This is a genomic window from Rhizobium sp. SSA_523 (genome assembly GCF_030435705.1).
Classification (GTDB): domain Bacteria; phylum Pseudomonadota; class Alphaproteobacteria; order Rhizobiales; family Rhizobiaceae; genus Neorhizobium.
In genome coordinates this window covers 2,722,501-3,177,764 of the sequence record NZ_CP129382.1, presented here as the reverse complement: position 1 = coordinate 3,177,764, position 455,264 = coordinate 2,722,501, and the positions used below count along the sequence as shown (strand labels likewise).

At 61.9% G+C, this 455,264-nt stretch carries 414 protein-coding genes, 8 tRNA genes, 3 rRNA genes, 1 other RNA gene and 1 pseudogene (2 of these 427 only partly in view); 199 read left to right on the top strand and 228 right to left on the bottom strand.

Going from position 1 to position 455,264, the window contains the following annotated elements; translation table 11 throughout:
- From QTJ18_RS23370 to coaBC, 4 genes are all read left to right on the top strand, one after another.
- Positions 1-143 carry the 3' end of a TRAP transporter substrate-binding protein gene (locus QTJ18_RS23370; protein WP_252753441.1) on the top strand. It extends 889 nt beyond the left edge of the window, so the window shows 143 of its 1,032 coding nt (coding positions 890-1,032); its start codon lies off the left edge, out of view; it ends in the stop codon at positions 141-143.
- Complete coding sequence (locus tag QTJ18_RS23365; protein ID WP_252753442.1) at positions 140-646, top strand: TRAP transporter small permease; 507 nt, start codon at positions 140-142, stop codon at positions 644-646. The genes QTJ18_RS23370 and QTJ18_RS23365 overlap by 4 nt, the downstream gene beginning before the upstream one ends.
- A 15-nt stretch (positions 647-661) precedes the next feature.
- Positions 662-1,945, top strand: coding sequence for a TRAP transporter large permease (locus QTJ18_RS23360; RefSeq protein WP_252753443.1), 1,284 nt, complete (start codon positions 662-664; stop codon positions 1,943-1,945).
- Between the two features lie 254 nt (positions 1,946-2,199).
- The gene (coaBC, locus tag QTJ18_RS23355) at positions 2,200-3,414 is read left to right on the top strand and encodes a bifunctional phosphopantothenoylcysteine decarboxylase/phosphopantothenate--cysteine ligase CoaBC (RefSeq protein WP_252753444.1); all 1,215 of its coding nucleotides are present in this window, start codon (positions 2,200-2,202) and stop codon (positions 3,412-3,414) included.
- Positions 3,415-3,421: 7 nt separating this feature from the next.
- Here the strand turns inward: coaBC and QTJ18_RS23350 are convergent, their stop codons facing one another.
- The 3 genes from QTJ18_RS23350 to QTJ18_RS23340 form a co-directional block, all read right to left on the bottom strand.
- Positions 3,422-3,949: a chromate transporter gene (locus tag QTJ18_RS23350; RefSeq protein ID WP_252753445.1), complete on the bottom strand. Its 528-nt coding sequence runs from the start codon at positions 3,947-3,949 to the stop codon at positions 3,422-3,424.
- Positions 3,946-4,515: a chromate transporter gene (locus QTJ18_RS23345; RefSeq protein ID WP_252753446.1), complete on the bottom strand. Its 570-nt coding sequence runs from the start codon at positions 4,513-4,515 to the stop codon at positions 3,946-3,948. The genes QTJ18_RS23350 and QTJ18_RS23345 overlap by 4 nt, the downstream gene beginning before the upstream one ends.
- A 128-nt stretch (positions 4,516-4,643) precedes the next feature.
- Positions 4,644-5,438, bottom strand: coding sequence for a class II glutamine amidotransferase (locus tag QTJ18_RS23340; RefSeq protein ID WP_252753447.1), 795 nt, complete (start codon positions 5,436-5,438; stop codon positions 4,644-4,646).
- A gap of 307 nt (positions 5,439-5,745) precedes the next feature.
- Here QTJ18_RS23340 and otsB point away from each other — a divergent pair, with 307 nt between their 5' ends.
- Positions 5,746-6,537 (top strand): trehalose-phosphatase, encoded by a 792-nt coding sequence (gene otsB, locus QTJ18_RS23335; RefSeq protein WP_252753448.1) that lies wholly within the window; start codon positions 5,746-5,748, stop codon positions 6,535-6,537.
- A 34-nt stretch (positions 6,538-6,571) separates the two neighbouring features.
- Positions 6,572-8,020, top strand: a complete 1,449-nt coding sequence (gene otsA, locus QTJ18_RS23330) for an alpha,alpha-trehalose-phosphate synthase (UDP-forming) (protein ID WP_252753449.1) — start codon at positions 6,572-6,574, stop codon at positions 8,018-8,020.
- 14 nt (positions 8,021-8,034) lie between these two features.
- Here the strand turns inward: otsA and QTJ18_RS23325 are convergent, their stop codons facing one another.
- A complete protein-coding gene (locus QTJ18_RS23325) occupies positions 8,035-9,618 on the bottom strand; it encodes a peptide chain release factor 3 (RefSeq protein WP_252753450.1) in 1,584 nt (527 codons plus the stop codon).
- An 85-nt stretch (positions 9,619-9,703) separates the two neighbouring features.
- Between QTJ18_RS23325 and dut the strand changes: the two genes are divergently transcribed.
- The 3 genes from dut to cysK all read left to right on the top strand — a co-directional run bounded on the left by dut (position 9,704) and on the right by cysK (position 12,005).
- Positions 9,704-10,162: a dUTP diphosphatase gene (dut, locus tag QTJ18_RS23320; RefSeq protein WP_252753451.1), complete on the top strand. Its 459-nt coding sequence runs from the start codon at positions 9,704-9,706 to the stop codon at positions 10,160-10,162.
- A 103-nt stretch (positions 10,163-10,265) separates the two neighbouring features.
- Positions 10,266-10,877, top strand: coding sequence for a LysE family translocator (locus QTJ18_RS23315; protein WP_252753452.1), 612 nt, complete (start codon positions 10,266-10,268; stop codon positions 10,875-10,877).
- 159 nt (positions 10,878-11,036) lie between these two features.
- The gene (gene cysK / locus QTJ18_RS23310) at positions 11,037-12,005 is read left to right on the top strand and encodes a cysteine synthase A (RefSeq protein ID WP_252753453.1); all 969 of its coding nucleotides are present in this window, start codon (positions 11,037-11,039) and stop codon (positions 12,003-12,005) included.
- A 149-nt stretch (positions 12,006-12,154) separates the two neighbouring features.
- Here the strand turns inward: cysK and QTJ18_RS23305 are convergent, their stop codons facing one another.
- The 10 genes from QTJ18_RS23305 to rsmI all read right to left on the bottom strand — a co-directional run bounded on the left by QTJ18_RS23305 (position 12,155) and on the right by rsmI (position 22,439).
- Positions 12,155-13,105, bottom strand: a complete 951-nt coding sequence (locus QTJ18_RS23305) for a GNAT family N-acetyltransferase (RefSeq protein WP_252753454.1) — start codon at positions 13,103-13,105, stop codon at positions 12,155-12,157.
- 64 nt (positions 13,106-13,169) lie between these two features.
- Positions 13,170-14,702, bottom strand: coding sequence for a YifB family Mg chelatase-like AAA ATPase (locus tag QTJ18_RS23300; protein ID WP_252753683.1), 1,533 nt, complete (start codon positions 14,700-14,702; stop codon positions 13,170-13,172).
- 210 nt (positions 14,703-14,912) lie between these two features.
- Positions 14,913-15,866, bottom strand: a complete 954-nt coding sequence (gene gshB / locus QTJ18_RS23295) for a glutathione synthase (protein ID WP_252753455.1) — start codon at positions 15,864-15,866, stop codon at positions 14,913-14,915.
- Between the two features lie 146 nt (positions 15,867-16,012).
- Positions 16,013-16,522 (bottom strand): cupin domain-containing protein, encoded by a 510-nt coding sequence (locus QTJ18_RS23290; RefSeq protein ID WP_252753456.1) that lies wholly within the window; start codon positions 16,520-16,522, stop codon positions 16,013-16,015.
- Between the two features lie 322 nt (positions 16,523-16,844).
- Positions 16,845-17,930 carry a sn-glycerol-3-phosphate import ATP-binding protein UgpC gene (locus QTJ18_RS23285; protein ID WP_252753457.1) on the bottom strand — a complete coding sequence of 362 codons (1,086 nt, stop codon included), beginning with the start codon at positions 17,928-17,930 and terminating at the stop codon, positions 16,845-16,847.
- 1 nt (position 17,931) lies between these two features.
- Complete coding sequence (gene ugpE / locus QTJ18_RS23280) at positions 17,932-18,780, bottom strand: sn-glycerol-3-phosphate ABC transporter permease UgpE (RefSeq protein ID WP_252753458.1); 849 nt, start codon at positions 18,778-18,780, stop codon at positions 17,932-17,934.
- Between the two features lie 9 nt (positions 18,781-18,789).
- Positions 18,790-19,674 (bottom strand): sn-glycerol-3-phosphate ABC transporter permease UgpA, encoded by an 885-nt coding sequence (gene ugpA / locus QTJ18_RS23275; protein ID WP_252753459.1) that lies wholly within the window; start codon positions 19,672-19,674, stop codon positions 18,790-18,792.
- A 78-nt stretch (positions 19,675-19,752) separates the two neighbouring features.
- On the bottom strand, positions 19,753-21,069 hold the full coding sequence (gene ugpB, locus QTJ18_RS23270; protein ID WP_252753460.1) for a sn-glycerol-3-phosphate ABC transporter substrate-binding protein UgpB: 1,317 nt from the start codon (positions 21,067-21,069) through the stop codon (positions 19,753-19,755).
- Between the two features lie 103 nt (positions 21,070-21,172).
- Complete coding sequence (locus QTJ18_RS23265) at positions 21,173-21,541, bottom strand: YraN family protein (protein ID WP_252753684.1); 369 nt, start codon at positions 21,539-21,541, stop codon at positions 21,173-21,175.
- A complete protein-coding gene (gene rsmI / locus QTJ18_RS23260; RefSeq protein WP_252753461.1) occupies positions 21,531-22,439 on the bottom strand; it encodes a 16S rRNA (cytidine(1402)-2'-O)-methyltransferase in 909 nt (302 codons plus the stop codon). The genes QTJ18_RS23265 and rsmI overlap by 11 nt, the downstream gene beginning before the upstream one ends.
- Before the next feature lie 351 nt (positions 22,440-22,790).
- Between rsmI and dnaN the strand changes: the two genes are divergently transcribed.
- The 7 genes from dnaN (at position 22,791) to QTJ18_RS23225 (ending at position 27,850) form a co-directional block, all read left to right on the top strand.
- Positions 22,791-23,909, top strand: coding sequence for a DNA polymerase III subunit beta (gene dnaN / locus QTJ18_RS23255; RefSeq protein ID WP_252753462.1), 1,119 nt, complete (start codon positions 22,791-22,793; stop codon positions 23,907-23,909).
- Positions 23,910-24,031: 122 nt separating this feature from the next.
- On the top strand, positions 24,032-24,625 hold the full coding sequence (gene pmtA / locus QTJ18_RS23250) for a phospholipid N-methyltransferase PmtA (protein WP_252753463.1): 594 nt from the start codon (positions 24,032-24,034) through the stop codon (positions 24,623-24,625).
- 16 nt (positions 24,626-24,641) lie between these two features.
- Positions 24,642-25,244, top strand: a complete 603-nt coding sequence (locus QTJ18_RS23245; RefSeq protein WP_252753464.1) for a histidine phosphatase family protein — start codon at positions 24,642-24,644, stop codon at positions 25,242-25,244.
- Positions 25,245-25,264: 20 nt separating this feature from the next.
- Positions 25,265-25,957, top strand: a complete 693-nt coding sequence (gene pyrF, locus QTJ18_RS23240) for an orotidine-5'-phosphate decarboxylase (RefSeq protein WP_252753465.1) — start codon at positions 25,265-25,267, stop codon at positions 25,955-25,957.
- Between the two features lie 39 nt (positions 25,958-25,996).
- The gene (locus QTJ18_RS23235; RefSeq protein WP_252753466.1) at positions 25,997-26,284 is read left to right on the top strand and encodes a DUF1330 domain-containing protein; all 288 of its coding nucleotides are present in this window, start codon (positions 25,997-25,999) and stop codon (positions 26,282-26,284) included.
- A gap of 188 nt (positions 26,285-26,472) precedes the next feature.
- Entirely contained in the window at positions 26,473-27,453 is a 981-nt protein-coding gene (locus QTJ18_RS23230; protein WP_252753467.1) for a complex I NDUFA9 subunit family protein, read from the top strand.
- 235 nt (positions 27,454-27,688) lie between these two features.
- Positions 27,689-27,850 (top strand): hypothetical protein, encoded by a 162-nt coding sequence (locus QTJ18_RS23225; protein WP_252753468.1) that lies wholly within the window; start codon positions 27,689-27,691, stop codon positions 27,848-27,850.
- 63 nt (positions 27,851-27,913) lie between these two features.
- Here the strand turns inward: QTJ18_RS23225 and QTJ18_RS23220 are convergent, their stop codons facing one another.
- Complete coding sequence (locus tag QTJ18_RS23220; protein WP_252753469.1) at positions 27,914-28,720, bottom strand: undecaprenyl-diphosphate phosphatase; 807 nt, start codon at positions 28,718-28,720, stop codon at positions 27,914-27,916.
- A gap of 160 nt (positions 28,721-28,880) precedes the next feature.
- On the opposite strand from QTJ18_RS23220, the gene QTJ18_RS23215 reads away from it, so the two are divergent.
- The 13 genes from QTJ18_RS23215 (at position 28,881) to guaA (ending at position 42,374) form a co-directional block, all read left to right on the top strand.
- The gene (locus QTJ18_RS23215; protein WP_252753470.1) at positions 28,881-29,573 is read left to right on the top strand and encodes a glutathione S-transferase family protein; all 693 of its coding nucleotides are present in this window, start codon (positions 28,881-28,883) and stop codon (positions 29,571-29,573) included.
- Entirely contained in the window at positions 29,554-30,738 is a 1,185-nt protein-coding gene (gene queG / locus QTJ18_RS23210; RefSeq protein WP_252753471.1) for a tRNA epoxyqueuosine(34) reductase QueG, read from the top strand. The genes QTJ18_RS23215 and queG overlap by 20 nt, the downstream gene beginning before the upstream one ends.
- Positions 30,738-31,667, top strand: a complete 930-nt coding sequence (locus QTJ18_RS23205) for an SDR family oxidoreductase (RefSeq protein WP_252753685.1) — start codon at positions 30,738-30,740, stop codon at positions 31,665-31,667. Before queG ends, QTJ18_RS23205 begins: the two co-directional genes overlap by 1 nt.
- A gap of 404 nt (positions 31,668-32,071) precedes the next feature.
- Positions 32,072-32,377, top strand: coding sequence for a septal ring lytic transglycosylase RlpA family protein (locus QTJ18_RS23200; RefSeq protein WP_252753686.1), 306 nt, complete (start codon positions 32,072-32,074; stop codon positions 32,375-32,377).
- A gap of 107 nt (positions 32,378-32,484) precedes the next feature.
- A complete protein-coding gene (locus tag QTJ18_RS23195) occupies positions 32,485-33,765 on the top strand; it encodes an RsmB/NOP family class I SAM-dependent RNA methyltransferase (RefSeq protein ID WP_252753472.1) in 1,281 nt (426 codons plus the stop codon).
- 128 nt (positions 33,766-33,893) lie between these two features.
- Complete coding sequence (locus tag QTJ18_RS23190; protein ID WP_252753473.1) at positions 33,894-35,168, top strand: imelysin family protein; 1,275 nt, start codon at positions 33,894-33,896, stop codon at positions 35,166-35,168.
- A 48-nt stretch (positions 35,169-35,216) separates the two neighbouring features.
- A complete protein-coding gene (locus QTJ18_RS23185; protein WP_252753474.1) occupies positions 35,217-36,746 on the top strand; it encodes a di-heme oxidoreductase family protein in 1,530 nt (509 codons plus the stop codon).
- The gene (locus tag QTJ18_RS23180) at positions 36,746-37,864 is read left to right on the top strand and encodes an imelysin family protein (RefSeq protein WP_489667226.1); all 1,119 of its coding nucleotides are present in this window, start codon (positions 36,746-36,748) and stop codon (positions 37,862-37,864) included. Before QTJ18_RS23185 ends, QTJ18_RS23180 begins: the two co-directional genes overlap by 1 nt.
- Positions 37,865-37,872: 8 nt before the next feature.
- Complete coding sequence (locus QTJ18_RS23175; RefSeq protein WP_252753476.1) at positions 37,873-38,952, top strand: DUF1513 domain-containing protein; 1,080 nt, start codon at positions 37,873-37,875, stop codon at positions 38,950-38,952.
- A 142-nt stretch (positions 38,953-39,094) separates the two neighbouring features.
- A complete protein-coding gene (locus QTJ18_RS23170; RefSeq protein ID WP_252753477.1) occupies positions 39,095-39,547 on the top strand; it encodes a TspO/MBR family protein in 453 nt (150 codons plus the stop codon).
- A gap of 109 nt (positions 39,548-39,656) precedes the next feature.
- A complete protein-coding gene (locus QTJ18_RS23165) occupies positions 39,657-40,106 on the top strand; it encodes a PaaI family thioesterase (protein ID WP_252753478.1) in 450 nt (149 codons plus the stop codon).
- Positions 40,103-40,741: a 5'-methylthioadenosine/S-adenosylhomocysteine nucleosidase gene (locus QTJ18_RS23160; RefSeq protein WP_252753479.1), complete on the top strand. Its 639-nt coding sequence runs from the start codon at positions 40,103-40,105 to the stop codon at positions 40,739-40,741. The genes QTJ18_RS23165 and QTJ18_RS23160 overlap by 4 nt, the downstream gene beginning before the upstream one ends.
- Positions 40,742-40,781: 40 nt before the next feature.
- Positions 40,782-42,374, top strand: a complete 1,593-nt coding sequence (gene guaA / locus QTJ18_RS23155) for a glutamine-hydrolyzing GMP synthase (protein WP_252753480.1) — start codon at positions 40,782-40,784, stop codon at positions 42,372-42,374.
- Between the two features lie 121 nt (positions 42,375-42,495).
- Here guaA and QTJ18_RS23150 read toward each other — a convergent pair whose 3' ends face one another.
- On the bottom strand, positions 42,496-42,897 hold the full coding sequence (locus QTJ18_RS23150; protein WP_252753481.1) for a RidA family protein: 402 nt from the start codon (positions 42,895-42,897) through the stop codon (positions 42,496-42,498).
- A gap of 163 nt (positions 42,898-43,060) precedes the next feature.
- Here QTJ18_RS23150 and QTJ18_RS23145 point away from each other — a divergent pair, with 163 nt between their 5' ends.
- Complete coding sequence (locus QTJ18_RS23145; protein WP_252753482.1) at positions 43,061-43,660, top strand: TetR/AcrR family transcriptional regulator; 600 nt, start codon at positions 43,061-43,063, stop codon at positions 43,658-43,660.
- Positions 43,661-43,706: 46 nt separating this feature from the next.
- On the opposite strand, the gene QTJ18_RS23140 is transcribed toward QTJ18_RS23145, so the two are convergent.
- From QTJ18_RS23140 to QTJ18_RS23100, 9 genes are all read right to left on the bottom strand, one after another.
- Positions 43,707-44,675 carry a hypothetical protein gene (locus QTJ18_RS23140; RefSeq protein ID WP_252753483.1) on the bottom strand — a complete coding sequence of 323 codons (969 nt, stop codon included), beginning with the start codon at positions 44,673-44,675 and terminating at the stop codon, positions 43,707-43,709.
- 119 nt (positions 44,676-44,794) lie between these two features.
- The gene (locus QTJ18_RS23135; RefSeq protein WP_252753484.1) at positions 44,795-46,405 is read right to left on the bottom strand and encodes a glycoside hydrolase family 43 protein; all 1,611 of its coding nucleotides are present in this window, start codon (positions 46,403-46,405) and stop codon (positions 44,795-44,797) included.
- Between the two features lie 71 nt (positions 46,406-46,476).
- The gene (locus QTJ18_RS23130; protein WP_252753485.1) at positions 46,477-47,610 is read right to left on the bottom strand and encodes a Gfo/Idh/MocA family protein; all 1,134 of its coding nucleotides are present in this window, start codon (positions 47,608-47,610) and stop codon (positions 46,477-46,479) included.
- A gap of 25 nt (positions 47,611-47,635) precedes the next feature.
- Complete coding sequence (locus QTJ18_RS23125) at positions 47,636-48,397, bottom strand: sugar phosphate isomerase/epimerase family protein (protein ID WP_252753486.1); 762 nt, start codon at positions 48,395-48,397, stop codon at positions 47,636-47,638.
- A gap of 45 nt (positions 48,398-48,442) precedes the next feature.
- Positions 48,443-50,875, bottom strand: a complete 2,433-nt coding sequence (locus QTJ18_RS23120) for a beta-mannosidase (RefSeq protein ID WP_252753487.1) — start codon at positions 50,873-50,875, stop codon at positions 48,443-48,445.
- A gap of 59 nt (positions 50,876-50,934) precedes the next feature.
- Entirely contained in the window at positions 50,935-52,023 is a 1,089-nt protein-coding gene (locus QTJ18_RS23115; protein WP_252753488.1) for an ABC transporter ATP-binding protein, read from the bottom strand.
- A 6-nt stretch (positions 52,024-52,029) separates the two neighbouring features.
- Positions 52,030-52,971 (bottom strand): carbohydrate ABC transporter permease, encoded by a 942-nt coding sequence (locus QTJ18_RS23110; RefSeq protein WP_252753489.1) that lies wholly within the window; start codon positions 52,969-52,971, stop codon positions 52,030-52,032.
- Positions 52,964-53,866: a carbohydrate ABC transporter permease gene (locus tag QTJ18_RS23105; protein WP_252753490.1), complete on the bottom strand. Its 903-nt coding sequence runs from the start codon at positions 53,864-53,866 to the stop codon at positions 52,964-52,966. Before QTJ18_RS23105 ends, QTJ18_RS23110 begins: the two co-directional genes overlap by 8 nt.
- A 135-nt stretch (positions 53,867-54,001) precedes the next feature.
- Positions 54,002-55,237, bottom strand: coding sequence for an ABC transporter substrate-binding protein (locus tag QTJ18_RS23100; RefSeq protein WP_252753491.1), 1,236 nt, complete (start codon positions 55,235-55,237; stop codon positions 54,002-54,004).
- A gap of 453 nt (positions 55,238-55,690) precedes the next feature.
- Between QTJ18_RS23100 and QTJ18_RS23095 the strand changes: the two genes are divergently transcribed.
- Positions 55,691-56,743, top strand: coding sequence for a LacI family transcriptional regulator (locus QTJ18_RS23095; protein ID WP_489667227.1), 1,053 nt, complete (start codon positions 55,691-55,693; stop codon positions 56,741-56,743).
- 76 nt (positions 56,744-56,819) lie between these two features.
- Here QTJ18_RS23095 and QTJ18_RS23090 read toward each other — a convergent pair whose 3' ends face one another.
- Together QTJ18_RS23090 and QTJ18_RS23085 are read right to left on the bottom strand one after the other, a co-directional pair.
- Positions 56,820-58,256, bottom strand: a complete 1,437-nt coding sequence (locus QTJ18_RS23090) for a methyl-accepting chemotaxis protein (RefSeq protein WP_252753492.1) — start codon at positions 58,254-58,256, stop codon at positions 56,820-56,822.
- Between the two features lie 167 nt (positions 58,257-58,423).
- Positions 58,424-58,588, bottom strand: coding sequence for a hypothetical protein (locus QTJ18_RS23085; RefSeq protein ID WP_252753493.1), 165 nt, complete (start codon positions 58,586-58,588; stop codon positions 58,424-58,426).
- Between the two features lie 153 nt (positions 58,589-58,741).
- On the opposite strand from QTJ18_RS23085, the gene QTJ18_RS23080 reads away from it, so the two are divergent.
- From QTJ18_RS23080 to QTJ18_RS23065, 4 genes are all read left to right on the top strand, one after another.
- Positions 58,742-59,092, top strand: coding sequence for an ArsC family reductase (locus QTJ18_RS23080; protein WP_252753494.1), 351 nt, complete (start codon positions 58,742-58,744; stop codon positions 59,090-59,092).
- Between the two features lie 8 nt (positions 59,093-59,100).
- Positions 59,101-59,580: a Cys-tRNA(Pro) deacylase gene (ybaK, locus tag QTJ18_RS23075; protein ID WP_252753495.1), complete on the top strand. Its 480-nt coding sequence runs from the start codon at positions 59,101-59,103 to the stop codon at positions 59,578-59,580.
- 52 nt (positions 59,581-59,632) lie between these two features.
- Positions 59,633-60,904: an aminopeptidase gene (locus QTJ18_RS23070; RefSeq protein WP_252753496.1), complete on the top strand. Its 1,272-nt coding sequence runs from the start codon at positions 59,633-59,635 to the stop codon at positions 60,902-60,904.
- 98 nt (positions 60,905-61,002) lie between these two features.
- Entirely contained in the window at positions 61,003-61,989 is a 987-nt protein-coding gene (locus QTJ18_RS23065) for a Gfo/Idh/MocA family protein (RefSeq protein WP_252753497.1), read from the top strand.
- A gap of 125 nt (positions 61,990-62,114) precedes the next feature.
- On the opposite strand, the gene QTJ18_RS23060 is transcribed toward QTJ18_RS23065, so the two are convergent.
- Positions 62,115-62,510 carry a GtrA family protein gene (locus tag QTJ18_RS23060; RefSeq protein ID WP_252753688.1) on the bottom strand — a complete coding sequence of 132 codons (396 nt, stop codon included), beginning with the start codon at positions 62,508-62,510 and terminating at the stop codon, positions 62,115-62,117.
- A 3-nt stretch (positions 62,511-62,513) separates the two neighbouring features.
- Positions 62,514-63,542 (bottom strand): glycosyltransferase, encoded by a 1,029-nt coding sequence (locus QTJ18_RS23055; protein WP_252753689.1) that lies wholly within the window; start codon positions 63,540-63,542, stop codon positions 62,514-62,516.
- A gap of 137 nt (positions 63,543-63,679) precedes the next feature.
- Here QTJ18_RS23055 and QTJ18_RS23050 point away from each other — a divergent pair, with 137 nt between their 5' ends.
- The 3 genes from QTJ18_RS23050 (at position 63,680) to QTJ18_RS23040 (ending at position 67,989) form a co-directional block, all read left to right on the top strand.
- On the top strand, positions 63,680-65,539 hold the full coding sequence (locus QTJ18_RS23050) for a hypothetical protein (protein WP_252753498.1): 1,860 nt from the start codon (positions 63,680-63,682) through the stop codon (positions 65,537-65,539).
- Positions 65,540-65,694: 155 nt separating this feature from the next.
- Complete coding sequence (gene xseA / locus QTJ18_RS23045) at positions 65,695-67,317, top strand: exodeoxyribonuclease VII large subunit (RefSeq protein ID WP_252753499.1); 1,623 nt, start codon at positions 65,695-65,697, stop codon at positions 67,315-67,317.
- An 81-nt stretch (positions 67,318-67,398) separates the two neighbouring features.
- Complete coding sequence (locus QTJ18_RS23040; RefSeq protein ID WP_252753690.1) at positions 67,399-67,989, top strand: NAD(P)H-dependent oxidoreductase; 591 nt, start codon at positions 67,399-67,401, stop codon at positions 67,987-67,989.
- 27 nt (positions 67,990-68,016) lie between these two features.
- On the opposite strand, the gene QTJ18_RS23035 is transcribed toward QTJ18_RS23040, so the two are convergent.
- A complete protein-coding gene (locus QTJ18_RS23035) occupies positions 68,017-68,502 on the bottom strand; it encodes a MarR family winged helix-turn-helix transcriptional regulator (RefSeq protein WP_252753500.1) in 486 nt (161 codons plus the stop codon).
- 79 nt (positions 68,503-68,581) lie between these two features.
- On the opposite strand from QTJ18_RS23035, the gene QTJ18_RS23030 reads away from it, so the two are divergent.
- The 5 genes from QTJ18_RS23030 (at position 68,582) to QTJ18_RS23010 (ending at position 72,646) form a co-directional block, all read left to right on the top strand.
- A complete protein-coding gene (locus QTJ18_RS23030) occupies positions 68,582-69,439 on the top strand; it encodes an EamA family transporter (protein WP_252753501.1) in 858 nt (285 codons plus the stop codon).
- Positions 69,440-69,557: 118 nt separating this feature from the next.
- Positions 69,558-70,112 carry an isochorismatase family protein gene (locus tag QTJ18_RS23025; RefSeq protein WP_252753502.1) on the top strand — a complete coding sequence of 185 codons (555 nt, stop codon included), beginning with the start codon at positions 69,558-69,560 and terminating at the stop codon, positions 70,110-70,112.
- A gap of 18 nt (positions 70,113-70,130) precedes the next feature.
- Complete coding sequence (locus QTJ18_RS23020) at positions 70,131-71,108, top strand: GlxA family transcriptional regulator (RefSeq protein ID WP_252753503.1); 978 nt, start codon at positions 70,131-70,133, stop codon at positions 71,106-71,108.
- A gap of 102 nt (positions 71,109-71,210) precedes the next feature.
- Positions 71,211-72,161: an aldo/keto reductase gene (locus tag QTJ18_RS23015; RefSeq protein ID WP_252753504.1), complete on the top strand. Its 951-nt coding sequence runs from the start codon at positions 71,211-71,213 to the stop codon at positions 72,159-72,161.
- Complete coding sequence (locus QTJ18_RS23010; protein WP_252753505.1) at positions 72,158-72,646, top strand: GNAT family N-acetyltransferase; 489 nt, start codon at positions 72,158-72,160, stop codon at positions 72,644-72,646. The genes QTJ18_RS23015 and QTJ18_RS23010 overlap by 4 nt, the downstream gene beginning before the upstream one ends.
- On the opposite strand, the gene QTJ18_RS23005 is transcribed toward QTJ18_RS23010, so the two are convergent.
- A complete protein-coding gene (locus tag QTJ18_RS23005) occupies positions 72,647-73,537 on the bottom strand; it encodes a LysR family transcriptional regulator (protein WP_252753506.1) in 891 nt (296 codons plus the stop codon).
- Between the two features lie 143 nt (positions 73,538-73,680).
- Here QTJ18_RS23005 and QTJ18_RS23000 point away from each other — a divergent pair, with 143 nt between their 5' ends.
- Complete coding sequence (locus tag QTJ18_RS23000) at positions 73,681-74,676, top strand: aldo/keto reductase (RefSeq protein ID WP_252753507.1); 996 nt, start codon at positions 73,681-73,683, stop codon at positions 74,674-74,676.
- Between the two features lie 74 nt (positions 74,677-74,750).
- On the opposite strand, the gene pheT is transcribed toward QTJ18_RS23000, so the two are convergent.
- The 7 genes from pheT to infC form a co-directional block, all read right to left on the bottom strand.
- The gene (pheT, locus tag QTJ18_RS22995) at positions 74,751-77,177 is read right to left on the bottom strand and encodes a phenylalanine--tRNA ligase subunit beta (protein ID WP_252753508.1); all 2,427 of its coding nucleotides are present in this window, start codon (positions 77,175-77,177) and stop codon (positions 74,751-74,753) included.
- A gap of 213 nt (positions 77,178-77,390) precedes the next feature.
- Positions 77,391-77,699: a BrnA antitoxin family protein gene (locus QTJ18_RS22990; protein ID WP_252753509.1), complete on the bottom strand. Its 309-nt coding sequence runs from the start codon at positions 77,697-77,699 to the stop codon at positions 77,391-77,393.
- Complete coding sequence (locus QTJ18_RS22985; protein ID WP_252753510.1) at positions 77,683-77,973, bottom strand: BrnT family toxin; 291 nt, start codon at positions 77,971-77,973, stop codon at positions 77,683-77,685. Before QTJ18_RS22985 ends, QTJ18_RS22990 begins: the two co-directional genes overlap by 17 nt.
- Before the next feature lie 38 nt (positions 77,974-78,011).
- Positions 78,012-79,097 carry a phenylalanine--tRNA ligase subunit alpha gene (gene pheS / locus QTJ18_RS22980; protein WP_252753511.1) on the bottom strand — a complete coding sequence of 362 codons (1,086 nt, stop codon included), beginning with the start codon at positions 79,095-79,097 and terminating at the stop codon, positions 78,012-78,014.
- 192 nt (positions 79,098-79,289) lie between these two features.
- On the bottom strand, positions 79,290-79,694 hold the full coding sequence (gene rplT, locus QTJ18_RS22975; RefSeq protein ID WP_252753512.1) for a 50S ribosomal protein L20: 405 nt from the start codon (positions 79,692-79,694) through the stop codon (positions 79,290-79,292).
- A gap of 38 nt (positions 79,695-79,732) precedes the next feature.
- Positions 79,733-79,936, bottom strand: a complete 204-nt coding sequence (gene rpmI, locus QTJ18_RS22970; protein WP_139675803.1) for a 50S ribosomal protein L35 — start codon at positions 79,934-79,936, stop codon at positions 79,733-79,735.
- Positions 79,937-80,129: 193 nt separating this feature from the next.
- Complete coding sequence (gene infC / locus QTJ18_RS22965; protein WP_252753691.1) at positions 80,130-80,666, bottom strand: translation initiation factor IF-3; 537 nt, start codon at positions 80,664-80,666, stop codon at positions 80,130-80,132.
- Between the two features lie 179 nt (positions 80,667-80,845).
- Here infC and QTJ18_RS22960 point away from each other — a divergent pair, with 179 nt between their 5' ends.
- Positions 80,846-81,640: an alpha/beta hydrolase gene (locus QTJ18_RS22960; protein ID WP_489667221.1), complete on the top strand. Its 795-nt coding sequence runs from the start codon at positions 80,846-80,848 to the stop codon at positions 81,638-81,640.
- Between the two features lie 139 nt (positions 81,641-81,779).
- Complete coding sequence (locus QTJ18_RS22955) at positions 81,780-82,394, top strand: transglutaminase-like cysteine peptidase (RefSeq protein WP_252753513.1); 615 nt, start codon at positions 81,780-81,782, stop codon at positions 82,392-82,394.
- 89 nt (positions 82,395-82,483) lie between these two features.
- Here QTJ18_RS22955 and mbfA read toward each other — a convergent pair whose 3' ends face one another.
- Entirely contained in the window at positions 82,484-83,467 is a 984-nt protein-coding gene (gene mbfA / locus QTJ18_RS22950; protein WP_252753514.1) for an iron exporter MbfA, read from the bottom strand.
- A 239-nt stretch (positions 83,468-83,706) separates the two neighbouring features.
- Here mbfA and QTJ18_RS22945 point away from each other — a divergent pair, with 239 nt between their 5' ends.
- Positions 83,707-84,810, top strand: coding sequence for a TRAP transporter substrate-binding protein (locus QTJ18_RS22945; RefSeq protein WP_252753515.1), 1,104 nt, complete (start codon positions 83,707-83,709; stop codon positions 84,808-84,810).
- Positions 84,811-84,879: 69 nt separating this feature from the next.
- Here QTJ18_RS22945 and QTJ18_RS22940 read toward each other — a convergent pair whose 3' ends face one another.
- Positions 84,880-85,053, bottom strand: coding sequence for a hypothetical protein (locus tag QTJ18_RS22940; protein WP_252753516.1), 174 nt, complete (start codon positions 85,051-85,053; stop codon positions 84,880-84,882).
- Positions 85,054-85,228: 175 nt separating this feature from the next.
- Between QTJ18_RS22940 and QTJ18_RS22935 the strand changes: the two genes are divergently transcribed.
- Positions 85,229-86,293, top strand: a complete 1,065-nt coding sequence (locus QTJ18_RS22935) for an alpha/beta hydrolase family protein (RefSeq protein ID WP_252753517.1) — start codon at positions 85,229-85,231, stop codon at positions 86,291-86,293.
- Between the two features lie 2 nt (positions 86,294-86,295).
- Here QTJ18_RS22935 and QTJ18_RS22930 read toward each other — a convergent pair whose 3' ends face one another.
- Positions 86,296-86,817 carry a GNAT family N-acetyltransferase gene (locus QTJ18_RS22930; protein WP_252753518.1) on the bottom strand — a complete coding sequence of 174 codons (522 nt, stop codon included), beginning with the start codon at positions 86,815-86,817 and terminating at the stop codon, positions 86,296-86,298.
- An 18-nt stretch (positions 86,818-86,835) separates the two neighbouring features.
- Entirely contained in the window at positions 86,836-87,411 is a 576-nt protein-coding gene (locus tag QTJ18_RS22925; protein ID WP_252753519.1) for a helix-turn-helix domain-containing protein, read from the bottom strand.
- Between the two features lie 229 nt (positions 87,412-87,640).
- Between QTJ18_RS22925 and lepA the strand changes: the two genes are divergently transcribed.
- Entirely contained in the window at positions 87,641-89,467 is a 1,827-nt protein-coding gene (gene lepA / locus QTJ18_RS22920) for a translation elongation factor 4 (protein ID WP_252753520.1), read from the top strand.
- 132 nt (positions 89,468-89,599) lie between these two features.
- Here lepA and QTJ18_RS22915 read toward each other — a convergent pair whose 3' ends face one another.
- Positions 89,600-90,337 (bottom strand): PRC-barrel domain-containing protein, encoded by a 738-nt coding sequence (locus QTJ18_RS22915; RefSeq protein WP_252753521.1) that lies wholly within the window; start codon positions 90,335-90,337, stop codon positions 89,600-89,602.
- A gap of 140 nt (positions 90,338-90,477) precedes the next feature.
- Between QTJ18_RS22915 and QTJ18_RS22910 the strand changes: the two genes are divergently transcribed.
- Together QTJ18_RS22910 and QTJ18_RS22905 are read left to right on the top strand one after the other, a co-directional pair.
- Positions 90,478-90,777 (top strand): Rdx family protein, encoded by a 300-nt coding sequence (locus QTJ18_RS22910; RefSeq protein ID WP_252753522.1) that lies wholly within the window; start codon positions 90,478-90,480, stop codon positions 90,775-90,777.
- A 134-nt stretch (positions 90,778-90,911) separates the two neighbouring features.
- Positions 90,912-90,998: transfer RNA gene (locus QTJ18_RS22905), tRNA-Leu, on the top strand.
- Between the two features lie 172 nt (positions 90,999-91,170).
- Here QTJ18_RS22905 and QTJ18_RS22900 read toward each other — a convergent pair.
- From QTJ18_RS22900 to QTJ18_RS22885, 4 genes are all read right to left on the bottom strand, one after another.
- The gene (locus QTJ18_RS22900) at positions 91,171-91,521 is read right to left on the bottom strand and encodes a hypothetical protein (RefSeq protein WP_252753523.1); all 351 of its coding nucleotides are present in this window, start codon (positions 91,519-91,521) and stop codon (positions 91,171-91,173) included.
- Between the two features lie 63 nt (positions 91,522-91,584).
- Positions 91,585-92,460: a C40 family peptidase gene (locus tag QTJ18_RS22895; protein WP_252753524.1), complete on the bottom strand. Its 876-nt coding sequence runs from the start codon at positions 92,458-92,460 to the stop codon at positions 91,585-91,587.
- On the bottom strand, positions 92,450-92,821 hold the full coding sequence (locus QTJ18_RS22890; protein WP_252753525.1) for a MarR family winged helix-turn-helix transcriptional regulator: 372 nt from the start codon (positions 92,819-92,821) through the stop codon (positions 92,450-92,452). The genes QTJ18_RS22895 and QTJ18_RS22890 overlap by 11 nt, the downstream gene beginning before the upstream one ends.
- 87 nt (positions 92,822-92,908) lie before the next feature.
- The gene (locus QTJ18_RS22885; RefSeq protein ID WP_252753526.1) at positions 92,909-94,297 is read right to left on the bottom strand and encodes a leucyl aminopeptidase family protein; all 1,389 of its coding nucleotides are present in this window, start codon (positions 94,295-94,297) and stop codon (positions 92,909-92,911) included.
- A 132-nt stretch (positions 94,298-94,429) separates the two neighbouring features.
- On the opposite strand from QTJ18_RS22885, the gene QTJ18_RS22880 reads away from it, so the two are divergent.
- Positions 94,430-95,263 (top strand): tetratricopeptide repeat protein, encoded by an 834-nt coding sequence (locus tag QTJ18_RS22880; RefSeq protein ID WP_252753527.1) that lies wholly within the window; start codon positions 94,430-94,432, stop codon positions 95,261-95,263.
- A gap of 147 nt (positions 95,264-95,410) precedes the next feature.
- Here QTJ18_RS22880 and QTJ18_RS22875 read toward each other — a convergent pair whose 3' ends face one another.
- The 9 genes from QTJ18_RS22875 to QTJ18_RS22835 all read right to left on the bottom strand — a co-directional run bounded on the left by QTJ18_RS22875 (position 95,411) and on the right by QTJ18_RS22835 (position 104,551).
- Positions 95,411-96,391: a type II secretion system F family protein gene (locus tag QTJ18_RS22875; RefSeq protein ID WP_252753528.1), complete on the bottom strand. Its 981-nt coding sequence runs from the start codon at positions 96,389-96,391 to the stop codon at positions 95,411-95,413.
- 11 nt (positions 96,392-96,402) lie between these two features.
- Positions 96,403-97,407, bottom strand: coding sequence for a type II secretion system F family protein (locus QTJ18_RS22870; RefSeq protein WP_252753529.1), 1,005 nt, complete (start codon positions 97,405-97,407; stop codon positions 96,403-96,405).
- 190 nt (positions 97,408-97,597) lie between these two features.
- Complete coding sequence (locus tag QTJ18_RS22865) at positions 97,598-99,097, bottom strand: TadA family conjugal transfer-associated ATPase (protein ID WP_252753530.1); 1,500 nt, start codon at positions 99,095-99,097, stop codon at positions 97,598-97,600.
- A 45-nt stretch (positions 99,098-99,142) separates the two neighbouring features.
- A complete protein-coding gene (locus QTJ18_RS22860; protein WP_252753531.1) occupies positions 99,143-100,432 on the bottom strand; it encodes a CpaE/TadZ family protein in 1,290 nt (429 codons plus the stop codon).
- Positions 100,433-100,453: 21 nt separating this feature from the next.
- Entirely contained in the window at positions 100,454-101,107 is a 654-nt protein-coding gene (locus tag QTJ18_RS22855) for a CpaD family pilus assembly protein (RefSeq protein WP_252753532.1), read from the bottom strand.
- Positions 101,108-101,120: 13 nt separating this feature from the next.
- Positions 101,121-102,695, bottom strand: a complete 1,575-nt coding sequence (locus QTJ18_RS22850) for a type II and III secretion system protein family protein (RefSeq protein ID WP_252753533.1) — start codon at positions 102,693-102,695, stop codon at positions 101,121-101,123.
- A 14-nt stretch (positions 102,696-102,709) separates the two neighbouring features.
- Positions 102,710-103,561, bottom strand: a complete 852-nt coding sequence (cpaB, locus tag QTJ18_RS22845; protein ID WP_252753534.1) for a Flp pilus assembly protein CpaB — start codon at positions 103,559-103,561, stop codon at positions 102,710-102,712.
- A 209-nt stretch (positions 103,562-103,770) separates the two neighbouring features.
- Positions 103,771-104,280, bottom strand: coding sequence for an A24 family peptidase (locus QTJ18_RS22840; protein ID WP_252753535.1), 510 nt, complete (start codon positions 104,278-104,280; stop codon positions 103,771-103,773).
- An 88-nt stretch (positions 104,281-104,368) separates the two neighbouring features.
- Positions 104,369-104,551 (bottom strand): Flp family type IVb pilin, encoded by a 183-nt coding sequence (locus QTJ18_RS22835; protein ID WP_252753536.1) that lies wholly within the window; start codon positions 104,549-104,551, stop codon positions 104,369-104,371.
- Between the two features lie 396 nt (positions 104,552-104,947).
- Here QTJ18_RS22835 and QTJ18_RS22830 point away from each other — a divergent pair, with 396 nt between their 5' ends.
- From QTJ18_RS22830 to QTJ18_RS22800, 7 genes are all read left to right on the top strand, one after another.
- Positions 104,948-105,355, top strand: a complete 408-nt coding sequence (locus QTJ18_RS22830; protein WP_252753537.1) for a pilus assembly protein N-terminal domain-containing protein — start codon at positions 104,948-104,950, stop codon at positions 105,353-105,355.
- Between the two features lie 134 nt (positions 105,356-105,489).
- The gene (locus tag QTJ18_RS22825; RefSeq protein ID WP_252753538.1) at positions 105,490-106,116 is read left to right on the top strand and encodes a TadE/TadG family type IV pilus assembly protein; all 627 of its coding nucleotides are present in this window, start codon (positions 105,490-105,492) and stop codon (positions 106,114-106,116) included.
- Between the two features lie 56 nt (positions 106,117-106,172).
- Positions 106,173-106,727, top strand: a complete 555-nt coding sequence (locus tag QTJ18_RS22820) for a TadE/TadG family type IV pilus assembly protein (protein WP_252753539.1) — start codon at positions 106,173-106,175, stop codon at positions 106,725-106,727.
- A gap of 258 nt (positions 106,728-106,985) precedes the next feature.
- A complete protein-coding gene (locus tag QTJ18_RS22815; RefSeq protein ID WP_252753540.1) occupies positions 106,986-108,206 on the top strand; it encodes a phosphopentomutase in 1,221 nt (406 codons plus the stop codon).
- The gene (locus tag QTJ18_RS22810; RefSeq protein ID WP_252753541.1) at positions 108,203-109,210 is read left to right on the top strand and encodes an adenosine deaminase; all 1,008 of its coding nucleotides are present in this window, start codon (positions 108,203-108,205) and stop codon (positions 109,208-109,210) included. The genes QTJ18_RS22815 and QTJ18_RS22810 overlap by 4 nt, the downstream gene beginning before the upstream one ends.
- Positions 109,211-109,280: 70 nt before the next feature.
- Positions 109,281-109,910 (top strand): uracil phosphoribosyltransferase, encoded by a 630-nt coding sequence (gene upp, locus QTJ18_RS22805; protein ID WP_252753542.1) that lies wholly within the window; start codon positions 109,281-109,283, stop codon positions 109,908-109,910.
- A gap of 112 nt (positions 109,911-110,022) precedes the next feature.
- A complete protein-coding gene (locus QTJ18_RS22800) occupies positions 110,023-110,556 on the top strand; it encodes a retropepsin-like aspartic protease family protein (protein ID WP_252753543.1) in 534 nt (177 codons plus the stop codon).
- Positions 110,557-110,608: 52 nt separating this feature from the next.
- Here QTJ18_RS22800 and deoA read toward each other — a convergent pair whose 3' ends face one another.
- The 10 genes from deoA to QTJ18_RS22750 form a co-directional block, all read right to left on the bottom strand.
- Positions 110,609-111,919, bottom strand: coding sequence for a thymidine phosphorylase (deoA, locus tag QTJ18_RS22795; protein WP_252753544.1), 1,311 nt, complete (start codon positions 111,917-111,919; stop codon positions 110,609-110,611).
- 6 nt (positions 111,920-111,925) lie between these two features.
- On the bottom strand, positions 111,926-112,696 hold the full coding sequence (gene deoC / locus QTJ18_RS22790; protein ID WP_252753545.1) for a deoxyribose-phosphate aldolase: 771 nt from the start codon (positions 112,694-112,696) through the stop codon (positions 111,926-111,928).
- A 398-nt stretch (positions 112,697-113,094) separates the two neighbouring features.
- Positions 113,095-113,898 (bottom strand): purine-nucleoside phosphorylase, encoded by an 804-nt coding sequence (locus QTJ18_RS22785; RefSeq protein WP_252753546.1) that lies wholly within the window; start codon positions 113,896-113,898, stop codon positions 113,095-113,097.
- The gene (locus QTJ18_RS22780) at positions 113,895-114,287 is read right to left on the bottom strand and encodes a cytidine deaminase (protein WP_252753547.1); all 393 of its coding nucleotides are present in this window, start codon (positions 114,285-114,287) and stop codon (positions 113,895-113,897) included. The genes QTJ18_RS22785 and QTJ18_RS22780 overlap by 4 nt, the downstream gene beginning before the upstream one ends.
- A 5-nt stretch (positions 114,288-114,292) precedes the next feature.
- Positions 114,293-115,264, bottom strand: coding sequence for an ABC transporter permease (locus QTJ18_RS22775; RefSeq protein WP_252753548.1), 972 nt, complete (start codon positions 115,262-115,264; stop codon positions 114,293-114,295).
- A 10-nt stretch (positions 115,265-115,274) separates the two neighbouring features.
- Positions 115,275-116,378: an ABC transporter permease gene (locus tag QTJ18_RS22770; protein WP_252753549.1), complete on the bottom strand. Its 1,104-nt coding sequence runs from the start codon at positions 116,376-116,378 to the stop codon at positions 115,275-115,277.
- A 13-nt stretch (positions 116,379-116,391) separates the two neighbouring features.
- Entirely contained in the window at positions 116,392-117,903 is a 1,512-nt protein-coding gene (locus QTJ18_RS22765; protein ID WP_252753550.1) for an ABC transporter ATP-binding protein, read from the bottom strand.
- A 290-nt stretch (positions 117,904-118,193) separates the two neighbouring features.
- Positions 118,194-119,186: a BMP family lipoprotein gene (locus QTJ18_RS22760; RefSeq protein WP_252753551.1), complete on the bottom strand. Its 993-nt coding sequence runs from the start codon at positions 119,184-119,186 to the stop codon at positions 118,194-118,196.
- 267 nt (positions 119,187-119,453) lie between these two features.
- A complete protein-coding gene (msrA, locus tag QTJ18_RS22755; RefSeq protein WP_252753552.1) occupies positions 119,454-120,107 on the bottom strand; it encodes a peptide-methionine (S)-S-oxide reductase MsrA in 654 nt (217 codons plus the stop codon).
- 58 nt (positions 120,108-120,165) lie between these two features.
- Entirely contained in the window at positions 120,166-120,480 is a 315-nt protein-coding gene (locus QTJ18_RS22750; RefSeq protein ID WP_252753553.1) for a hypothetical protein, read from the bottom strand.
- A 204-nt stretch (positions 120,481-120,684) separates the two neighbouring features.
- Between QTJ18_RS22750 and QTJ18_RS22745 the strand changes: the two genes are divergently transcribed.
- Positions 120,685-120,774: transfer RNA gene (locus QTJ18_RS22745), tRNA-Ser, on the top strand.
- Between the two features lie 357 nt (positions 120,775-121,131).
- Here QTJ18_RS22745 and QTJ18_RS22740 read toward each other — a convergent pair.
- From QTJ18_RS22740 to QTJ18_RS22695, 10 genes are all read right to left on the bottom strand, one after another.
- The gene (locus QTJ18_RS22740) at positions 121,132-121,944 is read right to left on the bottom strand and encodes an alpha/beta hydrolase (RefSeq protein WP_252753554.1); all 813 of its coding nucleotides are present in this window, start codon (positions 121,942-121,944) and stop codon (positions 121,132-121,134) included.
- A 129-nt stretch (positions 121,945-122,073) separates the two neighbouring features.
- Entirely contained in the window at positions 122,074-122,835 is a 762-nt protein-coding gene (locus QTJ18_RS22735) for a 2,3-dihydro-2,3-dihydroxybenzoate dehydrogenase (RefSeq protein WP_252753555.1), read from the bottom strand.
- Positions 122,832-126,791: an amino acid adenylation domain-containing protein gene (locus QTJ18_RS22730; protein ID WP_252753556.1), complete on the bottom strand. Its 3,960-nt coding sequence runs from the start codon at positions 126,789-126,791 to the stop codon at positions 122,832-122,834. Before QTJ18_RS22730 ends, QTJ18_RS22735 begins: the two co-directional genes overlap by 4 nt.
- Complete coding sequence (locus QTJ18_RS22725; RefSeq protein ID WP_252753557.1) at positions 126,788-127,045, bottom strand: phosphopantetheine-binding protein; 258 nt, start codon at positions 127,043-127,045, stop codon at positions 126,788-126,790. The genes QTJ18_RS22730 and QTJ18_RS22725 overlap by 4 nt, the downstream gene beginning before the upstream one ends.
- Positions 127,042-127,692, bottom strand: coding sequence for an isochorismatase family protein (locus QTJ18_RS22720; protein WP_252753558.1), 651 nt, complete (start codon positions 127,690-127,692; stop codon positions 127,042-127,044). Before QTJ18_RS22720 ends, QTJ18_RS22725 begins: the two co-directional genes overlap by 4 nt.
- 10 nt (positions 127,693-127,702) lie before the next feature.
- Positions 127,703-129,322 carry a (2,3-dihydroxybenzoyl)adenylate synthase gene (locus QTJ18_RS22715; RefSeq protein ID WP_252753559.1) on the bottom strand — a complete coding sequence of 540 codons (1,620 nt, stop codon included), beginning with the start codon at positions 129,320-129,322 and terminating at the stop codon, positions 127,703-127,705.
- Between the two features lie 8 nt (positions 129,323-129,330).
- Positions 129,331-130,539, bottom strand: coding sequence for an isochorismate synthase (locus QTJ18_RS22710; RefSeq protein ID WP_252753560.1), 1,209 nt, complete (start codon positions 130,537-130,539; stop codon positions 129,331-129,333).
- A 67-nt stretch (positions 130,540-130,606) separates the two neighbouring features.
- A complete protein-coding gene (locus QTJ18_RS22705) occupies positions 130,607-131,509 on the bottom strand; it encodes an ABC transporter substrate-binding protein (protein ID WP_489667228.1) in 903 nt (300 codons plus the stop codon).
- Positions 131,510-131,780: 271 nt separating this feature from the next.
- Positions 131,781-132,437: an O-methyltransferase gene (locus QTJ18_RS22700; protein ID WP_252753562.1), complete on the bottom strand. Its 657-nt coding sequence runs from the start codon at positions 132,435-132,437 to the stop codon at positions 131,781-131,783.
- Between the two features lie 30 nt (positions 132,438-132,467).
- Complete coding sequence (locus QTJ18_RS22695; protein WP_252753563.1) at positions 132,468-134,591, bottom strand: TonB-dependent siderophore receptor; 2,124 nt, start codon at positions 134,589-134,591, stop codon at positions 132,468-132,470.
- A gap of 311 nt (positions 134,592-134,902) precedes the next feature.
- Here QTJ18_RS22695 and QTJ18_RS22690 point away from each other — a divergent pair, with 311 nt between their 5' ends.
- Positions 134,903-135,892: a helix-turn-helix transcriptional regulator gene (locus tag QTJ18_RS22690; protein WP_252753564.1), complete on the top strand. Its 990-nt coding sequence runs from the start codon at positions 134,903-134,905 to the stop codon at positions 135,890-135,892.
- 174 nt (positions 135,893-136,066) lie between these two features.
- Here the strand turns inward: QTJ18_RS22690 and QTJ18_RS22685 are convergent, their stop codons facing one another.
- The 6 genes from QTJ18_RS22685 to QTJ18_RS22660 form a co-directional block, all read right to left on the bottom strand.
- The gene (locus QTJ18_RS22685; RefSeq protein WP_252753565.1) at positions 136,067-137,083 is read right to left on the bottom strand and encodes a DUF3618 domain-containing protein; all 1,017 of its coding nucleotides are present in this window, start codon (positions 137,081-137,083) and stop codon (positions 136,067-136,069) included.
- A complete protein-coding gene (locus QTJ18_RS22680) occupies positions 137,083-137,499 on the bottom strand; it encodes a phage holin family protein (protein WP_252753566.1) in 417 nt (138 codons plus the stop codon). Before QTJ18_RS22680 ends, QTJ18_RS22685 begins: the two co-directional genes overlap by 1 nt.
- The gene (locus QTJ18_RS22675; protein ID WP_252753567.1) at positions 137,492-138,310 is read right to left on the bottom strand and encodes a nutrient deprivation-induced protein; all 819 of its coding nucleotides are present in this window, start codon (positions 138,308-138,310) and stop codon (positions 137,492-137,494) included. Before QTJ18_RS22675 ends, QTJ18_RS22680 begins: the two co-directional genes overlap by 8 nt.
- A 123-nt stretch (positions 138,311-138,433) precedes the next feature.
- Positions 138,434-138,838 carry a DUF2177 family protein gene (locus QTJ18_RS22670; protein ID WP_252753568.1) on the bottom strand — a complete coding sequence of 135 codons (405 nt, stop codon included), beginning with the start codon at positions 138,836-138,838 and terminating at the stop codon, positions 138,434-138,436.
- Between the two features lie 14 nt (positions 138,839-138,852).
- Positions 138,853-139,551, bottom strand: a complete 699-nt coding sequence (locus QTJ18_RS22665) for a ChrR family anti-sigma-E factor (protein ID WP_252753569.1) — start codon at positions 139,549-139,551, stop codon at positions 138,853-138,855.
- Positions 139,548-139,979: a sigma-70 family RNA polymerase sigma factor gene (locus tag QTJ18_RS22660; protein WP_367318035.1), complete on the bottom strand. Its 432-nt coding sequence runs from the start codon at positions 139,977-139,979 to the stop codon at positions 139,548-139,550. Before QTJ18_RS22660 ends, QTJ18_RS22665 begins: the two co-directional genes overlap by 4 nt.
- 362 nt (positions 139,980-140,341) lie before the next feature.
- Here QTJ18_RS22660 and QTJ18_RS22655 point away from each other — a divergent pair, with 362 nt between their 5' ends.
- From QTJ18_RS22655 to QTJ18_RS22645, 3 genes are read left to right on the top strand one after another with little or no spacing between them, the layout of a single operon-like run.
- On the top strand, positions 140,342-141,691 hold the full coding sequence (locus QTJ18_RS22655; RefSeq protein ID WP_252753571.1) for an NAD(P)/FAD-dependent oxidoreductase: 1,350 nt from the start codon (positions 140,342-140,344) through the stop codon (positions 141,689-141,691).
- A complete protein-coding gene (locus tag QTJ18_RS22650; protein ID WP_252753572.1) occupies positions 141,688-142,488 on the top strand; it encodes a DUF1365 domain-containing protein in 801 nt (266 codons plus the stop codon). The genes QTJ18_RS22655 and QTJ18_RS22650 overlap by 4 nt, the downstream gene beginning before the upstream one ends.
- Positions 142,485-143,708, top strand: a complete 1,224-nt coding sequence (locus tag QTJ18_RS22645; protein ID WP_252753573.1) for an SAM-dependent methyltransferase — start codon at positions 142,485-142,487, stop codon at positions 143,706-143,708. The genes QTJ18_RS22650 and QTJ18_RS22645 overlap by 4 nt, the downstream gene beginning before the upstream one ends.
- A 143-nt stretch (positions 143,709-143,851) precedes the next feature.
- On the opposite strand, the gene QTJ18_RS22640 is transcribed toward QTJ18_RS22645, so the two are convergent.
- Positions 143,852-144,631 carry an SDR family NAD(P)-dependent oxidoreductase gene (locus QTJ18_RS22640; RefSeq protein ID WP_252753574.1) on the bottom strand — a complete coding sequence of 260 codons (780 nt, stop codon included), beginning with the start codon at positions 144,629-144,631 and terminating at the stop codon, positions 143,852-143,854.
- A 206-nt stretch (positions 144,632-144,837) separates the two neighbouring features.
- Here QTJ18_RS22640 and QTJ18_RS22635 point away from each other — a divergent pair, with 206 nt between their 5' ends.
- Entirely contained in the window at positions 144,838-145,779 is a 942-nt protein-coding gene (locus tag QTJ18_RS22635) for a nucleoside hydrolase (protein WP_252753575.1), read from the top strand.
- A 64-nt stretch (positions 145,780-145,843) separates the two neighbouring features.
- Here the strand turns inward: QTJ18_RS22635 and QTJ18_RS22630 are convergent, their stop codons facing one another.
- Positions 145,844-146,770, bottom strand: a complete 927-nt coding sequence (locus QTJ18_RS22630; RefSeq protein WP_252753576.1) for a pseudouridine-5'-phosphate glycosidase — start codon at positions 146,768-146,770, stop codon at positions 145,844-145,846.
- 39 nt (positions 146,771-146,809) lie between these two features.
- Positions 146,810-147,967 (bottom strand): carbohydrate kinase, encoded by a 1,158-nt coding sequence (locus QTJ18_RS22625; protein WP_252753577.1) that lies wholly within the window; start codon positions 147,965-147,967, stop codon positions 146,810-146,812.
- 263 nt (positions 147,968-148,230) lie between these two features.
- Here QTJ18_RS22625 and QTJ18_RS22620 point away from each other — a divergent pair, with 263 nt between their 5' ends.
- Positions 148,231-148,626 (top strand): DUF1236 domain-containing protein, encoded by a 396-nt coding sequence (locus QTJ18_RS22620; RefSeq protein WP_252753578.1) that lies wholly within the window; start codon positions 148,231-148,233, stop codon positions 148,624-148,626.
- Between the two features lie 251 nt (positions 148,627-148,877).
- On the opposite strand, the gene pncB is transcribed toward QTJ18_RS22620, so the two are convergent.
- From pncB to QTJ18_RS22590, 6 genes are all read right to left on the bottom strand, one after another.
- On the bottom strand, positions 148,878-150,185 hold the full coding sequence (pncB, locus tag QTJ18_RS22615; RefSeq protein WP_252753579.1) for a nicotinate phosphoribosyltransferase: 1,308 nt from the start codon (positions 150,183-150,185) through the stop codon (positions 148,878-148,880).
- A 161-nt stretch (positions 150,186-150,346) separates the two neighbouring features.
- A complete protein-coding gene (locus QTJ18_RS22610; RefSeq protein ID WP_252753580.1) occupies positions 150,347-150,691 on the bottom strand; it encodes a flagellar basal body-associated FliL family protein in 345 nt (114 codons plus the stop codon).
- An 86-nt stretch (positions 150,692-150,777) separates the two neighbouring features.
- Positions 150,778-152,406 (bottom strand): ABC transporter ATP-binding protein, encoded by a 1,629-nt coding sequence (locus tag QTJ18_RS22605; RefSeq protein ID WP_252753581.1) that lies wholly within the window; start codon positions 152,404-152,406, stop codon positions 150,778-150,780.
- A 5-nt stretch (positions 152,407-152,411) separates the two neighbouring features.
- Entirely contained in the window at positions 152,412-153,557 is a 1,146-nt protein-coding gene (locus QTJ18_RS22600; protein WP_252753582.1) for an ABC transporter permease, read from the bottom strand.
- Positions 153,557-154,633 (bottom strand): microcin C ABC transporter permease YejB, encoded by a 1,077-nt coding sequence (locus QTJ18_RS22595; protein ID WP_252753583.1) that lies wholly within the window; start codon positions 154,631-154,633, stop codon positions 153,557-153,559. Before QTJ18_RS22595 ends, QTJ18_RS22600 begins: the two co-directional genes overlap by 1 nt.
- A 130-nt stretch (positions 154,634-154,763) precedes the next feature.
- Positions 154,764-156,602, bottom strand: a complete 1,839-nt coding sequence (locus tag QTJ18_RS22590) for an extracellular solute-binding protein (protein WP_252753584.1) — start codon at positions 156,600-156,602, stop codon at positions 154,764-154,766.
- Positions 156,603-156,912: 310 nt separating this feature from the next.
- On the opposite strand from QTJ18_RS22590, the gene mepA reads away from it, so the two are divergent.
- The 7 genes from mepA to QTJ18_RS22555 all read left to right on the top strand — a co-directional run bounded on the left by mepA (position 156,913) and on the right by QTJ18_RS22555 (position 164,232).
- Positions 156,913-157,947, top strand: a complete 1,035-nt coding sequence (mepA, locus tag QTJ18_RS22585; protein ID WP_489667222.1) for a penicillin-insensitive murein endopeptidase — start codon at positions 156,913-156,915, stop codon at positions 157,945-157,947.
- Positions 157,948-158,082: 135 nt separating this feature from the next.
- On the top strand, positions 158,083-158,457 hold the full coding sequence (locus QTJ18_RS22580; RefSeq protein WP_252753585.1) for a methylglyoxal synthase: 375 nt from the start codon (positions 158,083-158,085) through the stop codon (positions 158,455-158,457).
- Between the two features lie 94 nt (positions 158,458-158,551).
- Positions 158,552-159,571 carry a glucokinase gene (locus QTJ18_RS22575; protein ID WP_252753586.1) on the top strand — a complete coding sequence of 340 codons (1,020 nt, stop codon included), beginning with the start codon at positions 158,552-158,554 and terminating at the stop codon, positions 159,569-159,571.
- A gap of 209 nt (positions 159,572-159,780) precedes the next feature.
- On the top strand, positions 159,781-161,577 hold the full coding sequence (locus QTJ18_RS22570; protein WP_489667223.1) for an ABC transporter ATP-binding protein: 1,797 nt from the start codon (positions 159,781-159,783) through the stop codon (positions 161,575-161,577).
- Between the two features lie 32 nt (positions 161,578-161,609).
- Positions 161,610-162,431, top strand: a complete 822-nt coding sequence (gene dapB / locus QTJ18_RS22565; protein ID WP_252753588.1) for a 4-hydroxy-tetrahydrodipicolinate reductase — start codon at positions 161,610-161,612, stop codon at positions 162,429-162,431.
- A gap of 27 nt (positions 162,432-162,458) precedes the next feature.
- A complete protein-coding gene (locus QTJ18_RS22560) occupies positions 162,459-163,094 on the top strand; it encodes a 2,3-bisphosphoglycerate-dependent phosphoglycerate mutase (RefSeq protein WP_252753589.1) in 636 nt (211 codons plus the stop codon).
- 445 nt (positions 163,095-163,539) lie between these two features.
- A complete protein-coding gene (locus tag QTJ18_RS22555) occupies positions 163,540-164,232 on the top strand; it encodes a DUF1045 domain-containing protein (protein ID WP_252753590.1) in 693 nt (230 codons plus the stop codon).
- Positions 164,233-164,274: 42 nt separating this feature from the next.
- Here QTJ18_RS22555 and polA read toward each other — a convergent pair whose 3' ends face one another.
- Positions 164,275-167,262: a DNA polymerase I gene (polA, locus tag QTJ18_RS22550; RefSeq protein ID WP_252753591.1), complete on the bottom strand. Its 2,988-nt coding sequence runs from the start codon at positions 167,260-167,262 to the stop codon at positions 164,275-164,277.
- Positions 167,263-167,812: 550 nt separating this feature from the next.
- Between polA and QTJ18_RS22545 the strand changes: the two genes are divergently transcribed.
- The gene (locus QTJ18_RS22545; protein WP_252753592.1) at positions 167,813-168,253 is read left to right on the top strand and encodes a MarR family winged helix-turn-helix transcriptional regulator; all 441 of its coding nucleotides are present in this window, start codon (positions 167,813-167,815) and stop codon (positions 168,251-168,253) included.
- Positions 168,254-168,320: 67 nt separating this feature from the next.
- Positions 168,321-169,703, top strand: coding sequence for a dipeptidase (locus QTJ18_RS22540; protein WP_252753593.1), 1,383 nt, complete (start codon positions 168,321-168,323; stop codon positions 169,701-169,703).
- A gap of 502 nt (positions 169,704-170,205) precedes the next feature.
- Here QTJ18_RS22540 and QTJ18_RS22535 read toward each other — a convergent pair.
- Complete coding sequence (locus QTJ18_RS22535) at positions 170,206-170,415, bottom strand: cold-shock protein (RefSeq protein ID WP_165216198.1); 210 nt, start codon at positions 170,413-170,415, stop codon at positions 170,206-170,208.
- 511 nt (positions 170,416-170,926) lie between these two features.
- Here QTJ18_RS22535 and QTJ18_RS22530 point away from each other — a divergent pair.
- The gene (locus QTJ18_RS22530) at positions 170,927-171,454 is read left to right on the top strand and encodes a YbaK/EbsC family protein (RefSeq protein ID WP_252753594.1); all 528 of its coding nucleotides are present in this window, start codon (positions 170,927-170,929) and stop codon (positions 171,452-171,454) included.
- Here QTJ18_RS22530 and QTJ18_RS22525 read toward each other — a convergent pair.
- Positions 171,448-171,801: a hypothetical protein gene (locus tag QTJ18_RS22525; protein ID WP_252753595.1), complete on the bottom strand. Its 354-nt coding sequence runs from the start codon at positions 171,799-171,801 to the stop codon at positions 171,448-171,450. The genes QTJ18_RS22530 and QTJ18_RS22525 overlap by 7 nt on opposite strands.
- Before the next feature lie 100 nt (positions 171,802-171,901).
- Entirely contained in the window at positions 171,902-172,126 is a 225-nt protein-coding gene (locus QTJ18_RS22520) for a hypothetical protein (RefSeq protein WP_252753596.1), read from the bottom strand.
- 573 nt (positions 172,127-172,699) lie between these two features.
- On the opposite strand from QTJ18_RS22520, the gene QTJ18_RS22515 reads away from it, so the two are divergent.
- Both QTJ18_RS22515 and QTJ18_RS25610 read left to right on the top strand, forming a co-directional pair.
- On the top strand, positions 172,700-174,844 hold the full coding sequence (locus tag QTJ18_RS22515; protein ID WP_252753597.1) for a histidine kinase dimerization/phosphoacceptor domain -containing protein: 2,145 nt from the start codon (positions 172,700-172,702) through the stop codon (positions 174,842-174,844).
- A gap of 243 nt (positions 174,845-175,087) precedes the next feature.
- A complete protein-coding gene (locus QTJ18_RS25610) occupies positions 175,088-175,174 on the top strand; it encodes a small membrane protein YohP (RefSeq protein WP_489667229.1) in 87 nt (28 codons plus the stop codon).
- A 158-nt stretch (positions 175,175-175,332) separates the two neighbouring features.
- Here QTJ18_RS25610 and QTJ18_RS22510 read toward each other — a convergent pair whose 3' ends face one another.
- The 5 genes from QTJ18_RS22510 to QTJ18_RS22490 form a co-directional block, all read right to left on the bottom strand.
- Positions 175,333-177,099 (bottom strand): sensor domain-containing phosphodiesterase, encoded by a 1,767-nt coding sequence (locus QTJ18_RS22510; RefSeq protein WP_252753598.1) that lies wholly within the window; start codon positions 177,097-177,099, stop codon positions 175,333-175,335.
- A 438-nt stretch (positions 177,100-177,537) separates the two neighbouring features.
- On the bottom strand, positions 177,538-177,906 hold the full coding sequence (locus QTJ18_RS22505; RefSeq protein ID WP_252753599.1) for a cupin domain-containing protein: 369 nt from the start codon (positions 177,904-177,906) through the stop codon (positions 177,538-177,540).
- 126 nt (positions 177,907-178,032) lie between these two features.
- Complete coding sequence (locus QTJ18_RS22500) at positions 178,033-178,200, bottom strand: hypothetical protein (RefSeq protein WP_252753600.1); 168 nt, start codon at positions 178,198-178,200, stop codon at positions 178,033-178,035.
- Between the two features lie 180 nt (positions 178,201-178,380).
- Positions 178,381-178,782, bottom strand: a complete 402-nt coding sequence (locus QTJ18_RS22495) for a response regulator (protein WP_252753601.1) — start codon at positions 178,780-178,782, stop codon at positions 178,381-178,383.
- A gap of 693 nt (positions 178,783-179,475) precedes the next feature.
- Positions 179,476-179,712 (bottom strand): DUF6894 family protein, encoded by a 237-nt coding sequence (locus QTJ18_RS22490; RefSeq protein WP_252753602.1) that lies wholly within the window; start codon positions 179,710-179,712, stop codon positions 179,476-179,478.
- 335 nt (positions 179,713-180,047) lie between these two features.
- Between QTJ18_RS22490 and QTJ18_RS22485 the strand changes: the two genes are divergently transcribed.
- The 5 genes from QTJ18_RS22485 (at position 180,048) to dnaJ (ending at position 187,524) form a co-directional block, all read left to right on the top strand.
- Positions 180,048-180,338 carry a hypothetical protein gene (locus QTJ18_RS22485; protein WP_252753603.1) on the top strand — a complete coding sequence of 97 codons (291 nt, stop codon included), beginning with the start codon at positions 180,048-180,050 and terminating at the stop codon, positions 180,336-180,338.
- Complete coding sequence (locus QTJ18_RS22480) at positions 180,311-181,528, top strand: site-specific integrase (RefSeq protein WP_252753604.1); 1,218 nt, start codon at positions 180,311-180,313, stop codon at positions 181,526-181,528. The genes QTJ18_RS22485 and QTJ18_RS22480 overlap by 28 nt, the downstream gene beginning before the upstream one ends.
- A 280-nt stretch (positions 181,529-181,808) precedes the next feature.
- Entirely contained in the window at positions 181,809-184,202 is a 2,394-nt protein-coding gene (locus tag QTJ18_RS22475; protein ID WP_252753605.1) for a transglycosylase domain-containing protein, read from the top strand.
- A 198-nt stretch (positions 184,203-184,400) separates the two neighbouring features.
- Entirely contained in the window at positions 184,401-186,302 is a 1,902-nt protein-coding gene (gene dnaK / locus QTJ18_RS22470; RefSeq protein WP_252753606.1) for a molecular chaperone DnaK, read from the top strand.
- Between the two features lie 82 nt (positions 186,303-186,384).
- Entirely contained in the window at positions 186,385-187,524 is a 1,140-nt protein-coding gene (dnaJ, locus tag QTJ18_RS22465; protein ID WP_252753607.1) for a molecular chaperone DnaJ, read from the top strand.
- Between the two features lie 70 nt (positions 187,525-187,594).
- Here the strand turns inward: dnaJ and QTJ18_RS22460 are convergent, their stop codons facing one another.
- From QTJ18_RS22460 to QTJ18_RS22450, 3 genes are read right to left on the bottom strand one after another with little or no spacing between them, the layout of a single operon-like run.
- Positions 187,595-188,143 (bottom strand): DUF924 family protein, encoded by a 549-nt coding sequence (locus QTJ18_RS22460; RefSeq protein WP_252753608.1) that lies wholly within the window; start codon positions 188,141-188,143, stop codon positions 187,595-187,597.
- A gap of 9 nt (positions 188,144-188,152) precedes the next feature.
- A complete protein-coding gene (locus tag QTJ18_RS22455; protein WP_252753609.1) occupies positions 188,153-188,374 on the bottom strand; it encodes a SlyX family protein in 222 nt (73 codons plus the stop codon).
- Between the two features lie 54 nt (positions 188,375-188,428).
- The gene (locus tag QTJ18_RS22450; protein WP_252753610.1) at positions 188,429-188,716 is read right to left on the bottom strand and encodes a hypothetical protein; all 288 of its coding nucleotides are present in this window, start codon (positions 188,714-188,716) and stop codon (positions 188,429-188,431) included.
- A 173-nt stretch (positions 188,717-188,889) separates the two neighbouring features.
- On the opposite strand from QTJ18_RS22450, the gene recF reads away from it, so the two are divergent.
- From recF to QTJ18_RS22435, 3 genes are read left to right on the top strand one after another with little or no spacing between them, the layout of a single operon-like run.
- Positions 188,890-190,011: a DNA replication/repair protein RecF gene (gene recF / locus QTJ18_RS22445; RefSeq protein ID WP_252753611.1), complete on the top strand. Its 1,122-nt coding sequence runs from the start codon at positions 188,890-188,892 to the stop codon at positions 190,009-190,011.
- A gap of 27 nt (positions 190,012-190,038) precedes the next feature.
- Positions 190,039-190,797, top strand: a complete 759-nt coding sequence (locus tag QTJ18_RS22440; protein ID WP_252753612.1) for a molybdopterin-synthase adenylyltransferase MoeB — start codon at positions 190,039-190,041, stop codon at positions 190,795-190,797.
- Positions 190,798-190,800: 3 nt separating this feature from the next.
- Positions 190,801-191,277 (top strand): GNAT family N-acetyltransferase, encoded by a 477-nt coding sequence (locus tag QTJ18_RS22435; RefSeq protein ID WP_252753613.1) that lies wholly within the window; start codon positions 190,801-190,803, stop codon positions 191,275-191,277.
- A 53-nt stretch (positions 191,278-191,330) separates the two neighbouring features.
- Here the strand turns inward: QTJ18_RS22435 and QTJ18_RS22430 are convergent, their stop codons facing one another.
- The gene (locus tag QTJ18_RS22430) at positions 191,331-191,831 is read right to left on the bottom strand and encodes a DUF3833 family protein (RefSeq protein WP_252753614.1); all 501 of its coding nucleotides are present in this window, start codon (positions 191,829-191,831) and stop codon (positions 191,331-191,333) included.
- Positions 191,832-192,098: 267 nt separating this feature from the next.
- On the bottom strand, positions 192,099-193,103 hold the full coding sequence (locus QTJ18_RS22425; RefSeq protein WP_252753615.1) for a 2-hydroxyacid dehydrogenase: 1,005 nt from the start codon (positions 193,101-193,103) through the stop codon (positions 192,099-192,101).
- 177 nt (positions 193,104-193,280) lie between these two features.
- Between QTJ18_RS22425 and QTJ18_RS22420 the strand changes: the two genes are divergently transcribed.
- Positions 193,281-193,835: an SH3 domain-containing protein gene (locus QTJ18_RS22420; RefSeq protein ID WP_252753616.1), complete on the top strand. Its 555-nt coding sequence runs from the start codon at positions 193,281-193,283 to the stop codon at positions 193,833-193,835.
- Here the strand turns inward: QTJ18_RS22420 and QTJ18_RS22415 are convergent.
- On the bottom strand, positions 193,828-194,820 hold the full coding sequence (locus QTJ18_RS22415) for an adenosine kinase (protein ID WP_252753617.1): 993 nt from the start codon (positions 194,818-194,820) through the stop codon (positions 193,828-193,830). The genes QTJ18_RS22420 and QTJ18_RS22415 overlap by 8 nt on opposite strands.
- Positions 194,821-195,364: 544 nt before the next feature.
- Between QTJ18_RS22415 and QTJ18_RS22410 the strand changes: the two genes are divergently transcribed.
- Positions 195,365-196,312, top strand: coding sequence for an AEC family transporter (locus QTJ18_RS22410; protein ID WP_252753618.1), 948 nt, complete (start codon positions 195,365-195,367; stop codon positions 196,310-196,312).
- Between the two features lie 94 nt (positions 196,313-196,406).
- Here the strand turns inward: QTJ18_RS22410 and QTJ18_RS22405 are convergent, their stop codons facing one another.
- Positions 196,407-196,988, bottom strand: a complete 582-nt coding sequence (locus tag QTJ18_RS22405) for a c-type cytochrome (protein ID WP_252753619.1) — start codon at positions 196,986-196,988, stop codon at positions 196,407-196,409.
- Positions 196,989-197,138: 150 nt separating this feature from the next.
- On the opposite strand from QTJ18_RS22405, the gene QTJ18_RS22400 reads away from it, so the two are divergent.
- The 3 genes from QTJ18_RS22400 (at position 197,139) to QTJ18_RS22390 (ending at position 199,794) form a co-directional block, all read left to right on the top strand.
- Entirely contained in the window at positions 197,139-197,894 is a 756-nt protein-coding gene (locus QTJ18_RS22400) for a 3-deoxy-manno-octulosonate cytidylyltransferase (protein ID WP_252753620.1), read from the top strand.
- Between the two features lie 11 nt (positions 197,895-197,905).
- Complete coding sequence (locus QTJ18_RS22395) at positions 197,906-198,769, top strand: prephenate dehydratase (RefSeq protein ID WP_252753621.1); 864 nt, start codon at positions 197,906-197,908, stop codon at positions 198,767-198,769.
- A 92-nt stretch (positions 198,770-198,861) separates the two neighbouring features.
- Positions 198,862-199,794: a DMT family transporter gene (locus QTJ18_RS22390; RefSeq protein ID WP_252753622.1), complete on the top strand. Its 933-nt coding sequence runs from the start codon at positions 198,862-198,864 to the stop codon at positions 199,792-199,794.
- Positions 199,795-199,833: 39 nt separating this feature from the next.
- Here QTJ18_RS22390 and QTJ18_RS22385 read toward each other — a convergent pair whose 3' ends face one another.
- From QTJ18_RS22385 to QTJ18_RS22370, 4 genes are all read right to left on the bottom strand, one after another.
- The gene (locus tag QTJ18_RS22385; RefSeq protein WP_252753623.1) at positions 199,834-200,661 is read right to left on the bottom strand and encodes an alpha/beta hydrolase; all 828 of its coding nucleotides are present in this window, start codon (positions 200,659-200,661) and stop codon (positions 199,834-199,836) included.
- 52 nt (positions 200,662-200,713) lie between these two features.
- Positions 200,714-201,553 (bottom strand): tryptophan 2,3-dioxygenase, encoded by an 840-nt coding sequence (kynA, locus tag QTJ18_RS22380; protein WP_252753624.1) that lies wholly within the window; start codon positions 201,551-201,553, stop codon positions 200,714-200,716.
- On the bottom strand, positions 201,550-202,755 hold the full coding sequence (gene kynU, locus QTJ18_RS22375) for a kynureninase (protein WP_252753625.1): 1,206 nt from the start codon (positions 202,753-202,755) through the stop codon (positions 201,550-201,552). Before kynU ends, kynA begins: the two co-directional genes overlap by 4 nt.
- 212 nt (positions 202,756-202,967) lie before the next feature.
- Positions 202,968-203,576, bottom strand: coding sequence for a DNA-3-methyladenine glycosylase (locus tag QTJ18_RS22370; protein WP_252753626.1), 609 nt, complete (start codon positions 203,574-203,576; stop codon positions 202,968-202,970).
- A 136-nt stretch (positions 203,577-203,712) separates the two neighbouring features.
- Here QTJ18_RS22370 and QTJ18_RS22365 point away from each other — a divergent pair, with 136 nt between their 5' ends.
- A complete protein-coding gene (locus QTJ18_RS22365) occupies positions 203,713-203,967 on the top strand; it encodes a hypothetical protein (protein WP_252753627.1) in 255 nt (84 codons plus the stop codon).
- Between the two features lie 37 nt (positions 203,968-204,004).
- On the opposite strand, the gene QTJ18_RS22360 is transcribed toward QTJ18_RS22365, so the two are convergent.
- On the bottom strand, positions 204,005-204,508 hold the full coding sequence (locus QTJ18_RS22360) for a hypothetical protein (protein ID WP_252753628.1): 504 nt from the start codon (positions 204,506-204,508) through the stop codon (positions 204,005-204,007).
- A gap of 201 nt (positions 204,509-204,709) precedes the next feature.
- Between QTJ18_RS22360 and QTJ18_RS22355 the strand changes: the two genes are divergently transcribed.
- Both QTJ18_RS22355 and QTJ18_RS22350 read left to right on the top strand, forming a co-directional pair.
- Positions 204,710-204,865: a hypothetical protein gene (locus QTJ18_RS22355; protein ID WP_301557796.1), complete on the top strand. Its 156-nt coding sequence runs from the start codon at positions 204,710-204,712 to the stop codon at positions 204,863-204,865.
- A 12-nt stretch (positions 204,866-204,877) separates the two neighbouring features.
- On the top strand, positions 204,878-205,357 hold the full coding sequence (locus QTJ18_RS22350; protein ID WP_252753630.1) for a PRC-barrel domain-containing protein: 480 nt from the start codon (positions 204,878-204,880) through the stop codon (positions 205,355-205,357).
- Between the two features lie 175 nt (positions 205,358-205,532).
- On the opposite strand, the gene QTJ18_RS22345 is transcribed toward QTJ18_RS22350, so the two are convergent.
- Positions 205,533-205,608 (bottom strand) — tRNA-Ala (locus QTJ18_RS22345).
- A gap of 155 nt (positions 205,609-205,763) precedes the next feature.
- Complete coding sequence (locus tag QTJ18_RS22340; protein ID WP_252753631.1) at positions 205,764-206,150, bottom strand: TIGR02300 family protein; 387 nt, start codon at positions 206,148-206,150, stop codon at positions 205,764-205,766.
- Between the two features lie 212 nt (positions 206,151-206,362).
- Between QTJ18_RS22340 and QTJ18_RS22335 the strand changes: the two genes are divergently transcribed.
- The 3 genes from QTJ18_RS22335 (at position 206,363) to rpsA (ending at position 209,668) form a co-directional block, all read left to right on the top strand.
- A complete protein-coding gene (locus tag QTJ18_RS22335; RefSeq protein ID WP_252753632.1) occupies positions 206,363-207,088 on the top strand; it encodes a hypothetical protein in 726 nt (241 codons plus the stop codon).
- Between the two features lie 73 nt (positions 207,089-207,161).
- The gene (gene cmk, locus QTJ18_RS22330; RefSeq protein WP_252753633.1) at positions 207,162-207,797 is read left to right on the top strand and encodes a (d)CMP kinase; all 636 of its coding nucleotides are present in this window, start codon (positions 207,162-207,164) and stop codon (positions 207,795-207,797) included.
- Positions 207,798-207,964: 167 nt separating this feature from the next.
- A complete protein-coding gene (gene rpsA / locus QTJ18_RS22325) occupies positions 207,965-209,668 on the top strand; it encodes a 30S ribosomal protein S1 (RefSeq protein ID WP_252753634.1) in 1,704 nt (567 codons plus the stop codon).
- A 109-nt stretch (positions 209,669-209,777) separates the two neighbouring features.
- Here rpsA and QTJ18_RS22320 read toward each other — a convergent pair whose 3' ends face one another.
- The 11 genes from QTJ18_RS22320 to rimP all read right to left on the bottom strand — a co-directional run bounded on the left by QTJ18_RS22320 (position 209,778) and on the right by rimP (position 224,344).
- Positions 209,778-211,622, bottom strand: a complete 1,845-nt coding sequence (locus QTJ18_RS22320; RefSeq protein WP_252753635.1) for a hypothetical protein — start codon at positions 211,620-211,622, stop codon at positions 209,778-209,780.
- 171 nt (positions 211,623-211,793) lie between these two features.
- Positions 211,794-212,882, bottom strand: a complete 1,089-nt coding sequence (locus QTJ18_RS22315) for a hypothetical protein (protein WP_252753636.1) — start codon at positions 212,880-212,882, stop codon at positions 211,794-211,796.
- A 105-nt stretch (positions 212,883-212,987) separates the two neighbouring features.
- Entirely contained in the window at positions 212,988-213,611 is a 624-nt protein-coding gene (locus QTJ18_RS22310) for a ribonuclease D (protein ID WP_252753637.1), read from the bottom strand.
- Between the two features lie 606 nt (positions 213,612-214,217).
- A complete protein-coding gene (locus tag QTJ18_RS22305; protein WP_252753638.1) occupies positions 214,218-215,207 on the bottom strand; it encodes an Ldh family oxidoreductase in 990 nt (329 codons plus the stop codon).
- 60 nt (positions 215,208-215,267) lie between these two features.
- Positions 215,268-216,254, bottom strand: coding sequence for an energy transducer TonB family protein (locus QTJ18_RS22300; RefSeq protein WP_252753639.1), 987 nt, complete (start codon positions 216,252-216,254; stop codon positions 215,268-215,270).
- Positions 216,251-216,739 (bottom strand): TonB system transport protein ExbD, encoded by a 489-nt coding sequence (gene exbD, locus QTJ18_RS22295; protein ID WP_252753640.1) that lies wholly within the window; start codon positions 216,737-216,739, stop codon positions 216,251-216,253. The genes QTJ18_RS22300 and exbD overlap by 4 nt, the downstream gene beginning before the upstream one ends.
- 3 nt (positions 216,740-216,742) lie before the next feature.
- Entirely contained in the window at positions 216,743-217,981 is a 1,239-nt protein-coding gene (exbB, locus tag QTJ18_RS22290; protein WP_489667230.1) for a tonB-system energizer ExbB, read from the bottom strand.
- 490 nt (positions 217,982-218,471) lie between these two features.
- Complete coding sequence (gene infB / locus QTJ18_RS22285) at positions 218,472-221,276, bottom strand: translation initiation factor IF-2 (protein ID WP_252753642.1); 2,805 nt, start codon at positions 221,274-221,276, stop codon at positions 218,472-218,474.
- A gap of 100 nt (positions 221,277-221,376) precedes the next feature.
- Positions 221,377-222,066, bottom strand: a complete 690-nt coding sequence (locus QTJ18_RS22280; protein WP_252753643.1) for an RNA-binding protein — start codon at positions 222,064-222,066, stop codon at positions 221,377-221,379.
- On the bottom strand, positions 222,063-223,691 hold the full coding sequence (gene nusA / locus QTJ18_RS22275) for a transcription termination factor NusA (RefSeq protein WP_252753644.1): 1,629 nt from the start codon (positions 223,689-223,691) through the stop codon (positions 222,063-222,065). Before nusA ends, QTJ18_RS22280 begins: the two co-directional genes overlap by 4 nt.
- Before the next feature lie 62 nt (positions 223,692-223,753).
- Positions 223,754-224,344, bottom strand: coding sequence for a ribosome maturation factor RimP (gene rimP / locus QTJ18_RS22270; protein WP_252753645.1), 591 nt, complete (start codon positions 224,342-224,344; stop codon positions 223,754-223,756).
- 244 nt (positions 224,345-224,588) lie between these two features.
- On the opposite strand from rimP, the gene QTJ18_RS22265 reads away from it, so the two are divergent.
- Positions 224,589-226,229: an MFS transporter gene (locus QTJ18_RS22265; protein WP_252753646.1), complete on the top strand. Its 1,641-nt coding sequence runs from the start codon at positions 224,589-224,591 to the stop codon at positions 226,227-226,229.
- 19 nt (positions 226,230-226,248) lie between these two features.
- Positions 226,249-226,704: a GNAT family N-acetyltransferase gene (locus QTJ18_RS22260; RefSeq protein WP_252753647.1), complete on the top strand. Its 456-nt coding sequence runs from the start codon at positions 226,249-226,251 to the stop codon at positions 226,702-226,704.
- Between the two features lie 95 nt (positions 226,705-226,799).
- On the opposite strand, the gene QTJ18_RS22255 is transcribed toward QTJ18_RS22260, so the two are convergent.
- Both QTJ18_RS22255 and recR read right to left on the bottom strand, forming a co-directional pair.
- A complete protein-coding gene (locus QTJ18_RS22255; RefSeq protein ID WP_252753694.1) occupies positions 226,800-228,017 on the bottom strand; it encodes a lytic murein transglycosylase in 1,218 nt (405 codons plus the stop codon).
- A gap of 83 nt (positions 228,018-228,100) precedes the next feature.
- On the bottom strand, positions 228,101-228,706 hold the full coding sequence (gene recR / locus QTJ18_RS22250) for a recombination mediator RecR (protein WP_252753648.1): 606 nt from the start codon (positions 228,704-228,706) through the stop codon (positions 228,101-228,103).
- Positions 228,707-228,764: 58 nt separating this feature from the next.
- On the opposite strand from recR, the gene QTJ18_RS22245 reads away from it, so the two are divergent.
- Positions 228,765-229,376: an MOSC domain-containing protein gene (locus QTJ18_RS22245; protein WP_252753649.1), complete on the top strand. Its 612-nt coding sequence runs from the start codon at positions 228,765-228,767 to the stop codon at positions 229,374-229,376.
- Positions 229,377-229,424: 48 nt separating this feature from the next.
- Here the strand turns inward: QTJ18_RS22245 and QTJ18_RS22240 are convergent, their stop codons facing one another.
- The 3 genes from QTJ18_RS22240 to ffs form a co-directional block, all read right to left on the bottom strand.
- The gene (locus QTJ18_RS22240) at positions 229,425-229,748 is read right to left on the bottom strand and encodes a YbaB/EbfC family nucleoid-associated protein (protein WP_252753650.1); all 324 of its coding nucleotides are present in this window, start codon (positions 229,746-229,748) and stop codon (positions 229,425-229,427) included.
- Between the two features lie 22 nt (positions 229,749-229,770).
- Positions 229,771-231,708, bottom strand: coding sequence for a DNA polymerase III subunit gamma/tau (locus QTJ18_RS22235; RefSeq protein ID WP_252753651.1), 1,938 nt, complete (start codon positions 231,706-231,708; stop codon positions 229,771-229,773).
- Positions 231,709-231,792: 84 nt separating this feature from the next.
- Positions 231,793-231,889, bottom strand: an RNA gene (ffs, locus tag QTJ18_RS22230) — signal recognition particle sRNA small type.
- Positions 231,890-231,974: 85 nt separating this feature from the next.
- On the opposite strand from ffs, the gene QTJ18_RS22225 reads away from it, so the two are divergent.
- The 4 genes from QTJ18_RS22225 (at position 231,975) to QTJ18_RS22210 (ending at position 235,000) form a co-directional block, all read left to right on the top strand.
- Positions 231,975-232,385: an HIT family protein gene (locus QTJ18_RS22225; RefSeq protein WP_252753652.1), complete on the top strand. Its 411-nt coding sequence runs from the start codon at positions 231,975-231,977 to the stop codon at positions 232,383-232,385.
- The gene (gene nudC / locus QTJ18_RS22220; protein WP_252753653.1) at positions 232,382-233,362 is read left to right on the top strand and encodes an NAD(+) diphosphatase; all 981 of its coding nucleotides are present in this window, start codon (positions 232,382-232,384) and stop codon (positions 233,360-233,362) included. The genes QTJ18_RS22225 and nudC overlap by 4 nt, the downstream gene beginning before the upstream one ends.
- A 111-nt stretch (positions 233,363-233,473) precedes the next feature.
- Positions 233,474-234,214, top strand: a complete 741-nt coding sequence (locus QTJ18_RS22215; RefSeq protein WP_252753654.1) for a YoaK family protein — start codon at positions 233,474-233,476, stop codon at positions 234,212-234,214.
- Between the two features lie 3 nt (positions 234,215-234,217).
- Entirely contained in the window at positions 234,218-235,000 is a 783-nt protein-coding gene (locus QTJ18_RS22210) for a YdcF family protein (RefSeq protein WP_252753655.1), read from the top strand.
- A gap of 22 nt (positions 235,001-235,022) precedes the next feature.
- Here the strand turns inward: QTJ18_RS22210 and QTJ18_RS22205 are convergent, their stop codons facing one another.
- A complete protein-coding gene (locus QTJ18_RS22205) occupies positions 235,023-235,496 on the bottom strand; it encodes a hypothetical protein (RefSeq protein ID WP_489667224.1) in 474 nt (157 codons plus the stop codon).
- 170 nt (positions 235,497-235,666) lie between these two features.
- Here QTJ18_RS22205 and QTJ18_RS22200 point away from each other — a divergent pair, with 170 nt between their 5' ends.
- Positions 235,667-236,323: a trimeric intracellular cation channel family protein gene (locus tag QTJ18_RS22200; RefSeq protein WP_252753656.1), complete on the top strand. Its 657-nt coding sequence runs from the start codon at positions 235,667-235,669 to the stop codon at positions 236,321-236,323.
- A 121-nt stretch (positions 236,324-236,444) separates the two neighbouring features.
- Here QTJ18_RS22200 and irrA read toward each other — a convergent pair whose 3' ends face one another.
- Entirely contained in the window at positions 236,445-236,861 is a 417-nt protein-coding gene (gene irrA / locus QTJ18_RS22195; protein ID WP_252753657.1) for an iron response transcriptional regulator IrrA, read from the bottom strand.
- A 280-nt stretch (positions 236,862-237,141) separates the two neighbouring features.
- On the opposite strand from irrA, the gene fabA reads away from it, so the two are divergent.
- Genes fabA through fabI form a run of 3 tightly spaced genes read left to right on the top strand, consistent with a single transcriptional unit; the run spans position 237,142 to position 239,735 of the window.
- Positions 237,142-237,657: a 3-hydroxyacyl-[acyl-carrier-protein] dehydratase FabA gene (gene fabA / locus QTJ18_RS22190; RefSeq protein WP_252753658.1), complete on the top strand. Its 516-nt coding sequence runs from the start codon at positions 237,142-237,144 to the stop codon at positions 237,655-237,657.
- 43 nt (positions 237,658-237,700) lie between these two features.
- Complete coding sequence (gene fabB, locus QTJ18_RS22185) at positions 237,701-238,924, top strand: beta-ketoacyl-ACP synthase I (RefSeq protein WP_252753659.1); 1,224 nt, start codon at positions 237,701-237,703, stop codon at positions 238,922-238,924.
- Between the two features lie 4 nt (positions 238,925-238,928).
- On the top strand, positions 238,929-239,735 hold the full coding sequence (fabI, locus tag QTJ18_RS22180) for an enoyl-ACP reductase FabI (protein WP_252753660.1): 807 nt from the start codon (positions 238,929-238,931) through the stop codon (positions 239,733-239,735).
- A 90-nt stretch (positions 239,736-239,825) separates the two neighbouring features.
- On the opposite strand, the gene QTJ18_RS22175 is transcribed toward fabI, so the two are convergent.
- The 5 genes from QTJ18_RS22175 to rbfA form a co-directional block, all read right to left on the bottom strand.
- Entirely contained in the window at positions 239,826-240,842 is a 1,017-nt protein-coding gene (locus QTJ18_RS22175; protein ID WP_252753661.1) for a class I SAM-dependent methyltransferase, read from the bottom strand.
- A gap of 82 nt (positions 240,843-240,924) precedes the next feature.
- Positions 240,925-243,060: a polyribonucleotide nucleotidyltransferase gene (pnp, locus tag QTJ18_RS22170; protein WP_252753662.1), complete on the bottom strand. Its 2,136-nt coding sequence runs from the start codon at positions 243,058-243,060 to the stop codon at positions 240,925-240,927.
- Positions 243,061-243,431: 371 nt separating this feature from the next.
- Positions 243,432-243,701: a 30S ribosomal protein S15 gene (rpsO, locus tag QTJ18_RS22165; RefSeq protein WP_252753663.1), complete on the bottom strand. Its 270-nt coding sequence runs from the start codon at positions 243,699-243,701 to the stop codon at positions 243,432-243,434.
- 213 nt (positions 243,702-243,914) lie between these two features.
- Positions 243,915-244,844, bottom strand: coding sequence for a tRNA pseudouridine(55) synthase TruB (gene truB, locus QTJ18_RS22160; RefSeq protein WP_252753664.1), 930 nt, complete (start codon positions 244,842-244,844; stop codon positions 243,915-243,917).
- Positions 244,845-244,860: 16 nt separating this feature from the next.
- The gene (rbfA, locus tag QTJ18_RS22155; protein WP_252753665.1) at positions 244,861-245,274 is read right to left on the bottom strand and encodes a 30S ribosome-binding factor RbfA; all 414 of its coding nucleotides are present in this window, start codon (positions 245,272-245,274) and stop codon (positions 244,861-244,863) included.
- A 427-nt stretch (positions 245,275-245,701) separates the two neighbouring features.
- Here rbfA and QTJ18_RS22150 point away from each other — a divergent pair, with 427 nt between their 5' ends.
- A complete protein-coding gene (locus tag QTJ18_RS22150) occupies positions 245,702-246,790 on the top strand; it encodes a DUF475 domain-containing protein (protein ID WP_252753666.1) in 1,089 nt (362 codons plus the stop codon).
- A gap of 148 nt (positions 246,791-246,938) precedes the next feature.
- Positions 246,939-247,697: a siderophore-interacting protein gene (locus tag QTJ18_RS22145; protein ID WP_252753667.1), complete on the top strand. Its 759-nt coding sequence runs from the start codon at positions 246,939-246,941 to the stop codon at positions 247,695-247,697.
- A gap of 14 nt (positions 247,698-247,711) precedes the next feature.
- Here QTJ18_RS22145 and QTJ18_RS22140 read toward each other — a convergent pair whose 3' ends face one another.
- Positions 247,712-249,442: a cytochrome P450 gene (locus QTJ18_RS22140; protein ID WP_252753668.1), complete on the bottom strand. Its 1,731-nt coding sequence runs from the start codon at positions 249,440-249,442 to the stop codon at positions 247,712-247,714.
- A gap of 316 nt (positions 249,443-249,758) precedes the next feature.
- Between QTJ18_RS22140 and QTJ18_RS22135 the strand changes: the two genes are divergently transcribed.
- From QTJ18_RS22135 to QTJ18_RS22095, 9 genes are all read left to right on the top strand, one after another.
- Positions 249,759-250,079: an STAS domain-containing protein gene (locus tag QTJ18_RS22135; RefSeq protein WP_301557795.1), complete on the top strand. Its 321-nt coding sequence runs from the start codon at positions 249,759-249,761 to the stop codon at positions 250,077-250,079.
- Complete coding sequence (locus QTJ18_RS22130) at positions 250,076-250,444, top strand: response regulator (protein WP_252755599.1); 369 nt, start codon at positions 250,076-250,078, stop codon at positions 250,442-250,444. The genes QTJ18_RS22135 and QTJ18_RS22130 overlap by 4 nt, the downstream gene beginning before the upstream one ends.
- The gene (locus tag QTJ18_RS22125) at positions 250,441-252,735 is read left to right on the top strand and encodes a chemotaxis protein CheA (protein WP_301557794.1); all 2,295 of its coding nucleotides are present in this window, start codon (positions 250,441-250,443) and stop codon (positions 252,733-252,735) included. The genes QTJ18_RS22130 and QTJ18_RS22125 overlap by 4 nt, the downstream gene beginning before the upstream one ends.
- On the top strand, positions 252,732-253,259 hold the full coding sequence (locus tag QTJ18_RS22120) for a chemotaxis protein CheW (protein ID WP_301557793.1): 528 nt from the start codon (positions 252,732-252,734) through the stop codon (positions 253,257-253,259). Before QTJ18_RS22125 ends, QTJ18_RS22120 begins: the two co-directional genes overlap by 4 nt.
- Before the next feature lie 9 nt (positions 253,260-253,268).
- Positions 253,269-254,966 carry a methyl-accepting chemotaxis protein gene (locus QTJ18_RS22115; protein ID WP_301557792.1) on the top strand — a complete coding sequence of 566 codons (1,698 nt, stop codon included), beginning with the start codon at positions 253,269-253,271 and terminating at the stop codon, positions 254,964-254,966.
- 239 nt (positions 254,967-255,205) lie between these two features.
- On the top strand, positions 255,206-255,745 hold the full coding sequence (locus QTJ18_RS22110) for a chemotaxis protein CheW (protein WP_301557791.1): 540 nt from the start codon (positions 255,206-255,208) through the stop codon (positions 255,743-255,745).
- Positions 255,746-255,758: 13 nt separating this feature from the next.
- Complete coding sequence (locus QTJ18_RS22105; protein ID WP_252755538.1) at positions 255,759-256,616, top strand: CheR family methyltransferase; 858 nt, start codon at positions 255,759-255,761, stop codon at positions 256,614-256,616.
- Positions 256,617-256,618: 2 nt separating this feature from the next.
- Entirely contained in the window at positions 256,619-257,704 is a 1,086-nt protein-coding gene (locus QTJ18_RS22100; RefSeq protein ID WP_252755539.1) for a protein-glutamate methylesterase/protein-glutamine glutaminase, read from the top strand.
- Positions 257,705-258,041: 337 nt separating this feature from the next.
- Positions 258,042-258,740: a ParA family protein gene (locus QTJ18_RS22095; protein ID WP_252755540.1), complete on the top strand. Its 699-nt coding sequence runs from the start codon at positions 258,042-258,044 to the stop codon at positions 258,738-258,740.
- A gap of 54 nt (positions 258,741-258,794) precedes the next feature.
- Here QTJ18_RS22095 and ccoS read toward each other — a convergent pair whose 3' ends face one another.
- The 12 genes from ccoS to QTJ18_RS22035 form a co-directional block, all read right to left on the bottom strand.
- Positions 258,795-258,965 (bottom strand): cbb3-type cytochrome oxidase assembly protein CcoS, encoded by a 171-nt coding sequence (gene ccoS / locus QTJ18_RS22090; RefSeq protein WP_252755541.1) that lies wholly within the window; start codon positions 258,963-258,965, stop codon positions 258,795-258,797.
- Entirely contained in the window at positions 258,962-261,352 is a 2,391-nt protein-coding gene (locus tag QTJ18_RS22085; RefSeq protein ID WP_252755542.1) for a cation-translocating P-type ATPase, read from the bottom strand. The genes ccoS and QTJ18_RS22085 overlap by 4 nt, the downstream gene beginning before the upstream one ends.
- Positions 261,349-261,843, bottom strand: a complete 495-nt coding sequence (locus tag QTJ18_RS22080; protein WP_252755556.1) for a FixH family protein — start codon at positions 261,841-261,843, stop codon at positions 261,349-261,351. The genes QTJ18_RS22085 and QTJ18_RS22080 overlap by 4 nt, the downstream gene beginning before the upstream one ends.
- The gene (ccoG, locus tag QTJ18_RS22075) at positions 261,843-263,450 is read right to left on the bottom strand and encodes a cytochrome c oxidase accessory protein CcoG (protein WP_252755543.1); all 1,608 of its coding nucleotides are present in this window, start codon (positions 263,448-263,450) and stop codon (positions 261,843-261,845) included. The genes QTJ18_RS22080 and ccoG overlap by 1 nt, the downstream gene beginning before the upstream one ends.
- A 188-nt stretch (positions 263,451-263,638) precedes the next feature.
- Positions 263,639-264,502, bottom strand: a complete 864-nt coding sequence (gene ccoP, locus QTJ18_RS22070; RefSeq protein ID WP_252755544.1) for a cytochrome-c oxidase, cbb3-type subunit III — start codon at positions 264,500-264,502, stop codon at positions 263,639-263,641.
- A gap of 2 nt (positions 264,503-264,504) precedes the next feature.
- Complete coding sequence (locus tag QTJ18_RS22065; protein ID WP_252755545.1) at positions 264,505-264,657, bottom strand: cbb3-type cytochrome c oxidase subunit 3; 153 nt, start codon at positions 264,655-264,657, stop codon at positions 264,505-264,507.
- A gap of 11 nt (positions 264,658-264,668) precedes the next feature.
- Positions 264,669-265,400: a cytochrome-c oxidase, cbb3-type subunit II gene (ccoO, locus tag QTJ18_RS22060; protein WP_252755546.1), complete on the bottom strand. Its 732-nt coding sequence runs from the start codon at positions 265,398-265,400 to the stop codon at positions 264,669-264,671.
- Between the two features lie 12 nt (positions 265,401-265,412).
- Positions 265,413-267,038, bottom strand: coding sequence for a cytochrome-c oxidase, cbb3-type subunit I (gene ccoN / locus QTJ18_RS22055; RefSeq protein WP_252755547.1), 1,626 nt, complete (start codon positions 267,036-267,038; stop codon positions 265,413-265,415).
- A gap of 434 nt (positions 267,039-267,472) precedes the next feature.
- Positions 267,473-267,549, bottom strand: a tRNA-Pro gene (locus QTJ18_RS22050).
- Positions 267,550-267,668: 119 nt separating this feature from the next.
- Positions 267,669-268,985: a UDP-glucose dehydrogenase family protein gene (locus QTJ18_RS22045; RefSeq protein WP_252755548.1), complete on the bottom strand. Its 1,317-nt coding sequence runs from the start codon at positions 268,983-268,985 to the stop codon at positions 267,669-267,671.
- 270 nt (positions 268,986-269,255) lie between these two features.
- A complete protein-coding gene (locus tag QTJ18_RS22040; RefSeq protein ID WP_252755549.1) occupies positions 269,256-270,614 on the bottom strand; it encodes a sigma-54-dependent transcriptional regulator in 1,359 nt (452 codons plus the stop codon).
- Positions 270,611-272,473 carry a sensor histidine kinase gene (locus QTJ18_RS22035; protein ID WP_252755550.1) on the bottom strand — a complete coding sequence of 621 codons (1,863 nt, stop codon included), beginning with the start codon at positions 272,471-272,473 and terminating at the stop codon, positions 270,611-270,613. Before QTJ18_RS22035 ends, QTJ18_RS22040 begins: the two co-directional genes overlap by 4 nt.
- Positions 272,474-272,692: 219 nt before the next feature.
- On the opposite strand from QTJ18_RS22035, the gene QTJ18_RS22030 reads away from it, so the two are divergent.
- Entirely contained in the window at positions 272,693-274,024 is a 1,332-nt protein-coding gene (locus QTJ18_RS22030; RefSeq protein ID WP_252755551.1) for a dicarboxylate/amino acid:cation symporter, read from the top strand.
- Positions 274,025-274,247: 223 nt separating this feature from the next.
- Here QTJ18_RS22030 and QTJ18_RS22025 read toward each other — a convergent pair whose 3' ends face one another.
- Together QTJ18_RS22025 and putA are read right to left on the bottom strand one after the other, a co-directional pair.
- Positions 274,248-274,853, bottom strand: coding sequence for a DUF922 domain-containing Zn-dependent protease (locus tag QTJ18_RS22025; RefSeq protein WP_252755552.1), 606 nt, complete (start codon positions 274,851-274,853; stop codon positions 274,248-274,250).
- 72 nt (positions 274,854-274,925) lie between these two features.
- Complete coding sequence (gene putA, locus QTJ18_RS22020; protein WP_252755553.1) at positions 274,926-278,627, bottom strand: trifunctional transcriptional regulator/proline dehydrogenase/L-glutamate gamma-semialdehyde dehydrogenase; 3,702 nt, start codon at positions 278,625-278,627, stop codon at positions 274,926-274,928.
- 124 nt (positions 278,628-278,751) lie between these two features.
- Here putA and QTJ18_RS22015 point away from each other — a divergent pair, with 124 nt between their 5' ends.
- Positions 278,752-279,219 carry an Lrp/AsnC family transcriptional regulator gene (locus QTJ18_RS22015; RefSeq protein WP_252755554.1) on the top strand — a complete coding sequence of 156 codons (468 nt, stop codon included), beginning with the start codon at positions 278,752-278,754 and terminating at the stop codon, positions 279,217-279,219.
- A gap of 194 nt (positions 279,220-279,413) precedes the next feature.
- Here QTJ18_RS22015 and QTJ18_RS22010 read toward each other — a convergent pair whose 3' ends face one another.
- Positions 279,414-279,587, bottom strand: a complete 174-nt coding sequence (locus QTJ18_RS22010) for a DUF1328 domain-containing protein (protein WP_252755555.1) — start codon at positions 279,585-279,587, stop codon at positions 279,414-279,416.
- A 203-nt stretch (positions 279,588-279,790) separates the two neighbouring features.
- Here QTJ18_RS22010 and QTJ18_RS22005 point away from each other — a divergent pair, with 203 nt between their 5' ends.
- Positions 279,791-281,578 (top strand): SLC13 family permease, encoded by a 1,788-nt coding sequence (locus QTJ18_RS22005; protein WP_354669097.1) that lies wholly within the window; start codon positions 279,791-279,793, stop codon positions 281,576-281,578.
- Positions 281,579-282,216: 638 nt separating this feature from the next.
- Here QTJ18_RS22005 and QTJ18_RS22000 read toward each other — a convergent pair.
- From QTJ18_RS22000 to QTJ18_RS21975, 6 genes are all read right to left on the bottom strand, one after another.
- A tRNA-Met gene (locus QTJ18_RS22000) sits at positions 282,217-282,293 on the bottom strand.
- A gap of 454 nt (positions 282,294-282,747) precedes the next feature.
- A 5S ribosomal RNA gene (gene rrf / locus QTJ18_RS21995) occupies positions 282,748-282,862 on the bottom strand.
- A 259-nt stretch (positions 282,863-283,121) separates the two neighbouring features.
- Positions 283,122-286,148: ribosomal RNA gene (locus tag QTJ18_RS21990) — 23S ribosomal RNA — on the bottom strand.
- 580 nt (positions 286,149-286,728) lie between these two features.
- Positions 286,729-286,804 (bottom strand) — tRNA-Ala (locus QTJ18_RS21985).
- 165 nt (positions 286,805-286,969) lie between these two features.
- Positions 286,970-287,046 (bottom strand) — tRNA-Ile (locus QTJ18_RS21980).
- 214 nt (positions 287,047-287,260) lie between these two features.
- Positions 287,261-288,743: ribosomal RNA gene (locus tag QTJ18_RS21975) — 16S ribosomal RNA — on the bottom strand.
- The 16S, 23S and 5S rRNA genes sit together here with 3 tRNA genes alongside, the layout of an rRNA operon.
- Positions 288,744-289,325: 582 nt before the next feature.
- Between QTJ18_RS21975 and lhpI the strand changes: the two genes are divergently transcribed.
- The 4 genes from lhpI (at position 289,326) to QTJ18_RS21955 (ending at position 294,745) form a co-directional block, all read left to right on the top strand.
- Positions 289,326-290,279, top strand: coding sequence for a bifunctional Delta(1)-pyrroline-2-carboxylate/Delta(1)-piperideine-2-carboxylate reductase (lhpI, locus tag QTJ18_RS21970; protein ID WP_252755400.1), 954 nt, complete (start codon positions 289,326-289,328; stop codon positions 290,277-290,279).
- Positions 290,279-292,771: an ATP-dependent helicase HrpB gene (gene hrpB, locus QTJ18_RS21965; RefSeq protein ID WP_252755399.1), complete on the top strand. Its 2,493-nt coding sequence runs from the start codon at positions 290,279-290,281 to the stop codon at positions 292,769-292,771. The genes lhpI and hrpB overlap by 1 nt, the downstream gene beginning before the upstream one ends.
- The gene (locus QTJ18_RS21960) at positions 292,768-294,090 is read left to right on the top strand and encodes an ActS/PrrB/RegB family redox-sensitive histidine kinase (RefSeq protein ID WP_489667280.1); all 1,323 of its coding nucleotides are present in this window, start codon (positions 292,768-292,770) and stop codon (positions 294,088-294,090) included. The genes hrpB and QTJ18_RS21960 overlap by 4 nt, the downstream gene beginning before the upstream one ends.
- A gap of 76 nt (positions 294,091-294,166) precedes the next feature.
- Positions 294,167-294,745 carry an ActR/PrrA/RegA family redox response regulator transcription factor gene (locus tag QTJ18_RS21955; RefSeq protein ID WP_489667282.1) on the top strand — a complete coding sequence of 193 codons (579 nt, stop codon included), beginning with the start codon at positions 294,167-294,169 and terminating at the stop codon, positions 294,743-294,745.
- On the opposite strand, the gene QTJ18_RS21950 is transcribed toward QTJ18_RS21955, so the two are convergent.
- Positions 294,738-295,238: an MmcB family DNA repair protein gene (locus QTJ18_RS21950; protein ID WP_252755397.1), complete on the bottom strand. Its 501-nt coding sequence runs from the start codon at positions 295,236-295,238 to the stop codon at positions 294,738-294,740. The genes QTJ18_RS21955 and QTJ18_RS21950 overlap by 8 nt on opposite strands.
- A gap of 175 nt (positions 295,239-295,413) precedes the next feature.
- On the opposite strand from QTJ18_RS21950, the gene QTJ18_RS21945 reads away from it, so the two are divergent.
- On the top strand, positions 295,414-296,097 hold the full coding sequence (locus QTJ18_RS21945; RefSeq protein WP_252755396.1) for a L,D-transpeptidase: 684 nt from the start codon (positions 295,414-295,416) through the stop codon (positions 296,095-296,097).
- A 375-nt stretch (positions 296,098-296,472) separates the two neighbouring features.
- Here QTJ18_RS21945 and QTJ18_RS21940 read toward each other — a convergent pair whose 3' ends face one another.
- The 5 genes from QTJ18_RS21940 to hslV form a co-directional block, all read right to left on the bottom strand.
- The gene (locus QTJ18_RS21940; protein ID WP_252755395.1) at positions 296,473-298,641 is read right to left on the bottom strand and encodes a malate synthase G; all 2,169 of its coding nucleotides are present in this window, start codon (positions 298,639-298,641) and stop codon (positions 296,473-296,475) included.
- A 124-nt stretch (positions 298,642-298,765) separates the two neighbouring features.
- The gene (locus QTJ18_RS21935) at positions 298,766-300,169 is read right to left on the bottom strand and encodes a cytochrome P450 (RefSeq protein WP_252755394.1); all 1,404 of its coding nucleotides are present in this window, start codon (positions 300,167-300,169) and stop codon (positions 298,766-298,768) included.
- Positions 300,170-300,215: 46 nt separating this feature from the next.
- The gene (locus tag QTJ18_RS21930) at positions 300,216-301,136 is read right to left on the bottom strand and encodes a DUF1402 family protein (RefSeq protein ID WP_252755409.1); all 921 of its coding nucleotides are present in this window, start codon (positions 301,134-301,136) and stop codon (positions 300,216-300,218) included.
- A 243-nt stretch (positions 301,137-301,379) separates the two neighbouring features.
- Positions 301,380-302,687, bottom strand: coding sequence for an ATP-dependent protease ATPase subunit HslU (gene hslU, locus QTJ18_RS21925; RefSeq protein WP_252755393.1), 1,308 nt, complete (start codon positions 302,685-302,687; stop codon positions 301,380-301,382).
- 80 nt (positions 302,688-302,767) lie between these two features.
- Positions 302,768-303,292, bottom strand: a complete 525-nt coding sequence (gene hslV / locus QTJ18_RS21920) for an ATP-dependent protease subunit HslV (protein WP_252755392.1) — start codon at positions 303,290-303,292, stop codon at positions 302,768-302,770.
- A gap of 249 nt (positions 303,293-303,541) precedes the next feature.
- On the opposite strand from hslV, the gene hisB reads away from it, so the two are divergent.
- The 7 genes from hisB to coaA are packed head-to-tail and all read left to right on the top strand — an operon-like array spanning position 303,542 to position 308,160.
- Positions 303,542-304,138 (top strand): imidazoleglycerol-phosphate dehydratase HisB, encoded by a 597-nt coding sequence (hisB, locus tag QTJ18_RS21915; RefSeq protein WP_252755391.1) that lies wholly within the window; start codon positions 303,542-303,544, stop codon positions 304,136-304,138.
- Between the two features lie 17 nt (positions 304,139-304,155).
- Entirely contained in the window at positions 304,156-304,641 is a 486-nt protein-coding gene (locus QTJ18_RS21910) for a DUF2628 domain-containing protein (protein ID WP_252755390.1), read from the top strand.
- Positions 304,641-305,291, top strand: a complete 651-nt coding sequence (gene hisH / locus QTJ18_RS21905) for an imidazole glycerol phosphate synthase subunit HisH (RefSeq protein WP_252755389.1) — start codon at positions 304,641-304,643, stop codon at positions 305,289-305,291. The genes QTJ18_RS21910 and hisH overlap by 1 nt, the downstream gene beginning before the upstream one ends.
- Before the next feature lies 1 nt (position 305,292).
- Positions 305,293-306,036: a 1-(5-phosphoribosyl)-5-[(5-phosphoribosylamino)methylideneamino]imidazole-4-carboxamide isomerase gene (hisA, locus tag QTJ18_RS21900; RefSeq protein WP_252755388.1), complete on the top strand. Its 744-nt coding sequence runs from the start codon at positions 305,293-305,295 to the stop codon at positions 306,034-306,036.
- Positions 306,033-306,833, top strand: a complete 801-nt coding sequence (hisF, locus tag QTJ18_RS21895) for an imidazole glycerol phosphate synthase subunit HisF (protein ID WP_252755387.1) — start codon at positions 306,033-306,035, stop codon at positions 306,831-306,833. The genes hisA and hisF overlap by 4 nt, the downstream gene beginning before the upstream one ends.
- Positions 306,834-306,844: 11 nt before the next feature.
- A complete protein-coding gene (locus tag QTJ18_RS21890; protein WP_252755386.1) occupies positions 306,845-307,168 on the top strand; it encodes a phosphoribosyl-ATP diphosphatase in 324 nt (107 codons plus the stop codon).
- Positions 307,165-308,160 carry a type I pantothenate kinase gene (gene coaA, locus QTJ18_RS21885; protein WP_252755385.1) on the top strand — a complete coding sequence of 332 codons (996 nt, stop codon included), beginning with the start codon at positions 307,165-307,167 and terminating at the stop codon, positions 308,158-308,160. Before QTJ18_RS21890 ends, coaA begins: the two co-directional genes overlap by 4 nt.
- A gap of 31 nt (positions 308,161-308,191) precedes the next feature.
- Here coaA and QTJ18_RS21880 read toward each other — a convergent pair whose 3' ends face one another.
- The 3 genes from QTJ18_RS21880 to QTJ18_RS21870 all read right to left on the bottom strand — a co-directional run bounded on the left by QTJ18_RS21880 (position 308,192) and on the right by QTJ18_RS21870 (position 310,957).
- Positions 308,192-308,803, bottom strand: a complete 612-nt coding sequence (locus QTJ18_RS21880; protein WP_252755384.1) for an alpha-ketoglutarate-dependent dioxygenase AlkB family protein — start codon at positions 308,801-308,803, stop codon at positions 308,192-308,194.
- 10 nt (positions 308,804-308,813) lie between these two features.
- Positions 308,814-309,251 carry an alternative ribosome rescue aminoacyl-tRNA hydrolase ArfB gene (gene arfB / locus QTJ18_RS21875; RefSeq protein WP_252755383.1) on the bottom strand — a complete coding sequence of 146 codons (438 nt, stop codon included), beginning with the start codon at positions 309,249-309,251 and terminating at the stop codon, positions 308,814-308,816.
- A 95-nt stretch (positions 309,252-309,346) separates the two neighbouring features.
- The gene (locus tag QTJ18_RS21870; RefSeq protein ID WP_252755382.1) at positions 309,347-310,957 is read right to left on the bottom strand and encodes a phosphoenolpyruvate carboxykinase; all 1,611 of its coding nucleotides are present in this window, start codon (positions 310,955-310,957) and stop codon (positions 309,347-309,349) included.
- Positions 310,958-311,285: 328 nt separating this feature from the next.
- Between QTJ18_RS21870 and QTJ18_RS21865 the strand changes: the two genes are divergently transcribed.
- From QTJ18_RS21865 to trxA, 12 genes are all read left to right on the top strand, one after another.
- Complete coding sequence (locus QTJ18_RS21865) at positions 311,286-312,005, top strand: response regulator transcription factor (RefSeq protein ID WP_252755381.1); 720 nt, start codon at positions 311,286-311,288, stop codon at positions 312,003-312,005.
- Between the two features lie 130 nt (positions 312,006-312,135).
- Positions 312,136-313,872 (top strand): sensor histidine kinase, encoded by a 1,737-nt coding sequence (locus QTJ18_RS21860; protein WP_289852225.1) that lies wholly within the window; start codon positions 312,136-312,138, stop codon positions 313,870-313,872.
- On the top strand, positions 313,869-314,336 hold the full coding sequence (locus QTJ18_RS21855; protein ID WP_252755380.1) for an HPr kinase/phosphorylase: 468 nt from the start codon (positions 313,869-313,871) through the stop codon (positions 314,334-314,336). Before QTJ18_RS21860 ends, QTJ18_RS21855 begins: the two co-directional genes overlap by 4 nt.
- 127 nt (positions 314,337-314,463) lie before the next feature.
- Complete coding sequence (locus QTJ18_RS21850) at positions 314,464-314,865, top strand: PTS sugar transporter subunit IIA (protein WP_252755407.1); 402 nt, start codon at positions 314,464-314,466, stop codon at positions 314,863-314,865.
- Between the two features lie 8 nt (positions 314,866-314,873).
- On the top strand, positions 314,874-315,149 hold the full coding sequence (locus tag QTJ18_RS21845) for an HPr family phosphocarrier protein (RefSeq protein WP_252755379.1): 276 nt from the start codon (positions 314,874-314,876) through the stop codon (positions 315,147-315,149).
- A gap of 140 nt (positions 315,150-315,289) precedes the next feature.
- Positions 315,290-316,690: an adenosylhomocysteinase gene (gene ahcY, locus QTJ18_RS21840; protein WP_252755378.1), complete on the top strand. Its 1,401-nt coding sequence runs from the start codon at positions 315,290-315,292 to the stop codon at positions 316,688-316,690.
- A 192-nt stretch (positions 316,691-316,882) separates the two neighbouring features.
- Positions 316,883-319,486 (top strand): sensor histidine kinase, encoded by a 2,604-nt coding sequence (locus QTJ18_RS21835; protein ID WP_489667279.1) that lies wholly within the window; start codon positions 316,883-316,885, stop codon positions 319,484-319,486.
- Entirely contained in the window at positions 319,483-321,009 is a 1,527-nt protein-coding gene (tsaE, locus tag QTJ18_RS21830; protein ID WP_252755377.1) for a tRNA (adenosine(37)-N6)-threonylcarbamoyltransferase complex ATPase subunit type 1 TsaE, read from the top strand. Before QTJ18_RS21835 ends, tsaE begins: the two co-directional genes overlap by 4 nt.
- Positions 321,010-321,014: 5 nt before the next feature.
- Positions 321,015-321,746: a nucleotidyltransferase family protein gene (locus QTJ18_RS21825; protein WP_252755376.1), complete on the top strand. Its 732-nt coding sequence runs from the start codon at positions 321,015-321,017 to the stop codon at positions 321,744-321,746.
- Positions 321,747-321,748: 2 nt separating this feature from the next.
- Entirely contained in the window at positions 321,749-324,955 is a 3,207-nt protein-coding gene (addB, locus tag QTJ18_RS21820; protein WP_252755375.1) for a double-strand break repair protein AddB, read from the top strand.
- Complete coding sequence (gene addA / locus QTJ18_RS21815) at positions 324,948-328,520, top strand: double-strand break repair helicase AddA (RefSeq protein ID WP_252755374.1); 3,573 nt, start codon at positions 324,948-324,950, stop codon at positions 328,518-328,520. Before addB ends, addA begins: the two co-directional genes overlap by 8 nt.
- A gap of 70 nt (positions 328,521-328,590) precedes the next feature.
- The gene (trxA, locus tag QTJ18_RS21810) at positions 328,591-328,911 is read left to right on the top strand and encodes a thioredoxin (protein WP_252755373.1); all 321 of its coding nucleotides are present in this window, start codon (positions 328,591-328,593) and stop codon (positions 328,909-328,911) included.
- An 82-nt stretch (positions 328,912-328,993) separates the two neighbouring features.
- Here trxA and QTJ18_RS21805 read toward each other — a convergent pair whose 3' ends face one another.
- From QTJ18_RS21805 to QTJ18_RS21745, 13 genes are all read right to left on the bottom strand, one after another.
- Positions 328,994-330,337 (bottom strand): bifunctional folylpolyglutamate synthase/dihydrofolate synthase, encoded by a 1,344-nt coding sequence (locus QTJ18_RS21805; protein WP_489667278.1) that lies wholly within the window; start codon positions 330,335-330,337, stop codon positions 328,994-328,996.
- Positions 330,338-330,363: 26 nt separating this feature from the next.
- Positions 330,364-331,248 (bottom strand): acetyl-CoA carboxylase, carboxyltransferase subunit beta, encoded by an 885-nt coding sequence (accD, locus tag QTJ18_RS21800; protein ID WP_252755371.1) that lies wholly within the window; start codon positions 331,246-331,248, stop codon positions 330,364-330,366.
- Between the two features lie 39 nt (positions 331,249-331,287).
- Positions 331,288-332,127, bottom strand: coding sequence for a tryptophan synthase subunit alpha (gene trpA, locus QTJ18_RS21795; RefSeq protein WP_252755370.1), 840 nt, complete (start codon positions 332,125-332,127; stop codon positions 331,288-331,290).
- A 2-nt stretch (positions 332,128-332,129) separates the two neighbouring features.
- A complete protein-coding gene (gene trpB, locus QTJ18_RS21790; RefSeq protein ID WP_252755369.1) occupies positions 332,130-333,350 on the bottom strand; it encodes a tryptophan synthase subunit beta in 1,221 nt (406 codons plus the stop codon).
- The gene (locus QTJ18_RS21785; RefSeq protein WP_252755368.1) at positions 333,347-334,018 is read right to left on the bottom strand and encodes a phosphoribosylanthranilate isomerase; all 672 of its coding nucleotides are present in this window, start codon (positions 334,016-334,018) and stop codon (positions 333,347-333,349) included. Before QTJ18_RS21785 ends, trpB begins: the two co-directional genes overlap by 4 nt.
- 76 nt (positions 334,019-334,094) lie before the next feature.
- Positions 334,095-334,865, bottom strand: coding sequence for a M48 family metallopeptidase (locus QTJ18_RS21780; RefSeq protein WP_252755367.1), 771 nt, complete (start codon positions 334,863-334,865; stop codon positions 334,095-334,097).
- Positions 334,866-335,051: 186 nt separating this feature from the next.
- Entirely contained in the window at positions 335,052-335,474 is a 423-nt protein-coding gene (locus QTJ18_RS21775) for a DUF2852 domain-containing protein (protein ID WP_252755366.1), read from the bottom strand.
- Positions 335,475-335,648: 174 nt separating this feature from the next.
- Complete coding sequence (locus QTJ18_RS21770) at positions 335,649-336,929, bottom strand: polyhydroxyalkanoate depolymerase (RefSeq protein WP_252755365.1); 1,281 nt, start codon at positions 336,927-336,929, stop codon at positions 335,649-335,651.
- A 322-nt stretch (positions 336,930-337,251) separates the two neighbouring features.
- Positions 337,252-339,684, bottom strand: coding sequence for a DNA topoisomerase (ATP-hydrolyzing) subunit B (gene gyrB / locus QTJ18_RS21765; RefSeq protein WP_252755364.1), 2,433 nt, complete (start codon positions 339,682-339,684; stop codon positions 337,252-337,254).
- A 126-nt stretch (positions 339,685-339,810) separates the two neighbouring features.
- Positions 339,811-340,176, bottom strand: a complete 366-nt coding sequence (locus QTJ18_RS21760; RefSeq protein ID WP_252755363.1) for a helix-turn-helix domain-containing protein — start codon at positions 340,174-340,176, stop codon at positions 339,811-339,813.
- Positions 340,173-340,727, bottom strand: a complete 555-nt coding sequence (locus QTJ18_RS21755; RefSeq protein WP_252755362.1) for a Smr/MutS family protein — start codon at positions 340,725-340,727, stop codon at positions 340,173-340,175. The genes QTJ18_RS21760 and QTJ18_RS21755 overlap by 4 nt, the downstream gene beginning before the upstream one ends.
- Positions 340,724-341,794: a murein transglycosylase A gene (mltA, locus tag QTJ18_RS21750; RefSeq protein ID WP_252755405.1), complete on the bottom strand. Its 1,071-nt coding sequence runs from the start codon at positions 341,792-341,794 to the stop codon at positions 340,724-340,726. Before mltA ends, QTJ18_RS21755 begins: the two co-directional genes overlap by 4 nt.
- 44 nt (positions 341,795-341,838) lie before the next feature.
- Complete coding sequence (locus tag QTJ18_RS21745) at positions 341,839-342,537, bottom strand: Tim44/TimA family putative adaptor protein (RefSeq protein ID WP_252755404.1); 699 nt, start codon at positions 342,535-342,537, stop codon at positions 341,839-341,841.
- Positions 342,538-342,656: 119 nt separating this feature from the next.
- Here QTJ18_RS21745 and QTJ18_RS21740 point away from each other — a divergent pair, with 119 nt between their 5' ends.
- Complete coding sequence (locus QTJ18_RS21740) at positions 342,657-343,181, top strand: FxsA family protein (protein WP_252755361.1); 525 nt, start codon at positions 342,657-342,659, stop codon at positions 343,179-343,181.
- 223 nt (positions 343,182-343,404) lie between these two features.
- Positions 343,405-343,878 carry a protein-export chaperone SecB gene (gene secB, locus QTJ18_RS21735; RefSeq protein ID WP_252755360.1) on the top strand — a complete coding sequence of 158 codons (474 nt, stop codon included), beginning with the start codon at positions 343,405-343,407 and terminating at the stop codon, positions 343,876-343,878.
- A gap of 91 nt (positions 343,879-343,969) precedes the next feature.
- Here the strand turns inward: secB and dnaQ are convergent, their stop codons facing one another.
- From dnaQ to QTJ18_RS21710, 5 genes are all read right to left on the bottom strand, one after another.
- On the bottom strand, positions 343,970-344,665 hold the full coding sequence (dnaQ, locus tag QTJ18_RS21730) for a DNA polymerase III subunit epsilon (RefSeq protein ID WP_252755359.1): 696 nt from the start codon (positions 344,663-344,665) through the stop codon (positions 343,970-343,972).
- Positions 344,658-345,266, bottom strand: coding sequence for a dephospho-CoA kinase (coaE, locus tag QTJ18_RS21725; protein WP_252755358.1), 609 nt, complete (start codon positions 345,264-345,266; stop codon positions 344,658-344,660). Before coaE ends, dnaQ begins: the two co-directional genes overlap by 8 nt.
- The gene (locus QTJ18_RS21720; protein ID WP_252755357.1) at positions 345,263-346,117 is read right to left on the bottom strand and encodes a shikimate dehydrogenase; all 855 of its coding nucleotides are present in this window, start codon (positions 346,115-346,117) and stop codon (positions 345,263-345,265) included. Before QTJ18_RS21720 ends, coaE begins: the two co-directional genes overlap by 4 nt.
- Positions 346,110-346,709 (bottom strand): Maf-like protein, encoded by a 600-nt coding sequence (locus QTJ18_RS21715; RefSeq protein WP_252755356.1) that lies wholly within the window; start codon positions 346,707-346,709, stop codon positions 346,110-346,112. Before QTJ18_RS21715 ends, QTJ18_RS21720 begins: the two co-directional genes overlap by 8 nt.
- A gap of 143 nt (positions 346,710-346,852) precedes the next feature.
- Positions 346,853-347,674 carry a pyruvate, water dikinase regulatory protein gene (locus QTJ18_RS21710; RefSeq protein WP_252755355.1) on the bottom strand — a complete coding sequence of 274 codons (822 nt, stop codon included), beginning with the start codon at positions 347,672-347,674 and terminating at the stop codon, positions 346,853-346,855.
- 427 nt (positions 347,675-348,101) lie between these two features.
- On the opposite strand from QTJ18_RS21710, the gene hemE reads away from it, so the two are divergent.
- The 8 genes from hemE (at position 348,102) to QTJ18_RS21670 (ending at position 356,671) form a co-directional block, all read left to right on the top strand.
- Positions 348,102-349,103 (top strand): uroporphyrinogen decarboxylase, encoded by a 1,002-nt coding sequence (gene hemE, locus QTJ18_RS21705; protein ID WP_489667281.1) that lies wholly within the window; start codon positions 348,102-348,104, stop codon positions 349,101-349,103.
- Between the two features lie 2 nt (positions 349,104-349,105).
- A complete protein-coding gene (hemJ, locus tag QTJ18_RS21700; RefSeq protein ID WP_489667277.1) occupies positions 349,106-349,642 on the top strand; it encodes a protoporphyrinogen oxidase HemJ in 537 nt (178 codons plus the stop codon).
- A 167-nt stretch (positions 349,643-349,809) separates the two neighbouring features.
- Entirely contained in the window at positions 349,810-351,075 is a 1,266-nt protein-coding gene (rho, locus tag QTJ18_RS21695) for a transcription termination factor Rho (protein WP_139346276.1), read from the top strand.
- A 46-nt stretch (positions 351,076-351,121) separates the two neighbouring features.
- Positions 351,122-352,435 (top strand): tRNA uridine-5-carboxymethylaminomethyl(34) synthesis GTPase MnmE, encoded by a 1,314-nt coding sequence (gene mnmE / locus QTJ18_RS21690; protein WP_252755353.1) that lies wholly within the window; start codon positions 351,122-351,124, stop codon positions 352,433-352,435.
- Between the two features lie 36 nt (positions 352,436-352,471).
- Entirely contained in the window at positions 352,472-354,343 is a 1,872-nt protein-coding gene (gene mnmG / locus QTJ18_RS21685) for a tRNA uridine-5-carboxymethylaminomethyl(34) synthesis enzyme MnmG (protein WP_252755352.1), read from the top strand.
- Complete coding sequence (rsmG, locus tag QTJ18_RS21680) at positions 354,343-354,960, top strand: 16S rRNA (guanine(527)-N(7))-methyltransferase RsmG (protein WP_252755351.1); 618 nt, start codon at positions 354,343-354,345, stop codon at positions 354,958-354,960. Before mnmG ends, rsmG begins: the two co-directional genes overlap by 1 nt.
- A 19-nt stretch (positions 354,961-354,979) precedes the next feature.
- Complete coding sequence (locus tag QTJ18_RS21675) at positions 354,980-355,771, top strand: ParA family protein (protein WP_252755350.1); 792 nt, start codon at positions 354,980-354,982, stop codon at positions 355,769-355,771.
- An 18-nt stretch (positions 355,772-355,789) separates the two neighbouring features.
- Positions 355,790-356,671, top strand: coding sequence for a ParB/RepB/Spo0J family partition protein (locus QTJ18_RS21670; protein ID WP_252755349.1), 882 nt, complete (start codon positions 355,790-355,792; stop codon positions 356,669-356,671).
- 177 nt (positions 356,672-356,848) lie between these two features.
- Here QTJ18_RS21670 and holA read toward each other — a convergent pair whose 3' ends face one another.
- Genes holA through leuS form a run of 3 tightly spaced genes read right to left on the bottom strand, consistent with a single transcriptional unit; the run spans position 356,849 to position 361,042 of the window.
- Positions 356,849-357,892 carry a DNA polymerase III subunit delta gene (gene holA / locus QTJ18_RS21665; RefSeq protein WP_252755348.1) on the bottom strand — a complete coding sequence of 348 codons (1,044 nt, stop codon included), beginning with the start codon at positions 357,890-357,892 and terminating at the stop codon, positions 356,849-356,851.
- A complete protein-coding gene (locus QTJ18_RS21660; protein ID WP_252755347.1) occupies positions 357,892-358,419 on the bottom strand; it encodes an LPS assembly lipoprotein LptE in 528 nt (175 codons plus the stop codon). Before QTJ18_RS21660 ends, holA begins: the two co-directional genes overlap by 1 nt.
- Positions 358,409-361,042 carry a leucine--tRNA ligase gene (gene leuS, locus QTJ18_RS21655; protein WP_252755346.1) on the bottom strand — a complete coding sequence of 878 codons (2,634 nt, stop codon included), beginning with the start codon at positions 361,040-361,042 and terminating at the stop codon, positions 358,409-358,411. The genes QTJ18_RS21660 and leuS overlap by 11 nt, the downstream gene beginning before the upstream one ends.
- Positions 361,043-361,212: 170 nt before the next feature.
- Here leuS and QTJ18_RS21650 point away from each other — a divergent pair, with 170 nt between their 5' ends.
- Together QTJ18_RS21650 and QTJ18_RS21645 are read left to right on the top strand one after the other, a co-directional pair.
- A complete protein-coding gene (locus tag QTJ18_RS21650; RefSeq protein WP_252755345.1) occupies positions 361,213-361,872 on the top strand; it encodes a YggS family pyridoxal phosphate-dependent enzyme in 660 nt (219 codons plus the stop codon).
- Positions 361,873-361,971: 99 nt separating this feature from the next.
- Positions 361,972-363,912 carry a propionyl-CoA synthetase gene (locus tag QTJ18_RS21645; RefSeq protein ID WP_252755344.1) on the top strand — a complete coding sequence of 647 codons (1,941 nt, stop codon included), beginning with the start codon at positions 361,972-361,974 and terminating at the stop codon, positions 363,910-363,912.
- 124 nt (positions 363,913-364,036) lie between these two features.
- On the opposite strand, the gene QTJ18_RS21640 is transcribed toward QTJ18_RS21645, so the two are convergent.
- Positions 364,037-364,738 carry a DUF1013 domain-containing protein gene (locus tag QTJ18_RS21640; protein WP_252755343.1) on the bottom strand — a complete coding sequence of 234 codons (702 nt, stop codon included), beginning with the start codon at positions 364,736-364,738 and terminating at the stop codon, positions 364,037-364,039.
- Between the two features lie 222 nt (positions 364,739-364,960).
- Here QTJ18_RS21640 and acs point away from each other — a divergent pair, with 222 nt between their 5' ends.
- Entirely contained in the window at positions 364,961-366,922 is a 1,962-nt protein-coding gene (gene acs, locus QTJ18_RS21635) for an acetate--CoA ligase (RefSeq protein ID WP_252755402.1), read from the top strand.
- Between the two features lie 104 nt (positions 366,923-367,026).
- On the opposite strand, the gene QTJ18_RS21630 is transcribed toward acs, so the two are convergent.
- Positions 367,027-368,649, bottom strand: a complete 1,623-nt coding sequence (locus QTJ18_RS21630; RefSeq protein WP_252755342.1) for an ABC-F family ATP-binding cassette domain-containing protein — start codon at positions 368,647-368,649, stop codon at positions 367,027-367,029.
- Between the two features lie 274 nt (positions 368,650-368,923).
- Positions 368,924-369,286: a hypothetical protein gene (locus QTJ18_RS21625; RefSeq protein WP_252755401.1), complete on the bottom strand. Its 363-nt coding sequence runs from the start codon at positions 369,284-369,286 to the stop codon at positions 368,924-368,926.
- A 286-nt stretch (positions 369,287-369,572) separates the two neighbouring features.
- Here QTJ18_RS21625 and QTJ18_RS21620 point away from each other — a divergent pair, with 286 nt between their 5' ends.
- Positions 369,573-370,763 (top strand): IS481 family transposase, encoded by a 1,191-nt coding sequence (locus tag QTJ18_RS21620; protein WP_301557790.1) that lies wholly within the window; start codon positions 369,573-369,575, stop codon positions 370,761-370,763.
- A 44-nt stretch (positions 370,764-370,807) separates the two neighbouring features.
- Here QTJ18_RS21620 and QTJ18_RS21615 read toward each other — a convergent pair.
- Positions 370,808-370,897 (bottom strand) — tRNA-Ser (locus tag QTJ18_RS21615).
- Between the two features lie 351 nt (positions 370,898-371,248).
- On the opposite strand from QTJ18_RS21615, the gene rplU reads away from it, so the two are divergent.
- The 15 genes and pseudogenes from rplU to QTJ18_RS21540 all read left to right on the top strand — a co-directional run bounded on the left by rplU (position 371,249) and on the right by QTJ18_RS21540 (position 384,677).
- A complete protein-coding gene (gene rplU / locus QTJ18_RS21610; protein ID WP_252755334.1) occupies positions 371,249-371,560 on the top strand; it encodes a 50S ribosomal protein L21 in 312 nt (103 codons plus the stop codon).
- A gap of 53 nt (positions 371,561-371,613) precedes the next feature.
- Positions 371,614-371,883, top strand: a complete 270-nt coding sequence (gene rpmA / locus QTJ18_RS21605) for a 50S ribosomal protein L27 (protein ID WP_252755333.1) — start codon at positions 371,614-371,616, stop codon at positions 371,881-371,883.
- Positions 371,884-372,021: 138 nt separating this feature from the next.
- On the top strand, positions 372,022-372,657 hold the full coding sequence (locus tag QTJ18_RS21600; protein ID WP_252755332.1) for a GNAT family N-acetyltransferase: 636 nt from the start codon (positions 372,022-372,024) through the stop codon (positions 372,655-372,657).
- On the top strand, positions 372,654-373,226 hold the full coding sequence (locus QTJ18_RS21595) for a GNAT family N-acetyltransferase (protein ID WP_252755331.1): 573 nt from the start codon (positions 372,654-372,656) through the stop codon (positions 373,224-373,226). Before QTJ18_RS21600 ends, QTJ18_RS21595 begins: the two co-directional genes overlap by 4 nt.
- A gap of 308 nt (positions 373,227-373,534) precedes the next feature.
- A complete protein-coding gene (gene obgE / locus QTJ18_RS21590; RefSeq protein WP_252755330.1) occupies positions 373,535-374,596 on the top strand; it encodes a GTPase ObgE in 1,062 nt (353 codons plus the stop codon).
- Positions 374,597-374,600: 4 nt separating this feature from the next.
- Positions 374,601-375,773, top strand: coding sequence for a glutamate 5-kinase (gene proB / locus QTJ18_RS21585; protein WP_252755329.1), 1,173 nt, complete (start codon positions 374,601-374,603; stop codon positions 375,771-375,773).
- Complete coding sequence (locus QTJ18_RS21580) at positions 375,763-377,043, top strand: glutamate-5-semialdehyde dehydrogenase (protein ID WP_252755328.1); 1,281 nt, start codon at positions 375,763-375,765, stop codon at positions 377,041-377,043. Before proB ends, QTJ18_RS21580 begins: the two co-directional genes overlap by 11 nt.
- A pseudogene (locus QTJ18_RS21575) lies at positions 377,018-377,673 on the top strand (nicotinate-nucleotide adenylyltransferase); the annotation flags it as partial. The gene QTJ18_RS21580 and the pseudogene QTJ18_RS21575, both read left to right, overlap by 26 nt.
- 66 nt (positions 377,674-377,739) lie before the next feature.
- Positions 377,740-378,183 (top strand): ribosome silencing factor, encoded by a 444-nt coding sequence (gene rsfS / locus QTJ18_RS21570; protein ID WP_252755327.1) that lies wholly within the window; start codon positions 377,740-377,742, stop codon positions 378,181-378,183.
- Positions 378,184-378,292: 109 nt separating this feature from the next.
- The gene (rlmH, locus tag QTJ18_RS21565; protein ID WP_252755326.1) at positions 378,293-378,775 is read left to right on the top strand and encodes a 23S rRNA (pseudouridine(1915)-N(3))-methyltransferase RlmH; all 483 of its coding nucleotides are present in this window, start codon (positions 378,293-378,295) and stop codon (positions 378,773-378,775) included.
- A 150-nt stretch (positions 378,776-378,925) separates the two neighbouring features.
- A complete protein-coding gene (locus QTJ18_RS21560; protein WP_252755325.1) occupies positions 378,926-380,272 on the top strand; it encodes a murein hydrolase activator EnvC family protein in 1,347 nt (448 codons plus the stop codon).
- Entirely contained in the window at positions 380,262-381,605 is a 1,344-nt protein-coding gene (locus QTJ18_RS21555) for a S41 family peptidase (RefSeq protein WP_252755324.1), read from the top strand. The genes QTJ18_RS21560 and QTJ18_RS21555 overlap by 11 nt, the downstream gene beginning before the upstream one ends.
- A 67-nt stretch (positions 381,606-381,672) precedes the next feature.
- Entirely contained in the window at positions 381,673-382,887 is a 1,215-nt protein-coding gene (locus QTJ18_RS21550) for a divergent polysaccharide deacetylase family protein (RefSeq protein WP_252755323.1), read from the top strand.
- 11 nt (positions 382,888-382,898) lie between these two features.
- The gene (locus tag QTJ18_RS21545; protein WP_252755322.1) at positions 382,899-383,429 is read left to right on the top strand and encodes an RNA pyrophosphohydrolase; all 531 of its coding nucleotides are present in this window, start codon (positions 382,899-382,901) and stop codon (positions 383,427-383,429) included.
- Between the two features lie 288 nt (positions 383,430-383,717).
- The gene (locus QTJ18_RS21540; protein ID WP_252755321.1) at positions 383,718-384,677 is read left to right on the top strand and encodes a quinone oxidoreductase family protein; all 960 of its coding nucleotides are present in this window, start codon (positions 383,718-383,720) and stop codon (positions 384,675-384,677) included.
- Positions 384,678-384,848: 171 nt separating this feature from the next.
- Here the strand turns inward: QTJ18_RS21540 and bfr are convergent, their stop codons facing one another.
- Complete coding sequence (gene bfr / locus QTJ18_RS21535) at positions 384,849-385,334, bottom strand: bacterioferritin (RefSeq protein WP_252755320.1); 486 nt, start codon at positions 385,332-385,334, stop codon at positions 384,849-384,851.
- Positions 385,300-385,617: a (2Fe-2S)-binding protein gene (locus QTJ18_RS25605; protein WP_489667276.1), complete on the bottom strand. Its 318-nt coding sequence runs from the start codon at positions 385,615-385,617 to the stop codon at positions 385,300-385,302. The genes bfr and QTJ18_RS25605 overlap by 35 nt, the downstream gene beginning before the upstream one ends.
- Before the next feature lie 383 nt (positions 385,618-386,000).
- Here QTJ18_RS25605 and QTJ18_RS21525 point away from each other — a divergent pair, with 383 nt between their 5' ends.
- On the top strand, positions 386,001-386,444 hold the full coding sequence (locus QTJ18_RS21525; protein WP_252755318.1) for a metallopeptidase family protein: 444 nt from the start codon (positions 386,001-386,003) through the stop codon (positions 386,442-386,444).
- Between the two features lie 18 nt (positions 386,445-386,462).
- Here QTJ18_RS21525 and murA read toward each other — a convergent pair whose 3' ends face one another.
- The 3 genes from murA to QTJ18_RS21510 form a co-directional block, all read right to left on the bottom strand.
- Positions 386,463-387,773: a UDP-N-acetylglucosamine 1-carboxyvinyltransferase gene (gene murA, locus QTJ18_RS21520; RefSeq protein ID WP_252755317.1), complete on the bottom strand. Its 1,311-nt coding sequence runs from the start codon at positions 387,771-387,773 to the stop codon at positions 386,463-386,465.
- A gap of 261 nt (positions 387,774-388,034) precedes the next feature.
- Positions 388,035-388,241: a DUF1737 domain-containing protein gene (locus QTJ18_RS21515; RefSeq protein WP_252755316.1), complete on the bottom strand. Its 207-nt coding sequence runs from the start codon at positions 388,239-388,241 to the stop codon at positions 388,035-388,037.
- On the bottom strand, positions 388,238-389,140 hold the full coding sequence (locus QTJ18_RS21510) for an HpcH/HpaI aldolase/citrate lyase family protein (protein ID WP_252755315.1): 903 nt from the start codon (positions 389,138-389,140) through the stop codon (positions 388,238-388,240). The genes QTJ18_RS21515 and QTJ18_RS21510 overlap by 4 nt, the downstream gene beginning before the upstream one ends.
- A 111-nt stretch (positions 389,141-389,251) precedes the next feature.
- Between QTJ18_RS21510 and QTJ18_RS21505 the strand changes: the two genes are divergently transcribed.
- The 4 genes from QTJ18_RS21505 to lpxE all read left to right on the top strand — a co-directional run bounded on the left by QTJ18_RS21505 (position 389,252) and on the right by lpxE (position 392,501).
- Entirely contained in the window at positions 389,252-389,494 is a 243-nt protein-coding gene (locus QTJ18_RS21505) for a hypothetical protein (RefSeq protein ID WP_252755340.1), read from the top strand.
- Positions 389,495-389,627: 133 nt separating this feature from the next.
- Positions 389,628-390,233 (top strand): 3-isopropylmalate dehydratase small subunit, encoded by a 606-nt coding sequence (leuD, locus tag QTJ18_RS21500; protein WP_252755314.1) that lies wholly within the window; start codon positions 389,628-389,630, stop codon positions 390,231-390,233.
- Between the two features lie 251 nt (positions 390,234-390,484).
- Positions 390,485-391,600, top strand: coding sequence for a 3-isopropylmalate dehydrogenase (gene leuB, locus QTJ18_RS21495; RefSeq protein ID WP_289852219.1), 1,116 nt, complete (start codon positions 390,485-390,487; stop codon positions 391,598-391,600).
- 127 nt (positions 391,601-391,727) lie between these two features.
- On the top strand, positions 391,728-392,501 hold the full coding sequence (gene lpxE, locus QTJ18_RS21490; protein ID WP_252755313.1) for a lipid A 1-phosphatase LpxE: 774 nt from the start codon (positions 391,728-391,730) through the stop codon (positions 392,499-392,501).
- Between the two features lie 170 nt (positions 392,502-392,671).
- Here lpxE and QTJ18_RS21485 read toward each other — a convergent pair whose 3' ends face one another.
- From QTJ18_RS21485 to QTJ18_RS21475, 3 genes are all read right to left on the bottom strand, one after another.
- On the bottom strand, positions 392,672-394,534 hold the full coding sequence (locus tag QTJ18_RS21485; protein WP_252755312.1) for a polysaccharide biosynthesis protein: 1,863 nt from the start codon (positions 394,532-394,534) through the stop codon (positions 392,672-392,674).
- 76 nt (positions 394,535-394,610) lie between these two features.
- Entirely contained in the window at positions 394,611-395,564 is a 954-nt protein-coding gene (locus QTJ18_RS21480; RefSeq protein WP_252755311.1) for an NAD-dependent epimerase/dehydratase family protein, read from the bottom strand.
- Positions 395,561-396,637 (bottom strand): MraY family glycosyltransferase, encoded by a 1,077-nt coding sequence (locus tag QTJ18_RS21475; RefSeq protein WP_252755310.1) that lies wholly within the window; start codon positions 396,635-396,637, stop codon positions 395,561-395,563. Before QTJ18_RS21475 ends, QTJ18_RS21480 begins: the two co-directional genes overlap by 4 nt.
- A 369-nt stretch (positions 396,638-397,006) precedes the next feature.
- On the opposite strand from QTJ18_RS21475, the gene QTJ18_RS21470 reads away from it, so the two are divergent.
- The gene (locus tag QTJ18_RS21470; RefSeq protein ID WP_252755309.1) at positions 397,007-398,041 is read left to right on the top strand and encodes an aspartate-semialdehyde dehydrogenase; all 1,035 of its coding nucleotides are present in this window, start codon (positions 397,007-397,009) and stop codon (positions 398,039-398,041) included.
- Between the two features lie 181 nt (positions 398,042-398,222).
- Positions 398,223-399,035, top strand: coding sequence for a lytic murein transglycosylase (locus tag QTJ18_RS21465; protein WP_252755338.1), 813 nt, complete (start codon positions 398,223-398,225; stop codon positions 399,033-399,035).
- A gap of 231 nt (positions 399,036-399,266) precedes the next feature.
- Here the strand turns inward: QTJ18_RS21465 and QTJ18_RS21460 are convergent, their stop codons facing one another.
- Positions 399,267-399,908: a carbonic anhydrase gene (locus QTJ18_RS21460; protein ID WP_252755308.1), complete on the bottom strand. Its 642-nt coding sequence runs from the start codon at positions 399,906-399,908 to the stop codon at positions 399,267-399,269.
- Positions 399,909-400,019: 111 nt separating this feature from the next.
- Positions 400,020-400,889, bottom strand: a complete 870-nt coding sequence (gene pdxY / locus QTJ18_RS21455; protein ID WP_252755307.1) for a pyridoxal kinase PdxY — start codon at positions 400,887-400,889, stop codon at positions 400,020-400,022.
- A gap of 218 nt (positions 400,890-401,107) precedes the next feature.
- On the opposite strand from pdxY, the gene QTJ18_RS21450 reads away from it, so the two are divergent.
- A complete protein-coding gene (locus tag QTJ18_RS21450) occupies positions 401,108-405,856 on the top strand; it encodes an NAD-glutamate dehydrogenase (protein WP_252755306.1) in 4,749 nt (1,582 codons plus the stop codon).
- Positions 405,857-405,948: 92 nt separating this feature from the next.
- Positions 405,949-407,277 carry an MFS transporter gene (locus QTJ18_RS21445; protein ID WP_252755337.1) on the top strand — a complete coding sequence of 443 codons (1,329 nt, stop codon included), beginning with the start codon at positions 405,949-405,951 and terminating at the stop codon, positions 407,275-407,277.
- A 71-nt stretch (positions 407,278-407,348) separates the two neighbouring features.
- On the opposite strand, the gene purH is transcribed toward QTJ18_RS21445, so the two are convergent.
- The 4 genes from purH to htpX all read right to left on the bottom strand — a co-directional run bounded on the left by purH (position 407,349) and on the right by htpX (position 413,231).
- Positions 407,349-408,965 carry a bifunctional phosphoribosylaminoimidazolecarboxamide formyltransferase/IMP cyclohydrolase gene (purH, locus tag QTJ18_RS21440; protein ID WP_252755305.1) on the bottom strand — a complete coding sequence of 539 codons (1,617 nt, stop codon included), beginning with the start codon at positions 408,963-408,965 and terminating at the stop codon, positions 407,349-407,351.
- A 107-nt stretch (positions 408,966-409,072) separates the two neighbouring features.
- The gene (locus QTJ18_RS21435; RefSeq protein WP_252755304.1) at positions 409,073-410,749 is read right to left on the bottom strand and encodes a heparinase II/III family protein; all 1,677 of its coding nucleotides are present in this window, start codon (positions 410,747-410,749) and stop codon (positions 409,073-409,075) included.
- 110 nt (positions 410,750-410,859) lie between these two features.
- The gene (locus QTJ18_RS21430) at positions 410,860-412,260 is read right to left on the bottom strand and encodes an RsmB/NOP family class I SAM-dependent RNA methyltransferase (RefSeq protein WP_252755303.1); all 1,401 of its coding nucleotides are present in this window, start codon (positions 412,258-412,260) and stop codon (positions 410,860-410,862) included.
- Positions 412,260-413,231: a zinc metalloprotease HtpX gene (gene htpX, locus QTJ18_RS21425; RefSeq protein WP_252755302.1), complete on the bottom strand. Its 972-nt coding sequence runs from the start codon at positions 413,229-413,231 to the stop codon at positions 412,260-412,262. Before htpX ends, QTJ18_RS21430 begins: the two co-directional genes overlap by 1 nt.
- Before the next feature lie 115 nt (positions 413,232-413,346).
- Here htpX and QTJ18_RS21420 point away from each other — a divergent pair, with 115 nt between their 5' ends.
- The gene (locus QTJ18_RS21420) at positions 413,347-413,565 is read left to right on the top strand and encodes a DUF1674 domain-containing protein (protein ID WP_252755301.1); all 219 of its coding nucleotides are present in this window, start codon (positions 413,347-413,349) and stop codon (positions 413,563-413,565) included.
- A gap of 6 nt (positions 413,566-413,571) precedes the next feature.
- Here QTJ18_RS21420 and QTJ18_RS21415 read toward each other — a convergent pair whose 3' ends face one another.
- Together QTJ18_RS21415 and QTJ18_RS21410 are read right to left on the bottom strand one after the other, a co-directional pair.
- Positions 413,572-413,985, bottom strand: coding sequence for a hypothetical protein (locus QTJ18_RS21415; RefSeq protein WP_252755300.1), 414 nt, complete (start codon positions 413,983-413,985; stop codon positions 413,572-413,574).
- 90 nt (positions 413,986-414,075) lie between these two features.
- Complete coding sequence (locus QTJ18_RS21410; RefSeq protein WP_252755299.1) at positions 414,076-414,291, bottom strand: hypothetical protein; 216 nt, start codon at positions 414,289-414,291, stop codon at positions 414,076-414,078.
- A gap of 279 nt (positions 414,292-414,570) precedes the next feature.
- On the opposite strand from QTJ18_RS21410, the gene QTJ18_RS21405 reads away from it, so the two are divergent.
- Both QTJ18_RS21405 and QTJ18_RS21400 read left to right on the top strand, forming a co-directional pair.
- Positions 414,571-416,721, top strand: a complete 2,151-nt coding sequence (locus QTJ18_RS21405) for a two-component system response regulator (protein ID WP_252755298.1) — start codon at positions 414,571-414,573, stop codon at positions 416,719-416,721.
- A complete protein-coding gene (locus tag QTJ18_RS21400; protein WP_252755297.1) occupies positions 416,718-419,222 on the top strand; it encodes an ATP-binding protein in 2,505 nt (834 codons plus the stop codon). The genes QTJ18_RS21405 and QTJ18_RS21400 overlap by 4 nt, the downstream gene beginning before the upstream one ends.
- Positions 419,223-419,291: 69 nt before the next feature.
- On the opposite strand, the gene QTJ18_RS21395 is transcribed toward QTJ18_RS21400, so the two are convergent.
- Positions 419,292-420,275 (bottom strand): crotonase/enoyl-CoA hydratase family protein, encoded by a 984-nt coding sequence (locus QTJ18_RS21395; RefSeq protein ID WP_252755296.1) that lies wholly within the window; start codon positions 420,273-420,275, stop codon positions 419,292-419,294.
- A gap of 204 nt (positions 420,276-420,479) precedes the next feature.
- Between QTJ18_RS21395 and QTJ18_RS21390 the strand changes: the two genes are divergently transcribed.
- The 7 genes from QTJ18_RS21390 (at position 420,480) to arsK (ending at position 425,592) form a co-directional block, all read left to right on the top strand.
- Positions 420,480-420,986, top strand: a complete 507-nt coding sequence (locus QTJ18_RS21390) for a ferritin-like domain-containing protein (protein WP_252755295.1) — start codon at positions 420,480-420,482, stop codon at positions 420,984-420,986.
- Between the two features lie 297 nt (positions 420,987-421,283).
- A complete protein-coding gene (locus QTJ18_RS21385) occupies positions 421,284-421,640 on the top strand; it encodes an ArsR/SmtB family transcription factor (RefSeq protein WP_252755294.1) in 357 nt (118 codons plus the stop codon).
- Positions 421,637-422,164: an arsenate reductase ArsC gene (locus tag QTJ18_RS21380; RefSeq protein ID WP_252755293.1), complete on the top strand. Its 528-nt coding sequence runs from the start codon at positions 421,637-421,639 to the stop codon at positions 422,162-422,164. The genes QTJ18_RS21385 and QTJ18_RS21380 overlap by 4 nt, the downstream gene beginning before the upstream one ends.
- 2 nt (positions 422,165-422,166) lie before the next feature.
- Complete coding sequence (gene arsB / locus QTJ18_RS21375) at positions 422,167-423,225, top strand: ACR3 family arsenite efflux transporter (protein ID WP_252755292.1); 1,059 nt, start codon at positions 422,167-422,169, stop codon at positions 423,223-423,225.
- A 3-nt stretch (positions 423,226-423,228) separates the two neighbouring features.
- A complete protein-coding gene (gene arsC, locus QTJ18_RS21370; RefSeq protein ID WP_252755291.1) occupies positions 423,229-423,651 on the top strand; it encodes an arsenate reductase (glutaredoxin) in 423 nt (140 codons plus the stop codon).
- Between the two features lie 13 nt (positions 423,652-423,664).
- The gene (arsH, locus tag QTJ18_RS21365) at positions 423,665-424,375 is read left to right on the top strand and encodes an arsenical resistance protein ArsH (RefSeq protein ID WP_289852218.1); all 711 of its coding nucleotides are present in this window, start codon (positions 423,665-423,667) and stop codon (positions 424,373-424,375) included.
- The gene (gene arsK, locus QTJ18_RS21360; RefSeq protein ID WP_252755290.1) at positions 424,372-425,592 is read left to right on the top strand and encodes an arsenite efflux MFS transporter ArsK; all 1,221 of its coding nucleotides are present in this window, start codon (positions 424,372-424,374) and stop codon (positions 425,590-425,592) included. The genes arsH and arsK overlap by 4 nt, the downstream gene beginning before the upstream one ends.
- A 75-nt stretch (positions 425,593-425,667) precedes the next feature.
- Here the strand turns inward: arsK and QTJ18_RS21355 are convergent, their stop codons facing one another.
- Positions 425,668-427,383 (bottom strand): catalase, encoded by a 1,716-nt coding sequence (locus tag QTJ18_RS21355; RefSeq protein ID WP_252755289.1) that lies wholly within the window; start codon positions 427,381-427,383, stop codon positions 425,668-425,670.
- 221 nt (positions 427,384-427,604) lie between these two features.
- Between QTJ18_RS21355 and QTJ18_RS21350 the strand changes: the two genes are divergently transcribed.
- On the top strand, positions 427,605-428,954 hold the full coding sequence (locus tag QTJ18_RS21350; RefSeq protein ID WP_252755288.1) for an APC family permease: 1,350 nt from the start codon (positions 427,605-427,607) through the stop codon (positions 428,952-428,954).
- A gap of 16 nt (positions 428,955-428,970) precedes the next feature.
- On the opposite strand, the gene QTJ18_RS21345 is transcribed toward QTJ18_RS21350, so the two are convergent.
- From QTJ18_RS21345 to QTJ18_RS21335, 3 genes are all read right to left on the bottom strand, one after another.
- Complete coding sequence (locus tag QTJ18_RS21345) at positions 428,971-429,981, bottom strand: P1 family peptidase (RefSeq protein WP_252755287.1); 1,011 nt, start codon at positions 429,979-429,981, stop codon at positions 428,971-428,973.
- Between the two features lie 232 nt (positions 429,982-430,213).
- A complete protein-coding gene (amaB, locus tag QTJ18_RS21340) occupies positions 430,214-431,755 on the bottom strand; it encodes an L-piperidine-6-carboxylate dehydrogenase (RefSeq protein ID WP_252755335.1) in 1,542 nt (513 codons plus the stop codon).
- Positions 431,756-431,804: 49 nt separating this feature from the next.
- Entirely contained in the window at positions 431,805-433,088 is a 1,284-nt protein-coding gene (locus QTJ18_RS21335; RefSeq protein WP_252755286.1) for an NAD(P)/FAD-dependent oxidoreductase, read from the bottom strand.
- A gap of 104 nt (positions 433,089-433,192) precedes the next feature.
- On the opposite strand from QTJ18_RS21335, the gene QTJ18_RS21330 reads away from it, so the two are divergent.
- Together QTJ18_RS21330 and QTJ18_RS21325 are read left to right on the top strand one after the other, a co-directional pair.
- A complete protein-coding gene (locus tag QTJ18_RS21330; protein ID WP_252755285.1) occupies positions 433,193-434,095 on the top strand; it encodes a LysR family transcriptional regulator in 903 nt (300 codons plus the stop codon).
- 75 nt (positions 434,096-434,170) lie between these two features.
- A complete protein-coding gene (locus tag QTJ18_RS21325) occupies positions 434,171-434,407 on the top strand; it encodes an Lrp/AsnC ligand binding domain-containing protein (protein ID WP_252755284.1) in 237 nt (78 codons plus the stop codon).
- Between the two features lie 175 nt (positions 434,408-434,582).
- Here the strand turns inward: QTJ18_RS21325 and QTJ18_RS21320 are convergent, their stop codons facing one another.
- The 7 genes from QTJ18_RS21320 to QTJ18_RS21290 form a co-directional block, all read right to left on the bottom strand.
- Positions 434,583-434,786: a hypothetical protein gene (locus QTJ18_RS21320; RefSeq protein ID WP_252755283.1), complete on the bottom strand. Its 204-nt coding sequence runs from the start codon at positions 434,784-434,786 to the stop codon at positions 434,583-434,585.
- A gap of 377 nt (positions 434,787-435,163) precedes the next feature.
- The gene (locus QTJ18_RS21315) at positions 435,164-437,794 is read right to left on the bottom strand and encodes an aminotransferase class III-fold pyridoxal phosphate-dependent enzyme (RefSeq protein WP_252755282.1); all 2,631 of its coding nucleotides are present in this window, start codon (positions 437,792-437,794) and stop codon (positions 435,164-435,166) included.
- Positions 437,795-437,882: 88 nt separating this feature from the next.
- Complete coding sequence (locus QTJ18_RS21310; protein ID WP_252755281.1) at positions 437,883-440,378, bottom strand: glycosyl hydrolase 2 galactose-binding domain-containing protein; 2,496 nt, start codon at positions 440,376-440,378, stop codon at positions 437,883-437,885.
- Between the two features lie 10 nt (positions 440,379-440,388).
- A complete protein-coding gene (locus QTJ18_RS21305; protein WP_252755280.1) occupies positions 440,389-441,381 on the bottom strand; it encodes a DUF1839 family protein in 993 nt (330 codons plus the stop codon).
- 4 nt (positions 441,382-441,385) lie between these two features.
- Complete coding sequence (locus QTJ18_RS21300) at positions 441,386-442,294, bottom strand: amino acid--[acyl-carrier-protein] ligase (protein ID WP_252755279.1); 909 nt, start codon at positions 442,292-442,294, stop codon at positions 441,386-441,388.
- Positions 442,295-442,299: 5 nt separating this feature from the next.
- Entirely contained in the window at positions 442,300-443,484 is a 1,185-nt protein-coding gene (locus QTJ18_RS21295) for an acyl-CoA dehydrogenase family protein (RefSeq protein ID WP_252755278.1), read from the bottom strand.
- Positions 443,484-443,735: an acyl carrier protein gene (locus tag QTJ18_RS21290; RefSeq protein WP_252755277.1), complete on the bottom strand. Its 252-nt coding sequence runs from the start codon at positions 443,733-443,735 to the stop codon at positions 443,484-443,486. Before QTJ18_RS21290 ends, QTJ18_RS21295 begins: the two co-directional genes overlap by 1 nt.
- Positions 443,736-443,917: 182 nt before the next feature.
- Between QTJ18_RS21290 and QTJ18_RS21285 the strand changes: the two genes are divergently transcribed.
- Positions 443,918-444,811 (top strand): D-alanyl-D-alanine carboxypeptidase family protein, encoded by an 894-nt coding sequence (locus QTJ18_RS21285; RefSeq protein ID WP_354669092.1) that lies wholly within the window; start codon positions 443,918-443,920, stop codon positions 444,809-444,811.
- Between the two features lie 57 nt (positions 444,812-444,868).
- Here QTJ18_RS21285 and QTJ18_RS21280 read toward each other — a convergent pair whose 3' ends face one another.
- Together QTJ18_RS21280 and epmA are read right to left on the bottom strand one after the other, a co-directional pair.
- On the bottom strand, positions 444,869-445,990 hold the full coding sequence (locus QTJ18_RS21280; protein ID WP_252755275.1) for a lysine-2,3-aminomutase-like protein: 1,122 nt from the start codon (positions 445,988-445,990) through the stop codon (positions 444,869-444,871).
- A complete protein-coding gene (gene epmA / locus QTJ18_RS21275; RefSeq protein WP_252755274.1) occupies positions 445,987-447,063 on the bottom strand; it encodes an EF-P lysine aminoacylase EpmA in 1,077 nt (358 codons plus the stop codon). The genes QTJ18_RS21280 and epmA overlap by 4 nt, the downstream gene beginning before the upstream one ends.
- A 166-nt stretch (positions 447,064-447,229) precedes the next feature.
- Between epmA and efp the strand changes: the two genes are divergently transcribed.
- Positions 447,230-447,799 carry an elongation factor P gene (gene efp, locus QTJ18_RS21270; protein WP_252755273.1) on the top strand — a complete coding sequence of 190 codons (570 nt, stop codon included), beginning with the start codon at positions 447,230-447,232 and terminating at the stop codon, positions 447,797-447,799.
- Positions 447,800-448,206: 407 nt separating this feature from the next.
- On the opposite strand, the gene QTJ18_RS21265 is transcribed toward efp, so the two are convergent.
- The 5 genes from QTJ18_RS21265 to QTJ18_RS21245 all read right to left on the bottom strand — a co-directional run.
- Positions 448,207-449,655: an efflux transporter outer membrane subunit gene (locus tag QTJ18_RS21265; RefSeq protein WP_252755272.1), complete on the bottom strand. Its 1,449-nt coding sequence runs from the start codon at positions 449,653-449,655 to the stop codon at positions 448,207-448,209.
- 98 nt (positions 449,656-449,753) lie between these two features.
- Positions 449,754-452,879, bottom strand: a complete 3,126-nt coding sequence (locus QTJ18_RS21260) for an efflux RND transporter permease subunit (protein ID WP_252755271.1) — start codon at positions 452,877-452,879, stop codon at positions 449,754-449,756.
- Between the two features lie 41 nt (positions 452,880-452,920).
- Positions 452,921-454,135: an efflux RND transporter periplasmic adaptor subunit gene (locus QTJ18_RS21255; RefSeq protein ID WP_252755270.1), complete on the bottom strand. Its 1,215-nt coding sequence runs from the start codon at positions 454,133-454,135 to the stop codon at positions 452,921-452,923.
- A gap of 139 nt (positions 454,136-454,274) precedes the next feature.
- The gene (locus QTJ18_RS21250) at positions 454,275-454,880 is read right to left on the bottom strand and encodes a TetR/AcrR family transcriptional regulator (RefSeq protein WP_252755269.1); all 606 of its coding nucleotides are present in this window, start codon (positions 454,878-454,880) and stop codon (positions 454,275-454,277) included.
- Between the two features lie 21 nt (positions 454,881-454,901).
- Positions 454,902-455,264: the 3' end of a phosphoribosylaminoimidazolesuccinocarboxamide synthase gene (locus QTJ18_RS21245; protein WP_252755268.1), read on the bottom strand. The gene runs 591 nt beyond the window's last position; only the last 363 of its 954 coding nucleotides appear in the window; the start codon falls outside the window, past its right edge; the stop codon is at positions 454,902-454,904.

The following is a 455,264-nucleotide window of genomic DNA, read 5'->3' as shown; positions in this document are numbered from 1 at the left end:
CGGACCAGGTGAAGTCGTTCGAAGCGGCCCTGAAGCCGGTTGTCGATGCCAAGCTCGCCGAAACCGCATCGACCGGTATCGACGTGCAGGCCGCCCTCTCTGCCATGAAGGCCGAGATCGCCAAGGCGGCCAAGGGCGAATGAGCAAGACGGCCGAACCTTCCGGAGACGGAGCGGATCGAGCCCTGTCCTCGCCCATGCGAGCGACACACCGGATCTTGTCGATCATCTGCGGGCTGATGCTGCTGGCGATGATGGTCGTCACACTGCTGGATGTCATCGGGCGCTACATGTTCAACAGCCCGCTCCAGGGCGCGACAGAGCTGACGGCGCTTCTCCTGGTTTCGACGATCTTCATCGGCCTGCCCGCCGTCTGCCTGGACGAGGAGCATGTGACGGTCGACCTTTTGACCGACCATCTGCCGGCCCTGCTCCAGCCGATCCGCAGGACGCTGATCCGGCTCATATCGGCCGGCGTCCTCTTCGTCATTGCCTGGCGCCTCCTGGTTTACGGCCATGACCTTGCCAGCTACGGCGAAACGACGGTCAGCCTCCGGCTTGCAGTTTCGCCTTTCGCCTATCTCTGCTCCGCAACCACGCTGATTGCGGGTCTGATCACGCTTCGGCACGTCTTCTCCCGTTCCTGACCCGAAAGTAGTTGCATGAGCTGGCCGATCGGATGCCTTCTCTTCCTGGCGCTGATGTTTTCCGGCATGCCGATCGCCTTTGCCATGGCGCTGGTCGGCGTGGTCGGCACCCTGTCGATCATCGGGCTTGCCCCTGCGCTGTCGCTTCTGGGCCAGACCTTCTTCGACAATGGCCGCGAATATTCGCTCTCCGTGCTGCCGCTTTTCCTGATGATGGGCAACTTCGTCGTCCAGTCGGGAGTGGCGGACGATCTCTACAAGGCTGCCCATGCCTGGCTCAGGCACCGCAAGGGCGGTCTTGCCATTGCGACCATCCTTGCCTGCGGCGGCTTTTCCTCCGTCTGCGGTTCCTCGCTCGCCACGGCGGCGACCATGGCCAAGATCGCCCTGCCCTCGATGCGGCGCTACCGCTATCCCGACAGCCTCTCGACCGCCTCTATCGCTGCCGGCGGGACGCTCGGCATCCTCATTCCACCCTCGGTGATCCTGGTCTTCTACGGCATCATCGCGCAGCAGGATATCGGCAAGCTCTTCCTGGCCGGCATCATTCCGGGCATCATCGGGATCGCGGGCTACGCCGCTGCGGTCGTCATCTCGGTTCGGCTGCGCGGCCTTGATCTTCCGACGGAAGAGAAACTGCCGCTGAAGGATAGGCTGATCGCAACGCGCGGGGTCAGCGGTGCGCTCCTATTGTTCACCTTCGTGATGGGCGGGATCTATCTCGGTGTCTTTACCGCCACCGAATCCGCCGGGATGGGTGCGGCCGGCGCCATGCTTCTGACCATCCTCAAGGGCCGTTTCAAGCTGGAAGAGACGTTCCGCACCCTCTACGAAACGGCAAAGAACACGGCGATGATGTTCTTCATCCTGTTCGGCGCGCTGACCTTCACCAATTACGTCAACCTCTCCGGCATGGCGACGGACCTGCAGGGCGCCTTGTCGGGCTTTCAGAGCCCGCTGGCGATCATCTTCGTCATTCTCGCCATCTATCTGGTGCTTGGCTGCCTGTTCGAGAGCCTCTCGATGATCACGCTCACCGTTCCGATCTTCTATCCCGTGGTGGCAGGCGCCGGTTTCGATCTCATCTGGTTCGGCATCTTCGTCGTGGTGGTCACCGAGATCAGCTATATCACGCCGCCGGTCGGGATGAATGCCTTCGTGCTGCGCTCGGTGGTCAAGGATGTGCGGCTGGGCACCATCTTTTCCGGCCTCGTGCCCTTCGTGGCGATGGACTTCCTGCGGATCCTGCTGCTGATCTTCGTCCCCGTTCTGGCACTCTTCATCCCCTCGCAAATGTGAGCAGGCCGGGCGGTGATTGCATGTTGCGCGTCAGACGCTTAGGGTCCGGGGCAAGAAGTCGGTCCGGCTTTCGGCGTCTGCGCAAGCCGCCCCTCACCCCGCCTCCGCTTCGCTCGGCGGACCTCTCCCCCAAGGGGAGAGGGGAACCGCGAGCGGTGCGGCTTGTCCCTCTCCCCTCGGGGAGAAGGTGCCGGCAGGCGGATGAGGGGCGAGCCGAACGCCAATCACAGCCCGACACCACAGGGGAGAGGCCCATGGACCTTCAGGGCAAACGCATTCTGCTGATCATCTCGGGGGGTATCGCCGCCTATAAGAGCCTCGATCTCATCCGCCGGCTGCGCGAGAGGGGAGCGACAGTGCGACCCGTGATGAGCCGCGCGGCGCAGGAATTCATCACGCCGCTTGCTGTCGGGGCGCTTTCGGCCAGCCACGTCTATACGGATCTCTTCTCCCGCGAGGACGAGCAGGATGTCGGCCATATCCGCCTGGCGCGCGATTGCGACCTGGTTCTTGTCGCCCCTGCCACTGCCGATCTGATGGCCAAGATGGCGCATGGCCTGGCCGACGACCTGCCGAGCGCCGTGCTTCTGGCCACGGATCGGCCCGTGCTGCTTGCCCCTGCCATGAACCCGGTGATGTGGAATGCCGCGCCCACGCGACGCAACCTCGACACGCTGAAAGCCGATGGCGTTTGCCTGATCGGACCGATGCGGGGCGAAATGGCCGAAAGCGGCGAAGCCGGCACCGGCCGCATGGCCGAACCGCTGGAGATCGTGGCTGCTGCCGCAGCGCTTCTTCTGCCGCAGGAGAAGCCGCTTGCCGGAAAGCGCGCCATCGTCACCTCCGGCCCGACGCATGAACCGATCGATCCGGTGCGCTACATCGCCAACCGGTCATCGGGCAAGCAGGGCCATGCCATTGCCGCCGCTCTCGCGCGTCTCGGCGCGGATGTGACCCTTGTGTCCGGCCCCGTGACCATTCCTGATCCGGCCGGCGTCGCGGTGACGCATGTGGAAACGGCCGAGGACATGCTTTCCGCCGTTCTCTCGGCGCTGCCTGCCGATATCGCAGTCATGGTGGCCGCCGTTGCCGACTGGCGGGTCGTCGCCTCGGCGGGCCAGAAGATCAAGAAAAAGCCGGGCGAGCCGCCTGCGCCGCTCTTGCTTGCCGAAAATCCGGATATCCTGAAGACGGTGGGCCATCACCCGGATCGGCCGCGCCTCGTCATCGGCTTTGCCGCGGAAACGCAGGAGGTGGAGACGAATGGCCGCCGCAAGCTTGACGCCAAGGGCGCCGACATGATCATCGCCAATGATGTCTCGCCGGCCACCGGCATCATGGGTGGCGACCACAACCGGGTGAAGATCATTTCCAGCGGCGGGATCGAGGAATGGCCGGATCTTGCCAAGGATGCGGTGGCCGAAAGGCTGGCCGCGCTGGTCGCCGATCGCCTGTCGAAGCCTGCGTGAACGCCTGTCAGGCGAAGCTGACGGCAAGGCCGCTTACGGCCCCGAGCGCCAGCACGGCCACAGGATGAGCACGGGTGAAGATGGAAATCGCCGCGGTTATACCGGTCAGCACCGCGAGCCAGACATGGGTCACCGAGGCCATGGTGATGACGACCGCGCTGGACGCGACGAGGCCGGCGGTAATTGGCAGCAGCCCCGCCTGAACCACGGCGCGCCACGGGCGGTCGCGAAATCGCTCCCAGGCTGAAACGGCAAGGCAGGTAACGATCGACGAGGGGAGAAACTTGGCGAGCGAGGTGACCAGCAGGCCCGGCAGGCCCGCGACATGCCAGCCGATCAGCGGCACGATCATCATGTTCGGGCCGGGCGCCGCCTGGGCCAGCGCGAAAAGCGCGCTGAACTCCGCCGGCGTCGCCCAATGCTGAACCTCAACCACCCGGCGCTGGATTTCCGGCAGAACCGCATAGCCGCCGCCAAAGGCCATCAGGGATAATTCGGTAAAAATGAGTGCCAGGGCCAAAAGGGTTGCGATCATCGCGACACCCGGGATGCCAGGAGGATCGATAGCGGCGCAATCACCAGCATGGCGAGGATCAGCGGCACCCTGACGATAGCGACAGCGATGAAGAGCAGGATCACGACCAGCAGGGCGATGGGGCGGGTGAGGAGAGGTTTGAGCATCTTCCAGGCCATGGCGATCAAAAGGCCCGCCGCCGCCGCCGCAAGGCCCGCAAAGACGTGCTGGACATGGGGATCACCGCTATAGCGGTCGTAAAGCACGCCGAGCAGGATGACGAAGGCCGTGGGAATGGCGGTCAGCCCGAGAATGCCGGCCAGCGCGCCCCGCCAGCCGCGAAACTTCATGCCGACCGCAATGCTGAGATTGATCACATTGCCGCCCGGCAGAAACTGGCAGAGACCCAGGAGATCGGAGAATTCCTGCTCGCTCAGCCAGGCCTTGTCCTCCACCAGCATCCGCCGCGCGAGCGGCAATACGCCGCCAAAGCCGATCAGGCCAATGCCGAGAAAGCCGGCAAAGATCTCTCGCGCCTTGGGCCGGATCGGCACAATCTCCAGGTCTGGCAGTGCGGTAGGGGTCATCGTCTTCATCCTTCCCATCATGCTGATCCTGCACTACTGCCGCTTGGGACATAAGTCCAACCCGCAGGCGGACGCATCAGGATGCATTGTGGGGGCGATGGTGGATCGTCAACCGGGACCGGCGAAACTCACGCCGCCTTGGCGAAGCCTGCCGGAGAAAAGGGTTGGATCATCATGCCGGAATCGCTGACGACGACGGCACTTCCGTCCGGTATCTCCGTCCAGGCATCCACATCGTCGTTGAGCGGTTCGGAAACCAGACAATACCCGCCCTCGCCGCCCATGGGCGACCCGTAAAGGGTAGGCGGCCGGTTGTCGGTTGCATAACGGACCGCATACAGCGTCTTGCCGTCCGAAAAGGCCGCCGTGAAGCGAACCAGCGTGTTGACCTCCTGCTCGGCGGCCAGGCTCTCCACCAGTGCAATGGCACGGGAAACGGCTCCGAGCGGATCGTCGGCCATGCCGAGCTCCTGCGCCAGCAGAAACAGCAATTCCGAATCCGTCGTGCCGGTGCGCGCGGCAAACAGCGCATCGCCAAGCCGGGCCTCCATACGGCGGCGGATCCTGTCAAAGCCGGCGATCTGGCCATTATGCATGAAGGACCATTGGCCCTGGACGAAAGGATGGCAATTGTCACGGCGCGTGCTGCCATTGGTGGCCGCCCGCACATGGGCCAGAAACAGCGGCGAGCGGATCTGGCGCGCGAGACTGCGCAGATTGCAGTCCGACCATGCCGGGAGGATATCCCGGTAGCGACCCGGCTCGGGATGATCGCCATACCAGGCGATGCCGAAGCCATCGCCATTGGTCGCCGTCTTGGCCCGGCTGGCACAATGGCTCTGTTCGATCAGGGAATGCGCAGGAGAGGAGACCAGCTCTTCCAGATATAAGGGGTGACCACGATAGGCAGCCCAACGACACATTGCTTCAAGCTCCGGACCGGACCGCAGGCGGCGGCGACACGTGATCAAGAATCGATCGATAATGGTTAACATGCGGTTAATTCCAATCAACACTCAACTTTGGTGGCGGCAGAGCGTTGCGACCGAGCGGTGCCAGGGGTAGCGGAGGAATAGGCGCGCAGAGAGAGCCGGGCAATGGCAGGACTGGGCCAGACGGGGGCCGAACGGGAGTCGGACGGGAGTCGGACGGGGGCCCGGCGGAGTGGCAGGCGGCGACAAAGCCAGCCTTGGTCTTGCCTTGCGGCATGCACCGCCTAAGTACACTCCCATGTTACCGACCGACACAACACGTGACATCGACACCCTTCATTCGGGTGAAGACGTCCTGGTTAGTCTCCTTGGCCAGCCGGACTCCTGGGCCCTGTTTCTCGACATAGACGGGACCTTGCTGGATCTTGCGGCAACGCCGGACGCAATCATCGTACCGCCCGAGCTTGCCGATCATCTGGCTCGGCTTGCAAACAGGCTGGACGGAGCGCTGGCGCTCGTGACGGGACGTGCTTTGGTTTACGCCGACACGCTGTTCTCCCCGCTTGTCCTGCCCATTGCCGGTCTGCACGGAGCCGAACGCCGGCGGGCCGACGGTTCTGTCGATTCCGTGGCACAGGATCCCGCCTTTTCGACATTGAAAGCCTCGCTGGCGCGGGTTACCGGCGACTGGAACGGCGTTCTCATCGAGGACAAGGGGGCGGCCGTCGCCGCACATTATCGCCAGGCGCCGCAATGGCAGCAATCGGTAGAGGCCGTCATGCATTCCGCCCTGGAAGAGGCCGGGCCGGATTATGCGCTACAGCGTGGCAAGATGGTGATCGAGATCCGCCCCGCGCGTGCCAGCAAGGGCGCGGCCGTGCGTGCCTTCCTGTCGGAGCCGCCCTTTGTCGGCCGAAAGCCGATCGCCATCGGCGACGACGTGACCGACGAAGCCATGTTCAAGGTCGCCAATGACATGGGAGGATGCTCCATCCGGATTGGCGAGCCGACGGCGGAGACCGCCGCACGATATACAATCGCGTCCGCGGACGCTCTCAGACAGATGCTGAAGGGGCTTGCATCGGAGTGATGCCAGTCTCGAACCGTCGAAGGAGAATTAAGTTTTGAGCCGTCTCGTCGTCATTTCCAATCGCGTCCCCATGCCGGAGAAAAACGGCACGGCGCCCGCCGGCGGCCTGGCCGTGGCGTTGCAAGCGGCCCTGGAAGAGCGTGGCGGGGTCTGGATGGGGTGGTCCGGAAAATCCAGCGGCAGCAAGGATCCTGCGCCGCTTGCCCTGACGGAACGTGGCAATATCACCTATGCCCTGACCGATCTGACGAAGACCGATGTCGAGGAATACTATCATGGCTTCGCCAACCGGGTCTTGTGGCCGATCTGTCATTACCGGCTGGATCTTGCCGAATATGCCCGCAAGGAGATGGCAGGCTATTTTCGCGTCAACCGGTTCTTCGCCCATCGACTGGCGCCGCTGATCAAACCGGACGACATTCTCTGGGTGCATGATTACCACCTGATTCCGCTGGCGGCGGAGCTGCGCCAGATGGGTTTCAAGAACCGGATCGGCTTCTTCCTGCACATTCCCTGGCCGCCGGCGGACGTGCTGTTTGCCATGCCGGTGCATGAGGAGATCATGCGTGGGCTGACGCATTACGATCTGGTGGGCTTTCAGACCGATCATGACCTGGAAAATTTCCGCGGCTGCCTGGTGCGGGAAGGCTTCGGCAATGCGATTGGCGATGGGCTGTTCCAGTCGCATGGACGGACCTTCAAGGGCGGCTTCTATTCCATCGGCATCGAGACCGAGGCCTTTGCCGAATTTGCGCGCAAATCGGTGAACTCCACAATGGTACGCAAGGCCCGCCAGAGCCTCGAGGGACGCGAACTGATCATCGGCGTCGACCGGCTCGACTATTCCAAGGGAATCACGCAGCGGATCGATGCCTATGAAAGCTTTGTCTCGCGCAATCCCGGTCATCAGGGCAGCGTGACCTATCTGCAGATCACCCCCAAATCGCGCTCGGAAGTACCGGAATACGAGGCGATGCAGCGCACGGTCGCGGAGCAGGCCGGGCGGGTGAACGGGGCGCTGGGAACCGTCGACTGGGTGCCGATCCGCTATATCAACCGGTCCATCGGCAGGCCGGTGCTGGCCGGGCTTTATCGTCTTGCCAAAGTCGGACTGGTGACACCCCTGCGCGACGGCATGAACCTTGTCGCCAAGGAATTCGTCGCAGCCCAGGATCCGGACGATCCCGGCGTCCTGGTTCTGTCGCGTTTTGCGGGTGCTGCGCGGGAATTGAAGGGCGCTCTGCTCGTCAACCCCTATGACATTGAAGGAACGGGCAATGCCATAGCCCGCGGCCTCACAATGGGGCTGGAAGAACGTCAGCAGCGGTGGCAGGGGATGATGGATCACCTGCTGGAGCATGACGTGAAGCGCTGGTGCGACGATTTCCTGATCGACCTGACGTCGGACATGGCGGAGTATACGGCCGCCAATGCATCGCCGGCCGATCCCGCGTCGCCCACTCTCTCCTGCACCCAGGCGTAAGGATCGCCTCGCGATCACGCCGCCTTGGCGACGTGATATTCCTTGATGGCGACCATCTTGATGGCCGGGTAGCGTTCGGCTTCATAGCGAAGCGAGAAGGCGTCCTGAGCGAGGAACACCGGATCGCCGTCCAGGTCGCGGGCGATATCGCCGCGCTTGACCGTCAGGAATTTCTCCAGTTCCGCCTTGTTGTCGGAGGAAATCCAGCGGCAGACGGAGAAGCGGGACATTTCGAAGGAAACCGGCAGGCTGTATTCGGCCGACAGACGCTCCTTGAGCACATCGAGCTGCAGGGCCCCGACCACGCCGACAATGGCCGGCGAACCGTCTTCCGGTGAGAAGAGCTGCACGACGCCTTCTTCCGCCATTTGCTGCAAGGCTTCCTTGAGCTTTTTCGCCTTCATTGCATCTTCCAGGCGCACGCGCCGCAGGATTTCCGGCGAGAAATTCGGAACGCCCTGGAAGACCAGGGCTTCGCCTTCGGTCAAGGTATCGCCGATGCGCAGAGTGCCATGGTTGGGAATGCCCACCACATCGCCGGCATAGGCCGTATCGGCAAGCTGGCGCTGGGAGGCGAAGAAGAATTGCGGCGCCGTCAGCCCCATCTGCTTTCCCGTGCGGGCCAGCCGTGCCTTCATGCCCCGCTCCAGCTTGCCGGAGCAGATGCGGGCAAAGGCAATGCGGTCGCGATGATTGGGGTCCATATTGGCCTGGATCTTGAAAACGAAGGCCGTCATCTTGTCTTCGGACGCATGCACCGTGCGGGTATCGGCCACCTGATCGCGCGGCGGCGGGGCAAAATCGCCGAGCGCGTTGATCAGATCGCGGACGCCGAAATTGCGCAGGGCCGACCCGAAGAAGACCGGCGTCATATGACCTTCCAGGAAGGCCTGGCGATCGAAGGGACGGCAGGCTTCGATGGCGAGTTCCAGTTCCTCGACGAATGTCTGGCGCTCGTTCTCCGGCAGATGATCGGCCACGCTCTGCGGACCATTGACGCGAACCGGTTCCACCTGGGTATCACTGCCGCGAAACGTGCTATTGGCGAGGTTATAGGATCCGCAGAAGGACTTCGACCGGCCGACCGGCCAGGTGATCGGTGCCGTATCGAGCGCCAGCTTTTCTTCGACCTCGTCGAGGATTTCGAAGGTATCGCGGCTTTCCCGGTCCATCTTGTTGACGAAGGTGATGATGGGAATATCGCGCATGCGGCAGACTTCGAACAGCTTGAGCGTGCGCGGCTCGATACCCTTGGCGGCATCGATGACCATGACGGCCGCATCCACTGCTGTCAGCGTGCGATAGGTATCGTCGGCGAAATCCTCATGGCCCGGCGTGTCGAGAATATTGAAGATATTGCCTTCATATTCGAAGGTCATGACCGAGGTGACGACTGAAATTCCGCGCTCGCGCTCGATCTTCATCCAGTCGGAGCGCGTCTGGATCTTGTCCTTCTTGGCCTTGACCTCACCCGCCAGCTGAATGGCGCCGCCGAAGAGCAGGAGCTTTTCGGTGAGCGTCGTCTTACCGGCGTCCGGATGCGCGATGATCGCGAAGGTTCGGCGGCGGGACACCGCTTCGGCAATGCTGTCTTGCATAATGTGCAAATCCTTTGAGTTGCCGCGTATCTAGCGATTTTGGCCCATTTATGCAATTGACCGTGCAAACATGAAGGAGACTGCCATGCAGGACATTATCGGGCCCGCTCTCACCGTGATCCGCCTGCCGCATGCAGAGGGCCTTGAGCTTCCGGCATACGAGACGCGGGGCGCTGCCGGCATGGACATCCGGGCGGCCGTGAGCGAGGCGGTGAGACTTGGCCCGGGCCAGCGCGCGCTGATAGCCACCGGCCTCATCTTCGAGATCCCGCAAGGTTTCGAGGTGCAGGTGCGGCCGCGCTCCGGACTGGCCTTCAAGAACGGCGTGACCTGCCTCAACACCCCGGGAACCATTGACAGCGATTACCGTGGTGAGGTCAAAGTCCTGCTGGTGAACCTTTCAGACGCGGAATTCGTGGTCGAACGCGGCATGCGGATCGCACAGCTGGTCTTGGCGCCGGTGGTGCAGGCCCGCATTGCCGAGGCCGAAACCGTGAGCGAAACCGGGCGCGGTGCCGGCGGCTTCGGTTCGACGGGCATCTGACAGCGCCTGACGGCCTTGCACGGCGATTGCCGGCAATTGACGGCGGTTGCTGGGAATTGACGATACTCGGCGAGGCTGAACGAAGATCGAGGGAGGAGACGGCATGACACTGACATCGCTGATTGCCTATGCAGGCGCCCTTTTCATTGCAGCCGCCATACCCGGGCCGGGCATGACGGCTATCGTTGCCCGCGCCCTCGGTTCCGGGTTCCGGCCGACCTTCTTCATGGGTCTTGGCCTCATTCTGGGCGACCTCGTCTACCTGACGGCCGTCATCCTGGGGCTGGCGCTCGTGGCGCAGCAATTCGGCACCATTTTTCTGATCATCAAATATGCCGGGGCGGCTTATCTCTGCTTCATTGCCTGGAAGCTGTGGACCACGGGACTCCTTTCGCAGAGCATCGAAGCGGAACAGGTTCCGAGCGTCTTTCTGTCCTTCCTGTCCGGCCTCCTGGTAACGCTCGGCAACCCGAAGACCATGCTCTTCTACCTTGCCCTGGCGCCCACTCTTCTGCCCATCCGCGAGATCGGCGTCAGCGACTATCTGGTGCTGGTCTGCGTGACATTCGCCGTGCTGATGGCTGTCCTCCTGCCTTACATCCTGCTGGCGGCACGCGCCCGGCTGCTGCTGAAACGCCCGCGGACCTTGCAGATCCTGAACCGCTCGGCAGCCAGCATTCTGGCCGGCACCGCCGCCTATATCGCGGCGCGCTGACGCCTGGGGCAAATGGGAGACGGCAAAGCGACGCCCGGAAGCAGCCGAAACTCGCGTAGTTTTTTCCTGATTCCACGCCTCAGGCGCAATGCTACCCCTCGCCGGTCAGGCAATTACATCCTAATCTAGGTGTGAAACAGCATTTGGGAGAATTCGGACATGTCGGACACCGCCAAGCCAGGCCGCGGCAAGATCTACGGCTCTATCGTCGAGACCATCGGCAACACGCCCATCGTGCGCCTGGACAAGCTGGCGAAGGAAAAAGGCGTGAAGGCCCATCTTCTGGCCAAGCTCGAATTCTTCAACCCGATCTCCTCGGTGAAGGACCGCATCGGCGTGGCGATGATCGAAAGCCTGGAAGCGCAAGGCAAGATCGCGCCCGGCAAGACCACTTTGATCGAGCCGACATCCGGCAATACCGGCATTGCACTGGCTTTCGCCGCTGCCGCGAAGGGCTACAGGCTGATCCTGACCATGCCGGAGACCATGTCTGTGGAGCGGCGCAAGATGCTGGCCCTGCTTGGCGCCGAACTGGTCCTGACCGAGGGGCCCAAGGGCATGAAAGGCGCCATTGCCAAGGCGGAAGAACTGGCGGCCAGCCTGCCGGATTCGGTGATCCCCCAGCAGTTCGAGAACGAAGCCAATCCGGAGATCCACCGCAAGACCACGGCAGAGGAAATCTGGAACGATACCGAGGGAAAGATCGATCTCTTCGTGGCCGGCATCGGCACCGGCGGCACGATCACCGGCGTCGGTCAGGTTTTGAAGGCGCGCAAGCCCGATTTGAAGATCTTCGCCGTCGAACCGGCGGAATCCCCGGTCCTGTCCGGCGGCGAACCCGGACCCCACAAGATCCAGGGGATCGGCGCCGGCTTTGCCCCGAAGATCCTCGACCGATCGATCTATGACGAGGTTGTCACGATTGCCAGCGGCGAGGCTATCGAAACTGCCCGCCACGTGGCGCGGCTCGAGGGCCTGCCGGTCGGCATTTCCTCCGGTGCGGCGCTGGCCGCCGCCATCAAGATCGGCTCCCGCCCCGAAAACGAGGGGAAAAACCTCGTTGTTATCATTCCTTCCTTTGCCGAGCGCTATCTTTCGACGGCGTTGTTTGAGGGGCTGGGCGGGTAAAATAGCGAATAGCGAATAGCGAATAGCGAATCGATAATTTCCATCGGCGGCGTTTCTGCAAAACGATTCAGCCGCCGGGGAACGAACGTCTTCGGATTTTTGGCATTCCCTCTCTGCATCGTCGATGCGCACCGCGTCCTCGAACAGCCTCAGGTCATCATCAGTGCGGGAAAATGCAGGATGCCCTCCGGCAGGGAAGGGCCTCGCCAGAACATGTAGGCCTCCGGCCACGGCTGACGGATCAAGCCGTTCTCGCCCTGACTGTCGTGTATGGTGGGCCCGCCAACGCTTCGTCCGCTTAGTGTATTCTCTTGACGCAGGTTCCGGAAAACCTTGGGACAGTTTTCCGGAACCTCTTTAAAGAGATCGTCCGGCACGAAACCCAACTCGATCCGGCCGCCATACGGGGCTGCCAGCGCCTGCAGCAAGCCGTGATGGCCCATTCCGTCTCGCGAAAGACAGTCGCAGAGCATCACGCCTCTGTCCGTCACCTCGACAAAAGCCAGCCCTCTTTCCTTCGGCAGAACATAAGCGGTCACGTTCGTGTTCATGAGATGCCAGAGAAGGATGGAGGCATCCGGTCGTACCGCGAGGATTCCGCCATGGGCATCTGCTCTGTCGCACCACATCGCGAGCAGGGCACGGTCCTGCAATGTCTCCGGGTCGAATCGGCGCCCGATGGCATTCTTCGTTTCAGGGCCTGGTCGAAGTTGTAGAAACAGCCGATCCGGAATCAGGCGTCGAAACCCGAAACGCGGATAGAAATCGACCACCGAGGGATTGGCGAACAGCAAAACCGGCGTGCCGTGACGATCCGCCTCCGCCAGCACATGTTCCAGCAGCCGGCGCGCCAGTCCGCGCCCGCGATCCTGCGGGCGGGTGGCAACGGCGCCCAGTTGGAAGACGGGCATGGGCTGGCGCCTGCCCAGCCACCCCTCCATCACGGTGACGCCGATGGTGGCACAGATTTTGTCACCTTCCGTTAGGGCAACGACCTCGTAGCGATCGCCCCAACCGCCGACGCGTGCCCAGCGGGGGAAATTCTGGATACCAAAGACGGCGTTCAGGTGCAGGAAAAACCTCCTGCCAGTCGCCGTCATGCCGCCCGATGCGTCGCAGCTGCAAGGGCTCATCCTCCTTGTTCGACGAGCGAGTGCTGGCGCCTCATGCCGCCGCCGTCAAGCGTTCGCCGGCAATCCGGTAGGAGATCGCTTCAGCCAGGTGAATGCGTCCGACCCGTTCCTGGTCATCGAGATCAGCGAGCGTGCGGGCCACCTTGAGGATACGATGATAGCCGCGGGCGGAGAATTTCAGCTTCTCCGCCGCATCGCGCAACAGTTGCGCGCCTGCCGCATCCGGCGCGGCAAAATCCTCGATCAGGGCGGTGGAGCAGCGGGCATTGGTCGAGATCTCCGGAAGGCCGGCGGCGGCAAAACGGCGGCGCTGCCGCGCGCGGGCCTCCGCCACCCGTGCCGCGACCGTGGCGCTGCTTTCGGCCGGCCGCGGACGGATAAGGTCGGCGGCGGAGACGGCCGGGACGTCGATGCGGATATCGATCCGGTCCATCAGCGGACCCGAAATGCGGCCCTGATAGTCGCTGATGCAGCGCGGCCCTCTGGCGCAGCTATGGCCCGGTTCGCCCGCCATGCCGCAGCGGCAGGGATTCATCGCGGCAACCAGCTGGATTTGCGCCGGGTAGCAGACCCGGTGATTGGCCCGGGCAATCGCGCATTCGCCGGTTTCCAGCGGTTGCCGCAAGGCATCGAGCACCTGCGGCGCAAATTCGGGAAATTCGTCGAGAAACAGCACACCATGGTGGGCGAGCGAGGCCTCGCCCGGCCTGGCCCTTATGCCGCCGCCCACAAGCGCCGCCATGGTGGCGGAATGATGTGGCGTGCGAAACGGCCGCCGGTCGGACAGCTTGCCGCCCGACAATTGGCCGGCGATCGAGTGGATCATCGAGACTTCCAGAAGCTCGGCAGCCGACAGCGGCGGCAGGATGGAGGGAAGCCTTGCCGCAAGCATGGATTTGCCAGAGCCCGGCGGCCCGACCATCAGGAGATTGTGGCCACCCGCTGCAGCCACTTCCAAAGCACGCTTGGCGCTTTCCTGTCCCTTGATATCGGCAAGGTCCGGAAGATTGGCGGCCGGAGCCCGGATGGCCGGCTGCGGCCTTGTCAAAACCTGCGTGCCGCGAAAGTGGTTGGCGAGCGCGATGAGGCTGCGGGGCGCGAGAATATCGATTGCCGCGCCGGCCCAGGCCGCTTCCGCGCCGCTATCGGCCGGGCAGATCAGGCCCCTCTCCTGCGCATTCGCAGCGATTGCCGCGGGCAAGGCACCGGCCACCGCAGCCAGCGTGCCATCCAGGTTGAGTTCGCCGATCACCACATAATCGGCGAGCGCATCGGCCGGAATGGCGCCAAGCGCTGCCATCAGACCGAGAGCGATCGGCAGATCGAAATGCGACCCCTCCTTGGGCAGATCCGCCGGCGCCAGATTGACCGTCACACGTTTGGGCGGCAGCGCCAGACCGGAGGCGTGCAGGGCTGCCTGCACGCGTTCCCGGCTTTCCGCCACGGCCTTATCCGGCAGTCCGACGATCTGCATGCCAAGCTTGCCGGGCCCGACCATGACCTGAACATCGACAGGCAGGCCCTCTATGCCCTGGAATGCAACCGTACTCACTCTTGCAACCATCGGAACTGCCTCGCCCGCCTCGCCCTTGCCGCACCTCAATTCGGCAAGCCGCCGATGGGAATAAGCAAGTACAGTCAAGCATAGTTTCCGGAGCGAAACAAGAACATAAAACGAACATTCGCGCCTTGATACTGATGGGATCGCTTCTTTACATGCCGCTAAAGGAACGAAACAGGATCATAGGGCAGCGGTGAGCTGCTTTTCGTGCCCTCAGCCGGCGTTGCGCCGCGCCTCGATTGCATCCCACAAGAGAGCGGCCACGTCAGCCCCGCCGAATTTCTTCACTTCGCGAATGCCGGTGGGTGAGGTCACGTTGATCTCGGTCATGAAATCGCCGATCACATCGATCCCGACGAAAAGGAAGCCGCGCTCGCGCAGCGCCGGGCCGATCCTCCGGCAGATCTCTTCCTCGCGCGAGGTCAGTTCGGTGGCTTCGGCGCGGCCCCCCACATGCATGTTGGACCGGCTGTCATGCTCTGCCGGGACCCGGTTGATCGCACCTACGGGCTCGCCATCGACCAGAAGAATGCGTTTGTCCCCCTTGCGGACGGCGGGCAGATAACCCTGTGCGATGAAGGGCTCGCGATACATTTGCGCGAACATTTCCAGCAGCGAGGAGAAATTGCGGTCATCGCGGGCGGAATGAAACACGCCGGCGCCGCCATTGCCATAGAGCGGCTTCAGAATGATATCGCCCAATTCCTCGCGGAAGCGGGCGATCTCGCCGGGGTCGCGGGTGATCAGCGTCGGCGGCATCAGATCGGCAAATTCGGTGACGAAGATCTTTTCCGGCGAGTTGCGGACCCAGGCCGGATCATTCACCACCAGCGTCTTCGGATGCAGGCGCTCGAGAAGATGCGTGGAGGTGATATAGGCCATGTCGAAAGGGGGATCCTGGCGCAGCATCACCACGTCCATCGTCGCGAGATCGACCCGCTCGCCCTCGCCCAGCGTATAATGGCTCGCCTTGTCGTCGCGAACACTCATCGGCTCGACCCGGGCAAAGATCGAGCCATCGCGCATGGTCAGCCGGTCCGGCGTGTAGTGAAAGAGTTCAAACCCCCGTGCCTGCGCCTCCAGCGCCATGGCGAAGGTGGAATCTCCGGCAATGTTGATGCCGGACACGTGGTCCATCTGGAACGCGACTTTGCGGATTTTGGCCATACCCTGCCCCTTGTCAGATTGCCCGCCAGATGTAGGACGGCAGGCAATCGATGGCAACGGCTGGTTTCCGGCAGCCGCCGCTTCTGCAGGATTTCCTTAACGCGCACGGTGCGGCAGAGGCTCGAAAGGGGCCGGACCGGATCCGATCAGGTATCGAAGGAGGCCGGTTTCGGCACCGAGCGCAAACGGTTCCGCAGCCGGTAGAAGAGCGCAATCGGCTGCCATAATGGCTGGCGGATGAAGGCGATCTTGCGCACATAGCGATCGATGCGCCAGGTGGCCCAGGTGCCGCCTCTGAAATAGGCGATGTCGCCACTGCGCAGCATGCGCTGCATGCCGTCTTCGGCCGTCACGAAGACCTCGCCGTCGAGGATGACCACGGTTTCGTCCTCGCCGAAGAACCAGCGAAACGTGCCGGCGGTGCAGTCCCACATGCAGACGGACGAGCACCTGTCGGCACTGCGCACATGCTGCGCCGCGCGGGCCTGCGGCGTGCCAGACAAGATCCAGCTCGGCTCGATCGGCGCAGGCGCCAGCTCGCGCGCCAGCCCCTCCTGCGTCGCAGCAACCAGCGGTGCCGCCGGCTGCGCCTGCGCGGTGTCGCGGTTACGGTAGACGAAAGCAAGTGCCCCGGCCAATGCAAGTTTCAAAACCATGCTACCCCCAAAGTGGCTACCCCCGAAGTGGCTCCTCGACAAATATGACGCCTACAATACTAGCAGGCGAAATTGGAGGAGTGGTTTTGTCGATCACTCAAACTTTAAAGATAGTCTGAAAAAAACACAGGCCCGGTGGCATCGTCAAGCCATTGCTCCTCTTGCGAGACAAAACGGACAGAAGAACCGGGCCGATACTGCAGGCGGCGCTGTTAGTTTCATCCGGCGCTCTACCAAAACGTGCCAGTCAGGCAAACGCCGGCCGGGCGGTCGCCCCGCCCGTCCGTCTGATTTCCGTCCGGCTTCCTTCTGGGCGTCCGGCTTAGGCGGATGCGGCCCGCGCCCGGGTCGTGGGGATGATCCGCCGCCCGTCCGAGACGGAGAAGAAGTGCAAGCGCTCGGCATCCACCGTCAACTGCATTTCATCGGTGATCGGCGTGTCGGGCGAAACCGAGGCGGTCAGGGTCTGGCCGCCCAGCTGTCCATGAACAAGGCGCTGCGAGCCCAGTTCTTCGACATAATCCACGCTCAGCGGCAAGATGACATCGCCAGGCCTGGCCGGACGCAGGTCTTCCGCCCGCATCCCCACCGTCACCTTGCCCGACGCCGTCGAGGCAAGGTCCCCCATCGCAATGGTCGTCGGCCCGATGGTCAGCTGCTGACCGATCATTTCGCCGGAAATCAGGTTCATGGCGGGAGAGCCGATAAAGCTCGCAACAAAGGTGGAAGCGGGGGCGTGGTAGACTTCGAGCGGCGAGCCGATCTGCTCGATCCTGCCGCCATTCAGCACCACCAGCCGATCGGCCAGCGTCATGGCCTCCAGCTGGTCATGGGTGACATAGATCGAGGTGGTGCCCAGCCGCCGCTGCAGGCGCTTGATCTCGCCGCGCATCGAAACGCGCAGTTTCGCATCGAGGTTCGACAGGGGTTCGTCGAAGAGGAAGGCGGCCGGTTTCCGAACAATGGCGCGGCCCATGGCCACGCGCTGGCGCTGGCCGCCGGACAGAGCGCGCGGCTTGCGCTCCAGATATTGGGTGATCTCCAGCATGCGGGCTGCTTCGGCAACGCGCGCATCGATATCCGCCTTGGGCGTGCCGCGATTCTTCAGGCCATAAGCGAGGTTCTGATAGACAGTCATATGCGGGTAGAGCGCATAGTTCTGGAACACCATGGCGATGTCGCGCTCGGCCGGCTCCATGCGGTTGACGACCTTGCCGCCGATCGACACATCGCCGCCGGTAATGGTTTCGAGGCCCGCGATCATCCGCAGAAGCGTGGACTTGCCGCAGCCGGACGGTCCGACAAGCACGATGAATTCGCCATCCTTGATATCGATGGAGACGGAATCGACCGCCTTCACGCCACCCGAATAGACCTTGGACACACCGGCGATCTGAATGCCAGCCATGTTACTTCTCCGTCTCTGTAAGGCCGCGGATGAACAGCCGCTGCATGAAAATCACAATGAGGATCGGCGGCAGCATGGCCAGGACCGATGCGGCCATGACCAGCTGCCATTCGATGACGCCGTCCTGGACGGTCACCATGCGCTTCATGGCCATCATCAGCGTGTAATAGCCCGGATCGGTCGTCACCAGCAGCGGCCAGAGATATTGCACCCAGCCATAGATGAACAGGATGACGCTGAGCGCCGCGATATTGGTGCGCGACAGGGGCAGCAGGATGTCGCGGAAGAATTTCATCGGTCCTGCGCCATCGACGCGCGCCGCCTCCAGCATCTCGTCCGGAATGGTCATGAAGAACTGGCGAAACAGGAAGGTTGCGGTTGCCGACGCGATCAGCGGCACGGTGAGGCCCGCCCAGGAATTCAGCATGCCGAGATCCGCGACGATCTTGTAGGTCGGCATGATGCGCACCTCGACCGGCAGCATCAGCGTCACGAATATGATCCAGAAGGCCAGCTGGCGGAAAGGGAAGCGGAAATAGACGATGGCAAAGGCCGAGAGGATGGAAATGGAAATCTTGCCGATCACGATCGCCACGGCCATGATCAGCGAGTTCAACGCCATGTGCGAATAGTTCGGCAGGCCATTGGCCGCCGAGGCGCTGGTCAGGATCTGGCGATAGTTTTCGAGAAAATGTGACCCCGGCAAAAGCGGCACCGGCCCGCTCATCAAGGTGGCGATATCATGCGTGGAGGCAATGATGGCCACGTAGACCGGAAGCGCCACCACCAGAAAGCCGAGGATGAGGAAGGCGTGGGTGAGGAAGGTCAGGAAAGGGCGATTTTCAACCATGGTCGATCCTCAATACTGCACGCGGCGTTCTACGTAGCGGAACTGAACGAAGGTCAGGACCATGACAATCATCATCAAAAGCACGGACTGGGCGGAGGAGGAGCCGAGATTGAGCCCGAGATAGCCGTCCTGGTAGACCTTGTAGACCAGTGTCGTCGTTGCTTGCGCCGGCCCTCCCACGGTGGTCGCATCGACAATCGGGAACGTGTCGAACATGGTGTAGTTCACGTTGATGATGAACAGGAAGAACGTGGTGGGCGACAGCAGGGGCAAGGAGATGGTGAAGAAGCGCTTGACCGGACCGGACCCGTCGATCGCAGCAGCTTCCATGAGCGATTGCGGGACCGATTGAAGGCCCGCAAGGAAGAACAGGAAATTGTAGGAGACCTGCTTCCAGGCCGCCGCAATGATGATCAGGATCATGGCCTGAGTGCCGTTGAGATCATGATCCCAATGAATGCCGATCTTTTCCAGGAAGAACGGCATGAGGCCCGTGGTGCTGTTGAACAGGAACCACCACAGGACACCGGCCACGACGGGGGCCACCGCATAGGGCCAGACCAGGAGTGTCGTATAGATCTTGCCGCTGCGCATCAGGCGATCGACTGCGGCGGCGAAGGCCAGGCCGAGGATCATCGACAGGGCGGTGACCGACACGGCGAAGACGGCGGTGCGGGACAGGGCGCTGAGATAATTCGGATCTTCGAATAGACGCTGGTAATGCAGCAGGCCGACAAAGACGGTCGACAGGCCGAACGGATCTTCGCGCTCGAAGGAGGATTTGACCGCCTGTCCGGCAGGCCAGATGAAGAAGACCAGCGTGATGAAGAGCTGGGGCGCCAGCAGCAGATAAGGCAGCAGCCGGTTGTTGAAGGTGGTTTTCTTGGTGTTCATTGAGCCCAGCCCAAAAATGTCCGGTGGGAAATGCGGGGAGGACCGGCAAAAGCCGGCCCTCCGTCAGGCTTGGTTGGCTCAGTTGGCGGCTTCGAATTCGCGAAGCAGCTTGTTGCCGCGCGAGACGGCACTGTCGAGTGCCTGCTTGGCATCCTTGTTGCCGGCGAGCAGGCCCTGGAATTCCTCATCCACGATCGTGCGAACCTGGGTGAAGTTGCCGAAGCGAACGCCCTTGGAATTGGCGCTTGGCGTGCCGCGGGTGATCTGCTCGATGGCAATGTCGGAACCCGGGTTCTTGGCGTAATAGCCCTGGGTCTTGCCGAGTTCGTAGGCGGCATTGGTGATCGGCAGATAGCCGGTGAACTGGTGCCAGTCCGCCTGGACATCCGGCTTGGACAGGTAGGAGAAGAACTTGGCAACGCCCTTGTAGACGTCCTTGTCCTTGCCGTTCAGGACCCACAGGGTGGCGCCGCCGATGATGGAGTTCTTCGGCTCCTTGATTTCATCCGCATAATAGGGAAGCGGACCGAAGCCCGGCGTGAAATCCTTGGCATTGTTGATGACGCCTGCGCGACCGGCCGACGAGTTCATCGTCATTGCGCATTCCTGGGCGTAGAACATGGTTGCCGCCTGATCGCCGCCCACCGGGCCGCCATACTTGAAGAGGCCTTCATCCTGCCACTTCTTCAGATTGCCCCAGTGCTTGACCTGAACCTTGCCATTGAAGGTGAATTCGGTCTTCAGACCGCCAAAGCCATTGTCCAGCGTGCCGAAGGGCTGGTCGTGCAGAGCCGACAGGTTCTCGGTCTGCACCCAGGTGATCCAGGCCGAGGTAAAGCCGCACTTGGCCGCACCCGAGGATACGATCTTCTTCGAGAACTGCTCGACCTCTTCCCAGGTCTTCGGCGAGACTTCCGGATCAAGGCCGGCCTTCTTGAACACGTCCTTGTTATAATAGAGGATAGGCGTGGACGAATTGAACGGCAGCGACAGGATATTGCCTTCCGTATCGGAATAATAGCCGACGACCGGCGCCAGATAGGCGCTCTTGTCGAAGCTCTCGCCCTGATCGGCCATCAGCTTGTAGACCGGATAGACGGCGCCCTTGGCAGCCATCATCGTGCCGGTGCCGACTTCGAAAACCTGCACGATGGCCGGCTGCTGATTGGCGCGGAAGGCCGCGATCGCCGCCGTCAGGGTTTCCGGATAGGAACCCTTATAGACCGGCACGACCTTATAATCGGCCTGGCTTTCATTGAACTTCGCTGCGATTTCCTCAAGCTTCTTGCCCAGTTCACCGCCCATGGCATGCCACCAGGTGACTTCGGTGGCGGCAAGCGAGGTGGTCGCCGACAGCGCGAGTGCGGCTGCGGCGAAAGTTAGCTTCTTCAACATGGGTATCTCCCTCTTCTCCGGTAGGTCGGATGCGGCTGCTTAGCGTTCTTTTATGACAGCACTAATACAGTTAAGCCTCACATTGCACAGCTTTGCAACACTTTCAGAAAGCGTCCACAAAATGCCGGGGCAGCGTCCATTGCTGCATTGCAATAATATCGAAGCGCAGAGATAGAAGATGAGCGTCGCGCTGTTGCATAAGCCACCGGTTTCCTGCGGCGCGAATGCGCTGTTGCGTTGCAAGACCAACGGCATCCACCGCCTCCCCGGAAGATCTGCGGAGTTTGACTTCGACAAAGGCGACGAGACTGCCTTTTCGGGCAATAATGTCGATTTCTCCCACCGGAGTGCGGTAGCGCAGGGCAATGATTCGATAGCCCTTCAGGCGAAGAAACAGCGCGGCGAATAGTTCGGCGTGGCGCCCATCGCGCTCGGCCTTGCGACGGCGGAGCCCTTGCCTGTCAGACCGCATCGCCATCCTTCAGTTCGACCAGCCGCTGGTAGAGATCGCGGCGCGACAGGCCGGTCAGCCTTGCCGCCTCGGCGGCAGCCTTGGTTGCCGGCATGGATTGCGACAGTTCCTTGAGCAGAATATCCACATCGACGGCCGCAGGGACATCGTCATAATCCGGCGGGCCGATGACCAGCACGACCTCGCCCTTGACCGTGGCATCCTGATACTGCTGCGCCAGATCGCCGAGCGACCCGCGGCGGAACTCCTCGAAGGTCTTGGTGAGCTCGCGGCAGACACAGGCGGATCGCGTCGGTCCCAGCACGTCAGCAGCAATGACAAGCGTATCGCCGAGGCGATGGGGCGATTCGAAGAAGATCAGGGTCGACGGGATCTTGGAGAGCTCCGCCAGCCGGTCCCGCCGTCCCTTTTCCTTGACCGGCAGGAAGCCGGCAAACAGGAAGGCATCGGAGGGAAGGCCGGAACCGACCAGCGCCGCCAGCGGCGCGGAGGGCCCGGGAATGGGAACAACCTTGTAGCCGGCCTCCAAAGCGAGCTGTCCAAGCCGGTAGCCCGGATCGGAGACAAGCGGCGTTCCGGCATCCGAGACCAGCGCGACCGATTGCCCCCGATCCAGCGCCGCGATGAGCCGCGGCCCGGCCTCGTCGGCATTATGTTCGTGATAGGCATAGGGACGCGTAACGATGCCATAGCGATCCAGCAGCACCCGCGTCACCCGCGTATCTTCGCAGGCGAGCACATCGGCCCCCGCAAGGGTCTCGAGCGCGCGCAGGGTAATATCGCCCAGATTGCCGATCGGCGTCGCCACCAGATAGAGCGCCGGCTCCAGAGGCCGGGCGGCAATGCTCGTCTGCCCGAGGCGATAGCTGCGCTGCGTCGGCGTTTCCTTGTCTGTCACGTGCTTGTCCGGCCTTTCCTTGCAAACCGATGTCTTTATGGGGGAGCGCAGCCGGCAGGGCAAGGCATGCGTCAGCAAGACAAGGGCAGACGGTGAGAGGGGCGGATGACCGGCTTGCGCGAGTGATCCGCCGCAACCAGCCGCATCCACATCACGCAGTCTGTCCCGGTCCGCTCGGGAATTCCTGTGAGAAGGCCGGCGCGCAGCGTCGAAAATAGCCGGCCGAGGAGCCCCACCCCTTGCATTTTTAATGCAAACTCTGCCATTTTGCCGATCCACATCGTCCGGCCAGCGGCGGACGAACATCATGTTCGGCCCGATGGGCCGGTACGGTCGAAAGCGGTAGCGTCCATGCGTATTACTCTTGAGCGGTCCAATCTTCTGAAATCGCTGAACCATGTTCATCGTGTCGTGGAACGTCGCAACACGATCCCCATCCTGTCCAACGTGCTGCTGCGCGCCTCCGGCAGCGAGCTTGCCTTGAAGGCGACGGACCTGGATCTCGAGATCACGGAGGAACTGCCGGCCATGGTCGAGCAGGCGGGCGCAACCACCGTTCCCGCTCATCTTCTGTATGAAATCGTGCGCAAGCTGCCGGACGGGGCCGAGGTTCGCCTGGCCACCAACCAGGATGGCGGCAGCATGGTGGTGCAGTCGGGCCGGTCGAAGTTTTCGCTGCAATGCCTGCCCGAGACAGATTTTCCCGACCTGACGGCCGGCACTTTCAGCCACACCTTCAAGATGAAGGCGACGGACCTGAAAATGCTGATCGACCGCACGCAGTTCGCGATTTCGACGGAAGAGACGCGCTACTACCTGAACGGGATCTTCTTCCACACGATCGAGGCCAATGGCGAATTGAAGCTGCGCGCGGTGGCAACCGATGGTCACCGCCTGGCCCGCGCCGATATCGTTGCGCCCTCCGGTTCGGAGGGCATGCCGGGCATCATCATTCCGCGCAAGACGGTCGGGGAATTGCAGAAACTCGTGGACGATCCGGAGGCTCTCGTCACCGTCGAAGTGTCGGATGCCAAGATCCGCCTTTCGATCGGGGCCATCGTGATGACCTCCAAGCTGATCGACGGGACCTTCCCGGATTACCAGCGCGTCATTCCCACCGGCAATGACAAGGAAATGCGGGTCGACTGCCAGAGCTTCACCCGCGCCGTGGATCGCGTGTCGACGATTTCCTCCGAGCGCGGCCGGGCCGTCAAGCTGGCGTTGAGCGACGGCCAATTGCTGCTGACGGTCAATAATCCGGATTCCGGCAGCGCGACGGAGGAAGTGGCGGTCGGCTACGAGAGCGACGCGATGGAGATCGGCTTCAACGCGAAATATCTGCTCGACATCACCGCCCAGCTCTCCGGCGAGGATGCCATTTTCATGCTGGCCGATGCCGGATCCCCCACTCTGGTGCGCGATACGGCAGGCGACGACGCCCTGTATGTGCTGATGCCGATGCGGGTATAATGTCGATGAGGGGACGGTCTCGGCCGTCCCTTTTTTTGTCGCCCTCCTCGATTGCGACATTTTTTCTTGCTTTTGCGTCACCAGTGGCCACTTAACCCAAACAGATTTGCCGGGAGATCAGGATGGAGTTGCGTTTCAAGGAGCGGCTGGGCCGCAAGTTCGACGAGGAAATCCGTTTCTTCAAGGGCTGGATAGACGGTCCGAAGCGCGTCGGCGCCATCCTGCCAACCTCGGCGATCACGGCCAAACGCATGGCCAGCGTCATTCAGCCGGCCTCAGGCCTTCCGGTCCTGGAACTCGGCCCCGGCACCGGCATCATCACCAAGGCCATTCTCGAGCGAGGCGTCGCGCCGGAGAAACTGGTCTCGATCGAATTCTCAACCGATTTCTACCTGCACCTCACCCGCAATTTTTCCGGCGTCAACTTCATCAATGGTGATGCCTTCGATCTGGAAAACACCCTGGGAAGCTTCAAGGATGCGCGCTTCGACGCGGTCATCTCGGCCATACCGATGCTGAGCTTCCCGATGGAGCGCCGCATCGCGCTGCTGGAAGACCTGCTGGACCGCATGCCGCACGGCCGGCCGGTCATCCAGATCACCTATGGCCCGGCCTCGCCCATCGTCGCGCGCCCGGACCGCTATCGCATCAAGCATTTCGACTTCGTGGTGCGAAACATTCCGCCGGCACAGCTGTGGACCTATACCCGTCCCTGATCGAGACCCTCGGCCAATGTTCGCCCTTTACATCACGCATCCGCAGGTGAAGATCGACCCGAAGGTTCCGGTGCCGGACTGGGGGCTTTCGGAGACGGGTGCGGAGCGGGCGAGGACGGCGTCCCGCCTCTCCTGGGCGTCACGGCTCCAGCGCATCCTCTCCAGCCAGGAGCGCAAGGCGATCGAAACCGCCGACATCCTGGCGCGGGCCGCCGGCTGCAGCGTCGAGACGGAGGCTGCCATGCATGAGAATGATCGCTCGGCGACCGGCTTTCTGCCGCCTCCGGACTTCGAGGCGGCCGCGGACTGGTTTTTCGCCCATCCTCAGCAGAGCTTCAAGGGCTGGGAAACGGCGCAGGATGCGCAACACCGTATTGTCGACGCCGTCTCCCGCGTGCTGCAGAGCCACGACTGCAGCAGGCCGATTGCCTTTGTCGGCCATGGCGGCGTCGGCACGCTGCTGAAATGCCACATAAGCGGCAACCCGATCGCCCGCGATCGTGACCAGCCGGCCGGCGGCGGCAACCTTTTCGCCTTCACGCTTTCCAACCGGCTTGCCGATTGCCGTCTCACATGCGACTGGACGCCGATGGATGCCTGGCAAGGAGAGATGGCGTGAGAAATGGCGCGAGACATGGCATGACAGCACGCGACCGCCTGATCGTTGGGCTTGACCTTCCCACGATCGGCGAGGCGGAAGCCGTGGTACGCATGCTCGGCGACGAAGTGAATTTCTACAAGATCGGCTACCAGCTGGCCTTCGCCGGCGGCCTGGAATTCGCCCGCAATCTCGTGGCGGATGGCAGGCAGGTCTTTCTCGACATGAAGCTGCTCGACATCGACAATACGGTTGCCAAGGGCGTCGAGAACATCGTCAAGATGGGCGTGACCATGCTCACGCTGCATGCCTATCCGAAGGCCATGCGGGCGGCGGTCGAGGCGGCAAAGGGATCGGACCTTTGCCTGCTGGGCGTGACAGTGCTGACATCGATGGACGACGCCGATCTGCGCGATGCCGGCTATGAATACGATCCGCATACGCTGGTGTTGACGCGTGCCGAACAGGCGCGCGCAGCCGGCATGGGCGGCATTGTCTGCTCGGCGGAAGAATCGCAGGCGGTGCGCAGGATCATCGGTCCGGACATGGCCCTCGTTACGCCGGGCATCCGGCCGAAGGGCGCCGATGCCGGGGATCAGAAGCGTGTCGTCACGCCCTTTGATGCGATCAGAGCGGGCTCGAGCCATCTGGTGGTCGCGCGGCCGATCGTGAAGGCCGACGACCCGCTGTTTGCTGCACGCGCCATCCTGTCGGAAATGAACGAGGCACTCTGACGCCTCCCGCCGGAGGCAAGGACGAACGAGGAGAAGACAATGCCGAAGGGATACTGGATCGCCCGCGTCGATGTGCGGGATGCGGAACGCTACAAGGATTATGTGGCGACGGCCAAACCGGCCTTCGAGCGGTTCGGCGCGAAGTTCCTGGCCCGCGGCGGACCCGTCACGAGGCTTGAGGGCATGTCGCGGGCGCGCAATGTCGTGATCGAATTTCCGTCGGTCCAGCACGCTATCGATTGCTATCACTCGCCAGAATACCAGCAAGCCGCCAAGATCCGCCAGGAGGTGGCCGAGGCGGAAATGCTGGTGGTTGAAGGCGTCTGATCGAGCAGGCCATAGGCGGCAGGAGGATGCGACCGCTGCAGCGGCGCTTGCCGGCCCCGGTTGCGTCTTTCCCTCGGCCGGGGCGCACAAGCCCGTGCGTCCTTTTGGAACGGCGCTTGGCACTTCACCTTGGCCGCGCTTTGGGCTAGAGAAAACCAAACCATCTTCTGGCTTTCGGAGCATTCCCCATGACCATGTCCAATCTTCCGCCGCTCGTCACCGTGTTCGGGGGTTCGGGTTTCGTTGGCAGGCATGTTGTCAGGGCGCTTGCCAAGCGCGGCTACCGCATCCGCGTCGCCGTCCGCCGTCCCGATCTTGCCGGCTTCCTTCGTCCGCTCGGCTATGTCGGCCAGATCCAGCTGGTTCAGGCCAATCTGCGCTATCGCGCCTCGATCGACCAGGCGGTGGCCGGATCCAGCCATGTCGTCAACTGTGTTGGCATCCTGTTCGAAAGCGGCAAGAATTCGTTCAATGCCGTGCAGGAATTCGGTGCCAAGGCCGTGGCTGAGGCCGCCCGCAATGCCGGAGCGCGGCTGACGCATGTTTCGGCCATCGGTGCCGATACCGCATCCGAGTCCTCCTATGCCCGTTCCAAGGGCCGCGCCGAAGCCGCGATCCTTCAGACGGTGCCGGATGCGGTTATCATGCGGCCGTCGATCATCTTCGGCCAGGAGGACAATTTCTTCAACAAATTCGCCGATATGGCGCGGACCATGCCGTTCCTGCCGCTGATCGGTGGTGGAGAGACCCGCTTTCAGCCGGTCTTCGTCGAAGATGTGGCGGAAGCCATTGCCCGTTCCGTGGATGGCGCCGTAGCAGGCGGCAAAATCTACGAGCTGGGCGGGCCGGAAGTCATGACCTTCAAGCAGTGTCTGGAAGAAGTGCTGCGTGTGACGGTGCGCAAGCGCGGCTTCGTCTCGATCCCGTTCGGCGTGGCATCCATGCTCGGCAAGATCGCCTCCCTGGTGCCGCTGATCGAGCCGCCGCTGACGGCAGACCAGGTGACCCTTCTCAAGCGCGACAACATCGTTTCTGCCGAAGCCGAGGCCGAGGGCCGCACCCTGGCCGGGTTGGGAATCAAGCCGACCCTGGCGTCCAGCATCCTCCCCAGCTATCTCGTCCGCTATCGGGTGCACGGCCAGTATACCGGCTCCGGCAAGGCCGCCTGAGCAACCTCGAGACAAAATTGCTGCATGTTTTGAAGGCAGGGCTGGTCCCTGCCTTTTATGCGTCAGTGCTTATGTAGCATAAATGCCGCACTCTTCCGCAAGCGCATGTTAACCAGCCATTCAACACCTTGGTCTATTGAATTTGGGGGCACTGGTTCGTAAACCCCGCACAGGATCAAGAAATCCCGTTATCGCTGTGACACCTCTCTCATCCTCCTCCGAAAGGCATCTCTCCATGGGTAAGTCGATCGCACTGTTTTTTGCGTGTGCGGCATTGGTCATTCTTGCGGGTTCGTTTCTGGCGCCGGGCACGGTTGCCGCAAACAAGGGCACCTGCGCACCGGCCTACGGCGTAGACCCGTGCAGCACAAGTTCGATCAGCAAGACCGGCCGCTGAGGTCGACACGATCCTGATCAGGACGGGCGGACCCTTTTTCAGGATCCGCCCTTAGACGGTGCATCAGCCCGTGATGAGCAGGCCGGCAAGGCCTGCAAAGCCGACAAGGATCCGCCAATAGGCGAATGGCGCAAAGCCCCGGCTTGAGACGAAGTTCAACAATCCCCGTACGACGAACAGCGCTGTGACGAAGGCCGCGACGAAGCCGATGGCGATGATGCCAAGATCATCGAAACTCAGGATATCGCGGTTCTTGTAGAGATCGAGCACGAAAGCGCCGACCATGGTCGGCATGGCCAGGAAGAACGAGAATTCCGCCGCAGAGCGCTTATCCGTCCCCATCAGCAGAGAACCGACGATCGTGGCGCCGGAGCGCGATGTCCCCGGAATCATGGCCAGGCACTGGAACAGCCCGATCTTGAAGGCGAGGCCCGGCGGATAGGTCATGGCATCGGTATAGCGCGGCTCGAACTGCATTCTGTCGACGACCAGCAGGATCACGCCGCCGATGATGAGCATCACGCAGATCAGCATGGGGGTTTCGAAGAGCACGCTCTTGATGAAATCATGCGCGAGCGCGCCGATCACCGCGGCCGGCAGGAAGCCCACGAGGACGGTGAGGACGAAGCGGCGGGACTGGGCGCTGGTGGGCAGAGACAGGGCGACGCCGAGCAGCTTCTGAAAATACACCAGCAGAATGGCCAGGATGGCGCCGAGCTGAATGAGGACGGCGAATGTATTGCCCGGTGATTCGAAACCGAGAAAGTGGCCGGCCAGAAGAACATGGGCGGTGGAAGAAACGGGGATGAACTCGGTCAGCCCCTCAATCAGGCCGAGAACAAGGGCACTGACGATAGATTGGTCCGCCATTCTTGATCCTTTATTAACAAGGGTGGGGAATTATGTGGGGAGGCAAATGAGCGCGTAGGCCCTACTAAACCTTCATGGCTGCCTTATGTCAGCCATATTCGGGCTTTGGTGATCGCGACCGCCTCAGGCTTACCACAACATTCGTCATTTTCGAGTATCGATGCCCACGCTTTATCATCATCCCATGTCCTCTGCCTCCCGCTTCGTCCGGCTGATCTTGGCGGAATACGGTTTTCAGACGGATTTCGTCGAGGAGCAGCCCTGGGAGAAGCGCCGCGAATTTCTGACGCTTAATCCGGCCGGCTCGCTGCCCGTCTATGTCGACGACAATATGCGGGTCCTGTGCGGGCCGAGCGTTCTTCTGGAATTCCTGGACGAGACGCATGGCGTGCTGAAGCGGGAGCGTCGTCTGTTTGCCGAGGACCCCTTCCAGCGCGCTGAGATCCGCCGCCTGACGGAATGGTTCCTGCAGAAGCTCGAACAGGATGTGACGAAGCCCTTGACGCGGGAGCGGGTCTACAAGCTGCAGATGACGCCGTCGCAAGGCGGCGGCGCACCTGACAGCAAGGTCCTGAGGACGGCGCGCGCCAATATCCGCCAGCACATGAAATATCTCGCCTGGCTTGCCGGCTCCCGCACCTGGCTCGCCGGCGACCGCCTGAGTTATGCCGATCTTGCGGCGGCCGCGTCCATCTCGGTGCTGGATTATCTCGGCGAAATCGATTGGCAGGAGACACCGGTTGCGAAGGAATGGTATCAGAGGCTGAAATCGCGGCCTTCGTTCCGTCCGCTCCTGGCAGAACGTATTCGCGGCATTACGCCGGTATCTCATTATGCGGATCTCGACTTCTGATCATGACAGCCCCGCTGCGTCGGTATCACCGAAGGATATCGAACGCCGGCGAAAGCTGACGGCCTTTCTGCGCGCCGAGGCGGCGGCGCAGGGCTTTGATCTCTGTCGCATCACGCTTCCGGATCGGGCACCGCAGGCTCCGGCCCGGCTGGCCGCCTTTGTCGAGGCCGGGCGCCACGGCACAATGAGCTGGATGGAAGAGACGCAGGCGCGTCGCGCCGATCCGCGCGTCTTGTGGAGCGAGGTCCGCTCCATCGTCATGTTCGGCATGAATTACGGGCCGGACGAGGATCCGCGCGCGGTGCTGGACAAACCGGATCGCGCCGCCATCTCCGTTTATGCCCGCAACCGCGATTATCACGACGTGATCAAGGGACGGCTGAAGGAGATCGCTACCCGCTTTGCGGCGCGCGCGGCGGAAGACGTGAAGGTCTTCGTCGATACGGCGCCGGTGATGGAAAAGCCGCTCGCAGAGGCCGCTGGTCTTGGCTGGCAGGGCAAGCATACCAATCTCGTATCGCGCATGCATGGGTCCTGGCTCTTTCTCGGCAGCCTGTTCACCACTGCCGAACTGGAGATCGATGCGCCGGAGCGCGACCATTGCGGCTCCTGCCGGGCCTGTCTGGACGCCTGTCCGACAAATGCCTTTCCTGCGCCCTATCAGATCGATGCCCGGCGCTGCATCTCCTATCTGACCATTGAACACAAAGGGCCCATCGATCCGCAATTGCGACCGCTGATCGGCAATCGCATCTATGGCTGCGATGATTGCCTGGCCGCCTGTCCGTGGAACAAATTCGCGGCGGAAGCGTCGGAGATGAAACTGAAGGCACGCGAAGACCTGAAGGAGCCCCGGATCGAAACCTTGCTCACCCTCGACGACAGCAGCTTCCGCAGCCTGTTCAGCGGGTCGCCCGTCAAACGGATCGGGCGCGACCGTTTCGTGCGCAATGTACTGATCGCGGCAGGCAATTCCGGCCGAAGCGCATTGATCGAGCCTTGCCTCACCCTTCTGCGCGATCCCTCGCCGACCGTGCGTGCCATGGCCGTCTGGGCGCTGTCGCGCCTGATGGAACCGGAGGCCTTTGCCATTTTGCGCGCCACGCATGCGCAGGACGGCGAGCCGGAGGTCAGGGCGGAGTGGCAGATGACGGAGCAGGCATGATGCGCATGATGATCTTCGGTGCCGGTTATTCGGGCCAGTGCATCGCCGCGGAAGCGTTGAAGGCCGGCGCGGCGGTTGCCGGCACGACGCGCAGCGCCGAGAAGATGCCCCTCCTGCGCGCGGCCGGCATGCAGCCGTTCCTCTTCGATGGATCGTCCCTGTCCGAGGACTTGCGCGCCCATCTGGCGCAGGTGACCCATCTCGTCCAGTCGATCGCGCCGGGCGCCGAGGGCGACCGTCTGGTAAACCTTCTCTCCGGTGATCTGCGGCCGCTCTTCCCGCGCCTGGAATGGATCGGCTACCTCTCCACGGTCGGCGTCTATGGTGATCACGCAGGTGCCTGGGTGGATGAGGAGACGCCCTGCAGGCCCGTCTCGACGCGGTCACTGGAGCGGATGGATGCGGAACTGACCTGGCAGGCGCTTGCCGAAAGCGCCGGAATTCCGCTTTCTATCTTACGTCTATCCGGCATTTACGGGCCCGGGCGCAACGGTTTCATCGCCCTGTCCAAGGGCAGCGCGCGGCGGCTGGTCAAGCCGGGGCAGGTGTTCAACCGTATCCGCGTGGAAGATATCGGTCGCGCCTGCCTTTTTCTGATGGAGCGCTCGCTTGGCGGGATCTTCAATGTGACCGATAGCGAACCGGCCCCGCCGCAGGATGTCGTGAGCCTGGCTGCGCAGCTGATGGGCATCGATCCTCCGCCAGAGCAGGCTTTCGAAACGGCGGAGCTGACGCCCATGGCACGCTCCTTCTACGGCGAAAACAAGCGCGTCTCGAATGCCAAGATCTGCAATCTTGGGTTTAAGTTTCTGTACCCGGACTACGGAATGTCTCTCCGTCAGCTCTGGCAGGACGGGCGCTGGGAAGCCAGCGAAACAGTGCATGAGGCATCGGTGGAAGGTGCGAAAACCACTCTTTCCTCAGGGTGAAATTTCCATTTTATGGCATATCGCGGGTTACACTTTCTTCATTCCTGAGGCAGAAGCGCCAAAATTCGCGCCATTAGGGCGAAAACTTGCCTAAGCGAATAAAAATAATTCGCGGCGTTTCGTGAACTTCGAGCAGGCTGGGACAGAGGCGGAACAGCGTTCCACTTGCAGCCTGATTCTTATAAACTTTTTCCAACTCCATCGCCTCCTATCATTAGCCGGCTTTCTATCACGAATGTTTCAGACTGAAATATTGCGTGATCGCGGAGTCCACGTTTCCGCCGTTTTTGGCCCTGCTTAAGCCCGCCGCAAGCAAGTTTAGGGCTTTACAAAGGGACAACGGGATTTTGAACTTCACAACACGCTCGCTTTTCACCGCCGTCGCCATCGCATCCGTCACACTGATGGGAACACAGGCTGCCAATGCCGCACCAGGTTGTGGTCACGCATCCTGGTATGCGCTGCACTCCAAGACAGCGTCCGGAGAACGGATGAACCCGTCGAAGATGACGGCGGCCCACAAGTCGCTGCGCTTCGGCACGAAACTCAAAGTCACCAACAAGCGCAACGGCAAGAGCGTCGTGGTGCGCGTCAATGATCGCGGCCCGTTCATCCGCGGCCGGGTTCTCGATCTTTCCAAGGCCGCCGCGAAGGATATCGGCATGGTCAGCTCCGGCACCGCGCAGGTCTGCTACGAAGTCCTCGGCTAAAAGAGAGACCCGCCGCCCGGCTCGGGCTTTGGTGTCGGCCTGGGCTTTGGCTTGCCCTTGCCGCCGATCAGGGCTAAACGCCGCCTGACACAGCAAGGAGACGGGCAATGCGACTAGGCGGACGAATGGCAGCAGCCGTCGAAGTGCTGGCAGATATCGAGACACGCCGCAGGCCGGTTGCCGATGCCCTGAAGGATTGGGGGCTTGCCCATCGTTTCGCCGGCTCGGGCGACCGGGCCGCCATCGGCAATATCGTCTATGATGCCCTGCGGATGCGACTGTCGCATGGCTTCATGATGGACAGCGATAGCGAGACTGCCCTCGTCTACGCCGTTCTGCTCCGCCAGTGGGGCTTTACGACCGAGCGTCTCGCCACAGAATTATCCGATGACAAGTTCGCGCCGGAATGTCCGGATCTGACGCCTCTGGCCACCCGAAAGCTGGCCGATGCGCCGCTGCATGTTCAGGGGGATATTCCCGACTGGCTGGTCGGGGCCTTCCAAGATGCGTTCGGCGAGAACTGGCTGCGCGAGGCGCAGGCCATGGCCGGGCGGCCGACGCTCGATCTGCGCGTCAATACGCTGAAGGCATCGCGCGACAAGGTGCTGAAGGCCCTCGACCGATCCGGTGCGGTAGCGACCAGACTGGCCAGCAAGGGTGTGCGCATTGCGTCCGGCGACGGCCCCTCCCGCCTGCCGAATGTCACAGCGGAACTATCCTTCCAGAAGGGCTGGTTCGAGGTGCAGGACGAGGGCTCGCAGATCGTTGCCGAACTCGTGCAGCCGGGCGAAGGTCAACAGGTGCTGGATTACTGCGCCGGCGGTGGCGGCAAGACGCTGGCGCTTTCAGCCCAGATGAACAACAAGGGCCAGGTTCACGCCTATGACGCAGACCGCAAGAGGCTGGCTCCGATCATCGAGAGACTGCGCCGGGCCGGCACCCGCAATGTGCAGGTCCATGACGATGCGCGCGATCTTGAAGCCTTCGAAGGCCGGCTCGATGCGGTCCTGGTCGATGCGCCCTGCACCGGCACCGGCACCTGGCGCCGCCGTCCCGATACGAAATGGCGGCTGACGGAAAAGAACATCGAGGAGCGGCTGCAGCAGCAGCACGAGGCGCTGGACGCCGCCGCACGCTACGTGCGGCCGGGGGGTCAGCTGGTCTACGTCACCTGTTCTGTCCTGCCGCAGGAAAACGCCTCGCAGATCGACCGGTTCTGCCAGGCCAATCCGCAATTCCAGCCGATCGATAGTCTCGCCAGCTGGAACAGCCTGTTCGGCGAAGCGAGCCTGAAGCCCTATGATCGCCAATCAACGATGCTGACGCTGACGCCGGCATCGACCGGCACGGACGGCTTCTTCATCTGCAGGATGCGGCGCGACACTTGAGCGCAGGACAGTAGAACGCCAGCTCTACTGGCCGGGCTTCTAGTCATTCTAAACTAGATCGTTTGACACTAGAAATCGAATGCTGCATGACACCTGCCTATCGGGTTCCAATCTGTTTAGGAGGGGTCATGATCCGCAGAACGATTGTCAGCGCCGCCATCGGCATTCTTGCCGCATCCGCAGCCTTTGCCGTCACGCCGGCGAGCGCCGCAGAGCCGGCAGCCGTCCTCAAGCATTATGCCGATCTGGCGCATGCGAAATATGAAGACTCTCTGATCACCGCCAAAGCTCTGGACAAGGCGGTGGATGCGCTGATCGCCAAGCCTTCCCAGGAGACGCTGCGTGCAGCCCGCGAGGCCTGGATTGCGGCGCGCGTGCCCTACCAGCAGACGGAGGTCTATCGCTTCGGCAATCCGATCGTCGACGAGTGGGAGGGCAAGGTGAATGCCTGGCCGCTGGATGAGGGCCTCGTCGATTATGTCGATCCCGCCTATGGCACCGAGAGCGACAGCAATGCCTATTACACCGCCAATGTCATCGCCAATCCGAAGCTCACGGTGAACGGCGAAGCGATCGACGCCACCAAGATCACGCCGGATCTGCTGCGCAGCCTGCACGAGGCCGGCGAAGTGGAAGCCAATGTCGCCACCGGCTATCATGCCATCGAATTCCTGCTCTGGGGACAGGATCTGCATGGAACCGGTCCCGGCGCCGGCGAGCGCCCCTATACCGATTACGACAAGGCCAATTGCACGCATGGCAATTGCGACCGACGCGCCGAATACCTGAAAGCCGCCAGTACGCTTCTGGTTCAGGACCTGCAGGACATGGTGACGGCCTGGGCGCCGGATGGCGATGCCACCAAAACCGTCTCGGCAGATCCCAAGGCCGGCATCACCGCGATCCTGACCGGAATGGGCTCCCTGTCCTATGGCGAACTGGCGGGCGAACGCATGAAGCTCGGCCTGCTGCTGCATGATCCCGAAGAGGAGCATGATTGCTTTTCCGACAATACGCATGCTTCGCACCTGAATGATGCGATCGGCATTGCCTCCGCCTATAACGGCACCTACACGCGCGTCGATGGCACCAAGATGAGCGGCCCCTCGCTGTCCGAGCTTGTGAAGGCGAAGGATCCGGCGCTCGACACGGAAATGACGGAGAAACTGGCCAAGACGCTGGCGGCCATGAATGCCATGGCCGAGCGGGCCAAGACGGGCGAGGCCTATGACCAGATGATCGGTGAAGGCAATACGCAGGGCAATGCCATTGTCCAGGCCGCTATCGATGGACTGATCGACCAGACCAAGTCGATCGAGCGCGTCATTGCCTCCCTCGATCTCGGCACGATCAAGCTGGAGGGCTCCGACAGCCTCGACAACCCGAACGCAGTGTTCCAGTAAGAGCGAGGGAGAGCGCCGTCCGGCATGCCGGGCGGCCTGGCGGCGACAATGCGAACTCATCCGCTTGCCATGCTCCTCCTCTGCGCCCTGGCCGGTGCCGGTCTGCTTGTGCCGGCCCTGGGCGGTGAGACGCTCCCCCTGCGACGGAGCGATCTGCCGGAACACGACCGCGCTCGCGTTGCGGCGGTGACGCGGCCGACGCAGGATTTCACCAAGCCGGAAGCCTTCGAGGCCATGTCCGGCGGCGCCGCCACATCCACCGCGGCAGCCAATGGCAATGCCTTTTCCCATTTCTCCGCCAATCTGAGTTTCGCGGAGGAGGAGCGGTTCAAGCTCGGCAACGCGCTGTTCACCAAGCTCTGGGTGGCCGCGCCCTCTTCCACGCAGGCCTCCGACGGGCTCGGCCCCCTCTACAATGCGCGCGCCTGCCAGAGCTGCCATATCATGGATGGGCGCGGCCATCCGCCCGAAGGCGGTAAAGACAGGATATCGATGTTTCTGAGGCTTGCCCGCCCGGCGCGCACGCCCGACGAACAGGCAAGCCTGTCCCGCCACGAGGTCCTGAATTTCCCCGATGCCACCTACGGCGAGCAATTGCAGGATCTCGCAGTGCCAGGCCTCGCCGCCGAAGGTGAGATGGTGATCACCTATGCCGAGGTCCCGGTCGTCCTGGCGGACGGCACCACTTTGTCGCTGCGCAAGCCGGACTACCGCGTGGCTGAGCTTGCCTATGGGCCGCTGGAGCCGGATACGACCCTATCGCCGCGGATAGCGCCGCCCATGCTTGGCATGGGGCTGATCGAGGCCATAGCGGAGGCGGATATTCTGGCCCTGGCCGATCCGGATGACCGCAATGGCGACGGCATTTCCGGCCGCGCCGCCCTCACCCGGGACCATCGAACCGGAGACCTGGCGCTTGGCCGCTTCGGCTTCAAGGCGCAGAACGCCTCCGTGCGCGATCAGGTCGCGGCGGCCTTTTCCGGCGATATGGGCCTCTCGACGCCCGATCGGCCCGACCCCTATGGTGACTGCAGCAAGACCGAGCATGATTGCCGTTCACTGGCAAATGGTGTCCAGGAGAGGCTCGGAGACAGCGAGGCGCCCGACACTGTCATGGATCTGGTCACCTTCTACTCGAAGAACCTTGCGGTGCCGGCCCGCCGCAATGTTTCGGAGCCTCACGTGCTTGCCGGCAAAAACCTGTTCTACTCTCTCGGTTGCGCCAGCTGCCATGTGCCTAAATTCGTCACGCGGCGCGATGCGGACGATCAGGCGCAGTCCTTCCAGCTGATCTGGCCCTATTCCGATTTTCTGCTGCACGACATGGGCCAAGGTCTGGCAGATGGCCAGTCAGTCGGGAGTGCCAATGGCCAGGAGTGGCGCACGCCGCCGCTCTGGGGTATAGGCCTGACCAGCCATGGCAATGGTCACACGTTCTTCCTGCATGATGGGCGGGCCCGCAACCTCACCGAAGCCGTTCTGTGGCACGGTGGGGAGGCCGAGGCGGCCCGCAATGCCTTCGCCGCATCGCCGCCGGAGGACCGCGCGGCGTTGATGGCCTTTCTGGAGTCTCTATGATGCGCAAGCTTGCCTCCGCTTTGGTGCTGACAGCCCTTTCCACCCTTTTTGGTCCGGCGAGCCCGCAGGCCCAGGATGCCAATCTCTCGCCGCCCAAGCCCATTACCCTGGACGAGACCAGACGCCTGATGGACAAGGTCGTGGATGAGGTCATCCGCCCCGGCTATCGCAGCTTTTCCACCTCAAGCAGCCGGCTCACCGATGCCATGCGCCAATTATGCGCGGAGCCTTCCGCCGAAACGCTTGCGGCCGGCCGCGCAGCCTTCGAAGCCGCGGCGCTGGACTGGGGCCATATCGAGATCGTCCGCATTGGACCCGTCATCGAGGACAACCGGTTCGAGCGCGTCCTGTTCTACCCGGATCGCAAGAGCACCGGGCTGCGACAGGTGCAGGGCCTGCTGACGACGCCGGATGAGGATGCCACCTCGCCGGTGCAACTGGCACGCAAGAGCGTCGCGATGCAGGGGCTCGGCGCTCTCGAATTCGTGCTCCACGGCACCGGGTCGGACGCGCTGGTCGACGAGGTCGATGGTTTCAGGTGCCGCTACGGCCTGGCGGTTGCCGGAAGCATTCAGAGAGTGGCGACCGAACTCTCCCAGATCTGGGACGATCCGGCAGGCATTCAGAAGGATTGGAAGGAGCCGGGAGCCGACAGCCGGGTGTTCCGCACGCCCGGCGAAGCGGTGACCGCGGTTCTTGGTCTTCTCGTGCATTCGGCGGAAGCCGCGCGTGACCAGCGCATCGAGACCTTCTACAAGGGGGAAGACAATTCCACCTTTCCCAAGCAGGCGCTCTTCTGGCGCTCCGGCCTGACCTTCAAGATGCTGGCCGCCAATCTGGAGGGGATCCGCACGCTTCTGGACAGATCCGAGATCCGCGATCTTCTCAACGACGACCAGCAATCCATCGTGGCCTCCATCCAGTTCGTGTTGCGCTCGCTGATCCGGGTCGCCAGAGACATGGAGCCGGATGTCGAGGTGGCCGTCAGCGACCCCCTCCAGCGCCAGAAGCTGGATTTCCTCCTGCTGAACAGCCGGGACCTGATCCTGCGGCTGAACGACCAGTTGGGAAGCGGGTTGGGGCTCGGTGCCGGATTTTCCTTCTCCGACGGCGATTGAGCGGGGCCATGAAGAGCAGCCTGATCGATAGACGCAGCTTCGCCAAGGCCGCCGGCCTCGGCTTCCTTGCAACGCTCCTGCCACGGCAGTTGCAGGCGCTCGAGCGGGCGGAGGCCGTCTATGCCGCCGGCTTTCGCGCGCCAAACGGCGAGTTCGGCCTGGCCACCGTCAGCGTGCGTGGCGAGGTGATCGACCGCATCGACCTTCCGTCCCGCGCCCATGGGCTTGCCTATTGCCGGACCACCGGCCGCGGCGTGGCATTTGCCCGTCGGCCCGGCACATTTGCGATGATCTTCGATCCGGCAGGACAGGCCGAGCCCGTTGTCATTCATGCGCCGGAGGGCCGCCATTTCTACGGTCATGGCCATTTCTCGCCCGATGGCCGAATCCTCTATGCCAGCGAGAATGATTTCGACGCCCGGCGCGGCGTCATCGGCCTTTACGATGCGACAAATGGATTTCAGCGGATCGGTGAGTTCGATGCCTGCGGCATGGGCACGCATGACATGATCGCCTCCGACGACGGCACGCTTCTCATCATCGCCAATGGCGGGATCGAGACGCATCCCGATTTCGGCCGCACCAAGCTCAATCTCGACCGCATGGAACCGAGCCTGGCCATTCTCGATGCGCGCGACGGCAGCCTCGTCCAGCGCCACACGCTGCCGACGGGTCTCAGCCGGCTCTCCACGCGCCATCTGGCACTCGACGCCAGCAATCGCGTCTGGTTTGCCTGCCAGTGGGAGGGCGCTCGCAATGCGCTTCCGCCGCTGGCGGGGTTCTTCGCGCCCGGGGAGGACCTGACCTTCCTGGACCTGCCGCAGGAGACCACGCAGCGGCTGGCAAATTATGTCGGCGCAATTGCGATCAATCGGGAGGAGAAACTGGTGGGGCTGACCTCGCCCATCGGCGGGGCGGCGGTCATCATCGATGCCGCAAGCGGGCGGGTGCTTGCCGAAGAGGCCATCCCGGAGGCCGCGGGCGTGGCTGCGTCTCCAACCGGCCTCGCCGTCTCCTCCTATACCGGCCGCCTGTGCCAGACGCAGTCGGACCTGGCCTTCGACCAGCACCTCATCCGGATCGGCTGACTTCTGGCCGGGCCAGACCGACTGCCCTTGCGCAGGTTCCGGAAAAGTGTCCCACGGTTTTCCGACCAGAACCTGCATCAAGACGATAAACTGAGCGGATGAAGCGTTGGCAGGCCAATGCAAGTCTGCTTAGATCGGCAGCATGAAGAAGATCCTGATCTATCTGCTGTTCGTCGTGGTGGTTGTCGGTCTCGGCGCCCTCATCGGTGTCGCCAATGTTCCCGGCGACTGGTACCAGTCGCTCAACAAGCCCTTCTTCAATCCGCCCAACTGGATTTTCGGCCCGGTCTGGACAACCCTCTATGTCCTGATCGGCCTTTCGGGAGCCCGCACCTGGCTGCGGGCGGCGGGATCGGCCAATATGCAGCTCTGGTTCGGCCAGATGGCGCTGAACTTTCTGTGGAGCCCCGCCTTTTTCGGTGCCGAAAGCACCATTCTCGGCCTGATCGTCATCATCCCGCTGCTCCTCTCCATCATTGCCTTCATCCGCATGAGCTGGGCGCCGGATCGACTAAGCGCGCTACTCTTCCTGCCCTATCTGGCCTGGGTAGCCTTTGCGACGCTTCTCAATCTCTCGCTCTTCCTTTTGAACTGACGATGTTCCGGCACATCCGGACCGATCCTCTGCCGGATCGGACCCTCTATGCGCTCTTGCGGGCGCGCCCGAGCCATGCCAGTTTCGCACCCGCGAAAGGATGGCGGGCATGGATGCGATTGATGCAGGTGATTTCCGCGAGCGGGTAAGGCGCAGTTTCGACCGTCAGGCGGCCATGCGCACCATTGGCGCCGAGCTGATGCGGGTCGAGCAGGCCATGGTCGAAATCGAAATGCCCTTCGATGCGAAGTTGACCCAGCAGCACGGTTTTTTGCATGCCGGCATCATTTCGGCAGCGCTTGATAGCGCATGCGGCTATGCCGCCTATACCGTGATCGCGCCGGAGGCGTCCATCCTTACCATCGAGTTCAAGATCAACCTTCTTTCGCCCGGCCGCGGCGAACGTTTCCTGTTTCGCGGCGAGATCACCAAGCCGGGCTCCACCATCATCGTCGCCGACGGGCGGGCCTATGCGTTGAGCGATGGACCGGCGAAGCTGATCGCATCCATGACCGGCAGCATGATGGTCATCCGTGGCCGAGAGGATGTCACCGGATGAGCTTCGGGCTTGAACAGGTCGCGGGGAAGACCCTGCTTTTCGTCATGGCTGCGGAAGCCGAATACGGGGTGCACCTGCGTCGCCGCTTTACACCCTTGATGACCGGCGTCGGTCCGGTGGAAGCGGCCGTCTCGCTCACCCGCGCTCTGGCACGGCTCGACGCCGATCAAACGCTTCCGGATCTTGTCGTCAGTCTCGGCTCGGCCGGCTCGCGGCGGCTGGAGCAGGCCGCGGTCTACCAGGTCTCGGCAATCTCCTATCGCGACATGGATGCCTCGCCGCTCGGCTTCGAAAAGGGGCGCACGCCCTTTCTGGATCATCCCGCCGTGGTTGCCCTGCCGCATCGCATCCCCGGCATCGGCACCGCCACCCTGTCGACCGGCGCGAACATCGTCTCCGGCGAGGCCTATGACGCGATCGATGCCGATCTCGTCGATATGGAAACCTTTGCCATCTGGCGCGCCTGCGAAGGCTTCCGCCTTCCGCTGATCGGCCTGCGCGGCGTCTCCGACGGCAAGGCGGCGCTGCGTCACATCGGCGACTGGACCGCCTATCTCCACATCATCGATGAACGGCTGGCGGAGGCCACCGACCGGCTCGGCAATGCCCTTCTCAGCGGCGATTTGCGCCTCTGACGCAGTTGCCAAAATGGTGTTTGTTCATTAAAGGCTCGCCATGACCCAAGAAACACTCCCGGCAGCCCAGCACGACCGCCTTCTCATCATCGACTTCGGCTCTCAGGTGACCCAGCTCATCGCCCGGCGCCTGCGAGAGTTGAATGTCTATTGCGAGATCCATCCCTATCAGAACGTGACCGATGCCTTTCTGGCAGAGTTCAAGCCGAAAGCCGTGATCTTCTCCGGCGGTCCGGATTCGGTCACGCGTCCCGGCTCGCCGCGTCCGCCGCAATCCGTCTATGCGCTGGGGGTTCCAATCCTCGGCATCTGCTATGGCCAGCAGGTGATGATGCAGGATCTTGGCGGCCAGGTGGATGGCGGCAAGATTTCCGGTGGCGGCGGCACGGCGGAATTCGGCCGTGCTTTCGTGACACCCTCGGATAAAACGCTGCCTTTCCTGGATGGCTGGTTCACGGACGGCCGCGAACAGGTCTGGATGAGCCATGGCGATCATGTCAGCCGGATCGCGCCGGGTTTCGATGTCTACGGGACATCGCCCAACGCGCCTTTCGCCATTACCGCCGATGCCGAACGTCGCTTCTTCGCGGTGCAGTTCCATCCTGAAGTGCATCACACGCCGCATGGCAAGACGCTTTACGAGAACTTCGTGCGCATGGCCGGCTTCAAGGGCGACTGGACCATGGGCGCCTATCGTGCCGAGGCGATCGCGAAAATTCGCGCCCAGGTGGGCGATAAGCGGGTCATCTGCGGCCTTTCCGGCGGTGTCGACAGCTCGGTGGCCGCCGTTCTCATTCATGAAGCGATCGGCGAACAGCTGACCTGCGTCTTCGTCGATCACGGGCTGCTGCGTCAGGGAGAAGCGGAGGAAGTGGTCACCATGTTCCGTGACCACTATAACATCCCGCTCATCCATGCCGACGAGCAGGACCTGTTCCTCGACGCGCTGGAGGGCGTGAGCGACCCGGAAGTCAAGCGCAAGACGATCGGCAGGCTGTTCATCGACGTGTTCCAGAAACATGCCAACACGATTGACGGCGCCGAATTTCTGGCCCAGGGGACGCTTTATCCCGACGTGATCGAAAGCGTGTCCTTCTCCGGTGGTCCTTCGGTGACGATCAAGAGCCATCACAATGTCGGCGGCCTGCCGGACAAGATGGGCTTGAAGCTGGTGGAGCCGTTGCGGGAATTGTTCAAGGACGAGGTGCGTGCGCTCGGCCGCGAACTCGGCCTACCCGCCACATTCATTGGCCGTCATCCTTTCCCCGGCCCCGGCCTGGCGATCCGCTGCCCGGGCGAGATCACGCGGGAGAAGCTTGCAATCCTGCGCAAGGCCGATGCGGTCTATATCGACCAGATCCGCAAGCACGGCCTTTATGACGAGATCTGGCAGGCTTTCGTGGCGATCCTGCCGGTTCGCACGGTCGGCGTGATGGGCGATGGCCGCACCTATGATTTTGCCTGTGCGCTCCGCGCCGTCACATCGGTCGACGGCATGACTGCCGATTATTATCCCTTCACCCATGATTTCCTGGGCGAAACGGCAACGCGCATCATCAATGAGGTCGAAGGCATCAACCGGGTGACCTACGACATCACGTCCAAGCCGCCCGGCACCATCGAGTGGGAATGAAGTCCTGAGGATGCCGGGCGCCGGGTCTGCCAGGCGGTGATTCAGCCACCGCCTGATCCTTGCCGAACTGATACGTGCAGGACGGGCCGATGTCCTTCCTGCCTTTCAGGACCCCCTATGCTCAGGTGGCTGTGTTCGGCACCCTGGCGATCACCTTGATCTCGAAATCGAAGCCGGCCAGCCAGTTTACGCCGATAGCCGTCCAGTTCGGATAGGGAGCCTTCGGAAAGACCTCGCTTTTGACCTTGAGGAATGTCTCGAACTGCCGCTCAGGGTCGGTGTGGAACGAGGTAACATCCACAATATCATCGAATGAGCATCCGGCGGCGGCCAGCGTCGCCTCCAGATTGGCAAAGGCAAGGCGCATCTGGGCCTCGAATTCCGGCTCGGGTGAGCCGTCCGCGCGGCTGCCGACCTGGCCAGACACGAAAAGCAGATCGCCGGAGCGGATTGCAGCCGAATATTCATGCTGTTCATAAAGGGCACTGCGCCCCTTCGGGAAGATGGCTTGACGGTTTGTCATGATTGGAAATCCTTGTTCTGCGCGGGCCCATCCCGCAATCTCGCGGCCGGACATATGGACGTTTCCGGCGCGGCGCGCTAAGATACGGCGCGTATGTAGAATTATCACATACACACCGTATGTCAATTCACATACGCCGCGTATGCGCGATTGGGAGATTTGAATGGGCAAGAAGCGCGACGAGACGATGGCGGAAAACCGGATGCGCCTGCTCTCGGCAGCCCGCCGGGCCTTTGCGGCTCACGGGTTTTCCGCAGCGTCGATGGATGAGTTGACCGCCGAGGCGGGCCTCACCCGCGGGGCCCTCTATCACAATTTTGGCGATAAGAAGGGTCTGTTTGCCGCCGTCGTTGCCGAGGTCGACGGTGAGATGGCGGCGCGTGCGAAAAAGGCGGGTGCGCGTGGCGAGGATGACTGGAGCGCGCTGATGCTCGAAACCGATGCCTATATTGAAATGGCGCTCGATCCGGAGGTGCAGCGGATCGTTCTGCTCGACGGACCGGCCTTTCTCGGCGATCCCTCGCAATGGCCGAGCCAGAATGCCTGCCTGCAGGAGACCAGGGAGAAGATCGCCAGCCTCGTCTCCGCCCGGATCCTGAAACCGGTGGACGTGGATGCGGCGGCGCGTTTGCTGAGCGGTGCAGCGCTGAATGCTGCTTTATGGGTCGCAGCGAGCGATGATCCACGCGCAGCCTTGCCGAAGGCGACCGAAACCTTCCGGCTGCTGGCGGCTGGTCTGCTGGCCGACCGCGCTTCAGATTGAGCTTGAGCTTAAGCTTGAGCCGGCAAGCTGCATCCCTGCCCGAACCTCAACCCTCCTTCTGCCGCTCCACCCCGCACAAGGGCCGTTCCAGCGCCGAGAGTTTGAGCGGCTTCACGAATTGTCGGCGAAAGGCCTGCCAGGCAAGGCCGCGGGCCACGGCCGGATCGGCGAACTCGCCTGCATCGGCGAGCCAGGAGGACAGCATGGCGAAGGCGATACGGTAGCGGCCTTTCACCAATGCGCCATCGCGCGTTACGCCCGCATAGGTGATCGGGATGGTACGGCAGTCGAGCTGGAACCGCGTCTGGAGATCCGCTTCTTCGTTGCGCCCGGCACGTGCCGCAACCGATTTCAGATGCAGTCCCACGGGCCGGGTATGGCGCACGGCCACCGCGTCGAGTATGGCACTGCGAAACGGGCCGCATTCGCGCCAGCGGCACCAGACATAATCCATTCCGAAGCCTGTCATGGTATCGGCAAACAGCGGCAGCGCGCATCGCAGGAGCTCGCGATTGAGGCAGGGCACCATGATCTCCACGAGATTGGTGTAGCGCAGCCGAAAAGCGCTGCACTGCAGGAGCGGGAAATAGCTGAAATAGCTATCGCGGGTAAGAGCCGGCTGGCTCAGCGCCAGATCGTAAGCGCGCGACAGCGCAAAGATCTGTTCGATGCTGGCCCCATCTGTTGCAATATCGTCATCCGGCAGCCAGACATAATCATAGCGGTCGAGATCGATCCCGGTGATTGCAAAGCTCTGATGCAGCCCGTCCCATTTCCCGCCCTTGACGAAAACGGCAGTTACGCCCTCCTCCGGCCTGTGCCGTTCAAAGGCGGCAGCCGAATAATAGCTGGCGAGGAGATCGAAGGACCTTTGGTGATTAGGCTGGTCGAGCCAGGCTCTATGCAGGGAGGCGTCGCCCGCCCGCACCGCAACGAGATGTTTCCTGCCGCCGTCGACCATGTGCGCCCCCGCCCGCCCCGCCCGATCGTCTTCAACGCCGGCTGGCTGGCGCACAGGCTACTGCAAAACGCGCCGATTGCGAATGGGATTCATGCAGCAGCACCCTTCGAGCCGGCGCGGCTGGTCAGGCGCGGCGGGGCATGGTTCAGCCCCGCCTCCCCTATGTTTGCCGCTCACAGCGGCCGATAGGCGAAATGCGCGAAATCCGCCGGGCATCCGCCCCCGGTGATGTCGAAGGCCACCATGCCGACAAAGGCACCGGTGAAGGATCCATGCTCTCCACGCCCCCCTTCATCGGAGATGACGCCGGCGTCCAGGACAGGACCAATGGCCTGCCACGGCAGATCCTCGCGATGGCGCCAGAAGAACTGCAGCTCATTATCATGCACTTCGAGCGCCAGATGGACCGGCCCCTCCGGAAGCGCAATCCCGCTCTCGATCGGGAATTGCAGGCGGGCATGCGGGAAATCGCCGGGGCAGGAGAAGATGGTCAAGACCCGGCCGAGCTTTTCGTGAATGCTGACCATCAGCGCATGGAGTTTGTGCCGGTTGTAATAATGGGTAAGACCAGCGGCCTGCTGATAGGTGGCGGGCTCGAAGTCCAGCGTGGTTTCCGCACGAAAGCGATGATGCTCCTGCCGGCGTGCCACCAGCGACTGCTCGAACCAGGAGCCAATGCTCTCGCGTCCGATGAGGCGCAAATGCCCCGGACGTTGCTGAAGCGAAAAGATCCGATCGGGCTCCGGCGTGCGCAGCCATTGGAAATCGGACGGCAGGCGACAGGCATCGAAGCGATAATCGACAGGTCCCGGCGGCTCCGGCAGGTTTGCGGTCCCCGGCGCCTCAACCTCCACCTGCGGAACCATGCCGCCGCCGGCAAGATACAGCCAATCGTCGTCATGCCAGGCGCATTCCTGCAACGCCGTCTCCCGGCCGAGCGTGCAGCGCCGATGCGGCGGGAGCGGCCGGCCGCACAGATGCGTGTGGTAAGGCCGTCCTTCCGGTGTTTCCACATATTGGCCATGTCCGGCCCGCTGCAGTTTCGCCTGCGGATCGTCCTTGGATGTGATGAGATAGATATTGGGATGCAACTCGTAGGGCCCGACGATGTCGCGCGACCGCGCCATGGTCACGGCGTGGTCATAGCCCGTGCCGCCTTCGGCTGTTGTCAGATAATAGTAACCCTTGCGCTTGAAGAGATGCGGTCCCTCCACCAGGCCCAGAGGGCTGCCGGCAAAGATATTGCGGACAGGGCCGACGAGCCGCTGCGTCCCCGCATCCCATTCCTGCAGCAGGATCCCGTCGAAGGCGGGATGCCTGGGCGCGCCGCCATAGCTTTCGGTGCGGTGGTTCCACTGCATGTTCAGGAACCATTTGCGCCCGTCATCGTCATGAAACAGCGACGGATCGAAGCCGGACGAATTGACATAGATCGGCTCCGACCATTCCGCCTCGATGCTGGGGGCGGTGACGATGTAATTATGCGCATCCTTGAAGCTGCCGTCGAAACGTTTGACGTCCGTATAGACCAGCCAGAACAGGCTGTCCGAAAAGGAAAGGCACGGCGCCCAGATGCCGCAACTGTCCGGATTGCCGCGCATGTCGAGCTGGCTGGCGCGTTCCAGCGGCCGGCGCACGAGCGTCCAGTTCACCAGATCGCGCGAGTGATGGATCTGCACGCCGGGATACCATTCGAAGGTGGAGGTCGCGATATAGTAGTCCTCGTCGACACGGCAGATGGACGGGTCCGGGTTGAAGCCCGGCAGGATGGGATTTCTGATCATGATGGCCTCCGCAAGAGGAACGAAAAAAGCCGGCCGCGCCTCTCCCGAAAGGCACGACCGGCTCCCCACTCTCAACGCAGCAGTGCTAGCGCCTCATCGACACCCAGCGCCGCCGGTTGGGTGCAGGTCGTGGCGAGGTCCACGAAGCACCCATCTTGACCGGACTTGAGTATGCTCGTCATCACGTCGATTCCGTGCAGAGTGCGGTCGAGGGAGCAACGCGGATCGCGACCCGAAATCAAAGCCATGGCCATATCCGCCAGGCCGGCCGTGCGATAATTCGCACGCGGCCCTTGCGGACTTTCCTGGTTAGGCTTGCCGAACGGATGATCCCACTCCTCCAGCGGCTGAATATCCTTGTTTTTGCCGGATGCTTCAACCGTTCCGCCGAAGAAATTTGGATCAGGCACGAAAATCGACCCCTCGGTGCCGTATAATTCCATATTGTTATGTCTGTGTGACCAAACATCCCAGCTTGCGGACAGCGTAATCGTAGCGCCACTGACGAATTCCAGAAGCGCATGGATATTGGTCGGCGTTTCGACAGGAATGACGGTACCGGCCAGCGGCTGGCTCGTCACGGTCCGGCTGGTATTGGCCATGGAGGTCAGGGCGGCCACGCGCTTGACCGGACCGATAAGATTGATCAGATTGGCGATGTAATAGGGACCGAGATCGAGGATCGGTCCTCCTCCCGCCAGGAAGAAGAAGCCCGGATTGGGATGCCACATTTCCATTCCGGGGCTCATCACATGGCAGGTTCCGGAGGTGATGCGCCCGATCCCGCCCTCGTCGATATATTTGCGCGCCAACTGATGCGCGCCGCCGAGGAACGTGTCCGGTGCGCAGCCGATGGCAAGCGTCTTCTCCTTGGCAAGAGACCGCAGGGCTTCGCCCTCTTCGAGCGAAAGAACCAGCGGCTTTTCCGAGTAGACGTGCTTGCCGGCCTCCAGAATGGCCTTGGACACGGCGAAATGGGCCGCAGGAACGGTCAGATTGACGATGACGTCCAGCTCGTCATTGGACAGAAGATCGTCGATGCTTTGTGCCGTCACGCCATATTCTTCAGCGCGCAATTGCGCGGCATTGGGATTCACGTCCGCGCAGGCCAGCATTTTGATGCCCCGGAACAGGGGTGCCAGCGAGAGATAGGTGGTGGAGATATTGCCGCATCCAATGATGCCGACGCCGAGTTCCTTGGCCATTTGGCGCTCCGGATGATTACAAGGTTCAATAGGTGGAGAATGCGGCGAAGGAGCGCGTGATCAGGCGATCAAGATCCTTCGGATTGTCATGTTCGACAATGAAGTGCTTGGCCGAACTTGCACGAAGCGCCTCCATCAGGGCCTTCCACGGCACCGTGCCGTGTCCCACATCCGCCCAGCCATCCTCATCGGCATTGTCGCCGGCCGGCGCGATATCCTTGACATGGACGGCACGGATGCGGCTGCCGTAGCGATCGATCCAGGCAAAGGGATCCGCCTTGCCGCGGATGATCCAGGCAATGTCGGCCTCCCAGGCAAGATCAGGCCCGCCCTCGAGAATATGCTCCTGCGGCGTGGTGCCGTCGCCGAGGCTGAGGAATTCGAAATCATGATTGTGCCAGCCGAATACCAGGCCTGCATCCTGAAAGCGCTTGCCTGCCTCTGCCAGGCGTTGCCCGAAGGCACGCCAGGAGGCCGCATCGGCCGGCCGCTGGTCGGGCAGAAGGTAAGGGCAGTAAATCGCTTCCATGCCCAGCGTTCTGGCAATTGCCATGGCGCGATCCGGCTCCCGCTCCAGCATGTCGAGACCGAAATGGCCCGTCGGCATCGTCAGGCCGGATCTGTCCAGATCCCGTCTCAGGCCGCTCAGCGCCTCGTCGTCCATGCCGGCATAGATCCCGCCATAGCCTTCCACATGCGTGTAGCCGGCCTTGGACAGACGCTCCAGCACATCCGACAGAGGCGGAAAATTGCGCGCGCTGTAAAGCTGGAAACCGAGTTCAGTCATAGGATCCTCCCGGGCCGTCGCGGCCCTCTTCGCGGTCGTGAAATGTCAGCCTGCAGAGGCGCAGGACTGAAGGTCGTAGATGCGGAACACAGGTTCGCCTTCGCTTTCGGAAGACGGAAGAAAGGTGATGCGGCGGCTCTCACCCGCCGAAAGATCGAAGCCATTGTCTGAAAAGCGGCCGGCAACAGTGCTTTCCACCATGATGTAGAGACCCAGCCCGCCCGCCTGGACCGTGACGTCATAGCCGCCGGTCGGCGCCGGCCTCACATCAAGGGCCAGGCCCGCCGGCTGAAGATCCAGCGCCTTGTAGGTCCCGACGACATGATGGCCGTCGCCGCCCATTCCGTTGCTTGCCGTAAAATTCCAGGAGAGCAGGCAATCTGCAGGGATGTCGGCCGTATTAACCGTGGCTGCCACGATTGCGGCATCCGGGCTGCAGGTGACATCGAGGCTGCGCAGCGGCCGCTTTTCCCCGTTCAGCGCCAGCAGTGACAGGTTCAGCGTCACCGTGACGTCGGACGGCGTGTCATTGACGAGGGAGAGGTCGATCCGCGTCCCATCCTGCGAGGGAATGGCGGCAACCGCCACTGGCTGGAAGAAGCGTCGGGCCAAGTAATGCAGAAGTTTCCAACCGCCACCATAGTCCAGACTGGACCAGGAGGCGACCGGCCAGGTGTCGTTCAACTGCCAGTACAGCGTGCCCATGCAATGCGGCTTCAGGGAGCGCCAGTAATCCACCGCCGTCCTGATGGCGAGCGCCTGCTGCACCTGGCTCAGATAGACAAAATTCGCAAATCCCTCCGGAAAGCGGAAATAGCGGAACATGGTTGCCGCGATACGTTCGTTGCCGCCGACATTCTTCTGGTGCAGTTCCATCACGGGCGAGGCGATGTTCAGGTCGCTATCGCCGGCATAGGTTCGGATGACAGGCAGCGATGTATAGGACTGGAAGCCGAATTCGGAGCAGAAGCGCGGACGCACGCTGCGATAATCCTCGAAAGGCTTGTTCTCGTGCCAGACCGACCAGTAGTGCATGTCGCCGGAGCCGTCGGCATGCCAGGCATCCCCGTAATCCATGTAGCCGGTGGCCGGGCTGGAGGGCCACCACAGCGCATCGGGCGCCGCCTTCAGGAGCGTCTGCTCGATCGTCCGGTTGAGCCTGTCATAGGACACGAGGTAACGGTCGCGATTGTCGACCGATTCCTTGAACCATGTCAGGGCACCGACAAGCTCGTTATCGCCGCACCACAGGATGATCGAGGGATGCGTGATCAGCCGGCGAACCTGGTAATCGACTTCCGCCGTAACATTGGCGAGGAAATCCGGTGTCGAGGGATAAAGATTGCAGGAGAACTGGAAGTCCTGCCAGACCATCAGACCCATTTCGTCGCAGAGATCGTAGAACCAGTCCGCCTCGTAAAAGCCCCCGCCCCAGATGCGGATCATGTTCATATTCGCATCGATAGCGGACTGGAGAAGATCCCGCGTCTTGTCGGGGCTGGTCAGCGAGAACAGGGCGTCGGCCGGTATCCAGTTCGCGCCGCGGCAGAAGATTTCCGATCCGTTGATGCGGAAAGCGAAGCGGCTGCCGGCATCGTCCGGATCGGTCAGCAATTCGGCCTTGCGCAGGCCGATCCTGCGCGTCACGGTTTCAGACGGCGTCTCCACCACAAGCGTGTAAAGCGCCTGTTCGCCGCTGCCCGATGGCCACCAGAGGCGTGGCGCGTCGATGTGAAAGACATGATGGACGGAGACTTCCCCGGGCCGCACCCCGACATCCAGCCGCACCTCTTCATCGCCAAGCGTCAGGATGAGCGGCAGGCCGCCCACGGCATCGGCAAACAGAGAGACGGTGACCGCCACATCCACACCGCTCTCGCCATGGCTCTGGGTGATCGTCACATGCTCGACGCGCGCGGTCTCCAGCTTCCGAAGCGCTATGGTGCCGTAGAGCCCGAGCGGTGCAAGAGCAATATTCCAGTCCCAGCCGAAATGGCATTGCGGCTTGCGCAGCATATTGCCGTTGGCAATGGGTGAATTGGCTGTCTGGTAAGGAATGTAGAAGGGCTGCTTTGCCTGCCGCGCCGCACCTTCCCGAATGCTGGAATGAAAGCGGATGGACATGCGGTTCTCGCCCTCGCGAAGGGCGGAGCCGACATCGGGGCGAAAGCGGCGAAAGCAATTATCCGCTTCCAGAACCACGACACTATTCAGCGTGACGGTGGCCACGGTATCCAGATCGGTGATGTCGAGATACCAGCTGCCTTCCGTCGATGGGAGCGTGAAGACCTGCTCGATCTCCCAGTCCTGTTCGGCCACCCATTGCAGGTCGATTTCGTTGCGCCCGACATAGGGATCGGGCACGAAACCGGCATTCTTCAGCGCCGTGTGAACATCGCCGGGGATTGGCATCAGCGCCTGAATTTCCCCATCGGCCGAGGAAAGCCGCCATGTGCCGGCAAGATCGAGACGTGTCATGGATTACTCCTGTTCGCCGGCCCCTGTGGCAAGGTGCCGTTTGTCGCGCAAAGCCGTCATCAGATCCGGTCTTCCGTTTCCGCGTCGAAGAGCGATGCCATGCGCATGTCGAAGGTCATCCGCACCCGGCTTCCGGGGGCATAGCGCCTGGCTCCGCCAATCCGGACCGACATCAGATGATTGGCGTGGTTCAGCCAGAGAAGATTGTCGGCGCCCATCGGTTCCTCAATATCGACAACGGCCTCATGCACTTCGGCGGCCGCGCCTTCCGTATCGATCGAAATGTGCTCCGGCCGCACGCCTAAAACCACGCGCCGCCCGGCCTTCAGCGGCTGCGAGGCCTCATAGCCGTCCAGCGAGAAGTCGACGCCGTGGGTGCGGAAGATCGGCCGGCCGCTTGCCTCGACGATCTCGCCCTTCAGGAAATTCATCGAGGGTGAACCGATAAAGCCCGCGACGAACAGGTTTTTCGGGCGATTGTAGATGACGATGGGATCATCGAGCTGCTGGATCACGCCGCTCTTCATGATGGCGATGCGGTCTGCCAGGGTCAGCGCCTCGATCTGGTCATGCGTCACATAGATCATGGTGTTTTTCAGCGACTGGTGGAGCCGCTTGATCTCGACGCGCAGTTCGGAGCGCAGCTTGGCATCCAGATTGGAGAGCGGCTCATCGAAAAGGAAGACATCGACATCGCGCACCAGAGCGCGGCCGATCGCGACGCGCTGGCGCTGGCCGCCGGAGAGTTCGGCTGGCTTGCGCTTCAGAAGCGGGCCGATCTGCAGGATCTCGGCGGCCCGTGCGACACGCTTGTCGATATCGGGCTTCGGCATCTTGGCGACGGCCAGGCCGAAGGAGAGGTTCTTTTCCACGGTCATCTGCGGATACAGCGCATAGGACTGGAAGACCATGCCAATGCCTCGGTCTTTCGGCTCTTCCCAGGTGACATTGCGATCCTTGATGAAGATCTGCCCGTCCGTCGGCTCGAGAAGCCCGGCAATGCAGTTCAGCAAAGTGGATTTTCCGCAGCCGGACGAGCCGAGAAGCACCAGGAATTCACCGTCGCGGATATCGAGGTTGAGATCCTTGAGAACGGTCACCGATCCGAAGGAGAGGGAGAGATCGCGAATGGAAACACTATCGGCCATGGAAATTCAGCCCTTCACTGCGCCGGCGGCAATACCGCGGACAAACAATCTGCCGGAGACGAAATAGACGATCAGAGGCACAGCGCCCGTCAAAAGGGTCGCCGCCATATTGACGTTGTATTCCTTCACCCCCTGCACGGAGTTGACGATATTGTTGAGCTGCACCGTCATCGGATAGCTGTCGGGCCTGGTGAAGACGACGCCGAACAGGAAGTCGTTCCAGATGCCGGTGACCTGCAGGATCATGGCTACGACGAAGATTGGCAGCGACATTGGCAGCATGATGCGCAGGTAGATCTGCCAGAAGCCGGCACCATCGATGCGCGCGGCCTTGAACAATTCCTCCGGCAGGGCGGAGAAATAATTGCGGAACAGCAGGGTCAGGATCGGCATGCCGAAGATCGTGTGAACGATGACGAGGCCGGTCAGCGTGCCATAGACGCCGAGTTCGCGCAGGATGATCACGATCGGGTAGATCATCACCTGATAGGGGATGAAGGCTCCGATGATCAGGATGGAAAAGAACAGGTCGGCGCCCTTGAACCGCCAGTTCGCCAGCGCATAGCCGCTGACCGAGGCGACCGCGATCGACACCACGACCGAAGGCAGCAGAATGCGCACCGAATTCCAGAAGCCGCGCGAGAGGCCTTCGCAGTTCAATCCGGTGCAGGCGCTCGCCCAGGCTTTGGCCCAGGGTTCCAGCGTGATCTCCATGGGCGGAGAGAAGATATTGCCGAGACGGATTTCCGGCATACCCTTCAATGACGTGACGACCATGACGTAGAGCGGCAGCAGATAATAGAGCGCTGCAATGATCAGCGTGCCGTAGAGGATGATATTGCGGCGCGAGAGGGTCTTTCTCGGGCGCCTGCCGCGCGGGCCTGCCGTCTGGCCGGCCACCGCATCGAAACTTGCGCCTGTCGCGTTGATCGTGCCAATGTTAGCCACGCTTCTTCCCTCCGAATTCGAGATAGGCCCAGGGGATGACGATGATGGCGACCGTCAGCAGCATCATGGTGGAGGCGGCGAAGCCCTGGCCCAGATTCTGCGCCTGGAACATGTAGTCATAGACGTATTTGGCCGGCACTTCCGAGGCTATCCCGGGGCCGCCGCTGGTCTGCGCCACGACGAGGTCGTAGACCTTGACGATGCCGCTTGCGATCAGCACCAAGGTCGTGATGAAGACGGGCCGCATCATGGGAATGATGATGAAGAGATAGGTCCGCCACATGGGTATGCCGTCCACCCGGGCGGCCTTCCAGATATCCTCGTCTATGCCGCGCAGGCCGGCCAGCATCAGGCACATCACGAGGCCCGTGCCCTGCCACAGGCCGGCAATCAGGATTCCATAGATGACGATCTGCGGGTTGTAGAGCGGATCGAAGGCGAAACTGGTCCAGCCCAGGCTCCGGACGATGGACTGGATGCCGAATTCCGGATTGAGGATCCACTGCCAGACCAGCCCGGTGACGATGAAGGACAGGGCGAACGGATAGAGAAAGATGGTGCGGAAGGTATTTTCGAAGCGGATCTTCTGGTCCATCAGCGCCGCCAGCAGAAAGCCGATGCACAGGCTGAAGATCAGCGACAAGATGCCGTAGATCGCCAGGTTCTGGATGGAGATGATCCAGCGAGGCGCATCCCAGAGACGCTCATACTGGTCGAGACCGACAAAGCTCAGCCGCGGCAGCAGCCCTGAGCGTGTGAAGGAATACAGCACCGTCCAGACCGTGCCGCCAAGAAAGACGACGAGCGCGACGAGCATCATCGGGATGAGGGCGATCTTCGCGTTGAGGTTCTTGAAAAGCTGGTTCGGCCGGCCAGCCGGCGCGCGGGATGTCATAGAGAAGGTCTCCTCATTGATCACGAAGAGCCGGAGCCGCACCGGCGCAAGGACCGGATGCAGCCTCGTCGGCTGTCGTCGGGGGCAAGAGAGCCGGTCGGCTCAGGACAGGACGACCGGCTCGCCGCAGGCTGATCAATCGGCAGAGGCGATGATATCGGCGAACCGCTTCTGCGCCGCTTCAGGCGTCATGGACGCATTGGCGAAGAATTCGGAAAACAGATCCTCCTTCTGCTTCTGCGTATCCGCCGAGAGGAGTTGATCCGTGCTCTTGAGGATATTGCCCTTTGCAAGGACATCGAGACCTTTCTTCATGCAGTCGTTTGCCGCCGCCAGATCGACATCGCCGCGCACCGGCAGCGAGCCCTTCTTCAGGTTGAAGGCGACCTGCGTCTTCGGGTCGACGATGGTCTGGGCCAGCACTTCCTGCGCCTTCGACTGGGCCTCATCCTTCAGGAGCGGGAAATAGAAGGCATCGCCGCCGGCCGTCAGATACTGGTTGAGGCCGAGACCGGGAAGGCAGGTATAATCCTTGCCGGCGGTCTTGCCCGCCAGCTGGAATTCGCCCTGGGCCCAGTCCCCCATGATCTGCCCGGCCGCCTTGCCGGTGATGACCATGTTCGTGGCCTGGTTCCAGTCCTGCACATTGGTGCCCTTGGCCATCTTGCGCGCATCGTCTGCCGCCTTGAAGATCTTGGCCATGTCCGGGCCGGCAGCCGCCTCTTCATCCTTGTCGCTGAAGACCTTCATGAAAAGATCCTTGCCACCGAGCGAAATGATCAGCGTGTCGAAGGCACCGGTCGCCTGCCAGGGTTGTCCACCCATAGCGAGCGGCTGGATGCCGGCCTTCTGCAGAGCGGGCGCGGCCGCCACGAACTCGTTCCAGTTCTTCGGCACTTCGACGCCGGCCGCCTTGAACGCATCGTTCGAAAGCCAGAGCCACTGCCAGGAATGGATATTGACCGGGGCGCAATAGATCTTGCCGTCAATCGTGCAGCTGTCGAGCAGGCTGGCCGGCTTGATGATCTCCTTCCACTTCCCTTTCTCCGCCACATCGCTCAGATCTCGCATGAGACCGGCCTGCACAAGCTCCTCCGCCTGGCGGCCATGGTTGAACTGCGTGGCGCCCATCGGGTCGCCACCGGTGATCCGACTGATCATGATTGGCCGGGCCGTACCGCCCGAGCCGGCAATGGCGCCGTCAACCCAGGTATTGCCTGTGGTGTTGAAGGCATCCGCAAGCTCTTTGACAGCCGCCGCCTCGCCGCCGGATGTCCACCAATGGGTAACCTCCAGCTCCGTTGCGCCGACATGAGCGGCCGGCAGCATGACGCTCGCCAGAGCCATAGCTTTTAAAACACGCAAATTCATGAGTCTCCTCCCTCACTGAAACGTTGCCGTAAAAAGGCTATGCGAAACTTTCTTCGAGCGCAACAGCCCGTTTCGATATTTTGTTCCCCTCCTGGTGAATGCAATCTCCGATTGATTTTACTGCAGCTTGGACCGAGCTTTGTCGCGGAAGACATCCCGGAAATTTGTTATGATAAAGGGGTTTTGGAAGGATTTCACGATTCTCCGTTTTTGCGGATGCGAAAATGATTCCGCGCCTGCGTTGTACTCGCGCCGGTTGATGCAGCAGCCACCGCGCTCAAAAAAGCGTTCGACAAAGTAACTGCAACGTTTCAGTTTTTGATGCATCGGACATTTGTAAGCGAGAGGCAATTCGTTTCCAGCCGGACGAAGTTCGTCTATAGTCCCGCGCCTGGAACGGATGAATGACGCATGGATGAGAAGAGCATTTCCAAGGGAAGCCGAAACAAGGCAGTGACATCTGTTCCAGAGCCGGCGCGTGGACTCGCAGCATCGGCAACGCGGGAGCGGCCCACCCTGAAGACGATCGCCTATATGACGGGACTGGGCATTACCACGGTCTCACGGGCCTTGAAGGACGCGCCGGATATCGGCACCGACACCAAGGAGCGCGTCCGGCTGGTCGCAAACCAGCTCGGCTATCAGCCCAATCGCGCTGGTGTCCGCTTGCGCACGGGCAAGACCAATGTCATCGCTTTGGTGCTCAGCATCGATGAGGAATTGATGGGCTTCACCAGCCAGATGATGTTCGGCATTTCCGAAGTTCTGGCCGGTACGCAATATCATCTCGTGCTGACGCCGCATGTCCATCAGAAGGACCCCATGGCACCGGTGCGCTACATCCTCGACACGGGGTCGGCAGATGGCATGATCGTTTCTCGCACGGCGCCGGATGATCCGCGGGTGGCACTGATGACGGAACGCAATTTTCCCTTTGCCACGCATGGGCGCACCGATATGGGCATCGTGCATCCTTTCCACGATTTCGATAACGAGACCTATGCCTTTCAGGCGGTCGAGCGGCTGGTCGCACGGGGCCGGCGGCGGATTGCGCTTCTGGCGCCTCCGGCCAGGCTGTCCTATTACATCCACACGCGGGTGGGCTTCGAACGGGCCCTATCGGCATTCGGCGCGACCGAGGTATCCATGGGCCGCATCACGAGCGAATCGCCGCTCGACGAGATCCGCGCCCATATGAAGGATCTGATGCAATCCGCCGAGCCGCCGGATGGCATCATCTCGATCAGCGGTAGCGCCACGATCTCCCTGGTGGCGGGTCTGGAGGCGGCCGGCCGACGTCTGGGGGACGGCGTGGATCTGGTTTCCAAGCAATCGGCAGATTTTTTGAACTGGGTGCGGCCGGAGATCTACACGGTCAATGAGAATGTCCGCCATGCCGGCCGCGAACTCGCCAAGGCGGTCATCGCCCGCATTGACGGCGTCTCGCCCGATCTCCTGCAGAGCATCAGTGAGCCCCTCTGGTCGTCCATGGCGCCAAAACCCTGAAGGGTCTGTGCCGCATCGATCGGCCCGTGTGCTGCGTCCGGCGCAAGAAGCGCGGCGAACACGAGAGTGGCAGTCCTCAGGCCTTGATGGCCAAGCGCAGCCCGCCCCAGTGCCGGCCCCTGACCGTGATCGGCGCCGAAATATCCTTCATGAGAACGAACTGGCCGCCGCCCATGTCGCGGCGATAGGTCTGCAGCAGGAAAGCCTCCTTGCTTCTGCCCGCAGACAAACCGACGCGATCGTTGAAAATGCGTCGGTTGCGGCAATTGGCGGTGTTCCAGGTGACGTCGCCCGCGCGCTGCGGCTGGGAAAAGGCCTTGTTATGGGTGGGCAGATAGCCGTTCTCGTCGACCGCGGCGCAGAAGGCAATGCGCTCGCTGCTCTGCGCGACGCTTTCCTGGATCGGGCCCAGCAGGGCATCCGTCAGCAGCGTGAAGCGCGTCATGTACTGGATCGGTTCGGTGCCGGCGATCGGCTGATAGGTTCGGTCGAACAAGGCGGCCATGTCCGTACGGCCGGCTTGCACCGCCTCCTCCAGTACCTGACCGATCCTCTCGGCCGCGGCCATGACCTGTTCGATGAAGGGCGTATCCTCGGTTTGCACGCCGGCGCGCGCGGTTGCCTGGATCATACGTTCCGAAATCGTCACGACATCGCCCACGCGGGCCGAGGCCTTCTGCAATTGATCGTTGGAGCGCAGGACGGCGGCTGCCGTCTCGTTCAGGGCACCGGTAAATTCGCCGCATTGCTGATCGACCTCGCGGCTCGTCTCCGCCAGGGCCGAGGCCTGGTCGAGGATCTGCGACATGACGCCTTCCACCTCCTGAAACGAGGTCTGGACATCCTGGGCCGTCACCTTCACGCCTTCGGCGGACAGGCGCGCGCCCTCGCCGGCGGCGATGAGCTTCTCGATGCGCTGGCCGAGATGGATCAGCGTGTCCTGGATGGAGGAGGTCGTCTGCGATGTCTGCAGCGACAGAGCACGAACCTCGGCCGCCACCACGGCAAAGCCGCGTCCTGCCTCACCGGCGCGCGCGGCCTCGATGGCTGCGTTCAAGGCGAGAAGATTGGTCTGCCGCGCAATGGTTCCGATCGCTTCCGCAAGCTTTCCGACATCGGCCAGGGCCGACGAGAAGGACCGGATTTCGACACCCATGTCATGCGAGGCGCCGACCATGTGATCAATGGCCGTGATGGAGCCGTCAAGTTGTTCGGCCTGAAGCGTCAGGACATTTCGGGCACGGGCAGCAAGCGCATTGGTCTGGCCGAGCGCGTCGGCGATCCGGCGATTGGCATCGGCAATGCTGTTTGCGGAGCGGGTCGTTCCCGTCAGAAGGTCGGCCTGCCTCGCCGATTGCGAGGCCGTATCCTGGATGGCGCCGGCAATATCCACCAGATGGATGCCAAGAGCCGAAGCCTCGGCGGCCAGCCGCGTGACGGCCGTATGCAGTGCGGATTCAGGTTCAGCCTCCACGCAAGGGGCGGCCATGGACAAAGCTGCTGCGTGTGACATAGGAATTCCTCCCGATCCGGGAAGAATGCACGTGCAACGTTAACGAAGCGTTTCCCATGTTCTCAACCCGTGATGGGTCACACGCCCCGCGGTTCCACGGTCTGGCGCACACTGCGTCGAAAGAGTATTGCGCGGCCGCTCGATCGGCAATCCGGGTGTCAGACGGATCAGATCCGTTCGAAGGCCTGCGGGTCGATGCCGAGCGTCATGAGATCCTGACGGGCAGGCTTGCGATGCGCTTCGATGGCGGCGGAGGCGGCAACAGCGGCGCCGAAGACGGCTGCGGCCCGACCGAGGAATCCATGGCGGGTTTTGCTGTTTTTCGTAGACATTTTGATCTCCTTCTGTCTCTTGAGACATATTGGTTTGACCTGCGTTTTTCGCAATGCACAAGAGAAGATGGGAGGCATGCAGCGCGCGCATGCTCTCGTCTCTGGCCAGCAATTCGCAGGGTCGCCCGGCATCACACCTGAACGAGATCTCCGATGACAGTCATCTTTGGCATCAAGAATTGCGACACGATGAAGAAAGCCCGGTCCTGGCTCGACGCGCATGGGATCGACTATCGCTTTCACGATTACAAGACCGACGGGATTGCCCGCGAGCGCCTTGAGGATTTTGTGGACAGACTGGGATGGGAGACGGTTCTCAATCGCGCCGGCACGACCTTCCGCAAGCTCGACGAGGCGGACAGGGCCGAGCTTGGCCGGGACAAGGCCATCGATCTGATGCTCGCCCAACCATCGCTGATCAAGCGACCGGTCCTGGAGACGGACCAGGGCTTGACCATCGGCTTCAAACCCGAGACCTATGAGACGCTGTTTGCATCGAGGTAGTCTCTGCGATGTCGAAAAACACCCGCGCAACCCAGGAATTGGCCAAGGCCGGCATCGCCTTCACTGTCCACACTTATGATTACGACCCGTCCGCCGAGCGGATCGGCCTGCAGGCGGCGCAAGCCATTGGCGAGCCGGCTCATCGCGTCCTCAAGACGTTGATGGCGGAGGTCGATGGGCGGACGGTCTGCGCCGTCATCCCGTCGGATCGCGAAGTCTCGATGAAGAAGCTGGCCGCCGTCTTCCAGGGCAAGAGCGCCAGCATGATGAAGCCGGCGGCTGCGGAAAGGGCAACCGGCTATGTCGTGGGCGGGATCAGTCCCTTCGGCCAGAAAAAGCGTGTTGCCACGGTGATCGAGGCGTCGGCCATGGACGAACCGCTGGTCTATCTGAATGGCGGTCAGCGCGGGCTGCAGGTGCGCCTGTCGCCGCGCGATGCCGCAACCGCGCTCGATGCCGTCATTGCCTCGGTTGTTGCCGAGGCGTGAGCGCCGGACTATGTCTGGAGCCTGAGGATGTTCACACACAGGTGCAGGCTGCATGACCCTTCATTCCACTCCCGGCTCCCCTTTTGAAACGGCCATCGATCCGGTCAAGCTCGACAAGCTGGCGGAGGTGGCCGTCAAGGTCGGCCTCCAGCTCGCGGCAAACCAGGATCTCGTGATCACCGCCCCTTTGGCCGCCGTAGCGCTGGTGCGTGACATCACCCGGCACGCCTATCAGGCCGGTGCCGGCCTCGTCACCACATTCTATTCCGACGAGGAGACGACGCTTTCCCGCTACCGCCATGCGCCCGACGGCAGTTTCGACAGAGCGGCGGACTGGCTTTACGAGGGCATGGCCAAGGCCTATGCGGGCGGCGCGGCACGACTTGCGATTTCCGGCGAGAATCCGATGCTGCTGGCCGGCGAAGATCCCCAGAACGTCGCGCGCGCCAACAAGGCCAATTCGCTGGCTTCGAAGCCGGCACTCGAAAAGATCGCCAATTTCGACATCAACTGGCACATCTGCTCCTATCCCAATCCGAGCTGGGCCCGCCAGGTCTTTCCCGATCTTGGCGAAGAAGAGGCTGTCCGGGCGCTGGCGGACGCAATCTTTGCCGCCTCGCGCATCAATACGGCAGATCCGATTGCCGCCTGGGCCGAACACAATGCCAATCTGAAGACGCGCTCCACCTGGCTGAACGGCGAGCGCTTTGCCGCGCTTCACTTTTCCGGCCCCGGCACCGACCTCACCGTCGGTCTGGCCGATGGCCACGAATGGCAGGGCGGCGCCTCCACCGCCAAGAATGGCATCACCTGCAATCCGAACATCCCGACCGAGGAAGTCTTCACCACGCCGCATGCGCTGCGGGTGGAAGGAACCGTTTCCTCCACCAAGCCGCTCTCGCACCAGGGCACGCTGATCGACGATATCCAGGTCCGGTTTGAAGCCGGCCGCATTGTCGAGGCGCGTGCATCCCGTGGCGAGGCGGTGCTGGCCAAGGTTCTGGACAGCGATGAGGGTGCGCGCAGGCTTGGCGAAGTGGCGCTCGTGCCGCATTCGTCGCCCATCTCGGCCTCCGGCATTCTCTTCTACAATACCCTCTTCGATGAAAACGCATCCTGCCATATCGCGCTCGGCCAGTGCTATTCGAAATGTTTCCTGAACGGTGCCTCGCTGAGCCCGGACCAGATCAAGGCTCAGGGCGGCAATTCCTCGATGATCCATATCGACTGGATGATCGGTTCGAACGCGGTGGATATTGACGGGCTTCGCGCCGATGGCAGCCGGGTCCCCGTCATGCGCAAGGGCGAATGGGCCTCTCGCTGAACCATGAGGCAGGGCGCCGTGCTGACCGCGCGCGCGCCCCGCTTCCCGATCTCATGCCAATCCCGGTGCGCGGCACCGACCTCGGAGGAAAATCGCGAATGTTACGCTTCGGCATTCTGTCCACAGCCCGCATCGGCAAACAGGCCGTTGTCCCTGCCATTCAGGATGCGGAAAACTGCGTCGTCACGGCCGTTGCCAGCCGCGATCTCGCCCGCGCACGCCAGATGGCCGACCGGTTTTCGGTGCCGCATGCCTTCGGCTCCTATGAGGAAATGCTGGCCTCGGACACGATCGATGCCGTCTACATTCCGCTGCCGACCAGCCAGCATGTCACCTGGGCGCTGAAGGCAGCGGACGCCGGCAAGCATGTCCTGTGCGAAAAGCCGATTGCCTTGAAGGCGGATGAAATTGACCTGCTGATTGCCGCGAGAGACCGCAACAAGGTCGTCATCGCGGAAGCCTTCATGATCACCTATGCGCCGGTCTGGCACAAGGTCCGCGCACTTCTGTCGGAGGGCGCCATCGGCCGTCTGCGCCATGTGCAGGGCGCCTTCAGCTATTTCAACCGCGACCCCGACAACATGCGCAATATTCCGGAACTGGGCGGCGGCGGACTGCCCGATATCGGCGTCTATCCCACCATGGCGACGCGTTTTGCCACCGGCAAGGAGCCGATAAGGGTGCAGGCCACCACTGAGCGCGATCCGGATTTCGGCACCGATATCTATTCCAGCGTCAAGGCGGATTTCGGTGCGTTCGACATGAGTTTCTATATCTCCACCCAGCTTGCCTCGCGCCAGGTCATGGTTTTCCACGGAAGCGAGGGCTTCATCGAGGTAAAGTCGCCCTTCAATGCCGACCGATACGGTGCCGAAGAGGTGGAATTGACCGATCAGAAGCATGCCCGCTCGGAAATCTACCGCTTCCAGGACAGCCGCCAGTACAAGCGCCAGGCGGAAGCCTTTGCCGCCAAGGCGCTGGGCGAGCCCGCGGATGTGGTATCGCTGGAGAATTCGCTGGCCAATCAGCGCTTCATCGATGCCATCTACCGCGCCAGCGACAAGGATGGCTGGGAGACGGTCTAAGCAGACTTGCATTGGCCTGCCAATGCTTCGTCCGCTTGGTTCCTTGTTCTGACGCAGGTTCCGGACGGAAAACCGCCTCCGGTCCCACGCAATGGGTTCCTATCATCGACATTTGATATCAGACCTCAGCGCCTTTTCGCATCCCCGCGCCGGTGGCGAAAGACAAACCGCGAATAGCCGAAATAGCTGTAGGCCGTCGCGGCAAAGGAACCGAGGGCCACGGCCACCACCGGCTGCAGCAGAGGCAGCCGGTGGATGAGCAGGGAATAGACGCAATAGTTCAACAGGGCCGAGGTCATGCCGACAGCCCAGTAGCGAACGCCTTCCGCCACAAGCGAATGGCCGGAGCGACCGAAGGTGAAGGTCCGGTTGATAAAGAAGGTAAAGGCCATGGCTGCCGAAATGGCGGGAATCCGCGCGGCGAACGGGCTCATGCCCAACAGGATCAGACCCTCCGTGAGCCCCGCATCGATCAGAAAGCCGCAACCGCCGGCGAAGAGAAACCAGATCAGCCTTTTCATCATTCAGGCCGCTCGGGTCCGGCTGTCCGGCTGCGGCAGGTGATCGGGGCGCTCCTGCGCCGCAGGGGCTTGGCCCGGGCTTCGCGCCGGCACATTGAGGTAGGCCAGACGCAACATCTCGTTGCGCCCGCGCGCGACGGAATCCAGGATGATGCCGGCCGTGAGGGCCACCGATGACAGGCTCACCAGCATCAGCGAGGCCATCCAGGTCGGCATGCGCGGGACGAGCCCCGTCTGCAGGTAATCGAGTATGACCGGCGCGGAAAGCGCCAGACCGGCTGCAAAGAGCAGCGCGCTGATCACTCCGAAAAACAGGAAGGGCCGGGTTTCCTTCATCAGCATCGCGAACATGCGCAGGATCCGGAAGCCATCCCGGAAGGTGGAGAGCTTGGAAAACGAGCCTTCCGGCCGCCGCCCGTAATGCAGCTCCAGTTCGCTCACCGGCAGCTTCAGCCGCGAGGCATGCACCGACATTTCCGTCTCGATCTCGAAGCCGCCCGAAATTGCCGGGAAACTCTTGACGTAACGCCGGGTGAAGGCACGGTAGCCGGAAAAGATATCGGTGAAATCAGGGCCGAATAGCATGCGGTACAGCATGTTGAACAGTCGATTGCCGGTGGCATGGCCCTGGCGGCCTGCATCGTCCTGGACGCCGCGACGCCGGCCGACCACCATGTCCGACCGCTCGCTCAACAGGGTCCGGATCAGTTCCTCGGCATCCTCCGGCGCATAGGTTCCGTCGCCATCCGCCATGACATAGAGATCCGCCTCGATATCGGCGAACATGCGCCGCACCACATGGCCCTTGCCCTGGCGCCGCTCCCGGCGGACCTCGGCGCCTTCCAGCATGGCCGCAAGCGCCGTCCCATCGGTGGAATTATTGTCATAGACATAGATCGTTGCATGCGGCAGGGCGCGCCGGAAGCCGCGCACCAGAGGGCCGATCGTCGCCGCCTCGTTGAAGCAGGGAAGCAGGATGGCGATCGTGAGGGGATTGCCTGCCGAACTTTCCCCTGCCGCAGCTTCATCCATGCTGTTCACCCGCTACTCCGCTTCCCGGACGCCATGAAAAGGAGCCCCGCGCGCTTTACTATTTCTTGAGAAGGTTAAGGCTAGGTTTCCGGTAAGGCACGAGAAAGCCCAGAGGGGCTGGCGACTGAGGACCGGTCATGACAACTTCCCTGCGACACAGCACCATTGCCGCAGACGAGCGCGGTCGTTCCGCAGGCCTATGGAGCCGCTTCCTGCCTTCCCTGCTGGCCTATTGCACCATCGTCATTGCCGCCATCCTGGTCTTCCACATTCCCGATGCCGCCGATTATGTCGGCAAGGACAATGACGACGCGATGCGTCTTGTCGAAATTCGCGACTGGCTCTCCGGCCAGGGCTGGTTCGACCTCATGCAATACCGTCTCGGCCTGGACGGCGGCACGCTGATGCACTGGTCGCGGCTGATCGACCTGCCGATCGGCTTGCTGATCCGCCTCTTTTCGCTGTTTGCAGCGTCTCCGGAACAGGCGGAAGCGCTGGCGCTGACAGTATGGCCGCTGTCGTGGTCTGTTCTGTTCATTGCCGCCTGCGGTCTCGGCGGACGCAACATGGGCGGCGTTGCCACCATGCACATCGCCTTCGGGCTGGCCGCTCTCTTCGTCTTTTCGTCGATCCGCTTCCATCCGGGATCGATCGACCACCATAATGTGCAGCAGACCCTCATGGTCTTCCTGGCCGCCTGCCTGATCGACAGGCGCCGGCAAGGGGTGAGCCATGCGGTTGCCGGTGTCGCGGCAGCGCTGGCCATAGCGATCGGTGCCGAAACCATGCCGATCGTCGCCTGCGCCTGCGCCTGCGTTGCGGTGCAATGGGCCTATCACGGCGAGGCGTTCGGGCGCCCTGCCCGCGCCTTCGGCCTGTCTCTGGCTGTGTCGGTCACGGCCTTCTTCGTGGCGACAGTGCCGCCCGCCCACTATGCGGCGGTTACCTGCGACAATCTTTCGCTCGCCTTCTATTCCCTCTCGGCCCTTGGCGGCGCAGGCCTCTTTCTGCTGGCGCAGACACTGCGAGGCGCGCCGCAAGCCTATCGGTTCCTCGCCCTTGGCGCCTTGGGCGCAGGCCTGCTTCTGGCCGCGGGCCTGATCGCCCCGCAATGCCTCAGCAGCCCTCTTGCCGATCTGGATCCCATGCTGCGGGACCTGTGGCTGAATAACGTGACGGAAGCGCAACCTTTTCTCTCCCAATTGCAGCATGAGCCGGCCACCGTAGGCGGTTTCTACGCCGTCGGTCTCTTCGCCATTGCCGTCTGCATCTTCCGGATCCTCGACCGCGAGATGACGGAAATCCATCTGCTGCTCCTGGCGCTCATCTCGGTGGCATGGCTGGTATCGCTGATCCAGGTCCGCGGCGCCTTTCTGTCCAATGCGCTGACGATCCTGCCCCTCTCGTTGATCATCAACGATCTGCGGCGGCAGTCGCATGCCGAACCGGAAAATATGAATGCCGGCTTTGCCTATGCGATCACGGTGCTGATGTCGGTCCCGCTGGTCTGGGTTTTCGTCGGCGCCGTCAGCACCAAGGGCCTGGGCAATGCCGTCTCCATCAGCGCCCTCACCGAGGCCGGGTCTCCCCGCAGCACTGCCACGACCTGCACCAGTGCGGGTGATATGCGCGCGCTTTCAGCGCTTCCGGCCGGCGTCGTCGTTGCACCGTCCGAAAGCGGCACCGCGATCCTGCGCCATACCGGGCATCGCGTCCTCACAGCGCCCTATCACCGCAACCAGGCCGGCATGTTGACCGAACTGCATATCGGCCTGGCAAGCCCGGACGAGGCAATGGCCTTCCTGAACGGTGCCGGAGCCACGATCCTCGCCTTCTGCGCCACCGATCCGCAGGTTCGAACGCTGATCCGTTTGAAACCGGAAGGACTTTACGCAAGCCTCGCACGCGGCAGCGTTCCCGCTTACCTGAAAGCGCTTCCCCTGACTGACTCCGGACCCGATTCCGAAGGTTTCCGCCTCTATCAGATTCTCCGCTAGTGGAACGAACTTGACGTTTGTTTCCCTCCCGCCGGACGCTCTCAGAGCAAATGTCGAACCACTAACCTGCGACCGCGCGGGCCTGCATGCGCGCCATGCTTTTTTTAAGTCCGAGGCAGGGTGAAAGCTTGCGAAAAATCCGCTAGAACGGGCACATGAACAGGCCTTTTTTCAGCGAGACGCAGACCAACCTTGCCGAATTGTCGGTGTCGGAACTGTCCGGCTCGATCAAGCGCACGGTCGAGACCGCCTTTGACCATGTGCGGGTCCGCGGGGAAATTTCCGGCTATCGCGGTCCCCATTCATCCGGCCATGCCTATTTCTCGCTCAAGGATGATCGGGCGCGCATCGATGCGGTGATCTGGAAAGGCTCGTTCTCCAAGCTGAAATTCCGCCCGGAAGAGGGCATGGAGGTGATTGCCACCGGCAAGGTCACCACCTTTCCCGGCTCCTCCAAATACCAGATCGTCATCGAGACACTGGAGCCGGCAGGTGCCGGCGCGCTGATGGCGCTGATCGAGGAGCGCAAGCGCAAGCTTGCCGCCGAAGGCCTGTTCGATCCCGCCCGCAAACGGGCCCTGCCCTTCCTGCCAAAGGTGATCGGCGTCGTCACCTCGCCCACCGGCGCCGTGATCCGCGATATCCTGCACCGCATCTCCGACCGATTCCCCGTGCATGTGATCGTGTGGCCGGTCAAGGTTCAGGGGGAAGGATCCGGCGACGAGGTGGCAAATGCCATTTCCGGCTTCAATGCGCTTGATCCGCTCGGTCCCGTGCGGCGACCGGATGTGCTGATCGTCGCCCGTGGCGGCGGCAGCCTTGAGGATCTCTGGAGCTTCAACGACGAGGCCGTGGTGCGGGCGGCCGCCGAAAGCGCCATTCCGCTGATTTCCGCGGTGGGTCACGAAACCGATTGGACGCTGATCGACCACGCGGCCGATATGCGGGCGCCGACGCCGACCGGTGCGGCCGAAATGGCCGTTCCGGTAAAGGCGGAACTGGATGCGCAGCTTGCCGCTCTTTCCGCACGCCTGCGCGGCTGCGCATCGCGCCAGATGGATCATCGTCGGCAGAACCTGCGCGCCCTGGTGCGGGCGCTGCCCTCGCTCGACCAGTTGCTTGCGCTTCCGCGGCGCCGTTTCGACGAGGCCGCCGCCGGTCTCGGTCGCGGGCTGGAGCGCACGGCGATTACCAAGCGCCGGCAATTCGAGCGCGCCTCCGCCGGACTTCGCCTGGATATTCTGACCAACCGCATCGGCGAGCGCCGGCGCCATCTTGCCGAGCAGGTTCTGCGCAAGGATCGCTGCCTGGAGCGCCAATTGCTCGGCGCCCGCGGGCGGATCGACCGGGCTCACGCGCAATTATCCGGCCTACCGCAGCGTCTTTCGGGCCATATCGGCCGCGAGAGGCAACATACGGCGGCGCTCTCGCGGCAGGCGGATACGGCGATCCGCCACGCCATGGCGCGGCACCGGGCAACGCTTGCGGCACAGGACCGCGTCTTGCAATCGCTCTCCTACAAGAACGTGCTGAAGCGTGGTTTCGCCGTGATCCGCGGCGAGGATGACCAGCCCTTGACGCGGGCTTCGGCCATCGCAACCGGCCAGGCTCTCTCCATCGAATTTGCCGATGGCCGCGTGGCGGCGACCGCCGGCGAGGGCTCGGAACCGGCGGTGGCAATGGGACCGGCGGCGGCATTGACGCCGCGCAAACGCACGCCGAAATCCGCGCCGGAACAAGGCCCGGAAGACGGCCCGAAACAGGGAACCCTGTTCTGACCGATGCGCTTTGTTTGCCTTATGCTTTTGTTTTGACGAATGACTTCGATCCAACCCGCACGCTTGTTCTGACCGATGACCCTGCGCTTTCTCATCGTTCTTGCGCATCCGCTACCGGACAGCTTTGCTGCCGCGGTGGCGGGACTTGTGGTCGAAACGCTCCGCGAAAAGGGCCATGCAGCCGATCTGCTCGACCTGTATCGCGAGGATTTCGATCCGCGCCTTTCGACCAGCGAGCGTCAAACCTATTTCGAGCCGCGGTGTGATACGAGCGCCGTCGATCCGATCATCGAACGGCTGCAGGCCGCCGACGGGCTGATCCTCGTCTTTCCCCAATGGTGGTTCAACTTCCCGGCCATACTCAAGGGCTTCTTCGACCGCATCTTTGCACCAGGCGTGGCGTTTCATCTCGATCCCGCAGGCGGACGCATCCGCCCGGCGCTCGGCAATATCCGCCATTTCTACGCCTTGACCACGACCGGTTCCCCCTGGTGGGTGGTGAAGCTCTATATGGGCGACCCCGTCCGGCGCCTGCTCAAACGCGGTATTGCGGCTTTCTGCGCCAAGAACGTTGATTTCAGGATGCTGGCCCTGCACGACATGGACCGCGCGAGCGCACAGAAGCGCTCGGCGCATCTGGCGCGTGTACGCCGTCTGGTGGAGCGGCTCTGACCTTCGCCGTGAAGGACCCCGTGGCACCTAGCGGTCGATCCGCTCCAGATAGGCCGCCAGGAGTGCATCCAATTGCTCGAACTCCTCACGCTCCAGCATGGCTGTGAGGCGATGCTGATTGGCGACATGATCGGTCACTGCCTGGTCGATGAGCGCAAGCCCCGCATCGGTGAGGCCGATCAACACACTGCGGCCATCCTCAGGGTTCGGCAGCCGCGCCACCAGTTTCTGCTTTTCCAGCTGGTCGATGCGGTTCGTCATCGTGCCGGAGGTGACCATGGTCGCTGCCAGGAGATCGCCGGGCGACAGGTGGAAGGGCGCTCCGGCGCGGCGCAGCGTCGCCAGCACATCGAAACTGGCCCGGTTGAGACCGTGGCGGACGAGCACAGCCTCGATCTCGCGCGACAGCCGCGTGTGCAGCCGCGCAAACCGGCCGAGAAGCCCCATTGGCTCCACATCGAGGTCCGGGCGCTCCCGATGCCATTGCTCCAGAATGCGTGTCACGTGATCCATTCCGCATCCTAGCCAAGAATTTATCTTGACGTCAAGATTTCGGCGATTATCTTGACGTCAAGATAAATGGAGCCGTGCCATGAGCCGCCTAACCGACACCGCGCTAACCGCGCTTGCACCCGCCATCTGGGGCTCCACCTATATCGTCACAACCCAATTGCTGCCGCCTGGCCTGCCGCTGACGGTGGCCGCCCTGCGCGCTCTGCCGGCCGGCCTGCTTCTGCTGCTTATCGTGCGCCGTATGCCTCACGGCGCCTGGTGGTGGAAAAGCCTCATTCTCGGCGCCCTCAACTTCTCGCTGTTCTGGGCCTGCCTCTTCGTGTCCGCCTATCGGCTGCCGGGCGGCGTGGCGGCAACCGTCGGTGCTATCCAGCCGCTGATCGTCCTCGTGCTTGCCCGCCTCTTGCTTGCCGCCCCGGTGCGGCTTCTTTCCGTGGCCGGCGGCCTTGCCGGCATGGCAGGTGTCGCTCTTCTGGTGCTGACGCCGAATGCGGCGCTCGATCCGATCGGCGTGGTGGCCGGATTGGCCGGCGCGGCGGCCATGGCGGCCGGCACGGTGCTGAGCCGCAAATGGACCCCCCCGGTTTCGCCGCTTACCTTCACCGCCTGGCAACTGACGGCGGGAGGCCTGCTGCTTCTGCCCTTTGCCCTCGCGCTCGAACCTGCTCTGCCGCCGCTCACCCTGCCCAACCTCCTCGGTTTCGCCTATCTCGGCCTGATCGGGGCAGCGCTCACCTATATTCTGTGGTTTCGTGGCCTTTCCCGGCTGGAGCCGGCGGCCGTGTCGGCGCTCGGCTTCCTGAGCCCGCTTGTCGCCGTGCTGCTCGGCTGGACCCTGCTCGGCCAGTCGCTCGACGCGCTCCAGATCACCGGGGTCGTCGTGGTTCTTGCCAGCGTCTGGATCAGCCAGAAGGTCCAGGCCGGCAGCACCCGATGAGCGAGCGGAGCCGGTAAGCAGATGGCCGAAAAGGTCCGCTCTTCGTCCGTTGCGGTGCTTTTGCAGCTGGTAGTAGGGGCTATGCTGCGGCTACATTGTCAACTCCGGAGAGCCGAAAATGTCCGATACCGCCCTCGTCGTCATCGATGTGCAAGAATCCTTCCGCCACCGTCCTTACTGGGAGGACGCGGACCTTATCCCGTATCTCGAGAAGCAGCAGGCGCTGATCGACAAGGCCGTGGCGGCAGGAATTCCAGTTGTTCAGATCTTCCATGTCGAAGAGTCCGGCCCCTTCTCCAAGGATAGCGGCCATGTCCGCACCCTGGAGGGTCTGCGCATCGAGCCGGACGCCATCTTCGAAAAGCACCGCCACTCGGCTCTCGTCGGCTCGGGCCTCGATGTCTGGCTGACGGCCAAGGGGATCAGCCGGCTGATCATTTCGGGCATCCGCACCGAACAATGCTGCGAGACCACCACCCGCCACGCCTCGGATCTCGGTTTTGCTGTCACCTATGTGGCCGAGGCGACGCTGACCTTCACGATGACCGATGCGGACGGAATTTCGCATACGCCCGCGCAGATCCGCCGGCATACGGCCATGGTGCTGAAGGACCGCTTTGCCCGGATCGCAACTGTCGAGGACGCGATCGAGCCGGTACGCCAGGCGGCTTGAGAAACGGAGGCGACCTGCATGAATGCGAGACCCATTATCGTCCCGGTCGTCATGGTCATCCCTCCGCACGCCTTGCTCCTGGATATTGCAGGGCCGATGGAGGTCCTGCGCTATGCCAATCAGCATCAGGACGAGCTGTTTTTCGACTATCGCTATGTGTCCACCGCGCCACGGCAGACGAGTTCGATCGGCCTGTCGCTAGACGGGCTTTTGCCTTTGCCGAACAGACTGCCCGAAAAGGCGCTGCTGATCGTTTCGGGAGCGGCCTCCGCCACCGCGGACCGGCAGCCGGTTGATGCCGAACGATTGTCGCTTGCCGACTGGATGCGGCGCGTCGTGCGTGCCGATACGACGATCATCAGCATCTGCTCCGGTGCGCTTCTGGTGGCCGCCGCCGGATTGCTGGAAGGGCGCCGCTGCACCACCCATGCCGATTGCCTTGCCGAGCTGAGCCGCCTTGCGCCGACGGCGACCGTGCTTGAGAACCGGCTCTATGTCGAAGACGGGCCGGTCTTTTCCAGCGCCGGCATTTCCACCGGCATCGACCTGATGCTGCATATCGTCGCGCGGATGACCTCGGCGCCTGTTTCTCTCGCCGCCGCGCGCAAGATGGTCATTTACCTTCGGCGCAGCGGCGACGACCCGCAAATTTCTCCCTGGTTGTCCGGCCGCAATCATGTGCATCCGGCCATCCATGCGGTGCAGGACGCCATCATGGCCGACCCGGCGGTCGACTGGTCCGTGTCGCGGCTTGCCGGCCTCGGCCATTTGAGCGAGCGACACCTGTCGCGCCTGTTTCGCGAGCATGCGGGGATGTCGCTGATCGATTACGTCAATCTTATGCGGATCACCTTGGCGCGCGACATCATCAGCCAGTCGCGGCTCGATCTCGAATCGGTGGCCGAGCGCGCGGGTTTTTCCTCCTCACGGCATTTGCGCCGGATCTGGCGCCGCCATCACGGCGAGCCCCCCAGCCAGCATCGCGCGGCTGGCTGATCCTGGCTGATCCATCCATCACGCAAATAGATTGGTGCCAAGCCTGTTGCATCGCTAGCTTCGCCCCATATGCTGGCGTCTGACAAAGCAAGAGGTATGACTATGGACAAGCGTCCCCTTGGCCGCACCGGCCTATCCATCGCTCCCGTCGTGTTCGGCGGCAATGTCTTCGGCTGGACCGCGGATGAGAAGACCTCCTTCGATCTGCTCGACCGTTTCTTCGAGGCGGGCTTCAACTGCATCGATACGGCCGATGTCTATTCCGCCTGGGTCGACGGCCATCAGGGCGGGGAGAGTGAGACTGTCATCGGCCGCTGGCTGAAGCGTGGCACCGTCCCGCGCGACAAGGCAGTGATCGTGACGAAAGTCGGCTTCGACAATCGCGGCGAAAAAACCGGGCTGTCGAAAGCCTGGATCGAAAAGGCCATCGATGCTTCGCTCACGCGGCTGGGGACGGATTATGTGGATCTCTACCTCGCGCACAAACCCGATCCGGATATTGCCATCGAGGAAACGCTGGAAGCTTTCGATCGTCTGAAACAGGCCGGCAAGGTGCGCGCGATCGGCTGCTCCAATTACGATGCCGCTCAATTGCGGGCATCGCTCGAGGCCGCCGGCAGCAATGGCCTGCCGCGCTATGACGTACTGCAGCCGGAATATAATCTCTATACTCGCGACCGGTTCGAAGGCGAGCTCGCCGAGCTCTGCATCGCCGAGGAGATCGGCGTCATCAGCTATTATGCCCTGGCCGCAGGTTTCCTGACCGGGAAATATCGCAAGGCGGAAGACACGCAAGGGGCAGCGCGCGCCTATCGTGTCGGCGGCTACCTGGATGAGAAGGGTCACCGTATCCTTGCCGCCCTGGATGCGGTGGCCAGCGAAACCGGGGCCAGCCTCGCTTCGATCGCCATTGCCTGGGTGGCTGCCCGCCCCGGAATTACGGCTCCGATCGCATCCGCGACCTCGCTCTCGCAACTGGACGCCATGCTGGCAGCCGGAACCCTGACGCTGAGCGAGGCGCAGATGCAGCGGCTGAACGAGGCCGGGGCATGAGTGGGGCAATAAGTGGGGCCACAAGTGGGACCGAGAGCAAGGCGCTGGTCATTCGCGACGCCCGCGCCGAGGACGAAGCAGGCTGGCGGCAGCTCTGGGCCGATTACCTTGCCTTTTACAAGGTTACGCTGACCAAGGATGTCACCGACCACACCTGGGCACGCATTCTCGATCCCGCCTCGCGCGTGGCCATGCGGGTTGCGGAGGTGGAGGGCCGGCTGGCTGGCTTTGCCATCCATCATTTTCACGATTCCACCTGGGTCAAGACGCCGGATTGCTATCTGGAGGATCTCTTCCTCGACGAGCGGTTCCGGGGACGGGGTATCGGCCGCGCCCTGATGGAGGATCTCGTGGCGCTATCGCGCAAGAACGGCTGGTCGCGCCTCTACTGGCATACGGACGAAGGCAATGCGACGGCACGCAGACTGTACGACAGTTTCGTGCCGTCTGACGGCCATGTCCGGTATCGCATCAAATTCGGCTGATCATCCACGAAAGCGAAAGAAATCGACGAAGGCCCGGAGCGGCGGCCGCATCTGCCGTCGCGATGGGTAATAGATATAGAAGCCGTCGAAAGGTGGGCACCAATCGTCCAGTACGCGCACCAGGCGGCCGGCCGCGATATCCTCCTCTACACGGCGGTCAAAGAGAAAGGCGAGGCCCACACCATCGAGAGCAGCACGCCGCATCATGGTCTGGTCGGAAAGGATCAGCGGGCCTGTCACATCGACCACCAGCGGCTTGCCCTTGTTCTCCAGTTCCCAGCGGTAGATGGTGCCGCTGGAAAACCGGCGACGAATGCAGCGATGCTGCATCAGGTCACGCGGGTGCTGCGGCGGCGCGACCTGTTTTAGATAAGCCGGCGATCCCACAATGGCCCCGCGCCAGGGGCCGCTTGCTCTCACGGCGATCATGTCCGCCTCCAAATGCTCCCCGAGCCTTAAGCCGGCATCGCGCCCGCGTTCGACAATATCTTCAAACCGATCCTCCGTGCGAAGATCCAGCTCGATCTCCGGGTAAAGAGACAAGAAATCGGCCAGGCGCGGCAGTATAAGCTCATCGGCGGCCAGTTGCGGCATGGTCAGCCGCAAGGGTCCCGCCGGCCTTTCCCGCCGATCCGCTAAGGCATCGAGTACGGAGGAAATCTCCGAGAGAGCAGGTCCCAGCGTCGCAATCAGCTGCTGACCTTCCTCCGTGGGTGCTACACTGCGGGTTGTCCGCTGCAGCAGCCGGACGCCGAGGCTCTCCTCCAGCGCCGAAACCGCATGGCTGACGGCAGACGGTGCAATGGCGAGATCGGCCGCTGCCTTGCGGAAGCTCCGATGCTCGGCCACGACCGCCAGCACGGCAAGTTGCGAAAGTTGGATCCTGTTCATTGTTCTAAACGATAGAACAGCCCGCTGTGATTTGCAGCCATTTTCGTGAGGCTGCGGGTGGATTAGATTGCAATCCCTCTGCGGGTCTTGCCGCTCCGGATCGCCCGCGACAGGTTCCCACTTCGCCAAAAGGAGACCACGCCATGCAAACCCGCCATCTCGGTTCGCTCACCACCTCGGCACTCGGCCTCGGCTGCATGGGCATGACGCATGCCTATAGCCCCTCGGTCGATGAACAATCGGCGCTTTCCACGCTCGCTCGTGCCGTGGACCTTGGCGTCACGCTTTTCGACACGGCCGAGGTCTATGGTCCCTTCACCAATGAGGAACTGGTGGGCAAGGGACTGAAGCCTTATCGCGACAAGGTGCTGATCGCGACCAAGTTCGGCTTTACCATTGGTGACGAGGCCAAGGCTGCGCGCCCCTCCGGCGTCGATAGTCGGCCGGAGCATGTGCGGGCCGTGGCGGAAGCCTCCCTGAAGCGGCTCGGCGTCGAGGTGATCGACCTTCTCTACCAGCACCGCGTCGATCCCGATGTCCCGATCGAAGAGACAGTCGGTGCCATGGCGGATCTCGTGCAAGAGGGTAAGGTGCGGGCGCTCGGCCTGTCCGAGGCCAGTGCCGCAACATTGCGCCGGGCCCATGCGGTCCATCCGATCGCTGCCATCCAGAGCGAATATTCGCTATGGACGCGGGACCCTGAGCAAAACGGCGTGCTCGATACCTGCCGCGAACTCGGCATTGGTTTCGTGCCGTTTTCGCCGCTCGGTCGCGGGGCTCTGACCGGCGCGCTGAAGAGCCTCGACGGGCTGGCCGACAATGATTTCCGCCGCGGCCTGCCGAGGTTCCAGGGCGAAAATTTCGACGCCAATCTGGCGCTGGTGCAGCTTCTTGAACAGATGGCCGAGCAGAAGGGCGTCACCGCCGGACAGCTGGCGCTTGCCTGGGTGCTGGCACAGGGCGATTTCATCGTACCAATCCCCGGCACCACGAAGATCGCCAACCTGGAAAAGAACGTCGCCGCCTCTGCCATTACGCTCTCGCCGGAGGAGGTGAAGGATCTGGGCGACCGTCTGTCTCCGGCCAAGGTCAAAGGCGAGCGTTACCCGGAATCCATGGCGAAGATGGCGAACAAATGAGGCGCTGACAGAGACTGGCTGCGGATCCTCGGGTCAATCCCGAGGATCCGCAGCAAAAGCGTGGCCGCCAGAGATCAGGCGCGCAGGGTTCCGCCGGTGGATTTCTCCACATTGCCGACGATCTTCTTCGTCAGCATGTCGAAATCCTCATCCGTCAGCGTCTTGTCCATCGGCTGGATGAGCACTTCGATCGCGATCGACTTCTTGCCTTCACCCAGCGAGGCACCTTCGAAGACATCGAAGACATTGGCGCCGCTGATCAGTTTCCGGTCGGCGGTGATGGCCGCCTTGAGGATGGAGCCGGCATCCACGGACCGGTCCACGACGAAGGCGAAATCCCGCTTGACCATCTGGAATGGCGACAAGTCGAGTGCCGGCTTCGTCCGGGTGGCCTTCTTCTTCGGCTCCGGCATGGCGTCGAGATAAACCTCGAAGCCGCAAAGCGCGCCCGAAACGTCAAGGCTGGACAGAGTATTGGGGTGGAATTCGCCGAAATGGCCGAGCACCACCTTCGGGCCCATCTTGATCGTGCCGCAACGCCCGGGATGATACCAGGACGGGCCGCCCTGCTCGACCTGCACATTTCCCATGGGCAGGCCACAGGCTTCGATCACCGCCAGCGCATCGGCCTTGGCATCGAAGACATCCACCGGCTTGCCGCCGCCCTTCAGCGCATTCGACCAGGAGCGGCCGGCGCCGGCAAGCGAGGCAGTGCCGCGGCGAAGCCCGCCGGCCACGCGGCGCTGCTCCTCCTGTCTGTCGCCCTCATAGGTGCCGGACACTTCGAAAATCGCCACGTCGCCGAAACCCTTGTCCGCATTGCGCTGCGCCGCAGTCAACAGGCCGGGCAGGAGCGAGGGACGCATGTCCGACATATCGGCGGCGATCGGATTGGCGAGCTTCAGGGCCGGCTTGCCGCCGCCAAACAGCTTTGCCTGGTCTTCCGGAATGAAGGACCAGGTAACGGCTTCGAGCATGCCGCGGCTGGCGAGCGCCCGTTTGGCCGTGCGCGTGCGGATCTGCAGCGTCGTGAGGATCCGGCCATTGACCGTATCCTTGGCCGGCAGCGGCTCAGGCTTGATCTTGTCGACGCCGTGGATGCGCATGATCTCTTCCACCAGATCGGCCTTGCCATCCACATCGGGCCGCCAGGAGGGAACCGCCACCTGCACGCTCTTCTCATCGCCGGACAGGATCTCGAAGCCGAGGCCGGTAAGGATAGTGCGGCTCTCCTCGATCCCGACCGTGAGGCCCGTCAGTCGCTTGACCTCCGAGAAGGGGAAATCGATCTGCCGGGGCTCGTGGCCGCGATAGCCCGTCACCTTGGCCTTGGCCGGCGTGCCGCCGCACAATTGGACGACGAGATCGGTCGTGCGCTCCAGGCCTGGCATCATATATTCGGGATCCACGCCGCGCTCGAAGCGATAACGCGCATCGGTAATGATGCCGAGCGCGCGGCCGGACTTGGCGATATTGATCGGATCCCACAGCGCCGATTCGATCAGCACTTCGGTCGTGCTCTCGTCGCAGCCCGAATGTTCGCCGCCCATGATGCCGCCGATCGATTCGACGCCGTTATCATCGGCAATCACCACATTGGCGGGGCCGAGCTTATAGGTGCGCGTGTCCAGGGCGAGAATTTCCTCTCCCTCCCTGGCGCGCCGCACCACGAGATTGCCCCGCACCTTGGCCGCATCGAAGACATGCATCGGACGACCCTGGTCGAAGGTCATGTAGTTGGTGATGTCGACCAGCGCATTGATGGGTCGCAGGCCGATCGCCTTCAGTCGCGTCTGCATCCAGGCCGGGCTCGGGCCATTCGTCACGCCGCGCACCAGACGGAGCGCAAAGCCAGGGCAAAGCCGCTCATCATCGAGATCGATCGTCACGTCGAGCGGGGTTTCACCTTCCGTCCTGACGTTCGGCGCCGGCGGTGTCTTCAGAGTTCCGAGGCCGGACGCGGCGAGATCGCGCGCAATCCCGAAGACGCTGGTGCAATCCGGGCGGTTGGGTGTGAGATTGATCTCGATCACCGGGTCGTCGAGGCCGGCATAGGTGGCGAATGCAGCGCCGACCGGTGCATCGTCCGGCAAGTCGATAATGCCGTCATGATTGTCGGAGATATTGAGTTCCTTCTCCGAGCACATCATGCCGTGGCTTTCGACGCCGCGGATATTGCCGACCGAGAGGGTGACATCGATACCAGGCACATAGGTTCCCGGCCGCGCCAGTGCACCGACCAGGCCGGCGCGCGCATTCGGCGCACCACAGACGACCTGCACGGGCTTGCCGTCACCGGTATCGACCATCAGCACCTTCAGCCGATCGGCAGAGGGATGCTTCTCGGCGGAAACGACTTTGGCGATGATGAAGGGCTTGTAGGCCGCCCGGTCATCGACATCCTCGACCTCCAGGCCGATCGCGGTCAGTCGCTCGCAGATTTCCTCGAGCGAGGCCTCGGTTTCCAGGTGGTCCTTCAGCCAGGAGAGTGTGAATTTCATGAATAGGTCTCATTTCAAACTATGGGCATCGGGCCCGAATTACATCGATCGAGAGATCGGCCTGCCGAAGACACCCGCTCTCATATTCATCCCATTCGTTTGCGACCGAGAGCCGACATCCGGCAGCGCCGCGCCTGATCCGATCATCATTGGTAGCGAAGGAAAACCCGGACCACTTCGACTGCTTGGACAACAGCGTCATGTCGGGGCGCCTCACTTTGGCTTGTCCTTAACATAGTCTTCCAGCACGTCATTGATCCGACTTTGCCAGCCCGGACCGGTCTTGCGAAAATGCTCGACCACATTTTTGTTAAGACGAAGCCCAATCCGTTCCTTGACCGGTGATTTCTGCGGACCGCGCTCACCGCGCTGCCTGAAGAAACCGGTGAATTCCGGATAATCAGTCACCGGACGCGCTTGCTGCATCACCTCGTCCGTGAGGTCTGAACTGTCTTCGCCGTGAGCGATCTCGTACTGGTCAAGCGTCACCCTGCCAGCGTCAACATCAGCGAGTGTCGGCAAACCGTTCCCTCGCCTTTTCGTAGACTTTGCGTTCGCGATCATTGATCTTCCTCATCGAAATGATGCGCATCCTGCCATGCCTGGGCGTCCAGCAGACCCGGCAGAGGACACCATCCAGCATGCCGGTCCAGTTGTAACGGATTTCCCCGTATTTCTTGCGCAAATCCAGGTCGACGACGATGCTTTGTGGGTCGAGATACACAATATCAGCGAAATCCAGCCCTCGCTCTCGAAGGGTTGCCTGCCTCTTCTCCTCGTCCCATTCCAGTTCCATACATACCACAGCTACTTATTTGTGGCCACAATTAAAGATCAAGAACTCAAACCGCCGAACAGGGTTGGCATGTCGAGCGGGCGGAAGCCGTAATGGTTCATCCAGCGCACATCGGCATTGAAGAAATCGCGCAGGTCCGGCATGCCGTATTTCAGCATGGCGATGCGGTCGAGCCCCATGCCCCAGGCAAAGCCCTGATATTCGTCAGGATCGAGGCCGCCGGCGCGCAGCACGTTCGGGTGAACCATGCCGCAGCCGAGAATCTCCATCCAGTCATTGCCTTCTCCGAATTTCACGATCGGGCCGGAGGAGCGGTCGCACTGGATATCAACCTCGAAGCTCGGCTCCGTGAAGGGGAAGAATGACGGGCGGAAGCGCATGGTGACGCTGTCGACCTCGAAGAAGGCCTTGCAGAACTCCTCGAGAATCCACCGCATATTGCCGACATGGCTCTTCTTGTCGACGACCAGGCCCTCGACCTGATGGAACATCGGCGAATGGGTCGCGTCGGAATCCTGGCGATAGGTCTTGCCGGGAATGATGATGCGGATGGGCGGCTTCTGGCTCTCCATGGTGCGAATCTGAACCGGCGAGGTATGCGTGCGCAATACCTTCCGCTCGCCCTTCTCATCCGGCTGGAAGAAGAAGGTATCGTGCATTTCGCGGGCCGGATGACCTTCGGGGAAGTTCAAGGCGGTGAAATTGTAATAATCCGTCTCGATATCCGGGCCTTCGGCGATCGAAAATCCCATATCGGCGAAAATCGCGGTGATCTCGTCGACAATCTGGCTGATCGGATGGATCCGGCCCCGCTCGGCGGGCGAAGAGCGTACCGGAAGCGTGACATCAAGCGTCTCGGCTGCCAGCCGCGCATTGATGGCAGCCTCGCGCAGAACGAGCTTGCGGGCGTTGAGCGCGTCCGTCACCTCGTTCTTCAGCGCATTGATGGCCGCCCCACGGCTCTGCCGCTCCTCCGCACTCATCGAGCCCAGCGTCTTCAGGAGCTCGGAGACCGAGCCCTTCTTGCCCATGGCGGCCAGACGAACGGCTTCCAGAGCTGCTTCGTCGCCCGCAGCCGCGATTTCCGTCAGAAGCGAATGTTTCAGGTTTTCCAGATCGGACATGGTTTCTTCCGTGTGATGCTCTGCGGGTATCGGAGGTGACCTCGCCCAGGGCCGTGACGTCGAGTCGTGATATCGATTCGTGATATCGATTCGTGACAGGGCGGCGTGTCAGACAAATGAAAAACCCGCGCCAGCCCAAGCCAGCGCGGGTTTCCCAAGAGAATAAAGCTCGTAAAGCCTGGGACGCGCTGGTTAACGAACCGCGCGCTCAAACTCGTTCGTCGTGCCGGCTTCCTTCAGATATTCCAGAGCCTTCTTCGACGCATCAACCAGCGCGCCGAAGGCTGCCGGCTCATGAATGGCCATGTCGGAGAGAACCTTGCGGTCCACTTCGATGCCAGCCTTGTTCAGGCCGTCGATGAACCGGCCATAGGTCAGGCCGAATTCGCGCACGGCGGCATTGATGCGCTGGATCCACAGGGCGCGGAAGTTGCGCTTGTTGGCGCGACGATCGCGCGTCGCCATCTGCCGCGAACGATCAACGGCTGCCTTGGCGGCGCGGATCGTATTCTTGCGGCGGCCGTAGAAGCCCTTGGCGGCCTTGAGGGTCTTGGTGTGCTTGGCGCGAGAGGTTACGCCACGTTTTACGCGTGCCATGTCATGATCTCCTTAAATGATCCAAAAGCGATAGGGTCTCAGAGACCGTTCGGCAGGTAGTTCTTGATGACCTTCTTGCCGTCGGGTTCGGCGAGGATCATCGTGCCGCGCGCATCGCGGATGAACTTGTTGGACCGCTTGATCATGCCGTGGCGCTTGCCGGCGGCGGCAGCCACGACCTTGCCGGTCGCGGTGATCTTGAACCGCTTCTTGGCGGAGGACTTCGTCTTCATCTTGGGCATTTTGCTTACTCCATAATTCTTGTATCGGGCCGGCTGACGAGGCCAACTCCAAGCTTTCAAAAACGGCCACGGCATGCCCTGCCGGGCCGTTCGGACGCGCGCTTATAGCGGCACATGCCGCAAAGCGCAATGGTAAAAGAAAGGGTCACAACCCTTAAAACAGGCCCTGAACGGCCTGAAAGGCCCCGGCGAATTAACGGGGAGCCAGCACCATCATCATCTGACGGCCCTCGAGCTTCGGTTCGGCTTCCACCTTGGCGATCGCCGCAGTGTCCTCCTTCACCTGAAGCAGAAGCTTCATGCCCAACTCCTGGTGCGCCATTTCGCGACCGCGGAACCGGAGCGTCACTCGAACCTTGTCGCCATCCTCAAAGAAGCGGTTGATCGCCTTCATCTTCACCTCATAATCATGGGTGTCGATGTTCGGACGCATCTTGATTTCTTTGATTTCGACGATCTTCTGCTTCTTGCGCGCCTCTGCCGCCTTCTTCTGGTTGGCGTATTTCAGCTTGCCGAGATCCAGGATCTTGCAGACGGGCGGATCGTTATTGGGGGAGATTTCGACCAGATCGAGCCCAGCCTCCTCCGCCATCTTGAGCGCCTGATCTGTCGGCACGATGCCGAGATTCTGTCCCTCTGCGTCGATCAGCTGAACGCGGGGGATGCGAATTTCCCGATTGGAGCGCGGCCCGTCCTTGACTGGAGCGTCGGCTTTGAAAGGTCTGCGAATGGTCGTATTCTCCTAGAGTTTCTTCATGGATCGCAACGGCGATCATCTGCGCCCGGCGCAATAGCGGGCAATGTCGTCAACGCTGCGGGGAAGTCAATAGCATAGGTGCGATGAGAAATCACCTGCTGCCGGGATTTGGCGAATCTGTTTTATAGAAGCCTCGATCGACGGAGGTACAGATGACCGAAACCACCACCGAGCCCATGCTTGCAACGCTCCCTGTCGGCTCCGGCAGCGCCATGCGGGAGATTGCCGTTCTTCACCGCCCTCCGGCCGAGAAGGACGCAACCCAGCTGGTCTGGCTTGGCGGCTACCGGTCCGACATGACGGGCACGAAAGCCGTAGAAGTGGATCGACTGGCCGCGCAGCGGGGGCTCGCATGCCTGCGCTTCGATTATTCCGGGCATGGCCAATCGGGCGGTGAGTTCACGCAGGGAACGATTTCCCGGTGGGTCGAAGAGACACTGGCGGTTCTCGCAGCTTATCCCGCCCGCCGCCTCGTGCTGATCGGCTCTTCCATGGGAGGCTGGATTGCGCTGCGCGCCCTGCAGGCGCTGAAGACGCGGGCGGATGGTCCGACCATCGGCGGGCTGGTGCTGATCGCACCGGCACCCGACTTTACCAGCGATCTGATCGAGCCGGCTCTCACCGACGAAGAGCGCCGCTCGCTTGAGGAGCGCGGCTTTTTCGAAGAAGCATCGGAATACAGCCCGCAGCCGAACATCTTTACCCGCGCGCTGATCGAGGATGGACGCGACAATCGTGTTCTGGTCGGCACGCTCGATCTTGGCTGCCCGGTCCATATCCTGCAGGGAATGCAGGACGAGGACGTGCCTTACCGCCACGCCCTCAAACTCCTGGATTTCCTGCCGGCCGATGATGTTGTGATGACCCTGGTGCGCGATGGCGATCATCGCCTCTCGCGCCCGAAAGACATTGAACGGATGCTTTCCGCCATCGAAACCATGCTCTGACAGTGCCTTATGTGAGCTGATACTAAAATGCAGCAGTCTTAACCATAAATACCGAGCGATGCTGTTAACGCTTCGTTCATAATTGACACCTGGCCCTCCTCAGCCTTAACGTTTCGTTAGGATTTTAAGGGACGGGTCCATGATGAATGCCTTCAAGGCGCGGCATTTTGCCGTGATGATCACTGCTGTGCTTGCTCCGACGGCCTCCGCGCTGCCGGCGCCCCTCACCACCGCACATATGGCCACCGGCCAGATCACGTCGCAGCCGATCGGGCATTATGAATTCTGCCAGACCCGCAAGGACGAGTGCAATCAGCGCTTCGCCTCCTCCGCTGCCCCGAAGGTCACCGAATTCGGTTGGGATGCGATCCGTTCCGTCAATGCCTCGGTAAACCACCGCATCACAGCCAAGACCGATATGGAGGTCTATGGGCGGGAAGAAGTCTGGGCCTATCCGAAGACTGCCGGCGACTGCGAAGATTACGCGTTGGAAAAGCGCAAGGAACTGGCTGCCAAGGGTTTCTCGCTGACCGACCTGCTGATGACCGTGGTGCGCAAGCCCGATGGAGAGGGTCATGCGGTTCTGACCGTGCGGACCGCCGATGGCGACTATATTCTCGACAACCTGACCGATGATGTGAAGCTGTGGACCGACACATCCTACACCTTCCTGAAGCGTCAGGCCTCCTTCAACACCGGTCGCTGGGTCACGATCGAAGATGGCCGCGAAGTGGTCGTCGGCGCCCTGCGGTAATCATCAAATCGATCATTTCGCCCGGCCGATGCCACAGGGCTCGGCCGGGTTTTTTTGTCCTCTCCTCAGCGAGACCCGGCGGGCAGCCGTCAGCCATTGCCGATGATGATGCCGGCGGCCAGCACCAGAGATCCCCCGAACACGACCTGGAACACCGCCCGCAGGAAGGGTGTCTCCATATATTTGTTCTGGATGAAGGCGATTGCCCATAATTCGATGAAGACCACGATGGCCGCAACGATCGTAGCGGTCCAGAAATGCGGGATGAGATAGGGCAAGGCGTGGCCAAGTCCGCCCGCCGCGGTCATGGTGCCGGAGGCAAGGCCACGCTTGAGCGGCGATCCTCTGCCCGAAAGCTTTCCGTCATCATGCGCAGCCTCGGTAAAGCCCATGGATATGCCGGCACCGACACTTGCAGACAGGCCGATCAGGAAGGTCTGCCAGGTATCCTGCGTGGCGAAAGCCGCCGCGAAGATTGGCGCCAGCGTTGATACCGAGCCGTCCATCAGTCCGGCCAGTCCGGGCTGCACATAGGTCAGGATGAACTGGCGCCGTTCCTTGTGATTTTCCTCATCCTGAACCTCCGCCGGCGCATGCTTGTCGCCGAGCATATGCGCGATCTCGCCATGCCCCTGCTCCGCCAGCGCCAGATCGCGGAGCAGGCGGCGGGTCGAGGCGTCCGTCACGCGCCGTGCCGCCTCGGTATAGAAGCGGAAGGCCTGATCCTCCATCAGTTCCGCCTGGGCACGGATCGTATCGAGCGACAGGTTGGAAACCAGCCAATCGGGCCGTCTCTGGTAGAAGCCCCGGACATGTTCACGGCGGATCAGCGGAATATCCTCGCCGAACCTCTGCCGGAACTGCGCGATCAGCATGTTGCGATGAGACTGCTCCACCTCCGCCATGTCGCGGAATATCTTGGCGGAATCGGGTGCCCGCTGGGAAAGCGATCCGGCATAGCTCTGGTAGATGCGCGCATCCTCTTCTTCGGAGGAAATCGCCAGAGCAAGAATTTCCGCCTCGCTCAGGCTGTCGAAGGAACGGCGGCTTCCGGACCGCAGCAAGTGGAACATGGCATGGATCCTTTTTAGAATTATTCTAAATTAATCCGTCAGACCGAAATTGCAAGGCTAAAGGAGAAGACAGAGCGGCGCGCAGGATTGCATCAAAAACCGACAGCTAAACGCAAGTTTTGGCGATTTGACTTGCAGATTCGGCAACAAAATGGTTAGCAACCCCTCTGTAGGGGCTCTGCCCGCTGCTTTTTCCATCACAAAGTCCCGCTGCTCTTCTCATCAAAGGCATTGAGTTCATGAACCGCAGATCATTCTTCCGCCAGGCCGGCGCTGTCGGCGTTGGCGCGGCCGCCACGGCCCTCGCCGCTCCGGCCATCGCGCAGGAAAACCCGGAAATCACCTGGCGTCTGACATCTTCCTTCCCGAAGAGCCTCGACGTCCTTTTTGGAACGGCAACCGAGATCGCCAAGAGCGTGTCGGAAGCGACCAATGGCAAATTCCAGATCCAGGCCTATGCTGCAGGAGAGATCGTACCGCCGCTTCAGGCCGCCGATGCCGTGGCAGCCGGCACTGTCGAGATGGCGCATACCTGCGCCTATTACTATGTCGGCAAGGATCCGACTTTCGCACTCGGCACTGCCATTCCCTTCGGCCTCAATGCGCGCCTTGCCAATTCCTGGTTCTCGGTCGGCGGCGGCAATGAACTGATCAACGAATTCCTCGCCGGGCACAATCTGTATGCGCTGCCGGCCGGCAATACCGGTGCCCAGATGGGCGGCTGGTTCCGCAAGGAAATCAAGACGGTGGATGACCTCAAGGGTCTGAAGATGCGCATCGCCGGGCTTGCCGGCCAGGTGATGACCAAGGTCGGTGTGACCCCGCAGCAGATTGCCGGCGGCGATGTCTATGCCTCGCTGGAGAAGGGCACGATCGACGCCACGGAATTCGTCGGCCCCTATGACGACTACAAGCTCGGCTTCTACAAGGTGGCCAAGTACTACTACTACCCTGCCTGGTGGGAAGGCGGTCCGACCGTCCATGCCTTCTTCAATCTCGACAAGTTCAAGTCCCTGCCGCCGGCCTATCAGCGCGTCCTTACGGATGCCTGCGCCCGCGCCAATGCGCTCATGCTTGAAAGATACGATGCACTGAACGCCAAGGCTCTGCGTGATCTGGTGGCCGAGGGCGCTATCCTGCGTCCCTTCAGCCAGGATATTCTCGATGTCTGCTATAAGGCAGCGCAGGAAACCTATGCGGAGATCTCGGCGAGCAATCCCGCCTTCAAGAAGATCTATGACAGCCAGCAGGCGTTCAAGAAGGACGGCTATCTCTGGCTGCAGATTGCCGATTACAGCTTCGATACATTCATGATGATCCAGCAGCGTAACGGCACGCTCTAAAAAAACCAGAGAGGCGGCGCCATCACGGCGCCGCCTCGCTAGAACCTGCTTCTCTATCCCTGGCAGCGGTCAGTTGCTGCCGTTATTGGGGCGGGCCTTGGCGCCCACGCGATCATTACTGTTGATCGTCTTGCCGTCCGGCTCCTGGCCGTAATAGGTGCCGCCGAGATGGCCGCCGGCGCTGGTATTGTCCACCTGCGCCTGGGCGCGCGCCTGCTGTTCCTTCACATCGGTCTTGCTCATATCTGCCTCCGTTGTTGACGGTTACCTCGGATCTAACGAGGCCGGGACGAAGCTGTTCCGTATTTTTTTGTGCGGCCCGGATCACGATATCGGCCGGCCTTGAACATGTTCGAGGTCGAGGCCTGCCCCGCATCTCGGTCACTTTTGCCTCGTTCCCCCACAACGAGGTTCTGCGATGAAAACACTCTTTCTCCTGACATCCCTGCTCACCGGCACGGTTTTCCCCTTAACGGCCTCTGCCGAGCCTTCCATTGGCGCCACGACGATTTCGGTGCCTTCGCTTCAGCGCGGCAAGCCGCTTTCCGTGGATGTCTGGTATCCCACCGATGCCGCGGCGCCGGATGTGCTGGTCGGCGACAACCGCATCTTCACCGGCGTTTCCGCAAAACGCGACGCGCCGGTCAAAACGGGCCACTACCCCCTGATCCTGCTCTCGCACGGCTCCGGTTCGCGCGCCCAGGGCATGGCCTGGATTGCGGCCCGCCTGGCGGAGAAAGGCTTCATCGTCGCCGGCCCCGACCATCCCGGCACGACCAGCGGCGATTCAACGCCGATCGCCACGCCCCGCATCTGGGAAAGGACGCAGGATCTTTCCAACATCATCACCTGGATGACCGGCGAGGCCCGCTGGAAAGGGTCGGTCGATGCGGGGAAGATCGGTGTACTGGGCTTTTCGCTCGGCGGCAGCACGGCACTGGAGCTCATCGGCGGGCGCGCCGACCTCTCTGCCTATGCCGATTATTGCGACCGCTACACCATGATGATGGATTGCCAGTGGTTTGCCGGCGGCTTCGGTTTTGTCGACGGCAAGCGCGTCGCCTCTCCCGTCGTCAAGCTCCGCGAGTTCGACAAGGCGCATTTCGAGCAATCGAATCTCGATCCGCGCGTGATGTCTGCGGTCATCGTCGATCCGGGCCTGGCAACCGCCTTCCAGGCGGACAGCCTGAAGCAGATCAAGGTTCCGACGACGATCATCAACCTCGGCAGCCCAGGCGGTGTGCCCGTCGCCGTCTATTCCTACAAGCTGTCAGCGGAGATTCCCGGCGCGCAGTATCACCAGATCCCGGGCTCCAACCATTTCAGCTTCCTGCCGGTCTGCAAACCCGATGCGCAGGATGTCCTCAGCGAGTCCGGCGATCCCGATCCGATCTGCGACGGCAAGGGCCTGCGCGACCGTGCCGAGGTGCATCAGGATGCGGAAAGGCTGATCATCGACGCCTTCGACAGGGCCTTCCGATAGGCTCAGGCAATCTGCTTGTAGAAGAGCGTCGTGCTGCAGAACCCGCCTTGCGGCCAGAGCGCATAGTCGGGGATGACGCCGACGCGTTGCCAGCCGAAGCGGGGGTAGATCGCCTCCGCTTCGCTGCCGGTTGCCGTGTCCAGCACCAGCAGCGAGCGGCCGCGGGCCGCTGCCTCCGCCTCCACAGCCTCCATCAGCTTGCGTGACAGGCCAAGGCCGCGCGCCGAGCGGTGCACCAGCAATTTCATCAGATCGCCCCGATGTGGCTGATTGGGCTTTTGCGCAAGCCCCACCTGGACCGTCCCGACGACGCGGTCGCCTTTTTGCGCCACCGCCAGGATCATATGGCCCTTGGCGACGCTGTCGAAGATTTCGGTCCAGTAGCTCTCGGCCTGCGTCACGGGGAAGGGTAGCATGAAGCCAAGCGACGCACCGCCCTCTATGCAGTCGCTGAGAACGTCAGACAGGCCGAGGATCAGAGCATCACGTTCTTCGGCTGAAACAATGCGGACGGAGGCAGTCATGGCTTTTCCTTGGTCTGGTCAACGCCCGCGATCCAGAACGACCGCATAGCGGACGGGGCGATCGGACGGGTTGTGGAACTGAAACGCGTCGCCGATGCTCATGAACAGGCAATCGCCTGCTTCGAGCCGGTAGGTCTGGTCCGGCAGGATCATCTCCAGCACGCCATCGAAGACCCAGATATGCTGGGTCATCGAGCGACTTTCCTCACGCGGCGGAAAGCTTACCCGGGCGGCTGGCGGAAATTCCACCTCCACGATATCGATCCGGGAGGAGGTGCCCGGCGGAGAGATCGAGCGCCTTCGATAGCCGCTCAGGGGATCGCGCCAAAGCCGCTGCTGCGAGCGGCGCGACAGAGGCGAGCGCTCAGCCTCGCTGGTGTCGAAAAATGCGGAGAGCGACAGGCCAAGAGCCTCGCATAATCGGGCCAGGAGCGCGGCCGTCGGGCTGGCTTCGCCCCGCTCGACGCGGGAGATCATGGCGCGGCTGACGCCGGACGCCGTCGCCAACTGATCGAGCGTGAAGCCGCGCTCGCTCCGAATGCTTTTCAGGCGGTCGCCCAGTGCGCCCTCGAATTGCTGCTCGCTTTGATCCATACACGCAATGCTGCATTTCCATTATAGTGGAGTCAAGTGCTATCAAGAAAGATAATGGGCGATCAGGCTCGACTGCGAATGCAGGCGCATCGGCCTCCTCTTCGACGCTGCGGGCTATGACCCTTGCCATGCCGATCGGTCGGGAGGCGTCGGAAAACACTGCGATGCCGGGCTTTGCGGCGCTTTTCCCGCTTCTTTCTGGCTGCGACCCCTGCTATATGCCCCCTCCATGAGCACAGATTCGACCCGCACGCCTCTCGACCATATCCGCAACTTCTCCATCGTCGCCCATATCGACCATGGCAAATCGACCCTGGCCGACCGCCTGATCCAGACGACGGGCGGCTTGGCCGAGCGCGAAATGTCCGAGCAGGTGCTCGACAATATGGAGATCGAGCGCGAGCGCGGCATCACCATCAAGGCCCAGACGGTGCGTCTGCACTACAAGGCCAAGAATGGCGAGACCTATGTGCTGAACCTGATCGACACGCCCGGCCACGTGGACTTTGCCTATGAAGTTTCGCGCTCGCTGTCGGCCTGCGAAGGGTCGCTGCTCGTGGTCGATGCCTCCCAGGGGGTCGAGGCCCAGACGCTCGCCAATGTCTACCAGGCGATCGACAACAATCACGAACTGGTCACGGTCCTCAACAAGATCGATTTGCCGGCCGCCGAACCGGAGCGGATCAAGGAGCAGATCGAAGAGGTGATCGGGATCGACGCCTCCGATGCCGTGCTGATCTCCGCCAAGACCGGTTTCGGCATTCCCGATGTCCTGGAAGCCATCGTCAACAAGCTGCCGCCGCCCAGGAGCGAAGGCGGCGAGAAGGCGCCGCTCAAGGCACTGCTGGTGGATAGCTGGTATGACACCTATCTCGGCGTCATGGTTCTGGTGCGCGTGATCGATGGCGTGCTGACCAAGGGCCAGCAGATCCGGATGATGGGCACCGGCGCCCGATATGGCGTTGAGCGCGTCGGCATACTGACGCCGAAGATGGTCCAGGTGGACAGTCTCGGCCCAGGCGAGATCGGCTTCATCACCGCCTCGATCAAGGAAGTGGCCGATACCCGCGTCGGCGATACGATCACCGACGACAAGCGTCCGACAGACAAGGCGCTTCCCGGCTTCAAGCCGGCACAGCCGGTGGTGTTCTGCGGTCTCTTCCCGGTCGATGCCGCGGATTTCGAAGACCTGCGCGCTGCCATGGGCAAGCTGCGCCTGAACGATGCCTCCTTCTCCTTCGAGATGGAAAGCTCCGCCGCGCTTGGCTTCGGTTTCCGCTGCGGCTTCCTCGGCCTCCTGCATCTGGAAATCATCCAGGAACGTCTCGAGCGCGAATTCAATCTCGACCTCGTGGCCACGGCACCCTCCGTCGTCTACCAGATGACCTTGACCGACGGCACCGAGAAGGAATTGCACAACCCGGCCGACATGCCGGACGTCGTGAAGATCGACGAGATCCGCGAGCCCTGGATCAAGGCCACGATCCTGACGCCGGACGAATATCTCGGCTCCGTGCTGAAGCTCTGCCAGGATCGCCGCGGTATCCAGACCGAACTCACTTATGTCGGCAGCCGCGCCATGGTGACCTATGAGCTTCCGCTCAATGAGGTGGTCTTCGACTTCTATGATCGCCTGAAGTCCATCTCGAAGGGCTATGCCTCCTTCGACTACACGATCATCGACTATCGGGCGGGCGATCTCGTCAAGATGTCCATCCTCGTCAATGGCGACCCGGTGGACGCCCTGTCCATGCTGGTGCATCGCTCGGCTGCCGACCGGCGCGGGCGCAGCATGTGCGAAAAGCTGAAGGAACTCATTCCGCCGCACATGTTCCAGATCCCGATCCAGGCCGCGATTGGCGGCAAGGTCATCGCGCGCGAGACCGTGCGGGCACTGCGCAAGGATGTGACGGCCAAGTGCTATGGCGGCGATGCCACGCGCAAGCGCAAGCTTCTGGAAAAGCAGAAGGAAGGCAAGAAGCGCATGCGCCAGTTCGGCAAGGTGGAAATTCCGCAGGAAGCATTCATCGCCGCGCTGAAGATGAATGACGAGTAAGGCTTCCAGCCTCGCCTGTCAGTTCCACACCCGCCTCCAGAAGCTGGTGGGGATGTTTTTCGTTGATGCCGCCAGACAGCAAGAGGCCCCGCAGCTTTCGCCACGGGGCCTTGAGGCCATAAGAGCGGCGGATTACCGTGCCGGCGTCATGCCTTCAAAGGCAGGAGCCTGTTCCAGCTGATCGCGGGTAACGTTGAGCACGATGCGATCCGGCAGGCCGTCCTCGCCGATCGTTGCTGCGTCACCATTGGCCGGATTGGCGGCCATTTCCTGGCTGCTGGCGCCCGGCTGCGCTGTGTTCGGATTGGCGGCCGTCGTCGTGCCGGCTGCCCCCATGCCAGCGCCGCCAGCCGTCGTAGCGGCGCCCGGAGCCGGGGTCGCGGTGGTGGCGCCGGATGTGGAGGCCGTTGTCTCACCGGAAACTGCCGGGGTCTTGGCGGCAGCCGCCTTGGCCTCTTCCTCGCTCATGCCGGGGCCGAGCTGAAGCGCGCTCATCTGCACGGCAACATCCTTCTCGCCAATGCCGAGGAAGCCGCCGACACCGATGATGACGGCATTGACGCTGCCATCCTGGCTGACCAGGACGTCGTTGATCTCACCAATGTTCTCGCCATCGGCACCGTAGACGGCCTTGCCTTCAAGGTCACTCACGCGCCAGGCACCCTGGTTGGGGATCTCGACGAAAGGACCGGCTGCGGCATCCTGCATGACGCGCGGAGCATCGGCAACACCGCCACGCGCATTGTTCTGGTTCGTCATCTGGCCGGCATCCTGTGCGGCAGGAGCTGCAGGCGCGGTGCTGGTCTGCGCCACGGCGGCGAAGGGAAGCACGGTCGAAAAGGCCAGGGCGGCGATCAGTTTGCGGGTCATGGATTCCTCCTTGATTGGGTACTCCCTCCCCCAACCCAAGCACGCCCGACTTTGTTCCGATTTAAATCAACCTGGTGGCATCCGGTCCGCCACGGGCGTAAGAAAACGCTTCAAGGTTTTCTCGAAGGAAGGATAAGCGGATGCGTAAGCCAAAGATCACGATTCACTACTGCACGCAGTGCAATTGGCTGCTTCGCTCCGGCTGGATGGCACAGGAGCTGTTGCAGACCTTTGGCGATAGCCTTTCCGAGGTTTCCCTGGTGCCGGGCACCGGCGGAATCTTCGAGATCAGGGTCGATGACGAACTGATCTGGGAGCGCGTCCGCGATGGGGGATTCCCGGGTCCCAAGCCGTTGAAGCAGAGGGTCCGCGACCGCATTGATCCCGACCGCGATCTTGGCCATCTCGATCGAACTTCACAGCAGAATCAAGAGGGATAAGGGATTTTGGCCTGTCGACGAGGGTCAGCCGCCGCCGCCCGGTACGCACCTCGGGGAGAAAAGTCAGGACTGACACAGAAAGTTCAAAAAGGTCGTTGACAGCCGCAGCCGAGACCAGTACATCGCTCCTCGTCGCCCAGATGGCGGAATTGGTAGACGCGCCAGCTTCAGGTGCTGGTACTCGCAAGGGTGTGGAGGTTCGAGTCCTCTTCTGGGCACCAAATTCCAAACAAAGAGCTCGCTTCGGCGGGCTTTTTTGTTGTTTGGCAATGGCTTGTTCTGTCGCTTGCCGATGCTGAGCCGATTGCCGCTTTCAGCCTGGTTGTCCGGTTTCTTTATGTCCGAACACGCCTTTTCGCCTTGCAGTCGATGCAGCCGGGCTCAGCTCTTTCGTCAGCGCTTCGGGAGATCGTGGGGATTGAGGCCCGGAACCCAAGGGCGGTTCGGCATCTCCGTTCCCAAATAGACAACGCCATTCTTCTCGCAGCGAAAGACCTGTACCGGCAGATCCGGGAAAGGCTCGCCCCGGTGCCAGCGGCGATACTCGGTTGTCGTCGTGCAGCGGCCGGTATCGTCCGAGCCATTGTCGACGAAACCCTCCTGCGCCACCACGCCCGGCAGATCCTTGAAGGGCGCCGCGGGGCGCTGCCAGTTCGGCTCCAGCCTGTCATCCGCCGTCCAGCCAGGGCCGGCGGCCAGTGCCATGAGTGCCGCGGTGGCCAGCATGCGGAACATTCGCGTCATATCGGGGCTCCCTGTGTCATGCCCCTGATGTAGGCTTTGCCTTTGGCTCTCACCAGAGCGCATTCAAACATCTGCGTGAAGAGGATGCGGCAGGAACCGCCGGTAGCCGGTCGGCTGGCCATAGAGCCAGCCAATGCGGACAATGGCCCCATCCAGCGGCTCCCGCGCCACCGTCATCGTATGGCCATTGGCGTGCAGGATTGTTGCCTCATCCTCCATGATGGCGACATGGCCCTTCCAGAAGACGAGATCGCCCCTCCTGAGGTCGGCGCGCCCGATATCCATGCCGAAGCCTGCCTGCATATCCGAATCGCGCGGGATGGCATGGCCGGCCATCATCGCTGCGAGCTGCACCAGACCCGAGCAATCGATGCCGAAGCCCGACCGACCGCCCCAAAGATAAGGCGTTTCCAGAAACAGGGCCGCGAGCCGCACATAATCCTTGTCAGGGGCCGTGCCGATCGGGCGGCAGTGACCGGCAATGATCGCGCCACCGGTGTCCAGCACGGCATAGCGGGTGCCGCGCGTTTCCGCCTCGCCAACCACCCTCACCCGGCTTCCCATGGACAGGGCCTGCAGCGGAACGCGGCGCAATTCGGCTTCCGGATAGACAAAGCTGCGCGCGGCCGTGATCCAGTGGCTTGCCTCGACAGGCGTTTGGAGCTCGGCCTCCGGCAGATAGCCGACATAGGAGTCGATTTCAGCCTGCACCCAGGCCCAGCCATCCTGCCGGTCAAAGACCCGGACTGTTTCGCCCCATAATAACTGCGTATCGATATTGCTTGCAGCATCCGGCCGAGGCCGAAGCTGCGCCACCGGCACGCATATGTGTGCCGCCTCCCCCTCGGCATAGCGGGTGGCACTCACCAGCCCCTCGAGCTTGTGATCGGCGAGGTCCGGCCGGTAGGCGTTCAGGCGGCGGTCGAGATCATGCGACATGGGACGATCCTTCAAGGGGCGCTCGGCGCGCTTCGGCGCGAATCCGATCGCCAAGTTTCTCAAGATAGAGAGCGCCAGCCAATGTGCGCTTGATGACGACATTGCGGCGATCGCGCTGGTCGCGCTCGCGATCCACCAGGTGCAGTGTACCCATGGTATCGAGCGCGCGGGTGATGACCGGCTTGGTCACTCCGAGCTGCGCCGCCAGACCGCGCACCGTATGCGGAGGCGGCACCAGATAAATCTGCAGCAGGATGGACATCTGCCTGAGGCTGAGATCATGGCTCCCCTCGCGTACCTGCTCCAGCACCACCCGGTGCCAGAGACCCAGTGCCTCCGTTGCGGTGAGTTCAGCAGGCATGGTGTGCTCCGTGCTGGGGGTGGTAGAATGTCGGGTGTTGAAATGTCGGGTGCTGGTTTTCGGGCTTCGGAAACGCTGGGCGCCGGATCAGCCAAGACCCCTGATGACATGGTACAGGGCGCGAATGGCCTGAGCCTCGCCACCCACCGGTGTCTGCGGCTTTTCCTGCGGCGACCAGGCATAGATGTCGAAATGCGCCCAACTGCGTGCGCCGCCGGCAAACCGCTTCAGAAACAGCGCCGCCGTGATGGCTCCCGCCATGCCGCCCGAGGGCGCATTGGTGATGTCTGCCGCCCGTGACCGGATGTCCTTCTCATAGCCCTTGAACAGCGGCAACTGCCATACCGGATCGTCTTCTTCGGCGCTTGCCGCCTGCAGGGCACTGGCCAGCGATTCATCGTCGGTGAAGAAGGGCGGGAGATCCGGCCCCAGCGCCACGCGCGCCGCACCTGTCAGCGTCGCCATGTCGATCATCAGGTCCGGCGCTTCCTCTCCCGCATAGGCCAGCGCGTCGGCCAGGATGAGCCGGCCCTCCGCATCGGTATTGTCGATCTGCACGGTGATGCCCTTGCGGCTCCGGTAGATATCGCCCGGACGAAAGGCATTGGCCGAAATCGAATTTTCCACCGCCGGCACCAGGACGCGAAGATCGACGTCCAGACCGGCATCCATGATCATCAAGGCCAGCGCCAGCACATTGGCAGCCCCGCCCATATCCTTTTTCATCAGCAGCATGGAGGCGGCCGGCTTGATATCCAGGCCGCCGGTGTCGAAGCAGACACCCTTGCCGACGAGCGTGACCTTGCGGGCGCCCTTGCGTCCCCAGCACATGTCGAGCAGGCGGGGCGCCTCGGCGCTCGCCCTTCCGACCGCGTGGATCAGCGGAAAATTCTGCGCCAGCAGCTCGTCTCCGACGATGCGGCTTGCCGCAGCACCGTAATGATCGGCAAGCGCGTGGAAAACCGCATCCAGCCGCTCCGGTCCCATATCATTGGTCGGCGTGTTGACAAGGTCGCGGGCGAGGAAAACGGCGCTGACCGTGCGCTGCAGAGCGTCCATGTCGATCTCGCCCGACAGAGAAAGGCGCGCCTGGGGCGGCTTCTCGCTGCGATACGTGTCGAAACTATAGGTTCCGAGGCCGAAGCCGAGCGCCAGCCGCTGCACCGGCAAGGACGCGCTTTCAATGGTCCAGGGTCCGGCGGGCAGGCTGGCGGGAAGCTTGCCCCCGATGAACGGGGTCTCGGAGGGTTCGCTGCCGAGCCCGAACAGGGCGCCGCCAACCTCACCGCCGGCACCCGGCAGAAGAAGAACGCTGCCCGCCTCGCCCTTGAACCCGGCGGAGTTTGCCCAGGCGGCAGCCTCGGCGGGCAATGCACCCTCCTCCACCTCCCGCTTCGTTACCGCGAAAATCACACGCGCCTTCGTGGTTGCGGCTTCGAAGGGAGAGGGTCTGCTGATGAACTGGTAAGGGGCCATGCGACATGCCTTTGGAATCAGGTTTAACGAACTGTTAGGGTTAACAGAATATTGCTTGTGAACAGATAGCGCCACCGTTTCCGGCCAGATGTCCCAAAGCCTGGTGATGGCCCCTAATCGCGAGTTGTCACAATGACCCGATCCAGTTTCTTTTCGGTGAAACCCCGGCTTTGGCAGGCAGCCGCAGGATGCGCGCTTCTGACCCTGGCGCTGAGCTCCTGCAGCACGGCGCAGCGGCAGGCGGACCGGCTGACCACCGGCTCCATCCCCTCGGTGAACCTTGCAAAGCCGGTGGAAAGCATGACCGCGCCGGAACTGGCAGCGGCGGAAAAAACCTATGGCGCCGCCTATGACCGCAATCCCAAGGACCGCAATACCGGTCTCAGCTATGCGAGCATCCTGCGGATGAACGGCAAGAACACGCAGGCACTTGCCGTGATGCAACAGGTGGCGATCGCTCATCCCACCGACCGCGACGTGCTGGCGGCCTATGGCAAGGCCCAGGCGGCCGCCGGACAGCTGGAACAGGCGCTTGCGACGATCAACCGGGCGCAAACTCCGGACCGCCCCGATTGGCGGCTCTATTCCGCCGAAGGCGCCGTGCTCGATCAGCTGGGCCGCTCCGAGGAAGCCCGCGACAAATACCGCCTGGCGCTTGATGGCCAGCCGAACGAACCCAGCGTGATGTCCAATCTCGGAATGTCCTATGTCTTGTCGGGCGACCTGAAGACGGCGGAAAAATATCTGCGCAATGCAGCCGAGCTGCCGTCGGCAGATAGCAGGGTGCGCCAGAACCTGGCGCTCGTCGTGGGCCTGCAAGGGCGGTTTGCCGAGGCGGAGACCATTGCGAGACGCGAGCTGACAGAAACGCAGGCGGAAGCGAATGTGACCTATCTGCGCGCCATGCTGTCGCAGCAGAATGCCTGGGCGAAGCTGGCGGACAAGAAGCCGCAGGCCACCAATTAAGCAAGAGCAGGCCAGCCATCAAAGGTAAGCCGGGATCTTGAGGCTCGCTCTTGCGCCGATGGGCGCGGGTGGGGCGGCACGCGCAGCGCGTGCCATATTGATGCGTGCCCTGTCAGCCACGCTGCAAATCCTGATCGGGTCTCAACCCTAGAAGCGATCTGCAACCTGGATGCCGGCCGGCCCGAGGATGACGGCGACGAGCACCGGCAGGAAGAAAAGGATCATCGGCACTGTCAGTTTCGGCGGCAGGGCGGCTGCCTTCTTCTCGGCTTCGTTCATCCGTTCATCGCGACCTTCCTGCGCCAGGACGCGCATGGCCTGGGCGACAGGCGTGCCATAGCGATCCGCCTGGATGAGAGCCGTCGTCACGGCCTTGACGATATCCAGCTGGGTGCGGATGGCGAGGTTTTCGATTGCCACACGCCGATCCGGCAGGAAGGAAAGTTCCGCCGTCGTCAGCACCATTTCCTCGCCAAGCTCAGGCGATTGGGCCGACAGCTCCTCGGCGACGCGACGCATGGCCGCCTCTAGCGAAATGCCGGATTCGACACAGATCAGCATCAGATCGAGAGCATCCGGCCAGGCGCGCTTGATCGAAGCCTTTCGCTTCGTGATGCGATTGCTGAGATAGATGTTCGGGGCATAGAAGCCGATATAGGCCGCCACAACCGTGATCAGGAGACGGACGCCGAAGGGCTTGTCGGCGAGATTGCCCAGACCGAAGATCCAGGTGCCGACCAGGGCCAGGAAGACGAAGGGCAGAAGGAAGCGGCAGACAAGGAAGATGTTGAGCGCGTTCTGCGTGCGAAGACCGGCCGATTTCAGCCGGTTCACCGTATTGTCGTCCACAAGCGCCTTGCGCAGGTTGAAACGCTCGACGATCTGCCGGACGGACTGGTTGTTCTGCGCCCGCAGGCTTCCCCGATTGCCTTCCATTGTCAGCCGCGCACGCTCGCGACTGCGCATCTGCTCCCGCTCCGTGGAGACGGCGCGCATGCGCTTGCCGAGATCACGACCTTCGAGAAGCGGGATGAGGAGCGAGTATAGGGTGGCGAATACGGCGACTGCCGCGAGAACCGCAAGAAGCGTTGCGGGATCGGTGAGTTGCGAGGCGAGATGGGTAAACATGTGTGTGCCTCTCAAATATCGAAATTGATCATTTTGCGCATGACGAAGATGCCGATCGTCATCCAGACGGCCGAGAAGAGCAGGATCATGTGCCCGCGCGGATCGGTGAACAGAACCGCGATATATTCCGGCGAGGTCAGATAGACGAGCAGCGAGACGATGAATGGCAGGGCGCCGATGATCACCGCGGAGGCCTTGGCCTCCATGGAAATTGCCTTGACCTTGGCCTTCATCTTGCGCCGCTCGCGAAGCACGGCGGCGAGATTGCTCAAAGCCTCGGACAGATTGCCGCCGGCCTGGCTCTGGATGGCAATGACGATGGCGAAGAAGTTCACTTCCGGCAGCGGCATGGTCACCATCATGCGGGCGCAGGCCTCCGGCACGGAAAGCCCCACCTGCTGCGCCTCGACAACCCGCCGGAATTCGCCCTTCACCGGTTCCTGGCCGTCGCTTGCGATCAGCCGCATGGCATCGTTAAGGGGCAGGCCCGAGCGGATCGACCGCACCATCACGTCGAGCGCATTGGGAAGTTCCTCGAGAAACTTGTTCTGGCGGCGCGAGATCAGGAAAGCGAGGATCCAGCGCGGCAGCCCAAGCGACGCGGTGAAGACGACACCCAGCACCGGCAGCAAGGGCAGTCCGGCGATCAGGCAGACCAGCAAGACCATCAGGCCGACAATCCCGCAATAGGTGTAGTATCGCGCAAGCGAGAGCGACAGACCGGAGCGGGCGATCCTCGCCTTGATGCTCGTATCTCCGAATTTCTTGTTCTTTTCCTGCTGTTTGCGCTCCAGATCCTTCAGCGAATCCTGCATGGACTTGCGGCGCTTGGAAAGCTCCTGCACCCGGTCGCGCGCGGCCTTCACCTTGACGCGCTCGGTCTCGGCGGATCCGACACGGCTGACGCGGGAGGCTGTCTTCTTCTCGACCTCGATCCGCGAATACATCACGCCATAGGCCAGAGCCGCCGCGGCAATGGCGACGAGCGCTGCAAGCGCCACGATGGTGATGTTCATGTCCCCCGTCCCTTCCTAGTGCAGGTCCGGCAAAAGAGCGTCAGCGGTTTTGCGTGCAGACTGCATGAAATCAATTCGATAGAGCATTCCACCTGGTCCCCTTCGGGCCGGCCATGCGCTGCGTCACGGCCGGCAGCATCCCGATCATTCCAATCGAGGCGAACCGCCCCGGCCCGGCTGGGCCTGAACTTTATTGAGACGGCGCGTCCATCTGGTCGAAAGCTGCCGCGAGCCGGCGCTCCTCATTGTAGTAGCGGGCGCGATCCCAAAAATGCGGCTTCACGATGCCGGTCGATACATGCTGGCCGATGATCCGGCCCGCGGCATCCTCGCCTTCCATCTCGTAGCGCAGCAGATCCTGTGTCACGATCACATCGCCTTCCATGCCAACCACTTCCGTCACATGGGTGATGCGGCGCGTCCCGTCCCTGAGGCGGGTGGCCTGGATGATGACGTCGACGGAGCCGGCAATGATCTCGCGCACGGTCTTTGCCGGCAGGCTGAAGCCACCCATGGCGATCATGGATTCGATACGGCTCAGGCATTCGCGCGGCGAGTTGGAGTGGATCGTGCCCATCGATCCGTCATGGCCCGTATTCATCGCCTGCAAAAGGTCGAACACTTCGGGGCCACGCACTTCACCGACGATGATCCGCTCCGGGCGCATACGCAGGCAGTTCTTCACCAGGTCGCGCATGGTGATTTCGCCCTCCCCTTCGATATTGGGCGGACGCGTTTCCAACCGCACGACATGCGGCTGCTGCAGCTGGAGTTCGGCCGTATCTTCGCAGGTGATGATGCGCTCATGTGCGTCGATATAGCGGGTGAGGCAGTTCAGCAGCGTCGTCTTGCCAGAGCCCGTGCCGCCGGAGATGATGACATTGCAGCGGACACGGCCGATGATCTGCAGGAGGGTCGCTCCGGCCGGCGTGATCGTTCCATATTTGACCAGCTGATCGAGAGTGAGCTTGTCCTTCTTGAATTTTCTGATCGTCAGTGCCGGACCGTCCAGCGCCAAAGGCGGCGCGATGACGTTGACACGCGACCCGTCCGGCAGACGTGCGTCGCAGATGGGGCTCGACTCGTCCACCCGGCGGCCGACCTGGCTGACGATGCGCTGGCAGATGGACAGAAGCTGCTGGTTGTCGCGGAAGCGGATTTCGGATTCGAGCGTCTTGCCGCCGACTTCGATAAAGGTCTGGCCGGCGCCATTGACCATGATATCGGCAATATCGTCGCGCGCCAGCAGCGGCTCGAGCGGTCCGTAGCCGAGGACATCGTTGCAGATGTCGTCAAGCAATTCCTCCTGTTCGGCAATCGACATCGCGAAATTCTTGATCGTGATGATGTCGTTGACGATATCCCGGATCTCCTCGCGCGCGCTTTCCACGTCGAGCTTGGAGAGCTGAGAGAGATCGATCGTGTCGATCAGCGCCGAGAAGACCTGCGCCTTGGTGTCGTAATAGCCTTCATTGCGCACGGACCGACGCTTGGCCGGAGCAGCCGCCTGCAGCGCGAGCGGCGGCGCATTGACAGCCTGCCGCTGATCGCCACCCCCGCTGACCAAGCGGGTTTCCTGCAGGATCTCGGGCGACCGTGCCTCCGATGCGTCCGGCGCCGGCATGGCAGGCTTGGGCGCCGCAATGCTCCCTGCTCTGCCGAATCCATCACTTCCGCGTTTACCGAACATGCTGCAATCCCAATCTCGAATCGTCGAACCAAGGAAGTCCGATGGCTATTTGCGTCCCAGCAGGCTGAATACCTTGCCCAACCCGCTCTTCTTGCTCTTCTTCACCGTCGAGCGGCCGGTCACGATATGGGCGATCTGCGAAAATGTTTCGGCGGTCGGCGATCTAGCGTCCATCTCCGTCACCATGCGACCGCTATTGGCGGCGTTGCCGAACAAGGCTGCATCGAAGGGAATGATGGCGATGGGCTCGATCTCCAAAGGATCGATGAAATCATCCGGAGCGATTTCCGGCCGCTTGGGCAGGCCCACCTGGTTGAGGATCAGATGCGGCGGCCTGTCATTCGGACGCAGTTTCTTCAAGGCGTCGAGCATGTTCTTCGTGTTGCGCAGGTTCGCAAGATCCGGAATGGCCGTGATGACCACCTCATCGGCTTCTCCCAGCACGCTCAGCGTCCATTCCGACCATCCATGCGGAACGTCCAGCACGGCCACCGGGGCACTGCGCTGGAGGATCTCGATCACGGGCTGAAATGAGGTCCTGTCGAAATCGTAAGGCCGGTCCAGCAGCGAGGGCGCCGCAAGCAGCGACAGATGCTCGGAGCATTTGGTCAGCAGGCGGTCGAGGAAGACCTCGTCAAGGCGATCGGGCGCGAAAACCGCTTCGGCAATGCCCTGAGCCGGATCCTGATCGAAATCGATATTGGCCGTGCCATAGGCAAGGTCGAGATCGGCAAGAATGGTTTCCGTGGAGAAGAGCGAGGAAATGCCGAAGGCGCAGTTATGGGCGATGGTGGAGGATCCGACACCGCCTTTGGCGCCGATGAAGGCGATTGACCGGCCCAGCGGCTCGGCCTGCGGATCGACGAAAATCGCGGCAATGGCGGTCAGCAGATCCGGCATTTTCACCGGCGCGACGAGATATTCGGAAATGCCGTTGCGGATCAATTCCCGGTAGAGACCGATATCATTATGGCGGCCGATGATGATGACACGGGTGGAAGGGTCGCAGACCTCCGCCAGCGGTACAAGGTCCTCCAGCAGGTTGGCCGGCTGGCTTTCCGTTTCAACGACGATGAGGTTGGGCGTCGGTGCACTGGAAAACATGTTGGCAGCCGCCGAGACGCCACCGCTCGTCACACGCAGATTGACCTTGGTCATCCGGCGATCCTGCGACAGACGCTCCATCACCCGATGCATGCCTTCGCTTTCGCAGAAAGCATGAACCGAGATGCGCGGCATGGGCCGCATCGCGTCCATGTCGCTCGGGCGCGGCGCGTCTGCTGCGGCCTCATCGCCCGTGCCGGACGTGGGAATATCGTAATGAATCGCGCTCATCTTCTATCTTCCGCCCGAAGGTTACTGGGACGTTGTGTTGCTGCCGCTGCGGTATTTGTCGATGACATTGGTCCGGCGCTCCGCATCGATCGGTGTCATGCCGCGGGGGCCGAGAAGATCGGTCGGATTGGCAATCTGCGCCGCCAGGTTGTTCTGCGATGCACAGCCGAAATTGTACCAGTTGCGGTTGCCGGTCGTGTCATTGTTGAGATCCTCCGGCCATTCGCCGCATGCGGAGGTCACCGCTTTGGTGGCGATGAAAGAGAGGCGGATGGGCGCCGCATCGCCGCCCGGTCCCGCGGCATAATGGGTGATGACCAAGCGCTGCGGGCGAATGCCGGACGCCACCAGGGTCTTCCGCACTTCGGAGGAGAGATACTGCGCCGCCGCCGCATTCAAGCTGCCCTGCGGGACCTGGATCTGCACGTAATCCGAGGGAGATCCGGTGAAGCGCTGGGCAAAGCCCTTGATCGTATCCTTCATGCCGATCGTCAGCCGCGTATCATTGACGCCGACAGGAAGGTCCAATGCCGTCTGTGCATCGGTAAGGACAATCGGATGACGCTCCCGGTAATCCATGGGAATGGAACCGGTCGTCAGCTCGCGGTTGGCGCATCCGGACAAAAGACCGGCGGCGAGGAGAACAAGGGCGGCGGCAGTCGATGGGGTTGTCATGGTCAGGCGCCTCTCACTTATAGATAAAGCCGACGGCACCGTGGTATCGGCCGGCATCGACCTGCTCCTTGCGTCCGTAGATCTTGTTGACCCGGTTGAGGAAATACATCGCGCCATCGTTCTCGGGGTTGAAGTTGTCATCCGGCCGCGCCAGTTCGTTGCGCGCAACAGGGCGCACCAGATAGGGCGTTGCGATGATCACCAGTTCGGTCTCGTTGCGGATGAAGTCCTTGCTGCGGAACAGGGTGCCGAAGACCGGAACCTTGGATATGCCCGGCAAGCCCGACATGGCCTGGCGCACATTGTCCTGCACGAGGCCGGCGATGACGATGGATCCGCCGGAAGGAAGTTCCACCGTGGTGGAGGCCTCGCGCTTGCGGATCGACAGATAGGTGGAGCCGGGGATCGAAGAATTCGTGCCGTTACCGGTCACGGCAGAGCCTTCATAGGTCGGCTCGGAGACATTGGTCTCGATCTTGAGGCTGATGCGGCCGGCCGACAGGACGACCGGCCGGAAATTCAGCTCCACGCCGTAATCCACCGTATCGATCGTTCGCGAAACGGTTGTCTGGTTCGTTTCGGGATCATTGGCGACTTCCTGCTGTCCGGCCAGACGATATTGGCCGCCGACATAGAATTTGGCCTGCTCGCCCGAGATCGCCGTCAGGCTGGGCTCGGCCAGCGTGCGCATGACACCGGCCTGTTCCATCGCATTGACATAGCTTCCGAGCCGTACGTCGCCGACCTTGCCGGTGACGCTGCCGAGGCCGGCCGCGGAGATCGCATTGCCGAGATTGGTCGGATTGGCAAAGGATATGCCGCCGCTCGCCGCCGACCCGATGGCGGAAATGGTCCCGTTGAAGCCAAGCTGCTTGAGGACCTGACGATTGACCTCGGCCACCGTCACCTTCAGCGTCACCTGATCTTCGCCTTCGATGGTCAGAAGGTTGACGATCTGCGACTGCTGCCGCTCTTCGGCATAGATGGCAACCGCTCCGTCGCCGCTGCTATTGCTGGTGGCGGTGGTGTTTCTCGTGGTCGCTTCACCGCCCTTCAGGAAGGCGCGGGCCAGTTTTTCCGCCTGCGCAGCGTCCTGCGGCGTGCGCACCGTTCCGGTCAGAACGATGTTGTCGGAGATGATCTCGACCTTGATATCGGACTCGGGCAGGAAGCGCCTCAGATTGTCCTGCAGGCCGGTAATGTCGCGCTCGACCGCCAGGTCGAGGCTGACAATTTCCTCGCCACGCGAACCGAAGATGAAGATATTCGTCTGTCCCACAGCCTTGCCGAACAGATAGATGCGGCGCGAGGTGCGGGTGATGGCATCGGCAACCGAGGGATCGGCGACCAGAATATCATGCGCATCGGCCGGCAGATCGACGACAAGCGCCTTGTTGAGGCCAAGCTGCAGGCGCTTGCGTGCCCCGCGGCCGGAATCATTGATCCGCACAATGCTTTGTTCGGCAGCCTGAGCCACCGGCAGTTTCAGCTGTCCGGCGGCGAAATCCGCGGAAAGGCCGGAAAAGCTCACGGAAAAGCAGAGGCCTGCAACAGCTGCCGTGCGAAATGTCTGAAAAGAGTGCTTCACGGTTGAGCCCTTTCTTACCGCTGCGCCGCAGCGCTACTGCTACTGCTGCTGCTGCTGCTGCTTCCCATGGCGCCGCCACCGCCGGTCACGATCGCGCCGGATTTGATAACCTGCACTTCCCCCTTGCCACCGCTGCCGGCCAGGAGGTAATCAGGCGCCGCCGTATCCGGCTCCTGCACATCGGCAATCGATCGCAGTGCAAGCGTCAACCGGTCCGCCATCTGCTGCGCTACGGCAATCACCTTTGCCTGGTCAGGCGTCAGTTCCAGGGTCGCCGTCGTTCCGACGACGGATTTGGTGCCATCGTCCTTTTCCTGGATATGCTGATCGATCGCCAGCACGCGGATATTGGTGAGAACGGATTCGGTGAGGAAGCGACCCTCATCGTTCTTGCGCACCATGATCACGTCCACACGGTCATTGGGCAGGACGAAACCGCCGGCGCCTGTCGCCACCGAAATTTCCGTGGCCACGGCCCGCTTGCCCGAAGGCAGAATGGACGACATGATCCGGTTGGATGCGTCGGCGATCTTTTCGGCACGGACGGGCTCGCCGGCGAACATCGGCAGACGCACGATCGCGCCCGCCAGTTCGGTGACAGCCTGCGGCCTCGCCGCTTCCGTGATGAAGCCTTCCGTCACGCCGCTTTGCGGCCATGCCATCCATCGGATCATATCGCCGCTCAGGCGACTGCCAACGGACAGGTTTTGCGCCGAGACCAGAACATTGACGGTCGGCTCCTTCCGGATGACTTCGCGTGTCTCCTGCTGGACCGGCCCGCCACCCGACAAACGCATAGCCAGAAGTCCGGCAAGACCTGCCGCGACAACAGCGACCGTAAGAATAATGACGCGTGCGGGTTTCATGACCATTCCTTGAGGAGTCCGAAGATCCCCCGCACAATGGTCCGGCAATGGTGTAATTAGGGTTAATGCAATGCTTACCGTTATGGTTAACGGAAAAGATCAGCGGCACTCTCTCGGGTGATGAGCCGAAATTCCGGGAGCCGGATCAAGAAAAACGAGAGAGCCACGCAAAAGATGAACGGTCTGGAGTGCGGCAGACCCGTGGCGGCCTAGAGCGCCGGCTGCATCAAAAGCGTAAAGAGCGGCGAATGGCTCCAGGACAGGATGCCGCCGGCGGCGATCGCCAGGGCATAGGGCACTTTCTTGGCCCCCACCAGGGAATGCGGCAAACGCAGCCCGATCGCCAGGATCATGTCCGCCCGCCAGCGCAGCACAAGAATAATAAGGGTGAGGAGACCGCCGGCAAAGGCGACCAGCACGAGATATTCCACGAGGGAGGAATTGAGGCCGAACCACAGGGCGGTTGCCGTCAGCAGTTTCGCGTCGCCACCACCCATCACGCCGGTCGCGAAAAGGGCGAAACAGGCGGAAAACACCGCCAGCGCCGCGGCGACAGCCATCACGATCTGCATCGGCGCCATGCCGGCCAGAGCGGCAACGGGAAAGAAGCAGAGGATCAGCGCCAGAGGGATCCCATTCGGGATCTTCATGGTGAGGAGATCCGTCGCAGCGGCGACTGCCAGTGCTGCGGGAAGGAGAGCAGAGAATAGTGAAAGCATATCAAGCCTGCGAAAACTATCGACTGATCTCACCCAGTTCTGAAGCCGCTTATGCGGCTTCAGATAACGATCCGCCCTTTGAGAGCGATCAGTCCGTCTTCGCGTCGACGTCCAGATAGGTCGACAGATTGTTGAACTGCGTATTCAGGCTATCACCGAGCGTCGTGGCACCAGCGATCAGGGCGACAGAAATCAGCGCAGCGATCAGGCCGTATTCAATCGCAGTTGCGCCTGACTCATCTTTCAGGAAACGTGCAAAAAGCTTGGACATTGAAATCTCCATCCGGGGTTTGGTTCAGCACCGCCGACAACTGTTGTCCGCTGTTCGGTGAAGCCAAACTACCCCGTGTCCATTTCCATCGACTTAAAAAACGACGTTAATAATTCCTTGCGCCGACCGAATGGAATGGACGGTAAACGCATACTAAAGCCGACAATTCGAATTTTCCGAATGACCTGAAACGGGAGCGCCGGGGGTGGATCGCCCTGCGTTGCAGGCCTTCCAGGATATCGCATCGCAGCCAAACGACAGAAATCGGCACAGGCTCCAAAAGGTGAATCTGTATCAAAACAGGAAGAGTCCGCTTTGCCTCGACCTTAACCGTCCATTCACCAATCCTCGTCATGCTTTGATATGAAACAAGCAACGACAAAAGGCTGACCGATCATGTCCTGGACTGTGCATGTGCGTCTCGCTGCAGCTGCGATCCTGCTGTTCTGCGGCACGGCGCTCGCAACTGAGCGGGATGACGGGCTCCTGCGCGTCTATATGAATCAGGCGCGCGTCCTGAAGCTCGACCGACCTGTCGCCAAAGTCATCATCGGAAACGCTGAGGTCGCGGATGCCACCGTTGCCGATCCGACCACCATCGTGCTGACCGGCCGCAGCTTCGGCGCGACCAACCTCGTCCTGCTGGACGCCGATGGCAATGCCATTGCGGACGAGCGCATTCTCGTCTCGATCGACGAGGGCAATACTGTGCGGGTCTTCCGGCAGACCTCGCGAACAGTTCTCTCCTGCACGCCCAATTGTGAACAGCATGCCGATAGCAAGGGTGCGGCAGCCGGCAATTGACCAATGCATGCAAATCGAACAATGGGCGAAACGGATCATCAACAGGATTGGCCTTATTCATAATGCCTGCCATCGGACGGGGACTGCCGGTGAAGACCATCCAAGCAACGCCATGACGGAGTTTCAACCAGCCGATGCGCGAGGATGACCATCACTCCCGGGTGACCGCGACCAAGGAAAGACCGGCGTGGCGGCGCCTCTGGCGTTCGCGCGATGGTGCCGCGGCAATCGAATTCGCCATTCTGGCCATTCCCTACTTCATGATCATCTTCGCGATCATCGAGACCTTCGTCGCCTTCACCGCCGAGCAACTGGTCTCCAATGCCGTGGAAACCGTGTCACGTCAGTTGCGGACAGGTCAGATTACGGCTGGTCTTGGCCGCCCCACGGACAAGACGCGCACGCAGTTCCGCCAGATCTTCTGCGGCGAGATTTCCATCCTCATCAAATGCTCCGCCGATGAGATTGCCAATCCCAACCTGCTGCAGCTCGATGTGCGCAATTTCGCCAATTTCGCTGCCATACCGACAACCCTGCCCCGCAGCGGAAGCGGCCGCTATGCCGAGATCGACACCAAATCATTCGGCTATGCGCCGGGTCCGGCAAAATCGATCAACATAGTGCGCGCCTATTATCGGTGGCAGGTCATCACCGATCTGGTGCGGCCCTACATCACGAATATCCGACCGAGCGACGGATCGCGCCCGAATTATTTCCTGATCGTCGCCACCAGCGCCTTCCAGAACGAGGACTATCCGTGATGGCGCGGTGGAGGAAGACGATAACCGGTGCCGACGGACATCGGAGCGGATGGTTGATGCACCTGCGACGGCTGATCTGCGATCGCCGCGGCATAGGCGGGGTCGAGTTTGCCATTCTGGCCCCCATCCTGATTTCGCTCTACATCACCTGCTTCGAGATCACGATCGCCTTCAGCGTGTCGAAACGCGTCACGCGGGCGGCGAGCACGATTGCCGATCTTGTCACCCAGCAGCCGGAGGTCAGCAAGACAGGGCTGGGGGGCATGATCGATGTGGCAAAGGCGATCTTCGTTCCCTACAATAGCAGCCTCGCCAAAGTGTCGCTGAAGATTACCGGCATCCGCATTGACCAGACGCAGACACCGAAAGTGGAGTGGTCCTGGGACCAGGACAAGGCACGGCCCTATGCCGTGGGCACCATAGTCACATCGGTGCCGAATGAAATGCGGGTTGCCAGCACGTTTCTGGTGCGCACGGAGCTTGCCGTTCCGCACGAGCTGTTGATGTTCCTGCCGGGCATCGTCTCCAGCGAGGCCCGGTCGCTGACCCTTAGCAGGACCTATTTCTACCGCCAGCGGGTGGGCGATTCGGTCGCCTGCAAGGACTGCTGATACCGACAGGGTCTTTGCCGATTGTTCGCCCAGGGTTCGCCCAGAGTCTCAGCCCCAGTCTCAGCCTCGGTCCTTTCCAGCTCTTTGCAAGTCTGCATCGGCAAGGGTAAGAAGGCTGACGATACGGGCGCAGTCCGCAGGACTGGGCGCATCCTGGATCGGAGATCGCATTCCATGTTTGGTTTTAGCGATCACCGTCTCTAGGTATCCGGTATCGAAATCGTTTCCACTCGTGGCCCAGGGCTGACAAGGTGATCAATGGCGCGCGCCTTTCTCTTCGTACTTGACTCCTTCGGCATTGGCGGCGCCCGGGATGCGGAGCGCTATGACGATCTCGGCGCGAACACGCTTGGGCATATTGCTGAATTCTGCGCTGCCGGCGCCGCAGACCGGGAGGGCCTTCGCCAGGGCCCGCTGCGCCTGCCGAACATGTCGGCGCTCGGTCTCCTGCATGTCGCGCATCAGGCGAGCGGCGAATGGCCCCTTGCCATGCCTGTCCCTGACCAGCTTTTCGGCATTCACGGGGCAGCAAGCGAGGTCTCTTTAGGAAAGGACACGCCTTCCGGCCATTGGGAGATTGCCGGCACGCCGGTCAGCTTCGACTGGGGCTACTTTCCCAAGGAGGGCGATGCCTTTCCCGCCGACCTGGTCGAGGCCATCTGTCGCGAGGCGGAGCTTCCGGGTATCTTGGGAAATTGTCATGCCTCCGGCACCGACATCATCGCCCGCCTTGGCGAAGAGCATGTGAGATCCGGCAAGCCCATCTGCTACACCTCGACCGATTCCGTCTTCCAGATTGCCGCCCATGAGCAGCATTTCGGACTGGACCGGCTGATGACACTTTGCCAGACGGTCCGCAGGCTGGTCGACCCGTTGAATATCGGCCGCGTCATCGCCAGGCCCTTTGTCGGCGAGAGCGCAGAGAGCTTCGAGCGGACGGGGCATCGCCGCGATTTTTCCGTGCCTCCGCCCGAGCCGACGCTGCTTGATCGCCTCGTCGAGGCTGGCCGCAAGGTTCACGCTGTCGGCAAGATTGGCGATATCTTCGCCCATCGGGGCGTTTCGCGTGTGATCAAGGCCAATGGCAACGAGGCCTTGATGGATGCCACGCTGACGGCCATGGATGACGCTGAGGACGGCGATCTCGTCTTCACCAATTTCGTCGATTTCGACATGCTTTACGGCCATCGCCGGGATGTGGCCGGCTATGCTGCGGCCCTCGAGGCCTTCGACCGTCGGCTCAGCGAGGTGCATGGCAAGATGAAGCCGGGCGACCTGCTGCTGCTGACGGCCGATCATGGTTGCGATCCCACCTGGCGCGGAACCGATCACACGCGCGAGCGTGTCCCCATCCTGGCCTATGGCCGCGGCCTGCCGGCCCGCAATATCGGCATCAGGGACAGCTTTGCCGATATTGGCGAGAGCCTTGCCGCTTATCTCGGAATTGCCCCCGGCACCCATGGTCGGAGTTTCCTGTGACCCAAAAACTGCTGAAAGCCGAAATCCATTGCCACATCGAAGGCGCCGCTCCGCCATCGCTCAGCCGTCGTCAGGCGGAGAAATACGGGATCGACGTGAGCGACGTCATCCAGGGCGACAGCTATGTCTGGCGCGATTTCGCGGACTTCATCCGGTGCTATGACAGGATTGCCTCGCTCTTCCGCAAGGAGGAGGATTATGCGGTCCTGACGGAAACTTATCTTCTGGACCTGGCAGAGATCGGCACGATCTACAGCGAGATCATCGTCTCTCCCGACCATGGCGACCGTATCGGCCTCGGCGCCGATGCCTATCTTGCCGGGATCACGGATGGCATCCTTTCGGCGCGGTCGAAGACCGGCATCGAAGCCCGCATCATCGTCACCGGAGAGCGCCATTTCGGGCCTGAGCGGGTGATCGCCGCGGCCGACTATGCCGCCCGCAGCCACAATCCTCTTGTTACGGGCTTCAACATGGCAGGCGAGGAGCGCATGGGGCGCGTGGCAGATTACGCCCGCGCCTTCGACATTGCCCGCGATGCCGGACTGGGACTGACCATCCATGCGGGCGAAGTCTGCGGGGCATCAAGCGTGCGCGACGCTCTCGATCTCGTTCGACCCTCGCGAATTGGCCATGGCGTCCGGTCGATCGAGGATCCTGAGCTTCTTCGCCGGCTTTCGGTGGAAGGCATCGTGCTGGAGGTCTGCCCCGGCTCGAACATCGCCCTGAAAGTGTTTGCCGGCTTCGCGCAGCATCCCTTGCCGCACTTGATGGCGGCCGGCATCCGGGTCTGCATCAATTCGGACGATCCGCCGTTTTTCAATACATCGCTGCAGCGCGAATATGACCTGGCCGCGACGGAACTGGGCATGACACGCAGCCAGATCGATGCGATGACACGCACCGCACTGGAAGCCGCCTTCGTCGATGAAGAGACGCGAACCTCGCTTCTGACGCGATTTGATGCGCATCTGGCGGGAAATGATGATGCACATGTCTCGTGAGCGCTTGCGGGACGGTGCTTTTTTAGCAAAACAGATGAAATAGACCGAAGAAGAACGAAGGAAGGTTTCCATGGACGGCGTCACCGTTATCGATCATCCGCTGGTGCAGCACAAACTGACGATTATGCGTCGGAAGGAAACGTCGACATCCAGCTTCCGGCGCCTGCTCAGAGAGATTTCGACCCTGCTCTGCTACGAGGTGACGCGCGACCTCGAATTGACGATGGAAACGATCGAGACGCCGCTGACGACCATGCAATCGCCCATTCTGGAGGGTAAGAAACTGGTCTTCGCCTCGATCCTGCGGGCCGGGAACGGGTTGCTGGAAGGCATGCTGGAGCTCGTGCCGGCGGCGAGGGTTTCGCATATCGGCGTTTATCGCGATCACGAGACGCTGCAGGCGGTGGAATATTACTTCAAGGCACCGGAAAACCTGTCCGAGCGCCTGATCATCATCGTCGACCCGATGCTGGCAACCGGCAATTCCTCCATCGCCGCCGTCGACAAGCTGAAGGAGCGTGGCGCCGCCAATATCCGCTTCCTCTGCCTGCTCGCCGCGCCGGAAGGGATCAAGAATTTCCGCGAAGCCCATCCGGACGTGCCGGTCTTCACGGCCTCGATCGATGATCACCTGAACGAAAAGGGTTACATCGTGCCCGGCCTGGGCGATGCGGGCGACCGGATGTATGGCACGAAGTAAGGATTTCTTCACACAGTTTGCAGGTCGCGCCGGCTGAGCGGGATTTTGCGCATCTCCCGTTCAGGATTCGCGCCTAGGATCGGCTTTCTCTTTGTGACAGGGATCCGATTTCATGCTGCGCTTGCTGCTGCTGACCATGTTCGTTGCCGCATTGGCCTCACAGATCCCGGCGCTGCTGGGCCTGACGAATGTCGAACAGCCGGTCGTCGCGGATACCGATGCCCGTCCCGCCGGTAAAGCAGGCGGGACACCCCCGAGCAGCCCGACGGACGGCGGCGCGACCATTGTTCTTCCCGTCGATCCGCGCGGCCACTTTGTCAGCACCTTCCGGTTTAACGGGAAGCCGGTCGAGGGCATGATCGATACGGGTGCGACCGCCGTTGCCATCAACGAATCCCTGGCTCGGCGCCTTGGCTACACGGCCAACAGCCTGGACTACCGCTTCACGTCGAGGACGGCGAACGGCGAGGCGAAATATGCCTTGATCCTTCTGGATCGTGTCGAGATCGACGGGATCCGCGTCTCCAAGGTCGAAGCCGCGGTGCTCAAGGATACGTCTTTGTCCGGGACCCTGGTCGGCATGAGCTTTCTCAAGCGCTTGTCATCCTTCAGGGTCGAAGGCGACAAGCTCTATCTCACCCGATGACCCATTCGGCCCGGGTGTTCATGCGCTGAACCGGCCGGCGCCTGCCGCGCTTTCAGGCAATGCGCGTCAGCACGACCGGACGATCCGCCGGCGCCGTGTCGCCGATCTGGTACAGCGCGGCAACGCGCTTTGCCACCTGCTCCCCCGCTTGCCTTTCGGCGGCGTGGACAAAGGCGATCGGCTGGCCGTTCTCCACCCGCGTTCCGAGCGGCAGGATCCGGTCGAGGCCGACACGCGGATCGATATCGTCGCTCGCCAGCCTGCGACCGCCGCCAAGCTCCACCACCGCAAGGCCAAGGCCTCGGGTGTCGCAGCTCTGCAGGTAGCCGGATTGCGGCGCAGCCACCGCCGTTACGTAAGGAGCGCGCGGCAGGTAATCAGCCGCGTTGCGTACAAAATCCGCCGGGCCGCCAAGCGCCTCGACCATACGCGAAAACACCTCCAGCGCACGCCCGGACAGCAAGGCATCGCGGGCCCTCTCCCGCCCCGTTTCGATGCTATCGACCAGACCCGACTGGAGCAGCATTTCGGCCGCCAGCGCCAGCGTCGCGGATTCGGCGCGCGTGCCGCCTTTCCTCCCCTGCAGAAGGTCCAGGCAGTGCTGAACCTCCAGCGCATTGCCGGCGGCATCCGCCAGCGGCTCGTTCATATCCGTCAAGAGAGCCGAGGTGCGCAGACCGGCGCCCTTGGCCACCTCCACCAGGGAGGTGGCCAGATCCTGCGCATCCGCCTGCCGCTGCATAAAGGCGCCATTGCCGAATTTCACATCGAGAACCAGCGTCTCCAGGCCTGCCGCCAGTTTCTTCGACAGGATGGAGGCCGTGATCAACGGAATGGATTCGACCGTCGCCGTGACATCCCGAATAGCGTAGAGACGTTTGTCCGCCGGTGCGAGATCGCCGGTCTGGCCGATAATGGCGCAGCCGACCTCGCGGACGGTTCGGCGGAACAGGTCTTCGCCCGGCATGATCTGATAGCCCGGTATGGCGGAGAGCTTGTCGAGCGTGCCTCCGGTATGGCCGAGACCGCGGCCGGATATCATTGGAACGGCAAGGCCGCAGGCGGCCACGATGGGCGCCAGCATGAGCGAGACATTGTCACCGACGCCGCCGGTGGAGTGCTTGTCGCAGATCGGCCGCCCTATATCCTGCCAAGACAGCACATCGCCGCTATCGCGCATGGCAAGGGTGAGTGCGATGGTCTCCTCCCGGCTCATGCCCTGGAAATAAATGGCCATAGCGAGCGCCGCCACCTGTCCCTCCGACACGCGTTCGGCAGTCATGGCCTCGATAAAGGCGCGGATGTCTTCGGTGGACAGGGCTATGCCGTCGCGCTTGCGGCGAATGATTTCCTGCGGGATCATCGGGGTTCAGTATCCTGTCGAGGCTCTGGACGGGGTGGTGCCGCTGATTACGGCCACGATATCATCCAACAGGCTGGAGGCGCCGAACCGGAAGGTGGACGGCATCAGCCAATCCGGGCCCATGATGGTTTCGGCAAGGCGCAGATAAAGCTCCGCCTCCGAAACCGTCGAAATGCCGCCGGCAGGCTTGAAGCCGACCTTCTTGCGGCTGTCACGGATCACGCGCAGCATGATGTCTGCCGCCTCCAGTGTGGCATTGACGGCGACCTTGCCGGTCGATGTTTTGATGAAGTCGGCGCCGGCAGCGATGGCAAGCTCGGACGCCCGGCGCACCGTCCCGCTATCCTTGATCTCGCCGGTTTCCAGAATGACCTTCAGGCAGGCATCGGGGCACGCGGCGCGTACGGCAGAGACCATGGTCGAGACAGCCGCCTCGTCACCCGCCAGGAAGGCCTTGTAGGGCATGACCAGATCGATCTCGTCCGCGCCGTCCGCGACAGCCTGCTCCGTCTCCTGCACCACTGCTGCCAAAGACAAATCGCCCGAGGGGAAATTGACGACGGTCGCGATGCGAATCGCATTCGCCGCACCGAGCAGGCCACGTGCCTGCGCCACGAAACGCGGCCAGATGCAGATGGCAGCCGTTGTTCCGAACGGGGTCCGCGCCCGCTCGCAGAGCGCGGCAATGGCCTGGGCGTCACAATCATCGCGCAGGTTCGTCAGATCCAGAAGAGACAGGGCAAGCGTCGCCACTTCCCGCGGATTTTTCAGTTCCATGGTGTTACCTCCCGGTTTGGTCGGAGTGTCCAACTTCGTCTCCAATGGATTGGCCGCGCCTTCGAGATCCGGTTGCGGCGACCTTGGCAATCAGGCCTTGGTTCAGAACAAACGTCCACAACAAGAACCGGTCTGCCTATAGCGTCGGAACCGGATTCCCCTTTTTCGCCCGATACTCCAGCTTTGCCGTTGCGGCATCTGCTGGCGAGGGTGCTGCAAACGCGCGCAAATGTCAAAAACAGCCGCGCCCCTGGACATAGAGTCACGCCACGACAGGGACATGACACAGGGTCAGCGGCATTTCCGGCAGGGCGATCTTCGAAGCCTGAGGCTTCGAGGCCTGAGGCTGCGAAGACGAAGGGGCGTAACCGTCCAGGCCGGAGTGTGTGCGGGCTTGTTCAGGTCAGGTGGTCCTGGGCGAACAGGTCCTTGAGGATTGCTGCCAGAACCTCCCCGCCCCGCGGTGCCATTTCCTTGGTCTCGTCATGCGATTGTTCGATGCCCGTCATTCCGGCACCGAAATTGGTGATGACGGAACAGGAGGCAACCTTCAACCCGACATAGCGGGCGAGGATCACCTCCGGCACTGTCGACATGCCGACCGCATCCGCCCCGAGCGTTCGCGCCATGCGGATTTCCGCCGGCGTCTCGAAACTCGGTCCGGAGAACCACATATAAACGCCCCGATACAGCATGCGGCCCGTCCGCTCGGCAGCATTGCGGATGGCAAGCGCCAGATCGGCATCATAGGCCGTGGTGAGGCCGACGAACCGGCGATCGCCGCTTTCGCCGATCAGGGGATTCATGCCGGAATAGTTGATGTGGTCCGAAATCTGCATCACCGATCCCGGCGGCATATCCGCCCGCAGCGAGCCGGCGGAATTGGTCAGGATCAGCGACTGAACGCCGATCCCGTGCAGCACTTCTATGGGAAACCGCATGGCTGCCGCGTCACCATGCTCGTAGTAATGCGCCCGACCCGACAGCATGATGACCGGATGTCGCCCCAGCCGTCCCGCCACAAGTTCGCCGGCATGGCCGGTGACGCCGCTCATCGGAAAGCCCGGCAGTTCGCTATAGGCGATGCGGACCGGATCCTCGACCGCGGCAACCAGGGGGCCGAGGCCGGAGCCGAGCACGATGGCATGGCGCGGCATCAAGCCGTCCAGACGATCGACGAGAAGATCGATGACCGATCTCATCCGATCACATCCGTCTGGAAGGCAAGCGGAAGGAGTTCGTCCATAGTCAGCGTTTTCTGCACGCCCGCTTCGTCGCACAGATAGACACGGGTATGGCGGTCGGCGAATTCGGCAATCTTCTGCCGGCAACCGCCGCAGGGCGGACAACAGCTCAGCTTTTCCGCAATCACCGCCATTTCGACGATCCGCCTGCCGCCACCCATGATCATATTGCCGATCGCCGTCGGTTCGGCGCACCAGCCCTGCGGGAAGGACAGGTTTTCGATATTGGCGCCGACATAGATCTGCCCGTCCTCGGCGCGAATGGCTGCGCCGACGGGGAATTTGGAATAGGGCGCATAAGCGCGTTCCATGGCCGAGCGGGCGGCCTTGAACAGGTCCTCAGACATGGCGACTATCGCTCCTTGGTATAGGGCACGCCGCCGGCCTTGGGCGGTCGCGCAACTCCGATGAAACCCGCCAGAAGGACGCAGGTCAGGATATAGGGCAGAGCCTGGAAGATCTGCACGGGCACCTCGCCTATGCCCGGAACCGCCTTGCCCTGCATGAAATTCGCAAAGGCATCCAGGAAGCCGAAGAGCAGGCAGGCATACATGACCGGGACGGGCTTCCACTTTGCAAAGATCAGGGCGGCGAGCGCGATATAGCCCTTCCCCGCAGACATATCCTTGATGAAGGCCGCCGACTGGGCAATGGCCAGATAGGCGCCGGCGAAGCCACACAGGAAGCCGGCCACGATCACCGCGCGGTATCGCAGCCAGGTGACCGAAATGCCGGCCGTATCCACGGCACCGGGGTTTTCGCCGACGGCGCGCAGGCGAAGACCGAAGCGGGTGCGGAACAGAACCCACCAGGTGATGGGAACCGCGGCGAAGGCCAGGTAGGTGAGAATATTATTGCCCGAGATCACATTGGCATAGAGTGGCCCGAGAACGGGGACATCCCGCACGGCATCGGCGAAGGGCAGCGTGATCGGCGAGAAGCGGGCCTCTCCGGAAATCTGCGGGGTTCTGCCACCCTGTCCGAACCAGGCCTGTCCCAGAACCACGGTCAGACCGGCCGCGACGAAATTCAGCGCGACGCCTGAGACGATCTGGTTGCCGCGATTGGTGATCGAGGCAAAGCCGTGGATCAGCGAGAACAGAATGGAGACCGCGATGCCGCCCAGCAGGCCGAGCCAGGCATCGCCCGTCACATAGGCGACGCAGGCGGACGCGAAGGCTGCCGACAGCATCTTGCCTTCCAGGCCTATGTCGAAAATGCCGGCCCGCTCCGTGAAGAGGCCTGCCAGCGCGGTGAACAGCAGCGGAATGGAAAGCCGGATGGTGGAGCCGAGGATGCTGACGATAATGTCGAAAAGGTCCATGTCTCTCCCCTCACGCCCGTTTGAAGCGCTGGTACAGGAGCACCATAGCAGGACGGAACATATATTCGAGCGCCCCGGCAAACAGGATCACCAGGCCCTGGATCACCACGATCATTTCGCGCGTGATGTTCGGCATCTCGAAGGACAGGTCGGCCCCGCCCTGGTAGAGGATGCCGAAGAGGAAGGCCGCCAGTACGATGCCCAGCGGGTGGCTGCGGCCCATCAGCGACACGGCGATGCCGACAAAGCCTGCGCCGCCGACAAATTCCACCTGCAGGCGGGCTGAGGCGCCCATTACCGGGTTCAGCGCCATCATGCCGGCAAGGCCGCCGGAGATCAGCATGGCGATGATGACGGTCCGGGCATAGGGAATGCCAGCATAGACGGCGGCGGACGGGCTGATGCCGAGCGTGCGCATTTCGTAGCCGAGCTTGGTGCGCCAGATCAGCGCCCAGACGAGGAAGGCCATGATCAGCGCGATCAGGAAGGAAACGTTGAAAGGCGCGGGTCCGAGCTTCAGGCCGAAGAGAGCCATCAGCCAGTCGAGCTTCGGCAATTGGCCGCCGGGCAGGAAGGTCCGCGTTTCCGGCGCCATCTTGCCGGGCACGATCAGCACATTCACCAGGAGATAGACCATCAGCGCCGCGCCGATGAAATTGAACATGATGGTGGTGATGACGATGTGGCTGCCGCGCTTGGCCTGCAGCCAGGCCGGGATAAAGGCCCAGGCGGCGCCGAAAAAGGCCGCGCCGATGACCGCAAAGGGCATGGTCACATACCACGGCACGTAGCGATCGAGCGTGAGCGCCACCAGCGCCGCGCCGAGACCGCCGAGATAGGCCTGACCCTCGGAGCCGATATTGAACAGACCGGCATGGAAGGCGACGGCAACCGAAAGGCCGGTGAAGATGAAGCTCGTTGTATAGAACAGCGTGAAGCCGATCGCATCGCCGCGGCCGAGCGAGCCTTCTATGAGTAGCCTCAGGGCCTGGAGCGGGTTTTCGCCGATCCACCACACGACAAGCCCGGAAATGAAAAAGGCAACGAGCAGGTTGAGAAGCGGTATCAGGCCGTAGGTGATCCAGTTCGGAAGTGGAACGGAAGCGGTGCTCATGAACGATTGGTCCTCATGCGGCGATGCCTGCCATCATCAGGCCCAGCGTCTGCTCGGCCGTGTCGGGGGCCTTTTCGCCGACGACGCGCCCGGCAAACATCACCAGGATGCGATCGGACAGCGAACGGATTTCATCCAGTTCGACGGAGATCAGCAGGACGGCCTTCTTGGCATCCCGCATGTCGACAATGCGCCGGTGAATGAATTCGATCGCCCCGATATCCACGCCGCGCGTCGGCTGGCCGATGATCAGCACTTTGGGATCGCGCTCGATCTCGCGCGCAACGACGATCTTCTGCTGATTGCCGCCGGAAAAATTGGCGGTCTTCAAACGCGGATTGGGCGGGCGGATATCGTATTTCTGGATCTTTTCCTCGGCATCCGCCTGGATCGCCTTGAGGTCGAGCAGACTCCCCTTGCCGTAGCGCGGATCGCGGTGATAGCCGAGAACCGCATTCTCATATTCTTCGAATTTCAGCACCAGCCCCATATGGTGGCGGTCTTCCGGGATATGGGCAAGGCCGAGTTCCCGCAGGCGCGCAGGATCGGCGCCTTCGATCGGCTTGCCATCGATCATGATCCGGCCGGAGGCCGGCTTGCGAATGCCGGCAATTGCCTCCAGCAATTCCGACTGGCCGTTGCCGGCCACGCCGGCAATGCCGACGATCTCGCCCTCGCGAACCTCGAAGGAGACATTGTCGACCATGGTCACGCCGCGTGCATCCTTGACCGTCAGATTCTGCACCGAAAGCAGGACCTTACCCGGATTGGCCTCGCCCTTTTCGACCCGCAGCAGTACCCGCCGCCCGACCATCAGTTCGGCCAGTTCCTCGACACTGGTATCGGCGGTCCTGCGGGTTGCCACCATCTCGCCGCGGCGCATGACGGAGACCTCATCGGTGATTGCCATGATTTCCCGCAATTTGTGGGTGATGAGGATGACCGTCTTGCCCTGGTCGCGCAGAACCCGCAGCACCTTGAACAGATGGTCCGCTTCCGCCGGGGTCAGCACACCGGTCGGCTCGTCCAGAATGAGGATGTCGGCCCTGCGATAGAGCGCCTTCAAAATCTCGACCCTTTGCTGGCGGCCAACGGGCAGTTCCTCGATCACCGCGTCGGGATCGACATCCAGCCCATATTCCGTCTCCAGCCGTTTCAATTCGATCCGGGCCTCGGCGACGCCTTTCGACAGCATCTGGCCGCCTTCGGCGCCGAGCATGATGTTTTCCAGAACCGTAAAATTCTCCACCAGCATGAAGTGCTGATGAACCATGCCGATACCGGCGGCAATGGCCGCCTGGCTGTCGCGGATGGCAAGCGGGCTGCCATCGACGCGGATCTCGCCGCGGTCGGCCTGGTAGAAACCGTAGAGGATAGACATCAGGGTGGATTTCCCGGCCCCGTTCTCGCCGATGATGCCGTGGATCGTACCCTTGTGGATCGTGAGATTGATATTCTTGTTGGCGTGAACGGCACCGAAGCTTTTGTCGATGCCCACCAGTTCGATAGCGGGATGCTGGCTCACACGCCTTGCCTTTCCGAGTGGACTGAATTCGACATCTGATACCCTTGGCGGCGAACGCTCCAGTCCCGTGTCAAATTCGGTGATCCCCCTAAAATCGTGGAGTTCCTATTGGTCTTGATCTGTCGTCTTGCTCAGTCGCCTTGGAGATTTCGACATTGGCCCTCCAGGGTGCGGCGACGGCAGCAAATATCGAAATCAGACCACATGCCGCAAGCCGGACATGAACCCGGACATGAACCCGGACATGGAGAGGGCGTATGCCGCGATGCGCCATACGCCCTCCCATTGCATTACATCGGGCAGCTATTGTCCGACATGTAGTCATGCACGTTGACGGCACCCGAGACGATGTCTGCCTTGGCCTTTTCGACGGCGGCCTTCATTTCGGGCGTGATCAGCTTCTCGTTGTTCTCGTCCACCGCATAGCCAACACCGTCTTCCTTGACGCCATTGGCCTGGATGCCGGCCGTGAACGTATCGGCAGCCGTATCCTTGTAGGCGTTGTAGACGGCCAGATCGACGCGCTTGACCATCGAGGTCAGGACGGAGCCCGGATGCAGGTGGTTCTGGTTGGAATCGACGCCGATGGAGAGCTTCTTGTTATCCGCCGCGGTCTGCAGAACGCCAAGGCCGGTTGCGCCGGCTGCCGCATAGATGACATCCGCGCCCTGGTCGATCTGGTTCTTGGTCAATTCGCCGCCGCGAACGGGATCGTTCCAGGCTGCACCGGTCGTGCCGGTCATGTTCTGGAGAACTTCGATCTTGGCATCGGCCGCCTTGGCCCCTTGCGCGTAGCCGCAGGCGAATTTGCGGATCAGCGGGATGTCCATGCCGCCGATGAAGCCGACCTTGTGGGTTTTCGAGGCCATGCCTGCGAGCACGCCGACGAGATAGGAGCCCTCTTCTTCCTTGTAGACGACCGAACGGACATTCGGCAGTTCAACGACCGAATCGACGATCACGAATTTCGTATCGGGGAATTCGGCTGCGACCTTTTCCATGGCCGATGTCCAGGCGAAGGAGACGGCGACGACCGGATTGAAGCCGCGCGAGGCGAAGTTGCGGATCGCCTGCTCGCCCTGCGTATCGCTGGTGGGTTCGAAGTCGCGGTAATCGGTGCCGGTTTCCTGCTTGAACTTCTCAGCACCCTGATAGGCCGCCTCGTTGAAGGATTTGTCGAATTTGCCGCCCGTGCCATAGACCAGGGCCGGCTTGACATCCGCAGCCAGAGCCGTGGTGGAGAGTGCCAGAGTGGCAAAGAGTGTCAAAAAGGATTTCTTCATCGTGCAGCCCTGTTTTTGCTATTCGTCTTGGGTCCCCCCGCACGCCCGTTCCGGGCCATTCTGCGGTGCCAGTCGTTCCCATTATGCCTGGCCAGACGTCATCCTTGCATGGCTGCGGACGAAATTCACCAGAAATTTTTCGCAGTAGCAAAATCGAATAGCGGACATGGCAAGGCCCGCCACAGGGGCGGGCCTTGCCTCAGGTCAGATCAGGCATGAACCGGAGCCGGAGGGCAAACATCCGCTGTCCGGGCAGACACGGCCCCATCAGCTTCCGATCGGGCAGCTCACGCCGGTGCCGCGCAGGCCGCAATAGCCGCCGGGATTCTTTGCCAGATACTGCTGATGATAATCTTCCGCGTAATAGAATTCCGCGGCAGGTTCGATATCTGTGGTGATGCGCGCCTTGCGGCCGGCGGCATCCAGTGCCTTCTGGAAGGCATCGCGTGCGGCCTTTGCCTTTTCCAGCTGATCGGGCGTCGTCGTATAGAGGGTGGAGCGATAGGTGGTCCCCACATCATTGCCCTGGCGCATGCCCTGCGTCGGATCATGCTGCTCGAAGAAGGTCTTCAACAGCGTCTCGTAGCTGACGATCGACGGATCGAACACCACCTTCACCACTTCCGCATGGCCGGTCATGCCGGTCGTCGTCTCGTTATAGGTGGGGTTGGGCGTCAATCCGCCCTGGTAGCCGACGGCGGTGACCCAGACACCCGCAATAGTCCAGAAGAGCCGTTCCGCGCCCCAGAAACATCCCATGCCGAAATAGGCGACGTGAAGATGATCCGGATAAGGTCCCTTCAGCGGTCGGCCATTGACGAAATGATGCTCCGCCGTGGGAAGCGGTTCCGAGCGCCCCGGCAAAGCCGCATCCGCGGTCGGCATGACGGTCTTCTTGTTGAACATGTCGATCAAAAACATCTCAGCTGCCTCCTCATCCCGCTCTTCATCCGGCTGGCGCCTTCGTGTGCGGCGATGGTCAGTTCATCAGATATGCCGGTTTGGGCCTTCGATATCCGATCATCCAGAAGATGAGCGAGAAACCGAGCAAAACGGCAGAGGCGGGGAGATCAATGACGACCTCGACGCCCCGGCGCCACGCTTGTGGATGAATATAGTGCTCGACAAAGGCCTGTACCAGAGGCAGGCCAGCGGGATTGATGGCGCGCCAGTCCTCGGCGAACGAGGTCAGGACCACCGTAGTCGAGGAGACGGACAGGATGGCGTCCAGGGCGCCGGCCACGATGGCGGCCGAAAGCGCCAGGAGGCTGAGAAAGCGAAAAAGGAAGATCATGGCCTTGCCTCCCTGACGAGCCGTTCACCGCGCAGCCGCGGCTTTCGATACCGGGCTTGTGGCAGGCCGTGAGCTTAAGGGCAAACGGGCGGTTTCGGAATAGGTCACAAAAGTTTCAGATTCCGGTTGATTGGAAAAAATTCATCGGTATATATCCGCCCCGACCGCTGCTTCGCCGAAAACGCGTTGCAGCCCTTGGATCAAGGACAGGTGGCCGAGTGGTTGAAGGCGCACGCCTGGAACGCGTGTATACGTGAAAGCGTATCGAGGGTTCGAATCCCTCTCTGTCCGCCATCCGTTCGCGTAACGCGCTGATTTTTCACCAATTTCATCATTGATAATAGGTCGCGTCCCGGATTGCTGTTCGGACTCATCCGAATGCACCAAGCCGGTTCCAACTCACGATGCCCGGCCGAGACAAAGCAGCCAGAAGGATGATCTCAAGCTGCGCGCCAATGCCTAAAGCCCCGCCGGCATCAGCGGGCGGGGCTCACGCGTTCACGGAAACACGTATGCGGTCGAGTGTCTCGATTGGGGAACGGCTAACCCGCAGGCGGCTTTGACCTCTAATGCGGCCGGGTCGGCGATTCGGCACCGGTGCTGCAATACTTGCCGCGCCTCTTCCACGACGCGGTCACGGACAAGAAACCGTTACGTTTGCCGTTCAGCGGTAAATCCTGCGCCGACGAAGCGCAGCGCGCGGCATAGGGACGCCGTCAAAATCGTCGCATGGTCTTCATCATCGCCGACTTCAAATTGCACCTTTGCGTGCAGCCCAAAAACCTTGGCAACTTCGCTTGTTATCTCACTTGCATTGTCGATCATGCGTCTGATCCTGCGGATCTCATGATATCGGTCTCCAAAGATCTCAACGGCCTGCCAAGGCGCCAGTTCCTGCTCCCAGCGTCCAACCGCCGTGTAAAGCCGGATCGACCGCGTGACGGATGGCGCAGAGGCCAGCATGCGGGAGAGGCCAAGCCTGTCCCACCAGACCGAAGGACTGAAACTGACATAGCCATTGAAGAGGTCAGGATGCTGCGCCAGCAGATCCAGAACGAGATATCCGGCAAGCGAATGGCCAAAAAGGACGCGAGATGCCGGATCCGCGCCGAGCCAAGTCTGAATATGTGGCAGCAATTCATCTTTGAGGAAACGGATAAAGACCGCCTGGCCTCCGCAAGCTTCGCTCGCCTTGTCAGGATGGACGCTCGGATCAGCCGGACCACGTGTGAAGTCGCAATAGCGGCGGTCGATATTATAGGCGTTGGTATTGGGATAGCCGATGCCGACGACGATCGACGGAACAATCCCCGTTGCATTCGCCCGCCGGGACACCCGCCGGACGGTCTCGGCAACGGTAATGAAGTCCGAATTTCCATCGAGGACGTAGATTGCGGGAAAGCCTGAGGCAGGCGGCGCATCGTCGGGACTATAGATGAAGATCTCATAATCTGTGCCGGTCACCGAAGATCGCAATATGAACTGCTGACAGTTCGGCATTGCGACCGATCGCAGACCTGGCTTCCCCGTTGCCATGTGCTGCAGTGCCTTGTTGCTCATCATTCTGGTCCCGCTTGCTTCCTCCTGACTCCGTCAAGCATGAAGTGCCGCGCCTCCATCGACGTATATGTCCGCCATGGTGATGTGCCCTGCCTTATCCGACAGCAGGAAGAGGACCGAATGAGCGACATCCTCTGGAGTCGCAAGTTTGCGTAGAGGTATGCCTGTCTTATAGTTCTCGAGGGAGCCTTTGATCACCTGCTCCCCACCGCTGGCATCACTCCACATGCCTGTCTGCATGGGGGTTAGTGTTGAGCCGGGTGCAACGATGTTGCAGCGAATGCCATATTCAGCCAGCTCCAGGCCGAGACAGCGGGTGAACATAGTCGATGCTGCTTTCGAAGCGGCGTAAGCTGCCATCGTCTTGCGCGGGATGCCCGCAGCGTTGGAACTCACTGTCACGATGCTACCTCTACAGCGCGACACCATGTGGCGCGCCAACGCGCGCGCCACATGAAAGACGCCTGTTGTGTTAACGGCAAAGGCACGCTCCCATTCCGCATCGCTTGTGTCCACCACCGCGGCATTGACAAGAACGCCCGCAATACAGACACCAAAGTCGATGCCGTCGCATTGCGCTGCGATGTCATCGATGACGCGGTCAACATCAGCGCTTCTCGTTACATCGAGTGAGCAAATATGAAGATTGTCGCAGGCAAGCTCATCGAGCCTCTCAACCGAAACGTCAGTCGCGAAAACTTTCGCGCCCTCGGCTAGAAGCGTCTTGACGATGGCAAGGCCGATTCCGCCCGCGGCGCCCGTCAGAAACGCCGTCTTGCCTTGGAATTCACTCATAACCCGTGTCCTGTTTTCGCAGACATTTCATGATCAAGAAGTGCTGCCTTCAACCTCGTCGCAATGTGCGATATTGCTTCCGCCCCCGTCATTTGCGCATGAACAACGGGAATATCGTATACATCGAGGGAGCCGACATGGGGCCGCCAGCGCTCCGGCCGAAGCCCCATGGCCTCGTCGGCATGGTCCTTCGCCGCCCTGAAATGCAGAACCGGACCGTTGTAACGCCGGTGATGGTGGTTGCGCACGAAGCGATTGTTAAGAGCAACAACACGAGCCATGCCGTCGAGGGCGGCCGCTGGCAGCTTGCCAAGCGGGCTTCCGCTTTCAGCCAAAAAAGCCGTGACGGACTCGCGGGTCAGTGGCAGATCCGGCAAAGCATCGGGGTCGTGGCCACCGATTGCAAGCAGGGCCTTGAGCGCGGCGCCCGGCCCAGGATCCGGCTCATGGCGCCAGCAATCGCAGGGATAAGCATCGAGCAGGGCGACAAGACCCACCGCATGCCCCCTCTCCTCCAGATGTACGGCCACGGTCTGCGCCAGAATGCCGCCGACAGACCATCCAAGGAGATGGATCGTCGTTTGCCTGGCGATGAAGCCGATGCGCCGCGCGTAGTCCAACGCCATGTCGTCGAGGCTTTGCGGCGCCTCGGCGTGTGGATCGAGCGCAAGCGCCTGAACGCCCCAGGCGGGCCGATCGGCGCCGAGCGCGCGCGCAAGCCCGTTATAGCACCAGGAAAGTCCTCCGGCGGGATGAAGCATGAAGACAGGAGACTTGTCGCCCTCGGCCGCACTGAGTTTGATCATCGGCTGGAGCCCCGCCCAGGCGCCCGCTGGCCCATAATCCAGATGCCGGTCCAGATACAAGGCAAGTCTGCCGATAGTAGAATGCTCGAACAACACGCCGATGCCCGGTTCATGGCCGGTGATCTCACGCAGATGCAGCATCAGCTCCACCGCCAGAAGCGAATGCCCGCCGAGATCGAAAAAATCGTCCTCGACCTGGAGCGGTCCATGTGCCTTGAGCACCCGCTCAAACAGCATGGCGACCAGCTTCTCATGCTCCGTCGCCGGGTTCCGGCCTCGGCCTCCGGCAAATACCGGCGCCGGCAAGAGCTTGCGATCGAGCTTTCCATTGGCATTGACGGGCAAGGCATCGAGGATGACGATCGCCGCAGGCAGCATGTAATCGGGGAGGATTTTCCCGGCCTGCGCCAGAATGTCCGCCACCAGTCCCTGCTGTGTCCGTCCCTCTTCAAGGGTCACATAAGCGACAAGCCGTCTTTCGCCTGCCGAATCCTGCTGCACGATCACCACAGTCTGCGTGACCGCCGGATGAGCAAGAATCGCCGTTTCGATTTCACCAAGCTCGATCCGTAGACCGCGAAGCTTGATCTGATGATCTGACCGTCCGAGATAGACAATTGCGCCGTCGGAACGAACGCGCGCGAGATCGCCGGTCCGATACATGCGTTCACCGGGTTTGAAGGGGTTTGCGACGAAGCGCTCCGCTGTCAGCGCAGGCTGTCCGAGATATTCACGCGCCAGCTGAACACCCGCGAGATAGAGTTGCCCCTCGACGCCTGTCGGCACTAATCGCATCCGTTCGTCCAGAATGTAGAGACGGGTGTTCCAGACGGGATGACCGATCGGAACCGGGCGGGCGTGATCGTCTGCCCCGGCGGGCCAAAAGGTCACATCGACCGCGGCCTCCGTCGGACCATAAAGATTGTGCAACGCCGCCGTTACCCGTTCGTGGAAGCGGTTTCGCAGATCGGCGGTGAGCTCCTCGCCGCTGCAGAAGACCCGTTTGATCGAAAGTCCGCGCGTCTCGGGCTCGGCGAGAAAAGCCGACAGCATGGAGGGAACGAAATGGACCGTCGTGATCCCCTCGTCGCGGATCAGCTTAGCGATTGTCCGCGGATCCTTGTGTGCATCAGGCGGTGCGACGACCAGGCAGCCGCCGGACAGGAAAGACAGAAAGAACTCCCAGACCGATACGTCGAAGGTCATCGGTGTCTTTTGCAGGATCACGTCGTCAGGGCCGAAGCCATAGTGCTGGCGCATCCACTCAAGCCGGTTGACGATAGCGGTGTGTTCCACCACGACACCCTTTGGCTCGCCGGTTGAGCCCGATGTGTAGATCACATAGGCCGCGCTGTCGCCGGCGGTTTCCGGCAGTGTCTCGCCAAGGGGCTCCGCCGGCCACGCCGAGGGCGGGAACACGTCCGCAGACCCAGCGAGCCGGAAGTCTTCATCCACGCCAAGGACGACGCGTGGGCGCGAGGACGCAAGAATTCTCTCCAGACGCTCCTTCGGATGATTGAGATCAAGCGGCATATAGCCTGCGCCTGCGCGCAAGATCGCGATCAGCGCAACGACAAGTTCGATCGACCGTGGCAGCGTGACTGCCACGATAGCGTCCCGTCCGGCGCCGCGCCGGGCCAGCCATTCGGCTAGTGCCGCCGTGCGGCAATCCAGCTCGGCATATGTGAGGGAATGGCCGCCAAAGCGCAAAGCCTGTCTGTCGGAGAATGATGCAAAACTATCTTCCAGCAATTGTGTCAGCGACTTTTGCGTGACCGGATGCGCCGTATCGTTCAGGCTTTCGGTGAGCCAAAAACGCTCCTCGCGCGTGACGGACTCCACATTGCGCAGCGGGCCACCTGCAAGCGCCGCCTCGACTGCGGCACCAAGAAAGGCCGCAAGTCGTTCGGCATGGCCTTCGACCTCGCCAGCGTCATAAAGACTTGTATTGGCGTCGACTTCCAGTTTGAGACGCCGAGCCGCGAAATCTCCGCGGACGCTGAAGGTGATGTCGTCCACAGGACCGGTTCCGAGGATCACCAGCTTTGTCTTCAGCCCGGCAAGCCGTGGCGGCGCATCAAATGGCAGGATATTGACGAGGGGACCGTAAAGCCGCTTTTGCCCCCCAAGCAGGCCGAGATCGCGACGCATCTGCTCTGCGCGATAGGGCCCGTGCCGGCGATCCCGGGCCATGCGACCTGATGCCTGACGAAGCCAGTCGACAAGCGCAACATCCTCATCAACCGTGAGGCGAAGCGGCAAAATATTCATCAGAATGGTTGGAACACGCGCCGCCGAAGAGCCGAAACGACCCATAAATGGGACACCGATCACGACCTCGTCACGCCGAAGATGGCGAGCGACATAGGCGCCGGCCAGCGCCGTCACTATGTCGGGCCACGACAGTTTCTCCGCAAGGCTCAGTTGCAGCAATTTGTCGCAAACCTCGCCCGGAAGCTCCCGTTCGCTGTGATCGTAGGATGGTCCGCTGCGCGCCGTGCCCGGCTTCAGACCCATGGCCTCCGGCAGGCACTGCAAGGCATCGCGCCAGTAGGCGGCGTCGCGCTCGCGCCATTTGCAACCACCCTTCTCGCCCACGGCGACATCGAGATCGGCCAATGGTGCGCCGGTCGGCTCATGCGCGACTGCAGCGTTGTAAAGTTCTGCGATACGTTGTGTGACCAGCCCTGTGGCGAAGCCGTCGGTGATGACATGATGCATGCGCTGATACCAGAGGAAACGATCGGCCCCGAGCCTGTAGAGGACCTGTCGGGCCAGCGGACCCTCGGCCATATCAACGGGTGTACGCATGTCTGCCTGGATTGCTGCGAGAGCCGCGCTATGCGGATCATCCTGACCTGAAAGATCTTCCATACGCAGCAGTGGCCGATTGCGCTCTTCCACCACCTGCTCGCATTTGTCCGGGATGTGGACGGACAGGCTGACGGCTTCCATCGCAACGCGGCGCACAGCATTTTCGAGGGCCGGCACATCAAGCCTGCCCTCGATCTCGACATAGTGCCCGGTGTTGAAGACGGGGTTGCTGGGATCGATGCTTTGAGCAAACCAGATGCCCTTTTGCGCCTCGGTCAACGGAAGACGACGCGCCAGCCGGTCGGAGGAGGCTTTCAGAGGGGGCGGCACTGTCATGATCCGGCCTCCGCCGTCGCTGCCATCCGCTGCCTGGCAATCTGCCACCAGCCACCCAGCGTTGGGCGCGAGGCCAATTCAGAGAAGTCGAGGGACACCCCGCGCGTTTGCCAGAGTAGCACGAGATTCATGGCCCGCATCGAGTCCAGTCCGAGATCCAGCAAGTTGTCGTCCTCGCTGATCTCGTCAGGTTCGACAAGGATCATCGTCGCGATGTCGGCGCGCATCCGGTCGAGGCTGAGAGGCATCGTCATACGGCCACCCTTGCTTCCATCGCCCGCAAAAGCGTCTCGACACTCAGAGGAATGCCGCATGCGGCCGCGACATAATCTAGCGCCATATCGTGCCGCTCTCGCGAGAAATCGGCCACCGCCTCGACCGCGAGAAACGGCTTTATATCGCGCTGGAACGCCTCTCCTGCCGTCATCAGGCAGCCGATATGCGCGTAGATGCCGCAGATGACGATCTGGTCGCGTCCCCTGACCCGCATCAGGTGCGCGAGGTTGCTCATCTGGAAGGCGCTGTAGCGGTGTTTGACGAGAACAACATCGTCAGCCAACGGACTCAAGGGCTCAATGATATGCTGGTGCTCCGGCGCATTGGTCATGCCCGGCCCCCAGAGATCGGCCTGCAGGCCGCGGTCCCTGAGGTCCTGATTGCCATTCTGCGCCGTGTAGAAGACGGGCATGCCCGCGGACCGCGCAGCAGCTTTGAGCCTTACGATATTGGCGACGACAGGGGCAATCGGCGACGCTTCCGCTTCGAAGGCAGCCACGAAATAGTTTTGCATGTCATGGATCAGCAGCGCCGCACGGCCGGGATCGAAATCCCAATTGGCACGCGCGGCCGGTATTTCGGCAAGGGAGGGAAGGTCGTAGCGGGCGATTTTCGGCAATCCCATTTCAAGCCTCCTACGGCACTGTCTTGAGGAATCGATCGCGAAGCTGCTCTCGCAGCAACATGCGGCTAATCTTGCCGACAGCCGTCGTCTCGAAGGCGTCGACGAAAACGATCTGGTCCGGCACTTTGAAATCGGCGAGCCCCCGGCCGCGCACAAAGGCCTTCAGCGCAGCCGCTTTCGGTCTCTCACCCCGCGGTATGACGAAGGCGCAGCTTCGTTCACCGAGATATGAATCGGGGATCGAAACCACCGCCGCGTCGAAGACGAGGGGATGCGCGAGAAGATGACCCTCGATCTCCTCGGCGGAGACTTTTTCGCCGGCGCGGTTGATGTGGTCTCCCGCCCGGCCCCTGACGACCAGATTGCCTTCAGGCGTGCGTGAGACAATATCGCCCGTGCGATAATAGCCATCGGATGTGAAAGCGCGGGCGTTGGCCGCCTCATCATTGTGGTAGGCCCGGATCGTGTAGGGTCCCCGCGTCAGCAAATGGCCCGCCTCCCCGTCCGCCACAGGGTTACCGTGGTCATCGACAATCAGCAGGTCGTCGTCCGGACTGATCGGCCTGCCCTGGGTATTGACGATGATCTCCTCGGGGTCGTCGAGCCGCGTATAGTTCACAAGCCCCTCGGCCATGCCGAAGACCTGCTGCAGCGCACAGCCGAGCGTCGCGCGAACGCGGGATGCGGCTTCAGGCGCGAATTTGGCGCCTCCGACAAGCAGAACCTCAAGGCTGGATATGTCGCGCTTTGATGTCGCCGCCGCCTGCATCCACAGGAGCGCCAGCGGCGGGACGACGCCGGTAATGGTCACGCGATGTCTCTCGATCAGCGCGAAGGCCATTTCTGCGCCCGGCGACGGGCACATGACGATACGGCTGCCGGCATAAAGAGCGCCGAACACCCCGGGCGAACTCATGGGAAAATTATGAGCGACTGGCAGTGTTGCCATGAAGACGCTGTCCCGGCTCAGGCCGCAGATGTCGGCACTTGCGCGGAAACTGTAGATATAGTCATCATGAGTCCGTGGAATGAGTTTGGAAAGGCCCGTGCTGCCGCCCGAAATCTGCAGGAAGGCTACCGAAGACGGAGATGGGGACGGCGGAAACTCGATGTTCCCGGCCGGCAGCGCGTCGAGGGCATCGAACTCTTGCGCGTCACCGATCACCACGACGTGGCGAAGACCGGGCGATTGCGCCCAGACCTCGCGGGCCAGCATGCGATAGTCAAAATCGCCATCCCGCGCGACGATCACATAGGCGCTCGCCTCCGATTTCGCGACGAAATGCGAGATCTCGACGGCGCGGTGGGCCGGCAGCGCGAAAACCGGGATGAGATTGGCGCGAAACAACCCGAACACGACAGACAGGAATTCCGGACCATTCGGCAGTTGCACGACAACCCGTTCGCCGGGGTGAAGCCCGAGCGACAGGAAACGGGCAGCGGTTTCATCGGCGCGTCGCAGCAGTTCGGCATAGGTCCAGTGCTGGTCGCCGTCCATGACGGCGACGTGACCGGGAATGTCGCGGGCTCGCTGCTCCAGAAAGCCATACATGGTTTCCCCGCGCCAATAGCCCTTATCGCGATAACGTGTGGCGTCTTCCGCCGGCCAGACTTGGCTCAATTCCAGCATGGGGGGCCTCAGACGCCGAACTTGCCAGCGTCAATGCCGAAGGCATCAAGCATGGCGCGGAACTTGGCTGAGGTTTCGGCCACTTCGTTTCGGGGAATCGATCCTGGCACAATGCCTGCACCGGCATAAAGCCGCGCCTGATCGCCCTCGAGTTCAGCGCATCTGATCGACACATACCAACGCCCGTCTCCGGCTGAATCGCACCAGCCGACCGCGCCGGCGTAAAAATCCCGGTCATACGCTTCGAGCTTGGCTATCTGATCATGCGCCAACTCCCGCGGAAGGCCGCAAACGGCGGGTGTGGGATGCAGGAGCGCCGCAAAATAGACCGACGGCAGCGATGCGTCCTTCAACCGGCCGACTATACGCGTTCCGAGATGCCACATGCTGGCCGTGGCACGCAAACCAGTGCCTTCGGGCGTCGAAAGCTCGACGCAGTAGGGCGCCAAAATATCCAGAATGTCTTCGACCACCATGGCATGTTCGCGTCGATCTTTCTCGGATTTGAGAAGGGCGCTCGCTGCGGCCATATCCTGCTCCGGCTCCCTGTGGCGACGGGCCGATCCTGCGAGCGGATGGGAGACGATATGGCCTCCCCGCTTGTCGAGCAGAAGTTCAGGCGTGGCCCCGATGAGACTGCGTGGCCGAAGCGAACGGGCTGGAAGCGGTGTCGCGAACACGGTGACGCTTTCGTCGCTGGAAAGCCTGCGCATCAGATCGGCGGCGGCGAAGTCGCGGTTCGCCTTCACCTTTACACTTCGCGAAAGAACGACCTTGCGTAAGAGCGCATCGGGCGCGTTCAATCCATCGAGCGCCGCACCCACGGCATCGGCAAAGCGTGCAGAGTCCGGATCTGGTTCGACCGAGCGGATTCTTATCGCAGAAAATTGCGCTGCCGCGCTACCGTCAAGGCCGGGAATGGCGCCAATGTCGTGCTTTCCCTGAACGCGCAACACGCGTTCCGGCTGAACGAGATAGCCGGACTGACGAGGGTCGAAGGGCAGAGCTCCAACCAGAATATCCGGGCCGTCAGCGTGGCTTTCAAAAAATTGGGTCACCCGTTCCGCGAGGCTGCCCAGCGGTCCGTCGTCAAGAGTCGCAATCTCGCCCAGCGCAAGCATCGTCTCCCCCGCCGTCCTCAGAACGAATGGGATGGGACGGGCGGTGGCAGTTTCTGACTGCGCGCTCTCATCGATCCAGATCAAGGGATGTGCCATGTTGGTCTCCGGTCAGTGTCTTGGATTCGGATTGTCTGTTTGGTGGTGAGAGCGACGCGTCTGCAGGTCACTCGGTCCAATAGGTCCCGATGAGCGGTACAGCCATGAACCTGTTAAGGGTTTGGCGCGTCGCTTCGACATCGAGATCCGCAAACAGCTGCGGATGCGTCCATTTGGCGATCAATTCGAGGGCGAGAATGTCGAGGGGGGAGTTGAAGATCTGCTGCGACAGGCCGTGAACCGCCCCACTTTCGACGGCAGGCAGGGAAGAGAAGCCAGGTCTTGCGAGCAGACGCGCCATCGATGCCCGAGTCTCGGCCGCAGTATAATGGGGTCCGATCAGCAGACCCCCGCGGGTTGCCATGTATTCGCCGCCGCTTGCGATATAGACATCGGGCTTCGAGGCGATGGCATATTCGAGGCCGATTTGTCCGAATGGTTTGCCGGCCAGGACGTCACCGATGTTGCGAGCTGCGGCAAAATCAATGAATTTGCCGGCATTGCCTGTGCCGGGCGAGTTGCAGCATGGCTCCTGCGCCGATGCATGCGTCTCCATGAAGACGGCTGGCTTGCTGACGGCATCCGCACCGGCAAGCCGCTCCGCAATCAGGGCCTTCTGCTGCTGGCGAAAGGATATGACGTTTACGGCGGCGGCGCCACGGCCAACGGCCTTTCCCAGCACTTCGAGGCTCCGGTCCGAATTCGCAAACGGATCGGCGACGAAATCGATGAAAATGACGGGAATCCCAGCCTGCGCAAGCTGCTCGATCTGCTGTTCCGCCGGGTGCGAGAAGACCGACAGCACGACCAGATCGGGCTTTGCCGCCATAACCTGTTCGACCAGCATGTCCTGGGCGTTGCTGGTCGACTTTGGCAGCGTTTCGAACGCCGGAAACTTCTGCTTATAGGTGGCATAAAGTTCACGACCGAAACGATCGACGTCATGCGGCCAAGCCGCAATCAGGGTCACCGGGTCGTCGGTGAGAAAGGACAGCGCCAGGATTATCCGGCCGTCATCGACCAGCAGGCGGCCGGCCGGCTTTTCCAGCGTGACCGTACGTCCCTTTAAATCTTGAAGGACGATTTGAGCCTGCGCCCAGGCCGGAGTCATTGCGGCGAACAGCAGCATGGCAATCGCTACGACCATTTTGCGATGCCGCGAAGGGGACTGAATGTTGTGCGGAGTTTCGGACATCAGGGGTGTTCCAACATGAGCTTGAACCGCGTCTGTCGTGGCAAAATCAGGGGCGGCGGCGAATCAGGGTCATGCCGTCGCCAAGGGGAAGCATGGACATGTCCACCCGCGCGTCGTCTCGGATTTTCACGTTGAGGCTGCGTAGTGCGACGGTTTCGGCGCTCTGGTCATCGGGATCGGCAACGGACCTGCCCCAGAACATGTTGTCGAAGCAAATCAGGCCACCAGGCCGCGTCAGGCGCAGACTATGTTCGTAATAGGCGTCGTAGTTTCCCTTATCGGCGTCGATATAGGTGAAATCGAAGCCACCCTCACCCTCGTCGGCAAGCAATTGCTGCAGCGACTGCACGGCGTCGCCAAGCTTTAGCACGATGCGATCAGCAACCCCGGCTTCTCGCCAGTAGCGCCGGGCAGTCGTCGTCCAGGTGTCGCTGATGTCGAGTGCAACGAGTTGTCCGCCTGGCGGTAGCGCCAGCGCCATGGCGAGAGCGCTGTAGCCGGTATAGGTGCCGATCTCGAGAACACTTTTCCCGCCGATGGCCTGGATCAGAAAAGCCAGCAATTGGGCTGCCGGCGGCGATGTCACCATATTGCCTTCCGGAAGCGCGAGGGTTTCCGTCCGCAATTCTCGCTGCACCTCAGTCTGCCGCGTGCCGAATTCAACCGCATACTGCCTGATCTGAATGTCCGTCACATGTTTCATTGCTGATCCTTCCCGTCTTTCGCGGGCTCTTCACCACCTATAGGAGGCTGTTGCCATGATCGTCCGGCCGGTGCCGTAGAAGCACTGGTTGGCAGAAGCGCAAGCGGCGACGTATTTCTTGTCGAGAAGGTTCGTTGCGTTGATGGCCAGTTCGAAGCCCTTGTATTGCGGGTCGAGATTGCCGAAGTCGTAATGCAAGGACGCATCGAGGAGGATGTAGGACGGTACTTTCATGGCATCGGTATTCGCTGCATCGCCATGAGTCGAGCCCATGTAGCGTGCGCCCAGTCCGAAACCGAGGCCAGACAGGCCGCCCGTATCGACGGTATAGTCGGCCCAAAGGCTCGCCATGTGAGTAGGCACACCCGTGGGAGTTTTATCGAGCGTGGTGGTGACGTTGCTCCTCGTCACCTTCACATCTGCATAGGTATAGGCGGCGCTCAGGTTGAAATCGTCCGTGATGGCGAATTTCGCACCGAGTTCGACGCCGCGCGAGCGAACTTCGCCGGTCTGCGTCTGGCAGGTTGGCGAGCTGCAGCCGGTCAGCGCAGTATTCGTGCTCGTGTGCCGCAGATCCGTCGTCAACACATTCTCCTGCGTCAGGTCGTAGAGTGCGACCGTGAACAACCCGTCGAGGTTCGTTGGCTGGTATTTGACGCCGATTTCATATTGCTGGCTGGTCGTCGGCTTGAAGGCTGCTCCACCATAGCCAGTTCCCCTCATCGGGTCGAATGATGTAGCGTAGCTCGCATAAGGCGCGATCCCATTGTCGAAGTCGTACAGGAGGCCAGCCTTCCAGGTGAAGGCGCGATCTCTGGTGTCAGATCCGGACAACGCGCCTGTGGCAAGATTGACGGTCCGATTGTCGATCGACGACCAGTCATGACGGCCTGCAAGAACAAAGGCCCAATTGTCTAGCTTCATCTGGTCCTGAACATAGAGGCCGGTCTGATGTTGCACCTGATCCTGGCGTCCCGTCAGCCTGATGTTTGGAGCACCTTCATAGACCGGGTTGCGGTAGTTGATATAGGTGACCGCGCCATTGCCATAGGTCGACGTGGCGTCGAGCTGCTGATAATCGAGGCCGATCAAAAGCGTATGCTCGAGCTTGCCGGTCTCGAAATCCGTCTCTGCCTGATTGTCGATCGCCAGCGCATTGAAGCGTTCGATATAATGCGTCGACTGCCGGCCAAGGCACAGAGAGGCGATGCCACCGCAACTCGCAGCCGACGCCCAGGCACTGCCGCCGCCGGGTACCGAGTAGGCCTTGAACTCGCTGCTGCTATGCATGAAACGCAGGTTTTGCCGGAACGTCCAGGCATCGGTCAGGTGATGTTCGAACTCATATCCGATCGTGGCTTGCGTACGGGAAAAAGGATCGTAGTTCGGGTTGCCGCTGAAGAAATCGTAAGGGATCTGGCCGTTCGGATTTGATTGTAGGGTGCCCAGCGCCGGCAACCAGTTGGTGAGGGCGGCGTTCGGATCGCGGGTATAACTCGCCTTGGCCGTCAGCGTCGTGTCGGCATCCGGGGTCCACGTCACGGATGGTGCGATCGCCACGCGCTGGCTGCTTGAATGGTCGAAGCCGAGATCGTAAAGGCGGCCGACACCGGTCAGTCGATAGAGAACCTGGCTCTCGCCATCAATGGGACCGGTGAAGTCGAAGCCGGCTTCGGCACGGCCGTGATTGCCAAATCGGGTGAAAACCTCGTGAGAAGCCTCCTCTTCCGGCTTCTTGCTGACCAGATTAACGAGGCCACCGGGATTGCCGGAACCGTAAAGCACGGAAGCCGGTCCACGCATGATCTCGATGCGGTCGATCAGATAAGGGTCGATCGAAGGTACGTTGAAATTAATGCCCGCCGGCAGCCTGAGCCCATCCCAGTAATGGACGTAATTGGCATTGGGGCCAAAGCCGCCGAAGCCACGGATGAAGACGCTGTCGAAACGGTCGCCCGGTCTGGAACCGGTCGTCACACCGGGCTCATAGCGCAATGCCGATGAAACGCTGGTTGCGCCCTGCTTCCCGAACTGCGCGCCTGTGACAACAGAGACCGATTGTGGCGATTCGGCAATAGGTGTGCTGGTCTTGGTACCGGCACGGGCGGTCTTGGCGATCTGCCCCGTGGAGGAAGGACCGTCGGCCGTAATCATGATTTTTTGCAGAACTATCCCATTTTGATCACCGGCCCGAGCGGTCGCCGTCACGAGGAACAGGCTGGCTGAGCCCGTCACCAATCCTGCAAAAACATGTCTGAGATACATCGGTTTCCCTAACATTGAACGCTAATCTGGTTATCTGCGCTGACGTGATCGAAAGAGGTTGGATTAAAACATGATGGATGAAGTCATGTTTTTTGTTATACGTTTTTACAGGTGAAAGACCATGGTGAACTTGTTTGCGGAACGGCCATTTTCGTTTGCGCAAGAACGCCGGTCGGGAACATGTGACGGGATGACAGCCGATGACCTCTACTATCAAGGCGCACGATTTCTTCAGTCAGATGCAGAAGGAAAATAAGGCTTTCCGCCTCGTCAAGTCGAATATTGGTGCGGATGAAACGGTTTTATGCGGTACGTTCAGCAGAACGACGATCCGAGACGGGCTGACAATCCACTATTCCGACGTCACCAGTGTTTGCGATCTTGACACTGAAGCCGAGTCTGCGCCGCATCTCGGGATCAAACTGTTCTTCCAGGGGGGCGTGAGCGCCAGAATCGGCGACCAAGCCATTCCTATGCCTTGTCGAACAGAACACCCCGCCCGCTGGATCCCATCGGCCACACTGTTTCACCAGCAGGAAACCGAGCTGTTTCGCCATCGTGCTTCCATTGGCGATCGCATAAGCAAGCTCAAGATCAAGATCCTTCCTGAATGGCTGGAATCGGGCGATGTCTTTGGAGATGCCAGAGCTCAGGGACTGAAGCTCTTCACGTCAGCCCGGCTTGCGGCGCTAACGTGGAAACCAAGCGAAACGCTTGTATCACTGGCCACCCAAGTCGTGAGACCACCTGATTGCGAGCCGTACCTCGCGCGTCTTTACGTGGAAAGTCGGGTGATCAGCATTATTGCGGAGGCCTTTTCCCTCCTTACGGCCAAACCCGTCGTTCCCGAACGCAGCGCGACGCTAAGCGTCGTCGAATGTAAGCGGCTCCGTCGGGCGGAGGCTCTGCTGAAAGACAGCCCCACGCCACCCTCTGTTGAAGCGCTGGCAATCGAAGTTGGCGTCAGTGTCAATACGCTGCAACGGCTGTTCCATGCGGCCCATCACACCACGGTGTTCCACTACATCAGGAAGCTCAAGATGGAGCAGGCAAGGAAAGCTTTGGAAGACGGCGAGCTCACAATCGCTCAAGCCGCCTATATGGCTGGTTATGCCAGTCCGGCAAACTTCGCGACCGCGTTCAAAAGGATGTATGCCTTGTCACCCAGGCAAGCGCGCCTGCGCGGCTGACAGAACCACAACGGAGCCGGATCTTCTCACACCTCGTCCCCGACTTAGCCGGGTCCCTGCCAGACATGATCAGCCCCGCCGGCATCAGCGGGCGGGGCTCACGCGTTCACGGAAACACGTATGCGGTCGAGTGTCTCACTCGGGGCTCGGCCCACCCGCAGGCGGCTTTGACCTCTAATGCGGCCGGGTCGGCGATTCGGCACCGGTGGTGCGGTACTGCCGCGCCTCTTCCACGACGCGGTCACGGGCAACGTCGTGCACTTCGGAAACGACAGAGGCGACCTTCTGCGTTACGTCGGAGGCCACGCGCTCGGCCTGGTCCATGGCGCCGGAGGCACGCGATGCCGCCTCGCCCTTCACCTGGTCAGCCATATCACCCATCAGTTCGTCTTCCCGATCGGTGCGCGGCAGGGCAGCGCCGATCGCCGCACCAAGGGCAAAGGCAAGCGCCCCGCCGATCAGCGGCTGATCCTGGAACTGCCGCACCAGGCCGTCATTCATGCGCAGGGTCTGATCGCGCATGGAGGCGCCCATGGCCATCGATCCCCTGCCCGCACTGCGGCCGGCTTCCTTGATATTGCGGCCCATCTTGTTCGCCGAATGGCCAAGGCTTGCCCAGGTGTCGGAGAGCCAGCCGGATGCATCGTCGAACAATTTTCCGGTTTCATCGCGAATATCCTGAACCCGACGTCCGGTGGAATCGACAAAACCGCGATAGGTCTTGCCGGCTTCGTCCCGGTAATGTCCGGCGCGACGGCCCGTCTCATCGGTCACCGCATGGAAGCGGCTGCCGGCCGCATCCTTGAAGTGGCTGATGCGTCCACTGCCATCCTGCTGCACGGGCCCGACCCGCTGAACAGGCGTCGTCACCGTTGCCAGAGGATAGATATCATCATCCTCGGTCGACCGTGCCGTATAGGCAGGTTCCTGGCGATTGCTGCTTGCCATCAACCAGGCAAGGCTGACGCCCATCAGCGCGACCGGGATGGGGTTGGTCTTCATCGAGCCGCCGAGATTGGTCAGGAATTCCGCGCCGCCGCTGCCCTTGGCATAGGCCAGCGCCTCGTCGATCAATTGACCCGGCGACATGCGGTTCTGGATCTCGTCGAGCTTCTGCCCGATGCGCTGGCGGTCCTTTTCGATTGCCCGCTCAATGTCTTCGGGGCGCTCCGATTCCGGATGATATGCCATTAGCTTCTCTCCTTCAGGACCTGCGCGTCACGGCGCAGAGAGGTCGTGGTGCGGTCAAGGCTCAGGTTCTCGCCCTTCAAGGCGGAGAGGCCCCTCGAAATCATGCCCCAGGCGACGAGCGCGATCACCACGCCGACCACGACGGCCGACAGGGATTCCGCGGTATGTTCGGCAAAGCCGCGCGCCACCAGAAAGGCGGCGAGCCCGCTGACCAGGGCGGCAAGCAGCACGCCCACGGCGCCGATCGCGAAGATCACACCGGCGATCAGGGCCTCGACCCCGTGCATGGCCTTTGTCATCTTTTCGGAGACTTCGGCCTTGGCAAGGTGGATTTCCTTGCGGAACAGACCGGAGATATCACCGACAAGGCCTGTGACCAGTTCGGAAAGCGAACGATTATCCTGTGTGTTAGACATTGGAACCTCCGGTCGGACCTACGGGCGTGGCGCTGGGTGCTGGAATGGACGAGGGCGGAAGCGGCCGCGTTCCCTCTTCCTGGCCCCGTTCCTGGCCCTGTTCCTGGCCCCGTTCATACCCCTGGCCATGGGCGCGGGTGTTGCCGGAGGCAGAGCGCGTGGAGGACTGGCGCGAGGCCATGGAAGGCTGGCGGCTGGCCGATGCACCGATGAAACGGCTGGCGACGAGGCCGGCAACCGCGGCAATGCCGAGAAATGCCAGAGGCTGGCGGCGACCGAAATCTTCCGCCATGGCGGCGATCTCGCCCATGCTGCGGCCCTCGATATCGGCTGCGAAGCGCTCGACGCTTTCGCCCATCTGACGCGTCACGCGGCCAAGCTGCGCCTGGTCCTGACCCTCGAGCTCGGAGCCGGCCTTCTTGATGGCAGACCCGAAGCCGGCAACCTGTTCGGCTGCATAGCCCTTCTGGCGTTCTGCCGCCTCTTCGACCTGGTGATAGAGGCCGGAGGCTTCGTCGCGCGCCACCTGACGCATGGACTGGAAGTCTTCCTTCGCCTTCTGGCGGAGCCCGGCATCCGGTCCGCCCTCATGGCCACGGTTTTGCGCGCCATCCTGGCCACGATCGGTGCCCGGCCGACTATCGGCCGCAGAGCTTCTTTCGGTATAGCCGGTGGCTGCACCATCGCGCGTGACGCCCGCATCCGGAGCGGCGGCGCCCTGGCGGGGCTGGGCATCGGGCTTCTGCTGATAGCCCGAATAGGAGGGCGTGGTCTGGCGACCGTCACCCTTGTCGATCTCATTGTCCGTCATGGAACTCTCCCTAGTGGTCGGGTGATCGGAATTGCGTTGCGTTTCGCAGTGATCAGAGGCCGAACGGGAAGAAGGGGCTTATTGTTCCATAAGGGAGAATAGAGCTCGCAAATGGGGCCTAACTCACATCATCATCTTCTGTGTGATCCAGGTTCCGGCGGCGGCCGCCGTTCCGGTCAGCAGGGTGCCCCAGGCCATGTCGACAAGGCTCAGTGTCAGCGGCCAGTCCTTCAGCGTCGACAGGTTCGTCATGTCATAGGTGCCGTAGGCGATGAGCCCGAGAATGGCACCGGCCAGGAAGGCCTGACCCGGCGAGCCCGACAAGAGATTGGGGTGAACGGCAAAATAGACGATACCGGCGACATAGAGGAGATAGAAAATCCCGGCCGCACCGAGGTTCGGCCGCTCGCGCATCAGCTCTCCCAGCTGGCTCTTGTAGAAGGAGGTTGCGAGCTTGCCCAACCAGAGAAAATCGAGGCCGAAAAACACTGCGGCCGTCGCAAGATAGGCCACCGCAAGGACCAACATCGGCCGCTCCATCGTCAGATTTTCAGGATCGGCTGGATCAGTCGAACGATCCAGCTGGTGAATTTCAAGGGAGCCTCGGTGACGGCAAGACAGATGCAGTCTTCGCCTTGCGTCGCCGTCGGCGTATGCAGGAGGCTGCCATCGGCCTCCTCGAGGTCGCCACGCGCGAAGATCTCGTCTCCGTCCCGGAAACTGCCCGCCAGCACCAGGGTCAGCTCGCGCCCCACATGCGTGTGTTCCGGAACCGGCTTGCCGGCGGGGATCCGCAGGAGGCGCACCTGTGTGGCGGGATCACCGGTTTCGATCCGGATCTGATAGGCGCCGCGGCCCAGAGCGCGCCATTTCAACTGCGAAGCATCGCCGCCGAGATAGGATCGCAGGGGCTCGGGAATGACGGGAACGGGATCGCTCGCTGCCGGTGCCGTTCTCGGTGCCGTCTTCGGCGCCGTCAAGACCGCGGATGTCCCATGGGTCCCATCCGGAGCGGCCGCAATCCTCGCCTTCATCTTCTCCCAATCCGAAGATGTGACGGCGCGGTCGGTCACCAGCTTGTCGAACAGGGCGCCGGCCGCACCTTCCATGGCGGACAGCCGGCGGCGGCAGGAGGGGCACAGCGCGAGATGGGTCGCAACTGCAAGACTCCAGCCTTCCGACAAGTGTCCGGATGCGTAATCCATCAGAAGTTCGTCGCTGATGTGGTGCTGAATGCTCATCGCTTCCCCTCCAGCGTCGTCCGCAACTTGTCGAATGCGAGCCGGATTCGTGATTTTACGGTTCCCAGGGGAAGCCCCATGTCTTCGGCAATGGCCGAATGGGAGGCTTCGTCGAAAAATGCGCGTTTCAAAACGTCCAATTGCTCCGCAGGTAGGGTTTCCATGGCCTCGCGAAGAAGGTCGGCCTCCTGCTGCGCCTCCAGTTGAAGGTCGGCGGCGGGGGCATCGTCCTGGACGAAGGCCGGGTCGGATTCATCAAAAACCGGCCGTTTCCGCCGGAAGGCGTCGATGCGAAGATTGCGGGCTATGGTGAAGATCCAGGCCGACGCCTGTCCCCTCTCCGGATCGAACTGCACCGCTTTGTTCCACACGGCGGCCATCGTCTCCTGCATCAGTTCTTCCGCCATCTGCATGTCGCGCGTCTTCATCGCCATGAAGGCCCGCACCCGCGGCCCATAATGGCGAAACAAGGTTTCGAAGGCCTCGATATCGCGCCGGCGGCCAACCCTTGCGAGAAGATCGGCGCATTCCGCCGGGGAAAGTTCCGTGACCGTTTTTGACTTGCCTGTCTGTTTCATCCTGACGCCATGATGCGGGGTCGAAAGCACGCGGTTCAGGCGTGCTTTTTTACCGTTTTGGCATGTCAGGGCCGGGATGGAAACAGTCAAGCTCATGTCCGCCGCTACGCCCTGCGGTTTCGGCTGGATCAGTCTCAGAAAAGAATTATCGTGCAAATCCGTTTGAGACAGTCTGCCGTAAAGCAGAAGGACTCCAACAACGGACACGCCCTATGGTTCCAAATCATTCTTCCCGTCGTCGGATCGCCGTGATCGGCTCGGGCATCAGCGGCCTGTCTGCAGCCTGGCTGACGGCCAAGACGCATGACGTCGTGCTGTATGAAAGCGAGGCACGGTTGGGAGGCCATTCCAATACGGACGTGGTGGCGACCGCATATGGAAATGTGCCGGTGGATACCGGCTTCATCGTCTTCAATGACAAGAACTATCCCAATCTTGTGGCCCTGTTCGAGCATCTGGGCGTCAGGACGCAAGCCTCCGACATGTCCTTTTCAGCGTCGATCGACGATGGCGCCTTCGAATATTCCGGCACCGGGCTGAAGGGCCTGTTGGGCCAGCGCAGCAATGCGGCCCGCCCGAGATTCTGGCGCATGCTGTCCGACGTGCTGCGCTTCTATCGCAGCGCCGAGGACCTGTTGAAAAGGGGCGATCTGGAAGGCGTGACGTTGGGCGAGTTTCTTGACCGGGAGCGATATTCGCCGGCCTTCATCGACGATCACCTGCTGCCCATGGGTGCCGCCATCTGGTCCATGACGACAGCCGACATGCGGTCCTATCCCTTGCACGCCTTCCTGCGCTTCTTCGTCCATCACGGGCTGATCCTGCTGTCGGGCCGGCCGCAATGGCGCACGGTGAGTGGTGGGAGCCGCGAATATGTCGCGAAACTGGCCGGTGCCTTTCCTGGCGAGATCCGTCTCGGCTGCAAGGTGGAGAGGATCGTCAGGAACGGCAGCCAGGGCGTTACCGTGATCGACAGCCAGGGCGAAAGGGACCAGTTCGACGAGGTCGTCCTCGCCACCCATGCCGACCAGGCGCTGCGGCTTCTGGCCGAAAGTGCCGATCCGCGCGAGCGCGATGTTCTCGGCCGCTTCCGCTATACGGAGAATATCGCGGTTCTGCATGAGGACAGGCGACTGATGCCGAAGCGCACATCCGTCTGGTCGAGCTGGAATTATATCGCCGGCAGGCGGCAGGACCGGGCGGCTCCGCTCTGCGTCACCTATTGGATGAACCGGCTGCAGAACCTCGATCCGCGGCACCCGCTGTTCGTGACGCTCAATCCCTGCCGCGACATTGCCGACGGCACGATACACGCCACCTATCGCTACACGCATCCGCTTTACGATCTTCCGGCCATGGCCGCCCAGCGTCAGCTTTGGGAATTGCAGGGTCGAAGACATGTCTGGTTCTGCGGCGCCCATTTCGGCAGCGGCTTTCACGAGGATGGCCTGCAAGCGGGCCTGGCCGTGGCCGAAGCCATTTCCGGTCTCAACCGGCCTTGGCAGGTGGCCGAGCCTTCCGGGCGCATCTACACCTCTCCTTTGCTCACCGCGGCGGAATGATGATGCGCTCCGCACTCTACCGCGGCAGCGTGGTGCATCACCGGCACCGGCCGAAGGTGCACAGGCTGACCTATCGCGTCTTCTCGCTGCTCCTGGATCTCGATGAGCTCGAAACGCTCGACAAGAGCCTTCGCCTGTTCGGCTTCAACCGAACGGCCATCTTCAGCTTCTGGGAGAAGGACCACGGCAGGGGCGAGAAAGAGGGGCTTCGCCACTGGGTGGAGGAGCATCTCGAAGCGGCGGGCCTTCCGGCGGCCGGCGTGACGATCAAGATCCTCTGCTATCCCCGGATCTTCGGCTATGTCTTCAACCCGCTGACGATCTACTTCTGCGAGGACGAGAGGGGAAAGATGCTGGCCCTGCTCTACGAGGTCTGCAACACGTTCAACGAACGCCATACCTATGTCATTCCCGCCACGGGCCTCGATGGCTCGTCGGTCCGCCATTCCTGCGCGAAGGCAATGTATGTATCGCCCTTCATGCCGATGGACTGCATTTACGATTTCGATATTTCGCCGCCGTCCGAGCGGGTGACAATCGCGATCAGCGAGCGGGACGATGAAGGAAAGCTCCTCTTTGCCAGCTTTTCCGGCCGACGGTTCGCCTTGTCGGACGCCATGCTGGCCCGCGCGCTGCTTGCCTATCCGCTGATGACATTGAAGGTCATGGCTGGAATTCATTGGGAGGCATTGCGTCTGTTTCTCAAGGGTGTGCCGGTTCATCGTCATTACCCTGCGGCAAGACGCGTCAGCAGTTCCCAGGAACGACCTGTTTTGAGTGGAGGACAGCATCAATGACGCATGCCGACCATGGCAACCCGATGCTCTTTGCGGAACGCGCACCCTTCTGGGAACGCTTGATCTGCCGCATGCTGGCCCATACCCGTCACGGACGCCTGACCATCATCTTCCCCAGCGGGCGCGAGCATCATTTCGGCGAAGACAAGCAGGGGCCTAAGGCTTCGATCCATGTCATCCGGCCCCGCGCCCTGCGCCGGATCCTCTCGGGCGGCGGGCTTGGCTTTGCCCGCTCCTATATGGACGGCGACTGGACGACGCCCGACCTTTCCCAGGTTCTGGATCTCGCCATCGGGAACGAAAAGGACTGGGCACCGCTTGCGCGCCCGCTGGCTCTGGTGGCACGGCTTGCGCATTTGCGGCACCGCCTGCGGCGCAATTCGAAATCCGGCAGCCGCCGCAATATCGCCTTCCACTATGATCTCGGCAATTCGTTCTATCGTTTGTGGCTCGACCGAAGCATGACTTATTCCGCGGCCATCTACGCCGATCCACAGGCAAGCCTGGAGGAGGCGCAGCGCGAGAAGAACGCCCGGATCATCCGCGAGCTCGCAATCGGTCCGGACGATCACGTGCTGGAAATCGGCTGCGGCTGGGGTGGCTTCATGGAGCAGGCCATCCGCGAGACGGGCTGCCGCGTGACCGGCCTGACGCTTTCGAAGGAACAAGCGGCCTTTGCAAAGCAGCGCCTGGCGGATGCCGGTTGCGGCGCTCGCGCGGAGATCCGCCTGGAGGACTATCGCGACTGCCGTGGGCGCTTCAGCAAGATCGTGTCGATCGAGATGTTCGAAGCTGTCGGCGAGGAGCACTGGTCGATCTATTTTGACCAGGTGCGGCGGCTCCTGATACCCTCGGGACAGGCCATGATCCAGGTCATCACGATCGATGAAAGCCGCTTCGACCATTATCGGCGGCACGCGGATTTCATCCAGACCTACATCTTCCCCGGCGGAATGCTGCCTACCCTTTCCGGTTTCGATACGCTCGCCAGATCGGCGGGCTTGAGCGTCAGCGACTGTTTCCGCTTCGGACGCGATTACGAACGCACCCTCTTGGATTGGGACAGGCGTTTCCGCTCAGCCTGGTCGGCCATTGCGCCAATGGGCTTCGATCCGCGCTTCCTGCGCATGTGGCATTATTACCTGCACTATTGCGCTGCCGGGTTCCGGACCGGGCGGATCGATGTCGCGCAGTTCCGGCTGCACACCGCGGCGCAATAGAAGAAGGCTTGTGAGACAAGAGGCGGGTGGCCGGACCTGCCTGCCCCTTTTCCCGCCTTCTCTCCTGGCTTCCCCTTGGCTTCCCTTTGGCCTCCCTTTGGCCTCCCCTTGGCTTCCCCCTGCCTTCCGTCTTGCGTCTCGGCTCAGGAGGACCTGAGCATCTTGCGGGTGATGCGGAACAGGAGCGCGTAAGGCAGAGACGCCAGAAGCTTGATGGACAGCGCCATTTTCCAGGGGAAGATGATCTCGAAGCGGTCGCTCTTCAGGCCCTCCACCACTCTGTCGGCGGCGGCCTCGGCCGAGATCAGGAACGGCATGGGAAAATCGTTTTTCTTGGTCAGGGGCGTATCGACGAAGCCCGGATTGACGACCTGCACTATCACGCCCTCTGCTTCCAGTTCGGGCCGGAGCGACTGGCAGAGCGTATTGAGCGCAGCCTTGCTGGCTCCGTAGAACCCGCCCCCCGGAAGGCCGACGAGCCCGGCAACCGAGGCGATGACCGCGATCCTGCCGCGGCGCCTTGTGATCATGTCCGCCATCACGGCTTCCAGGCAATGGGCGGTCCCCAGCACGTTGAGATTGATGGTGGCGGCAAGATCCTCGCTGTCGAACCGTCGAACGCTGTCGCGCTTGTAGGTGCCCGCCGAGAAGATGGCGAGATCGATCGCGCCATGGGCCGCACGGATTGCCTCCGCCGTCTGCCTTGCCGCAGCGCGATCGGTGACATCCAGCGGATAGCCGAAGATCTGACCCGGATAGGCTGCGGCGAGCGCCTCCAGTTTGTCCTGGCTGCGTGCGCTGACGGCGATCCGCCACCCGTCCCGGGCAAGCCTGCGGGCGGTGGCTTCGCCGATTCCGGAGCTGGCGCCGGTGATCCAGGCCAGTCTGCCGCCGTTCGTTTCGGGTGTGTTCGTCGTGCGCATTGTCGCCTCCATTCGGGTGATACTACGCCATTGCGGCGGATTGGTTCTCTTCATCCCGAAGAGGAGGGCACGGCGCCCACTGGCTGCCTTGTGAGCCTGCAGGGCATGCTTGCCGGCTGACACAGGACATGCGAAAGCCTGTCGAACGTTTTCCATCGCGCTTGCTGATACAGGCCGCTTATTCGTCGCAGACCACGAGACTTCTCATGCCCCAGAAAATCATAATCGACACAGATCCCGGCCAGGACGACGCGCTGGCTATCCTGCTTGCCCTGGCGAGCCCCGAACTCGACGTGCTGGGCATTACGGCAGCCGCAGGCAATGTGCCGGTGACCCTCACCTCCCGCAACATCCGCAAGATCTGCGAGCTCGCCGGCCGGCCGGATGTGAAGGTGTATGCCGGCTGCGAAGGGCCGATGGAGGGCAGCCTCTTCACCGCCGAATATGTTCACGGCGCGACAGGCATGGACGGGGCCGACCTGCCGGAGCCGACCATGCCGCTGCAGGAACAGCCGGCCGTCGATTTCATCATCGAAACCCTGATGGCGCATGATGCTTCGAGCGTGACCATCTGCACGCTCGGACCGCTGACCAATCTTGCCACCGCTCTCACACGAGAGCCGGCCCTTGCCGGGCGGATTAAGCAGATCGTGCTGATGGGCGGCGGCCTGTTCGAAGGCGGCAATGTGACGCCGGCGGCCGAGTTCAATATTTTCGTCGATCCGAAGGCTGCCAGGATCGTTTTTGCCTGTGGCGCACCGATCGTCATGATGCCGCTCGATGTCACGCACCAGACGCTGACCACGGCCAGCCGTGTCGCCGCCATCAAGGCGCTGAACACGCCGCTCGCGGACGCCGTGGTCGGGTGGCTGGAATTCTTCGAGCGTTTCGACGAGCAGAAATACGGCACCGATGGCGGCCCTCTGCACGACCCCAACGTCATCGCCTATCTCATCCGGCCGGACCTGTATGAGGGTCGACTGTGCAATGTCGAGATCGAGACGGAGTCAAGCCTCACCAAGGGCATGACGGTGGCGGACTGGTGGGGTGTCACTGACCGGCCGAAGAATGCGACCTTCATGCGCTCGGTCGATGCCGACGGGTTCTACGCCTTGCTGACCGAGCGGCTTGCCAAGCTGCCGGCGTGACGGGACCGGCGGCGGCTTCGACGGATTCCACTCCGTGACTGCCCGGCCGTCGCCTGCACCCTGATCAGCCGCGGGCTCTCAGGCCGGCATAGGCCACTGCCATACGGGCCGCGAGGGCGGCATTGTTCTTCACCAGAGCAATATTGGCTTCCAGGCTCTTCCCCTTCGACAGTTCGTTGATGCGTCCGAGCAGGAAGGGCGTCAGGTCCTTGCGGCCAATGCCGCGGGCATCGGCCTCGCGCACGGCATCCGCAATCGTGTTGTCGATGAACGAAGGCTGCAGCGCCGCTGCTTCCGGGATCGGGTTTGCGATCAGAAGGCCGGTCCCGGTGCCCAGCTGGTGGTGCAGATGCATGGCTTTTGCAATATCTTCCGGCGTGTCCAGCCGGTGATCCGCCTTGAATCCGCTGCTGCGGGTGAAGAAGGCCGGGAAATCGTCGCTGCCATAGGCAATCACCGGCACGCGCTGGGTTTCCAGATATTCGAGCGTCTTGGCAATATCGAGAATGGATTTCACGCCGGCGCAGACCACCGCCGTGCGGGTGCGTCCGAGTTCCGTCAGATCGGCGGAGATATCGAAGGTCTGTTCGGCGCCACGATGGACGCCGCCGACACCGCCTGTGGCAAAGATATCGATGCCGGCCAGATCGGCCAGAAGCATGGTCGCAGAAACGGTGGTTCCGGCCGATTGGCCGCGGACCATGGCGACGGCGAGGTCGCGTCCGGACGCCTTCACGACGTCTTTCGCCTGGGCCAGCATTTCCAGCTCATCCCGCTCGAGGCCGACGCGCAAGGCGCCATTGATGACGGCGATGGTTGCAGGGACCGCGCCATTGTCCCGCACCACGGTTTCAACGCCGAGCGCCGTTTCCAGATTGGCGGGATAGGGCATCCCATGGGTAATGATGGTCGATTCCAGCGCCACGACGGGACCGCCGGCGGCGAGCGCATCCGCGACCTCGCGGCTCAGTTGGGGTTTCAGCAGGCTCATTGTCATCCCTTTCATTCGGCATGGCTTCATTGGCATAAGTTAGGTTGGCGTGATCTCGTCGGACCGCAGCTCACCGCTCTGCGCGTCATGTTCGCCCTTTGCATCAGGTGCCTCAGCCGCCTCATCCGCCAGGCGATGCCGGTGGGCGTCGAGAAAGGCCGAAGAGAGCTCCGCATGCACGCTTTTGTCCGTCTCCGTGGTCAAGGCCCCCGCCAGCGTTCCCATCCGGGCGGCCTCGACGGTTTCGTCGCCCGCCAGCAGCCGGTAGAGAGTTGCGGCGATCATCGCATCTCCAGCGCCCGTCATATCGACCGGCCGGGCTTTGACCGCCGGGACATGCACAAGACGCTCCCCTGTGGCGATGGCCATGCCGTGAGCGCCCATGCTGACCACCGCCTCGCGGACTCCAAGCCCGGTGAGGGCGCGGGCGGCCTCGAGTGGTGCCTGCACGCGTTCATGGCCGTGCCTGGCAAGCAGCGCATTGGCTTCATCGAGGTTCATGAAGACAAGGTCGACTCCCGCCAGATCCTGCGGCAGGCGCACCACTTTCGGGGCAGAGACCGCATCGATGACCAGACGGAACCTCGCATCCCGACGACGGCGGACGAGATGATGCAGCGTTTCGGCAGGAAGATTGCAATCGGCAAAGACCAAAGCGGCCGAAGCCAGGTGTGACCAGGCGCGATCGATATGGGCCGGCTGGAACAGATCGAAAATCGCCATATCCGCAAGGCCGAGAACCAGATCTCCCGAAGGATCGAGGACAGCGGCATATTCCGCGGTCGGCCGCTCGGCGGTCAGGATCACCTGGCCGGTATCAATGCCACGCCCCCGCAGATGCGCAAGGATCGCCTGCCCCGCCTCATCCTCTCCGAGGATGGAGACGAAGCCGACAGAGGCGCCGAGGAGAGACAGGTTTTCGGCGACATTGCGGGCCACCCCACCATGGCTGCGGGCGCCATCGACCGGATTGGAGGTCTCCGGGACGATGGCCTGACGGGCACGGTATTTGCGGTCGAACACGGCGCCGCCGATGCACATCACCCGCGATGTCGAAGGAAGGAGATAGCCGCGGCCAAGGATATGGCCCTTGTTGATGAGTTGGACAATGTGGGCCGCAATGGTGGAGCGGGCCAGCCCCAGCTGATCGGCAATCTCCTGCTGACCCGCAAAGGGATTGGCCTTGATGATGGTCAAGACTGCCTGTTCCTGTGATCCCAGATCGCCCATCTCGTCTCCGCACTGCTTTCGTCACCGCTACAAACTTTTGTTTATCTCGTCAACTAGTGTTTTACAGATGTGGATCGCAACATGCCAGCTTGCTCGCCCGTCGCATGGTCTCTGTCGCCCCTTGCTTACATTTTGTTGCAAACGCTCACGCAAGGTGACCACTTTTGCGGAACGAAACGCGGCGCAATGCTGTTGAAGGGCCATCAGTTTTGAAGAAGAGGAGACTACCAATGGTCAAGACCTTTCTGATTTCGGCGGCAGCTGTCGCCGCTCTGTTTGCCACCTCGGCTTCGGCACAGGACGGCACCGTCAACGGTGCTGCCGGCGGTGCCATTACCGGCGCGATTGTCGGCGGTCCGGTCGGCGCAGCGGTGGGCGGCATTGCCGGCGCGGCACTCGGCACGGCCATCGATCCGCCGCCGCAGGAAGTCGTCACCTATGTGCGCGAGCAGCCGGCCCCGCAGCCGGTCGTCCTTGAGCGTCAGGTCGTTGTGGGTGAGCCCATCCCGCAGACTGTTGTTCTGACGCCGGTGCCGCAGCATCAGAACTATGCCTATGCCGTGGTGAACGAACAGCGGGTTATCGTCGATCCGCAGACCCATAAGGTCATCCAGGTCCTCGACTGAGGCATTCGCGCGCAAAATCGGGAGCGACTGCCGGTCGTCCCGATGAAGTAGCAACAGCAAAAGACCCTACAGCAAAAGACCCTGGTGCGACGAACGCGCCAGGGTCTTTTGCCAATGAACGGCAGAGCGACAGGACGAGCCTTGCGACGCATTTCCAGCCTCTTGATCAAAGGCAGAGCCATGACGACGCCAGAGCCAGGCCAGGATCAGAGCACCCAGGATAAGAGTATTCGAGATCAGAGCACCCGAGATCAGACAAGCACCGGCTGTTCCACCCGGTCTTCCTGTCCGAAGAAGCGGAGATAGCGCTGAACCTCCTGAGGATCACCGGTCGCCTTGCGCGGATTGTCCGATAGCTTCACGGCCGGCCGGCCATTGGCTTCGCTGACCTTGCAGACGATCGAGATGGGCTTCAGCCCGTCGATTTCGCTCGGCGCGCATCCGGCAAAGTCATTGGTCAGATTGGTGCCCCAGCCGAAGCTCATGCGCACCCGCCCCTCGAAATGCCGATAGGTATCGATAATGGCATCGACGTCCAGGCCGTCCGAGAAGATCAGCAGCTTCTGCTTGGGATCGCGGCCCATTTTCTGCCACCAGGCAATGATCTTTTCGCCGCCTTCGATCGGCGGAGCGCTGTCCGGCCGAAAGCCTGTCCAGTCCGCCACCCATTCCGGCGCATTGCGCAGAAAGCTTGCGGTGCCGAAAGCATCCGGCAGGACGATCAGGAGATTGCCGCCGTAAAGCCGGTTCCAGTCCTTGAGCACCTTGTAGGGTGCAGCGCGCAGTTCCTCGTCGGTTTCGGCGAGCGCCGCAACCACCATCGGCAGTTCATGGGCATTGGTGCCCACGGCTTCCAGATCGGAATCCATGGCGAGAAGAACATTGCTGGTGCCGGTGAAGGCGGGGCCGATGCCTTCTTTGAGGGCTTCCACGCACCATCTCTGCCAGAGGAAGCTATGGCGCCTCCGGGTGCCGAAATCGGAGATGCGCAGACCCGGCAGAGTATGAAGGCGCTCGACCTTTTCCCACATCCGCGCCTTGGCGCGGGCATAGAGAACATCCAAAGTGAAGGGGCCGAGCGATTTCATCGCGGCGCGGGATCTGAGTTCGTTGATGATTGCGAGCGCCGGAATTTCCCACATCGTGGTATCCGTCCAGCGGCCGTGGAAGGTCAGTTCATATTGGCCGTCGCGCTTCGACAATTCGTAGTCCGGCAGACGGTAATGGGCAAGCCAGGCCAGGAATTCAGGCTCGAAGATCTGCGAACGGCCGTAAAAACTATTGCCGGCCAGCCAGATCAATTCTTTCTTGGATAATTTGAGTGAGCGTGCGTGGTCCAGCTGGCTGCGCAGCTCGCCTTCATCAATCTCATCGGCGAGGCGGACGCTGGTGGTGCGATTGATCAGCGAGAAGGTGACATCAGTCTGCGGATAGAGCTTCCAGATCATCTGGAGCATCAGCAGCTTGTAAAAGTCCGTATCGATCAGGCTGCGAACGATGGGATCAAGCTTCCAAGCGTGGTTATACACGCGTCGGGCGATATCGGTCTTTGCTGCCATGTCTGCCTTTGCCTTGCCCCGAAGCGGGGAAGACCCCTTCCCTTGACCAAGAAGGTTTCAGCCAGAAAACCTCCGCGGGTGTTATCGAAAAAACCCGCGGCAAAGTCCAGAGACACAAGCATCAAATCGATTGATGGCCGCTTGCCCTGCTATCGATCCCGTCAGGGATTGCTCGTCGGCGCGGCATTGGGATTGACGGGCGTGGTATCGCCGGCCGGCGGGGTCGCGGTCTGCTCCGCCGGCGGCTCATTCGTCTGCGCCCACCATTCCACGCCGCCCCAGGCCAGCATGGCCAGCACGAGGCCGATGGCAAGAACCATGAAGACGGGCGTGCCGCGTCGACCCTGGCGGGCTTCTGTGGCGCTCATCGGCGTTTCCGTCGGCGTCGGTCCGGCGGCCGGATGGATAGGCGTCCCCGGCACGCCGGGACCTAGGAGCCGTCCGGCACCCGCGGTGTTGCCGGGCCTGTTCTGTACCCTGTCTTGCGTATGATCTTGCTCGGTCATGACTGCCTCCTCCTTGCGGGCGCGGACACGCCGCAAAACCCGGTTTTGCAGAGGCAACGGTGATGAAAGCGGTTTGTTCCCTGGCTCTACTGGCTGACGGCAGCGATATCGACGGCTTTCAGATCGAAGGCGGCCGCCATCAGGGCGCGGGTGTAATCGCTCTTCGGATTGGAGAAGATCTCCGCCGATAATCCTTCCTCCATGACCTTGCCGGATCGCATCACGATGACATGGGTGGCCAGAGCCCGCACCACTTTCAGATCATGGCTGATGAAGAGATAAGCGAGATCATGTTTCTTCTGCAGATCGCGCAGCAGATCCACCACTTGCGCCTGCACCGTCATGTCGAGGGCAGACGTGGGCTCGTCCAGCATGACGAAGCGCGGTTTCAGCACCATGGCACGGGCAATCGCTATCCTTTGCCGCTGCCCGCCGGAAAACTCGTGCGGATAGCGCCAGCGCGTCGACGGATCGAGCCCCACCTCCTCAAGAGAAGCGGCAACCGCCGCGTCCCTCGCCTGCGCCGTCAGCTGCGGCTCGTGAACCTTCAATCCCTCCTCGATGATCTCTCCCACCGACATGCGCGGGCTGAGCGATCCGTAGGGATCCTGAAACACCACTTGCAGCCGCTCCCGCAATGGTCGCATCTGCTTGAAGGAATAGTTGGCGATGTCGCTGCCGATGAAACTGATGCGCCCTTGCGAGGAGATCAGCCGGGCCAAAGCAAGGCCGAGCGTCGTCTTTCCCGAGCCTGATTCGCCGACGACGCCGACCGTTTCGCCTGCCCGCAGCGTCACGTCTATGCCGTCCACCGCCTTTACGTGATCCACGACCCGCCGAAGGAAGCCGGCCTTCACCGGGAACCAGACCTTGATTTCCCGCCCTTCCATGACGACCGGCCGCGATGGATCGGCGGCAGGCGGCTCGCCCCTTGGTTCCGAGGAAAGAAGATGGCGCGTGTACGCATGCTGCGGATCAGTGAATACCGTTTCCACCGGGCCGCTTTCGACGATCTTTCCCTTCGTCATCACGCAGACGCGATCGGCGAAGCGGCGCACAATGCCGAGATCATGCGTGATGAACAGGATCGACATCCCGTATTCGCGCTGCAGCCTCTTCAACAGTTCGAGGATCTGCGCCTGCACGGTCACGTCGAGCGCCGTTGTGGGTTCGTCGGCAATCAGCAGCTTCGGGCGGTTGGCCAGCGCCATGGCGATCATCACGCGCTGACGCTGCCCGCCGGACAATTCGTGCGGATAGGCCTTCAGGCGCTTCTCGGCCTCCCGAATTCCGACCTGCCGCAAAAGATCGAGCGTTCGCACACGCGCCGCCTCCGGCGCCATGGCCTGGTGCAGCTCCAGGATCTCGCCCAATTGCTGCTCGATCGTGTGCAGCGGGTTCAGCGAGGTCATCGGCTCCTGGAAGATCATCGTGATGTCGTTGCCGCGCACCGCGCGCAGCTCCTTCTCCGATACCCGCATCAGATCGCGGCCTTCGAAGAGCACGCTGCCCGTTGGATGGCTGGCGGACGGATAGGGCAGAAGCTGCAGGACGGAGTTTGCCGTGACCGACTTGCCGGAGCCGCTTTCGCCCACCAGCGCCAGCACCTCACCGGGCGCGATGTCGAAGGAGACGCGATCCACGGCCAGGCTCTCGCTTCCCCCCTGGTGGAAGGCGACGGAGAGATCTTGAACCGAAAGGAGGGGTTGTGACATCGGGTTCATCGGAAGGTTTTCCGTGGATCGAAGGCATCGCGCACGGCCTCGCCGACGAAGATCAGCAATGACAGCATGACCGACATGGCAAAGAAGGCGGTGAGCCCCAGCCACGGCGCCTGGAGATTGTTCTTGCCCTGCGCGATCATCTCACCGAGCGACGGCGAACCGGGCGGCATGCCGAAGCCGAGAAAATCGAGCGAAGTCAGCGTGGCGATCGAGCCGGACAAAATGAAGGGCAGGAATGTCAACGTGGCAACCATGGCATTCGGCAGGAGATGCCGGAACATGATCGTCCAGTCTCCGACGCCCAGCGCCCGCGCGGCGCGAACATATTCGAAATTGCGTGCGCGCAGGAACTCGGCCCGCACCACGCCGACAAAGCCGACCCATTGGAACAGCAGCATGACGCCGAGCAGCACGAAAAAGCCGGGCGGCAGAATGGCTGCAATGATCAGCAGAATGTAGAGGGAAGGCATGGACGACCAGATCTCGATGAAGCGCTGCATCAAGAGATCTGTCCAGCCGCCGAAAAATCCCTGGATCGCCCCGGCTGTCACACCGATCAGAGCCGAGAGAATGGTCAAGGCCAGGCCGAACAGGACAGAGATCCGGAAACCATAGATCAGCCGGGCCATGACATCCCGCGCCTGGTCATCCGTCCCCAGCCAGTTGAGATTCCCGAAATTGCACTTGGGATCGTCTGCCCCTTGCGGATAGGCGCTGCAGCGCTCCTGCGCATCCATCAGCCAGAAGGGTGGCGTGGGCGCCGAATGGGGGATCTCGGAATTCACCGTCTGGTAGGAATAGTGGATCGGCGGCCAGACCATCCAGCCATTGGCCTTGATCTCTTCCTGGATGAAGTCGGAGCGGAAATCCGTGGTGGCCAGAAAGCCGCCGAATTTTTCTTCCGGATAATTCACCACGACGGGAAACAGGAGCTCGCCCTTATAGGAAACGAGGATCGGGCGGTCATTGGCAATGAGTTCGGCGCCGAGCGACAGAACAAAGAGGATCATGAAGATCCAGAACGACCAGTAGCCCCGCTTGTTGGCGCAGAAATTCTGCCAGCGGCGGCGATTGGTGGGCGACAGCCATGGCCGACGGGATGCCGGCGGCTGCGCGGTGAGGGACGGCGAGGCAGCGGACATCAGACCTCCCTCTTTTCGAAATCGATGCGCGGGTCGATCCAGGTGTAGATGAGGTCGGAGACAAGGCCAACCACGAGGCCGAGCAGCGAGAAGATGTACAAGGTGCCGAACACGATCGGATAATCACGGTTGATCACCGCCAGATAGCCGAGGCGTCCCAGGCCATCGAGCGAGAAGATATTCTCGATCAGAAGCGAGCCGGTGAAAAAGGCCGAAATGAAGGAGGCCGGGAAGCCCGCAATGACGATCAGCATGGCATTGCGGAACACGTGCCCGTAAAGCACCCGTCGCTCGGACAAGCCCTTGGCCCGGGCGGTCACCACATATTGCTTCTTGATCTCGTCGATAAAGGAATTCTTCGTCAGAAGTGTCGTTGTGGCAAAGGCCGACAGCGACAATGCGATCAGCGGAAGCGTCAGGTGCCAGAAATAGTCGAGGATCTTCTGCCACCATGGCAGGGTGGCCCAATTATCCGACACGAGACCGCGCAAGGGAAACCAGTCGAAGAAGGAACCGCCGGCAAACAGCACGATCAGCAATATGCCGAACAGGAAGCTTGGCACCGCATAGCCGATGATGATGATGCCCGATGTCCAGACATCGAAGCTCGATCCGTCGCGCACCGCCTTGCGGATGCCGAGCGGAATGGAGATGGCATAGGAGACGATCATGATCCACACGCCGAGCGAGATCGAAACCGGCAGCTTGTCGATGATCAGGTCGATCACCGGCGTGTCGCGAAAGAAGCTCTGGCCGAAATCGAAACGGATATAATTCCCCATCATCTCCAGGAAGCGGGTCAGCGGCGGCTTGTCGAAGCCGAACTGCTTTTCCAGCCGCGCGACGAGTTCCGGATCGAGCCCCTGGGCGCCGCGATAGCGGGTATCGTCGCCGCCGCCCTGCTGGAAATCCGAACCGCCGGACAGGCGGTCACCTGAATCCGAGCCCTGGATCTGGGCAATGACCTGCTCCACCGGACCGCCGGGAGCGAATTGGACGACAAGGAAGGAAATGCCCATAATGCCGACGATCGTCGGAATCATCAGGAGCAGGCGACGCAGGATATAGGCTCCCATCAGGCCTTGCCCATTCGGCAGTTAGACCTGCTCTTGTCTCTCGGCATCACGACACGCGCCCCTTCGATCATCGTCAACGGCAGAATCACTCGGCACAGTTTGGCCTGTGCGGAGGGCGAAAAACAAGAACTTACTGGCCGTTCTTTGACCACCAGATATCGGGAAAGCCGATCCCGTATTCCGGGAGCCGGTCCGGATGGGCAAGTTTGTTCCAATAGGCGATCTTCGCCTCTCCGGCATAAAACATCGGGATAACAAAGTGATTGGCGAGCAGCACCCGGTCGAGGGCATGGACGGCCGCCACCTGTTCCTCGCGATTGGGCGCAAACGTGATCATCTTGATGAGTTCGTCGATGGCGGGGTCGGCAATTCCGGCGTAATTGCGCGATCCGGTCTGACCGGCCGACTGCGAGCCCCAGTAATTGGCCTGTTCATTGCCGGGATTCATGGTCTGCGCCCAGACCGCCCAGATCATGTCATAGTCGAAGCTGCGCAACCGGTTGACATATTGCGAGGAGTCGACGGTGCGAATGCGGGCATCGATGCCGATCTTCTTGAGGCTGGCAACGTAAGGCAGCACGGAACGCTCTTGCGAGGGACTGTTCAGCAGGATTTCGAAACTCATCGGCTGGCCGGTCTTCGTGTTGACCAGGCGGGTGCCCTTCAGCTCCCAGCCGGCCTGCTTGAACAGGCCGATGGCCTGGCGCAGGTTGTCGCGCACCTTCTGCGGATCGCCGCCGACCGGGTTGCTGTAGGGCTCGGTGAAGACGCTGTCCGGCACCCTGCCCTTCAATCCTTGCAAAATCTCCAGCTCGCGCCCCTTCGGCAGGCCGGAGGAGGCAAGCTCGGTTCCCCAGAAGAAGCTGTCGACCCGCTTCAGTCCGCCATAGGCGAGGTTCTTGTTCAGATCCTCAAAGTCGAAGGCGTAGTTGAGGGCCTGGCGGACCCGCGGATCCTTGAACGTGTCGCGGCGGAGATTGGGCACATAGGCCTGCATGATGCCCGTCGCGCGGAAGGGATTGCGCAGTGCCTCGCGGAGGATGCGGCCATCCTTGACCGCGTCGAAATCATAGCGCGTTGCCCAGCGGCTGGAACTGTTTTCCTGATTGTAATCGATGTTACCGGCCCGGAAAGCCTCGAACTCGACATCGGCATCGGTGAAATAGGTGTAGCTGATCGACTTGAAATTGTTGCGACCGATATTGATCGGAAGATCCTTGCCCCAATAATCCTCGCGCAACTCGTAGCGTATGGTGGCGCCGGGCTGCAGGCCGGCCATCCGGTAAGGGCCCGAGCCCATCAGCGGCTCCAGCGTCGTCTTGGCAATGTCGCGGGCATTGCCGGCGCCATCCTTTGCCTGCCACCAGTGTTTCGGCAGGATCGGAAGATCGCCGACGATCGCCGGCAATTCGCGGTTGTTCTTCTCGTCGAAGCGGAAAGTCACCTCCCGCTCGCCGCTCTTCTCGACCGCCGTCACATGGCGATAGTAATTGGCGAGGAAGGTGCTGTTGGCCTTCGCGCTTTCGAAACTAAAGACGATGTCATCCGGAACCACCGGCTGTCCATCCGCCCATTTCGCCTCACCGCGCAGGCGGAATGTGACCGATGACATGTCCTGCGGATAGGTCATGGCTTCCGCCAGCATGCCGTAGGACGTGGCGATCTCATCCTCCGACGCCTTCAGAAGCGTTTCGAAGACAAGGCCGGTGCCGACCACGGGATTGCCGCGATCAATCACCGGGTTGGTGCTGTCGAATGTCCCCTCCTGCGCGAGGCGAAGCTCGCCGGATTTCGGCGCGTCCGGATTGACGTAAGGCAGGCGGGCAAAATCCGGCGGCAAGGCCGGTTCGCCCAGTATGGAAATCGCATGCCGCCACTGCAGGTCCTGCGCCGCGCTGGGGACCGGCGCAAGGCCGATGGCTGCTGCGGCCAGAAGAAGACAGGTCTTGCGGAGCGGCGTCACGTTCATCCAGATTTCCCGTTTTTGCTATTGCTTGCGAAAGCATAGGGTAAAATACGACGAAAAACAGTCTTTGCCCTTCACAAGCGTTTGACAGCAATCGAGGTGGCACGCGTACGTCCTGGCCACGCACTTTCCAGCCAAGCACTTTCCAGCCAAGCACTTTCCGGCCATGCACACCCGGGGACCTGCCAGACGCGCTTGCACGGCCCGCCACCAGAGCGGATTCACCTCGGCCGCAAATCAGTCTAGAATCCCTGCCATCACCTGAGGCCCATCACGTGTGTGCCTTTACTCGCAGCTCACGCCCCCGGAACAGATGCAGAGACAAGCCTTGCCCCTCGATAAGCCCCTTGCTTTCGCCATCGCCGCAGCCCTCGTGCTGTCGACCCCCCTCTCCCTGCATGCGGATCAGGAGGCAAAGAAGGCCTTCGGATCGATGACGCTGCCAAGCGCCGGAACCCCGACGCCGATCGGCTCCTATGCGAAAGGCTGCGTGTCCGGCGCCGTCGCGCTGCCGGATGACGGACCCAACTGGCAGGCGATGCGGCTGTCGCGCAACCGGCACTGGGGCATGCCGCAGACCGTGGCGCTTCTGGAGCGGCTGTCGCGCGACGCAACACGGCTCGGCTGGGGCCAGGGCATTCTCGTTGGCGACATGTCGCAGCCCCGCGGCGGCCCGATGGCCTTCGGCCATGCCTCCCACCAGATCGGGCTGGATGTGGATGTGTGGTTCACGCCCATGCCAGAGCGCCGGATGAGCCCGGAGGAGCGCGAGAAGCTGCCCTTCACCTCGATGCTCGACAAGAGCAAATTCCTGACCGTCGACAGCCGCAAATTCACCCCGACGGCGGCCAGACTGGTGATGACGGCGGCCAGCTATCCGCAGGTGGAACGCATCTTCGTCAATCCGGCCATCAAGAAGCGCTTGTGCGAAACCTGGACGGGCGATCGCGAGACGCTTGGCAAGGTCAGGCCCATGTATGGCCATGACGAACATTTCCACATTCGCCTTGGCTGCCCTGCCGGCCTTGCCAGCTGCAAACCGCAGGCACCTGTTGCGGCGGGCGACGGATGCGATAAGTCGCTGGCCTGGTGGTTCACCGATGAGCCCTGGGCGAAGCCGAAGAAGGATCCGAACGCGCCGCCGCCAAAGCCACCGCGGCCCATGATGGTCTCGGACCTTCCGAAGGCCTGTGCCGGTCTCATTAGCGCACCGGCAAGCGCTGCGGCCTATTCCGCGATCCAGCCGGTGGCGGCACCGGTCATCGCAGAACCCCAACCGGCCGCGGACGCCTTTCCCCTTCTGCCGGATACGGCCCCCTTTCCTGTTGCCCGGCCAGATGCCGAATGAGAGAGGACCGGTAACCGCTAAGGGTGCGCGCTTCCTGGCTGCGCCTCCTCCTCATAAATCGATTTAAATGCTTTTCCTTCGCGTTGGCCTTCAGTATAGAAATGCGTGATTTCCCGAGGTTGGAGAAGCCGTTCCATGCCGGACAAGCCCTGCATCGCGCTGATCGCCCATGATCAGAAGAAGGCCGAAATGGCCGAGTTCGCGCAGAAGCACCAGGCGGCGCTGTCGCGTTTCCGCATCGTGGCGACCGGCACTACGGGAGCCCGGGTGCAGGAGGCTGCGCCGCAGCTGGACGTCAGACGGCTGAAAAGCGGTCCTCTCGGCGGCGATCAGCAGATCGGCGCCATGATCGCAACGGGTGATGTATCCATGCTGATCTTCTTCACCGATCCGCTGACGCCGCTGCCGCACGACGTCGATGTCAAGGCATTGACGCGGCTCGCCACCGTCTATGATATTCCGATGGCCCTGAACCGCGCCACTGCCGAGAAACTGATCGATTTCCAGTAACCCGATTGCAGTGACTCGATTTCAGAGACCCTCGACGTCCAGACACCCTTCACTTCCCTTGAGCGATTGAGCCTCACGGCACGGAGCCCGACCTATGCCCCATCCAGCCGAGCGCCATCCGGCCTTCCCGATCCTGATCGGGGATATTGGCGGAACCAATGCCCGTTTCTCGATCCTCACCGATGCGCAAAGCGAGCCGCTGCAATTTGCCAATGTGCGCACGGCCAATCACGGCGGCCTGGAGCAGGCGCTTGCAAGCGATGTGCTGAGCAAAGTGTCGCTGAAACCGCGATCGGCCATTCTTGCCGTCGCCGGCCCCATTGAAGGCGACGAGATTCCGTTGACCAATTGCGACTGGGTGATCCGGCCCCTGGTCCTGATCAACGAGCTGGGGTTTGAGGACGTCCTGGTGATCAACGATTTCGAGGCGCAGGCTCTGGCCATAGCGACACTGCCGGAAGAGGCCCGCGAGCCGATCGGCCCGGCGACCTCTGCGCCCCTGTCCTCCCGCGTCGTCCTGGGGCCTGGCACAGGCCTCGGCGTTGCAGGACTGCTGCGCGCGCAGGGCAAATGGTTTCCGGTTCCCGGCGAGGGCGGCCATGTCGACCTTGGTCCGCGCACGCCGCGCGATTACCAGATCTTCCCGCATATCGAAGAGCTGGAGGGCCGCGTTTCCGCCGAGCAGGTGCTGTGCGGCCGCGGCCTCGTCAATCTCTACCGGGCGATCTGCCATGTCGACGGCGTGGAGCCGCGCTTTGCGGATCCCGCCGAGGTGACAGCCGAGGGCCTGGCCGGGACGGATCCCCAGGCCCTGGAAACGCTTCTTCTCTCTGTGACCTATCTCGGCCGCGTGGCAGGAGACATGGCGCTGGTGATGATGGCGAAGGGGGGCGTCTATCTCGCCGGCGGCATATCGCAGAAGATCGTCCCGGCCCTGAAGCGGCCGGAATTTCGCGCCGCCTTCGAGGATAAGGCGCCTCACAGCCTGATGATGCGCCACATTCCGACATTCGTGGTCACGCATCCGCAGGCGGCGCTGGTAGGGCTTGCCTCCTATGCGAGGGCGCCGGAGAGTTTCGGACTTGCAACGGACGGTCGGCGCTGGTTGCGTTGATAGCAAGGTGGCGTCGGCACGGAAGGCCGTGCGACAGGATGCAAATGCACAAGGACCAAACGCGCCCTTGTCTGATGCGTTTGCAACATCCCGGCGGAATCGACCGGCCCTTCTAGCCAAACTTGGCGCGACTGGTTAAGACCAGTTTCGGTGCCTGTCACCGGAACCGGTCCGAGACCGCCTCATGCGGCGCCTATGCCGCATCGGAAATGGGAACTGCTTTATTGGACGTCACAGGGAATGCCAAACGCAAGCGCCATGTGGATACGGGTACGCTGACGGTCGTGCTCAAGCGAATCATCGCTGAGAACGGGCGTGAGCATATCGGGGGCTATGCATTTGCCATCCTCTGTCTTGTGGTTGTGGCGCTGTCGACCGCCTTCACCGCCTGGATCATGGAATCGGTGGTCAACGAAGCCTTTGCCAACAAGCGGGCCGATCTCATCTGGGTCATCTGCGGCACGATCTTCCTGGCTTTCGTGCTGCGCGGCTTTGCCACCTACGGCCAGGCGGTGACCCTGTCCAAGATCGGCAACAACATCGTCGCCCAGTATCAGCGCCGCCTCTACACCCATCTCATGACGCTATCGGTCGGCTTCTTCAACGAGTCCCGCTCCGCCCACCTGGCCGCCCAGATCAGCCAGAATGTCAACGGCATCCGCGACGTCCTGAACCTGACCGTCACCTCGACCGCCCGCGATGCCCTGACGCTGATCGCACTGATCGGCGTCATGGTCAGCAAGGATCCGATCCTGTCCCTGATCGTCTTTGCCGTGGCACCGCCGCTTCTCTATGCCTTGCGCTACGTGTCCAAGCGCCTGCGCAGCGCAACGCGAGAATCCGTCGAGCTCAACAGCCATGTTGTCGGCGCCATGCAGGAGACCGTGCAGGGCATTTCCATCGTCAAGGCCTTCACCATGGAGGGCGAGCTCAGCCGGAAGGTCAACCTCATCATCCACGCGGCGGAAAATCGCGCCAACCGCATTGCCAGGCTGACCGAACGCACCTCGCCGCTGACCGAAACCTTCGCCGGCCTGTCGATTTCCAGCGTCATCGCCTATGCGGCCTTCCGCTCGATCTATGACGGCGTTCCGCCTGGCGCCTTCTTCGCTTTCGTGGCCGCTCTCCTGATGGCCTACGACCCGGCGCGGCGTCTGGCCAAGCTGCAGGTTCAGCTGGAACGCGCCGTCGTCAATGCCAGGATGATCTACGATCTTCTGGATCTCCAGCCGATGCAGCGGGAACGTCCGGATGCGAAGGATCTGGTGATCACCGAGGCGAAGATCGAGCTCAAGGGCGTGACCTTCCGCTATGGCGAGGGAGATCACATCCTGAAACAGGTCGATCTTGTTGCCGAAGGCGGCCAGACGACCGCCCTGGTCGGTCCCTCCGGCGCCGGCAAGTCCACCATCATCTCGCTCATCCCGCGCTTCTACGATCCGGCCGAAGGCGCGATCCTGATCGACGGCCAGGATATTTCGCATGTCACCAAGGCATCGCTGCGCCGGCAGCTCGCTTATGTCTCGCAGCAGCCTTATCTCTTCGAGGGCACGATCCGCGACAATATCCGCTATGGCCGTCCGCAAGCCTCGGATGCCGAGGTCGAAGAGGCAGCGAGGCTCGCCTATGCTCATGACTTCATTCTGGCCCAGCCGCAGGGTTACGAAACCCCTGTCGGCGAAAACGGCGTAACCTTGTCCGGCGGCCAGCGCCAGCGGCTGTCGATTGCCCGCGCGCTGGTTCGCCAGGCGCCGATCCTGCTGCTCGACGAGGCAACCTCGGCGCTCGACAATGAATCCGAGGCTGCGGTGCAGAAGGCTCTCGAGACGGCGATGAAGGGCCGCACCGTTGTGGTGGTCGCGCATCGCCTGTCGACGGTCGTCAAGGCCGACAAGATCGTCGTGATGACCGAAGGGCGTGTCGTTGAAGAGGGCAATCACGAGACGCTTGCACGCCGGCCGGACGGGCTCTACGCTCGCCTCAACAATCTGCAGACACCCGTCTGATCTTTGCCAGTAAAGAGGAGCCACCAAACGCCATGGACGAGCAGGATATGAAGCTGGTGGTGGTTGGCGCTGCCGGACGTATGGGTCAGACCATTATCCGCATCATACAGCAGACGCCGGGCGTGAAACTGCATGCGGCCGTGGAGCGCAATGGCTCCTCCTTCATCGGCAAGGATGCCGGCGAGATCGCCGGTGCCGGCTTTTGCGGCGTCCCGGTTTCCGACGATCCCCTTGCCGCCTTCCTGCATGCCGATGGCGTCATCGATTTTACGGCGCCCGCAAGCAGCGTCGAGTTCGCCGGACTTGCGGCGCAGGCGCGCATCGTCCACGTGATCGGCACGACAGGCTGCACCGCCGATGACGAAGCGGCTTTTGCCGCCGCTGCGCGTCACGCGCGGATCGTGAAATCCGGCAATATGTCGCTCGGCGTCAACCTTCTCGGGGTTCTGGTGGAACAGGCGGCGCGGGCTTTGCCGGCCGAGGGCTGGGACATCGAGATCCTCGAAATGCATCACAAGCATAAAGTCGACGCCCCCTCCGGGACCGCACTGCTGCTGGGCGAGGCGGCCGCCAAGGGGCGGGCGATCGACCTTGCAACGCAATCGGTGCGGGTTCGCGACGGACATACCGGCGCACGGCCCGGCGGCACGATCGGTTTCGCGACCTTGAGGGGCGGCTCCGTGATCGGCGAGCATTCCGCCATCTTCGCCGGCGAAGGCGAATTGCTCACGCTCTCGCATTCCGCGCTCGATCGTACCATTTTTGCGCGCGGCGCGGTAACGGCTGCTTTATGGGCGCGCGCGCAGAAACCAGGCTTTTACACCATGCTCGATGTCCTCGGGCTCTCTCACTGATCCCCCTTTGATGTTTGGAGATACGCAATGAGCGGAACCCTCGTCCTCGTTCGCCATGGGCAGAGCGATTGGAACCTGAAGAACCTGTTCACCGGCTGGAAAGATCCGGAACTGACGGAACTCGGCGTCGAGGAAGCCACGGCCGGCGGTCAGGCGCTTGCCGATGCGGGGCTGAAGTTCGACATTGCCTTCACCTCGGTCCTGAAGCGTGCGCAGGACACCTGCCGCATCGTCCTGGAAAAGGTCGGTCAGCCGGATCTGGAAACGATCCGCGACATCGCGCTCAACGAGCGCGACTATGGCGATCTTTCCGGTCTCAACAAGGATGATGCTCGGGAAAAATGGGGCGAGGAGCAGGTCCATATCTGGCGCCGGTCCTACGACATTCCGCCGCCCGGCGGCGAAAGCCTGCGCGATACCGGCGCCCGCGTCTGGCCTTACTACCTGACGGAAATCCTGCCGCGCGTGCTTCGGGGCCAGACGGTTCTCGTTGCGGCGCATGGCAATTCCCTGCGCTCGCTGGTGATGGTTCTGGACCGTCTCTCGAAAGAAGACATCCTCAAGCTGAACCTCGCGACAGGTGTGCCGATGGTCTACACGCTGAACGCGGATTCGACAGTCAAGTCCAAGCAGGTTCTGGGGGACATGTCCGGCGCCCATTAAAGGGTGCCCGGTAAAGGCGCCCATAGACGGCGCCAGATTTCGCAAGGCTGAAACTCAAAGCATCGCGAAACAGGTGCTGCCTTGCAGGCAGCATCTCCTTGGCAGAGGCTTATCGACCGTACCAGTAGGCCGTCAATACACCGCTTGCCGCAAAGACCGAAAGGAACGTGGCGAAGAGAACTGTTGCATCCATGATCGTGTCTCCTTTGACCAGACAACGCAACGAGTCCTGATTTCGTTGCATCGGGGCAAGGAAGCCCGATCCTCGATGGATGCGCCGCCTGAATTATTCCTGTCACAACACCGAACTAAGCCGCCTGGACCGCTTGGGGTGACGCCATCGCCACTTGAGCGGCATGCCCGTCACGGGACCTGCCATCAAGGGGTCTCCCACCGGCTAGCCGTCGCCCCGGGACCGGATGCGACAAATCTGAAGGATCACGCCATGCGTTACGCCATCTATGCCACGCCGCCGCAACAGCATCCCCTCACCCGTGCAGCGTCCGCCTGGCTCGGGCGCAATGCCTTCCCGGCCAGTGCGGCAGACCCTGCCGCCGATCCGGAGGCCGCCCGTTTCGCCGACCTGACGGCAGATCCCAGGCGCTACGGTTTTCACGCAACGCTGAAGGCACCGTTTGCGCTGGCAGAGGGACGCACGGAAGCCGGATTGATTGCAGCCTTCGAGGCTTTTTGCGCGATGACGACGGCCGTTTCCATCGACAGGCTCGTCCTTCGCGAACTTGGCGCCTTTTTCGCTCTTGTCCCCTCAGGCGATGCTGCCGCCCTCAACGCGCTTTGCGCCCGTGTCGTGGAAGAGTTTGAACCCTTTCGCGCACCCCTTTCGGCGGAGGATGTGGCGCGCCGGAAACCGGAACTGCTCTCCGAACGCCAGCGGGAGCTTTTGCAGCGGTGGGGTTATCCTTACGTGTTCGAGGAGTTCCGCTTCCATATGACACTGACGGGTCCGGTCCCCGAGGACAGTCGTGCCGAGATGCGGGAGATATTGCGCCGGCGTTTCGTATCCTTCGTGGATCAGGCCCTGCCCATCGACCACCTGGCGCTGTTCTGCGAGCCGGAGCGCGGCCAGCCCTTTCACGTGCTGAGGGCGCATAGCCTCGCCCCGGCCGCGGGCGCCTGAGGGCGGTCCCTTCAGCGCCAGCGCTCCGGTCGGATCATGCTCTTAATGCGCCTCGTCCCAGTTATGCGCGGCACGTGCATCCACCTTCAGCGGCACGCGCAGATCCAGGGCCGGCAGAGCAGCTCTTTCCATCGTCGTCACGATCACCGGCATCGCCGCCTCGATCGCCTCATCTTCCACTTCGAAGATCAATTCGTCATGCACCTGCAGAAGCATGCGGACCCTGTCGGCCAGTCCGGCTTGCGCCAAAGCGGGCTCGACCTGCACCATGGCGCGGCGGATGACATCCGCAGCCGAGCCCTGGATCGGCGCGTTGATGGCAGCTCTCTCGTTGAAGGCGCGCACCGAGGGGTTTGACGACTTGATTTCCGGGTAATGGGCGCGGCGGCCGAAGACGGTTTCCACATAGCCGTGCTCGCGGGCGAAGGCCTTGGTGGATTCCATATAGTCGCGAATACCGGGAAACCGTTCGAAATATTTCTTGATGTAGTCCGAAGCTTCCGAACGCTCGATGGAAAGCTGATTGGCGAGGCCGAAGGCGGAGATGCCGTAGATGATGCCGAAATTGATCGCCTTCGCCCGGCGCCGGACTTCCGATGGCATGCCCTCCACCGGGACGCCGAACATTTCGGAGGCCGTCATGGCATGGATATCGATGCCATCGGCAAAGGCCTGGCGCAGCTGGGGAATCTCCGCCACATGCGCAAGCACCCGCAGCTCGATCTGGCTGTAATCGGCCGAGAGAAGCTTGTGTCCGGGAGTGGAGATGAAGGCGGTGCGGATCTTGCGCCCTTCGGCATTGCGAACCGGGATATTCTGCAGATTGGGCTCGGAGGAGGAGAGGCGCCCGGTCGTGGTGGAGGCCAGCGAATAGCAGGTATGGACGCGATGCGTCTGCGGATGCACGTAAGACGGCAGGGCGTCGGTGTAGGTGCTCTTCAGCTTGGTCAACTGCCGCCAGTCGACGATCTTGCGCGGCAGTTCCACCCCTTGCGCCGCCAGATCCTCCAGCACCTGCGCCGACGTGGACCATTGACCGGTCTTGGTCTTCGATCCGCCGGGAAGGCCCATCCTGCCAAACAGGATATCGCCCAATTGCTTCGGCGAGCCGATATTGAAGCGCTCGCCCGCCAGCGTATAGATTTCGTCCTCGAAGCCTGCTGCCTTCTGCGCCAATTCGCCGGACAATCGGGAGAGGATCTGCCGGTCGATGGTGATGCCGCGTTCCTCCATGCGGGCGAGAACCGGCACCAGGGGCCGCTCCAGCCGCTCATAGACGCGGGTCAGGCCGTTTGCGACCAGGCGCGGCTTCAGGACCAGCCAGAGCCGCAGCGTCACATCGGCATCCTCAGCCGCATAGGCCGTTGCCTTGTCGATATCCACGCGGTCGAAAGTGACGGCCGATTTTCCGGAACCGGCGACATCCTTGTAGGCGATCGGCGTATGACCGAGCCAGCGCTCCGACAGAGCATCCATGCCGTGATTGCCGGCACCGGCCTCCAGCACATAGGAAATCAGCATCGTATCGTCGAAGCCGGCGAGCGTGATGCCGTGGCGCTTCATGACGAGATAATCATACTTCAGGTTCTGCGCGACCTTGAGGACTGATTCATCCTCCAGAAGGTCCTTCACCAAAGCAAGCGCCGGTGCCATCGGCACCTGGCCGTCGACCAGCTTCAGCCCTTCGCTGAAGAGATCATCTCCGCCGGCCTTGTGCGCGAGCGGCAGGTAGGCGGCGCGGATGGCAGGCGAGGCCGGATCCGAACCATTGTCCTGAATTGCGAAGGACAGGCCGACGAGTTCCGCCTGCATCGGATCCAGCGAGGTGGTCTCCGTGTCGAAGGCGACAAGGCCGGTTTCCCGCGCCGCCTGGATCCAGGTCTGCAGCGTGTCCATGTCGCGAATGGTGACATAGGTGGAATGGTCGATCTTCTGCGCCGAAAAGCTCTCGTGACGCGCCGCTGCGATCTCCGCTGCCTTTGCGCCATTCTCCTGGCCGGCTTTGGCGACCATTTGACCGGACAGGGCCGTCGGGCTCTGGAGATCCTGATTGTGCTCGCTGCCGGGATCCAGATCCGGTCCATGCGCGGCAGGACCCCATTCCACCTGGACCTGTGCAGGCTCGATGGCAGCGGCATCGCAATCACAGGCTTCCGCAACCCGGCGCGTCAACGTCCCGAACTCCATCGCCTTCAGGAAGGCGATGAGTTTCGGCCCATCCTGCTTCTCAAGCACCAGAGCATCCAGTTCGAGATCGAGCGGCACATCGGTGCGCAGCTCCACCAGCCTGCGGGACAGGCGGGCCTTCTCGGCATGTTCGATGATGTTCTCGCGGCGCTTGACCTGCTTGATCTCGCCGGCGCGCGCAAGCAATGTCTCCAGATCGCCGAATTCCTCCAGAAGCTGCGCCGCCGTTTTCGGACCGATGCCGGGAATGCCCGGCACGTTATCCACCGAATCGCCGACCATGGCCTGCAGGTCGATCATCTTGTCCGGCGCGACGCCCCATTTCTCGATGACGTCGGGAATGCCGATCTGCTTGTCCTTCATGCTGTCATACATATGGACATTGGCCGTCACCAATTGCATCAGGTCCTTGTCGGACGAAATGATGGTGACATCCGCCCCGATTGCCTCGGCGGCCCTGGCATAGGTGGCGATGATATCGTCGGCTTCGAAGCCATCCGTTTCGATGCAGGGCAGGTTGAAGGCGCGCGTCGCCTGGCGGATCAGGCCGAATTGCGGCACCAGTTCCTCCGGCGGCGCCGAACGGTTGGCCTTGTAGTCGGCGTAAAGCTCTTTGCGGAAGGTCTTCGAGGAATAGTCGAAGATCACGGCAAAATGCGTCGGCGTCACGCCGACATTGGTGTCGCGCGCATTGGTCAGCAGCTTCCAGAGCATGTTGCAGAAGCCGGACACGGCGCCCACCGGCAGGCCGTCCGTCTTGCGGGTCAGCGCCGGGAGCGCGTGGAAGGCCCGGAAGATGAAACCGGAGCCGTCAACGAGAAAGAGATGATCGCCTTTTTTCATGAGAGGATGGATAGCGCGGCAGGCGCGGAAGGTCTACGGCTTCCCGCATCTCCTTCGATATTTCACGCGCGCTTTCGGCCCCGCCTCGTCGCCCCTCTGCCGTATCCGGGATGGCTCGCGCGATCACCCGAACGTTACTCATTTGTAATGACAGGCTTCCTTGAAAGCCCGCCCCCGCATGGCCATTTCCTGATCATCGGCGATTGATCACGCCGCAGTCTGATGACCGGCCTGTCCCCCGCCGCGTCAGACCGGGCAAAGGCCTTCCCCCCTCTCCGGGCCTTTGTCCATTTCTTCCCGCCACGGCCGGTCCCCCTCCCGGTCGTGGCGGACCTCCCATGATCACTCCCCCTCCCCAGCCTTTGTCAGTGCAGGTTCGAGACCGGACAGGCGCCCCGCCGCGCCGCGGGCCTGAGCCTTTCGTCACTCTCTGTTAATTAAATACGATGCTATATAAGTGATGCTGACACGAATCGAGCAGACGCAAGATGCGCGGCCGGCGCCTGCATTTTCATGTTCCACCAGCCACCGGCACAGGATCTTGCCTGCCATGGGCTTCGACCGCACCGATTCAGCCTTCTATCTTGCCAATCAATTGGCGAAGAACCTCTCCCGGGCGCTGCAGAAACGAGCGTCTGCTCTCGGTTTTTCACCCGGCCAGTTCCCGGTCCTTCTGGCACTCTGGGAGGAAGACGGGTTGACGCAGCGGCAATTGCTGGACCGGCTGGAGGTGGAGCAGGCGACGCTTGCCAATACGCTCGCCCGCATGGAGCGCGACGGCTTGATCATCCGCACGCCTCACCCGACGGACCGGCGCGCGCAGATCATCGTTCTGACCGAACGCGGCCGGGAGCTCGAAGCGCTTGCAACAGATGCCGCCGCCGAAGCGGAAGATCAGATGTTTCAAGGCTTCCGACGGTTCGAGCGGGAACTTCTGAAGGAATATATGCGCATGGCGATCCTGAACGGCCGTGCCAGCCTGCCGGGTTGACGCGCTTCCATCTTGCGCCGAAAGCTTCTAGGGTCTGCATATATTCACTAGCAAGGCAGACCTCCTGATGACCGATCTTTCCCCTGTGCTCGACCAGGCCGACCGCAACCTCGCCTCCAGCCTGGACCGGCTTTTCGAGCTGGTGCGCATTCCCTCCATCTCGACGGACCCTGCCTATAAAGCGGAGTGCCAGAAGGCAGCGGAATGGCTGGTTGAACGATTGACGGCACTCGGTTTTAAGGCCTCTGTCCGGCCGACTCCTGGCCATCCCATGGTGGTTGCCCATCACGATGCCGGCAGGGCCGACGCACCGCATGTGCTCTTCTACGGCCATTACGACGTGCAACCGGTTGACCCGCTGAACCTCTGGGAGAATGACCCCTTCGAGCCCATGATCAAGGACCTCGGCGACGGCCGCAAGGTCCTCACCGGGCGCGGCACGTCGGACGACAAGGGCCAGTTGATGACCTTCGTCGAGGCCTGCCGTGCCTATAAGGACGTGCACGGATCGCTGCCCGTCAAAGTGACGATCCTGTTCGAGGGCGAGGAGGAATCGGGGTCGCCGTCCCTGAAGCCATTCCTGGAGGCCAATGCCCGGGAGCTGAAGGCAGATTACGCACTGGTTTGCGATACCAGCATGTGGGATGCTGAAACCCCGGCGATCGCGGCAACGCTGCGGGGACTTGTGGGCGAGGAACTGACGGTGACGGCCGCCGATCGCGACCTGCATTCGGGCCTTTTTGGCGGGGCAGCGGCCAATCCCATCCATATTCTCACACAGATCCTGGCCGGACTTCGCGACGAAACGGGCCGTATCACGCTTCCCGGCTTCTATGACGGAGTCGAAGAAACCCCGGCCAATATCAAGGCGAGCTGGGATACGCTGGGCCGCGATGCGGAAGGTTTTCTCGGCGAGGTCGGCCTCTCGGAACCATCCGGCGAAAAGGGCCGGTCGGTTCTGGAGCTCACCTGGGCCCGGCCGACCTGTGAGGTCAACGGCATCTGGGGCGGCTATACGGGAGAGGGTTTCAAGACCGTAATCGCTGCAAAGGCATCGGCGAAGGTCTCGTTCCGTCTCGTCGGCGCCCAGGATCCGGCGAAAATCCGGGAGAGTTTCCGGTCCTATGTGCGATCGCACATTCCCGCCGATTGCAGCGTCGAATTTCACGAGCATGGCGGTTCGCCGGCCATTCAGCTGTCCTATGACTCGCCTGTTCTGACCAAGGCCAAGACAGCGCTTTCCGATGAATGGCCGAAGCCTGCCGTCGTGGTTGGCATGGGTGGCTCCATCCCGATCGTCGGCGATTTTCAGACCTATCTCGGCATGGATTCGCTGCTCGTCGGCTTCGGCCTGATTGACGACCGAATTCATTCGCCAAACGAGAAATACGACCTGAACTCGTTCCACAAAGGGATCCGCTCCTGGATTCGCATCTTGTCGGCGCTCTGAACGGAGCCTCTTTGCCAATTGCAAACAGCCCCTCGTCCCGCGACGAGGGGTTTTTGCTATGCGGGGCGTGGTTATCGGCATTCTCTCCTGATGACACCAGGCAGTGCGGCCTGGAGGCTCCGGGATACGCAACAGGCTCGGTTGTGCAGGAGAGATCTCTAAAAACAAGCGCCGGCTGTTTTTGAACCTTAGCATGAAAAGCAAAAAGGTCGGGCTTGAACCCGACCTTTTATCCGCCTGTCTCGCTCTGCCAGTACATCCGTGGTCAGGGCCCGAAACAGGTTCGGCATGTCGACGGCGCTGATTGATCAGCACTGAGTATCTCCATCGTCTCTCAAGAAGGTTAATGTTCCGTTAACGGAACAGGCCTCCGAAAGACTGGCAACGCTTTTGCTGCCCGGAGATCGCGTCGTCTTGCCGCTTGGCCATAATATGGAAATGGCGCCCCCGGATTACAAGGGCGCCATTTCTCAAAACTCGCTCGCTTTGAGGCGAGAAGGGCTTAAGCAGCCTGCAGACGGTCGGCGGAAACCCGGCCCGAACGCTTGTCCGTCACCAGCTCGTAAGCGATCTTCTGGCCGTCCTTGAGGCCCGCCATGCCGGCGCGCTCGACAGCAGAGATGTGAACGAAAACGTCCTGAGCGCCATCATCGGGCTGAATGAAACCAAAACCCTTGGTAGCATTGAACCATTTCACAGTACCTGTAGCCATTACGACGTCCTTTCGCTCGCAACGTTGACTTTAGTTCCAGCCGAAGCGGAACGGTTAGCTCGTATTTGAAGAAAGATCGTCGTAAGCGCCGTCAGCGCTGCAGTGCCGCTTGTCAAACAAATATCGATGCGTAGGAGGTAGCGTCGGGCCATTGCAGTGTCAAGGTGAAGTCGCCGGCAAGCTCCCGTCCAAGCTCGTTCCAAGCTCCTCACCGATCCCTCCATCGGCACGTTCCGTTTGCCTTGATGCGAGAAAATGGGGGGGCTAAAACGAAGAAAGCTCGGCGCGGGAGGAGGTGCGCCGAGCTTTCAAAACTGACCAGCAACCGGGAGGAGGAGGTGTTGCCGGTCCCGTCGCAAGGCGCTGGGAGGAGGAGTGCGTCTTGCGATGATGTCAATCTAGCTGATCCTCGCTTAAAAAACAGACTGCTTTTCGCAGCGCAGCAATGCGAAATTTGCATAACGGCGTGCGAGGCTTGCGTAGCCACCCTTGTCGCACTAGCCTTGCCCGCATGAGCCTTACATCCGTCAAAGATTTCTTCGCCGCCCGCGCCCCGGACATCACGATCATCGAAACCGAGCAGAGCTCGGCGACCGTCGCCCTCGCCGCTTTGGCGCATCACGTGCTTCCGGACCAGATCGCGAAAACCATATGCCTGCGTGCCGGTGAAGATGTGGTCCTGCTCGTAGCCTCCGGCGACAGCAGGCTCGACAATCGGAAATTTCGGGATCGGTTCGGGGCAAAGCCGCGCATGCTGGGGCAAGAGGATGTGGTGGCGCAGACCGGCCATCCGGTCGGCGGCGTCTGCCCCTTCGGTCTTGCCAATCCCATGAAGGTGTATCTCGACCAGTCGCTGCGCCGGCACGATCTGGTCGTACCCGCCGCGGGCGCCACCAATGCGGCCGTGCGGCTTTCCCCCGACCGTATGGCAGAACTGACGCACGGCGAGTGGGTGGATGTCTGCCAGGCGCCTCCGCCAGGCGCCTCTGTCAGCGCCGGCGGCTTAGCCACCGCCGGCGGATGCGATCCAAATCAGTAGTAACGGCGATACCAGGCCTGCTTCTGATCCGCCTGGGCGGATGCAACAAGATAGCCGATGGCAAAGCCGATGCCGCCGATGAGGGTCATCAAGGTTGTGGCTGTCGCCGGATGTTCGCGAATTGCGCCGGCTACCGAAAGGGCTTCTTCCTGTACATAATCTGCAGCGCGTTCAGCGCCCTGCGTAACCTTGTCCAGGGTTTGCGCGCCAGCCTGGGACAGCATGGAGCGGATGCTGGCCACTTCCGAGCGCAGTGCGGAGATTTCCGCCTCGACTGTACCGCGGGCTTCGCGTGCCGTTTCGTTAGCGCGCAGCTGGTCCATATTGCTGCCGACCGATTCCACCATAGCCTGCTCCTTATCGTTCTGCCGGGAGTTTGATACCGGCGACAACGACGGAACCGGGATTCGGTTCCCGGCAAAAATCGGCATCAGCTGGGGCATGCTGTCAGCGGCTTTGGGCCAGCGCTTCCGCCAGCGAAGCCAGCGCCTCTTTCTCGCTCATGCCCTTTTGCAGGGAATTGACAAGGATGACGGCCAGGGCCTCGCCGTCCGGGCTGGACTTGCTGATCTGGTGTTGAGCACAGGCCGCATCGAAGACCTGCTGGAGCAAGGATAGTTGCTCGGGGTTCACGGGCGGTCGAAAGACTTTTTTACGCACCACATCCTCCATGAACGACAGCCCCGTTTCCCCTGTCGCCGGTAATTTCTGAAGATGGCGTCTGGGACGCCGTGTTTCGTTTCGTGCCGTCCCCTGTGACGTAGACACGGCAGCGAGATGGTCAACCGCGGCATCCGACAAATGATGGGCATACTGCGCTCGCCTGCCGGGGCCTGCAATTATCAATATTCACTGATGATTTAGCATATTCTTAATAAAAAGCGAAAAACGGTACTACGGCAGACAAAGAGACCATGGAAGCGCGCTGAAAAAAGGCCGCAGGACGGATCACGCGCACGCTTGCCAAAGATTTCAATCGGTCTTGCACAGCAAAACTGAACGATTTTTGAAGAAAGCCGTTGGGGTAGTCTGGCAACGGGAGACGAGAAAGTGGGGGACGTCAGCAGCGCTGCGAAAATGTGAATTTCATCAGCATTTCAAGTCATCGTGACGACGTCTCAGGTCGAAACCCAGTCGGAAGCGTGGCAAGATTTGATGCTTAGACTTGATCGCCTTGCCATTGCCACTTTAGTAGACGCTAACCTTTGAATTTGGGCTCTGCACCGCGGTTTAATTGAGGACGTGATGGACGATACAGACCAAACAGTGACCGACATCACGGCTTGTGACCGAGAACCGATTCATATTCCCGGATCAATCCAGCCGCATGGGATCCTGTTGGTCGTTGATCCTGCTTTGATGACGACCGTGGGAGAAGCCGGCGATATCGCCCGTTTCATTCCCGATTATGCCCGCGGCTTCAGCCTTGTTGCGGTTCTGGGACAGGCTCTGGCCGACGAAGCCAGGGATGCCGACGCCGGAAAGCTTACGGCTCTGGGCCGCATCCAGACCTCCGCCGGCCAAACGGATGCCGTCGCCTACCGGTCCGGCGCCTATCTGATCGTGGAACTCGAACAGGCCGAATCGGCGCCCGTCGAACCGGCACCCTTCCTTCTGGCGCTGGATGCGGCCACCATGCGCTTTGAAAGGACCATCAGCGTCAACGAGCTTTGCCGCGAGGGTGCGGACATGTTCCGCAGCCTGACGGGCTATGACAGGGTTCTGATCTACCAGTTTCTCGATGATGATGCGGGCGTGGTGATTGCCGAGAGCCATTCTTCGGGCGTTTCGAGCTTCCTCAACCATCATTTCCCCGCCTCCGACATTCCAAGACAGGCGCGCGCGCTTTATATCCGCAACCGGTCGAGGGTCATTCCGGATGTCGATTATCAGCCGCGTCCCATCCAATCCGACCGCGACCTTCGACAGCTCGACCTCAGCGACTCCACGCTGCGGAGCGTCTCGCCAGTGCACATCCAGTACCTGAAAAATATGGGGGTTGCGGCGTCGGCCTCCATCTCCATCGTCAAGGATGGCATATTGTGGGGGCTCATCGCCTGCCATCATAGCCAGCCAAGGGCAATTCCGCTGACGACGCGCCTGGGCTGCCAAGCCTTGGCGAATGGCCTGTCGCGACAGATCAGGGCAAAGGAGGACGCGGAACTGTATCGCGAGCGCCTGCGCCTGCGAAGCCAGGAGGATCTGGTGCTGGCCAAGGCGGACAGCGACGGATCGCTTGATGCATTTCTCGAAAAGTCAGGCGCCGAACTTGCCAGTCTTCTGACTGCGGATGGCTTTGCCGCCGTTCAGGGCAAGGATCTTTTTATATTCGGCACCGCGCCGGACAGGATCGACCTCCGGCGGATTGCCGATCACGTGCGCATTCCCGCGGCCACCCAGCCCTTTTCCAGTTCGAGCCTGTCACGGCAATGGCCGGAAGCCGAGGGGTTCCGCCAATTGGCAAGCGGCCTCCTGGCCGTCACCATGTCTACGGAAGTGCCCACCGTGCTGATGTGGTTTCGCGCCGAGAAGGTGGAACTGGTCGAATGGGCCGGCAATCCCCACAAGAATGTGGAGGTCACCCCCGGCGCGCAGCTTCAGCCGCGAGCCTCGTTCGAGACCTGGGTCGAAAGCGTCAGGGGAAAGGCGCCGCCTTGGAGCCATGCCGAGATTGAAGCGGCGACCCGCATTGCCCGACTGATGCTGGAGCAGCGCAACAACAAGCGCCTGCGCGATCTCAATCGCGAGTTGTCGATCACCGTTCGCGAGAACGAGACACTTCTGAAGCAGAAGGACTTCCTTCTGAAGGAGGTCAATCACCGCGTCCAGAACTCGCTTCAGCTGGTCTCCGCCTTTCTGCGCCTGCAGGCGCGCGATTCCAAGTCGCCCGACATCAAGCAGAGCCTGGATGAGGCCCAGAAGCGCCTGAATGCCGTGGCTCTTGTCCATCGCCGTCTTTACCAGGACGACAGTATCGAGGTCATCGATCTCGCCCGCTACATCGAGACCCTGCTGGTCGATACGCTGCAGGGCATGGATCAGGGGTGGAAGGAGCAGCTGACGGTGGATCTTGCGCCGGTTCTGATCGCCACCGACCGCGCCGTCAATATCGGCCTCGTTCTGACCGAACTCGTGATCAACGCCCAGAAATATGCCTATGAGGGCAGCACCGGTCCGTTGACCGTCAAGCTCGAGCAGCACCGCGGAATGATGCGGCTGATCGTGTCCGATCGCGGCCAGGGCAAGCAGAAATCCAAGGCCGCCGGATTCGGTTCGCGAATGCTCAGCGCAATCGTCGAACGGTTGGGCGGCGATCTGGACGAGGAGGACAATATGCCCGGCCTCAGAGTGATCCTGACGGCGCCGATCCAGATGGAGAAACTGGGGTAGCCGGCCTGTCTGCACTTAGCAGGACCGCTGAGCGCTGCGGTCCGGCATAACATCCACTTCATATGCCGGGTGCATGACCCGCTCGACCCACTGACAGGCTGCGCCCTGCCGCCTGTTTACGGCGATCATCGCCTGCCGTCTCCTCACCGGGCAAAGGTGGAACCAAGTCCGCCTTGAGGGATTTCCCATGCAGGAGCGGGACGCTTTGCTCCTGCAATCTCTGGCAGTAAAGGATACAGGCATATGTTGAAGTTCATCGGCGGAACGGTCGGCGTCATCTTCCTGATCGGACTTATCGTCGTCGTCTTGCTCCTGAAGCTGATCTTCTAGAGCGCAGGTTTCGACATGCCATGAAGATGAGGCCATGAAGATGAGGCCATGAAGATCAGGCCGCAGGGGTCATGTCTCTGCGGCAAATCTTTATAGTGCGCCCTTGGACGAGATCCCAGAACCATCCTCTGATGGGCTTCGGGGATCGGTCCCCGCGATCAGGCGACAGCGCCCAAAACGCGGGCCGTGGAATTGGCATGCAGAAACTCTTCGAAGGCTTCAAGTTCGAGCGGGCGCGAGAACCAGTAGCCCTGGCCCTCGTCGCAGCGCATTGACCGCAGCATTTCCGCAGCCTCCGGCACCTCGATGCCTTCCGCAACGACGCGATAACCCATGTCCTGAGACAGCCTTATCATGGACTGAACCAGCTTCTGCTCGCGCGGGCCTTTGCAGAGAACGCTGACAAAGGAGCGATCGATCTTCACTGTGTCGACCGGAAGCCTTTGGAGATAGGAGAGGCTGCTGTAGCCGGTGCCGAAATCATCGATCGCGATGGAAATCCCGCGCTCCACCAGTTCATCGAGTTTTGTCAGGACCTGCGGGTCATCCTGCATCAAGGATGTCTCCGTCAGCTCGATCTCGATCGCCTGCGGCGGAACGCCGTTCTCGTCCAGAATACGCAGTACTTCGCCGACCGCATCCTCCTTGAGATTGCTTGCGGTAAAATTGACCGACAACCGAATGATGTGCCCCTGCCTCAACCATGGTCCCAGCTGGCCGCAGGCCGTCGCCATCACCCATTTTGTCAGTGGCCAGGCGAGAGCGCTGTGCTCGATGATCGGGACGAACTCCCCGGGCGAGATCTCGCCCAGTTCCGGATGACGCCAGCGCAGCAGGACCTCGGCAGACACCATTCGCGCATCACGGAGGTCAACCCGCGGCTGAAGCACCACGCGTAGCTGGTCCGGCGCGCTAAGAGCGAGAGCGAAATCGTTCAGCAGCCGGAATTTGCGCTGATAATCGAGATCATGGCTTTCGGAGAGGAAGCCGACGCTTTCGTTCAGAGACCGCGTCTTGTGCACAGCGCTCGACAGGGCTCTCAGGCAGTCAGCCGCCGACATCGCGCGCAGGTCAACCGTCAGGACCGCGCAGGCCGGCGTGACAGCATATTTTATCTCGTCGGCGACGAGACTGGAGGCCAGCAGCTCCACGAGACGATCCTTGTATTCGTCCTCATCCGTGCCGGCGGGGGTGACGAAGACGAACTGGTTGTGCGAGACGTGATAGACATTCGCACCCTGCGTCAGGAAGGCTTTCAGGTTGCGTGCTGAATCCTCGACAACCTGCTCGAATGCATGCGGCCCCAGCACCGCGGACAGCCGCTCGATTTCGTGAGGTTGCGCAAGATCCAGTGCGACGACGACCCGCCGATCATTGGCCGCGTCCCGCTTCATATCGGCAAGATCGTCGCTGAACTGGACCCGGTTCGGAAGCCCGCTGATCGGGTCGATACGGCCGAAGGCGTGCTGAAGCTCGATCTGCGTCATGACCATCAGCGCCAGATCCTGCAAGGCCGAGGTTTCCGCCTGGGTGATCTTGCGCGGCTCGGTGCCAAGCACGCACAAGGCGCCAAGGCAATATCCTTCCCTGGTCGTAAGCGGCGCACCGGCATAGAAGCGGATGCCGCTTTCGCCCAACAGGCTGCTGCAATAGCGCCGATCGAGCGTGAAATCCTCGATCACCAGAAGATCGCAGCTATCGGATACCTCGCCACAGGGCGCGTTCTCGCGCGGAATCGTGTCATGATCCACCCCGACCTTGGACTTGAACCATTGCCGGTCCGTATCCGTCAGCGAAACGGCCGCAATGGGAAGCTGGAAGATCTGGCTGGCCATGCGGGTAATGCGATCAAAGCTCTCGCTGGCCGGCGTATCGAGCAGATTGAGATTTCTCAGCGCAAGAAGGCGCTTCTCTTCGTAGGTCACAACAGCCCCTTGCCCGTTCGATTTTTTTCGGACCCAACGTGACCGGCATTGTTTTAGCTTCAGTTAAAATACTGCAGCCGCCATCCCTCCGGCTTCCCCGCGCTTGGGAGATGATGAATGATGGCTTAAGCGCCGAAAACGATTTCGCGTGCTGCGATTGCTGAAGCCATGATCCGTTGCGGGAGAAGATATGACCATGCGTTGCGCGGTCGGGCAGGATGCAGCGGCTCACGCTCCATCCGGTTCGGCTCGGGATGACGGTCAAGTGATTGTATATCAAAAATAATCTGAATTCGGCGCATTAACGCCCCCTTACCACCAAGTGCTTATTCCCTGCTCGCTCGCGACTTCAACACTGTGTGCAATCAATGGGGAGCCTGCGAATGAGCAAGATCCAAAACCCAGCACCCCAATCGATTCTGGGAAGGGAAGATGGCGTTAAACCAACTGGCTCTCGATCGACTTCGTCATAGGCGTGACAACATCGCCCGTGTGCTTCGTTGTGACGGTTTCGATCAGAACGATCCAGCATTCTTCATCTGCTACCGGATTGTGGAGCACGCCCTTAGGAACGACGCAGAACTCACCTTCCCGAAGCACTGTTTCCAGCCCAGCTTCAAACTGGATCTTCAAATGACCTTTAACGACCAGGAACAACTCATCTTCGTCGTCGTGCTTGTGCCAAGCGATTTGGCCTTTAATTTTCGCTACCTTGATGAACTGATCGTTGACCCGGCCGACGACTTTCGGCGACCAGAGCTCCGTAACCGACTCGAGCTCTTGAAGAAATTTAGTTGCGACGATCATAGGGGCGAAGTCTCGATGAAAGGTGAGACGACGGTCTACAAGGACGCGTGGCCTCAGTCTTGTACGTTCGTGCAGACCGCACACTCATCACCTCAAAGGGGGAGGAAGGCTGATGCCGAGCCTGTCCTACTTTGTGGTGCCGTATGAGCTCTTTGGCCGGATCGCGCGATGCTTCTCGCCCTCCTTGACCTCCTGCTCAGGGGTCTTGCTCATGTCGAGGCTCTCGTTGAAACGCCTCGGACCCTCGTTCTTGATCATGGTCTTGTCAGCGTCTTTGATCGTCTGCTCCGTCATGTCGAAGTCTCCTCATGTGATGGGGTCCGAACTACAGACACGGAAGAAAGATGCAACGGGGCGCTATCGTGGAGGAGCCGTCAGATGAAAATCGATTGTCACGCTGCGCTGATAAGCTTTGCAGGTGCTGAGGAAACTCACCTCGTGCACGACGAGGTGTACCGCGGACTTTGAATGTGCCTACCGCGGAATATCCATCATGGCCGCTTCGTTGAGCAAGCCCGCAAGCGCCGTGATCAATTGTGCCGGGGCGAAGGGCTTCTGAAGCAATATGCTTCCCGGCACCCCTTGCGCCCTCCAATGTTCCGCACTGTCGCCGGTCATGTAGATGATCGGAAGAGACGGCTGAAGTTCTCGCGCGAATCGCGCCACACCCCATCCCTCGCCCTCGTTGGGCATCCGGATATCGGTAAGCAGGGCGCAGAAATTCTCAGAGGCAGCTTCCAGTGTGGCCAGCGCCTCGCTAGCATCAATAGTTACCTTCGCCTGAAAGCCAGCTTCCTCAAGGATGTCTTCTATCTCCATACGGAGAATTGGATCATCCTCGGCGACAAGAACGATTTGAACATCAGATCCAGGCAATCATTTGGTCCTGTGGTTGGTGAAGTGCGGCGTCAAGCTGGCAGGGTCTACGCCGTCTTTGTACCTTCGGATCTCCTGAAGGAGTCAAAGCGTACGCTGAATGACCCTATCCACGCATGGGCTTCCAAGATCGGTGAGAGCTGCGACTTTGCTCATCCACCTCCTCTGCCTGCTACGAAACAATATTACTCGATGAGAGTTAACCCGGGGTTGAGCTCCGGCGGCACAGCGCACCCTCTGAGTTCCTCGCACGCGATATTGTGCAGTAGCTTGAAAAGCTCTGACCCTAGTTCGCCGTCCAGATCAAGCAAGATGTCCGGCTGCATGACGGCGATGCTCAGCGCTCGCGTGGCAATTCGGTCACTCAACCTGCAATCAGGCGTGTACCGCTGCGCCCATGAGCACAGCAGGTTTTTGAGGTCTGACGATTGCGGAAGTCGGTTTGAGGTCAACATAGTTGCACCCCTCCTGTATTCGCAGGCGGGAGTACGTAAGAACCCTCAGCCGTCACCGCCTACAAATTCGGTTGGTGACGATTCATTCACTATACACGTAATATATGGCGAGTCTTTGTCTGCCAGCGTACCCTTCGAAAGGCGGCGTCTCGTGCGGAGAGCGTTCGGTGATCGGACACTCCGGCTGTCGGCTGTGACGGGTAAACAATTGTCTGCCTCATCGACCCGCGAACATCCTTCAGTCGAAGCGAATGACAGAGCGGAAGGGGAAGCTGAAGACTGTCCGCCCGTCCCACGATACAACTACGAAGACGCGGTCGTGAATAACGTTGCCGCCTCGCACTTCCTCGCTGACCATCTCTCGCGCTGCCAAAACAGCTTCTTGGAAGGCGATGTCGTCATTAGGAAGGTCGGTCCCCTCTTCATCTTGGTCGAGTGCGCCCTCATCACAAAGGTGGAAAAAATAACGGGGCATAGATCGACCTCATTGAAAGATTGCCGAACCGGGCCTGCGTGGGGAAGTTCCGCGCCCCGTAGCTTTCTGACATCAGTGCAGGTTGAAGTTCACAACCTGAGAGGCGTTCAGACACAGTGCGATTGCTTTTGCCTTGTTCTCAGGAAGGAGAACCAGTGGGACGCCACGGACCAAAACCTCCAAACCCGTCCGGGCATCTGCGACAGACCAGCACTCGCCCTCTTCACGGACGGCAATAAAGCGATTCTGAGCGCCCTCTTTCGTCATTTCGGGTCAGACAAACATCCGAAGCAGAAGTTGCAAAAAGGTTCGAAAAAAGTCGCAGGAGCAGCAACATGAACAGCGGCTACTCACCATTCGAAAATCTGCCCATGTTCGCCAGTGATCATGATATCGCTGTCGCACTCGTAGGGAAGAAGGCAGCGAATGACTGGCTCAGGAATCGCTTTCCAGCCATCGAAAAGGCGCCGGGGTTTCCGAAGGTGGACCCTATGCACGGCGGCAGGCCTGTGCCGCTCGTTAAGCTGTTTTATGATACGTATCTAAAGGTACCGACAAGCGGCAGGGGCATGCCCGATGGCGAGGAGAACGAAGGCGCATGGAAGAGATCCAGGCAGAGGGCTTGAAATGGATCAAGCGCGCCAGTCGTCGTGTCCCGTATTGGGTGGCAGACGAGGCAGACGTAAAGAATGGTTACACACCTAAGACTGTCAATCTCGACAGGCTTCGGGACCAGCCGGATATCCTGGTCGCGCGCTGCAATCTCCTTCAGGCGGAGATGATGCTCTGGCGCGCCGGGTTTCGCCGGGAGGTGATGAAGTTCGACGGTACAATCCGCTCCCTTCTGGATATCTACCAGCGCGATCCGGAAAGCTCGTACCAAAGACTGAAGCCAGGATCGCTAGTACCGTACAATCACTACCTCCAGAAGATCGAAGACCACGTTGGCCCGCGGCGGGTCGACCAAATCGATGGCATCGATGTTCTGCGTTGGCACAAGGTTTGGTCCGACAGCGGAAAGCATCTAGCCGCTGCAGCGACCTGCCGTGCGGTCTTGGAGGCGGCCATCAAGCATGGAATCCTTCGAAGATATCCCGGCTGCATAGAGTTGCGCGAGATCCTTGTGACTGCGCGGGGTCAGCTGCCAAAACCGCGGCCGCGGGAAATGGTGATCACGGCCGAGGAGGTTATTGCCGCACGCTTAGCAGCACACGCTGCTGGCCGGCCGTCGTCGGCACTGGCCTATGCCTTGGCTTATGAAACGACGCTTCGCCTTTGGGACGTGATTGGCCAGTGGTGGCCTCTCGACAGGGGCGGGATATCAGACGTCATCAATCCGGGTGCAGAAACAAAGTGGTTCGGGCTGCGGTGGGAGAATATTGATGATGGCCTGGTGCTCCGCTACCGCCCATCGAAGACAGACGGCACTACTGGCAAATCGATCGTCTATCCATTGATCAAGGCACCGATGGTGCTGGAGGAGATGGAGCACTGGCCCGCGGAGAAGCGAACAGGACCCGTTATAGTCTCAGAAGAGACTGGCCTACCCTATATCAACCGTGTCGTCACAGAGCGGTGGGAGGCCGACCGGAAAGCCGCCGGCATCAGCTCGAAAGCATGGGCGCGAGATCTGCGAGCATCAGGAATCACCGAGGGCCGAGCGGCCGGCGTCGAAACCGATGATGCCGCGAAGGTAGCTGGACACTCCAGCAAACGTACCACGTCGTCTGTCTACGACCGGGCTGCGATCGAGGCAGCAGAGCGTTTCGCCGATGCCCGGATCAAGGGACGAAAGGGCAAGGCGGAAGGGGCTTAAGCACCGCGAGAACGGACCGAAAACACCCGCGGTAACACCCCTGGTAACGTGCGGTAACGGATGACGTTCAAGTGATTGGATAACAAAAACAATCCGGTTCGGCGTAATTAACGCCCCCTTAAATCGCCGCATTTACCCTGCAGGGACGCGAGAACACCGGTGGGAAGGTTCTTTTCGCTGCCCGGACCCGTCCGGACCGGGAAACTGCCTGGACGGACCGGCAGATCGAGCCCCGCGGCCGGGAAGATATGCAACCGCATTGAGGAGTAGCACCGAACCGATGGCATCGGCACGCAGATCACGACACCGGGTGGAACCGTCTTTCGATGATGATCAATCGACGGATGACGAACTGGTTGTCGATGCCGGCGATCGGATCGGCGGACGGACGAAGCGCGGCGAGCGTGTTCGCAAACCGGTGCCGGCAGAAGATCATGCCCGGCGGGACCGCCGGGCGAGACGCGGCCGGCAAAACCGCGGCGGGCTGTTCGGCGCGTTGAAAGGCCTGATCTACTGGTGCATCGTCCTCGGGATCTGGGGCGGGATCGGCATTGGCGGCCTCGTTCTCTATTACGGTGCCCAGATGCCGAGCGCGAGCAGCTGGACTATTCCCAACCGCCCGCCTAATCTGAAAATCACCGCCCTGGACGGCACCCTGATCGCCAATCGGGGGACGACGGGCGGAGAGGCGATCGCGCTGGAGGAGATGTCTCCCTTCATTCCGCAGGCCGTGATGGCCATCGAGGACCGGCGCTTTTATTCGCATTTCGGCGTGGACCCGTTGGGCCTGGCGCGCGCCGTCGTCAACAACGTGCTGGGCGAAAGCATCCAGGGCGGCTCGACGATCACCCAGCAATTGGCGAAGAACCTGTTTCTGTCGCCGGAGCGCACCTTCGAGCGCAAGATCCAGGAAGTGCTGCTATCCTTCTGGCTCGAGCACAAGTTCACCAAGGATCAGATCCTTGCCATGTATCTGAACCGCATGTTCTTCGGGTCCAACGCCTATGGCGTGGAGGCCGCTTCGCAGCGCTACTTCCATAAGTCGGCGCGCGACGTCAATCTGGCGGAGGCTGCGACCCTTGCCGGGCTCTTGAAGGCGCCGACCCGCCTGTCGCCGGCGCGCGATCCGAAGGCGGCGGAGGAGCGGGCGCAGGTCGTACTCGGCGCGATGCGCGAGGAAGGCTATATCACCGATGACGAAGTGAAGACCGCCATGTCGCAGCCGCCCACCAAGGCGCGCAGTTACTGGTCCGGGGCCGAACATTATGCCGCGGATATGGTCATGGATGAGGTGAAGTCGCTGATCGGCGAGGTCAAAACCGACGTCACCGTCCAGACGACGCTGGACCTCCGGCTGGAAAAGGATGCCGAAAAGGCCATCAGCGCAGTTCTGGAAAAGGACGGGGCCAAGCTGAATGCCTCGCAGGCGGCGCTTGTCTCCATTGATTCCACCGGGGCCATCCGGGCCGTTGTCGGCGGACGCGATTATACGCAAAGCCAGTTCAACCGCGCCTTCAAGGCGAAGCGGCAGCCGGGTTCCGCCTTCAAGCCCTTCGTCTATGCCGCAGCGCTCGAGGCCGGCTACCGGCCGGATACGGTCATGATGGACAAGCCGATCAGGATCGGCAATTGGACGCCTGAAAACTACGAGGGGAAATACAGTGGCCCGGTTTCGCTGAGCAAGGCCCTGGCGGACTCGCTGAACACGGTTGCAGCGCAGCTCGTCGTGCAGCTCGGGCCGAAAACGGTGATCAGCATGGCGCATCGCCTGGGCGTCGAATCGGACATGCAGCCGAATGCCTCCATTGCGCTCGGCACGTCCGAGGTCTCGCTCGTCGAGCTGACCGCAGCCTATGCTCCCTTCATGAATGGCGGCCTGAAGGCCACCCCCCATCTCGTGACCCGCATCACCGACACCGACGGCAAGGTTCTTTACGATGCGGACTTCTCCAGCCCTCCCCGCGTCCTGAGCGAGCAGATCGTGGCGACGATGAATTCCATGCTGAACGGCGTCCTCACCTCGGGGACCGGCCGATCGGCACGGCTGGCGAAATGGCAGGCGGCAGGCAAGACCGGAACGACGCAATCCTTCAGGGACGCCATCTTTGTCGGTTATACCAGCACGCTGACCACCGGGGTCTGGTTCGGCAATGATGACGGCACGCCGATGAAGAAGGTGACTGGCGGAAATCTTCCGGCAAAGACATGGAAGGAATTCATGACCGCGGCGCTTGATGGCTACCGCCCGACACCCCTGCTGGGGGTTGGCGTGCAGCCCGCTTTGCCGGCGGAAGACCTGACGACGCCGAGCATTGGCGACATTATTTCCGGCGTGTTTTCAGGCCACGGCGCCGATGACTATCCGGCAGCGCCCGCCGCGCCCTCATCCGACCTGGCGCCGGCGCAGCAGGGCTCGGCTGACCCCTATCCTCCGGCAGCCTTGCCGACAACGCCCTCGACGGCACCCCCGACAGCACCCCCGACAGCACCTCCGGGCGATCTCGCCGGCGACGGCGTCTATCGCGATTACCGCGAATACCGCCCTCAGGAGGACCCTTATGGCGGGCCGATCCCGCCCGCGGGGATCGGCGAAGGGCCGGTTCCTCCCGGCGAGGTCGGAGGGCGTGGCGCGCCGCGCCATACCACGCTTCTCGACATCATCATGGGGCAATGAGGCTTTCCACGATAACCGGCCGCAACCGCTTATTTTTGCTGATGCGAGGGCTTGATCGCGCCTTGCAGTCGAAAAGAGCGGTCCTTATATACGCCGCATGACAGCAGTGCATGCTGCGATGATATCCCAGTCGAGGAACTGTCAAGGGAATGCCTTCATGCGGGGTTCCGACAGTTCGCTTTCAGGAGAGAGAAGAAAATGGCAAAAGTAATTGGCATCGACCTCGGCACAACCAATTCCTGCGTCGCCATCATGGATGGCAAGGATGCGAAGGTCATCGAAAACGCCGAAGGCGCTCGCACGACGCCCTCCATGGTCGCCTTCACCGATGATGGTGAGCGCCTGGTGGGCCAGCCGGCCAAGCGCCAGGCGGTGACCAACCCGACGAATACGCTGTTTGCCGTCAAGCGTCTGATCGGTCGTCGTTACGAGGATCCGACGGTGGAGAAGGACAAGGGCCTCGTTCCCTACGACATTTCCCGCGGTGACAACGGCGATGCCTGGGTCAAGGCGAATGGCAAGGGCTACTCGCCCTCGCAGATCTCCGCCATGATCCTGCAGAAGATGAAGGAAACGGCAGAAGCCTATCTCGGCGAAAAGGTCGAAAAGGCCGTCATCACCGTGCCGGCTTACTTCAACGACGCGCAGCGCCAGGCAACCAAGGATGCCGGCCGCATTGCAGGTCTTGAAGTTCTGCGCATCATCAACGAGCCGACGGCAGCCGCCCTGGCCTACGGGCTGGACAAGAAGGACGGCAAGACGATCGCCGTCTACGACCTTGGTGGCGGTACCTTCGATATTTCGGTTCTGGAAATCGGCGATGGCGTCTTCGAAGTGAAGTCGACCAATGGCGACACCTTCCTGGGCGGTGAAGATTTCGACATGCGTCTCGTCGAATATCTCGCGGCCGAGTTCAAGAAGGACAACGGCATCGACCTGAAGACCGACAAGCTCGCGCTGCAGCGGCTGAAGGAAGCGGCCGAAAAGGCGAAGATCGAGCTGTCCTCGTCGCAGCAGACGGAAATCAACCTGCCCTTCATCACGGCCGATGCCTCGGGTCCGAAGCATCTGACCATGAAGCTGACGCGCGCCAAGTTCGAGAGCCTCGTGGATGACCTGGTGCAGCGCACCGTGGCGCCCTGCAAGGCGGCCTTGAAGGATGCCGGCATCACCGCTGCCGAGATCGACGAAGTCGTTCTGGTCGGTGGCATGAGCCGCATGCCGAAGGTTCAGGAAACCGTCAAGCAGCTGTTCGGCAAGGAGCCGCACAAGGGTGTGAACCCCGATGAAGTGGTTGCCATGGGTGCTGCCATTCAGGGCGGTGTTCTGCAGGGTGACGTCAAGGACGTCCTGCTGCTCGACGTCACGCCCTTGTCGCTCGGCATCGAAACGCTTGGTGGTGTCTTCACCCGTCTGATCGATCGCAATACGACGATCCCGACGAAGAAGAGCCAGGTCTTCTCGACGGCCGAAGACAATCAGCAGGCCGTGACGATCCGCGTCAGCCAGGGCGAGCGTGAAATGGCGGCAGACAACAAGCTGCTCGGCCAGTTCGATCTCGTCGGTCTTCCGCCGGCTCCGCGGGGCATGCCGCAGATCGAAGTCACCTTCGATATCGATGCCAACGGTATTGTTCAGGTCTCTGCCAAGGATAAGGGCACGGGCAAGGAACAGCAGATCCGCATCCAGGCCTCCGGTGGCCTGTCGGACGCCGACATCGAGAAGATGGTGAAGGACGCCGAATCGCATGCTGAAGAAGACAAGAAGCGCCGTGCTGCGGTGGAAGCGAAAAACCAGGCCGAAAGCCTGATCCATTCGACGGAAAAGTCGCTCAAGGAATATGGCGACAAGGTTTCCGAAGAGGATCGCAAGGCCATTGAGGATGCCGTTGCCAACCTGAAGACCGCCGTCGAGGCTTCCGAGCCGGACGCGGACGATATTCAGGCCAAGACGCAGACGCTGATGGAAGTTTCCATGAAGCTCGGTCAGGCCATCTATGAGGCGCAGCAGGCGGAAGCCGGTGCCGAAGGTGGCAAGGCTGAAGACGGCGTTGTCGATGCCGACTATGAAGAAATCAAGGACGACAAGAAGTCGGCCTGATGCTTTCACTGGTCCTCATGTAATCGCGTAGAGTATCCGGCTGCCTCGTGCAGCCGGAACCCTTTCGGGAGCCGTTACCTCCATGGCAAAAGCAGATTTTTACGAAACGCTGGGTGTCGGCAAATCCGCTGACGAGAAGGAGCTGAAAAGCGCCTTCCGCAAGCTCGCGATGAAGTATCATCCGGACAAGAACCCGGGTGATGCGGAAGCCGAAAAGAAGTTCAAGGAGATCAACGAGGCTTACGAGACCTTGAAGGATCCCCAGAAGCGAGCAGCCTACGACCGCTTCGGTCACGCGGCCTTCGAACAGGGCGGCATGGGCGGCGGCGGCTTTGGTGGCGGAGCCGGTGGTTTCGGTGCCGGTGGATTCTCCGATATTTTCGAAGACATATTCGGCGAGATGATGGGCGGCGGCCGTGCGCGGCGCTCCTCGGGTGGCCGCGAGCGCGGTGCCGATCTGCGCTACAATATGGAAATCACTCTCGAAGAGGCCTTCGGCGGCAAGACGGCTCAGATCCGGGTGCCGACAGCCGTCACCTGCGACGTGTGCTCCGGCTCGGGCGCCAAGCCCGGAACGCAGCCGAAAACTTGCGGCACCTGCCAGGGTTCCGGCCGGGTGCGCGCCAGCCAGGGCTTCTTCTCGGTCGAGCGGACATGTCCGACATGCCACGGCCGCGGCCAGATCATTCCGGATCCCTGCACCAAGTGTCACGGCCAGGGCCGGATCACGGAAGAGCGGTCCCTCTCGGTCAACATCCCGTCGGGGATCGAGGATGGCACGCGCATCCGTCTGCAGGGCGAAGGCGAAGCGGGCGCGCGCGGCGGGCCGGCCGGCGACCTCTACATCTTCCTCTCGGTGAAGCCGCACCAGTTCTTCCAGCGCGACGGCGCCGATCTCTATTGCACCGTGCCGATCTCGATGACGACGGCGGCGCTCGGCGGCACGTTCGACGTGGCGACCCTCGACGGTACCAAATCCCGCGTGACGGTGCCGGAAGGCACGCAGCCGGGCAAGCAGTTCCGCCTGAAGGGCAAGGGCATGCCGGTGCTGCGCTCCGCCCAGACAGGCGATCTCTACATCCAGATCCAGATCGAGACCCCGCAGAAGCTGACCAAGCGCCAGCGCGAACTGCTGCAGGAGTTCGAGGAGATCTCGTCGAAAGAAAATAATCCGGAATCCACCGGCTTCTTTGCCCGGATGAAGGAATTCTTCGAAGGCTAAGGCCTCTCCGAACGCCATGACGTCATCAGGTCAGACGCCGGCTCCGCCGGCGTTTGCTTTTCGGGTCGCTTTAACCGGAGAAACCACCAGCCTGCAGATAGGCCGCCTCCTCCGGCGTCGTCTCGCGCAGGAGGATGGCATTGCGGTGCGGAAAGCGACCGAAACGCTGAATGATATCGCGGTGCTCGATCGCGAACCGAATCGTCTTCTCATCCAGCGGCTCACAGAGACGGCAGCAGAGTTCCTGGTCGGCCAGCACTTCCGAATGCATGAAGGGCAGGTAGAAGAAGACCTTCAGCGCGTCCTCGACGCTGCCATCCCATTGTTTTTCCAGAGCCTGACGGGCGTAATTCAGCGCCAGCGGATCCGTCGCATACATATGCGCGGTGCCCCGGAAGCAGTTGCGGGGAAACTGGTCGAGCAGCAGGATCAGCGCAAGCGCACTCTCCGCGCCGTCCAGCCAAGGGACCAGTTCCTGCCGGGCCGCGGCAAAATGCAGATCCCGAAACCGGTCGTGAAAGGATGCGTCGAACTCGGCATCCTTGTCGAACCATTTCTCCGGTCCCGCCCGTTTCCAGAAGGACAGGACTTCGTCTGCGGCGTCATGATGTTGCGTCATCGTTGGGGCTCAATAATGCGGAGGCTTGGTGACGGCCGGCGCTTCGAGCGAGGCCTCTTCCAATGACAGGAACCGTTCCGTCAACCGGTCGAGCTTCAGGCGCGTCTGGTCCAGCACCTTCCACTGCTCGGCAATCTGTTCCGAGAGTTCTTCGATGGTCTTGGCCTGATAAGCCACGGTTTCTTCGAGCGTGATGATGCGGTCGAGATCGGATGTCGATTTTTCGGTCATGGTCTCTCTCCTATCTGAGTGGCCAAGGGCTGAAAAGATCGGATGCACTGCCTATCAGGGGAGATCCTTCTTGCGCCGATAGGGCATCAGCATCACGGCGGAGGCCGTGACGGCACCGGCAAAGGTGAAGCACAGGGGTGTCGCGAGGATGAACATCACCAGCCATGGGTTTCGAGCGCGCGCGATACGCGTTCCCAGATCCGCGAAATCAAACCAGATCATTGCCATGGCAATCATCAGCCCCAGCAGAAAGCCGAAGACCGCGTTCGTGGCCAGGAAACGCAGCATGTGCCAATGGTCGGCGCGGGCCTCCTCCGGCGTCAGTTCCTCATGCCTGCTCATTTCCGCCTCCCGGAACAGGTGAACCGAAGTCAAGACTAACATAATTCCGAGCGGAGAGCTGCAGTGATTCTTTTGACAGAGCATTACAGGATTCTCTTGCCTCCGGCAGCTTGCACAGCTTGCCATCGCTGCGGCGAGCCGCTAGCTGCATGTTCAACACCTGATAAGGCACCATGGCAGACAGGACATATCTCACGAAACTGACGCTGACGGACTTTCGCAATTATGCGCAAGCGACGCTGGCTATCGATGAGCGACATGTGGTGCTGACCGGCGATAACGGCTCAGGCAAGACAAATCTTCTCGAAGCGGTCTCCTTCCTCTCGCCGGGGCGCGGTCTCCGGCGCACCGTTCTCTCGGATGTCACGCGGGTTGGGGCGCCGGGGGGATTTTCCGTTTTCGCACAGGTGGTGGGGCGCGAGGGCGATGTCGCCATCGGCACCGGAATCGATGCCGGCGACGAGGTCTCGGCGCGACGGCTGCGGTTGAACGGCACAGCGGCGCGGTCGGTCGAAGAACTGACCGATCATCTCAACGTTCTCTGGCTCACGCCCGCGATGGACGGATTGTTTACCGGCAGCGCATCCGATCGGCGGCGTTTCCTCGACAGGCTTGTCTTGTCGCTCGACCCGGCGCATGGCCGCCGCGCCGCCGACTATGAAAGAGCCATGCGCAGCCGCAATCGCCTCCTTTCCGAAGGCCGCTTCGATCCCGCCTGGCTGTCGGCGATCGAGGTGCAGATGGCCGAACTCGGAATTGCCATGGCCGCGGCCCGTCGCGAAATGCTAGGGCTTCTTACGGCGCTGATCGCCCGAACCGGCGAATCACCCTTCCCCTCTCCGGCTCTGGCGCTGTCCGGCTTCCTCGACGAGGAGGCTGAACGGCCCTTTGCCGAGCTGGAGGACGCATTTGTGGAGATCCTGCGCGATACGCGCCACCGCGACGCGGCCGCCGGGCGCACATTGACCGGGCCGCACCGGGTCGACCTCCTGGTCCGTCACCGCGACAAGGATATCGAGGCGGAACGATGCTCGACCGGCGAGCAGAAGGCCCTGCTGGTCGGCCTCGTCCTGGCGCATGCGCGTCTGACGGCCGATATGACCGGTTATGCGCCCGTGCTGCTGCTGGACGAGATTGCTGCCCATCTCGACGAAGGCAGACGAGCGGCGCTCTTTGATCTCGTCGACGGGCTGGGCGGCCAGGCCTTCATGACCGGCACGGATCGTGCCATGTTCGACGCGCTGGGACCCCGCGCGCAATTCTTCACCGTCAGCCAGGGCAAAATCCTGCCCTGACCTTTCGAGCAACCAGGACGAACCTGCATGGAACCGTTGAAACCCGACGAGATCGAACGCTACAAGCGCCATATCCTCCTTCCGGAAGTGGGGGGCGCCGGGCAACAGCGGCTGAAGGCGGCAAGGGTGCTGGTCATCGGCGCAGGCGGACTGGGAGCGCCCGTCCTGCAATATCTTGCTGCGGCAGGGGTCGGCACACTGGGCATTGTGGATGATGACCGGGTTTCGCTTTCCAATCTGCAGCGGCAGGTCATCCATGACAGCGGCACCTTGAACGACCTGAAGACAGAGAGTGCGGCAAAGGCCATTGCGAGGCTCAACCCGCATGTTCGCGTCATCCGCTTCGAGGAAAGGTTCGACGAGACCTTTGCCGCCTCGCAGCTGAGCGGCTTCGATCTGCTGGTCGACGGGTCGGACAATTTCGACACGCGCTATGCGGCGGCGGACGCGGCCGAGGCGGCGCGCATTCCGCTGGTGACAGGCGCGGTGGGCCGATTCGATGGAACGGTAACGGTCCTGGCCCCTTTTGAAACCGACGATGAGGGAGGCTTGAACCCGACCTATCGCGACCTGTTCCCCGTCAAGCCTCCGCAGGGACTCCTGCCCAATTGTGCGGAGACCGGCGTCATCGGCGCGCTCACAGGCGTCATCGGCACGATGATGGCCATGGAGGCTCTCAAGGTGATCACCGGCATCGGGACGCCGCTGATCGGTCGCCTGCTGAGTTATGATTCGCTTGGCGCGCAATTCGAGACGATTCGCTATCGCCGCCGCCGCAAGGCCTGACGCATGGTGACCATCGCTCCCGTCTCCGACCAGTTCGACCGCTTTGAGGACCTCCTGGCGCTCATCCTGTCTGCATTCGCCTTCATGGATGACAGGATCGATCCACCATCATCCGCTCACCGGTTGACGCCAATGCTCCTGAAGGACAAGGCAGGCGCCGAGATTGGCTTTCTGGCCGAGGAGAATGGAACATTACTGGGCTGCATCTTCTGCAAACCGGAAACCGGAAGCCTCTATATCGGCAAGCTTGCCGTTCTGCCGGGCGCGCAGGGCCGCGGGCTTGGTCTGCGCCTGCTCGCCGCTGCCGAAGCGGAGGCGCGAAGGCTTGGCCTTTCCCGCCTGCGCCTGGAAACCCGGATCGAGCTCATCGAGAACCATGAGAGATTTGCCCGATGGGGTTTTTCCCGCACGGCAGAGCGGTCGCATGCCGGTTATGACCGGATCACCTATATCGAGATGACCAAGCAGCTCGAAGCGTAGACCTGGTGATCCAAAGGGGCCGTTGCCGACTTTGCGGATCGCGGCACTGTCGGCTACCGCTGGAAGATGACTTTGGTCCGCGCGACGGGGAACAGAAACTTCGTCACCCAGGCCGTGTTGATCAAACGTCCATCGTCCTTCAGCACCATCCTGTCGTGAAAGCGGACTATGTTCGGTTTGGCTGCGGTGCCAAGGTTGACGAGATAATTGAACCGCGCCACCCGCCCCGAGATCGCCACATGGGTGGTTCCGATCACATCTTCCCGCGTGCCGGAATAGCGGCCGGGTGCCGTCTTGGTGAACCGCCAGGTCTTGGTGTCCCGCTCGCCGTCTGCGAAGACGAAATCTTCTCGCAGAACGAGGGTCCTCCCGTCGAAACGGCCGGTCAAATCGACGGTGAAGGTGCGCTTCACGCCGTTGATGGCGCCGAAGGCGCCGGTTGCCCTTGTCTTTCCCGAAAAATAGCTCTCCAGCACCAGATCCGCGGCCTGCGCGGTCTGCATCACCATCGCCATCGTCAGCCCCATCGTCAGCCGTAAAAGACCCGTCCACATGCCAGCCTCCCTCATACCGGCTGCCGCCCGGCAAGAACGAGGGCGGAAACGGGTATCGGTCATGCGGGGGACTACGCGGTCTGCTGCCGACTGGATCGGACCAGCCTGCCGAGATCGCGGCCGCCATGGCTTCAGGGGCCTTCAAGACCGCGTGAAGACCGCATGAGCATGCAAGGCGGCGTGGCGACCCGGGCTCCAGGCGGGAGCATCAAGGCAGAGCGCGCAAAAGGCGGTGAAAGGAGGGACAGGACCAGGGTCCAAACAAGATCAGAGCCGGCTCGGCAGAACCCGATTGGGCGGACGATGGCCGTCGAAGAAGGTACGGATGTTGATGATCACCTTGTCTCCCATATCGATCCGCCCTTCCGTGGTCGCCGATCCCATATGCGGCAGGAGAACCGCCTTCCCTTCCTTGGCAAGCTTCAGAAGCTTCGGATTGACGAGCGGTTCATTGGTGAACACATCCAGGCCGGCGCCCGCAATCTTATCCTCTTTGAGAAGCTGGATGAGGGCGCTCTCGTCGATGATATCGCCGCGCGCCGTGTTGACGATGATGCTGCTCGGCTGCATCAGAGCCAGCCTGCGCGCCGAGAGGAGGTGGAAGGTGGCCGGGGTGGAGGGGCAATTGACCGAGACGATATCGACCCGCGCCAGCATCTGGTCGAGACTGTCCCAATAGGTGGCCTCGAGCTCTTCCTCCGTCGCCGGGCTGACGCGCTTGCGGTTATGGTAATGAATGGCAAGACCGAAGGCCTTGGCGCGGCGCGCAACCGCCGTCCCGATTCGTCCCATGCCGACAATGCCGATCCGCTTGCCGCCGATCCGGCGGCCGAGCATCCAGGTCGGCGACCAGCCGGCCCAGTCCGAGGCATGTTCCGTCAGAACCCGCGAGCCCTCGATCAGTCGCCGCATGACCGCGAAAATCAGCACCATGGTCATGTCAGCCGTATCTTCCGTCAGGACATTGGGCGTATTGGTCACCGTGATGCCCTGGCGGGCGGCCGCATCAACGTCGATATGGTCGACGCCATTCGAGAAGCTGGCAATCAGCTTGAGCTGCGGGCCCGCCGAGGCCAGCAGGGCGGCATCGATCCGGTCCGTCACGGTGGGCACGAGAACATCCGCATGCCGCAGGGCTTCCATCAGCTGGGCTTCACTGCGCGGTACGTCGTCGATATTCAGCTCTGCGTCGAACAATTCGCGCATGCGCGTCTCGACCGCATCCGGCAGCTTTCGGGTGATGTAGACCTTGGGCTTTTTCCTGGCGGTCATGGGCGTCCTTCAAAGCTCGTTCAGAACTCGTTAACCAAGATCGGCGACATTCGGCGGATCAGGCGTTTTCTACCAGACCCGTCGACGAAGACAAACAAAACCTCGCGGCTGCCTGTTCCGCTACCGTGCCACATAAGGCGCGGCTGGCTTACGTTCGAAAAATCGATGAGACCTCCTATGCGTCGCACTCTGCGTGTTTCCTCTGTTGCGTTGCTGCTTGCGCTGACCGCCACCGTCTTCGGCGCGATCGGCGACGTCTATCCCGTTCATGCCCAAGGCACGTCGAAAGGCGCCAGCGGCCTGCCCCTGCCGCGCTTCGTCAGCCTGAAGTCGCGCAGGGTCAATATCCGCATCGGCCCCAGCACCGATTATGCGGTGGCATGGATGTATCTCAAGGAAGGTCTGCCAATGGAGATCATCCAGGAATACGACAATTGGCGACGCGTGCGGGATGCGGACGGGACCGAAGGCTGGGTGAACCAGGCTCTTCTGTCCGGCGAGCGCACTGCGGTTGCCGCACCATGGATGAAGGGCAAGGGCAAGGATATCTTCGTCAACATGCGGCGCGAGCCGCAAACCAGCGCGGCAATTGCCGCGCGGCTGGAGCCCGGCGTGATCGTGCGGATCAAGGAATGCAACGGCACCTGGTGTCGTGCGGAAGCCGGTTCCGCGGAAGGCTGGGTAAGCCAGAGCGAGATCTGGGGCGCCTATCCGGGCGAAGCGTTCAAATAAGACCCGCTGCTGCGGCGGCCTCCTTGAGGGAGGTCATCGGCCTTGGCCCGATCTGCTGGATGACGATGCCTGCCGCCAGGCAACCCAGCTTGCCGCAGATGTCGAGCGGCTTTCCGGTCGTGTACCCATAGAGGAAGCCGGCGGCGAAGAGGTCTCCGGCGCCGGTGGTATCCACCAGCCTGTCGATGTCGATGGCATCCACCTTGATGCGCTCGCTGCCCCGGACGATGATGGCGCCCTCCTCGCTCAAGGTGACGGCGGCAAGCTTGCAGTCGGCGGCGATCGTGTCGAGCGCCAGGTCGAAATCCTCGGTCTCGTAAAGCGACAGCGCTTCCTGCTTGTTGGCGAAGACGATATCCACCGTGCCGGACCGCATCAGTTCGAGAAACTCTCCCCGATAGCGATCAACACAGAAGGAATCCGAAAGCGTCATCGACACTTCGCGCCCATTGGCATGGGCAAGGCGCGCGCATTCCAGAATGGCTTCCTTGGCGCGCGGCGGATCCCAGAGATAGCCTTCGAAATAGGTGACCTTCGCTTCGGCAACCACATCCGGCTCGACATGTTCGGGACCCAGATCCACGCAGGCGCCGAGATAGGTATTCATGGAGCGCTCCCCGTCCGGGGTGATGAAGATCATGGAGCGGGCCGTGGGCGGAGCTGTCCCTTCCGGCTTCGTGGTGTAATGCACGCCGAGCGCGCGAATATCATGTCCGAAGATCTTGCCGAGCTCGTCCTCCGCCACTTTGCCGAAATAGGCCGCGGAGGCACCGAAACTCGCCACTCCGGCCGCCGTATTGCCGGCGCTGCCTCCGGAGGCCTCGTGGGCGGGACCCATCAGCGCATAGAGGCGTTCCGCCCGCTCCGCGTCGATCAGGTTCATGGCGCCCTTGATGATGCCGTTCTCGGTCAGGAAACTGTCATCGCACCGCGACAGAATATCAACGATCGCATTGCCGATCGTCAGGACGTCGAACTTGCTCATCAGGCTTCCAATCTCCTATGTCCTACAAGGTTGGCGCTGCCAACCGCAATAGCGCCGTCGCCGCTACCGGGGTCGCAAGGCCGAATGCTCATCGCTGCCATGCGAAATGGGAGCAAATCAGGGTGTCAGCTTCGACGAAAGGGGAGGATAACGCGCTTGCCCGTTCGAGCTCCTTTATCGTCCGTCCTCCATTAGCGTCTCGAGGTCGGCAAGCGCAAGGCCTCGCGCAGCCAGTAATCGCCTGGAGAAGGCGTCACGCGGGGCGCGGCACGGCCGAGCAACGGCCGCGATGTGATTTCGTCATCCTGCCGTCATCCAGCCTTGCTAGAAAACGCCTGTCGGATCGCCCACCGACCACGGATGAACTGGCGGAGGGCGGTTCCGGTGCCTTTTTGCGAGCGCGGATCCGCTTCCTTTGCGGCGTCCGCGTCAGGCACATTCCCTTTGCCCGTATGGATGCAGAGTCAGTCGGCGCTCATGCTGTTTGTGCGGCTCGCGCTTATAGAGTAAGTCGAAGGTATTCTCCTGCTGAAAGCCTTCGCGTTTGTCTGCCGTCTTCGTCAATGTCCTGCCCGTCTTTCTCCTGATCCTGATTGGTTGGGTTGCCGCCCGCGTCGGTCTTCTGCGAGAGCAGACGGGGGATGCGCTGGCTGAATTCGTCTTCAAGGTGGCCCTGCCCGCCCTCATCTTCCGCACCCTTGCAGAGGCGCATTTTGAGGGCGCATCGCCCTTCCGCCTCTGGATCGCCTATTTCGGCGGCGTTGCTGTCACCTGGATAGCCGGGCATCTGGTGGCGCGGTTCATGTTCGGCAGGGACGCCAAGATCGGCGTCATTGCCGGCATGTCCTCCGCCTTCGCCAATAATGTCTTCATCGGCCTTCCGCTTGTCGGTCGATCTGTCGGAAACGACGGCATTGTCGCGCTGTCGATCCTGCTGGCCATCCATCTGCCGCTGATGATGGTGGCCGGAACCATTCTGATGGAACATGCAAGCGCGAAGGTGGACGGCACGGCGCAGCGCAGCCTCGCCGCAGTGTTGCGCCAGGTCGCCATCAATCTGGTCCGCAACCCGCTGGTGATCGCGCTTGCCGCCGGTCTCGGTTACAATCTTGCGGGGCTGGGCGCCCTGCCCCCCGTGCTCAAAAGCGTCGTCGACCAGATCGCCAGCGTCACGGCGGGCGCGGCCCTGATTTCGCTTGGCATGACCCTGCGCAAATATCCCGTGAAGGGGAACCTCTCCCTGGCGGTGGTGATGGCGGTGCTGAAACTTCTCCTGCTGCCGGCCTGCGTCTTCGTCCTGTCGCGGCTTCTCGGCCTCTCGCCCGCCTGGACCTCAGCCATGGTGCTGACCTCCTCCGTCCCCACCGGCATCAATGCCTGGATCATCGCGACCCGGTTTCAGTCCGGCGGCAGCCTCGCCGCATCGGTCATCAGCATCACCACAGTGCTTGGCATTGTCTCGGTCAGCTTCTGGGCCTGGCTGCTGGCCTGAGAGGCAACGAAAGAAAGCCCGGCCGAAACGACCGGGCTTTGCCTCACGTGATGTTCAAGAGCGCCATGCCGTCCCCGAGGGAAGGCAGAACGGATCAGTTCGTCGCAGGCGGCGCCGGCTCCGTCGTCGGCTCCGGCAGGGGCGCCGGGGTTTGCGCGAGCGAACGGAGATAGGCAATGACATTCGCCCGTTCGTCGTCCTTCTTCAGACCCGCAAAGCCCATGGCCGTGCCCGGAATGTAAGCCTTGGGCGCTGCCAGGAAGTGGTTCAGATGCTCGTAATCCCAAACAACCGTACCATCCTTGGAAAATTCCTTCATCGCAGCCGAGTAGCTGAAACCTTCATGATGCGCGATCGGCCGATTGACGATTTCCCAAAGGCCGGGACCGACCTTGTTGGGACTGCTCGGATCGGCCGAATGACAGCTTGCGCATTTCTTGAAGGAATTTGCACCTGCGGCCGGATCGGCAGTGGCCATAAGCTGTGCGATCGGAACGGCCGCCGCAGCAGCTGCCTCCGCGCCACCTTCGGCCGGAGCCTCTTCTGCTACAATTTCGAAACCCGGCTTCTCCGGCGCTTCGGAATGGAACAGGCCTTCCGACGCGATAGAGACAGACATCATCACGAAAACAGTACTGAGCAAGGCCCCCACAGCCATGTTCGTATAGGCGTTCATTCGCTAAAAGCTCCTTCCCACCCGTTGGAATCACGGGTGTCCCACCTTGAAATCCCTTGAAAGCTATGTCTTTTGCGAGATCGGTGCAACCTGAATCAGTGTGCTCCCCCTGAGACCTTTTGCCATCCTGGGGGAATTGAAAGGACGTCTATGCGCAATCCGGAATTCGACAGGACACTCGTTCTGATTCCTGCCCGCATGGCGTCGACGCGCCTGCCCGGCAAGCCGCTGGCGGATATTTGCGGCGCGCCCATGATCGTCCAGGTGGCAAGGCGGGCACGCGAGGCGGATGCCGGCCGCGTCATTGTCGCCGTGGATGATGAGGCGGTGTTCAGAACGGTCGAGGCGTCGGGCTTCGACGTCGTCATGACGCGGCAGGATCATCAATCCGGCTCCGACCGCATCCACGAGGCGCTGCAGGCCGCCGATCCGGAGCGGCGCTTCGACAAGATCATCAATGTCCAGGGCGACCTGCCGACCATCGAGCCGGAGACGGTTCTGGCTTCGCTGCGCCCCCTGGAGGATGCCTCGGTGGATATTGCGACGCTTGCCGTCCAGATCCGCGAGGAGGAGGAAAGGCATAATCCGAACGTGGTGAAGGTGGTGGGATCGCCCCTCAGCGAGACGCGCCAGCGCGCGCTCTATTTCACCCGGGCGACGGCCCCTTACGGAGATGGCCCGCTCTACCATCACATCGGCCTTTACACCTATCGGCGCAGCGCCCTGGAGCGCTTCGTGGCGCTTGGCCCCTCGCCGCTCGAACAGCGCGAAAGGCTCGAACAATTGCGTGCTCTCGAAGCGGGGATGCGCATCGATGTGGAGATCGTTGACTCGGTGCCGCTGGGCGTCGATACTCCCGCAGACCTCGACAAGGCGCGTGCGATCATCGCCGGCCGCTCCCTCTAATGGATCCTGACATGGTTACGAAGACCAATCGCATCGCCTTCCAAGGCGATTTTGGCGCCAATTCCGACATGGCCTGCCGGGACATGTTTCCCGGCATGGAGCCGCTGCCCTGCCCGACCTTCGAGGATGCTTTCACGGCGCTGGAAAACGGTGACGCGGACCTGGCGATGATCCCGATCGAAAACACGCTTGCGGGCCGGGTTGCCGATATCCATCACCTGCTGCCGGAATCGCGCCTGCATATCATCGGCGAGTATTTCATGCCCATCCGGTTCCAGCTGATGGTCCTGCCGGGTGTTCGCCACGAGGAAATCCGGACGGTTCACAGCCATATCCACGCGCTTGGCCAATGCCGCAAGATCATCCGCCAGAACGGCTGGAAGGCGGTGGTGGCCGGGGATACGGCCGGCGCCGCCAAGCTGGTCGCCGCGCAGGAGGACCGTTCCATGGCGGCGCTGGCGCCGCGCCTGGCGGCCGGGCTCTACGGTCTCGATATCCTGCAGGAAAATGTCGAGGATTCCGAAAGCAATGTCACGCGGTTCGTCGTCCTGTCCCGCGACAAGGCGCTGATGAAACGCGAGAGTGACAGCGACCTGATCGTCACCACCTTCGTCTTCAACGTCCGCAACATTCCCGCCGCCCTGTACAAGGCGCTCGGCGGCTTTGCCACCAATGGCATCAACATGACCAAGCTCGAAAGCTATCAGATCGGCGGCAAGTTCATCGCCACTCAGTTCTATGCCGATATCGAGGGTCATCCCGATGACGCCCCGGTTCACCGGGCGCTGGAAGAACTGGAGTTCTTTTCGGAAAAGGTCCGCATTCTCGGCACCTATCTCGGACATCCCATGCGCCGGTCGCTGCAGGGCGGTTGAGCTTTCATCCCCGGCCCCGGCCGGCGACCTGCTGATCGATCCATTCCCGCGGCACCGATCGTCTGTCCGCTGCTCCCCATGGAGGAGGCATCATGTTGCTTGGCATACTCGCAGGGCTGACCACCTGCGCGCTGTGGGGCCTGACCTTCGTGGCGGCGCGCCTGGTCCACCCGTTCAGCCTGTTCGACATCACCATCGGCCGCTACGCCGTTTTCGGCCTGACCTGTCTCTTGACCATGCTTCATCCCCGGCTGCGGCTGCGGGGCATCGGGGCTTCGCGCATCATCACCGGCATGATGCTCGGGATCATCGGCTATGTCGGCTATTTCGTGCTTGCGTCTCAGGCGGTCATTCTGGCAGGCCCCGTGGTGCCGCCGCTGATCATCGGCATCATGCCGGTCATATTGCCGGCGATCGCCAATCTGATGGAGCAGACGATCGCCTGGCGGAAGCTGCTCCTGCCGCTCGCAATGATCGCCGCAGGCATCGCCGCGGTCAATCTCGACCTGGTCTCCCGGCTGGACCTCGATGGCCAGCGCATGATGCTTGCCGGAGCCGGCTGCGCGGTCGCGGCCCTCCTGGTCTGGGTCCTCTACGGCATCATCAATGCCAGGATCATGCGGGCGAGCCAGCCGCCCAGCGCCATGGACTGGACCAATCTTCACGGCATGGGCGCGCTCCTCGGGGCCATAGCGCTCCTGCCGATGGCCTCCGACACCTATGCGACGGTTCCGCAGGAGATCCTGCTGCGCTTCCTGCTATGGGCCGTGGTGCTGGGAATGGCCGCCTCCTGGCTTGCCACCTGGTGCTGGAGCGTGGCCTCCCAGCGCCTGCCGCTCGCCCTGACGGCCCAGTTGATCGTGGCTGAGACCATATTCGGCCTCATCTTCGGCCTGTGCCTCGACGGTCGCTTTCCAACCCCTGTGGAGGGAGCCGGCGCAGCCCTGCAGATTGCCGGTGTCTCTCTCGCCGTTCATGCCTTCACCCGGCCGCGGGCGACCGGCGCCGCACCAAGCGCCGGCTGATTCACCTGCCGCCGGCCAATGGCCGTGGGCGCGCCGGGATCAGGACAGCAAGGTCAGCGTTAGGGGATGCGTCGGATCGGCAAGCCCGTCGATCACGTTGAAATGGTGGCGGTCCGGCTCGACATAGGCGCCGGTCTCCGCGCCAAGCCCCAGCCAGAGGCTGGCCATCAGGGCGTTCTGCCGGATGAATTCGGCGCGCTCATTGCCGCCAACCCAGCAGAAGAGACGTGTTCCGTCCGACGGCCTCATCAGGACCGGGCTTTCGGCTGCCGCCTCCTCATCGTTAAGCCGCAGCTTGGCATTGAGCCCGGTCTGGACGAGCGGCCGCAGGTCATGCACGCCGGAAATGGAGACGACCGTGCGCACGCGCTCCCGCACGGCAGGTGCAAGCGGTGTCTGGGATGCGACCATGCGCGTCACCAGGTGGCCGCCGGCCGAATGCCCCGTCAGATGAATGGGCCCGTCGATTTCGCCGGCCGCATCGGTGATCGCTGCGGCGATCTCCTGCACGATCTCGCCAATGCGCGCCTGCGGGGCCAAGGTATAGCTCGGCATGGCCACCGCAAAACCATGGTGGAGGCTGCCCTGCGCCAGATGCGACCAATAGGATTTGTCGAGCGCCTGCCAATAGCCGCCATGCACGAAAACCACGAGACCCTTCGGCATGCCATCGGGCAGGAACAGGTCGAAGCGATTGCGCGGCTTGTCGCCATAGGACAAATCGATCCGGCAGCGCCCTTCCACCGCGAGACGATCGCGCAGCGCTCTGGCAGGCTCGACCCAGGCATCCGGCCAGGCCTCGCCCCGCGGAATATTGGCGCCATTGGTATAGGCGTCGTTCCAATCGGTAATCCGGTAAAACAGCATGATCGTTCCTGCCTCAGCGTCTTGTCGTCATGGGATCGGATAGTCGAGCCCTTCAGAGCACCGTCCGCACCCGCCACAGTTCCGGAAAGAGCTCCACCTCCAGCATTTTCTTCAGATAATGCGTGCCGGACGTGCCGCCTGTCCCCCGCTTGAAGCCGATCACCCGCTCCACGGTCGTGACATGGTTGAAACGCCAGCGGCGGAAATAATCCTCGAAATCGACCAGCTTTTCCGCCAGCTCGTAAAGGTCCCAATAGCGCCCGGGATCGGCATAGACGGTTCGCCAGGCTTCCAGGATCGTTTCGCTTTCGCCGCGCTTGTCGCGCCAGGATTGCCGCTCGCCATCCGCTCCTATGTCGAACCCATTGCGCCCGAGCAGCAGGATCGCCTCGTCATAGAGGCTCGGCTTTGCCAGGATGGCTTCCAGATGCTGCATCAGATCCGGTCTGTGGCTGTGCGGGCCGAGCATGGCGAGGTTACGATTGCCGGCCAGAAACTCGATAGCGCGGTACTGGTAGGACTGAAAGCCGGAGGACTGGCCGAGCGCATTGCGAAATTCGGTATATTCGCTCGGCGTCATTGTGCGCAGCACGTCCCAGGCGCCGTTCAGCTGCTCGAAAATGCGCGCGACGCGGCTCAGCATCTTGAAGGCCGGTTGCGGCGCATCGCGCCGGATCGCCGCGATGGCGGAGGTGATCTCGTGGATGGCGAGCTTCATCCACAGCTCCGACGTCTGGTGCTGGATGATGAACAGCATTTCGTCATGCGCCGTAGAGAGCGGTTTCTGCGCTGACAGAATGGGATCGAGCTGCAGATAGTCGGTATAGGACATGCGCTCGCGGAAGGACATTTCGGCGCCTTCCTCCGTCGGATCATAGGGCTTGGCTGTCACGTCACGAGCGCCTTCTTCTTGAACTGCGGTTGATCCCAGAGCCGGTTTTTCACGATGTCGGACAGAATGTCCACGGCGGCCAGGACATCCTCTTTGCCGATATAGAGCGGCGTGAACCCGAAACGGATCGCGTTGGGTGCCCTGAAATCGCCAATCACGCCGCGGGCGATCAGGGCCTGCATGATGGCATAGCCTTCGTCATGCAGGAAGGAGACCTGGCTTCCGCGGCGAGCACCTTCGCGGGGCGAGCCCAGGACGAGATCCTTGCAGCGCCCTTCCACCTCGGCAATGAAGAGATCACACAGGGCGATCGATTGCCTCCGGATTTCGCCAAGGTCAACGCCCTCCCAGGCGTCGAGGGCAGCATCGAGAGCGGCGAGGGCGAGGATCGGCGGCGTTCCGACCCGCATGCGGTCGATCCCCTGTCCGGGCCGGTAGCTCTGGTCGAAGGCGAAGGGCTGCTCATGGCCCAGCCAGCCCGACAAAGCGGGACGCGCACGATCGGCCCATTGCGGCGAAACATAGATGAAAGCCGGCGCGCCGGGGCCGCCGTTCAGGTATTTATAGGTGCAGCCGACGGCGAAATCCGCATCGGCCCCTGAGAGATCGACCGGAATGGCACCCGCGGAATGGGCGAGATCCCACACCGTCAGCGCGCCCATGGCATGCGCCTTTGCGGTCAGCGCCTTCATATCATGCAGACGGCCCGTTCGGTAATCCACTTCCGTCAGCAAAGTTGCGGCAACACGCTCGTCTATGGCGGCCTCCACATCCTCCGGCGCCACGACCTTCAGCTCGTAGTCGCGGTCGAGGGTGCGGATGAGGCCTTCGGCCATATAGAGATCGGACGGGAAATTGCCGCTGTCGGAGAGGATGACCCGGCGGGAGGCATCCCGCTCATGGACGATGTCGAGCGCCGAGGCAAGCGCCTGATAGACCTTGATCGACAATGTATCGCCCATCACGACATGTCCTTCGGGCGCGCCGATCAGGCGGCCGATCCGGTCGCCGATGCGCCGCGGCAGGCTCATCCAGCCGGCTTCGTTCCAGCCGCGAATCAGCATGGTGCCCCATTCATCGGCCATCATGCCGGCGACCCGTTGGCTTGCCGCTTTCGGCAAGGGGCCGAGCGAATTGCCATCCAGATAGATGATTCCGTCCGGCAAATGGAACAGTGAACGCGTCGTTGTGAAATCCGTCATCGGCAGAACCCCTCGCAAACTCGCTCTTACATCCGTCCCGACGGAAGGGCGGCTTGAACATCCTGCCCGTACAATATCAAGCTTATTTGAGGTTTAAACTAGATTCTCGCCCGTTCCTCATGTTTGCGGCCCCTCTCGTGGGCCGGTTCAGAGATTTGCCGGATGCGACATTTGCGCTGCGAGCGGGCCGCGGGCGGGAATCGCTTGAAGATTCATTCCGATAGGGCCACAGGCTTCATCTTCTTGCTGAGATAGGCGGAGCCCGAAAGGGCGAAGCGCCATGGCCGGTCGATGGCCTTGCTGATCCCGATGCGCGGCCCGGTGACGATCAAGCTGGCCTCTGTCGCCGGCCGGAGCACGAAAGGCGGCCCCACAAGAGCCGATCCGTCATGCGAGGCATTGATCGCCAAAGCCGCGGCCAGTCGTCCAGGGCCGGCGCACAGGCGGCGTGGATCCTCAAGACCCCGCCGCTCCTTCATGATGTGCAGCCCCGTCCGCGGCTCGATCGCGCGGATCAGCACCGCACTGCCGGGCCTGCAGACGAAATTCACGCACCAGTGAATGCCATAGGAGCGATACACATACACATGGGCAGGCGGGCCGAACATGGTGCGGTTGCGCGGCGTCGGGCCGCGAAAGCTGTGCGATGCCGGATCGTCGGGCTCATAGGCCTCCGTCTCGACGATCAGCCCGCCGACGCCGGCGACGCTGAACTCGGCACCGATGAGATCATGTGCGACCGCTACGGCGCTGCGGTCGAAAAAGGCGAGAAGATGCGAGGGTGGCGCGGTTGTCGTGACCATGCCCATTATCTTGTCCATTGAAAGCTGTCCGGCAAGGCCACTCCATCCGGAATGCAAGCAGCCTCCACCGCCTCGCCCTGGCCAGGCGTCCTTGTGCGCGGCGCCCGCCCTTCCGAGACTTGCCAGCACGAAGCGAAGCCACTACTTCAGGACCATGGCTGCACGCGACCGATATTCCCGAAAACTCGAATGCCCTCAATGCGGACACTCAGGCTTTGCCGAGGTTTCCGAGGACGACGACCCGCGCCGCAAGGATCCGGGCTTTCAGATCGACGAGATGCCGAGGGGGTTTTTCACCGAATTTGCCTCGCGTGACCCGCGCAAATACATGCTGCATTGCCAGTGCGGCCACAAATTCCGGTTCGAACGTAGAAGCGTCTACGCACCGGGCGGCGAGCCGCGGCGCTAGCCTCCAGGCCGCGCGTTCAGAGCGAAACGGCCTTGTCTCAGCTTTTCTTCAGCCGCAACTGGGTTGTCACGATGGTCTTGCCGGATTTCGGATCCTTGTCGATCGTGCTGATCTGCAAACCGTTCTCACCAACCTTGCGGATTTCCATGATCGCCTTGCGGTCACCATAGACCTGGTTGGCCCAGGTGACGTCGAAGCTGATCGTATCACCGCGCCGCGAACCGACCAGCCTGGACGGCTTGCCGGACACGCCGACATAGGTGCCGGAATAGCGCGTGCCTTTGGCAGTCACATTGGCATTGAAGCCGCGCGAAATGACCACCAGCGCCCGGCACGAGCCATCCATGCTGAAGCGGGAGGCATTGGCCTTCGATTGCATATTGCAGGTGACATTGACCTTCTGGCCACCCAACTCGCGCAGCACGAGCCCTCCCCCCGTCCATCGCCCTTCAATGGATTTGAGAAACTGCTCTTCCGAAGCGAAAGCGGATGACGCTGAAAGCGAGGACAGTCCGAGGATAGCAGCAACAAGCAGTTTCATGGCGGCGGCTCCAGTGTTCGATCAGACAAAACCCTGCTCGACCGCTTTTCGTTCCGCTGCCGAACTGGGTCCTCGCGCGGGGGTGTTTGCACAGCAGGATCCGTTCCTGAACGAGCACCTCTGGTCATTGCGACCATACCGGGAACATGGATCGGCTGTCTGGCCTCCTTAAGCCGAGCATGTCCGCTTTCTTCAAGGGATTTGGATGGCATCCTGGTGCAGAACGGCGCGAGCCTGACCGGTTGTCTCGAGCGGGCGGAGGCCATCGACCTGGAGACCGATTTCGAGAAGATGATGAACCAATTCCGTTTCCAGAAGTTCTCTCCTCAGCCCGGGCGACCCGATGCCCGGGCCTGAAATGGAGACTTCATGAAAACCGTAATTCTTTCTGCCTTTGCAGCCGCCCTCGCCACGTCCTCGGCCTTTGCCCAGACCGCAACCCAGACTCCAGCGCCCGCAGGATCTGCAACAACGGGAGCCGCGACTGCTCAAACGTCTCCGGCATCCTCCGGCGGGATGATGATGGGTGATACAGCATCCGTCGCGCTCAAATTCGTTGAGCTTTCCAAAGCAGACGTTATGGCTTCCAAACTGGAAGACCTGGATGTTTACAACAACCAGAATGAGAACATCGGTGAAATCGAAGACCTGGTGATCAAGGACGGCAAGACGATCAGCGGCGTCGTCGTGAGCGTGGGAGGCTTTCTCGACATTGGCGACCGCTATGTTCTCCTCGACCCCTCCAGCATCGTGTTGAACATGCAGAACGATACGTTGCGCGCCTTCGTCAACACATCCAAGGATGAGCTCACGAACGCTCCGGCGTTCTCCTATGACGAGCGCGACTAATCTTTTTTGACAGCCTCGGCGGCGCCCATGTGGGCGGCGCACGAGGGTTTGTCGCCAATGCGGCCCAAAAGCGCCGGAAGACGCCATTGTCTCAGCCTTGCCGGCGTTGATCCTTGCGAGCCCGCTCTTGATGCGCGAGCTTCGTGACTTTCGGTACGGATTATGGTGGGAAATTTGGTGGAGCTAAGCGGGATCGAACCGCTGACCTCTTGCATGCCATGCAAGCGCTCTCCCAGCTGAGCTATAGCCCCATCAGGGTACCGGGCAGTTTCCGGTTCCGGGAACCCTTTCGAAAGCACCGCTTCCGTCGGGGTGGCGGCTTAATACGTCCGGTCGTTTCGGAGTGCAAGCCTAAAAATGCCAGGCCCGGTGTTTTTTTCATCCGGGCCTGTGAAGGGGTGCGAAATCAGACTTCGTCTTCGTCGCCGCCGACACCGATAATGCCGGATACGTCGTCGTCATCATCATCCTCGTCCGCTTCGAGGAAGGTATCGTCATCATCGCCGTCGATTTCGACATCGTCATCGCCGATATCCGGAATATCGTCGCCGCTGGCGGAATCATCGCCTTCTTCCAGCGATACGAGTTCCACATCCGGGTTCTCGGTATCGACTTCCGCGACCTCCTCTTCCTCGGCCTGTTCCATCTTCATCTGGGCCGTGTTCTCCTCGAAGAAGGAAAGCGGCCAGGACTTGCCGGTATAAGGAGACACAACCGGGTCCCGGTTGAGGTCGTAAAACTTCTTGCCCGTATCCGGGTCGGTGCGCTTGGTACCAAGTTCCGCTTTTGCCACTGTCGATGCCCCGTGCAAATGGCCGATTGTCTCGGCGGTGCCGCGTGCGCGGCGCTACAAAAGAATTAGCCGGTCCCCTTAATCCTTGTCCAAAGGCATGTCAAAGGCAAACTTGGCCGGGAAAGCCCAGCATTTCCAGAGCTTCCGGTCGGTGACCTCGCGCCTTTCCTGTGTTAGTAGCGTCGCGACGCATGATGAAGGGCCCGTCAAACTTGTCACTGTCGCACCAGCAGAAGCCGGAAAAGCAAAGCGTCGAGGCGTCTCGCACCGTCTTTGCGCCCGTTTTGCCGCTGCCTGGCGAGCTTCTTGCCGTCACCGCGCTCCTTCTCACCACCTTGACGAGCAGCCCCAGCCGATTGCGTGGCGTCCCGCGTTCTGCCGAGGTCGCGGCCACTCTTGCCGCCCTGGCGGCGCTGGGGGCGAATGTCGCGGAAGAGGGCGACGAGCTTGTGATCCGCGGCCTTGGCAGCGGTGTGCTGCTCCAGCCTCAGGGTCCGATCGATGTGTCGGGCGCGCCTGTCGCCGCGGCACTCCTGATCGGGCTTGTCTCCTCCCATTGCCTGCCGGTGACCTTTCTTGGCGAGGCGCTGGAAAGGCGGGCACAGCCGTTTCTGCCCATCGGTCTCCAAGTGACCATGTCCGAGGAGGCGGCGCTCAGCCTTTGCGGGCCACGGGCCGCTCCACCCTTGACCTGGCAGGTCCCCGTCGCGGATCCGCTCGAGGTGACGGCCATTCTGCTCTCCGCCCTGAACACCAGCGGGATCACGCGCATCGTTCTCGATCCCGCCACGCCGCCTTCCGGCTTCACCACGATGTTCGACGCCTTCGGCCTCACCTGCGAGGCGGGTATGGACGCGTCCGGCCGGCCGATGCTCATTCTGGACGGGCGGCAAGTCGCGAAACCCTGCCGGATCGGATTTGAGGATAGGCGCTCCTAGCGGACATCGGCTGGGAAGACCGTGCAGGCATGTCGAGCAGGATGCGTATTTTTCAGGACGAAGGAATGATTTTATGAGCTTCATCATCGCCATCGACGGACCTGCCGCGGCGGGCAAAGGAACACTTTCGCGTAAAATCGCGGAAGCTTACGGCTTCCAGCATCTCGATTCCGGACTGACCTACCGTGCGACCGCCAAGGCGCTTCTCGATGCCGGCCTGCCGCTGGATGACGAGGCCGTGGCGACAAGGATCGCCCTGGCGGTGGATCTTGGCGGCCTCGACCGAACGGCTCTCGCAAAGCACCAGATCGGCGAGGCCGCATCCAGGATCGCCGTCATGCCTTCGGTGCGGCGGGCGCTTGTCGAGGCCCAACGCGGTTTCTCCAGGCGCGAGCCGGGCGTGGTGATCGACGGCCGCGATATCGGCACCGTGGTCTGCCCCGATGCACCGGTGAAACTCTACGTCACGGCTTCGCCGGAGGTGCGCGCCAGGCGGCGCTATGACGAGATCGTCGCCGGCGGCGCCGCGGCCGATTATCCAGCCATTTTCGAGGATGTGCAGAAACGCGATGCGCGGGACATGGGACGAGCCGACAGCCCGCTGAAACCGGCCAGCGATGCGCACTTGCTTGATACATCGGAAATGAGTATAGAGGCCGCATTTCGAGCGGCAAAGACCATCATCGATGCTGCCTTGAACAGGAATTGACGATCCGTCGGCAGGCCCGGCAGGTCGCGGTCGAAATAAAAGCTTAAAGACCTGGTCCCCGCGCCGGATTGCCCTCGAAGTGTGTAGGGCGGACTTGTTCTTTGGGTATGAACAACACCAACCCCCGGCGCATCGCGTGCCCCGCTCGGGCACGATCAGGAGATTTCATGTCAGTAGCAAACCCCACGCGGGAGGATTTCGCAGCCCTCCTCGAAGAATCCTTCGCCTCCAACGATCTTGCCGAAGGCTATGTTGCCAAGGGTACGGTCACGGCGATCGAGAAGGACGTTGCCGTTATCGACGTCGGCCTCAAGGTTGAAGGTCGCGTACCGCTGAAGGAATTCGGCGCCAAGGGCAAGGACGGCTCGCTCAAGGTCGGCGACGAAGTTGAAGTGTATGTCGAGCGCATCGAGAATGCTCTCGGCGAAGCCGTTCTGTCGCGCGAGAAGGCTCGCCGCGAAGAAAGCTGGATCAAGCTGGAAGCCAAGTTTGAAGCTGGCGAGCGCGTTGAAGGCGTCATCTTCAACCAGGTCAAGGGTGGCTTCACGGTCGACCTCGACGGCGCCGTTGCCTTCCTGCCGCGTTCGCAGGTCGACATTCGTCCGATCCGCGACGTGACCCCGCTGATGCACAACCCGCAGCCCTTCGAAATCCTCAAGATGGACAAGCGTCGCGGCAACATCGTGGTCTCGCGCCGTACGGTTCTCGAAGAGTCGCGCGCCGAGCAGCGGTCCGAAATCGTGCAGAACCTCGAAGAAGGCCAGGTTGTTGACGGCGTCGTCAAGAACATCACCGATTACGGTGCGTTCGTCGACCTCGGCGGCATTGACGGCCTGCTGCACGTCACCGACATGGCATGGCGCCGCGTGAACCATCCGTCGGAAATCCTGAACATCGGCCAGCAGGTCAAGGTTCAGATCATCCGCATCAACCAGGAAACCCATCGTATCTCGCTCGGCATGAAGCAGCTCGAGTCCGATCCGTGGGATGGCATCTCCGCCAAGTATCCGGTTGGCAAGAAGATCTCCGGTACCGTCACGAACATCACCGACTACGGCGCGTTCGTTGAGCTGGAGCCGGGCATCGAAGGCCTCATCCACATTTCCGAAATGTCCTGGACGAAGAAGAACGTTCATCCCGGCAAGATCCTGTCCACGAGCCAGGAAGTTGACGTGGTGGTTCTCGAAGTCGATCCGTCCAAGCGCCGTATCTCGCTTGGCCTGAAGCAGACGCTTGAAAACCCGTGGCAGGCCTTTGCCTTCAGCCATCCGGCTGGCACGGAAGTGGAAGGCGAAGTCAAGAACAAGACCGAATTCGGCCTGTTCATCGGCCTCGAAGGCGATGTCGACGGCATGGTTCACCTGTCCGACCTGGACTGGAACCGTCCGGGCGAGCAGGTCATCGAAGAATTCAACAAGGGCGACGTTGTTCGCGCTGTTGTTCTCGATGTGGACGTCGAAAAGGAGCGTATTTCGCTCGGCATCAAGCAGCTCGGCCGCGATTCCGTCGGTGAAGCTGCCCAGTCCGGCGAATTGCGCAAGAATGCCGTCGTCTCCTGCGAAGTCATCGGCGTCAACGATGGTGGCATCGAGGTGAAGCTCGTCAACCACGAGGACATCACCTCCTTCATCCGCCGCGGCGACCTGTCGCGCGACCGTGACGAACAGCGTCCGGAGCGTTTCTCGGTCGGCCAGGTGGTTGATGCCCGCGTCGTCAACTTCTCCAAGAAGGACCGCAAGGTCATGCTGTCGATCAAGGCTCTCGAGATCGCAGAAGAGAAGGAAGCTGTCGCTCAGTTCGGTTCGTCCGATAGCGGCGCGTCGCTCGGCGATATTCTCGGCGCAGCCCTCAAGGGCCGCAGCAACGACTGATTGTCGCTGCCGTCATGCATAATGAAACCCGTCGGGCCTTGCCCGGCGGGTTTTTCGTATCATCGCTTGCCTCAGCAGATCGAGATCGCCGCAGCCGGCGTGCCCGGCTTCACCAGGCGGCAAGCCTGCGGTAGAAATCCTCGGCTTTGCCCGCAGGCCTTCCCGCGCCTGCCATGACCGGGACCTTGGGATCGGCAGCAGATGGGGATGCGGTCTCAAGCTCCGCCGTTGCGGATGAAGCCTCGTGAGCCTCGTCCATGCGATCATCGCCCGCGTCACCCTCCGCCGCCTCCTGTCGCCCCTGCCCGCCTTCCTGGCCGCGGCCACGCTTCTTGCGTCCCGATTGCCCATCCTCATCTACCGAATCGACGGCCGGAACGAGCGGATGCTCCTTCATGCGGGTCGCCGAACCGACCGGATATGGGATGAAGGGCGGCACAAAAGCGGCGTTGGACGCCGGGGCGGAAACGGAACGTCCCGCCGCCACGCCGAGACTATGCTCCTGCGCCAGCGCCCGGCCGGCAGCCGCTCGCTCATCAGCCGCTGCCGGTCCGGCAATGGCCGCTGTCGTCATGGCATCGGCCTGGTCCACCTGCTGCAGCGCAGCCTGGACCATCTGCCCGCCGGCAGCCGCGCTTGGCGGGCTTGGCGGACTTGGCGGACTTGGCGCGCTTGGCTGAGCCGCATCCGGTCTGCCGATCAGGTTCGGCAAGAGGGTCGCGATAGCCTCTGGCTTTGCCTCGGCGCCTGGCAAAGCAGTCTCGCTTGCGACAAAGGACAAGGCATTGCCAAGGCTGTCACCGGCAAAAATGGCCGCGAAACGGTGCGACGCAGATGGCGCCAGCGTCTCCGCGGCAGATGCGCCGGACAGTCTTGCCGCCGCGGCGGCCAAGTCCCTGCCCGAGGTGCGGCCGATCGTGGGCTCCAGGGTTTCCGCACCTGCCGTTCCAGGAATGGATGTGGGCCTCTGAGATTGCTGCGAGCCCTGGCGGGCAAGCGAGGGTCCATCATAAGTGTCCTCATCCTGCGCGGCGATCGGCCGAAAGCGCATTCCATCTGCAGCGGCTTTTGCAGCTAGCGCGCCCCTGCCGGCGGCATGATCCAGCCGGCCGGGCTCATTCGCGGGCTCATGCGAGGCCTGGATCAGCATGCGCGGATGGGATGAGGCGGCAAGGGCCGAACTGTCCTGGATCGAAGCGGCCAAGGCCTGCGCTCGACCTCCAACCTCAGGACGTGGGGGAGTCTCCCCCTCCTGCGAGGTGGGAGGGAGATCTTGGGTGGCCGATGCCTTAGATGTTAGCGCCGCTCGCGGGCCGGAGGCTCTGCCACCACCGTCCAGCTGCGCCACGGCAGCCCGTCCGCCCTCCGCCAGAGATCCCGACCGAGGTTTTTCGCCGGCTAATGTCGGCGCGCCGGCACCACCGGCCAGGGCTGCGAGGGTCGATCCGTCATTCTGCCGGTAGGAGGTGACGACCAGTCGCGCCATCGGATCCCGCTCGGCAGCGGCATCCATTTCCAGCTGCAGGGAGAGCCGTGTCGCCTCGGCGCCAAACGGGTTCTTGAGAACCTCCACAAGCAGCCGCAGCGTCACGCCCTTGATCATCTGCATGAGAAGCCGCTGCACCGCCACCCGTTCGGCGGGCGGCAGAGCGCTGATCGTCTCGGCAAGGCGATCCGCATAATCGGTGAGGGTCTCGCCGTCATGGCGCGGCAGTTTCAGGACGCGGCCCACCGCCTCGGCAACCGAGGAGAGGCCTTGCGCCAGTTGCAGCTGACCCGAGAGCGAGAGGACGTCGCGCCGGTCACTGGCCATGGCAGCGGAGGCGGAAAGGGAGCGGTTGGCTGTGTCATCGCCTGGCGCGCCGAGCTGGACGCGACTGGCCCGCGCCAGGTCATTCGGCTGGCTGAACTGGCCGAAGGCAATATCCGATAAGGCTGCGACAGGCGGCAACATGGCGATGCTCCACACAGTGTCGGTTGATGGGACAGACCGGCTCGGGGCGGAGTTTCAGGGCGACCGTCTCGTGCGTCGCTGCCGCAGCGCCTCATGGCGTTACTATGCCGTTGTCTGACGAGTATCTTCGTCAAACGTAAAGTTTTAATTAACTTGAGTATGAAGTACCCGCTATGCGAGATCCGCCCTTTTTCGCCGCTCGTGTGCCGCGAGCAGCGCATAGATGCCGGCATCGTCGCTCTCCACATGCAGCCGGGCGCCCTCGCCAGCCAGCGCCCGATCGCCCGGTGTCTGTCCCTCTGCCGAATCGCCCTTAGCGAGGGCTTCCTGTGCAGCACCCTCTGCCTGGCTCCTCGCCTCCTCCAGCAAAGACGCGCCGTCCTGGGGTCCAGCCGGCTTGCCGCGATCCTGCCCGGCATCGCCATCTTGATCCGCGCCCGATGATGACGGTGCGGAGGCGCCTTCAGCCATCGCGGCAAGTATCGCCAGCCTGTCATTCCGACCGGCGGCAGACCCGCCATCATCCCTGCCACCATCCTTGCCATCATCCGGCGATTTGCCGGGCTTCTTAAGTGCGGCCTGGAGATCCTGCAGTTTCTCGAGCTTGGCTTCAGCCTCTTTGGCTTCGATATCTTCTGCCCGCTCCGCACGGGTCTCTTCATCTTCGACGCGGTCCGGATCATAGGGCTTGTCGACGAGCGTCAGTTCCGCGAGGCTTTTCGGATCAGCCACATCACTAAGCCGCTGCAGAACCTTGCCGCGCTCCGCCGCTGTGGTCTTGCCATCACCGTATAATTTCTCAATGGCCTCCCCCAGAGCGACCGATGCGTCGCTGTAGGGATTTTTGATGGCCGCGATGATCGTGTTAAAACTGACGCCGAGCCCCCTGAGGTTGAGGCTCTTCTCCAGATCAACCGTGGAGGTAAGCTGATACAGCGCGGTCTCGATGGCCCGGCCGTAGGCAAAACCCGCCATGCCCTCCTTTCGCTCCACGCCGAGTTCCTTGCCGAACTTGTCATAGAGCTGGTTCTTCAGTTCGTTGACATCCACTCGCGCCATCGAAAACAGTGCGCCGCTGATCTTGCCCTGCGACCGCCTGCTTTCGTCTGCGGCATGCATCTTCGCCTTGAGGAGCGGATCGGTGGTCTGTCCGGTCCGCTTCTCCTCTTCCTGCTGCTTCGTCTGGTCGATCTCGTCCAGCATCGACTGCATGGCGTCGAGCGCTGCCTGCCCGAGAGATTGCATCACCGGCGTAATCATGGGACCCCCAAACACCTTCGAATGACGCCGAACGGTAAACCGCGTGCCTTAAAGCGTCCTTAAAGAAGCGTGTGCGCCAGTGACAGTCGACTATGCCCGAAAAGCTCAGCTATGAGCGAAGATATCCGTTTCTTCCCAGCCCAACAGATCAAGCTTGGCGCGTGTAGGAAGGAAGGAGAAGCAGGCCTGCGCAAGCTCCAGGCGCTTGTCGCGGATCAGCCGCTGCGTGAGCTTGTCCTTCAGCGCATGAAGATGAAGGACGTCCGATGCAGCATATTCCAGCTGGGCCGGCGACAGGGTCTCCGCCGCCCAGTCCGATTGCTGCTGCGCCTTCGAGACGTCGATATCCAGCAATTCCTTCAGATTGTCCTTCAGACCGTGGCGGTCCGTATAGGTTCGCGTCAGGCGAGAGGCGATCTTGGTGCAGAAGACATTGGCGGTCGTCACGCCGAAGCTGTGGTAAAGCACGGCGATGTCGAACCGCCCGTAGTGGAAGATCTTTTCGCGGCCCGCATCGGCCATCATCGTCACGAGATTGGGCGCCTCGCTCTGGCCCGCGGCAATGCGGATCACATCGGCGCTGCCGTCGCCGGGAGAAAGCTGCACCACGCAGAGCCTGTCGCGCCGAGGGACAAGCCCGAGCGTCTCGGTGTCAATCGCAATGGCGCCCGTGTAACGCGCTGCATCGGCTGCGGCGATATCGCCTTCATGGTAGCGGATAGTGCTCATTTCTTGGCCTTTCTGGTTCTGTCTCCTGCTATATCCCATCCTGACCGGGTTTGAACATGCCCCAGCGGGGCCGCAAGAAAGGCAAATTAAGGCGCAAGCCGTGCACCCAGCGCATTGCTGCAATGCAACAGTGGCCTTGAATCGAAGCACGGCTTTCGCTACATAGAATGCATCGAAGCGACGCACTCCTCCTCCCAGCGTCGCGAGATAGAGATCGGCAACCTCCTCCTCCTCCCAATTGCCGATCGAGTTTAAAGCCTGCCGCACCTCCTCCCGCGGCAGGCTTTTTCATTTCCGCAATCTCCCGTGGTTGAAGATCATGCCGGTTCCTGCCATAGCTCAGGCTATGTTGGCGCGCGGAGCTTTGGAGAGCTTCGCACCGGGCGCAATCTCGGTCCTCAATCGCCTGGCGCTGCGACCTGTCAAGTCGCGTCCCCTTGCCCCCGACGATCCACGCAGGGATATGGCGAAAATCGCCCATTTCCACGTCGCAAAGCCTTGAAAGGGGTTGGCCCTTCCTGCGGCTTCGCTCCTCGGACTGAACGATTTTCCCTCATACCACGCGCCAAATCCTGCCACGCGCCAAATCCTGATTGAGTTTTGACCCTAAAGCGCCCCGATTGCACTCAGCACCGATTGGTCGATCTGCAAACCGGTCGTTTCGGCATCACGGCGCAGCTTGCGCCCGCGACGCCCGGGAATGCGTACAGCCTCCTCCTGCTCCATTTGCTGCGCCAGTTCCGCCATGCGCGCTCCGAATGCGGCGCCCGTGGCAGCCTCCGGATCGATGGCGATGATGAACTGGCCCAGAGCCGGGGGCGCGCCCTTGTCGTCAAAAAGAGACGTCGCCTCATAGGAAAAGAGAGCACCTGTGAGCCCGGCCGACAAGGCTTCCACCATGAAAGCGAGAGCCGCACCCTTGGCGCCGCCCGCCGGCGCCATGGTGCCCTTGATCGCCTCGGTCGGGTCGGTTGTCGGCTGGCCCTCCGCATCCAGCGCCCAATCCTCGGGGATCTCAACCCCTCGCTGCTGGGCTTCCATCACCTTGCCGCGTGCCACTTTCGACAGAGCGAGATCGATCACGATCGGCTCCTGATTTGCAACCGGCACGGCGAAGGCAATCGGGTTGGTCCCGTAGAGCGGTCGCTTGCCGCCCCAGGGCGCCATGGAGGCCGGCGCATTGGCAAACATCATTGCCACCAGCCCCTGTTCGGCGAACCGTTCGACGGTCAGCGCCATGACACCGGCGTGATGGGAGCGATGAATGGCGGCACAGGCAATGCCCTGCGACCGGGCCAGCGGCGCCAGTTCCTGCACCGAAAGATCAAGGGCCGGGTAGGCGAAGCCGAAATGCGCATCGATGGCCAGAAGGCCGGGACGCGGGTGGCTGGCTGTTGCAACCGCCGCGCCATCCACCTTTCCGGACCGGACCTGGCTCAGATAGGCTGGGACCCGGCGAAGGCCGTGGCCGCTCTGGCCGGCAGCTTCGGCCGCCACAAGTGCCCGTGCGACGGAGGCGGCCGTTTCGCGGCGCACGCCATTTGTCTCGAACAGGGTTGCGATTTGCTGCTCGAGGTCGGCGAGAGAGTATAGCATGCGATAATCCTGAAACATGGGCGGCGCCAGTGCGCGCCACCGTGAGATGCGTTTCGAGGATTAGCAGTTTCGATAGCCGAGCGGAACCGTGACACGGCCGGAAATGCCGGGCGGCGGCGGCGGAACAGGCGATGCCCGCCGAACCAGATCGACCATATAGCGATCGAAATCGTCAAAACCGGAGGAGCGCGACAGCGAGACGCCGCTCAGATTGCCGCTTCCATCGATCCGGAACGTGACATAGGCGGTGCTGCCGCGGCCTGCCGCGGGGCAACGTCCACGCTGGCGCGCCAGATGCGAGGCAAGCTTCGACTGCCAGCGGGCCGGCGAAATGGATGAGCCGGACGCACTTCTGGAGTTGGCGGCCGCTGCCGTGCGATCGGACTGGCGAACCTGCGCTTTCGCCTGCTCGGCAGCCTTTGCCGCCGGAGCCGGCGGCTTTGCGGCCTTCCGCTCCACCACCTTGCGGCGCACCGGCTTCGGCTCTTCCTTCTTCTGTTCCTTCGGTTCTTCCACAACGGGCGGCCGCACCGTTGGAAGAGGCACTTCCACATTGTCCAGAAGGGTCAGTTGTTCGACCGCTTCCGGCTGCGGCTCGGGCTCCGGCTTTGGTTCAGGCGGCTGCTCCGGCACGGTCGGTGCGGGCGGCTCCACCACCTCTTCCGGTGTAACCTCCTCTTCCGGAACTGGCGGTTCCGGCGGAGGCTCGACGACCTCCTTGGGTGGCTCCGGCAGCGGTTCCGGCGTGGGCTCCGGCACAGGTTCCGGCGGAGGCTCCTCCACCGGCGTCGTGGTCTCGCTGACCACTTCCTGCGAATCCTGCAATTCCTCGCTGACCACCGTCTCGTCAACGGCAGCAGCCTCCGGCTCGGGCGCCAGCTCGATCATGATGGCAGCGGGCGGTGCCGCATCCGCAGCCTCGATCGGCTCCTGACGCAGCATGACGGCAGCCGCGGCCAGATGGGCCGTGAGCACTGCGAGGCAGGCGCCCGTCCACAATGCCCCTTCGCCGAGGCGGGCGCGGCGGCTTTTCTCCAGGGGCGTCATGGCTTTGCTCCAGCCGCCCCTTCAGATGTCGCTGCGCCCGGTGCCGCATCTTCCAGCGCCGGCTGGGGCAGCGTTTCGAGCCCGACCAGGCCGATCTTCAGATAGCCGGCATCACGCAGCAGGTTCATCACCTGCATGAAATCGCCGTAGCCCACCGCCTTGTCGGCGCGCAGGAAGATGCGGGTGTCCTTGTTGCCCTGCGTCTGCTGCTGCAACTGGCTTGCCAGCGTTTCGCGGGTGACCGCGTCATTCCCCAGGTTCAGGCTCAGATCCTGCTTGATCGTCAGATAGACCGGCTCATCCGGACGCGGAGAGGGCGTGGCCGTGGACGCCGGAAGATCGACATTCACATCCACCGTCGCCAGAGGCGCTGCAACCATGAAAATGATCAGCAGAACGAGCATGACGTCGATGAAAGGCGTCACGTTGATCTCGTGGTTCTCCTGCAGGTCGTCGCCGTGCGACTCGCGAATGCCACCGGCCATGGCTCATTCTCCTGCCACAAGCGAGACCGGCAGCTTGCGCTGGCCCGGTGGAACCTTGCGGAAATCGAGATCGCGGCTGACCAGCCGCTCGACGCCGGCCGCGGCATCGGCCAGCAATTGCCGGTAGCCGGTGATTGACCGCGCGAACATGTTGTAGATGACGACGGCGGGAATGGCCGCCACGAGGCCAATGGCGGTTGCCAGAAGGGCTTCGGCAATGCCCGGCGCCACGACCGCCAGATTGGTCGTCTGGGATTCGGAAATGCCGATAAAGGCGTTCATGATGCCCCAGACAGTGCCGAACAGGCCGACAAAGGGTGCAACGGAGCCGATCGTGGCCAATGCACCGGTGCCGCGCATCATGCGCCGGCCCGCATAGGCCTCGATGCGGCCAAGCGTCGAGGAGACCCGCTCCTTCACGCCGGCATTTTCGGCATGGTCGAGAGCCGGTTCCGAGAGGGCGACCTCGCGGGCCGCTTCACGCAGCATGGCAGCGGCTGGCCCGCCTCTTCCTTCCGTTGCGGAAACCGCCTCCGAGAGGCTGGCCGTCTGCCGGATGATCCGGATCACCTTCTTGGCGCGACGACGGGCGCCCGCCAGTTCCAGAGATTTCGCCAGCCAGACAGTCCAGGTTACCAGCGAGGCCAGGGCAAGGCCGATCATGACGCTTTTCACCACCCAATCGGCGGCAAGGAACATGCCGATGGGAGACAGATCATGCGGAATGTCCGAGCGGCGCTCCGAGGACAGGAGCTGGTTGAAAATATCCTCCGCCTGTTGCGGTACCGTTGCATCCTCTGCCGGCGCCGCCTGATCGCCTTCACCTGCCGGCGCCGTCGGCGTTACCGTCTGGTCCGCGGCGCCTTGCGGTGCGCCTCCTTCTGTGGGCGCTGCCCCTTGCGATGGTGCTGCGTCCTGCGGTGCGGCTGGGGCGGGTGCCGTCGGCGCCTGCCCGGAGGGCGCCTGTGCCGGCGCCGCGGGTGACGAGGCCGATGGCTCCAATGCAGATGGTGCCGCGGCAGATGGTGTAGGCGCAGATGGTGTAGAGGCAGATGGGATTGGGGCAGATGGGGCCGCCGGCGCCGGGCTGGATGGTTCGGCAGCCTGTGGCTGCGTAGACTGCGTGGGCTGGGCCAGGCGCGGCTGGGTTGCCGCTGGGGTCTGAGGAGCCGGCGACGCCTCCTGCGCATTCGCCGCCTGCGCGGCAAGCAAGGCAGCCGCAAGCGCCAGGGCTGGTCTCACCCGAGAGGCGCGTGTGACAACTTCTTGCCGGAAAAGGGCTGGCTTGGCTTGGCGTGGCATGGGCATACTCCGGATAGGAACTCAGGGCGGACACGTCCCGGCAAAGCCCTTTTGCAGGAAGCGCGGCGCCGGCCGCCGAGGTCTGCACCTGCGACGAGCGGTCATGAATGGTGAAGGGGATAATAAACTTGACTGCGTTTAGCAACTATCTATTTGCGCGCAGTCGCACCATTGTGAAGCCAGGCGGCATGATGGGGGGTGAGAAGACATCGTCTCCCTGATCCGGCGCGGATCATCGAGGACGTCCGGCGGCCGGACGCGCCCGGTTTTGCAGCTGGGCCGGAACAAGGCCCGCGGTCCCAGGCAACAGTCTACCCTCATCGACAATTGGCTTGCGCCCCGAAAAACGGAAAGCGCCGGGCATGGAGCCCGGCGCTTCTAAAGGTCACTCCTGCAGCCGACGAGGCAAAACAGGATGATGCAGGCTGGATCAGAGCGTGCGCGTCACATGTTCGACGCGGAAGCACTCGATCGTATCGCCGGCGCGGATATCCTCGTAATTCTCGAAGGCCATGCCGCATTCCTGACCGACCGGCACTTCGGAGACTTCGTCCTTGAAGCGCTTGAGGGTCTTGAGCTTGCCTTCGTGGATGACGACGTTGTCGCGCACCAGGCGAACGCCTGCGCCACGCTCCACTTTGCCTTCCACCACGCGGCAACCGGCGACCTTGCCGACCTTGGTGATGTTGAAGACTTCCAGGATCTCGGCATTGCCGAGGAAGGTCTCGCGCCGCTCCGGAGACAAGAGGCCGGACATCGCAGCCTTCACGTCATCCACCAGATCGTAGATGATGTTGTAGTAGCGAATTTCGGTGCCTGTCCGTTCGGCGGCAGCGCGGGCCTGCGTATTGGCACGCACGTTGAAGCCGATAATGGCGGCATTCGATGCTTCGGCAAGAACGATATCCGATTCTGTCACGCCGCCGACGCCCGAATGAACGATGCGGGCTCGGACTTCGTCGGTCCCAAGCTTGTCCAGGGCGCCGATAATCGCTTCGAGCGAACCCTGAACGTCGCCCTTGATGACCAGCGGGAACTCCTTGAGACCGGAGGTCTGGAGCTGGCTCATCATCTGCTCCAGCGAGCCGCGCGAGCCGGACTGGCGGGCCGCGGCCTTGTCGCGGGCCAGACGCTGGCGGTACTCGGAGATTTCACGCGCACGCGCTTCATTCTCCACCACGGCGAACTTGTCGCCGGCCGCAGGCGTGCCCGAAAGACCGAGGATCTCGACCGGGAGAGCCGGACCGGCCTCCTTCACGTGCTCGCCCTTGTCGTTGACGAGTGCGCGCACACGGCCCCACTGATCGCCGGCCACGATGATCTGGCCCGGCTTCAGCGTTCCCTTCTGCACCAGCACGGTGGCGACCGCACCACGACCACGGTCGAGCTGCGCTTCAACCACGGAGCCTTCGGCCGTCCGGTTCGGATTGGCCTTGAGGTCCAGAACTTCCGCCTGCAGCAGGATGGCTTCCAGGAGCTTGTCCAGATTGGTGCCGTTCTTGGCCGAGACCTGGACTTCCAGAACGTCGCCGCCCATGGATTCCACGAAAACCTCGTGCTGCAGAAGCGCCGTGCGAACCCGCTGCGGATCGGCAGCCGGCTTGTCGATCTTGTTGATCGCCACGATGATCGGCACACCGGCCGCCTTGGCGTGGTTGATCGATTCGATCGTCTGCGGCATGACGCTGTCGTCTGCGGCGACCACCAGAATGGCAATATCCGTCACCTGCGCACCGCGGGCACGCATGGCCGTGAAGGCTGCGTGGCCGGGCGTATCGATGAAGGTGATCTTCTGGCCGTTCTGTTCGACCTGATAGGCACCGATGTGCTGGGTAATGCCGCCGGCTTCGCCAGCCACGACATTCGCCTTGCGGATCGCATCGAGCAGCGAGGTCTTGCCGTGGTCGACGTGACCCATGATGGTGACGACCGGCGGACGCGGCAGCATCTCGCCCGCTTCGTCCGCCACGTTGAAGATGCCTTCTTCAACGTCGGATTCGGAAACGCGCTTGACGGTATGGCCGAATTCGGTCGCGATGAGTTCGGCCAGATCGGCGTCGATGACGTCGCCCGGCTTCATCATCTGGCCTTCCTTCATCAGGTACTTGATGACGTCGACGGCGCGTTCGGACATGCGCTGCGACAGTTCCTGAATGGTGATGGTTTCCGGCAGAATGACTTCGCGCATGACCTTTTCGCGCGTCTCCTGCATCTGGCTGCGGCGGAACTTCTCCTGCCGGCGACGCATGGAGGCGAGCGAACGGCCGCGCGAGGACCCATCGTCCTCCACATCGGCCGTGGTCACCGTCAGCTTGCCACGGCGGCGATCGTCTTCCTTCGGACGGGCCGGAACCTTGGCCGGAGCAGGTGCGACGACCTTACCGCGGCTTGGACCGCCGCGGGCGGGGCCGCGATCATCATCGTCTTCATCGCTGGGCTTGCGGCCACGCACAATTCCGGCAGGCGCCGGGGTTGCGCCGGGAGCGCCAGGGGCCGGGCGGGCAGGCTGCGGACGCGAATCCGCGGTTCTTGCTGCGGCACCGGGAGCGGCAGCCGTGCGGCTCTGGGGCTGGCCGGCATCGGCACGGGCCTGGACGGCATCTGCAGCCGGACCGGTTTCGGCCGATGGCTCCACGGCCGGTGCAGCGGCAGCTTCCGCGGCACGGCGCTCGGCCTCGATGCGAGCCTCTTCGGCGCGACGCTCTTCCTCCACCTTGCGGCGTGCCTCGTCCTCGGCGCGCTGCTTGGCTTCGACCACTTCACGGGCCTGCGCTTCTGCAAGCGCCCGTCGGCGTGCATCCATCTCATTGGCCGACAGGTCGTGCAGAACCGCACCCCGGGGGCGCTCGTTCGGACGCTGCTGGGAGGCCTGCGGACGGTTGCCCTGCTGTGGCGGCCGGTTGCCCTGCTGCGGGGGACGCTGCGAAGTCTGGCTCGGCTGGTGAACGCGCGGCGGCGGGGCCGGCTGCGCCGGGCGCGGCTGCGGAGCAGCCGCCGGCGCTGCAACCGGCTCGGGAGCGCGCTGCGGCTGGGCAGGCGCCGCGGCCACAGGCGTGATAGGCTTTTCATCTTCCGGGCGGATCGGGCGGCGCTTGCGCGTCTCGACCACAACCGCCTTGGTGCGACCGCGACCCATGTCCTGGCGCACAGTTCCCTGAGCCATCCCCGAAGGTTTCAGGGTAAGGGTTTTCTTGCCCGTAACGCTGAGTGTCTTGTCGTCTTTACTGTCGGTCATCCGTTCCTGTTCCTTCCGACAGGAACAGATGAGATCCATCAGGTCCTGTCGTTCAATACGTCTCGTCCATTGCGGCAGCCGGCCTTCGCCGGTGACCGCGTCATGTGTCTGACCGGCCAGCGCCACCATTTGCTCCGGATTGACCGCCATTGCGGTACGTTTCGAGCGTGGTTGCGCGCTTCACTACACCTTCACCTGCCTGTCCGGCAAGCGCCGCGGCATGGATAAAAGCATTCTGGCCCATCAGTTCGTCCATTTCGGCGCTGGCAAAGAGCCGGAAGGAGGGTATGTCCTCGTCCGCATCCGTACCAAGCCGCCAGGCCTTGCGGGCCTGGTCAATCTTTCTCACACCGTCCGCGGCTGCATCCGAGGCATGGAACACGCCCAGAGCCTCGCCGCTGCGAACGGCACTATCCACCTTCATCGCGCCCGACACGAATTGTCCGGCCTTGCGCGCCAGGTTCATCATGCCGATCAGGTCCGCCGCCAAGAGCCGGTCGACCAAGGCCCCGAGATCCTCGGGGGCTTTCACATCCGTCTTGAGCGCCCGGGCAAACAACTTGCGTTGCACCGCCCGGTCCACCAAACCACGGTCAGCCCGAACCCAGCATCCGCGACCAGGCAATTGCCGCTTCAGGTCCGGGACGACCTGTCCGTCCGGTCCGGCCACGAAGCGGATCAGCCGGGCCGGGTCGGTCGCTTCCCGCGTGACGATGCAGGTCCGATCGTTCACGATCATCTCCTCGTCGTCCTCTGGGACCTCGATCGATCTGGAGGATGCCGCGCTCATTCCTGAACAGCGGCGTCCGCCTCCTCGTCCGTGGCTTCCGCGTCGGCGCCCTCTTCCTCCTGGTCGCTCGCCAGATCCTCTTCCGTGATCCAGCCGGCCAGCAGGCGCGCCTGCACGATCATGTTCTCCGCCTCGACGCGCGAGACATCAAACTTCGAGAAGATCCCCTCGAACTTCTTGGTCTCGCCGTCCTTGCGCTCGCTCCAGCCGACCAGATCGTCGGCGGCGCAGCCGGCGAAATCCTCGACCGTCTTGATGCCGTCTTCGCCGAGCGCCACGAGCATCTTGCCCGTCAGACCGTCGATCTGGCGCAATTCGTCCGCAACGCCGAGTTCGCGGCGCTTGGCATCCATTTCCGCCTCGATCCGGTCCAGATAGTCGCGGGCGCGCATCTGGATCTCGCTGGCGGTATCTTCGTCGAAGCCATCGATCGATGCGATCTCGTCCAGTTCGACATAGGCCAGTTCCTCGACCTGCGCGAAACCTTCCGAGGCCAGAACCTGGCCGACCATCTCGTCGACGTCGAGTGCATCCATGAAGAGATTGGTGCGCTCGTTGAATTCCTTCTGGCGGCGCTCGGATTCCTCCTGCTCCGTCATGATATCAATATCCCAGCCGGTCAGCTGCGAGGCAAGACGGACGTTCTGGCCGCGGCGACCGATGGCGAGCGAAAGCTGCTCGTCGGGAACCACGACTTCGATGCGCTCGGCATCTTCGTCCAGGACGACCTTCGCCACTTCCGCCGGCTGCAGCGCATTGACGATGAAGGAAGCGGGATCGGCGGACCAGGGAATGATATCGATCTTCTCGCCCTGCAACTCGCCAACGACGGCCTGGACGCGCGAACCACGCATACCGACGCAGGCACCGACCGGGTCGATGGAACTGTCATTGGAGATGACGGCGATCTTGGCGCGCGAGCCCGGATCGCGGGCGACCGACTTGATCTGGATGATGCCGTCGTAGATTTCCGGCACTTCCATGGTGAACAGCTTCACCATGAATTGCGGATGCGTGCGCGACAGGAAGATCTGCGGACCGCGCTGCTCGCGGCGCACGTCGTAGACATAGGCACGCACACGATCGCCGTATCGCATGTTTTCGCGCGGGATCATCTCGTCGCGGCGGATAATGCCTTCGCCACGGCCGAGATCGACGATGACATTGCCGTATTCGACGCGCTTGACCGTGCCGTTGACGATTTCGCCGACGCGATCCTTGAATTCGTCGAACTGGCGGTCGCGCTCGGCCTCGCGCACCTTCTGGACGATGACCTGCTTGGCGGACTGGGCGGCGATACGGCCGAAATCCATGGGCGGCAGCGGATCGGCAATGAAATCGCCGATGGCGGCATCCGGATTGCGGTCGCGGGCCAGAGCCAGCGGGATCTGGGTGGTGTAGTCTTCGGCGTGGTCCACCACTTCGAGAAGGCGCTGGAGGCGGATTTCGCCGGTCTTGGAATTGATGTCGGCGCGGATATTGCTTTCCGTGCCGTAACGGGAGCGGGCCGCCTTCTGGATCGCATCGGCCATGGCGGCCAGAACGATCTCGCGGTCGATGACCTTTTCGCGCGCCACTGCATCTGCGATCTGCAGAAGTTCAAGTCGGTTCGCACTCACTGCCATTGTTGTCGGTCTCCGTAGATCGAATGTCTCTGCCTGCCGTGTGGCGGGAGAAAAGGGTTCTTTTAGTCTTCGTCGTCTTCGCCGTTCTGGTTGGCGGCCTGGGTCTTCGCCAGCTTGTCCGCCCGCAGCGCATCACGGATGAGATCATCCGTCAGGATCAGCTTCGCCTCCGCCAATGCGGCGTAAGGGACAATCACTTTCGGCTCTTCGCCATAGGCAGCCTGATCGCGTTCAAGCGTGAAACCGTTTTCGTCGGTCGTCGCGATCTTGCCGCGGAAGCGCTTGCGCCCATCCAGGAGGACCGAGGTTTCGCACTTGACCAGATGCCCGACCCATCGCACGAAATCGGATTTGCGCACCATGGGACGATCGATGCCGGGCGACGACACTTCCAGATGATACGCCTTATCGACCGGATCTTCCACATCCAGGACGGGAGAAACCGCCATGGATACGGCTTCGCAGTCCTCGACCGTCATGGTGCCGTCCGAACGCTCGCACATGATCTGCAGCGTGAGGCCGTTCTGATTGAGAAGCCGCACCCGGACGAGGCGATAATCCATCGCCTCCAGCGTCGGCTCGATGATTTCCGCGATCCTGAGGTCGAGACCCGTCTCGACGATGAGACGCGGTTCCTTCTGGCTGTCTTGCATATGGTCTTTCGGCGGTTTCGCCGTCCCGGCGATCAAGTTCCTGAGCCTTATCGCCTAATAAAAAAGAGCGGGTCCTTCGCAGGCCCACCCTTCATCTGACGATCAAGAATTTATCGTCATATACGCGCTGAAGCCGCCAAATGCAAGGCCTTGAGGCGTATCGTCATTTGTTGGCCTTTTCCGCTTGCCCCTCTGCGCCTGGCGGCTACTTTAGCTGACAGCATGAATCACGAAGAGGTGCATCGTGCCCGAGCGGGTTTCTTCTCTGGCGCCTTTCGGCCATCACACATTCCGGACCATATGGATCGCCAGCATCGCCTCGAATTTCGGCGGGCTCATCCAGGCCGTTGGCGCTGCCTGGATGATGACGGCCATCTCCAGCTCGGAAAACATGGTCGCCTTGGTGCAATCCTCGACCGCGCTGCCAATCATGCTGTTCTCGCTTCTGGCCGGAGCGCTCGCCGATAATTTCGACCGGCGCAGCATCATGCTCTGCGCCCAGGGCTTCATGCTGACGGTCTCGATTCTCCTGACCGCTTTCGCCTTTTTCGGCTTGCTAAACCCCTGGCTGCTTCTGAGCTTTACCTTCCTGATCGGCTGCGGCACGGCGCTCAACAATCCGTCCTGGCAGGCCTCGGTCGGCGATATGGTGCCGCGGCCGCTGCTTCCCGCCGCCGTCACGCTCAACAGCGTCGGCTTCAACATCACGCGCAGCCTTGGGCCCGCGATCGGTGGAGCCATCGTGGCGGCCCTCGGCGCCGCTGCAGCTTTTGCGGTCAATTCGCTCAGCTATCTGGCGCTCATCTTCGCTCTCTTGCGCTGGCGTCCCGACGCGCCGACCAGCAAACTGCCGCGCGAAACGCTGGTCCGCGCTCTTTCGGCCGGCTTCGGCTATGTCGCGATGTCGCCGAAGCTTATCAATGTCCTGTTCCGATCGGCGCTGTTCGGGCTCGCCGCCAGCGCCATCCTGGCGCTCCTGCCACTCGTGGCGCGAGACCTGGTGCAAGGCGGCCCCCTCACCTACGGCTTCATGCTCGGTGCCTTCGGCATTGGTGCCGTGGGCGGCGCGGTTCTCAATGCGCGCCTGCGCGAGATCTTGTCCAGCGAGATGATCGTGCGGCTTTCCTTCACCGGGTTCGCCGCCAGCGCCGTGGTCGCCGCTCTGTCCACCTCCATCTGGCTGACCTGTCTCATCCTGCTGATCCCCGGCGCCTGCTGGGTCCTGGCGCTGTCGCTGTTCAACACGACCGTGCAATTGTCGACGCCGCGATGGGTCGTGGGCCGGGCCCTATCCTTCTATCAGACCGCCGCATTCGGCGGGATTGCGGTGGGGAGCTGGATCTGGGGCTCGCTCGCCGAAGATCACGGTGTCGCGGTGTCTCTGCTCTTTTCCAGTCTCGCAATGGTCTTCGGTGCGGCGGTCGGATGGAAATTCGCCTTGCCCTCGCTGGAAACCCTGAACCTCGATCCGGTCAACACCTTCCGCGAGCCCTCCTTGCGCCTCGATCTCCAGCCCAGGAGCGGACCGATCGTTCTCCTGGTCGATTACATCATCCGCGAGGAGAATGTTCCGGAATTCCTCGCCCTGATGTCGGAGCGCCGGCGCATCCGCATTCGCGACGGCGCGCGGCAATGGGCCCTGCTGCGCGACCTGCAGAATCCCGATGTCTGGACAGAAACCTATCACACGGCGACCTGGGCCGATTACGTGCGCCACAACCAGCGCCGGACTCAGGTGGATTCCGAAGTCTGGAGCCGGATCCGCGAGCTGCATGCCGGCCCCGAAGGGCCGAAGGTTCACCGCATGATCGAGCGCCAGGCCATCCCGCCGCGCGATGCCAGCGACGACATCTTCCACAAAGCCTCCCTCGACCTTCACCACTGACAGCAGACGAGACTTGATCATGGCTCAATTTCGTAAAGCCACCCGAGATGATATCGCCGCCATCGTGGCCATGCTGGCCGACGATGCGCTGGGCCATGCGCGCGAGATCGTCTCGGAGCCGGTGGACAAGCGCTATATCGATGCCTTCGACGCGATCGAGGCAGACAAGAACCAGTTTCTGCTGGTCGCCGAAGACGAGACGGGCGAGATTGCCGGCTGCCTGCAGCTGAGTTTCCTGCCTGGCCTTTCGCACAGGGGCATGTGGCGCGGCCAGATCGAAAGCGTTCGCATTGCCAGCAGTCAGCGGGGCAAGGGCCTCGGCGGCGACATGATCCGCTTTGCGATCGACACCTGCCGGGAGCGCGGTTGCGGCTCCGTTCAGCTGACATCGGACAAGCGCAGGAATGATGCGCATCGCTTCTACGAAAACCTCGGCTTCCAGGAGAGCCATTCCGGTTTCAAGCTATCGCTCTGATCGCTTGATCGCTTTGATCGCTTTGATCGCTTGGCGCCGGATGCACGATCTCGTCCGCTGGCACGCCTGATGCCACGTCCGCTGCGACCTCGGTGTCACTTCAGCTTTGCCTTCAGGCCCTCATCGGGAAAACAGGTCGGCGACAAGCCGGATCGCGCCTGCCATTCACCCAGAGAGCGGCGCGTCTTGAAGCCCGCCAGTCCGTCAGCCTTGCCCACGTCGAAGCCCTGGGCCTGCAGGCGTTTCTGCATGGCCAGCACGTCCGACCGCAGCATGCGGCCGACCGATCCCCAGGGCGCCTCGAAAGCTCCTGAACCATAAGCGATGCGATCAGCGAGGTTGCCGATGAACAGTGCATAGAGATCGGAATTATTGTACTCTTTGAGGACGTAGAAGTTCGGCGTCACGAGGAATGTCGGCCCGTGGCGCCCAGCAGGTACCAGCATCATGCCGGAGAGACCGGCTTCATTATCAGGAAACGGCCTGCCATTGACGCGGGCAATGCCGCTCGAGGCCCAGCCGGAAATGGGTTTGGCCCGATCCGGCCCTTCCTGCGCACAGGACACGCCTGCGGGAATGGAGACCTCGAACCCCCAGTCACGCCCGCGCTGCCAGCCTTTCAGGGAGAGGTAATGGGCGATCGAACCCAATGTATCGGGAACGGAATCCCAGATATCGGCCCGCTTGTCGCCGTCGAAGTCGATCGCGTAGCGCACATAGCTGGACGGCATGAACTGCGGCTGGCCAAGGGCGCCGGCCCAGGACCCCTTCATCCGGTCGGGCGTCACGTCGCCGTGCTGGAGAATGCGCAGCGCATCGATGAGCTCGGCGCGGAACATCTCCTTGCGGGTCGACATGAAGGCCTTGGTCGCCAGAACATCGATGGCCGAATAGGGAAGTTTGGCACGTCCATAGCCGGATTCGCGACCCCAGATCGCCACGACGATCGCGCCGGGCACGCCATAGGTCTGCTCGATTTTCCGCAGCGTCGCCGCATGCGTCTTGGCAAGCGTCCTGCCGGTCGCAGCCAGTCCCTGCAGGCGCTGCTCGGAAAAATAGGCCCCGGGCGAGGAGAACTCCGCCTGGCTCTGGTCCCGCTCCTTGGGTGGGGCCGTTCCGGGCGGCACGAGATCCGGCAATGTCCAGTTCAGGCTGATGCCCCTGAAGGCACTTTCGATGACGGCGTCCGAGACACCTGCCTTGCGCGCCTCCGGCGCAAGATCACGCTCAATCCAGGAGCGGAATTGCGCCTCCACTTCGGACTTGGAGGGGGCGGCAAAGGCCGGCACAGGCAGCAGGCTCAGGCCGGCCATCGCGAGTGCAAGGCTGATTTTGCGGCCTCGGCTCAATGCGTGTCGCAGAAACGGTGTCATTGTATTGCCTCCTCCAGTCACCCTTATATCGCGGTGCGGGCGCGCAGCGCCGCAGTCAGCGTGCCTTCGTCGAGGTAATCAAGTTCGCCGCCGACGGGTACGCCATGCGCGAGGCGGGTGATCTTGACCGGCAGGTCGCCCAGGCGATCGGTAATGTAATGGGCGGTGGCCTGTCCCTCGACAGTCGCGTTGACGGCAAGGATGATCTCCCGCACGCCGCCTTCGCTGGCGCGATCGATCAGGCTCTTGATGTTGAGGTCGTCCGGGCCGATGCCGTCCAGCGGCGAGAGCGTTCCGCCGAGAACGTGATAGGCGGCATTCATCGCGCCGGCCCGCTCGAGCGCCCACAGGTCGGAGACATCCTCCACGACGATGATGACGGACTGGTCCCGCCGCTCGTCGGTACAGACGGTGCAGGGGTCGCGCGTATCGACATTGCCGCAGCGCGAGCACACCTTGACCTTGTCATAGGCCTCGCCGAGCGCCAGGGACAGGGGTCCCATGAGCTGTTCGCGCTTCTTGATCAGATGCAGCGCAGCGCGCCGGGCCGAGCGGGGGCCAAGCCCCGGCACCTTGGCGAGCAGCTGGATGAGTTTTTCGATTTCAGGACCGGTGACGCGTTTTGCCATGCGACGCTTTTAGACGATAAGCAGGACGAACGGAATCACACAAGTGAGGCTTCCTCAGATGAAAGTCAGCGCCATCTGCATCGGCACCGCGCAAAGACTGCCGGGCAAAAGCTACAGAACAGGGATTTTCAAGGCGTCGATGACGGGTCCTGTCCTGCTCGATCAGCACGGCCTGCTGGGTGATTCGGTCTGCAACCGCAAGCATCACGGCGGGCCGGACCAGGCCGTTTACGGCATGGGATCGGTGGATATAGACGGCTGGACAGACGAACTCGGCAGGCGGCCGGAGCCCGGCCTGTTTGGCGAGAACCTCATCATCGAAGGGGTCGACAGCCGCAATATCCGCGTGGGTGACCGGTTTGAAACGGGGACGATTCTGCTCGAGGTCACCTCGACGCGCATCCCCTGCGCCACGCTGGCCGCCCGGATGGGTGATGGTGGTTTTGCCAAACGGTTCATGGCCGTTGCCCGGCCGGGCTTCTACTGCCGTGTGCTGAGCCAGGGCCTGATTGGCGCCGGAGAGCCCGTGCATCACGAAGCCTATCCGGATGCGTCGATCAGCATGCCGGACCTGCTTGCGCTGACCCCTCGCAAACTGTCCGACGAGGATCGCGCCCGACTTATTGGCCTGCCGATCAGCGAAAGGCTGCGGCAGGCGCTCAAGACGTGACGTCCGGCTTGGGTGGTCGCAAGCTGCGGCTCTGCGGCCGCGCGTCGATCAGAATGGCAGCTTCATCCCGGGCGGAATCGGCAGGCCGGCGGTCAGTTCGCGGGTTTTCTCGGCGGCGATCGATTCAGCCTTGTCCTTGGCATCCTTGTGCGCGGCGATCACCAGATCTTCGAGGATTTCCACCTCGTCTTCCTTGAAGAGGGATGGATCGATCTTCAGGCCCAGCATTTCGCCCTTGCCGCTCATGCGCACCGTGACAAGCCCGCCTCCCGACGTTCCCTCGACGTCCAGAGCGGCAATTTCTGCCTGCATCTGTTCCATCTTGGCCTGCATTTCCTTGACCTTGCCCATCATGCCCATGATGTCGCGCATCGGATCGCTCCCTTGTTATCCGTCATAAATCGATGTCGTCGCCGGGCAGGATATCGCCCTCATCCGTTTCGATCGTCGTTGGCGGCGCCAGCGCTTCGCTGTCGTCCTCTTCGCTCACCTTGATCCTGACATCCGTCACCCGGGCGCCTGGAAAATGGCTGAGAATGGCGGCGACGTCCGGATCGGCCTTGGCATCGATCAGCCGCGCCTCGCGCGCCTGATTTTCCACCTCCGCAAGGGTCCGCTCGCCTTTGTCGCGGCTGAGAATGACCATCCAGCGGATCTCGGTCCATTCCTCCAGCCGGCGCTGCAGATCGCCGACTATGCTTTTCGGCGCATCCGGCGGAAGGTTGATCTCGAGGCGGCCCGGCTCCAGCTTTACCAGCCGCACGAAATTGCGCAGCAGCGCCCGCAATTTGGGATCCCTGTGCTTCGTGCAGAGATCGGCAATGTCTGAGAGGGATGTGATCGCGGCCTTCGGCGCGGCGGCTGCAGCCGGCTGGCGCGCGGGGCTTGTCTCGGCATGCCCCATGGCCATCGGCTGCGGCGCCGAAGGAACGGCCGCCAGCATGACCGTTGGCCCGCCCGAGGCAGCACCCATGCGCTGCGCGGGAGCGGGATCGGACGCGCGCCCTTCCAAACCGGGGGATGGCGCGGCTGCGGGATTGGACGAGCGAGCAGCAGAAGGACCGGAAAGAGCGCCTCTTGCCCCGCCATTGGCGGAAGACGATGTGCCGGATACGCCCTCTGCGCCGCCAGCCATCAGTTCGGCCACCCGGCGCGCTGCATCTTCCGGCGAGGGAAGATGGGCGGCATGGGCAAGACGGATCAATACCATTTCCGCAGCGCCCGCCGGACGCGAGGAATTTTCCGCCTCCGGAATGCCTTTCAGCAGCATCTGCCACAGGCGGGACAGCGTGGTCACGGCGACCTTGCCGGCAAACTCCGCCCCCTGCACCCGCTCCACTTCGCTCAGCGAGGGATCGTCGGAGGCCTCGGGAATATATTTTATCCGCGTCACCAGATGAGTGAATTCCGCAAGATCGGTCAAGACGACGACGGGATTGGCTCCGGCATCATATTGTTGCGAAAACTCACGCAGGGCCGCCTGCACATCGCCTCTGACGACATGGCCGAAGAGATCGACGATCCGCGCGCGATCGGCAAGGCCGAGCATGGAGCGGACCGTTTCCGCCTGGACGGAGCCGCCGCCATGGGCGATCGCCTGATCGAGAAGGGAGAGACCATCGCGGGCCGAGCCTTCCGCGGCGCGGGCGATCATCGACAGCGCCTCCGGCTCGAAGGAAATAGATTCACGACCGAGAAGGGTTGCAAACAGGCCGACAAGATCCGCCGCGCTGATGCGGCGCAGATCGAAGCGCTGGCAGCGCGACAGAACCGTGATGGGAACCTTGCGGATTTCCGTGGTGGCGAAAATGAATTTTACATGCTCGGGCGGCTCTTCCAGTGTCTTCAGCAGGCCGTTGAAAGCCTGCGTCGACAGCATGTGCACCTCGTCGATGATATAGACCTTGTAGCGCGCCGAGACCGGCCGATAGCGAACCTGCTCGATGATTTCGCGGATGTCGTCGATGCCGGTATGCGAGGCGGCATCCATCTCGATCACGTCGACATGGCGGCCTTCCATGATCGCCTGGCAATGTTCGCCGGGCACACGAATGTCGATGCTGGGCCGGTCGATCTCGTCTGTCTTGTAGTTCAGCGCGCGTGCCAGAATACGGGCCGTGGTCGTCTTGCCGACCCCGCGCACGCCGGTCAGCATATAGGCTTGCGCAATGCGCCCGGTCTCGAAGGCATTGGTCAGGGTCCGGACCATCGGCTCCTGGCCGACCATGAGATCCGAAAAATCCTTGGGACGATATTTGCGCGCCAGCACCAGATAGCCGCCCGCGCTCCCCACTGGGTTCGTTCCCGTCACTGTCAGCCCGGTGTCGCTCATCAGATCCCGCCAGCCCGCTCGGCCATACCGGCCATTGACCAGCCAATCGGCCGGACCGGAAGCTGACCATCCAAGAGTTAGAAGGTGGGAGGCTGGCACGATGACCCGTGCCGGGCTCGTTAGGGCTGCTTCCTTCCGGACCTGACCCGGTTGGCGAGTGGCTCGTCCACCACCAACCTCCCGGGGCACATATCGTCGTTTCACGCAGCAAATGCAAGCCAAGCCGTCAAAAAACTGCTAGCAAGTCAAAAACGCCGGAGGACACATTGAGTGCATTCGAACTGGACGCTCGACTGGAGCGGGACTCGGACCTGATCACTATCCTCAGCCTCTGCCAGGTCCGTCTGCTGAAGGACAGCCGCTGGCCCTGGCTGATGCTGGTGCCGCAGCGGGCGCAGAAGACGGAACTGTTCGAGCTGACGCCGCTCGATCAAGCCTTGCTTACCTTTGAAACCAATCTGGTTGCCGGCGCCCTGAAGCAGGTGACGGGAGCCAGGAAAATCAATGTCGGAGCGCTCGGCAATATCGTCGCGCAGCTGCATGTGCACATCGTTGCACGTCATGAAGGCGATCCCAACTGGCCCGGTCCGATCTGGGGCTTCGGAACGGCCCTGCCCTATGACGACGAGACGAAGCAGAGTTTTGTAAAGGCGCTGAACCAGGCGATAGACGCATGAGCATTTCCCTGTTCGAGACTGACGCGCCGCATCCCGAGGCCAGCCGGCTGACGGCCTTTGCCGGAAACCGGTTGAACCGCGATGCCGAGCACCGCGCGGAAGACTGCCTGGAGCAGGCCGTGGCGCATGAGAGTGCCCATGCGTTCGCATTCGCCGGCGGCAGGCTGGTGCTGAAGCATGACGATCATGTCCTCGACGCGCTGTTTGCCAGGCACGAACTGGCCGGCCTTCATCCCGACAGGGACAGCCTGATCCTGCTCGGCTATCGCCCCAATGGCGAGCCGCGCCTGGCCGTCAGTCTCGACGCGCCGATCGAGAGGCTGGAGGCGCAGTTCAAGATTACCGATGCGCGCTCCGCCTTTCGCGACGGGCTTCTGGACGAGGAGACGCTGGGCGAGGTGGCGCAGGGCCTCAGCCTGATGCACTGGAACAGCGCCCATCGGTTCTGCGGCAAATGCGGCACCAAGACCGAAAGCCGGCTCGGAGGTTACAAGCGCCAATGCCCGCAATGCGGTCACATGATGTTTCCGCGGACCGACCCGGTCGTCATCATGCTCACCGTCGATGTGGAGCAGGACCGCGTCCTGCTGGGCCGCGGCCACCACTTCGCTCCCGGCATGTATTCGACGCTGGCGGGTTTCGTCGAACCAGGCGAAACGATCGAGGATGCGGTGCGCCGCGAAACGCTGGAGGAGTCCGGGATCGAGATCGGCCGCGTGCGCTATCATGCGTCGCAGCCCTGGCCCATGCCGCATTCCTTGATGATCGGCTGCTTCGCCGAGGCCTTGTCGAGCGAAATACGCCGCGATGAGCAGGAGCTTGCGGATTGCCGCTGGTTCTCCCGCGCCGAAATGATCGCCATTCTGGACGCGGACACGACAGGCGAAGGCCCCTTTGCGCCGCCGCCCGGCGCCATAGCCCACCGGCTGATGCGTGACTGGGTTGACTGGCCGCGCCCCGCGGCCGAGGCGGGATAGGCGGAGCTTTCTCTAGGCGGCGTTTTTCAGAACGAAATTCCGGGGCCGGCGTTCCGCGGGTGATCGCCCGGCGGTCGAGGCAAACACAGTGAAAGGCAGCAGGGGGTTGGAATGACGCGCGAGAGACGCCGGCGCATGATCCGCAGCCAGAGGACGTGGACGGGGCTTGCCCTGGTCGCAGCCATTTCCTTCGTTGCAGGCCTGACCGATGCGATCGGCCTGCGCCTCTCCGGCGATTTCGTCTCCTTCATGACGGGAAACACGACGAGGGCCGCGATATCGATTGCTGATGGCGAATGGCATCATGGCATCGTCCTGCTTGGCGCCGTCGCGGTGTTCGTCCTTGGCAATGCGCTCGGCATCGTCACCGCCTACCTCGTTCCGCGCCGGATCTTCGGCGTCCTTGGCTGTGTCGCGCTTCTCCTCGCTCTCGCCGCCCTGATGCAGGACGAGCAGCTTCGCCTTCTTCGCTTCTATTGCGTCGTGCTGTCGATGGGCATGGTGAATGCCACCGTTGAACATATAGAGGGCCTGCCGATCGGATTGACTTATGTCACCGGCGCATTGTCACGGCTTGGCCGCGGCATGGGGCGTTACCTGATGGGCGAGCGAAGCCTCGACTGGAGCATCCAGGCCATTCCCTGGCTCGGCATGATCTCGGGAGCCATAACCGGTGCTGCACTGGGCATCATCCTTGCCGATAAGGCTCTCTTCGTGGCTGCCGGTCTTGCCCTGGCGATCGCCCTGGTCTCGCTTCGCATCCGCAGAGCGCTCCATCGCCGTTTCAACCAGCGCAGTCATGGTCAACATCGCCAGGGCCAGCGCAGCCTCAACAGCGCCCGGCAGGGATAGATCTTGTTTTACATCTCGAAAATCGCCTGGCTGTTGGTGCAGCCTTTGTCCCTCGCCTTTCTCGCCGTCGCTCTTGCGCTGCTTGCGCTTGCCCTCAAACTGCGCCGTCTGGCGGGCGGCTTGGCCTTTCTCTCCGCCCTCATCCTGTTCATGACTTTGTACACGACGAGCGGCAATCTCCTGCTTCAGGCGCTGGAGGATCGCATTCCCCGCCCCGCACCGGAGCCATCGGACATAAGCTGCATCATCATGCTCGGCGGCGGGATCGAGAACGAGGTGATGAGCGCCAGGGGCGGGATCGAGTTCAACGGGGCGGCCGATCGCTACACCGAGACGCTCCGGCTGGCTCTTGCCCACCCGCAGGCCCGGATCCTGGTCTCCGGCGGAGATGGTTCGTTCAGCGGCCGATATCGCGGCGAAGCAGGCGCGGCGGCGGAGTTCTTCTCCGCCTTCGGCATAGACCCGCAAAGGCTGATCGCGGAAAACACATCCCGCAACACCTGGGAGAACCTGCTGAACACTCGCGAGCGTCTCGATGCCGCGGGGTTGCAGGGCTGTCTCCTGGTGACGTCGGCCTTCCACATGCCCCGGGCCATGGCCCTGTTCCGCAAGGCCGGTCTCACCGTCACCCCCTGGCCGGTCGACTACCGTACCAGCGGCAAGGTTACGCCCGGCTTCGACTTTACCCAGCCATCCTTGAATGCCCAGAACAGCGCGACGGCCGTGCGGGAATGGCTGGGTCTTATCGGTTATTCGGCGGCCGGGCGGATCGACTGGCCGTTCTGAGCACGGCTAGCCGGCAGCTCCTCTACTTTCGCGAAATGGTCACCATGCGCGCGCCCCGCACACGTACCGTCATTTCGCAGGGATCGCCGCCCGTCCGGTCACAATAGCGCGGCGCCATCTTGAAGACGAAGACCATATTGCCGAAGCGCTTGATGAACTCATAGCCATAGATCTGGGCGGTGGCGATCATGAAATAGCCGCCCTCCTTGACCTGCAGGTAGAAATTATAGGGGCAGCCATCCTCATTGCAGCCGACGCCCTGCTTGCCGTCGCAGGCGATGTCGCCGTGATTGGCAATGGCGTCGATAATGCCGTCATTGTTGATGTCGAGCCGGGTGATGAAGCTCTCGTCAAACACCGCCTTGGTGCATTTCTGGCGGAAGAAATCCTTTTCATAGATCTCCGGATCGCTCAAAAGCTGTTGCTGTGCCGCAGATAATCCCGGAAACAGGATCGAAGCGATGACATAGGCAATCGCAAAAAGAAATATGCGCACGAGCCTCTTCCTCATAGTGATTCGTCTGCTGATTCGCCGGGCGGTGCAGCGCGGGGAAAATAAAGGGTGCCCGTCTTGTCCCTCCTGGCGATCAGGTCCGTGATCTGCTGTACAGGATCATCATTAAGAAAACTGTGCTTGCGCGACGCTTTCGCCGGAGATGACTGCCAATGAGCCTGTTGACGCTTCTGGATTATGCCGGCGTTGCCCTGTTTGCCGCGACCGGCGCCTTGGCTGCCTCGCGCAAGGAGCTCGACCTGATCGGCTTCCTGTTCTTTGCCGCAGCAACCGGCGTGGGCGGCGGCACCTTGCGCGACCTCGTGCTGGGGCAGGCCCCGGTGTTCTGGGTGAAGGATCCGACCTACCTCATCATCTGCGTCGGCATCGGCATTCTCGTCTTTCTGGCAGCGCACCGGGTCGAATGGCGTTACCGGCTGCTGATCTGGCTCGATGCTATAGGACTGTCTGCCTATAGCGTGATGGGGGCCGCCAAGGGTTTGGCGATCACCGGCTCACCCACCATTGCCATCGTGACCGGGACCATGACCGCCACCTTTGGCGGCATCCTGCGCGATCTGATCGCCAGCGAGCCCTCGATCCTCCTGCGGCCGGAAATCTACGTGACGGCGGCCCTTGCCGGCGCAGGCGCCTTCACGGCCGCGCAACTGCTTGGCGTCCCGCTTCCTTATAGTTCGGCTGCCGGCATTGTGCTTGCCTTCGGACTGCGGGGCGGCGCCATCCATTACGGGTGGACACTGCCGCGATATCGCGCCCGCGCCGGGCGCCCGGCGGATGAGGCCATGAAGAAGAAACAGGATCAGGATTAGGCTCTGCCGCAGGCCGCCGGATCATCTGGTACAGGCCATTAGAGCGTGCAGCCTGGGGGCCCGCCGGAGGTCGAGCTGATCGATGCGCGCAGGCCGTCTGGCCGCGCCATCTCGGGCAATGTCAGGATGTCTTTTCGCGCAGGCGGATGATGACGTCCACATGGGCGATTTCCATGCCTTCCGGCGGCGCAGGAAGATTGCCGATCTCAAGGTTGCTGATCGGAATGTCCAAGACCTCGTTGCGGCCTTCCACGAAGAAATGATGGTGGTCGGAGACATTCGTGTCGAAATAGGTCTTGGCGCTCTCGACGGCCAGGACCCGGATCAGGCCGGCTTCGGTGAACTGGTGAAGCGTATTGTAGACGGTTGCCAGAGAGACGGGCACGCCGGCCGTGGTGGCTTCCTCGTGCAGTTCCTCGACCGTCAGATGGCGGTCGCCCTTGGCGAACAGGAGATCGGCCAGGGCAACGCGCTGGCGCGTCGGACGCAATCCGAAATGCCGCAGTCTGGTTTCAACATCCATATTTGCTCCGGCCATTGGGGGCGCAAGCTCCGTCCAGCAGTAATTCTAGAGTTTCGGATATAACTTTTGAGCCGCGTTCTTTCAATAGCTCCGGGGAATCTTAGCGTTTGGCGCCCGGAGAAATGCAAAAATTGACCGTCACTCCCCTAGTTTGGCCGTTCGGCTTCCTATATGCGGACCAGACTCATCACGAAACCGGCAGCTTAGCGTCTGGTGCCGGTGTCTTGCGCTTCAATTTATAACGGTCTTGCTTTACATACGCAGGAACCGAGGACGAGGGGGACGGACAGACCTCATGGACAGCAGAAAATCCAGTTTTACCTATGACGAACTCATCGCCTGCGCACATGGCGAACTGTTCGGGCCAGGCAATGCCCAGCTCCCTTTGCCTCCGATGCTGATGGTCCACCGGATCACCGAGATTTCCGAAACCGGCGGCGCCTTCGACAAGGGTTTCATCCGGGCAGAGTATGACGTACGGCCCGACGACTGGTATTTTCCCTGTCACTTCGAAGGCAATCCCATCATGCCCGGCTGCCTCGGTCTCGACGGCATGTGGCAGCTTACCGGCTTTTTCCTCGGCTGGCTCGGCGAAGAGGGGCGCGGCATGGCGCTCTCGACCGGCGAGGTGAAATTCAAGGGCATGGTCCGCCCGAATACCAAGCTTCTGGAATACGGGATCGACTTCAAGCGCGTCATGCGCGGTCGACTGGTTCTGGGAACCGCCGACGGATGGCTGAAAGCGGACGGAGAAACCATTTATCAGGCCTCCGATCTTCGTGTAGGGCTTTCCAAGGACAAAGTGGCCTGACGAAGGGTCGGGTCCGCGAACGAAACAAGTAAGGGTTGATCAGATGCGACGGGTAGTTGTCACCGGCCTCGGTGTGGTTTCCTCCATCGGCAACAATGCCGAGGAAGTTACCGCCTCTCTGCGCGATGCCAAGTCCGGCATTTCCTTTTCCGAAGATTTTGCTGAACACGGCTTCAAATGCCAGGTCTGGGGCAAACCGGATATCGACACGACCGATCTGGTCGATCGGCGCGCCATGCGCTTTCTCTCGCAAGGGGGCGCCTGGAACCATGTCGCCATGAAGCAGGCGATCGCCGATGCCGGACTTGACGAGAGCGATTACGCCCAGCAGGAGCGTGTCGGCATCATCATGGGCTCGGGCGGTCCGTCGACCCGAACGCTGATCGAGGCAGCCGAGACGACCATCAAGAACAACAGCCCGAAGCGCATCGGACCCTTTGCCGTTCCCAAGGCCATGTCGTCCACCGCCTCTGCGACGCTTGCGACCTGGTTCAAGATCCATGGCGTCAACTATTCCATCTCGTCCGCCTGCTCCACATCGGCGCATTGCATCGGCAATGCCGTGGAAATGATCCAATGGGGCAAGCAGGACATGATGTTTGCCGGCGGTCACGAGGATCTCGATTGGACCATGTCCAACCTCTTCGACGCCATGGGCGCCATGTCCTCGAAATACAATGATCAGGCCGCCTCCGCCTCGCGCGCCTATGATGTCGATCGCGACGGCTTCGTCATTGCCGGCGGTGCAGGCGTTCTCGTCCTCGAAGAGCTGGAGCGGGCCAAGGCGCGTGGCGCCAAGATCTACGCGGAAGTGGTCGGCTACGGCGCGACCTCCGACGGTTATGACATGGTTGCCCCGTCGGGCGAAGGTGCTGCCCGCTGCATGCGCCAGGCGCTTGCCACGGTGAAGGGCGATGTGGATTACATCAACACGCATGGCACATCGACGCCCGTCGGCGATTCCAAGGAGATCGGCGCCATCCGCGAGGTGTTCGGCGAAAAGATGCCGCATATCCAGTCGACCAAATCCCTGACCGGCCATTCCCTCGGCGCGGCGGGCGTGCAGGAATCGATCTATTCGCTCCTCATGATGCAGGCCGGCTTCATCGGCGAGAGCGCCCATATTCAGACGCTCGATCCGGAATTCGAGGGCGTTCCCATCGTACGCCAGCGCATCGATGACGCGAAGATCGACATCGCGCTTTCCAACTCCTTCGGGTTCGGCGGCACCAACGCTACGCTCGTCTTCCAGCGCTATAACGGATAAGTCCATGAGCGGAATCATGCAGGGTAAGCGCGGCCTCATCATGGGGGTCGCCAACAATCATTCGATCGCCTGGGGCATTTCCAAGGCTGTCGCTGCCCAGGGAGCAGAACTGGCCTTCACCTATCAGGGAGAAGCGCTGGGCCGTCGTGTCAAGCCCCTGGCGGCCGAGGTTCACTCGGATTTCGTCGTGCCCTGCGATGTGGAAGACCTGGCCTCTGTGGACGCCACCTTCGCCGCCATCAAGGAGCGCTGGGGCCGTCTCGACTTCATCGTCCATGCCATCGGCTTTTCCGACAAGAACGAGCTGAAGGGCATGTATTCCGATACGAGCCGCGACAATTTCAGCCGTACCATGGTGATCTCCTGCTTCTCCTTCACGGAAGTCGCCAAGCGGGCAGCAGAGCTCATGGGCGACAACGGCGCCATGCTGACGCTCACCTATGGCGGCTCCATGCGGGTCATTCCCAATTACAACGTTATGGGCGTGGCCAAGGCGGCCCTGGAATCCTCCGTCCGTTACCTGGCCGCCGATTACGGCCCGAAAGGCATTCGCGTCAACGCCATCTCGGCGGGTCCGGTGCGCACCCTTGCAGGCGCCGGGATCTCTGATGCCCGGGCGATCTATTCCTGGAACCAGAAGAACTCCCCGCTGCGGCGCACGGCCACGGTGGAGGACATTGGCGGCTCGGCCCTCTATCTCCTGTCCGATCTGTCGCGCGGCGTGACAGGCGAAATCCATTATGTGGATGCCGGCTACAACATCACCTCGCTGCCGACGCTGGACCGGCTGCGCAATGCCGATAACGAATGATCGGCTCCGCCAAGCCCATGAACAACAAGGCCCGGCCTGCGTGATGCAGACCGGGCCTTCTGCGTTTTATGGAGGCCTCTGGCAGGCGGCCTATTTCCGCGCCTGCAGGACCTTGAAACGGGCATTCCGGCACACTTCGCCGCTTTCCTTGAAGTCGGCAGCCAGCACCTGCTCATAAGGCAGGCCGCGATTGGCCACCATCAGCAATTGACCGCCGATGCGGAGGGCGGAGGCTGCCGCCTTGATGAAGGCCTGGCCCAAAGCCGGATCAGCGGCATGCCCTTCATGGAAGGGCGGGTTCATGATCACGAGATCGTATTTCTCCTTGACCGGCTCCGCCGCCAGATCCTGCCAGAAGAATCGCGTCTGCAGATCCGGGCAGTTGCGGGCGAGGTTGCGCCGGGCATAGTCCAGCGCCCGATGATCCGCCTCGAAAAGGTCGATACGGTTGGTGCGCGGCGAGGCCTCGGCCAGCATGACGGACAAATAGCCCCAGCCGGCCCCGAGATCGGCGGCATTGCCATCGAAATCGCGACGCAAGCGGCTGGCAAGCAATTCCGATCCGGGGTCAATCCGATCATGGGAAAAGGTTCCGGGCACGGCTTCGAAGCGGTCCTCGATAAGCTGCGGCTGTTTGGCAAGCTTGGCAATCGCCGCTGCGACATCGTCCGGCCGGGTGAACCAGGCAACGACGCCGTGATATTTCGGCATATGCTCGACAGACAGGCCGAGATTGGCAAGCAACTTGCGCAGCGGCTGGATGCCGTCTTCCTTGGAACCCGCCAGAACGATCAAGCCGCCCGGCCGCACACGGGTCAGCGCCTGGGCAACATTGTCTTCGTTCTCGCCCTTGTGCTTGCCGCAGAGAATGAGGGCGCCGTCATAGGCCTCTCCTTCCACATTTGGCACCACATATGCGCCAGCCGTGCTCAGCGGTCGAAACAGCGGCCGCAGAGGCTGCACGTTGACGATATTGGCGGCGAAACCGTCGGGCAGGCGCGGGCCGGCTTCGGCGGCGAGAAACAGAATGCGCTCACCCTCGGCGGGAACCGGCAGAGTGCCCGTCGCGAAAGGATGAAAAAGGGTCTTGACGGCATCGCGGATCATGATGGTCTTCCGGATCTTCTATAGCAAAAAGGGGCGCGGAAACCTCCCGCACCCCAGGAACATGGAAAAAGGGCCTAAAGGCTTATTCGGCTGCTTCGCCGCCTTCGGCCTTCTTGATTTCCTGGCCGGTGGCCTGGTCGACGACCTTCATCGACAGGCGAACCTTGCCGCGCTCGTCAAAGCCCATCAGCTTGACCCAGACCTTGTCGCCTTCCTTGACGACGTCGGAGGTCTTGGCAACGCGCTCGGACGCGAGCTGCGAGATATGGACGAGGCCGTCGCGGGCACCGAAGAAGTTGACGAAAGCGCCGAAGTCGGCGGTCTTCACGACTGTGCCTTCGTAGATGGCGCCGACTTCCGGTTCTGCCACGATCGAATGGATCCACTTGCGGGCCGCTTCGATCTCCTTGCCGGAAGCAGAGGCGATCTTGACCGTGCCATCATCTTCGATGTTGATCTTGGCGCCGGTCTTTTCGACGATTTCGCGGATGACCTTACCGCCCGAGCCGATGACTTCACGGATCTTGTCGACCGGGATGTTCATGACTTCGATTCGCGGAGCGAATTCGCCGAGCTGGCCACGGCTTTCCGAAAGAGCATTCGCCATTTCGCCGAGGATGTGCTTGCGGCCGCCCTGCGCCTGGCTGAGCGCGACCTTCATGATCTCTTCGGTGATACCGGCGATCTTGATGTCCATCTGCAGCGAGGTGATGCCGGCTTCCGTTCCGGCAACCTTGAAGTCCATGTCGCCGAGGTGATCCTCGTCGCCGAGGATATCGGACAGGACCGCAAAGCGATCGCCTTCGAGGATCAGGCCCATTGCGATACCGGCCACCGGCTTTGCCAGCGGAACGCCGGCATCCATGAGGGCAAGCGAGGTGCCGCAAACGGTTGCCATGGAGGACGAGCCGTTGGATTCGGTGATTTCCGAGACAACGCGCAGCGTGTAGGGGAACTGTTCCGGGGTCGGCAGCATCGGGTGAATTGCGCGCCATGCCAGCTTGCCGTGGCCGATTTCGCGGCGGCCCGGAGAGCCCATGCGGCCGGTCTCACCGACGGAATAGGGCGGGAAGTTGTAGTGGAGCATGAACTGCTCCTTGTACATGCCCGTCAGGCTGTCGACATACTGCTCGTCTTCGCCGGTTCCCAGCGTTGCAACCACCAGCGCCTGGGTTTCACCGCGGGTGAAGAGCGCCGAGCCGTGGGTACGCGGCAGGAGGCCGACTTCCGAAACGATCGGACGGACGGTTTCCAGGTCGCGGCCATCGATACGGCTCTTGGTGTCGAGAATGTTCCAGCGAACGATCTTGGCCTGCAGGTGCTTGAAGACGGAACCGACGACTTCCGGCGAATACTTGGCTTCGCCTTCCGCGGGCAGGAAATGCGCCTTGACCTTTGCCTTGACGGCATCGACGGCGGCGTATCGATCAGCCTTCTGGGTGATCTTGTAGGCATCGCGCAGCTCGGCCTCGGCGAGCTTCAGCATTTCGGCTTCGAGTTCGGAATGATCTTCCGGTTCGAATTCGCGCGGCTCCTTGGCGGCAACTTCAGCGAGCTTGATGATGGCGTCGATGACCGGCTGGAAGCCCTTGTGGCCGAACATGACGGCGCCGAGCATGACCTCTTCGTTCAGCTCCTTGGCTTCCGACTCGACCATCAGCACGGCGTCAGACGTGCCGGCGACGACGAGATCGAGCGTCGATTCGTCCATCTCATCCAGATGCGGGTTCAGTACATATTCGCCGTTGATATAGCCGACGCGCGCGCCGCCCACCGGGCCCATGAAGGGAACGCCGGACAGCGTCAATGCGGCCGAGGTGGCAACCATGGCCAGAACGTCCGGATTGTTCTCCAGGTCATGCTGGATCACGGTGACGACGACCTGCGTGTCGTTCTTGTAGCCTTCCGGGAAAAGCGGACGGATCGGCCGGTCGATCAGGCGGGAAACGAGCGTCTCGTTTTCCGAAGGACGGCCTTCACGCTTGAAATAGCCGCCGGGGATCTTGCCGGCTGCATAGGTCTTTTCCTGGTAGTTGACGGTCAGCGGGAAGAAGTCCTGGCCCGGCTTCGGCTCCTTGGCCGAAACGACGGTGGCCAGAACAACGGTCTCGCCATAGGAGGCCATGACGGCGCCATCGGCCTGGCGGGCGACTTTGCCGGTTTCAAGCTTGAGCGGGCGACCGGCCCATTCGATTTCGACGGAATGCGTGTTGAACATGATTTGAAGTCCTTCTTGCGCGGCGGCGGCGCCTCTTCCGAAAAAGAGGACGGCTCTTTAGCCGGCGCTTCATGTGACGCGATCACGGGCAAGACAACGGGAGGCTTTCATCGGTTCGCAGCACGTGCCGAACCCGAAAAGGGACGGCGGGCTCTTTATTCCCGACCGTCGCGCGCCGCGTGGCAAACACGGCGAAAGCATCCGGCAATCCTGCCCCATGACAGGTCATCGGTTACGTTTGGCAGGACCGGCCCATCCGGGCCCGCCAGGAAAACCACCCTTTGCGGGCGGGAACAGCTCCGGACGCGTCTTCCGCTCCGGATGAACGTTCGGCGGACGATCCTTGCAAGACCGCCCGCCGAATGTGTGTCTTAGCGACGGATACCGAGGCTCGCAATGAGCTTCGTGTAGCGAGCTTCGTCCTTCTTCTTCAGGTAATCGAGAAGCGAACGGCGGCTCGAAACCATCTTGAGGAGACCACGACGCGAGTGGTTGTCCTTCTTGTGGCCCTTGAAGTGTTCGGTGAGGTTGTTGATCCGCTCGGTCAGGACAGCAACCTGGACTTCCGGCGAACCGGTATCGCCTTCGGCGGTTGCGTATTCCTTGATGAGGGCAGCCTTACGCTCTGCAGTGATCGACATCGGACAATCCTTTCTGATGTGAGGAATTGAGGGACGCCACAAGCCGGGATGTCGTCCAGCTTCGGCCATGAAAGCAAGGAACGGCCCGCATTGCAGGCCGCCTAGCTGGCGCTGCCTATACCCCATCCGGGCCCCAAAGCAAAGCGGAATGTTCCGGCACGTGTTCCGTCACCTGTTCCGGCAAGCCTATCGCCTCTGCCGGCGCAACCGCATTCAGCCGAAGACCCGCTTCGGGCGGAACTCGCCCTGGCCGATCTCGCCGATGGCAACCAGCCTGCCCTCGGCAAGCGCCACGGCCTCGGCTTCCGCCACCGGCGCATCGCGGCCGCGCAGGAGGATCGGATTACCCATGCGCAGGCGATGCGCCTGATCCCCGGTGATCCGGATCTGCGGCAAGGCGGAAAGGGCTTCGCTGGTATCGACCAGGAAGGCATCGAGCGCGGCCAGGCGCTCGTCCCGATCCTCGATCTCCTCCAACGCCACGAGCGAGGCCAACGGCACCATCGTCTCCTCGGCGAAAGGGGCGACAAAGCTGCGCCGCAGACCGGAAATATGGCCGTAGCAGCCCAGCGCTCGGCCGAAATCGCGTGCCAGCGAGCGCACATAGGTGCCCTTGCCGCATTCGACCTCGAAAAACGCCCGGTCGGCCTCGGCCTTCAGCAAGGTCAGCCGGTGGATCTCCACCTCGCGTGAGGGAATGTCGACGGTTTCGCCGTCGCGGGCAAGATCATAGGCCCGCTCGCCGCCGATCTTGATGGCGGAAAACTGCGGCGGGATCTGGCTGATGATGCCCGTGTAATCCGGCAGCAGGGCACGGATCTCGTCCTCTGCGGGCCGGTTCGCGGAGATCTGCGTCACCTCGCCTTCCAGATCGTCAGTCGAGCGCTCCTCGCCCCAGGTCACGGTGAATTCGTAGATCTTGCGGCCGTCCATGACATAGGGAACGGTCTTGGTGGCATCGCCGAGCGCGATCGGCAGCATGCCGGAGGCGAGCGGATCGAGCGTGCCCGCATGGCCGGCCTTTTGCGCATTGAACAGCCACTTGATCTTGCCGACGGCTTCGGTGGAGCCGAAATCGACCGGCTTGTCGAGGATCAGCCAGCCGGAGACCGGCCGTCCCTTGGGTTTGCGGGGTTTGGACATTGTGCTCTTTGTCTGGTTATTCTTGTTCGTCTTCGCCCGGCTCGCCGGCAAGATCGCGCTGCACTTCAGGCGACCGCAGCAGCTCGTCGATCTTCTTGTAATTGTCGAAGCTGGTATCGTCCCGGAAGCGGATATCGGGCATGTATTTCATCTGGCGCAAGGCGCCGGCCAGCCGTCCACGAATGAATTTCGCGTTGCGGTTCAGGGCCTCGATGACCTTGGCATGGTCAGCCACGCCCAGCGGCGTCACATAGGCGGTGGCGATCTTCAGATCCGGCGACATGCGCACTTCGGAGACCGAGATCACGGTCTTTTCAAGAAGGTCGTCGCGAACCTCTCCCCGTTGCAGCACCTGGGTGACGGCGGCGCGGACCTGTTCGCCAACACGCAGCATGCGCTGCGACGGCGCGGACGATGTAGCTTTGCTCATTGTTGTTTTTCTTTCCTTCGGCCGTTCTTCAAGTCCGGATGATAGCAAATTCCAGACCGGATGGCGCGGACAGGCGTGCTCCATGCCCTCAGTTGACGCAAAGGTCAAGGTTTTCGGCCATGCGGGGACGGTCCAACGGCCAGGCAAGATTAGCCTGACGCAAAGATCATCTTGACCTTTCAGCGAAGTTTGCCATTTTCATGAGCGTCTCCCCGAACTCTGCCACACGTGTCAGCGGGGATCGAACTTTGGTGCCGGGCCCCTCTGGCGAGAGTTTACGGCGCTCTCGCGATGTCGGTACCGCCTGCAAGATCAGCCGGCGGATTAACATACCCATGCAAATTTTCCACATCCGGTTCTCGGGTGCCGCTTCGTGCGCGCAGCCGTCCCGCCCACTCGTTACGCATTGCGCCGGCGGGGTGGCACAATGAGCCAGCCCACCACCCACCATAGCGCGCTCGGCTATTTCCGCTGGGCCTTCATCGTCACGATCATCGGCCTCATCCTTGGTGGCGTCCTCGGATGGCAAACCACCGGCACTTTGGGCGGCATGCTCACCGTCTTCTTCATCTGCGCCGTGCTGGCGGTGCTGGAAATCTCGCTGTCCTTCGACAATGCGATCGTCAATGCCAACAAGCTGAAGGACATGACACCGGTCTGGCAGCACCGGTTCCTGACCTGGGGCATTCTGATCGCGGTGTTCGGAATGCGCATCGTCTTCCCGCTCCTGATCGTCGTCATCGCCGCCGGCATCGGCCCGATCGACGCCATCATTCTGGCGGCCGCACAGCCGGAAGAATATGCGCGCATCATGAATGACGCCCATTTGCCGATCGCGGCCTTTGGCGGCACCTTCCTGATGATGGTCGGCCTCACCTTCTTCTTCAACCATGAAAAGGATGTGCACTGGGTCGAATTCATCGAAAGCCGCATCGCGCGCTTTGCCACGATCAAGGGCGTGGAAATCGCCTTCGTCCTCCTTTTGATCATGCTGTTTTCGCAGCTCCTGCCGGAGGCGGAAGCGTCCACCTTCGTCTATTCGGCGGTCTATGGTCTGCTGACATTCCTCTTGGTGGAAGTGCTGGGCGGCGCATTGGATGCCTCGCAGAAAACCATGAGCGAAGCCGCCAAAGGCGGACTTGGCGCCTTCATCTATCTCGAAGTGCTGGATGCGAGCTTCTCCTTCGACGGCGTCATCGGCGCTTTCGCCCTTACACAGAACCTCTTCATCATTGCCATCGGCCTTGGGATCGGAGCCATGTATGTCCGTTCCATGACGATCATGCTGGTGGAAAAGGGCACGCTCGCCGAATACCGCTATCTGGAACATGGCGCTTTCTACGCCATCCTGATCCTGTCGGTGATCATGTATATCCAGACCCTCTACCACATTCCGGAAGTCATCACCGGTCTGGGAGGCGCCGGCCTGATCGGTCTCTCCCTCTGGTCGTCCATTCGCCATAACCGTATGGAACGCCGGCAGGCAGACGATCTCGACCTGCATCAGGGCGTCTAGGCTACCACCATGAAGAAGCAGGCGGCCTTTTGGGGCCGCCTGCCAGCCAATGGCGCTCACCGTCGAAAAGATGACTTTTCAAAGAAGGAATAAATAGGGTATCGAGACAGAGGAATGAGAGCCTATGTCTGCGAAAGGAGTCCCTCAGATGGACCAGCCCGTTCAAACCCCTGCCCAGCCGCCACGCCAGCGCCCCCAGCTGCCCTCCTGGACGCTCACTGTGGTAGACGCCTTTGATATTTCGCCCAGCATGCGCCGCGTGCTGTTCACGACGGACCGGATCGCCGACTTCTCCTATAAAGCCGGTCAGGACATCGTCCTGTTTCTGCCGGACCCGACCGGAGAACACGGGCGGCGTCACTACACTGTTCGGGCGCGCGACCGTCAGACCGGCACCATTGCCGTCGATTTTGTCATGCATGGCGATACTCTGGGGCCGAAATTTGCCCGCGACGCCCGGGCCGGCGATACGGTGGAGGTGAAGGGTCCGCGCGGACGCATCGTCTTCAATCCGGAAGCCGACTGGCACCTGATGACCGGCGACGAGACCTGCATTCCCGGCCTGCTGCACATTCTGGAAGATCTGCCGGAGGGCGCGCGCGCCTTTGCCTTCATCGAAGTGCAGGATGCCTCCTGGCATCAGGCGGTCGAAACTAGGGGCGATGTCACGATGGAATGGATCGACCGGGGTGCCGTCGCAGCCGGACCGAGCAGCATCATGCTCGACCGGATCGCAGCTTTCGCTCTGCCGGAAGGCCGCGGCCAGGCGCTGATCATCGGCGAAACCAGCAATGTCCGCGCCCAGCGGCATCACCTGATCGAGCGTGGCCTGTCGCGCGACCAGATCGCGTCCGAAGGCTACTGGCGACCGGGCCGCAATGGCGGCCACGACCACGTCGATGACTGATCGCTGGACCTGCTCTAGAACAGCGCGGCATCGAGGTCGTCGTCCGACAGGACCGTCAGCGGCGCCTCGTCGGGTGCCGCGGTTCCAAGCACCGCCGCATGCAATTCGCGTTCAGACGCCATGGTATAGAGCCTGTTGATGCGGCCGCCCAGGACCTCGATGGCCGCTTCCAGCCCTTCGGTGCTGCAGCTTTGGTTCGGCATCAGCCGGATCTCGTCAGCGCAGCGGCTCAGCAGATCACCGAGTTCAGCCTGGAAATTCAACCGCGACAGGGCGATGTCCATCTGTTCGACGCCTCTCTGCCCGTCGCCGCTCATCCGCAAAAGATCGCTGTCCATCCGCTGGCACACCGTGCGAATGCGCTCGAGCGCGGCGTCGAGCCGCGCATCCAGACCGGCAACCTCAACATCCTCGCCCGGATCGCCGATCAGCATCTGCGCCGCCGTCTCCAGTCCCTTCAGCTCAAGAAGGGTCTTCTCGGCCACTTCATCGAGCTGGCCGGCAAAGCTGCGCAATTCGGCAGTGACCACATTGATCGCCTTGCCCTCTTCGCCGATCTTGCCGCAGCGCAGATTGGTGTTGAGCGCCATGTAGTGAATGTCGCTGCGCACGAGCTGGACCAGGCTAATGCTCTGGAGCAGCGTCTTGACCGCGCTGATGGTCTGCTTCGTCATCGAATCGGCCTCGCCGGCGACCTTTTCGATGTCGACCACGGCGTGGCGCGCATCGGAAACGCCGGCCTCGAGCCTGCGCATGGGGTGATCGTTTTCGTCACCGTCCAGGCACAGCATCGAACTCTGGACCGCCGTAATGTCTTGCAGGTCGGAGCGGAAGCTTGCAATCGTCTGGACGATCTTGCGGGTATCGCGGTCGAAATCGGCGCGCGACTGATCGAGCTGCGCAGAGACGAGGTTCGAAATGATATGCGTCAGACGCTGCCTTTGCTCGCCCGTCAGGGCGGCGGCGTCACCGGATTGCAGGTAATCGTCCAGCAGGTCGAAGCTCGCCTGGCAATGCTCGATGCGCTGGCGGGTGATATCGCCCACCTGCATGGACGACAGGACGGCGGCAAGCTTGGTCTGGACGCCCATGGCAATCGCCTTCACCTGGTCGGCGCGCTGGCACAGGGTCTCCCGCTGGAGGCTCAGCTGGTCCATCCCTGTCGTCAGTCCCCTGACGATGTGCGGAACGCTCTGGCTGTAGCGGCTGATGGTTTCCTCGCCCTTGACGATCACCGGGCCAATGCCGGATCCCAGTTCCGTCAGTTGCGTCGAGAAGCGGCTGACCTGATCGCTGCCTTCCTGGATGCGCTGCAGGATCTCTTCGGCGAAACCGGAAAAATCGGCTATGCCCGCGCCGGTAATCTTGGCGGTGACCGCAAAGGTCCGGAGGTAGCGCAGGGTCTCCTGCATGCTCGCCACATGCGGCCGAACGAGGCCTTGTGCCGTCGCGATCTCGCGGAAGCGGGTCTGGCGGGAGGCTTCGGCCTTCATCAGCGCCTGCAGGGCGCTCGCCGTCGCGCCAAGCTCTTCGAGCGTGGTGCGGGCGGTGGTTTCGTCCAGCGACCCGGTCAGGTCGTCGACCGATGCAATCATCTTGTTAAGGATGTCGAGGACGGAGAGGAGAACGGCGCCGCCATCCAGGAAGCGCTGCTCGATCTGGGACCGCGCCTCTTCCATAACGGCAGACGGGCCGTGGGACCGGCTGTCGGCAGCGCTCCAGGCTTTCATCGCATTCGACACCACTGATTAGCCTCCACACCATCTGATTGCAGTCTTCCACCGGACAGGAATAAATCCCCTCGGAGAAAAAAGGCCCGTGCACAAGACGTGCGGGTGCCGCTGCCTGACATCACATGTACAGTCGGGTCGTTAAGAACTTACAAAGTGAAGGGCTTCGACACGAATCGCTGGTTAACGGTCCATTACTGACATGGTCCGGCTTTTCGGTCTCACTCTTTCCAAGTGAAAATTTGTCTTACTATCTTAGAGGCTTGTTAATCATCGCCTATCATCTTTTCCGTGTATTTTTGCATACTGACAGAGGCGGGACGCGGGACCGATGGACCAGAACTGTATTGCGCTACGCCTTGACGGCAATCTCACGCTCCGGTCGATTTCGGCGCATCAGGAGAGGCTTCTGTCTGCTCTGTCGCAGCACGGTTTGGTTGAGCTCGACCTTGCCGGTGATGCGCAATTCGATCTGAGTTTTCTGCAGCTTTTGGAATCGGCCCGCATTTATGCGGGCACGGCCGGCCGTGTTGTCCGCCTGTCGCGTGCCGCCGATGGCAGCCTTCTCGATCTTCTGGATCGGGCCGGCTTTCTCTCGGCCATGACGGCTCAGGACCGGCACTTCTGGCTTCATGAAGGAGTAACCGCATGACCGCCCGCATCCTCACCGTCGACGATTCCGCCAGCATCCGGCTGACCACGCGCGTGGCCCTTTCCAATGCCGGCTACAGCGTCACCGAGGCGGTGGATGGCCGGGACGGGCTTGCCAAACTGTCCGCTGGCCAGTTCGACCTCGTCGTGACCGATCTGAACATGCCCAATATGGACGGGCTGACGATGATCCGCGAGCTGCGCAAGATCCCGGCCTTGATGGGCGTGCCGGTGATCTTTCTCACCACCGAATCCGACAATGAACTGAAGGCGCAGGCGAAAGCCGCCGGCGCGACCGGCTGGCTCACCAAGCCGTTCGATCCGGAAAGCCTCGTCAAGATCGCCAAGAAAGTGCTCGGCCGATGAGTTTCCCCGATCCGATCGCCGTCTTCCGCACCGAGGCTGCCGAGCTTCTCGAGCAGGTGGAACAGGGTCTTCTCGACCTCAACCACGACCTTGCCGACAAGGAGCAGGTGGATGCGGTCTTTCGCGGTCTGCATACGCTCAAAGGCTCCGGCGCCATGTTCGGCTTCGAGGCGCTTGCCGCCTTCACCCATCATTGCGAGACCGCCTTCGACCAGGTGCGCAAGGGCCTGGTGCCGGCAACGCACGATCTCGTCACCGCCGTGCTCGGCGCCACCGACCATATGCGGGCACTCATCGAGGTGCCGGGCGGCCAGCATGACGAGATGAGCGAGACCCTGCTGGCGCGCCTGCGCTGCGCGGTTGCCGCCGCCGCGGGAGGTGCCGGAAAGGAAGGGGGCAAGGATGGGGGCATGGATGGAGCCGATGAGCCCGGCGGACCTTGTGCCGCAGATGGCGCTGCGCCGGCCCCGCTCCCGACCTCTGTCTCCGCCCCTGGATCCACCCCTGGCTCAACCTCTGTCTCTGGCCCTGTCTCTGCCTCTTCGTCCGGACCCGCCGGTCAGGCCGTGACCTATCGCATCCGCTTTCGCCTGCCACAGAATGCCATGGCCAATGGCACCAATCCGCTCGGCCTGCTCGACGAGCTGAGGGAGCTCGGCGCCTGCACCGTCCTGGCTGATATCAGCCCTGTTCCCGCCATCGATACGCTGGTCGCCACCGATCTCTACATCGGCTGGACGCTGGAGCTTGTCACCGACAAGCCGCGCTCGGCCATCGACGACGTGTTCATCTTCGTCATGGACGATATGGAGCTTTCGGTGAGCCTGGCCCCTGCGCCGGACAACGATACAGCGCCGACGATTGCCGCATCCCAGCCTTCCGTATCCGAGCCTGCCGTATCCGAGCCTGCCGTACCCGAGCCTGCCGTACCCGAGCCTGCCGCCGATGGCCCCGCTGCAGCGGCCGCGCCGGATGCGCCTTCGGCCTCCATCACCGCTTTTTCGGCCCCGTCCGTTGGCGCCTCCCCGGCGCCTGCATCTTCAGCGTCTTTGGCGACCTCCCCCGCTTCTCCTTCAGGGCGCGCCGCGGCGCCTGCCGATGCCAAGCAGCAGAAGGCTGCCGAGAATGTCCGCGTGCCGGCCGAACGGCTGGACGAGCTGATGGACCGGGTCGGCGAGCTGGTGATTGCCCAGTCGCGCCTCAGCCAGCTCGCCGGCTCTAGCGGCGACCTGATGCTGCGCGCCGTCTCCGAGGATGTCGAGCGCCTGTCGGGCGAGCTGCGCGACACGATGATGGTGCTGCGCATGGTGCCGGTGGCCCAGCTCTTCGGCCGCTTCCGCCGCCTCGTCCATGATCTGGCCATCGAGACCGGCAAGGTGATCGAGCTCGTCACCGAAGGCGAAACCACAGAGGTCGACAAGAGCGTCATCGAGCGGCTGGCCGATCCGCTCGTGCATCTGGTGCGCAATTCCTGCGATCACGGGCTGGAAAGCGCCGGGGAACGGCGCGCAAGCGGCAAATCGCCCACCGGCCGCATCCTGCTGGCCGCTCGCCAGCAGGCCGGCGAGGTCATCATCACCATCAAGGATGACGGCCGCGGCATCGACCGCGAGCGGGTGCGCGCCAAGGCCGAAAGCTCCGGCATCATCGCCGCCAATGCCACGCTTTCCGACCAGGACCTGCTGCAGCTGATCTTCCAGCCGGGCTTCTCCACCGCCCAGCAGGTCACCAACCTGTCCGGCCGCGGCGTCGGCATGGATGTCGTCAAGCGCACCGTGGATGCGCTGCGCGGCACCATCAATGTCGTCTCCAGGCCCGGCCAGGGCTCCGAGATCGCGCTCGCCATCCCGCTGACGCTGGCCATCATCGACGGCCTGCTCGTGCGCGTCGGCACGGGCCGCTACGTCATCCCGCTGTCCGCCGTCGAGGAATGTCTCGAACTCTCCGTCGAAGACGACATGCGCTCGCGCGGGCGAAGCTTCATCTCGCTGCGCGACAGCCTGGTCCCCTTCATCCGCCTGCGCGATCTTTTCCAGACCGGCACAAAGCCCGATCCCTTCCAGAAGGTCGTCGTCATCTCCACCGGCGCCGAGCGCGTCGGCCTCGTCGTCGACCAGATCATCGGCGACCACCAGACCGTGATCAAGGCCATGTCCAAGCTGCATCACGACGTCGTCACCTTCTCCGGTGCGACCATTCTCGGCGATGGCGGCGTCGCCCTCATTCTCGATGTCGCCCATCTCGTGGCGGCCGGTCAGCAACAGGAGGCGCATTTGCGCGCGGCAGGATGAGCGAAGCATTGCGCAAGCTACCAGACCATCTTTGGGAAGGCCGCCAGGAGATCGAGGTCCTCGCCTTCGAGATCGCCGGCGAAATGTTCGCGCTCGAGGCGGTGAAAGTCCAGGAAATCCTCGACCTTCTGCCCGAAACCCCGGTGCCCGGCGCCAAGCCCTTCGTCGCAAGCGTCATCAACTTCCGCGGCAAGGTCATCCCGCTGGCCGATATCCGGCTCGCCTTCGGCATGGAGGCAACCACCACCACCATCGACAGCCGCATCATCGTCATCGAACTCGATCTCGACGGCGAGCCGACCTTGACCGGAATCCGGACCGACAAGGTCCACGAGGTCACCACACTCGAACAGGCCAATGGCGAACCGCCGCCCAGCGTCGGAATGCGCTGGAGGCCAGACTTCATCGACTGCCTCGTCAGACGTCAGGGCGAGTTCATCATCATTCCAAACCTCAAGACCATCTTCTCCGCTCAGAAGGAGCGGAATCTATCTCAAGGCCACCCGGCCGCATCGCCAGACTGAAGGGTTACCATGCGAGCTACAATCAAACTCAAACTGGCCGCCGCGTTCGGCTTCGTCATCGCAATGCTGATCGCGGTTGCCGCGCTCGGTGTCATCAGCCTCGGAAATCTGAATGACACGCTGGAACAGGTGGTCGAAGGACCGGCAGCGCGCCTCAGCCTTGCCCAGCAGATGAGCGGCGCCCAGCTGCAGCAGCTGCGCCAGCAGAAGAATATGCTCCTGGCCGCCACCGCGGAAGAGATCAACGGCGCGATCGCCAAGGGCGATGCAGCGCGCAAGGAATTCGATACCTCCTTCAATGCCGTCCTGGCCAAGGCCACCGAACAGGGCATGGTGATGTGGAACAGGCTGCGGGACCTGGAACAGGATTATCGCAAGCAGGAAGACCAGATCCGCGCCCTGGTCCAGTCTGGCAACCAGCCGGAGGCACTGCGCGTCTCCAATACCACGAACCGCGCGACGACGACCGAGATCGACAAGCTTTTCGAGGATGTGGTTGCCTTGGAAACGGCGCGGCTCGCCGAGGCCAAGGAAACGGCAGCGGCTGATTACGTACAGACGCGCACCATCATGCTGGCCGTGGCGGCAGGCGCCCTGTTGATTGCAGTGATTGCGGCCTTCTGGATCGCCATGTCGATCAACAATGGTCTGCGCAGCGCCGTTGCCGCCGTACAGAGCGTTGCCGATGGCGATCTCTCCTCCAATGCCAAGATCACGACGCGCGACGAAATCGGCGAACTTCTCGGCTATGTCAATTCGATGATCGAACGCCTGCGGGCGGTGGTGGGCGACGCGCTGTCGGCCTCCGACAATGTCTCCTCCGGCAGCCAGGAATTGTCGGCAAGCTCGGAACAGCTGAGCCAGGGCGCGACCGAACAGGCCTCGGCGGCCGAACAGGCCTCCTCCTCGATGGAAGAAATGGCGGCCAATATCAAGCAGAACGCCGAAAATGCCAGCCAGACGGAGAAGATCGCCCGCCAGTCGTCGCGCGATGCCGAAGCCTCCGGCCAGGCCGTCGGCAAGGCCGTCGGCGCCATGCGCACCATCGCCGAGAAGATCTCCATCGTGCAGGAAATCGCCCGCCAGACCGATCTTCTGGCGCTGAATGCGGCTGTCGAAGCGGCGCGCGCCGGCGAACATGGCAAGGGCTTTGCCGTGGTGGCCTCGGAAGTGCGCAAGCTTGCCGAGCGCAGCCAGGCCGCGGCCGCGGAAATCTCCGCCCTGTCCGGCGACACGGTGGTTGCGGCAACGGAGGCCGGCGAAATGCTGAACCGTCTGGTGCCCGACATCCAGAAGACCGCGGAACTGGTTTCGGAAATCTCGGCCGCCTGCCGCGAACAGGATATCGGCGCTGCCCAGATCAACCAGGCGATCCAGCAGCTCGACCAGGTGACGCAGCAAAATGCCAGCGCCTCCGAACAGATGTCCGCGACATCGGAAGAACTGGCCGCACAGGCCGAGGAACTGCAGGCCTCCATCGCCTTCTTCCGGGTGGAGCGCACGCATGTCTCCAGCAGCCCGGCAACCCGGATCCGGGTCGGCAAGGCTCCGGCCCCGAAAGCGGCGCAGAACCGCTCCGCACCGGCGCCCGTGCGGATCTCCGGCGGCAGCGTTGCCGCCCAGCAGGCACGGGTGAAGGGCTTCGCGCTGGATCTGACGACCGGTGGTCCGGACGAAGACGACGACGCCTTCCGCCAGAGCGCCTGATCAGGAAGAAACGACACCAGTTAGGTCCGGCAGTCGCCGGACCTTCCGCAACCAAGCATGCCAGGCATCCGCCGCATCACCGAAGTGCGGCGGAAGCGAGTGGAGCGGGCCTGACATTTTGGACGACGCGCCGCTGTCTCCGAAACGGCGTCCTGAAGCGGGACGCTTTTTCAGGATCAAATCCCCGGCAGGGTTTTGCGGTTGGAAACAGGATGCGACAAAAGAGGAGTGCAAGGACCATGTCCAGCGACCAGGAAGCCCAGTTCGTGACCTTCAGCCTCGGCGCGGAAATCTTTGCCGTGCCGGTGGATGTGGTGCGCGAGATCCTCGACCATGAGGAGGCCTTCAGGATCCCGCATGGGCCGGAGTATCTTCTCGGGCTGCGCGATGTGCGCGGCCAGGGCGTCCCGGTCATCGACCTGCGCCTGCGGCTCGGAATGTCGCGCACGGACAAGACACCGCATACCCGAATCCTGGTGATCGATGTGCCGATTGCCGGCCGCATCCTCACTCTCGGCCTTGTCGCCGACCGGGTCTACGAGGTCGTGCCCTTCCAGAAGAGCCGGATCGAGAGCCCCCCGGATATCGGCATTGCCTGGCGTTCCGATTATATTGCCGGCGTCGTGCGCCGCGATGGCGGCTTCGTCGTCATCGTCGATCTCGCCCGCCTCTTCTCCGATTCCGGCAGCGCTCTTTCCAGCAGCGCTCTTTCCAGCAGCGCCCTTGCCAGCAGCGCCCTTACCAACCTCGCACAGCCAGATCATCAAAGCGTCGCATGATGGAGTTTATTGCGTGACATCTAATTTAGCAGTATCGCGCCAGCCCGTCGATGACAGCCTCAGCCGGCGAAACTTCGACCGTCTCGCCGATTACATCTATAAATACAGCGGCATCAAAATGCCGATCAACAAGATCACGATGCTGGAGGGCCGGCTGCGCAAACGGCTCCGTGCCACCCAGATCGCGAGTTTCGACCAATATTGCACCTATCTCTTCGATCACGATGGCCTGGACAGCGAATCCGTCTATTTGATCGACGCCGTCACCACCAACAAGACGGATTTCTTCCGCGAGCCGGCGCATTTCGACTACCTGATCGGCAAGGCACTGCCGGATCTCCTGCAGTCGGAGCCGCGCCATCTTCGCCTGTGGAGTTCGGCCTGTTCCACCGGTGCTGAACCCTTCACGCTTGCCATGGTGATGCGGGAGGCCCTGGAAGCGCGCCCCGACCTTACCTTCACGGTGACGGCCACCGATCTTTCCACCGAGGTTCTGCAGACGGCGCGCCGCGCCATCTATCCCCGCGACCAGATGGAGCCGGTGCCAGCCGCGCTTCGCCGCAAATATGTGATGGAGCCGGTCGACCCCCGCCGGGGCGAGGTGCGGATAGCGCCTGTGCTGCGCCGCCACGTCGCCTTCGGACGCATGAACCTGATGGACAAGAAATATCCGGTTCAGGATGGCCAGCACGTCATCTTCTGCCGCAACGTTCTCATCTACTTCGACAAGCCGACCCAGCTCCATGTCCTGTCGCGTCTGTGCGAATGCCTGCTGCCGGGGGGCTATCTTTTCATCGGCCATTCAGAGACGGCAGCCGGCTTGAACCTGCCCATCCGACAGGTCGCCAACACTGTCTTCAAGCGGGTATAGCCATGGAAAGACCAAAGATCCGGGTGCTGATCGTCGATGACTCCGCCAGTATCCGTCACGCGTTGACGCAGATCCTGTCGGACGATCCCGAAATCGAGGTCATCGGCGTGGCCGCCGATCCCTTCGCCGCGGCGCGCAAGATCCGCGAAGAAATCCCCGATGTCATTACGCTCGACGTCGAGATGCCGCAGATGGACGGCATCACCTTCCTGCGCAAATTGATGTCGCAACATCCGATCCCCGTGGTCATGTGCTCCTCCCTGACGGAAGAGGGTTCCGAAACGCTGCTCCAGGCGCTGGACGCGGGCGCGATCGACGTGATTCTGAAGCCGAAGATCGGCGCCGCAGACCATCTTGCCGAAAGCGCCGAGCGCGTGCGCGACGCGGTCAAAGGTGCCGCTCGCGCCAGGATCGGCAAGCTGCGCCGCTTCCGCCCCGCCAGCGAAGCCGTTCCGGCCAAGCTCACCGCCGATGCCGTGCTGCCGCCGCCGCGCATCGTGGCCATGGCCAAGACGACGGAAATGGTGGTGTGCGTGGGTGCATCGACGGGCGGAACCGAGGCGCTTCGCGAGCTCCTGGAAGCCCTGCCGGCCAATGCGCCCGGCATGGTGATCGTCCAGCACATGCCGGAAAAGTTCACGGCGGCCTTTGCCAAGCGCCTGAACACGCTCTGCGAGGTCGAGATCAAGGAAGCGGAAAATGGCGACCCGGTCCTGCGCGGTCACGTGCTGATCGCCCCGGGCGACAAGCATATGCTGCTGGAGCGGCGCGGCGCCCGCTACGAAGTCTCCGTCCGGCCCGGCCCGCTGGTTTCGCGCCATCGCCCCTCGGTCGATGTTCTGTTTCGCTCGGCGGCACGCTGTGCCGGCTCCAATGCCATGGGCGTGATCATGACCGGCATGGGCGATGACGGCGCGCGCGGCATGGAGGAAATGCACCAGGCCGGCGCCTTCACGCTCGCCCAGGACGAGGCCACGTCCGTGGTCTTCGGCATGCCGAAAGAGGCGATCGCCCGCGGCGGCGTCGACCGCGTGGTTCCGCTCGGCCAGATCGCCCAGGAGATCATGTCCGCCGACCGGCGTCACTAACCCTTGGAACGGTCCCACAAGGGAGCGCTGGAGGACATTGCGATGAGAGCATAATCCGACCGGAGCGAAACGAGGATCGGTGAGATTATGCTTTGGATACAGAGACGGAGAGCGCCGAGTTGATCCGATCAGATCGAACAGTGCTCTAAGGGTTCGGATCGACTGCCGGTCCCGGCGCTCTTCCTCCGTGACAGCGCCTGCCTATGCAGGATTGAGGGCCTGCCCGGCCCGGCGCCCGTTTTCGAATTGTTAACCATGTCGCGCGATGATGATGACGCCGGAGGGTGGCGCCGGCAGAAACGAGCGCCGCAGGTTTCACAAAGCTTCAGGATAAGCCATGCCCGTCATTACTTTCGCCAATACCAAAGGCGGCGCCGGCAAGACCACGGCCGTCCTTCTCCTGGCTACCGAGCTTGCCCGCCAGGGCCATCGCGTCACGGTTCTGGACGCGGATCCGCAATTCTGGATGTCGCGCTGGTACGACCTGTCCCAGCCGCTGCAGCGTCTGTCGGTCGTGCCTTACGTCACCCAGGCCTCCATCGATCGCCACCTGGAGGAGTCGCGGCACAGCAGCGACTATATCCTGATCGACCTTCCGGGCGCCCGCAGCCCGCTTCTTGCCAAGGCCATCGGGCTTTCCGATCACGTGCTGATTCCCATCCAGGGCTGCGCAATGGACGCCCAGGGCGGCGCTCATGTTCTGGAACTCCTGCACTATCTCGACAGCAAGCTCGGCCTGAAAGTGCCGCATTCCGTTGTGCTGACACGGGTCAATTCCATGGTGACCACCCGCGCCCTCCTGGCGGTGAAGGGTCTGCTGGCACAGCGCAATGTCGACGTGCTCAACACGCCGATCATCGAACGCTCGGCCTTTCGCGATGTCTTCGATTGTGGCGGAACGCTCTATTCCATGACCGCCGACCGGGTCAGCAATCTGGACAAGGCGCGGGAAAACGCGCGGCTTTACGCCGATGAGATCCTGAGACGCGTGCCGGCGAAACTCGCGGCACCCCGCACAAGGCAATCCGTGGCCTGATCATGCGCGAAGCGGCGGGTGCGCCAGGCACCCGCTTTGCCGTCCCCGTCTCCGTCAGCCCGCCGGCGGTCTTTGCGCGCCGGGATCCTCATCTTCCTCCAGAACGCGCCAGGCAGCGCCGTCGAGATCGTCATACTGCCCGCTGCGCAAGGACCAGAGAAATCCGGCGAGCCCGAGTGCCCCAAGGAAGAGCGCGATCGGGATGAGGTAGATCAACATATTCATGCGAGGCGCGCCTCCCTGTCCTTACCGGTAGCCTTGCCCTTGGCTTCCAGCGTGACGGCCGTTCCATCGGTCAGCAATGCGCGACCGCCGCGAAGCTGATTGAGGCGCAGCGCATTGGCAATGACGATCATGGAAGAGGTCGACATGGCCACGGCCGCGATCAGCGGCGTTGCGAAGCCGGCAATCGCGATCGGTACCGCGATGAGGTTGTAGCCGATCGCCAGCGCGAAATTCTCGCGAATCAGCGCGCGGGCCTTTTGCGATACGTCGATGGCCAGCGGAACGGCATCCAGGCTCTCATGCATGAAGACGAAATCCGCGGCTTGGCGTCCGATATCGGCCGCTGTTGCCGGCGCCATGGAGACATGGGCGGCGCTGAGCGCCGGCGCATCATTGATGCCGTCACCCACCATCAGGGTCCTGTGCCCCAGCGCCGCCTGCGCCTCCAGGGCTTCGACCTTCTGGCGCGGCGAACACTCGGCCTTCCAATCCGATATGCCAAGAGCGCCGGCCAATCCCGCCACCACACCCTGCCGGTCGCCCGAGAGGATCGAAAGCTGCAAACCCTTCGCCTTCAACTGGCCTATCGCGGACCGTGCATTTGCCCGCCACTGATCTTCAAAGGTGAAACAGGCCGCCTCGCTCCCGTCGATCGAGAGGACGACTTCGCTGTGCGTTCCGGCAGAGGCGACCGGCTGATCCGGGCAGGCGAAGGCACGCTTGCCGAGCCGGGCCGTGCCGATGTCGAGCCTTGCAACCAGCCCCTCGCCGGGCAGTTCCTGGACCGGACCGATGAGCGGCTGCGGCCCGCGATGGGCCTCGGTGATTGCTTTCGACAAAGGATGACGCGACGCGCCCGCCATGGCAGCCGCAAGAGCCTGATCGGCTGGCAGGCCGCTCGCCGTCACCAGCCGCGGACGTCCGAGGGTCAGCGTTCCCGTCTTGTCGAAGACGACGCATTCCACCTCGGCCAGCCTCTCCATGGCCGAACCGTCCTTCACCATGATGCCATTGCGGAAAAGGCGGCCGGCAGCGACCACCTGAACGACCGGCACCGCAAGGCCGAGCGCACAGGGGCAGGTGATGATCAGGACGGCGATTGCAATGAGCAGCGCCTGTTTCCAGTCGCCGCCGATCCATCCCCAGCCCAGGAAGGTCACAAGCGCCAGAAGATGCACGACAGGCGAATAGATCTGCGCGGCCCGGTCGGCCAGCCTGCGGTAGCGCGCCCTGCCCCCTTCGGCAGCCTCCATCAGGCTGATGACCTCCGCGAGGAAGGAATCGCGGGCGGCGGCGCTGGCCTGGATGAGAAAACCGCCGGTCAGGCTCAACGTGCCGGCCTGGACGCGATCGCCCGGCCTCACCGTGACCGGTGCGCTTTCGCCATTGACGATCGACATGTCGAGATCGCTTTCTCCCTCGACGACAAGCCCATCCACGGGGATCCGGTCGCCTGCGGCAATCGCCACACGATCGCCCGGCATGACATCCTGAACCGGCCGGTAATCCCGGCTGCCGTCCGGCAAAACCACGAGAGCGCCGCGCGGCGCCAGCCGTGCAAGACCGGTGACGGCGGAACGGGCGCGGTCGCGCATGATGTGATCGAGCGTCCGGCCGATCAGCAGGAAGAACAGCAGCGATGCGGTAGCATCGAACCAGACATGTTCGCCCCGGTTGATGGTTTCCCAGAGCGACACCGCATAGGACAGTGTGATTGCCAGCGCGATCGGCACATCCATATTGGTGCGCCCGCTGGCCAGCACGCGATAGGCGGATTCGTAGAAGAAGCGGCCGCCATAGATGAGGGCCGGCGCGGCTATCGCCGCCGAAATCCAGTGGAAGAGATCGCGGGTGGAGGCCTCGGCGCCGGACCAGACAGAAACCGACAGGAGCATGATATTGGCCGCCGCAAAACCGGTCACCGCGACGCCGCGGATCAGCTGGCTCTTCAACTGGTCGCTGTCTTCAGCTTCGTCCGAAAAGAGATGGGCCTCATAGCCTGTCGCCTTGCGGATGGCGAGAGCGAAGCCTGCCGGATCGACCGGCTTCATCTCCCGGCCCGTGGCCGGTTCAGTCCCTTCACCAGTCGCTTGACCCGTCTCTTGACCAGTTCTCGGGCCGGTCTCCAGTTTCGCGCGCCAGGTAATCGCCACCCGCTTGGTCGACAGGTTGACCCTTGCGCGTGTCACGCCCGGAAGGGCTGCGAGCGCCCGCTCTATCGATGAGATGCAGGCGCCGCAATGGGCTTGCGGCACGCTCAGATCCGTCTGACGCAGCCCGCCGCCAAGATCGCGGCTGGCCAGCATCAGTTCTTCCCGCGAGGGTGGTTGCTGCATGCCGCTCTGCAGCTCCAGCGCGGCTTCGGTTCCCGGCGCACAGCAGCTCATTGTCCGCCCTCGGCAATCGCGACGCGCTGGGTATGGTGGAGGATGCGCTCGCCGCCCTGCAGCGCGGAGATCTCGACGATCCAATGCCCGGGCAGGACCGCGCGGTTGTTTTCGAAGACGCCACGACCGAGGCCGGCAAGCTCGACCTCGAAATCCTGATGGTCGCCGACCGGACGGCGGAAACTGGCCGTGACGCGCTCCGCCTCGACCGGAGCTCCGGACGCGTCGGCGATCGTATAGCGGATCGTCGAGCGATCGACAGAAATCGCGCCGGCGATGCCGGTCGCACCCAGTTTTTTCGCTTCGGCGACCTTGGCATTGAACTGCTGGCTGGCGACATAGGTGTTTTCCACCACGATTCCGCTCCAGCTGTGGACGGCCTGATAGGCCATGTACAGGTTGACCGAGATGATCGTTCCGAAGAACAGGCAGATCACGGCAAGCATATGCCAGCCGGTGAATTGGAATTCCTTTGCGTGCCGCGCGTTCATCATCTGGCTCCCGGGGCGTTGAAGGTGGCATTGTAGACATCGCGCTCATGGCTGGACCGGTCCTCGGCGATGAAGCGGAAGCCTTCGCGCGCGTTCTCCGCCGCCTGTGCCGGCAGAGTGACGAAGACCTTGACGGCCGTGGCCTTGTCCGGCTCGACAGGAATGGCGAAGGTGCGGTCGGCAAAATCGTTGGAGATGAGCGGGATCTTCATCGTCGCGCCCGTCAGGCCATCGAGCGACAGGAGGACCGTGCGCGGTTCCGGCACCATGTTGAGGAGGCGGATCGTATAGCCGTTGCGGATGGAGCCATCCGATTCCAGCACATATTGCGGGTTGCGGTCATGGATCACGTTGATCTCCAACCGGTCGCGGCTGAGCAGGGCGACCAGGAGACCGATGCCGACGGCGGTCCAGACGCCCATATAGACGAGGGTGCGGGGCCGGAAGATGACACGCCAATCGAAGTGGCGGACCTTGTCGGAAAAGCTGCCATCCTGATCGCGCACCCGGCCGGGATCGATCGCGCTGCGCCCCTGATCGGTGGCAAGCGCCATATTTGCTTGATATTCGTTCAGCGTCGCATAGGCGATCAGGCCTCTCTCGCGACCGAGCTTGTCCATCACGCCGTCACAGGCGTCGATGCACAGGGCGCAGGTGATGCAGGCCAGTTGCTGGCCGTCCCGGATATCGATGCCCATGGGACAGACGGCGACGCAGGCATTGCAATCCACGCAATCGCCCACCGCCTGGTTTGCCGCTGCCGCCTTCTTGGCGTGCTTGCCGCGCGGCTCGCCGCGCCAGTCGTTATAGGTGACGACGAGCGAATTTTCATCCAGCATGGCCCCCTGGATGCGCGGCCAGGGACACATATAGATGCACACCTGCTCGCGCATCAAGCCGCCAAGCAGATAGGTGGTGGCCGTCAAGACGGCGACGGTCGAATAGGCGACGACATTGGCGTGGCCGGTGACGAAGTCGAAGGCGAGTGAGGGCGCATCGGCAAAGTAGAAGATCCAGGCGCCGCCGGTCGCTACCGCGATTGCCAGCCAGATCGCGTGCTTGACGGAGCGTTTCCAGATCTTGGTGGCGCTCCAGGGCGCTGCATCCAGTTTCATGCGGGCATTGCGGTCGCCTTCAATGAAACGTTCCACGACCAGAAACAGGTCCACCCACACGGTTTGCGGACAGGTATAGCCACACCAGGCGCGTCCGACCGCGGAGGTGACGAGGAAAAGACCGAAGCCGGCCATGACCAGAAGCCCGGCGACGAAGAAGAATTCCTGCGGCCAGATTTCGATGAAGAAAAAGTAGAAGCGGCGGCCGGCCAGATCGACGAGGACGGCTTGATCCGGCGCATAGGGACCGCGGTCCCAGCGGATCCAGGGTGTGAGGTAATAAATGCCGAGCGTGATCAGCATGACAAGCCATTTGAAGCGGCGGAACCGCCCCTCAGCCCGCTTCGGGAAGATCTTGCGCCGTGCCTCATATAACGGCTCCGGCAGCGGCTCCGGAGACGTGGAAAAAGGCCGCGGCGGGCCTGCGGCGTCCGAAGCGCTTCCTGCCTGATCCGCATTGTGTTGCTGTGACTGCGCTGTTTCGAGAGACATGGTCAAATCCTTCATCGGATCCGACCTTGGCTGGAATGGCTCCACCCTGCCTTGACCGAAATCAACTCGCAAGACACTGCCGCTTTACCGGAGGCGGCCTGCGCCGTCCCGCCGTGCCGGACAAGACTAAGGGCGGCCGGGGCATGTCTCCCCGGCCGCCCTGCTGACGGTGCTCTACAAGGGTCCGCCTATTCACCGCCACCCAAGGAATGGATGTAGACCGCGAGTTCCTTGACGGTCGCATCCCCCAACCGCACCTGCCAGGCCGGCATCACGCCATGCTTGGGCTGGCGGATCTGCTGGGCGATCTCGGCTTCGTCCTTCACCTTCAGCCAGATGGCGTCGGCAAGGTTCGGCGCGCCGAACTCCCGATTGCCCTTGGCGTCTTCGCCGTGACAGGACGCGCAATTGTCGATGAAGATCTGCTTGCCCGGCTCGATCATCTGCGTGTCGCGCGGCGTTTTCGTCAGGCTGACGACATAGGCCGCCACCTGGCGCACTTCTTCCGGTTTCAGGATATCGGCAAAGGCCGGCATTTCGGAAAAGCGCGCTTCGGTATCATCGGCGAAGCGAACGCCATGGGCGATTGTCTGGTGAATGGCCTCGATATTGCCGCCCCACAGCCAGTCATCGTCGTTGAGGTTGGGATAGCCGGCTCCACCGGCGGCTCCCGAACCATGGCACTGGACGCAATTCACCTTGAAGGCTGCCGCACCGGCGGCAGTGGCGAACTGCGTCAATTGCGGATCGGCCAGGATCTCCTCGAGCGATGCGCTGGCGATGCGATCGCTGATGCCGGCTTGCGCCGCCTTGGCACTGACCATTTCGGCGGCCAGTTCGCCGCGGCTGGAATAGCCCAGCACGCCCTTGGTCGCATCCGTCAGGAGCGGCCATGCGGGGTAGATGACCGTATAGGCAATCGACCAGATGATCGTGGCGTAGAAGGTCCACAACCACCAGCGCGGCAGCGGATTGTTCAGCTCGCGAATGCCGTCCCACTCATGGCCGGTGGTTTCGACGCCGCTGATGTCATCAATATGTTTGTCCGCCATGATCAATCCTCCTTCAGAGGGATTTTGGCAGCCTCACGCGCCGAGGACTTGGCGCCGGGCAGCAGGGTGACGATCACGACGCCGATGAAGAAGAGGGCCATGGCGAGCAGGCCCCAGCTATCGGCGAAGTGACGCATTGCCGTGTAGATTTCCATTGCCGCCTCCCTCACCGATAGCCGGTGGCATCGTCATAGGTCGAGAAGTCGACCAGCGTGCCAAGCATCTGGAGATAGGCGACCAGCGCATCCATTTCGGTCAGATGGGCGGGGTCTCCATCGAAATCGCCCACCTTGGCTTTCGGATAGCGCGCAAGAAGGGCGGTGGTATCCGCATCGGGCTTGGCTTGGGCAACCAGATCCGCCTTCGCATTCTCCAGCATCTCGTCGGAATAGGGGACGCCCACCAGACGGTTGGCCTTCAGATTGAGGGTCACATCCGTCACCTTCAGCGGTGTCTCCTTCAGAAAGGCATAGCTCGGCATGACCGATTCCGGCACGACATCGCGCGGCCGGATCAGATGCTGGACGTGCCATTCGTTGGAATAGCGATCGCCGACGCGGGCGAGATCCGGCCCGGTGCGCTTCGATCCCCACTGGAAGGGATGGTCATACATGCTCTCAGCCGCGAGGCTGTAGTGGCCATAGCGCTCGACCTCGTCGCGGAAGGGGCGGATCATCTGGCTGTGACAGACGTAGCACCCCTCGCGAATATAGATGTCGCGCCCGGCCAGCTCCAGCGGCGTGTAGGGACGCATGCCTTCCACTTTCTCGATCGTGTTCTCGATATAGAAGAGAGGCGCGATTTCCACGATGCCGCCGATCGAGACGACCAGCAGCGAGCCGACGAGGAGCAGGGTCGCGTTGCGCTCGATATATTGATGTTTATCCATAAGTGACATGGACATCACTCCTTATTCGGCAGGCTGCAGACCGGCGGGCATGGCCCCTGGAAGGGCCTCCTTCCGTTCGTAGCCGAGGATGGTCATGGTGATGTTGAAGGCCATGATGAGCGAACCCGCCAGATACATGGCGCCACCGACGGCACGCAGCACGTAATAGGGGAACATGGCCGCGACGGCTTCGGCGAAGGAATAGACCAGGAAGCCCTGATCATCATATTCGCGCCACATCAGGCCCTGCTGGACGCCGGCCACCCACATGACGGCGGCGTAGACGACGATACCGAGCGTGGCGAGCCAGAAGTGCCAGTTGACCATGGCCAGGCTGTAGAGCCGGTTGCGGTTCCAGAGCTTGGGAACGAGGAAATAGACCGCGCCGAAGGAGATCATGCCCACCCAGCCGAGCGCGCCGGAATGCACATGGCCGATCGTCCAGTCGGTATAATGGCTGAGCGAATTGACCGCCTTGACCGACATCATCGGCCCTTCGAAGGTCGACATGCCGTAGAAGGCGATGGCAATGACCATCATGCGGATGATCGGGTCTGTGCGGATCTTGTCCCAGGCGCCCGAGAGCGTCATCAGACCGTTGATCATACCGCCCCAGGAGGGCATCCACAGCATGATCGAGAAGACCATGCCAAGCGTCTGGGCCCAATCCGGCAGCGCCGTATAGTGCAGATGATGCGGGCCGGCCCAGATATACATGAAGATCAGCGCCCAGAAGTGGATGATCGACAGGCGATAGGAGTAGACGGGCCGTCCGGCCTGCTTGGGGACGAAATAATACATCATGCCGAGGAAGCCGGCCGTGAGGAAGAAGCCGACGGCATTGTGGCCATACCACCACTGGGTCAGCGCATCCTGGACGCCCGAAAAGGCCGAATAGCTCTTGACCCCGAGGAAGGAGACCGGAATGGCCAGATTGTTCACGACATGCAGCATGGCGATCGTGACGATGAAGGCGAGGTAGAACCAGTTCGCCACGTAGATATGCGGTTCCTTGCGCATCAGGATCGTGCCGAGGAAGGCGACCAGATAGGCGACCCAGACGATGGTCAGCCAGAGATCGACATACCATTCCGGTTCGGCATATTCGCGCCCCTGCGTGATGCCGAGGAGGTAGCCGGTGGCCGCCATGACGATGAAGAGCTGATAGCCCCAGAAGACGAACCAGCCGAGGCCGTCGCCGCCGAACAGCCTGGCGCGCGAGGTGCGCTGCACGACGTAGAGCGACGTACAGATCAGCGCGTTCCCGCCGAAGGCAAAGATGACGGCGGAGGTGTGCAGCGGCCGCATGCGGCCGAAGTTGAACCACGGTCCGATATTGAGATCCGGAAAGGCCAGCTGCAATGCGACGACGACGCCGACCAGAAAGCCGACAACGCCCCAGAACGTGGTGGCGATGGCGCCATATTTGACCACTTCGTCAAAATAGCCGGAGCGGTCGATTGCGGCGGCCCTGGCGCCGGCAGGCGCAAATTTCAACCGCCGCAGGAGGACGATCATGCTGGCCGTCAGCGTAAAGAAAAGCACCCACATGTGGGCGGCAAACAGATTATCGTGGGCGAAGCCGGCCCCGAGAAGCGCCAGAAACGCCCCCACGGTCAACGCCACGATTGGAACGGTGTTGTTCATTGAACATCCCCCAAAGGCGAACAGTCAGGGGTGAATGTCGAAATCGACACACCCCTCCGCCACAATCCATCTCATCGACGGGGGACCAGGGCCTTGATCTGAATCAACCTTCCGACAGGGGACAAGCCGCAAAACAAGCGATTGCGCAGCCTGAACGCAGCGCCCATGGCCTGCGTCCAAGGGCGGGTCATGATCCGCGCTCGTGCCTCTCAGGCACCTGGCAGACTGTTGGCAAACGCCTGGCGAACCTTGGCGAACTCTTAGCGAACTTTTGGCTGATACTGGCGGGCCTTTGACAGGCTTTCCTCAGATCCTTTGACGATATTCGGCAGGCGCTGTGACGGGGAAAGACGCAATCGGCGCGTCTGGATCGGAGAGGCTCGAAGGGACCCGGCTTCGAAAACGAAAAAGCCCCGCAATGCGGGGCTTTCGGCTGGTCGGAGTGGAGTGATTCGAACACTCGACCCCCACGTCCCGAACGTGGTGCGCTACCAGACTGCGCTACACTCCGTGACCAGTGGCGCCCATATAGACGACAGATTTTTATTGCACAAGCTCCTTGCCGCGCTTTTTTTTCGCGAAGGCACTTCGCACCCTCGTCCCAGCCGCCGCCGTCTCACCGTCCGGATCTCAGTCAAGGTCGGTCTTGCGCCCGACGCCGACATAGCGGAAGCCATGGCGAATGACCTCTTCGGAGGGGTAGACATTGCGCAGATCCACCATCACGGGTGCCGCCATGATCTGTTTCAGCCGCCGGAAATCCAGGGCGCGGAACGCATCCCACTCCGTCACCAGCACGAGCACATCGGCCCCTTCGGCAATGCGATAAGGGTCCGTGCCGAACTCGACGCCCGGCAACATGGTGCGCGCAATCTCCATGCCCTCCGGATCATAGGCATGCACATGCGCTCCGTGATCCTGCAGCGCCTGAATGATGGAGATCGAGGGCGCGTCGCGCATATCGTCGGTATTGGGCTTGAAGGTCAGGCCCAGCAGGGCAACCTTCTTGTCGCGCACATTGCCATCGCAGGCGGCGACGACCTTGCGAGCCATGGCCCGCTTGCGGCTGTCATTCACCGCAACCGTGGTCTCGATCAGCCGCACCGGGGCATCATAATCCTGAGCCGTCTTGACCAGCGCCATCGTATCCTTCGGGAAGCAGGAGCCGCCATAGCCGGGTCCGGCATGCAGGAACTTGTCGCCGATGCGCTTGTCCATGCCGATGCCCTTGGCCACCTTCTGCACATCGGCACCGACCTTTTCGCATAGATCGGCCATCTCGTTGATGAAGGTGATCTTCATGGCCAGAAAGGCATTGCCCGCATATTTGATGAGTTCCGACGTGCGGCGGTCGCAGAAGAACAGCGGGGCGGAATTGAGGTAGAGCGGCCGGTAGACCTCACGCATCACGTCCGTTGCCCGCTCGTCTTCCGAACCGATGACGATCCGGTCCGGCCGCTTGAAGTCGGAAATCGCCGCGCCTTCGCGCAGGAATTCAGGATTGGAAACCACGGCGAAATCGGCATCCGGGCGTTCGGAGGAGATGATCCGTTCCACCTCGTCACCGGTGCCGACCGGCACGGTCGATTTGGTGACGACGACGGTGAAACCTTTCATCGCATGGGCAATGTCGCGTGCCGCGGCATAGACGAAGGACAGGTCGGCATGGCCATCGCCACGGCGAGAGGGTGTTCCGACTGCAATGAAGACGACATCCGCATCGGCCACGGCGGCCTGCAGATCGGTGGTGAAGGTCAGGCGCCCGGCCTTGACATTCGATCTCACCAGCTCGTCCAGGCCAGGCTCATAGATCGGAATTGCGCCCGCCCGCAGCGCCTCCACCTTCTCTGCAACATTGTCGACGCATGTGACCTCATGGCCGAAATCGGCAAAGCAAACTCCAGACACCAGACCAACATAGCCGGCACCGATCATCGTGATACGCATCTTTACTTCTCTCTATGGACGCCCTGCAGAACAGCGGGCCGAAGGATCAGCTCAAGACGAAGGGATATAGAAGCTGCACGACGCTTTCAAATCCTCCGATCCTGGATTTCTTTGCACGCAATCTTTCCGGAAAGCCTGCAGGCGCTCGTCGCGATCGGCCACGGGCCTCTCGCCTTTGTCTCCCGATCCGCGTCGCAGGCCCGGCATGGAAGGCTAATGGCAGGCTAGCGGCCGGACATGACAGCCACTTGTCAAAAGGGCGGCGCACCATCAGCGCGTTTCGTAATCGCCGCGCACGATCCCGTGCCGCTGCAGCTTGTCGTAGAAGGTCTTGCGCGGGATGCCCAGCGCTTCGATCGTGCGGCGCGCATCGCCCGCATGCATGGTCAGCGTTTCGCGGATGATATCGGCTTCCAGACGTGCCATGCGATCTGGCAAAGTGAAGGCATGCGGATCGGCCGCTCCGGTGTCCGGTCCCGCCATCCTGTCTTTCCCGGGCTCCAGCCCCAGCACGTGACGCTCGGCGAAATGGGTCAATTCCCGTACATTGCCGGGCCAGTCATGCTCCGCCAGGAAGCGGGCCGTCGCCGGATCGAGGGCCGGCATGTCGCGCTGGAATCTCTGGCAGGCGCGCTGAGCGAAATGGCGAAAGAGCAGCGGCACATCGGCGCGTCGCTCCCGCAAAGGGGGGATGGACAAGGTGACCACGTTCAAGCGGTAATACAGGTCCTCGCGAAAATCTCCCCTCTGGCCGGGATCGCCAAGATCCACCTTCGCGGCGGCCACCACCCGCAGGTCCACCGGACGCACCTCATTGGTCCCGAGCGGGGCGACCTCCCGCATTTCCAGCACGCGCAGCATATGCACCTGGGTCGCCGGCGCCATGCTCTCGATTTCGTCCAGGAACAAGGTCCCGCCGCTCGCATGCTCGATCCGGCCGATCCGGCGTTTCTGCGCCCCGGTGAATGCCCCCTGTTCGTGGCCGAACAATTCGCTTTCCATCACCTGTTCCGGAAGGGCGCCGCAATTGAGCGCGACGAAATTGCCGCGGCGGCGATGGCCCCAGCGATGCAGAAGGCTGGCGACGACCTCCTTGCCGGTTCCCGTCTCGCCGATCAGCAGAACGTCGACCTCCGTGTCGGCGATCTGCCGGATGGTTCGCCGCAGGCGCTCCATGACCGGCGTCTGGCCAAGCAAGGGCAGATCCGGCTCGCTTTCCTCGACCTGCCGGCGAAGCTCGCGATTGTCGAGCACCAGAGCCCGTTTTTCAGCGGCGCGCCGGATGCACTGGACCAGCCGCTCGCCGGAGAAAGGCTTGGTGATGAAGTCATAGGCGCCGTCCTGCATGGCCTTTACCGCCATATGGATATCGCCGTGACCGGTCACCAGCACGATCGGCAGTTCCGGATCGATGTCACGCAGCCGGGTAAGCAGGTCCAGCCCGTCCATTCCCGGCATTCGCACGTCTGAAACGATCACGCCGTCGAAGGAGGCATCCAGCGCTGCAAGGGCCTCCGCCGCGGATGAAAATGCGGATACGGCGCAATCGGCGAGCTCCAGCGTCTGCACGGTTGCCCGCAGGAGGGCGGGATCGTCATCGATCAGGAAAACGGATGGGCGCTTGTTCATGAGCCTGCTCGCATAAGGTCGACGGTGAAACATGTGCCCGCAGATCCGGTGGTCACCTCGATTCGACCGCCGTAATCGCTGACAATGTCCTTGGCGATCACCAGGCCCAGGCCCAGCCCGGCCTCCTTGGAGGTGGTGAAGGGGGTAAACAGCTGGCCAAGTATCTCGGGCTCGATGCCCGGCCCGTTATCGGCAACGATGATCAGGACGCGGTCGCTCGCCTCCCGAACCCGAACGTCGACGACCCCCTGCGGACGGGAAGCGATGGCCTCCAGCGCATTCTGCAGAAGATTGATCAAAACCTGTTCGAGACGCAGGCGATTTCCGAGAACCTGCAGGCCATCCTCCGGAAGATCGAGCTTCAGCGCCTCCAGTCTTCCGGCAAAACGGGACTTCAAGAGCATGACCGCGCTCGTCAGCGCCTCGCGGACGCCGACAGGCTCCGGGCTCCCGCGCCCTTTGCGGGCAAGCGCCTTCAGATCCTGCGTAATGGCGCCGATCCGCTCCGTCAGGCCGCCAATCTCGGCCAGATTGTCGATGGCTCTGTCCGGCCGCTCCCGGGCGAGAAAGGTTCTGGCATTATCCGCATAGGCGCGGATGGTGGCGACGGGCTGGTTGATCTCATGCGCGACGCCGGCCGCCACCTGGCCAAGAATGGCCAGACGGTTAGCCTGCACCAGTTCCTGCTGCACACCCTGAAGCCGCTCCTCGGCGGCCTGCCTCTGCTCCATTTCCGCCTGAAGGCGATCCTTTGCCTGGCTCAGATCCCAAGTGCGCTCCCGCACTCTGCTCTCCAGTTCAACCCGTGCAGCCTGCTCGGACGCCAGGCGAGCCAGGGCCTTTTGACGGCGACGCAGCCAGAAGCCGGCAAGGGCAAGGAAGGGGGCAAGGAGGGCGAGAGCGGTCAGCTGCGCCTGGCGAATGGCGGAGCTCAGGGCCGGCTGCACCGGGAGAAGGAAATGAAGCTGCCATGGCGTGGTTGCTACCGGCAGCTGCACCTCCACGAAGCCATCAGGTTTTTCTCCCGGGAGGGTCGCTTCGACAAGGCCCGCAGCGTCACCCAGGGGTTCGCGCGGCAAAACGGGAAGAGCAGACAAGGTTTCCTCGCCGAACTGGCGGCTGGTCCTCACCCTTTCCAGATCGGCGCGCGAGGCGGTGCTGAGGGAATGAAATCGCCAGGCGGGAATGCTGGTGATGAGAACCACACCATGGTCATCCGTCACGAACGTGGGACGCAGCGCATTGCGCCAGTCGAGTTCCAGCTGATCGAACTCGGCCTTCACCACGATGACGCCTAGGCTTCGTCTCTCCGCGCTCTTGACGCTGTGGGATATATAGAGGCCCGGTTTGCCGCTGACATTGCCGAGCGCGAAATGCTCCGCCTGCCCGTTGTCGAGGGCCTGCGTGAAATAGGCCCGGAAGGCATAGTCGCTGCCGACGAAACTCGTCGGTTCCCGCCAATTGCTGGAGGCAATGGCGACGCCCTCCCGGTTGATCAGATAGAGAACTGAAGCATTGGTGCCGGATGTCAGATCCTCCAGCTTGCGGTTGAGCGCCGCCAGATTTGCAGACGTCGGCGCTTCGAGCGCTTCCAAGACGTCGCGATCCCGGGACAGGATGAGCGGCAGCGAACGCGGCCGCTCGAGGACGGCCCTCAGCAGAGCGACTTTCAGGCCGGCATCCGCGCGACCCTGGTCCTCCAGAGCAATCAGCGTTCGGCTGGTGGCGAAGGCCTGGGCGACCAGCAGCGCCACCGCAATAACGCCCAGGGCTGCAAGAGAAAATGCAAGCCATCCGCGTTCGGCGTCGCGGCGCCCAAGCCATTCTCGACGGTGGGAAGATTTTGATGACACTGCCATCCCGGCATTGTGCACAAATCCGCTCGCGAGACAATTCACTTGTGCGAAAATCCGCACAATTACCCATAGGAGGACATATTTGCTTTGAGTATTTCATATATTTTTCAACTGGTTGCATTTTCAATGCCACTTGGCACGCCTCTTGCGAACTCGACTGGATCAACACAGAACGCCCCGGGAGAACCGTCTTGCCGGTGAGGGCGTATCGGAGGATGATTCATGGATTTGCATCTTGATGCCGCCGCACCACGCGGCAAGCTTCCCTTGTACCGCCAGCTTTACGTCCAGGTGCTGGTAGCGATCGCCGCCGGCATTGCGCTCGGCCATTTTTACCCGGATATCGGCGCCAGCCTGAAGCCACTCGGCGATGCCTTCATCCGCCTCGTCAAAATGATCATCGCTCCGGTGATTTTCCTGACGGTCGCCACCGGCATTGCCGGCATGAGCGACCTCAAGAAGGTCGGCCGGGTTGCGGGCAAGGCGATGATCTACTTCCTCACCTTCTCGACGCTGGCTCTGCTCGTGGGCATGATCGTCGCCAATCTCGTGCAACCGGGCTCCGGCATGCATATCGATCCCGCCTCGCTGGATGCCAAGGCCGTATCCACCTATGCCACCAAGGCGCATGAGACATCGATCACCGGCTTCCTGATGAACATCATTCCGAACACGATTGTCGGTGCGTTCGCAGAAGGCGATATTCTCCAGGTCCTGTTCTTCTCGGTCTTGTTCGGCATATCGCTTGCCATGGTCGGCGAGCGCGGCAAGCCGGTGACCGATTTTCTGAACGCCCTTACGGCGCCGATCTTCAAGCTGGTCGCGATCCTGATGAAGGCCGCGCCGATCGGCGCCTTCGGCGCGATGGCTTTCACCATCGGCAAATACGGGATCGGCTCGATCGCCAATCTGGCCATGCTGATCGGCACCTTCTACCTCACTTCGTTGCTCTTCGTCTTCGTCGTGCTGGGCGCGGTGGCCCGCTATAACGGCTTCTCCATCTTTGCCCTGATCCGTTACATCAAGGAGGAATTGCTGCTGGTCCTCGGCACATCCTCGTCCGAAGCGGCTCTTCCCGGCCTGATGCAGAAGATGGAACGGGCCGGCTGCAAGCGCTCCGTCGTCGGGCTCGTCATTCCGACCGGTTATTCCTTCAACCTGGACGGCACCAATATCTACATGACACTGGCCGCCCTCTTCATCGCCCAGGCCACCGATATCGACCTGTCGTTGAGCGAACAGATCCTCCTGCTTCTGGTGGCCATGCTGAGTTCGAAGGGCGCGGCAGGCATTACCGGGGCGGGCTTCATCACTTTGGCCGCCACCTTGTCCGTCGTGCCGGCTGTTCCTGTGGCCGGCATGGCGCTGATCCTCGGCATTGACCGGTTCATGTCCGAATGCCGCGCGCTGACCAATTTCGTCGGAAACGCGGTGGCAACCGTTGTGGTCGCACGGTGGGAAAACGAACTTGACGAGGCCATGCTGGCCGAGGTCCTGTCGGGTCATGTCGCGGCGGGCGCCCCCCTGCCGGCGCGGCTTGAGGCAGCGGAATGATTCCTCCCAGGAATGGGTCCTGAGGCGCCGCGCCTGCGGCGTCTCACCCGGCACCCGTGCAACGCGCAGCAATGACGATGCGTGACGCTTCGCATCCGACACTGCGCAAAGCGTGCCGGGAGACCCTCGAAGAAACACCCCGCCAGACCGCTGGCGGGGTGTTTTTCATTTTTACCGGCCCGGTGGCAGCTGGATGTCAGTCCAATGCCAATTCCATGGCAGTTCAGGGACCGTTGACGAGCGCCAGGATCAGCTGATGAACATTGCCGCCGGGACTGAGCTCAACGCGGTCGAATTCCACATTCTTCGCCCGTTCCGCTTTCGACAATTCTCCCAAGCGCTTGGTCAGGACCTGGCGGATCTTGCTGCAGGCGGGATCATCCTCTACCCGCAAGCCGAGGCTGAAATCCTGGATCTGCTGCACGAGTTCCTGGATGAACTCTCCATGGACCCGCTCGTGTCGCTCCACACCGTCTATGAAGCGCTTCCAGCTTTCTGCAACCGGCGAGGACAGGGCCTTTGCCGGCTTTGGAAGCATATAGGTGATGATGACCTTCGGCCGGGCGACGGTGATCGCACAGGCATCGCCCTGCCGCTCATAGCGCCGCGTCCATGTGAGCTTGAAGCTCGTATGGGCAATGGCCAGCCCGCCGCCGGCCTGCGGCGCCCGCCCACCGATCGACTCGTAAAGCGCGGCGCCCGTCTCTCCGCTGATCCTATAGGTCTTGACCTGCTCCACGGGCTCCCAATCGCGGGCCGCAGCCGCAGCCGGTCCGTAAAGGACAAGGAATAGAAGGCCGAGCGCGAAGCGTCCGGTTTTGCATGGCATGATCATCTCCTGCAGCGCCGGAGGCAGCGCTGTCGGTCCATCATAAGGAGCAAAGGGCGGCTGACAAGAGCGTCAGCCGAGGGCCATCAGGCTCGCATTGCCACCGGCGGCGGCGGTGTTGATCGAGGTCGAAACTTCCTCCAGCAGCCAGTGAAGGCAATAGGCATCCGTTTCCCGGACGGCGCGCGAATCTGCCGCCTGGGTTAGAACCAGCGGGCCAGGAAGATCGGCCAGTCGCGCCAGCCATGCCGTCAATACCTCACCCTCCCCTTCCAGAAGCGCGCCGGCGAGAGGCCCGGCGGACGTCCAGTCCGTGACCGGCCGGATGCGCGACGCTATGTCGGGCGGCAGGTCCTTCAGGAGACCGGTGACCGCATCAGGGGCATCCACGGCGGCGACGTTTCCGGTGGCGAGAACGCAAGCGATCTGGGTCAGCAGACCGTCCATGCTCTGCGGCAGGAGAAGGATCCGCCCGCGAGGATGAAGGGCGTAGAGATTGCGCTCGCCGACCGGTCCCGGCAATTCCCGTTCCAGCCCCAGCGCCGAGAGGCTGCCAATGGTCCGCGCCCGCTCCGCCGCCTGCGAAAGCTGCCGATCGTCCAGCCAGCGAGCAAAGCCGGCAAGTGCAGGATCGAGATGGACCGACGAAAGCTGCGGCGGCTCCGGAGGCGTCTCGACCAGGCGGCCGAGATAGAGCGGGCCGCCGGCCTTTGGCCCGGTGCCTGAGAGACCACGCCCGCCAAAGGGCTGGACGCCCACGACCGCGCCGATGATGTTGCGATTGACATAGCGATTGCCGGTTCTTATCCGGCCAAGGACATGGGCGATGGTCTCGTCGAGCCGGGTATGCAGGCCGAAGGTCAGGCCGTAGCCCGTCTCGTTGATGTCTTCGATCAGCTGATCGAGATCGCGGCGGCGATACCGGATGACGTGCAGAACGGGACCGAACACTTCCCGCTGCAACTCCTTCAGCCGCGTCAGTTCGATGATGGTCGGAGCAACGAAGGTGCCATGGTCCGCTTCTGCGGGCAGCGGCGCCTGATGGATGGGGCGGCCGAGCTTGCGCATGGCGTCGATATGCTTTTCGATGCCGCGTCTCGCCTCATCGGTGATCACCGGTCCGATATCGGCGCTGAGCCGGTCCGTGCGGCCGATGGACAATTCCGCCAATGCGCCTTTGAGCATCACAAGGATGCGCTCGGCCACGTCTTCCTGCAGGCACAGAACGCGCAGCGCCGAACAGCGCTGGCCGGCGCTGTCGAATGCCGAGGCAATGACATCTGCGACCACCTGCTCGGCCAGCGCCGAGGAATCGACGATCATGGCGTTCTGGCCGCCGGTTTCGGCAATCAGGGGAATGGGCCTGCCGCCAGGCGAAAGACGCTGCGCCAGTTGTTTCTGGATCAGGCGCGCGACGTCGGTCGATCCGGTGAACATGACACCGGCGATCTGAGGTGCCGCGACAAGGGCTGCGCCGATCCGGCCATCGCCGGGCGCCAGTTGCAAGGCGCGGGGCGGAACACCTGCCGCATGCAGCAGACGCACGGCCTCCGCCGCAATCAGCGGCGTCTCTTCCGCAGGTTTTGCCAGAACCGGATTGCCGGCGACAAGCGCCGCGGCAATCTGACCGGTAAAGATCGCCAGCGGAAAGTTCCACGGGCTGATGCACAGGATCGGCCCCAGCGGCCGGTGGCCCGGTCCCAGCGTCCGCTTTGCCTGCTCGGCATAGTATCGCAGGAAATCAACGGCTTCGCGCACTTCGGAAATGGCGTTGGCGGCGGATTTTCCCGCCTCGCGCATGATCAGACCCATCAGGATCTCCATCCGCTCTTCCATGTAATCGGCGGCGCGATCGAGCCAGGCTGCCCGTTCGCCAGGCGGCACGGCCGCAATTTCGTCTGCTGCGCCCGATGCGAGTTCCGCCAGCCGGGCTGCCATCGCCTCTGACATCGTCACGACCGTCCCCACCCTGTCACGATGATCGGCCGGGTTGAGGACAGCCTCTCCCTGCAGACCATTTTCCTGCAGGGAGAGTTCGGGCTCCGCACGCCAGTCCAGACCGGCACTTTCCTCAAGCGCCCGCGACAGGCGCTGCAGGACCGCCTCATTGCTCAGATCGAGCCCGGCCGAATTGCTTCGCGCCGCTCCGAACAGCTCGCGCGGCAAGGCAATCTTGTCGTGTTTCGCCCCGGGCTGCGCCATCGCCAGTACCGTGTCGACCGGATCGGCAATGAGCTCCTCGACGGAAACGGCATCATCGCCGATGCGATTCACGAAAGACGAATTTGCCCCATTTTCCAGAAGCCGCCGCACCAGATAGGCCAGCAGCGTTTCATGGGTGCCGACCGGCGCATAGATGCGGGCCGGCCGCGCCAGGCCCTGGCGATCCACCACATCCTCGTAAAGCGGTTCGCCCATGCCATGCAGGCACTGGAACTCGTAGGAGCCGGTTTCGAAATCGGGGCCAGCCATATGATAGATCGAAGCCAGGGTCTGGGCGTTGTGCGTGGCAAATTGCGGAAAAACGAGGTCGCGATGGGCCAGTAGTTTTGCAGCGCAGGCGATGAACGAGACATCGGTATGCGCCTTGCGCGTATAGACCGGGAAATCCTCCAGCCCTTCCAGTTGCGCGCGCTTGATCTCGGCGTCCCAGTAGGCCCCCTTGACGAGGCGGATCATGATGCGGCGTCTGGACTGGCGTGCCAGATCGATGATGTGATCCAGCACGAAGGCACAGCGTTTGCCATAGGCCTGCACGACGAAACCGAGGCCGTTCCAGCCCGCCAGCGCGTCATCGAAGCAGAGCGCCTCCAGCAGATCCAGCGAAAGCTCCAGCCGATCCGCCTCCTCGGCATCGATGTTGAGGCCGATATCATACTGCTTAGCCAGCCGCGCAAGCGCCGCCAGGCGCGGCAACAATTCCGCCATGACCCGGGCCTGCTGACCGCGGACATAGCGGGGATGCAGCGCGGAAAGCTTGACGGAGATCCCCGGCCCCTCATAGACACCCCGTCCCGCCGCTGCCGAACCGATGGCGTGGATTGCCGCCTCATAGTCGAGGTAATAGCGCTTGGCATCGTCAGCCGTCGTGGCCGCTTCGCCCAGCATGTCGTAGGAATAGCGGAAACCCTTCGCCTCCATGGGCTTGGCTCGGCGCAGCGCTTCCTCGATCGTTTCCCCTGTGACGAATTGCTCGCCCATCATCCGCATGGCCATATCGACGCCCCGCCGGATGACCGGCTCGCCGCATCGGGCGATCAGTCGCGTCAATGCCGAGGCGAGGCTGCGATCATTGACGGTGGCGGTCAACCGCCCTGTCACCACCAGACCCCAGGTGGCGGCGTTGACGAAAAGCGACCGGCCGCCGCCGATATGGGAGCGCCAATCGCCGGCGGCGATCTTGTCGCGGATGAGCGCATCGCGCGTCGCATCGTCGGGAATGCGCAGCAGCGCCTCCGCCAGGCACATCAGCGCGACGCCTTCCTGGCTGGACAGGGAATATTCGTGCACGAGACCTTCCACACCCGATCCTCGAGGCTTGTCGCGCAGCGCCTTGACCAGGCGGCGGGCCGTCTCGCGGATGGCGCTCTTCTCCTCCTCGGGCCGCGTGGCCGCCGGCAGCAGCCGCGCCATGCAGCTTGGCTCCGGCTCGCGATAGGCCTCAGTGATCTTTTTGCGGCTGTCACTGTCCAAGGCTTTGCGGCCGGCAAAGTCGACGAAGGGCACAGTCTGCGCATCGGGACGAGCGGCGGTGTGAAGAGCGGGCTCACGCATGGAAGACCTCGAATTGTCAGGATTTTTCGTGGCTGATCATATCGCATCCCACAGCCGAGACTGTACTTATTTTCGCGGTCGGTTTAGGCTTATTCGCCAAATCAAAACCAAAAAGGAAGTGAAAATGACTGTCGATTGGCAGAAGACAGCCGGATTGGACATGTTCGACCAGAAGATCCTGGACGAGGTCTCGGCCAATGGGCGCATTTCGGTGACAGAGCTCGCCGCCAAGATCGGCCTGTCGAAGACGCCGTGCAATGCTCGACTGAAACGCCTCATTGATGATGGCATTATCCAGGGTTTCCGCGCCATCATCAATCCGCAGAAACTCGGCCTGGATCATGTCGCCTTTACAGAGGTCAAGCTGTCGGACACTCGCGAGCAGGCCCTCGGCGAGTTCAACCAGGCTGTCCGGCGCATCCGCGAGGTCGAGGAATGCCATATGATCGCCGGGCGATTCGATTACCTGCTCAAGGTGCGGACGCAGAACATCCGCCGCTACCGGGAAGTGCTGGGGGAGAAGATCTCGAGCCTGCCGCATGTGGCCAGCACATCGACATCGGTCGCCATGCAATCCGTCAAGGAGAGATGACCGGATCCAAACCGTCATCGCTGCCTGCAATTTTGCCAGAACCTCTAATTTTTCGGCATGGACGTACCGAATGGCGGCAAACTGCCCTCGCCGCAATCTTGCAAGTCTGGCTCAGTAGGACTGCTCACGAGCAGCCAAACGTGAGCTTTTCCCCAAATTTGCCCCGTCGGCGACGGGGCTTTTTTTATGCATGGTCAGAAGACGATATTGCCCGCCATGAGCGCCAGCACCAGGAAGATGACGAAGAGCGCAATGGCCAGGAAGAACAGGACGCGGGCAATGGTTGCCGTGGCTGCGGACACGCCCGAGAAACCGAGAAAGCCGGAAATCAGCGAAATCACCAGAAAGATTAGAGCCCATTTCAGCATGGCATAGTCCTCTTCACATCCGATTTTCCCGTTAACGGGAAAGACAGGCTCGGGTTCCAAGCCCGCCGCACACGGCGGCATCTGGAAATCCCCTTCGGGTCCTCCATACATCACCCGGCGGGGTGCGAACATCTTTTGCGGCCGAGGGAGCCAGAACGGAGCTTGCGCGTTGAGCCCCCTGACCAGTGGGGATTTTAAAAAATATGATGATGGGTTTTTTTGCGGGCTATGAGGCTCACATCGCGCTCGCGCTCGTGGTCCTGCTCTTTGCCCTCTTCGTCTGGGAGAAATATCCGGCCGAAGTGACCGCGTCTGCCGGTGCAGCGCTATTCATCGTTCTCGGCTTTGTCCCGACGGACAAGGCTTTGGCCGTTTTTTCCAATTCGGCGCCCATCACGATCGGTGCCATGTTCATCCTGACCGGCGCGCTGGTTCGTACCGGCGTGCTGGAAAGCGTTGCCGGCCTGGTGTTGAACTGGTCCAAGAAATTCCCTCGACTGGCGCTGGCGGTGTTTCTGCTGACGGCGCTTGCGGCCTCTGCCTTCATGAACAATACGCCCGTCGTTCTGGTGCTGATACCCATCGTCATCCGCCTTGCGGCGGCGCTCGATATGGCCGCGACCAGGCTTCTCATTCCGGTCTCCTATGCGGCCATTCTGGGCGGAACGCTGACCTTGATCGGCACCTCCACCAATCTTCTTGTCGATGGGGTGGCACGCAGCCAGGGAATGGCGCCCTTTTCGCTTTTCGAGATCACGCCCGTGGGTCTGGCGGCTGCCGCGACCGGTATTCTGACAATGCTGCTGCTCGGCAAGGTCCTCCTCCCGGACCGGCGGGACGAAGGCAGCGAACTGACCCGCATGGATGATGCGGAATATCTTTCGGAGCTGACGGTGCTGTCCGAGGGCAATTTCACGGACAGACCGCTTGGCGACATTACCGAACTTAAGCAACCCGGCTTGCGCATTGTCGGCCTGCGAATCGATGGAGAAGTCATTCGCAAGGACCTCGATACGATGACCCTGAAGAAGGGCGACGGGCTGATCATCCTCGCCAAGTCACCGGAGCTTCTCACGCTCAATGAGCAGGAGGGCCTGCGCATCGGCCAGCGGCGCGGCGCGACGACCGGCGGCGGCGAGAGGATTGTTGTTGAGGCGGTTGTCGCGCCTGGCCGCTTCAGCCACGGCACGCTCCTTTCCAGCCTTTCCCTGGGCCGGCGGTTTGGTGTGCGGATCCTCGGCGCCCACCGCCATCGGCATGTGCCGGGACCGGATCTAGCCAATGTGCGCCTGCGGCCGGCCGACAAGCTACTGCTGGAGGGAACGGCTGAAGCTCTGGATGAATTGTCTCACCAGAACGACCTGGTCTCCGTCACGCGGTCTACTGCCCGGGCTTTTCGCCCAACAAAGGCGCCGCTCGCATTGCTGGCGCTTGGTCTGGTGGTGGCGCTCGCCGCACTGAATGTGATGGATATCGGCATTCTCGCCATGATCGCTGTGCCGGCTATCCTGATCCTCCGATGCATCGATGCCGATGAGGCCTGGGGCTCGATCGAGGGCGGAATCCTGATCCTCATCTTCGCCATGCTGATCGTGGGCCAGGGTCTCCAGGAGACGGGGGCCGTGACACTGGTCGTCGACGCCGCCCTGCCGCTCATGTCGAAAGTCTCGCCCTTCATTGTGCTTCTGCTCGTCTACACGCTTGCCTCCACGCTGACAGAATGCGTCACCAACAATGCCGTTGCCGTCATTCTCACCCCGATCGTCATCGGACTTGGCCAGCAACTGGGTGTGGAACCCCGCGCGCTCGTGGTGGCCGTCATGTTCGGAGCCAGTGCGAGTTTCGCAACGCCGATCGGCTATCAGACGAATACGCTCGTCTATGGCGCCGGCAATTATCGCTTCAGCGACTTCGTGAAGATCGGCCTGCCGATGAATATCATCGTCGGCTTTGCATCGTGCTACGCCATCTATCTCTATTACGGCATATGACGGCTGGAGCAAGACCGAGGCTCGATCCAGCGTCGGCTCGCCGGCAGGCAGGGAGAACGCGGGCCGTCCTCTGTGCTAGGGTCTGTCGACAATCAGGTTTCGGACGTGGCGCGTTTCGGAATTGGTTGCTGAACAGGCGAAAAGCGCAAGGGATACCCAAATGTATCACGAGCATTTTCAACGCATTCAGCGGGCAAATCCGACGCGTCCGCAGGATTTGGAGAAAATAGCCCATTTCGGCGTCGCGAAGCCTTGAAAGGGGTTGACCCTTCCTGCGGCTTCGCTCCTGAAACTGAGCTCTTTTCTCGCAAACCACGTTCCAAACCCTGAATGTCAACAGACCCTAGCGCAGGTCCAGCAAAAATGCGTCAGCGGTTTTGCATCCGGATTGCGTAAAACAAAGAGATAGATTTCAGGTGATCCCGTTTTTACCGGAAATGCTCTGGATGATGACATCCGGCTGAGCGATTTGAGGGCATATCGCCCGAACGACGGCCGAGCGGTCCGATCCTTCTCCAGAGGCAACCTGCCAGTGACCACCCATCCGGCACAGGTGGCTCGGGCTCACCCCCCTGACCCAAGCTATAGAAACGCAAAAAGCCCCACGGAGGGGGCTTTGAGTGTATTTTGGGGGAAGTTGGTTGCGGGGGCAGGATTTGAACCTGCGGCCTTCAGGTTATGAGCCTGACGAGCTACCGGGCTGCTCCACCCCGCGTTAGTTTCGAGCGTGCCTTGGGCTGTTTGCCTGGCGGACCGGCTGTTTTTGCCCGGTCTTTTGTTTGTCCGTCCTCGCGCGGTGTGGCTTGCGCTGCGGGCGGACGGGGCTGCTCCACCCCGCGTTCGTTTCGAGCGTGCCTTGGGCTGTTTGCCTGGCGGACCGGCTGTTTTTGCCCGGTCTTTTTGTTTGTCCGTCCTCGCGCAGTGTTGCTTGCGCTGCGGGCGGACGGGGCTGCTCCACCCCGCGTTAGTTTCGAGCGTGCCTTGGGCTGTTTGCCTGGCGGACCGGCTGTTTTTGCCCGGTCTTTTGTTTGTCCGTCCTCGCGCGGTGTGGCTTGCGCTGCGGGCGGACGGGGCTGCTCCACCCCGCGTCATGGTCTTGCAATGCTGGATGTTTGTCCGGTTGGTTTTGTTGTGCGCGAGAAGATTTGTTTTGACATTGCCTTTAGCAGACCTGGCAGCGACCTACTCTCCCGCGTCTTGAGACGAAGTACCATTGGCGCTGGGGCGTTTCACGGCCGTGTTCGGAATGGGAACGGGTGCGGCCGCCCCGCCATGACCACCAGGTCGGCTAAGGGCAATGTGCGCGGCGCATGGTGGTGCGCCGCTTATTGTTCGAGAAGCTGGTGACTGAGGGCTTAGCCAGTAGGCGATAGGCAACAGTCTTTTTTTTGAACACGTCTTTTTGCTTGTCTTGAGCCTGTTCGGGTATGGCACCCGTACAGGCCGGTCGGCCGTCGCACCGGGTGGTGCGGGCCGTCAGCAGCGTGTTTCACGCGTCAGGACAAGACAGATGGCTCATGTTTGATGAGCATGAACAATGAGAACGATGAAGTCGATCGGGCTATTAGTAAGGCTAAGCTTCATGCGTTACCGCACGTCCACACGCCTCCTATCAACGTGGTCGTCTTCCACGGCCCTGATAGGGAATACTCGTTTTCAGGTGGGTTTCCCGCTTAGATGCCTTCAGCGGTTATCCCTTCCATATATAGCTACCCTGCTATGCCGCTGGCGCGACAACAGGTCCACCAGAGATATGTCCATCCCGGTCCTCTCGTACTAGGGACAGATCCTGTCAATATTCCTACACCCACGGCAGATAGGGACCGAACTGTCTCACGACGTTCTGAACCCAGCTCACGTACCGCTTTAATTGGCGAACAGCCAAACCCTTGGGACCTGCTCCAGCCCCAGGATGCGATGAGCCGACATCGAGGTGCCAAACAACCCCGTCGATATGGACTCTTGGGGGTCATCAGCCTGTTATCCCCGGCGTACCTTTTATCCGTTGAGCGATGGCCCTTCCACGCGGGACCACCGGATCACTATGACCGACTTTCGTCTCTGCTCGACTTGTCAGTCTCGCAGTCAGGCGGGCTTATGCCATTGCACTCGACGAGCGATTTCCGACCGCTCTGAGCCCACCATCGCGCGCCTCCGTTACTCTTTCGGAGGCGACCGCCCCAGTCAAACTACCCACCATACACTGTCCCGGGCCCGGATAACGGGTCGCGGTTAGACATCCATGACGATAAGGGTGGTATTTCAAGGATGGCTCCACTCAGACTGGCGTCCAAGCTTCAAAGCCTACCACCTATCCTACACATGCCGACACGAATGCCAGTGTAAAGCTATAGTAAAGGTGCACGGGGTCTTTCCGTCTGACCGCAGGAACCCCGCATCTTCACGGGGAATTCAATTTCACTGAGTCTATGTTGGAGACAGCGGGGAAGTCGTTACGCCATTCGTGCAGGTCGGAACTTACCCGACAAGGAATTTCGCTACCTTAGGACCGTTATAGTTACGGCCGCCGTTTACTGGGGCTTCGATTCAAAGCTTGCACCTCTCCTCTTAACCTTCCAGCACCGGGCAGGCGTCAGACCCTATACGTCGTCTTAAAGACTTCGCAGAGCCCTGTGTTTTTGATAAACAGTCGCTACCCCCTGGTCTGTGCCACCTCCAAACACTTGCGTATCTGGAGGTCACGCTTCTTCCGAAGTTACGCGTGCAATTTGCCGAGTTCCTTCAACATAGTTCTCTCAAGCGCCTTGGTATACTCTACCTGACCACCTGTGTCGGTTTCGGGTACGGTCTATAATGGTGGCGCTCTTTCCTGGAACCACTAAGCCGCACAATCAATCCAATAAGATCGTACGACAGTCGTGATCCGTCACGTCCACCAGGCCCACGAATATTAACGTGGTTCCCATCGACTACGCGTGTCCGCCTCGTCTTAGGGGCCGGCTAACCCTGCTCAGATTAACTTTAAGCAGGAACCCTTGGTCTTTCGGCGAGGGGTCTCTCACCCCTTTGTCGTTACTCATGTCAACATTCGCACTTCCGATACCTCCAGAGGCCCTCACGGGTCCTCCTTCACAGGCTTACGGAACGCTCCGCTACCACATGCCTTGCGGCACATCCTCAGCTTCGGTGCATGGCTTTAGCCCCGTTACATTTTCGGCGCAAAGACCCTTATTTAGACCAGTGAGCTGTTACGCTTTCTTTAAATGATGGCTGCTTCTAAGCCAACATCCTGGTTGTTTTGGGATCCTCACATCCTTTCCCACTTAGCCATGACTTGGGGACCTTAGCTGGAGGTCAGGGTTGTTGCCCTCTTCACGACGGACGTTAGCACCCGCCGTGTGTCTGCCGAGTAGTACTCCACGGTATTCGGAGTTTGGTTAGGATCAGTAAGACGGTGAGTCCCCATAGCCCATCCAGTGCTCTACCCCCGTGGGTATTCGCTCGACGCTCTACCTAAATAGATTTCGCGGAGAACCAGCTATCTCCGAGTTTGATTGGCCTTTCACCCCTAGCCACAAGTCATCCCAATCTATTGCAACAGATGCGGGTTCGGCCCTCCAGTTGGTGTTACCCAACCTTCAGCCTGCTCATGGCTAGATCACTCGGTTTCGGGTCTAATGCGTCGAACTGAACGCCCTGTTCAGACTCGCTTTCGCTGCGCCTACACCTATCGGCTTAAGCTTGCTCGACACACTAAGTCGTTGACCCATTATACAAAAGGTACGCCGTCACCAATTATGGCTCCGACTGCTTGTAGGCATCCGGTTTCAGGTTCTATTTCACTCCCCTCGTCGGGGTGCTTTTCACCTTTCCCTCACGGTACTTGTTCGCTATCGGTCATGCACGAGTACTTAGGCTTGGAGAGTGGTCTCCCCATGTTCAGACAGGATTTCACGTGTCCCGCCCTACTCAAGGACATTCAAAACACTGACGTCTACGGGGCTGTCACCCGCTGCGGCCGACCTTTCCAAATCGTTCGACTTTTGTCTTGAATGCCACTGGCCTGGTCCGCGTTCGCTCGCCACTACTTACGGAGTCTCGGTTGATGTCCTTTCCTGCAGGTACTTAGATGTTTCAGTTCCCTGCGTTCGCTTCTAACCCCTATGTATTCAAGGTTAGATACCTTATTACAACATCTAGAAACCTGTTGTGCTGAACCCTGCAACCCGGACGCGCCGGGTTCTCTTCTGTCTTCACGCTGTCGCAGGCTTTGCCTGCTTCGCTCCAGACGGGGCGGCAAACGATTGCCGACGACCTAACGGTCTGTACTTCTGCCACACTCGAACCTTGAGCAAGGCACCCATACAGGACGATAGTCCGTCGCCGCTCGTGCGGCGCGCCATCGCAGCGCCGGCCCAAAGGGCCGAACAGCGCGTGAGATCAAAAAACAGCAGAACAGATTTTCTAGATGTCTAAGGTGGGTTTCCCCATTCGGAGATCCATGGATCAAAGCTCATTCGCAGCTCCCCACGGCTTTTCGCAGCGTATCACGTCCTTCTTCGCCTGTGCATGCCAAGGCATCCACCAAATGCCCTTACGACACTTCATCGTTCTCATTGCCAATGCTCATCTTAAGGTGAGGCAATAGCCAGCAGGCAACAGGCACCAGGGATGAACCCTAATGCCAACTGCCTAACCCCTACTGCCTGACCAATCCGGCTACCTTTACAACCGGACCATTCAGATGCCATCGACGTGTTCGATCAGATCGCTTTGATTGGGGTCACGCCGAGCGACCCACTTCGCGTCTGATCATTAAGACCAGCTTCTCGAGATCAAATCCGAGGATGCGCGGTCAGGCAACATCCACCAGACCATCCGTCAGACAAAGGCCAAAAGCCCCGAACAACGAACGATCCTTGACTGGCATGAACCCAAAGGGCTCATCCGGATCAATCTTCTCTTCACAATACGGACAAAACAGGCATACGCTTCATCGAAGCGATGCAAACCTAAACTCTCCAGGAAGACAATCTTTCACTCACGCGCCATGCAGCACGATCGCCTCTGCCGGCACCACACTCAACCTTTGAGAGGGCAGCCATACCGGGCGATAGCCCGTCGCCGATCGCTCGGCGCCCCGTCCGCAGCGCAGCAAACGAAGTTTGCGACAGCGTGAGGACGAATAATGGTGGAGCTGAGCGGGATCGAACCGCTGACCCCCTGCTTGCAAAGCAGGTGCTCTCCCAGCTGAGCTACAGCCCCATCCAGCGCTTCAACCGAACAGGTCACCCCAACCGGCTCCAGCAACATTCAATCCCAGACAGGATCCGGTTCAAAACCAGAACGGCAAAAACCCGACGGCCAGACCAAACGACCAGACCAAACCAAACCGAATGTCGTCCCGACCCAACCGGCTCAAACAAGCAATGGTGGGCCCGGGAAGACTTGAACTTCCGACCCCACGCTTATCAAGCGTGTGCTCTAACCAACTGAGCTACGGGCCCATTCCGGATGGCCTGTTTCAGGCATATCCTGTCAAAATTGTCTTCCAAAGAAAGAGAAACGTGGTCGGCGGATTTCGCCATACCGTCGATCTGCAAGCAGTATCGCGGCGTATTTCGGCTCGATCGTGACCTGACTGGTCCGATCTATGTTCTAAAAGCGGATTTTGCAAGGGCATGGCCATGCGGCCTTGCCTGCTAGAATCGGCTTCCTTAGAAAGGAGGTGATCCAGCCGCAGGTTCCCCTACGGCTACCTTGTTACGACTTCACCCCAGTCGCTGACCCTACCGTGGTCGCCTGCCTCCCTTTAAGGGTTAGCGCAGCGCCTTCGGGTAAAACCAACTCCCATGGTGTGACGGGCGGTGTGTACAAGGCCCGGGAACGTATTCACCGCGGCGTGCTGATCCGCGATTACTAGCGATTCCAACTTCATGCACTCGAGTTGCAGAGTGCAATCCGAACTGAGATGGCTTTTGGAGATTAGCTCACACTCGCGTGCTCGCTGCCCACTGTCACCACCATTGTAGCACGTGTGTAGCCCAGCCCGTAAGGGCCATGAGGACTTGACGTCATCCCCACCTTCCTCTCGGCTTATCACCGGCAGTCCCCTTAGAGTGCCCAACCAAATGCTGGCAACTAAGGGCGAGGGTTGCGCTCGTTGCGGGACTTAACCCAACATCTCACGACACGAGCTGACGACAGCCATGCAGCACCTGTGTCCCTGTCCCCGAAGGGAAAACCAAATCTCTCTGGCTGTCAGGGCATGTCAAGGGCTGGTAAGGTTCTGCGCGTTGCTTCGAATTAAACCACATGCTCCACCGCTTGTGCGGGCCCCGTCAATTCCTTTGAGTTTTAATCTTGCGACCGTACTCCCCAGGCGGAATGTTTAATGCGTTAGCGGCGCCACCGAACAGTAAACTGCCCGACGGCTAACATTCATCGTTTACGGCGTGGACTACCAGGGTATCTAATCCTGTTTGCTCCCCACGCTTTCGCACCTCAGCGTCAGTTGTGGACCAGTCAGCCGCCTTCGCCACTGGTGTTCCTGCGAATATCTACGAATTTCACCTCTACACTCGCAATTCCACTGACCTCTTCCACACTCAAGACACCCAGTATCAAAGGCAGTTCCGAGGTTGAGCCCCGGGATTTCACCCCTGACTTAAATGTCCGCCTACGTGCGCTTTACGCCCAGTAATTCCGAACAACGCTAGCCCCCTTCGTATTACCGCGGCTGCTGGCACGAAGTTAGCCGGGGCTTCTTCTGTAGGTACCGTCATTATCTTCCCTACTGAAAGAGCTTTACAACCCTAAGGCCTTCATCACTCACGCGGCATGGCTGGATCAGGCTTGCGCCCATTGTCCAATATTCCCCACTGCTGCCTCCCGTAGGAGTTTGGGCCGTGTCTCAGTCCCAATGTGGCTGATCATCCTCTCAGACCAGCTATGGATCGTCGCCTTGGTAGGCCTTTACCCCACCAACTAGCTAATCCAACGCGGGCTCATCCATCCCCGATAAATCTTTCCCCAAAAGGGCGTATACGGTATTAGTCCAAGTTTCCCTGGGTTATTCCGTAGGGTTGGGTAGATTCCCACGCGTTACTCACCCGTCTGCCGCTCACCTTGCGGTGCGCTCGACTTGCATGTGTTAAGCCTGCCGCCAGCGTTCGTTCTGAGCCAGGATCAAACTCTCAAGTTGAGAATTCAATCTAGACTGTCACTTGTTCTGAATCGACGAGAACTCACTTGATCCTTCACATCAAAACCAATCCCGCTTCACAGCGAAGTATGGCCCGGTCCAGCCGCCGTCATCGCAAAAGCAATCACATCAGCCAAACCCAGCAAAGAACCGGTGTTCTCATATCAAAACGTGACCGTCTCTAATCGTTTTCCAAAAAGGGCTTTCACCCTCTTTGCGAAACCACGCCGACCACGTTTCTCTTTCTTGTCCATATTCAATTGTCAAAAAACAGACCGAAATCCCGGTCAAAACCAATCGCAAAACCACCAGAGCCAAAACCGAAACCTCGGCTCACAATCAGCATTCAGCCAATGTCTGTGATCTCTAAAACCCCGGAGAACCAGGGATAAACCCCAATCACTCCAGAACGAGAAACTTCGTCGCCAGCAGCGCCGCCGCCCTCGTCAGTGAGCGGCGTTATAGATCCGTCTCTTTTTCGCGTCAACCACTCATTTCAAAAAACTGTCATTTTTCTTTCGGTCGTTTGCGAAACCGCCTGCCACAGCTATTGTTCGCGCCATTGTGCAGGAGTTTTATCGCATGTTTCAGTTGAATGCTCATGAGACGCAACAGGCTCTCCCGATGGCCGCGCTGATTTCCGCCATCGAATCGATGTTTCGGGCCCATTGCGTCATGCCGCTTCGTCATCACCATGAGATAGAGCTGGCGGATGCGGCGGATCAAACCGTGCTGCTGATGCCGGCCTGGGTTCCCGGCGCCTATCTCGGCGTGAAGATCCTGAACCTGGTGCCTGACAATCATCTGCGCGGTCTGCCGACCATATCCGGGCAATATCTCCTGTCGAACGGCCGGACCGGAGAGACCCTGGCGCTGGTCGAGGGCGCAGAGCTGACCGCACGCCGGACCGCCGCCACATCGGCGCTGGCTGCGCGCGCGCTCGCGCATCCGCAAGCGTCGGAGCTTCTGATGGTCGGAACCGGCCGGCTGTCGCTCAATCTGATCGAAGCGCATGCCTGCGTGCGGCCGCTGACCAAGGTCGCCGTCTGGGGTCGCGACCGGCAGAAGGCCGAGCAGGTTGCGCAAGAGGCACGGAGCATGGGGTTTGCAGCGACAGCCGTCGCGGATCTCGCAGCCGCGGCAGGCACCGCCGACATCATCTCCTGCGCCACCTTGTCGAGCGAGCCGCTGATCCAGGGGGAATGGCTGAAACCCGGCGCCCATCTGGACCTTGTCGGTGCGTTCAAGCCCTCCATGCGGGAAAGCGACGATGCCGCCATACGTCGCGCCTCGATCTTCGTCGACACCCGTGCTGGCGCCACCAAGGAGGCCGGCGATATCGTGCAGCCGCTGGCGGCCGGCCTTATCGGCCCCGAGGATATCCGCGCCGATCTCTACGATCTGACCGCCGGCCGCCATGCCGGCCGCAGCTCCGAGCAGGAGATCACGCTCTTCAAATCCGTTGGAGCGGCGCTCGAGGATCTGGCCGGCGCCATCCTCGCCTATGAGACGGTGCGCGACAGAGCCGAGGCCTGATGGCACCCCTTTCCCCGACACGCTTGCCCGAAGGCCTGCCCTCACTGCCGATCACGCCTGTGCTGCCGCAGATTGCCGCGGCCCTGGCGGACGGCAACCGGGCGGTCCTGTCGGCACCGCCAGGGGCCGGCAAGACGACGCTCGTTCCACTGTCGCTTCTGTCGCAGTCCTGGTGCACCGGCAAGATCATTCTCGCCGAGCCCCGCCGCCTGGCCGCACGGGCGGCCGCGCATCGCATGGCCGCTTTGCTTGGCGAGGAGGTCGGCGCGACCGTCGGCTACCGCATGCGTCTGGACAGCCGCATTTCGTCGGCAACCCGAATAGAAGTGGTGACGGAGGGCGTCTTTACCCGGATGATCCTCGATGATCCGGAACTGGCCGGCGTCTCGGCCGTGCTCTTCGACGAATTCCACGAGCGCTCGATGGATGCCGATTTCGGCCTTGCGCTCGCGCTGGATACGCAAGGCGCGCTGCGGGAGGACCTTCGTCTTCTGGTCATGTCGGCGACGCTCGATGTGGAGCGGGTCTCCGCCCTGCTCGGCCAGGCGCCGGTGATCATCAGCGAAGGGCGAAGTCACCCCATCGACATCATCTATGCGGAGCGCGATCCCGCCGAACGGGTAGAGGATGCCGTGACACGCGCCGTAGTGAAGGCCATTTCCGAGGAGGAGGGGTCAGTCCTTGCCTTCCTGCCGGGGCAGGCGGAAATCCTGCGGACCCGCAACCGGCTGGCCGGACTGCTGCCGGAGGCGGTCGATATTGCGCCGCTGTTCGGCGGACTTTCGCAAGGGGAGCAGGACGCCGCCATTCGCCCCTCGCCGGCCGGCCGGCGCAAGGTGGTTCTGGCCACCTCGATCGCCGAAACCTCGATCACCATAGACGGCGTGCGGATCGTGATCGACAGCGGGCTGCAGCGCCTGCCGGTCTTCGAGCCGGCGACGGGGATCACCCGGCTGGAAACGCAGCGCGTGTCGCGCGCCTCGGCCGATCAGCGCGCCGGACGCGCAGGGCGCACCGAGCCCGGCAAGGCGATCCGGCTCTGGCATGGCGGCCAGACATCCGCACTCCCCGCATTCTCGCCGCCCCAGATCTTGGCCAGTGACCTGGCGTCCTTCGCCCTCGACCTTGCCCATTGGGGCGTCCGGGATCCGGGCGACCTTGCCTTTCTCGATCCACCGCCTCGTCCTGCCCTGGCGGAGGCAAGGAGCCTCCTGAGGATGATGGACGCCCTCGACGACCAGGATCGGCTGACGGCCCGCGGCCGGAAGATTCGCGGCATGGCCCTGCCGCCCCGATTGGCCGCCATGGCGCTGGAAGGTGCGGCGCGCGGCCAGGCGCTGGAGGCGTGCCGTCTGGCCGTGCTGATGACCGAGCAGGGTCTGGGCGGCCAGGATGTCGATCTGGACCAGCGTTTGCGCGCCTTCCGCCAGGAACGCGGGCAGCGGGCCGAACAGGCCCGGCGGCTCGCGGCGCGGCTTGCATCCACGCTTTCCCCTTCCCCGGCATCCGGAAGCCAGAGCGAAGCCCTGCTGGTTTCGGACCTGCTGATGCACGCCTATCCGGACCGGGTGGCCATCCAGCGGGGGGCACGAGGACGCTTTGTCATGGCCAATGGTCGTGGGGCGGAATTGCCGGAAACGGAGAGGCTGGCGGGCGCCGCCATGCTGGTGATTGCCGATCTGAGCGGCCAGGCGGCCCGCGGGCGCATACTCGCAGCGGGAGAAACCACGCGTGAGCGGGTCGAGGCGGAGCTGGGTGACAAGATCGTCCGGGGCGCCGAAAGCTTTTTTGACCGCGCGACACGTCAGGTCCGGTCCCGCCGGGTGGTCCGTCTGGGCGGGCTTGTGCTGGAGGAGACGCCGCTGCCCCGACCGGGCGGACGAGAGGCGGCGCAGGCGCTGTCAGACGGCGTACGCCAGCTGGGACTGTCGGCGCTGCCGTTTCACAAAGAGGCGGCCCAGCTGCGGGAAAGGCTCGCCTTCCTGCATCACACAGTCGGCGATCCCTGGCCGGATGTTTCGGACGAGGCGCTTCTTGCGCGTCTGGCGGAGTGGTTCGAGCCCTTCCAGGAGGGGCGGACCGGGCTTGACGCCATTGATGGACACAGCCTTGCCGAGGGGCTGCGCGCCCTCGTGCCGCATTCGCTGTCGCGCGAGCTGAACCGCCTGGCGCCCACGCATTTCGACGCACCGACCGGCAATCGGCACCCGATCCGCTATGATCGCGAGGGACCCGTTCTGACCATTCGTGTCCAGGAATTGTTTGGCTTGAAGGCGCATCCTTGCGTGGCCGGCGGCAAGCTGCCGCTGCTGCTGGAACTGACCTCGCCGGCCCATCGCCCGCTCCAGACGACGCGCGACCTGCCCGGCTTCTGGGCCGGATCATGGAAGGATGTGCGCGCCGAGATGCGCGGGCGCTATCCGCGGCATCCCTGGCCGGACGATCCGGCCAATGCCGCACCCACACACCGTGCCAAGCCGAGGGGTACATGATGGCGGAGAAGTCTCAGGAAACGGCCTCCATCCGCCATGCGCAATTCGGCCGGGCCAATCGCAGCATGCGCCTGCAGACTCTGGTGCGGCTGCGATGGCTGGCCGTTGCCGGACAGACGGTGACGGTTCTGATCGTCTCCGCTCTGCTCGAATTCGCCCTGCCGGTCTTCGAGACCGTTGCCCTCATCGCGGCCCTGGCACTCGTCAACCTCGCTTTGTCCCTGCGCTTCCCGCCGACCCACCGGCTGGAGCCGCTTGCGGCTCTGGCGCTGCTGGCATTCGACCTGTCGCAGATGAGCGGCCTGCTCTTCATCACGGGAGGACTGGCCAACCCCTTCGCGCCGCTCCTGTGCGTCCCCGTCATCATCTCCTTTGCCTCGCTTCCGCTGCGGCACTCGATGGTGCTCCTGGCATTCGCGATCGTCTGCACCACGATCCTGACGGTGTCGCCCTATCCCCTTCCCTGGCATCCCGACGACATTCTGATCATCTATCCCGTCCTGCAGCTGGGGATCTGGTGCGCGATCGTCTCGATGATGGTGTTTGCCGCCTTCTATGCCTATCGGGTCTCCATGGAAGCGACGCTTCTGGCCGACGCGCTTGCGGCGACGGAACTGGTTCTGGAACGCGAAAAGCACCTGTCGCAGCTGGACGGCCTGGCCGCCGCCGCCGCCCATGAGCTTGGAACGCCCTTGGCCACGATCAGCGTTGTGGCGAAGGAAATGGAACGGGAACTCTCGGGCGACGAGCGGTTCGCGGAGGATGTGGCTCTCCTGCGAAGCCAGAGCGAGCGCTGCCGCGACATCCTGCGCCGCCTGACTTCGCTTTCGGCCGATAATGAGGAACATCTGCGCCGCCTGCCGCTGTCGTCCCTGATCGAGGAGGTCACCGCACCGCATCGCCAGTTCGGCATCAGCTTCAAGCTGATCGAAAAGGGCGACCGGGGAAGCGAGCCGGTGGGCAACCGAAACGCCGGCATTCTCTATGGATTGGGCAATCTGGTGGAGAATGCGGTCGATTTTGCCCGCAGCACCGTTACGCTGACGGCCGAACATGATGCCGAGCGCGTGACGATCATCATCGAGGATGATGGCGAAGGGTTCGAGCCGGAGGTACTATCGCATATCGGGGAACCCTATATGTCCACCAGGAACCGCGAAACGGAAAGGGCGGGCGGATTGGGGCTTGGTTTGTTCATCGCCAAGACGCTATTGGAGCGCTCGGGCGCCAGCCTCAGCTTCGAGAATCGCGGTCCGGATACGAGCGGGGCGCGGATTCGTGTGGTCTGGCCGCGCTCGGTGATGGAAATTAAAGACTGATCACGCTGGATCGCTGAGCCAATCGGCTTCGCATCTCGTAATGTTCACGCGATCACAGCTTTGGAGAAAGACGATGATGGCTGAGAAAACCGATGCTCCCGAGGCTCTGGAGGCCTTCGATCTCCCTGGCGCGGATCATTCCCTGCTCATCGTCGATGATGACGGGCCTTTCCTGCGCCGGCTGGCGCGCGCCATGGAAAGCCGTGGTTTTGTGGTCGACGTGGCCGAATCGGTCGCGGACGGCATTACCAAGGCCAAGGCACGCCCACCCAAATATGCGGTGGTGGATCTTCGGCTCGGCGATGGCAACGGGCTGGACGTCATCGAAGCGATCCGCAAGAGCCGCGAGGACACCCGCGTCATCGTGCTCACCGGCTATGGCAATATCGCCACCGCGGTCACGGCAGTGAAACTGGGCGCCGTCGATTATCTCTCCAAGCCGGCCGATGCCGACGATGTCTATGCCGCGCTCACGCAGCGTCCCGGGGAAAAGGCCGACGTGCCGGAAAACCCGATGTCGGCGGATCGAGTCCGCTGGGAGCATATCCAGCGGGTCTACGAAATGTGCGAGCGCAATGTGTCGGAAACGGCGCGCCGCCTCAACATGCACCGGCGAACCCTGCAACGCATCCTGGCCAAGCGCGCTCCTAAATAGAATCGTCCGGCGCCTCGAAAGTCGTACCGGTGGCCCATTCCGCCACAAGCAGCCTCTGCCCGGCGGTGCGGGCGAAATTGAGGGTCGTCGCCTTGCGCGCCGCCGGTGACAGCCGGTGTTCCGGCGCATCGCGCAGCAGATGGGCGCCATAGCCATCCGAAAGGATCAGTCCGCATTCCTCCGGAAAGATGCTCAAGGGCACATCCTTATGGGTGGCGAAGAAAAGCCGGTCACAATGGGCGCGGTAATCAGGCCATTTCCGGTCCACCCGAAAATCCTCGATCGAGGTCTTGATCTCGATGATCCAGATCTCGCCCTTGGCCGAGAGACTGATCACATCCGCCCGGCGCCCGCTGGACAGCGTCAGCTCCGCCAGAACGGAATGGCGCAGATCCATCAGCAGCCGTTGAACCCCCTTGCGCACCATCATTGCGCGGGCGGACTGGCGCCCGTCGATCAGGGGATTTGTATTGCCGACATTGACTAGGGTCATTTCTTCCGGATGCCGCTGCTACGGATGTTGCAAAAAGGCCATGGCTCCGTCTTTTGTGCACACGCTAACATGCATTGCCCAGACATGCCTTGCCAAGTTGCTCAGAACAAAAATACATCTCTGCAAAAGATGGTTTATCCCATCCTGGCTTCCAACCCCTTTCCAAGAGAATTCCATGCGAATCCGAACAAGCATGCTTGCCTTCGGCCTGATGGCACCGCTCGCCCTGGCCGGATGCTCCTCGACATCCAGTGCAAGAAAGACCTTCGAGCCGAAGGAAACGGCCGTCCGCACGACGACCAGCGATCTCTTCCCGGATGCCTACAGTGCAGTGACCGATGCAGGTTATGCTCTGCCGGCCATTCCGATCAGCCGGCTGGACAAGAAATTCCACCGCCAGATCGTCGAGTTCGACACCCAGGAGCGCCCCGGGACGATCATCGTCAACACGCGGGAGCGGTTCCTGTATTATATCCTGCCGAACGGCCGGGCGGTGCGCTATGGGATCGGCGTGGGCAAGCAGGGCTTCGCCTGGTCCGGCGAGGCCTATGTCGCCTGGAAGCAGGAATGGCCGACCTGGCATCCGCCCAAGGAAATGGCAACCCGCAAGCCGGATGTCGCCCGCTATGTCGAGGCAGGCATGGGACCCGGTCTGCATAATCCCCTGGGCGCACGCGCCATGTATCTCTTCAACGAGAAGGGACAGGACACGCTGTTCCGCCTGCACGGCACGCCGGAATGGGCGTCGATCGGAACCGCCGCCTCTTCCGGCTGCATCCGTCTGATGAACCAGGATGTCATCGACCTCTACAGCCGCGTTCGACCCGGCCGCGAGACCAAGGTCGTCGTCATCCAGTGATCCGCCATGCCCGGTGCCAGGAGCGCCGGACATGTGTCGCGACCGACCTGAGACCAGGGTCAAAACTCAATCAGGATTTGGCGCGTGGCAGGATCTGGCGCGTGGCAGGATTTGGCGCGTGGCAGGATTTGGCGCGTGGCAGGATTTGGCGCCTGGTATGAGTAAAAATCGTTCAGCTTGAGGAGCGAAGCCGCAGGAAGGGCCAACCCCTTTCAAGGCTTTGCGACGCCAAAATGGGCGATTTCGCCATATCCCTGCGGGATGCGGATCGACTGCGATCCTCGGGCCTGTTTTATTGGCAGACAAGACCGTGAACCCGTGCCATCCGTTGAGATAAGATAGCACGGCCCTTTTCATAGGTCAGACGGCACCGCCTCAGGCGGCGCGCCGTGCCTTTTCCTCGAGCCTCCGGCGATGAAGCACCGGCTCGGTATAACCATTCGGTTGCTCGCGGCCCTTCAGAACCAGATCAAGGGCGGCCTGGAAGGCGATGGAATCGTCAAACCGCCCGTTCATGGGCTGGTAGAGCGGGTCCGCCGCATTCTGACCATCCACGACTGCGGCCATGCGTTTCATCGTGTCGATGACCTGGTCTTCGGTGACCAACCCGTGATGCAGCCAGTTCGCCATATGCTGGGCGGAAATGCGCAGCGTTGCCCGATCCTCCATCAGGCCGATATTGTTGATGTCGGGTACCTTGGAGCAGCCGACACCCTGATCGATCCAGCGGACGACATAGCCGAGTATGCCCTGGGCATTGTTATCGAGTTCCCGCTGCACCTCTTCCGGTGTCCAGTTTGGCCGCTCGGCGACCGGAACGGAGAGAATGTCGGCAAGTTTGGCGCGCGGCCGGCTCTTCAACTCCTCCTGCACCGCGGCGACATTGACCTTGTGGTAATGCGTGGCGTGAAGTGTCGCGGCGGTCGGCGAAGGAACCCAGGCCGTGTTGGCGCCAGCCTTCGGATGGGCGATCTTCTGCTCCAGCATGGCGGCCATCAGGTCCGGCATGGCCCACATGCCCTTGCCGATCTGCGCATGCCCGGACAGCCCGCAGGCAAGACCGATATCGACGTTCCAGTTCTCGTATGCCGAGATCCAGGCGGCCTGCTTCATATCGCCCTTGCGGATCATCGGGCCGGCCTCCATGGAGGTGTGGATCTCGTCGCCGGTGCGGTCCAGGAAGCCTGTATTGATGAAGACGACCCTTTCGCGGGCGGCGCGGATACATTCCTTGAGATTGACCGTCGTGCGACGCTCCTCGTCCATAATGCCCATCTTGATGGTGTTTTCCGGCATTCCCAGCGCCTTCTCCACCCGATCGAAGATCTCGCAGGCAAAGGCAACCTCTTCCGGCCCGTGCATCTTGGGCTTGACCACATACATGGAGCCCGTTCGCGAATTCTGCCGCCGGCCATTGGGACCGATATCGCGCAAGGCGATCAGAGCCGTCACCATGGCGTCCAGTATGCCTTCCGGCACCTCTCTTCCATCACGGTCGAGAATGGCCGGATTGGTCATGAGATGCCCGACATTGCGCACCAGCATCAGCGAGCGGGCATGGACAGTCATCTCTTCGCCGTCCGGGCCGATATAGGTCATGTCCGGATTGAGCGTGCGGATGAAGCTTTTCTCTCCCTTCTGCACCTCCTCCTTCAGGTCACCCTTCATGAGCCCCAGCCAGTTGCGATAGACCAGGACCTTGTCCTCGGCATCCACGGCGGCGACGGAATCCTCGCAGTCCATGATCGTGGTGATCGCCGATTCGAGCCAGACATCGGAAATATGTGCCGGATCATCCTTGCCGATCGCCGATGAGGCATCGATCCGGATTTCGATATGCAGACGGTTCTTGGCGAGAAGGATGCGGGCCGGCGCCGAAGGCTCGCCCTGGTAGCCGCAAAACTGGCCGGGCTCCGCCAGCGCGACAACTTGTTCGCCCGCCTTGATGACGAGGCTGCCATCCTCCACGGAAAGACCGGTTACCTCGCTCCATTTTCCAGCTGCGAGCGGAACAGACTGATCGAGAAAGGTTCGGACCCAGCCGATGACTTTCGCGCCGCGCACCGGATTATACTGTGCCTGCCTGTCGGCCCCATCCGCGTCTGCGATGGCATCGGTGCCATAGAGCGCATCATAGAGAGAGCCCCACCGCGCATTGGCCGCATTCAGCGCATAGCGCGCATTCATGACGGGAACCACGAGCTGAGGACCGGCGATCTCTGCAATTTCGGGATCGACATTGGCCGTGCTGACATCGAAATCGGCACCTTCAGGCAGAAGATAGCCGATCTCCCGCAGAAATGCCTCGTAGGCTGCGAGGTCGGACGGGGCGCCGTTCTTGCGGTACCATTCGTCCAGCTGGACCTGGAACTGGTCGCGCTTGGCCAGGAGCTCACGATTGCGCGGCGCAAGGTCGTGAATGATGTTTGACAGCTCCGCAAAGAAACTCTCTGCATCCACACCGCTACCGGCCAGCGCCTCCTCCACCAGGAAGCTGTGCAGCGCCTCATCGATCGCCAGGCCATTTCGTTCGAGACGGCTCATCCGCGTCCTCCATGTTTGCCATTCTTTGCCAGAGGTTTTTGCGCGCTCGCAGGCCGTAGTCAATGCGGCATTGGTGGAAGAATGGGTGTGCGCCGGCAAGAGAAGCCTCGGCCGGCGCGCCGGATCAGTGCTTTGAACGGGGCGAGATGCGCATGGGCAGCCCGCCGCGCGGCTGCGTCGTCAGCCGTTGCACCGGCCAGGGGACGACACCTTCAACCGCATCGAATCGGAAGCGCGACATGAGGACGGCCAAAGCAATGACGGCCTCCTGCATGGCAAAGGTGGCGCCGATGCAGACCCGCGGACCTGCTCCGAAGGGGAGATACTGGAACCGGTCGATGCGGGTCCGGTTCTCCGGCAGGAATCGCTCCGGCATGAAGGCCCGCGGCTTCTCCCAATGGAGAACGTGCCGGTGAAGGGTCCAGGGCATGACCAGCGCCGTGGTTCCGGCGGCTATGTGCAGGTGCTTGCCATCCGGCGTCACCCAGACATCGTCCTTGATCGCTTCGCGATTGATGGAGGGTGCCGGCGGATAGAGGCGCATGCCTTCCTCGAAGGCCGCCCGCACATGCGGCATGCGATCCAGCCACTCGACCGGCTCGGCCCCCGATGCGATGACAGAGTCGATTTCCTGCTCCATGGCCTCCCTGAAATGCGGCGCATGCGCCAGACAGTAAAGGGTCCAGGCCAAGGCGCGGGCGGTCGTTTCGTGGCCGGCGCCAATGAAGGTGAGGATATTGTCCTCGATTTCATCGAGCGTCAGTCCCTCCGGGCCATCCAGTTCCAGCAACAGCGTGAGGAAATCATCGGGAACACCTGCGCGGTCCCTTGCCATCCTGGCCTTGCGCTGATCCATGGTCTGGCGAACCACCTCGCGAAAGCGATCCATGACCTGCTCGCCGCCGAACCGTGTCAGCCGCGGAACCCAGCCGGGCGCCCGCAGAAGATCCATGGGATCGACCCGCCCCATGCGGTGCAGAAGCGAATTCACGTCATCGGCGAAATTGTCGCTGGTCGTCACCACATCGCCGGAAAACAGGGTTTCGGACAGGATGGAAAAGGCGAGTTCCGCCATGCCTACGGCAATATCCTCCACCTGTCCTTCGGGAGGGACGGCGTTGAAGCGGTCGGCGAACTCGCTGGACTTGTCCAGCATCTTTCCGGCAAAGCTCTTGGCATGACGAGGCGTGAAAACCGGCGCCATGGCTTTTCTGGAGCGTTTCCACACCGGCCCCTCCGCCGTCAGGAGCCCGTCGCGCAAAATCGGACGCAGGATCAGCTGGCGCACCTCCGCCATGCGATAATTGGCGGCATTGTCCACCAGCACATGCCGGATGAGACCGGGATGATTGATGATGAAGGTTCGCTCGAAGAAGAACTTGGTTTCGATCCAGGGCAGCGTGTAGGACGGCTCACCCCAAAGTTCCAGCGGGTTGCGCAGGACCGTCCGGACGATTTCCAGCTTGCTGGGGATATGGGTCCGCGGGATGGGTGCCGGCGGTTCGAAAGCGTGGGGACGCGTATCCATTGACTGATCCTTGCCTGAAGAGGGCCGCAGTCAATGGATATCGGTACTAAAGAAGCGATTTCAATTCCGCGAGCTTGTCGTTCACCAGCCAGCCGTAATAATTCTCTTCCGGCCAGGACACGCCGCCATTGCGGTTGCGCGCGGCGAGCGCCGCGGCGCGGCGGGCGGAATTGCCGACATTATAGAGCGTTGCGGTAATGCCCGGATTCTTCGAAATGTCGACGCCCGCTATATCGGCATAATCGTCGATGGAGCGTTTGATCGTCGCCGCCATATAGGCAAGAGACTGGTCCGGATCCATGATGGCCTTGTAGACGTCATTGGCATCGGCTGCATTCAGTTTGGGATAGCCCGAACGCCTTGCAACGAGATCGGATTGCATCAATGCCGTCAGCGGATTGATCTGGCCGAGCCCAAAGGTCTGACCGGCGTAGAAAGGCTGGAAGAAGACCGCGCTGAACCGGTTGTCCGGATAGGAGACGCTATCGACACGGCGACCCCGGAAGACAGTCTCCCAGACAGTCTCCCGGCAGGTCCACAGGCGATAGGAATCCGAAAGCGACGCGCATTTTTCAAATTCCGGCCGGGCCACGAAAACCGTAATCGACTGGTCCTTGTAGCCGAAGCGGAACGTATCTCCCGCATAGGCCGCGGCCTTGACGTAGTAGGATTGCAGCCGGTCATAGGCATCGACATTGTAGGTATGTTCGCCGACGATTGCCCCGATCATATGGATCGGGTCAATGTCATACACGCGGGCCGTCTGCTTGATCTTGGAGATCAGGCTCTTGTCGCTGGCCAGGAGATCGCGAATCCGCTCATATTTCTCGTCAAAGCTTGTCTTGCCTGCCCTTGTGCGGCGAACGGAGGCGCCCGGCACCTTGGGCTGCTCGACGTTCCGATTGCCGGGCGGGACGACCGCCAGCCCGCCCGCTTGCACCGTGGGGAGCGCGCAGCACAGGATCATCAACAGGGTGAGTATGACGCGTGGCAATGGAGCGATCCCCGCATGTGGCTTGGCAGCCCGGACCGGCCGGCCGCCCGAACGAGCAAAAAGGATTGCGGGGCTCGGGCGAATCAGCGTCGGGCCATCGTCAGTCCAGTTATCTGAAGCCATACTGAAACAGGGGGGCCGGAGTCGAGCCCGGCCCCCTCACATTCCTGTCACTTCCATGGCGGAGGCGCCGATTCGTTGCGCCGGTGCCACGTTCTAGAGGATGTAGCGCGACAGATCCGTATCGGCGGCGATATCGCCGACATGCTTGCGCACATACTCCGCATCGACTTGCAGGGCGGTGCCGGGACGATCGGGCGCGTGGAAGGAAATCTCATCCAGCACGCGCTCCATCACCGTCTGCAGGCGCCGCGCCCCGATATTCTCGACCGAGGAGTTCAGATGCACGGCGACATCGGCCAGGGCGTCGATGGCATCCTCGGTGAAATCGAGCGTCAGTTGCTCGGTTTCCATCAGCGCCTTGTACTGGCGGATAAGGCTGGCTTCGGTTTCCGTGAGAATGCGACGGAAATCCTCCTTCGACAGCGGCTTCAACTCCACCCGGATCGGCAGGCGGCCCTGCAGCTCCGGCAGCAGGTCGGAGGGCTTGGAGACATGGAAGGCGCCGGATGCGATGAACAGGATATGATCCGTCTTGACCGGTCCATATTTGGTGGACACGGTCGTGCCTTCCACTAGCGGCAGAAGATCGCGCTGAACGCCCTCGCGGGAGACGCCGGCGCCGAGCCCACCATCGCGCGCGGCGATCTTGTCGATCTCGTCAAGGAAGACGATCCCGTCATTCTCGACGGAGCGGACGGCCTCCCGCTGGATGACCTCATTGTCGATCAGCTTGTCCGATTCGTCGCGGATCAGCTCGCCATAGGATTTCTCCACCGTCGTGCGGACCTTCTTGGTGCGGCCGCCCATGGCCTTGCCGAACATTTCGGACAGGTTCAGCACGCCGATATTGGCGCCGGGCATTCCAGGGATCTCGAAACCCGGCATGCCGGATCCCGTATCCGCCACCTCGATATCGATCTCCTTGTCGTCCAGTTCTCCATTGCGCAGCTTCTTGCGGAATGTTTCACGTGTGGCAGGCGAGGCGGTGGATCCGACGAGCGCGTCAAGCACCCGTTCCTCGGCACTCTGGTGCGCCTTGGCCTGCACCTCTGCCCGCTTCTTCTCGCGCACCAGTCCGACACCGATCTCGACGAGGTCGCGGATGATCTGCTCCACGTCGCGGCCCACATAGCCGACTTCGGTGAACTTGGTCGCCTCGACCTTGATGAAGGGCGCGCCGGCAAGCTTGGCCAGCCGGCGGGAGATCTCCGTCTTGCCGACACCGGTTGGTCCGATCATCAGGATATTCTTCGGCATGACCTCGTCGCGCAGGCTCTCGTCGAGCTGCTGGCGCCGCCACCGGTTGCGAAGGGCAATGGCCACGGCTCGCTTGGCGTCATGCTGGCCGATGATGTAGCGGTCCAGTTCCGAGACGATCTCGCGGGGGGAAAAAGTCGTCATAATCTACCTCTTCGGCGTCCTTGCTCCGGCCGGCTCATCAAGCCCGGCCGGCGGGGACCCGTTTCTCTCAAAGCTTGCGGTTATTCGGCGTCCAGCGTCTCGACCACCAGGTTATGGTTGGTATAGACGCAGATCTCGGCGGCAATATCGAGGGCCTGACGGGCTATCTCTTCGGCCGATTTGTCGGAATCCATCATTGCGCGGGCTGCGGCATAGGCGAAATTGCCGCCCGATCCGATGGCGATCGTGCCATGTTCCGGCTCCAGCACATCGCCATTGCCGGTCACTGCCAGGGTCACCGTCTTGTCGGCGACGAGCATCATGGCTTCCAGATTGCGCAGATATTTATCGGTGCGCCAGTCCTTGGCGAGCTCGACGGCTGCACGCATCAACTGGCCGGGATACTGCTCCAGCTTCTTTTCCAGTCGATCGAGAAGGGTGAAGGCATCCGCCGTTGCGCCGGCGAAACCGGCAATCACTTCGCCCTTGCCGATGCGCCGAACCTTTCGGGCATTGCCCTTCATTACGGTCTGGCCGAGACTGACCTGTCCGTCGCCGGCCATGATCACCTTGCCGCCTTTCCGCACGGTAATGATTGTTGTCATACTCACACCTGTCGGCCCCAGTCCGGGCCCTTGTCGCGCCGGTCCATTCCGGCTGTTGAGCCTCATGTAAGTTGTGCTTTTGCGATTGCAAATCCTGTTCCGTCGATCTCCAGCCGCATCCGGGAAGGCGCCTTATGCTTGGCCTGCGACCGGCCAGTATTGCGGTTTGCCGGAATCGTTTGCACCACAGCGGCGTCACTGCTAAGCAGCGCAGATCGAATTGAAGGCTTCAGAAGACTGGTGACCAAGATGAGCGAGCGTCGTGCGTCCGTTTCTCGCAAGACCAATGAGACCTCGATTTCTGTGGCCGTCAATCTCGACGGAACGGGAGTGTCGAAGATCGAGACCGGCATCGGTTTCTTCGACCATATGCTGGAGCAGCTGTCCCGCCATTCGCTGATCGACATGGACATTGACTGCAAGGGCGACCTGCACATCGACGATCATCACTCCGTCGAAGATACGGGCATTGCGATCGGCCAGGCGATCGCCAAGGCGCTCGGCGACCGCCGTGGCATCACCCGCTATGCCTCCCTCGATCTGGTCATGGATGAGACGATGACCAAGGCCGCCGTCGATCTTTCGGGTCGTCCCTTCCTGGTCTGGCATGTTGCCTTCAGCGCCGCCAAGATCGGCACTTTCGATACGGAACTCGTCCGGGAATTCTTCCAGGCACTCGCCCAGAATGCCGGCATCACGCTGCATGTCACCAATCATTACGGCGCCAATAATCACCATATTGCCGAAACCTGCTTCAAGGCCGTGGCCCGCGTGCTGAGAACCGCAACCGAGATCGATCCCCGCCAGGCTGGCCGCGTCCCGTCCACCAAGGGGATGCTGGTCTGAGCGTGCCAGGAGGCGCCGTGCGCAGTTTTATCATTCTGACCCCACCGGGCGGACCGGATCGCGATCACGCAAGCACCCGTTTTGTGGCCGATTCCTTTGCCTGGCTCGGCTTTATCTTTCCCGGATTGTGGCTGCTGTTTCACCGGTGCTGGCTGTTCGGCATCGTGACGCTCGCGGCACAGGGAATGCTGGTCTGGCTTAGTGATCAGCCCGGACTGTTCTGGGGCGGGACCCTGTCGGAACTCGCAATCGGCCTGCTGGTTGGACTCGAAGGCCGTCAGATCCTGGCGCGGCGCCTCGTCGCCAAGGGCTGGGCGGTCGCCGATATCGTCACGGCACCGGATCTTCAAACGGCGGAACAAATCTACTTCGCCGGGCTTCCGGTCCGCCAGCCGCAGCCGGACGTTCCGGTCACCGACTGGAAGAACCTCACACTGTCCGGCCCGCCACGTCTGCAGACTGGCCCGGCACTTGGACTTTTCGATCTTGGTGGAGGGCGCTGATGCGCGTTGCAATCATCGACTATGGATCGGGCAATCTCCGCTCCGCAACCAAAGCGTTCGAGCGCGCCGCTAAGGAGGCCGGGCTTCAGGCCGAGATCTGTCTGACGGACCGACCGGATGAGGTAAGCCGCGCGGACCGGATCGTCTTGCCCGGGGTTGGAGCCTATGCCGATTGCCGGCGCGGCCTTTCCTCCGTTTCCGGCATGGAGGAGGCCCTTCTGGACGCCGTGCAGACCAAAGCCCGGCCCTTCCTGGGAATCTGCGTCGGCATGCAATTGATGGCATCGCGCGGACTTGAGAAGGATGTCACGCAGGGCTTTGGCTGGATCAAGGGCGATGTCGTCGAAATGACGCCTTCCGATCCCGGCCTGAAGATCCCGCAGATCGGCTGGAACACGTTGACGCTCAACCGTCCGCATGCTCTGTTCGACGGCATTCCGACCGGCCCGGACGGGCTGCACGCCTATTTCGTTCACTCCTATCACCTGGCGGCCGAGACGCCGGATGACGTGGTGGCAACGACCGAGTATGGCGGTGCCGTGACCGCCTTTGTCGCGCATGGCAACACGGCCGGCGCGCAGTTCCATCCGGAAAAGAGCCAGACCCTCGGCCTGGCCCTGATCTCCAACTTTCTGCGCTGGAAGCCCTGACATGATCCTTTTCCCGGCGATCGACCTCAAGGACGGCCAATGCGTGCGTCTGAAACTTGGCGATATGGATCAGGCGACGATCTATAATCCCGATCCCGCCGCCCAGGCCAAGGCCTTTCAAGACCAGGGCTTTGAGTGGCTGCACGTGGTGGATCTCGACGGCGCCTTTGCCGGCGAAAGCCGCAACGGCTTTGCTGTCGACGCCATTCTGAAGGCGACGACGAACCCTGTTCAACTGGGCGGCGGCATCCGCAGCCTCGCGCATATCGAGGCCTGGCTGTCGCGCGGCCTGGCACGGGTCATCCTTGGCACCGTTGCCGTGCGGGATCCGGCGCTGGTCCTCGAAGCCTGTCGCAGATTTCCGGGCCAGATCGCCGTGGGCATTGACGCCAAGGGCGGCAAAGTGGCCGTCGAGGGCTGGGCGGAGGCGTCCGAACTCGGCGTGATCGAGCTTGCCAAGCGCTTCGAAGGCGCCGGCGTTGCCGCCATCATCTATACCGATATCGACCGCGACGGCATTCTTGCCGGAATCAACTGGGGGTCGACGCTCGACCTTGCAGCCGCAGTCTCCATTCCGGTGATCGCCTCCGGCGGGCTTGCCTCGCTCGATGACATCCGTCGCATGCTCGAACCGGATGCCGCAAAACTTGCGGGCGCGATTTCCGGCAGAGCCCTGTATGACGGTCGCATCGATCCGGCCGAGGCGCTGTCCCTCATCCGTGCCGCCAAGGGAGGCCGAGCATGACCCTCAAAGCGCGCGTCATTCCCTGCCTCGACGTCAAGGACGGCCGTGTCGTCAAAGGGGTCAACTTCGTCGACCTGATCGACGCGGGCGATCCGGTCGAGGCGGCCAAGGCCTATGATGCGGCCGGTGCCGACGAATTATGCTTTCTCGACATCACCGCATCCTCCGACAATCGCGACACGATTTTCGATGTGGTGGCGCAGACGGCCGAGCACTGCTTCATGCCGCTGACCGTCGGTGGTGGCGTGCGGGCCGTTGCCGATATCCGCAAGCTCTTGCTGGCTGGCGCCGACAAGGTGTCGATCAATTCCGCAGCGGTGAACAATCCCGATTTCGTTGCCGAGGCCGCCGACAAATTCGGCAATCAATGCATCGTCGTATCCATCGATGCGAAGCGGCGGCGCGTTGAGGGATCCGGTGAGGACAAGGCCGGCGGCTTCGAAAGCGCCTGGGAAATCTACACGCATGGGGGCCGCACCGCGACCGGCATTGACGCGGTGGCCTTTGCCAGGCACATGGTGGAGCGCGGTGCAGGCGAGCTGCTGGTCACGTCGATGGATCGCGACGGCACCAAAAGCGGGTATGATCTCGAGCTGACGCGTGCGATCGCCGATGCGGTGCGGGTGCCGGTGATCGCCTCGGGCGGCGTCGGCACGCTGGATGACCTGGTGGCGGGTGTGCAGCAGGGCCATGCGACGGCCGTTCTTGCCGCATCCATCTTCCACTTCGGCACCTATTCCATCGGCGAAGCCAAGCGCTACATGGCCGAGCACGGCATTGCCATGCGGCTCGACTGAGGGGACCCCAAGTGAGCGACTTTTCTCTCAGCGATCTCGAAGCCATCATTGCCGAACGCGCCAAGGCGGATCCGGCGCAATCCTGGACGGCAAAGCTTGTCGCCGCGGGCCAGGAAAGGGCGGCCAAGAAGCTGGGGGAGGAGGCGGTGGAAACCGTCATCGCCGCCATTTCTCAGGACCGGACACATCTTGCGGCCGAGGCCGCCGATCTCCTCTATCATCTGATGGTCGTATTGAAGATTGGCGGCGTTCCGTTGCAGGATGTGCTGGACGAACTTCAACGCCGAACGGCCCAATCGGGCCTCACGGAAAAGGCGAGCCGACAACACTCATGACGATCGCCAGCCAGCCTATCGATTCGGACATTTCGCCTGAGCCCGCGCCGGACGGGAATTATTCGCCCTTCTTCCAGTTCACCTCCGAGGAATGGTCGAAATTCAGGGCCGATACGCCCTTGACGCTCACCGGTGACGAGGTGAAGCGGCTACGCTCACTGGATGATCCGATCGATCTTGATGAAGTGCGGCGAATCTATCTGTCGCTGTCACGTCTGCTGTCGGCCCATGTGGAAGCGTCCCAGCTTCTCTTCCAGCAGCGCAACCGTTTCCTCAGCCTCTCCGACCAGGTCAAGACCCCTTTCGTCATCGGCATTGCCGGCTCGGTCGCGGTGGGCAAATCGACAACGGCGCGCATCCTCAAGGAATTGCTCGCCCGCTGGCCCTCCAGTCCGAAAGTCGATCTCGTGACGACCGACGGCTTCCTCTATCCCAATGCCATCCTGCGGCGGGATAATCTGATGGAGCGCAAGGGCTTTCCCGAAAGCTACGATATCGGCGCGCTGTTGCGCTTCCTGTCGGCGATCAAGGCTGGAAAACCCAATGTGAAGGCGCCGAAATATTCGCACCTCACCTATGACGTCCTGCCGGACGAATTCACCGATATCGACCGCCCAGACATCCTGATCTTCGAGGGGATCAACGTTCTGCAGTCGCGTACCCTGCCTGCCGACGGCAAGGTCGTTCCCATGGTCTCGGATTTCTTCGATTTCTCGATCTATATCGATGCCGATGAGGGCCAGATCCACAATTGGTATGTGGAACGCTTCATGCGGCTGCGGCAGACAGCCTTCCGCGACCCATCCTCCTTCTTCAACCGTTACGCCACGATCACCGAGGATGCGGCTCTGGCGATCGCCGAAGGTCTCTGGCAGAACATCAATCTGAAGAACCTGCGGCAGAATATCCTGCCGACACGGCTTCGCGCCGATCTGATCCTGCGCAAAGGCAGCAATCACTTCATCGAAACGGTTGCGCTGCGCAAACTGTAGGCGATGGATCGCCTGCTTTCGATATGAATCGTCAGCGATGGACCCGCCGCAGTGTCAGGTTGATCCGCCCGCTTTGCCGCAGGAGCGTCGAAGTGTTCGGGTAGATCCGGTCCACTCCGTGGTAAGCAAGCCTCCCCTCGCCGCCAAGGACGACGATATCGCCGCTGGTGAGTTTGACGGAGCTTGTCCTGTCGCTCCTTTCGCGGCCGCCGATCCGGAAAAGACAGCTATTGCCGAGCGAGATCGACAGAACCGGCGCGTCGAGATCCTCCTCGTCCCGATCCTGGTGCAGACCCATCTTCGCATCGTCGGCGTAGAAATTGATGAGGCAGGCCTCCGGTGGCTTGGGGTAATCCGCATAGTGCTGCCAAAGGGACAGAAGCTCGTCCGGCATGGCCGGCCATGGCATCTGCGTCACCGGATGCCTCTCCTGATAGCGATAGCCCTTCGCCTTGTCGGTCACCCAGCCAAGCGTTCCGCAATTGGTCATGCGGACCGACATGGGCCGGCCGCTGCCCGGCATGACCGGCACGTAAAGAGGCGCTTGGCTGACGACGGCGCGAATCACCTCCACCAGATGCTCCTGGGCGGCCCGATCGAGCGCTTGCGGGTGATGGACAATGCCATTGGCCAGAAACAGCATGAGCGTGCCTTCATTCACTGCCAGCTGGGCGGCTGCGCATCTTCTTGACTTCGGATCGTCCGGATTTCTCCTTCAGGCGCCGCTCGACGGAGCCTTTGGTGGGCCTTGTCTTCTTGCGCGGCGGCGGCGGCGGCTTGGCCGCTTCCAGGAGCAATTCCTTCAACCGCTCGCGCGCATCCTCGCGGTTGCGCTCCTGGCTGCGGAAGCGATTGGCCTCGATGAGCAGCACGCCGTCCTTGCTGAGCCTTCGCCCCGCAAGCTTCGCCGCATTTTCCTTGATTCGCTCCGGCAGCGACGGCGATCCCATCAGGTTGAAGAACAGCTGGACTGCGGTGGAGACCTTGTTGACGTTCTGGCCGCCCGGTCCACCGGCAAGAACGAACTGTTCCGTCAGTTCCCATCCGGCAAGGGTCAATCGGCTATTGATGACGAGGGGGTCGCTGGCCATGATCTGTCTCCGCGCCCTCTATTCCACAGAAGCAAGCAAAAGAAAACCGCCGGGCTTGAAGGCCCGGCGGCATCCGTTGGTCGACGTCGGAGAGATCACTCGGCGGCGGCGAGCATTCCCGGAGCAGCGTCGCGCACCTTGCTGTCGACGTGCTGCTCGAACTTGGTGAAGTTGGAGACGAACATGTCCACCAACTTCCTGGCCTGCGCATCATAGGCGCCGCCATCGGTCCAGGTGGACCGGGGATCGAGAATGGCACCATCGACGCCCGGCACATTGACCGGCACCGCAAAGCCGAAATTGGCATCGGTGCGGAATTCCGCCTTCTTCAACTCGCCAGTCAGCGCCGCCGTCAGCAGAGCCCGCGTCGCCTTGATGGGCATGCGCCGCCCGGTGCCATATGCGCCGCCGGTCCAGCCGGTATTCACCAGCCAGCAATCCACCCCGTGGCGGGCAATCAGATCCCGCAGGAGATTGCCGTATTCCGTCGGGTGACGGGGCATGAAAGGCGCTCCGAAGCAGGTCGAGAAGGTGGCTTCCGGCTCCGTTACACCCTTTTCGGTTCCGGCCACCTTGGCCGTGTAGCCGGACAGGAAGTGGTACATCGCCTGTTCGGGCGTCAGTTTCGCGATCGGCGGCATGACGCCGAAGGCATCCGCCGTCAGCATGATGATGGTCTTCGGATGCGGTGCGAGCCCGGTCGCGGATGCATTGGGAATGAAATGCAGGGGATAGGCGCTGCGGGTGTTTTCCGTCAGCGAGGCATCATCGAAATCCGGCTTGCGGGTGCCATCGAGCACCACATTTTCCAGGACGGTGCCGAATCGGCGGGTCGCTGCGTAGATTTCAGGCTCTGCTTCCGCCGAAAGGCGGATGGCCTTGGCATAGCAGCCGCCTTCAAAATTGAAGATGCCGTTTTCGCCCCAGCCATGCTCATCGTCGCCGATCAGCGTCCGGTTCGGATCGGCCGAAAGCGTTGTCTTTCCCGTGCCCGACAGGCCGAAAAAGACGGCGGCATCGCCGTCCGGACCGACATTGGCGGAGCAATGCATGGGCATGACGCCCTTTTCCGGCAGAAGATAGTTCAGGACCGTAAAGACCGACTTCTTGTTCTCGCCGGCATAGGAGGTCCCGCCGATCAGGATCAGCCCGTTCTCGAGGTCGCAGGCAATCACGGTTTCGCTGCGGCAGCCATGGCGTGCCGGGTCGGCGCGGAAGCTGGGCAGGTTGATGATCGTCAGCTTTTGCTGGAAGGCTTCGAGACTGGAGCGCTCAGGACGGATCAGCAGGTTGCGGATGAACAGCGCATGCCAGGCCAGTTCCGTCACCACGCGCGTGGGAAGGGCGTAATCATGATCGGCGCCACCGATCAGATCCTGCACGTAGAGCGTCTTGCCGGCCGCGTGGGCGAGCATGTCCTGCTTCAGAGACGCAAAATGCTCCGGCGACATGGGCTTGTTGTTGTCCCACCAGATGTTCGGCTGCGTGCGCGCATCCTGCACGACGAACTTGTCCTTCGGCGAGCGACCGGTGTGCTGTCCCGTCACGGCCCGCAAAGCGCCGTCGATCGTCAGTTCGGCCTCGCCGGCGCGTAGCGCCGCCTCATACAGTTCGCTCTCGTTTAAATTGTAGTTAACGCGAGCAACACCTGTCAGCCCGAGCGCCGTCAGACCATTCGAGGGATTGTGCACTCCATACTCTTCCATGTCGCGCTTTCCTTTGAGCTGACGTTGAGATGGTGGGCAACCTAATGAGACTCTGCCAAAAGAGCAAGGGGCTCGCTTGAAATAGACTAACGAAATCAATTATTTAATCGATTTAAAAACTTTTTGTCATTTTTAAATCGGTTAGATGCAGGGTGAAGGACGGGCTGACGCGCCCTATATTAGGCCCTTGTGGAGGACGCCGAAATGGGCACCCCTTTATCTTTGCCACATTTTGTTCCACCTTTATCCCCAAGAGACGCATGATTGAACATGGGTTCGGCTGGGTCACAATCCAGGAGATGCGTACAGTATGGCGGAGACAGACAGAATGCAGACTATCGCCCTCGTAGACGACGACCGCAACATTCTCACGTCGGTATCGATTGCTCTGGAGGCGGAAGGCTACCGGGTCGAAACCTACACGGATGGCGCCTCTGCTTTGGATGGTTTGCTCGGCCGGCCGCCGCAGCTGGCGATCTTCGATATCAAGATGCCCCGCATGGACGGCATGGAACTGTTGCGGCGCCTGCGCCAGAAATCCGATCTCCCGGTCATCTTCCTCACCTCGAAGGATGAGGAGATCGACGAATTGTTCGGCTTGAAGATGGGCGCCGACGATTTCATCACCAAGCCCTTCTCGCAGCGCCTCCTCGTCGAGCGGGTCAAGGCGATCCTGCGCCGCTCGTCCAAGAGTGAGATCATCGGACCCTCGGGTGCCAAGGCAACCGCCGATCAGCAGGCGCGCACCCTTGAGCGCGGTCAGCTCAGCATGGACCAGGAACGCCATACCTGCACCTGGAAGGGCGAACCCGTGACGCTGACGGTGACGGAATTTCTGATCCTGCATTCTCTGGCGCAGCGGCCGGGCGTGGTGAAGAGCCGCGACGCGCTGATGGATGCCGCCTATGACGAGCAGGTCTATGTCGATGACCGCACGATCGACAGCCACATCAAGCGTCTTCGCAAGAAGTTCAAAATGGTTGACACCGATTTTGATATGATCGAGACGCTCTACGGCGTAGGCTATCGATTCCGCGAGGCCGCCTGATCTTTCGCCACGACAGGCGAATTTCAGCTCCGCGCACTGACCGCCGAGACGGCCGGCGGTTGCCGTGAAAGGGAAAGGCTTGGCCGATCACACCATCCATCGCGATCATTCAGGCGGCGAAGATCCGGCGCTGCCGCGTGCAAGGGGAAGGGTCTGGTCTCACCCCTTCACCCTGATGCGCCGCATCTTCGGCAATGCCGTGTTTTCCAGCCTGACCCGGCGGATCCTGTTCTTCAATATTGCGGCAACCGTCGTCCTCGTCGGCGGCATTCTCTATCTCAACCAGTTCCGCGAAGGGCTGATCGACGCGCGCGTCGAAAGCCTGCTCACCCAGGGCGAGATCATTGCCGGCGCGATTTCCGCCTCGGCTTCCGTCGATACGAATTCGATCACCATCGATCCGCAGAAGCTTCTGGAACTGCAGGCCGGTCAGAGCATCACGCCCGTTCCCAATGACGAGGATCTCGATTTTCCCATCGATCCGGAGCGCGTGGCGCCGGTCCTGCGCCGCCTGATCTCGCCGACACGGACACGCGCGCGCCTCTTCGATGCGGATGCCAATCTCATCCTCGATTCGCGCCACCTCTATTCGCGCGGCCAGGTGCTGCGTTTCGACCTTCCGCCCGTCCAGGGAGAGGCAACCACCTGGGGCGACTGGTTTGCCAGCCTGATCAACAGGATGCTGCAGCCCGGCAATCTGCCGGCCTATAAGGAGGCCCCCGGCGGCGATGGCTCGATCTATCCAGAGGTGATGAACGCCCTGACCGGCGTGCGCGGCGCCGTTGTCCGGGTGACCGACAAGGGCGAGCTCATTGTTTCGGTCGCGGTTCCGGTGCAGCGCTTCCGGGCCGTGCTCGGCGTGCTGCTGCTCTCGACCCAGGCAGGCGACATCGACAACATCGTCCATGCCGAGCGGCTGGCGATCATGCGCGTCTTCGGGGTTGCAACTCTCGTCAATATCCTTCTGTCGCTTCTCTTGTCGTCGACGATCGCCAATCCGCTGCGCCGTCTGGCGGCAGCGGCCATCCGGGTGCGGCGCGGCGTCAAGCAGCGCGAGGAGATTCCCGATTTCTCGGCACGGCAGGACGAAATCGGCAATCTTTCGATCGCCCTCCGCGACATGACCAATGCGCTCTACGATCGGATCGACGCCATTGAGAGCTTTGCGGCCGATGTGAGCCATGAATTGAAAAACCCCCTCACCTCGCTTCGCAGCGCGGTCGAGACCCTGCCGCTGGCCAAGACGGAAGACTCCAAGCAGCGGCTTACGAACATCATTCTTCACGACGTCCGGCGGCTGGACAGGCTGATCAGCGATATTTCCGATGCCTCGCGACTCGACGCCGAGCTTGCCCGTTCGGACGCCGCGCCCGTGGATCTGGAAATCCTCCTTTCCAATCTCATCGAGATTTCCCGGCAGATCCGGACCGGCCGCAAGCCTGTCGAGATCGATCTGGTGATCGACCACAAGACGGGCGCCAAGATGAGCTACTTGGTCCAGGGCCACGACCTGCGCCTGGGCCAGATCGTCACCAATCTCATCGAAAATGCGCGGTCCTTCGTGCCGGAAAAGAGCGGCAGGATCTCCATCCACCTGTTCCGCCAGCGCAGCAATTGTATCATCCAGGTCGACGATAACGGACCGGGCATCCGCGCCGAGGATATCGACCGCATCTTCGAGCGCTTTTATACCGATCGCCCGGAAGGCGAGAGCTTCGGCCAGAATTCCGGCCTGGGCCTCTCGATCAGCCGGCAGATTGCCGAGGCCCATGCCGGCACCTTGCGGGCGGAAAACCTGCTGAACCCCAAGGGCGAGATCGTCGGTGCGCGGTTCACGCTCTCCCTGCCGGCCGGCCCTGCCCCATGAGCGAACCGCGCCGCAATCTTCATGCCACGGCAATCGTGGTGGGGCGACGGGGGCTGATTTTCCTCGGTCCCTCGGGCGCCGGCAAATCCTCGCTCGCCTTTTCCTGCCTGGCAGAGGCGCGCGCCGGCGGCGCCTTTGCGGCGCTGATTGCCGACGACCAGGTCTTCCTGTCACAGAGCGGGGATGTCACGATCGCGCACCGCCCTGCCGCAATCGCCGGCCTCATGGAGATACGCGGTAGCGGGCTCGTCACCCTGGACAGCGTCGACCAGGCCGTGCTGGACCTTGCCATTCTCGTCGTCGATGCGTCGGCCGCCGAACGCTTGCCGCCCGAGGGCGAACGCGAGGCGTTGGGAGGTCAATCGGATCTGCCGCTGATCCGGCTTGCGCGTCACACGTATCAACCTTTGGCAGCAATCGGCGCTCTTTACCCGGAATTTAGAGGTGAAATGCCATTCTGCTGACAAAGAGGACGCCATTTTTGACTTGCACTTCGACATCACATCGACAAGATGGCATCCCACCGCCGTTAGGCCTGTTGCGATGCGAAACGGGGCCAAGCGTATCGTTATACCTGGGGGTGATTTCATTATGATCGGACTTGTGCTTGTCACGCATGGCAAGCTGGCTGATGAGTTCCGACATGCGCTGGAGCATGTGGTTGGACCGCAAAAGAACATCGAAACCGTCTGCATCGGCCCGGAAGACGACATGGATCAACGCCGCCGGGATATCCTCGAAGCGGTGGGACGCGTCGATGAAGGCTTTGGTGTCGTCATCCTCACCGACATGTTCGGCGGAACGCCGTCCAACCTGTCGATTTCTGTTATGAGCACCGGAAAGATCGAAGTGATCGCCGGGGTCAACCTGCCGATGCTGATCAAGCTTGCCGGCGTGCGTATCGACAACGACATGCAGAAGGCATTGGCCGAAGCCGCCGATGCCGGCAGAAAATATATCAATGTTGCAAGCCGCGTGCTGAGCGGCAAGTAAGATCCTTCATGGCAGACCTTTCTCGCGAACTCCTGATCGTCAACAAGCGCGGCCTGCATGCCCGCGCCTCCGCCAAATTCGTCCAGACCGTGGAAACCTTCAATGCCCAGATCATGGTGTCCAAGGACGGTATGACCGTGGGCGGGACCTCCATCATGGGTCTGATGATGCTCGCGGCCAGCCCCGGCTGCACCATTGAAGTCAGTGCGGCCGGCACCGATGCCGAAGCGGCGCTGGAGGCGCTGACCAGGCTTGTGGCCGACCGTTTCGGCGAAGAAATGTGATCATATAAAGACTTCTTTATATCCTTATTGCTAGTCCTCTGGAACCCTGCTACATCGCAGGACACTGCCGCTGTCCATTGCAGCGGCTGACCGGCGCTGCTTGCCGATGAGCGGTAGCCCTGCCCAGTTGGAGAGCCACCATGAGCATGAATCAGGATCACATCGTCGCGGATATCGGCCTGGCCGATTACGGCCGCAAGGAACTTACCATCGCAGAAACGGAAATGCCGGGGCTGATGTCCTGCCGCGAAGAGTTTGGTTCGTCCAAACCTTTGGCCGGCGCCCGCATTTCGGGTTCGCTGCATATGACGATCCAGACCGGCGTCTTGATCGAAACCCTGAAGGTCCTCGGCGCCGATGTTCGCTGGGCCTCCTGCAATATCTTTTCCACCCAGGATCACGCGGCCGCGGCAATTGCCGCGACGGGGATCCCGGTCTTTGCCGTGAAGGGCGAGTCCCTGACGGAATACTGGGATTATACGGACCGCATCTTCCAGTGGAGCGATGGCGGCGTGTCGAACATGATCCTGGATGACGGTGGCGATGCCACCATGTACATCCTGCTGGGCGCCCGCGCCGAGGCCGGTGAAGACGTCTTGTCCAATCCCGGCTCGGAAGAAGAGGAAATCCTGTTCGCGCAGATCAAGAAGCGGCTGCAGGCCTCGCCTGGCTGGTTCACCAAGCAGCGCGATGCCATCAAGGGCGTGACGGAAGAGACCACGACCGGCGTCCACCGCCTGTATGACCTGGCCAAGAAGGGTCTCCTTCCCTTCCCGGCCATCAATGTGAACGATTCGGTCACGAAGTCGAAATTCGACAACAAATATGGCTGCAAGGAATCCCTGGTAGACGGCATTCGCCGCGCAACCGATGTGATGATGGCCGGCAAGGTCGCCGTCGTCTGCGGCTATGGCGATGTCGGCAAGGGATCGGCCGCGTCGCTGGTCGGTGCCGGTGCCCGCGTGAAGGTGACCGAAGTCGACCCGATCTGCGCGCTTCAGGCCGCCATGGACGGTTTCGAAGTGGTGAAGCTGGAAGACGTTGTTTCCTCAGCGGATATTTTCATCACCACCACCGGAAACAAGGATGTCATCCGCATCGAGCACATGCGCGAGATGAAGGATATGGCAATCGTCGGCAATATCGGTCACTTCGACAATGAGATCCAGGTCGCAGCCCTGCGCAATCTGAAGTGGATGAACATCAAGCCCCAGGTGGACATGATCGAATTCCCGAAGGGCAATCGGATGATCCTGCTCTCGGAAGGCCGCCTGCTCAATCTGGGCAATGCGACCGGCCATCCGTCCTTCGTGATGTCGGCCTCCTTCACCAATCAGGTCCTCGGACAGATCGAGCTCTTCACCAAGACGCAAGAGTACAAGCCGGGGGTCTACATCCTGCCAAAGCACCTCGACGAAAAGGTCGCTCGCCTGCACCTGGCCAAGCTTGGCGTGACGCTGACGGAACTTTCCGAGGAGCAGGCGGCCTATATCGGCGTCTCCCGTCAGGGTCCCTTCAAGTCGGATCACTACAGATACTAATCTAAGCCGACTAATCCACAAGATATGGTAGCCGCAAGCTTGACACGCTTGCGGCTTTCTTTTTTCCTCTCTGCCCTTTGCCGAAATTTGCGAAGCAGATATTGTTTCAGCACTCGATTCGCGGTCCGGACCTCGTCCCCGCGATCAGGGATGTCTTGTCGATGAGCGGCACTTGGACGGAGACAGACCAAAATGGCGGCACAATTCACGGCTCTGCTCCGGCAGGCTAAGACCGATGACGGCAACGCGGAGCCGGCATTCGGTGGACTATGGGTGGCGGAACACGTGACAGCAAAAAGACTATCTGGCCTGGGTCGGACGAGGCCCCTCAGGTCCCTGGGGCGCGTGTATCATCTGGCCAGAGCCGCCCTGACGGGCACGGCCCTGTCAGGCATGGCGGGAATTGCGCTGGCGCAGGACGCCCGGCTGCCGGCGACGCGGCTCTTCACGTCCTCCGAGGTCATCTTCTCGTCGATGACGATCGGTGCGATCGCCGCGGCCCTTCTGTCGACCATCTGGCTGCTGCGTCAGCGAACCCATATGGAGGCCGAGAGCCAGGAAATCCGCGGCGCCCTTTCGGACGCGCAGCAGAAGGTTTCGAAATACGAGGCGCTGATTGCGGAAAAGAACCGCCGCATCGTCATCTGGGAAGCAGGCCCCTCGCGCGCTGAGTTTCTCGGGCAGCTTCCGGCGGAAACGGGCGCGCCTGCCGAGGGCAAGGACTTCCTCGCCTTTGGCAAATGGCTGCGGGCGCATTCGGCGGCCGAACTCGAACATGCCGTGGAGGCTCTGCGCGGCCAAGCCCGCAGCTTCGACATGGTGGTGGAGACAAATCGCGACGAGATTCTTGAAGTGCAGGGCCGCGTCTCCGGCGGCAAGGCCTTTGTCCGCTTCATTGCTCTGGACAATCTGCGTGCCGAACTGGCCGAGTTGAAGATCGAGCGGGAGCGGCTGGTCTCGTCGATCAACCTGTTCCAGTCCCTCCTCGACGCCTTGGAACAGCCGGTCTGGCATCGTGACCGCGACGGCAACCTCGCCTGGGTCAACCATGCCTATAGCGACGCCGTGGAGGCCACCAGCCCGGCCCAGGCGGTCGAAGAGGGCCGGGAATTCCTCGGCACCATCGCGCGGGAAACCATTCGTGCGACGACAACCGGCGATTCACCGTATCATGACCGCGTCTCGACGGTGATTCGCGGCAACCGGACCGTCTTCGATGTCGTCGATGTTCTCAGCCGCGCCGGCTCTGCCGGCATGGCGCTCGACGTCTCGGAAGCGGAATCGGTCAAGGCCGAACTCAACCGCACCCTCAAGAGCCATGCGGAAACGCTGGATCATCTGGCAACGCCGGTGGCGATCTTCGACCGCGACCAGCGCCTGCAATTCTACAATCAGGCCTTCGTGCGACTGTGGGATCTGGACCTCGGCTTCCTTGAAAGCCGGCCGGATCACAATGAGCTTCTGGACAGGCTGCGAAGCCAGAACAAGCTGCCCGAACAGCTGAACTGGCGCAACTGGAAGGAAAGCGTCCTTTCCGTCTACCGCGCCCTCGATACGCAGACCAATCGCTGGCACCTGCCGAACGGGCAGACGCTGCAGGTCATCGCGACGGCCCATCCTCAGGGCGGCGCAACCTGGGTCTTCGAAAACCTTACCGAGCAGGTCGATCTGGAGACCCGCTACAACACGCTGGTGAAGGTCCAGGGCGAAACCATCGACCATTTGGCCGAAGGGGTTGCCGTTTTCGGACCGGACGGACGCATCCGCCTGTCCAATCCGGCCTTCCGCGCGCTCTGGGGCCTGACGGAGGACCAGACCCGGCCGGGAACGCATATTCGCGCCATCGAGGCGGCCTGCGCCGCGGAATATGACAAGCCGGACGGCTGGCGCCACTTCGGCCAGATGCTGACCAATTTCGACGATGAACGGTCGTCGCTGCAGGGCACGTTCGAGCTGTTCTCGGGAATTGTCCTCGATTACGCCGTCATCCCGCTGCCGAATGCGCAGACAATGCTGACCTTCGTCAACATGACGGACAGCGCCCGCGCCGAACGCGCCCTGAAAGAAAAGAACGAGGCGCTTCGCAAGGCCGACGAGTTGAAGAACGACTTCGTGCAGCATGTGTCTTACGAACTGCGTTCACCGCTGACCAATATCATCGGTTTCACCGATCTTCTGAAGACGCCGGGCGTCGGTTCGCTGAATGATCGGCAGGCGGAGTATGTCGATCACATTTCCACCTCGTCATCGCTTCTGCTGACGATCGTGAACGATATTCTCGACCTTGCGACGGTCGATGCCGGCATCATGGAACTGACCTATTCCGAGATGGACATCGACGATCTGCTCGACGATGTCGCCATGCAGATCGCCGACCGTTTGCAGGACAATGGCGTGATGCTCGAAATCGTGGCGCCGAAGGGACTGGGCACCATCATTGCCGACCAGCAGCGCCTGAAGCAGATTCTCATCAAGCTCATCACCAATGCCGCCAATTTCTCGCCGGAGGGCTCGACGATCACGCTGAGCAGCTGGCGCGAGGGCAATGACTTCTTCTTCTCAGTCTCCGACAAGGGGCCAGGCATTGCGGAAGACATGCTGAAGTCGGTCTTCGACCGTTTCTCCAGCGGCAAGGGCGGCAAGCGCAGCGGCGCGGGGCTCGGCCTCTCCATCGTAGAGAGCTTCGTTCACCTGCACAGAGGCAATGTGAAGATCGAGAGCCAGGCCGGTCACGGCACCACCGTCACCTGCCGCATCCCCAGCGGCGCAACCTTCCGCTCCGTCGCCGCCGAATGAATCATGATCATCTGATCGGTATAGACCTCGCGGACGAGGCGGACACCATCCGCCTCGGCGAGGACCTGGCGCGGGCGCTTGCCGCGGGCGATTGCCTTGCGCTATCCGGCGAGGTGGGCGCGGGCAAATCGACGCTCGCACGGGCTTTCCTGCGCGCTCTGGCAGACGACCCGCACTTGGAAGTGCCAAGCCCGACCTTCACCCTCGTCCAGACCTATGATCTGCGGATCCGGGTTTCGCATTTTGATCTCTATCGCCTGGCGGACGGCTCCGAACTTCACGAACTGGGTTTCGACGAAGCCCTGCAGGACGGCATATGCCTGGTGGAATGGCCCGAAATGGCGGATCGGGATCTGCCGCGCGAGCGCATCCGCCTTCAGCTTGCGCATAAGCAGGATGGCAAGGGCCGCCATGCGCTGATCGATGCCGCTCCCGCTGCCCGGGCGCGGATCGAGCGGACGCTCTCCATCCGTCGCTTCTTGAGGGCTCACGGGCACGGCCAGTCGGAGCGGCGCTTTCTCAGCGGCGATGCCTCTTTCCGGGTCTATGAAACGATCACTCCCCTCGAAGGGAGCGACCTGATCCTTATGGACTGGCCGCGCAGGCCGGAAGGCCCTGCGGTCTTCGAGGGCAAACCCTATCCCAAAGTCGCCCATCTCGCCGAAGACGGCTATCCCTTCGTCGCCATTGCCCATCACCTGCGCAGCATTGGCCTTCTTGCGCCGCAGGTCCTGGCGGTGGATTACGACCAGGGCCTGATGCTTCTGGAAGATCTCGGCCAGGTTGGCGTTCTTGACGATCAGGGACGGCCGGTCCTGCAGCGTTATCGTGCAGCTATCGTAAGCCTCGCCCATCTGCACAGTACAAAACCGGTTGCCGAGATACCGGTCACGCCCGACCATGTCCATGCCATTCCCGCTTTCGATCCCGTAGCGATGAAGATCGAAACGCGTCTGCTGTTGGACTGGTATCTGCCCTGGCAGCGCAAGGGAATTGCGGCAAGCGATGCGGAGCGGGCAGACTATGGCCGCATCTGGGACGATCTGATCGCCGCTCTTTCCGGCACAGAGCAGCATCTGCTGCTGCGGGATTATCATTCTCCCAACCTGCTCTGGCAGCCGGAGCGGCAGGCGCCGCAGCAGGTCGGCCTCATCGATTTCCAGGACGCGATGATCGGTCCAACCGCTTACGACGTCGCATCCCTGGTCCAGGATGCACGCGTTACCATACAACCGGACATGGCGCGTCTTCTGCTCGACCAATATGTGGAAAAGCGGCGCGCCCAAGGCAATTTCGATCTCGAAGCGTTCGAGAAGGCCTTTGCCATCATGTCGGCGCAGCGTAATTGCAAGCTCGCCGGACTCTGGGTGCGCCTGAAGGAACGGGACGGCAAGCCCGGCTACCTGCAGCATATGCCGCGGACTCTCGCCTATCTGAACACGGTTCTTTCCCATCCGGTCCTTGCGCCGCTCCGCCAATGGATGGCACAAGCAGGCATAGACTTCGATCATTCCAAGGCTTGATCCAAATGACTGTCGAAAACGCGATGGTGCTGGCCGCCGGGCTTGGCACACGCCTGCGGCCCTTGACCGACCAGATGCCCAAGCCGCTCGTTCCGGTCGGCGGCCGCCCCATGCTGGATTACGTGCTCGATGCCATTGCGCAAGCCGGCATTTCCACCGTCGCGATCAATGTGCATCACCATGCCGACCAGATGGAGGACTATCTCGGCCGCCGGTCGGACCTGCGCGTCCTGATCTCGGACGAGCGCGGCCAGCTGATGAACAATGGCGGCGGCCTGGCCAAGGGGCTGAAACTTCTGCCTTCCGGGCCGGTCCTCGTGATGAATGCCGATCTCTTCTGGATCGGCGACGGGGCCGGGGACCTGTCGAACCTGCGCCGGCTGATAGCCGGATTCGATGACCGTATCATGGATATGCGGATGCTGTGCGCTCTTCCCGATCATGTGGTCTGCCATGCCGGCAAGATGGACTTCAGCATGTCGAGCGAGGGTCGCCTTACGCGGTATCGGGACGGCGATGACAATCCGGTAGTCTATGCGGGCGCTTTCGTCATGCATACCGATTTCATGGCGGATGCACCGGACACGCCCTTCAACCTCAACCTCACTTTCGACAAGGCGATTTCCCGGTCCCGGCTTTTCGGTCAGGCACTCGACGGACATTGGCTGACCGTCGGCTCGCCGGAGGAACTTGCGCAGGCGGAACGGTTCCTCGCTGCATTCAGGGCCGGAGGGTGATCATGAACGGACAGCGGCAGAAACGTATCCTCACCGTTCCGCCCTCCGTTCCATTTCTGCGGACCGTGGCGGCAGGCCTGTGTGACGGGCGGCTTCTTCCGTCTTTCCGCTACGATGAAAGCGACCCGCTCTCTTTGTCGAAGGTCACGATCTATGTCCCGACCCGGCGCGCCGCCCGCGTCCTTCGATCGGAATTCGTCGAGCTCCTGGGTGGCCGGGCGACGATCCTGCCGATGATCCGGCCGCTCGGGGAGACCGACGAGGATAGCGGCTTTTTCGATGTGGCGGCACCCGAGGAAATGAACATGGCGGTGCCGATCAGCGCCACCGCCCGCCTTCTGGAGCTGGGTCGCCTGATTCTAGCTTGGCGCAACGCCCTGCCCCAGGCCATCACCGACATTCACCGCGATTCGCCGCTGGTGGCGCCGGCAAGCCCTGCCGATGCCGTCTGGCTGGCACGCGCACTGGCAGAGCTGATCGATGCAATCGAAACGGAGGAACGCGACTGGAGCGACCTCGAGCGCCTGCAGACGGCCGAGCATTCGCTCTGGTGGCAGTTGACGGCCGAGTTCCTGAAGATCGCGAGCGCCTTCTGGCCTGCTCGCCTGGAGGAGCTTCGACGCTCTTCGCCGGCAAAGCACCAGGCGGCCATCATCAATGCCGAGGCTCGCCGCATTGCCGAGCGTCGTCACGATGGCCCGGTCATCGTGGCCGGTTCGACGGGACCGGTTCCGGCCGCCGCCCATCTCATTGCCGCGATTTCAGATTTGCCCTATGGCGCCGTGGTTCTTCCGGGTCTCGATCTATCCATGCCGGACGAGGAATGGACCATGCTTGGCAGGGGCGCCGAGGGTCTGAAGCCCGACCCCACCAGCCGTAGCCATCCCCAATACGGCCTCTACCGGCTGCTCCAGCGGCTTCAGGTCCTGCGGCGCGACGTCGGCACGCTCGGGGAGGCGCCGGCCGACCTGGAGCAGCGATCGACCCTCCTGTCGCAAGCGCTGGCACCTGCGGAGGCGACGGACCGGTGGACGGCCTGGAGACAGGCTCGTGACCCGCACGCCGTGCGCGCCGCCTTTGCCGATGTGTCTTTGGTGGAGGCGGCGAATGAACGGGAGGAGGCAGCTGCGATCGCAATCGCCTTGCGTCTTGCATTGGAAGAGCCCGGCGCAGATGGCCCCGCCCAGGCCGCGCTGATCACCCCCGATCGCGCGCTGGCGCACCGGGTGACAGCAGAGCTCGCACGGTTCGGCATCACGGCGGATGATACGGCCGGCACGCCGCTCCTGGCAACGCCGCAGGGGCGGCTTTTGACACTGGCACTGGAGGCCATTCTCAGGCCGGGCGATCCGGTGGCCATCACCGCGCTTCTCAAACATCCCATGGCCTGTTTCGGCATGGCGGAGAGCGCATGCAGGCCGGCACGCGAGGCGCTTGAACTTCTCGCGCTGCGCGGCGGCACCGGCCAGCCGGATATTGCCGCACTGGTTGCGCTGCTCGATCGACGACTGCAGGAGGATGCCCAGGACCGCCATCCGCCGCAATGGCGGCTGTCGCTGCCGGACGAGGCAGCGGACCTGGCGCTGCGGCTGGCGGAACGGATCGAGGCGGCCGTGCAGCCGCTGGCAGATGCCATGATGACGAGGCAGCCGGATCGGAAGCGCGTCTCGGCAAGACTGACGCTATCGGACTGGGCGACCCGAACCGGTCGCGTGCTGGAGGCGATTGCCGTACAGGATGGCGGCGACCTGCGCCCTCTCTGGCTGGGCGAAGCGGGGGAGCGCCTGTCCGGCGTCCTGGCGGAAATCATCGGGACGGACGGCCAGATCGAGGCGGACGGTCCGCAATGGATCGACATCATCACTGCGCTGCTGACCGCTGAAGCCGTGAAGCCGCGCCAGCTCAGCAATCCGCGGGTCTTCATTTTCGGCACGCTGGAATCGCGTCTGCAGAGAGTGGATACCATGATCCTCGGGGGACTGAACGAGGGATCCTGGCCGGACCAATCGGGCAATAACCCTTTCCTGTCGCGCAGCATGAAGACCGATATCGGCCTTGAGCCGCCGGAACGCAAGATCGGCCAGCTTGCACATGATTTCGAAATGTCCAACGGCACCCGGCGGCTGATCTACACCCGTTCCCTGCGCAAGGGCGGAGCACCGACCGTGGCCTCGCGCTGGTTGCAGCGGCTTCTGGCACTGGGCGGCGAGGATCTGGCAAAGGATCTGCGCAGCCGTGGCGCCGTCTTCCGGCAATGGGCGCAGCAGATCGACGCGACGGAGCCCAGCCTGCGGCAATTACTGTCGAAGCGCCCCTCGCCGCGCCCGCCTGCAGATCTGCAGCCGCGGCAATATTCGTTCAGCGAAGTGGGGCGGCTCCGGCGCGACCCCTATTCGATCTATGCCAGACGCATCCTCAAGCTGGATTCGCTGCACCCGTTCAACCAGGATCCGGGCGCCGCCGAGCGCGGGACCCTGTATCACCGGATCATCGACCGCTATACCAGGATCGGCGCTCTCCCCGGAACGCCGCATGCAGGGGAAGTCCTTCTCAGGATCACCGAGGAGGAATTCGATCGCGCGCAACTGCCGCCGCATATCGACCAGGTCTGGCGGCCGCGGTTTCGCGAGGTGGGCCGCGCCTTCCTGAAATGGGAGGCGGAGCGCGCGCCAGATATCCGCTCGACCTTCACCGAAGTCCCGGCCGGTTTCGAACTGGCGGATGCTGCGATCCGGCTTACGGGCATTGCCGACCGGATCGACATCAAGGGCTCGGGCGATGCGGATATCATCGATTACAAGACCGGGCTCAACCCCTCCTCCGCCCAGGCGCGAGCCCTTCTCGATCCGCAATTGGCGCTGGAAGCGGCGGCTCTGCGAGCCGGTGCCTTCCGCGCCGTCGGCACCAGGCAGCCGGACCAGTTGCTCTATGTCCGGCTGCGTCCCGGCGAGCGTTTCACGTGCAACAAGGTCAATAATGAAGAGGCCCGCACCCGTGGCTCCACGCCTCCGAAGTCGGCTATCGATCTCGCGGAGGATTCGATCGAGCAGTTGACCGTTCTGGTCAAACGCCTGCGCGACAACAGCATCGGGTTTGCCTCGCGGGTCATCCCGGTCCTGCAACGCGACTTCGGTGGCGATTACGATCATCTTGCACGGGTGGCCGAATGGTCCACGGCAGATGAAGACGAAGGCGATAGTGATGAATGACGCGGCTCTCGATTCGCTTGGCCATGATCCGCACCAGTGGCTGACCTGGACGGCGCGCCAGCAGGCTCTGGCCTCGGATCCGCAAAACTCCGCCTGGGTCTCCGCCAATGCCGGTTCCGGCAAGACTCATGTCCTGACGCAGCGCGTCATCCGGCTTCTGCTGGCCGGATGCCGCCCCGCGGCCATTCTCTGCCTGACCTACACCAAGGCCGCCGCATCGGAAATGTCCAACCGCGTGTTTCAGCGCCTTGCGGAATGGGCCGTCCTGTCGGACGAGGCATTGGAAGCGCGCATTTTCGAGATCGAGGGCGAGCGGCCGGACGCCTTCAAACTTGCCGATGCACGCCGGCTGTTCGCCAAGGCCCTTGAGACACCGGGCGGTTTGAAGATCCAGACCATCCATGCCTTCTGCGAGGCGCTGCTTCACCAATTTCCGCTCGAGGCAAATGTTGCGGGCCATTTCTCCGTTCTGGACGATGTCTCGGCCTCCGCGCTTCTGGCTGAGGCGCGTCGCTCGCTTTTGACGGCAACGGCGGTCGAGAATGATCCGCGTCTGGCGCAGGCCTTTGCCCTGGCTCTGGATCTTGGCGATGAAACCGGTCTTGAAACGCTGCTGGCCGACATCGTGGCGAACCGAACTGCCATACAGCGTTTCCTCACACTCGCTCGAAACCAGGATGGCCTGGAAGATACGCTGCGGCGCGCCATCGGTCTCTCCGCCAGCGATAGCGAAGCTTCGGTGCTCGCCAAATACTGGCCGCTTCCCGGCCTTGACGGTACCCGCCTTACATCTTTTCTCGATCTCGCGGATGCCAAGGGCGGCGCCAAAGCCGCCGAGGTGGCCTTTCTTCTGCGAAAGGCCGCGGCGGAACCGCAACCTCAGCCCCGGGCGCGGCTGCTGGAGGGCATCTTCCTCACCCAGTCCGGGCAGCCGAAAGCCGATTCGTCCCTCTTCACCAAGGCCATGGTCACGGCGGCACCGGAGCTTGCGGAGGCCGTGGCCGACGCGCGTGCCCATGTGCTTGAGTGCCGGGAGACGCTGACGAGGATGCGCATGTTCTCCGCCACCTGCGCCGCACTTGCACTCGCAGAGCGGCTGAATGCCGACTATGAGGAATTGAAGCGGCGGCGCAGCTTTCTCGATTTCGAGGACTTGATCAACCGCACCGCGGAGCTCCTGACGCGCGAGGGGGTTGGCGCCTGGGTTCACTACAAACTCGATCAAGGAATTGATCACATTCTGGTGGACGAGGCGCAGGATACGAGCCCCATTCAGTGGAGCGTGATCCAGTCTCTGGCCGAGGATTTCTTCACCGGCCGCAGCGCCCGCGAGACGAAGCGGACCATTTTTGCGGTAGGAGACGAGAAACAGTCAATCTACTCATTTCAGGGCGCGCGGCCCGAGCGCTTCGCGGAGGAGCGAAGCCTGACGGAAACCCGGGTGGGCCGGAGCGGTCAGGCCTTCCATCCGGTGCGCCTCCCCCTCTCCTTCCGCTCGACCGCCGATATCTTGAGCGCTGTCGACCAGGTCTTTTCGGTGGCCGATCACGCGCGCGGACTGAGTGCCATTGGCGATCCCGTCATCCATCGCTCCAACCGGATCGGCCATGCCGGCGCCGTCGATCTGTGGGACACCGTCGTTCCCGATACGGCGGAGATGGAGGAAGACTGGACCGCGCCCTTCGATACCACGCCGGACAAGGCGCCCGCCGCCATCTTGGCCGGCCGGATTGCCAATCATATCGGGACGCTAGTCGGTCGCGAGCCGATCATCGACAAAGGCCGGGAGCGGATGATTCGTCCGGGCGATATCCTGGTTCTGGTGCGCAAGCGCGATGCCTTCGTCAACGCGCTGACCCGTGCACTGAAGCGCCGCGGCGATATTCCCATTGCCGGTGCCGATCGCCTGCGGCTCGCAAGCCATATCGCGGTGCAGGACCTCATGGCGCTGGCGCGCTTCTTGCTGCAGCCTCACGACGATCTGTCGCTAGCGGCCTGTTTGAAAAGCCCGCTCTTCAACCTCAGTGAAGATGATATCTTCAAGATCGCGGCGGAACGGCCGGAGCGCACCAGTGCCTGGGAGCATCTGTGCGGGCTGGCAGACCAGGGAGACGAACCGCTTGCCGCCGTGCGGGAAAACCTTGTCCGCCTGAGACATATGGCCGAACAATGCGGCGTTCACGACTTCTTCGCGCGGGTGCTGGGAGCCGAGGGCGGGCGGCAGAAATGGCTTTCGCGGCTTGGCAGCGAAGCCGGCGACATCCTGGACGAGTTCCTCAGTCTGGCGCTCGACCATGAGGACCAGGCGCTACCCGGCCTGCAGAGTTTTGTCTCGACGCTGGAACTCGAATCGCCGGAAATCAAACGCGAACAGGATAGTGGCCGCAACGAGGTGCGCATCATGACGGTGCACGCCTCCAAGGGGCTCGAAGCCCCGGTTGTGTTCCTGGTGGACCCCGGCTCCAAGGCCTTCATTGCCAGCCATGTCCCGAAATTCCGCTTTCTTCGGCTGAATAGGATGGAAGTTCCCGCCTGGATCCCCGACAAGAGCCTCGCCAATAGCTTAAGCGCAGCCGATGACGAGCGCCTGAAACAATCCGCCGAGGAGGAATATCGCAGGCTGCTCTATGTCGGCATGACCCGCGCCGCCGATCGGCTGATCGTGTGCGGCTATAGGGGCAAGCGTGAGAACGACGAGAGTTGGCAGGCCATGATCGCGCACGCCCTGTCTGCCGATACCGAGCGCTGCAAGGCGGCGGAATTCAGCGATACCGAAGGTAGCTGGACCGGATACAAATGGCGCCTCAACACGCCGCAGCTCAGGCCTGTCGAGCGCCTGGCAGAGGAGGCCCAGGCGCCGGCGAGGGCCGACCTGCCGCCAGCGCTGTTTATGCCAGTGCCGCCCGCACCACCGCTTCCGCGTCCGCTGAGCCCATCCGGTGCCGGCCTGTTGATCGAAGACGACAGAGACGAGATTGGCTTTGTCTCGCCCCTCTTCGCGCCGCAACAGCCATCCGGCACCGGTCAGAGCATTGCGAGCCTTGCCCTGCAGAAAGGGCGGTTGATCCACCGCATGCTGCAGGTTCTGCCCGGGATAGAACCAGCTGAGAGGGCCGCGGCGGCGCAGCGTTACCTCGAGCGCAAGGCCGCCTATTGGCCGGCTCAAGAGCGGGAGACGGTTCTCGCCGCGGTTCTTGGCGTTCTCTCAAAGCCGGATATCGAGATCCTGTTCTCCGCCCATGCGCAGGCGGAAGTCTCGATCATGGGGAAACTGACCCGAAAGGGCCGCGACTATGCCGTTTCCGGCCGGCTCGACCGCCTGGTGGTGACCGAAGACGGCCGGGTGATCATCCTGGACTTCAAGACGGACTGTTTCCCCCCGAAGACATCTGCCGAGGTGCCGTTCACCCATCGCGCCCAGATGGCGGTCTATGCGGAGATCCTGAAGCCGCTTTATCCCAACCACCAGATTGCCTGCATCTTGGTTTACACCGAAAATGCGAGCCTGCTGGAGCTGTCGGACAGCATGCTTGCCTCGACGCTTGAAGAACTCATGACAAAGTGAGATAGCCAAGCATTGAATTTGTCCGGCCGCCGCATCACATTGATGCCAACACCCATTGAAGGAGAGCCCCATGGCTACCGTGAAAGTCGATAACGCCAACTTTCAATCCGAGGTTCTGGAGGCGTCCGAGCCTGTGATCGTGGATTTCTGGGCCGAATGGTGCGGCCCGTGCAAGATGATTGGTCCGAGCCTCGAGGAAATTTCGACGGAATTGGCCGGCAAGGTGAAGATCGCCAAGCTGAACATTGACGAGAACCCGGAACTGGCCGCCAAGTTCGGCGTGCGTTCGATCCCGACTCTTGCCATGTTCAAGGGCGGCGAAGTGGCCGATATCAAGGTTGGCGCAGCGCCGAAGACGGCCCTCTCCAGCTGGATTTCCGGCGCCGTGTGACGGCCTGCCCGCGAGCTCCAGTGCTTGCAGTTGAATGAAAACAGCCCGGTCTTGACCGGGCTGTTTTCATATCGGCGCTTTGTCAGGCGGGCGGGGTTCCGTTGGCGGCAAGCACATTGCCCGCCAGATAAAGGGAACCACCGATGAGGATGCGCGGCGGCGCATCGCCTTCCAGCTGGCGATCGGATATTTCCGTCAATGCCTCCGCCACCGTCGAATGGGGTTCTGCGACAAGCCCGGCATCGAAGGCCGAATTGGCCAGAGCGACGGGATCCAGCCCAGCATCGCTGCCGAAGATCGGAACGGTGAACACGCATTCCGCAATATCGGCAAAGGCGCGAAAATAACCCACCGGATCCTTCGTGTTCAACATGCCGGTGATCAGGTAGAGCGGCCGCGGCTGCTTTTCCTCGAAGGCCGCCATGGCCTCCGCGATGACCTCTCCTGCGCCTGGATTATGACCGCCATCCACCCAGATCTCGGCGCCCTTCGGCGCCAGCGGAATGAGCGATCCCTCGGTGAGGCGCTGAAGACGACCCGGCCATTCGACATTCAGCATGGCCTGCTCCATCATGATCTCGGTCACCTCAAATCCGGCAGCCCTTACAGCCCGGATGGCAGCCGCCGCATTGGCGAGCTGATGACGGCCCGGAAGCCTCGGCAAAGGCAGGTCTGCCAAGCCACGATCATCCTGATAGATCAGGCGGCCGAATTCTTCATGCGCGGAAAAATCCTGTCCGTAGACAGAGAGCGGACAGCCCAGCCGTTCCGCTGTGGCGACCAAGACCTCTTCCGCCGCGTCGAACTCCTGGTGGCCGATCACCACCGGACAGCCCTTCTTCATAATGCCGGCCTTCTCGGCCGCGATCAGCTCCACACGGTCCCCAAGATAGGCCTGGTGGTCGAATGAAATCGGCATGATGACCGAAACGGCCGGGCGATCCACGACATTGGTGCAATCCAGGCGGCCGCCCATGCCCACTTCGATGATGACGGCATCGGCGGGACTTTCCGAAAACAGGAGGAAGCCGGCAGCAGTCAGAATCTCGAACACGGTGATGGCCTGTCCGGCATTCGCCTCGGCCACCCGCCGCAAGGCATCCGCCAGCAGCGAATCGGCCACCAGCTGTCCCGGTTCGCCGGTGCGGCCCATGCGATAGCGCTCATGCCAATGAACGAGGTGCGGAGAGGTGTGCACATGCACAGCATGCCCGCCCGCCTCCAGAAGCGCGCGGCTGAAGGCCGATACCGATCCTTTGCCATTGGTGCCCGCAACATGGATCATCGGCGGCAGACGATCCTGCGGATTGCCGAGCACGTCGAGAAGACGCCGCATCCGCCCCAGGGTCATGTCGAAACCCTTGGGGTGCAGTTTCATCAAGTCGTTGATGACGGTCTCTGCCTCGCTCTGGGCATTCTTATTCATCAGCATCCCCGAGGCTCTGCCGCATGTCAGGCCGTCAACGCCAGGGACTGGTCGTGATCGGCAGGCTGCTTCATCATGATACGCAGCAAAGATGACAGGGTCTGCGCCAGATCGTGCCGTTTGACCACCATGTCCACCATGCCGTGCTCCAGCAGATATTCCGATGTCTGGAAGCCTTCCGGAAGCTTTTCGCGCAGGGTCTGCTCGATGACGCGCTTGCCGGCAAAACCGATTTCCGCCCCGGGTTCGGCAATATGCACATCCCCCAGCATGGCATAGGATGCCGTCACGCCGCCCGTCGTCGGATTGGTCAAAACGACGATGTAAGGCAGGCCTGCTTCCTTCAGCATGTCGATCGCCACTGTGGTGCGCGGCAATTGCATCAGCGAGAGAATGCCCTCCTGCATGCGCGCGCCGCCGGAGGCCGGGAAAATGACGAGCGGGCAGCGTTCGGCAAGCGCGCGTTCGGCAGCCTTCACGATCGCCTCGCCCGCAGCCATGCCGAGCGATCCGCCGATGAAGTTGAACTCGTGAACGACGGCAACGAGGTCGACATTATTCACCTTGCCGAGGCCGGCAAGGATCGTGTCTTCCTGATCCGTCTTGATGCGGCTGTCCTTCAGGCGATCGCTGTATTTCTTCGAGTCGCGGAATTTCAAAGGGTCCTGCGCCACCTTGGGCTGCGGCAGTCTCTCGAAGACGCCGCCATCGAAAAGATCCGTCAGGCGCGCCTTGGCGGGCATCTTCATGTGATAGCCGGAGGCTGGAATGACCCACTTATTGTCTTCCAGATCCTTGTGAAAGACCATTTCGCCCGTTTCCGGGCATTTGATCCAGAGGTTTTCCGGCACTTCCCGACGACCAAGCATCGAATTGATCTTGGGGCGCACATAGTTGGTGATCCAGTTCACGGACAAGACTCCTGATTGACCATCGTCAATGTGGTGAGATTATTCGGCAGCAACAAGGCGGGCTGCGCGCACGCCGCTTGCCAGGCCCTTAACCAGCGTCGTGACGGCAGACACCGTATGCTCCGTCGCCTGGTTTTCCGCGGTCAGGCTGCCGGCGACCTGCGCGACGATGGCGGATCCTACCACGACACCATCGGCCGCCGCGCCGATCGCTTTGGCATGATCGGCCGTCTTGACGCCGAAGCCGACGCAGACCGGCAGATCCGTATGGGCCTTGATGCGCTGAACGGCGGCACCAACCCGCGAGGGATCCGGCAGGGCCGATCCGGTAATACCGTTCATCGAGACGTAATAGACGAAACCCGACGTGTTGCGCAGGACGGTGGTCAGCCGCTTTTCATCCGTCGTCGGCGTTGCAAGCCGGATGAAGTTGACGTTTTTCGAAAGGGCCGGAAGGCAGAGTTCGTCGTCCATTTCCGGCGGCAGGTCGACGACGATCAATCCATCAATGCCGGCCTCCAGTGCCGCATCCAGAAAGGTTTCGACGCCCATATTGTAGATGGGGTTGTAATAGCCCATCAGGACGATCGGCGTCTCCTGGTCGTCCCGACGGAAATCGCGGGCGAGATCCAAAGTCTTCGACAGGGTCTGCCCGCCGGCAAGCGCCCGCTGCCCCGCAAGCTGGATGGCGGGGCCATCGGCCATCGGATCCGAAAAGGGCATGCCAAGCTCGATCACATCGGCGCCGGAGGCCGGCAGGGCTTTCATGATGGCGAGCGAGGTGGCGTAATCCGGATCGCCGCCCATCATGTAAGTGATCAGGGCCGGGCGACCTTCGGATTTCAATTCGGCAAAGCGTTTATCCATGCGTGCAGTCATGATCAGAGACCCATTCCCAAAATCTTGCCAACCGTAAAGATGTCCTTGTCGCCACGGCCACAGAGGTTCATCAGGATGATCTGGTCCTTGTCCATGGTCGGTGCACGCTTGATCACTTCAGCCAGCGCATGGCTCGGCTCCAGTGCCGGGATGATCCCTTCGGTGCGCGTCAGCATCTGGAAGGCGGCCAGGGCTTCGTCGTCCTTGATCGGCACGTAGTCGACGCGTCCGCTATCCTTCAGCCAGGAGTGCTCGGGACCGATTCCGGGATAATCGAGGCCTGCGGAGATCGAATGTCCTTCCTTGATCTGCCCGTCGTCATCCTGGAGCAGATAGGTGCGGTTGCCATGCAGGACGCCGGGGCGGCCGGCCGTCAGAGAGGCGCAATGCTCCTCGCCGTCGAGACCCTTGCCGCCGGCCTCGACGCCTACGATGCGAACCGTCTCATCGTCCAGGAAAGGATGGAAGAGGCCGATGGCGTTCGAACCGCCACCGACGGCCGCGACCAGCATGTCCGGCAGGCGCCCTTCGGCGGCCATCATCTGCTCGCGCGCTTCCTTGCCGATCACCGACTGGAATTCGCGGACCATTTCCGGATAAGGATGCGGACCGGCCGCTGTCCCGATAATATAGTAGGTATCCTCGACATTCGTCACCCAGTCACGCAGGGCCTCGTTCATCGCGTCCTTCAGCGTGCCGTGCCCCGAGGTCACCGGCTTGACCTCCGCACCCAGCAGCTTCATGCGAAAGACGTTCGGCGCCTGCCGCTCGACATCGGTCGCACCCATATAGACGACGCAGGGAAGGCCAAAGCGTGCCGCAACGGTTGCCGAGGCAACGCCGTGCTGGCCCGCACCGGTTTCGGCAATAATTCGCTTCTTGCCCATGCGCTTGGCCAAAAGGATCTGGCCGATGCAATTGTTGATCTTGTGGCTGCCCGTGTGGTTCAACTCGTCGCGCTTGAAATAGATCTTCGCGCCACCGAGCTCGGCAGTCAGCCGTTCGGCGAAATAGAGCGGGCTCGGGCGCCCGATGTAATGGGTGCCGAGATGGGCGAGCTCCGCCTGGAAGGCTGCATCCGTCTTGGCCTTGTTCCATTCCGCCTCGAGATCGAGAATCAGCGGCATCAAGGTTTCGGCGACGAAGCGTCCGCCATAGATCCCGAAGCGACCATCTTCGTCAGGTCCGGCCCGGAAGGAATTGGGTTTGAGTGGCTGGTTCACGACTTCACTCCCTGTGATTCATTTGCGCGCCACTGATCGATCGCGTCGAAAAAGGCGTTGATCTTGGCGGGGTCCTTCACGCCAGGCGCGCTCTCCACGCCGGATGACAGGTCCAGGCCGCGGGCGCCGGTGAGGGTCAGAGCCTCGCCCGCATTTTCCGCATTCAGCCCTCCGGAAAGCATGTAATCGACGTTTCCGTCAAGCGCGGAGAGAATGGTCCAGTCAAAGGAAACGCCGTTGCCGCCAGGAAGATCCGAGCCGTGCGGCGCCTTGGCATCGAGAAGGAAGCGGTCTGCCAGACCTTCATAGGCCGAAAGCGTACGCAGATCCTCGCGCGTCCGCACCGAAACGGCCTTGATGACCGGCAGTCCGAACATGGCCTTCACATTCAGCACCCGCTCCGGCGTCTCGGCGCCGTGCAGTTGCAGGATGTCGGGCTTCAGATAGGCGATGATCTCTTCCAGTTCCTCATTATCGGCATTCACGGTGACAGCGACGATCTTTGCCCGCCCGCGCACCCGATCAGCAAGGCTGGCGGCGGTCAAAGCGTCGATGTTCCGCGGGCTTTTCTCAAAGAAGATGAAGCCGATGTGGTTCGCCCCCCGCGCGACGGCGAGATCGATCGCTTCGGCTGTCTTCAAACCGCATATTTTGATGTCTGGCGTCATGAGAGGCGAACTTGCACGAATCGCGCCGCAAGTCGAGGGTAATTGGTCGAGACGCTGTTCACCTGCGAAGACTGGCTCAGCTGAAATCGATCGCGTGAAGCTGGGAGCCATGCGCCTTCAACCACCGCCTTGCCCGCTCCATATCCGGGCAGAGACTCGCACACAGCGCCCAGAATTGCGGACCGTGATTCATCTCCCTCAGATGGGCGACTTCATGAGCTGCGAGATAATCGATGACGTAATCCGGCGCCATGACGATTCGCCAGGAAAAACTAAGGCTACCATCCCAGGTGCAGGATCCCCACCGGCTGCGGGTGTCCTTCATCGTCACCGATTTGATCGGCTTGCCGATCCGTCCCGCATAAATGGCGGAAAGACGCTCCAGATCATAGCGCGCCTCCTTCTTGAGAAAGGCTTCCAGCCGCCGGCCAAGATGACCTTCGAGACCACTCACCCGGATAACGGGTTCGCCCTCCTCCTCGGCAACTTCCGTCAGCCCGCGAAGCGTTCCGGTATGGACGATGCGATGCGCGACGCCCCGCAAGAGAAGCGTGCCGCCTGGGCCCAAGGCCTGGCTATTGGAGAATTTCGAGAGCTTGGTGCGCAGCCAGCCGTCGTGTCGCGCCAGAAAGGCGTCGATCTCCCGCGCCCGAAGCCCGGTCGGCACCGTCAGCCGAAGCGCCCGCCCGCCCGGCTCGATCCGCAGGGTCATTCGCGTCGCCCGCGCATGCTCACGGATGGTCAGCGGCAGCGACCTGTCGCCGACCGACAGCAGCCGCTCCTCCTTCCGGAGCGGCTTCGGCGACTTGCCGGCCTTTGATCGGGGCTTGGTGAGCAGCGAAAACATGATTCACGATTATCCGATTCGCGAGGGGAATGAATCCATCATTTCTTCGCAGTGGCCGCGCGAGGCGCGGACGGGAGAGGTCAAATCAGGCCAGAGAGTGTGGCACGCCGAAATTGCCGAGCTGCACATAGGAAAAGGCCGGCACTTTCGGTGCCGGCCCCTCGATATCGCGGTTACGCCGCTCACTCAGACGGCAGGGAAATTCCCCTCGCCGGTGCGGTTGCCGCGTTCGCGCATGAAGCGGTCGAATTCTTCCTGGTCCTTGGCGCGGCGCAGCTCGCGGAGATAGGAGTCGAATTCCTGGCGCATCTCATCGAGCTTGCGGCGCTGCTCTTCCATGCGGTCGAGCTCAGCCTTGCGCCAATCGTCGAAAGCCATATTGCCGGTTGCGAAACCCGCACCGGCAGGACGGCGGTTCGAGCGACGGCAGCTTGCGAAGAAACTGTCGGCCCGTTCATTGGCATTGCGTTTGAAGTCGCTCAGACGATCACCGTAGATAATATAGGCGAGCATGGCCAGGCCGAGAGGCCAGAAGACCACGAAGCCGAGAACCATGAGGGCGATCGTTGCCGGAGTCCAATCCGGCCGGATCCATGCAGACTGGTTCATTGGTCGTGTTACCTTGTTTGTGGCAGACAGGCAGGATGCCTGTCGCTGACAATCGATGTGGTAACGCGCAAACGCAGCTTCAAGAAAGCAACCCGATCACATCCCGGAAGCCCTTGGGATTGCTCGGCAAAATCATGCAGGAGACAAGCGCAACAAGCGCGACTGGCGCGTTATCTAGCGCGCTTTGCCGCCCTTGATGACGCGTGGAACGACCGGCTTGGCAACATCGCGCGAATGCTGCTTGGCAAAGGCGAGGATTCGCGGCGCAATTTCCCGCCGGAAGCGGGAGCCGTTGAAGACGCCGTAATGGCCGACATCCGGCTGAACATAATGCTGGCGCATGGTATCAGGAATATTGGTGCAGATGGTCTGTGCTGCCTGGGTCTGGCCGACGCCGGAGATATCGTCGTTCTCGCCTTCGATGGTCAGCAGCGCCACGTTCTTGATCCGGGTCGGGTCGACACGGCGATCCCGATGCATCATGTCCCCCTTCGGCAGGGCGTGCTTGATGAACACGGTATCGACGGTCTGCAGGTAGAATTCGGCCGTCAGATCCATCACGGCGAGGTATTCGTCGTAGAAGTCCCGGTGCTTTTCGGCAGACTCGCCGTCATTCTTCACCAGGTGCTGGAAGAAATCCTTCTGCGCAATCAGGTGCCGGTCGAGGTTCATCGACATGAAACCGGAAAGCTGCAGGAATCCGGGATAAACGGGACGCATGAAACCGGCATGCGGCCAGGGAACCGTCATAATGACATTGTCCTTGAACCACGAGAGCGGCCGTTCCTGTGCCAACTGATTGACAGCCGTCGGATTGATCCGGGTGTCGATTGGGCCGCCCATCAGGGTCATTGATGCCGGGGCCAGGGGATCTTCGCGATCTTCCATAACCGCAGCTGCGGCAAGAACCGGAACCGATGGCTGGCAGACGGCGACCACATGCGTATCCGGGCCCAGATGATGGATCATGTCGATGACGTAATCGATATAGTCGTCGAGGTCGAACTGGCCATCCGTAACCGGGACGATGCGAGCATCCTGCCAATCGGTGATATAGACGTCAGCGCCCTTGATCAGCGCCTCCACCGTTCCCCGCAGAAGCGTGGCGTAGTGGCCCGACATGGGCGCGACGATCAGGATCTTGGGTCCCCGATCCAGACCGGCCGAAAGGTCCCGGGCGAAATGCAGGAGGTCGCAAAACGGCCTCGACCACACGACCTTTTCCGTCACATCGACCTGTTCCCCCTGCACCACCGTCGTGGGCAGGCCGAAATCCGGCTTGCCATAGCGCCGGGTGGCCCGCTCGAAGACCTCGAGACCGGCGGCCATGGTGCGGCCCCAGGTGGTTTCCGAAAGCGGGTTCAAGGGATTGCTGTAGAAGAAGCGCAAGGCTTCCGTTGCTGCGCGATAAGGCGCCATGGCCGCGTGGTTCAACTCGTAGAGTTGGTAGAACATGCAAGGCCACCTTTCTTCTGGTTTGGCAGACCGGTCTTCTTACGTGACAGATCGGCGATCTTGAACCGCTCTTCTGCTTCTAACAGGCAAGAGTTAACGTATCAGAGTGCGTTGCAGCGCAACATAGCGCAATATCTGCGGCGGGAAAGGCAAAGGAAGCATCTGTGAGCCATCGCGGTATCGCGTGGCGAAACTTTAGGTCATGCAGCAAAATATTGCGATGATTGGACATACGGCGTCGTGGACGGGATAACGCATCAACTATCGATCATGTTTCACGTGAATCAATCCACAGAAAAGATTCACGTGAAACAAAATTTGATTAGATGTCGAGGTTGGCGACGCTCAGCGCATTTTCCTGAATGAACTCGCGCCGCGGTTCGACTTCGTCTCCCATAAGGCGGGCGAAAAGGCCATCTGCATCGGTGGCGTCATTCACCTTGACCTGCAACAGGGAGCGGACATTCGGATCGAGCGTCGTTTCCCACAATTGCTCGGCATTCATTTCGCCCAGACCTTTGTATCGTTGCATGGACAGGCCCTTGCGGCCGGCGGCAAAGACAGCATCCAGAAGAGCCCGCGGACCCGAGATTTCCGTTTGACCCTCTTTCCGCGACAGCTTGGGAGGAACCGCATAGATGTCCCGGAGGCGGGACGTCATCTGGTCGATATGGCGCGCATCGGCGGAGCCGATCAAAGCCACATCCAGAACGGCGACTTCCTTCACGCCGCGCACCATTCGTTCGAAGCGCAGGCCGCCCTCATTGGTGACATGGCCGCTCCAGCCGCGCTCGGTCTCTTCGGCAATCAGATCCAGCCGCCGTGCGACATCCGCGGCCGTGGCCTCGGCCCGCTCGCGATTGTCCGTCAGATCAGGATTGAGAGCGCCGGCAATGGCTGCCTGCTCCACGATCGACCGGCTGTAGCGGGAATGGAGTCCCTCCAGCAGGCTGCGCATGCGCAGCGCGTCGCTGATGACATCGCGCAGATCGGCACCAGCCCGCACCTCGCCGGAGCCGAGGGTCAGGGTCGCTTCTTCGAGGCCCTGCCCGATCAGATAGTCTTCAAGCGCCTTCTCATCCTTCAGATATTGGACGGATTTGCCGCGTGTCACCTTATAAAGCGGAGGCTGAGCGATATAGAGGTGCCCGCGCTCGATCAGTTCAGGCATCTGGCGGAAGAAGAAGGTCAGCAGCAAGGTGCGAATATGGGCGCCATCCACATCGGCATCGGTCATGATGATGATCTTGTGGTAGCGCAACTTGTCGGCGTTGAATTCATCCTTGCCGATCGACGTGCCGAGCGCAGTGATCAGCGTGCCGATTTCGTGGCTGGACAGCATCTTGTCGAAACGCGCGCGCTCGACATTGAGGATCTTGCCGCGCAGCGGCAGGATGGCTTGGCTTTCACGCGAACGGCCCTGCTTGGCGGAGCCGCCAGCCGAGTCGCCCTCGACGAGGAAGAGTTCAGACTTGGCGGGATCGCGCTCGGAGCAATCCGCGAGCTTTCCTGGCAGTGACGCGATATCGAGAGCGCCCTTGCGGCGCGTCAGCTCACGCGCCTTGCGCGCGGCCTCGCGGGCGACAGCGGCTTCCACCACCTTGCCGACCAGGATCTTGGCTTGCGCCGGATGTTCCTCGAACCAAGTGCTCAGCGCCTCGTTCACCAGGTTCTCGACCACCGGCCGAACTTCGGAGGAGACCAGCTTGTCCTTGGTCTGCGACGAGAATTTCGGATCCGGCACCTTCACGGACAGCACTGCCGTCAAGCCTTCGCGGCAGTCCTCGCCCTGCAGAGCGACCTTTTCCTTCTTCAGGATGCCGGAACTATCCGCATAGGACGTGACCTGGCGGGTTAGCGCAGCACGGAAGCCGGCCATATGCGTTCCGCCATCCCGCTGCGGGATATTATTGGTGAAGCACAGGACGTTCTCATGATAGCTGTCATTCCACCAGAGGGCGACTTCGACGGAGATACCGTCCTTTTCGCCGCGGATGGCCACGGGCGTATCGACCAGAGGCTTCTTGGCGCGGTCGAGATAGCGCACGAACGCTTCGAGACCGCCATCATAAAGCATTTCTTCCTGACGAATATCCGACTTGCGCTTGTCGGTCAGCAGAATGCGCACGCCGGAATTGAGGAAGGCCAGTTCCCGCAGGCGGTGTTCCAGCGTGCCGTAATCGAACTCGGTCTTGGTAAAGGTTCCGGTGCTGGGCAGAAAGGTCACTTCCGTTCCGGACCGACCCTTGTATTCGCCGGTCACCTTCAACGGTTCATCGGCCACACCGTGGGTGAAGGAAATCTCGTGGATCCTGCCGCTGCGCCGGATGCGGAGCTTCAGCCAGAGCGACAGAGCATTGACGACGGAGACGCCCACGCCATGCAGGCCGCCGGAAACCTTGTAGGAGTTCTGATCGAACTTACCGCCGGCATGCAGCTGCGTCATGATGACTTCGGCAGCCGACACACCCTCGCCGGTATGAATATCCGTCGGGATGCCGCGCCCATTATCCGTCACCGTGACAGAGCCATCCGGGTTGAGCGACACCGTCACCAGATCGGCATGGCCAGCCAGAGCCTCATCGATCGCATTGTCGACGACTTCGTAGACCATATGATGCAGGCCGGATCCGTCATCGGTATCGCCGATATACATTCCAGGCCGCTTGCGCACCGCATCGAGGCCCTTCAGGACCTTGATGGAATCGGCGCCATAGGCTGCACTCGCGCTGTCGCTGACGGGTGTATCGCTCATATTCGACTTTCTAGTTCTTGACTGTCCACGGGGCGTGGCGAATCACCTTTGTCCTGTCACCGGACTATAGGAAGTTCTGCCCCTCATTCCAAAGCGTGGGCACTGAAAACGGGCTTCAGAATGGCATTATCCCCGATTTCGGGTATTTTCCAGCCGCTCGATCATGTCCTCTACCATGTCTGGTTCCAGATGGCGAATTTTCCGCGCCAGCAGGTTGGCAAGGGCGGTATATCGCGCCGGCAGACCGGCCGTATCGACCGTGACCCTGGGGTCGGACCCCTCCGCCAGCCGCAGCAATTCCTCCGCCTCATCCCAGATTATGTTGAAATAGCCGCAGACGCGCTGGATGAATTCGAAACTCGGTCGGCCGCGGCGGCCATGTTCCAAAGCCGAAAGATAGGCGGGAGACACACCGATGGCCCGCGCCATCTCCTGTTGCGTCACCCCTTTTTCCCGGCGCAAGTCCCGCAGCGCTTCCCCGAACGGCGTCACGTCTCTCCCCCGCGCCGACTGAGGCGCACATAAAGGGCCCCCTCGCCGCCGTGATGGCGGGCGGCGGGCTCGTAGGAGGAGATCAGGAAGCGGAATTCCGGCTTGGCAAACCACATGGGCACTGCGCGCTTCAACGCCCCCTCGCTTCCAAGAGAACTCCCCTTGCCGGTAATCACGAGCACATGACGCAGGCCGCGCTCATGCGCCCGCATCAGAAAATCGAGCAAGACACCATGCGCTTCGCTCTGAAACATGCCGTGCAGGTCGATGCGCGCTTCAAGCGGCAGCCGTCCCCGCGCAATCTTGCGCTTGACCGGACGCTCGAGGGGCTGGTGCACGCCTTTCGGGCGCTTCTGCCCCTCCTGCGGAATTACGGCAGCCGGCGGAGTTCCACTGCTGCCCGCAGGCGCGCCGCGATCGCCGATCTCGGTGTCGAAACTGTCCTCGAAGGCCAGCAAGTCTTCTAGCCGGCCCGGAAGCGGCTTGGCCGTTTTGGCGACCGTGCTCCAGAGGATCCGCTCTTCCGCACTGAGCTTGCGTTCCTTCTTCATCCGCTCATCCTGCCTGCGGCAGCCTTGGGCACAAGAAGAAAGAAATCGGCCGGATTGCGAACCGTTCCGGCCAGATCGCCGGCCCGGTCACCCGAGCCGGTGAAAATGTCCCCGCGCGATGGTCCGACAATTGCAGACCCGGTATCCAGCGCCATCATCAAACGGGCAAACGGCTTGCCCTCATCCAGATGCGTCAAAGTCTCCGAACGAATGAAGAAGGGAAAGCCGAAAGTGTGGATCTGCCGATCCACGGCAAGCGACCGGCCCGCCAGAAGCGGCACCTTCGCCGCCGCAATCGGACCCAGTGCCGGATCATCGACGGCCGCGTCGCGAAAGAAAATATAGGAACGATTGTGCCAGAGCACCTCATCAACCTGAGCCGGATTCCGATCGAGCCAGGCCCGTATCGCCTGCATCGAAATTTCGGCTGCGGGAATCTCACCGCGATCGATCAGGAGCTTGCCGATCGCCGAAAAGGGATGTCCGGCCTTGGCAGAATAGGTAATGCGCCGTATCCGCCCGTCGGCATAGCGCAGCCGAGCGGCGCCTTGAACATGAGCAAAGAAGACATCCACTTTCGACCGCGCCCAGGCGATCTCCAGACCCTGGCCGTCAAGATAGCCCTGGTCGATCTCCCGCCGGTCCGGATAGGGAAGAATGTCTTCGCCATGCCGGCGTGCAAAGACATAGGATGCATCCAGGCCGGCCGGCCGCTCCTTGTCTTCCAGATCGATCAGATCCGCCGGCCGCCGGTAGAAAGGATATCGATAGCCGGAGTCTGGCCGATCCGAGACATCCACCTCCGGTTCATAAAAGGCGGTGACGAAGCCCTGGCTGCCATCATCGCGCAGGATGAGGAAGGGAACCGTCTCCTCTTCGAAGAAGCGACGGGCAGCCTCAGGGCTGTCGGCTCTGGCGGCCTGGGCTGCCAGAAGAAGCCCTGTCAGATCCTGCGCAGTCAGCCCGAGAGCCCCGGTGCGGTATGGTTTTGCAGTTCGAAGATGAGAAAGACAGGACTGCATCACAGAGAAGAGGGGGCGGGGATCATCTGTCTCCCACCCCCCCATCTGTGAAAATTGCGTGCGCTGAAGGGAGAATGTCTCCGCCACGATCAATGCTCTGATTCGGTTGCAACCAGTTTCCAGTTGGGATCACGCGACCGCGTGTCACGCGAGAAGGTCCAGATGTCGATGACTTCCGCCACAGCCTCGGCATCGCCATCGATCAAGGTACCGGCACTGTCATAGGTGGCCGAGATCAGCTGGCTAACGATCCGCGTGGTGACAAGCTCCTCGTGACCCTTCACCGCCACCTGGATGATATCGGCCTTGTCGATGCCGACAAAGCTCGACTTGACGACTTCGCCGCGCGCTTCGCGTTCGGCGATCGCCGCCTCGAAGCCTTCGAAGACCTCCTTCGACAGGAGCGACTTCAGCGTCTTGCGGTCGCCATCGGCAAAGGCCAAAACGATCATCTCATAAGCCATTCGGGCGCCGTTCAGGAACTCCTTCGGCTGGAAGGAGGGATCGGCCTTGACCAGGTCGCGCAGCCCGTCATTCAGCGCTGTGCCCGGCTTTGCCACGGCGTCGATCTCGCTCCAGCGATTATCGTCCTCGGGCTGATCCCGACGCGGCAGGGTCACCACTTTGCCATCGTCACCGCCGGGGCCGCGCGCTGCATCCCGGGCACTGAAGGGATCGACCGGCGGCTTCTCATTGCCGGTTCGCCGTCCAAGAACACTGCGCAACTGCAAAAAGATCAGCACTGCCGCCACGAGGAAAAAAAGAGTTATAAAATCGTTCGCGCCCATTTTCACCCGCGGTGTCGTTGGAATTGCCAAGCTTTCTACTCATATAGTCATATCGGGCCATCATTCAAATACCGGGATGGCTGTTCGCCTCGACCTTCATCAAGCTTTCCGGACCAATCATGCGTCTTTTCCTGTTTCCGCTTCTGTTCTTCGGCCTCCCGCTGGCGGAAATCGCCGGCTTTGTCGTCGTGGGGCGCTGGCTCGGCCTGTGGTCGACGCTGGGTCTGGTGATCCTGTCTGCGTTTATCGGCATTCTCCTGTTGCGACAGCAGGGCCTCAGCCTTTTGCGGGAGATCAGCGAAGAAAGCCGTCAGGGCCGCACGCCGGCAAAAGCCATTGTCAGCGGAGCCATGATGGTGGTGGCCGCCATCCTCTTGATCATTCCGGGCTTCCTGACGGATCTGATCGGCATCCTGCTCTTTCTTCCGCCAGTCCGACACAGTCTCTGGAACCGGATCGGCCGCGCAATCGTGGTTCGCACCAGCTATTCGCGCACGACGGCAGGAGGGTTCGGAAGTGGGCCAAATCAGGAGCCGCGAACGCCGCCGGCCAGCCGCACGATCGATCTCGACGAAGAGGATTTCGAGCGGAAGCCCAGGACATCCTCTTCCCCCTGGTCGGACCGCCGACTGGATGACAAATGACGGCAAAGGGTGAGGCGAATACGGAAGGTGCAAGTCCCCGCCTCGCGTGCCGGTCCCACTCGATTTCCAGGCTTTGCCCACACGGTTGAAGGTGCAGCGGAAAGGACAGCCCCGTCGAGGCTGACCAAGGCTTGATCGGAGCCGCTTCCGGGCCGGGCTGAGGGTTGTAAGGTTTTGGGCGAAGTGTTAGAGGGCGCAAACGACTGAAGCCGAGGAACAGCCAATGGCCAACGAAAATCAGACGCAATCTCCATCGCTCACCATTCTTGCGCAGTACACGAAGGACCTCTCCTTCGAAAATCCTGGCGCTCCCCGTTCGCTGCAGGCCCGCGACAAGGCTCCGTCGATCAATATCAACGTGAACGTCAACGCCAATCCGCTGTCCGACACGGATTTCGACGTGGTCCTCACGCTGAACGCCGAAGCCAAGGATGGCGACAAGGTCGTTTTCGTGACGGAACTGGTCTATGGCGGCGTCTTCCGCATTACCGGATTCCCGCAGGAGCACATGCTGCCGGTGCTGTTCATCGAATGCCCGCGCCTGCTCTTCCCCTTCGCACGCCAGATCATTTCGGATGTCACGCGCAATGGCGGTTTCCCGCCGCTGATGATCGACCCGATCGATTTCGGCCAGATGTTCGCGCAGCGCGTCGCCGAAGAGCAGGCGCGTGGCCAGACCCCTTCGCTGAACAGCTGATCCATCCATTTCGCCACAGCAAAAAGCCCGGCCAGTTCATCCACTGGTCGGGCTTTTTCTCGTTCCGTTTGCTGAGAGCAATTCGCCGCCTCTAGCGGTACCGACTCCAAAGCGCTTTTTCGCCGAGGCTTGCGATCATGGCCTGATGCTCCCGCACAGCCTCTTCCGTCAAGCGCGGGGGAAGCGGACGCGGACGGATCAAGGCTGACACATCGACGGTGTCGACTTCCACCACCGTCGTGACCTGTTCGACGCCGGACAGCCCGAGCGCGGCCTGGCGGCCGCCGATCATCTCGATATAAACTTCCGCCAGAAGTTCGGAGTCGAGAAGCGCGCCGTGCTTCGTCCGGTGCGTATTGTCGACGCCATAACGGCGGCACAGGGCATCCAGCGAATTCGGTCCCATCGGGTGCTTGCGCCGCGCCAGGGACAGCGTATCGATCACCTGCTCCTGCGGCACCGGCGGCAGCGACAACCTGGCGAGTTCGGCATTGATGAAGCCCATGTCGAAGGTGGCATTATGCGCGACCCATTTGGCATCCTCAAAGAAGCTCAGCAAGTCACCGACGATCGCGGCGAAACCCGGCTTGTCCTTCAGGAAGTCATCGGTGATCCCGTGCACCGCCAGGGCGTCCGGATGCACCTTCTGCGCGCCGGGATTGATATAGACGTGAAAGGTGCGGCCGGTGGGGAAATGATTGAGAAGTTCGATGCCACCGATTTCGATCACACGGTCGATCTTGTTGTCGAGGCCCGTGGTTTCCGTATCGAAGATGATCTCACGCATGTCCTTCTCCTTCTGCCGCCCGCTTGCGGATCTCGGCAATCACCGTCTTCACACGGGCACGCGCCGCTTCCAGGCCAAGGCCGGTATCGATGAGGAAATCCGCCCTCTTCCGTTTCTCGCTGTCCGGCACCTGGCGGGACAGGATCAGCTCCAGCCGCTCCGGCGTCATTCCAGGCCGGGCCAGAACCCGCTCACGCTGAATCTGCGGATCGCAGGTCACCACGACAATCACATCAACCCGTTTTTCGGCCCCGACTTCGAAGAGCAGCGGAATATCGAGCACCACCATATCGGCACCGGCCGCCTGCTGCGTTGCGACGAAATCCTGCTCATGCGCCTGAACGAGCGGATGCACGATGGCCTCCAGCCGCTTGAAACCGCTTGGATCGATGGCCAGCCGACGCCCGAGCTCGACGCGATCGATCACACCCTTGCGCGTCACGCCCGGAAATTCCGCCTCTACCGGCTCCACCGCTTTGGACTGATAGAGCGCATGGACGACGGCATCGGCATCATTGACGGCAATACCTTCCGCCGCGAACATCTGCGCGGTCGTCGATTTTCCCATGCCGATGGAGCCGGTCAGTCCGATCTTGATCATGCAGTCTTGCCCATATCGGCAATCACCAGATTGCGCAGATTGTCGTCGACGACGGGCCGCTGGCCGAACCAGGTTTCGAAACCCGGAACCGCTTGGTGCAGGAGCATTCCGAGGCCATCGACGGTTGTCAGTCCTTGCCGGCGCGCCTCCGCCAGGAGCGGTGTCTCCAGGGGAACATAGACGATATCCGTGACAATCGCTTGCGGAGCCATGACGCTCAAGTCGATATCCACCGCAGTTTCACCATGCATGCCGAGCGATGTGGTATTGATCAGCAGGCGGCTCCCGCGCAGGAGCTCCGGCAAGGCCGCAAAGGAATGGGCAAAAACGGGAGAGCCGAAATGGCGAGCCAGATCCTGCGCCCGCGGCAGCGTACGGTTGACGACATGGATCTCTCCAATTCCCCTGTTGCGTACGGCCTGGATGACGGCTCTGCTCGCACCGCCCGCCCCAAGAATGACGACGCTACCGATCTTGTCCCACCCTGGCGCCCGTGCATCGAGATTGGCGGCGAAACCATAACTATCGGTATTGGTGGCTTTGATCCGGCCCTCTTCCACCCAGATCGTATTGGCAGCGCCGATTTCCCGTGACAACTCATCCGGCTCGTCGGCGAGGTGATAGGCACGTTCCTTATGAGGCAATGTTACATTGCCGCCGCGATAGTCGCCTTTCGACCGCAGGTCGGAGAAGAAGGTTTCAAGCTCCGCTTCCGGCACATCGATCGCCTGGTAGCTGCCAGCCAGGCCAAATTGCTTCAGCCAATAGCTGTGAATGAGCGGCGAACGGGAGTGACGGATGGGCGAGCCGATAACAAAGGCTTTTTTTTCTGTTTCACGTGAATCAATCATTAACGGCCCCGCGTTCCCTTAACGCCTGCAGGAGGGGCAGCAGAGGCAGACCGATGATCGTGAAATAATCTCCGTCTATCCTCTCGAACAGGCGGATCCCCTCGCCTTCCACCTGATAGCTTCCGACACTTTGAAGCACTGTTTCGCCGGCTCGCGCCAGATAGGCATCGACCGCCTGGGGCGTCAAATTGCGCACCGTCATCGCCGCCTGGACGACGGTTCCCCAGACCATATTGCCATCCAAGGCAAGCGCCACGCCGCTGTTCAGATAATGTGTCTTCCCGGAAAGCGAGAGAAGCGCCTCACGCGCCTCCTCCAGCGTGGCGGGCTTGTGATAGACCCGATCGCCGAGCGACATGGTCTGATCCGATCCGATGACAAAGGCATCGGCATGACGCCGGCTGACTTCGATAGCCTTCGCCTGGGCGAGCACCAGGGCCACGCGCTGCGGGTCTGCGCCTTCCGCCTGCAATCGGGCCTCAATTGCCCGCTCGTCGATCTTTGCGGCTTCGGCCTGAAAGACCAGTCCGGCATTGTCCAGAAGCTGCCGGCGGAACGGACTGGAGGAAGCCAATATCAGCGATCTGGTCATGAAAAACTCCGTCTCGGCATGCAGGTGACGATAGCGGCGGAACCTGATTTCCAGCAGCAATCGCGCGGCAAAAATACCGCCCTGCAGCAATCCCGGTCGCGCCAGAGGCGTGATCGCGCAGGCACTGCCGGGCGTGATTCGTCCTATCTCAGCTTCGGGCGAAGGGCAACGATCGCCGCTGCCGTTTCTTCGATCGACCGCCGCGTCACGTCGATGACCGGCCATTGGTGCCTCGCGCAAAGGCTGCGCGCATATTTGAGTTCCTCATTAATATTGGCACGGTCGGTATAGTGACTGCGATCGAAGCCCGCGACCGTCCCAAGTTCACGATGTTCGCGCACCTGCGAGATGCGATCGGTCGTGGCGATCAGCCCCACCACCAGCGGCCGGGTTGCATGAAGCAGACTGTCCGGCAGCGGCACGCCTGGGACAATCGGCAGATTGGCGGCCTTGATGCCTCTATTGGCAAGATAGATGCAGGTGGGTGTTTTGGATGTGCGGCTGATGCCGACCACGACGACATCCGCCTCGTCGTAATTATCCGCCATCTGACCATCATCATGATCCATGGCGAAATTCAGCGCTTCGATGCGCTTGAAGTAATCGGAGTTCAAAACATACTGCGCGCCCACCCGGCGCCTGGATCGATCGCCAAGATAGGTCTGGAACGTTGCCAGCACAGGCTCGAGAAGGTTGACGCTCGGCACGCCGATCAGCCGGCAGCTCTCATCCACGTGCCGCGCCAGGTCTTCATCGACAATGGTATAGAGGACGATGCCCGGCTTGTCGTCGATCGCCTCCAGCACGGGCGTGAGCTGACGACGGTTCCGGATCAAGGGATAGACATGTTCGATGGGAAGGGCCGAGCGGAACTGTGCCGAGGCCGCACGTCCGGCGGAGATGAGAGTCTCTCCCGTGGAGTCAGATATCAGGTGCAGATGAAAGAAGCTTTTGCGGTTCTCCACGATAATCTTCTCCCTCTGTTCATAACCTGGGACAAAGACCCGGCCCCGGCGAGATGGGAGCGAGGTGCCGGGATAAGTCGCAGTTTATCCACATTCGGCGCTGCCGGGGCAAACTCAAAGCCGCGATTGTGGGTAACTCGGATAAACCTCGGCTGCCGTCAATCTATCCACAGTTGCTCCACAGCACAATCACGGCCTCGACTTTCGCTAAGCCATTGATACTGAGACGCGATTTGGCTTGTCCCAATTCACCCATCACACAGGCTCACGATTATCCCCATGTGGGCCTGTTGTCGCAGCCGGACGGGCTGGGCTGTGCAAGATTGATGATCCTTGCTACTCACCGACTCTAAGAATCATCAAAAGAAAAGATTCTATCTTTCTTTGTTTTGGAGGAAGCCTCTTGGCAGCAGTGCGCCGCACGGTGATGGAGGTCCTGAACGGATCGACTGTCACACCGCCCCCTATCTGGCTGATGAGGCAGGCAGGCCGCTATCTGCCGGAATATCGAAAGACCCGTGCGGAAGCAGGCAGTTTCCTCGATCTCTGTTACACGCCCGATCTGGCAACGGAGGTGACGCTTCAGCCGATCCGCCGCTACGCCTTCGATGCGGCCATTCTGTTTTCGGACATCCTCGTCATTCCGGATGGGCTGAAACGCAACGTGCATTTCGTTGAAGGATCGGGACCGAAAATGGATCCGATCGATGAGGCAGGGATTGCTGCTCTCGAACCTTCAGGCGTTCTGCATCACCTCAACCCGGTCATCGAGGCGGTGGCGAAGATCAGGAGCCGCCTGCCGGAGGAGACAACGCTGCTCGGCTTTTGCGGGGCGCCCTGGACCGTCGCGACCTATATGATCGCCGGGCATGGAACCACCGATCAGGCGCCCGCCCGGCTCTTTGGCTATCGCCATCGCCAGGCCTTTGAGCAGCTTCTCGCTGTGCTCGCCGAGCTTTCTGCCGATTATCTCGTCGCGCAGATCGATGCCGGTGCCGATGCGGTACAGATCTTCGACAGCTGGGCCGGGGTACTCGGTGAAGACGAATTCGAGGCCTATGCCGTGCAACCGATGGCGCGCATCATCCGCTCCGTCAAATCGAGGCGGCCGCAGGCCAAGATCATTGCCTTTGCCAAGGGTGCGGGTCTCAATCTGCGGCACTATCGCCAAAAGACCGGCGCCGACATGATCGGGCTCGACTGGTCCGTTCCCTTGAGCTTTGCGGCCGATCTGCAGAAAGACGGACCCGTGCAGGGAAATCTCGATCCGATGCGCGTGGTCGCAGGTGGCAAGGCTCTGGATGAGGGTATCGACCGCATCCTGTCGGTCCTCGGCCATGGACCGCTGGTCTTCAATCTCGGCCATGGGATTACGCCGGATGCCAATCCCGATCACGTCACGCAATTGGTGAAGCGGATCAGAGGCTGATCATGGAGCGGCAGACGGATGCATCGGCGGGACGAAAGGCGGCCTTGCGCGCCGTCGTGGCGCTTGCGGTCTTTCTCGGCGTCCTCGCCGCCGTCTTCGTCAGCCGGCCGGACGATCTCTATCTCTGGATCAAGGCCTTCCACGTCATCGCGGTGATTGCCTGGATGGCGGGCCTTTTCTATCTGCCGCGTCTGTTCATCTACCACAGCGACGCGCCGTCCGGCTCGCAGCAGGCGGAGACCTTCAAGCTCATGGAGCAGCGCCTGCTGCGCGTCATCATGAACCCCGCCATGATGATCAGCTGGACGCTCGGCCTCTACCTCGCCTGGGACGCATTTCGCTTTTCCGGCGGCTGGCTGCATGCCAAGATCGCGCTTGTTCTGCTTCTGACGGCGGCGCACATGCATCAGAGCCGTGAGGTCCGTCGGCTGGCGGCGGACGGGGCGCCAAAGCCGGCCCGCTATTGGCGGATGATGAACGAAATCCCGACGGTGCTGATGATGCTGATCGTCATTCTCGTCATCGTAAAGCCGTTCTGAGCCTTTTAGTTTTAAGGAACCCCCTTGCGATACGCAAAACGAACGGCTATTTTCCTCGCACTTCTCTCTCGTAGTTTGTGTGTATTCGTAGACATCCGCGACTGATCGCGGAAGCCCATCCCGCAAACACGTCATTTCCCTCAAAAGTCCAAAGCGGTCCTAACTTCATGGCTGAAATGAAGCTTCAAGAACTCAAGAGCAAGTCGCCCACCGACCTGCTGACCTTCGCTGAATCCCTGGAGGTCGAAAACGCGAGCACAATGCGCAAGCAGGAACTGATGTTCGCGATCCTGAAGGTTCTCGCCAGCCAGGATGTCGAAATCATTGGTGAAGGCGTCGTGGAAGTGCTGCAGGATGGCTTCGGCTTCCTGCGTTCGGCCAATGCCAATTACCTGCCCGGCCCGGACGATATCTACATTTCGCCCTCGCAGATCCGTCGGTTTTCGCTGAAGACCGGCGATACGGTGGAGGGGCCGATCCGTGGTCCGAAAGAAGGTGAGCGCTATTTCGCTCTCTTGAAGGTCAACACGATCAATTTCGACGATCCGGAAAAGATCCGCCACAAGGTTCACTTCGACAATCTGACGCCGCTCTATCCCAATGAGCGCTTCAAGATGGAACTGGATGTTCCGACATCCAAGGACCTCTCCGCCCGGGTCATCGACCTGGTGGCGCCGCTTGGAAAGGGACAGCGCGGCCTGATCGTCGCGCCACCGCGCACTGGTAAGACGGTCCTATTGCAGAACATCGCCCACTCGATCACTGCCAACCATCCTGAATGCTACCTGATCGTTCTTCTGATCGACGAGCGTCCGGAAGAAGTCACCGATATGCAGCGCTCCGTACGGGGTGAAGTCGTCTCCTCGACCTTCGACGAACCGGCTGTCCGTCACGTTCAGGTGGCGGAAATGGTCATCGAAAAAGCCAAGCGCCTGGTCGAACATGGGCGGGATGTGGTGATCCTGCTGGACTCGATCACCCGTCTTGGCCGCGCCTATAACACCGTCGTGCCTTCATCCGGCAAGGTCCTGACCGGTGGTGTCGATGCCAATGCCCTGCAGCGTCCGAAGCGCTTCTTTGGTGCGGCTCGTAACATCGAAGAAGGCGGCTCTCTGACAATCATTGCCACAGCTCTGATCGATACCGGCAGCCGCATGGATGAAGTCATCTTCGAAGAGTTTAAGGGCACCGGCAACTCGGAAATCGTGCTGGATCGCAAGGTCGCCGACAAGCGCATCTTCCCGGCCATGGATATCCTCAAATCCGGTACCCGCAAGGAAGACCTTCTTGTTCCGCGGCAGGATCTGCAGAAGATTTTCGTCCTGCGCCGCATTCTTGCCCCGATGGGAACCACCGATGCGATAGAGTTCCTGATCGACAAGTTGAAGCAGACGAAGAACAATGGCGACTTCTTCGACTCGATGAACACGTAATCCTTAGCCGGATTCCATCGACGGGATCGTATGCCAGCGGGGCTGCATGACGACGGCTTCTGATACAATCTTCGCTCTGTCGAGCGGGTCGGTTCCTTCCGGCGTGGCCGTCATTCGCTTGAGCGGTCCGCGCGCCTTTGATGCCGCCAATGCCCTTGTGGCGGGACTGCCACGGCGCCGCGATATGGTTCTTCGGTCGATTCGGAGCCGTAACGGCTCTCTCATCGATCGCGGGCTGGTTCTCACCTTTCCGTCTCCTGCCTCCTTCACCGGAGAGGACTGCATTGAGTTCCAGGTGCATGGCGGACGCGCGGTTGTTCAGGCCATTGCTGACGCCTTGAAAGGCGAGGGGCTACGACCCGCAGAGGCGGGCGAATTTACGCAGCGCGCTTTCGACAACGGCAAACTGGATCTCGTCGAGGTTGAAGGCTTGGGAGATCTGATCTCCGCCGACACGGAGATGCAGCGCCGGCTTGCCATAGAGCAAAGCGCCGGAGGCCTTTCGCGCCGGTATGCAGACTGGGCAGAGCGCCTTACCCGTTGCCGGGCTTTGATTGAAGCCGAACTTGATTTTGCCGATGAGGATGATGTTCCGGGCTCTGTTTCCGATCAAGTCTGGTCTGTTGTGGACCAGGTTCGCAGGGAGATCGACAGCCAGAGCGACGCCACCCTCCGCGCTTCCGCATTCCGCGACGCGTTCAAAGTCGTCATCCTCGGCGCTCCCAATGCCGGAAAATCAAGCCTCCTGAACGCGTTTGCCAGACGCGACGTCGCCATAGTCACCGAGATTGCCGGCACCACGCGCGATGTCCTTGAAGTAGACCTGGATTGGGATGGCTTCCTGGTGCGCCTCTCCGATACTGCAGGGCTTCGCGAGAGCCAGGATCAGGTGGAACAGGAGGGTATCAGGCGCGCTAAACGCGCCGCCGCTGAGGCCGATCTTGTTCTTCTTCTGCGATCCGTCGATTCGGTTCCGGAACAACCCGCCTTCGGCTCTGATGCCCCTCCGATCCTCCGGATCTGGAGCAAGGCCGATCTGGACGTTCCGCCCCAGGAAGAGATGGACGCGGTAATCTCCGTCGAAAGCGGACAGGGCCTCGACGATCTGCGGCAGCTGATCCTGGAACATGTCAAACGAGAATGGACCGCCATTTCAGCTCTTGGCGCCGGACGAATGCGCCACCAAGGCCATCTGCAAAACGCTTCCCTTTATTTGCAGGACGCGTTAAAGGAGGACCAAGTCGATCTGCGCGCGGAAAGCCTGCGCCTGGCCGCCGACTGCTTCGGCAGGATCACAGGCCGCGTCGATGTGGAAGATCTGCTGGATGTGATCTTCTCAGAGTTCTGCATTGGGAAATGACTCACGTGAAACACTGCGTCAGCAGTCGGTAGGATCATGAACAAGTTTGATGTCATCGTTATTGGCGGCGGGCACGCAGGTTGCGAAGCTGCTTCAGCATCGGCACGGCTTGGCGCCAAAACGGCACTCATTACGCATCGCCGGGATACGATCGGTGTCATGTCGTGCAATCCTGCAATTGGCGGCCTTGGAAAAGGCCATCTCGTGCGGGAGGTCGATGCGCTTGATGGATTGATGGGACGGGTTGCCGACCAGGCCGGCATCCAGTTCCGCCTCCTGAATCGCAAGAAAGGCCCTGCAGTCCGCGGGCCGCGCACGCAGGCCGACCGCAAGCTTTACCGCAAGGCGATGCAAAACGAGATCGCATCGCAGGAGAATCTCATCGTCATCGAGGGGGATGCCTTCGATCTGGAACACGCGGATGGAGAAATCTGCGCCGTCATCCTGGCTGATGGGCAGCGTCTGTCGACCAAATCCGTCGTCTTGACAACGGGTACCTTTCTGAGAGGTGTCATCCATATCGGCACAAGCACCACGCCGGCCGGCCGCGTAGGCGAAGCACCCTCTACGGGGTTGTCGCACACGCTTCTGTCCCTCGGTCTGGCCCTGGGCCGGCTGAAGACCGGGACGCCGGCGCGCCTCGATGGCCGTACCATAAATTGGGATCAAGTTGGCCGCCAGGAAGCGGACGAGGATCCCGTACCCTTCTCCTTCATGACCGACAGCATCACGACGCCGCAGATCGCCTGCGGCGTCACCCGAACCACCGAGGCGACGCATCGGATCATATCCGATAATATTGGCAAGTCGGCCATGTATTCCGGGCAGATCAGCGGGGTCGGGCCACGCTACTGCCCGTCTATCGAGGACAAGATCACCCGGTTCGGAGAGCGCGACGGCCATCAGATCTTTCTGGAGCCAGAGGGTCTCGATGATTCCACCGTCTATCCGAATGGCATATCGACCTCCCTCCCCGCTGATGTGCAAGAGGCATTCATTCGGACCATTCCAGGACTGGAAAGTGTTGACATTATTCAGCCCGGCTATGCGATCGAATATGATCATGTTGATCCGAGAGAGCTCACGCAAGATCTCCAGCTTCGCAAGATGCCTGGCCTCTTTCTCGCGGGCCAGATCAACGGAACGACAGGATACGAGGAAGCGGCAGCGCAGGGTCTTGTTGCAGGCCTCAATGCCGCCCGGCGTGCGCAGGATCTGCCGAGCCACAGCTTCAGCCGCACAGATTCCTACATCGGGGTGATGATCGACGATCTAACTTCGCGCGGCGTCAGCGAGCCATACCGGATGTTCACGTCACGGGCCGAATATCGTCTGTCTCTGCGCGCCGACAATGCGGATAGCCGGCTCACTCCCATCGGTATCCAGCTCGGCCTTGTCGGCTCCTCCCGCGCCGATCGGTTCCGCGCTTATGATGAGGCGATGCAGCGGGGCCGCAAGACACTTCATGAGGTCAACCTGACGCCGCAGCAGGGCCGAACCCATGCGCTCCACTTGAATGCCGATGGGCAGCGTCGCTCGGGCTATGAGCTCTTGGCACACACCGACATCACCATCGCAAGACTGGCCGAAATCTGGCCGGAGCTTTCCGCTCTCCCGCCAAAGGTATCTGAGGCGCTGGAAATCGAAGCGGGCTACGCCGTCTATCTTGAGCGGCAGCAGACTGATCTTCAGGCCGTTCGCAGGGATGAAGAGCGGCAGATCCCAACTGACTTCGATTTTTCAAGGATATCCGGCCTATCGAATGAGTTGAAAATGAAGCTGGACCGGGTGCGGCCGAAAAATATTGCTCAGGCTGCCAAAGTCGATGGCATGACGCCAGCGGCCCTCGCTTTGCTCTTGTCTCTGGTCAAGAAGCACCCCATCATGCCTGCATCCCGAGTCTCTTGATGAAATTGAACGGAATAAGTGTTTCACGTGAAACGGAGCAGAGGCTGACGGCGTTCGAAGCCCTGTTCCGGCGCTGGGCGAAAGCCATCAACCTTGTCGCTCCATCCACCAAGGGTGATCTGTGGCAGCGCCATATCGCCGATAGTGCTCAGATCTTCCAGCTCTCACCGAGGCCTCAGACCTGGATCGATCTCGGCTCCGGGGGCGGCTTTCCGGGCATCATCACAGCCATCTTGCTCACGGAGTTGAATGATGGCTGGGTTCATCTGGTGGAGAGCAATCAGAAAAAGGCCTCTTTTCTGAGGACCGCCCTGCTGGAGACCGGCGCCCGCGGCACGGTCCATGCCGTCAGGATAGAAGAAGCCTCTGCGCAAATTACCCACTGCGATTGCATTTCCGCTCGGGCACTTGCGGATCTTTCGTCGCTGCTGAACTATTGCGCCCCTTGGATGACAGATCATCCAGAGGTGCGGGCCTATTTGCACAAAGGCCGGGATTATGCCGCAGAGATCAAGAAAGCCGATAGCAGCTGGTCGTTCGATTTGATACAACATCGAAGCGCGATCGAAGATGATTCCGTGATTTTAGAAATCTCCGATTTACGGCGCAAGGATTGATCTCCGTTTTAGGTGTCCGATGTCCCAGCTGAATCGCATCATCACTATCGCCAATCAAAAGGGCGGAGTCGGTAAGACCACAACCGCAATCAATCTCGCGACTGCGCTGGCGGCGATCGGCGAAAACGTCTTGATCGTCGATCTCGATCCGCAGGGTAATGCCAGCACCGGCTTGGGGATTGAGCGCCGCGACCGTAAATTATCGTCTTATGACGTCATGACAGGCAGAGCCTCGCTGCCGGAAGCGGCCATCCCAACGGCAGTCCCGAACCTTTCTATCGTCCCCTCCACCATGGACCTTCTGGCGCTGGAGACCGAAATCGGCCGTGATTCCGATCGCGCATTTCGTTTGAAGCGTGCCCTCACCGGTCCGAACTCAGACCGTTATAGCTACATCCTTCTGGACTGCCCGCCCTCTTTCAACCTGCTGACGATCAATGCCATGGCAGCGGCTCATTCTGTGCTCGTGCCCCTGCAATGTGAATTCTTTGCGCTTGAAGGTTTGAGCCAGCTTCTTGATACCGTGAATCAGGTGCGCCAGACCGTCAATCCGGGTCTGGATATTCAGGGCGTCGTGCTGACCATGTTCGATGCGCGCAACAATCTCGCGCAGCAGGTGGTCAGCGATGTCCGCACCTATCTTGGCGACAAAGTTTACCATACCTTGATTCCGCGCAATGTCCGCGTGTCAGAGGCTCCCTCTTATGGTAAGCCGGCTATTCTTTACGATCTCAAATGCGCCGGTAGCCAGGCCTATCTCCAGCTGGCTTCGGAGGTGATCCAGCGGGAACGTCGGCGCAAGGCCGCCTAAACGTCGGAAGGTAATGGCATGAATGATGAACCGTCAAAGCGGCGCCTCGGCCGCGGTCTTGCTGCATTGATCGGCGAGATCGATCAAACTCTTCCGCTTTCAGAGGCTGCTCCGAAACCCGTGAGCGCCGATCGCCTTGTGCCGATCGAGCATATCAGCCGCAATCCCCGCAATCCCAGACGCATGTTCGATGAGGCTGAGCTTCAGGATCTGTCCAGCTCGATCCGTCAGCATGGCATCGTGCAGCCGGTCGTGGTGCGCCCGCGCGGCCAGGCCTTTGAAATCATTGCCGGCGAGCGCCGCTGGCGCGCGGCGCAGCTGGCGGGTCTGGTCGAGATCCCCGTCATCGTCCGCGATGTCGATGATCGCACGGCTCTTGAAATCGCCATTGTCGAGAATGTCCAGCGATCGGATCTCAATCCGCTTGAAGAGGCTCTCGGCTATGAGCAGCTGATTGCAGATCACGGCTATACGCAAAACGACCTCGGCGAGATCATCGGCAAAAGCCGCAGTCACGTCGCCAATAGCCTGCGGCTCCTGAAGCTGCCGGATCCAGTGCGTGACATGCTGGCGTCCGGGGATTTGTCGGCCGGCCATGCACGTGCTCTCGTATCCACCTCCGATCCTGCCAGTCTCGCCCGCACGATCGTGGCCAAAGGCATGTCGGTCCGCGACGCGGAACGTCTGGCGCAGAACGACATCAAGGCCCAGTCGGAGCCATTGCAGGCGGGCCGCGCAAAGGAAAAGGATTCCGATACGCTGGCTTTGGAACGCAGCCTGTCCGATTCGCTAGGGCTCGATATCAAGATCAATCACAAGGGAACAGGCGGGCAGATCAGGATCAGCTACCGCACTCTGGAGCAGCTCGAGGAAATCTGCCGTCTCCTCGAACGCCGCTAGCGGGTTCCGTCCCAACATTTGCATCCGTTTGTTTCACCCTGGCCCGTGCTGCGCCGCACGGTCTACGAGATGATACCGTCGCCGTGCGTCCGCCGAGCGGCTGGCGCATAGCCGTCACGCAATCGCTCCCGGATGCTCAAGCTTTAGCTTACCCGGGGATTCCGGTGTTTTGACGGGTCAGCGGTTTTGGGCGCGTGCCGATTGCAAGGCCGTCGCCAGCAATGTCTGGGCGGCGATCGTGTCTTCCAAGACCGAGCGCTGGCGCGATTGCAGAATGGCGTTTTGCAACCGATTGGCTTCCCGGGCAAGCGCAGCCTCGCTCCAGTTGCGCAGGGCCTTTTCAAAGAGCGGCTTGCGTTTGAAGTGAATATGCCGTCCGGTGGTCTGCATGATCTGCGCGGCAGATGTCCGCTTCTCGTTCATTTCGTTACGCATGCCGTCCAGCAGCTGAAACTGCTTAAGGCAAGCCTGCAGAACGAGAAAGATCGGCGTCTTTGATGCGGTGATCTTCTGCAGCGCGTGATGGAGCCCCGCAACATCGCCTTTCAGGATGCAATCAACGGCATTGTCGGTGGAAATGGCGCTGGCATCGCCAATGATCTCTGTCACCTGCTCCTCGCTGATCATGTCGCTGCCGCGGCAGTAGAGGACGAGCTTGCGAATTTCGTTGCGCGAGGCGACACGATCGCCGCCCAGCACGCTGAGCAGACGTTCCCGCGCATCCGGTGCGATCCGCAACTTCTCCGTCGCGAGTTCCTCATCGATCAGCTGGTTGAGAGCCTTGGCATCATCGGCATAGCAGGGCACCGCCACGGAAAACTTGCCGGCCTCGCAGAGCTTGCGCAGCGCGCTGGTCTTTTTGAGATCTCCGGCCTCGATCAGGAGCAGGTTGTCCGGCGGGCCGAGCGACAGGAGGGTCTGCAATCCGTCTGTGAGAGCCTTGTCGGCACCGCTTCCCTTGACCCAGATGAGTTTCGCCCCGCCGAAGAGACCGAGCGAATTCACTTCGTCCACCAGGCGACCGGGATCGCCCTGGAGATCGCTGAATTCAAGCTTCGTGAAGGAAAAGGGATCGTCGGCTTTGACGCCCGCTTTCGAAGCCAGCGCACTCGCCCGCTCCGAGACCAGACCGCGATCTGGCCCATAAATCAGGAAGATCCGGTAGAGATCGACCGCCTTCGGCAAAAAGCGGTCGAATTCATAGGCTTTGATTTCTGCCATCAGTCCTGTCGGCCGAGAATGGCCGCAAGATCGGCACGGATGACTTCCGCCAATTCGCGGCTTGCCCGGTCCTCTGCATCGCGATAGGCCCGCAGTTTGGAGAATTCCTGGTAACCGATATCGACCAGCGATGTCACTGAGCGCGTGGCGGATTTCAGCACCTTCGAGTCCCGCGTGGCAATCAGCGCGTAGGTGACGGTCACCGTCACCCGGCCGGGCGTCAGCGCGGTCGAGATCTCGTCGTCCAGAATATTGGCGCGGACGGCGCTGACATTCATCTGAAGCTGATAATCCGCCTGGGCCGGCTCGCCGCTTCCACCATTGAGGAGGAAGACGAGACGGTTGCGAACATTCTGCTCCACACGGTCGTCAGCAGCGGAAATCTTCACCGCCGCAAGCTTGCCCGGCACGGTGCCGGCTGACGAATAAAGCGGGCGCACCTGGCACCCGGCCAGCAGTGCGAGGGTGGACAGGACAAGGATGGTACGGCCGGCGCGCCGCAGGGCAGGCAGAAGCTCAGACGACAATGTTGATGATCCTCTGTGGGACGACGATGATCTTCTTGGGCTGACTACCGCCCAGGGCTGTCTGAACGGCGTCAAGCTGCAGAGCTGCCTTCTGAACGGTATCTTGGTCCGCATCGCGGGCAATTGTCAATTCCGCTCGCTTCTTGCCGTTGACCTGGACAGGCATCAGGACCTGATTATCGGCCACCAATTCGGGATCGAATTGCGGCCATGCGGCTTCAGCCACATAGCCGTCGAAGCCGAGTGTCATCCAGCATTCTTCCGCCAGATGCGGCGTCATGGGCGCAATCAGCTGAACGAGAATGCGCGTGGCGTCCCGCATGGCGCAGACATAGGCCTCGTCCTCCTGGCCACCCGCCACCTTGCCAAGCGGTCCGGCGAGACTGTTCACCAGTTCGTAAATGCGGGCGACGGCCTTGTTGAAGGCCAGCTTGTCGTAATCAGCCTGGACCGCCTGCAGGGTCTTGTGGGCGGCTTGCGAGATCGCCATTGCCGGACCATCCTTAGCCGGCTTTGCCTCAGCAGTGCGCAGAACGGGCGCCGCTTCGGCAATCAGACGCCAGACGCGCTGAACGAATCGGTGTGCGCCTTCCACGCCCGCCTCGGACCAGATGACGTCGCGATCGGGAGGCGAGTCCGACAGAACGAAGAAGCGTGCGGTATCGGCGCCATAGGAAGCGATGATATCGTCCGGATCCACGACGTTCTTCTTCGATTTGGACATCTTCTCGATCGAGCCGATGGCCACTTCTTCGCCCGACGACAGGAGAAAGGCCTTGCGGGTGCCGCCGTCATCCTCGATGCGGATATCGACAGGGGCGACCCACTGGCCGTTCTGACCCTCGCCGAGACGATAGGTCTCATGCACCACCATGCCCTGCGTGAAGAGGCCCTTGAAGGGCTCCTTCAGGCTGACATGACCCGTCTCCCGCATGGCGCGGGTGAAGAAGCGGGAATAGAGCAGATGCAGAATGGCATGTTCGATGCCGCCGATATACTGATCCACCGGCAGCCAGTGATCGGCCGCTTGCGGATTCGTCGGCTTGTCTTCCCAAGGCGCGGTGAAACGCGCGAAGTACCAGCTTGAATCGACGAATGTATCCATCGTATCGGTTTCGCGACGCGCTGCCTTGCCGCAGCACGGGCAGGACACCTTCGTCCAAGTTGGATGACGATCCAGCGGATTTCCCGGAATATCGAAGCTCACATCGTCCGGCAGTTTTACCGGCAGATCCTGCTTGGGCACCGGTACCACGCCACAATCCTCGCAGTGGATGACGGGAATGGGGCAGCCCCAATAGCGCTGACGGGAAATTCCCCAGTCGCGCAGCCGGAAATTCACTTTGCGGGCGGCCTGCGCTGCATTGCCGAGCTGCTGCGCCGTCAGTCGGTCCGCCACTGTCTGGAAGGCGGCTTCGGTCGTCATGCCGTTCAGGAAGCGCGAATTGATCATCACGCCGTCGCCGTCATAGGCCTCATTGCCGATGTGGAAGTGCTCGGCATCGCCATCGGCCGGCATGACGACGGGAACGACGGGAAGATCGTATTTCCGCGCAAAGTCCAGATCCCGCTGATCGCCGGAAGGGCAGCCGAAAATGGCGCCCGTGCCGTAATCCATCAGGACAAAATTGGCGATATAGACCGGCAGTTCCCAGGCCGGGTCCAGCGGATGCCTGACCGTCAGCCCGGTATCGATGCCCTTCTTCTCGGCCGTTTCCAGTGCCGCGAGAGACGTGCCGTGGCGACGGCATTCCTCGCAGAAGTCGTTGATATCCGGCCGCTGCTCGGCAAGCGCCTTCGCCACCGGGTGATCGGCGGAAATGGCCAGGAAGGAGGCGCCAAACAAAGTATCGGGTCGCGTTGTGTAGACCTCGATCTCGCTGCAATCGGCGGCCGATCGAGTGGCTTCCGACATTTCCCAGCGGATGGTCAGACCCTCGGAGCGGCCGATCCAGTTCTTCTGCATCAGCCGGACCTTTTCCGGCCACTGATCCAGCGTGTCGAGCGCGTCCAGCAGATCCTGCGCGAAATCCGTGATCTTGAAGAACCACTGCGTCAGTTCCCGCTGCTCGACGAGCGCGCCGGAACGCCAGCCGCGACCCTCGATCACCTGCTCATTGGCCAGAACGGTCTGATCTACTGGATCCCAGTTGACCTTGGATTGTTTGCGATAGACCAGGCCCTTTTCCATCATGTCGAGGAAAAGATATTGCTGCCGATGGTAATATTCGACGTCGCAGGTGGCGAATTCGCGCGACCAGTCCAGCGACAGGCCCATGGACTTCAACTGCGCGCGCATGGTTGCGATATTCTGGTAGGTCCATTCCTTCGGATGCACCTTGTTCTGCATGGCCGCATTTTCAGCGGGCATGCCGAAGGCGTCCCAGCCCATCGGGTGAAGCACGTTCAAGCCGCGCGCCCGCTTGTAGCGCGCCACCACGTCGCCCATGGCGTAATTGCGCACATGGCCCATATGGATGCGGCCGGAGGGATAGGGGAACATCTCCAGCACGTAATATTTTTCGCGCGGGTCGTCATTCCGGGTCTCGAAGGTCTTGGCTTCGGCCCAGGTGGTCTGCCAGCGGGGTTCGGCATCGCGCGGATTGTAACGTTCGGTCGCCATTTCGGTGCATTTCCGGGTCTGAATAAGATCGGTGACCTTCACCACGAATGTTCGGAAGCGTCAAGTTTTCCAGCCGCTTCCCGTCCATTTCCGGCGCATTCGCGACGGTTGGCCCTTCCCTAACGACCGCTCTGGCGCTAATCGCCCTTGTGCAACCAGGGAGAACCGCGATGACTGTTGAGGAACGCCTTGCCGAAGTCCGACGGAAAATGGCCGAGGCCGAGCATAATGCCGGCCGTGACAATGGCAGCGCAATGCTGGTGGCCGTCTCGAAGACCTTCGATGCGGATGCCATCCGTCCCGTGATCGCCTGCGGCCAGCGCGTGTTTGGCGAAAATCGCGTGCAGGAAAGCGAGGCCAAATGGCCCGGCTTGAAAGCCGAGACAGACGGGATCGAACTTCACCTGATCGGTCCGCTGCAGTCGAACAAGGCTGCCAACGCAGTCGCGCTCTTCGATGTCATCGAGACGATCGACCGGGAGAAGATTGCCCGGGCCGTGGCGGCGGAAATGAAACAGCAAGGGCGTTCGCCCAGGCTCTATGTCCAGGTCAATATTGGCATGGAGCCGCAAAAGGCCGGGATCGAGCCGAAGGCAACCGTCGATTTCGTCCGCTTCTGCCGTTCGGAGCTCGACCTTCCGGTGGAGGGCCTGATGTGCATTCCGCCTGCCGAACAGAATCCCGGTCCCTATTTCGCGCTGCTCGCCAAGCTGGCGGAGGAATGCGGCCTGGCAAAACTGTCGATGGGCATGTCGGGCGATTACGAAACGGCCATCGCCTTCGGCGCAACGAGTGTACGGGTCGGATCGGCGATTTTCGGCGCGCGTTGACAAAGCACAAGAGGAGACGCGGCCCCTTCCTCTTTCGTCGGGCTTCACCGGAAAGCATCCTGTCCCTAGACTAGGGCGGAGTTCGATGGGGAGGACGTCATGGAAAGCCGATATGAATCCGTCTATGCAGGTTGGCGTCAGGATCCGGAAGGGTTCTGGGCCGAGGCGGCAAAAGGCATCCACTGGTTCACGCCGCCGGAAAGGATCTTCGATCCGGAAGCCGGCACCTATGGCCGCTGGTTTGTCGGTGGCACCACCAATACCTGTTACAATTGCGTGGACCGCCATGTGAATGCCGGGCGGGGAGAGGACCGCGCGCTGATTTTCGACAGCGCCATGACCGGCGAGCAAAAGACCTTCACCTATGCCGAAATGCTGGCGGAGGTTCAGGCCATTGCGGCCGTACTGAAGGGCATGGGCGTGGAAAAGGGTGATCGGGTGATCATCTACATGCCGATGGTGCCGGAGGCGATCTTCTCCATGCTTGCCTGTGCCCGGCTGGGCGCCATTCATTCCGTCGTGTTCGGCGGGTTTGCCGCCCATGAACTGGCCACCCGGCTGGATGATTCGCAGGCCAAGGTGGTGATCAGCGCCAGTTGCGGCCTGGAGCCCGGCCGTGTCGTCCCTTATAAGCCGCTGCTGGATCAGGCGGTCGACATGGCCAGGGTAAAACCGCAATCCTGCCTGATCCTGCAGCGCGACCAGTTGCACGCAGTGCTGCGATACGAACATGGCGACCGCGATTTCGCCCAGGCGGTGGAGGCCGAAAGGGCGCATGGAACGGTGGTGCCCTGCGAGCCGGTGGCGGCGACCGATCCCTTATATGTTCTCTATACCTCCGGCACGACAGGCCAGCCCAAGGGCGTGGTGCGCGACAATGGCGGCCATATGGTCGCCCTGCTCTGGAGCATGCGGCACATTTATGGGGTAAAGCCCGGCGAAGCCTTCTGGGCTGCCTCGGATATCGGCTGGGTGGTGGGCCATTCCTACATCGTCTATGCGCCGCTTCTTTCGGGAAATCCGACAGTGGTCTACGAAGGCAAGCCGGTCGGCACGCCGGATGCGGGTGCCTTCTGGCGGATCGTGGCGGATTACGATGTGCGGGTCCTGTTTACCGCACCCACAGCCTTTCGCGCCATCCGCCGCGATGATCCCGACGGGGATCTCGTCAAGCGGCACGACCTTACCAAGCTGCGTGCCCTCTTCCTCGCCGGCGAAAGGGCTGATCCGGAAACGCTGAAATGGGCGGAACGCATGCTGTCGGTTCCGGTTGTGGATCACTGGTGGCAGACGGAGACGGGCTGGCCGGTCGCCGCCAATCCGCTCGGGCTGGGACTCCTTCCGGTCAAGCATGGCTCCCCGGCGGTGCCGATGCCGGGTTATGCACTGTCTGTCGTGGATGATGCGGGCCACCCGGTCCCTGCCGGAACGCTCGGCAACATCGTCATCACCCTGCCCTTGCCCCCCGGCTGTCTGGTCAGTTTCTGGAATGCGGACCAGCGCTTTCGCGAGACCTGCCTCGAGGAATTTCAAGGCGCCTACAAAACCGCCGACGCGGGCATGCTGGACGAGGACGGCTATGTCTATGTGATGGCGCGGACCGACGATATCATCAATTGCGCCGGCCATCGCCTGTCCACCGGTGCCATGGAAGAGGTCTGCGCCATGCATCCCGATGTCGCGGAATGCGCCGTTATCGGCGTCGCGGACGTGCTGAAGGGGCAGATCCCCTGCGGCTTCCTGGTCTTGAAGAACCGCGTCTCGCGCGATCCGGCGCTGATTTCCCGCGAGGTCGTCGACCTGGTGCGCAGCGAGATCGGGCCGGTGGCGGCCTTCAGGACGGTGATGATCGTCGAGCGTCTGCCGAAGACCCGTTCGGGCAAGATTCTGCGGGGCACTATGCAGAAAATGGCGGATGGGCTGCCGTGGAAAATGCCGGCGACCATCGACGATCCGGTCATTCTGGACGAAATCGGCGAAATCCTGACGCGGCATGGCTATGATTGCAACCGGACCGCCCAGGATGTGGGCATCCGGTAGGGCGGCGGGAACGCGACCTGTCGATCATGGGCTTGTGCCAGGATCGACGTCACGCCGCTGTTTGCGAACACGTCGCACAAAAAAGCCGGCGCTGGGCCGGCTTTCGAGGGCGATGCCGTATGGCTCAGTAGGCGTCGTCTTCCTCGTCGTCGCGACGCGTCGACTTCAGAGAGGTGAGCTTGGCGAATACGGCATTCGCGTCGATCTCCTTCTCTTCCTCGCGCTCATAGCGATAGCCGAGATTTTCCGTTTCGGCGGCCGATTGCAGTGTCGCCCCGAGCTCCGCGGCCGTCGGCAGCGGACGGTTCTTGGAAGCGCGTTCGACTTCGAGGTCAAGATCGATCTGGCTGCAGAGGCCGAGGGTGACAGGATCCATCGGCGTCAGATTGGCGGCGTTCCAATGGGTGCGGTCGCGGATCTGCTCGATGGTGGATTTCGTCGTGCCGACCAGCCGCGAGATCTGCGTATCCTTCAGCTCGGGGTGATTGCGCACCAGCCAGAGAATGGCATTCGGACGATCCTGCCGCTTGGAAACCGGCGTATAGCGCGGGCCGCGACGCTTGGATTCCGGCACCCGCACCTTGGGGTCGGAAAGCTTGAGCTTGTAATTGACGTCCCGCTCGCCGCGACCGATCTCATCGCGTGACAACTGGCCCGTTGCGATCGGGTCAAGGCCCTTGATGCCCTGGGCGGCTTCGCCATCAGCAATTGCCTTCACCTCCAGAGGGTGCAGCTTGCAGAACTGGGCGATCTGATCGAAGGACAGGGCCGTGTTATCGACGAGCCAGACCGCCGTCGCCTTCGGCATGAGCAGTTGTTGAGCCATGGATATAATCCTTCTATCGTCCGCGCCGGGGTCGCGGGCCGTGGGGTTTTACCACAATTTCCGGGAATTCGGGGGCTCTATAAACGGAATTACGGAAAATTGCAATTGTTCAAGCGTCATGACCCTTTGTCTAATTGCCGTCACGGCTCCAGTTGATACAAGGTCAGTTGAAGAGCGCCTGTGTCTGCGCAGGCAGGGTGTGGAGGAATGAGGAGGCGTATGATGTCAGAAAAGGTGTATCCAGTTCAGAAGCACGTGAAGGCGCATGCCCTGATCGATCGCGAAAAATACCTGAAATGGTATGAGGAAAGCGTCGAAGATCCGGACAAGTTCTGGGGCAAGCACGGCAAGCGGATCGACTGGTTCAAGCCTTACACCAAGGTCAAGAACACGTCCTTCAAGGGGAAGGTGTCGATCAAGTGGTTCGAGGACGGTCTGACCAATGTTTCCTACAATTGCATCGACCGCCATCTGAAGACGCATGGCGAGCGCACCGCCCTGATCTGGGAGGGCGACAACCCCTATATCGACAAGAAGATCACCTATAACCAGCTTTATGATCAGGTCTGCCGGCTGGCGAATGTGCTGAAGAAGCACGGGGTCAAGAAGGGCGACCGGGTTACCATCTATATGCCGATGATCCCGGAGGCGGCCTATGCCATGCTCGCCTGTGCGCGGATCGGCGCGGTCCATTCGGTGGTCTTCGGCGGCTTTTCGCCGGAAGCCCTTGCCGGCCGGATCGTGGATTGTGAATCGACCTTCGTCATCACTTGCGACGAGGGCGTGCGCGGCGGCAAGCCGGTGCCGCTCAAGGAAAACACCGACAAGGCGATCCACATCGCCGCCCGCCAATATGTCACCGTGAACAATGTTCTGGTGGTTCGCCGCACCGGCGGCAAGATCAACTGGGCGCCCGGCCGCGATCACTGGTATCACCAGGAAATCGCCAGCGTGAAGGGTCATTGCGAACCGGTGAAGATGAAGGCGGAAGATCCGCTGTTCATCCTCTATACGTCCGGCTCCACCGGCAAGCCAAAGGGCGTTCTGCACACCACCGGCGGCTATCTGGTCTATGCCGCCATGACGCATGAATATGTTTTCGATTATCATGACGGCGATATCTACTGGTGCACGGCCGATGTCGGCTGGGTGACGGGCCATTCCTACATCGTCTATGGACCGCTCGCCAATTGCGCGACCTCGCTGATGTTCGAAGGCGTCCCCAACTTCCCCGATCAGGGTCGCTTCTGGGAAATCGTCGACAAGCACAAGGTCAACATTTTCTACACGGCGCCGACGGCCATCCGCTCGCTGATGGGGGCGGGCGACGAATATGTGACGCGGTCTTCGCGATCCAGCCTGCGCCTTCTCGGCACGGTGGGCGAGCCGATCAATCCCGAAGCCTGGGAATGGTATTACAACGTGGTGGGCGACAAGCGCTGCGCCGTCGTCGATACCTGGTGGCAGACGGAAACGGGCGGTCACATGATCACGCCGCTGCCGGGCGCCATCGACCTCAAGCCCGGCTCGGCCACCCTGCCCTTCTTCGGCATCAAGCCGCAGCTGGTCGATAATGAGGGCAATGTGCTGGACGGTCCGGCGGACGGCAATCTGTGCATCACCGATAGCTGGCCGGGCCAGATGCGCAGTGTCTATGGCGATCACGAGCGCTTCATCCAGACCTACTTCTCCACCTATAAGGGCAAGTATTTCACCGGCGACGGCTGCCGCCGCGATGAGGACGGCTATTACTGGATCACCGGCCGCGTCGACGACGTCCTGAACGTGTCCGGCCATCGCCTGGGCACGGCGGAGGTGGAATCCGCGCTCGTCTCCCATAGCCTCGTTTCGGAGGCGGCTGTCGTCGGCTATCCGCACAGCGTCAAGGGCCAGGGCATATACTGCTATGTGACGCTGATGGAAGGCAATGAAGGGACGGACGCGCTTCGCCAGGAACTGGTCAAGCATGTGCGACAGGAAATCGGACCGATTGCTTCGCCGGATAAGATTCAGTTCGCGCCCGGCCTGCCGAAGACCCGATCGGGCAAGATCATGCGCCGCATCCTGCGCAAGATCGCGGAAGACGATTTCGGCTCCCTGGGGGATACCTCGACGCTCGCCGATCCGGCGGTTGTCGATGATCTGATTGCAAACCGGCAGAACAAGGCGCCGGCTGCCGCCTGATCGTCAGCGAGGCGGATGCCAGACATCCGCCTCCCTTGCCGTCCCTGTTTCGCTCCAGCGCCGTGTCCGGGAGCGGGCAGAGCAGCTGAAATTCCAGGCTTCCGTCATGCCTGCAGGCCCGGCGCCTCATAGCCGGTGCGTTCCACATATTCGGTATAGCCGCCGCCATATTGCTGGATTCCGTCCGCGGTCAGTTCCAGCACGCGATTGGACAAGGCGGCGAGGAAGTGCCGGTCATGGCTGACAAACAGCATGGTGCCCTCGAAGGTCGAGAGGGCCTTGATCAGCATTTCCTTCGTGTCGAGATCCAGATGGTTGGTGGGTTCGTCGAGAACGAGGAAGTTCGGCGGGTCAAACAGCATGGCAGCCATGACAAGCCGCGCCTTCTCGCCTCCCGAGAGCACGCGGCATTTCTTTTCCACATCATCGCCGGAAAAGCCGAAACACCCGCACAGCGCGCGCAGCGGCGCCTGTCCGGCTTTGGGAAAACGCTCCTCGAGCCATTGCAGCACGGTGCTTTCGCCCTCCAGCATCTCCATGGCGTGCTGGGCGAAATAGCCGAGCTTGACGCTGGCGCCCAGCGACACGCTGCCCTGGTCAGGGCTGGCGCTTCCGGCAATCAGCTTGAGCAGGGTCGACTTGCCGGCGCCATTGACGCCCATGATGCACCAGCGCTCACGGCGGCGGATCATGAAGTCGAAATCGTCATAGATGGTCTTGTCGCCGTATCGCTTCGACACCTTCTTGAGGCTTGCCACATCTTCGCCGGAGCGGGGTGCCGGCAGAAAATCGAATGCCACGGTCTGCCGCCGGCGGGGCGGCTCGACGCGGTCGATCTTGTCCAGTTTCTTCACCCGGCTCTGCACCTGCGCCGCATGGGAGGCCCGCGCCTTGAACCGTTCGATGAACTTGATCTCCTTGGCCAGCATGGCCTGCTGCCGTTCGAACTGCGCCTGCTGCTGCTTCTCGCTCTGCTCGCGCTGCCGCTCATAGAAGCCGTAATCGCCGGAATAGCTGGTAAGGGAGCCCGAATCGATCTCGATGATCTTGTTGACGATGCGGTTCATGAACTCGCGATCATGCGAGGTCATCAGAAGCGCGCCGTCATAGGTCTTGAGGAAGTTTTCCAGCCAGATCAGGCTCTCCAGGTCGAGATGGTTGCTCGGTTCGTCGAGGAGCATGACATCGGGTCGCATCAGCAGGATGCGGGCGAGCGCCACGCGCATTTTCCAGCCCCCCGAAAGGGCGCCGACATCACCCTCCATCATTGCCTGGCTGAAGGACAGGCCTGCCAGAACCTCCCGCGCCCTGCCCTCAAGGCCATAGCCGTCCAGTTCCTCGTATCGGGCCTGCACTTCGCCATAGCGTTCGATGATCTCGTCCATGTCGGCCATCCGGTCGGGATCGGACATGGCTGCTTCCAGCTCGCGCAGCTCTGCAGCGACGGTGCTGACGGGACCCGCGCCATCCATCACGGCGGCTACGGCGCTCTGGCCGGACATTTCTCCGACATCCTGATCGAAATAGCCGATCGTCACGCCTTTTTCGACGGCAATCTGGCCTTCATCCGGCAGCTCGGCGCCGGTGATCATGCGAAAGAGTGTGGTCTTGCCGGCGCCGTTCGGACCGACGAGGCCGATCTTTTCGCCCTTGTTGAGGCTTGCCGAGGCTTCAACGAAGAGAAGACGGTGGCTGTTCTGTTTGGAAATGGCTTCGATGCGGATCATGACGTCTTGTGTACCGGGAGCGAGTTTTGCGCCCTTATGGCACGACAAGGCGCTCTTGTCTCTCCCGGCGCCACACGGCGCAGGACCGCGGGCGAGCTCAAGTGCGTCAAGCTACCCCGCCGCTCGCCGGCGGATCATCACAGTGCAGGGTCCCGCCTGCATCAGGGCGCCTGGCGCCACTAAAAACCTACGACGGTGCGGCCTTAGCGGCCATGCGCCGGAACAGGGGTCGAAACAGCCGCGGCGAAGCGGACCGATCGCGGCACGCTTTCGCTCAGGCCTCGGCGGATTCGCGCACATCATCCAGGAGGAAATGGACGATCACATAGCGTGTCGTGTAGCGATGGCCGCTATCGGACGTGCTCTCGACAGAGCCGCCATCGGACGGGTGCCAGTCGCGGTAATGCGGATGATTGGTGATCAGCGTGATGGCCCGGCCGGAAAATCGGCCGCCCAGACGATAACGCGCTTCGGCCAGCGGCCAGAGTTTCTCGAAGTCCTGCTGGCTGATGCGGGCTTTCAAGGCCTTGCGGGTGACAGGCTTGCCGCGCGAGCCATCCTCATGCACCGCCGGCGGGATGTTGAGCTCGACCTCTTCCGCATCCTCCAGCAGAAAGGCAAATTCGTCCGGCCACATTCGTCTCATATACTGCTCCTCCCAAAGCATTCGATGGACACCCGAATGATTGTAGCGCTTATGCTGCGGGAGGCAATGCGGATGCGACAGATCTCCGCTCCGCTGGCCGTCTGTTGAGCCTTTGCGAGCGTCCTGGCCGGGAAAGCTCAGTCGGATGATGCCGGCAGGCGAAGGAGCGATGACGAACCGGATGATCCGGGCCGGACAGCTGCCCGGCCTTAGAGATAGGTGACAGAACGTACCGGAGACATGGGTTACACTTTTCGATTTTTATCGGGAGGTGTCGATGCCGTGGAGAGAGACTTCGGTCATGGAAGAACGTCTTCGATTTGTTGCCCGCTTGCTCGAGGGCGAGAGCATGAGCGATGTGTGCCGGTCCTTCGGCATTTCACGCAAGACCGGCTACAAGATTTTCAATCGCTACAAGGATGAGGGGCTCGAGGCGCTGACGGACCGGTCGCGACGGCCGGTGCGCTATGCCAACCAGTTGCCCGAACCGGTGGAGGCGATGATCGTGCGGCTCAAAAAGGAGAAGCCGCACTGGGGTGCCCGCAAGATTCGCGAGCTCCTGGTGCGGCGGCTGGCCGGCGACGTGCGCGTTCCGGCCAAAAGCACGGTGCATGCGGTGCTGGACCGCTACGGCCTTGTGAGCCAGGCCCGCAAGAGGAACCAGGCGAACAAGGCCGCCGGCACACCATTGTCTGCAGCGCCCGGTCCGAACGATCTCTGGTGCGTCGATTTCAAGGGCGAGTTCAAGCTGGGAGACGGCCGCTACTGTTACCCTCTGACGATCACCGACCAGTTCTCGCGCTACCTTCTGTGCTGCGAGGCCTTCGAATCGACCCGCGAACAGGGCGTGTTCGACGCCTTCCGGCGGGTCTTTGCCGAACGCGGGCTTCCGCTTGCCATCCGCTCCGACAACGGATTGCCCTTCGCCAGCCCGAACGGGCTCTACAATCTCTCGAAACTGTCGGTCTGGTGGCTCAGGCTCGGCATCGCGCTCGAGCGCATCCGTCCCGGCCACCCGCAGGAGAATGGCCGCCATGAGCGCATGCACCTGACCCTCAAGAAGGAGGCGACCCGCCCGCCCGGCCGCAACATCCTCCAGCAGCAGGCGCGCTTCGATGCTTTCGTGAGCGAATTCAATGAGGAGCGACCGCATGAGGCGCTCTCGATGAAGGTGCCGGCCGCGCTCTACTCCACATCGGCCAGATCCTACCAAGGCCTGCCGGACATCGAGTACCCCTTCCACGATCGGGACGCCATCGTCACCAACTGTGGCCGCCTGTGCATTCACCGTAAGAAGGTCAACATCTCAACCGTGCTGGCAGGACAAAAGCTCGGGCTCAAGGAAGTCGACGACGGCATTTGGCTCGTCAGCTTCCTGCGTTATGATCTCGGATATATCGATCTGGAACAGAGGACATTGCAAACCATTGACAACCCGTTCGGCACGAGGTTGTTACCTCTGTCTTAGGTACGAAGTGTTACCTATCTGTCCGGGCCGGACAAGCTAGGCCATGGCGGAGAGGGTGGGATTCGAACCCACGATACGGTTGCCCGTATGCCGCATTTCGAGTGCGGTGCTTTCGACCACTCAGCCACCTCTCCGGTCAATCTGGTCGGCACCTTGTCGGTGCGGTGCGCTACATAGCGATGAACGGGGCGGGTGGCAAGGGAGAAATCGCCGTCTTTCCAGTCTTTTTCCTTGACAGGCTCCGGAGGCTGAATTAATCCCCGCACGGTCCGGTATGGGGTAATCCGTCCGGAGTTGAAACTAGCCGAGGCCGCAAGGCTTCGGTTTCACCGGCAGATCGGTCAGATACAGGGTTTCCCTGAGAGCTCTTTGCAAGAGGTTTCCTCAAGCGGGTTCTTCCTTTGTCCTCCTGCTCAAACGTGGACTGATAAAAAGACGGCCTTCCGTTTCCGGAAAGAGCCGGATCGAACATGAAAGGATAAAAAATGTTCGCAGTCATCAAGACCGGCGGTAAGCAGTACCGCGTTGCGGCTGACGATGTCGTCACCATCGAGAAGCTCGACGTTGCCGCAGGCGACGTGATCGAATTCAACGAAGTCCTGGTTATCGGCGAAGGCGCCGACGCCAAGTTCGGCGCGCCCTTTGTGGCTGGCGCCGTGGTCAAGGCCGAAGTGGTCGAACACAATCGTGGCAAGAAGGTGCTGTCCTTCAAGAAGCGTCGCCGCCAGAATTCCAAGCGGATTCGCGGCCATCGCCAGCATCACACGGTTGTTCGCATCACCGCGATCAACGCCTGATCGGTCACTTGGTCGGTCACCTGGATTTTCGAGAGATTTAAAGGAGAACTCCCATGGCACATAAAAAAGCTGGCGGTTCCTCGCGCAACGGTCGCGATAGCAATTCCAAGCGCCTTGGCGTGAAGAAGTTCGGTGGCGAGAACGTCGTTGCCGGCAATATCATCGTGCGCCAGCGCGGTACGCAGTGGCATCCGGGCGCCAATGTCGGCCTCGGCAAGGACTATACGATTTTCGCTCTTACGGCAGGCAATGTTGATTTCCGCACCAAGGCAAATGGTCGAGTCTACGTGTCTGTGATGCCGAAAGCGGAAGCCGCGGAATAAAGCCGGTAGCGCGTTAAAACAGCCGGCGTCTCATCGACCCGGCTGAATTTCCGCAAAAGGTTCAGTCCAAGAGAAAAGGGGAGATGGGGCGCCACCCACCTCCCCTTTTTCTTTTAACCCCCCTCTGGAGGACTGAACATGCAAAGCGAAATGTTACGGAGCGACCAAGGCAGGTCGCCCCAGGAGCGGTTACGGCCGCACCGGTTAAGGAGCGATTGCCCTGTCTTGTTGTCGCAGAGACTGGTTCTGCGCGCACCGCATGAAGAAGACATCGACGCCCTTTCCAATCTCGCCAACAATGCCAATATCGCGACCATGGTGTCGCGCATGCCGCATCCCTACACGGCAAAAGACGCCGCCGATTTCGTCCGACGTACGAAAGCGGGCGAGATTGGCAAGTGCGTCTACTCCATCACGCGTGCCGATAATGGCGTGTTTCTCGGTTGCTGCGCACTGGAGCCGCATCCGAACGATGACCTGACCCTGGAGCTCGGTTACTGGCTGGGCGAACCTTACTGGGGCGAGGGCTATGCCACAGAAGCGGCCCATGCACTGATCGACATGGCCTTCCGGACGCGGGACACCGAGCAGATTGATGCCCGCTGCCGGGTCACCAATGTCGCTTCCCGTCGCGTGATCCAGAAGTGCGGCTTCCAGTTCCAGGGCTCCGGCATGGTCGGCTCCCTGGCGCTGGGCGGCATGGTGCCGGTCGAATGGTTCCGGCTGGACCGCAAGACCTGGATGTCGCTGAAGAGCTGGGGAGAGATGCGATGACTGCGCAAGCTCTCGAAAAAGCGCGGGCCCAGTCTGGCCTGTTGGGCCCCTGCCCCATCATCGAGACCCGGCGGCTGGTGCTTCGTCCGCACCAGATCCAGGATGCCGATGCCATAGCGCAGTCGCTGGGCGACTGGCAGGTCACGCGCATGCTGGCGCGTGTGCCTGTTCCCTACAGCCGCAGCGATGCGATCGACTGGCTGAATGCCATCGAGCCGGGCGGAGACTGGCATCTGGCCATTACCGAAGGCGATGGCGTGCATATCGGCTGCATCTCGGTGGAGCGTGTACGGGGACAGTGGCATCTGGGCTACTGGCTCAACCGGTTCTACTGGGGACAGGGCATGATGAGCGAGGCAGCAGGCGCGGTGGCCGACCGCTTCTTCCGGCGCAAGCCGGAGGAGGCACTGCATTCGGGCGCCTTTGCCGATAATGCCGCCTCGCTTCGCATCCAGGAAAAACTGGGGTTCCGGATCCTCCGCTGTTCCGATCTCTTCAGCGTCAGCCGGAACGGCATGGCGCCGCATCTGGAGACGCAAGTGACGGCCGAGCAGTTTCGCCGGCCGTGATCAGCCACCTCCCCCCGGCCGCCGGTTCGGCAGCCGGGGGGCGAAAGGCCGGCGTAGCCTTGAGCAGACTTCCATTGGCCTGCCAATGCTTCGTCCGCTGAGTTTACTGTTTTGACGCAGGCTCTGGTCGCAAGAACCGAGGGACAGTTTTCCGGAACCTGCTTAGCTTCAGGGCAGGTCGGATCCGCCCCGATTGGCCGCAAAATGACGATAGGCTTTGACGTGACAGTCAAGCAACGGTAACGAAAAGCCAGAAAAAGCAATCCGGTTATCGTCAAGATCAACCGCATGACGAACGGGCAGACATCATGAAATTCCTCGACGAGGCAAAAGTCTTTATCCGCTCTGGCGATGGCGGCGCCGGTGCCGTCTCCTTCCGCCGCGAGAAGTTCATCGAGTTCGGCGGACCGGACGGCGGCGATGGCGGACGCGGCGGCGATGTCTGGATCGAGGCCGTGAACGGTCTCAACACGCTGATCGACTACCGCTTCCAGCAGCACTACAAGGCCAGCACCGGCGTCCACGGCATGGGGCGCAACCGCACCGGCGCCAATGGTGCCAGCGTCACCATGAAAGTTCCCGTCGGCACCCAGGTCTTCGAGGAAGACAATGAGACGCTGATCTGCGACCTGACCAAGGAAGGCCAGAGGTTCCGCCTTGCCGCCGGCGGCAATGGCGGCTTCGGCAATGCCTATTTCAAGACCTCGACCAATCAGGCGCCGGATTGGGCCAATCCAGGCCTGCCGGGCCAGGAAAAAACCGTCTGGCTGCGGCTGAAGCTGATTGCCGATGCGGGACTGGTGGGTCTGCCCAATGCCGGCAAGTCCACCTTCCTCGCCACCGTCACCCGCGCACGGCCGAAGATCGCCAATTATCCTTTCACCACTCTGCATCCCAATCTCGGCGTCGCCACCATTGACGGCCGCGAATTCATTCTGGCCGATATTCCAGGGCTGATCGAAGGCGCGCATGAAGGGGTGGGCATTGGCGACCGCTTCCTCGGCCATGTGGAGCGCACGCGGGTTCTCCTTCATCTTGTATCGGCCCAGGAAGAGCATGTCGGGCAGGCCTACCGGACCGTGAAGCATGAACTGGAAGCCTATGGCGGCGGTCTGGAGGACAAGCCGGAAATCGTCGCTTTGTCCCAGATCGACGTGCTGGATCCCGCCGAGATCAAGGCCAAGGCGAAGGAATTGCAGAAGGCCTGCGGCCAGACGCCGCTCCTATTGTCCGCGGCCGCGCATATGGGCGTTACGGAGGCACTTCGGGCGCTGCGGGATATCATCGTCGAATCCAGTCAAGAGACCGCCCTTCCCGATCGCAGCCGCTTTGCAGCAGCGCAAGACGGCGACGCCGAAGACGAGGATTGAAGGCATGGCGCGCAAGCCCCTGAAGGCCCATCGGCGGGTTGTGATCAAGATCGGTTCCGCACTGCTGGTCGACAGGCAGAGCGGGCTGAAGGCCGGCTGGCTTGATTCGGTCTGCGCCGATATCGCCGCACTTCGGGCCGAAAATGTCGAGGTCCTGGTTGTATCGTCGGGCGCGATCGCGCTCGGCCGTACGGTTCTCGGTCTCGCTCCCGGCGCCTTGAGGCTGGAGGAAAGCCAGGCGGCGGCGGCCGTCGGCCAGATCGCCCTGGCGCGCGCCTGGTCCGAAAGCCTGTCGCGCGGCGGCATTGTCGCCGGTCAGATCCTGCTGACGCTGGGCGATACCGAAGAACGCCGCCGCTATCTCAACGGACGGGCGACGATCAATCAGCTGCTGAAGCTCGGCGCCGTACCGATCATCAACGAAAACGACACGGTTGCCACGACCGAAATCCGCTACGGCGACAATGATCGCCTTGCCGCGCGGGTCGCCACCATGACCGGCGCAGATCTCCTGGTCCTGCTCTCCGATATTGATGGGCTCTATACGGCACCGCCGCATCTCGATCCCCAGGCGCAGTTTCTGGAGACCATCGCATCCATTACACCCGAGATCGAGGCCATGGCAGGCGGAGCCGCGTCCGAACTCTCGCGTGGCGGCATGCGCACCAAGATCGATGCCGGCAAGATCGCCACCAGTGCCGGCTGCGGCATGATCATCGCCTCGGGCAAAAGCGACCATCCGCTGCAATCCATCGACAACGGGGCGCGCTCGTCCTGGTTCGCGCCCTCCGGCACGCCTGTGACGGCGCGAAAGACCTGGATCGCCGGTCAGTTGCAGCCCGCCGGCACGCTGACCGTGGATGCCGGGGCCGAGCGGGCGCTTGCCTCTGGCAAGAGCCTCCTGCCGGCCGGCGTGCGGGCTGTCATCGGCCCGTTCAGCCGGGGTGATACGGTGGCGATCATCGGCACCCAGGGTCGGGAAATCGCCCGTGGCCTGGCCGGCTATGATGCCGAGGAGGCACGGTCGATCGCCGGGCGCAAATCGGGCGAGATCGAATCGATCCTCGGCTATGCCGGTCGCGCCGCCATGGTGCATCGGGACGACCTGGTGATTACCGGCCTGCTTGCAACGGACAGGGACGAGACTGTGGAGGAGACTGCCGCTCATGCTGGATAAATTGGCGACTGCCGACATTGACGCGATGATGCAGACGATCGGCGACAAGGCCAAGGCTGCGGCGCGCCTGCTGGCGACGGCATCGACACAAGCCAAGAACGCGGCTCTCATCGCCGGGGCCGATGCCATTGTCGCGGCGACATCCGATATTTTGTCGGCCAATGCCCGCGACCTGGCAGCGGTGGCGGACAAGGGCCTTCAGCCCTCCTTCATCGATCGCCTGACGCTCACGCAGAGCCGGATTGCGGATATGGCGGAGGGGCTTCGCGCCATCGCCGCCCTGCCCGATCCGGTCGGCGATGTGATCGCTGCCTGGGAGCGCCCCAACGGGCTGAAGATCGAGCGGGTGCGCACGCCGCTTGGTGTGATCGGCGTGATTTACGAGAGCCGCCCCAACGTGACCGCCGATGCCGGCGCGCTGTGCCTCAAATCCGGCAATGCCGTCATTCTTCGCGGCGGGTCCGATTCGCTGCATTCCGCAAAGGCGATCCATCAATGCCTCGTCAAGGGGCTCGCCGAGGCCGGGCTTCCGGTCGATGCGATCCAGATCGTCACCATTGCAGACCGCGCTGCCGTCGGTGCCATGCTCTCCGGTTTGAACGGCACGATTGACGTCATCGTCCCGCGTGGCGGCAAAAGCCTGGTGGCGCGGGTCCAGGCGGATGCGCGCGTGCCGGTCTTCGCCCATCTCGAGGGCCTCTGCCACATCTATGTCGATGCCTCCGCGGATATCGATATGGCCGTCAATGTGGTCGTCAATGCCAAGATGCGCCGCACCGGGATCTGCGGTGCCGCCGAGACCCTGCTGATCGACCGGAAGGCGGCGGCGACGCACCTGAAGCCGATCCTCGATGCCCTCGCCGAACGGGGCTGCGAAATCCGCGCTTCCGCCGAGGTTCAGGCGCAATTTGCCGGATCGAAGGCTGCGACCGAAGAGGATTGGCGCACCGAATATCTCGAGGCCATTATTGCGGTGGGGCTCGTCGACGGCATTGGCGGGGCGATCGACCACATCAATGCCTATTCCTCCCATCATACGGAGGCGGTTCTTGCCAATGATCCGGACGTGGTGGCGCGTTTCTTCAACGAGATCGATTCAGCCATCCTGCTGCACAATGCATCCACGCAATTTGCAGATGGCGGCGAGTTCGGCATGGGCGGCGAGATCGGCATTTCCACCGGCAAGATGCATGCCCGCGGCCCCGTCGGCATAGAGCAGCTCACCTCCTTCAAGTACCGCGTGCACGGCACCGGCCAGATCCGGCCCTGATACGTGTCGGCAGCGGGGGAACTGACACCGTATCTCGCTATGCCGCATGTGGAGCGCGGCATGGTGGTCGGCCTGTTCGGCGGTTCTTTCAACCCGCCGCATCCGGGCCATCTTCTGGTGGCGGAAATTGCCCTGAAACGGCTCGGCCTCGACCAATTGTGGTGGATGGTGACGCCGGGCAATCCATTGAAGAGCCGTTCGGCGCTCCTGCCGCTGCGGGAGCGGATAATGCTCAGCCGCTCTCTTGCCCGCGATCCGCGGATCAAGGTGACCGCCTTCGAGGAGCGTCTGACGACCACCTTCACCGCCCATACCCTTGCACATGTCGTGGCGCGCAATCCAGGCGTGGGTTTTGTCTGGATCATGGGCGCCGACAGTCTCAAGACATTCCACCGCTGGCAAAAATGGCGGGAGATTGCCGATCTCGTGCCGATCGCAGTGGTGGATCGGCCCGGCGCGACGCTTTCCTTCCTCTCTTCGCCGGCCGCAAGGGCGCTGTCATTTGCGCGGGTCGATGAGAACCGGGCCCGGTTGATCGGGCGCCGGCAGCCACCCGCCTGGACCTTCATCCACGGCCCGCGGTCGGGCCTGAGCTCGACGGCGATCCGGCTGGCTGCGACCAAAAGATGAGCCCTTGAAACATCTGCCATTCGATGCCACCTTCATGGTGTGGATCCCGACGTTTGGATTCGCATCGTGCCTGTTCTGTTCGTGACGAAAGGAACAACTCTGACAACAGTTCACGCCAAAGGGAGAACGCCAGGCGTTGTCCCGAAGAGCCTGGAACGTGGCGCAGATGCTGCCGCCCGCGCTCTCGAAGTGGTCCTCGCAAGTCTCGAGGATTCCAAAGCTGAAGATATTGTCACCATCAACATTGCTGGGAAGTCCGCGCTGGGCGACTACATGGTCGTGGTCTCAGGACGCTCCAATCGGCATGTGTCGGCAATCTCCGATCACCTGATCACCGACCTGAAGGCGGAGGGGCTGGGAAGCGCCCGAGTCGAAGGTCTCGATTCGGGTGACTGGGTGCTGATTGACACCGGTGACATCATCATCCATGTGTTCCGGCCGGAAGTCCGGGAGTTCTACAACATCGAAAAGATGTGGGCGGCTCCCGATGAGGAAGGAACGCGGCACTAGCCGGTTCGTCAGCGCATCTGACGCCGCAGTGCCAGACGCCGTATCGGACGGCTGAGCGAGGCGCTCAGCCGGATTATCCTTTCGCGGCAACAAACATGCGGTGGCAGAAATGCGGATTGGCCTTTTTGCCGTGGGACGGCTCAAAACCGGACCGGAGAAAGAACTTGCGTCACGCTATCTCGACCGCTTCGCCAAGGCCGGCCCTGCGGTGAGCCTTGAGCTTTCGCGTGTGACGGAAGTGAACGAAAGCCGCGCTTCGGCAGCGGACACGCGCAAACGCGAGGAAGCGGGCCTTCTCGACAAGAGCCTGCCGGAAGGGTCCGTGCTGATCCTGCTCGACGAGCGAGGCAAGGCGCTCGACAGCCCGGCCTTTGCCAATCTCATCGGCAAGTTCCGCGATCAGGGCAAACGCGAGATGATGATCGCGATCGGCGGCGCCGATGGACTCGATCCCCTGCTCTATGAGCGGGCCGACGCCGTCATCAATCTCGGCTCGATGACCTGGCCGCACCAGCTGGTGCGCATCCTGATTGCCGAACAGCTGTACCGCGCCGTGACCATTCTCTCCGGCCATCCTTATCACCGTGCCTGAAAAGGGCGGGCTCCGGCGGGCCGCCGTGTTGTTTCTGGTCTTCGCCGGCAAATCAGCTTAGGGTCTGCGGCTCAAACGGGTTGCAAGGGCGAAATGCGCAAGACAAGCAGGCAAAGGGTTGACTGGCGGCCATTGCTGACGGCTGTGCTGATGAGCGCAGTTCCCTTCGGCGTGCCGAAGGCCCAGGTGACAGGTACCCTTCCCCCGGCTCCGGAGACGGCGCAAACGCCCGCCGCGGATCCCGTCGAAGCGCTGCAGAGAAAACGCGATGAGACGCGCAACGAACTGGAGCAATTGTCGAAAACGCTCAGCCTCTCCAGCGAAACGGCGACATCGATCGAGCAATCGATTGCCGATCTCGACAAGAGCAGCGCCAACCTTCGCCAGGCTCTGATCGACAGCGCGGCGCGGCGCAAAACGCTGGAAGAACAGATTCAGACCAGCGGAGACCGGTTGGCAGAGCTGAGGATGAAGGAGGAGCAGATCCGCGCGTCGCTGCATGAGCGGCGAGGGGTTCTCTCAGAAGTCCTGGCGGCCTTGCAGCGCATGGGACGCAATCCGCCGCCGGCCCTGCTGGTCAGTCCGGAAGATGCCCTGGCTTCGGTGCGCAGCGCCATTCTTCTCGGCGCCGTGGTGCCCGGCATGCGCGTCCAGGCCGAACGGCTGGTGGGCGATCTGAACGCTCTCGCCACCTTGCAGCAGGATGCGAGCGCAGAGCGGCAGAAGGCCGCCGCTGCGATCTCGGCCAATCTGGAAGAAGAGCGGCGCATGGATCTTCTCCTGGCGGAGAATGGGCGCCAATCCGCCACCGGCGCGGCGCAGCTGCAGGCCGAGCGCGAGCGTGCGCAACAGCTGGCCAGCCGATCGACCGATCTCGAAAATCTGATCCGCTCACTCGAAAGTGAAATTGCATCCGTTCGCGAGGCCATGCAACGTGCCCGGCAGGAAGAGGAGCGCCGCAAGCAATTAACGGCGGAAGAGCGGGAGAAGGCGCAGGAACTGGCGCAGAGCGGAGTGCCCGACAAAAACCGTATTGCGCCTGCATACGCGTTTTCGAGTTTGACGGGCAAGCTCGCCTATCCGGCCGCTGGTGATGTGCTGCGGGCCTGGGGCGATCCTGACGGTACAGGGCATCCGGCGCGCGGCCTTACGCTTGCGACGAGTGCCGAAGCTGTCGTGACGGCGCCGGCGGACGGCCTGGTGGTTTTTGCCGGCGCGTTCCGCAGCTATGGCCAGATGGTGATCCTGAACGTCGGCGATGGCTATCATGTCGTGCTGACCGGCATGGACAAGGTGAATGTCAGGCAGGGGAAGTTCGTTTTCTCGGGCGAACCGATCGCTGCCATGGGCGAGAAAAGAGTGGCCAGTGCGACGGCCTTGGCGCTGGAAACCGATCGCCCGACGCTTTACATTGAATTCAGAAAGGACGGCGCCGCGGTCGATTCGAAGCCGTGGTGGTCGTTGAAGGAAACTGGAAGGGCACGAAATGATTCGTAGGGCATCTCTTGTCATCGTTGGGGCGCTGCTCGGGGCGACCGCCATGAGCGTCGTCTATTCGGCGGGCGTGCCTGCCCAGGCCGCCGGCTCGTCGACTTATCGCGAGCTGTCGATCTTCGGTGACGTTTTTGAGCGCGTGCGCGCGCAATATGTGACCCCGCCGGAAGAGCAGAAGCTGATCGAGAACGCCATCAACGGCATGCTGTCCTCCCTCGATCCGCATTCGAGCTACATGAATGCCAAGGACGCGGCCGACATGCGGACCCAGACCAAGGGCGAGTTCGGCGGACTGGGCATCGAAGTCACCATGGAAAACGAGCTGGTCAAGGTCATCACCCCGATCGATGATACGCCGGCTGCACGGGCAGGCGTTCTGGCAGGCGATTTCATCTCCGAAATCGACGGCAAGGCGGTGCGTGGCCTGAAGCTGGAAGATGCGGTCGAGAAGATGCGCGGCGCGGTCAACACGCCGATCAAGCTGACCATCCTGCGCAAGGGCGCGGACAAGCCGATCGACATCACCGTCGTGCGCGACATCATCGCGGTCCGCGCGGTAAAATCGCGCGTCGAGCAGGGCGATGTCGGCTATCTTCGCGTGATCTCCTTCACCGAAAAGACCTATGACGATCTGGAAAAAGCGATCAAGAAGATCAAGGCGGACGTGCCGGCCGACAAGCTGAAGGGCTATGTGCTCGATCTGCGCCTCAATCCGGGCGGGCTTCTGGATCAGGCCATCAACGTCTCCGATGCTTTCCTGGAGCGCGGCGAAGTGGTGTCCACCCGCGGCCGCAATCCCGAAGAAACGAGACGTTTCAATGCGGGTCCGGGCGATCTGACGGATGGCAAGCCGGTCATCGTGCTCGTCAATGGCGGTTCGGCCTCGGCTTCGGAAATCGTCGCGGGCGCCCTGCAGGATCTGAAGCGGTCGACGGTTGTCGGCACCCGGTCCTTCGGCAAGGGATCCGTCCAGACCATTATTCCGATGGGCGAGGCGGGCGCGCTGCGTCTGACGACGGCGCTGTATTACACGCCTTCGGGCAAGTCGATCCAGGGCACCGGTATCACGCCCGACATCAAGGTCGAGCAGCCTCTGCCGGCCGAGCTGCAGGGCAAGGTTCGGTCTGAAGGCGAATCGAGCCTGCCGGGCCATATCCAGGGGCAGAACGAGACGGACGAAGGCTCGGGCTCCAGCGCCTATGTTCCGCCGGAAGCCAAGGATGATGTTCAGCTGAATTATGCGCTGGATCTTCTGAATGGCCGCAAGAGCGATCCGTCTTTCCCGCCCCAGCCGGAAAAGGCAGCGGCTGCCGCTCCGAGCGGCGTGAAGCAGTAAGTGGATGCATGCCCGCCCTGACCTGTCAGGGCGGGATCTTTCCCACGATCACAGAGCGGACGATCCATTGGGGACAGATCTTCGCGCGCCTCTCGGGCCGGTGAATAGAAAGAAGAGCCGGCCACCGCGCCGGCCTTCGCTTGTTGTGCTTCTGGCATGTCTCGGAGGCAGCGCGGTTCTCGGGCTTTCCTTGTATGTCATCCGGGCCGGCGAGGCCGAAGGCAATCGCTCCGCGGTGATCACCCGTCCGCAAAATCCGACAACCGGCTCCGCAACTGTCGTGGAAGCGCCGGAGGTTGCCGCTCCGGCATCTGCGCAACTAGGCTCCCAGGCAGGTTCTCAAGCAGGTTCTCAGGCCGGGGCCAATGTCGAGCGGACGCAGCTGGATGATGGCAGCGTCGTCACCAAGTTCTCCCCACGCGCCCGGGACGGCGACGGTCCCTTGATCCTCGATGCAAACCGGCTCGGCCAGGATCCCCGCATGGCGGCGGTGCCGAACGAACAGCTTATCGCCCAATCCGCCTATGGTCCTCTGCCCGTGCGCGGCCCCGATGGTCTGCGGCCCATGGATCAGTATGCGCGGCCGTGGTCCGGTGCTCGTGGCACACGCATTGCCCTGGTCATTGGCGGCCTCGGGCTCAGCCAGACAGGAAGCCAGCGCGCCATTCAAAACCTGCCTCCTTCCGTGACACTGGCCTTTGCAGCGAGCGGCAACAGCCTGCAGCGCTGGATGCAGGAGGCGCGGCGCAACGGCCACGAGATCCTGATGCAGATCCCCATGGAGCCGTTCGATTATCCGACCAATGATCCGGGGCCGCTCACCCTGACGCTGGAGGGCGGCAAGGCGGCTAACCTGAAGAAGCTGCATGAGGCGATGGCGCGGATCACCAATTACACCGGCATCGTCACCTATCTGGGTGGCCGCTATCTCGCCAATGCCGATGCGCTCGAGCCGGTGATGCGCGATGTCGCCGATCGCGGCCTGCTGTTTCTCGATGACGGGTCATCGGCACAGTCGCTGACCGGCACGATCGGCAAGGCCTTGAATGCCCCGATCGGTTTTGCCGACATGACGATAGACGGCCAGCTCGAGCGTACGGCCATTCTGAAAAAGCTGGACGACCTGGAGCGAATCGCCCAACGAAAGGGCAGCGCGATCGGGATCGGTTCCGCATTCGACGAGACGATCGATGCGGTTGCGGCGTGGGTGGAAGAGGCCGACCGACGCGGGATCGAGCTCGTCGGCGTCTCCGCTCTGGTCTCCCAACCCGCCGAACAATAAGCGCAAGCGTCATGAACAAGACTTCGAAGGGCAAGGCCGCGGATCTGCCATACCGGCCCTGCGTCGGCATCATGGTGCTGAACCACAAGGGGCTTGTCTGGGTCGGGCGGCGTCTCTCGGAAGGAAACAGCGAGTCGGACGGCTCGCCGCAATTGTGGCAGATGCCGCAGGGGGGCATCGACAAGGGAGAGGATCCGCGCGAGGCGGCCTATCGCGAACTGTTCGAGGAAACCGGCATGCGCAGCGTGTCCTTCCTGGCGGAGGCAGAGGATTGGATCAATTACGATCTTCCCGAACATCTGATCGGCATCGGCTTGAAGGGGAAATATCGCGGTCAGACGCAGCGGTGGTTTGCCTTCCGCTTCGAAGGCGACGAGTCGGAGATCAATATCGAAGATCCGCCCGCCGGTCAGCATCAGGAATTCGATGCCTGGGATTGGAAACCCATGGCGGAATTGCCGTCGCTGATCGTTCCGTTCAAACGGCCGGCCTATGAGAAAGTGGTCGCAGCATTTGCACATCTGTCCGGCCAGCCCGGCTGAACGGCATCACCTTGCCGTGCAATCCAGACTGACCGCCCGATTCGGCTCACACAGAAGCGAGGCGCAGTTCTCCTTTCGCATCCGCCATTCCTCGCTATACTCTCCGGGAGGACAAAGGCCGATCGCCGGGCACGTTCGCAAGAACGGTTAGGGAGTCTTTCTTTGACGCATCGGGTCTGCGAAAAACCGGGTTCCGCTTTTCGCCCAAGGCGCTAGGCGTTCCGTTCTCAGCACAAGCGCAGACAGGCGGCGGATTGCTTCTGCGGCCGGAACCGGAGATCGTGTCCAATGCCTTATCAGATACAGTTCGAGACCCCGGGTGCAGCCGATGTGCTCCATCGTGTGGAAACGGCGCTTCCCGAACCGGGGCCGGGTGAAGTGCGGATCCGGCAGACTGCGGTCGGCCTGAATTTTGTCGATGTCTATCACCGCTCCGGCCTCTATCCGCTGCCGCTGCCCGGCGTGCCGGGTGTAGAGGGTGCCGGCATCGTCGAGGCTGTGGGCGAAGGCGTTGATCAACTGACACCCGGACAGGCTGTTGCCTATGCCGGTGCGGTGGGGGCATATCGGGATCAGCGGCTTTTGCCGGCCTGGCGTGCTGTCGCCATTCCTCCAGGCCTCGCACCGGAGGTCGTCGGCAGCAGCCTGTTGCGCGGCATGACGGCGCATATGCTTTTCAGCAAGGTCTATCCGCTCGGCAAAGGCATGACCGTGCTGGTTCATTCCGGGGCCGGCGGCCTCGGCTCCCTGCTCATCCGCTGGGCCAAGGATCTCGGGGCAAAGGTGATCACCACCGTCAGCTCCGCGGAAAAGGCAGTGCTTGCCGAGAGACACGGGGCGGATCATGTGATCGTGGGCCGTGATGTCGATCTCGCCGCGGCGGTCCTGCCGCTGACGGATGGCCAGGGTGTGCATATGGCGGTCGATGGCATTGGCGGCGACACGCTGCAGAAGACAATGGCGAGCGTCCGCCCCTTCGGCATGACGGCGAGCATCGGGCAGATAGCCGGCCCCATCCCTCCGGTGCCGATGAGCGCATTTCGCGTCAATGCCGTGTCCCGTCCGAGCATTGTCGCCTTCAGCGCCAATGCGGACGATTACCGGCCGGCTGTCGAGGCGGCCTTTGATCGCATGCAGCGCGGCCTTTTCTCCAAACCCGATCGGCACTATCGGCTGGACGATGCTGCCGATGCGCATCGCGATCTCGAAGCGGGCAAGATTGTCGGAAGCGCGGTGCTGATTCCCTGAACGCTCTCCAGACGCTCCCAAAGAAAAGCCCCTCGCGCGCCGAACGCTCGAGGGGCTCATGACAGGGCGTTAGGATCCTGGGCCTTATGATACTGGGCCTATGGCCTTACCTGAAGCTTCCGAACCGGGACCCGTCGCGGAAAAGCCCGCCGCAAGGCGGCGATGGCCCGATCACTCGGCGTCGTTTGCCGCGTCGGCATTCAGCAGGCCGTAGCGTTCTTCGCCAAGCTTGCCAAGCAGTTCGAGCTGGGTCTCCAGGAAGTCGATGTGACCTTCCTCGTCGATCAAAAGCTCTTCGAAGAGTTTCATGGTGACGTAGTCGCCAGCCTCATGACAGATGTCGCGCGATGCTTTGTAGGATGTGCGGGCGTCGTATTCGCCGGCGAGATCGGCTTCGAGAACCTCACGAACCGTCTGACCGATGCGCAGCGGCGCCAGGGTCTGCAGGTTGGGGTGGCCTTCCAGGAAGATTATGCGTGCGACAAGCTTGTCGGCATGCTGCATTTCCTCAATGGACTCAGCACGCTCTTTCTTGGCAAGCTTAGTATAGCCCCAGTCTTCCAGAAGACGATAATGAAGCCAATACTGATTTACTGCACCCAGTTCGAGAAAAAGGGCTTCGTTAAGCCGCTCGATGACTCTTGTGTCGCCTTTCAAGGTCCGCTCTCCTGTTGTCAGCGTGAAATTGCCTCAGGCGGGACATATAATCGACGACATCGGCTTCCGTCGAGTGGTGTAATGCATGATATTCTTCCGTCGTGCGGATAATGATATCCACGACGTTGGGAAAGCAGCCACAGCAGCGGCCGCGTTTTTGCATGGCGTGGTAGACCTTTGCAGGAACAATCAGCTGCCAACAGTCTTCGTCCAGAAGGCCGTTGATGACATCCCTGATTTCACGGTCCGTGATGTAATTGCAACTACAGACGAGCATGCTTATTAGCCATCAAACATGATGATAGATATCCTCTTTTTGATAAAGGGGATAAGGGTTGTCAAGTAAAATGATCCGCTGAACCCCCGCCGCCTGCCGCGCTCCCGCATTTGTGAGCGGCGAGACGCCGCACCTCAAAACCGGTGGACGGCGCCGCCAGACCCGCCTGTCGCCATGTCCCGCGGGCAAGGCGCGCGCATGGCAGCGGATGGCGGTCCTGCCGCTCTTCGGTCAGTCTCAACCGTTCATAGCGGCATCGCGGCCGGGTGCGGGCGGCGGCCCTTGCGGGGCGTTGAGCGAGATTTCGCTGTGGCGGGTGCCCGCAGCCCGATTCCACACTCGAAAAAAATTCCGAGAAACCTTATATGGCATGTGAAAAAGGAGCTAACATGGCCCGTGTCGACCAGACCGATGATTGGCGGGATCGCCATGCCCCGTCCATCAGCACGTTCGAATCGCTGGCAATCGAGGCCTATGGGAACCTGCCGGAGGAATTCCGCGCGCTGACCCAGAACCTCACCATCGAGATCGAAGACTTTCCCGATGATGATATTTTCGAGGATATGGCTCTCGAAACGCCGTTCGATCTGCTCGGCCTGTTCGAAGGACGCGGCATTTCCGAACGCTTCACCATGGAAACAGGTGAACTGCCCAACCGCATCCGCCTGTATCGCCGTCCGATCCTCGATTACTGGGCCGAGAACGAGGAGACGCTGGGCGATATCATCACCCATGTGCTCATCCACGAGATCGGCCACCATTTCGGGCTTTCCGACGACGATATGGAGCGGCTCGAGGAAAGTGCGGACGAGGCGGCCGACCGGACGGGTTGACCGCGCGCTCGCTAAAGGTCAGTTGCGTGCAGGGATCCGGCGGATCCTGGCGCCCAGCGCATTGAGCCGCTCGTCAATCCGCTCGTAGCCGCGCTCGATCTGCTGGGCATTGTTGATGATCGAGGTGCCTTCAGCCCCCATTGCGGCAATCAGCATGGCCATGCCGGCGCGGATGTCGGGACTTTCCAGGCGGGCAGCTTTCAAGGAAGTGGGGCCGGAAATCACCGCACGGTGCGGATCGCACAAGACGATGCGGGCCCCCATGGCAATCAGCTTGTCGACGAAGAACATCCGCGACTCGAACATTTTTTCGAACATCAACACCATGCCTTCGCATTGCGTGGCGGTGACAATGGCAATCGACATGGTATCGGCCGGGAAGGCCGGCCAGGGTTGATCCTCGATCTTGGGCACGTGGCCGCCGAAATCGGGCTCGATCACTTTGGACTGGCCCGAGGGGATGATCAGGTCGTCGCCCTCCACGTGGCAGCATATGCCCAGGCGCTCGAAACCCATCAGCGTCGAGCGCAGATGCTCGACACCGGCATTGGTGATGCGCAGATCCGAATCGGTCACGGCCGCCAGGCCGATCAGAGATCCCACTTCGATATGGTCGGGGCCGATGCGATGGGTCGCGCCGCGAAGCGGTCTTCCGCCTTCGATCGTCATGCAATTGGTGCCGATCCCCTCGATCTTGGCGCCCATGGCATTGAGGAAATGCGCCAGATCCTGAACATGGGGCTCGGAGGCGCAATTGCGCAGGATCGTCGTCCCACTTGCGGCCACCGCCGCACAAAGCGCATTTTCCGTGGCCGTCACGGAGGGTTCGTCAAGGAAGACATCGGCGCCGGTCAATCGATCCGCCCGGAAGATATAATCGCCATCCAGCGAGATTTCCGCACCCAATTGGCGCAGGGCCAGGAAGTGACTGTCAAGGCGCCGCCGGCCAATCACATCGCCGCCCGGCGGCGGCAGGGTGATGGCGCCACAGCGGGCGAGAACCGGACCGGCGAGCAGGATGGACGCCCGGATGCGCGAGCAAAGGTCAGGGTCCAGCGTGGCCGGGTGAATCTCGCGGGCATGGATGCGCAGCGTGTTGTTTCCGGTCCACTCGGCCTCAGCGCCGAGCGATGCCAGGAGCCGGACCAGCGCTTCGACGTCGCGAATGCGCGGCACGTTGGAGAGTTCGACGGGCTGGTCGGTCAAAAGCGCGGCGGCAATGATGGGAAGAGCCGCATTTTTGTTGCCGGACGGTTCGATGGCGCCGGACAGGCGATGGCCCCCCTCGACAATATATTCGATGCGCTCTGCGACTCTGGGTTCAGCCATTGGGTCTGCCTTCCGGATGGTCGCGCCGGGGGAGATGGTGCCGGCGCAGGGTCAGGGATAGTCGGGATCTGATGATCCGTTGAACGCCCCTGCTTTGACAGGTGAAGGGGCCTTTTCATGGCGAATAGGTCTCGGCGTCTGCGTCAGCCTCTGCCGCGGCATTGGCGGCGAAGGCCCGGCTTGAGCAGGAGTCTGCCCCCGGCGAGGAACCGCTTCGGCTGTGCCACGCGATTTGCAGGGTCAGGGATCTCCAGGCTTGCCCTATTGTTCGCCCAGCTTCATGCTCGGATCATAGTCCTTCCCATGCACGGTCTTCACGACGGCCTGGCCGCAATACAGCCGGTTCTCCGCAACATTGAAGGTGTGGCTGGGAGACCCATGCAATTCCCACCCCTTGTTCAGCGCATCGGTCACCCGGTGGCAGAAGCTGGAATCGTCGGGCCCGGTCAGGAAGCGATAGAGTTTCATGTGTCTGTCTTTCTGTCTTTCAGAGATTTTGCCAAAGAGAGAAGCCGCTCGGCCTCTTCCAGGTGCAGGCGCTCGACCATCCGGCCATTCAGGTTGATGACATTCTGACCGGCGGATTCCGGCCTTGCAAAGGCGGATACGATCGCCGCCGCATCCGCCAGCGCCTCTGGCAGAGGTCCGAAGGCCTGATTGGCCGGATCGATCTGTGCAGGATGGATGAGCATCTTCCCGTCAAACCCCATTTCGCGGCCTTGACGGCATTCCTCGGCAAAGCCGTCTTTGTCGCGGAAATCGTTGAAGACACTGTCGATCACGTCGAGACCGTTTGCCCGAGCCGCCAGGATAACCTGCATCAGATAAGGGACCAGATAGACGCGGCCGGGTCGCGGCATCACCCGCGTCTCCTTGCGAAGGTCATTCAGGCCGATCACAAATACGTCAAGTCTGTCCGCCGCCGGTCGGCTCTCGGCGATCGCCGCCACGTTCAAGACGCCGCGCGCCGTCTCCATCATCGCCCAGAGCCTCGGTCCCGTGGCTGCGGTGCCGGCGTCGAGCGCCTGCTGCACCCGGACTAGGTCATCCGGACGCTCCACCTTCGGCACCAGCACCGCATCAGGCGACAGTTTCTCGACCAGCGCGAGATCGTCTGTCAGGAAGGGACTGTCCAAGCCATTGATGCGGATGATGGTTTCCTTGTTGGTCAGCCTTGCCTCGGCAAACAGCCGCTCAAGGTTCAGGCGCGCCTCCGGCTTCTGATCGACAGCAACGGAATCCTCCAGATCGAAGATCACGCCGTCGCAATCGAGCAGGCGGCACTTTTCGAGCGCCCGCAGATTGATTGCGGGGACAGTCAGGAGAGAGCGCCGGGGGCGCAGCGAAGAGGCGGGCGAGATGACCATCACGACCTTCTGACAAGCTTTGTGATGAGGCGCAATGGCGCAGAAAGCCAAAGGGCCTTGCAAGAGGCAAGGGAAAGGACCACATTTCCCACAGGAGAAAGGTCCATGCCCATGCAAAACATACGTGCGTATTTCCTTGGCCTCGCCGGCATCGCCGCTCTTGGCGTGCTCGTCGTGCTCACGGCCTCCATCACCATCGCCTTTGCGGGCCTGCTGACGGTGATCACCGCCGTCAAGGCTCTGTCGGCCCGGCCGAAGCCGGTTCCGGTCCGCGTCAAGGCCAAGGATGGCAGCCGCGACAAGTCCGACATGCGCGTCTGGAATGACGGTCGCGGGACGATCATCGACCTTTGATCGAGGGTCCAAGGATGAGTGCGGTACGCCTGCAAAGCGGTCGGCGTACCGTTTGACCTCAATATGGTCTTCAAATCCCCGGTGATTTGGTCTATTGCAGCTTCCGCAATATAAAGTCTCGCGGAGGCAGATCATGGACAAATTCGTAAAGCTTACCGGCGTCGCAGCGCCGCTTCCGGTCGTCAACATCGACACGGACATGATCATCCCGAAAGATTATCTGAAGACGATCAAGCGCACCGGTCTGGGCAAAGGCCTGTTTGCCGAAGCGCGTTACCTGGAAGACGGGTCGCCCAATCCCGATTTCGTTCTCAACAAGCCGCAATATCAGAGCGCCAAGATCCTGGTCGCCGGCGATAATTTCGGCTGTGGCTCGTCGCGCGAACATGCGCCCTGGGCACTGCTCGATTTCGGTATTCGCTGCGTCATCTCCACCTCGTTCGCCGATATCTTCTACAATAACTGTTTCAAGAACGGCATCCTGCCCATCGTCGTCTCCCAGGACGATCTGGACAAGCTGATGGACGACGCATCGCGCGGCGCAAATGCCGTGCTGACCGTCGATCTGGAAGCGCAGGAAATTTCAGGCCCCGATGGCGGAAAGGTGCATTTCGACATCGATCCGGCACGCAAGCACATCATGCTGGAAGGGCTGGACGATATTGCCACGACGCTGAAGAGCGATTCGGCCATTGCCTCCTTCGAAACGAAGCTGCAGTCGCAACGCCCCTGGCTCTGACGGACAAGCGTCGGCCGTTTCGGCCGGCGCCTGCGCAACAGGCTCTGATCTTGCGTCCCATGGCAGGCTCGCGCGAGGTCGGACCCGGTCGCACCAGGCGCTCCTCTCCGGCGCCCCCTGGTGGAGTGAATTCGACATGCGGCTCGCCCTGCTGCGAGCTCGAGGTTCAAGGAACGAATTCGCAGAGTCCGCCAGACCGCAATTTCCGCCTGCCCCATTGGATCGAACTCCGCTCGCAAGGACACCCTATCATGCCGCAGTCTCTCTTCCTTCTCCCCGGTGACGGCATTGGTCCCGAAGCCATGGCCGAGGTCCGCAAGATCGTCGCCTATATGAACGATGCGCTGGCGGCGGGCTTCACGCTGGACGAGGGACTGGTCGGGGGCGCGGCCTATGATGCGCACGGCGTTGCGATCTCGGAAGGCGACATGCAGAAAGCCATGGCGGCCGACGCCGTGCTGTTCGGTGCCGTCGGCGGCCCGAAATGGGACGAGGTTCCCTATGAGGTGCGGCCGGAAGCCGGTCTGCTGCGGTTGCGCAAGGATCTCGAACTGTTTGCCAATCTGCGTCCTGCCATCTGCTATCCGGCGCTCGCCAATGCCTCGTCGCTGAAGCCCGACCTCGTTGAGGGCCTCGATATTCTCATCGTCCGCGAGCTGACGGGCGGTGTCTATTTCGGCGAGCCGAAGACGATCACCGATCTTGGAAACGGGCAGAAGCGCGCCATCGACACCCAGGTCTACGACACCTACGAGATCGAGCGGATCGCCTCCGTTGCCTTCGAGCTGGCCCGCACCCGCAAGAATACGGTGTGCTCCATGGAGAAGCGCAATGTCATGAAGTCGGGCGTGCTCTGGAACCAGGTCGTGACCGAAACTCACAAAGCCAAGTTTTCCGACGTGAAACTCGAGCATATGCTGGCCGATGCCGGCGGCATGCAGCTGGTGCGGGCGCCCAAGCAGTTCGATGTGATCGTGACCGACAATCTGTTCGGCGACATGCTGTCGGATGTGGCTGCAATGCTGACAGGTTCGCTCGGCATGCTGCCCTCTGCATCGCTCGGTGCGCCGGATGCGAAGACCGGCAAGCGCAAGGCGCTCTACGAGCCGGTGCATGGCTCGGCGCCGGATATTGCCGGCCGGGGCATTGCCAATCCGATCGCCATGATCGCCTCCTTTGCCATGTGCCTGCGCTATTCCTTCAACATGGTGGCAGAGGCCGACCGGCTGGAGAAGGCGACCGCCAACGTTCTCGACAAGGGCATCCGCACCGGCGACATCATGGGCGAGGGCTGCACACAGGTCGGCACGGCCGAGATGGGCGATGCCATCCTGGCGGAATTCCAGGCACTGTCTGCCAAGGCCTGAACCGGGAAAACCGAAAGGGGCAGGACGACGGGACGTCGTGCCTCTTTCCTTCCCGTCTTTGCCGAAACACGCCTGTCACATCCCCGTGCCATGTTTCGCCGACACCACGAGACGGGGTTGGTTCATCATGTGGGACATGCTGAAGGGGCGTTACCGGCGCCATTGCAGGCGGAATGGCGTTCGGGCCTATCTCACCATTCCCTTTGTCGGCTGCAATCTCGTCGTCTTGTCCCTGCTGATCTTCGATCAGCCGGTCTCCGCCTCCGTGCTGCAGTCCCAGTCCGTGCTGAGGGTGATGGGCGCCTATGTCACCGAACTCGGCAAATCCGGCTGGATCCTCTTTGCCTGTGCCATTCTTCTATTCGAAGCCCTGTCGCTCTCACGGCTCGCCCATTCGGCTACGGCGCGGTTTCACGCGCTCTTCATCGGGCAGGTCGCCGCCTATCTCCTCGCGACCGTTTCCATCTCCGGGCTCCTGGTCAACCTCGCAAAGCGGCTGATCGGCCGGGCAAGGCCGCTCTACCAGACCGATGCCGGCAGCTTTTCCCTGTCGCCGCTGCATGGCGGCTTCCAGTTCGAGAGCTTTCCCTCCGGCCATGCCACGACGGTCGGCGCGATCCTGATGGGCTTTTCGCTTCTTGCTCCGCGTCACCGGCCGGTCTTTCTGGTGGCGGCCATCTGGCTCGGCATGACGCGCGTGCTGGTGGGCGCCCATTTCCCAAGCGATGTTTTGGCGGGGCTGACCTTCGGCGCCTGGTCGTCGGTGATCATCGCCGCAATCTTCGCCCGCTATGGCTTCCTCTTCGAGGAACGGGACACGGGATTGCCGCTGCTGAAGCGCAGCCTGCCGCTGAAAAATGCCGTGGCGTCACAGGGTCTCTCCCAGGCCGGCCGCGGCTGATCTGCCGGATCGGGAAGCCGTGGCCTGATGCCGGATCAGCGCGGCGAGCGCGGGCCGCGCGACGCCTTGCGAAAATGGATCGCAACCTGGGTGGCGGTATGAGCCTCTCCGTCCCTCGATCGGTAGCCCTTGTGGATCGGTCGACCTGGAACGAACGCCTGTCGCGCCGGCTACTCGCCCATCGCTCCGGAAAGCGAACTCATGCCGATGAAGTCGAAGAGGATGGCCCTTGCGGCCTTTTCGTCGCGCCTGGACAGCGCATCCTTCAGCGCCTCACACGCGTCATTGATATTGTGATGGGCAATGGCCGTCGAATCGGCACGCAGGATCTTCGGATGCTGTGTCTTGAGCGCATTGGCCATGTCGTAAAACAGCTCTTCGAAGAGCTTTTCGCCTGGCCGGCTGCCGGTCACGCGGATCTCGATGCCGCCATGCGGCTCGTCCTGCCCGCGCACGGTAAAGCCCGCCAGCCGGATCATGTTCTCCGCCAGGTCGCCGATCCGAACCGGCTCGCCCATTTCCAGCAGGAAGATATCGCCGCCCTTCGACAGTGCGCTCGATTGAACGATCAGTTCCGCCGCTTCCTGGATCGACATGAAATAGCGCCGCATGTCCGGATCCGTCACCGTCACCGGGCCGCCCTGGGCGATCTGCTGCTTGAACAGCGGCACGACCGAACCGTTCGATCCCAGAACATTGCCGAAGCGGACGGCACAGAAATGCTGCTCGCGGCCCTGTTTCTGTGCCTCGAGCGCTCTTTGCCGAACGATCAGCTCAGCCCATCGCTTCGTCGCGCCCATCACATTGGTGGGACGCACGGCCTTGTCGGAAGATATCAGCACGAAATCCGTGACATTTTCCTCAAACGCCACTTTTGCGACGGTCCGCGTGCCGAACACATTGTTTTCGATGCCTTCCAGCGCATTGGCCTCCACCAGCGGGACATGCTTGTGCGCCGCGGCGTGGTAGAGCACCTCGATCCCATGCTGCTGGATGGCCTCACGCACGCGCGGCTCGTTGGTGATCGAGCCGAGCACCGGCACGATCTCGCATTGCCGCAGGCCCTGCAATTCGGAATCGATCTTGTAGAGCGCGAATTCATTGGCTTCGAACAGGACAAGCCGCTTCGGCTTCCACTGAACGATCAGCCGGCAGAGTTCGGAGCCGATAGAGCCGCCGGCACCGGTGACCATGATCGTGCGGCCTTCCAGAATGCCGCCCAGAAGCTTCGGATCCGGCGGCACGAAGGAACGGCCCAGCAATTCGTCGATCTCGATTTCGCGGATCTGGTTTGCCAGATAACGGCCATCCACCAGATCGGCAATATCGGGAACCGTGCGGATCTTGACGCCCAGGCCGCCTATGCTGGTGATGACGCTCCGGCGGCGGTCGGCCGAGATCGAGGACAGCGACAGGATGATTTCCTGCGCCCCATATTGTTCGATCAGGCGCGGAAGATTGGCGGGATTATAGACCCGGTAGCCGCCCACATCGCGGCCGTGATTGCTCGGATCCTCGTCGAGCAGGCCGACGACGAAGCGGTTGCCGGTGCCGCGCAACGCAGTGGCGAGCTGTACGGAGGAGGCGCTGGTTCCATAGATGAAGACCGGTTGCTCATCCCGGCGCATTCCGGTGCCATGGCTGAGGATGACCTTGGCGGCAAAGCGGGAGCCACCGACGAGCGCCGTTCCGATGGCGAAATAGAAGAAGGGCACGGAACGGGGCACGATGCCGCGTCCCGTCATCTCCATGAGGAAGACCAGGATGATCCAGATCATCGTCGCAATGCCCATGGCCCGCAGGATGGTCCAGATTGCAGTATCGGGCAGATAGCGGATGACTGCGCGGTACAGCCCCATGCGGATGAAGATCGGGATGGCGACGATCGGCGCCATGACGGCAAGGAAGATCCGCTCTTCGGTAATGACCGGCATCCAGACGGCGTAGCGCAGCGCGTAGCTCGCCCAAAGGGCGACGATCAGCGCGAGCGTATCGAAGCCCATCAGGATCACCCGCTTCCAGAAACGGGGCATTCGCTCTAGGGTATACCGCAGGAAGTTGATCATCCATATTCCGGGCAATGAACCGTCGATTGGCTCTGGGCGGGTCTCAGCGACGCCGTGCGGGCGACGATCCCCGTTCGGTGTCCTCATCTATGGTCTGCTGCAATCCCTGCCGGACCGATAGGGTCGGCGTCCAGCCCAGGATCTCCGTCGTCTTGGCTATATCGACCTCCAGATTTCGAAGCAAGCGGTCGGTAACCGAAGTCTTGGCCAACAGGGCCGCAAGCCCTTGCAGCATGGAGACGGGCAGGGGGAGGTTCCAACCGCGCCGGCCCTGGAGCTTTGCCAGCTGCGTGAAGAGGTCGCGTGTCGTCAGGTCTTCGCCATCGCTGACGAGGAAGACCTCGTTTCGGAGCCCGGGATGCGTGGCGGCCGTCACTACGAGATCGGCGAGATTGCCGACATGGACGAGGGAGCGCCGATTGCTGCAGGCGCCGAAGATGGACGGCAAGCCGCTTCCTGCCCACCGCATCAACAGACGGAAATTGGCCCTGACGCCCGGCCCGTAGACGAGAGGCGGCCGGATTATGACGATTTCGAGCCCGCTCCTGGCGCCAAGCTCCAGCAGCGCCGCCTCGGCCTCGGCCTTGGAGCGCGCATAGGCATCCTCTGGTGCCGGACGGTCATCGGCGCGAAACGGCCGCCCCTCATCGGTGGCTTCGCCATTCACCTTGATGGAACTGATGAAGACGAAGCGGCGCAGGCCGGCCTCGTGCGCCTGGCGGGCGAGGTTGAGCGTCGCGTCCACATTCACGCGGCGGAAGGCGCCGTCGGGATCGGCCTCATGCTCCTGCATCACATGGACACGGGCGGCGAGATGGATGACGCAGGTCACGCCGGAAAGCACGGCCGACCAATCGGTCTGGGCCGTCATCTCGCCCATCGCAATACAGTCCGGATGCGGCCTGCGGCTGACGGGTCGAAAAGCAATTCCCCTCTGCTGCAATGTCCTGCAGACTTCCCGGCCGACAAAACCTGTCGCGCCCGTCACCAGTATCACGTGCCCTCTCCTTCGTTCCGCTTCGTCCTTGCAAGGTGGCGATAGGCTTGCAGCGAGGCTGCCTGCTTGTCGGCAAGGCCGGCGCCCGCGCCAAGGGCAAGGCCGGCGAGAGCGATATAGACGAGGAAGACGATCAGCCAGTCGCGACCGTCGCCAGGCAGAAAAACCGCGACCGGAAGAAGGACGAGCGCGTTGATGGCGAGGGCGGCGCAAGTGACGGGCCTTGCCCCGCCCAGCCGGCGCGACAGGCGCTGATAGGCGTGCGACCGGTGCGCCTCCGACGCTTTTTCACCCTTCAGGATGCGCACGAACAGTGTGACGGATGCGTCGGTGGCAAACAGAGCCGCCAGCAGCAGCCATTGCGGCAGGCTCAGCCAGCCAAGAACGAGCGTCGAAAGCGCGACGACAAGAATGAAGAAGCCGAGAAAGGTGCTGCCGGCATCGCCCATGAAGATGCGCGCCGGCGGCCAGTTGAACAGGAGGAAGCCGAAGGTGGCCGCCGCGAGCGCCGCCATCATGCCCCATATCCAGGTGCCGGTCGCATCCGGAGCGGTCAGGGCGGCGATCAGCATCGCGGACAGCATCATCATCATCGCCTGCTGGCCTGCCAGCCCGTCGATGCCGTCCATGAAGTTGAAGAGGTTGATCCACCAGAGGCCCGCCAGAAGCAGGAACAGAAAGGAGAGGGCGGTCAGGATGACGGAGGCCGGCGAGGCAAGGATCAGGGTGGCATGGCTGGTCCAGATGCACAGGCCGGTCACCAGCGCCTGCACGGGCAGGCGCGTCCTCGCGCTCAAGGGACGCCAATCGTCGATCAGGCCGACCAGCGCGATGATGAAGCCGAGCATCAGCAGGATGAGCGAGGTCTGGTCCAGGCCGGGCAGCAACAGGCCTGCAAGAAGCGAACCGATCACAATGCCGCATCCGCCGCCCGTCGGCGTCGGAATCTTGTGCGACGAGCGGGCCACCGGGGCCTGCACAAGGCCGAGGTGATGCGCCTTGTAGATGATGAGACGGACAAGCCCGGCGCTGACGATGGCAGCGCAAAGCAGAATGAGCAATTGGCCAGGCATTGATGCGCCCCGATCACTGTGGCTTTGTATCGCTGGTAGAGCGTGGCTCTTGCCTTGTCCAGCAAAAGGCGTTGCAGGCCGCGCTCTTGACTCGGGCGTGAAATCTTCTAAGGAGTTGGCGGGAAAGGACGCAAGAATGGTTCGCCGCGTGTTCGACATCGCTGCTTCATTGTGCCCGGCATATGCTGCCGGTGCGTTTGCGCCTGTCTATATGTCTTCCAAAACCAAGGCCAAAACGACGACGAAAACCGTCTGACGTCTCTGGCCTACCGCTCTCTCCCCGGTTCGGCCGGGGACAAGGAACAGCACGTGCGTCATGCCGTGGTTCCCCTCCGCCACCCGAGGAGAGAAGAGAAAGAGAGCAGGATTATGGGTTTCAAGATTGCAGTCGTGGGCGCAACCGGGAATGTCGGCCGTGAGATGCTGAACATTCTGTCGGAGCGCGGCTTCCCCGCAGATGAGGTGGTAGCGCTCGCCTCCGCACGCAGCCAGGGCACGGAAGTCTCCTTCGGCGACAAGGTGCTGAAGGTCTCCAACCTGGAGAATTACGATTTCTCCGACACCGATATCTGCCTGATGTCCGCCGGCGGCACGATCTCGCAAAAGTGGTCGCCCAAGATCGGCGCGCAGGGCTGCGTCGTCATCGACAATTCCTCCGCCTGGCGCTACGATTCCGAAGTTCCGCTCATCGTTCCGGAAGTCAACCCGGATGCCATTGCCGGTTTCCCGAAGAAGAACATTATCGCCAATCCGAATTGCTCGACGGCGCAGCTGGTCGTGGCGCTGAAGCCGCTGCATGATTTTGCCAAGATCAAGCGCGTCGTCGTCTCCACCTACCAGTCGGTGTCCGGTGCCGGCAAGGAAGGCATGGATGAGCTCTTCACCCAGACCCGCGCCGTCTTCGTGGCGGATCCGGTGGAAGCCAAGAAGTTCAGCAAGCGCATCGCCTTCAACGTGATTCCGCATATCGATGTCTTCATGGAAGACGGCTATACGAAGGAAGAGTGGAAGGTCCTGGCCGAGACCAAGAAGATGCTGGATCCCAAGATCAAGGTCACCTGCACGGCTGTTCGCGTGCCGGTCTTCATCGGCCATTCGGAATCCGTCAACATCGAATTCGAAAACGAGATCACGGCCGATCAGGCGCGCGACATCCTGCGCGAGGCGCCCGGCTGCCTCGTCGTCGACAAGCGGGAGAATGGCGGTTACGTCACTCCCATCGAATGCGCCGGCGAAGACGCAACCTACATTTCGCGCATTCGCGAAGACGCGACCGTCGAAAACGGCCTTGCCATGTGGGTGGTCTCCGACAACCTGCGCAAGGGTGCTGCGCTCAATGCCGTGCAGATCGCCGAGCTTCTGGTCAATCGTGGCCTGATCAAGCCCCGCAAGCAGGCAGCCTGATACGGCTCATTAAGTATATTTAGATACAAGCCTTGCTCGGAAGAGCAGGGCTCCTTCGCGCATCACGATCTTTTCATAAACGGAACGGTTGTCGGTAAGGAAGGCGCCCGGCATAACCGCATAGGCACGGCGGTCGTCATCGGTGGCGGCGGCAAAACAACTTGCATGGGGTCTCATGACGATGTTCAAGACGTTGATGGGTGGCGCAGTCGCAGTGACGATCGCCATCTTCTCGCCGGCAGCCCAGGCCGCTCAGTGCGGCAATGATGCTTCCGGCTTCACAGCCTGGGTGGACAATTTCAAGCGGCAGGCGCCGGCCAACGGCATTCCGGCCGCCGTGGTCACGCGGGCGCTTGCGGATGTCCAATACAATCGTCCCACCATACGGGCCGATCGCGGGCAGAAAAGCTTCAAACTGTCATTCGATCAGTTCATGAAGAAGCGCGGCGGCCAGGCGATCATCTCGCGCGGCAAGAGCATGAAGGCGTCCAATGCGGCGCTGTTTTCCGCCATCGAGCGCCGCTATGGCGTGCCTGCTGGCCCGCTTCTGGCGATCTGGGGCATGGAAACCGGCTTTGGCGGCTTCCTCGGCGACCAGCACACGCTTTCCGCCGTGACCACGCTGGCTTATGATTGCCGCCGCTCGGCCTATTTCACCGAACAGCTTTACGCGGCGCTGCAGCTCGTGGCCCGCGGCGATCTCAGCCCTTCGGCTCGGGGTGCGGCGCATGGTGAAATCGGCCAGACGCAATTCTTGCCGCTCAACGTTCTGCGCTATGGTGCAGACGGCGATGGCGACGGCCATATCGACATGGTCCGGTCGCGAGCCGATGCCTTGGCCTCGACCGCCAATTTCCTCGTCGGTCACGGCTGGCGTGCCGGCGCCGGCTACCAGCCGGGACAGCCGAATTTCGTGGCGATCCAGGGATGGAATGCGGCATCCGTCTATCAGCAGGCCATTGCCCATATCGGCGCGCAGATCGACGGCCGCTAAGCAGACCTGCATTGGCCTGCCGACGCTTCGTCCGCTTAGGTTTGTTTTGACGCAGGTTCTGGTCGGAAAACGCTTTTCCGGCCGGCCACCGGGACAGGCTGCAGGCATAGCGTGATGACAGGCCCGGCTTCCACGAAGGCCGGGCTGCTGCCAGGGACCGGTCCGTCTAGACGCGGAGCCTTTTAGTCAGACAGCGGTGAGTCAGGCCGTGGTCAGGCAGACAGCGGCGAGTCAGGAAGCAGGCCGGATGAAATCGCCCGTCTTCGTGTCCATGATCCACAATTCACCGGTGGAAATGTCGAACCAGGCACCGTGAAGGCGCAGGCGTCCCTTTTCCTCCAGAATGCGAACACAGGGGAAGGTTCGCAGATTGGCCAGCGAGTTGCGGATCGAAACGCGCTCCAGGGCCGTCTGCCGTTCTGCCTGGGTCAGGATATCGACCTTGGGGATCTGCTCCGCCGTCGAGCGCAGCATGCCCATCCACTTGCCGATGAAATCGCCGGGCGAGAGAGGCTCGTCCATCGGATCGAGCGCGGCCTGAATGCCGCCGCAGCGGCCATGCCCCATCACGACGATGTCGCGGATCTTGAGAACCTGCACGGCATATTCGAGCGCCGCCGAGGTGGCGTGGAACTGGCCATCCGGCTCGTAGGGCGGAACGAGATTGGCGACGTTGCGGATGACGAAGAGTTCGCCCGGACCTGAATCGAAAATAATCTCCGGCGCCGCGCGGGAATCGCAACAGGCGATCACCAGCGTGTGCGGCTTCTGGCCGTTCTCCGCCAAGGCGCGGTAGCGTTCACGCTCCCCGCTATAGCGTCCGCTCATGAAGTTGTCGTAGCCGGTGAGGAGGGTGGAGGGGAACTCTGTCATGATATTTGCATAATCTTCTATGGGAGGAATATCAATCGGCCAGGCTCATCAGCCCGGCCCGGCCAAGCCAGGCAAAGGCAAGCCTAAGAAGGGCAAGACGGGGCCGGTTTATCAGCGCCGCCGGCTGCGGGCAGGATGCATCAGGTGGCGGAGCTGGACCATCGCCATCGGGGTCGAAAGGCTCGCCGCATCGGTCTCCAGCGTCAGTTCGTCGCCACCCCGCTTTGCCGTGCGCGCCAAGACTTCATAGACACTGGCCGTTGCCATCTGCAGCGCGCGTTCTTCGTCCATGCCGGAAAGCAGGCGGGCCAGGAAGACGGCGGAGAGAAGATCGCCAAGCCCGTTGGGCGGATTGTCGATCAGCCGGTGTTCGGCCAATAGCGCGTGATTGCCGCTGAGATAGAGATTGCCGGTGCCGCCCGCCATCATCGCAAGCGCCGATGTCACCAGCATGCGCGGCGGTCCGAGCGCGATGGCGGCATCCATGATGGCGGCATTGCTGTTGAGGTCCGCACCGGCCAGCCAGGCCAGTTCAAAGCGGTTCGGCGTTGCGAGCGTGGCAAGCGGTATGAGCACGTCGCGTATGGCCTCGGCCGTATCCTGCGGCACGTAAAGCCCGCCGCTGTCGCCCATCACCGGATCGCAAACATACAGGAGAGCCGGATTCCTTTCCTTCATGGCCGCAATCAGCCGCGCCACTTGCCGTGGCTGGAGGGCATTGCCGAAATAGCCGGTCAGCACGGCCTTCACCTCAGGCAGCCAGGGCGCCCGGATGAGGTCGTCGATCACCCGGTCGAATTCGTCCGCCGGCATGACGACCCGGGTGGAAGGGCCGTGACCGGGATGCCAGGGAAGGATGACGGTCGGCAGCGCCCAGACAGGAAGGCCGAGCGTTTCCAGCGCGAAGACCGCGGCGCGATTGCCGACCGTGCCGCGCACGACATGGCTCGAAATAACGAGGACTGCACTGTTATCGGACATGAGAAGAACCTTATCTGGACCTCTGGCGGCAAAAAGGAGCCTGGCGACACAATGCCGCGATCATCGGCGATCAAATGTCAAAAACGAACCTCTGGAGCAAGTTTTCGCAAGCGGGCGACAACAAATCTCATAAAACCGTGCGAGAACTTCATTCAAGGGCTGCATTAATGCCTCAGACAGCGATTGAATAGCGCAGAACGAATCAAAGGGAGAGAAGCATGGCTGCCAAGCGCAATCCGAAACAGCAGAAGCAGATCGAGCTGGCGCGCGCGGCCTGGAGCGAAAGCGGCGGGCTCGTCCTCGATCCAGACATTCTGTTCGGCCGGGCCAGCAGCGATGACGTCGCCGCCTATACGCCGGAAATGCTGGCCGCCTCGGCCGACTATGCCGGGCGCGAACTTCTGGCCTGGACGGGAGAGACGGCGCGCATCACGGTTGCCTCCGTCGACGGCGTCGCGCCCAATGGCACGCCCGTCTGCATTCTCACCGTAATCGACCGGGACATGCCTTTCCTGTTCGATTCGGTGATGGGCGAAATCACCAGCAGCTATCGCGACATTTCTCTCGCGGTCCACCCTATCCTCGATGTCCAGCCGGGAAAGGCACCCAGGCTCTATTCCTATGAGCGCAGCCAGGCCGCCGGCGAGCATGTCAGCCTCATCCAGGTGCATCTGGCAGTCCTGACCGAGGACCAGGCGCACGATCTGATCGCGCGGCTGCGCTCGGTGCTCGACAAGGTGCATGCGGCGATCTCCGACTGGAAGCCGATGCTCTCGCTTCTGAAAGGCGCCAGCCGCGAGATGAAGGAGGCGCCGCTCTCCGGCCAGAAGGCAGAGCGGGATGAGGCGCTCGATTTCCTGAAATGGCTGCGGGACGGAAACTTCATCTTTCTCGGCATGCGGGAATATATCTATTCCGGCGACGGGGCCGGGGCGACGCTCGAGCGCGGCAAAGGCAGCGGTCTCGGCATTCTCTCCGATCCCGATGTTCTGGTGCTGCGCCAGGGGAAGGATCAGGTCACGACCACGCCGGAAATCCTGCAATTCCTCCAGGGCCAGGATTTCCTGATCGTCACCAAGGCCAATGTCAAATCGGTCGTCCATCGGCGCGCCTATATGGATTATGTCGGGGTCAAGCGCTTCGACGCGAACGGACGGGTCACCGGCGAATTGCGCATTGTCGGCCTCTTCACCGCCACCGCCTATACCCATTCGGTGACCGAGATTCCGCTGCTGCGGGCAAAGGCCGCGCATATCGAAACCCATTTCGGCTTCGATCCGCAGAGCCATTCCGGCCGCATGCTGCGCAATACGCTGGAATCCTATCCGCGCGACGATCTGTTCCAGATCGACCTGGAGCTTCTGGCGCGCTATTGCGAGCAGATCATGGAACTGGCGGAGCGGCCGCGGGTGCGTGCCCTGGCGCGTATCGATCACTTCGACCGCTTCGTGTCGATCATCGTCTATGTGCCGCGAGAAAACTACAATTCGATTGTCCGCGAGAAGATCGGCGCCTATCTCGCCACCACCTATCAGGGCCATGTGTCCGCCTATTATCCGGCCTTTCCGGAAGGCGGCACCGCCCGCGTGCATTTCATCATTGGCCGTCGCGACGGCAAGACGCCCTCCATCCCGCAGGCGGAGCTGGAAGATGCCATTCGCGAGATCGCCACGCCCTGGGACGAGCGCTTCGTCGCTCTGGCCGGTGCCGGTGTGCCCGCGCTCGAGACGAGCTTCGCCTTCCAGGAGGCCTTCTCGCCGGAGGAGACCGTTTCCGACCTGCCGGATATTCTGGCCCTGGCCGCTGGCGAACCGATCCGCATTTCTCTGTATGAGCGCCGGGTCGAGGAGCGGCCGATCCTGGCCTTGAAGATCTTCCATGCCGGCGAGCACCTGGCGCTGTCCCGGCGCGTTCCTCTCCTGGAAAATCTCGGTTTCCAGGTGGTCAGCGAGCGCACCTTCGATCTTGATCTCGTCGCAACCGGCAGGCGCATCGTCCTGCACGATATGGAATTGCAGCTGCCGGAGGAGGACAGGATCGATCTGAAACGCGAGGCGTCACGGATCGAGCAGGCTTTCCTGATGGCCTTCAACGGAACCATCGACAATGACAGCTTCAACCGGCTCGTCCTGCTGACCGGTCTCTCGGCCCGGGAAGTCACTGTCCTGCGGGCCTATGCGCGCTATCTGCGGCAGACCGGCATTGTCTATTCCCAGGCTCATATTGCCGATACGCTGGCGCGTTATCCGGATATCAGCCGGCTCATCTTTGCCCTGTTCCGCGACGGCTTCGACCCCGGCATGACCGACAGCCAGCGCGAGGGCGTGCTGAGCGGCCATCATGCAGCCATCGAAGAGGCGCTGACGGCGGTGCCGAACCTCGATGACGACCGCACCTTCCGCCGCTTCGTCAATGCGATCGATTCCACCCTGCGCACCAATTACTTCCAGACGGATGCCGATGGCGGACCAAAGGCGGTTCTGGCCTTCAAGTTCGATCCGAAACTCCTGGAGGGCCTGCCGCAGCCGCGGCCCTTCCGCGAAATCTTCGTCTATGGCACCGAGGTGGAGGGGGTGCATCTGCGCTTCGGCAAGGTTGCCCGTGGCGGCCTGCGCTGGTCGGATCGCGGCGAGGATTACCGCACCGAGGTTCTCGGCCTCGTCAAGGCACAGCAGGTCAAGAACGCCGTCATCGTGCCGGTGGGCGCCAAAGGCGGCTTCTTCCCCAAACGCCTGCCGTCGCCGGCGCAGCGCGATGCCTTCTTCAATGCCGGCAAGGAAGCCTACAAGACCTTCATCCGTACGCTCCTGTCGATCACCGACAATATCGTCGGCGCAGATGTGGTGGGGCCGGCCGATACGCTGCGGCTGGACGGCGACGATCCCTATTTCGTCGTTGCCGCCGACAAGGGCACGGCCACCTTTTCCGATACGGCCAACGGCCTGGCGCAGGAGGCCGGCTTCTGGCTCGACGATGCCTTCGCCTCGGGCGGTTCGGCGGGTTACGACCACAAGAAGATGGGCATTACCGCCCGCGGAGCCTGGGAAGCCGTCAAGCGCCACTTCCGCGAGATGGATGTCGATATCCAGTCGACGCCCTTCTCGGTGGCCGGTGTCGGCGACATGTCCGGTGACGTGTTCGGCAATGGCATGCTGCTGTCGCCGCATATCCGCCTGATCGCCGCCTTCGATCACCGCGACATCTTCATCGATCCCGATCCGGACACGCGACTGAGTTTCGACGAGCGCAGCCGCATGTTCGGCCTCGCCCGCTCGAGCTGGCAGGATTATGATCGCTCCGCTCTGTCCGAAGGCGGCATGATCATTCGCAGAACCGAAAAATCCGTCGCCCTCACACCGCAGGCCAAGGCCGCCATCGGCATCGAGGCGGATGTCGCAACGCCTTTCGAGATCATGACGGCAATCCTGAAGAGCCCGGTGGATCTCCTCTGGTTCGGCGGAATCGGCACCTATATCAAGGCCGCCGCCGAAACGGACGCGGAGGTTGGCGACCGCGCCAATGATCCCATCCGCGTCATTGCTGCCGAGGTAAGAGCCAAGGTGATCGGCGAGGGCGCCAATCTCGGGGTCACGCAGAAGGGCCGTATCGCCTATGCGTTGAACGGCGGCCGGATCAATTCCGATGCGATCGACAATTCGGCCGGCGTCAACTCCTCCGACGTGGAAGTCAATATCAAGATCGCGCTCAGCCCGGCAATGCGCGACGGGCGGCTTGCCCGCGACAAGCGCGACCTGCTGCTGTCGTCGATGACCGATGAGGTGGCGCGGCTCGTCCTGCGCAACAATTACCTGCAGACACTGGCGATCTCGCTGACCACGCGGCGCGGCCAGCGCAACCGCGAGGATCTGTCGCGCCTGATGTCGGCTCTGGAAACGCGCGGCGAACTCAACCGCAAGGTCGAGACCCTGCCCGACGATGCGGAACTTGCCGAACGCTATGCTGCGGGCAAGCCGCTGACGCGTCCGGAAGTCGGCGTGCTGCTCTCCTATGCCAAGATCGTCCTCTTCGATGCGATCGTCGCCAGCGCTTTGCCCGATGATCCCTATTTCGGGGATGTGCTGACGGGCTATTTCCCGCGCCAGATGCAGCAGGACTATGCCGGCGATATTGCCCATCACCGCCTGCACCGCGAAATCATCGCAACGCTTCTTGCCAACGAAGTGATCAACCGCGGCGGGCCGGGATTTGCCCAGATGCTGAGCGATATCAGCGGCCGAGGTCAGGTGGATGTGGTCAAGGCCGCCTTCATCGCGCGCGATGCCTACGAGCTTCCGAAACTCTGGGCGGCCGTTGATGCGCTGGACGGCCAGCTTGCGGGGGAAAGGCAGAATGCGCTCTATGAGCGGATCAGCGAGATCTTTGCCGGCGCCACCATCTTCATCCTGCAGACCGGCCTGACCGGCTCCGACGTGGCGGCGGCGGTGTCGCGCATCCGCGCCGGCCTCACCGCCTTGCGCGGCACCATTGCGCCGACGGCGGAGCGGGCCATGGATGTGTCGGAAGCGGTGCCGACCGCTTTGGTCGAGGAGCTGAACATCCTGCCCAATCTGGTGCTCGTCCCGGAAATCATGCTGATTTCCGAGCGCAGCGGCGCGCCGCTGGAGCGGGCCACGGAAGTCTATTTCCGAGTCACCGAAGCCTTCCGCGTCAACCGCTTCCTGGAGGCGGGCGAAAGGTTCAATGCGGCCGATCACTATGAGAACCTCGCAATCATCCGCAGCCTGCAGCAGATCGCGGCCGCCCGGCGCGATATCGTCACGACGGCGCTTTCCCATCACGCCGGTGACGAGAAGCCGCTCGAAGCATGGCTTTCAAGCGACCGGCTCAGGCTCAATCGGATCAGCAGCGAGCTTCTGGCCTTGAGCGAAGGTGCGGAGACAACTTTGGCGAAGATGATGGTGGCAGCAAGCCTCTTCACCGATCTTGCCCAGAGCGGCGCCCGGTAACCTCTTGCGGCGGAGCGATCGGAGGACAGGCTTTGGCGATCATTGAACGGGAAAGGGGTGCCCAACCGGCGCCCCGCGCCATCTGGGGCTGGATGTTGTTCGATTGGGCAGCGCAGCCCTTCTTCACGGTGGTGACGACCTTCGTCTTCGGGCCCTATTTCGTCGCGCGGCTGACGGAGGATCCCATATCGGCGCAAGCCATGTGGAGCAATATGGCGACCGTTTCCTCCATCGCGATCGCCATCCTGTCGCCGGTTCTGGGCGCCATCGCGGATCAGTCGGGACCACGCAAGCCGTGGATCGCCGCCTTTGCCGCGGTCAAGATCTTTGCCTTGTCGATGCTCTGGTTCGCCGCGCCCGGCTCGCCTGTCCTGCTTCCGGTCGCCTTCATGATCCTCGCCTCGATCGCGGCGGAGTTTTCGATTGTCTTCAATGATTCGATGATGCCGAGACTGGTGCCAGCCGCCGAGGTGGGAAAGGTGTCCAACACGGCCTGGGGCCTCGGCTATCTCGGCGGGATGCTGGTGCTGATCTTCGTTGTCGGTTTTCTGGCCGCGGATCCCGAAAGCGGGCGCACGCTTCTCGGATTGCCGCCGCTGTTCGGGCTCGATCCCGCACAAGGCGAGGATGCGCGCATCACCGGGCCGCTCGCGGCGCTCTGGTACCTGATCTTCATCCTGCCGATGTTTCTGTTCACCCCGGACGCCGTTCGCGGGGAACCCCTGAACCATGCCGTGCGCTCCGGTCTCTCGCAATTGCGGGCGACGCTTGCCGATCTGCTGCATCGCCGCCGCGTCATCCTGCGCTTCCTGATCGCCCGCATGCTCTACCAGGACGGCGTCAACGGCCTCCTGATCCTGGGGGGCGCCTTTGCGGCCGGGATGTTCGGCTGGGCAACGCTGGAAATCGGCCTGTTCGGCATTCTTCTGAATGTCGTCGCCATCTTCAGCTGCCTTGTCGCCGGGCGCCTGGATCGGAGGCTGGGATCGAAGGCCGTCGTCATGATCAGCCTCGGCCTGCTGCTGCTAGCCACGGCAGGGATCATTTCCACCGGTCCCGGCTTCGTCTTCTTCGGCTATCTGCCGCTGTCACCCGAGGATAGCGGCGGCTTGTTCGGCACAGCCGCGGAAAAGGCCTATCTGACTTTCGGCCTGATGATCGGCATGGCGTTCGGACCGGTGCAGGCTTCGTCGCGATCCTATCTGGCGCGCAGCATCCACCCTGACGAGGCCGGGCGCTATTTCGGCATTTACGCGCTGTCCGGCCGCGCCACCAGTTTCATGGCAACCCTAGCGTTTTCGCTGGTCACCTATGCCAGCGGCTCCGCCAGGCTCGGCATGGCGACGCTTATCCTGTTCCTCCTGGCCGGTTTCCTGCTGCTGGCGACCACGCCCTACCCGGCGCGCGAGCGCGGGGCCTGAAAAAGCCCTCTCCGCAGAGCGAAGAGGGCACTACATCGATCGCATGCCGGGCGGCGGGAGCGAAAGCCGGCTCAGTGGCGGAAATGGCGCATGCCGGTAAACACCATGGCAACGCCGTGCTCGTCGGCCGCGGCAATGACTTCCTCGTCACGCACCGAGCCGCCGGGCTGAATCACGGCTGTTGCGCCGGCCGCGATCATCGACAGAAGACCATCGGCGAAGGGCAGGAAGGCTTCCGAGGCAACGGCCGATCCCTTCGTCATCGGTTGCGGCCAGCCCATGGCGCGCGCCGCATCCTCGGCCTTCATGCCGGCAATGCGGGCGGAATCGACGCGGCTCATCTGGCCGGCCCCGATGCCTGCCGTCTGGCCGTCCTTGGCGTAGACGACGGCGTTCGATTTCACGTGTTTTGCGACCTTGTAGGCAAAGCGCATGTCGACCAGTTCCTGTTCGGTCGGCGCCCGCTTCGTCACCACCCGCAGGTCCAGGTCTTCGACCATGGCATTGTCCCGCGTCTGGACCAGGAGGCCGCCGGAGACGGTCTTGGCGGTCAGGCCGCGCGCGCGGGGGTCCGCCAGACCGCCCGTCACCAGCAGGCGGAGGTTCTTCTTCGCGGCAATGATCTGCTGCGCCTCGTCGGTGACCTCCGGGGCAATGATGACCTCGGTGAAGATCTTGACGATCTCGCTCGCCGTCTGCGCATCGAGCAGGCTGTTGAGGGCGACGATCCCGCCAAAGGCAGAGACGGAATCGCAGGCCAGAGCGCGGCGGTAGGCATCCGTCAGGCTGGATCCGGTCGCCACGCCGCAAGGGTTGGCATGCTTGATGATCGCGCAGGCCGGGGCGTTTTCGGCGGCGAATTCCGAAACGAGCTCGAAGGCGGCATCCGTATCGTTGATATTGTTGTAGGAGAGCTGCTTGCCCTGCAGGAGCCGGGCCGTGGCCACGCCCGGGCGCTTCTCGCCGGTCAGGTAGAAGCCGGCGGACTGATGCGGGTTCTCGCCATAGCGCATCTCCTGCGACAGGACGCCGCCCAGCGTGCGGTAGCGCGGGATCTCGATATCGAGGGCTTCCGCAAACCAGTTGGAGATCATCGTGTCATAGGCAGCCGTGCGGGCATAGGCGCGGGCAGCGAGCTTCTGACGGAAGGCATAGGCGGTCTGGCCGTCATCGGAGCGCAACGCCTCGATCAGCTGGGGGTAATCCTGCGGATCGGTGACCACGGTGACATAGGCATGGTTCTTGGCGGCTGCGCGGATCATTGCCGGGCCGCCAATATCGATGTTTTCGACGGTTGTGGGATAATCGCCGCCTTTGGCGCGCACTTCCTCGAAGGGATAGAGGTTGATCACGGCCAGATCGATCGTGCCGATGCCGTGCTCCTCCAGGGCTTTGACGTGATCGGCATCGTCGCGGATGGCAAGCAGCCCTCCATGCACGTTGGGATGAAGGGTCTTGACGCGACCATCCATGATTTCGGGAAAGCCCGTCACGTCGGAGACGTCGACGACATCGAGGCCGGCATCGGAAATGGTCTTGAATGTGCCGCCGGTCGACAGGAGCCGCACGCCGAATTCGCTCAGCGCCCGCGCCAGCTCGACAATACCGGTCTTGTCGGAGACGGAGAGCAGCGCCGTGCGCAGTCTCACTTTGTCGGGGGCGGGAATCATCTTGGACACAACGGCCATGGGTCACTCCGTTCGGGGGCAGGCCGTCTCACCCAGCGGACGGCTTTCATGCGCGCCGCCTAGCATAGCTTGCGCGAAGAGGGAACGGAAACTGCAGCCGGAGCGGCTCAAACCTGCTGCTTCAGCATCCAGCGCAGGTCGCTCGTGGCCGGGAGCTCGAATTCGATGACCAGCTGCTGGCTCGGCCGGATACCGGAGACATCGGCGAAGAAGACATCTTCCTCGATCTCGACCCTCAGGCCCGGTGCGGTGAACAGCCAGATCTCGCCCTCATTGCCCTCCATGGAAATGGTCTCGCCGTCGATCCGCTCCAGCGTGACCGAGGGATGGATGTGGAAACGGGCCGTGGCCTGGACAGGCAGCCCGGTCATCTCCTCGGGCACGAAGAAGTGCTCGTGCCCCTTGATCTTGTTGCCCTTGGCCGCCATGCCGATTTCACGCTGATGCACATAGCCGAAGGTCGAGACATAGCCGTCATGCGACGCCTTCAGCCAGTCATTGCCATAGGCGTCCTCCCAGCGCTTCACATTCACCTCTTCGGCGCCGTCCAGAAGGAGCGGCCCCAGGAAGCGCGAGGTGGCAATGCGTGCCGCCGAGGTCTCGCCGAGCGTCACCGTCGAATGCGCCGCAGTGGCGCGCGACAGCTGGCGATAGGTGCGGCCGGCAAATTTCGGCGCGCCGGCATTGACGATGAAACGACTGCGGCCGGCGGAGAATTCGAAGCTGAGATAGCCGGCATGAGCGCTGTGGGAGAGGTCCGGCGTCAAGGCCTGGCCGGTATCGACAAGGATCGTGGTATCGGCTGCGGTGAGGCGGTGATAATGGCTGTGCGGCAGCGCCTTGAACGGTTTGCCTCCGGTCTCGTCATAGCGCAGCACGGAGAAGAGCTCCGCCGCCGGCGTGGCGCTGGCGCCATTGAAGAGGGCAAGATCGCCATCCTGGTGCCGGAAGAACCGCAGCGCCGGGTAGATGCGGTCAATGGTCGGGATCAGCATCTGCGGCACGTCATAGCCGAGATTGATATAGGTCTGCCGCAGCGGCAGCAGATCGATGAGGATGTCCAGCGCCGCCCGCGGATTGCGCGAGATATGGCCGCCATCGGCAAGGATCTGCGCCTCCAGTTCGCGGTCGAGCCGATGGCCCTCCCGGCGGATGATCTTCTCCGACGAGGGTATGGCAAGCGAGGCCATGGCAAGCGCGATGCGGATGCGTAGCCGGCTTTCTCCCGCTGGCAGGCAGGACACGGCCTTGCGCAGGAAATGCCGGTGATGGGCAATGCAGCGCATGAAGCGGCGGTAGAAGCCGGGCTCGGCTCCTTGCAGCACGACCGGAGAGTGGCACAGAAGCGAAATCATCCGCTCTGCAGCGATATGCGGCTCCCAGGCGGGTGCGCTGATCTTGCGGCCATGAAGCTGCATCCAGGACGCCAGGAGGTGGCGCGCCTGCAGGCGTGCCTCGTCCTTGCGCAGGGCGCGGATGTGCCGCAGCCAGGCGAAGGAATGCAGCCTTTCGGCGAAGGCGCGCGAGGGGAGCTGGTCGAGAAAGGGCGTCGCCTCCTCCGTCTCGAAGATCCGTCCTGCCAGGACATAGCGGCCGGCCAGCATTTCTTGCGCGATGAAGGGATCGGCGGCGCGCAGATCGGTCGGCGCAACGACAAGCCGTTCGGGCACGGGCATGCCGGCGCGGCCCACCATCATGCGCAGCGGCAGCAGCCGACGGCAGAGGCGACGCTGCGCCTCTGTCAGTCCCAAAGCTATACGTCTTCGGCGTTCAGCCAGCAGCATGTCCCGATACCGGATTTTTGAGCAATAGAAGGATCGTCTCCATCCCCGGTTCGGTGCCGGGGATCTGTCCCACCATGGCTGAAATGTGCGCTGGTATGGTGAATAAAGTCTTAGCGGCGACGCAGGACGCAGGCGAAGAAGCCATCCATTCCGCCGGCGTGCTCCTCACTTGCAGGCAGCATGGCGGGGGTCGTGCGGAACTCGCCCCTGGCGTTGACGGCCGATTCCAGGCCCGGCCAGTCCGCGGCGTTGATGGCAACGCGTTCCACCGAATGGTCTTCGTCGAGCAGATCCTGCACCAGATCCTCCCCTTCCAGGGGGTCGAGGGAGCAGTTGGAGAAGACGATCAGCCCGCCTGGCCGCACCAGCGTGATGGCATGGCGCAGCATGCGGGCCTGCAATCCCGCCAGTTTTTCGATGTCCTGCGGGCCTTTGGTCCACAACACGTCCGGGTGACGACGCGTCGTGCCGGTGGAGGAGCAGGGGGCGTCCAGGAGGACACCGTCCAGCGGTTCGTCGGGCTTGTAATCGAAGAGATCGATATTGCAGATGTCCGCGGTCAGCTGCAGGCGGTCGAGGTTCTCCTTCAGCCGCGCCGCACGGTTGGCGGATTGTTCGACCGCGATGACCTTAGCCCCCCGGCTGATCAGCTGCGCCGTCTTGCCGCCGGGTGCCGCGCAAAGATCGGCGATCCTTTTTCCCTGAAGCGGTCCGAAAAGCTGGGCCGGCAAGGCGGCCGCCGCATCCTGAACCCACCAGGCGCCTTCATCGAAACCGGGAAGCTGGGTCACGGAGCCATCGAATGCCTTCAGGCGCAGGCTTCCCGTCGGCAAGGGCCGGGCGGAAAGCCGCTCTGCCCAAAGGGCGGCATCCCCTTTCACGGTGATGTCGATCGGTGCCGGGGAGAGCTGCGCTTCGGCGATCCGCCGTGCCTCCGCCTCGCCATAGGCGCGCGTCAGCCGGTCGCGATACCAGTCCGGGACCGGGGAAATCGCCTGGCCGGCCTGGAGAATATCCTCGCGCTCGCGGACCATGCGGCGCAGGACCGCGTTTACAAGCTTGGCAAAGCGGCGGTTGCGCGGATCGCGATTGGCCTGTTCGACGGCAAGATCAACCGCGGCATGGGCGGGAACATCGAGATAGAGGATCTGCGTCGCGGCCACGCGCAGCACCTGCTGCAGCGCACGGGCGCCGTCGGGCAGGGGGGAATCGAGCAAAGTTGCGATCGCGTGGTCGATCCGGGGCAGATGTCGCAGCGTCGCGTTGAGGATGGCGCGCGTCAAGGACCGGTCGGCATCACCAAGCGCCGCATAGGCGGCATTGCCGTGAACGGCGTCCAGCATGCCGTCGAGGGAGGTCTTCTTGTCGATCACGGCCGCGAGGATCTTGGCCGCCGCAGCCCGCACCTCCAGCCCCGGCTTCGGAGCAAAGGGATTGTTGCCGCCGGGCTGCGCTTTTTCCGTTACCCGGCCGGGCGTCTTCTTGTTCTTCGTCTTCTTGTTGTCTGCCATCAAGACCAGGGACCCTTACGCGGTTCGTTCGCCTCGCGTCCGGTCTCCGGACTTGTGCCGGTGCTCGGGACGGAACGCGATCTGCGCGTGGGTCTAGCAGCGGAATGACTGGGCGTCGAGGCGCCTGCAAACTCCGATGCCATGGATTGAAGGGCGGCAATGCGGTTCTCTGTGTTCGGATGGGTCGAAAAGAGATTGTCCATCCGCTGGCCGGACAGAGGATTGATGATGAACATATGTGCGGTGGCGGGATTGCGCTCCGCATCGTTGTTATGGATCACCTTGGCCGCGCCGGCGATTTTCGACAGGGCCGATGCAAGCCAAAGCGGATTGCCGCAGATTTCGGCGCCGCGGCGATCGGCGGAATATTCCCGCGTCCGGCTGATGGCCATCTGCACGAGAGCTGCGGCGAGCGGCGCGACGATCATGGCGACGAGGACGCCGATGAAGCCGAGCGGATTGTTGTTCTCGCGATTGCCGCCGAAGAAGAAGGCGAAATTGCCCAGCATGGAAATGGCGCCGGCGAGCGTGGCGGTGATCGTCATGGTCAGCGTATCGCGGTTCTGGACATGGGCGAGCTCGTGCGCCATCACGCCCGCCACTTCCTGCGGGGTCAGGCGCTCCAGCAGGCCCGTCGATGCGGCAACAGCTGCATTTTGGGGATTGCGGCCCGTGGCAAAGGCGTTCGGCTGCGCGCTCTCGTAGAGATAGACGCGGGGCATTGGCAGCCCGGCATTGGCCGACAGATCCCTGATCATGTGGTAGAATTCCGGCGCATTGTGCTCATCCACCTCTTGTGCCCGATAGGCGGAGAGCACCATCTTGTCGGAGTTCCAGTAGGAGAAGAGGTTCATGCCTGCCGCGATGAAAAACGCGATCATCATGCCGGCACGACCGCCGATCAAGAAGCCGACGCCCATAAACAGGGCCGTCATGAAGGCCAGGAGCATGGCGGTGCGGATCATGTTCATCTTTGCGTCTCCAGGGAAAAGTCGACGCATCTTTTGCAAAGTGCCGCGTCTGCCCTAAAATGTGGTGAGGCACCTTGCTTTTTCAATATGAGTTCCAGACGGTACAGGTCAGACCATGCACGCATCCGACAACGACAATCATCAGCCGAGTGATCCAGACACAGCAGGTCAGAAGGTCTTGTCGCCGGCAGCGCAAAGGGCGCTGAAGGAGGCCGAGGAGCGGCGGGCGCAGGAAGCGCCGCAGGACATGCCGACCGAGATCGGCGGGCGCGGCGGGGCGGATCCGGCGCGGTTCGGCGATTGGGAGATCAATGGCCGCGCCATCGATTTCTGACCGACCTCAGTCGTTTCCCGCCTTCGGCAGATCCTGGGCGGCAAGCCATCTGGCCAGGGCCGCGATGACCGCCAGACGCAGGCTTCCCTTTTGCAGGAGCGCCCGGGCAAGCGCAAACCCTTGATCCGCATAGCCGAACTCTGCCGCCACCTCGTCCGGACCGATGCGTCGCGCCTTCATGATCGTCTCCAGGCGCCGTACGGTTTCGGGCAGCAGGTAGCGGCCATTGGCGATCCAGTCGGCCGGCGGTGATCCAGTGCTGTCGGTGAGGCTGCCGCGATCACGGCCATAGGCGGTGCCGATCTCGGCGAGGAAGGCCATGCGCTCATCCTCGCTCGCGCGTCTCCAGTGCTTCTGCAGCTTTTGAAGCCGTGTGCGGCTTGGCGGCTTTGGCATTCCGGTCTTGATCGCGCCCTTCATCGCTTTTTTCTTCTCTCCGGCCACTTCTCGCCGAAGATTGCAAGAATGTCGCAGCGCTTTAGCCGGATTCGCAGTCGGGGGCGATCGGTTTTATTCGGCGAGATAGGCCGGCAGGGGCGCTAGCATCTGCTTCAACTGGTCCGGATGACGTATCCCGAAAAGATACCAGTCAACGAGCGAACGAGCCGCTTCCTCAGCCTCGGCGCCGCCGATCGGCCAATCTCTTTCCGCGCAAACCTCCTCAAGAACTTTCCTCAGAAGGTTCAGGTCCTTGGTGTCCAGCGTATCGAAAGATGAAAAGCTCATCGCCCGGCTCCCACAGCACGCACCAAGCCTAAGATTTATATTAGAATTGGTCAAAACAAAGCGCGCCGCCAGGGACGGACTCTGACAAGGTGTTGTGTCGTTGCAACGCTGATTCTGCCTCATGAACCTTTCAGAGACAGGCTTGCTTGGATTTTGCCGATGCTGGGAACCGAATCTTAAGATCTCTATCGCTAAATTGTGCGAATGTGTCGGGTTTCTGTGTCCGGCAGCGGCCACTGTTCGGCTGATACGGGTGCCGAGATGATATCGGAATGAAGAATGCCTCTCATAGCCATTCTGGATGATCAGGAAACGAATCGCCGAATATTCGAGAGGCTGGCCTCTTCGATCGAGCCGGGCGTGGTGATTCGCATTTACGGCGATCCTTCAGTCGCGGTTGCCGATTTCGAAAGCGGCATCGTGCCGGATCTGATCGTCACCGACTATAAGATGCCGGTCATGGATGGGGAAGCCTTCATCCGGGCGCTTCGGGCGCTGGACGGTTTTTCCGAGATCCCGGTCATGGTGATCACGGTCTATGAAGAGCGCAGCTTCCGCATGCGAGCGCTCGAGGCCGGCGCCACCGATTTCCTGCAAAGCCCGGTCGATCACCAGGAATTCGTCGTTCGGGCCCGCAATCTCCTGAAGTTGCGCAAGCAGCAGCTGCTATTGCAAAATCGTGCCCAGACGCTTGCGGTCGAGCTTGCCTCCAGCGAGCAGTCGCGCGAGGCGGCCGTGCGGGATTCGAGCGAGCGCCTGGCGCAGGTGATCGACACCGTTCCGGCGATGATCAGCGCCAGCGACAGCAATGGCAGGATCCTGTTCGCCAATACCTTTACCGGCGAATTCCTGGGCTGCGATCCGGCGGAGCTGGTCGGCAAGTCGAGCGATTGTCTCGTCGATGCGGAACTGGCGGGTCCCAACCGCACCCTGGACCGCAAGGTGATGCGCAGCGGCGAGGCGTTGAAGAGCTTCGAGCGGGTTCTCACCGATGCCGCCGGAGAGAAGCGGGTTCTCCTCACCAGCAAGAGCCCCTTGCGTGACGCGCAGGATACGATCGTCGGTGTTCTCACCAGCGCGCTCGACATTACCGAGCGCAAGCGGGCCGAAGAACATTTGCTGCATGCGGCACGGCATGATGCCCTGACCAATCTGCCGAACCGGGCCTTCCTGCACGACAGGCTGCGACGCGAAGTGGCCCGGGCAAGGCGCGGCGATCGCTCCTTCGCCCTGCATTTTATCGATATTGACCAGTTCAAGAACATCAACGACCTCTCCGGCCAGGAGGCGGGGGATGCCTTCCTGAAGGAAGTCGCTGCGCGCCTGCAGCTTCTGGCCGGGCCCGAGGATATGGTGGCCAGGCTGGGCGCTGACGAATTCGGCTTTCTGCAGGCCCTTCTTCCGGATGGCGCGTCGCTGGACGCGATGGCGCAGCGCATCATCGATGTCGTGGGCCTGCCCTTCGGCATTGCCGATCGCGAGGCGGCCTGCACGGCAAGCGTCGGCGTCACGACCTATCCGGCGGATGCCGCCGATGTGACGCAGTTGCTGCGCAATGCGGATCTGGCCATGCAGCAGGCCAAATCCTCCGGCGGCAATCAGTTCCGCCTGTTCGAAACCAATATGACTGGCCTCATTCGCAACAATGCCATCCTCGACGGGAGGCTGCGCACCGCGATCGATCAGCAGCAATTCGTGCTGTATTACCAGCCGCAGATTTCCGCCCGTTCCGGCAAGATCATCGGCGCCGAAGCGCTGCTGCGCTGGAATGATCCCGAGCGCGGTCTGGTCTCTCCCGGCGAGTTTCTGCTGCGTGCCGAGGAAAACGGCCTCATCGTGCCGATCAATGAATGGGTCATCCATGCCGCCTGCCGCGAAGCCAAGTCCTGGCACTGCCAGGGCATCGGCAATCTGCGGATCGGCGTCAACCTGTCGCCCGTCCAGTTCCGCCGCGTCAATGTCGCCGCCCTTGTGCTGAAGGCTCTGGATGCCTCGGGTCTCGACCCGCGCTCTCTCGACCTCGAGCTGACGGAGAATATCGTGATGGAGGAGACGGAATCCGTCTTTGCCGTCCTGCGGCAGCTTTCGGAACTCGGCGTGGGCATATCGATCGACGATTTCGGCACCGGCTATTCGTCGTTGAATTACATCAAGCAATTTCCGATCGACCGGATCAAGATCGACCAGACTTTCGTGCGCAATATGGTGAGCGATCCGAGCGACCACACGATCGTCCGCACCGTTGCGCATCTTGGACATTCGCTCGGCATGACCGTCGTCGCCGAGGGTGTCGAGACCGAGGAGCAGGCCGAGCTTCTGAGGGCCGATGGCTGCGATGTCATGCAGGGTTACCTCTTCGGACGCCCCATGCCGGCCGAGGAATTCGTCGCGCTGGTGCGTGGCCGTCACGAACTTGAGAAGACCGCATGAACAGGCTGCGACCCTATCCGTTCCACCTTCTGTGGCGGCGGCCGATTTCGACATCCGTCCGCGCCATGCGTGCCCTCTTGCGCGAGCGGCCGGATACCGAGCACGAGCTGACGGCGAACCGCCTGCTCATTTCCTCGACGATCCTGATCTATCTCGTGGTGGCGCAGGCTGTGGGTTCCGAGGCCGCGGCGGCAGCGCTTGCCGTTGCCGCCGTTCCCGTCATCCTGTTCGAGATGTTCGCGCTCGGTACCTTCCTGCATATCCTGATGGTTCCGGGCATTTCGCCAGCGCGGCGGATCGCCGGGATTTTTGCCGATATCGGCATGTTCTCCTACGGTCTTCACGCAAGCGGCGAGGCTGGCGCTGCCCTGTTCCTCGTCTATTTCTGGGCCGTGCTCGGCAATGGCTTCCGCTTCGGCGTGCTTTACCTGACGATCGCTGCCATCGCTGCCGTCGGCAGCTTCTTCATCGTCTACATGACCACGCCGTTCTGGCAGGAGCAGCCCACGGTCTCGCTCGGCCTTGTCGGCGCGCTGATCGTCATTCCCGCCTATTCCTCCACGCTCATCCGCAAACTCTCCCAGGCCAAGCGTGAGGCGGAGCAGGCCAGCCAGGCCAAGAGCCTGTTTCTCGCCAGCATGAGCCATGAGCTGCGGACGCCGCTGAACGCCGTCATCGCCTTGAGCGACCTGCTGATGCAGATGAGACTGCCGCCGGAACAGAACGACATGGTGCGCACGATCGGGCGCTCCGGCCGCTCGCTGCTGTCGCTGATCGAAGCGGTCCTCGATCTCTCCAAGATCGAAGCGGGGCAAACGGTCGTCCAGCCGCAGAAGGTGGACCTGGCGGCGCTGCTGGGCGATGTCCGCTCGATCATCGCGGTCAATGCGCAGAAGAAAGGTCTCCGGATCGCGGTTCACATGGCGGCTGGAACACCGGCGCAGGTCATGGTCGATCGCCGTCATCTGGAGGAGATCCTCCTCAACCTGGCCAGCAATGCGGTCAAGTTCACCCAGGCCGGGCATGTCCGGATCGAAGTCTCGCTGGATCAGAGCGCCAGCCAGGATATCCTGCGCTTCGCCGTCTCCGATACCGGCATTGGCATCGATGCCTCGGCGCATGCGAGGATCTTCGAACGCTTCACGCAGGCCGACGGGACGATCATGGACCGGTTCGGTGGAACAGGGCTGGGGCTTGCGATCGTCAAGCAGTTGCTGCGGGCCATGGGCGGCGCTATCGGCGTTTCCAGTGCGCTGGGGGAGGGCAGTACCTTCCATTTCCATCTTCCTGCCGAGGTCGTGCAGGAGGAATTGCAGCCTTCACCCGCGCCCGCGCCGCTCGTCCTGATCGGCCATCCCGCAGGCCTTAGCGATAACCTGCGTGCCCGCGCAACCAGCGTGGCAAATCCGCAGGATGCCCTGCCGATCCTGCGCCGGATCTCCGCCGAAACAGGCCGACGGCCGATCGTGCTCATCGATGCCCGACTGGGCGACCAGGCTGTCATGCAGGCCGCGCGCCTGTTGATCGATTGCCTGTCAGGACGCGAGGAGCCGGTGCTGGTGCTCGTGCATCGGGAGGAGCCGGAGACCATGCTGCCTCCCGAGATGCGCGACCTGTTCTTCTCAGCCGCAGGCGAAGAAATCGAACCGGTTCTCGCCAATGCCGAGATCCTCGTGTCGGGCGGCATGCGGGATAGCGAGGAGGCCCTGGAGACGCTGGACGGACACGCCGCCTGGCGCATCCTGATTGCCGATGACAACAAGACCAACCAGATGGTGCTGGGCAAGATCCTGGAAATGGCGGGTCATCACCATGAGATCGTCGAAAATGGCGAGGCGGCGGTCGAGCGCATGCTGAAAGGCGGGCTCGACCTGGTGCTGATGGACGTCAACATGCCGGTGATGAACGGCATTGAGGCAACCAAATTCTACCATTTCGCGGCGCTCGGCACCCGCAAGATCCCCATAATCGCGGTGACGGCTGATGCGACGGGCGAAGCGGCCGAGCGCTGCCTGGATGCCGGCATGGCGGCCTGCGTGACCAAGCCCATCGAGCCGCATGTGCTGCTGAAGATCATTGCCTCCACGCTCAGCGAACACGGTGTCGAGCCCGTGGAGATCCTGCCTCCGGCCGAGCCGGAGGAAGACGTGGTCAAGGATCAACCGGTCATCGACCCCTCGACCTGCAGCGCGCTGGAAAAGCTTGGAGGCGCGGAATTCGTTGACACGCTTCTGCACCAGTTCGCGGACGATTCCATCACCGCCTTGAATGCCCTGGCGGCGGCGGTGGCGGAGGAGGATGTGCATGGCTTCCGCAATTCCGCCCATGCCCTGCGCAGCGCGGCCGCCAATGTCGGTGCCATGCGCATCTATCAGATGTGCCTGGACTGGCGCGAGATCAACGACCCGCAGCTTGCGCATGACGGGGAGCAACATGTGCATGATCTGCGGGACGAGTTTCAGAAGTTCCGCTCGGAGCTCGATCTCCGCCGCGCCTCCTGAACCTGGAAAGGCGGCGTGGCGCCGGTTCTGTCCGCTCATGCTCTGATCCGGCCCGGTCGGCTGTGACGGTCAGGCCTGGCGGGCCGCCTCCAGGCGCTTGATCTGCGCCAGCCGCAGCCGGTCGATCTTGCGCAGATCGGCATCTTCCAGCTGCATCGCAGCCTCAACCCAGAGATCGACCACGTCGACGAGTTCCTGGTGCGTCAGTGGATTGACCCGCCGCTTCACGTCGCGCAGGGTTCTGAATATCATGTGCTTGCGGCTATGGCGGGCGATGAATTCCCGCGTCGCGGCCTCGCCCTCTCCCTCGTCGACCACCAGGTCGACAAGACCCATCGCGTGAAGATCCTCGGCGCTGTAGATCTGGCCGCTCATGATCATCTTGGTGGCGCGTGTGGGGTCCAGCCGGCGCGACAGGAAACTGTAGGCGCCCATGCCGGGAAAGAGGTTGAAGAGAATTTCGGGAAGGCCGAACTTCGCCTGCCGCTCGGCAATGATGATATCGGAGGCCATGGCGGCCTCGAAGCCGCCGCCCAGCGCATCGCCCTGCACGAGCGAGATCAGGATGATCGGCAGGTCGAAGGCAATCGAGGATGTGTAGACAAGATCGACGCAGTCGCGGGCATAGCGTCGCAGCCCTTCGCGATCCTTTGCCCTTATGTGGCGGCCGAAATAGCCGAGATCGCCTCCCAGATTGAAAATGCCGGGCATTTTTGAGCCGTTGACGAGGTAAAGAAGCGGCTGATCGGCTTCGTTGCGACGCACAAAACTCTGGATTTCACCCCGCAGCCGGCTGAGGTCGGACAAGAGGCCCGGCGTATAGCTGGGCGCATCGACCGGGTTCATGAAATACCAAAGCGTTCGTTGCGCCGGATCGAGGCGCACGCCTAGATTGTCGTACCGGCCGGCGGGGAATCGAAGCTCCAGCGGCAGGTCACCTAGGGTTTTGAAGGGTGCCGAGGCCGATAGTGTCGCCTCCGGCCGACCCGGCTCCTCGCGCGGATGCCAGGATTGCGCGAGGTTCGACTTCGCCTGTGCCGAAAGGTCTGTCATTGCCGCCGCTCCACTGTCTTGTGCAGATGAGACTGTATCAGAACATTTCGCGCTGCGAAGGGAAGGCTTAACACTTTCTTAAATTTGCTTAACGGACAGGGTTAACGGGCCACTGAGCTCCAAGGTCCGCCACGGCCCGGCGCAATGCGGAACTCTGGTCGTTTCTGACGGTTAGCCGCCTGCCAACCAAGGAGGATCAATCAGATGGCTGATGCAAGAAGCATTTTCGTAACCGGGCTGAAGAACGCCCATGCCATGGAAAATCAGGCGTTGTCGATCATGAAGCCGCAAGTTTCGCGAATCGAGAATTATCCCGAGGTCGCGGATATGCTGGAGCGGCATATTCGCGAGACTGAAGGCCAGATCGAGCGGCTGGATGCCATTCTGGCAAGCCTGTCGGAGAGCCACTCGACAATGAAGGACATGGCTTTGTCGATGGGTGGCGCCATGGCGGCGCTCGGCCACACGATTGCGCCGGATGAGATCGTCAAGAATTCCTTCGCGAATTTCGCGTTCGAAAACTACGAAATCGCCGCCTACAAATCCCTGATGACGCTGGCAGAGCTCGGCGGGTTCCAGCAGGCTCTCACCGGTCTGAAGGCCAATCTTGAGGAAGAACAGGCCATGGCGCACTGGATCGACAGCAATCTGCGCAGCCTCACCATGAAATTCGCATCGCTGAAAGAAGCCGGTGCATCGGCAAAGGTCTGATGACTTCATATGACCCCGCCTTCAGATGACCCCGCCTTGTGATGCCCCCGCCATGTGATGACCATTGCAAGGCGCCCCAGCCGCCGGCAGGATCTAGATGCTGGCGGCGGCGCGAGCCGCTCATCGAAGGCATGGTCTGAGCGGTCCGGGAGAGGATGCTCCGTTCGGTGATGCGCGGCTCTTCCCTGGATCGCCGACGCTCTATTTCCCAATCCTGACGGAACGGCCTCCGCATCGCTTGCAGGCCCAATAACTTTGCGCTATGCGTCATTTCAATAGTTGTAGGAATATGTGATTATGGATGAGAAGCGCGCCGTGGATGTCTTCGGGGCATTGTCGCAAGAGACGCGATTGAAGATCGTGCGCATGCTGGTGGTGGCCGGGCCGGACGGCATGGCGGCCGGGGCAATTGCCCAGCAGGCGGGTGTTTCGCCCTCGAACATATCCTTCCACCTCAAGGAGCTGGAACGCGTCGGTATGGTGACGGCCACCCGCGAATCCCGCTCGATCATCTACAGCGCGGCCTTCGCGCAATTGGCGGATCTCATCCGCTTTCTGATGGAAGACTGCTGTGCCGGGCGGCCGGAAATCTGCCTGCCCGCCGTCGCTGTCGCGCAATGTTGTGTTCCTGGCCTCAAGGAGAGCCCGCAATGACCGAGCCTGTCTATCATGTCCTCTTCCTCTGCACCGGCAATTCCGCCCGTTCGATCATCGCGGAAGCCATTCTCAACCGCCTCGGACAAGGAAGGTTCAAGGCCTATTCCGCCGGCTCCCAGCCCAAAGGCGAGGTTCACCCCTTTACGCTGCAACTGCTCGAGGGCATGAACTATGATACGGGCTTTGCCCGCTCGAAGAATTGGGACGAGTTCGCCGCGCCGGGCGCGCCGCAATTGGATTTCGTCTTCACCGTTTGCGACAATGCGGCAGCCGAAGCCTGCCCCGTCTGGCCCGGGCAGCCGATGACCGCCCATTGGGGCGTGCCGGATCCTGCTGCGGCAGAGGGCAGCGATCCGGAGCGGCACTTCGCCTTCGCGGATGCCTATCGCATGCTCAACAACCGGATCTCCGTCTTCGTGAGCCTGCCGATCACCAGCCTCGACAGGCTGTCGCTGCAAAGGCGGCTCACCGAAATCGGCCAGGGACAGACCGCAACACAGCAAGATCCCGAGGTTGCGTGATCATGTCCGGCTTCGAACGCTACCTGACCGTCTGGGTCTTCCTGTGCATCCTCGTCGGGATTAGCCTGGGCTATGCCTTGCCCGGTGTCTTCCAGACGATAGCGGCGCTGGAAGTTGCGCGCGTCAACCTGCCCGTCGCCGTGCTGATCTGGCTGATGATCATTCCCATGCTCATCAAGATCGATTTTTCCGCCCTTGGGCAGGTCAGCCGCCACTGGCGCGGCATCGGCGTGACGCTTTTCATCAACTGGGCGATCAAGCCCTTTTCCATGGCGCTGCTCGGCTGGCTGTTCATCGGCTGGCTGTTTCGCCCGCTTCTGCCGCCGGACCAGATCGACAGCTATATTGCCGGCCTGATCATCCTGGCCGCCGCTCCGTGCACGGCCATGGTCTTTGTCTGGTCCAACCTGACGAAGGGCGAGCCGCATTTCACGCTGTCCCAGGTGGCCCTCAATGATGCGATCATGGTGGTGGCCTTCGCGCCGATCGTCGGCCTGCTTCTGGGGCTTTCGGCAATCACGGTGCCCTGGGATACGCTGATCCTTTCCGTAATCCTCTACATCGTGCTGCCGGTTCTGGCGGCGCAGCTGATCCGCCGCCGCCTGCTTTCGGCCTCCGGCCAGTGCGGCCTCGATGATCTCCTGAAGATCCTGCAGCCGGCTTCGCTCGTCGCGCTGCTCTCAACGCTTGTTCTGCTCTTCGGTTTCCAGGGCGAGCAGATCATCGCGCAGCCCATGGTCATCGCGCTTCTGGCGGTGCCGATCCTTATCCAGGTCTATTTCAACTCCGGCCTTGCCTATCTCCTGAACCGGGCCACGGGAGAGGCCCATTGCGTGGCCGGCCCCTCGGCTTTGATCGGCGCCTCCAATTTCTTCGAGCTTGCAGTGGCGGCGGCGATCAGCCTCTTCGGCTTCCAGTCAGGCGCGGCACTCGCGACCGTGGTCGGCGTCCTCATCGAGGTGCCGGTCATGCTGTCCGTCGTCTGGATCGTGAACCGCAGCAAGACCTGGTACGAAAAGGGCGCCTCGGTGCGCGCCGCAGCAACGGATATGAAAGCCTGAACCATGACTGTCACCATCTATCACAATCCCGACTGCGGCACCTCGCGCAACACGCTTTCGCTGATCCGCCATGCCGGCATCGAACCCACCGTGATCGCATATCTGGAAAGCCCGCCATCGCGAGAAACCCTGACATCGATGATCACCGAGGCCGTGCTGACGGTCCGCGAAGCTATCCGCGAGAAGGGGACGCCCTTTGCCGAGCTTGGCCTGGATGATCCTTCGCTAACGGATGAGCAGTTGATCGACGCCATGCTTGCCCATCCGATCCTGATCAACCGGCCTTTCGTGGTGAGCCCTATGGGCACCCGGCTCTCACGCCCGTCCGAGCTGGTGCTGGAGATCCTGCCAGCCATGACGAAAGGCCCCTTCTTCAAGGAGGATGGCGAACAGGTGCTCGATTCGGAGGGCAAGCGCCTTGCCTGATGTGAGCAAAGAGATGGCTGCCGATCTGCCGGCGGCCGATATGCGCCATCTGCGACCGATCGATCTCGACGCGCTTCGGCCTGCCTTCTCCACCCATCGGCCGCGTATCCTCATCCTCTACGGCTCGCTTCGGGCGGTTTCCTACAGCCGGCTTTTGGCGGAGGAGGCCGCACGCCTCCTGACGGCCTTCGGCTGCGACGTGCGCTTCTTCGACCCGAGGGGCCTGCCGCTGCCGGACGGCGAACCGGTGGATCATCCCAAGGTGCAGGAATTGCGGGCGCTTTCGCAATGGTCCGAGGGCCAGGTCTGGGTAAGCCCGGAACGGCACGGCGCCATGACGGGGATCATGAAAGCCCAGATCGACTGGATCCCGCTGTCGATCGGCGCGATCAGGCCGACGCAGGGCAAGACGCTGGCCGTCATGCAGGTCTCCGGCGGCTCGCAATCCTTCAACGCGGTGAACCAGATGCGCCTGCTCGGCCGCTGGATGCGAATGGTGACTATTCCAAACCAGTCCTCCGTCGCCAAGGCCTTTCAGGAATTTGACGACAACGGCCGCATGAAGCCCTCGTCCTATTATGAGCGGGTGGTGGATGTCTGTGAGGAACTGGTGAAGTTCACGCTTCTGACCCGCGATGCCTCGACCCACTTGACCGACCGCTACAGCGAGCGCAAGGAGGCAGCAGACAAGCTCGAAGGCCGTGTGCAACTGAGATCGCAATGAGTTCTGGCCCGCCGGTCGCCGTGATCCTCGCGCTGGGGCTGACCCAGATCATCGGTTATGGCACCCTCTATTACAGTTTCAGCATTCTGGCCCCGGATATGGCGCGGGACCTCGGCTGGAGCGTCGACTGGGTGTTTGGCCTCCTGTCCGCCTCGCTCTTCCTGTCGGGACTGACGGCGCCCTTTGCCGGCCGCCTGATGGACAGGTTTGGCGCCGGCCGGGTGATGACACTGGGCTCTTTCGCGGCTGCCCTCTCGCTGATGCTCTGCGCCCTGGCGCCGCATCGGGCAGTCTTCGTCGCCGGTCTCCTTTTGACGGAGCTTTCCGCCAATCTCGTGCAATATGGTGCCGCTTTCGCGCTCTTGGTGGAGATCCGCCCGCGCGAGGCCCAGCGCAGCATCACCTATCTGACGCTGATCGCCGGTTTTGCCTCCACCATCTTCTGGCCCGTGACCAGCCTCTTGCATGGCGCTCTCACCTGGCAGGCGGTCTATATGGTCTTTGCCGGGCTGAACCTCGTTCTTTGCCTGCCGCTGCATGCCTGGCTCAGCCTCTATGGCCGGGGCGGGCGCCATGCGCCGGATCATTCCGTCGACAGCGCCGGACCCGTGCCCGGACTTCTGGCCGAGCGCGTGCGGCAGAAGGGCTTTCGCCTGATGCTGTCGGGCATCGGCATCCTCTCCTTCGTCAATGCCGCGCTCCTGTTTCACATGGTTCCGGTGCTTTCAGACCTCGGTCTCGGGGCCGCGGCGGTTCTGGTCGCCACGCTGTTCGGCCCGGCCCAGGTGCTGAGCCGCTTCACCAATATGATCTTCGGCAGGAATCTTGGCGCGCTCCAGCTTGCCGTCTTGACTGCGCTCTTTGCACCGCTTTCCATACTGGTGCTGGAGCTGACCTATCCATTCACGCCGGGCGCCATGCTGTTCGCCGTCATCTTCGGCTTCGGCTCCGGCCTGTCCAGCATCGTCTTCGGCACGCTGCCGCTCGCGCTTTTCGGCAGCGAGGGGTATGGCGCGCGCCAGGGCCAGATCAGCCTGGTGCGCCTGGCTGCGTCGGCCCTCTCGCCCTTCGGGCTTGCGGTGATCCTGCAGCGCGCCGGACCCGATATGGTGCTCTGGTCGCTCATCGGTCTCGGCCTCGTCGCTCTCTGCTTCTTCATCGCATTGTCGCGGCTCGGTCAGGTGGGTCCGGCAAGTCAGGCAGGGCAGGTAAGGTAACTCAGGGAAGGCACTTCGCCGCCGCCCGGTCAGGTCAAAGGGGACCGGACGGCTTGTCGCCGTCCGGCGCTCGTCCTATTCGGCGGCCTGGTCCATCCGCGGCGTGGCCGGCAGCTTGCCCATCAGCACCTCTTCAGCGGTCGCCTTGTGGTTCTTGACGGAGCTCGTCCACTGGCCCCAGACCGAGGGATCGATCACATCGCCGTTCTGCCCGAGTTTCTGCAGCCGCTTCTGGTCGTCCTCGGTCAGCACCTGCCGGGGCAAGGGACCAAGACCCTGCACATCCTGCGCCGAAATGCCGAGGGTCTCGCCGACCCGGCGGCCGTAATCGTCATGCACGAGGAAGAAATGCCAGACCATGCGCTCCTGCACATCGCGCTGACATTGGGACAGAAGGTCGCCCATGTTGAAGATCAGGTCATCCCGCTCCCAGTCCATCATGGTGCAGAAGCGGCCGCGTGCCTGGGCATAATCATTACGCCGCTCCAGCACGGCGCGTGTCAGCGGCCCCCTGATTTCCGGCGGATTGTTGGGCTCCTGCCGCGGATCCTCCCGCAGCCCGTCATGGATTGACGGCTCGTAGTTCACATGCGGGTTCTGGCCGGGCGACAAATCCCGCTGGAAGCTCATCTGCCCGCCGGAGAGATTGGTGGCGACCCGGGCATTCTTCGGCTGGTTCACCGGCAATTGCAGGTAATTCGTGCCGACGCGGTAGCGCTGTGTGTCGGAATAGGAGAAGGTCCGGCCGACCAGCATCTTGTCGTCGGAGAAATCCAGCCCATCCACGAGAACGCCCGTTCCCATGGCAATCTGTTCGTTCTCGTTGAAGAAGTCCTCGACATTGCGGTTCAGCGTCATCGTGCCGATGCGGCGCAGCGGGAACTGATGCTCCGGCCAGATCTTCGTATCGTCCAGCGGGTCGAAGTCCAGTTCAGGATGATCGTGATCCTCCATGACCTGAACGAACATATCCCATTGCGGGTACTCGCCGCGTTCGATGGCGGTGAAGAGATCCTTGGACGCGGAGCCGAAATCCTGGCCCTGCACCTTGGCGGCCTCTTCCGCCGTGAGGCTGGCCAGACCGGCGCGCGGGTGGAAATGATATTTCACCAGCACCGTCTCGCCTTTGTCATTCACCATCTTGTAGGTGTTGACGCCGAAACCTTCCATGTGGCGATAGCTGGCCGGAATGCCGCGCGGCGAGAACAGATGGGTGAGCATATGCATGCTCTCCGGCGTCTGGCTCATGAAGTCGAAGATGCGGTTCGGCTCCTGGCGGAAGGTCACCGGGTCAGGCTTCAGCGAATGGATCACGTCCGGGAACTTGATCGCATCGCGGATGAAGAAGACCGCCAGATTATTGCCAACCAGATCCCAATTGCCGTCTTCGGTGTAGAACTTGACGGCAAAGCCACGCGGATCGCGCGCCACTTCGGAGGAATCCCGCCCGCCGATGACGGTGGAGAAGCGAATGGCCAGCGGCGTCTTCTTGCCTGCCTGCTGGAAAAGTTTGGCGCGCGTATATTTCGAAGCCGGCTCATCGCCGATCTTGCCCGTCGCCTCGAACTCGCCATAACAGACGAAGCCGCGCGCATGCACAACGCGTTCGGGAATGCGCTCGCGGTCGAAATGGGTGATCTTCTCGAGGAACTGATAGTTTTCGAGGGTTGCCGGTCCGCGGCTGCCAACGGTGCGCGTCGACTGATTGTTAACGATCGGATGGCCTTGCCGATTGGTGAGCGTTTTGTCGTCCGTGCCCTTTGGCATCACGCCGCGCTTGTTGTCATCCATATCCGTCCCTTTCTGTTGAAGCGAAACTGAGCTCGCGAAGGATCGTCCGGCGCAAAGGCCAGCCAATCAGTGGCTAACCGGCAAGTTGGATGGATGTTCCGTCACCGCGGTGGATTTCCGCGCGGTTGCGAGGAGGAGGAAGGAACCGGGACGGCCTCTGCTACGTTCAGTTGCACCAAAACTGGGGAGGGATCATGGAAAGCCGCGAGACAGATCAAAAAATGGCAGAGCATCTGGGCCAGACCCACGAGCTGAAACGGGTGATGGGGCCTGGCTTGTTGCTGCTTTTCATCGTCGGCGATATTCTGGGGACCGGCATTTATGCGCTTACCGGCCAGGTTGCCGCAGAAGTTGGCGGGGTCGTGTGGCTTCCCTTTCTGGTCGCCTTCGTCGTTGCGCTGCTGACCGCCTTCAGCTATCTCGAACTGGTGACGAAATATCCCAAGGCCGCCGGCGCAGCGCTTTACACGCACAAGGCCTTCGGCGTGCACTTCCTCACCTTTCTCGTGGCCTTTGCCGTCATGTCATCCGGCATCACCTCGGCCTCCACCGCGTCGCGCGCCTTTGCGGCCAATTTCGTTGCCGCGGTCGGTCTGGCCGATAGCGGCCTGGTGGTGACGGGAATAGCGCTCGCTTTCATTGCGCTTGTGGCAATCATCAACTTCCGCGGCGTCGGCGAGAGCGTCAAGGTCAATGTTCTGCTGACCGTGGTGGAGCTCAGCGGCCTGCTCTTGATCATCGGCATCGGTTTCTGGGCGATCTGGGGCGGGCAGGGCGACGTGTCACGCGCCTTCACCTTCACGCCGCCGGAAGGCGGTGGCCTGTTCTGGCCGGTCATTGCGGCCACGACGCTCGCCTTCTTCGCCATGGTGGGCTTCGAGGATTCCGTCAACATGGCGGAGGAATGCAAGGATCCGAGCCGGATCTTCCCCAAAGTGCTGCTGGGCGGCCTGCTCCTGACCGGCATCGTCTATGTGCTGGTCTCGATCTCGGCGATCACGCTCGTCCCCGCGGCAGAGCTCGGCGAGGGGGAAACGCCGCTTCTCAAGGTGGTGCAGGCCGGCGCGCCGGGCTTTCCCATCGGCATATTCGGCGTCATCACCATGTTCGCCGTCGCCAATTCCGCGCTCATCAACATGATGATGGCCAGCCGTCTGATCTACGGCATGGCGAGGGAAAATGTCCTGCCGCCGGTTCTGGGATCGGTGCACTCCGATCGCCGCACGCCTTATGTGGCCATTCTCTTCACCACCCTGATCGCCGTGGCCCTCATCACCTTTGTCGGCGGCGTCCCGGCGCTTGGCGGCACGACGGCGCTCCTCCTGCTCTGCGTCTTCACCATCGTCAATGTGGCGGTGCTGGTCCTGCGCAAGGACAAGGTCGAGCACAAGCACTTCCGTACCCCCACCATCGTGCCGGTGCTGGGTGCGGTGACATGCGCCTTTCTGGCCGGTCCCTGGACCGGACGGGATCCGGTGCAATACATGATTGCCGGCATTCTCCTGATGATCGGCGTCGGACTCTGGTTCGTCACGGTGCGCGTCATGAAGGGCGTGGCGCAGCCTGCCTGACGCGGAAAGGGCGCGATCAGCGGACGCCGTGGCGGTCCCGCCATGCCGGCTGGGCTTGCGCCGTGGGAAGCGCCGTCGCTTCGAAAATGCCGCGTGCCACGGCTCTGGCAAAGGTTGTTGTCGCCAAATGGCAGAGTTCGAGAAGATCCGTCGCATCGTTTAGCGCGACCCGTCCTGTCGCAGCGGCAAAGATCGTGTCGCCATCGGCCGGAAGATGCGCCGGCAGCACGGCGCGGGCCAGGCCATCATGGGCAGTGATGGAGAGCCGGTGCGCCTGTGCCTTGGTCAGGATCGCATCGGTCACGATCAGGCCGATCGTCGTGGCCGTCAGGTTCACGCCTTTCAACCGGAGCGATGTATCGCCGGCGTTGAATGTTGCGGGCAGGCCAAGGCCGCCGAATTCGCCTTTTTCTTCGAAAGGTGCCGCCCAGAAATGCGGACCATTGCCGATCGTTGCCGATCCCAGAGCATTGACCGCAACCAGCGCCGCGATCCGGTGACCTTTGGAGGAGACGGCGCTTGCCGATCCGAGACCGCCCTTGACCGTGGCCGTGGTCGCGCCCGTTCCGGCACCGACGGAGCCAAGCGCGAAAGCACCCTTGGCCGCCGCGCGAAAGGCGTCATATCCCATGTCGCGATAGGGGGAATGGCGTCCCCAGTTCTTGTCGCCGCCGTTCAACAGGTCCATCAGGATTGCCTGCGGCACGATCGGAACCCGCGTGGAGCCGACCTGGAGACCGCGGCCGATCTCGCGCAGGCCTGCCTGTACGCCACCGGCGGCATCGAGGCCGAAGGCGGAGCCGCCGGACAGGACCAGCGCGTCGACCTTCTCCACCGTCATCGACGGGTCGAGAAGCGCCGTGTCCCGGCCACCCGGCGCGCCGCCGAGAACGGTGCCGGAGGCTGTTGCCGGTTCGTCGAAGACCACGACCGTCACGCCGGAGCCCAGTCTCAGATCCGTCGCATGGCCGATGCTCACGCCGTCAATATCGGTCAGAAGATTAAGAGAACCCAGATTGTCTCCCATACCACGCTCCAAATCCTGATTGGGGTTCGACCCTAACGCCCGGACAGGGTGTTGTCCCTGCCTGGCGTCAATCCTGATGCAGGCGCCTGCTTCCTTTTCGACCGTCCTTCGGGCGCTGGCCGCGTCGCAGATGCGTCAGAACGCCCTTAAGCAGACATTCGTCGCCAACGAATGTCTCTCTAGGTGCTTTCATTTCGCCCCCAAACCGGCCACCACTCTTGGGAACCCGTGTTTAGGCGATGTCGAAGGTCACGCCCTGCGCCAGCGGCAAGGTGCGACCGTAATTCAGGGTGTTGGTGGCGCGGCGCATATAGGCCTTCCACGAATCCGAACCTGATTCACGTCCGCCGCCGGTCTCCTTCTCGCCGCCGAAGGCGCCACCGATTTCGGCGCCGGACGGTCCGATATTGACATTGGCGATCCCGCAATCGGAACCGCGCGCCGAGATGAAGGTCTCGGCTTCGCGCATGTCATTGGTGAAGATCGACGAAGACAGGCCCTGGGGCACATCATTGTGCAGGTCCAGCACGGAGTCGAAGTCGCTGTAGCGCATCACGTAGAGGATGGGCGCGAAGGTTTCCTCCACAACCGGGCCGCATTGCGACGGCATTTCCACGAGGGCCGGGCGGACATAGAAGGCGCCATCTGCCTCGTCTGCCAGAACCCGTTCGCCGCCGGTCACAATCCCGCCTTCGGCTGTTGCGGCCGCCAGTGCCGCATGCATGCGCTCGAAGGCGTGCTTGTCGATCAGGGGGCCGACCAGGTGGCCGTCGATCATCGGATTGCCGATGGTCACGGACTGGTAGGCGCTTTTGAGGCGCGGCACGAGGCGGTCATACACGCTGTCATGGACGAAGAGGCGACGCAGCGTCGTGCAGCGCTGGCCGGCCGTGCCCATGGCGGAGAAGGCGACGCCGCGCAGCGTCAGATCGAGATCGGCCGTCGGCGTGACGATGGCGGCATTGTTGCCGCCCAGTTCCAGGATGGCGCGGGCGAAGCGCTTGGCAAGGCGCGGTCCGACGGCGCGGCCCATGGCGGTGGAGCCCGTCGCCGACACAAGCGGCACTTTCGGATGATCGGTCAGGACCTCGCCGATGTCGCGTCCGCCGATGATCAGCGTCGAGAGATTGGCCGGTGCCGTGCCGCCCTCCGCGATATAGCGACGAAGGGCCTTGTCGAAGATTGCCTGGGTGGCAAGCGCCGTCAGCGGCGTCTTTTCGGAGGGTTTCCAGACGGTCGCATTGCCGCATACCAGTGCCAGCGCCGCGTTCCACGACCAGACGGCCACCGGGAAGTTGAAGGCCGAAATGATGGCGACGACACCCAGCGGATGCCAGGTTTCCATCATCCGGTGCTCCGAACGCTCGGTGGCGATGGTGAGGCCATAGAGCTGACGCGAGAGACCGACCGCGAAATCGCAGATATCGATCATTTCCTGCACCTCGCCAAGGCCCTCCGAGGTGACCTTGCCGACCTCGATGGAGACGAGCCTGCCAAGATCATTCTTGGCGGCCCGCAATTCTTCGCCAAGCAGGCGGATCAGTTCGCCCCGTTTGGGTGCCGGCGTGTTGCGCCAAATGAGAAAGGCCTGGTGAGCTGCATCGATGGCCGCCGCCGTCTCCTGCGCGGAGTGCTCGGCCACCTGGCCGATGTCGCGGCCGGTGATCGGCGAACGGACAGCGAGCGCCCCGCCTTGATAAGTCGCACGGTCGACGCCGAGACGGGAGAGGATGGCATCCGCTTCGGTGGCGAGATTCAGATTGGCAAGGCTCATCGGGTTCTTCTCGTCCTTCTTGTGTTGTCCTGGCTGTCCGGCGCCCGGATCAAAATCGATCGCCGGCCAGATGGGCGATCTGCGCGCCCGCTTCATAATAGGCTTCCTTAATCGCCCGGAAAGGCTGAGCCTCGGCTGGCGTCAGCGGCAGCGGCAGATCCGCTTCGCCGAGTTTGCCGGCCACATGATCGGCCAGCACCTTGCCGAATACCGTACCGGGCGCAATTCCGCGGCCGTTATAGCCGGAAAAGCCGACGACGCGATCCGCAAACCGGTGGAAACGGGGCAAGGCATTGCTCGTCATGCCGATCTGTCCGTACCACTCGGCCTCGAACTCGATCGTGCCGAGTTGCGGAAATATCCGATTCAAGGCGCGGCGTGCCCAGTTCCTGTGAATGGCCGTTCCCGATCCCCGCAAGGCGCCCACCGAGCCAAACACCAGCCGGCCGGCCGCGTCCATGCGGAAGGAGGACAGGATATCCTTCGTATCCCAGCAGCCTTCCCGGCCTGCAAGGATGGAGCCCCTGATATTGTCGGAGAGAGGCTGCGTTGCCAGGTTGAAATAGGGAAGGTGGACCTGCTCCTGGCGAACCACCTCGAAGGGCCCGGTGGAATAGGCATCCGTTGCGACGATGACCCAATCGGCCGTCACGCTGCCGGTGCCGGTCGAAACGATATGGCGTCCTTTGCGCTCCTGCCAGGCAAGGGCCGGGGTCTGCGTGAAGATCCGGGCGCCGGCCTTCAGCGCCGCATCGCAGAGCCCGCGTACATAGGCCAGCGGCTGCAAGGTGCCGGCGCGGCGGTCGAGAAGGGCTCCGTGATAGGCCTCTGTGCCGATCCTTTGGACGGTATCCTTTCGGCTAAGCACCTCGACATCGGCACCTCTGGCCTGCCATTGGCGGGCACGCGCCTCGATCTCGGCAAGACCCTTGTCGCCCACGGCGCAATGCAGCGTTCCGGTACGGGTCAGCTCGCAGGCAATGCCATATCGGTCGATCAGCTGCATCACCTGTTGCGGCCCGTCGCCCAAGAGGGTCAGCAAACGCTCGCCATGCACATCGCCCAGCGCCTGGGGCAGGTCGTCCGGCATCACCCACATGCCGGCATTGATCAGGCCGACATTGCGCCCTGCGCCGCCATGGCCGATGTCCTTCGCCTCCAGCAGCATGACCGAGCGTCCCATCTCGGCCAGATGCAAGGTCGCCGACAGCCCGGTATAGCCGCCACCGATGACGACGATGTCGCAGGCCAGATCGCCGGCAAGGCTTTCGGTGCTGGGGGCGGGCGGTGCCGTTTTGTCCCAAAGGCCGTGGGAGCGGGAAGGATGAAGCATGAGGACGATCCGGGTTCCGTCAGGTGGCGCAACTTTACAGCCGCCACAAAAGGGCGGATAGCGAATTCTTCTCAACAGTTCATTCTCGAAAGGAATGATCCTGCATGTTGCCGCCTCGTCGCTTTCTGCCCTCGCTTTCGCTTCTGTCTGCATTCGATGCGGCGGCCCGCACCGGCAGCGTCACGGCGGCTGCCCACGAGCTGGGCCTGACGCAGAGCGCCGTCAGCCGGCAGATCGCCGCGCTGGAACGGCAGCTCGGCGTCACGCTCTTCCTGCGGGAGCGGCAGACGATCCGGCTGACGCTGGCCGGCGACACCTATGCGCGCGAGGTGCGTGAGGCGCTTCGGCGCATTTCCTCTGCCTCGCTGAACCTGAAGGCCAATCCCAGCGGCGGCACGCTCAATCTCGCAATCCTGCCTTTCTTCGGCAGCCGCTGGCTTGCGCCGCGCCTGCCACGCTTTCTCGCTCAGTATCCGGCCATTACGGTCAATCTGATCACGCGGCTGGAGCCCTTCGAATTCCGCTTCGATACGCTTGATGCCGCCATCCATTTCGGCGAAGCGCGGTGGCCGGGTGCCGAGCTGACATTTCTGATGCGGGAGGAGGTGGTTCCCGCTGCCAGTCCGGACCTTATCGGACGTTTGGGCATCTCGGCGCCTGCCGACCTGCTGCACGCACCGCTCCTGCACCTCAACACGCGGCCGGACGCCTGGGAAAGCTGGTTTTCATCCGGCGGCATCGGCTTCCAGGCACTGCATGGCATGCTTTTCGACCAGTTCGTCACCATGGTGGAAGCGGCCTCTGCCGGGCTCGGCGTGGCGCTCCTGCCGCGATTTCTGATTGCGCGGGAATTGCAGGCCGGCCAGCTCGCTCTTCCGGTTGAACAGGGCGGGAGCCATAGCGGCGACTATTTCCTGGCGGCGCCGCCGGAACGGGCCTCTTCGCCACCGCTGGCGGCCTTTCGTCACTGGATCCTGTCCGAGATTGCCGAGGAGCGGGTTGCGTGAGAGCAGAGCTTCAGCCAATAGTCCAAGCATCCCTTCATCCGCCGCCTTTGGGTGGCCAGATTGCGAGAATGCGCCATGAAGCCGATTTTTGTCCAACTCCGATGCGTGCCGGGCAAGACCTATGAGGTGGCGGATGCCATCTACAAGACGGAGCTCGTCTCGGAACTCTATTCCACCAGCGGTGACTGGGATCTGCTCCTGAAGATCTACTTGCCCGAGGGCGAGGAGATCGGCCGCTTCGTCAACGAGAAGATCGCGGCCATTCCGGGCATCGAGCGCTCCTTGACGACCTTGACCTTCACAGCCTTCTAGGGTCAAGCCTCTCCCAAATCCTGACCGGGTTTTGACCCTGCCTCTGTTGAGGCGGATCTGTCGCGCCAGGCGCTCGCCGGCGCAGCAATCGGTCTTGCACGAAAAAGCCGCCCGGATCGCGATGAGCGGGCGGCGTCCTGCCATGGTTTGCGCTGCGCCAAACGTCTGGCCCCGTTCAGGCCACCGCGGCCTGCGGATCCTGGGCGTTTTGCGCAAGAAGATGGTTGCGAATGGCGCGGCGTACATCGTCAGCCGTCGCGAAACGCTGTTCATCAAGATCGATGACGTGGAATTTGACGGCGATGAACTTCAGCCGATCCTGATCCGGAACGACGATGCCGACGGGTTCGCCGCCATATTCGATAACCTGCTTCTGCATGGTCATACTCCTGCTGTGGCTGCGCAAGGCAGCAAAGACGAATGAGACTGGTTTCAGATCTAGAGGAGGTGAAGCGTCACATTCGACAGCATGTGCGGGAGGATTTACCCGTGCATTTCACGCTGAGCGCCGCCTGATGAAGGGCAGTGCGGATCATGGTCGTCATGTCACTCTCCCTCATTCGGGTCCGTTTCGGTCATGCGCAGAGGTGCAGGTCAGAATTGTCTTACCTTGCCCTTGCCGCGGACTGTAATCGAGTCGCCCGACTGCTTCAATCAAATTTCTCTATAACTAGAATTTTTTTCTGTCCGATGACAGTAATGGGGCGAGTTTGTGAAAACATATTCGCCGCGCTGCACCATTTTGCAGCGCGCTGCCTAAATGGGGGCAGGCTCTGCTTCCTGCAAGGGCATTCTGTTTTCCGCTTCTTCCGCCGTCGCGGGCAAAAGAAAAGGCAAGGAAATTCCCATCATCTCCGCCAGCTGGTCGATCAGATCATCGAGCCTCGCCGGCGAAAGGCAATGGGGCGCGATGAGGGAAATGCGGTTTTCGCCCGCCACCAAAACGGCGATGCCGCGGCGAAGGAGGTCATCGGCCGCGGCTTGAGCCGTTCGATCCTCCAATAGCAGGTCATGGCTCAGCCCTTCTCCCTCACGCGCCAGTCGCCCATCGGAAGCTTGTGCCAAGAGGTCGAGGCGCCGGTGGAGTTCTGCGGCCGTTAGCTGGGCCTGCTCCATCAAACCCGCTTCTTCGAGCGCGTCGATGACATAGGTGCCGAGCCGGCAGGCGACGGCGCTGGCATCGGGCCGCGGCAGCGACAACCCCTCCGGCAGGCGGTCGCGGCTCATGATGACAGCCGCCAGCGGTTCGCCCGGCACCGGCGTCGGCGTGACCACGATATCGGGCGGTTCGTTTTGCTCCTGAAAGGCCCAGAAACTCCTCCCGTTCCGGCCAAACCCGGTGCGCCGTTCATCGGCGATCACGGGCCCGCCTTCGGAAAACACGCGATCCGCCAATTGTTCGGCCAGCTCCATGGCCAGAGGCTCCGTCGTCACTGCCACGACCGTATCGAGTTCGCCGGGCAGGCGCTGGAGAAGGGCAGCCTGATATTCGCTCTCCGCCTGTGTGCCGCCAAGCCCGTTGAGCAGGAGCCATTGCCGGTACGCGGTCTCCGCCAGACCAGCATGGCCGTGGCCGATGAGGCCGGCACTGCCGGACAGGTCGAGAAAGGGCCGGCCCTGCGCGTCGAAGACCTGATCCCGCCAGCCCCGGATGAAATGTCCCTCTCCGGCGACCGGCGCATCAAGGTCGAGGCCGAGGATCAGAGACGGGGACAGAACCAGCTGGCGCCAGAGCCCGACCTGCGATCTGGAGGTGAAGAGCGGTGGATCGAGGCTCATGCTGCGGCAAAGGCGGATGCGCAGCCCGCCGACAGACCCCTCGGCGCCGGCAATGACGCCGAGCCGATCGCCCGGAAACAGGGCCGTGCCATCCGCCAGAATCGTATCCAGTCCTTCAAGATGCAGGGTGATCTCGGGGCTGGTGAGATGCATCCGGCCCTCTTCCAGGCGGATCATGCCGCCAAAGGGCGCAACCGCAACGGTTCCGGCCGGAGCGCAGAGATCGACGTGCAAGGCATAATTTTCAGCCTCGGCCCTGGTGCTCTGATGGCTGCGCGACAGGCGATATTCGCCGAAACGCGTGGCGCCCATCTTGGTATCCCAGGCAATGCGGGCAAGCAGTTTCCAATCGCTTTCCGGATCTTCCCAATTGCCTTCGAAGAACGCGGTGCTCGCCGCCGACAGATCCACCAGGCGGATCTGATCCGGATCGAGCTCCGGCAACAGGCGTTCCAGCTCCGGATCGGAGGGCCGGGGCCAATCGACGGCGTCGCGGATCGCCGCTTCCATAAAGGCGGGCGAAACGGCGGTCGCCGCATCGAAGCGCTCGCGCAGATCCGTCAGGTGTGCCTCGTCCTGAAGCAGGCCCAGCACGGCATCGCGCTCGGTGGCGGCCCGCATCAGGCCCAGACGAACGATGGTCAGCGGCCACAGAGCCTTGATCTCGGCCTCCGTCAGCGGCAGTTCGGCATGGAAGCGCCTTACCGCCGGCAGGATTGACAGGGGATCCGCCCGTCGCAGGAGGATATCGGCGGCAAGTCCGGCCAGTGCGGCGACCAGCCAGCCTTCGCCCAGCGAGGCGGGATCTGTAAAGGCCGTCGGCTGCCAAACTCCGGCAAGCTTGCCGGAGGCGGTTTCATCGTCCCCCTCATCCGCCACCTCGCCGACCACTTCGGTCGGCACGGGTCGGTGATGAATGAGCTGGGTCCGCAAGTCCTGGCCGAGCGGCTGCACCTGCCGAAGCGCGGTGACCAGCGCCTTGGCGATGGGATCGCGCACGCCTGTGTCTTCGACATCGCGCAGGATCTTCACGACCGTCGGGCCGGCCTGGCGCAGATCGAGAGACGCGTGCAATACGGGCGGCTCTTCCCCGAAAGCCTCTTCGAAGGCAGCGGAGAGATCCCGGATCAGCCGCGCGGCAAAGGCACCGAAGATGTCGTCCGACACGGTCGCCGGGGCGGGGTCTCCAGGCGGGAGCGCGAAGACCCTTGCATAGCCTTCGCGATGCTCTTCGGTCTCCTCGAAGGGGCAGAGCAGCATGCCCTCATTGGTCTCCAGCGGATGCGGTCCCTGGATCCTTCCGGAATCCGGGCGCATATGCAGAAGAAGGCTCGCCTGGGTCTGGAACTGCTGCGCCAGTTCGGCGCTTTCGCAATAATCCAGACGACTGGTGACCTCCTCGTAGCGGACCAGGAAGACGGGGGGATCTGTCGCCAGTGGCTCGATGTCCCCGGAAAGACCATAATTGCTCGCCAGAAAAAGCTCGGGATCGGGCCAGCCCGTGTTGGATGCGAGCAGATCGTATGGCTGCAGGTCCGAGGCGACGTCTTCCGGGCCGATCGGGTCCCGCCGTGTGTCGTCTGGCTGCTGGTCAGGGGCATCGGCCATTCTGCGTCTCCGCTTGCGCTTTCGCATGAGAGATTAGCGCGTTCCGATGGGCCGTCCATAGGGCGCATGCGCGATTGCGCCTCCGCTCCTACAACTGAAGCCGCGTCCGCCCGTCCAGCGCCGAAATTTCACCGCTCGGCAGGCCCTGCCCCGGGTCGATCGCGGTCAGATTGACACGCTTTGTCGCTAAGGGAGACAGATGGAAGCCGTTATCGTCCGGCATCCACCCGGTAAAGTCGACAGTGACAGACTGAGCAAGGCTCGATGCCTTGATATCCAGGGCCCAGCGCGTTTCATCCAATCGGGTCACCGTCGCGTCCAGCGCCGCCTCGCGCAGGGCCGCTGCCCGTCCGAGGGGGAAGAAGAAGGCGTCTGCGATCGGCGCACCCGATGCACGGTCCGTCAGCCGGGCAATGGTGACGTCATGCGATGGCGGGCCAAAGCGATAGGCATAGTTTGTATCGAAGAAGGCACCGAAAAGTTCGGTCACCGCGAAGGATGCATGGGCGCGAGGCGCAAGGGCAAGGTCCCGATGTCCGGCGATCACCACCTGTTCGCTGTGGCACAGGCAGCTCACATCGAGGGCGAGATCAAGCGTTTCCTGCGTTTCGTTGAGCACATGGACATTGAGACCATTGACGCCTTCGTCGGACAATAGGACCTGAACCGGCCGGAAAGCCCGTTTCAGCGCATAAAAGACTGATTTTGGCCGGCCCGTCGCGTCGATGACTCCCCAGCCGGGGCCGGGAAGAAGATCCTGCAGCGTCCAGACCAGGCCGCCGCGGCACTCCGAGCCTGGCGAGCCGGGGGAAGCGGGGCGCCGCCATTCGGAAAAGCTCGCCTCCATGACGTCTGCCGGTGCAGCGCGCGAGAAGGCGAGATAGCGCTCCGGATCTTCGCGCCGCAGCCTTGCGGCATCGACACCGTAGAGTTGCGTGACATAATATTCGCGGACATCCTCGAAATCCCAGCTGGCGCCCGCATCGCGCGGCACGCGTGCCTTCCAGCGCGGATCGTGCAGGGCCGGAACCGGGAGATGCTGCGACAGGGTTGCTGCATCCGGCACATTGGCAAAGGCCAGGCATTCGGTGGCAAAGCGGAGATTGGCCCGCCGTGCATCATCGAGCGGCCGCATATAGGCGCCGACGCCGTAATAATGGCCGATGCCTGTATTGACGAAGAATGGCTGCGGGCCGCCACTTGGCGAGTTTTCGACATAAGCGAGATGCGGCAGATGCTCTGCGCAAACCGCCGGAAGAATGTCGGTGGTGAGGGCATTGCGCCAGGCTCGCTCGGGCAGGCCCAGCATTGCGCCCTGCTGATGCATCTCGCTGCCGCCGCAGACAATGGCGAGGGACGGCGATGCGGCATGGCGGCGAAGGAGTTGCGCCACTTCTGTTTTCACGTGAATCAGAAACTGCTCATCTGATTCCGGATAATCGAAATTGGCGAGCATCAGATCCTGCCAGACCAGGATGCCCAACTCATCGCAGAGGTCGAAAAAGGCCTGCGTCTCATAAGTCATGGTGCCGCCAATGCGGATCATGTTCATCCCGGCATCGGCAGCCTTGCGCAGAAAGGGCTCGTAGGCGGCTCGATCGCCGGGAAGATCGACGATGTCGGCGCAGGTCCAGACCGCGCCGCGGCAAAAGATCTCCTCCCCATTGACGTGAAGGGCGAAGCCTTCGCCATCCGCTCCGCGGTCAATCGCGATGTGGCGAAAGCCCGTGCGGCCAAGCTCATGGGCGACACCATCGACGAGAAGCGTGACCGCATGCAGGACCGGTGTGCCATGCGTGGCGGGCCACCAGGGTTCGATGTCCGGAAGGCTTAGCTCCGCCTGCCAGTCACCCGCCTCGGTTCGACGAAAACCGGCGCGTCGGCCGGCGCATTCCAGCAGGATTTCGCCCGAGAGGCCCTGAGCGGTGAAGCGTGCCGAGACTTTGCCGGTGCCGTTGCCGTCCAGGCGGCTTTGCAGAACCAGATCGCCAATCGCCTGCGCGCCTGGCCGCAGCAGAGTGACAGGGCGCCAGGGTCCGACTGCCACAATGTCCGGGCACCAACCCGGCATGAAGCCGAGCGCCGTGGTTCGCAGGAGACGCAAGCCCTGGCTGCGCATCATGCGAGGCCGCCAGCGGGCGCGTGGCCCCTTCCTGGAGAGATGCGGACCGATGGCGCGAAAGCAGATGGCCAGCTGATCCCGCCCCGTCAGCGACACTGCGACATCGACGCTTTCGAACATGCTGTCGCTCGCCAGGATCTTCTCGCCATTCCAGAAAACGTCGGCGATCACCGCGAGACCTTCAAAGCGCAGGATTGCGGGGCCGGGCGTTTCCGCAATATCCAGCCGGTACCATGCATCCAGCATGTCCAGCGGTGTGGGATGTGCGCGGTCGAACAGGCCCTGACGCTCCAGGGCGCCCGCCAGGGTCCCGGGTACCGGGGCAGCAAGCACGTCCAGTTCGGCGGGCAACTCCGTCGGCGTCTTAAAGGCGCCGGGCGTGGTCATTGCCACCGTCCATCCCTCGCGCAGGGCGCAGGCCCTGGTAAAGATCGTTGAAAGCCGCCCGGTCACTTCAGACATTCATCCTGTTTCACGCCGCCAGGCGCAGTTCCTGCAAATCGCGCTCCAGATGGGTCATCAGGAGATCCCATGCATCGATAGCCGGCTGCATGGCGCCGGAAAGCGCATCGAACTTCTTGCGTGTCAGCGCCCGTGCCAGCTGAAACTGCACGGATTTCGATGTCTGCGATATGATCTTCGCCTGATGGGAGGCCTCGGTCGGTGCCTTGTCCTGCCACAGCCAGTCGAGATGCGCCGCCAGAAGCTCGAAATTGGCTCCCAGCTGCCGCAGTGTGTTGAAGGCATATTTGTGGAAGAAGGCGAAGTCACGCTCCGCGAGTGCCCGAGCCTGATCGGGAAAGCGTTCGGCAAAGGCGAGAACAGGGTTTGCCGACGGCTTCCGGGAGAAATGACGAGACAGAAGCGCCCCCGCCACGGCCCGCTGACGCGCCGCCGCCATGGGGACGGCCGGAAATTTGGCAAACTCGGTATAAGGCAGGAAGGGCAGGCTTCCGGCTGCTGCAGGCTGGCGCTGGAAGAGGCCGTCGAAATCATCGCCCGAAAGGCTGAAAAACCCGCCATTGTGGAAGTAATCCACCGAGCGTCCGTCAATGTCCAGCCGGTTGATCGCCACGGTGGTTTTGCCGTGTTCGAGATGATAGGCGACGCCTCGCGTGTCCGGCATGTAGAAGCTGTCCATTTCCACCAGGCAGAGACGCCCCCGTCGCAGCTGCTCGCTAATATGCGCTTCCACTGTATCGAAGATCGCCAATTCGGTGACCCGTATGCCATAAAGGCTTTCCAGATCCTCCAGCGGCACCTTGAAGAAGGTGAACTGGTCGCCCTCGAAATCCTGGGTCAGGGTGAAACCGAGCATGGCTTCCGGCGCCACGCCATGGCTTGCCAGGACCTCGATCCACAAATCGACGTAGCAATTGGTCTCCGGCCAGTCGCGCTCGGCCGCATGAAGAGCATGCGGCCGGTAGCCCGCCGGAACAAGATCCGGGAAAACCTTCGTCGTCATCCGGTCAGCCCCACAGAACCTGGCGAACCTCTGCCGGCCAGTCCTTCACGTTCAGGCCGTGGGTGTGGAAGAGGGCGAGCGCAATGCGTTCCAGGCCGAAGCCGACGCAGGCCGTGTGGGCGGTGCTGCCATCTTCCAGGTTCAGGCCCCACTTCGTCCCGAAGGCATCCTGGTGATAGTTGAAGCTCATGCAGGCCGTGGGCTTGGCCTTCGAGGTAATCGGAATGAGAAGCTCGAATTTGAGGTTCTGGTCGCGCTGGTTGTTGGCCATCATCTTGCCGGCACGGCCGAAGAAGGGATCATTGGCCACATCGATCTCAACCTCCAGACCGACGAGCTTCATCATCTCCACACCGCGGTCCATCCAGCTCTGGCGGAAATCGGTCACATGGGTCTCGGTGCCCATGCAGACATATTCGCGCATGCGGAACAGCTGCTGGCGCGCCGGATCCTTGGACGGCTCATGGCGGAAGCAATAGCTCTGGAGATCGAAAAGCTTGCCGGTCATCGGCAGAGCGCCGCGGCGGGCAACCGTCGGATAGAGGGGATAGCAGGCCGCGGGGGTGAGGACGATGTCGGTCGCCTTCTGCTCCTTGGTCCAATCATCTCCCACTTCCATGCATTTCAAGAGGCTGAGGTGATCGTGGTCATTGCCGCAGAAGGAATGCACGGTCCCGGCCAACTGGGGGAAGCTCTTCATGTAGCCGCTGGTTTCGAAATAGGCGCGGTTCATGCCCGGCGGGAAGCGCATGGCCTCTGCCCCGTCATCGCCGCCGAAGCGGTCGATCAGGCGCTCGAAGGCACTGATCACATCTTCGAATTCGCCGCTGCGCCCGTAAAGGCCGTCGACACCGGTTTCGATCAGAAGGCCTGCGTCAAACAGGCGGTCGAGGAAATTGGTCTGCATGTCCATGATACTTACCCCAGAAGGCTGAGCTCCGGCTTCTGCACGAGAAGCATGGTTGCTGTGTTGCCGAGAATGCGGTCATTGGAAATCATCAGCCGCGCCGAATGGGCATCCCGCAGGTGCCGGCCAAGGCTGAAAGGCGTTCCGTTCTTGTATCCCATGATGCCGCAGATCAGCAGCGCCCGGTGGATGATCTCGAGGATCGTCTCCGACGAGGCGATCTTGACATTGTTCATCGCGATGGCGAAAGCCATGGACGAGAGCTTGTCGGGATTGGCGCGGGCATCGTCATAGGTGCGAAGACCGGTCAGCAGATTGGATTTGACCAGTTGCAGAAGGTTGACGGCCTCTGCCAGATGGCTGGCGCCGGGCGGAACCTGACCCTGGGCCTTGCGTGCCGCAGCGCGTACAAAGCTTTGCGCACGGGTAACGGCATCGGCCGCGATCCCGTACCAGACGCCGCTCCACAAGAGGTGCGACGTAGCCAGCATGCTCTGCGCTGCGATCTCGGCGAAAGGCTTCGGGAAGATCTGTTCCGCCGGCGCTTCGCCCTTGAAGAGAAAACCTTCGGAGCAGGTGCCACGCATGCCGAGCGTGTCCCATTCATTGGTCTTTTCCAGCGTGAACTGGTGCTTGAGGAAGACAGTCATCACCTGGTCACTGGGAGCGGCCCCGTCATGGGCGCGCGACGTGATCAGGATGGCGTCGGCCTCCAGCGCATAGGAGATGACGGTGGCATCCTTGCTCAGGCGGCAGGTGGTGCCATCGGTCTCGATCGCGCAGATGGAGTTGCGCAGATTGCCGCCGATCCCGCCCTCTGTCGTGGCGGAGGCCAGAAGATACTGGTGCTTGACCAGATCACGCATGAAGCCGAGATGCCAGGGGCTTTCCTCGCCGTGCTCCACAAGGCTCGATGCCTTGATGTGGTGCATGGCAAACACCATGGCCGTGGCGGAGCAGGCCTGACCGAGGATCATGCAGATCTCGGCGATCTCGGCAAGGCTCGCGCCTTCGCCGCCATGGGCGACGGGAACCTGGATCCCGAGAAGGCGCTCCGCCTTCAGCGCCTCTGCCGCCTCGCGCGGAAAACGTCCCGCACGGTCCACATCGTCGGCGAAGCGTGCGGCAATGGCAGCCACGCGGCCCGCTCTTTCGCCGAGTTTATCGGCCTGGGGGGCAAAGGCGAGAATGGTCATCAGGCGGCCTCTTGTGCCTTGAGGATCTGCTGAAGGGTCCCCTCGATGGCGGCGATGCTCGAGAAGGACTTGCGGTTGAGCAGATTGTCCGGAAACTCGATGTCGAATTTCTCCTCGATGGCCAGCATGACCTGCACCGATGCGAAGGATGACAAGCCGGCACTGTAAAGGTCTGCTGCATTGTCCAGATCGGCGACCGGTGTAGGCAGCCCGCCCACCTTGCTCAGAATGTCACGGATTGTGTCGTTCATTTCGACGTCTCCCAAATGTCCGTTTTCATCTGAGTGATGCTTACCGAACAAAGCATAAGGAAAGTCTAAGGTAGCTGGTGAAGCCTTCCTGCAGGAGAAAGCTCAAATTTTACCAGATCCCATTGCGCCGTTTCGGGACATTTGGAAATTTAGCTCTATGTTTCAGCGGATTACGGAAATTCATGCGGGAGATATTCATGGGCCTGGCACGCACCCCGATCAGGAGCTTTACGGCTTGTTTACTCTTTTGGACGATGGCGAGTGTGCCGGTTCTGGCCAGTCAGGCGCAGATTCTGGTCGATGCATCGTCGCGCGCCGTCCTGTTGGCCAAAAATGCGGACATGCCTATCCGGCCAGCCTCGCTGACGAAAATGATGACGCTCTATCTGACCTTCGAGGCGCTTGGCCGTGGAACACTCTCCTGGGATGAGCGTATCGCTGTGTCGCGGGCTGCGGCCGGCACGGTACCGTATAAACTGGACGTGCCGGCGGGAGGGACAGAGACGGTTCGAGAAGCGGTGAACGGCATTATCGTCCTCTCCGCAAACGACGCGGCCATTGCGCTTGCGGAGCGCCTGGGCGGCAGCGAGGCGCGTTTTGCCGGAATGATGACGGCAAAGGCGCGGCAGCTGAAAATGACAGACACCACATTTCGCAATGCGACCGGGCTGACCGCCGAGGGCCAGTTGACCACTGCCCGTGACATGGCCGTGCTCGGCCTCGCGCTGATGCAGCATTTTCCGCGCCAGTTCTCGCTGTTTTCGATGAAAACCACGCAGTTTCGCGGAAAGAGGCTGACCGGGCATAATTACATGCTGGATCTCTACCCGGGGGTGGACGGGATCAAGACCGGCTATACAAGCGCATCCGGGTATAATGTCGTCACGTCCGTCAAACGCGGCAACCGGCATTATGTCGGGGTCGCCATGGGATATCCGACGGACAAGGCTCGCGACCAGGCCATGGTCAGGCTCTTTGAGGACAAGTTCGGCGGCAGGTCGTCCGGAGGGCGGTCAGATCCTCCCGCGGCAGCGACAGGAAAGCCGGCTCTCGGTGGGGCCGTCGGCCTCTACTGACGCATTGGCACAAGGTGGCTGGAACCGGTCATTCTGCCCGGGGGCAAAGCCTTTCAGTCATGCCGAAGACGGAGGATAGGCGTGCTCCCGGCCGCGATAATCGCGAACCGTGTAGGCGCCGGCTTTGCCCGATCTGCCCATTTTGCCCTCTGCGCCCGTTCCTTCGATGCCCATTATGTCTGCGTCTTCGTCGTCACGGCGCACCGCGCTTGCGGCGATCACCGCCTTGCCGAAGCCGCCGGGAATGTCGAGCACGTAAGTCGGCTGACACAAACCCGACACACGCCCGCGCAGAGCCGCAACAAGGGCCTGCCCCTCCTCGATGTCGAGGCGGAAATGGCTGGTTCCGGGCGCAAGATCGGGATGATGCAGGTAATAGGGCTTGATGCGGTTCTCGACGAAGCGGCGCATCAACTGGGCAAGGATATCGGCATCATCATTGATGCCTCTCAGCAGCACGGTCTGGCTGATGAGGCTGATGCCGGCATCCGCCAGACGCGCACAGGCATTGCGCGCATCCAGGCTCATCTCCCGCGGGTGGTTGGCATGGATCGCGACATAGACCGTCTTGCCGCAAGCCTTGAGGGCCTGGATCAGCTCTCCATTGACCAGAGCGGGGTCGACAATCGGAACCCGGCTGTGAATGCGCACGATCTGGACATGCGCGATGCCGGCGATCTCCCGCATGATCTCTCCAAGCCGCCGCGGCGACAGCACAAGGGGATCGCCGCCCGTCAGGATCACCTCCCAGATCTGCGGATGCGATCGGATATAGGCAAAACATGCCTGAAGCTCGTCCGGCGAGAGCGTGCCATCGCCGGCCGGGCCGACCATTTCCCGGCGAAAGCAGAACCGACAATAGACCGGACAGACATGCACGGCCTTCAGCAGCACCCGGTCCGGATACCGATGGACGATCCCCTTGACGGGAGAATGGGCGGAATCGCCGATCGGATCGGCTCGTTCCTCCGGCGTGGTGGCAAGCTCCCGGGCATCGGGCAGAAATTGGCGGGCGATGGGATCCGCAGGATCGGCGGTGTCGATGAGCGCAGCCATGGCGGGCGTCACGGCAATGGCGTAGCGGTGCGCGACGGCCGCGGCGTCTTCAAGCCTATCCGCCGGCAGAAGTCCCGCTGCGGCAAGGTCGGCTGGAGTCTTGAGCGTGCGGGCCGCCGTCATGACCACTCCACCACCGGCGCCCACAAGACCTGGTCGATCCGCTCTGCCCCGGTGGCCAGCATCACCAGCCGGTCGAAGCCGAGCGCGATGCCGCTGGCGGCGGGCATGAGGGAGAGGGCTTCGAGAAAATCCTCGTCCAGGGGATAGGTCTCTCCGTAGCGGCTTTGCTTCTCGGCCATTTCGACCTCGAAGCGCAGGCGCTGCTCGACGGGATCGGTGAGTTCGCCAAAGGCATTGGCCAGTTCCACGCCGCAGGCATAAAGCTCGAAGCGCTCCGCCACGCGCGGATCGTCTTCTGTCGGGCGGGCGAGCGCCGCCTCGCAGATGGGGTAGCGGTCGAGGAGCGTCGGCCGGTCCCTGCCCAGCTCCGGCTCGATCTTCTCCACCAGCACGCGGGAATAGAGATCGGTCCAGCTATCGTCCGGCGCGTAGCGTATGCCCGCTTTGGCCAGCTGCGCGGCCAGCCGATCAAGATCCGGGACGAAGTCCGCACCAATGGAGGCGAGGATATCGATCCCGGCAAAGCGGTCGAAGGCGTCGGCAACCGAAAGCCGCTCAGGCTCGGCGAAGGGATCGCAGGTCATGCCGCGAAAGGAAAACCGCCGCGTGCCGGCAGTTTCGGCCGCCAGAGCAAGAAGATCGCTGCAGTCGCGCATGAGGACGGTATAGGCCTCTGCGACCCGGTACCATTCCAGCATGGTGAATTCCGGGTGGTGCAGGGGGCCGCGCTCCCGATTGCGGAAGACATGCGAAAAGCAGGCGATGCGCGTCTCGCCGGCCGCCAGCAGTTTCTTGCAGGAAAATTCCGGCGATGTGTGGAGATGCAGGGGCAAGGCGCGGCCATCGATCGACAGGGCCCTGGTCGAGAAGGCATGAAGATGGGCTTCGTTGCCGGGCGAGACCTGCAGGATCGACGGGTCCACCTCGACAAAGTCCTGGCGGGCGAAATGGGCGCGGATAGCGGACTGGATCCGGTTGCGGCCGATCAGGAAGGGGCGGCGGTCCTGATGCACCTGCGGTCTCCACCAGCGGGCTGTCAAAGGGGTTAGGCTGGTTTCAGGGTCAGGTTTCATCTCGGGCTTTCTTCCGCTGGAAAGCCCGCCGAGGCTTCCACTTTCCGCGAATTTGAGGTAGGTGCGCGCAAGACATTTATAAGGCGTCCCTCAAGGCTGGCGGTTGGCTGGTCCTCTACGACGCATTTCAAGAACTGACAAGCCAAGGCAGTCACAAGGAAATCCTATGGTCAAGATTATCGCCTCCTCCGTCCGCAAGGGCAATGTTCTCGATGTCGACGGCAAGCTCTATGTCGTCCTGACGGCGCAAAACTTCCATCCGGGCAAGGGCACGCCGGTCACGCAGGTCGATATGCGCCGCATCGTCGACGGCGTGAAAGTCTCGGAGCGCTGGCGCACCACGGAACAGGTCGAGCGCGCCTTCGTCGAGGATGTGAACTTCCAGTTCCTCTATGAGGATGGCGAAGGCTTCCACTTCATGAACCCGGAATCCTATGATCAGGTCGTCGTCTCGGAAGAGACCATGGGTGACCAGAAGGCCTATCTCCAGGAAGGCATGACCTGCATCCTCTCCATCCATGAAGGCCTGCCGCTTGCCCTTCAGCTGCCCCGCCATGTGACGCTGGAAATCGTCGAGACCGAGCCGGTCGTAAAGGGCCAGACGGCCTCGTCGTCCTACAAGCCGGCCATGCTGTCGAACGGTCTGCGCACCCTGGTCCCGCCGCATATCGATGCCGGCACCCGCGTCGTGATTGCCACCGAAGACAATTCCTACGTCGAACGCGCCAAGGACTGAGCCTCCGTCCTTCGGGATCTGCGGGCCTTCTGTCACAAGGCGCGGTTTGATCCGCACAGATCATGAAGGCGATGGCATAATCATCCTGGTTGGGTTTCGACCCTGGCACTATGGCGGGCTTCGGCCCGCCTTTTTCATGTCCGCTCGATTTCCAGGCGTTTGATCTATGGTCGACAAGTTGCAGGCCGTCCGGATGGCGCCGGCCGTGCGTGGTCGATGCGTCCTGTCCTGGTTGCACTGTTCTGGCCAGGCGCCAGATTTTCAGTGTCACGCGCAAGATGGAGCGGCAGAGCGCCGGAAAGGCCATGGGCGGACATAGAAAATCCCCGGATCGCGGTGCGTCCGGGGATGAGAGTGGCGTTCGACGTGACTGAGAGCAAGACCGCAACCGGTCTTGCCGGAGGTGCTCAGCGTGCTGCGCCCGACTTTGCGGCTGCGGCGACCAGCGTCGGGCCCTTGCCCCAGGCATAGCCGCCACCGATCGCGACGTTGAGCGAAACGTAATCCTGCGCCTGCTGCTGGATGGCCTGAGCAAGGCTGGCCTGGGCCGCGGATACCTGGCGCTGAGCATCCAGCACGTCGAGCAGCGAGGAAGCGCCGTCGCGGTAGCTGGCGGTCGCAAGATCGAGCGCCTCGTTATAGGAGCGAACGGTGTCGCGAAGCGCAGCAACGGTACGGCCATCGCGCATGACTGCCGCCAGCGCATTTTCCACTTCCTCAACCGCGTTCAGAACGGTCTGCTTCCAGTTCAGGTAGGATTCGCGGGCCTGCGATTCGGTATTGCTCAAATTGGCGCGCAGCTGACCGCCATCGAAGATCGGCAGGTTCAGCGTCGGGCCGAAGGACCAGGTCAGCTGACGCGCGATGGAGCCCGAGCGGCCGGCCACCTGGGTGAAGGAGGGCGTAATCGATCCGCCGAGGCTGATCGATGGGTAAAGCTGCGCCTCGGCCACGCCAATCTGGGCGACAGCGGCCGCCAGGGCGCGTTCTGCGCCGCGAATATCGGGACGGTTGCGAATGAGATCGGCAGGAACGCCCGTCTTGGCATTCAGGCGCGCCACCGGTTGCCCGGCGCCTCTCTGCAGGTCGGCCAGCAGCGAGGAGGCGGGCTGTCCGAGAAGCGTCGCGATACGGTGGGCGGCCCGCCGGAAGTTGGTTTCGAGGCCCGGAATGTCCGCAATGGTCGAATTGACGAGACCTTCGGCCTGGACAACATCCAGGCGCGAGGCGGCGCCCGCTTCAAGCTGAAGGCGGGTCAATTGCAGGGTCTCCCGCCGCGACTTCAGGTTCGACTGCGCGATTGCGATGCGTTCCTGGAAATAGCGAACATCAATATAGGCACCCGCGACGGAAGACAGAAGCGAGAGGCGCGCGGTGTCGACATTGGCATAGGCCGCGTCCAGCGAGGCCAATGCCGATTCCTTGGAACGTCTGTAGCGGCCGAAGAGATCGAGGAACCACGAGACGTCGAAGGCGGCCGCGGCCTGCGTCTTCGTCGGCGTGTCCGGCGTCCTGCCGAAGCCTTCGGCGCCGGTGCGAACGCCTTGCGACGACAGGGTGAGGCTCGGGAGCGCGTTGGCGCCGGCCGAGACGACATTGGCCTCTGCCTGGTTGATTCGCTCCAGAGCCTGCAGAACGCTCAGGTTCTGATCCAGCCCGGTCGCCATCAGCCTGTCCAGGCGGCGGTCGTTGAATGCCTGCCACCAGGCCTTCTGCGAGACGTCCCCGTTACTGCTGGTGCTGCCTTCGGCGTATTTCACCGGCAATGCAATTTCCGGAGCCTTGTGATCCGGTCCGAGCACACAGCCAGACAGCAAGAGCATTACAAGGGGAGCTGCTGCGCGTATGGAAGTCATTGGTCAATCCCGGTTTCGCGATGATGTCATTCATCGAACTTGCAACACGATAGCGCCGGCTGGACGGGCGCCTGAATAATGATGAAAACCCGATTACGTCATGGGCGGACAACAGATTCGTTTTCTGCGGTTTTTTTACCCCTTGTTAATCTCCGTACCACCACAAAAAACGAGGGGACGAAGAAAATTCCGAGGACTGTTGCAGAAAGCATACCCCCGAGCACCCCGATACCGATCGAGTTCTGGGCAGCGGAACCAGCGCCCGTTGCAATTGCCAGCGGCACAACGCCCAGGATGAAGGCCAAGGAGGTCATGATGATCGGGCGCAGGCGAAGGCGTGCGGCCTCAAGCGTTGCATCCAGAAGCGAGCTTCCGGCCGCCTGCCTGTCCTTGGCGAATTCGACGATCAGGATCGCATTCTTCGCCGCCAGTCCGATCGTGGTGAGAAGGCCCACCTTGAAGTAGACGTCATTGGTCTGTCCGAAGAGAAGCGCTGCCGCCAGGGCGCCCAGCACGCCGATGGGAACCGCCATGATGACGGAGAAGGGGATGGACCAGCTCTCGTAAAGGGCCGCCAGGCACAGGAAGACCACGAGGATCGACAGGGCATAGAGAAGCGGTGCCTGCGAGCCGGATAACCGCTCCTGATAGGAGATCCCCTGCCAGGCCACCGTATAGCCGCCCGGCAGTTCCGATGTCAGCTGCTCCATGGTGTTCATGGCCGTGCCGGAACTGACGCCGGCCCCCGCAGCGCCGTCCAGGGAGATCGCGCTGACGCCGTTGAACCGGCTGAGGGTTGGAGCACCAGCGACCCATTGGGTTTTCAGGAAGGAGGAGAAGGGCACCATCTCGCCCGTGCTGTTGCGGGCATACCAGTTGTTGATGGCATCGGCCTGCATGCGGTAAGGCGCATCGCCTTGAACATAGACCGGCTTCAGTTCGCCATTCAGGGTGAAGTCGTTCACGTCCCGCCCGGCGAAGATGACCGACAGCATCGCATTGACGCTGGCGATATCGAGGCCCATGGCGCCCATCTTTTCCTGGTCGAGCAAGAGCTTCAGCTGCGTTTCGGCGGGCGGGTTGTTGGAGCGCAGGGAGCTGACATTCGGATTGCCGTTGCCGGTCTGGATCAGCTGCCCGGAGGCGCGGGTCAAGGCATCGGTGCCGTTCTTGCCGCTATCGACCAGATACATGGAGAAACCGCTCGATGTGCCGAGGCCTGGAATGGCCGGCGGCTGCAGCGGGAAGACCATGGCGTCGCGAATCGTCATGAAGTAGCCCATGGCGCGCCCGACGACAGCCGAGGCCGCAAGCTTCGGGTCGGTCCGTTGATCGAAATCCTTCAGCTTGGCAAAGACGAGGCCGTAATTCTGGCCCGAACCGGTGAAGGAAAAGCCCGATACCGCAAAGACATCCAGGATCGCGTCCTTCTCCTGCTCCATATAATAGGTCTCGATCTTCTTGATCACCTCTTCCGTCCGGGTCGCCGTAGCGCCGTTCGGCAGCTGGATGATGGTCATCAGGACGCCCTGGTCTTCTTGCGGCAGGAAGGCGCTGGGAAGCCGCAGGAACATCCATCCGCACCCGCCGATGATCAGCACGAACATCAGCATCACCCGCAAGGGGCGCTTGAGCAGGTAGCCGATCGTCCCGACATAGCCGTTCGTCGTGCGGTCGAAATTGCGGTTGAACCAGCCGGCAATCCCGCGCCTTTCGCCGTGATGGTTGATCGGTTTCAGCATTGTGGCGCAGAGCGCCGGCGTCAGGACGATCGCCACCAGGGCCGAAAGCAGCATGGCGGAGACGATGGTGATCGAGAACTGGCGATAGATGATGCCGGTGGAGCCGCCGAAAAAGGCCATCGGAATGAAGACGGCGGTAAGGACGAGCGCGATGCCGACGATGGCGCCGGTGATTTCGCCCATGGATTTCTCCGTCGCCTCCTTCGGGGGCAGACCCTCCTCGGTCATGATGCGCTCGACATTTTCCACCACCACGATGGCGTCGTCCACGAGGAGGCCGATCGCAAGGACCATGGCAAACATGGTCAGTGTATTGATGGAATATCCCGTCAAGGCCAGGACGCCGAAGGTTCCGAGCAGCACCACGGGGACGGCGATCATCGGAATGAAGGTGGCGCGCAGATTCTGCAGGAAGATCAGCAGGACCACGAAAACGAGGATGATCGCCTCGAACAGGGTGTGGACCACCTTCTCGATCGACAGCTCGACAAAGGGCGTCGTATCGTAGGGATAGGTGATCACGACATTTTCCGGCAAGGACGGAGCGATCGAGTTCAGGGCCGTCTTGACGCGGTCGGCAGTGTCCAGAGCATTGGCGCCGGTCGCAAGATTGACGGCAAAGCCGGTGGCGGGGTTGCGATTGGATCGGGTGTTGGTCGTGTAGCTTTCCTGCCCGATCTCGATGCGCGCCACATCGCTCAGCCGCACGGTGGCGCCGCCCGTCTCGGTCTTCAGGATGATCGACTTGAACTCGCCCACCGTCTGCAACTGGCTTTGTGCCGTGACGGTGACATTGATCTGCTGGCCTTCCACGGCGGGCAGGGCGCCGAGGGAACCGGCGGAGACCTGGGTGTTCTGCGCCTGGATGGCGGTGGTGATGTCGGTTGGCGTCAGCTGGAACTTGTTCAGCTTGTAAGGGTCGAGCCAGATCCGCATGGCATAACCGGTGCCGAAGACCTGAATGCTGCCGACGCCTTCCAGCCGCTTGATCTGGTCTTCGATCTGGGTCGAGAAGATGTCGCCCAGCTCGACCGGCGAGCGTTTGGCATCGGTGGAGACGAGCGCGCCGACCAGGAGGATGCTGGAGGTGGAGCGGGTCACGGTGATGCCGGCCGTCTGCACGACGTCCGGCAATTGTGACTGCACAAGCTGCAGCTTGTTCTGCACCTGAACCTGGGCAATGTCGGGATCGATGGAATTGCCGAAGGTCAGCGTGACCGAGGCCGATCCCGTACTGGAGGAGGATGTCATATAGGTCAGGTCATCGAGACCCGTCATCGCATCCTCGATGATGGTGGTCACCGATTTTTCGACTGTTTCGGCGCTGGCGCCGTTGTAGGTCGCGGCGATGCGCACCGTGGTCGGCGCGATTTCCGGATATTGGGCAATCGACAGGGTCGTGATCGCCAATCCGCCGCCCAGCATGATGATAATGGCGATGACCCATGCGAAAATGGGTCGATGAATGAAATATCGTGCCATGGGTCAGCCCCTCGCGCCTGTGTCTATCCGGTTTTGAGCCATCACGGTTTCGCCTCGGATTTGGCGGGTTCGGCGGGGGTTTCGACAACGATGCCTTGTTCATTGATGGTCGACGGTACGGGATCGACCGGCGCGCCGGGGGCGATCTTCTGCAGTCCGTCGATGATCAGCCGGTCGCCGTCCTTGATATTGGTGGTGACAAGCCAGTCATTGCCGGAGATCTGGCTCTTGTCGAAGGTGCGCGGCTCGACCTTGTTGCCCTCGCCGACGAACATGGCGGTCAGCGTGCCGTTGGCATTGCGCGTGGCGGCCCGCTGGGGAATGAGATAGCCGTTTTCATAGCCGACGATCACCGTTGCCCGCACATACATGCCGGGCAGGATCAGGTTGTCCGGATTGTCGAAGACGGCGCGGATCTGATAGGTGCCGGTGGTCAGGCTGACGGCCATTTCGGCCATGTCCAGCTTGCCTGTCTTCGGATATTCGGTGCCGTCCTCCAGCGCCAAGCGGATATCGGCTTCCGTCGCATTGCCCTTCAGGCGTCCTTCGGCAATTGCCGCGCGAAGCTCGAGCAGGTTCGAGCTGGAATCATTCAGGTCGACATAGATCGGATCGATCTGCCGCAGGGTGGTCAGCGCTGTCGTCTGGTTGGCCGTGACGATATTGCCGATGCTGACATTGGAGATTGTCGTGACGCCATCGAAGGGAGCGCGGATCTCGGTATAGCCGAGGCTGATTTCCGCCGTCTGCAGGGCGGCCTTGGCCTGGGCTACATCGGCCTGGGCCTGCAGCAGGGCCACGCGTGCATTTTCATACTCGATCTGGGTCGCGCCGCTGTTGACCAGGCGCTCGTAGCGGCTGAAATTCGCCTGAGCGCTCGGCACGCTGGCCTGCGCCTTGGCCAGCGTCGCCCTGGCCTCTTCCAGCGCGGCGCGATAGGTCTCATCGTCGATCCGGTAGAGAATGTCGCCCGCCTTGACCTCGCTGCCCTCCTTGAAGGTGATCTCCTCGATGATGCCGTTCACCCGCGGGCGGACCTCGGCCTCGCGAAAGGCCACGGCGCGGCCGGGCAGAATGCGCGTCAGCGGCTGCTCGGCGGATGTCATGGTCGAAACCGCGACCTTGGTCGGCGGGCGCTCCTGGGATGCTGCACCGCCGGCGCCTGGGCCGGCCGCGCCGCTGGAATTGCCTTGGTCGCTGCAGCCGACAAGGGCGAGCGACAGCAGGAGAGAAACGACAAGTCGGTGCTGTTTCATAAGGTCGGTCCGATGTTGAGGGCGCGGCGGGCTGGCCGGAAAGGCCAAGTTTGAAGTCAATCGATGAGGGCGGCAAGTCACAAAAGCAACCGCCTGCCGCAAGGGGAGGCGCGGACTTGGTGACGTATAGAAGATATCGTCACTTCACAAGCGGATTTTGCAGTGCAGCGTTCACGAGCGCGCTGAGTTGGCGGCACTGCACAATGAGCTCGTCAGGATCCTGCCGCGCCAGGAAAACCGGGTGCAGCACCGCGGCGAAGGCTGCCGCGACGGTCCGGCTGACCTCGCGTGACTCGGAGCAGTGATAAATGCCTTCGGCCCGGCCATGCTGGATGATGGCGTGGAAGAGATCGTCGATCATCTCCTTGTAGAGCGCGCCGCAGGGGGAATCATGCTCCGACAGGACGAAGATCATCTCCAATATATAGGGCGTATCGTCCAGCGACGCGATATGCGTCATCATCAATCGCTCTGCGGCAATCTGCAGGCGTTCGGGCGCGGGAGCCTTAACGTCGAATGTCTGGATCTGCCCCACCATGACGTCGATCTTGCGCTGGCAGATGGCGTCGATCAGCGCGACCTTCGAATGAAAGTGTTTGAAGATATTGGCCGGCGACATGGAGAGCGCCTGCGCGACATGGGCGATCGAGCAGCCGGCTATGCCGCGCTCGCCGAACAGCCGCTCGGCCACCGCAAGGATCTCGGCCCGTGTATCTTCGGCCTTACGGCGCGGTCGTCTGGTCATGCTTCGCCTTTCTTGCCTGGCTCAGAGGAAGAAGCCCGCAAGATTGTCGCGAATGCGGGCCAGAATGTCCTCGCCTTCGTCGATGGGTTCGATGGTTTCGCCGGTGATGCTGGCAAAGGCCTCCCGGTAGACGGCCGCCGTGCGATCCACGAGCGCCTGGGGAATGGCTGGAATCGGATCCTTATACGGGTCGCACCGTTCGGTCACCCAGGCGCGCACGAAATCCTTGTCGAAGCTCTGCGGTCGCTCGCCGGCCTCGAAGAGGGCAGGATAGCTTTCAGCCATCCAGTAGCGGCTGGAATCCGGCGTGTGGATTTCGTCCGCCAGGATGATCGTGCCCGTCTCGTCGGTGCCGAATTCGTATTTCGTGTCGGCTAGGATCAG

What these genes read in the sequence shown, in the direction of transcription:
- QTJ18_RS23215 (WP_252753470.1), top strand. Translation starts at nt 28,881, where the DNA reads ATGCCCACGCTTTATCATCATCCCATGTCCTCTGCCTCCCGCTTCGTC.
- QTJ18_RS22770 (WP_252753549.1), bottom strand. Translation starts at nt 116,378, where the DNA reads ATGAGCACCGCTTCCGTTCCACTTCCGAACTGGATCACCTACGGCCTG.
- QTJ18_RS21865 (WP_252755381.1), top strand. Translation starts at nt 311,286, where the DNA reads ATGCAGACTATCGCCCTCGTAGACGACGACCGCAACATTCTCACGTCG.
- QTJ18_RS21960 (WP_489667280.1), top strand. Translation starts at nt 292,768, where the DNA reads ATGATGGCGGAGAAGTCTCAGGAAACGGCCTCCATCCGCCATGCGCAA.
- QTJ18_RS23300 (WP_252753683.1), bottom strand. Translation starts at nt 14,702, where the DNA reads ATGGTTGCAAGAGTGAGTACGGTTGCATTCCAGGGCATAGAGGGCCTG.
- QTJ18_RS23175 (WP_252753476.1), top strand. Translation starts at nt 37,873, where the DNA reads ATGAAGAGCAGCCTGATCGATAGACGCAGCTTCGCCAAGGCCGCCGGC.
- QTJ18_RS23060 (WP_252753688.1), bottom strand. Translation starts at nt 62,510, where the DNA reads ATGAAAAGGCTGATCTGGTTTCTCTTCGCCGGCGGTTGCGGCTTTCTG.
- QTJ18_RS22820 (WP_252753539.1), top strand. Translation starts at nt 106,173, where the DNA reads ATGCACCTGCGACGGCTGATCTGCGATCGCCGCGGCATAGGCGGGGTC.
- QTJ18_RS22685 (WP_252753565.1), bottom strand. Translation starts at nt 137,083, where the DNA reads ATGGCATATCATCCGGAATCGGAGCGCCCCGAAGACATTGAGCGGGCA.
- rho (WP_139346276.1), top strand. Translation starts at nt 349,810, where the DNA reads ATGGCTGAAATGAAGCTTCAAGAACTCAAGAGCAAGTCGCCCACCGAC.
- QTJ18_RS21950 (WP_252755397.1), bottom strand. Translation starts at nt 295,238, where the DNA reads ATGACCCTAGTCAATGTCGGCAATACAAATCCCCTGATCGACGGGCGC.
- QTJ18_RS21770 (WP_252755365.1), bottom strand. Translation starts at nt 336,929, where the DNA reads ATGTTCTACCAACTCTACGAGTTGAACCACGCGGCCATGGCGCCTTAT.
- hisF (WP_252755387.1), top strand. Translation starts at nt 306,033, where the DNA reads ATGACCCTCAAAGCGCGCGTCATTCCCTGCCTCGACGTCAAGGACGGC.
- msrA (WP_252753552.1), bottom strand. Translation starts at nt 120,107, where the DNA reads ATGTTTTTGATCGACATGTTCAACAAGAAGACCGTCATGCCGACCGCG.
- kynU (WP_252753625.1), bottom strand. Translation starts at nt 202,755, where the DNA reads ATGACGGATTTCACAACGACGCGTTCACTGTTCCATTTGCCGGACGGA.
- QTJ18_RS21310 (WP_252755281.1), bottom strand. Translation starts at nt 440,378, where the DNA reads ATGTCTGAAGTGACCGGGCGGCTTTCAACGATCTTTACCAGGGCCTGC.
- QTJ18_RS23305 (WP_252753454.1), bottom strand. Translation starts at nt 13,105, where the DNA reads ATGACGGCGACTGGCAGGAGGTTTTTCCTGCACCTGAACGCCGTCTTT.
- QTJ18_RS21415 (WP_252755300.1), bottom strand. Translation starts at nt 413,985, where the DNA reads ATGAAGGGCGCGATCAAGACCGGAATGCCAAAGCCGCCAAGCCGCACA.
- ybaK (WP_252753495.1), top strand. Translation starts at nt 59,101, where the DNA reads ATGTCGAAAAACACCCGCGCAACCCAGGAATTGGCCAAGGCCGGCATC.
- QTJ18_RS22895 (WP_252753524.1), bottom strand. Translation starts at nt 92,460, where the DNA reads ATGTCGCATGATCTCGACCGCCGCCTGAACGCCTACCGGCCGGACCTC.
- QTJ18_RS22260 (WP_252753647.1), top strand. Translation starts at nt 226,249, where the DNA reads ATGGCTCAATTTCGTAAAGCCACCCGAGATGATATCGCCGCCATCGTG.
- hisA (WP_252755388.1), top strand. Translation starts at nt 305,293, where the DNA reads ATGATCCTTTTCCCGGCGATCGACCTCAAGGACGGCCAATGCGTGCGT.
- epmA (WP_252755274.1), bottom strand. Translation starts at nt 447,063, where the DNA reads ATGAAACCTGACCCTGAAACCAGCCTAACCCCTTTGACAGCCCGCTGG.
- dut (WP_252753451.1), top strand. Translation starts at nt 9,704, where the DNA reads ATGCAGGACATTATCGGGCCCGCTCTCACCGTGATCCGCCTGCCGCAT.
- QTJ18_RS21305 (WP_252755280.1), bottom strand. Translation starts at nt 441,381, where the DNA reads ATGACGACGAAGGTTTTCCCGGATCTTGTTCCGGCGGGCTACCGGCCG.
- QTJ18_RS23350 (WP_252753445.1), bottom strand. Translation starts at nt 3,949, where the DNA reads ATGATCGCAACCCTTTTGGCCCTGGCACTCATTTTTACCGAATTATCC.
- QTJ18_RS23205 (WP_252753685.1), top strand. Translation starts at nt 30,738, where the DNA reads ATGCGCATGATGATCTTCGGTGCCGGTTATTCGGGCCAGTGCATCGCC.
- QTJ18_RS22505 (WP_252753599.1), bottom strand. Translation starts at nt 177,906, where the DNA reads ATGATCGTCGCAACTAAATTTCTTCAAGAGCTCGAGTCGGTTACGGAG.
- recF (WP_252753611.1), top strand. Translation starts at nt 188,890, where the DNA reads ATGGCAGACAGGACATATCTCACGAAACTGACGCTGACGGACTTTCGC.
- dnaK (WP_252753606.1), top strand. Translation starts at nt 184,401, where the DNA reads ATGGCAAAAGTAATTGGCATCGACCTCGGCACAACCAATTCCTGCGTC.
- QTJ18_RS22590 (WP_252753584.1), bottom strand. Translation starts at nt 156,602, where the DNA reads ATGAACGTGACGCCGCTCCGCAAGACCTGTCTTCTTCTGGCCGCAGCA.
- hemJ (WP_489667277.1), top strand. Translation starts at nt 349,106, where the DNA reads ATGGAGCGGCAGACGGATGCATCGGCGGGACGAAAGGCGGCCTTGCGC.
- rimP (WP_252753645.1), bottom strand. Translation starts at nt 224,344, where the DNA reads ATGCAAGACAGCCAGAAGGAACCGCGTCTCATCGTCGAGACGGGTCTC.
- fabI (WP_252753660.1), top strand. Translation starts at nt 238,929, where the DNA reads ATGAGCGGAATCATGCAGGGTAAGCGCGGCCTCATCATGGGGGTCGCC.
- QTJ18_RS22825 (WP_252753538.1), top strand. Translation starts at nt 105,490, where the DNA reads ATGCGCGAGGATGACCATCACTCCCGGGTGACCGCGACCAAGGAAAGA.
- QTJ18_RS22480 (WP_252753604.1), top strand. Translation starts at nt 180,311, where the DNA reads ATGGAAGAGATCCAGGCAGAGGGCTTGAAATGGATCAAGCGCGCCAGT.
- dnaJ (WP_252753607.1), top strand. Translation starts at nt 186,385, where the DNA reads ATGGCAAAAGCAGATTTTTACGAAACGCTGGGTGTCGGCAAATCCGCT.
- QTJ18_RS22560 (WP_252753589.1), top strand. Translation starts at nt 162,459, where the DNA reads ATGAGCGGAACCCTCGTCCTCGTTCGCCATGGGCAGAGCGATTGGAAC.
- QTJ18_RS23220 (WP_252753469.1), bottom strand. Translation starts at nt 28,720, where the DNA reads ATGGCGGACCAATCTATCGTCAGTGCCCTTGTTCTCGGCCTGATTGAG.
- cpaB (WP_252753534.1), bottom strand. Translation starts at nt 103,561, where the DNA reads ATGAAACCCGCACGCGTCATTATTCTTACGGTCGCTGTTGTCGCGGCA.
- QTJ18_RS22650 (WP_252753572.1), top strand. Translation starts at nt 141,688, where the DNA reads ATGATGATGCGCTCCGCACTCTACCGCGGCAGCGTGGTGCATCACCGG.
- QTJ18_RS23230 (WP_252753467.1), top strand. Translation starts at nt 26,473, where the DNA reads ATGACCATGTCCAATCTTCCGCCGCTCGTCACCGTGTTCGGGGGTTCG.
- coaE (WP_252755358.1), bottom strand. Translation starts at nt 345,266, where the DNA reads ATGATCAAGATCGGACTGACCGGCTCCATCGGCATGGGAAAATCGACG.
- arsK (WP_252755290.1), top strand. Translation starts at nt 424,372, where the DNA reads ATGAGTTCTGGCCCGCCGGTCGCCGTGATCCTCGCGCTGGGGCTGACC.
- QTJ18_RS21855 (WP_252755380.1), top strand. Translation starts at nt 313,869, where the DNA reads ATGAGCGAACCGCGCCGCAATCTTCATGCCACGGCAATCGTGGTGGGG.
- QTJ18_RS22640 (WP_252753574.1), bottom strand. Translation starts at nt 144,631, where the DNA reads ATGCGCACGACGAACACACCCGAAACGAACGGCGGCAGACTGGCCTGG.
- irrA (WP_252753657.1), bottom strand. Translation starts at nt 236,861, where the DNA reads ATGGCCGGAGCAAATATGGATGTTGAAACCAGACTGCGGCATTTCGGA.
- QTJ18_RS23055 (WP_252753689.1), bottom strand. Translation starts at nt 63,542, where the DNA reads ATGGATGAAGCTGCGGCAGGGGAAAGTTCGGCAGGCAATCCCCTCACG.
- tsaE (WP_252755377.1), top strand. Translation starts at nt 319,483, where the DNA reads ATGAATCATGATCATCTGATCGGTATAGACCTCGCGGACGAGGCGGAC.
- QTJ18_RS23105 (WP_252753490.1), bottom strand. Translation starts at nt 53,866, where the DNA reads ATGACATCCCGCGCGCCGGCTGGCCGGCCGAACCAGCTTTTCAAGAAC.
- QTJ18_RS22035 (WP_252755550.1), bottom strand. Translation starts at nt 272,473, where the DNA reads ATGGCAGTGTCATCAAAATCTTCCCACCGTCGAGAATGGCTTGGGCGC.
- acs (WP_252755402.1), top strand. Translation starts at nt 364,961, where the DNA reads ATGTCAGAAAAGGTGTATCCAGTTCAGAAGCACGTGAAGGCGCATGCC.
- QTJ18_RS23020 (WP_252753503.1), top strand. Translation starts at nt 70,131, where the DNA reads ATGAATGCGAGACCCATTATCGTCCCGGTCGTCATGGTCATCCCTCCG.
- pnp (WP_252753662.1), bottom strand. Translation starts at nt 243,060, where the DNA reads ATGTTCAACACGCATTCCGTCGAAATCGAATGGGCCGGTCGCCCGCTC.
- cysK (WP_252753453.1), top strand. Translation starts at nt 11,037, where the DNA reads ATGTCGGACACCGCCAAGCCAGGCCGCGGCAAGATCTACGGCTCTATC.
- xseA (WP_252753499.1), top strand. Translation starts at nt 65,695, where the DNA reads ATGAACAGGCCTTTTTTCAGCGAGACGCAGACCAACCTTGCCGAATTG.
- QTJ18_RS22485 (WP_252753603.1), top strand. Translation starts at nt 180,048, where the DNA reads ATGAACAGCGGCTACTCACCATTCGAAAATCTGCCCATGTTCGCCAGT.
- QTJ18_RS23200 (WP_252753686.1), top strand. Translation starts at nt 32,072, where the DNA reads ATGGGAACACAGGCTGCCAATGCCGCACCAGGTTGTGGTCACGCATCC.
- rplU (WP_252755334.1), top strand. Translation starts at nt 371,249, where the DNA reads ATGTTCGCAGTCATCAAGACCGGCGGTAAGCAGTACCGCGTTGCGGCT.
- QTJ18_RS22830 (WP_252753537.1), top strand. Translation starts at nt 104,948, where the DNA reads ATGTCCTGGACTGTGCATGTGCGTCTCGCTGCAGCTGCGATCCTGCTG.
- QTJ18_RS22080 (WP_252755556.1), bottom strand. Translation starts at nt 261,843, where the DNA reads ATGAACGCGCGGCACGCAAAGGAATTCCAATTCACCGGCTGGCATATG.
- QTJ18_RS21935 (WP_252755394.1), bottom strand. Translation starts at nt 300,169, where the DNA reads ATGGATACGCGTCCCCACGCTTTCGAACCGCCGGCACCCATCCCGCGG.
- QTJ18_RS22440 (WP_252753612.1), top strand. Translation starts at nt 190,039, where the DNA reads ATGGAACCGTTGAAACCCGACGAGATCGAACGCTACAAGCGCCATATC.
- lpxE (WP_252755313.1), top strand. Translation starts at nt 391,728, where the DNA reads ATGTGGGACATGCTGAAGGGGCGTTACCGGCGCCATTGCAGGCGGAAT.
- QTJ18_RS22900 (WP_252753523.1), bottom strand. Translation starts at nt 91,521, where the DNA reads ATGACGCGAATGTTCCGCATGCTGGCCACCGCGGCACTCATGGCACTG.
- QTJ18_RS22175 (WP_252753661.1), bottom strand. Translation starts at nt 240,842, where the DNA reads ATGATCCGCGATGCCGTCAAGACCCTTTTTCATCCTTTCGCGACGGGC.
- QTJ18_RS21740 (WP_252755361.1), top strand. Translation starts at nt 342,657, where the DNA reads ATGCGTCTTTTCCTGTTTCCGCTTCTGTTCTTCGGCCTCCCGCTGGCG.
- QTJ18_RS21290 (WP_252755277.1), bottom strand. Translation starts at nt 443,735, where the DNA reads ATGAACGACACAATCCGTGACATTCTGAGCAAGGTGGGCGGGCTGCCT.
- guaA (WP_252753480.1), top strand. Translation starts at nt 40,782, where the DNA reads ATGACCCAAGAAACACTCCCGGCAGCCCAGCACGACCGCCTTCTCATC.
- trxA (WP_252755373.1), top strand. Translation starts at nt 328,591, where the DNA reads ATGGCTACCGTGAAAGTCGATAACGCCAACTTTCAATCCGAGGTTCTG.
- QTJ18_RS22200 (WP_252753656.1), top strand. Translation starts at nt 235,667, where the DNA reads ATGAGCCTGTTGACGCTTCTGGATTATGCCGGCGTTGCCCTGTTTGCC.
- QTJ18_RS23145 (WP_252753482.1), top strand. Translation starts at nt 43,061, where the DNA reads ATGGGCAAGAAGCGCGACGAGACGATGGCGGAAAACCGGATGCGCCTG.
- nusA (WP_252753644.1), bottom strand. Translation starts at nt 223,691, where the DNA reads ATGGCAGTGAGTGCGAACCGACTTGAACTTCTGCAGATCGCAGATGCA.
- QTJ18_RS23340 (WP_252753447.1), bottom strand. Translation starts at nt 5,438, where the DNA reads ATGTGTCGTTGGGCTGCCTATCGTGGTCACCCCTTATATCTGGAAGAG.
- pyrF (WP_252753465.1), top strand. Translation starts at nt 25,265, where the DNA reads ATGACAGCACGCGACCGCCTGATCGTTGGGCTTGACCTTCCCACGATC.
- QTJ18_RS22675 (WP_252753567.1), bottom strand. Translation starts at nt 138,310, where the DNA reads ATGACGGACAATGAGATCGACAAGGGTGACGGTCGCCAGACCACGCCC.
- QTJ18_RS21805 (WP_489667278.1), bottom strand. Translation starts at nt 330,337, where the DNA reads ATGAATAAGAATGCCCAGAGCGAGGCAGAGACCGTCATCAACGACTTG.
- QTJ18_RS22235 (WP_252753651.1), bottom strand. Translation starts at nt 231,708, where the DNA reads ATGAGCGACACCGGGCTGACAGTGACGGGAACGAACCCAGTGGGGAGC.
- otsB (WP_252753448.1), top strand. Translation starts at nt 5,746, where the DNA reads ATGTTACCGACCGACACAACACGTGACATCGACACCCTTCATTCGGGT.
- hisB (WP_252755391.1), top strand. Translation starts at nt 303,542, where the DNA reads ATGAGCGAGCGTCGTGCGTCCGTTTCTCGCAAGACCAATGAGACCTCG.
- QTJ18_RS22960 (WP_489667221.1), top strand. Translation starts at nt 80,846, where the DNA reads ATGACCGAAACCACCACCGAGCCCATGCTTGCAACGCTCCCTGTCGGC.
- QTJ18_RS21390 (WP_252755295.1), top strand. Translation starts at nt 420,480, where the DNA reads ATGGCTGATGCAAGAAGCATTTTCGTAACCGGGCTGAAGAACGCCCAT.
- QTJ18_RS21850 (WP_252755407.1), top strand. Translation starts at nt 314,464, where the DNA reads ATGATCGGACTTGTGCTTGTCACGCATGGCAAGCTGGCTGATGAGTTC.
- QTJ18_RS21485 (WP_252755312.1), bottom strand. Translation starts at nt 394,534, where the DNA reads ATGCCCCGTTTCTGGAAGCGGGTGATCCTGATGGGCTTCGATACGCTC.
- QTJ18_RS22110 (WP_301557791.1), top strand. Translation starts at nt 255,206, where the DNA reads ATGTCCAGCGACCAGGAAGCCCAGTTCGTGACCTTCAGCCTCGGCGCG.
- QTJ18_RS21580 (WP_252755328.1), top strand. Translation starts at nt 375,763, where the DNA reads ATGCTGGATAAATTGGCGACTGCCGACATTGACGCGATGATGCAGACG.
- dnaQ (WP_252755359.1), bottom strand. Translation starts at nt 344,665, where the DNA reads ATGCGTGAGATCATCTTCGATACGGAAACCACGGGCCTCGACAACAAG.
- deoC (WP_252753545.1), bottom strand. Translation starts at nt 112,696, where the DNA reads ATGGAACTGAAAAATCCGCGGGAAGTGGCGACGCTTGCCCTGTCTCTT.
- QTJ18_RS21395 (WP_252755296.1), bottom strand. Translation starts at nt 420,275, where the DNA reads ATGACAGACCTTTCGGCACAGGCGAAGTCGAACCTCGCGCAATCCTGG.
- QTJ18_RS22120 (WP_301557793.1), top strand. Translation starts at nt 252,732, where the DNA reads ATGAGCGAAGCATTGCGCAAGCTACCAGACCATCTTTGGGAAGGCCGC.
- pncB (WP_252753579.1), bottom strand. Translation starts at nt 150,185, where the DNA reads ATGGCAGCAAAGACCGATATCGCCCGACGCGTGTATAACCACGCTTGG.
- cmk (WP_252753633.1), top strand. Translation starts at nt 207,162, where the DNA reads ATGAGCTTCATCATCGCCATCGACGGACCTGCCGCGGCGGGCAAAGGA.
- recR (WP_252753648.1), bottom strand. Translation starts at nt 228,706, where the DNA reads ATGGCAAAACGCGTCACCGGTCCTGAAATCGAAAAACTCATCCAGCTG.
- QTJ18_RS22005 (WP_354669097.1), top strand. Translation starts at nt 279,791, where the DNA reads ATGATGATGGGTTTTTTTGCGGGCTATGAGGCTCACATCGCGCTCGCG.
- pheS (WP_252753511.1), bottom strand. Translation starts at nt 79,097, where the DNA reads ATGTCCGATCTGGAAAACCTGAAACATTCGCTTCTGACGGAAATCGCG.
- leuB (WP_289852219.1), top strand. Translation starts at nt 390,485, where the DNA reads ATGCCGCAGTCTCTCTTCCTTCTCCCCGGTGACGGCATTGGTCCCGAA.
- QTJ18_RS23085 (WP_252753493.1), bottom strand. Translation starts at nt 58,588, where the DNA reads ATGTCTACGAAAAACAGCAAAACCCGCCATGGATTCCTCGGTCGGGCC.
- leuS (WP_252755346.1), bottom strand. Translation starts at nt 361,042, where the DNA reads ATGGCGACCGAACGTTACAATCCGCGCGATGCCGAACCCCGCTGGCAG.
- QTJ18_RS21650 (WP_252755345.1), top strand. Translation starts at nt 361,213, where the DNA reads ATGACTGTTGAGGAACGCCTTGCCGAAGTCCGACGGAAAATGGCCGAG.
- QTJ18_RS22915 (WP_252753521.1), bottom strand. Translation starts at nt 90,337, where the DNA reads ATGACCCGCAAACTGATCGCCGCCCTGGCCTTTTCGACCGTGCTTCCC.
- QTJ18_RS22730 (WP_252753556.1), bottom strand. Translation starts at nt 126,791, where the DNA reads ATGACAGTGCCGCCCCCTCTGAAAGCCTCCTCCGACCGGCTGGCGCGT.
- QTJ18_RS22360 (WP_252753628.1), bottom strand. Translation starts at nt 204,508, where the DNA reads ATGAAACTGCTTGTTGCTGCTATCCTCGGACTGTCCTCGCTTTCAGCG.
- QTJ18_RS21780 (WP_252755367.1), bottom strand. Translation starts at nt 334,865, where the DNA reads ATGTTTTCGCTGCTCACCAAGCCCCGATCAAAGGCCGGCAAGTCGCCG.
- QTJ18_RS23285 (WP_252753457.1), bottom strand. Translation starts at nt 17,930, where the DNA reads ATGGCTGGCATTCAGATCGCCGGTGTGTCCAAGGTCTATTCGGGTGGC.
- QTJ18_RS22405 (WP_252753619.1), bottom strand. Translation starts at nt 196,988, where the DNA reads ATGAACGCCTATACGAACATGGCTGTGGGGGCCTTGCTCAGTACTGTT.
- QTJ18_RS22415 (WP_252753617.1), bottom strand. Translation starts at nt 194,820, where the DNA reads ATGAGCAAGTTCGACGTCCTGACGATCGGCAATGCGATCGTTGATATT.
- coaBC (WP_252753444.1), top strand. Translation starts at nt 2,200, where the DNA reads ATGGACCTTCAGGGCAAACGCATTCTGCTGATCATCTCGGGGGGTATC.
- QTJ18_RS21640 (WP_252755343.1), bottom strand. Translation starts at nt 364,738, where the DNA reads ATGGCTCAACAACTGCTCATGCCGAAGGCGACGGCGGTCTGGCTCGTC.
- QTJ18_RS22940 (WP_252753516.1), bottom strand. Translation starts at nt 85,053, where the DNA reads ATGAGCAAGACCGATGTGAAGGAACAGCAGGCGCGCGCCCAGGCGCAG.
- QTJ18_RS23025 (WP_252753502.1), top strand. Translation starts at nt 69,558, where the DNA reads ATGTCCGATACCGCCCTCGTCGTCATCGATGTGCAAGAATCCTTCCGC.
- trpA (WP_252755370.1), bottom strand. Translation starts at nt 332,127, where the DNA reads ATGACTGCACGCATGGATAAACGCTTTGCCGAATTGAAATCCGAAGGT.
- QTJ18_RS22030 (WP_252755551.1), top strand. Translation starts at nt 272,693, where the DNA reads ATGGATTTGCATCTTGATGCCGCCGCACCACGCGGCAAGCTTCCCTTG.
- hisH (WP_252755389.1), top strand. Translation starts at nt 304,641, where the DNA reads ATGCGCGTTGCAATCATCGACTATGGATCGGGCAATCTCCGCTCCGCA.
- QTJ18_RS22455 (WP_252753609.1), bottom strand. Translation starts at nt 188,374, where the DNA reads ATGACCGAAAAATCGACATCCGATCTCGACCGCATCATCACGCTCGAA.
- QTJ18_RS23035 (WP_252753500.1), bottom strand. Translation starts at nt 68,502, where the DNA reads ATGGATCACGTGACACGCATTCTGGAGCAATGGCATCGGGAGCGCCCG.
- proB (WP_252755329.1), top strand. Translation starts at nt 374,601, where the DNA reads ATGGCGCGCAAGCCCCTGAAGGCCCATCGGCGGGTTGTGATCAAGATC.
- QTJ18_RS22775 (WP_252753548.1), bottom strand. Translation starts at nt 115,264, where the DNA reads ATGGACCTTTTCGACATTATCGTCAGCATCCTCGGCTCCACCATCCGG.
- QTJ18_RS23180 (WP_489667226.1), top strand. Translation starts at nt 36,746, where the DNA reads ATGCGCAAGCTTGCCTCCGCTTTGGTGCTGACAGCCCTTTCCACCCTT.
- lhpI (WP_252755400.1), top strand. Translation starts at nt 289,326, where the DNA reads ATGTTTCAGTTGAATGCTCATGAGACGCAACAGGCTCTCCCGATGGCC.
- QTJ18_RS21435 (WP_252755304.1), bottom strand. Translation starts at nt 410,749, where the DNA reads ATGCTGCTGGCTGAACGCCGAAGACGTATAGCTTTGGGACTGACAGAG.
- QTJ18_RS21330 (WP_252755285.1), top strand. Translation starts at nt 433,193, where the DNA reads ATGTTGCCGCCTCGTCGCTTTCTGCCCTCGCTTTCGCTTCTGTCTGCA.
- QTJ18_RS22855 (WP_252753532.1), bottom strand. Translation starts at nt 101,107, where the DNA reads ATGACAACCCCATCGACTGCCGCCGCCCTTGTTCTCCTCGCCGCCGGT.
- QTJ18_RS22045 (WP_252755548.1), bottom strand. Translation starts at nt 268,985, where the DNA reads ATGCGTATCACGATGATCGGTGCCGGCTATGTTGGTCTGGTGTCTGGA.
- QTJ18_RS21420 (WP_252755301.1), top strand. Translation starts at nt 413,347, where the DNA reads ATGCACGCATCCGACAACGACAATCATCAGCCGAGTGATCCAGACACA.
- QTJ18_RS21720 (WP_252755357.1), bottom strand. Translation starts at nt 346,117, where the DNA reads ATGATTGATTCACGTGAAACAGAAAAAAAAGCCTTTGTTATCGGCTCG.
- QTJ18_RS22540 (WP_252753593.1), top strand. Translation starts at nt 168,321, where the DNA reads ATGACCGATCTTTCCCCTGTGCTCGACCAGGCCGACCGCAACCTCGCC.
- QTJ18_RS21380 (WP_252755293.1), top strand. Translation starts at nt 421,637, where the DNA reads ATGACCGAGCCTGTCTATCATGTCCTCTTCCTCTGCACCGGCAATTCC.
- QTJ18_RS22530 (WP_252753594.1), top strand. Translation starts at nt 170,927, where the DNA reads ATGAGCCTTACATCCGTCAAAGATTTCTTCGCCGCCCGCGCCCCGGAC.
- QTJ18_RS22085 (WP_252755542.1), bottom strand. Translation starts at nt 261,352, where the DNA reads ATGAGCTGCTGTGCGCCGGGAACCGAAGCCGCGCTGGAGCTGCAGAGC.
- QTJ18_RS21555 (WP_252755324.1), top strand. Translation starts at nt 380,262, where the DNA reads ATGATTCGTAGGGCATCTCTTGTCATCGTTGGGGCGCTGCTCGGGGCG.
- QTJ18_RS22880 (WP_252753527.1), top strand. Translation starts at nt 94,430, where the DNA reads ATGACCCGATCCAGTTTCTTTTCGGTGAAACCCCGGCTTTGGCAGGCA.
- QTJ18_RS21250 (WP_252755269.1), bottom strand. Translation starts at nt 454,880, where the DNA reads ATGACCAGACGACCGCGCCGTAAGGCCGAAGATACACGGGCCGAGATC.
- QTJ18_RS22645 (WP_252753573.1), top strand. Translation starts at nt 142,485, where the DNA reads ATGACGCATGCCGACCATGGCAACCCGATGCTCTTTGCGGAACGCGCA.
- mltA (WP_252755405.1), bottom strand. Translation starts at nt 341,794, where the DNA reads ATGGGGGGGTGGGAGACAGATGATCCCCGCCCCCTCTTCTCTGTGATG.
- QTJ18_RS23135 (WP_252753484.1), bottom strand. Translation starts at nt 46,405, where the DNA reads ATGATCAGAAATCCCATCCTGCCGGGCTTCAACCCGGACCCGTCCATC.
- QTJ18_RS21295 (WP_252755278.1), bottom strand. Translation starts at nt 443,484, where the DNA reads ATGACCATTCTCGCCTTTGCCCCCCAGGCCGATAAACTCGGCGAAAGA.
- QTJ18_RS21460 (WP_252755308.1), bottom strand. Translation starts at nt 399,908, where the DNA reads ATGACAGAGTTCCCCTCCACCCTCCTCACCGGCTACGACAACTTCATG.
- QTJ18_RS23030 (WP_252753501.1), top strand. Translation starts at nt 68,582, where the DNA reads ATGAGCCGCCTAACCGACACCGCGCTAACCGCGCTTGCACCCGCCATC.
- QTJ18_RS21265 (WP_252755272.1), bottom strand. Translation starts at nt 449,655, where the DNA reads ATGACTTCCATACGCGCAGCAGCTCCCCTTGTAATGCTCTTGCTGTCT.
- QTJ18_RS21775 (WP_252755366.1), bottom strand. Translation starts at nt 335,474, where the DNA reads ATGAACCAGTCTGCATGGATCCGGCCGGATTGGACTCCGGCAACGATC.
- QTJ18_RS22655 (WP_252753571.1), top strand. Translation starts at nt 140,342, where the DNA reads ATGGTTCCAAATCATTCTTCCCGTCGTCGGATCGCCGTGATCGGCTCG.
- QTJ18_RS21345 (WP_252755287.1), bottom strand. Translation starts at nt 429,981, where the DNA reads ATGGGAGACAATCTGGGTTCTCTTAATCTTCTGACCGATATTGACGGC.
- QTJ18_RS21475 (WP_252755310.1), bottom strand. Translation starts at nt 396,637, where the DNA reads ATGCCTGGCCAATTGCTCATTCTGCTTTGCGCTGCCATCGTCAGCGCC.
- QTJ18_RS21945 (WP_252755396.1), top strand. Translation starts at nt 295,414, where the DNA reads ATGCGAATCCGAACAAGCATGCTTGCCTTCGGCCTGATGGCACCGCTC.
- QTJ18_RS23120 (WP_252753487.1), bottom strand. Translation starts at nt 50,875, where the DNA reads ATGACACGTCTCGATCTTGCCGGCACATGGCGGCTTTCCTCGGCCGAT.
- QTJ18_RS22870 (WP_252753529.1), bottom strand. Translation starts at nt 97,407, where the DNA reads ATGAACATCACCATCGTGGCGCTTGCAGCGCTCGTCGCCATTGCCGCG.
- gshB (WP_252753455.1), bottom strand. Translation starts at nt 15,866, where the DNA reads ATGGCCAAAATCCGCAAAGTCGCGTTCCAGATGGACCACGTGTCCGGC.
- QTJ18_RS23195 (WP_252753472.1), top strand. Translation starts at nt 32,485, where the DNA reads ATGCGACTAGGCGGACGAATGGCAGCAGCCGTCGAAGTGCTGGCAGAT.
- QTJ18_RS22520 (WP_252753596.1), bottom strand. Translation starts at nt 172,126, where the DNA reads ATGGAGGATGTGGTGCGTAAAAAAGTCTTTCGACCGCCCGTGAACCCC.
- ahcY (WP_252755378.1), top strand. Translation starts at nt 315,290, where the DNA reads ATGAGCATGAATCAGGATCACATCGTCGCGGATATCGGCCTGGCCGAT.
- QTJ18_RS22435 (WP_252753613.1), top strand. Translation starts at nt 190,801, where the DNA reads ATGGTGACCATCGCTCCCGTCTCCGACCAGTTCGACCGCTTTGAGGAC.
- QTJ18_RS22305 (WP_252753638.1), bottom strand. Translation starts at nt 215,207, where the DNA reads ATGCTATACTCTCTCGCCGACCTCGAGCAGCAAATCGCAACCCTGTTC.
- murA (WP_252755317.1), bottom strand. Translation starts at nt 387,773, where the DNA reads ATGGCTGAACCCAGAGTCGCAGAGCGCATCGAATATATTGTCGAGGGG.
- QTJ18_RS22115 (WP_301557792.1), top strand. Translation starts at nt 253,269, where the DNA reads ATGCGAGCTACAATCAAACTCAAACTGGCCGCCGCGTTCGGCTTCGTC.
- QTJ18_RS21620 (WP_301557790.1), top strand. Translation starts at nt 369,573, where the DNA reads ATGCCGTGGAGAGAGACTTCGGTCATGGAAGAACGTCTTCGATTTGTT.
- QTJ18_RS23010 (WP_252753505.1), top strand. Translation starts at nt 72,158, where the DNA reads ATGAGTGGGGCAATAAGTGGGGCCACAAGTGGGACCGAGAGCAAGGCG.
- mbfA (WP_252753514.1), bottom strand. Translation starts at nt 83,467, where the DNA reads ATGTTCCACTTGCTGCGGTCCGGAAGCCGCCGTTCCTTCGACAGCCTG.
- QTJ18_RS22430 (WP_252753614.1), bottom strand. Translation starts at nt 191,831, where the DNA reads ATGTGGACGGGTCTTTTACGGCTGACGATGGGGCTGACGATGGCGATG.
- QTJ18_RS21670 (WP_252755349.1), top strand. Translation starts at nt 355,790, where the DNA reads ATGAATGATGAACCGTCAAAGCGGCGCCTCGGCCGCGGTCTTGCTGCA.
- purH (WP_252755305.1), bottom strand. Translation starts at nt 408,965, where the DNA reads ATGGCCGTTGTGTCCAAGATGATTCCCGCCCCCGACAAAGTGAGACTG.
- QTJ18_RS22690 (WP_252753564.1), top strand. Translation starts at nt 134,903, where the DNA reads ATGACCTCTACTATCAAGGCGCACGATTTCTTCAGTCAGATGCAGAAG.
- QTJ18_RS21675 (WP_252755350.1), top strand. Translation starts at nt 354,980, where the DNA reads ATGTCCCAGCTGAATCGCATCATCACTATCGCCAATCAAAAGGGCGGA.
- QTJ18_RS22680 (WP_252753566.1), bottom strand. Translation starts at nt 137,499, where the DNA reads ATGTCTAACACACAGGATAATCGTTCGCTTTCCGAACTGGTCACAGGC.
- QTJ18_RS22215 (WP_252753654.1), top strand. Translation starts at nt 233,474, where the DNA reads ATGACGCGCGAGAGACGCCGGCGCATGATCCGCAGCCAGAGGACGTGG.
- QTJ18_RS21825 (WP_252755376.1), top strand. Translation starts at nt 321,015, where the DNA reads ATGACTGTCGAAAACGCGATGGTGCTGGCCGCCGGGCTTGGCACACGC.
- rpsO (WP_252753663.1), bottom strand. Translation starts at nt 243,701, where the DNA reads ATGTCGATCACTGCAGAGCGTAAGGCTGCCCTCATCAAGGAATACGCA.
- QTJ18_RS22665 (WP_252753569.1), bottom strand. Translation starts at nt 139,551, where the DNA reads ATGAGCATTCAGCACCACATCAGCGACGAACTTCTGATGGATTACGCA.
- fabB (WP_252753659.1), top strand. Translation starts at nt 237,701, where the DNA reads ATGCGACGGGTAGTTGTCACCGGCCTCGGTGTGGTTTCCTCCATCGGC.
- QTJ18_RS22425 (WP_252753615.1), bottom strand. Translation starts at nt 193,103, where the DNA reads ATGACCGCCAGGAAAAAGCCCAAGGTCTACATCACCCGAAAGCTGCCG.
- QTJ18_RS21335 (WP_252755286.1), bottom strand. Translation starts at nt 433,088, where the DNA reads ATGCTTCATCCTTCCCGCTCCCACGGCCTTTGGGACAAAACGGCACCG.
- QTJ18_RS21255 (WP_252755270.1), bottom strand. Translation starts at nt 454,135, where the DNA reads ATGAAACAGCACCGACTTGTCGTTTCTCTCCTGCTGTCGCTCGCCCTT.
- QTJ18_RS21515 (WP_252755316.1), bottom strand. Translation starts at nt 388,241, where the DNA reads ATGAAACTCTATCGCTTCCTGACCGGGCCCGACGATTCCAGCTTCTGC.
- QTJ18_RS21405 (WP_252755298.1), top strand. Translation starts at nt 414,571, where the DNA reads ATGCCTCTCATAGCCATTCTGGATGATCAGGAAACGAATCGCCGAATA.
- QTJ18_RS22785 (WP_252753546.1), bottom strand. Translation starts at nt 113,898, where the DNA reads ATGAGATCGGTCATCGATCTTCTCGTCGATCGTCTGGACGGCTTGATG.
- QTJ18_RS22145 (WP_252753667.1), top strand. Translation starts at nt 246,939, where the DNA reads ATGGACCAGCCCGTTCAAACCCCTGCCCAGCCGCCACGCCAGCGCCCC.
- QTJ18_RS22400 (WP_252753620.1), top strand. Translation starts at nt 197,139, where the DNA reads ATGCGCAATCCGGAATTCGACAGGACACTCGTTCTGATTCCTGCCCGC.
- QTJ18_RS22890 (WP_252753525.1), bottom strand. Translation starts at nt 92,821, where the DNA reads ATGCCTGCTGAACTCACCGCAACGGAGGCACTGGGTCTCTGGCACCGG.
- arsB (WP_252755292.1), top strand. Translation starts at nt 422,167, where the DNA reads ATGTCCGGCTTCGAACGCTACCTGACCGTCTGGGTCTTCCTGTGCATC.
- QTJ18_RS21955 (WP_489667282.1), top strand. Translation starts at nt 294,167, where the DNA reads ATGGCTGAGAAAACCGATGCTCCCGAGGCTCTGGAGGCCTTCGATCTC.
- QTJ18_RS21835 (WP_489667279.1), top strand. Translation starts at nt 316,883, where the DNA reads ATGGCGGCACAATTCACGGCTCTGCTCCGGCAGGCTAAGACCGATGAC.
- QTJ18_RS21400 (WP_252755297.1), top strand. Translation starts at nt 416,718, where the DNA reads ATGAACAGGCTGCGACCCTATCCGTTCCACCTTCTGTGGCGGCGGCCG.
- rlmH (WP_252755326.1), top strand. Translation starts at nt 378,293, where the DNA reads ATGCGGATTGGCCTTTTTGCCGTGGGACGGCTCAAAACCGGACCGGAG.
- QTJ18_RS22095 (WP_252755540.1), top strand. Translation starts at nt 258,042, where the DNA reads ATGCCCGTCATTACTTTCGCCAATACCAAAGGCGGCGCCGGCAAGACC.
- coaA (WP_252755385.1), top strand. Translation starts at nt 307,165, where the DNA reads ATGACGATCGCCAGCCAGCCTATCGATTCGGACATTTCGCCTGAGCCC.
- QTJ18_RS21940 (WP_252755395.1), bottom strand. Translation starts at nt 298,641, where the DNA reads ATGAGCCGTCTCGAACGAAATGGCCTGGCGATCGATGAGGCGCTGCAC.
- QTJ18_RS22535 (WP_165216198.1), bottom strand. Translation starts at nt 170,415, where the DNA reads ATGGCTACAGGTACTGTGAAATGGTTCAATGCTACCAAGGGTTTTGGT.
- ccoG (WP_252755543.1), bottom strand. Translation starts at nt 263,450, where the DNA reads ATGTCTCTCGAAACAGCGCAGTCACAGCAACACAATGCGGATCAGGCA.
- QTJ18_RS22015 (WP_252755554.1), top strand. Translation starts at nt 278,752, where the DNA reads ATGACTGTCGATTGGCAGAAGACAGCCGGATTGGACATGTTCGACCAG.
- QTJ18_RS22885 (WP_252753526.1), bottom strand. Translation starts at nt 94,297, where the DNA reads ATGGCCCCTTACCAGTTCATCAGCAGACCCTCTCCCTTCGAAGCCGCA.
- QTJ18_RS23080 (WP_252753494.1), top strand. Translation starts at nt 58,742, where the DNA reads ATGACAGTCATCTTTGGCATCAAGAATTGCGACACGATGAAGAAAGCC.
- hslU (WP_252755393.1), bottom strand. Translation starts at nt 302,687, where the DNA reads ATGACGACTTTTTCCCCCCGCGAGATCGTCTCGGAACTGGACCGCTAC.
- ccoN (WP_252755547.1), bottom strand. Translation starts at nt 267,038, where the DNA reads ATGAACAACACCGTTCCAATCGTGGCGTTGACCGTGGGGGCGTTTCTG.
- QTJ18_RS23160 (WP_252753479.1), top strand. Translation starts at nt 40,103, where the DNA reads ATGAGCTTCGGGCTTGAACAGGTCGCGGGGAAGACCCTGCTTTTCGTC.
- QTJ18_RS21300 (WP_252755279.1), bottom strand. Translation starts at nt 442,294, where the DNA reads ATGGACATGCAGACCAATTTCCTCGACCGCCTGTTTGACGCAGGCCTT.
- QTJ18_RS21285 (WP_354669092.1), top strand. Translation starts at nt 443,918, where the DNA reads ATGCGGGAGATATTCATGGGCCTGGCACGCACCCCGATCAGGAGCTTT.
- QTJ18_RS22720 (WP_252753558.1), bottom strand. Translation starts at nt 127,692, where the DNA reads ATGGGATTGCCGAAAATCGCCCGCTACGACCTTCCCTCCCTTGCCGAA.
- QTJ18_RS22025 (WP_252755552.1), bottom strand. Translation starts at nt 274,853, where the DNA reads ATGCCATGCAAAACCGGACGCTTCGCGCTCGGCCTTCTATTCCTTGTC.
- amaB (WP_252755335.1), bottom strand. Translation starts at nt 431,755, where the DNA reads ATGAGCCTTGCCAATCTGAATCTCGCCACCGAAGCGGATGCCATCCTC.
- arfB (WP_252755383.1), bottom strand. Translation starts at nt 309,251, where the DNA reads ATGGCCAGCGACCCCCTCGTCATCAATAGCCGATTGACCCTTGCCGGA.
- QTJ18_RS23090 (WP_252753492.1), bottom strand. Translation starts at nt 58,256, where the DNA reads ATGTCACACGCAGCAGCTTTGTCCATGGCCGCCCCTTGCGTGGAGGCT.
- QTJ18_RS23290 (WP_252753456.1), bottom strand. Translation starts at nt 16,522, where the DNA reads ATGGTTTTGAAACTTGCATTGGCCGGGGCACTTGCTTTCGTCTACCGT.
- QTJ18_RS22840 (WP_252753535.1), bottom strand. Translation starts at nt 104,280, where the DNA reads ATGCTTTCACTATTCTCTGCTCTCCTTCCCGCAGCACTGGCAGTCGCC.
- QTJ18_RS23245 (WP_252753464.1), top strand. Translation starts at nt 24,642, where the DNA reads ATGTTCGCCCTTTACATCACGCATCCGCAGGTGAAGATCGACCCGAAG.
- efp (WP_252755273.1), top strand. Translation starts at nt 447,230, where the DNA reads ATGGTCAAGATTATCGCCTCCTCCGTCCGCAAGGGCAATGTTCTCGAT.
- QTJ18_RS21410 (WP_252755299.1), bottom strand. Translation starts at nt 414,291, where the DNA reads ATGAGCTTTTCATCTTTCGATACGCTGGACACCAAGGACCTGAACCTT.
- exbD (WP_252753640.1), bottom strand. Translation starts at nt 216,739, where the DNA reads ATGGCCGGTGGCATTCGCGAGTCGCACGGCGACGACCTGCAGGAGAAC.
- QTJ18_RS21510 (WP_252755315.1), bottom strand. Translation starts at nt 389,140, where the DNA reads ATGGTCATCTCGCCCGCCTCTTCGCTGCGCCCCCGGCGCTCTCTCCTG.
- nudC (WP_252753653.1), top strand. Translation starts at nt 232,382, where the DNA reads ATGAGCATTTCCCTGTTCGAGACTGACGCGCCGCATCCCGAGGCCAGC.
- QTJ18_RS21880 (WP_252755384.1), bottom strand. Translation starts at nt 308,803, where the DNA reads ATGCTGTTTCTGGCCAATGGCATTGTCCATCACCCGCAAGCGCTCGAT.
- obgE (WP_252755330.1), top strand. Translation starts at nt 373,535, where the DNA reads ATGAAATTCCTCGACGAGGCAAAAGTCTTTATCCGCTCTGGCGATGGC.
- QTJ18_RS22300 (WP_252753639.1), bottom strand. Translation starts at nt 216,254, where the DNA reads ATGACGCCCCTGGAGAAAAGCCGCCGCGCCCGCCTCGGCGAAGGGGCA.
- hrpB (WP_252755399.1), top strand. Translation starts at nt 290,279, where the DNA reads ATGGCACCCCTTTCCCCGACACGCTTGCCCGAAGGCCTGCCCTCACTG.
- QTJ18_RS22450 (WP_252753610.1), bottom strand. Translation starts at nt 188,716, where the DNA reads ATGAGCAGGCATGAGGAACTGACGCCGGAGGAGGCCCGCGCCGACCAT.
- QTJ18_RS22040 (WP_252755549.1), bottom strand. Translation starts at nt 270,614, where the DNA reads ATGAACAAGCGCCCATCCGTTTTCCTGATCGATGACGATCCCGCCCTC.
- QTJ18_RS21465 (WP_252755338.1), top strand. Translation starts at nt 398,223, where the DNA reads ATGTTCAAGACGTTGATGGGTGGCGCAGTCGCAGTGACGATCGCCATC.
- QTJ18_RS22735 (WP_252753555.1), bottom strand. Translation starts at nt 122,835, where the DNA reads ATGAGTGAATTCCAAGGCAAGACGGCGTTTCTGACGGGCGCCGCGGGC.
- QTJ18_RS22710 (WP_252753560.1), bottom strand. Translation starts at nt 130,539, where the DNA reads ATGGCACATCCCTTGATCTGGATCGATGAGAGCGCGCAGTCAGAAACT.
- QTJ18_RS22985 (WP_252753510.1), bottom strand. Translation starts at nt 77,973, where the DNA reads ATGGAACTGGAATGGGACGAGGAGAAGAGGCAGGCAACCCTTCGAGAG.
- addB (WP_252755375.1), top strand. Translation starts at nt 321,749, where the DNA reads ATGAACGGACAGCGGCAGAAACGTATCCTCACCGTTCCGCCCTCCGTT.
- QTJ18_RS22600 (WP_252753582.1), bottom strand. Translation starts at nt 153,557, where the DNA reads ATGTCCGCTGCCTCGCCGTCCCTCACCGCGCAGCCGCCGGCATCCCGT.
- QTJ18_RS22670 (WP_252753568.1), bottom strand. Translation starts at nt 138,838, where the DNA reads ATGTTGGTCCTTGCGGTGGCCTATCTTGCGACGGCCGCAGTGTTTTTC.
- QTJ18_RS22240 (WP_252753650.1), bottom strand. Translation starts at nt 229,748, where the DNA reads ATGCGCGACATCATGGGCATGATGGGCAAGGTCAAGGAAATGCAGGCC.
- QTJ18_RS22605 (WP_252753581.1), bottom strand. Translation starts at nt 152,406, where the DNA reads ATGTCACAACCCCTCCTTTCGGTTCAAGATCTCTCCGTCGCCTTCCAC.
- QTJ18_RS22395 (WP_252753621.1), top strand. Translation starts at nt 197,906, where the DNA reads ATGGTTACGAAGACCAATCGCATCGCCTTCCAAGGCGATTTTGGCGCC.
- rbfA (WP_252753665.1), bottom strand. Translation starts at nt 245,274, where the DNA reads ATGAGCAAAGCTACATCGTCCGCGCCGTCGCAGCGCATGCTGCGTGTT.
- QTJ18_RS23170 (WP_252753477.1), top strand. Translation starts at nt 39,095, where the DNA reads ATGAAGAAGATCCTGATCTATCTGCTGTTCGTCGTGGTGGTTGTCGGT.
- QTJ18_RS21560 (WP_252755325.1), top strand. Translation starts at nt 378,926, where the DNA reads ATGAGCGCAGTTCCCTTCGGCGTGCCGAAGGCCCAGGTGACAGGTACC.
- QTJ18_RS21385 (WP_252755294.1), top strand. Translation starts at nt 421,284, where the DNA reads ATGGATGAGAAGCGCGCCGTGGATGTCTTCGGGGCATTGTCGCAAGAG.
- QTJ18_RS22010 (WP_252755555.1), bottom strand. Translation starts at nt 279,587, where the DNA reads ATGCTGAAATGGGCTCTAATCTTTCTGGTGATTTCGCTGATTTCCGGC.
- ugpB (WP_252753460.1), bottom strand. Translation starts at nt 21,069, where the DNA reads ATGTTGAAGAAGCTAACTTTCGCCGCAGCCGCACTCGCGCTGTCGGCG.
- QTJ18_RS21930 (WP_252755409.1), bottom strand. Translation starts at nt 301,136, where the DNA reads ATGATCCTGTGCTGCGCGCTCCCCACGGTGCAAGCGGGCGGGCTGGCG.
- QTJ18_RS22595 (WP_252753583.1), bottom strand. Translation starts at nt 154,633, where the DNA reads ATGGGAGCCTATATCCTGCGTCGCCTGCTCCTGATGATTCCGACGATC.
- pheT (WP_252753508.1), bottom strand. Translation starts at nt 77,177, where the DNA reads ATGAAATTCACACTCTCCTGGCTGAAGGACCACCTGGAAACCGAGGCC.
- fabA (WP_252753658.1), top strand. Translation starts at nt 237,142, where the DNA reads ATGGACAGCAGAAAATCCAGTTTTACCTATGACGAACTCATCGCCTGC.
- QTJ18_RS21260 (WP_252755271.1), bottom strand. Translation starts at nt 452,879, where the DNA reads ATGGCACGATATTTCATTCATCGACCCATTTTCGCATGGGTCATCGCC.
- QTJ18_RS22945 (WP_252753515.1), top strand. Translation starts at nt 83,707, where the DNA reads ATGAACCGCAGATCATTCTTCCGCCAGGCCGGCGCTGTCGGCGTTGGC.
- QTJ18_RS23225 (WP_252753468.1), top strand. Translation starts at nt 27,689, where the DNA reads ATGGGTAAGTCGATCGCACTGTTTTTTGCGTGTGCGGCATTGGTCATT.
- addA (WP_252755374.1), top strand. Translation starts at nt 324,948, where the DNA reads ATGAATGACGCGGCTCTCGATTCGCTTGGCCATGATCCGCACCAGTGG.
- QTJ18_RS22370 (WP_252753626.1), bottom strand. Translation starts at nt 203,576, where the DNA reads ATGGACAAGATAATGGGCATGGTCACGACAACCGCGCCACCCTCGCAT.
- QTJ18_RS23015 (WP_252753504.1), top strand. Translation starts at nt 71,211, where the DNA reads ATGGACAAGCGTCCCCTTGGCCGCACCGGCCTATCCATCGCTCCCGTC.
- ugpA (WP_252753459.1), bottom strand. Translation starts at nt 19,674, where the DNA reads ATGAACACCAAGAAAACCACCTTCAACAACCGGCTGCTGCCTTATCTG.
- QTJ18_RS22835 (WP_252753536.1), bottom strand. Translation starts at nt 104,551, where the DNA reads ATGTCCAAGCTTTTTGCACGTTTCCTGAAAGATGAGTCAGGCGCAACT.
- rsmG (WP_252755351.1), top strand. Translation starts at nt 354,343, where the DNA reads ATGAAATTGAACGGAATAAGTGTTTCACGTGAAACGGAGCAGAGGCTG.
- QTJ18_RS22315 (WP_252753636.1), bottom strand. Translation starts at nt 212,882, where the DNA reads ATGATTACGCCGGTGATGCAATCTCTCGGGCAGGCAGCGCTCGACGCC.
- putA (WP_252755553.1), bottom strand. Translation starts at nt 278,627, where the DNA reads ATGCGTGAGCCCGCTCTTCACACCGCCGCTCGTCCCGATGCGCAGACT.
- QTJ18_RS23000 (WP_252753507.1), top strand. Translation starts at nt 73,681, where the DNA reads ATGCAAACCCGCCATCTCGGTTCGCTCACCACCTCGGCACTCGGCCTC.
- QTJ18_RS23165 (WP_252753478.1), top strand. Translation starts at nt 39,657, where the DNA reads ATGGATGCGATTGATGCAGGTGATTTCCGCGAGCGGGTAAGGCGCAGT.
- QTJ18_RS21785 (WP_252755368.1), bottom strand. Translation starts at nt 334,018, where the DNA reads ATGACGCCAGACATCAAAATATGCGGTTTGAAGACAGCCGAAGCGATC.
- QTJ18_RS23315 (WP_252753452.1), top strand. Translation starts at nt 10,266, where the DNA reads ATGACACTGACATCGCTGATTGCCTATGCAGGCGCCCTTTTCATTGCA.
- QTJ18_RS22925 (WP_252753519.1), bottom strand. Translation starts at nt 87,411, where the DNA reads ATGGATCAAAGCGAGCAGCAATTCGAGGGCGCACTGGGCGACCGCCTG.
- secB (WP_252755360.1), top strand. Translation starts at nt 343,405, where the DNA reads ATGGCCAACGAAAATCAGACGCAATCTCCATCGCTCACCATTCTTGCG.
- QTJ18_RS21745 (WP_252755404.1), bottom strand. Translation starts at nt 342,537, where the DNA reads ATGGGCGCGAACGATTTTATAACTCTTTTTTTCCTCGTGGCGGCAGTG.
- rpmI (WP_139675803.1), bottom strand. Translation starts at nt 79,936, where the DNA reads ATGCCCAAGATGAAGACGAAGTCCTCCGCCAAGAAGCGGTTCAAGATC.
- QTJ18_RS22620 (WP_252753578.1), top strand. Translation starts at nt 148,231, where the DNA reads ATGGTCAAGACCTTTCTGATTTCGGCGGCAGCTGTCGCCGCTCTGTTT.
- mnmE (WP_252755353.1), top strand. Translation starts at nt 351,122, where the DNA reads ATGACGACGGCTTCTGATACAATCTTCGCTCTGTCGAGCGGGTCGGTT.
- ccoP (WP_252755544.1), bottom strand. Translation starts at nt 264,502, where the DNA reads ATGGCGGACAAACATATTGATGACATCAGCGGCGTCGAAACCACCGGC.
- QTJ18_RS22910 (WP_252753522.1), top strand. Translation starts at nt 90,478, where the DNA reads ATGCGTAAGCCAAAGATCACGATTCACTACTGCACGCAGTGCAATTGG.
- QTJ18_RS23265 (WP_252753684.1), bottom strand. Translation starts at nt 21,541, where the DNA reads ATGCGGTCTGACAGGCAAGGGCTCCGCCGTCGCAAGGCCGAGCGCGAT.
- QTJ18_RS21450 (WP_252755306.1), top strand. Translation starts at nt 401,108, where the DNA reads ATGGCTGCCAAGCGCAATCCGAAACAGCAGAAGCAGATCGAGCTGGCG.
- deoA (WP_252753544.1), bottom strand. Translation starts at nt 111,919, where the DNA reads ATGATCCCGCAGGAAATCATTCGCCGCAAGCGCGACGGCATAGCCCTG.
- QTJ18_RS23150 (WP_252753481.1), bottom strand. Translation starts at nt 42,897, where the DNA reads ATGACAAACCGTCAAGCCATCTTCCCGAAGGGGCGCAGTGCCCTTTAT.
- holA (WP_252755348.1), bottom strand. Translation starts at nt 357,892, where the DNA reads ATGGCAGAAATCAAAGCCTATGAATTCGACCGCTTTTTGCCGAAGGCG.
- QTJ18_RS21595 (WP_252755331.1), top strand. Translation starts at nt 372,654, where the DNA reads ATGACTGCGCAAGCTCTCGAAAAAGCGCGGGCCCAGTCTGGCCTGTTG.
- QTJ18_RS22280 (WP_252753643.1), bottom strand. Translation starts at nt 222,066, where the DNA reads ATGAGCGCGGCATCCTCCAGATCGATCGAGGTCCCAGAGGACGACGAG.
- QTJ18_RS23235 (WP_252753466.1), top strand. Translation starts at nt 25,997, where the DNA reads ATGCCGAAGGGATACTGGATCGCCCGCGTCGATGTGCGGGATGCGGAA.
- gyrB (WP_252755364.1), bottom strand. Translation starts at nt 339,684, where the DNA reads ATGAGCGATACACCCGTCAGCGACAGCGCGAGTGCAGCCTATGGCGCC.
- QTJ18_RS22575 (WP_252753586.1), top strand. Translation starts at nt 158,552, where the DNA reads ATGCCCCATCCAGCCGAGCGCCATCCGGCCTTCCCGATCCTGATCGGG.
- QTJ18_RS21350 (WP_252755288.1), top strand. Translation starts at nt 427,605, where the DNA reads ATGGCAGAGCATCTGGGCCAGACCCACGAGCTGAAACGGGTGATGGGG.
- QTJ18_RS23125 (WP_252753486.1), bottom strand. Translation starts at nt 48,397, where the DNA reads ATGACTGAACTCGGTTTCCAGCTTTACAGCGCGCGCAATTTTCCGCCT.
- rpsA (WP_252753634.1), top strand. Translation starts at nt 207,965, where the DNA reads ATGTCAGTAGCAAACCCCACGCGGGAGGATTTCGCAGCCCTCCTCGAA.
- QTJ18_RS22130 (WP_252755599.1), top strand. Translation starts at nt 250,076, where the DNA reads ATGACCGCCCGCATCCTCACCGTCGACGATTCCGCCAGCATCCGGCTG.
- QTJ18_RS22475 (WP_252753605.1), top strand. Translation starts at nt 181,809, where the DNA reads ATGGCATCGGCACGCAGATCACGACACCGGGTGGAACCGTCTTTCGAT.
- QTJ18_RS22100 (WP_252755539.1), top strand. Translation starts at nt 256,619, where the DNA reads ATGGAAAGACCAAAGATCCGGGTGCTGATCGTCGATGACTCCGCCAGT.
- QTJ18_RS22700 (WP_252753562.1), bottom strand. Translation starts at nt 132,437, where the DNA reads ATGAAACATGTGACGGACATTCAGATCAGGCAGTATGCGGTTGAATTC.
- QTJ18_RS22490 (WP_252753602.1), bottom strand. Translation starts at nt 179,712, where the DNA reads ATGCCCCGTTATTTTTTCCACCTTTGTGATGAGGGCGCACTCGACCAA.
- QTJ18_RS22500 (WP_252753600.1), bottom strand. Translation starts at nt 178,200, where the DNA reads ATGACGGAGCAGACGATCAAAGACGCTGACAAGACCATGATCAAGAAC.
- QTJ18_RS21600 (WP_252755332.1), top strand. Translation starts at nt 372,022, where the DNA reads ATGCAAAGCGAAATGTTACGGAGCGACCAAGGCAGGTCGCCCCAGGAG.
- QTJ18_RS22580 (WP_252753585.1), top strand. Translation starts at nt 158,083, where the DNA reads ATGCCGGACAAGCCCTGCATCGCGCTGATCGCCCATGATCAGAAGAAG.
- QTJ18_RS21755 (WP_252755362.1), bottom strand. Translation starts at nt 340,727, where the DNA reads ATGAAGAAGGAACGCAAGCTCAGTGCGGAAGAGCGGATCCTCTGGAGC.
- QTJ18_RS22695 (WP_252753563.1), bottom strand. Translation starts at nt 134,591, where the DNA reads ATGATTACGGCCGACGGTCCTTCCTCCACGGGGCAGATCGCCAAGACC.
- QTJ18_RS22955 (WP_252753513.1), top strand. Translation starts at nt 81,780, where the DNA reads ATGATGAATGCCTTCAAGGCGCGGCATTTTGCCGTGATGATCACTGCT.
- QTJ18_RS23050 (WP_252753498.1), top strand. Translation starts at nt 63,680, where the DNA reads ATGACAACTTCCCTGCGACACAGCACCATTGCCGCAGACGAGCGCGGT.
- QTJ18_RS21505 (WP_252755340.1), top strand. Translation starts at nt 389,252, where the DNA reads ATGCAAAACATACGTGCGTATTTCCTTGGCCTCGCCGGCATCGCCGCT.
- QTJ18_RS21870 (WP_252755382.1), bottom strand. Translation starts at nt 310,957, where the DNA reads ATGGAAGAGTATGGAGTGCACAATCCCTCGAATGGTCTGACGGCGCTC.
- mepA (WP_489667222.1), top strand. Translation starts at nt 156,913, where the DNA reads ATGCAGAGACAAGCCTTGCCCCTCGATAAGCCCCTTGCTTTCGCCATC.
- QTJ18_RS23365 (WP_252753442.1), top strand. Translation starts at nt 140, where the DNA reads ATGAGCAAGACGGCCGAACCTTCCGGAGACGGAGCGGATCGAGCCCTG.
- leuD (WP_252755314.1), top strand. Translation starts at nt 389,628, where the DNA reads ATGGACAAATTCGTAAAGCTTACCGGCGTCGCAGCGCCGCTTCCGGTC.
- QTJ18_RS23065 (WP_252753497.1), top strand. Translation starts at nt 61,003, where the DNA reads ATGTTACGCTTCGGCATTCTGTCCACAGCCCGCATCGGCAAACAGGCC.
- QTJ18_RS22065 (WP_252755545.1), bottom strand. Translation starts at nt 264,657, where the DNA reads ATGGAAATCTACACGGCAATGCGTCACTTCGCCGATAGCTGGGGCCTG.
- QTJ18_RS22245 (WP_252753649.1), top strand. Translation starts at nt 228,765, where the DNA reads ATGAAAGTCAGCGCCATCTGCATCGGCACCGCGCAAAGACTGCCGGGC.
- QTJ18_RS23100 (WP_252753491.1), bottom strand. Translation starts at nt 55,237, where the DNA reads ATGAATTTGCGTGTTTTAAAAGCTATGGCTCTGGCGAGCGTCATGCTG.
- QTJ18_RS23360 (WP_252753443.1), top strand. Translation starts at nt 662, where the DNA reads ATGAGCTGGCCGATCGGATGCCTTCTCTTCCTGGCGCTGATGTTTTCC.
- QTJ18_RS22570 (WP_489667223.1), top strand. Translation starts at nt 159,781, where the DNA reads ATGGGAACTGCTTTATTGGACGTCACAGGGAATGCCAAACGCAAGCGC.
- QTJ18_RS22515 (WP_252753597.1), top strand. Translation starts at nt 172,700, where the DNA reads ATGGACGATACAGACCAAACAGTGACCGACATCACGGCTTGTGACCGA.
- QTJ18_RS21445 (WP_252755337.1), top strand. Translation starts at nt 405,949, where the DNA reads ATGTTGTTCGATTGGGCAGCGCAGCCCTTCTTCACGGTGGTGACGACC.
- QTJ18_RS22320 (WP_252753635.1), bottom strand. Translation starts at nt 211,622, where the DNA reads ATGTTGCCGCCTGTCGCAGCCTTATCGGATATTGCCTTCGGCCAGTTC.
- QTJ18_RS22545 (WP_252753592.1), top strand. Translation starts at nt 167,813, where the DNA reads ATGGGCTTCGACCGCACCGATTCAGCCTTCTATCTTGCCAATCAATTG.
- QTJ18_RS22525 (WP_252753595.1), bottom strand. Translation starts at nt 171,801, where the DNA reads ATGGTGGAATCGGTCGGCAGCAATATGGACCAGCTGCGCGCTAACGAA.
- QTJ18_RS22725 (WP_252753557.1), bottom strand. Translation starts at nt 127,045, where the DNA reads ATGACGATGCCTCTCAGCCTCGACCGGATGCGCGCCGACATCGCGACG.
- QTJ18_RS21325 (WP_252755284.1), top strand. Translation starts at nt 434,171, where the DNA reads ATGAAGCCGATTTTTGTCCAACTCCGATGCGTGCCGGGCAAGACCTAT.
- QTJ18_RS22715 (WP_252753559.1), bottom strand. Translation starts at nt 129,322, where the DNA reads ATGCTGGAATTGAGCCAAGTCTGGCCGGCGGAAGACGCCACACGTTAT.
- QTJ18_RS21645 (WP_252755344.1), top strand. Translation starts at nt 361,972, where the DNA reads ATGGAAAGCCGATATGAATCCGTCTATGCAGGTTGGCGTCAGGATCCG.
- QTJ18_RS21630 (WP_252755342.1), bottom strand. Translation starts at nt 368,649, where the DNA reads ATGATCCGCATCGAAGCCATTTCCAAACAGAACAGCCACCGTCTTCTC.
- queG (WP_252753471.1), top strand. Translation starts at nt 29,554, where the DNA reads ATGCGGATCTCGACTTCTGATCATGACAGCCCCGCTGCGTCGGTATCA.
- QTJ18_RS22460 (WP_252753608.1), bottom strand. Translation starts at nt 188,143, where the DNA reads ATGACGCAACATCATGACGCCGCAGACGAAGTCCTGTCCTTCTGGAAA.
- QTJ18_RS22135 (WP_301557795.1), top strand. Translation starts at nt 249,759, where the DNA reads ATGGACCAGAACTGTATTGCGCTACGCCTTGACGGCAATCTCACGCTC.
- QTJ18_RS23325 (WP_252753450.1), bottom strand. Translation starts at nt 9,618, where the DNA reads ATGCAAGACAGCATTGCCGAAGCGGTGTCCCGCCGCCGAACCTTCGCG.
- ccoS (WP_252755541.1), bottom strand. Translation starts at nt 258,965, where the DNA reads ATGAATATGTTGATCTACCTCATCCCGATCGCGCTCTTCCTTGGGGCA.
- QTJ18_RS21545 (WP_252755322.1), top strand. Translation starts at nt 382,899, where the DNA reads ATGAACAAGACTTCGAAGGGCAAGGCCGCGGATCTGCCATACCGGCCC.
- QTJ18_RS22310 (WP_252753637.1), bottom strand. Translation starts at nt 213,611, where the DNA reads ATGAGCACTATCCGCTACCATGAAGGCGATATCGCCGCAGCCGATGCA.
- htpX (WP_252755302.1), bottom strand. Translation starts at nt 413,231, where the DNA reads ATGAACATGATCCGCACCGCCATGCTCCTGGCCTTCATGACGGCCCTG.
- arsH (WP_289852218.1), top strand. Translation starts at nt 423,665, where the DNA reads ATGGCTGCCGATCTGCCGGCGGCCGATATGCGCCATCTGCGACCGATC.
- QTJ18_RS21355 (WP_252755289.1), bottom strand. Translation starts at nt 427,383, where the DNA reads ATGGATGACAACAAGCGCGGCGTGATGCCAAAGGGCACGGACGACAAA.
- hemE (WP_489667281.1), top strand. Translation starts at nt 348,102, where the DNA reads ATGGAGGTCCTGAACGGATCGACTGTCACACCGCCCCCTATCTGGCTG.
- QTJ18_RS22800 (WP_252753543.1), top strand. Translation starts at nt 110,023, where the DNA reads ATGCTGCGCTTGCTGCTGCTGACCATGTTCGTTGCCGCATTGGCCTCA.
- QTJ18_RS22780 (WP_252753547.1), bottom strand. Translation starts at nt 114,287, where the DNA reads ATGTCTGAGGACCTGTTCAAGGCCGCCCGCTCGGCCATGGAACGCGCT.
- QTJ18_RS22150 (WP_252753666.1), top strand. Translation starts at nt 245,702, where the DNA reads ATGAGCCAGCCCACCACCCACCATAGCGCGCTCGGCTATTTCCGCTGG.
- truB (WP_252753664.1), bottom strand. Translation starts at nt 244,844, where the DNA reads ATGTCCAAACCCCGCAAACCCAAGGGACGGCCGGTCTCCGGCTGGCTG.
- ugpE (WP_252753458.1), bottom strand. Translation starts at nt 18,780, where the DNA reads ATGGTTGAAAATCGCCCTTTCCTGACCTTCCTCACCCACGCCTTCCTC.
- QTJ18_RS22420 (WP_252753616.1), top strand. Translation starts at nt 193,281, where the DNA reads ATGCGTCGCACTCTGCGTGTTTCCTCTGTTGCGTTGCTGCTTGCGCTG.
- QTJ18_RS22760 (WP_252753551.1), bottom strand. Translation starts at nt 119,186, where the DNA reads ATGAAGAAATCCTTTTTGACACTCTTTGCCACTCTGGCACTCTCCACC.
- QTJ18_RS21430 (WP_252755303.1), bottom strand. Translation starts at nt 412,260, where the DNA reads ATGGCAGACAACAAGAAGACGAAGAACAAGAAGACGCCCGGCCGGGTA.
- QTJ18_RS22555 (WP_252753590.1), top strand. Translation starts at nt 163,540, where the DNA reads ATGCGTTACGCCATCTATGCCACGCCGCCGCAACAGCATCCCCTCACC.
- ccoO (WP_252755546.1), bottom strand. Translation starts at nt 265,400, where the DNA reads ATGTCACTTATGGATAAACATCAATATATCGAGCGCAACGCGACCCTG.
- QTJ18_RS22350 (WP_252753630.1), top strand. Translation starts at nt 204,878, where the DNA reads ATGAAAACCGTAATTCTTTCTGCCTTTGCAGCCGCCCTCGCCACGTCC.
- QTJ18_RS22635 (WP_252753575.1), top strand. Translation starts at nt 144,838, where the DNA reads ATGCCCCAGAAAATCATAATCGACACAGATCCCGGCCAGGACGACGCG.
- QTJ18_RS22125 (WP_301557794.1), top strand. Translation starts at nt 250,441, where the DNA reads ATGAGTTTCCCCGATCCGATCGCCGTCTTCCGCACCGAGGCTGCCGAG.
- QTJ18_RS22390 (WP_252753622.1), top strand. Translation starts at nt 198,862, where the DNA reads ATGTTGCTTGGCATACTCGCAGGGCTGACCACCTGCGCGCTGTGGGGC.
- QTJ18_RS21625 (WP_252755401.1), bottom strand. Translation starts at nt 369,286, where the DNA reads ATGTGGCCGGACGAATTTGCCTTTCTGCTGGAGGATGCGGAAGAGGTC.
- mnmG (WP_252755352.1), top strand. Translation starts at nt 352,472, where the DNA reads ATGAACAAGTTTGATGTCATCGTTATTGGCGGCGGGCACGCAGGTTGC.
- hslV (WP_252755392.1), bottom strand. Translation starts at nt 303,292, where the DNA reads ATGACAACAATCATTACCGTGCGGAAAGGCGGCAAGGTGATCATGGCC.
- QTJ18_RS21470 (WP_252755309.1), top strand. Translation starts at nt 397,007, where the DNA reads ATGGGTTTCAAGATTGCAGTCGTGGGCGCAACCGGGAATGTCGGCCGT.
- QTJ18_RS22815 (WP_252753540.1), top strand. Translation starts at nt 106,986, where the DNA reads ATGGCGCGCGCCTTTCTCTTCGTACTTGACTCCTTCGGCATTGGCGGC.
- QTJ18_RS22365 (WP_252753627.1), top strand. Translation starts at nt 203,713, where the DNA reads ATGGCTGCACGCGACCGATATTCCCGAAAACTCGAATGCCCTCAATGC.
- pdxY (WP_252755307.1), bottom strand. Translation starts at nt 400,889, where the DNA reads ATGTCCGATAACAGTGCAGTCCTCGTTATTTCGAGCCATGTCGTGCGC.
- QTJ18_RS21715 (WP_252755356.1), bottom strand. Translation starts at nt 346,709, where the DNA reads ATGACCAGATCGCTGATATTGGCTTCCTCCAGTCCGTTCCGCCGGCAG.
- lepA (WP_252753520.1), top strand. Translation starts at nt 87,641, where the DNA reads ATGAGCACAGATTCGACCCGCACGCCTCTCGACCATATCCGCAACTTC.
- upp (WP_252753542.1), top strand. Translation starts at nt 109,281, where the DNA reads ATGGACGGCGTCACCGTTATCGATCATCCGCTGGTGCAGCACAAACTG.
- QTJ18_RS25610 (WP_489667229.1), top strand. Translation starts at nt 175,088, where the DNA reads ATGTTGAAGTTCATCGGCGGAACGGTCGGCGTCATCTTCCTGATCGGA.
- QTJ18_RS22935 (WP_252753517.1), top strand. Translation starts at nt 85,229, where the DNA reads ATGAAAACACTCTTTCTCCTGACATCCCTGCTCACCGGCACGGTTTTC.
- rpmA (WP_252755333.1), top strand. Translation starts at nt 371,614, where the DNA reads ATGGCACATAAAAAAGCTGGCGGTTCCTCGCGCAACGGTCGCGATAGC.
- QTJ18_RS22610 (WP_252753580.1), bottom strand. Translation starts at nt 150,691, where the DNA reads ATGACCGAGCAAGATCATACGCAAGACAGGGTACAGAACAGGCCCGGC.
- QTJ18_RS23185 (WP_252753474.1), top strand. Translation starts at nt 35,217, where the DNA reads ATGCGAACTCATCCGCTTGCCATGCTCCTCCTCTGCGCCCTGGCCGGT.
- QTJ18_RS22865 (WP_252753530.1), bottom strand. Translation starts at nt 99,097, where the DNA reads ATGTTCGGTAAACGCGGAAGTGATGGATTCGGCAGAGCAGGGAGCATT.
- pmtA (WP_252753463.1), top strand. Translation starts at nt 24,032, where the DNA reads ATGGAGTTGCGTTTCAAGGAGCGGCTGGGCCGCAAGTTCGACGAGGAA.
- polA (WP_252753591.1), bottom strand. Translation starts at nt 167,262, where the DNA reads ATGAAAAAAGGCGATCATCTCTTTCTCGTTGACGGCTCCGGTTTCATC.
- QTJ18_RS23190 (WP_252753473.1), top strand. Translation starts at nt 33,894, where the DNA reads ATGATCCGCAGAACGATTGTCAGCGCCGCCATCGGCATTCTTGCCGCA.
- QTJ18_RS23070 (WP_252753496.1), top strand. Translation starts at nt 59,633, where the DNA reads ATGACCCTTCATTCCACTCCCGGCTCCCCTTTTGAAACGGCCATCGAT.
- QTJ18_RS21845 (WP_252755379.1), top strand. Translation starts at nt 314,874, where the DNA reads ATGGCAGACCTTTCTCGCGAACTCCTGATCGTCAACAAGCGCGGCCTG.
- dnaN (WP_252753462.1), top strand. Translation starts at nt 22,791, where the DNA reads ATGCGTATTACTCTTGAGCGGTCCAATCTTCTGAAATCGCTGAACCAT.
- arsC (WP_252755291.1), top strand. Translation starts at nt 423,229, where the DNA reads ATGACTGTCACCATCTATCACAATCCCGACTGCGGCACCTCGCGCAAC.
- QTJ18_RS22875 (WP_252753528.1), bottom strand. Translation starts at nt 96,391, where the DNA reads ATGTTTACCCATCTCGCCTCGCAACTCACCGATCCCGCAACGCTTCTT.
- QTJ18_RS22255 (WP_252753694.1), bottom strand. Translation starts at nt 228,017, where the DNA reads ATGGCCGGCCTGAGCCTGCTGCCTGTGCCGGCCTTTGCCGCCCCCTCC.
- QTJ18_RS21315 (WP_252755282.1), bottom strand. Translation starts at nt 437,794, where the DNA reads ATGGCCGATGCCCCTGACCAGCAGCCAGACGACACACGGCGGGACCCG.
- QTJ18_RS22385 (WP_252753623.1), bottom strand. Translation starts at nt 200,661, where the DNA reads ATGCTGTTTTACCGGATTACCGATTGGAACGACGCCTATACCAATGGC.
- QTJ18_RS21540 (WP_252755321.1), top strand. Translation starts at nt 383,718, where the DNA reads ATGCCTTATCAGATACAGTTCGAGACCCCGGGTGCAGCCGATGTGCTC.
- QTJ18_RS23345 (WP_252753446.1), bottom strand. Translation starts at nt 4,515, where the DNA reads ATGACCCCTACCGCACTGCCAGACCTGGAGATTGTGCCGATCCGGCCC.
- dapB (WP_252753588.1), top strand. Translation starts at nt 161,610, where the DNA reads ATGGACGAGCAGGATATGAAGCTGGTGGTGGTTGGCGCTGCCGGACGT.
- QTJ18_RS23130 (WP_252753485.1), bottom strand. Translation starts at nt 47,610, where the DNA reads ATGGCCAAGGAACTCGGCGTCGGCATCATTGGATGCGGCAATATCTCC.
- QTJ18_RS21320 (WP_252755283.1), bottom strand. Translation starts at nt 434,786, where the DNA reads ATGCAGAAGCAGGTTATCGAATATGGCGGCGAACCCGTCGGCATCGTC.
- QTJ18_RS23005 (WP_252753506.1), bottom strand. Translation starts at nt 73,537, where the DNA reads ATGAACAGGATCCAACTTTCGCAACTTGCCGTGCTGGCGGTCGTGGCC.
- QTJ18_RS22630 (WP_252753576.1), bottom strand. Translation starts at nt 146,770, where the DNA reads ATGAGCCTGCTGAAACCCCAACTGAGCCGCGAGGTCGCGGATGCGCTC.
- QTJ18_RS22660 (WP_367318035.1), bottom strand. Translation starts at nt 139,979, where the DNA reads ATGAAGACGCGCGACATGCAGATGGCGGAAGAACTGATGCAGGAGACG.
- QTJ18_RS22860 (WP_252753531.1), bottom strand. Translation starts at nt 100,432, where the DNA reads ATGAGCGCGATTCATTACGATATTCCCACGTCCGGCACGGGCGATGAG.
- rplT (WP_252753512.1), bottom strand. Translation starts at nt 79,694, where the DNA reads ATGGCACGCGTAAAACGTGGCGTAACCTCTCGCGCCAAGCACACCAAG.
- QTJ18_RS22930 (WP_252753518.1), bottom strand. Translation starts at nt 86,817, where the DNA reads ATGACTGCCTCCGTCCGCATTGTTTCAGCCGAAGAACGTGATGCTCTG.
- QTJ18_RS22750 (WP_252753553.1), bottom strand. Translation starts at nt 120,480, where the DNA reads ATGATCTTCCTTTTTCGCTTTCTCAGCCTCCTGGCGCTTTCGGCCGCC.
- QTJ18_RS23115 (WP_252753488.1), bottom strand. Translation starts at nt 52,023, where the DNA reads ATGGCCGATAGTGTTTCCATTCGCGATCTCTCCCTCTCCTTCGGATCG.
- QTJ18_RS21525 (WP_252755318.1), top strand. Translation starts at nt 386,001, where the DNA reads ATGGCCCGTGTCGACCAGACCGATGATTGGCGGGATCGCCATGCCCCG.
- QTJ18_RS21280 (WP_252755275.1), bottom strand. Translation starts at nt 445,990, where the DNA reads ATGACGGCGGCCCGCACGCTCAAGACTCCAGCCGACCTTGCCGCAGCG.
- infB (WP_252753642.1), bottom strand. Translation starts at nt 221,276, where the DNA reads ATGACCGACAGTAAAGACGACAAGACACTCAGCGTTACGGGCAAGAAA.